The sequence below is a fragment of the Enterococcus sp. MSG3299 genome (assembly GCF_050555765.1).
GTDB classification, from domain to species: Bacteria; Bacillota; Bacilli; order Lactobacillales; family Enterococcaceae; genus Enterococcus; species Enterococcus faecalis.
The window spans coordinates 1,902,294-2,315,000 of record NZ_CP187869.1 but is presented as its reverse complement, the minus strand read 5'-3'; the positions used below and the strand labels follow the sequence as shown (position 1 = coordinate 2,315,000).

422 protein-coding genes, 3 tRNA genes, 2 pseudogenes, 4 riboswitches and 3 other annotated features (2 of these 434 running past the window's edge) are annotated in these 412,707 nt (G+C 37.4%); of the genes and pseudogenes, 350 read left to right on the top strand and 77 right to left on the bottom strand.

All coding sequences use genetic code 11. From position 1 onward, the window contains the following. From bgsA to IGL23_RS11220, 26 genes are all read left to right on the top strand, one after another. Window positions 1-47 carry the end of a cell wall glycolipid biosynthesis glucosyltransferase BgsA gene (bgsA, locus tag IGL23_RS11345; RefSeq protein ID WP_033595551.1) on the top strand. Its footprint begins 958 nt before the window's first position, so only the last 47 of its 1,005 coding nucleotides appear in the window; the start codon falls outside the window, past its left edge; it ends in the stop codon at window positions 45-47. A gap of 46 nt (window positions 48-93) precedes the next feature. Beyond that, window positions 94-1,317 carry a cell wall glycolipid biosynthesis glucosyltransferase BgsB gene (bgsB, locus tag IGL23_RS11340; protein ID WP_002389260.1) on the top strand — a complete coding sequence of 408 codons (1,224 nt, stop codon included), beginning with the start codon at window positions 94-96 and terminating at the stop codon, window positions 1,315-1,317. Between the two features lie 72 nt (window positions 1,318-1,389). Beyond that, the gene (locus tag IGL23_RS11335) at window positions 1,390-2,280 is read left to right on the top strand and encodes an NAD(P)-dependent oxidoreductase (RefSeq protein ID WP_033595549.1); all 891 of its coding nucleotides are present in this window, start codon (window positions 1,390-1,392) and stop codon (window positions 2,278-2,280) included. Between the two features lie 100 nt (window positions 2,281-2,380). Then, window positions 2,381-2,611 (top strand): YkuJ family protein, encoded by a 231-nt coding sequence (locus tag IGL23_RS11330; protein ID WP_002379802.1) that lies wholly within the window; start codon window positions 2,381-2,383, stop codon window positions 2,609-2,611. 389 nt (window positions 2,612-3,000) lie between these two features. Continuing rightward, a complete protein-coding gene (fabT, locus tag IGL23_RS11325) occupies window positions 3,001-3,441 on the top strand; it encodes a fatty acid biosynthesis transcriptional regulator FabT (RefSeq protein WP_002362455.1) in 441 nt (146 codons plus the stop codon). A gap of 15 nt (window positions 3,442-3,456) precedes the next feature. After that, window positions 3,457-4,422: a beta-ketoacyl-ACP synthase III gene (locus tag IGL23_RS11320; RefSeq protein WP_002362374.1), complete on the top strand. Its 966-nt coding sequence runs from the start codon at window positions 3,457-3,459 to the stop codon at window positions 4,420-4,422. A gap of 52 nt (window positions 4,423-4,474) precedes the next feature. After that, window positions 4,475-4,702, top strand: coding sequence for an acyl carrier protein (locus IGL23_RS11315; protein ID WP_002356278.1), 228 nt, complete (start codon window positions 4,475-4,477; stop codon window positions 4,700-4,702). Window positions 4,703-4,838: 136 nt separating this feature from the next. Further along, window positions 4,839-5,795, top strand: a complete 957-nt coding sequence (fabK, locus tag IGL23_RS11310; protein ID WP_002356279.1) for an enoyl-[acyl-carrier-protein] reductase FabK — start codon at window positions 4,839-4,841, stop codon at window positions 5,793-5,795. A 32-nt stretch (window positions 5,796-5,827) separates the two neighbouring features. Continuing rightward, window positions 5,828-6,757 carry an ACP S-malonyltransferase gene (gene fabD, locus IGL23_RS11305; RefSeq protein ID WP_002413622.1) on the top strand — a complete coding sequence of 310 codons (930 nt, stop codon included), beginning with the start codon at window positions 5,828-5,830 and terminating at the stop codon, window positions 6,755-6,757. Window positions 6,758-6,760: 3 nt separating this feature from the next. Next, window positions 6,761-7,498, top strand: coding sequence for a 3-oxoacyl-[acyl-carrier-protein] reductase (gene fabG, locus IGL23_RS11300; protein ID WP_002356283.1), 738 nt, complete (start codon window positions 6,761-6,763; stop codon window positions 7,496-7,498). 18 nt (window positions 7,499-7,516) lie between these two features. Beyond that, window positions 7,517-8,752: a beta-ketoacyl-ACP synthase II gene (gene fabF, locus IGL23_RS11295; protein ID WP_002356284.1), complete on the top strand. Its 1,236-nt coding sequence runs from the start codon at window positions 7,517-7,519 to the stop codon at window positions 8,750-8,752. Window position 8,753: 1 nt separating this feature from the next. Beyond that, entirely contained in the window at window positions 8,754-9,242 is a 489-nt protein-coding gene (gene accB / locus IGL23_RS11290; protein WP_002359384.1) for an acetyl-CoA carboxylase biotin carboxyl carrier protein, read from the top strand. Between the two features lie 3 nt (window positions 9,243-9,245). Next, window positions 9,246-9,671, top strand: coding sequence for a 3-hydroxyacyl-ACP dehydratase FabZ (gene fabZ / locus IGL23_RS11285; protein ID WP_002356286.1), 426 nt, complete (start codon window positions 9,246-9,248; stop codon window positions 9,669-9,671). Window positions 9,672-9,678: 7 nt separating this feature from the next. Further along, on the top strand, window positions 9,679-11,049 hold the full coding sequence (locus IGL23_RS11280) for an acetyl-CoA carboxylase biotin carboxylase subunit (RefSeq protein ID WP_002359385.1): 1,371 nt from the start codon (window positions 9,679-9,681) through the stop codon (window positions 11,047-11,049). A 55-nt stretch (window positions 11,050-11,104) separates the two neighbouring features. Next, the gene (accD, locus tag IGL23_RS11275) at window positions 11,105-11,971 is read left to right on the top strand and encodes an acetyl-CoA carboxylase, carboxyltransferase subunit beta (protein WP_002356293.1); all 867 of its coding nucleotides are present in this window, start codon (window positions 11,105-11,107) and stop codon (window positions 11,969-11,971) included. Between the two features lies 1 nt (window position 11,972). Beyond that, on the top strand, window positions 11,973-12,761 hold the full coding sequence (locus tag IGL23_RS11270) for an acetyl-CoA carboxylase carboxyl transferase subunit alpha (RefSeq protein WP_002362363.1): 789 nt from the start codon (window positions 11,973-11,975) through the stop codon (window positions 12,759-12,761). A 222-nt stretch (window positions 12,762-12,983) separates the two neighbouring features. Next, complete coding sequence (locus IGL23_RS11265; RefSeq protein ID WP_002356296.1) at window positions 12,984-13,511, top strand: YqeG family HAD IIIA-type phosphatase; 528 nt, start codon at window positions 12,984-12,986, stop codon at window positions 13,509-13,511. Next, window positions 13,508-14,617 carry a ribosome biogenesis GTPase YqeH gene (yqeH, locus tag IGL23_RS11260; protein WP_033595547.1) on the top strand — a complete coding sequence of 370 codons (1,110 nt, stop codon included), beginning with the start codon at window positions 13,508-13,510 and terminating at the stop codon, window positions 14,615-14,617. Before IGL23_RS11265 ends, yqeH begins: the two co-directional genes overlap by 4 nt. A 23-nt stretch (window positions 14,618-14,640) precedes the next feature. Continuing rightward, the gene (gene yhbY / locus IGL23_RS11255) at window positions 14,641-14,952 is read left to right on the top strand and encodes a ribosome assembly RNA-binding protein YhbY (RefSeq protein ID WP_002356298.1); all 312 of its coding nucleotides are present in this window, start codon (window positions 14,641-14,643) and stop codon (window positions 14,950-14,952) included. A 17-nt stretch (window positions 14,953-14,969) separates the two neighbouring features. Beyond that, window positions 14,970-15,629, top strand: a complete 660-nt coding sequence (locus IGL23_RS11250) for a nicotinate-nucleotide adenylyltransferase (RefSeq protein ID WP_002365150.1) — start codon at window positions 14,970-14,972, stop codon at window positions 15,627-15,629. Then, window positions 15,607-16,197, top strand: coding sequence for a bis(5'-nucleosyl)-tetraphosphatase (symmetrical) YqeK (yqeK, locus tag IGL23_RS11245; RefSeq protein ID WP_033595545.1), 591 nt, complete (start codon window positions 15,607-15,609; stop codon window positions 16,195-16,197). Before IGL23_RS11250 ends, yqeK begins: the two co-directional genes overlap by 23 nt. A gap of 46 nt (window positions 16,198-16,243) precedes the next feature. Then, the gene (gene rsfS / locus IGL23_RS11240; RefSeq protein WP_033072556.1) at window positions 16,244-16,582 is read left to right on the top strand and encodes a ribosome silencing factor; all 339 of its coding nucleotides are present in this window, start codon (window positions 16,244-16,246) and stop codon (window positions 16,580-16,582) included. Window position 16,583: 1 nt separating this feature from the next. Beyond that, on the top strand, window positions 16,584-17,324 hold the full coding sequence (locus IGL23_RS11235) for a class I SAM-dependent DNA methyltransferase (RefSeq protein WP_002356302.1): 741 nt from the start codon (window positions 16,584-16,586) through the stop codon (window positions 17,322-17,324). An 80-nt stretch (window positions 17,325-17,404) separates the two neighbouring features. Continuing rightward, window positions 17,405-18,592: a nucleotidyltransferase gene (locus IGL23_RS11230; protein ID WP_161634313.1), complete on the top strand. Its 1,188-nt coding sequence runs from the start codon at window positions 17,405-17,407 to the stop codon at window positions 18,590-18,592. Between the two features lie 86 nt (window positions 18,593-18,678). Beyond that, window positions 18,679-19,398 (top strand): YebC/PmpR family DNA-binding transcriptional regulator, encoded by a 720-nt coding sequence (locus tag IGL23_RS11225; RefSeq protein WP_002356305.1) that lies wholly within the window; start codon window positions 18,679-18,681, stop codon window positions 19,396-19,398. A gap of 234 nt (window positions 19,399-19,632) precedes the next feature. Continuing rightward, window positions 19,633-20,463 (top strand): DUF6287 domain-containing protein, encoded by an 831-nt coding sequence (locus IGL23_RS11220; protein WP_002379796.1) that lies wholly within the window; start codon window positions 19,633-19,635, stop codon window positions 20,461-20,463. A gap of 279 nt (window positions 20,464-20,742) precedes the next feature. Here IGL23_RS11220 and IGL23_RS11215 read toward each other — a convergent pair whose 3' ends face one another. Together IGL23_RS11215 and IGL23_RS11210 are read right to left on the bottom strand one after the other, a co-directional pair. Next, a complete protein-coding gene (locus tag IGL23_RS11215; protein ID WP_002382461.1) occupies window positions 20,743-21,687 on the bottom strand; it encodes an endo-beta-N-acetylglucosaminidase in 945 nt (314 codons plus the stop codon). A 157-nt stretch (window positions 21,688-21,844) separates the two neighbouring features. Next, window positions 21,845-22,426, bottom strand: a complete 582-nt coding sequence (locus IGL23_RS11210; protein WP_033595541.1) for a YdcF family protein — start codon at window positions 22,424-22,426, stop codon at window positions 21,845-21,847. Window positions 22,427-22,547: 121 nt separating this feature from the next. On the opposite strand from IGL23_RS11210, the gene IGL23_RS11205 reads away from it, so the two are divergent. The 6 genes from IGL23_RS11205 (at window position 22,548) to rpmG (IGL23_RS11180) (ending at window position 30,257) form a co-directional block, all read left to right on the top strand. Further along, entirely contained in the window at window positions 22,548-23,411 is an 864-nt protein-coding gene (locus IGL23_RS11205) for an aminoglycoside 6-adenylyltransferase (protein WP_033595539.1), read from the top strand. A 146-nt stretch (window positions 23,412-23,557) separates the two neighbouring features. After that, window positions 23,558-25,003, top strand: a complete 1,446-nt coding sequence (locus IGL23_RS11200) for a L,D-transpeptidase family protein (RefSeq protein WP_033595537.1) — start codon at window positions 23,558-23,560, stop codon at window positions 25,001-25,003. A 165-nt stretch (window positions 25,004-25,168) separates the two neighbouring features. Further along, on the top strand, window positions 25,169-25,348 hold the full coding sequence (locus IGL23_RS11195) for a 2-hydroxymuconate tautomerase (RefSeq protein ID WP_002356318.1): 180 nt from the start codon (window positions 25,169-25,171) through the stop codon (window positions 25,346-25,348). A 396-nt stretch (window positions 25,349-25,744) separates the two neighbouring features. Further along, window positions 25,745-27,682, top strand: a complete 1,938-nt coding sequence (thrS, locus tag IGL23_RS11190; RefSeq protein WP_002359397.1) for a threonine--tRNA ligase — start codon at window positions 25,745-25,747, stop codon at window positions 27,680-27,682. Between the two features lie 164 nt (window positions 27,683-27,846). After that, a complete protein-coding gene (locus IGL23_RS11185) occupies window positions 27,847-29,982 on the top strand; it encodes a peptidoglycan D,D-transpeptidase FtsI family protein (protein ID WP_002359399.1) in 2,136 nt (711 codons plus the stop codon). A 125-nt stretch (window positions 29,983-30,107) separates the two neighbouring features. Further along, complete coding sequence (gene rpmG / locus IGL23_RS11180) at window positions 30,108-30,257, top strand: 50S ribosomal protein L33 (protein WP_002356321.1); 150 nt, start codon at window positions 30,108-30,110, stop codon at window positions 30,255-30,257. Window positions 30,258-30,359: 102 nt separating this feature from the next. On the opposite strand, the gene IGL23_RS11175 is transcribed toward rpmG (IGL23_RS11180), so the two are convergent. After that, complete coding sequence (locus tag IGL23_RS11175; RefSeq protein ID WP_002367292.1) at window positions 30,360-31,541, bottom strand: tyrosine-type recombinase/integrase; 1,182 nt, start codon at window positions 31,539-31,541, stop codon at window positions 30,360-30,362. A gap of 176 nt (window positions 31,542-31,717) precedes the next feature. Further along, on the bottom strand, window positions 31,718-32,479 hold the full coding sequence (locus IGL23_RS11170) for a hypothetical protein (RefSeq protein WP_002367291.1): 762 nt from the start codon (window positions 32,477-32,479) through the stop codon (window positions 31,718-31,720). Window positions 32,480-32,490: 11 nt separating this feature from the next. On the opposite strand from IGL23_RS11170, the gene IGL23_RS11165 reads away from it, so the two are divergent. After that, a complete protein-coding gene (locus tag IGL23_RS11165; RefSeq protein ID WP_002367290.1) occupies window positions 32,491-32,724 on the top strand; it encodes a hypothetical protein in 234 nt (77 codons plus the stop codon). A 25-nt stretch (window positions 32,725-32,749) separates the two neighbouring features. Here IGL23_RS11165 and IGL23_RS11160 read toward each other — a convergent pair whose 3' ends face one another. Both IGL23_RS11160 and IGL23_RS11155 read right to left on the bottom strand, forming a co-directional pair. Beyond that, window positions 32,750-33,094, bottom strand: a complete 345-nt coding sequence (locus IGL23_RS11160) for an ImmA/IrrE family metallo-endopeptidase (RefSeq protein ID WP_002367289.1) — start codon at window positions 33,092-33,094, stop codon at window positions 32,750-32,752. A gap of 18 nt (window positions 33,095-33,112) precedes the next feature. After that, window positions 33,113-33,445: a helix-turn-helix domain-containing protein gene (locus IGL23_RS11155; protein WP_002367288.1), complete on the bottom strand. Its 333-nt coding sequence runs from the start codon at window positions 33,443-33,445 to the stop codon at window positions 33,113-33,115. Window positions 33,446-33,752: 307 nt separating this feature from the next. Here IGL23_RS11155 and IGL23_RS11150 point away from each other — a divergent pair, with 307 nt between their 5' ends. Beyond that, window positions 33,753-33,935: a hypothetical protein gene (locus tag IGL23_RS11150; protein ID WP_010707138.1), complete on the top strand. Its 183-nt coding sequence runs from the start codon at window positions 33,753-33,755 to the stop codon at window positions 33,933-33,935. On the opposite strand, the gene IGL23_RS11145 is transcribed toward IGL23_RS11150, so the two are convergent. After that, complete coding sequence (locus tag IGL23_RS11145; RefSeq protein WP_010717381.1) at window positions 33,932-34,141, bottom strand: hypothetical protein; 210 nt, start codon at window positions 34,139-34,141, stop codon at window positions 33,932-33,934. The two genes, IGL23_RS11150 and IGL23_RS11145, sit on opposite strands and share 4 nt — an antisense overlap. An 83-nt stretch (window positions 34,142-34,224) precedes the next feature. Here IGL23_RS11145 and IGL23_RS11140 point away from each other — a divergent pair, with 83 nt between their 5' ends. From IGL23_RS11140 to IGL23_RS11090, 11 genes are all read left to right on the top strand, one after another. After that, entirely contained in the window at window positions 34,225-34,401 is a 177-nt protein-coding gene (locus tag IGL23_RS11140) for a helix-turn-helix domain-containing protein (protein WP_002367285.1), read from the top strand. A 15-nt stretch (window positions 34,402-34,416) separates the two neighbouring features. After that, the gene (locus IGL23_RS11135) at window positions 34,417-34,686 is read left to right on the top strand and encodes a hypothetical protein (RefSeq protein ID WP_002367284.1); all 270 of its coding nucleotides are present in this window, start codon (window positions 34,417-34,419) and stop codon (window positions 34,684-34,686) included. 34 nt (window positions 34,687-34,720) lie between these two features. Further along, window positions 34,721-34,900, top strand: coding sequence for a hypothetical protein (locus IGL23_RS11130; protein ID WP_002367283.1), 180 nt, complete (start codon window positions 34,721-34,723; stop codon window positions 34,898-34,900). Window positions 34,901-34,966: 66 nt separating this feature from the next. After that, on the top strand, window positions 34,967-35,266 hold the full coding sequence (locus IGL23_RS11125; protein WP_010717380.1) for a hypothetical protein: 300 nt from the start codon (window positions 34,967-34,969) through the stop codon (window positions 35,264-35,266). Further along, window positions 35,263-35,487: a hypothetical protein gene (locus tag IGL23_RS11120; RefSeq protein WP_002367281.1), complete on the top strand. Its 225-nt coding sequence runs from the start codon at window positions 35,263-35,265 to the stop codon at window positions 35,485-35,487. The genes IGL23_RS11125 and IGL23_RS11120 overlap by 4 nt, the downstream gene beginning before the upstream one ends. Before the next feature lie 100 nt (window positions 35,488-35,587). Then, window positions 35,588-36,553, top strand: a complete 966-nt coding sequence (locus tag IGL23_RS11115) for a recombinase RecT (protein ID WP_010717378.1) — start codon at window positions 35,588-35,590, stop codon at window positions 36,551-36,553. Further along, entirely contained in the window at window positions 36,516-37,331 is an 816-nt protein-coding gene (locus IGL23_RS11110; RefSeq protein ID WP_002367279.1) for a PD-(D/E)XK nuclease-like domain-containing protein, read from the top strand. Before IGL23_RS11115 ends, IGL23_RS11110 begins: the two co-directional genes overlap by 38 nt. A 14-nt stretch (window positions 37,332-37,345) precedes the next feature. Then, window positions 37,346-38,101, top strand: a complete 756-nt coding sequence (locus IGL23_RS11105) for a DnaD domain-containing protein (RefSeq protein ID WP_010717376.1) — start codon at window positions 37,346-37,348, stop codon at window positions 38,099-38,101. Between the two features lie 11 nt (window positions 38,102-38,112). Continuing rightward, window positions 38,113-38,964 (top strand): ATP-binding protein, encoded by an 852-nt coding sequence (locus tag IGL23_RS11100; RefSeq protein ID WP_010717375.1) that lies wholly within the window; start codon window positions 38,113-38,115, stop codon window positions 38,962-38,964. Between the two features lie 138 nt (window positions 38,965-39,102). Then, window positions 39,103-39,372: a hypothetical protein gene (locus IGL23_RS11095; protein ID WP_002365122.1), complete on the top strand. Its 270-nt coding sequence runs from the start codon at window positions 39,103-39,105 to the stop codon at window positions 39,370-39,372. A 148-nt stretch (window positions 39,373-39,520) separates the two neighbouring features. Next, window positions 39,521-39,991, top strand: coding sequence for a DUF1064 domain-containing protein (locus IGL23_RS11090; protein ID WP_002365121.1), 471 nt, complete (start codon window positions 39,521-39,523; stop codon window positions 39,989-39,991). Here IGL23_RS11090 and IGL23_RS11085 read toward each other — a convergent pair. After that, window positions 39,985-40,371 (bottom strand): hypothetical protein, encoded by a 387-nt coding sequence (locus IGL23_RS11085; RefSeq protein WP_101008770.1) that lies wholly within the window; start codon window positions 40,369-40,371, stop codon window positions 39,985-39,987. The two genes, IGL23_RS11090 and IGL23_RS11085, sit on opposite strands and share 7 nt — an antisense overlap. A gap of 48 nt (window positions 40,372-40,419) precedes the next feature. On the opposite strand from IGL23_RS11085, the gene IGL23_RS11080 reads away from it, so the two are divergent. The 38 genes from IGL23_RS11080 to IGL23_RS10895 all read left to right on the top strand — a co-directional run bounded on the left by IGL23_RS11080 (window position 40,420) and on the right by IGL23_RS10895 (window position 66,841). Then, a complete protein-coding gene (locus tag IGL23_RS11080) occupies window positions 40,420-41,025 on the top strand; it encodes a hypothetical protein (RefSeq protein WP_002405946.1) in 606 nt (201 codons plus the stop codon). Between the two features lie 15 nt (window positions 41,026-41,040). Beyond that, window positions 41,041-41,247 (top strand): hypothetical protein, encoded by a 207-nt coding sequence (locus IGL23_RS11075; protein WP_101008769.1) that lies wholly within the window; start codon window positions 41,041-41,043, stop codon window positions 41,245-41,247. Between the two features lie 17 nt (window positions 41,248-41,264). Next, window positions 41,265-41,723 (top strand): hypothetical protein, encoded by a 459-nt coding sequence (locus IGL23_RS11070; protein WP_137273878.1) that lies wholly within the window; start codon window positions 41,265-41,267, stop codon window positions 41,721-41,723. A gap of 12 nt (window positions 41,724-41,735) precedes the next feature. After that, window positions 41,736-41,948 (top strand): hypothetical protein, encoded by a 213-nt coding sequence (locus IGL23_RS11065; RefSeq protein WP_170965501.1) that lies wholly within the window; start codon window positions 41,736-41,738, stop codon window positions 41,946-41,948. Further along, the gene (locus IGL23_RS11060; RefSeq protein WP_137273876.1) at window positions 41,945-42,127 is read left to right on the top strand and encodes a hypothetical protein; all 183 of its coding nucleotides are present in this window, start codon (window positions 41,945-41,947) and stop codon (window positions 42,125-42,127) included. The genes IGL23_RS11065 and IGL23_RS11060 overlap by 4 nt, the downstream gene beginning before the upstream one ends. 193 nt (window positions 42,128-42,320) lie before the next feature. Beyond that, window positions 42,321-42,530 carry a hypothetical protein gene (locus IGL23_RS11055; RefSeq protein WP_137273874.1) on the top strand — a complete coding sequence of 70 codons (210 nt, stop codon included), beginning with the start codon at window positions 42,321-42,323 and terminating at the stop codon, window positions 42,528-42,530. Window positions 42,531-43,104: 574 nt separating this feature from the next. Next, window positions 43,105-43,572: an ArpU family phage packaging/lysis transcriptional regulator gene (locus tag IGL23_RS11050; protein WP_002367269.1), complete on the top strand. Its 468-nt coding sequence runs from the start codon at window positions 43,105-43,107 to the stop codon at window positions 43,570-43,572. A 300-nt stretch (window positions 43,573-43,872) separates the two neighbouring features. Then, window positions 43,873-43,944, top strand: a tRNA-Trp gene (locus IGL23_RS11045). A gap of 150 nt (window positions 43,945-44,094) precedes the next feature. Further along, window positions 44,095-44,502 carry a hypothetical protein gene (locus IGL23_RS11040; RefSeq protein WP_114679411.1) on the top strand — a complete coding sequence of 136 codons (408 nt, stop codon included), beginning with the start codon at window positions 44,095-44,097 and terminating at the stop codon, window positions 44,500-44,502. After that, window positions 44,502-44,879 carry an HNH endonuclease gene (locus IGL23_RS11035; protein WP_010782959.1) on the top strand — a complete coding sequence of 126 codons (378 nt, stop codon included), beginning with the start codon at window positions 44,502-44,504 and terminating at the stop codon, window positions 44,877-44,879. The genes IGL23_RS11040 and IGL23_RS11035 overlap by 1 nt, the downstream gene beginning before the upstream one ends. A gap of 2 nt (window positions 44,880-44,881) precedes the next feature. Beyond that, entirely contained in the window at window positions 44,882-45,016 is a 135-nt protein-coding gene (locus tag IGL23_RS11030; RefSeq protein WP_263864580.1) for a hypothetical protein, read from the top strand. 110 nt (window positions 45,017-45,126) lie between these two features. Then, a complete protein-coding gene (locus IGL23_RS11025; RefSeq protein WP_002365107.1) occupies window positions 45,127-45,579 on the top strand; it encodes a P27 family phage terminase small subunit in 453 nt (150 codons plus the stop codon). Then, a complete protein-coding gene (locus tag IGL23_RS11020; RefSeq protein WP_099434269.1) occupies window positions 45,576-47,303 on the top strand; it encodes a terminase large subunit in 1,728 nt (575 codons plus the stop codon). The genes IGL23_RS11025 and IGL23_RS11020 overlap by 4 nt, the downstream gene beginning before the upstream one ends. Before the next feature lie 23 nt (window positions 47,304-47,326). Beyond that, window positions 47,327-48,553 (top strand): phage portal protein, encoded by a 1,227-nt coding sequence (locus IGL23_RS11015; RefSeq protein WP_002388450.1) that lies wholly within the window; start codon window positions 47,327-47,329, stop codon window positions 48,551-48,553. Further along, complete coding sequence (locus IGL23_RS11010; RefSeq protein WP_002393805.1) at window positions 48,525-49,097, top strand: HK97 family phage prohead protease; 573 nt, start codon at window positions 48,525-48,527, stop codon at window positions 49,095-49,097. Before IGL23_RS11015 ends, IGL23_RS11010 begins: the two co-directional genes overlap by 29 nt. Before the next feature lie 12 nt (window positions 49,098-49,109). After that, entirely contained in the window at window positions 49,110-50,471 is a 1,362-nt protein-coding gene (locus IGL23_RS11005) for a phage major capsid protein (RefSeq protein WP_002367264.1), read from the top strand. Next, a complete protein-coding gene (locus tag IGL23_RS11000) occupies window positions 50,464-50,754 on the top strand; it encodes a head-tail connector protein (protein ID WP_002385660.1) in 291 nt (96 codons plus the stop codon). The genes IGL23_RS11005 and IGL23_RS11000 overlap by 8 nt, the downstream gene beginning before the upstream one ends. Further along, window positions 50,732-51,058: a phage head closure protein gene (locus IGL23_RS10995; RefSeq protein WP_002367263.1), complete on the top strand. Its 327-nt coding sequence runs from the start codon at window positions 50,732-50,734 to the stop codon at window positions 51,056-51,058. Before IGL23_RS11000 ends, IGL23_RS10995 begins: the two co-directional genes overlap by 23 nt. Continuing rightward, window positions 51,048-51,386, top strand: coding sequence for a hypothetical protein (locus IGL23_RS10990; protein WP_002367262.1), 339 nt, complete (start codon window positions 51,048-51,050; stop codon window positions 51,384-51,386). The genes IGL23_RS10995 and IGL23_RS10990 overlap by 11 nt, the downstream gene beginning before the upstream one ends. Then, window positions 51,376-51,738, top strand: a complete 363-nt coding sequence (locus IGL23_RS10985) for an HK97-gp10 family putative phage morphogenesis protein (protein ID WP_010711252.1) — start codon at window positions 51,376-51,378, stop codon at window positions 51,736-51,738. The genes IGL23_RS10990 and IGL23_RS10985 overlap by 11 nt, the downstream gene beginning before the upstream one ends. Further along, window positions 51,735-52,379 carry a major tail protein gene (locus IGL23_RS10980; RefSeq protein ID WP_029739094.1) on the top strand — a complete coding sequence of 215 codons (645 nt, stop codon included), beginning with the start codon at window positions 51,735-51,737 and terminating at the stop codon, window positions 52,377-52,379. The genes IGL23_RS10985 and IGL23_RS10980 overlap by 4 nt, the downstream gene beginning before the upstream one ends. After that, window positions 52,379-52,834: a hypothetical protein gene (locus IGL23_RS10975; protein ID WP_002367258.1), complete on the top strand. Its 456-nt coding sequence runs from the start codon at window positions 52,379-52,381 to the stop codon at window positions 52,832-52,834. The genes IGL23_RS10980 and IGL23_RS10975 overlap by 1 nt, the downstream gene beginning before the upstream one ends. A 191-nt stretch (window positions 52,835-53,025) precedes the next feature. Beyond that, window positions 53,026-55,329 (top strand): phage tail tape measure protein, encoded by a 2,304-nt coding sequence (locus tag IGL23_RS10970; RefSeq protein ID WP_002367256.1) that lies wholly within the window; start codon window positions 53,026-53,028, stop codon window positions 55,327-55,329. After that, the gene (locus tag IGL23_RS10965; protein ID WP_002367255.1) at window positions 55,326-56,039 is read left to right on the top strand and encodes a phage tail protein; all 714 of its coding nucleotides are present in this window, start codon (window positions 55,326-55,328) and stop codon (window positions 56,037-56,039) included. The genes IGL23_RS10970 and IGL23_RS10965 overlap by 4 nt, the downstream gene beginning before the upstream one ends. Beyond that, window positions 56,036-58,834: a phage tail tip lysozyme gene (locus IGL23_RS10960; protein WP_430619653.1), complete on the top strand. Its 2,799-nt coding sequence runs from the start codon at window positions 56,036-56,038 to the stop codon at window positions 58,832-58,834. Before IGL23_RS10965 ends, IGL23_RS10960 begins: the two co-directional genes overlap by 4 nt. A gap of 18 nt (window positions 58,835-58,852) precedes the next feature. After that, a complete protein-coding gene (locus tag IGL23_RS10955) occupies window positions 58,853-59,761 on the top strand; it encodes a phage baseplate upper protein (protein WP_129194706.1) in 909 nt (302 codons plus the stop codon). Continuing rightward, complete coding sequence (locus IGL23_RS10950; RefSeq protein ID WP_048942174.1) at window positions 59,754-60,071, top strand: hypothetical protein; 318 nt, start codon at window positions 59,754-59,756, stop codon at window positions 60,069-60,071. Before IGL23_RS10955 ends, IGL23_RS10950 begins: the two co-directional genes overlap by 8 nt. Next, window positions 60,064-60,381, top strand: a complete 318-nt coding sequence (locus IGL23_RS10945; protein WP_002383822.1) for a hypothetical protein — start codon at window positions 60,064-60,066, stop codon at window positions 60,379-60,381. The genes IGL23_RS10950 and IGL23_RS10945 overlap by 8 nt, the downstream gene beginning before the upstream one ends. After that, window positions 60,381-60,932 (top strand): hypothetical protein, encoded by a 552-nt coding sequence (locus IGL23_RS10940; RefSeq protein WP_048942173.1) that lies wholly within the window; start codon window positions 60,381-60,383, stop codon window positions 60,930-60,932. The genes IGL23_RS10945 and IGL23_RS10940 overlap by 1 nt, the downstream gene beginning before the upstream one ends. A gap of 14 nt (window positions 60,933-60,946) precedes the next feature. Then, window positions 60,947-61,321 (top strand): hypothetical protein, encoded by a 375-nt coding sequence (locus tag IGL23_RS10935; RefSeq protein ID WP_048942172.1) that lies wholly within the window; start codon window positions 60,947-60,949, stop codon window positions 61,319-61,321. Next, window positions 61,321-61,458 (top strand): XkdX family protein, encoded by a 138-nt coding sequence (locus IGL23_RS10930; RefSeq protein ID WP_033779884.1) that lies wholly within the window; start codon window positions 61,321-61,323, stop codon window positions 61,456-61,458. Before IGL23_RS10935 ends, IGL23_RS10930 begins: the two co-directional genes overlap by 1 nt. Window positions 61,459-61,492: 34 nt before the next feature. Then, on the top strand, window positions 61,493-61,726 hold the full coding sequence (locus IGL23_RS10925) for a hemolysin XhlA family protein (protein WP_002367247.1): 234 nt from the start codon (window positions 61,493-61,495) through the stop codon (window positions 61,724-61,726). Window positions 61,727-61,728: 2 nt separating this feature from the next. Further along, entirely contained in the window at window positions 61,729-61,932 is a 204-nt protein-coding gene (locus tag IGL23_RS10920; RefSeq protein WP_048942171.1) for a phage holin, read from the top strand. 4 nt (window positions 61,933-61,936) lie between these two features. Then, window positions 61,937-63,238: a LysM peptidoglycan-binding domain-containing protein gene (locus IGL23_RS10915; protein ID WP_048958170.1), complete on the top strand. Its 1,302-nt coding sequence runs from the start codon at window positions 61,937-61,939 to the stop codon at window positions 63,236-63,238. A 160-nt stretch (window positions 63,239-63,398) separates the two neighbouring features. Next, a complete protein-coding gene (locus tag IGL23_RS10910; protein WP_002415466.1) occupies window positions 63,399-64,769 on the top strand; it encodes a DUF6056 family protein in 1,371 nt (456 codons plus the stop codon). Window positions 64,770-65,090: 321 nt separating this feature from the next. Further along, window positions 65,091-65,180, top strand: a tRNA-Ser gene (locus tag IGL23_RS10905). An 89-nt stretch (window positions 65,181-65,269) separates the two neighbouring features. Beyond that, a complete protein-coding gene (locus tag IGL23_RS10900; protein WP_002382470.1) occupies window positions 65,270-65,521 on the top strand; it encodes a hypothetical protein in 252 nt (83 codons plus the stop codon). A gap of 255 nt (window positions 65,522-65,776) precedes the next feature. Then, window positions 65,777-66,841, top strand: a complete 1,065-nt coding sequence (locus IGL23_RS10895; RefSeq protein ID WP_033595535.1) for an FUSC family protein — start codon at window positions 65,777-65,779, stop codon at window positions 66,839-66,841. 259 nt (window positions 66,842-67,100) lie between these two features. On the opposite strand, the gene IGL23_RS10890 is transcribed toward IGL23_RS10895, so the two are convergent. The 3 genes from IGL23_RS10890 to IGL23_RS10880 form a co-directional block, all read right to left on the bottom strand. After that, window positions 67,101-67,832, bottom strand: a complete 732-nt coding sequence (locus IGL23_RS10890; protein WP_411146543.1) for a DUF4950 domain-containing protein — start codon at window positions 67,830-67,832, stop codon at window positions 67,101-67,103. 353 nt (window positions 67,833-68,185) lie between these two features. Then, a complete protein-coding gene (locus IGL23_RS10885; RefSeq protein ID WP_033595533.1) occupies window positions 68,186-69,751 on the bottom strand; it encodes a membrane protein in 1,566 nt (521 codons plus the stop codon). Window positions 69,752-69,841: 90 nt separating this feature from the next. Beyond that, entirely contained in the window at window positions 69,842-70,417 is a 576-nt protein-coding gene (locus IGL23_RS10880) for a DUF805 domain-containing protein (RefSeq protein WP_002379789.1), read from the bottom strand. 164 nt (window positions 70,418-70,581) lie between these two features. Between IGL23_RS10880 and IGL23_RS10875 the strand changes: the two genes are divergently transcribed. The 8 genes from IGL23_RS10875 (at window position 70,582) to IGL23_RS10840 (ending at window position 76,648) form a co-directional block, all read left to right on the top strand. Beyond that, window positions 70,582-71,352: an alpha/beta fold hydrolase gene (locus IGL23_RS10875; protein WP_002356329.1), complete on the top strand. Its 771-nt coding sequence runs from the start codon at window positions 70,582-70,584 to the stop codon at window positions 71,350-71,352. 87 nt (window positions 71,353-71,439) lie between these two features. Then, window positions 71,440-71,982: a 5-formyltetrahydrofolate cyclo-ligase gene (locus IGL23_RS10870; protein ID WP_033595531.1), complete on the top strand. Its 543-nt coding sequence runs from the start codon at window positions 71,440-71,442 to the stop codon at window positions 71,980-71,982. 10 nt (window positions 71,983-71,992) lie between these two features. After that, window positions 71,993-72,703 carry a rhomboid family intramembrane serine protease gene (locus IGL23_RS10865; RefSeq protein WP_002362481.1) on the top strand — a complete coding sequence of 237 codons (711 nt, stop codon included), beginning with the start codon at window positions 71,993-71,995 and terminating at the stop codon, window positions 72,701-72,703. 17 nt (window positions 72,704-72,720) lie between these two features. Continuing rightward, a complete protein-coding gene (locus IGL23_RS10860) occupies window positions 72,721-72,939 on the top strand; it encodes a YqgQ family protein (RefSeq protein ID WP_002356332.1) in 219 nt (72 codons plus the stop codon). Further along, window positions 72,940-73,911: an ROK family glucokinase gene (locus tag IGL23_RS10855; RefSeq protein WP_002356333.1), complete on the top strand. Its 972-nt coding sequence runs from the start codon at window positions 72,940-72,942 to the stop codon at window positions 73,909-73,911. A gap of 15 nt (window positions 73,912-73,926) precedes the next feature. Further along, a complete protein-coding gene (locus tag IGL23_RS10850) occupies window positions 73,927-74,325 on the top strand; it encodes a rhodanese-like domain-containing protein (RefSeq protein WP_002356334.1) in 399 nt (132 codons plus the stop codon). A gap of 120 nt (window positions 74,326-74,445) precedes the next feature. Then, window positions 74,446-74,796 carry a DUF488 domain-containing protein gene (locus IGL23_RS10845; RefSeq protein ID WP_002359411.1) on the top strand — a complete coding sequence of 117 codons (351 nt, stop codon included), beginning with the start codon at window positions 74,446-74,448 and terminating at the stop codon, window positions 74,794-74,796. A 13-nt stretch (window positions 74,797-74,809) separates the two neighbouring features. Further along, window positions 74,810-76,648 carry an FAD/NAD(P)-binding protein gene (locus IGL23_RS10840; protein ID WP_033595529.1) on the top strand — a complete coding sequence of 613 codons (1,839 nt, stop codon included), beginning with the start codon at window positions 74,810-74,812 and terminating at the stop codon, window positions 76,646-76,648. A gap of 162 nt (window positions 76,649-76,810) precedes the next feature. On the opposite strand, the gene IGL23_RS10835 is transcribed toward IGL23_RS10840, so the two are convergent. After that, on the bottom strand, window positions 76,811-76,978 hold the full coding sequence (locus tag IGL23_RS10835; RefSeq protein WP_002356337.1) for a DUF3042 family protein: 168 nt from the start codon (window positions 76,976-76,978) through the stop codon (window positions 76,811-76,813). A 267-nt stretch (window positions 76,979-77,245) separates the two neighbouring features. On the opposite strand from IGL23_RS10835, the gene galE reads away from it, so the two are divergent. The 8 genes from galE (at window position 77,246) to thiD (ending at window position 84,762) form a co-directional block, all read left to right on the top strand. Beyond that, entirely contained in the window at window positions 77,246-78,238 is a 993-nt protein-coding gene (gene galE / locus IGL23_RS10830; RefSeq protein WP_430619652.1) for a UDP-glucose 4-epimerase GalE, read from the top strand. Further along, on the top strand, window positions 78,219-79,469 hold the full coding sequence (locus tag IGL23_RS10825) for a UDP-glucose--hexose-1-phosphate uridylyltransferase (protein ID WP_025190106.1): 1,251 nt from the start codon (window positions 78,219-78,221) through the stop codon (window positions 79,467-79,469). The genes galE and IGL23_RS10825 overlap by 20 nt, the downstream gene beginning before the upstream one ends. Before the next feature lie 71 nt (window positions 79,470-79,540). Next, window positions 79,541-81,301: a DNA polymerase III subunit gamma/tau gene (gene dnaX / locus IGL23_RS10820; protein ID WP_002359419.1), complete on the top strand. Its 1,761-nt coding sequence runs from the start codon at window positions 79,541-79,543 to the stop codon at window positions 81,299-81,301. A gap of 20 nt (window positions 81,302-81,321) precedes the next feature. Further along, window positions 81,322-81,636: a YbaB/EbfC family nucleoid-associated protein gene (locus IGL23_RS10815; RefSeq protein WP_002382484.1), complete on the top strand. Its 315-nt coding sequence runs from the start codon at window positions 81,322-81,324 to the stop codon at window positions 81,634-81,636. Window positions 81,637-81,783: 147 nt separating this feature from the next. Continuing rightward, window positions 81,784-81,872: riboswitch (TPP riboswitch) on the top strand. Between the two features lie 140 nt (window positions 81,873-82,012). Beyond that, window positions 82,013-82,501: an energy coupling factor transporter S component ThiW gene (gene thiW / locus IGL23_RS10810; RefSeq protein ID WP_002376474.1), complete on the top strand. Its 489-nt coding sequence runs from the start codon at window positions 82,013-82,015 to the stop codon at window positions 82,499-82,501. Continuing rightward, window positions 82,485-83,303 (top strand): hydroxyethylthiazole kinase, encoded by an 819-nt coding sequence (locus IGL23_RS10805; protein WP_002359422.1) that lies wholly within the window; start codon window positions 82,485-82,487, stop codon window positions 83,301-83,303. Before thiW ends, IGL23_RS10805 begins: the two co-directional genes overlap by 17 nt. Further along, window positions 83,300-83,935 carry a thiamine phosphate synthase gene (gene thiE, locus IGL23_RS10800; protein ID WP_002374033.1) on the top strand — a complete coding sequence of 212 codons (636 nt, stop codon included), beginning with the start codon at window positions 83,300-83,302 and terminating at the stop codon, window positions 83,933-83,935. Before IGL23_RS10805 ends, thiE begins: the two co-directional genes overlap by 4 nt. After that, window positions 83,932-84,762, top strand: a complete 831-nt coding sequence (gene thiD / locus IGL23_RS10795) for a bifunctional hydroxymethylpyrimidine kinase/phosphomethylpyrimidine kinase (RefSeq protein WP_033595393.1) — start codon at window positions 83,932-83,934, stop codon at window positions 84,760-84,762. Before thiE ends, thiD begins: the two co-directional genes overlap by 4 nt. A gap of 92 nt (window positions 84,763-84,854) precedes the next feature. Here the strand turns inward: thiD and IGL23_RS10790 are convergent, their stop codons facing one another. Then, window positions 84,855-85,211: a winged helix-turn-helix transcriptional regulator gene (locus IGL23_RS10790; RefSeq protein WP_002356348.1), complete on the bottom strand. Its 357-nt coding sequence runs from the start codon at window positions 85,209-85,211 to the stop codon at window positions 84,855-84,857. A 144-nt stretch (window positions 85,212-85,355) separates the two neighbouring features. On the opposite strand from IGL23_RS10790, the gene IGL23_RS10785 reads away from it, so the two are divergent. Beyond that, window positions 85,356-86,546: an MFS transporter gene (locus IGL23_RS10785; protein ID WP_104869716.1), complete on the top strand. Its 1,191-nt coding sequence runs from the start codon at window positions 85,356-85,358 to the stop codon at window positions 86,544-86,546. A gap of 49 nt (window positions 86,547-86,595) precedes the next feature. Here IGL23_RS10785 and IGL23_RS10780 read toward each other — a convergent pair whose 3' ends face one another. Then, window positions 86,596-87,957: an MFS transporter gene (locus IGL23_RS10780; protein WP_033594406.1), complete on the bottom strand. Its 1,362-nt coding sequence runs from the start codon at window positions 87,955-87,957 to the stop codon at window positions 86,596-86,598. Window positions 87,958-88,120: 163 nt separating this feature from the next. After that, window positions 88,121-88,906 (bottom strand): TraX family protein, encoded by a 786-nt coding sequence (locus IGL23_RS10775; protein WP_002356353.1) that lies wholly within the window; start codon window positions 88,904-88,906, stop codon window positions 88,121-88,123. A gap of 178 nt (window positions 88,907-89,084) precedes the next feature. Further along, window positions 89,085-89,175: riboswitch (TPP riboswitch) on the top strand. Window positions 89,176-89,279: 104 nt separating this feature from the next. On the opposite strand from IGL23_RS10775, the gene IGL23_RS10770 reads away from it, so the two are divergent. The 14 genes from IGL23_RS10770 to dinB all read left to right on the top strand — a co-directional run bounded on the left by IGL23_RS10770 (window position 89,280) and on the right by dinB (window position 100,379). After that, window positions 89,280-89,843 (top strand): ECF transporter S component, encoded by a 564-nt coding sequence (locus tag IGL23_RS10770; protein WP_033594407.1) that lies wholly within the window; start codon window positions 89,280-89,282, stop codon window positions 89,841-89,843. Further along, window positions 89,840-91,198: an ABC transporter ATP-binding protein gene (locus IGL23_RS10765; protein ID WP_033594408.1), complete on the top strand. Its 1,359-nt coding sequence runs from the start codon at window positions 89,840-89,842 to the stop codon at window positions 91,196-91,198. Before IGL23_RS10770 ends, IGL23_RS10765 begins: the two co-directional genes overlap by 4 nt. Next, a complete protein-coding gene (locus tag IGL23_RS10760) occupies window positions 91,189-91,842 on the top strand; it encodes a CbiQ family ECF transporter T component (RefSeq protein ID WP_002362491.1) in 654 nt (217 codons plus the stop codon). The genes IGL23_RS10765 and IGL23_RS10760 overlap by 10 nt, the downstream gene beginning before the upstream one ends. A gap of 11 nt (window positions 91,843-91,853) precedes the next feature. After that, complete coding sequence (gene tenA, locus IGL23_RS10755; RefSeq protein ID WP_033594409.1) at window positions 91,854-92,516, top strand: thiaminase II; 663 nt, start codon at window positions 91,854-91,856, stop codon at window positions 92,514-92,516. Window positions 92,517-92,691: 175 nt separating this feature from the next. Beyond that, complete coding sequence (gene recR, locus IGL23_RS10750; protein WP_002356363.1) at window positions 92,692-93,288, top strand: recombination mediator RecR; 597 nt, start codon at window positions 92,692-92,694, stop codon at window positions 93,286-93,288. Window positions 93,289-93,496: 208 nt separating this feature from the next. Further along, window positions 93,497-94,135, top strand: a complete 639-nt coding sequence (gene tmk / locus IGL23_RS10745; RefSeq protein WP_002356366.1) for a dTMP kinase — start codon at window positions 93,497-93,499, stop codon at window positions 94,133-94,135. Window positions 94,136-94,154: 19 nt separating this feature from the next. Further along, complete coding sequence (locus IGL23_RS10740; RefSeq protein ID WP_002356367.1) at window positions 94,155-94,484, top strand: cyclic-di-AMP receptor; 330 nt, start codon at window positions 94,155-94,157, stop codon at window positions 94,482-94,484. A 1-nt stretch (window position 94,485) separates the two neighbouring features. Next, window positions 94,486-95,436, top strand: a complete 951-nt coding sequence (gene holB / locus IGL23_RS10735; RefSeq protein WP_002384059.1) for a DNA polymerase III subunit delta' — start codon at window positions 94,486-94,488, stop codon at window positions 95,434-95,436. A 116-nt stretch (window positions 95,437-95,552) separates the two neighbouring features. Next, a complete protein-coding gene (locus tag IGL23_RS10730; protein WP_002356371.1) occupies window positions 95,553-96,392 on the top strand; it encodes a PSP1 domain-containing protein in 840 nt (279 codons plus the stop codon). Continuing rightward, on the top strand, window positions 96,385-96,732 hold the full coding sequence (locus IGL23_RS10725) for a DNA replication initiation control protein YabA (protein WP_002356372.1): 348 nt from the start codon (window positions 96,385-96,387) through the stop codon (window positions 96,730-96,732). Before IGL23_RS10730 ends, IGL23_RS10725 begins: the two co-directional genes overlap by 8 nt. 111 nt (window positions 96,733-96,843) lie before the next feature. Continuing rightward, window positions 96,844-97,716 carry a 16S rRNA (cytidine(1402)-2'-O)-methyltransferase gene (gene rsmI, locus IGL23_RS10720; protein WP_002356373.1) on the top strand — a complete coding sequence of 291 codons (873 nt, stop codon included), beginning with the start codon at window positions 96,844-96,846 and terminating at the stop codon, window positions 97,714-97,716. A 14-nt stretch (window positions 97,717-97,730) separates the two neighbouring features. Continuing rightward, a complete protein-coding gene (locus IGL23_RS10715) occupies window positions 97,731-98,393 on the top strand; it encodes an ABC transporter ATP-binding protein (RefSeq protein ID WP_033594410.1) in 663 nt (220 codons plus the stop codon). Continuing rightward, on the top strand, window positions 98,377-99,135 hold the full coding sequence (locus IGL23_RS10710) for an ABC transporter permease (RefSeq protein ID WP_430619651.1): 759 nt from the start codon (window positions 98,377-98,379) through the stop codon (window positions 99,133-99,135). The genes IGL23_RS10715 and IGL23_RS10710 overlap by 17 nt, the downstream gene beginning before the upstream one ends. 128 nt (window positions 99,136-99,263) lie before the next feature. Further along, complete coding sequence (gene dinB, locus IGL23_RS10705; protein ID WP_023894966.1) at window positions 99,264-100,379, top strand: DNA polymerase IV; 1,116 nt, start codon at window positions 99,264-99,266, stop codon at window positions 100,377-100,379. Window positions 100,380-100,423: 44 nt separating this feature from the next. On the opposite strand, the gene nrdG is transcribed toward dinB, so the two are convergent. After that, on the bottom strand, window positions 100,424-101,020 hold the full coding sequence (nrdG, locus tag IGL23_RS10700) for an anaerobic ribonucleoside-triphosphate reductase activating protein (protein WP_002356379.1): 597 nt from the start codon (window positions 101,018-101,020) through the stop codon (window positions 100,424-100,426). A 32-nt stretch (window positions 101,021-101,052) separates the two neighbouring features. Beyond that, a complete protein-coding gene (gene nrdD / locus IGL23_RS10695) occupies window positions 101,053-103,236 on the bottom strand; it encodes an anaerobic ribonucleoside-triphosphate reductase (RefSeq protein WP_002385686.1) in 2,184 nt (727 codons plus the stop codon). A 405-nt stretch (window positions 103,237-103,641) separates the two neighbouring features. Here nrdD and IGL23_RS10690 point away from each other — a divergent pair, with 405 nt between their 5' ends. The 14 genes from IGL23_RS10690 to IGL23_RS10625 all read left to right on the top strand — a co-directional run bounded on the left by IGL23_RS10690 (window position 103,642) and on the right by IGL23_RS10625 (window position 119,043). After that, window positions 103,642-104,409, top strand: coding sequence for an ABC transporter ATP-binding protein (locus IGL23_RS10690; protein ID WP_430619650.1), 768 nt, complete (start codon window positions 103,642-103,644; stop codon window positions 104,407-104,409). Continuing rightward, entirely contained in the window at window positions 104,399-106,495 is a 2,097-nt protein-coding gene (locus IGL23_RS10685) for an ABC transporter permease (protein WP_002384061.1), read from the top strand. The genes IGL23_RS10690 and IGL23_RS10685 overlap by 11 nt, the downstream gene beginning before the upstream one ends. A 203-nt stretch (window positions 106,496-106,698) precedes the next feature. Further along, entirely contained in the window at window positions 106,699-106,848 is a 150-nt protein-coding gene (locus tag IGL23_RS10680; RefSeq protein WP_002356384.1) for a teichoic acid D-Ala incorporation-associated protein DltX, read from the top strand. A 14-nt stretch (window positions 106,849-106,862) separates the two neighbouring features. Then, the gene (dltA, locus tag IGL23_RS10675; protein WP_002359445.1) at window positions 106,863-108,383 is read left to right on the top strand and encodes a D-alanine--poly(phosphoribitol) ligase subunit DltA; all 1,521 of its coding nucleotides are present in this window, start codon (window positions 106,863-106,865) and stop codon (window positions 108,381-108,383) included. After that, window positions 108,380-109,585, top strand: a complete 1,206-nt coding sequence (gene dltB / locus IGL23_RS10670) for a D-alanyl-lipoteichoic acid biosynthesis protein DltB (RefSeq protein ID WP_002382500.1) — start codon at window positions 108,380-108,382, stop codon at window positions 109,583-109,585. The genes dltA and dltB overlap by 4 nt, the downstream gene beginning before the upstream one ends. 32 nt (window positions 109,586-109,617) lie before the next feature. After that, window positions 109,618-109,854, top strand: a complete 237-nt coding sequence (dltC, locus tag IGL23_RS10665) for a D-alanine--poly(phosphoribitol) ligase subunit DltC (RefSeq protein WP_033594412.1) — start codon at window positions 109,618-109,620, stop codon at window positions 109,852-109,854. Further along, window positions 109,854-111,128: a D-alanyl-lipoteichoic acid biosynthesis protein DltD gene (gene dltD, locus IGL23_RS10660; protein ID WP_002356390.1), complete on the top strand. Its 1,275-nt coding sequence runs from the start codon at window positions 109,854-109,856 to the stop codon at window positions 111,126-111,128. The genes dltC and dltD overlap by 1 nt, the downstream gene beginning before the upstream one ends. Before the next feature lie 212 nt (window positions 111,129-111,340). Next, complete coding sequence (locus IGL23_RS10655; protein ID WP_002367214.1) at window positions 111,341-112,423, top strand: M42 family metallopeptidase; 1,083 nt, start codon at window positions 111,341-111,343, stop codon at window positions 112,421-112,423. Between the two features lie 20 nt (window positions 112,424-112,443). Next, on the top strand, window positions 112,444-113,235 hold the full coding sequence (locus IGL23_RS10650; RefSeq protein WP_002362504.1) for a DUF975 family protein: 792 nt from the start codon (window positions 112,444-112,446) through the stop codon (window positions 113,233-113,235). A gap of 145 nt (window positions 113,236-113,380) precedes the next feature. Then, window positions 113,381-114,121, top strand: a complete 741-nt coding sequence (locus IGL23_RS10645) for an MBL fold metallo-hydrolase (protein WP_002356393.1) — start codon at window positions 113,381-113,383, stop codon at window positions 114,119-114,121. 32 nt (window positions 114,122-114,153) lie between these two features. Then, on the top strand, window positions 114,154-115,158 hold the full coding sequence (locus IGL23_RS10640) for a lipoate--protein ligase (RefSeq protein WP_002356394.1): 1,005 nt from the start codon (window positions 114,154-114,156) through the stop codon (window positions 115,156-115,158). Window positions 115,159-115,770: 612 nt separating this feature from the next. Continuing rightward, window positions 115,771-116,460, top strand: a complete 690-nt coding sequence (locus IGL23_RS10635) for an O-methyltransferase (protein WP_080279837.1) — start codon at window positions 115,771-115,773, stop codon at window positions 116,458-116,460. Window positions 116,461-116,700: 240 nt separating this feature from the next. Then, the gene (gene ahpC, locus IGL23_RS10630) at window positions 116,701-117,264 is read left to right on the top strand and encodes an alkyl hydroperoxide reductase subunit C (protein ID WP_002367212.1); all 564 of its coding nucleotides are present in this window, start codon (window positions 116,701-116,703) and stop codon (window positions 117,262-117,264) included. A gap of 96 nt (window positions 117,265-117,360) precedes the next feature. Further along, entirely contained in the window at window positions 117,361-119,043 is a 1,683-nt protein-coding gene (locus tag IGL23_RS10625) for an FAD-dependent oxidoreductase (RefSeq protein ID WP_033594414.1), read from the top strand. Window positions 119,044-119,143: 100 nt separating this feature from the next. Here IGL23_RS10625 and IGL23_RS10620 read toward each other — a convergent pair whose 3' ends face one another. The 3 genes from IGL23_RS10620 to IGL23_RS10610 all read right to left on the bottom strand — a co-directional run bounded on the left by IGL23_RS10620 (window position 119,144) and on the right by IGL23_RS10610 (window position 121,178). Then, the gene (locus IGL23_RS10620) at window positions 119,144-119,734 is read right to left on the bottom strand and encodes a hypothetical protein (RefSeq protein ID WP_033594505.1); all 591 of its coding nucleotides are present in this window, start codon (window positions 119,732-119,734) and stop codon (window positions 119,144-119,146) included. Window positions 119,735-119,855: 121 nt separating this feature from the next. Continuing rightward, window positions 119,856-120,389 carry a 3'-5' exonuclease gene (locus tag IGL23_RS10615; RefSeq protein ID WP_002356400.1) on the bottom strand — a complete coding sequence of 178 codons (534 nt, stop codon included), beginning with the start codon at window positions 120,387-120,389 and terminating at the stop codon, window positions 119,856-119,858. 33 nt (window positions 120,390-120,422) lie between these two features. Continuing rightward, window positions 120,423-121,178, bottom strand: coding sequence for an exodeoxyribonuclease III (locus tag IGL23_RS10610; protein WP_033594415.1), 756 nt, complete (start codon window positions 121,176-121,178; stop codon window positions 120,423-120,425). Between the two features lie 206 nt (window positions 121,179-121,384). Between IGL23_RS10610 and IGL23_RS10605 the strand changes: the two genes are divergently transcribed. The 3 genes from IGL23_RS10605 to IGL23_RS10595 all read left to right on the top strand — a co-directional run bounded on the left by IGL23_RS10605 (window position 121,385) and on the right by IGL23_RS10595 (window position 124,935). Further along, complete coding sequence (locus IGL23_RS10605; RefSeq protein WP_002397062.1) at window positions 121,385-122,299, top strand: Gfo/Idh/MocA family protein; 915 nt, start codon at window positions 121,385-121,387, stop codon at window positions 122,297-122,299. Between the two features lie 86 nt (window positions 122,300-122,385). Then, window positions 122,386-123,273: a UDP-N-acetylmuramate dehydrogenase gene (murB, locus tag IGL23_RS10600; protein WP_225581378.1), complete on the top strand. Its 888-nt coding sequence runs from the start codon at window positions 122,386-122,388 to the stop codon at window positions 123,271-123,273. A 63-nt stretch (window positions 123,274-123,336) separates the two neighbouring features. Beyond that, entirely contained in the window at window positions 123,337-124,935 is a 1,599-nt protein-coding gene (locus tag IGL23_RS10595; protein WP_033594416.1) for a glycosyltransferase family 39 protein, read from the top strand. A 147-nt stretch (window positions 124,936-125,082) separates the two neighbouring features. On the opposite strand, the gene cbpA is transcribed toward IGL23_RS10595, so the two are convergent. Beyond that, a complete protein-coding gene (cbpA, locus tag IGL23_RS10590) occupies window positions 125,083-125,721 on the bottom strand; it encodes a cyclic di-AMP binding protein CbpA (protein WP_002365057.1) in 639 nt (212 codons plus the stop codon). A 285-nt stretch (window positions 125,722-126,006) separates the two neighbouring features. Between cbpA and rpmG (IGL23_RS10585) the strand changes: the two genes are divergently transcribed. The 4 genes from rpmG (IGL23_RS10585) to IGL23_RS10570 all read left to right on the top strand — a co-directional run bounded on the left by rpmG (IGL23_RS10585) (window position 126,007) and on the right by IGL23_RS10570 (window position 128,018). Then, window positions 126,007-126,159 (top strand): 50S ribosomal protein L33, encoded by a 153-nt coding sequence (rpmG, locus tag IGL23_RS10585; RefSeq protein WP_002356408.1) that lies wholly within the window; start codon window positions 126,007-126,009, stop codon window positions 126,157-126,159. A gap of 20 nt (window positions 126,160-126,179) precedes the next feature. Continuing rightward, window positions 126,180-126,350 carry a preprotein translocase subunit SecE gene (gene secE, locus IGL23_RS10580; RefSeq protein WP_002356409.1) on the top strand — a complete coding sequence of 57 codons (171 nt, stop codon included), beginning with the start codon at window positions 126,180-126,182 and terminating at the stop codon, window positions 126,348-126,350. 124 nt (window positions 126,351-126,474) lie between these two features. Next, window positions 126,475-127,020 (top strand): transcription termination/antitermination protein NusG, encoded by a 546-nt coding sequence (gene nusG / locus IGL23_RS10575; RefSeq protein WP_002384070.1) that lies wholly within the window; start codon window positions 126,475-126,477, stop codon window positions 127,018-127,020. A 110-nt stretch (window positions 127,021-127,130) separates the two neighbouring features. Then, window positions 127,131-128,018 (top strand): alpha/beta hydrolase, encoded by an 888-nt coding sequence (locus tag IGL23_RS10570; protein WP_033594417.1) that lies wholly within the window; start codon window positions 127,131-127,133, stop codon window positions 128,016-128,018. 92 nt (window positions 128,019-128,110) lie between these two features. Here the strand turns inward: IGL23_RS10570 and IGL23_RS10565 are convergent, their stop codons facing one another. Further along, window positions 128,111-128,833: a MurR/RpiR family transcriptional regulator gene (locus IGL23_RS10565; RefSeq protein WP_430619649.1), complete on the bottom strand. Its 723-nt coding sequence runs from the start codon at window positions 128,831-128,833 to the stop codon at window positions 128,111-128,113. 77 nt (window positions 128,834-128,910) lie between these two features. Between IGL23_RS10565 and IGL23_RS10560 the strand changes: the two genes are divergently transcribed. From IGL23_RS10560 to IGL23_RS10550, 3 genes are read left to right on the top strand one after another with little or no spacing between them, the layout of a single operon-like run. Further along, on the top strand, window positions 128,911-130,539 hold the full coding sequence (locus IGL23_RS10560) for a peptide ABC transporter substrate-binding protein (protein WP_002372306.1): 1,629 nt from the start codon (window positions 128,911-128,913) through the stop codon (window positions 130,537-130,539). A gap of 13 nt (window positions 130,540-130,552) precedes the next feature. After that, window positions 130,553-131,656, top strand: a complete 1,104-nt coding sequence (locus IGL23_RS10555) for a M42 family metallopeptidase (protein ID WP_033594419.1) — start codon at window positions 130,553-130,555, stop codon at window positions 131,654-131,656. Continuing rightward, window positions 131,653-132,498 carry a M55 family metallopeptidase gene (locus IGL23_RS10550; RefSeq protein WP_016618094.1) on the top strand — a complete coding sequence of 282 codons (846 nt, stop codon included), beginning with the start codon at window positions 131,653-131,655 and terminating at the stop codon, window positions 132,496-132,498. The genes IGL23_RS10555 and IGL23_RS10550 overlap by 4 nt, the downstream gene beginning before the upstream one ends. A gap of 64 nt (window positions 132,499-132,562) precedes the next feature. Here IGL23_RS10550 and sdaAA read toward each other — a convergent pair whose 3' ends face one another. Next, window positions 132,563-133,435, bottom strand: a complete 873-nt coding sequence (sdaAA, locus tag IGL23_RS10545) for an L-serine ammonia-lyase, iron-sulfur-dependent, subunit alpha (protein WP_002367199.1) — start codon at window positions 133,433-133,435, stop codon at window positions 132,563-132,565. Window positions 133,436-133,457: 22 nt separating this feature from the next. Beyond that, complete coding sequence (gene sdaAB, locus IGL23_RS10540) at window positions 133,458-134,126, bottom strand: L-serine ammonia-lyase, iron-sulfur-dependent subunit beta (RefSeq protein WP_002414070.1); 669 nt, start codon at window positions 134,124-134,126, stop codon at window positions 133,458-133,460. A 375-nt stretch (window positions 134,127-134,501) separates the two neighbouring features. On the opposite strand from sdaAB, the gene lsa(A) reads away from it, so the two are divergent. The 6 genes from lsa(A) (at window position 134,502) to rplL (ending at window position 138,597) form a co-directional block, all read left to right on the top strand. Continuing rightward, the gene (lsa(A), locus tag IGL23_RS10535; protein ID WP_104869788.1) at window positions 134,502-135,998 is read left to right on the top strand and encodes an ABC-F type ribosomal protection protein Lsa(A); all 1,497 of its coding nucleotides are present in this window, start codon (window positions 134,502-134,504) and stop codon (window positions 135,996-135,998) included. A 122-nt stretch (window positions 135,999-136,120) separates the two neighbouring features. Next, window positions 136,121-136,543, top strand: coding sequence for a 50S ribosomal protein L11 (gene rplK / locus IGL23_RS10530; protein ID WP_002356424.1), 423 nt, complete (start codon window positions 136,121-136,123; stop codon window positions 136,541-136,543). Between the two features lie 111 nt (window positions 136,544-136,654). Continuing rightward, window positions 136,655-137,344: a 50S ribosomal protein L1 gene (gene rplA / locus IGL23_RS10525; RefSeq protein ID WP_002356425.1), complete on the top strand. Its 690-nt coding sequence runs from the start codon at window positions 136,655-136,657 to the stop codon at window positions 137,342-137,344. 62 nt (window positions 137,345-137,406) lie between these two features. Then, window positions 137,407-137,536: a sequence feature (ribosomal protein L10 leader region), on the top strand. Then, window positions 137,474-137,665 carry a hypothetical protein gene (locus IGL23_RS10520; protein WP_033594421.1) on the top strand — a complete coding sequence of 64 codons (192 nt, stop codon included), beginning with the start codon at window positions 137,474-137,476 and terminating at the stop codon, window positions 137,663-137,665. Its footprint overlaps the feature before it by 63 nt. Further along, a complete protein-coding gene (gene rplJ, locus IGL23_RS10515; protein WP_002356426.1) occupies window positions 137,666-138,166 on the top strand; it encodes a 50S ribosomal protein L10 in 501 nt (166 codons plus the stop codon). Between the two features lie 62 nt (window positions 138,167-138,228). Then, window positions 138,229-138,597 (top strand): 50S ribosomal protein L7/L12, encoded by a 369-nt coding sequence (gene rplL, locus IGL23_RS10510; protein ID WP_002356427.1) that lies wholly within the window; start codon window positions 138,229-138,231, stop codon window positions 138,595-138,597. A gap of 249 nt (window positions 138,598-138,846) precedes the next feature. Here the strand turns inward: rplL and IGL23_RS10505 are convergent, their stop codons facing one another. Together IGL23_RS10505 and IGL23_RS10500 are read right to left on the bottom strand one after the other, a co-directional pair. Beyond that, the gene (locus tag IGL23_RS10505; protein ID WP_033594422.1) at window positions 138,847-139,719 is read right to left on the bottom strand and encodes an LPXTG cell wall anchor domain-containing protein; all 873 of its coding nucleotides are present in this window, start codon (window positions 139,717-139,719) and stop codon (window positions 138,847-138,849) included. Between the two features lie 319 nt (window positions 139,720-140,038). After that, a complete protein-coding gene (locus IGL23_RS10500; protein ID WP_002356429.1) occupies window positions 140,039-140,869 on the bottom strand; it encodes an AraC family transcriptional regulator in 831 nt (276 codons plus the stop codon). 148 nt (window positions 140,870-141,017) lie between these two features. On the opposite strand from IGL23_RS10500, the gene IGL23_RS10495 reads away from it, so the two are divergent. The 3 genes from IGL23_RS10495 (at window position 141,018) to IGL23_RS10485 (ending at window position 146,001) form a co-directional block, all read left to right on the top strand. Beyond that, window positions 141,018-142,517: an amino acid permease gene (locus IGL23_RS10495; RefSeq protein WP_002359464.1), complete on the top strand. Its 1,500-nt coding sequence runs from the start codon at window positions 141,018-141,020 to the stop codon at window positions 142,515-142,517. Next, entirely contained in the window at window positions 142,450-145,572 is a 3,123-nt protein-coding gene (gene ebgA, locus IGL23_RS10490) for a beta-galactosidase subunit alpha (protein WP_161634296.1), read from the top strand. Before IGL23_RS10495 ends, ebgA begins: the two co-directional genes overlap by 68 nt. 180 nt (window positions 145,573-145,752) lie before the next feature. After that, window positions 145,753-146,001 (top strand): GlsB/YeaQ/YmgE family stress response membrane protein, encoded by a 249-nt coding sequence (locus IGL23_RS10485; protein WP_002356434.1) that lies wholly within the window; start codon window positions 145,753-145,755, stop codon window positions 145,999-146,001. Between the two features lie 71 nt (window positions 146,002-146,072). On the opposite strand, the gene rlmD is transcribed toward IGL23_RS10485, so the two are convergent. Continuing rightward, the gene (rlmD, locus tag IGL23_RS10480; protein ID WP_010823119.1) at window positions 146,073-147,443 is read right to left on the bottom strand and encodes a 23S rRNA (uracil(1939)-C(5))-methyltransferase RlmD; all 1,371 of its coding nucleotides are present in this window, start codon (window positions 147,441-147,443) and stop codon (window positions 146,073-146,075) included. A 131-nt stretch (window positions 147,444-147,574) separates the two neighbouring features. Between rlmD and recX the strand changes: the two genes are divergently transcribed. The 4 genes from recX to IGL23_RS10460 all read left to right on the top strand — a co-directional run bounded on the left by recX (window position 147,575) and on the right by IGL23_RS10460 (window position 151,477). After that, window positions 147,575-148,375, top strand: a complete 801-nt coding sequence (recX, locus tag IGL23_RS10475; protein ID WP_033594425.1) for a recombination regulator RecX — start codon at window positions 147,575-147,577, stop codon at window positions 148,373-148,375. Continuing rightward, window positions 148,365-149,549, top strand: a complete 1,185-nt coding sequence (gene mutY, locus IGL23_RS10470; protein ID WP_002394901.1) for an A/G-specific adenine glycosylase — start codon at window positions 148,365-148,367, stop codon at window positions 149,547-149,549. Before recX ends, mutY begins: the two co-directional genes overlap by 11 nt. A 180-nt stretch (window positions 149,550-149,729) precedes the next feature. Next, window positions 149,730-150,854 carry an LCP family protein gene (locus IGL23_RS10465; protein WP_002368824.1) on the top strand — a complete coding sequence of 375 codons (1,125 nt, stop codon included), beginning with the start codon at window positions 149,730-149,732 and terminating at the stop codon, window positions 150,852-150,854. 137 nt (window positions 150,855-150,991) lie between these two features. Then, on the top strand, window positions 150,992-151,477 hold the full coding sequence (locus tag IGL23_RS10460) for a hypothetical protein (protein WP_002356444.1): 486 nt from the start codon (window positions 150,992-150,994) through the stop codon (window positions 151,475-151,477). Window positions 151,478-151,521: 44 nt separating this feature from the next. Here IGL23_RS10460 and IGL23_RS10455 read toward each other — a convergent pair whose 3' ends face one another. The 4 genes from IGL23_RS10455 to IGL23_RS10440 form a co-directional block, all read right to left on the bottom strand. Next, entirely contained in the window at window positions 151,522-152,046 is a 525-nt protein-coding gene (locus tag IGL23_RS10455; RefSeq protein WP_002356445.1) for a GNAT family N-acetyltransferase, read from the bottom strand. A gap of 16 nt (window positions 152,047-152,062) precedes the next feature. After that, on the bottom strand, window positions 152,063-152,902 hold the full coding sequence (locus IGL23_RS10450) for an NUDIX domain-containing protein (RefSeq protein ID WP_002384084.1): 840 nt from the start codon (window positions 152,900-152,902) through the stop codon (window positions 152,063-152,065). 144 nt (window positions 152,903-153,046) lie between these two features. Beyond that, window positions 153,047-154,234, bottom strand: coding sequence for a toxic anion resistance protein (locus tag IGL23_RS10445; RefSeq protein WP_033594427.1), 1,188 nt, complete (start codon window positions 154,232-154,234; stop codon window positions 153,047-153,049). Between the two features lie 19 nt (window positions 154,235-154,253). After that, a complete protein-coding gene (locus tag IGL23_RS10440; RefSeq protein ID WP_002384086.1) occupies window positions 154,254-154,934 on the bottom strand; it encodes a 5-bromo-4-chloroindolyl phosphate hydrolysis family protein in 681 nt (226 codons plus the stop codon). 403 nt (window positions 154,935-155,337) lie between these two features. Between IGL23_RS10440 and IGL23_RS10435 the strand changes: the two genes are divergently transcribed. The 3 genes from IGL23_RS10435 to IGL23_RS10425 are packed head-to-tail and all read left to right on the top strand — an operon-like array spanning window position 155,338 to window position 156,926. Then, window positions 155,338-155,922: an NUDIX hydrolase gene (locus IGL23_RS10435; RefSeq protein ID WP_002356449.1), complete on the top strand. Its 585-nt coding sequence runs from the start codon at window positions 155,338-155,340 to the stop codon at window positions 155,920-155,922. Beyond that, on the top strand, window positions 155,919-156,215 hold the full coding sequence (gene macP / locus IGL23_RS10430) for a cell wall synthase accessory phosphoprotein MacP (RefSeq protein ID WP_002356451.1): 297 nt from the start codon (window positions 155,919-155,921) through the stop codon (window positions 156,213-156,215). The genes IGL23_RS10435 and macP overlap by 4 nt, the downstream gene beginning before the upstream one ends. 15 nt (window positions 156,216-156,230) lie before the next feature. Then, window positions 156,231-156,926 (top strand): 5'-methylthioadenosine/adenosylhomocysteine nucleosidase, encoded by a 696-nt coding sequence (locus IGL23_RS10425; RefSeq protein ID WP_002356454.1) that lies wholly within the window; start codon window positions 156,231-156,233, stop codon window positions 156,924-156,926. Window positions 156,927-156,992: 66 nt separating this feature from the next. Here the strand turns inward: IGL23_RS10425 and IGL23_RS10420 are convergent, their stop codons facing one another. Together IGL23_RS10420 and IGL23_RS10415 are read right to left on the bottom strand one after the other, a co-directional pair. Further along, on the bottom strand, window positions 156,993-157,259 hold the full coding sequence (locus IGL23_RS10420) for a GIY-YIG nuclease family protein (protein ID WP_002359473.1): 267 nt from the start codon (window positions 157,257-157,259) through the stop codon (window positions 156,993-156,995). Continuing rightward, a complete protein-coding gene (locus IGL23_RS10415; RefSeq protein ID WP_002394906.1) occupies window positions 157,249-157,983 on the bottom strand; it encodes a tRNA1(Val) (adenine(37)-N6)-methyltransferase in 735 nt (244 codons plus the stop codon). The genes IGL23_RS10420 and IGL23_RS10415 overlap by 11 nt, the downstream gene beginning before the upstream one ends. A 188-nt stretch (window positions 157,984-158,171) precedes the next feature. On the opposite strand from IGL23_RS10415, the gene IGL23_RS10410 reads away from it, so the two are divergent. The 10 genes from IGL23_RS10410 (at window position 158,172) to elrE (ending at window position 172,872) form a co-directional block, all read left to right on the top strand. Continuing rightward, on the top strand, window positions 158,172-158,798 hold the full coding sequence (locus tag IGL23_RS10410) for a lysophospholipid acyltransferase family protein (RefSeq protein ID WP_002356461.1): 627 nt from the start codon (window positions 158,172-158,174) through the stop codon (window positions 158,796-158,798). A 51-nt stretch (window positions 158,799-158,849) separates the two neighbouring features. Further along, the gene (locus IGL23_RS10405; RefSeq protein ID WP_002384089.1) at window positions 158,850-160,118 is read left to right on the top strand and encodes an exonuclease SbcCD subunit D; all 1,269 of its coding nucleotides are present in this window, start codon (window positions 158,850-158,852) and stop codon (window positions 160,116-160,118) included. Window positions 160,119-160,122: 4 nt separating this feature from the next. Continuing rightward, window positions 160,123-163,260 (top strand): SbcC/MukB-like Walker B domain-containing protein, encoded by a 3,138-nt coding sequence (locus tag IGL23_RS10400; protein ID WP_033594428.1) that lies wholly within the window; start codon window positions 160,123-160,125, stop codon window positions 163,258-163,260. 19 nt (window positions 163,261-163,279) lie between these two features. Continuing rightward, the gene (locus tag IGL23_RS10395; RefSeq protein ID WP_002385707.1) at window positions 163,280-166,477 is read left to right on the top strand and encodes a DEAD/DEAH box helicase; all 3,198 of its coding nucleotides are present in this window, start codon (window positions 163,280-163,282) and stop codon (window positions 166,475-166,477) included. Between the two features lie 67 nt (window positions 166,478-166,544). Beyond that, window positions 166,545-167,438 carry an Rgg family transcriptional regulator ElrR gene (gene elrR / locus IGL23_RS10390; protein WP_033594506.1) on the top strand — a complete coding sequence of 298 codons (894 nt, stop codon included), beginning with the start codon at window positions 166,545-166,547 and terminating at the stop codon, window positions 167,436-167,438. A gap of 189 nt (window positions 167,439-167,627) precedes the next feature. Then, the gene (elrA, locus tag IGL23_RS10385; RefSeq protein WP_010821065.1) at window positions 167,628-169,799 is read left to right on the top strand and encodes an enterococcal leucine-rich protein ElrA; all 2,172 of its coding nucleotides are present in this window, start codon (window positions 167,628-167,630) and stop codon (window positions 169,797-169,799) included. 3 nt (window positions 169,800-169,802) lie between these two features. Further along, on the top strand, window positions 169,803-170,171 hold the full coding sequence (elrB, locus tag IGL23_RS10380; protein WP_002384096.1) for an LPXTG anchor domain-containing protein ElrB: 369 nt from the start codon (window positions 169,803-169,805) through the stop codon (window positions 170,169-170,171). A gap of 1 nt (window position 170,172) precedes the next feature. Then, a complete protein-coding gene (gene elrC / locus IGL23_RS10375) occupies window positions 170,173-170,955 on the top strand; it encodes a WxL domain-containing protein ElrC (RefSeq protein ID WP_002385709.1) in 783 nt (260 codons plus the stop codon). A gap of 40 nt (window positions 170,956-170,995) precedes the next feature. Beyond that, window positions 170,996-171,772: a WxL domain-containing protein ElrD gene (gene elrD / locus IGL23_RS10370; protein ID WP_002388408.1), complete on the top strand. Its 777-nt coding sequence runs from the start codon at window positions 170,996-170,998 to the stop codon at window positions 171,770-171,772. A 74-nt stretch (window positions 171,773-171,846) separates the two neighbouring features. After that, complete coding sequence (elrE, locus tag IGL23_RS10365; protein ID WP_002362291.1) at window positions 171,847-172,872, top strand: transmembrane protein ElrE; 1,026 nt, start codon at window positions 171,847-171,849, stop codon at window positions 172,870-172,872. 37 nt (window positions 172,873-172,909) lie between these two features. On the opposite strand, the gene IGL23_RS10360 is transcribed toward elrE, so the two are convergent. Next, on the bottom strand, window positions 172,910-173,623 hold the full coding sequence (locus IGL23_RS10360; protein ID WP_002368837.1) for an HAD family hydrolase: 714 nt from the start codon (window positions 173,621-173,623) through the stop codon (window positions 172,910-172,912). 327 nt (window positions 173,624-173,950) lie between these two features. Here IGL23_RS10360 and IGL23_RS10355 point away from each other — a divergent pair, with 327 nt between their 5' ends. After that, on the top strand, window positions 173,951-175,666 hold the full coding sequence (locus tag IGL23_RS10355) for an ABC transporter ATP-binding protein (protein WP_002394119.1): 1,716 nt from the start codon (window positions 173,951-173,953) through the stop codon (window positions 175,664-175,666). Window positions 175,667-175,708: 42 nt separating this feature from the next. Here IGL23_RS10355 and trpS read toward each other — a convergent pair whose 3' ends face one another. Beyond that, a complete protein-coding gene (trpS, locus tag IGL23_RS10350; protein ID WP_002359559.1) occupies window positions 175,709-176,719 on the bottom strand; it encodes a tryptophan--tRNA ligase in 1,011 nt (336 codons plus the stop codon). A 359-nt stretch (window positions 176,720-177,078) separates the two neighbouring features. Between trpS and spxA the strand changes: the two genes are divergently transcribed. From spxA to pepF, 4 genes are all read left to right on the top strand, one after another. Then, window positions 177,079-177,477, top strand: coding sequence for a transcriptional regulator SpxA (spxA, locus tag IGL23_RS10345; protein WP_002356477.1), 399 nt, complete (start codon window positions 177,079-177,081; stop codon window positions 177,475-177,477). 342 nt (window positions 177,478-177,819) lie between these two features. Then, the gene (locus IGL23_RS10340) at window positions 177,820-178,482 is read left to right on the top strand and encodes an adaptor protein MecA (protein WP_002356478.1); all 663 of its coding nucleotides are present in this window, start codon (window positions 177,820-177,822) and stop codon (window positions 178,480-178,482) included. A 90-nt stretch (window positions 178,483-178,572) separates the two neighbouring features. Then, window positions 178,573-179,751, top strand: coding sequence for a competence protein CoiA (locus IGL23_RS10335; protein WP_033594429.1), 1,179 nt, complete (start codon window positions 178,573-178,575; stop codon window positions 179,749-179,751). Window positions 179,752-179,798: 47 nt separating this feature from the next. Continuing rightward, on the top strand, window positions 179,799-181,610 hold the full coding sequence (gene pepF / locus IGL23_RS10330) for an oligoendopeptidase F (protein WP_002380671.1): 1,812 nt from the start codon (window positions 179,799-179,801) through the stop codon (window positions 181,608-181,610). Window positions 181,611-181,701: 91 nt separating this feature from the next. On the opposite strand, the gene IGL23_RS10325 is transcribed toward pepF, so the two are convergent. After that, on the bottom strand, window positions 181,702-182,361 hold the full coding sequence (locus IGL23_RS10325; protein ID WP_002356482.1) for a ClpXP adapter SpxH family protein: 660 nt from the start codon (window positions 182,359-182,361) through the stop codon (window positions 181,702-181,704). Window positions 182,362-182,424: 63 nt separating this feature from the next. Beyond that, window positions 182,425-183,003 carry a CYTH domain-containing protein gene (locus IGL23_RS10320; protein ID WP_002356483.1) on the bottom strand — a complete coding sequence of 193 codons (579 nt, stop codon included), beginning with the start codon at window positions 183,001-183,003 and terminating at the stop codon, window positions 182,425-182,427. A 196-nt stretch (window positions 183,004-183,199) separates the two neighbouring features. On the opposite strand from IGL23_RS10320, the gene IGL23_RS10315 reads away from it, so the two are divergent. Genes IGL23_RS10315 through mgtE form a run of 4 tightly spaced genes read left to right on the top strand, consistent with a single transcriptional unit; the run spans window position 183,200 to window position 186,977 of the window. After that, window positions 183,200-183,874 carry a GTP pyrophosphokinase gene (locus IGL23_RS10315; protein WP_002356484.1) on the top strand — a complete coding sequence of 225 codons (675 nt, stop codon included), beginning with the start codon at window positions 183,200-183,202 and terminating at the stop codon, window positions 183,872-183,874. 12 nt (window positions 183,875-183,886) lie between these two features. Next, on the top strand, window positions 183,887-184,684 hold the full coding sequence (locus tag IGL23_RS10310; protein ID WP_002356486.1) for an NAD kinase: 798 nt from the start codon (window positions 183,887-183,889) through the stop codon (window positions 184,682-184,684). A 7-nt stretch (window positions 184,685-184,691) separates the two neighbouring features. After that, window positions 184,692-185,585 (top strand): RluA family pseudouridine synthase, encoded by an 894-nt coding sequence (locus IGL23_RS10305; RefSeq protein WP_002362547.1) that lies wholly within the window; start codon window positions 184,692-184,694, stop codon window positions 185,583-185,585. Between the two features lie 30 nt (window positions 185,586-185,615). Further along, a complete protein-coding gene (gene mgtE, locus IGL23_RS10300) occupies window positions 185,616-186,977 on the top strand; it encodes a magnesium transporter (protein ID WP_002362548.1) in 1,362 nt (453 codons plus the stop codon). 117 nt (window positions 186,978-187,094) lie between these two features. Here mgtE and cutC read toward each other — a convergent pair whose 3' ends face one another. Further along, window positions 187,095-187,724 (bottom strand): copper homeostasis protein CutC, encoded by a 630-nt coding sequence (gene cutC / locus IGL23_RS10295; RefSeq protein ID WP_002359565.1) that lies wholly within the window; start codon window positions 187,722-187,724, stop codon window positions 187,095-187,097. A 129-nt stretch (window positions 187,725-187,853) separates the two neighbouring features. On the opposite strand from cutC, the gene IGL23_RS10290 reads away from it, so the two are divergent. The 4 genes from IGL23_RS10290 to recD2 all read left to right on the top strand — a co-directional run bounded on the left by IGL23_RS10290 (window position 187,854) and on the right by recD2 (window position 193,015). Then, complete coding sequence (locus IGL23_RS10290; protein WP_033594430.1) at window positions 187,854-188,699, top strand: methyltransferase domain-containing protein; 846 nt, start codon at window positions 187,854-187,856, stop codon at window positions 188,697-188,699. Between the two features lie 312 nt (window positions 188,700-189,011). Continuing rightward, the gene (gene trmL / locus IGL23_RS10285; RefSeq protein WP_002356493.1) at window positions 189,012-189,518 is read left to right on the top strand and encodes a tRNA (uridine(34)/cytosine(34)/5-carboxymethylaminomethyluridine(34)-2'-O)-methyltransferase TrmL; all 507 of its coding nucleotides are present in this window, start codon (window positions 189,012-189,014) and stop codon (window positions 189,516-189,518) included. Window positions 189,519-189,734: 216 nt separating this feature from the next. Then, on the top strand, window positions 189,735-190,379 hold the full coding sequence (locus tag IGL23_RS10280; protein ID WP_033594431.1) for a histidine phosphatase family protein: 645 nt from the start codon (window positions 189,735-189,737) through the stop codon (window positions 190,377-190,379). Between the two features lie 26 nt (window positions 190,380-190,405). Next, complete coding sequence (recD2, locus tag IGL23_RS10275; protein WP_033594432.1) at window positions 190,406-193,015, top strand: SF1B family DNA helicase RecD2; 2,610 nt, start codon at window positions 190,406-190,408, stop codon at window positions 193,013-193,015. A 66-nt stretch (window positions 193,016-193,081) separates the two neighbouring features. On the opposite strand, the gene IGL23_RS10270 is transcribed toward recD2, so the two are convergent. After that, entirely contained in the window at window positions 193,082-194,041 is a 960-nt protein-coding gene (locus IGL23_RS10270; RefSeq protein WP_002356498.1) for a diacylglycerol/lipid kinase family protein, read from the bottom strand. Window positions 194,042-194,303: 262 nt separating this feature from the next. On the opposite strand from IGL23_RS10270, the gene IGL23_RS10265 reads away from it, so the two are divergent. Both IGL23_RS10265 and IGL23_RS10260 read left to right on the top strand, forming a co-directional pair. Further along, window positions 194,304-194,810 (top strand): QueT transporter family protein, encoded by a 507-nt coding sequence (locus tag IGL23_RS10265; protein ID WP_002356499.1) that lies wholly within the window; start codon window positions 194,304-194,306, stop codon window positions 194,808-194,810. Between the two features lie 237 nt (window positions 194,811-195,047). Next, window positions 195,048-196,253, top strand: a complete 1,206-nt coding sequence (locus IGL23_RS10260; protein ID WP_033594433.1) for an aminoacyltransferase — start codon at window positions 195,048-195,050, stop codon at window positions 196,251-196,253. 55 nt (window positions 196,254-196,308) lie between these two features. Here IGL23_RS10260 and IGL23_RS10255 read toward each other — a convergent pair whose 3' ends face one another. Genes IGL23_RS10255 through IGL23_RS10240 form a run of 4 tightly spaced genes read right to left on the bottom strand, consistent with a single transcriptional unit; the run spans window position 196,309 to window position 199,280 of the window. Further along, entirely contained in the window at window positions 196,309-196,944 is a 636-nt protein-coding gene (locus IGL23_RS10255) for an ECF transporter S component (RefSeq protein WP_002356501.1), read from the bottom strand. 3 nt (window positions 196,945-196,947) lie between these two features. After that, entirely contained in the window at window positions 196,948-197,502 is a 555-nt protein-coding gene (gene coaC / locus IGL23_RS10250) for a phosphopantothenoylcysteine decarboxylase (RefSeq protein ID WP_002359573.1), read from the bottom strand. Beyond that, entirely contained in the window at window positions 197,499-198,272 is a 774-nt protein-coding gene (gene coaB / locus IGL23_RS10245) for a phosphopantothenate--cysteine ligase (protein ID WP_033594434.1), read from the bottom strand. Before coaB ends, coaC begins: the two co-directional genes overlap by 4 nt. Window positions 198,273-198,287: 15 nt before the next feature. Beyond that, window positions 198,288-199,280 carry a YhdH/YhfP family quinone oxidoreductase gene (locus tag IGL23_RS10240; protein ID WP_002370506.1) on the bottom strand — a complete coding sequence of 331 codons (993 nt, stop codon included), beginning with the start codon at window positions 199,278-199,280 and terminating at the stop codon, window positions 198,288-198,290. Between the two features lie 264 nt (window positions 199,281-199,544). Here IGL23_RS10240 and IGL23_RS10235 point away from each other — a divergent pair, with 264 nt between their 5' ends. The 10 genes from IGL23_RS10235 to IGL23_RS10190 all read left to right on the top strand — a co-directional run bounded on the left by IGL23_RS10235 (window position 199,545) and on the right by IGL23_RS10190 (window position 209,498). Beyond that, complete coding sequence (locus tag IGL23_RS10235) at window positions 199,545-200,087, top strand: helix-turn-helix domain-containing protein (protein ID WP_002356507.1); 543 nt, start codon at window positions 199,545-199,547, stop codon at window positions 200,085-200,087. 25 nt (window positions 200,088-200,112) lie between these two features. Next, a complete protein-coding gene (locus IGL23_RS10230) occupies window positions 200,113-201,198 on the top strand; it encodes an ABC transporter ATP-binding protein (protein WP_002356508.1) in 1,086 nt (361 codons plus the stop codon). Between the two features lie 18 nt (window positions 201,199-201,216). Continuing rightward, entirely contained in the window at window positions 201,217-202,023 is an 807-nt protein-coding gene (locus IGL23_RS10225) for an ABC transporter permease (protein ID WP_002356510.1), read from the top strand. Then, on the top strand, window positions 202,023-202,859 hold the full coding sequence (locus IGL23_RS10220) for an ABC transporter permease (RefSeq protein WP_033594435.1): 837 nt from the start codon (window positions 202,023-202,025) through the stop codon (window positions 202,857-202,859). Before IGL23_RS10225 ends, IGL23_RS10220 begins: the two co-directional genes overlap by 1 nt. Then, a complete protein-coding gene (locus IGL23_RS10215) occupies window positions 202,856-203,929 on the top strand; it encodes an ABC transporter substrate-binding protein (RefSeq protein WP_033594436.1) in 1,074 nt (357 codons plus the stop codon). The genes IGL23_RS10220 and IGL23_RS10215 overlap by 4 nt, the downstream gene beginning before the upstream one ends. Window positions 203,930-204,077: 148 nt before the next feature. Next, a complete protein-coding gene (locus IGL23_RS10210; RefSeq protein ID WP_033594437.1) occupies window positions 204,078-204,761 on the top strand; it encodes a TVP38/TMEM64 family protein in 684 nt (227 codons plus the stop codon). Between the two features lie 109 nt (window positions 204,762-204,870). Continuing rightward, window positions 204,871-206,163 (top strand): GntP family permease, encoded by a 1,293-nt coding sequence (locus IGL23_RS10205; RefSeq protein ID WP_002359581.1) that lies wholly within the window; start codon window positions 204,871-204,873, stop codon window positions 206,161-206,163. 21 nt (window positions 206,164-206,184) lie between these two features. After that, complete coding sequence (locus IGL23_RS10200; protein ID WP_033594438.1) at window positions 206,185-207,333, top strand: glycerate kinase; 1,149 nt, start codon at window positions 206,185-206,187, stop codon at window positions 207,331-207,333. 141 nt (window positions 207,334-207,474) lie between these two features. After that, the gene (locus IGL23_RS10195) at window positions 207,475-208,488 is read left to right on the top strand and encodes a CdaR family transcriptional regulator (RefSeq protein WP_033594439.1); all 1,014 of its coding nucleotides are present in this window, start codon (window positions 207,475-207,477) and stop codon (window positions 208,486-208,488) included. A gap of 122 nt (window positions 208,489-208,610) precedes the next feature. Continuing rightward, on the top strand, window positions 208,611-209,498 hold the full coding sequence (locus tag IGL23_RS10190) for a diacylglycerol/lipid kinase family protein (protein ID WP_033594440.1): 888 nt from the start codon (window positions 208,611-208,613) through the stop codon (window positions 209,496-209,498). Between the two features lie 44 nt (window positions 209,499-209,542). Here the strand turns inward: IGL23_RS10190 and IGL23_RS10185 are convergent, their stop codons facing one another. After that, window positions 209,543-211,315 (bottom strand): cell division protein, encoded by a 1,773-nt coding sequence (locus IGL23_RS10185; RefSeq protein ID WP_225581371.1) that lies wholly within the window; start codon window positions 211,313-211,315, stop codon window positions 209,543-209,545. A 172-nt stretch (window positions 211,316-211,487) separates the two neighbouring features. On the opposite strand from IGL23_RS10185, the gene IGL23_RS10180 reads away from it, so the two are divergent. Next, window positions 211,488-212,174 carry a YcjF family protein gene (locus tag IGL23_RS10180; protein WP_002389811.1) on the top strand — a complete coding sequence of 229 codons (687 nt, stop codon included), beginning with the start codon at window positions 211,488-211,490 and terminating at the stop codon, window positions 212,172-212,174. A 282-nt stretch (window positions 212,175-212,456) separates the two neighbouring features. Here IGL23_RS10180 and IGL23_RS10175 read toward each other — a convergent pair whose 3' ends face one another. From IGL23_RS10175 to IGL23_RS10160, 4 genes are all read right to left on the bottom strand, one after another. After that, a complete protein-coding gene (locus IGL23_RS10175) occupies window positions 212,457-214,166 on the bottom strand; it encodes an ABC transporter permease/substrate binding protein (RefSeq protein ID WP_002356521.1) in 1,710 nt (569 codons plus the stop codon). Next, window positions 214,159-215,349 (bottom strand): quaternary amine ABC transporter ATP-binding protein, encoded by a 1,191-nt coding sequence (locus IGL23_RS10170; RefSeq protein WP_002388977.1) that lies wholly within the window; start codon window positions 215,347-215,349, stop codon window positions 214,159-214,161. Before IGL23_RS10170 ends, IGL23_RS10175 begins: the two co-directional genes overlap by 8 nt. Before the next feature lie 200 nt (window positions 215,350-215,549). Then, window positions 215,550-216,182, bottom strand: coding sequence for a GntR family transcriptional regulator (locus tag IGL23_RS10165; RefSeq protein WP_002356525.1), 633 nt, complete (start codon window positions 216,180-216,182; stop codon window positions 215,550-215,552). A 14-nt stretch (window positions 216,183-216,196) separates the two neighbouring features. Continuing rightward, window positions 216,197-218,143, bottom strand: a complete 1,947-nt coding sequence (locus IGL23_RS10160) for an ABC-F family ATP-binding cassette domain-containing protein (protein WP_430619648.1) — start codon at window positions 218,141-218,143, stop codon at window positions 216,197-216,199. A 213-nt stretch (window positions 218,144-218,356) separates the two neighbouring features. Here IGL23_RS10160 and IGL23_RS10155 point away from each other — a divergent pair, with 213 nt between their 5' ends. Then, window positions 218,357-219,007, top strand: a complete 651-nt coding sequence (locus IGL23_RS10155; RefSeq protein ID WP_033594442.1) for a redox-sensing transcriptional repressor Rex — start codon at window positions 218,357-218,359, stop codon at window positions 219,005-219,007. A gap of 42 nt (window positions 219,008-219,049) precedes the next feature. Here IGL23_RS10155 and IGL23_RS10150 read toward each other — a convergent pair whose 3' ends face one another. Continuing rightward, window positions 219,050-219,703: a CPBP family intramembrane glutamic endopeptidase gene (locus IGL23_RS10150; protein ID WP_002356529.1), complete on the bottom strand. Its 654-nt coding sequence runs from the start codon at window positions 219,701-219,703 to the stop codon at window positions 219,050-219,052. An 18-nt stretch (window positions 219,704-219,721) separates the two neighbouring features. After that, window positions 219,722-219,898: a hypothetical protein gene (locus IGL23_RS10145; protein WP_002356530.1), complete on the bottom strand. Its 177-nt coding sequence runs from the start codon at window positions 219,896-219,898 to the stop codon at window positions 219,722-219,724. A 232-nt stretch (window positions 219,899-220,130) separates the two neighbouring features. Between IGL23_RS10145 and groES the strand changes: the two genes are divergently transcribed. The 28 genes and pseudogenes from groES to IGL23_RS10005 all read left to right on the top strand — a co-directional run bounded on the left by groES (window position 220,131) and on the right by IGL23_RS10005 (window position 245,837). Then, window positions 220,131-220,415, top strand: a complete 285-nt coding sequence (gene groES, locus IGL23_RS10140; RefSeq protein WP_002356531.1) for a co-chaperone GroES — start codon at window positions 220,131-220,133, stop codon at window positions 220,413-220,415. Between the two features lie 57 nt (window positions 220,416-220,472). Beyond that, the gene (gene groL, locus IGL23_RS10135) at window positions 220,473-222,098 is read left to right on the top strand and encodes a chaperonin GroEL (protein ID WP_002362559.1); all 1,626 of its coding nucleotides are present in this window, start codon (window positions 220,473-220,475) and stop codon (window positions 222,096-222,098) included. A gap of 304 nt (window positions 222,099-222,402) precedes the next feature. Beyond that, complete coding sequence (locus IGL23_RS10130) at window positions 222,403-223,122, top strand: response regulator transcription factor (protein WP_002382640.1); 720 nt, start codon at window positions 222,403-222,405, stop codon at window positions 223,120-223,122. A gap of 23 nt (window positions 223,123-223,145) precedes the next feature. Beyond that, window positions 223,146-223,856, top strand: a pseudogene (locus tag IGL23_RS10125) (hypothetical protein). Window positions 223,857-223,872: 16 nt separating this feature from the next. Then, complete coding sequence (locus IGL23_RS10120; RefSeq protein ID WP_033594443.1) at window positions 223,873-225,414, top strand: glucosaminidase domain-containing protein; 1,542 nt, start codon at window positions 223,873-223,875, stop codon at window positions 225,412-225,414. Window positions 225,415-225,632: 218 nt separating this feature from the next. Then, the gene (locus IGL23_RS10115; protein ID WP_002356537.1) at window positions 225,633-226,043 is read left to right on the top strand and encodes a GtrA family protein; all 411 of its coding nucleotides are present in this window, start codon (window positions 225,633-225,635) and stop codon (window positions 226,041-226,043) included. A gap of 77 nt (window positions 226,044-226,120) precedes the next feature. Continuing rightward, entirely contained in the window at window positions 226,121-227,605 is a 1,485-nt protein-coding gene (locus IGL23_RS10110; RefSeq protein ID WP_002356538.1) for a nicotinate phosphoribosyltransferase, read from the top strand. A gap of 2 nt (window positions 227,606-227,607) precedes the next feature. Next, a complete protein-coding gene (gene nadE / locus IGL23_RS10105; RefSeq protein WP_002356540.1) occupies window positions 227,608-228,435 on the top strand; it encodes an ammonia-dependent NAD(+) synthetase in 828 nt (275 codons plus the stop codon). 169 nt (window positions 228,436-228,604) lie between these two features. Further along, window positions 228,605-230,434 carry a heavy metal translocating P-type ATPase gene (locus IGL23_RS10100; RefSeq protein ID WP_033594444.1) on the top strand — a complete coding sequence of 610 codons (1,830 nt, stop codon included), beginning with the start codon at window positions 228,605-228,607 and terminating at the stop codon, window positions 230,432-230,434. A gap of 91 nt (window positions 230,435-230,525) precedes the next feature. Then, complete coding sequence (locus tag IGL23_RS10095) at window positions 230,526-230,810, top strand: (4Fe-4S)-binding protein (RefSeq protein ID WP_033594446.1); 285 nt, start codon at window positions 230,526-230,528, stop codon at window positions 230,808-230,810. Next, window positions 230,800-231,075: a GNAT family N-acetyltransferase gene (locus IGL23_RS10090; RefSeq protein ID WP_002356545.1), complete on the top strand. Its 276-nt coding sequence runs from the start codon at window positions 230,800-230,802 to the stop codon at window positions 231,073-231,075. Before IGL23_RS10095 ends, IGL23_RS10090 begins: the two co-directional genes overlap by 11 nt. A 167-nt stretch (window positions 231,076-231,242) precedes the next feature. Further along, entirely contained in the window at window positions 231,243-231,479 is a 237-nt protein-coding gene (gene secG, locus IGL23_RS10085) for a preprotein translocase subunit SecG (protein ID WP_002356546.1), read from the top strand. A gap of 145 nt (window positions 231,480-231,624) precedes the next feature. Then, on the top strand, window positions 231,625-232,398 hold the full coding sequence (locus IGL23_RS10080; RefSeq protein ID WP_033594447.1) for an alpha/beta hydrolase: 774 nt from the start codon (window positions 231,625-231,627) through the stop codon (window positions 232,396-232,398). Beyond that, a complete protein-coding gene (gene rnr, locus IGL23_RS10075) occupies window positions 232,398-234,767 on the top strand; it encodes a ribonuclease R (RefSeq protein WP_002356549.1) in 2,370 nt (789 codons plus the stop codon). Before IGL23_RS10080 ends, rnr begins: the two co-directional genes overlap by 1 nt. Window positions 234,768-234,779: 12 nt before the next feature. Then, complete coding sequence (gene smpB / locus IGL23_RS10070; protein WP_002356550.1) at window positions 234,780-235,244, top strand: SsrA-binding protein SmpB; 465 nt, start codon at window positions 234,780-234,782, stop codon at window positions 235,242-235,244. A gap of 292 nt (window positions 235,245-235,536) precedes the next feature. Continuing rightward, entirely contained in the window at window positions 235,537-236,256 is a 720-nt protein-coding gene (atpB, locus tag IGL23_RS10065) for a F0F1 ATP synthase subunit A (RefSeq protein WP_002356551.1), read from the top strand. 48 nt (window positions 236,257-236,304) lie between these two features. Further along, window positions 236,305-236,526: an ATP synthase F0 subunit C gene (gene atpE / locus IGL23_RS10060; protein ID WP_002356552.1), complete on the top strand. Its 222-nt coding sequence runs from the start codon at window positions 236,305-236,307 to the stop codon at window positions 236,524-236,526. Between the two features lie 137 nt (window positions 236,527-236,663). Then, complete coding sequence (atpF, locus tag IGL23_RS10055) at window positions 236,664-237,194, top strand: F0F1 ATP synthase subunit B (protein ID WP_002365031.1); 531 nt, start codon at window positions 236,664-236,666, stop codon at window positions 237,192-237,194. Further along, the gene (gene atpH, locus IGL23_RS10050; RefSeq protein WP_033594449.1) at window positions 237,181-237,723 is read left to right on the top strand and encodes an ATP synthase F1 subunit delta; all 543 of its coding nucleotides are present in this window, start codon (window positions 237,181-237,183) and stop codon (window positions 237,721-237,723) included. The genes atpF and atpH overlap by 14 nt, the downstream gene beginning before the upstream one ends. Before the next feature lie 28 nt (window positions 237,724-237,751). Next, window positions 237,752-239,308, top strand: coding sequence for a F0F1 ATP synthase subunit alpha (atpA, locus tag IGL23_RS10045; RefSeq protein WP_002356555.1), 1,557 nt, complete (start codon window positions 237,752-237,754; stop codon window positions 239,306-239,308). Between the two features lie 15 nt (window positions 239,309-239,323). After that, entirely contained in the window at window positions 239,324-240,232 is a 909-nt protein-coding gene (locus tag IGL23_RS10040) for a F0F1 ATP synthase subunit gamma (protein WP_033594450.1), read from the top strand. Window positions 240,233-240,305: 73 nt separating this feature from the next. Next, a complete protein-coding gene (gene atpD, locus IGL23_RS10035; RefSeq protein WP_002356558.1) occupies window positions 240,306-241,712 on the top strand; it encodes a F0F1 ATP synthase subunit beta in 1,407 nt (468 codons plus the stop codon). Window positions 241,713-241,728: 16 nt separating this feature from the next. After that, window positions 241,729-242,148 (top strand): F0F1 ATP synthase subunit epsilon, encoded by a 420-nt coding sequence (locus tag IGL23_RS10030; RefSeq protein WP_002356559.1) that lies wholly within the window; start codon window positions 241,729-241,731, stop codon window positions 242,146-242,148. 188 nt (window positions 242,149-242,336) lie between these two features. Next, the gene (locus tag IGL23_RS10025; protein WP_002356560.1) at window positions 242,337-242,573 is read left to right on the top strand and encodes a DUF1146 family protein; all 237 of its coding nucleotides are present in this window, start codon (window positions 242,337-242,339) and stop codon (window positions 242,571-242,573) included. A gap of 102 nt (window positions 242,574-242,675) precedes the next feature. Then, window positions 242,676-243,977: a UDP-N-acetylglucosamine 1-carboxyvinyltransferase gene (gene murA / locus IGL23_RS10020; protein ID WP_002356562.1), complete on the top strand. Its 1,302-nt coding sequence runs from the start codon at window positions 242,676-242,678 to the stop codon at window positions 243,975-243,977. A gap of 13 nt (window positions 243,978-243,990) precedes the next feature. Beyond that, entirely contained in the window at window positions 243,991-244,167 is a 177-nt protein-coding gene (locus IGL23_RS10015) for a DNA-directed RNA polymerase subunit beta (RefSeq protein ID WP_002356564.1), read from the top strand. 127 nt (window positions 244,168-244,294) lie between these two features. Next, on the top strand, window positions 244,295-244,663 hold the full coding sequence (locus IGL23_RS10010; RefSeq protein WP_002356567.1) for a PTS glucitol/sorbitol transporter subunit IIA: 369 nt from the start codon (window positions 244,295-244,297) through the stop codon (window positions 244,661-244,663). A 4-nt stretch (window positions 244,664-244,667) separates the two neighbouring features. Further along, window positions 244,668-245,837, top strand: coding sequence for an AI-2E family transporter (locus IGL23_RS10005; protein ID WP_002381494.1), 1,170 nt, complete (start codon window positions 244,668-244,670; stop codon window positions 245,835-245,837). Window positions 245,838-245,898: 61 nt separating this feature from the next. Here IGL23_RS10005 and IGL23_RS10000 read toward each other — a convergent pair whose 3' ends face one another. Beyond that, window positions 245,899-246,525 (bottom strand): FMN-dependent NADH-azoreductase, encoded by a 627-nt coding sequence (locus tag IGL23_RS10000; protein ID WP_002356569.1) that lies wholly within the window; start codon window positions 246,523-246,525, stop codon window positions 245,899-245,901. Between the two features lie 301 nt (window positions 246,526-246,826). Between IGL23_RS10000 and licT the strand changes: the two genes are divergently transcribed. The 10 genes from licT to manA all read left to right on the top strand — a co-directional run bounded on the left by licT (window position 246,827) and on the right by manA (window position 259,589). Beyond that, complete coding sequence (gene licT / locus IGL23_RS09995; RefSeq protein WP_002397991.1) at window positions 246,827-247,669, top strand: BglG family transcription antiterminator LicT; 843 nt, start codon at window positions 246,827-246,829, stop codon at window positions 247,667-247,669. 162 nt (window positions 247,670-247,831) lie between these two features. Then, on the top strand, window positions 247,832-249,712 hold the full coding sequence (locus IGL23_RS09990; RefSeq protein ID WP_010717106.1) for a beta-glucoside-specific PTS transporter subunit IIABC: 1,881 nt from the start codon (window positions 247,832-247,834) through the stop codon (window positions 249,710-249,712). A 24-nt stretch (window positions 249,713-249,736) separates the two neighbouring features. Continuing rightward, entirely contained in the window at window positions 249,737-251,182 is a 1,446-nt protein-coding gene (locus IGL23_RS09985) for a glycoside hydrolase family 1 protein (RefSeq protein WP_033594451.1), read from the top strand. Window positions 251,183-251,363: 181 nt separating this feature from the next. Continuing rightward, window positions 251,364-251,933, top strand: coding sequence for a guanylate kinase (locus IGL23_RS09980; RefSeq protein ID WP_002384153.1), 570 nt, complete (start codon window positions 251,364-251,366; stop codon window positions 251,931-251,933). Between the two features lie 147 nt (window positions 251,934-252,080). Continuing rightward, a complete protein-coding gene (locus IGL23_RS09975; protein WP_002367146.1) occupies window positions 252,081-252,758 on the top strand; it encodes a TetR/AcrR family transcriptional regulator in 678 nt (225 codons plus the stop codon). A 20-nt stretch (window positions 252,759-252,778) separates the two neighbouring features. Next, a complete protein-coding gene (locus IGL23_RS09970) occupies window positions 252,779-254,506 on the top strand; it encodes an ABC transporter ATP-binding protein (RefSeq protein ID WP_033594452.1) in 1,728 nt (575 codons plus the stop codon). Beyond that, window positions 254,503-256,371 carry an ABC transporter ATP-binding protein gene (locus IGL23_RS09965; RefSeq protein ID WP_002362258.1) on the top strand — a complete coding sequence of 623 codons (1,869 nt, stop codon included), beginning with the start codon at window positions 254,503-254,505 and terminating at the stop codon, window positions 256,369-256,371. Before IGL23_RS09970 ends, IGL23_RS09965 begins: the two co-directional genes overlap by 4 nt. Before the next feature lie 162 nt (window positions 256,372-256,533). Next, window positions 256,534-257,403, top strand: coding sequence for a VOC family protein (locus IGL23_RS09960; RefSeq protein ID WP_002359617.1), 870 nt, complete (start codon window positions 256,534-256,536; stop codon window positions 257,401-257,403). Window positions 257,404-257,532: 129 nt separating this feature from the next. Continuing rightward, complete coding sequence (locus IGL23_RS09955) at window positions 257,533-258,576, top strand: serine hydrolase domain-containing protein (RefSeq protein WP_023894736.1); 1,044 nt, start codon at window positions 257,533-257,535, stop codon at window positions 258,574-258,576. Window positions 258,577-258,617: 41 nt separating this feature from the next. Continuing rightward, window positions 258,618-259,589, top strand: a complete 972-nt coding sequence (gene manA, locus IGL23_RS09950; protein WP_430619647.1) for a mannose-6-phosphate isomerase, class I — start codon at window positions 258,618-258,620, stop codon at window positions 259,587-259,589. Between the two features lie 55 nt (window positions 259,590-259,644). Here the strand turns inward: manA and IGL23_RS09945 are convergent, their stop codons facing one another. The 5 genes from IGL23_RS09945 to IGL23_RS09925 all read right to left on the bottom strand — a co-directional run bounded on the left by IGL23_RS09945 (window position 259,645) and on the right by IGL23_RS09925 (window position 264,282). After that, window positions 259,645-260,190, bottom strand: coding sequence for an ECF transporter S component (locus tag IGL23_RS09945; protein WP_002384159.1), 546 nt, complete (start codon window positions 260,188-260,190; stop codon window positions 259,645-259,647). A 2-nt stretch (window positions 260,191-260,192) separates the two neighbouring features. Beyond that, window positions 260,193-261,167, bottom strand: coding sequence for a nucleoside hydrolase (locus IGL23_RS09940; protein ID WP_002397997.1), 975 nt, complete (start codon window positions 261,165-261,167; stop codon window positions 260,193-260,195). A gap of 77 nt (window positions 261,168-261,244) precedes the next feature. Then, window positions 261,245-261,289, bottom strand: a riboswitch (PreQ1 riboswitch). A 114-nt stretch (window positions 261,290-261,403) separates the two neighbouring features. Further along, window positions 261,404-262,096 carry a type 1 glutamine amidotransferase gene (locus IGL23_RS09935; RefSeq protein WP_002356583.1) on the bottom strand — a complete coding sequence of 231 codons (693 nt, stop codon included), beginning with the start codon at window positions 262,094-262,096 and terminating at the stop codon, window positions 261,404-261,406. Beyond that, entirely contained in the window at window positions 262,086-263,438 is a 1,353-nt protein-coding gene (locus IGL23_RS09930; RefSeq protein WP_002384160.1) for a Mur ligase family protein, read from the bottom strand. The genes IGL23_RS09935 and IGL23_RS09930 overlap by 11 nt, the downstream gene beginning before the upstream one ends. A 205-nt stretch (window positions 263,439-263,643) precedes the next feature. Continuing rightward, window positions 263,644-264,282, bottom strand: coding sequence for a helix-turn-helix transcriptional regulator (locus tag IGL23_RS09925; protein ID WP_002381503.1), 639 nt, complete (start codon window positions 264,280-264,282; stop codon window positions 263,644-263,646). 403 nt (window positions 264,283-264,685) lie between these two features. Here IGL23_RS09925 and ssnA point away from each other — a divergent pair, with 403 nt between their 5' ends. The 23 genes from ssnA to nifJ all read left to right on the top strand — a co-directional run bounded on the left by ssnA (window position 264,686) and on the right by nifJ (window position 293,142). After that, window positions 264,686-266,020 carry a putative aminohydrolase SsnA gene (gene ssnA, locus IGL23_RS09920; RefSeq protein ID WP_033594453.1) on the top strand — a complete coding sequence of 445 codons (1,335 nt, stop codon included), beginning with the start codon at window positions 264,686-264,688 and terminating at the stop codon, window positions 266,018-266,020. 30 nt (window positions 266,021-266,050) lie between these two features. After that, window positions 266,051-269,056, top strand: a complete 3,006-nt coding sequence (ygfK, locus tag IGL23_RS09915) for a putative selenate reductase subunit YgfK (protein ID WP_033594454.1) — start codon at window positions 266,051-266,053, stop codon at window positions 269,054-269,056. Window positions 269,057-269,085: 29 nt separating this feature from the next. After that, on the top strand, window positions 269,086-270,459 hold the full coding sequence (gene hydA, locus IGL23_RS09910; RefSeq protein WP_033594455.1) for a dihydropyrimidinase: 1,374 nt from the start codon (window positions 269,086-269,088) through the stop codon (window positions 270,457-270,459). A 23-nt stretch (window positions 270,460-270,482) separates the two neighbouring features. Further along, window positions 270,483-271,676, top strand: a complete 1,194-nt coding sequence (dpaL, locus tag IGL23_RS09905; protein ID WP_002356589.1) for a diaminopropionate ammonia-lyase — start codon at window positions 270,483-270,485, stop codon at window positions 271,674-271,676. Continuing rightward, window positions 271,667-272,992 (top strand): YgeY family selenium metabolism-linked hydrolase, encoded by a 1,326-nt coding sequence (locus tag IGL23_RS09900; protein ID WP_002362247.1) that lies wholly within the window; start codon window positions 271,667-271,669, stop codon window positions 272,990-272,992. Before dpaL ends, IGL23_RS09900 begins: the two co-directional genes overlap by 10 nt. A 38-nt stretch (window positions 272,993-273,030) precedes the next feature. Further along, window positions 273,031-274,224 carry a knotted carbamoyltransferase YgeW gene (ygeW, locus tag IGL23_RS09895; RefSeq protein ID WP_002359643.1) on the top strand — a complete coding sequence of 398 codons (1,194 nt, stop codon included), beginning with the start codon at window positions 273,031-273,033 and terminating at the stop codon, window positions 274,222-274,224. Between the two features lie 240 nt (window positions 274,225-274,464). Further along, window positions 274,465-275,409, top strand: coding sequence for a carbamate kinase (gene arcC, locus IGL23_RS09890; RefSeq protein WP_033594456.1), 945 nt, complete (start codon window positions 274,465-274,467; stop codon window positions 275,407-275,409). A 14-nt stretch (window positions 275,410-275,423) separates the two neighbouring features. Further along, on the top strand, window positions 275,424-275,804 hold the full coding sequence (locus tag IGL23_RS09885) for a RidA family protein (protein WP_002356593.1): 381 nt from the start codon (window positions 275,424-275,426) through the stop codon (window positions 275,802-275,804). Between the two features lie 93 nt (window positions 275,805-275,897). Next, window positions 275,898-277,217, top strand: a complete 1,320-nt coding sequence (locus tag IGL23_RS09880) for a nucleobase:cation symporter-2 family protein (protein ID WP_002356594.1) — start codon at window positions 275,898-275,900, stop codon at window positions 277,215-277,217. 93 nt (window positions 277,218-277,310) lie between these two features. Continuing rightward, window positions 277,311-277,670, top strand: coding sequence for a winged helix-turn-helix domain-containing protein (locus IGL23_RS09875; RefSeq protein ID WP_002356595.1), 360 nt, complete (start codon window positions 277,311-277,313; stop codon window positions 277,668-277,670). Beyond that, window positions 277,667-278,674 carry an XdhC family protein gene (locus IGL23_RS09870; protein ID WP_033594457.1) on the top strand — a complete coding sequence of 336 codons (1,008 nt, stop codon included), beginning with the start codon at window positions 277,667-277,669 and terminating at the stop codon, window positions 278,672-278,674. Before IGL23_RS09875 ends, IGL23_RS09870 begins: the two co-directional genes overlap by 4 nt. A 120-nt stretch (window positions 278,675-278,794) precedes the next feature. Further along, complete coding sequence (gene xdh, locus IGL23_RS09865) at window positions 278,795-281,368, top strand: selenium-dependent xanthine dehydrogenase (RefSeq protein ID WP_002405135.1); 2,574 nt, start codon at window positions 278,795-278,797, stop codon at window positions 281,366-281,368. Window positions 281,369-281,381: 13 nt separating this feature from the next. Then, complete coding sequence (gene mocA / locus IGL23_RS09860) at window positions 281,382-281,963, top strand: molybdenum cofactor cytidylyltransferase (protein ID WP_033594458.1); 582 nt, start codon at window positions 281,382-281,384, stop codon at window positions 281,961-281,963. A gap of 13 nt (window positions 281,964-281,976) precedes the next feature. Then, window positions 281,977-283,125, top strand: a complete 1,149-nt coding sequence (sclA, locus tag IGL23_RS09855) for a selenocysteine lyase SclA (protein WP_016616109.1) — start codon at window positions 281,977-281,979, stop codon at window positions 283,123-283,125. A gap of 15 nt (window positions 283,126-283,140) precedes the next feature. Beyond that, a complete protein-coding gene (gene selD, locus IGL23_RS09850; RefSeq protein WP_033594460.1) occupies window positions 283,141-284,163 on the top strand; it encodes a selenide, water dikinase SelD in 1,023 nt (340 codons plus the stop codon). A 15-nt stretch (window positions 284,164-284,178) separates the two neighbouring features. Continuing rightward, entirely contained in the window at window positions 284,179-284,766 is a 588-nt protein-coding gene (gene yedF / locus IGL23_RS09845) for a sulfurtransferase-like selenium metabolism protein YedF (protein ID WP_002382672.1), read from the top strand. A 20-nt stretch (window positions 284,767-284,786) separates the two neighbouring features. Continuing rightward, entirely contained in the window at window positions 284,787-285,044 is a 258-nt protein-coding gene (locus IGL23_RS09840) for a DUF3343 domain-containing protein (protein WP_002387137.1), read from the top strand. Continuing rightward, complete coding sequence (gene yqeC, locus IGL23_RS09835) at window positions 285,032-285,787, top strand: selenium cofactor biosynthesis protein YqeC (protein WP_002362599.1); 756 nt, start codon at window positions 285,032-285,034, stop codon at window positions 285,785-285,787. Before IGL23_RS09840 ends, yqeC begins: the two co-directional genes overlap by 13 nt. Continuing rightward, complete coding sequence (gene yqeB, locus IGL23_RS09830) at window positions 285,751-286,581, top strand: selenium-dependent molybdenum cofactor biosynthesis protein YqeB (RefSeq protein WP_033594461.1); 831 nt, start codon at window positions 285,751-285,753, stop codon at window positions 286,579-286,581. Before yqeC ends, yqeB begins: the two co-directional genes overlap by 37 nt. A 236-nt stretch (window positions 286,582-286,817) precedes the next feature. Beyond that, on the top strand, window positions 286,818-287,282 hold the full coding sequence (locus IGL23_RS09825; protein WP_002382673.1) for a flavodoxin: 465 nt from the start codon (window positions 286,818-286,820) through the stop codon (window positions 287,280-287,282). 37 nt (window positions 287,283-287,319) lie between these two features. After that, window positions 287,320-288,177, top strand: a complete 858-nt coding sequence (locus tag IGL23_RS09820; RefSeq protein WP_033594462.1) for a sulfide/dihydroorotate dehydrogenase-like FAD/NAD-binding protein — start codon at window positions 287,320-287,322, stop codon at window positions 288,175-288,177. Continuing rightward, the gene (gene gltA, locus IGL23_RS09815; RefSeq protein ID WP_033594463.1) at window positions 288,170-289,588 is read left to right on the top strand and encodes an NADPH-dependent glutamate synthase; all 1,419 of its coding nucleotides are present in this window, start codon (window positions 288,170-288,172) and stop codon (window positions 289,586-289,588) included. Before IGL23_RS09820 ends, gltA begins: the two co-directional genes overlap by 8 nt. Window positions 289,589-289,608: 20 nt before the next feature. After that, window positions 289,609-293,142, top strand: a complete 3,534-nt coding sequence (gene nifJ / locus IGL23_RS09810; RefSeq protein ID WP_430619646.1) for a pyruvate:ferredoxin (flavodoxin) oxidoreductase — start codon at window positions 289,609-289,611, stop codon at window positions 293,140-293,142. A 37-nt stretch (window positions 293,143-293,179) separates the two neighbouring features. On the opposite strand, the gene IGL23_RS09805 is transcribed toward nifJ, so the two are convergent. Next, window positions 293,180-294,595, bottom strand: coding sequence for a Ktr system potassium uptake protein D (locus IGL23_RS09805; RefSeq protein ID WP_002385738.1), 1,416 nt, complete (start codon window positions 294,593-294,595; stop codon window positions 293,180-293,182). Between the two features lie 369 nt (window positions 294,596-294,964). Here IGL23_RS09805 and IGL23_RS09800 point away from each other — a divergent pair, with 369 nt between their 5' ends. The 8 genes from IGL23_RS09800 (at window position 294,965) to IGL23_RS09765 (ending at window position 302,722) form a co-directional block, all read left to right on the top strand. Further along, window positions 294,965-296,482: a flavocytochrome c gene (locus IGL23_RS09800; protein ID WP_002356617.1), complete on the top strand. Its 1,518-nt coding sequence runs from the start codon at window positions 294,965-294,967 to the stop codon at window positions 296,480-296,482. Between the two features lie 225 nt (window positions 296,483-296,707). Then, the gene (locus IGL23_RS09795; RefSeq protein ID WP_002356618.1) at window positions 296,708-297,292 is read left to right on the top strand and encodes a thymidine kinase; all 585 of its coding nucleotides are present in this window, start codon (window positions 296,708-296,710) and stop codon (window positions 297,290-297,292) included. Window positions 297,293-297,303: 11 nt separating this feature from the next. Then, complete coding sequence (prfA, locus tag IGL23_RS09790) at window positions 297,304-298,377, top strand: peptide chain release factor 1 (RefSeq protein WP_002356619.1); 1,074 nt, start codon at window positions 297,304-297,306, stop codon at window positions 298,375-298,377. Further along, on the top strand, window positions 298,370-299,203 hold the full coding sequence (gene prmC / locus IGL23_RS09785; RefSeq protein ID WP_002368928.1) for a peptide chain release factor N(5)-glutamine methyltransferase: 834 nt from the start codon (window positions 298,370-298,372) through the stop codon (window positions 299,201-299,203). Before prfA ends, prmC begins: the two co-directional genes overlap by 8 nt. A gap of 43 nt (window positions 299,204-299,246) precedes the next feature. After that, window positions 299,247-300,269 carry an L-threonylcarbamoyladenylate synthase gene (locus IGL23_RS09780; RefSeq protein ID WP_002356622.1) on the top strand — a complete coding sequence of 341 codons (1,023 nt, stop codon included), beginning with the start codon at window positions 299,247-299,249 and terminating at the stop codon, window positions 300,267-300,269. Between the two features lie 75 nt (window positions 300,270-300,344). Next, window positions 300,345-301,583, top strand: coding sequence for a serine hydroxymethyltransferase (glyA, locus tag IGL23_RS09775; RefSeq protein WP_002356623.1), 1,239 nt, complete (start codon window positions 300,345-300,347; stop codon window positions 301,581-301,583). Window positions 301,584-301,714: 131 nt separating this feature from the next. After that, a complete protein-coding gene (gene upp, locus IGL23_RS09770; RefSeq protein ID WP_002356624.1) occupies window positions 301,715-302,344 on the top strand; it encodes a uracil phosphoribosyltransferase in 630 nt (209 codons plus the stop codon). Between the two features lie 105 nt (window positions 302,345-302,449). Then, complete coding sequence (locus IGL23_RS09765) at window positions 302,450-302,722, top strand: membrane protein (RefSeq protein ID WP_002356625.1); 273 nt, start codon at window positions 302,450-302,452, stop codon at window positions 302,720-302,722. Window positions 302,723-302,795: 73 nt separating this feature from the next. Here the strand turns inward: IGL23_RS09765 and IGL23_RS09760 are convergent, their stop codons facing one another. Continuing rightward, window positions 302,796-303,032, bottom strand: a complete 237-nt coding sequence (locus IGL23_RS09760) for a hypothetical protein (protein WP_002381528.1) — start codon at window positions 303,030-303,032, stop codon at window positions 302,796-302,798. 158 nt (window positions 303,033-303,190) lie between these two features. Here IGL23_RS09760 and IGL23_RS09755 point away from each other — a divergent pair. Further along, window positions 303,191-303,263 (top strand) — tRNA-Thr (locus IGL23_RS09755). 49 nt (window positions 303,264-303,312) lie between these two features. On the opposite strand, the gene IGL23_RS09750 is transcribed toward IGL23_RS09755, so the two are convergent. Further along, the gene (locus IGL23_RS09750; protein ID WP_002362235.1) at window positions 303,313-303,639 is read right to left on the bottom strand and encodes an AzlD domain-containing protein; all 327 of its coding nucleotides are present in this window, start codon (window positions 303,637-303,639) and stop codon (window positions 303,313-303,315) included. Further along, window positions 303,626-304,333: an AzlC family ABC transporter permease gene (locus IGL23_RS09745; protein ID WP_002356628.1), complete on the bottom strand. Its 708-nt coding sequence runs from the start codon at window positions 304,331-304,333 to the stop codon at window positions 303,626-303,628. The genes IGL23_RS09750 and IGL23_RS09745 overlap by 14 nt, the downstream gene beginning before the upstream one ends. A 213-nt stretch (window positions 304,334-304,546) precedes the next feature. Here IGL23_RS09745 and IGL23_RS09740 point away from each other — a divergent pair, with 213 nt between their 5' ends. From IGL23_RS09740 to IGL23_RS09665, 16 genes are all read left to right on the top strand, one after another. Further along, on the top strand, window positions 304,547-305,098 hold the full coding sequence (locus IGL23_RS09740) for a helix-turn-helix domain-containing protein (RefSeq protein WP_033594465.1): 552 nt from the start codon (window positions 304,547-304,549) through the stop codon (window positions 305,096-305,098). A gap of 112 nt (window positions 305,099-305,210) precedes the next feature. Further along, window positions 305,211-306,542: a hypothetical protein gene (locus IGL23_RS09735; RefSeq protein ID WP_002391305.1), complete on the top strand. Its 1,332-nt coding sequence runs from the start codon at window positions 305,211-305,213 to the stop codon at window positions 306,540-306,542. A gap of 175 nt (window positions 306,543-306,717) precedes the next feature. After that, window positions 306,718-311,022: a bacterial Ig-like domain-containing protein gene (locus tag IGL23_RS09730; RefSeq protein WP_033594466.1), complete on the top strand. Its 4,305-nt coding sequence runs from the start codon at window positions 306,718-306,720 to the stop codon at window positions 311,020-311,022. Window positions 311,023-311,220: 198 nt separating this feature from the next. Then, window positions 311,221-311,922: a bacterial Ig-like domain-containing protein gene (locus tag IGL23_RS09725; RefSeq protein ID WP_002356634.1), complete on the top strand. Its 702-nt coding sequence runs from the start codon at window positions 311,221-311,223 to the stop codon at window positions 311,920-311,922. Beyond that, window positions 311,923-313,359, top strand: coding sequence for a helix-turn-helix domain-containing protein (locus tag IGL23_RS09720; RefSeq protein WP_033594468.1), 1,437 nt, complete (start codon window positions 311,923-311,925; stop codon window positions 313,357-313,359). Between the two features lie 243 nt (window positions 313,360-313,602). After that, window positions 313,603-314,790, top strand: a complete 1,188-nt coding sequence (locus IGL23_RS09715) for an FtsW/RodA/SpoVE family cell cycle protein (protein ID WP_033594469.1) — start codon at window positions 313,603-313,605, stop codon at window positions 314,788-314,790. Between the two features lie 24 nt (window positions 314,791-314,814). Beyond that, window positions 314,815-315,174, top strand: coding sequence for an arsenate reductase family protein (locus IGL23_RS09710; RefSeq protein WP_002359675.1), 360 nt, complete (start codon window positions 314,815-314,817; stop codon window positions 315,172-315,174). Window positions 315,175-315,179: 5 nt separating this feature from the next. Next, the gene (locus tag IGL23_RS09705) at window positions 315,180-315,494 is read left to right on the top strand and encodes a glycine cleavage system protein H (protein ID WP_011109554.1); all 315 of its coding nucleotides are present in this window, start codon (window positions 315,180-315,182) and stop codon (window positions 315,492-315,494) included. Between the two features lie 53 nt (window positions 315,495-315,547). After that, window positions 315,548-315,795: a binding site (T-box leader), on the top strand. Between the two features lie 112 nt (window positions 315,796-315,907). Beyond that, window positions 315,908-316,945 (top strand): methionine ABC transporter ATP-binding protein, encoded by a 1,038-nt coding sequence (locus tag IGL23_RS09700; protein ID WP_002396218.1) that lies wholly within the window; start codon window positions 315,908-315,910, stop codon window positions 316,943-316,945. Further along, window positions 316,938-317,624 (top strand): methionine ABC transporter permease, encoded by a 687-nt coding sequence (locus tag IGL23_RS09695; protein WP_002356640.1) that lies wholly within the window; start codon window positions 316,938-316,940, stop codon window positions 317,622-317,624. The genes IGL23_RS09700 and IGL23_RS09695 overlap by 8 nt, the downstream gene beginning before the upstream one ends. Before the next feature lie 14 nt (window positions 317,625-317,638). Continuing rightward, window positions 317,639-318,457, top strand: a complete 819-nt coding sequence (locus IGL23_RS09690) for a MetQ/NlpA family ABC transporter substrate-binding protein (RefSeq protein ID WP_002359679.1) — start codon at window positions 317,639-317,641, stop codon at window positions 318,455-318,457. 347 nt (window positions 318,458-318,804) lie between these two features. Then, entirely contained in the window at window positions 318,805-319,620 is an 816-nt protein-coding gene (locus IGL23_RS09685) for an isoprenyl transferase (protein ID WP_002362225.1), read from the top strand. Then, a complete protein-coding gene (locus IGL23_RS09680) occupies window positions 319,617-320,417 on the top strand; it encodes a phosphatidate cytidylyltransferase (RefSeq protein ID WP_002359680.1) in 801 nt (266 codons plus the stop codon). The genes IGL23_RS09685 and IGL23_RS09680 overlap by 4 nt, the downstream gene beginning before the upstream one ends. A gap of 763 nt (window positions 320,418-321,180) precedes the next feature. Then, entirely contained in the window at window positions 321,181-321,831 is a 651-nt protein-coding gene (locus IGL23_RS09675) for a diphthine--ammonia ligase (RefSeq protein ID WP_033594470.1), read from the top strand. Between the two features lie 87 nt (window positions 321,832-321,918). Beyond that, window positions 321,919-322,146 (top strand): hypothetical protein, encoded by a 228-nt coding sequence (locus IGL23_RS09670; protein WP_002362220.1) that lies wholly within the window; start codon window positions 321,919-321,921, stop codon window positions 322,144-322,146. Window positions 322,147-322,293: 147 nt separating this feature from the next. Further along, entirely contained in the window at window positions 322,294-323,025 is a 732-nt protein-coding gene (locus IGL23_RS09665) for an HAD family hydrolase (protein WP_002390007.1), read from the top strand. Between the two features lie 23 nt (window positions 323,026-323,048). Here the strand turns inward: IGL23_RS09665 and IGL23_RS09660 are convergent, their stop codons facing one another. The 6 genes from IGL23_RS09660 to IGL23_RS09635 form a co-directional block, all read right to left on the bottom strand. Then, window positions 323,049-323,267: an SHOCT domain-containing protein gene (locus IGL23_RS09660; protein WP_033594508.1), complete on the bottom strand. Its 219-nt coding sequence runs from the start codon at window positions 323,265-323,267 to the stop codon at window positions 323,049-323,051. 143 nt (window positions 323,268-323,410) lie between these two features. Then, window positions 323,411-324,160: a DUF4428 domain-containing protein gene (locus IGL23_RS09655; protein WP_033594471.1), complete on the bottom strand. Its 750-nt coding sequence runs from the start codon at window positions 324,158-324,160 to the stop codon at window positions 323,411-323,413. A 101-nt stretch (window positions 324,161-324,261) separates the two neighbouring features. After that, window positions 324,262-324,813 (bottom strand): DUF5067 domain-containing protein, encoded by a 552-nt coding sequence (locus IGL23_RS09650; RefSeq protein WP_225581370.1) that lies wholly within the window; start codon window positions 324,811-324,813, stop codon window positions 324,262-324,264. A gap of 201 nt (window positions 324,814-325,014) precedes the next feature. Continuing rightward, complete coding sequence (locus IGL23_RS09645) at window positions 325,015-325,824, bottom strand: TPM domain-containing protein (protein WP_033594472.1); 810 nt, start codon at window positions 325,822-325,824, stop codon at window positions 325,015-325,017. Next, window positions 325,821-326,966 (bottom strand): hypothetical protein, encoded by a 1,146-nt coding sequence (locus IGL23_RS09640; RefSeq protein ID WP_016616130.1) that lies wholly within the window; start codon window positions 326,964-326,966, stop codon window positions 325,821-325,823. Before IGL23_RS09640 ends, IGL23_RS09645 begins: the two co-directional genes overlap by 4 nt. Before the next feature lie 103 nt (window positions 326,967-327,069). Beyond that, on the bottom strand, window positions 327,070-328,302 hold the full coding sequence (locus tag IGL23_RS09635; RefSeq protein ID WP_002356656.1) for an SPFH domain-containing protein: 1,233 nt from the start codon (window positions 328,300-328,302) through the stop codon (window positions 327,070-327,072). A 207-nt stretch (window positions 328,303-328,509) separates the two neighbouring features. On the opposite strand from IGL23_RS09635, the gene IGL23_RS09630 reads away from it, so the two are divergent. The 7 genes from IGL23_RS09630 to IGL23_RS09600 all read left to right on the top strand — a co-directional run bounded on the left by IGL23_RS09630 (window position 328,510) and on the right by IGL23_RS09600 (window position 336,093). Continuing rightward, a complete protein-coding gene (locus tag IGL23_RS09630; RefSeq protein WP_010827629.1) occupies window positions 328,510-330,552 on the top strand; it encodes a penicillin-binding transpeptidase domain-containing protein in 2,043 nt (680 codons plus the stop codon). 115 nt (window positions 330,553-330,667) lie between these two features. Then, the gene (gene tsaB / locus IGL23_RS09625) at window positions 330,668-331,387 is read left to right on the top strand and encodes a tRNA (adenosine(37)-N6)-threonylcarbamoyltransferase complex dimerization subunit type 1 TsaB (RefSeq protein WP_033594473.1); all 720 of its coding nucleotides are present in this window, start codon (window positions 330,668-330,670) and stop codon (window positions 331,385-331,387) included. Next, on the top strand, window positions 331,359-331,913 hold the full coding sequence (gene rimI / locus IGL23_RS09620; RefSeq protein WP_002384199.1) for a ribosomal protein S18-alanine N-acetyltransferase: 555 nt from the start codon (window positions 331,359-331,361) through the stop codon (window positions 331,911-331,913). Before tsaB ends, rimI (IGL23_RS09620) begins: the two co-directional genes overlap by 29 nt. Before the next feature lie 7 nt (window positions 331,914-331,920). Beyond that, window positions 331,921-332,385, top strand: coding sequence for a ribosomal protein S18-alanine N-acetyltransferase (gene rimI, locus IGL23_RS09615; RefSeq protein ID WP_002359702.1), 465 nt, complete (start codon window positions 331,921-331,923; stop codon window positions 332,383-332,385). Next, entirely contained in the window at window positions 332,382-333,428 is a 1,047-nt protein-coding gene (gene tsaD / locus IGL23_RS09610) for a tRNA (adenosine(37)-N6)-threonylcarbamoyltransferase complex transferase subunit TsaD (protein WP_002388334.1), read from the top strand. The genes rimI (IGL23_RS09615) and tsaD overlap by 4 nt, the downstream gene beginning before the upstream one ends. Window positions 333,429-333,470: 42 nt before the next feature. Then, window positions 333,471-333,674: a binding site (T-box leader), on the top strand. A 71-nt stretch (window positions 333,675-333,745) separates the two neighbouring features. Continuing rightward, window positions 333,746-335,437 carry an arginine--tRNA ligase gene (gene argS, locus IGL23_RS09605; protein ID WP_033594474.1) on the top strand — a complete coding sequence of 564 codons (1,692 nt, stop codon included), beginning with the start codon at window positions 333,746-333,748 and terminating at the stop codon, window positions 335,435-335,437. A gap of 155 nt (window positions 335,438-335,592) precedes the next feature. After that, complete coding sequence (locus tag IGL23_RS09600; protein WP_002356666.1) at window positions 335,593-336,093, top strand: HD domain-containing protein; 501 nt, start codon at window positions 335,593-335,595, stop codon at window positions 336,091-336,093. 81 nt (window positions 336,094-336,174) lie between these two features. Here IGL23_RS09600 and IGL23_RS09595 read toward each other — a convergent pair whose 3' ends face one another. Next, window positions 336,175-336,507 carry a helix-turn-helix domain-containing protein gene (locus IGL23_RS09595; RefSeq protein WP_033594475.1) on the bottom strand — a complete coding sequence of 111 codons (333 nt, stop codon included), beginning with the start codon at window positions 336,505-336,507 and terminating at the stop codon, window positions 336,175-336,177. 93 nt (window positions 336,508-336,600) lie between these two features. Here IGL23_RS09595 and IGL23_RS09590 point away from each other — a divergent pair, with 93 nt between their 5' ends. From IGL23_RS09590 to holA, 20 genes are all read left to right on the top strand, one after another. Continuing rightward, window positions 336,601-336,924, top strand: coding sequence for a hypothetical protein (locus IGL23_RS09590; protein ID WP_033594476.1), 324 nt, complete (start codon window positions 336,601-336,603; stop codon window positions 336,922-336,924). A gap of 64 nt (window positions 336,925-336,988) precedes the next feature. Then, window positions 336,989-337,058: riboswitch (Fluoride riboswitch) on the top strand. A gap of 76 nt (window positions 337,059-337,134) precedes the next feature. Then, window positions 337,135-338,400 (top strand): voltage-gated chloride channel family protein, encoded by a 1,266-nt coding sequence (locus IGL23_RS09585; protein ID WP_033594477.1) that lies wholly within the window; start codon window positions 337,135-337,137, stop codon window positions 338,398-338,400. A 49-nt stretch (window positions 338,401-338,449) separates the two neighbouring features. Beyond that, window positions 338,450-338,728, top strand: coding sequence for a UPF0223 family protein (locus IGL23_RS09580; RefSeq protein WP_002356679.1), 279 nt, complete (start codon window positions 338,450-338,452; stop codon window positions 338,726-338,728). After that, complete coding sequence (locus tag IGL23_RS09575) at window positions 338,729-339,511, top strand: inositol monophosphatase family protein (protein WP_002356680.1); 783 nt, start codon at window positions 338,729-338,731, stop codon at window positions 339,509-339,511. 220 nt (window positions 339,512-339,731) lie between these two features. After that, on the top strand, window positions 339,732-341,567 hold the full coding sequence (gene typA / locus IGL23_RS09570) for a translational GTPase TypA (protein WP_002356682.1): 1,836 nt from the start codon (window positions 339,732-339,734) through the stop codon (window positions 341,565-341,567). Between the two features lie 74 nt (window positions 341,568-341,641). Next, window positions 341,642-342,457, top strand: a complete 816-nt coding sequence (locus IGL23_RS09565) for a glycerophosphodiester phosphodiesterase family protein (protein WP_033594478.1) — start codon at window positions 341,642-341,644, stop codon at window positions 342,455-342,457. Window positions 342,458-342,774: 317 nt separating this feature from the next. Beyond that, complete coding sequence (recQ, locus tag IGL23_RS09560) at window positions 342,775-344,544, top strand: DNA helicase RecQ (protein ID WP_002356683.1); 1,770 nt, start codon at window positions 342,775-342,777, stop codon at window positions 344,542-344,544. Between the two features lie 226 nt (window positions 344,545-344,770). Then, window positions 344,771-345,076: a YlaN family protein gene (locus IGL23_RS09555; RefSeq protein WP_002356684.1), complete on the top strand. Its 306-nt coding sequence runs from the start codon at window positions 344,771-344,773 to the stop codon at window positions 345,074-345,076. A 3-nt stretch (window positions 345,077-345,079) separates the two neighbouring features. Beyond that, window positions 345,080-346,288 carry an FtsW/RodA/SpoVE family cell cycle protein gene (locus IGL23_RS09550; RefSeq protein WP_002356686.1) on the top strand — a complete coding sequence of 403 codons (1,209 nt, stop codon included), beginning with the start codon at window positions 345,080-345,082 and terminating at the stop codon, window positions 346,286-346,288. A gap of 32 nt (window positions 346,289-346,320) precedes the next feature. Beyond that, on the top strand, window positions 346,321-349,749 hold the full coding sequence (locus tag IGL23_RS09545) for a pyruvate carboxylase (protein WP_033594479.1): 3,429 nt from the start codon (window positions 346,321-346,323) through the stop codon (window positions 349,747-349,749). Between the two features lie 16 nt (window positions 349,750-349,765). Beyond that, window positions 349,766-350,890 (top strand): CAP-associated domain-containing protein, encoded by a 1,125-nt coding sequence (locus IGL23_RS09540; RefSeq protein WP_002379682.1) that lies wholly within the window; start codon window positions 349,766-349,768, stop codon window positions 350,888-350,890. Beyond that, a complete protein-coding gene (locus IGL23_RS09535; protein ID WP_002356689.1) occupies window positions 350,887-351,321 on the top strand; it encodes a YlbF family regulator in 435 nt (144 codons plus the stop codon). The genes IGL23_RS09540 and IGL23_RS09535 overlap by 4 nt, the downstream gene beginning before the upstream one ends. After that, window positions 351,311-351,661: a YlbG family protein gene (locus IGL23_RS09530; RefSeq protein ID WP_002359714.1), complete on the top strand. Its 351-nt coding sequence runs from the start codon at window positions 351,311-351,313 to the stop codon at window positions 351,659-351,661. The genes IGL23_RS09535 and IGL23_RS09530 overlap by 11 nt, the downstream gene beginning before the upstream one ends. Before the next feature lie 59 nt (window positions 351,662-351,720). Next, on the top strand, window positions 351,721-352,314 hold the full coding sequence (gene rsmD / locus IGL23_RS09525; protein ID WP_080279850.1) for a 16S rRNA (guanine(966)-N(2))-methyltransferase RsmD: 594 nt from the start codon (window positions 351,721-351,723) through the stop codon (window positions 352,312-352,314). Window position 352,315: 1 nt separating this feature from the next. Beyond that, window positions 352,316-352,807 carry a pantetheine-phosphate adenylyltransferase gene (gene coaD, locus IGL23_RS09520; RefSeq protein ID WP_002356693.1) on the top strand — a complete coding sequence of 164 codons (492 nt, stop codon included), beginning with the start codon at window positions 352,316-352,318 and terminating at the stop codon, window positions 352,805-352,807. Continuing rightward, on the top strand, window positions 352,794-353,864 hold the full coding sequence (locus IGL23_RS09515; RefSeq protein ID WP_002382735.1) for a SepM family pheromone-processing serine protease: 1,071 nt from the start codon (window positions 352,794-352,796) through the stop codon (window positions 353,862-353,864). The genes coaD and IGL23_RS09515 overlap by 14 nt, the downstream gene beginning before the upstream one ends. Window positions 353,865-353,926: 62 nt before the next feature. Then, window positions 353,927-354,604, top strand: coding sequence for a helix-hairpin-helix domain-containing protein (locus IGL23_RS09510; protein WP_033594480.1), 678 nt, complete (start codon window positions 353,927-353,929; stop codon window positions 354,602-354,604). Between the two features lie 122 nt (window positions 354,605-354,726). Next, window positions 354,727-355,230, top strand: coding sequence for a ComE operon protein 2 (locus tag IGL23_RS09505; protein ID WP_002356697.1), 504 nt, complete (start codon window positions 354,727-354,729; stop codon window positions 355,228-355,230). Window positions 355,231-355,264: 34 nt separating this feature from the next. Continuing rightward, the gene (locus tag IGL23_RS09500) at window positions 355,265-357,529 is read left to right on the top strand and encodes a DNA internalization-related competence protein ComEC/Rec2 (RefSeq protein ID WP_161634298.1); all 2,265 of its coding nucleotides are present in this window, start codon (window positions 355,265-355,267) and stop codon (window positions 357,527-357,529) included. Window positions 357,530-357,586: 57 nt separating this feature from the next. Continuing rightward, window positions 357,587-358,615 (top strand): DNA polymerase III subunit delta, encoded by a 1,029-nt coding sequence (holA, locus tag IGL23_RS09495; RefSeq protein WP_002364451.1) that lies wholly within the window; start codon window positions 357,587-357,589, stop codon window positions 358,613-358,615. 51 nt (window positions 358,616-358,666) lie between these two features. On the opposite strand, the gene IGL23_RS09490 is transcribed toward holA, so the two are convergent. Beyond that, complete coding sequence (locus tag IGL23_RS09490) at window positions 358,667-359,608, bottom strand: ketopantoate reductase family protein (protein ID WP_033594484.1); 942 nt, start codon at window positions 359,606-359,608, stop codon at window positions 358,667-358,669. A 168-nt stretch (window positions 359,609-359,776) separates the two neighbouring features. On the opposite strand from IGL23_RS09490, the gene IGL23_RS09485 reads away from it, so the two are divergent. Continuing rightward, the gene (locus IGL23_RS09485) at window positions 359,777-360,334 is read left to right on the top strand and encodes an acyl-CoA thioesterase (RefSeq protein WP_002382741.1); all 558 of its coding nucleotides are present in this window, start codon (window positions 359,777-359,779) and stop codon (window positions 360,332-360,334) included. A gap of 86 nt (window positions 360,335-360,420) precedes the next feature. Here IGL23_RS09485 and rpsT read toward each other — a convergent pair whose 3' ends face one another. Beyond that, a complete protein-coding gene (gene rpsT, locus IGL23_RS09480) occupies window positions 360,421-360,672 on the bottom strand; it encodes a 30S ribosomal protein S20 (protein ID WP_002356703.1) in 252 nt (83 codons plus the stop codon). Window positions 360,673-360,882: 210 nt separating this feature from the next. Here rpsT and IGL23_RS09475 point away from each other — a divergent pair, with 210 nt between their 5' ends. The 3 genes and pseudogenes from IGL23_RS09475 to IGL23_RS09465 all read left to right on the top strand — a co-directional run bounded on the left by IGL23_RS09475 (window position 360,883) and on the right by IGL23_RS09465 (window position 363,356). Beyond that, on the top strand, window positions 360,883-361,917 hold the full coding sequence (locus IGL23_RS09475) for an inorganic phosphate transporter (RefSeq protein WP_002356704.1): 1,035 nt from the start codon (window positions 360,883-360,885) through the stop codon (window positions 361,915-361,917). Between the two features lie 12 nt (window positions 361,918-361,929). After that, entirely contained in the window at window positions 361,930-362,553 is a 624-nt protein-coding gene (locus IGL23_RS09470) for a DUF47 domain-containing protein (RefSeq protein ID WP_002356705.1), read from the top strand. An 18-nt stretch (window positions 362,554-362,571) separates the two neighbouring features. Beyond that, a pseudogene (locus IGL23_RS09465) lies at window positions 362,572-363,356 on the top strand (ChbG/HpnK family deacetylase). Between the two features lie 38 nt (window positions 363,357-363,394). Here IGL23_RS09465 and IGL23_RS09460 read toward each other — a convergent pair. Continuing rightward, window positions 363,395-364,225: an undecaprenyl-diphosphate phosphatase gene (locus IGL23_RS09460; protein ID WP_002356708.1), complete on the bottom strand. Its 831-nt coding sequence runs from the start codon at window positions 364,223-364,225 to the stop codon at window positions 363,395-363,397. A 115-nt stretch (window positions 364,226-364,340) separates the two neighbouring features. Here IGL23_RS09460 and IGL23_RS09455 point away from each other — a divergent pair, with 115 nt between their 5' ends. The 5 genes from IGL23_RS09455 to IGL23_RS09435 all read left to right on the top strand — a co-directional run bounded on the left by IGL23_RS09455 (window position 364,341) and on the right by IGL23_RS09435 (window position 369,439). After that, window positions 364,341-364,901 carry a PTS sugar transporter subunit IIA gene (locus tag IGL23_RS09455; protein WP_002380597.1) on the top strand — a complete coding sequence of 187 codons (561 nt, stop codon included), beginning with the start codon at window positions 364,341-364,343 and terminating at the stop codon, window positions 364,899-364,901. A gap of 150 nt (window positions 364,902-365,051) precedes the next feature. Beyond that, the gene (locus IGL23_RS09450; RefSeq protein WP_002364446.1) at window positions 365,052-366,161 is read left to right on the top strand and encodes a DUF871 domain-containing protein; all 1,110 of its coding nucleotides are present in this window, start codon (window positions 365,052-365,054) and stop codon (window positions 366,159-366,161) included. Beyond that, on the top strand, window positions 366,136-367,026 hold the full coding sequence (gene murQ / locus IGL23_RS09445) for an N-acetylmuramic acid 6-phosphate etherase (protein WP_002356712.1): 891 nt from the start codon (window positions 366,136-366,138) through the stop codon (window positions 367,024-367,026). Before IGL23_RS09450 ends, murQ begins: the two co-directional genes overlap by 26 nt. Before the next feature lie 22 nt (window positions 367,027-367,048). Beyond that, window positions 367,049-368,503 carry a PTS transporter subunit EIIC gene (locus IGL23_RS09440; protein ID WP_002356713.1) on the top strand — a complete coding sequence of 485 codons (1,455 nt, stop codon included), beginning with the start codon at window positions 367,049-367,051 and terminating at the stop codon, window positions 368,501-368,503. A gap of 87 nt (window positions 368,504-368,590) precedes the next feature. Continuing rightward, the gene (locus IGL23_RS09435; protein WP_002382748.1) at window positions 368,591-369,439 is read left to right on the top strand and encodes a MurR/RpiR family transcriptional regulator; all 849 of its coding nucleotides are present in this window, start codon (window positions 368,591-368,593) and stop codon (window positions 369,437-369,439) included. Window positions 369,440-369,488: 49 nt separating this feature from the next. Here the strand turns inward: IGL23_RS09435 and IGL23_RS09430 are convergent, their stop codons facing one another. Then, a complete protein-coding gene (locus IGL23_RS09430; RefSeq protein ID WP_033594485.1) occupies window positions 369,489-370,199 on the bottom strand; it encodes a histidine phosphatase family protein in 711 nt (236 codons plus the stop codon). Window positions 370,200-370,239: 40 nt separating this feature from the next. Beyond that, the gene (locus tag IGL23_RS09425) at window positions 370,240-370,866 is read right to left on the bottom strand and encodes an MBL fold metallo-hydrolase (RefSeq protein ID WP_002356716.1); all 627 of its coding nucleotides are present in this window, start codon (window positions 370,864-370,866) and stop codon (window positions 370,240-370,242) included. 219 nt (window positions 370,867-371,085) lie between these two features. Here IGL23_RS09425 and guaD point away from each other — a divergent pair, with 219 nt between their 5' ends. The 12 genes from guaD (at window position 371,086) to thrB (ending at window position 384,451) form a co-directional block, all read left to right on the top strand. Further along, on the top strand, window positions 371,086-372,471 hold the full coding sequence (gene guaD, locus IGL23_RS09420) for a guanine deaminase (RefSeq protein WP_002388316.1): 1,386 nt from the start codon (window positions 371,086-371,088) through the stop codon (window positions 372,469-372,471). 3 nt (window positions 372,472-372,474) lie between these two features. Then, window positions 372,475-373,806 carry a nucleobase:cation symporter-2 family protein gene (locus tag IGL23_RS09415; RefSeq protein WP_033594486.1) on the top strand — a complete coding sequence of 444 codons (1,332 nt, stop codon included), beginning with the start codon at window positions 372,475-372,477 and terminating at the stop codon, window positions 373,804-373,806. A gap of 141 nt (window positions 373,807-373,947) precedes the next feature. Then, entirely contained in the window at window positions 373,948-374,925 is a 978-nt protein-coding gene (gene guaC, locus IGL23_RS09410; RefSeq protein ID WP_033594487.1) for a GMP reductase, read from the top strand. Between the two features lie 161 nt (window positions 374,926-375,086). Next, the gene (locus IGL23_RS09405) at window positions 375,087-375,419 is read left to right on the top strand and encodes a PadR family transcriptional regulator (protein ID WP_002382752.1); all 333 of its coding nucleotides are present in this window, start codon (window positions 375,087-375,089) and stop codon (window positions 375,417-375,419) included. After that, window positions 375,416-376,444 (top strand): permease prefix domain 1-containing protein, encoded by a 1,029-nt coding sequence (locus IGL23_RS09400; protein ID WP_002382753.1) that lies wholly within the window; start codon window positions 375,416-375,418, stop codon window positions 376,442-376,444. The genes IGL23_RS09405 and IGL23_RS09400 overlap by 4 nt, the downstream gene beginning before the upstream one ends. 134 nt (window positions 376,445-376,578) lie before the next feature. After that, window positions 376,579-378,030 (top strand): PLP-dependent aminotransferase family protein, encoded by a 1,452-nt coding sequence (locus IGL23_RS09395; RefSeq protein ID WP_033594488.1) that lies wholly within the window; start codon window positions 376,579-376,581, stop codon window positions 378,028-378,030. Window positions 378,031-378,150: 120 nt separating this feature from the next. Next, window positions 378,151-379,875: a phospho-sugar mutase gene (locus IGL23_RS09390; RefSeq protein WP_002356727.1), complete on the top strand. Its 1,725-nt coding sequence runs from the start codon at window positions 378,151-378,153 to the stop codon at window positions 379,873-379,875. 106 nt (window positions 379,876-379,981) lie between these two features. Then, window positions 379,982-380,764 (top strand): pyrroline-5-carboxylate reductase, encoded by a 783-nt coding sequence (gene proC / locus IGL23_RS09385; RefSeq protein WP_010821004.1) that lies wholly within the window; start codon window positions 379,982-379,984, stop codon window positions 380,762-380,764. A gap of 116 nt (window positions 380,765-380,880) precedes the next feature. After that, on the top strand, window positions 380,881-381,189 hold the full coding sequence (locus IGL23_RS09380; RefSeq protein WP_002356730.1) for an ArsR/SmtB family transcription factor: 309 nt from the start codon (window positions 380,881-380,883) through the stop codon (window positions 381,187-381,189). A 51-nt stretch (window positions 381,190-381,240) separates the two neighbouring features. Continuing rightward, window positions 381,241-382,533 carry a homoserine dehydrogenase gene (locus IGL23_RS09375; protein WP_430619645.1) on the top strand — a complete coding sequence of 431 codons (1,293 nt, stop codon included), beginning with the start codon at window positions 381,241-381,243 and terminating at the stop codon, window positions 382,531-382,533. Window positions 382,534-382,535: 2 nt separating this feature from the next. Beyond that, window positions 382,536-383,591, top strand: a complete 1,056-nt coding sequence (gene thrC / locus IGL23_RS09370; RefSeq protein WP_002356733.1) for a threonine synthase — start codon at window positions 382,536-382,538, stop codon at window positions 383,589-383,591. After that, the gene (thrB, locus tag IGL23_RS09365; RefSeq protein WP_002356734.1) at window positions 383,588-384,451 is read left to right on the top strand and encodes a homoserine kinase; all 864 of its coding nucleotides are present in this window, start codon (window positions 383,588-383,590) and stop codon (window positions 384,449-384,451) included. Before thrC ends, thrB begins: the two co-directional genes overlap by 4 nt. A gap of 43 nt (window positions 384,452-384,494) precedes the next feature. Here thrB and IGL23_RS09360 read toward each other — a convergent pair whose 3' ends face one another. Beyond that, window positions 384,495-385,352: a pyruvate, water dikinase regulatory protein gene (locus tag IGL23_RS09360; protein ID WP_002389973.1), complete on the bottom strand. Its 858-nt coding sequence runs from the start codon at window positions 385,350-385,352 to the stop codon at window positions 384,495-384,497. A 98-nt stretch (window positions 385,353-385,450) separates the two neighbouring features. Here IGL23_RS09360 and IGL23_RS09355 point away from each other — a divergent pair, with 98 nt between their 5' ends. The 12 genes from IGL23_RS09355 to IGL23_RS09300 all read left to right on the top strand — a co-directional run bounded on the left by IGL23_RS09355 (window position 385,451) and on the right by IGL23_RS09300 (window position 396,617). Further along, window positions 385,451-385,891, top strand: a complete 441-nt coding sequence (locus IGL23_RS09355) for a Fur family transcriptional regulator (protein ID WP_002387080.1) — start codon at window positions 385,451-385,453, stop codon at window positions 385,889-385,891. 165 nt (window positions 385,892-386,056) lie between these two features. Then, the gene (rpsU, locus tag IGL23_RS09350; protein WP_002356740.1) at window positions 386,057-386,233 is read left to right on the top strand and encodes a 30S ribosomal protein S21; all 177 of its coding nucleotides are present in this window, start codon (window positions 386,057-386,059) and stop codon (window positions 386,231-386,233) included. A 25-nt stretch (window positions 386,234-386,258) separates the two neighbouring features. Next, window positions 386,259-386,708, top strand: coding sequence for a GatB/YqeY domain-containing protein (locus tag IGL23_RS09345; protein ID WP_002356741.1), 450 nt, complete (start codon window positions 386,259-386,261; stop codon window positions 386,706-386,708). 242 nt (window positions 386,709-386,950) lie between these two features. Further along, complete coding sequence (locus IGL23_RS09340; protein WP_369810298.1) at window positions 386,951-387,865, top strand: PhoH family protein; 915 nt, start codon at window positions 386,951-386,953, stop codon at window positions 387,863-387,865. 28 nt (window positions 387,866-387,893) lie between these two features. After that, entirely contained in the window at window positions 387,894-390,092 is a 2,199-nt protein-coding gene (locus IGL23_RS09335) for an HD family phosphohydrolase (protein ID WP_002356744.1), read from the top strand. Further along, window positions 390,092-390,571 (top strand): rRNA maturation RNase YbeY, encoded by a 480-nt coding sequence (ybeY, locus tag IGL23_RS09330; RefSeq protein ID WP_002387079.1) that lies wholly within the window; start codon window positions 390,092-390,094, stop codon window positions 390,569-390,571. The genes IGL23_RS09335 and ybeY overlap by 1 nt, the downstream gene beginning before the upstream one ends. Then, a complete protein-coding gene (locus tag IGL23_RS09325; RefSeq protein ID WP_002382764.1) occupies window positions 390,555-390,956 on the top strand; it encodes a diacylglycerol kinase family protein in 402 nt (133 codons plus the stop codon). Before ybeY ends, IGL23_RS09325 begins: the two co-directional genes overlap by 17 nt. 13 nt (window positions 390,957-390,969) lie before the next feature. Continuing rightward, window positions 390,970-391,872, top strand: coding sequence for a GTPase Era (gene era, locus IGL23_RS09320; RefSeq protein ID WP_002359745.1), 903 nt, complete (start codon window positions 390,970-390,972; stop codon window positions 391,870-391,872). An 82-nt stretch (window positions 391,873-391,954) separates the two neighbouring features. Beyond that, window positions 391,955-392,749, top strand: a complete 795-nt coding sequence (gene recO / locus IGL23_RS09315; protein WP_002374343.1) for a DNA repair protein RecO — start codon at window positions 391,955-391,957, stop codon at window positions 392,747-392,749. Window positions 392,750-393,391: 642 nt separating this feature from the next. After that, window positions 393,392-394,300 (top strand): glycine--tRNA ligase subunit alpha, encoded by a 909-nt coding sequence (gene glyQ / locus IGL23_RS09310; RefSeq protein WP_033594489.1) that lies wholly within the window; start codon window positions 393,392-393,394, stop codon window positions 394,298-394,300. A 1-nt stretch (window position 394,301) separates the two neighbouring features. After that, a complete protein-coding gene (gene glyS / locus IGL23_RS09305; RefSeq protein ID WP_002370425.1) occupies window positions 394,302-396,386 on the top strand; it encodes a glycine--tRNA ligase subunit beta in 2,085 nt (694 codons plus the stop codon). A 39-nt stretch (window positions 396,387-396,425) separates the two neighbouring features. Beyond that, window positions 396,426-396,617: a DNA-directed RNA polymerase subunit alpha C-terminal domain-containing protein gene (locus tag IGL23_RS09300; RefSeq protein WP_002384231.1), complete on the top strand. Its 192-nt coding sequence runs from the start codon at window positions 396,426-396,428 to the stop codon at window positions 396,615-396,617. 33 nt (window positions 396,618-396,650) lie between these two features. Here the strand turns inward: IGL23_RS09300 and yidC are convergent, their stop codons facing one another. Continuing rightward, window positions 396,651-397,583 (bottom strand): membrane protein insertase YidC, encoded by a 933-nt coding sequence (gene yidC, locus IGL23_RS09295; RefSeq protein ID WP_002384232.1) that lies wholly within the window; start codon window positions 397,581-397,583, stop codon window positions 396,651-396,653. 166 nt (window positions 397,584-397,749) lie between these two features. Then, the gene (locus tag IGL23_RS09290; protein ID WP_002356756.1) at window positions 397,750-398,025 is read right to left on the bottom strand and encodes an acylphosphatase; all 276 of its coding nucleotides are present in this window, start codon (window positions 398,023-398,025) and stop codon (window positions 397,750-397,752) included. A 106-nt stretch (window positions 398,026-398,131) separates the two neighbouring features. Between IGL23_RS09290 and IGL23_RS09285 the strand changes: the two genes are divergently transcribed. The 11 genes from IGL23_RS09285 (at window position 398,132) to sufB (ending at window position 408,405) form a co-directional block, all read left to right on the top strand. Then, on the top strand, window positions 398,132-398,908 hold the full coding sequence (locus tag IGL23_RS09285; protein ID WP_002380583.1) for a TrmH family RNA methyltransferase: 777 nt from the start codon (window positions 398,132-398,134) through the stop codon (window positions 398,906-398,908). Between the two features lie 19 nt (window positions 398,909-398,927). Next, entirely contained in the window at window positions 398,928-399,365 is a 438-nt protein-coding gene (locus IGL23_RS09280; RefSeq protein WP_002368982.1) for a GNAT family N-acetyltransferase, read from the top strand. Between the two features lie 183 nt (window positions 399,366-399,548). Further along, the gene (gene rpsB / locus IGL23_RS09275) at window positions 399,549-400,334 is read left to right on the top strand and encodes a 30S ribosomal protein S2 (RefSeq protein WP_002356759.1); all 786 of its coding nucleotides are present in this window, start codon (window positions 399,549-399,551) and stop codon (window positions 400,332-400,334) included. Window positions 400,335-400,439: 105 nt separating this feature from the next. Beyond that, the gene (gene tsf, locus IGL23_RS09270; protein ID WP_002356760.1) at window positions 400,440-401,321 is read left to right on the top strand and encodes a translation elongation factor Ts; all 882 of its coding nucleotides are present in this window, start codon (window positions 400,440-400,442) and stop codon (window positions 401,319-401,321) included. A 260-nt stretch (window positions 401,322-401,581) separates the two neighbouring features. Beyond that, window positions 401,582-402,304 (top strand): UMP kinase, encoded by a 723-nt coding sequence (pyrH, locus tag IGL23_RS09265; RefSeq protein ID WP_002356761.1) that lies wholly within the window; start codon window positions 401,582-401,584, stop codon window positions 402,302-402,304. 3 nt (window positions 402,305-402,307) lie between these two features. Next, window positions 402,308-402,865: a ribosome recycling factor gene (gene frr / locus IGL23_RS09260; protein WP_002376737.1), complete on the top strand. Its 558-nt coding sequence runs from the start codon at window positions 402,308-402,310 to the stop codon at window positions 402,863-402,865. A gap of 369 nt (window positions 402,866-403,234) precedes the next feature. After that, the gene (gene sufC, locus IGL23_RS09255; RefSeq protein WP_002356763.1) at window positions 403,235-404,005 is read left to right on the top strand and encodes a Fe-S cluster assembly ATPase SufC; all 771 of its coding nucleotides are present in this window, start codon (window positions 403,235-403,237) and stop codon (window positions 404,003-404,005) included. A gap of 14 nt (window positions 404,006-404,019) precedes the next feature. Further along, window positions 404,020-405,306, top strand: coding sequence for a Fe-S cluster assembly protein SufD (gene sufD / locus IGL23_RS09250; protein ID WP_033594490.1), 1,287 nt, complete (start codon window positions 404,020-404,022; stop codon window positions 405,304-405,306). After that, entirely contained in the window at window positions 405,303-406,538 is a 1,236-nt protein-coding gene (locus tag IGL23_RS09245) for a cysteine desulfurase (RefSeq protein ID WP_033594491.1), read from the top strand. Before sufD ends, IGL23_RS09245 begins: the two co-directional genes overlap by 4 nt. Beyond that, the gene (gene sufU / locus IGL23_RS09240; RefSeq protein WP_002356768.1) at window positions 406,525-406,992 is read left to right on the top strand and encodes a Fe-S cluster assembly sulfur transfer protein SufU; all 468 of its coding nucleotides are present in this window, start codon (window positions 406,525-406,527) and stop codon (window positions 406,990-406,992) included. Before IGL23_RS09245 ends, sufU begins: the two co-directional genes overlap by 14 nt. An 18-nt stretch (window positions 406,993-407,010) precedes the next feature. Continuing rightward, window positions 407,011-408,405 (top strand): Fe-S cluster assembly protein SufB, encoded by a 1,395-nt coding sequence (sufB, locus tag IGL23_RS09235; RefSeq protein ID WP_002356769.1) that lies wholly within the window; start codon window positions 407,011-407,013, stop codon window positions 408,403-408,405. Between the two features lie 160 nt (window positions 408,406-408,565). Here the strand turns inward: sufB and IGL23_RS09230 are convergent, their stop codons facing one another. Both IGL23_RS09230 and IGL23_RS09225 read right to left on the bottom strand, forming a co-directional pair. After that, window positions 408,566-409,168 carry a YczE/YyaS/YitT family protein gene (locus IGL23_RS09230; RefSeq protein WP_002384244.1) on the bottom strand — a complete coding sequence of 201 codons (603 nt, stop codon included), beginning with the start codon at window positions 409,166-409,168 and terminating at the stop codon, window positions 408,566-408,568. 85 nt (window positions 409,169-409,253) lie between these two features. Then, on the bottom strand, window positions 409,254-410,033 hold the full coding sequence (locus IGL23_RS09225; RefSeq protein ID WP_002376895.1) for an SDR family oxidoreductase: 780 nt from the start codon (window positions 410,031-410,033) through the stop codon (window positions 409,254-409,256). Window positions 410,034-410,449: 416 nt separating this feature from the next. On the opposite strand from IGL23_RS09225, the gene rseP reads away from it, so the two are divergent. Together rseP and IGL23_RS09215 are read left to right on the top strand one after the other, a co-directional pair. Further along, window positions 410,450-411,718, top strand: a complete 1,269-nt coding sequence (gene rseP, locus IGL23_RS09220; RefSeq protein ID WP_002408800.1) for an RIP metalloprotease RseP — start codon at window positions 410,450-410,452, stop codon at window positions 411,716-411,718. Between the two features lie 71 nt (window positions 411,719-411,789). Further along, window positions 411,790-412,707 carry the 5' portion of a proline--tRNA ligase gene (locus IGL23_RS09215; protein WP_002359769.1) on the top strand. 801 nt of this gene lie beyond the right edge of the window, so only the first 918 of its 1,719 coding nucleotides appear in the window; it begins with the start codon at window positions 411,790-411,792; its stop codon lies beyond the right edge, outside the window.

Here is a 412,707-nt window from a genome sequence, read left to right as displayed (position 1 = left end):
AAATTGGTTACGAGTTAAAAGAAGTCTACGAGACAGTCTTATCTTAACAAATATTGAAGGCAGTTATTGTTAGATGAAATGGAGGTAATGAGAGTGAAAATTGGTTTTTTTACTGATACGTATTTCCCGCAAGTGAGTGGGGTAGCGACTTCTATTAAGACCTTAAAAGATGAATTAGAAAAGCACGGCCATGAAGTGTATATTTTTACGACAACCGATCCTAACGCGACTGATTTTGAAGAAGATGTCATACGAATGCCTAGTGTGCCATTCGTATCTTTTAAAGATCGCCGAGTAGTGGTTCGCGGCATGTGGTACGCCTATTTAATTGCCAAAGAATTGGAATTAGATTTAATTCATACACATACTGAATTTGGTGCGGGTATTTTAGGGAAAATGGTTGGGAAAAAAATGAAAATTCCTGTCATCCATACGTATCATACGATGTATGAAGATTACTTACATTATATTGCTAAAGGAAAAGTTGTCCGTCCATCACATGTTAAATTCTTTTCAAGAGTGTTTACAAATCATACGACAGGTGTTGTTTGTCCCAGTGAACGTGTAATTGAAAAATTACGGGATTATGGAGTGACCGCACCAATGAGAATTATTCCAACAGGGATCGAAATTGATAAGTTTTTACGTCCCGATATTACTGAAGAAATGATCGCTGGAATGCGTCAACAACTAGGTATTGAAGAGCAACAGATTATGTTGTTATCGTTAAGTCGAATTTCTTATGAAAAAAATATTCAAGCAATTATTCAAGGATTACCACAAATTATTGAAAAATTACCACAAACTCGTTTAGTAATAGTTGGAAATGGTCCCTATTTAGAGGATTTAAAAGAATTAGCAGAAGAACTAGAAGTCAGTGAATACGTTCAATTTACGGGTGAAGTGCCAAATGAAGAAGTCGCGATTTATTATAAAGCTGCTGACTATTTTGTCAGCGCCTCAACGTCGGAAACACAAGGCTTAACTTATACAGAAGCAATGGCTGCTGGCGTTCAATGTGTTGCAGAAGGGAACGCCTATTTAAATAATTTATTTGATCATGAAAGCTTAGGCAAAACTTTTAAGACAGACAGTGATTTTGCCCCAACATTGATTGACTATATACAAGCAAATATTAAAATGGACCAAACTATTTTAGATGAAAAATTATTTGAAATTTCTTCTACAAACTTTGGCAACAAAATGATTGAATTTTATCAAGATACATTGATTTACTTTGATCAACTTCAAATGGAAAAAGAAAATGCGGACTCAATTAAAAAAATTAAAGTAAAATTTACATCTTTAAGAAAATAAACTGCAAAACTTTCCTCCTTCGTTTATACTGAAGGAGGAAAGTTTTTTATTTTAAGAACGGAGGAAGCTACTATGTCTAAAATCGGCTTTATTGGAACGGGTGTCATGGGGAAATCAATTATTCGTAATATGATGAAAAACAATTTATCTGTCAATGTTTATAATCGAACAAAAAGTAAAACAGATGATTTAGTTGCTGAAGGAGCAGTTTGGTATGATACGCCAAAAGCAATTGCGGAAGCGAGTGATATCATTTTTACAATGGTTGGCTTTCCTTCAGATGTTGAAGGCGTGTATTTTAATGAAACAGGGATTTTTCAAGCAGATCTTACAGGTAAAATAGTAGTAGATTTAACCACAAGTACGCCGACCTTGGCTGAAAAGATTGCCAAAAAAGCAGCAGAAGTGGGTGCTAATGCGTTGGATGCGCCAGTTTCTGGTGGTGACTTAGGTGCTAAAAATGGTACTTTAACAATTATGGTTGGTGGCGATCAAGAAAGTTATGACACCGTCTTACCAATTTTCAAAACATTTGGTAAAACGTTTATGCTACACGGCTCAGCTGGAAAAGGGCAACATACTAAGATGGCGAATCAGTTAATGATTGCAGGCACAATGACCGGTTTGACTGAAATGCTCGTTTATGCAAATGCGACAGGATTAACTTTAGAAAAAGTTCTGGAAACAGTCGGTGGTGGTAGTGCTGCGAACTGGTCATTAAGTAATTATGGACCGCGTATTTTAAAAGAAGATTATACGCCAGGCTTTTTTGTTAAACATTTTATCAAAGATTTAAAGATTGCGTTAGATGAAGCAAAAAAACTTGACCTTCCATTGCCAGCGACGCAAAAAGCGACAGAATTATATGAAAGCCTTGCAGATAAAGGGTTTGAAAATGATGGCACACAGGCCTTAATTAAGCTTTGGTGGACAGATGGCAAGCAACCAACGAATAAAAATTAAAGAACAACAAAAAAATCAAAAAAAATGACGAAAAATCATGCAAGTTAGGCAATGTTTTGTTACAATGGTACAGAACTAGTTTGCAAAAGGAGGCCCACTGATGAAACATTCACAACTTGTGGCGATTATTAAGAGACTGGAAGCAATGATCGAAGCAGCAGATAATGAAGTACAAGTACGCCGCTTTGAACGTGAAGGCGTAGAGAAATGTATTGTAAGTTTTGATAAATCAACAGAAACATTTGAATTAACAGAATCTGATACGCACCAAAGCTATCAATTCGATAACATCGATATTGTAGCAATGGAAATTTACGACTTAATTCAATAATTAATCGTCCTACATTTTAATAAGGGAGTGGAGTAGAAGCACCAAAGCTTCTGGTTCACTCTCTTCTCGTATTATCCAGTCAAGTTGTAGCAATAGCTTAGTGGGAGTTTAAGAATTATATAACAAAAATCACTGGCACTTCTCAATCAGGGGAGTGCCAGTGATGCTTTTTAGTTGCACTTCTTTCCTTTTTCTGTGAAAATAGTTTGGGTATCAAAGTAATTGATCCTTTTTTTAAAAGCCTCGTCCCTTGAAAATGCGCCTTTTTTGAAATGTTTGAAGAATATTTCATTAAAAATATAGAAAATTCTCTTGCATTCTTTGCTTATTTACGATATAGTTTGAACATCAAATGTTTTGATAATCAAAGTATATGGATGGTGCACAGAATGGAACCTAATTTAGAAACAGTCAACGATTACTTAGTCAGTGTCTTTAATGACATCTTAACGATTGAAGAATCTGAATTGAAAAAATCACAATTTAATGATTTATCCATTACGGAGATGCACACAATCGAAGCAATTGGTATGTACAAGAAAAAAACGTCTTCAGAAGTAGCTAAGGAACTGTCAATTACCGTCGGAACACTTACTGTAGCGATTAACAACTTAGTTAAAAAAGGCTATGTTGAACGTTTGCGTAGTGAAGATGATCGACGTGTAGTAAAGCTTGGCTTAACTAAAAAAGGAAAATTACTTTTTAGAGTCCATCAGCATTTTCATCGTGAAATGGTTAAAAACATTTTGAAAGGCATGGAGCAAGAAGAAGAACAAGCGCTGTTAAGAGCACTAAAAAATCTTCATGATTTCTTGCAAGAATACAAATAAAAAGTGAGGATCCCCATGAAGAATTATGCACGAATTAGTTGTACAAGCCGTTATGTTCCAGAGAATTGTGTCACGAATCACCAACTGAGTGAAATGATGGATACCTCTGATGAATGGATACATTCGCGAACAGGCATTAGTGAACGTCGCATCGTTACGCAAGAAAATACGTCTGATTTATGTCATCAAGTCGCAAAACAGTTATTGGAAAAATCTGGAAAGCAAGCAAGTGAGATTGACTTTATTTTAGTTGCAACAGTGACACCAGATTTCAATATGCCTTCTGTTGCTTGCCAAGTGCAAGGCGCAATTGGCGCTACTGAGGCCTTTGCTTTTGACATCAGTGCAGCGTGTTCTGGTTTTGTCTATGCCTTAAGCATGGCAGAAAAACTAGTCTTAAGTGGTCGTTATCAAACAGGTCTAGTAATTGGTGGCGAAACATTTTCCAAAATGTTGGATTGGACCGATCGTTCCACAGCGGTGCTTTTCGGTGATGGGGCTGCCGGCGTCTTGATTGAAGCGGCTGAGACACCGCATTTTCTAGATGAAAAGTTACAAGCAGATGGACAACGGTGGGCGGCTTTAACGTCAGGCTACACGATCAACGAAAGTCCTTTTTATCAGGGGCATGAGCAGGCTAGTAAGACGCTACAGATGGAAGGACGTAGTATTTTTGATTTTGCGATTAAAGATGTTTCACAAAATATTTTATCCCTCGTGACGGACGAAACCGTGGATTATCTTCTACTACATCAAGCAAATGTGCGCATTATCGATAAAATTGCACGTAAGACGAAGATTTCCCGCGAGAAGTTTTTAACGAATATGGATAAATATGGCAATACCTCAGCTGCTAGCATTCCTATTTTGTTGGATGAAGCAGTTGAAAATGGGACCTTAATTTTAGGTTCCCAACAACGCGTGGTGCTAACAGGATTTGGCGGCGGCTTAACATGGGGCTCACTGCTCCTAACGCTGTAAAAAACTGTTCACATATAAATGAAGAAAATGACTATTTTGGAGGAATATACACATGGTATTTGAAAAAATTCAAGCAATTATCGTAGAAGAATTAGGAAAAGATGCTGAAGAGGTACAATTAACTACAAACATTCAAGAAGAATTAGATGCGGATAGCTTAGATTTATTCCAAATCATTAACGAAATCGAAGATGAATTTGATGTGAAAATCGAAACAGAAGATGGCATCCAAACCGTTCAAGATTTAGTAACATATGTAGAAAAACAACAAGCAAACTAATACATGAAAATAGGGGGCTGGGACATTTAATTGCTAAATGACCCAGTCCCTAAAAAAACAAGTAAATAAGCCGGAAAAATCCTTTTTTACTTGAATGAAGTGTACTTATCTTAGAACTAAAGGACGTATAAAATCAATGAATCAACAGTTATGTGAGTTGCTTGGAATCAATTATCCCATTTTTCAAGGCGGTATGGCTTGGGTAGCCGATGCTTCATTAGCAAGTGCCGTGTCAAACGCTGGTGGATTAGGGATTATTGCTGGCGGCAATGCCCCAAAAGAAGTCGTAAAAAAAGAAATTAAAAAAGTTAAAGAATTAACGGAGCAACCCTTTGGTGTCAATATCATGTTACTTTCACCTTTTGCCGATGAAATTGTCGATTTGGTTTGTGAAGAACAGGTTCCTGTCGTAACGACAGGTGCGGGCAATCCAGCCAAATACATGGCTCGTTTTAAAGAACATAACATTAAAGTAATCCCAGTAGTTCCTTCTGTTGCTTTAGCAAAAAGAATGGAAAAAATTGGTGCCGATGCTGTCATTTTTGAAGGAATGGAAGCTGGTGGACATATTGGCAAATTAACCACTATGAGTGGCTTACCGCAAATCGTTGACGCCGTGTCAATTCCTGTGATTGCAGCAGGTGGGATTGGTGATGGTCGTGGTATGGCTGCGGCCTTTATGTTAGGTGCTGAAGCAGTCCAGCTAGGTACACGCTTTTTAATTGCCAAAGAATGCAACGTTCATCCAGATTATAAACAGAAAGTTTTAAAGGCACGTGATTTAGATGCAGTAATTACCTGTCAACATTTTGGCCATCCAGTGCGTACTTTAAAAAATAAATTAACCGCTCAATATAATCAATTAGAAAAGCAAGAACTCCAAAAAGAAGTGCCTGATTTAGAAATGTTTGAAAAAATTGGTCAGGGCGCTTTGCGCAAAGCTGTCGTTGACGGGGATATGGATTACGGTTCCGTCATGGCGGGACAAATTGCTGGATTAATAAAAAAAGAAGAAACAGCCCAAGAAATCATTGATTCACTCATGTCTGAATGCAAAGCGATTGTACATAAGATGAATCAGCGTTGGGGCTAAGTGAATAATTTTAACAAAAAATGAGGTGTCGTATGAAAACAGCGATTTTATTTAGTGGACAAGGAGCCCAGTATCAAGGGATGGGTGAAGAATTATATCACCAAGAAACGATTGTTCGGGAAACCTTCGATGAAGCAAGTCATATCTTAGGTTATGAGATGGCAGAACTTTGTTTTACTGAAAATGAACGTTTAAATGAAACAGAATATACGCAACCTGCTATTTTAACAGTCAGTGTCGCATTTTACCGTCTTTTGCAACAAAAAGGACTAACGCCTGATGTCGTAGCGGGTTTAAGCTTAGGGGAATATAGCGCTTTGGTTGCCAGCGGGGCTTTGCGCTTTTCAGAAGCAGTGGCCTTGGTCCAAAAGCGCGGTCAGTACATGACAGAAGCAGCACCACAAGGAACTGGCAAAATGGTTGCTGTCATGAATGCTGAGCGTGAAGTAATTGAGAAAGCCTGCCAAGAAGCCAGTGCTTTCGGAATTGTGGCTCCAGCAAATTATAATACACCACAACAAATCGTGATTGGTGGTGAGGTTGCTGCTGTTGATCAAGCGATGACACTTCTCAAAGAAGCTGGTGTGAAGCGAATGATTCCGTTAAATGTGAGTGGCCCTTTCCATACGGCACTGTTACAACCAGCATCAAAAAAATTGGCTCAGGATTTAGCAAAATTGAACTTTCAAACGATGCAAATTCCTGTCATTAGTAATACGACTGCCGAAATTATGCCCCAAGAGGCAATTCAAGCGTTATTGGAAAAGCAAGTCATGTCTGCGGTACGTTTTGAAGACAGTATCGAAACGATGAAGGCTATGAACGTGGGAACGATGATTGAAGTTGGTCCAGGGAAAACATTAACTGGTTTTGTTAAAAAAATTGACAAAACAATTGAAATGCACCGTGTGGAAGATGTTGCAACATTAACAGAAACGTTAACAGCACTTACTGGGAGGTAAAAAATGGAATTAACAGGGAAAAACGTATTTATTACTGGAAGCACTCGCGGGATTGGCAAAGCAGTTGCGTTGGCTTTTGCGAAAGAGGGCGCCAATATTGTTTTAAACGGTCGGAGTGAGATTACGCCAGAACAACGACAAGAAATTGAAGCCTTTGGGGTAAAATGTATTGGCCTTTCTGGAGATATTTCCGATTTTGATGCAGCAGGTGAGATGATTCAAGCAACCGTTGACCAATTAGGCTCGATTGATATTCTGGTGAATAACGCTGGGATTACGAATGATAAATTATTATTACGAATGACAAAAGAGGATTTTAATGCCTGTTTAGATATTAACTTGGTAGGAACTTTTAACATGACCCAGCAAGCGGTTAAACGTATGATGAAACAACGAAGTGGTCGGATTATTAATATGGCTAGCGTTTCTGGTTTAATGGGAAATGTTGGTCAAGCAAACTACGCTGCGAGTAAAGCCGGTGTCGTTGGTTTTACTAAATCGGTGGCACGAGAAGTTGCGCCGCGCGGTATTACCTGCAATGCGATTGCACCGGGGTTTATCCAAACAGAAATGACGGATGTTTTATCGGAAAAAGTTAAAACACAAATGAATGCGCAAATTCCCTTACAAACGTTTGGGCAAGTCGAAGATGTCGCAGCTACAGCGATATTCTTAGCTAAAAGTCCCTATATTACTGGGCAAGTCGTGAATGTTGATGGCGGCTTAGTCATGCACGGATAAACGAAAGGAGTCAAAAGGATGAATCGAGTAGTTATTACCGGTTACGGTGTCACCTCGCCGATTGGCAATGAACCTGAGACTTTTTTAGAAAGTTTGAAAACAGGGAAAAATGGTATCGGACCGATTAGTAAATTTGATGTTAGTGAAACAGGTGTCACCTTAGCAGCTGAAGTGAAAGACTTTCCAATGGAAAAATATTTTGTTAAAAAAGATGGCAAACGCATGGATAAGTTTTCGTTATTTGGCATTTATGCGGCCTTAGAAGCAATGGCTATGAGTGGCTTGGATACCAGTCAACTAGATGTGGATCGGTTTGGCGTCATGGTGGGTTCCGGGATTGGTGGTTTGGAAACAATTCAAAATCAAGTAATTCGGATGCACGACAAAGGACCTGAACGTGTGGCACCGTTATTTATTCCAATGGCGATTGGAAACATGGTGGCGGGAAATATTGCTTTACGTGTTGGTGCCAAAGGAATTTGTACTTCAACAGTGACGGCTTGTGCTAGTGCAACCCATTCAATTGGGGAAGCGTTCCGCAATATCAAACATGGCTACTCCGATGTCATTATTGCTGGTGGAGCAGAAGCGCCTATTACAGAAATCGGTATTTCAGGATTTGCTTCCTTGACCGCTTTAACAAAGGCGACTGACCCAGAAAAAGCCTCAATTCCCTTTGATAAAGAACGTAGTGGATTTGTGATGGGAGAAGGAGCGGGTGTCTTTATTTTAGAATCATTAGATCATGCTCTAGAACGAGGCGCAACTATTTTAGGTGAAGTGGTTGGCTATGGTGCTAATTGCGATGCCTATCATATGACATCACCAACACCAGATGGGAGCGGCGCAGCGAAAGCCATGGTACTAGCAATGGAAGAAGCTGGGATTTCTCCAGAAAAAATTGGCTATATTAACGCCCATGGAACAAGCACACAAGCCAATGACAGTGCAGAATCTAAAGCAATTGAATTGGCTTTAGGTGATGCCGCAAAAACGGCGTATGTAAGTAGTACGAAGAGTATGACGGGACATCTCTTAGGCGCCGCTGGTGGAATTGAAGGAATTGCTACCCTAAATGCTTTACAACATCAATTTATTCCGCCAACCATTAATGTGGAAAATCAAGATGAAGCAATTACGGTGAACGTTGTTTTAAACGAAAGCAAAGAGCATAAATTTGATTATGCTTTAAGTAACTCGCTAGGCTTTGGTGGCCACAATGCAGTTATTTGCTTAAAACGCTGGGAGGATTAACATGCAGTTAGAAGAAGTAAAAGCATTATTAACACAATTTGATCAATCAACTTTAACCGAATTCGATTTACGAGAAGGCTCGTTTGAATTATATATGAATAAAAATACAGTTTCTGGACGAAGTGCCGTAGAACCAGTGGCGCAACCACAAGAAACACCAGTAGCCGCTAGTGGTGTGTCAGTGCCTGTTGAAACAGTTTCTGTAGCTGAAGAAACGCCAACCAATACACCGACAGCCAATGAAAAGACAGAAGAAATTACGTCACCCATTGTAGGAATCGTTTATTTACAACCAGCACCAGATAAAGAGAACTTTGTCAAAGTAGGAGACACTGTTAAAACGGGTGACGTTGTGTGTATCGTTGAAGCGATGAAATTAATGAATGAAATTACGGCGACAGTTGACGGTGTGATTACTGAAATATTAGTCAACAATGAAGATGTGGTTGAATTTGGTCAGCCGCTATTCCGAGTTGCTAAAGGAGAATAAAACATGAAATTAACAATTACAGAAATTCAAGAAATTTTACCACATCGCTATCCCTTTTTATTATTAGATAGTGTTGAAGAAGTCATTCCCGGGGAACGCGTTGTAGCGAAAAAGAATGTAACGGTTAATGAGCAAGTTTTTCAAGGTCATTTTCCTGGGAATCCTGTTTTGCCAGGAGTTTTAATTATTGAATCGTTGGCTCAAGCAGGCGCCGTGGCATTACTTTCAATGCCTGAATTCAAAGGGAAAACGGCATACTTTGGTGGATTAGATAAAGCAAAATTTAGACAAAAGGTAACACCAGGCGACACATTAATTTTAGAGGTTGAACTTTTAAAAGTCCGCGCTTCTGCTGGAATGGGTAAAGGTGTGGCAAAAGTTAATGGAAAAAAAGTTGCCGAGGCTGAATTAACCTTTATGATTGGATAGGTGAAAAATGTTTTCGAAAGTATTAATCGCAAACCGCGGAGAAATCGCTGTTCGTATTATTCGTGCCTGTCGCGAATTAGGCGTTCAAACAGTTGCTGTTTACTCTGAAGCGGATCAAGAAGCGTTACACACACAGTTAGCAGATGAAGCTATTTGTATTGGACCGGCGAAAGCAACTGATTCTTATTTAAATGTTCAAGCTGTTTTAAGTGCAGCGATTGTTACCAATGCTGAAGCGATTCATCCAGGGTTTGGTTTCTTATCTGAAAATAGTCAATTTGCTTCAATGTGCGAAGAATGCAACATTACTTTTATAGGTCCTAAAGCAGAAACGATTGATGCAATGGGCAATAAAATAAACGCACGTCAACTGATGCAAAAAGCCAAGGTACCTGTTATTCCTGGGAGTGATGGCGTCATTGATTCTGTCGAAGAAGCGTTGACGATTGCTGAAGAAATTGGTTACCCAGTGATGTTAAAGGCAGCTGCTGGTGGTGGCGGAAAAGGAATCCGAAAAGTTCTTTCAAAAGAAGAGTTACCGAAACACTTTACTTCAGCACAGCAAGAAGCCAAAGCCGCATTTGGTAATGATGATATGTATTTAGAAAAAATTATTTATCCAGCACGTCATATCGAAGTGCAAATTTTAGGTGATCAATATGGGCATGTGATTCACTTAGGGGAACGTGATTGCTCACTACAAAGAAATAATCAAAAAGTGTTAGAAGAATCACCATCGATTGCTATTTCTGAAGAAAAGCGTCAGATGTTAGGCGAAACGGCCGTTCGAGCGGCACAAGCTGTGCATTATGAAAATGCCGGAACCATTGAATTTTTGATGGATCCAGCTGGCGACTTTTATTTCATGGAAATGAATACCCGCATCCAAGTCGAACATCCAGTTACGGAAATGGTAACAGGGATTGATTTAGTCAAAGCACAATTAGAAATTGCTTCGGGTGAACCTTTAGGCTATACCCAAGAGGATGTTATCATGACTGGGCATGCGATTGAGTGCCGAATTAACGCTGAAAATCCTGCCTTTAATTTTGCTCCTTCACCAGGTAAAATTCAAAATCTCTTGTTGCCTAGTGGTGGAATGGGCTTGCGTGTAGACAGCGCTATGTATTCAGGGTATTCAATTCCACCTTATTATGATTCAATGATTGCGAAAGTCATCGTACATGGTGAAAATCGTTTTGATGCCTTGATGAAAATGCAAAGGGCTTTAAATGAAATTGTAACAGAAGGTATTATTACGAATGCCGAATTCCAATTAGATTTAATTACACATGACAATGTTTTGACAGGTGACTATGACACAAGCTTTTTACAAGAAACATTTCTACCAAATTGGGAGCCAGAAAGCAATCATTAAAGAAAGAACGCCGCAAGAGCTGTGCTCTTGCCGCTAAAATACGAGGAGTAAGCAAATGGCATTATTTAAAAAGAAAAATTACATTCGCATTAATCCAAATCGTGCTGATGCAAATGATGCATCAAAGAAGCCTTCTGTTCCAGATAATATGTGGGCAAAATGCCCTTCTTGTAAGCGAACACTGTATACAAAAGAAATGGGTGCAGAAAAAATCTGTCCGCATTGTGGCTATAGTTTTCGGATTGGTGCATGGGAACGATTAGCGATAACCGTTGATGAAAAAAGTTTCCACAATTGGGACAGTGAATTAGTGACAAAAGATCCACTAAATTTTCCTGGTTATCTTGAAAAAATTGAAAAAATGCAAGAAAAAACTGGGCTAGATGAAGCTGTCTTAACGGGAGAAGCAACAATTGAAGGACAAGCTGTTGCAATTGGAATCATGGACGCTAATTTTATCATGGGCAGTATGGGAACGATTGTTGGTGAAAAAATCACACGCTTGTTTGAGCGGGCGACGGAAAAGCATTTACCAGTAGTGATTTTCACTGCATCTGGTGGTGCCCGTATGCAAGAAGGAATTTTTTCATTGATGCAAATGGCGAAAATTTCGGCCGCTTTGCAACGGCATAACAAAGCAGGGCTGCTGTATCTTACGGTATTGACTGATCCAACGACTGGCGGTGTTACCGCAAGTTTTGCGATGGATGGCGATATTATTTTGGCAGAGCCTCAGAGTTTAATCGGTTTTGCTGGCCGCCGTGTAATTGAACAAACGATTCGTCAAGAGTTGCCAGATGATTTTCAAAAGGCCGAGTTTCTTTTAGAACATGGTTTTGTAGATCAGATTGTGCCAAGAAATCTTTTGCGTCAACGATTGAGCGACTTGTTACGTTTACATTCTTTGGAAGGGTGGCGCTAACATGGAAAAGAAAACAGCCAATGATGTTGTTACCTTGGCAAGAGCCCAAGATCGTTTGACAACTTTAGAATATATAGAAGCAATTTTTGAGGACTTTTTAGAATTTCATGGGGATCGTTACTTTGCCGATGATTTAGCTGTAGTCGGTGGTGTTGCTACTTTGCAAGGTAAACCAGTTACAGTGGTAGGTATCCAAAAAGGCCGAAATCTACCAGAAAATATTGAACGTAATTTTGGTTCACCTAATCCTGAAGGGTATCGCAAAGCGTTACGTTTAATGAAACAAGCGGAAAAATTTAACCGCCCAGTCATTACCTTTGTGAACACTGCTGGTGCCTATTGTGGAATTGGTGCCGAAGAGCGAGGAGAAGGGGAAGCCATTGCGCAAAACTTGTTAGAAATGTCTGATTTGAAAGTGCCAATCATCTCAGTCATCATTGGTGAGGGCGGCAGTGGCGGTGCTTTAGCTTTAGCAGTCGCAGATGAAGTTTGGATGTTGGAACACACGATTTATGCGGTTCTTTCGCCAGAAGGTTTCGCCTCTATTTTGTGGAAAGATGGCAGTCGTGCGAAAGAAGCAGCAGAATTGATGAAAATCACAGCGACAGAGCTGAAGGAATTAGCTATTGTAGATAAAGTAATTCCAGAAGTTATGAACGGTCAGCCTCTGGAACAAGCAAAAATTAATCGCATGTTACAAAAAGCGTTCATTTCAAAATTAACTGAATTAGCTAAATTAGATACGGAAACGTTACTAGAAAAAAGATACCAACGTTTTCGCAAATATTAGAAGTTACTACTCATCAACGAACTTTTCAGGGGTTGATGGGTGGCTTTTTTTATTTTTTTCTTTTATTTTACTTGTTCTTTTACAAGGAACGACCGTCCTTTATAGAAATTTTCAGTAAAATGCAGTATAATACAATAGGTAGAGACTGAAGCATAATTGTTTAGTTATGTTTCAGTCTCTTAAAATCGAAGAAACTACATAGTGTCAGTGAGAGGAGTCACGATGTTTTCAAAATATAAACCGACATGGATGATTGATGCGATTTATAAAATTACCCCCGCACAATTAAAAAAACTAGGGATTAAGGCAGTACTAACTGACTTAGATAATACGTTAATTGCTTGGAATAATCCCGATGGAACAGAAGAATTAAAAACTTGGTTATTAGAAATGAAAAATGCAGGAATTACTGTCCTCGTTGTTTCAAACAACAAAGACAGCCGGATTAAACGCGTTGTTGAAAAGTTTGACTTAGATTATGTAGCACGTGCCTTGAAACCAACCGCACGTGGCTTCAAATTAGCAGAAAAAAAATTAGGCTTGAAGCCATCTGAAATGTTAATGGTCGGCGATCAGATTATGACAGATATTCGGGGAGCTAACGCAGCGGGTATACGCAATGTTTTAGTTCAACCGATTGTCGATACAGATGGCTGGAATACTAGAATCAATCGGTTCTTTGAACGGAAAATTATGAAATACTTATCAAAAAAACATCCAGAAATGACATGGAGAGGCGGATTAGAATGACAGAGGCAGTTCATTGTATTGGCTGTGGTGCGATTATCCAAACGGAAAATCCTCATGAATTAGGCTATACACCAAAAACAGCTTTCGAAAAAGGAATGGAAACAGGGGAAGTTTATTGCCAACGTTGTTTTCGCTTAAGACATTATAATGACATTCAAGATGTCCAATTAACCGACGATGACTTTTTACGTTTATTGAATGGTTTAGGAACAGAAGATGCACTGATTGTGAACGTAGTGGATATTTTTGACTTTAATGGCTCTCTTATTCCAGGACTACATCGTTTTATCGGAGATAATCCTGTGTTGTTAGTTGGCAATAAAGTGGATATTTTGCCTAAATCATTAAAAAAACCTAAAATGGTTCAATGGATGAGAGAACGGGCCCATGAAGCAGGATTACGCCCTGTTGATGTTTTACTAACAAGTGGCAAGAAACCACAAGAAATGCAAGAGTTATTAGATACAATCGAAAAATATCGTGAAGGCCGAGACGTTTATGTCGTAGGTGTGACCAATGTTGGAAAATCAACATTAATCAATCAAATCATTCAACAAACAGTGGGTGTTCAAGATGTGATTACGACATCACAATTTCCTGGAACAACGCTAGATAAAATTGAAATTCCATTAGACGATGGCCACTTCTTAATCGATACGCCCGGAATTATTCACCGTCATCAAATGGCACATTACCTAGGTAAAAAAGACTTGAAAATTATTGCACCGCAAAAAGAAATCAAACCGAAAGTTTACCAATTAAATGCTGAACAAACCTTGTTTTTAGGTGGCTTGGCTCGCTTTGATTATGTCCAAGGTGCTAAAAGTTCCTTCATTGCCTACGTTTCCAATGACTTAAATTTACACCGAACAAAAACAGCAACCGCCGATGCTTTTTATGAAAAACATGTTGGTGGCTTATTGCAGCCCCCACGTGCCGATGAAGTCGCTGAGTTTCCTGAATTAGTGCGCTTTGAATTTTCCGTGAAAGAAAAAACGGATATTGTGTTTGCTGGTCTAGGTTGGATTACTGTCACAGAACCTGGTGTAGTCGCTGGTTGGGCGCCTAAAGGTGTCGATGTTTTACGTAGAAAAGCATTAATTTAAATTTTAGAGAGAAGGCAAACAATTTGAAACTTAGAGGAAAACAAAAACGTTATTTACGTAGTCAGGCACATCATTTACAACCTATTTTTCAAGTAGGCAAAGGTGGTTTGAATGACGCAATGATTACACAAATTGATGAAGCGTTGGAAAAACGTGAATTGATTAAAATCACGTTATTACAAAATACAGATGAAGTAGCAGAAGAGGTTGCAGAAGAACTAACAGCAGCCATTCATTGCGATGTGGTACAAATTATTGGTCGCGTGTTGGTCTTATTCAAGCCATCAAGTAAAGAAAAATATCAAAAAATTTCAGCAGCAGTCAAAGAGATTTAATATTGGAGGGATGAACAATGGGAGAAAAAAGACAAGCGCGTCAAGGAGCGGACGTTCTCTTGCAAGAGGAACCGTTACGTTTTCAAACAAGAAAGCAAGTCGGCTTGTTAGGTGGTAATTTTAATCCCGTTCATTTAGCACATCTTGTCATGGCCGATCAAGTTCAAAATCAACTAGGTTTGGACAAAGTTTACTTAATGCCTACGTACTTACCACCACATGTAGACGAAAAGAAAACAATTAGCAGTGAACATCGGTTAGCGATGTTAGAACTAGCAGTGGCTGATAATCCCTGCTTAGATATTGAGCCAATTGAATTAATTCGCAAAGGCAAAAGTTACACATATGATACGATGAAAGCTTTAAAAGAAGCCAATCCAGATACTGATTATTATTTTATAATTGGTGGAGATATGGTGGAATACTTGCCCAAATGGCATCGGATTGATGACTTACTCCATTTAGTTCAATTTGTCGGCATTCGGCGTCCTAATTATCCAACGGAATCTACCTATCCAATTATTTGGGTCGATGTTCCGCAGATGGCGATTAGTTCCACTTTGATTAGACAAAAAGTCAAAAGTGGTTGCTCAACACGCTATCTTCTTCCAGAGAATGTGATAAACTATATTCAAGAGAAGGGACTGTATCAAGATGAGCTGGATAACAAATTATGATGCTGCACAACGTGAATTATTAATGCAAAAAGTTCAAATGCAAATGAGTGAACGTCGCTTTCGCCATGTGTTAGGAGTCGAGGAAACAGCTGTGGCCTTGGCAGCGAAATATGGTGCCGATGAAGCCAAAGCAAGTATTGCTGCTTTGACGCATGATTACGCCAAAGAACGTCCAAACGATGAATTCGAGTTGATTATTCGCCGAGATGGTTTTGATTTGGCTTTATTAAACTATGGCAATGAAATTTGGCATGGCTTAGTTGGGGCGGATATTGTTCAACGGGAATTAGCCATTTATGACGAAGAAATCTTGCAGGCAATTCGTGTGCATACAACTGGGGCTGCTAAGATGAGCTTGCTAGATAAAATTATTTATGTCGCAGATTACATTGAACCAGGACGTGATTTTCCAGGTGTGAAAGAAGCCCGTGAAATTGCCCTTGTTGACTTAGATGCAGCGGTTGCTTATGAGACGAAACATACCTTGTTACATTTGATTGAACAAGAACATAAAATTTATCCAAAAACGTTAGAGACCTACAATCAATGGGTCGTTAATCAAAAATAAAAGAAGAAAGAATTACTAGGAGGGAACTATCATAGATAGCCAGAAAATTTTAGAAATTGCTGTCAAAGCAGCAGATTCAAAACGAGCAGAAGAAATTGTCGCATTAGACGTAAGAGAGATTTCATTATTAGCAGATTATTTTTTAATTTGCCAAGCCAATAGTGAACGTCAAATCAATGCGATTGTTGATGAAATTAACGAACAAGAAGCCAAAAATCAAGTAGAAGTCAAACGTGTGGAAGGTAAAGAAGGCGGAAAATGGATTTTAATCGATTTAGGCGATGTTATTGTCCATGTATTCCAATCTTCAGAACGTGCCTTTTACAACTTAGAAAAATTATGGTCAGATGCCCCAATGGTTGATCTAAGCGCTTGGGTCGACTAAAATGGCCTATGAAACGTTTGCTTTCGTCTATGACGAAGTGATGGACGAAAGCCTATACCAAAAATGGTTGGATTTTTCCAATCGTCATCTCCCACAAGGAACCCAACAAATTCTTGAAATGGCTTGTGGTACAGGCGCTTTAGCAGTTGATTTCGCGAAAAGTGGTTACGATGTGACGGCCTTAGACTTATCAGAAGAAATGTTGATGATTGCTAGTGAACGGGCCTTTGAAGAAGAAGTGCCAGTTCAATTTGTTCAGGGAAATATGCTAGATTTATCTGAAGTGGGACAATACCAAGCCATCACTTGTTTTTCTGATTCACTGTGCTATATGGCTAATCGCCAAGAAGTACAACAAGTGTTCGATGAAGTTTATCAAGCGTTAGAAGAGGAAGGAACGTTCATTTTTGATGTTCATTCTACTTACAAAATTGATTCAGTTTTTCCAGAATATAGCTATCATTATCAAACAGAAGAATTTGCTTTTCTATGGGATAGTTACGCTGGTGAAAAAGAACACAGCATCGAACATTTCTTAACATTTTTTGTGAAAGAACAGGAAACAGATGAGCACTTTGTTCGGTATGATGAATTGCATCAAGAACGAACCTATTCGTTAGATAACTATTTACGAATGTTAGAAAGTGCTGGTTTCATGAACGTCAAAGTTTATGCAGACTTTACAGATGAAGCACCAACTGAAACAAGTGAACGCTGGTTCTTTGTTTGTCAAAGAGATTAATAAGATTTGGCTTATGAGCTTGGGACAGCGCTTAAAAACGTTTGTCTCTTTGCTGATAAGTCCATTTTTTTATAACGGAGGTGGCTAGAGTGAAAGCCTGTGGCATTATCGTGGAATATAATCCCTTTCATAATGGACATCGCTATCATGCCCAACAAGCTCGCCAACAAAGCGGAGCTGAAGTAGTGATTGCTATAATGAGTGGAAATTTTTTACAAAGAGGAGAACCAGCCTTACTAGATAAGTGGTCCAGAGCAGAAGAAGCTTTGCAAAATGGTGTGGATTTAGTCATTGAATTGCCGACAGCTTGGTCGGTACAGTCTGCGGATTACTTTGCCAAAGGCGGTATAAAGTTATTGCAGGCGTTGCAATGTGAGAGCTTATGTTTTGGAACAGATAGTACAAGCGCAATTGATTATGCGGCTTTCGGTCAGTTTGTCCAAGAAAATCAATCCTTAATTGATCAAACGTTCCACGCATTGACAGACAAACAATTGAGTTATCCACAAAAAATGACTGCTGTTTTTCGTCAAGTATATCCTGAAAGCAGGTTCGATTTTTCTTCGCCTAATCATATTTTGGGGATGAGTTATGCAAAGGAAAATGCCACGTATCCAACCCCGATGACGCTCTACCCAATTGCTAGAAAACAAGCGGGCTTTCATGATGCAACGATTTCTGGGAAAGTTGCTAGCGCCACGGCGATTAGGCAAAGTGTTTTTCAACAAGAAATAACGCAAGTGCTGCCAACGATTCCTTCTATAACCGCACAACATTTACAAACACAGACAATGATTTCATGGGAAAATTATTGGCCCTTCCTAAAGTATAAAATTGTTCAATCCTCGTTAGAAGAGTTACAAGCCATTTACCAAGTGACGGAAGGACTTGAATATCGACTAAAAGATCAAATCCAAGCAGCAGGTTCTTTTCACGAATTAATGGAACGTATGAAAACGAAGCGTTATACTTGGACAAGATTGCAACGATTAGCAACCTATATATTGTTAAATATGACCAAAGAAGAAGTTGAAACTGTTTGGCAAAACAGTTATCTCCATGTGCTAGGATTTACGCCAAAGGGACAAGCTTATCTAAAAGAAACCAAAGCACAAATTCAATTGCCGGTAATTTCCAAGGTATCTAAAGAAAACCGCGCAATGCTTTCGTTAGATATTCGCGCCAATCAACTATACCAGATGGGAGATTCTTCTTTAAAAGAACAAAATTTTGGTCGGTTTCCCTTACGATTTTCGCCAGATACCTAAAAAATACTTAACAAAAATCAGTTTCCCCAGTATAATAAACAAGGGATAAGATACTAACAACAAATCAGAGAAAGCGAAGTGAGAATATGGGCCGTAAATGGGCAAATATTAAAGAGAAAAAAGCTGCCAAAGACGCAAACAATAGCCGTGTTTATGCAAAATTCGGGATTGAAATTTACGTAGCAGCGAAGTCAGGAGACCCTGATCCTCATGCAAACCAAAAATTACGGTTTGTAATCGAACGCGCCAAAACATACAATGTACCAAAACATATTATTGATCGCGCTATTGAAAAAGCAAAAGGTTCAGCAGATGAACAATATTCTGAATTACGCTATGAAGGATTTGGGCCAAATGGTTCAATGGTCATTGTTGATGCTTTAACGAACAACGTGAACCGAACAGCAGCAGATGTACGGGCCGCATTTGGTAAAAACGGCGGAAACATGGGTGTCAGCGGTGCTGTTTCCTACATGTTTGATAATACAGGTATCATTGGCTTTGCTGGTGACGATGCGGATGAAATTTTAGAATACTTAATGGAAAAAGACATTGATGTTCGCGATGTTGTTGAAGAAGACGGTCAAATTATCGTTTACACAGAACCAGAAGATTTCCACCATGCACAAGAAGCGTTAAAAGAAAAAGGCATTGAAGAATTCACGGTTACTGAGTTAGAAATGGTTCCACAAAACGAAGTAACATTAGAAGGCGACGATTTAGCGAACTTTGAAAAAATGTTAGACGTTTTAGAAGATTTAGAAGATGTTCAAAAAGTTCATCATAATGTAGATTTACCTGAATAATCCATTTGTTCGTTTGTTTTAAGATTTAGAAAGTGAGCCATCGGTCATTTTGACTGATGGCTCACTTTTTTTCATATAATACATAGAAAAAAGAAAGTTGATTGATAGGTCCATGTGACACAAAGCATTCAATGACAGGTTCAACTTTTGTCTGTTCCATAAATATTTGTCTAAACAGTTGAATTAATAGTACAATAGTCTAGTAAGATAGATCATTGAACGGGGTGAATAGGCGTGAAAAAGGGAATGTTAGCGTTTTTTGTCGGGCTAGCGGTTTTATCATTAACTGCTTGTCGGGAACCAAAAGAAAAGAAAGTAACCGCTTCAACGGAGGCATCCTCTAAAGTTGAAGAGACGAATGAAAAAACCAGTGAAACAATTGATAAGACAAACGAACAAGCGAGCAGCAGTGTCGAGTCTAACGAATCAGTGAAAAATGAAGAGCTGACAGCTGATGAAGACAACAGTCAGCTAACTGTAGCTGATTTAGATACTACAGCGATTAATGCTGGCGATTTTACTACTTTAGTTGGAACATGGAAAAATGGTAAAGGAGAGAGTTTGATCATTCATCCTGATGGTAGTACAAATACTGGAGGAATGATTACGAAGGATTCACCTACTGATGAGTCGCGACCAATTACAAGCTTAAGTATTAGGTGGGGGCCTACTGGTGCTGCGTTATTATTATATAAAATTGGTGTTGAAAATCCTAACGGCGACCAATCGGATAAGACGAAACCGCGATTGTTAATTACTCAAGATAGTGGAAATTATCCTGCGGAAGAGTATTACTATCGTTCTTCTGAAGAGGAAAATCAAGACCAAAATGAAGAGGCAAAAATCATCGATACACAAGAAAAAGCAGAGACATATATTAGAAAGACACTGACTGATGCAGAAAATAATGATACGAACCTTGGATTTTTGGGTATGAATGGAAATGACTTCTTTTTTAGAGCCCAATCGAAACAGATGGTTGCAAATGGAGGGACAGGGACTGTCGGTTTTTACAGAGTATCACCACAAGGAGCAGTCAGAATAACGGATGCACGAGGCAACTAAAGATAGTCTAGTGGCAATCTATTTAATTCCTATAAAAGTAGCAAAATAAGAATGAAATGATCACAAAATCTTCACATTTAGTTTGTAAGATATAAGCATATCAACAAACAACCTTAACAACACAAAACACTTTTTCATTTTTAACTCCTTTCCCGTCCTTACCCAAAGGGCGGGTCTTTTTTTGTGTAAAACTATTCGCTCAAGATACCAAAAAGCCAGCTTGTAGTAAGCTGGCTTTTAACTCTTTACATGTTGGCGCTTGTAGACACGAGATAATAATTAAGGTGTTGGAACAGTTGGTGAATAGTTCGTTTTTCGACCATAAAGTTCTTGTGTCGCCGCCGAGATATACGCAGATGAATCTTTTCCTGGGAGGTTATACATTAGATAAATACCATATTGCTCCGCTTTTGTACGTTTAGCATATTGCGCAGCTAGATTTTGATTGACACCAACTTCAACGGCAGAAGCACCTAAACGAGAAGCAGGCATCCCCGCAATTTGTGGCGGATTCCAGGTACTATAATAAGGGTTCCAAGCATAATCAATTAAAGAACTCATTTGAGGATTAGCTGAAGAGTTCGCAGCCGCTGGTCCAATATTATAAAAAGTAATTAATTTATCATTGCCTAAGCGATTTCTTAAGGCTTGAAGTAACCAAATGAACGAAGAATTATTTGGTTGAGGCGTCCCATTTTTTCCGTATTCAGCATACTCATCATCAAAATCAATACCATCTAAATGATACGTATTAACGACTTGTTCTAATTGAGCTGCAAAGGCATCCGCACTTTCGTAAGTTGGGAAGTTAGCAAAGCCAGCGCCTTCATGGTTGCCTAAAATAGACAATAGGACTTTAGTGCCGCGTGCTTGAACTGGACGAATTTGTGTTTCAGCTTCGTTTAAAGTTTGTTGGACCCGTTCATTTAGATATAAGTAAGGTTTTTTATTGACCGTATCATAATTAATATTGGCTGCAAAAATAATCCCCATATCAAAAGCAGGTTGATTGGTTCCGGCTAAAGTATATTTTCCCACATTGTTAAAATCGTGGTTGTTTACTTCTACATACATGACTGTTTTAGGTGTAACAGTTGATGCTGCTTGTACTTCAAATGCAGGTAGTGCAAACAATAACCCACCGACTAAAAGTATCAAACTTAAAAAAGTTGAAATAATCCCTGTTTTCTTGTTAAAAAAATGAGTGCTCAATTGATGCCCCATAACTTTCTCCTCCTATAAAATAAATATTATTTGTAAGCGCTAACAAAGATATGTTATCATTTTTATAATTTAAACACAAGAAGAAGAGAACAAAAGTGAGCAAATCCACAGAATATAAAAGCGTCCTTCGCAAAATGGTCTTGCGAAGGACGCTCTTTTACCAATCAAAGAGTAAGGCATAGCCTAAAGAAAGCAGCTCTCGACCAAAATTTTTGATATCTTTTGGAAAAGAAGAAGCCGCAGTGATGCCTGAAACATTTGAGATGCCTGCTCGCTTGGCTAAAAGTTGCGAGCGATACATGTGAAAGTCACTAGTAACAATCACTAGCCGTTTAAAAGAAAGGAGTTTTTGTGAATTGAAAATATTTTCTTTGGTGCGTGTGGCACGATTTTCTAAGAGAATCTGTTTTTCTGGAACACCTTTATTTAGCAAGTATTGTTTCATAACCGCGGCTTCCGTAGCCGGCTCATCTGCTCCTTGCCCTCCGCTAACAATAACGGGTGTCTCGGGGTGTTGTTTAATATAGGGGATAGCCACATCTAACCGAGCTTGCAAAACACGGCTGGGCAGTGCGGTTTCTTTAGACGTCCCTAAAACACGGGCCCCTAAAATTAAAATAGCATCTGGTTTATCGGTGGGTTGCGTATTTTTGCCAGTAAAAATAAGTAGACCTAAAATCAAAAGAATACAAAAGCCAAAACTGACAATGGATAAACTTGTTATTTTTAACCAATGCATGAAACATCCCTCCTTGTAATGTTAGTGTATACGAAGTACCATAGAAAAAGCGATAGAAAACAAAAGACTTATAAAAAAATCTATGTTTTAATAGAAACTTTTGAAGAGAGGGAGCGAATGCATGCGTACAGAAGAAGAAATGTTTCAACTTATTATGGATGTAGCAAAACAAGAAGAACACATTCGAGCCATGGGAATGGTGGGTTCTCGCACGAATGTGAAAGCGCCAAAAGATAGTTTTCAAGATTTCGACATTGTTTATATTGTAGAACCATGTGCTGAGTTTTTTGAAACAGCAACGTGGACAGCAAAATTTGGTCAACCATTAATTATGCAACGTCCCAAGGAAATGACCTTATTTCCCACAGAACCGAAGACGCGGGAAACATTTTTAATGTTATTTGAAGATGGCCAACGTATCGATTTAACATTGTGTCCTCTCGCAGAAAAAGACAATTGGCATGAAGGCGATTCTTTAGCAATTATCTTGTTAGACAAAGATGAAAATTTGCCGCCTTTACCTGTAGCATCTGATAAAAATTATACAGTAACAGTTCCGAATCAGCAGCAGTTTAACGATTGTTGCAATGAATTTTGGTGGGTTAGTACGTATGTAGTTAAGGGGCTTTGTCGGAATGAACTATTTTACGCTGTCACACATCTCTATGAATATTGTCAGCAGGAACTGTTGCGCTTGCTTTCTTGGCAAGCGGCTTGGCAGGAACCGGAGCCAATTTCTGTTGGGAAACAATTTAAGTATCTGAAAAATTATGTCACTCCTGACACGATGGATCAATTAGCATCATTGCTGGATTTTTCTAGTAAAGAAGCTTGTTGGAACAGCTTAATAAAGACACAAGCCTTTTTTGACGTCGTCGCTCAGGATTTTGCTAAAATGGCCCAGTTTACGTATCATTTACAAGAAGCAAAAAAAGTCACAGAGTATACAAATTCTTTAAGATTAAAGGATTTACAAGGAAAATAAGCTGAAAACAACGTAAAAATAGTGTATAATTGAAAAAATTAATCTGCGAGAGAAAGGGAAGTTTTTTTGATTGTAGATCACCGCAGTTGTTTGTTGCCTAGATTCTAAGAAATAAACCTAAAATTATTGATATAAAGGATGAACAAATGAAAAAAGAAGAAATGCAAATGCGTAATACACGTCGCCAAAAAACAGGAAAAAATAGTAAAAAGAAAGTAATTATTACTTCTTTGGTTGGACTAGCTCTGGTTGCTGGGGGCAGTTATGTTTATTTTCAAAGTCACTTTTTACCAACCACAAAAGTAAATGGAGTTTCTGTAGGCTGGTTAAATGTAAATGCTGCAGAAGAAAAATTAGCGCAAGTTAATCAAACCGAAGAAGTTGTGGTTCAAACTGGGACAAAAGAAGAAAAAATTCAACTTCCTAAAAAATACCAATTGGATCAAAAATTTTTAAAAGACCATTTACACAGTAGCAAGGTGAAGCTACCGTTAAACGAGGCATTCAAAAAAGAACTAGAAGCCAAATTAGCGACTTTAAGTTTTCCAGAGGGGAAACCAAGCAAAAATGCGAGTATCCGTCGAGGAAATGGCACTTTTGAAATTGTTCCTGAAGAACAAGGCACAGTAGTGGACACACAGCGCTTAAATCAGCAGATTATTGCGGATGTTGAAGCGGGAAAAGGCAACTATCAATACAATGCCAAAGATTTTTATAAAGCCCCTGAAATTACAAAAGAGGATCAAACGTTAAAGGCAACATTGACAACGCTCAATAACAAGTTAAATAAAACAATTACAGTTGATATTAATGGTGAAAAAGTAGCCTTTGATAAAACACAAATTCAAAACGTGCTGAATGATGATGGCACAATCAACAAAGAAAAACTAACTACTTGGGTGACACAATTAGAAACAACATATGGTTCTGCTAATCAACCAGTTTTATTTACAGATGTTCACGGCACGACACGTCGTTTTAAAAACAACGGAAGTTATGGCTGGTCGATTGATGGGGCCAAAACGCAAGAACTACTAGTAAACGCGCTGAATAGCCAAGAACCAACGAATGCAATCACTGCTCCGTTGGTTGGCGATACCAAAGAAAATAGTAAAATAGCCAATAATTACATTGAAATTGATTTAAAAGATCAAAAAATGTATTGTTTCATTGATGGCAAAAAAATAGTCACCACAGATGTCATTACTGGCAGATATAACAAAGGAACCGCAACAGTACCAGGATTCCATACAATTTTATATCGGACAACCGATGTGAATTTAGAAGGTCAAATGCTTGATGGTTCTCGATACAGTGTGCCAGTAAAATATTGGATGCCGTTATTAAGTCAAGGGGGCGTTGTCACACAAATTGGGATTCATGACTCCGACCATAAATTGGATAAGTACGGCGATAAAGAAGCCTTTAAAACCGATGCTGGTAGTAATGGCTGTATCAATACGCCAGGAACAGAAGTTTCAAAAATCTTTGATGTATCCTATGACGGAATGCCGGTAATTATTTACGGACATATCTATGATGATGCACCAGGTGAATTTGATAAACCTGTAGATTACGGCGAAGAAGTATAAAAAGAGATATTAGGCAAGACCGTACTTTGGTCCAGCTGTGTATCTGAAAAGTAAAAATTGGAGACGTCAACCGTAACGACTGACGTCTCCAATTTTTTATTGACAAGCGTCATAACCCGCTCTATGATACAAACAGAACAAGCAATTTAAATTGGGGGAACGAAGATGCCATTTGTACATGTAGAATTAATTGAAGGCCGCACAGAAGAACAGTTAACTAATATGGTCAAAGATATTACAGAAGCTGTGTCAAAAAACGCTGGTGCACCAAAAGAGAATATCCATGTGATTGTCAATGAATTGAAAAAAGACCGCTATGCACAAGGCGGCGAATGGAAAAAATAAGTTTTCAGAGAATTTCTGTTGAATCACTTGCTTTTTCTGAAAATAAGTGGTTAAATAAGTGCATAAATGATTGATGAGAAAGACAACTGAACTTGCCCGCGATCTATTAGAGAGGAAAATCTTGGCTGAAAATTTTCCAGATTGGCACAAGGGATGACCACTTTCGAAACCTTTGTTGAAACAAAGGCGGTCGCACCGTTAACACGCTAGAGGAACACAGATTATTTGTGTTCAAAATTAGGTGGAACCACGATATTTTCGTCCTAGTATTCGTTAGAATACTAGGACTTTTTGTTTTTTAACAAGGGGAACAGGTGGCTGTTTCGTTTCATTGTGAAAAACAGGAACACAATGAAACGCTTCAAATCAAAAAAATTAAAAGGAGAGAATTTTATTATGTCTATTCACATTACTTTTCCAGATGGCGCTGTTAAACCGTTTGATTCTGGGGTTACAACATTTGATGTTGCTAAAAGCATTAGCAACAGTTTAGCCAAAAAAGCTTTAGCTGGTAAATTCAATGGTGTTTTAATCGATTTAGATCGTCCTATCGTAGAAGATGGTTCGCTTGAAATCGTGACACCTGATCATGAAGATGCTTTAGGAATTTTACGTCATTCATCAGCTCATTTAATGGCTAATGCCTTACGCCGTCTTTTCCCTAACATTAAATTTGGCGTAGGTCCTGCGATTGATTCTGGGTTCTATTATGATACAGATAATGGAGAATCCCCTGTGACAGCGGAAGATTTACCTGCAATTGAAGCCGAAATGATGAAAATTGTGAAGGAAAATAACCCAATCGTTCGTAAAGAAATCTCACGTGCAGAAGCGTTAGAATTATTTGCTGATGATCCTTACAAAGTTGAATTAATTACAGATTTGCCAGAAGATGAAATCATCACTGTCTATGATCAAGGCGATTTTGTCGATTTATGTCGTGGCGTTCACGTCCCTTCGACAGGACGGATTCAAGTCTTTAAACTACTTTCAGTGGCTGGTGCTTATTGGCGCGGAAACTCTGACAATCACATGATGCAACGGATTTATGGCACTGCCTTTTTCGATAAAAAAGATTTAAAAGAATTTATCAAAATGCGCGAGGAAGCCAAAGAACGTGACCACCGTAAATTAGGAAAAGAATTAGATTTATTTATGGTTTCACAAGAAGTTGGTTCAGGGTTACCTTTCTGGTTACCAAAAGGCGCAACCATTCGTCGTACAATTGAACGTTATATTGTGGACAAAGAAATTAGCTTAGGTTACCAACATGTGTATACACCAATTATGGCAGATGTGGAATTATACAAAACATCTGGTCACTGGGATCATTACCATGAAGATATGTTCCCACCAATGGATATGGGTGATGGCGAAATGCTGGTATTACGTCCAATGAACTGTCCACACCATATGATGGTTTATAAAAATGACATTCATAGTTACCGCGAATTGCCAATTCGAATCGCTGAATTAGGGATGATGCACCGCTATGAAAAATCTGGCGCATTATCAGGGTTACAACGTGTTCGTGAAATGACTTTAAACGATGGCCATACTTTTGTTCGTCCTGACCAAATTAAAGACGAATTTAAACGTACTTTGGAGTTAATGGTGGCAGTCTATGCTGACTTTAACATTACAGATTATCGTTTCCGCTTAAGCTATCGTGATCCAAATAATACAGACAAATATTTTGATGATGATGCGATGTGGGAAAAAGCGCAAGCGATGTTAAAAGCTGCCATGGATGAATTAGAATTAGATTACTTTGAAGCAGAAGGCGAAGCTGCCTTTTACGGTCCGAAGTTAGATGTTCAAGTAAAAACAGCTTTAGGAATGGAAGAAACATTATCAACCATCCAATTAGACTTCTTATTACCAGAACGTTTTGACTTAACTTATGTTGGCGAAGATGGTGAAAATACACATCGCCCAGTTGTTATCCACCGTGGTATTGTCTCAACAATGGAACGATTTGTGGCTTACTTAACAGAAGTTTACAAAGGCGCTTTCCCTACTTGGTTAGCACCAATTCAAGCAACTATTATCCCAGTTTCTGTAGAAGCGCATTCTGAGTATGCTTATGAAATCAAAGAACGTTTACAAGCACAAGGCTTACGTGTTGAAGTCGATGATCGTAACGAAAAAATGGGCTACAAAATTCGGGCCTCTCAAACCCAAAAAGTACCTTATCAATTAGTGGTCGGGGACAAAGAAATGGAAGACGCAACGGTGAACGTCCGTCGTTATGGAAGCAAAGAAACGTCTGTCGAAGATTTATCAATTTTCATTGACAGCATGGCTGCTGAAGTTCACAATTACAGCCGTTAAAAAAAGAGAAAAAGTCAAAAGGACTTCTGAATTCAGAAGTCCTTTTGACTTTTTTCAACAACAAAATAATTAAATATTTCCTTAGAGCTGGGAATAATCCTGATTTTTTGACTATTTTTTGTTACAATGAGAATGCGAAACTTTTTAGTGAAGGGACTAGAGGTATGAAGAAAAACTCATTTATAGATAAAATAAAAAAAACAGATGCCGCAGCAAAGAGTCAACGAGGTAGAAAGCCACATATTCCTTTTCGATTGAACTTATTATTTTTTGTGATATTCACTTTATTTGTTTCATTAATTGTCCGTTTAGGGTATTTACAGATTGTAGAAGGAGAAGAGTTTAACAAAAAAATCACTGCCAATTCTTCACTACAAATCACGACACCATCCCCTCGAGGACAAATTTATGATTCACAAGGAAAAGTCTTGGTTTCTAACAAAGCCAATTTAGCAATCACTTACACACGAGGAAAAAATATTGAAGGAAAAGATATTTTACCGATTGCGAATAAAGTTAACGAACTTATTAACGTTCCAGTTGATCCAAACTTAACGGATCGTGACAAAAAAGATTATTGGTTAGCGAATCCTGAAAATTTAAAAGCAGCCCAAGCCCGTTTAACCGATCAAGATAAAGAAGATGAAAAAGGCAACAAAATTACGGACGAAGGCACATTATATGCCAAAGCAGTTGAAAAAGTCACCCCTGAAGAAATTGCGTTTGATGACCGAACCTTACAAGCAGTAACGATTTTTAAACGAATGAATGCAGCGTCACAAATGAACACGGTCTTCATCAAGAATGAAGGGGTAACAGAAGGTGAAATTGCGACAATTGGTGAACACACAGCGGAAATATCTGGTGTTTCAACAGGGACTGATTGGACGCGTGATTATTCTCAAAGTGGCGCATTACGTAGCCTGTTGGGCACCGTTTCAACTGAAAAACAAGGATTGCCAGCCGAAGAAGTCGATGAATATTTGAAAAAAGGCTATGCACGAAATGACCGTGTTGGAACTAGCTATTTAGAAAAACAATATGAAGACGTTCTACAAGGTAAAAAAGCAAAATCAGAAGTCGTTTTAGACAATAATGGAAAGATTGTTTCACAAACCCCAATTTCCAAAGGGGAAAAAGGCTCCAACTTAAAATTAACGATTGATTCAAATTTCCAAAACAAAGTTGATGAAATTTTACAACGAAACTATTCACAAATAGTCAAAACCATTGGACCATACTCAGAAAATGCGTATGTCGTTGCTATGAACCCTCAAACAGGAGCTATTTTAGCGATGTCCGGATTTCATCATGATTTAGCAACTGGAGAAGTCACACCTAATCCTTTAGCACCTATTTTGAATTCTGAAGTTCCTGGATCAGTTGTGAAAGCAGGTACTTTAACAGCGGGTTATGAAACAGGCGTCATTAAAGGCAATGATGTTTTAACAGATGAAGCTATTTTACTAGCAGGTAGTAATCCAAAAGCTTCTTGGTGGAATGCTTCTGGCGGAACAACCATGCAATTAACTGCGGAGCAAGCGTTAGAATATTCTTCGAATGCCTATATGATGAAATTAGTCTTTAAAATGATGGGTGTGAATTATTATCCCAATATGATTTTCCCTTATGAAGTAGGAGATGACACTGTCTTTAAAGAATTAAGAAAAGCTTTTGCAGAATATGGTATGGGAACGAAAACTGGAATTGATATACCAGGAGAAACAACAGGAATTCAAAACAAGGACTTTAAGGATTCGTCATCTGCGCCACAAGGCGGTAATCTTCTTGACCTATCTTTTGGGCAATATGATACCTATAGCGCGTTACAATTAGCACAGTACGTTTCCACTGTCGCAAATAATGGCATCCGCGTACAACCCCATGTGGTAGAAGGAATCTATGGCAATGATGAAAATGGAGCTTTAGGAAAAATTTTAAAAGAAATTGAACCAAAAGTTTTGAATAAGGTGAATATTTCTGAAGACCAGATAGGAATTCTTCAACAAGGTTTCTATAATGTGGTAAATGGAACTAGTCCTTTTACAACTGCACGTGGTTTAAAATCAGACAAGTTTTCGATTGCTGCTAAAACAGGGACCGCCGAAACGCAAGCAACAGATGCTAATGGAGTAAACCATACAACGGTTAATAGTAACTTGGTGGCTTATGCGCCGTACGAAAATCCTGAAATTGCAATTAGCGTTGTTTTACCACACTTAAATGATGAATCTTCCAAACCAAATCAAACGATTGCCAAAGAAGTTTTAGAAGCGTATATGGAAATGTACAAAAAATAAAATTTGTAAAGTAGTTCTACTTTACAAATTTGCCCAAAAGGGTAGTCAAATGACAAAAAAAATGGTATGATATTCAAGTCTAAGAAATCTCTTGGAAAGATCAATTATTAGTAGGAGGGGAAAACATGCGCGTAAACATCACTTTAGAGTGTACTTCTTGTAAAGAACGTAACTACTTAACAAATAAAAATAAACGTAACAATCCTGATCGTTTAGAAAAACAAAAATATTGCCCACGTGAAAGAAAAGTTACTTTACACCGTGAAACTAAATAATTTATTTTAATATAGCCTAGAATCCTTGCTTTATAAGGGTTCTAGGCTCTTTTTTTGTTGTTAGGAATTTACTGATTTAGTTATTGATGTAGATTTGCTATTTTAAAAATTTACATAGCTACTGAAAGCATCTGTTGCTTCTTTAGTAACTTCATCAGAAATATGAGTGTAAGTATCCATAGTTATTTGTAAAGAAGAATGTCCTAAACGTTCTTGGATTATTTTAGACCTAACGTTATCTGATTCGAATAATAATGTTGCGTGGGTATGCCGAAAACCATGACAACCAATAGAATGTAAGTTAGCTTTTTCTGCCAATCTTTTAGAACGTTGGTAAATGTCTTGACTTCGGAACATGGTACCATCAATTTTTGTAAAAATGAGTTGTGTTTTAAATCCACCTTTTTTCATTAAAGCTTCATGCTGTCTAAGTTTCCATTTTTTTAAGATATAAGCAGTCTTGTTATCAAAAGAAATTTTACGAATAGAATTGGGAGTTTTAGGATCGTTTATAGTCAATCCATTTGTACTGATAGCAGTAGTTTTATTTATATTAACTACCTGCTTTTTTAAATCAATATCATTCCAATTCAATGCTAAAGCTTCACCAACACGTATACCAGTAAAAGAAAGTAAGCGAAAAATAGCACAGTCTAAGTCGGCATAGTATTTTAGAACTAAACTTTCTTCTTTGGCTTGATTGGCAATGCTATCAGCTGTATTTAAGAAATGTTCCAGTTCGTCTTTTGTATAGAACTTTCTTTTTGTATTCTTTTCTAATTTCTTTAGCGAACTAGGTTTAGTTATTTTCTTAAATGGGTTTGAGTCTATTATTTCTAAACCAACAGCATAGTCACAAACACGAGAAGCATAACTTAAAAGTACTTTTCCCATTTCATTCTTTTTATACCATTCATTAACAGATTTTTGCACGATCTTGACTGTTAAACGCTCAAGTCGCATTTTCCCGAATGTGGGCAAAATGTGTTTTTTCATACGTCGTTCAGTAGCGATGAATGTGGATTCCCTAACTGTTTTTTTGTATTCGTCCAACCACATATAATAAACTTCTTCAAAAGTGGTTAAACGAGTATGCTCGTTAGCTAGATTTCCATTATCAAAATCTATTTTTTTTTGATTAAGCTTGAGCTGTGCTTCTTTTTTTGTATTACAGTTTCTGATAGTGACATTAATTTGTTTTCCAGTTAAATAATCTACGCCTAAATAGGCAGTTACTTTCCAGTATTTTTTTCCTTTTTTTGTATATTGTTTAAAAGTTGCCATTTTTTATCCTTTCCACTTGGGCAAGCGAATAGAAGGAATGACAAATTTCTAGCACCTCCTTATTAAATTTTAAAGCCCCTAGCATGAATCGAACACGCTAGAACTCACCAGAGAGGGGGATTTATAGTAGAAATTATGTTATAATTGGCCTATGAAGAGGTCATCCAATTTTGATGTTAGTCGTTTCTTGATGCGCTAAAATGAAAAGCAATAGGATTTATTTTTCTGTTCCAGTTATATTCGAAATTTGGGTTGTAATGCATTTTTAGGGAGAAGTTTTTAATTAACGAAAGAATAGCTTCATGTACTATTTGCCTCATAATCGCTAAGTGTATGTCTGTGAATTGAACTGGCTGATTATTATAATCAGGAGACCCTCCTAAAAATATGTGATTATTTGATTGTGGTGGAATCTGAAAGCCAGTAGTTCCTTTAATCAATGAACTGTAATTACTATCGATTGTAGGATCAAAGTGAGCACCGCCATCTTGATTTGCTAAAGTGATAATGATTTTACCTCTTGAAAAGTCACTATTTTTCCCAACTCTAAAAATTGTCCCATTCCACCAATCATCAAAAGAAAGTTCGATATGTCTTTTTTTTAGTGGATTAAATAAAAATGTATCGTAGTATCCAACCTTGGGTGGTTGTGCTAAAAATCTGGCACAATAAATACTACCGTAAAAGATTTCTTGTTTGATTGGATAATCAATAAAACTATACATTTTGAGTGATTTTTTACTTTCTATTTGATTTATCAAGCTATGAGAAGTTCGAGAATCGTAAAATAACATTCTCAAAGTGGCAGAAGAACGTTTTATCATATTAAACATTCCGTTATCGTATGCTTCAGAATCCAAGATTAAGGCTTCTACACTTTCGACTAATTGTTGTTTAGTTTCTTCAGGTAATCTGTTAACTCTATAATTTTTTTTCATGAGGTGATAAAATGACAACTCCTTCCGAATTAGTTCCAATAAAAGAAATTAATGATATCTGGGGCAGTCCTAATGTCGAAACTATGTGTTCCGTTTTTGATAATACACCAAATATCACAAAAGAAATATTAGTTCATTTATTGGCAGGGTATCCTATTGTTGATTTAAGCGATGGTGAGTATATACATTTTTTTCAGTTGGATGATGAAGCTATACAGTTTATAAAAGAAAAAAATATTCTTTAGTCCGTGTTCCCAGCACGGACTTTTTTTATTTCAAATAAATTTCTTGTCCCATTTTTAAGTTGTAATGAGCTATAACATTTGAGTAATTGTATTGTCCTTCATATTTTTCGATTAAGCTTCTAAACATATATTGTTCTGCTTCGGATTCCATCTTAGAACGAAAAACAGGAATTTTATACAATTCCATTATATCCACATGGTCTTTTACGTGCTTTAACTCGTGATATATTGCTTCTTCTTGTTCTGATGGTGTTAAATTTTGATTTACAAATATGATACCGTAGGTAGGGTCGAAACATGCGCGTTTGTTCAAAGTAGTAAAAACTAACTCCACATTATATTCTTCTACCAACTCTTTGATACTTTTCATATAAGCACAACCTTTGACTTATTTCCCGAATCTACCCTTTAAATATGCACGAATAACTTCTCTGTCATGATCATCAAGTGGTTCACCGTCAAAACTCATGACGTTATCCAGTACATCATTTAAATCGTCAGATGGTTTAGCACCAGCTTGGTTTGGATTTTCAGTACGACCTAATAAATAATCAACAGAAACATTAAAATAATTGGCTACAGCTTCAAGTTTATCCGAAGAAGGTGTTCGCTTATTCCATTGATAAATAGTATTTCGTCCAATATTTATTTCTTCTTCAAGCTGATAAATAGACACATCTCTATCTTTTGCTAGTTTTTTTATACGTTCCAAAAGGTTCATATGAAAGCATTCTCCTTCTAGTTACGCGTTATTTACAAAAAAAGTTAGTAAAAATGTTTGACATTTACAATATTTGTTAGTAATATAATCACGTAAGCTAATTTATTAGCTAATAAGTTCTCAAATAAAACCTATAAACAAAACTTGAAAATCGTTGGGGAACGGTAAAAGTATTGTTTTAGAAGGCTTTTAAAGTCTTATTTAGCTATGGGTTCATTTTACAATATGTGTTAGAAAGTGTCAACGAATTTTATTGAATTAGCTAATTTTTTAGCTTACAAATTAGAGATGAAAGGGAGTGAAGGGAATGGATAAAATCAAAAATAAGCCCCAAGTTACTGTGAATAACAAGGGGCAATCGCAAGTTCAAAAAATCGATGAATTAATTGACCGGCAACTATCTCATTTTAGCAAGAGAATACCTGCTGATTTAGAGATGACTCAAGCGCTAGTTCAATTATTATTAGCACGTATGCTTGCTAAATTTTAATCAGCTAAAAATTGGAAGGACAAAATATCTTCTGTTTGAATTGCAACATTTTGGCCATCACCTTTTAGGTTTAATGATTTTGCATTTCTTATATCAGAGGCAGTAATAGTTTCAGGATCAAACGTTTTACCATCTAAAATAATTTGATCAATTTCATAAAATACTTGTTTTTCTTTTACCTTGAAATTAATTATAACTCTATTCATATCATCCACCACCTTATCAGTTATTTCAGCAGACCACTTGCTGATAAGGAAATTATATCAAAAAAAGAAAGTGAGGTAATTAAATGTCACAAGATTTAGCTATCGAAGTAAGAGCAGCACTAATTCGTGCAGGGAAAAACCAATCTTGGTTAGCGAAACAATTAGGGATTTCAAGTCCGTACTTATCAGATATTCTTCATGGTCGTAGACGTTCAGAAGAGCAAGTTCGGAATATCAAAAAAATATTAGATATTAGATAGGAGGTATAGGTAAAAGTGGAAGTGATTTTAACTCCAGAAAATGAAGCTTCTCTAAGAGATTTTGTACATGGAATTATTGTAGATGAAATAGAAAAAGTACGAAGAGATACGGCAGTTGATAAGCGAGTCTTAAATCAAACAGAGATTGCAAAATATTTCAATGTATCCACAACAACAATAAGGGAATGGGAGAAGCTAGGTCTTCCACATGGATCAGTAAGTAAGCAAGGGAAGTTCTACGACAAAGAAGAGTGTCGCAGATGGCTTCTATCACAAAAAAGATAAATCTTGGGCAAGCGAAATTTAGGGAGGAAATAATATGAAAAAAATATATCACTTAAGACGTATAGCGGCATTGCTAATCGTTTTTGGCTTGGGGCTTTTAGTAGGTGGCAATGTTGGACCATTAATCCAAAACAGTTATATAGCAGCTTTTATCGTTTGGTTGCTCTATTACGATTTAGCGTTAGAAGATCGAGAAATAAAAAAACAAAAATAAAGACCCACTTCGACGGCCATCAAAGTAGGTCAATTACAAATATCAAATTCAAGGAGAGTGTACCACATGAATAAAGAAATTGAAAGAATGATTATTGAACTTGAAAAAGAATGTAAGGCACAGAATGTTGAACTTCTTCTATGTGCCGCAAATTTTGAAACAGACCAAGGAAGTACTGTGTTTTGTGGTTCAGTTATCGGGTTAGCTATACTCTTGCAAAAATTATTAGGTGATCTAAAAGAGCAATTAAGCATAAGCGAATCTTGTGATTGCCCAGAATGCGTAGCAGAAAGAGCCGAAGATGCTGCAAATGAAAAATCTATGGATGAATTACTAACTGCATTTTTAAGAGGTGAACTGCAATGATTGAAGTAAGAGGTTTAAGTGATGATGTTTACGAATTAATGTTAGCGAATGCTCAAAATAGGATTGTTCAATCAATTCGAACTGCAGCAGCAAATGGTAACACAAGTTGCGTAGTGAATAGTAAAGGTCTTACATCAACGTTTTTATCTCAATTAGAAACAGAAGGATTTGATCACGTTGAACTTGAAGAAAACAAAACGAAAATATTTTGGGAGTGGTGAAAATGCCTGAATTTGATTCATTAGGAGCTAGACAAGAGCCGCTAGAAGAAAAAGAAGCATTAGAGCCAACATGGGAATATGACGAAGAAGAGGAGAATCAATGATGGGGGAAATTATTTTACAAAAAGACGTTACTGATGCAGTTTCTAACAGAATTAAAGGTTTAGAGCAGGATGGGTTACAATTGCCAGCTAATTACAATGCATCGAATGCTCTAAAATCAGCATGGTTTGCAATTCAAAAAGTACAAGATCGAAATAAAAGACCTGCTTTAGAAGTTGTTACAAAAGAATCTGTTGCTAACACTTTATTAGATATGGTTGTTCAAGGCCTAAGTCCAGCAAAAACCCAATGTTATTTTGTTGTTTATGGAAAAGAGTTACAAATGCAACGATCATATTTTGGAACACAAGCCGTTTTGAAACGTTTATCAAATGTTAAAGATATTTGGGCGGAAGTTGTTCACAAAGGTGATGTGTTTAGGATTGGCAGTGAAAAAGGCAGAACAGTCGTTAAAGAATTTGAGCCAGACTTCGCAAATCAAGACAATGAAATTATTGGTGCTTTTGCAGTAATTGAAAAAAACGATGGCGAACGTGTTTATACCGTTATGACAAAAAAAGAAATTGACAAATCTTGGAGCAAAGCGAAAACAAAAAATGTTCAAAATGATTTTCCAGGAGAAATGGCTAAACGTACAGTAATCAATCGAGCCGCTAAAACATTTATCAATACAAGCGATGATAGTGATTTACTGACAGATGCGATTAATAGAACAACAGAATACGAATATGATGAAAACAGACGTAAGGAAGCAGAACCAGTTGCAGATACAGCAATAGCACTTGAAGAAAAATTATTTGCCAACAATAAAAAAGTTATTGAGCAAGAAAACGATATTGAACAAGCAAACCCAATTGAAAAAGAAGATTTAACGAAAACGGCTGAACAAATTTTAGAAGAACCAGTTCAGGAAACTTTAGATGTGATGGCTGGTTATGAAACCAATCAGAAAGAGAGTGAAGCTGATGTCTCAACGATTGAAGAAGACGATTATCCTTTCTGATGAAAATTATTATTCACAAGAAGCGGACCTAGCTTATATGTCTGTCTCTCAATATAAAAAATTTCTTGAATGTGAAGCTGCAGCTCTTGCCAAGTTAAAAGGCGAATGGACACCAGAAAACGATCCTAAAGCATTACTAGTTGGTAATTATGTTCATTCTTACTTTGAATCACCAGAAATTCATGAAGCATTTAAAAAAGAAAACAAAAGCAAGATGTTTTCTTCAAGAAAGCCGTTTGGGCTACTGAAAGATTTCCAAATTGCCGAGCAGATGATTGAAAGATTAAAACAAGAAGAAGCCTTTTTAAATATTTATCAAGGCGAAAAAGAAGTGATCGTCACAGGTGAAATCGGCGGTGCAATGTGGAAAGGGAAAATTGATTGTTTAAATTTAGAAGAAAAGTACTTTGTAGACATCAAAACAACCAAAGATATACACGAGAAAAAGTGGGATGAACGTTTAAACAGAAAAGCAAATTTTATTGAACGCTTCGGTTACGTGTTGCAAATGGCTGTTTATTGCGAACTGCTTCGGCAACAATATGACAAAAATTTTCTTCCTCTCATTGCAGCTGTTTCGAAACAAACACCTAGTGAAGCAAAACTCATCACTCTTAGTGAAGAAAAAATGATTTACGAATTAGAAGAATTAAAAGAAAACATCGAGCATGTTGTGCGAGTTAAAAATGGTGAGGAAGCACCAGTTAGTTGTGGAATTTGTGAATATTGTAGAGGACACAACAAAATTACAAATTTTACCAGTATGGACGATTTATAGGAGGTGCATAACGAATGAATGCTGGTTACGTCAAATTGTATCGTAAGGTAATGGATTCATTCGTATGGACTAATCCTTACATGTACAAATTGTGGAACTTGTGTTTGATGAAAGCTAGCCACGAAAACAGAAAATTTCTTTTTAATGGAAAAGAAATATGGTTGAACAGCGGAGAATTCGTCACAGGGCGCGACGCAATAACGTTTGAGATGAATAAAGGTGTCAAACGTGAACATCAAGTGAACAGCGGTTCTGTATGGAGATGGTTAAAACGATTTGAAAAAGAAGGAATGTTGAACATCAAATCAACTACGAAATACAGCGTCATATCAATAAATAACTGGGATGATTATCAAGCAAGTGAACATCAAGTGAACATCAAACGAACAACAAGTGAACAACAAGTGCACACAAACAAGAATGAAAAGAATGAAAAGAATGAAAAGAATGTTGTAGTAGTAGAAGAGCAGCAGTCAGTTTTTCAACTTTATCAATCAATTTTCGGAATGCTAAATTCGGTCACTACTCAAAATTTAGAGTACTGGTGTAATGATTTATCAACTGAATTAGTAAGTGAAGCTTTAAAAATTTCCGCAAAATCAAATGCTAGAAATTTCAAATATACAGAAAGCATTTTGAGAAATTGGGAACAAGAAGGCGTTAAAACTTTAGATGATGTAAAAGCTTTAGCCGTAAAAAGAGAACGTAATACAACCAAGCAACAGAAATCAAACACAGGTCATTCGGATTACGATGATCTTGGATTTTAGGAAGTGAAAGAATGCAGTCAGCATCAGATGGATTTTCAAAAATGATTAAAACGTTGCTTTATATCACACCTGATCCATGTCCAGAGTGCGGAGGAAATCTTTATGCGTGGCGTGCCAAAAATAAAGATGGGTCCGATAGATGTCCGCCAACGTGCATGGAATGTGGCTATAAAGCACGCAAAAAAGCAGAAGACCTCGAAACAGAGAAAATGTTTAACGATAGTTTGAAAGCTAGAGCGATTAATTACTTGAAGTACAGCTCTCTTTATACCGACAAAAATTTAATTAATTGTCGGTTTAAAACTTACAAAACAGTAGACACAGAAACTAAGCTTGCTTTTGAAATTGCCAATCAAGCCACGACTGAAATTCTTTTGAATAAACCAATTCATATGATTCTTTCAGGAAAAAGCGGTGTTGGTAAAAGTCATTTAGCTATGTCAACGGCTTGGGAAGTGTTGGAGAAATCAAACTATGATAAACGTTGTCTGTTCATTAGCTATGCGGAACTCTTAGAACAGCTAAAATTTGCGATGAATGATGAGCAAGCCAGAAAAGAAATAACAGGTAGTTTGATGGCAGAAATCAAAAGCGCAGATTTAGTAGTTCTGGACGATTTAGGAGCCGAGTTGGGAGTTAAACAAATTGATGATAGGAATAAAAGTACTAACTTCAATAACGACACCTTGAATCGCATTGTAGAAGCTCGGCAGAATAAAGCAACAGTGTTTACAACGAACTTAACAGGTAAAGAAATGAGCCAAGCTTATGGGGAGAGAATCCTTTCTCGCATCATGAGTAATTCACAAGGTTTTGTAATGAAAATTGAAGGAACATCAGACAAACGAGTAGCAGGCATCTGAAATGTTATTTTTAGCGAATATATTCAGCGTATAACAGTTTTACAATCAAGCGAATATAAATAGATGTAAAGAAAGAAAAAAGGCTTAAAACGCATTTTAAAGCCTTAAAAACAAATCGATAGAAAGGGGAATCATTCAATGCCGTATGTAGTGAAAATTTCAGCTTATCTTGGCAAAGATGGTCGACCAGTAGCCAATTTAAAAGATGCTGTGCTATTTGAGCAAAAAGAGACAGCAGCTATTGCAACAATCGTATCTGGCGGAACTGTTTCAGAAGTAAAGGAAGCCATCATAATGCCAGAAAAACCGAATAGGTATACAGCAAAATCTACCAAAGTAGATTTTAAAAAGGAACCAATTGAAAAAGCAACAAAAGATAACCAAGCTTGGATGAAAGGGGCTAAATGAGAATGAAGTGTGTTAGATGTCAAGATCAGCGTGTGATTTGGGGAAAAGACAGATTTAATTATGCAACACCTATTCCATGCCCAGAATGCAACAAAGATGGAAAAGCAGTTCGAGCGGAAACTGCGACCAAGGAAAGGGAGTTAAAACAATGCAATCACCAACAGCCCTGAATAAGCGAGGAAATAAAGTCACGATTGATGGTTACACATTTGATAGCCAGAAGGAAGCTAACTTTTATACAAAGTTTGTCAAAAATTGTGGGTTACCTTTTGAAGTTCATCCGCGTTTTAAACTAACCGAACTTACACCAACTGCGGATGGTATAGGCAAAATTTCGGCGATAGCTTATTCACCTGATTTCATCATAAAAAACTTAGATGGGAGTTGGAGACATGTCATTGATATTAAAAACTCTTTTGGCGTGTATGGTATTGACCAATCCGTTAAGCTTCGTTTTCGTCTATTTGCCCTTAGATATGGTCATCCAGTTGAAGCGATTGTTGTTCGTGCTAGAGATTTTAAAGTGATCACACAAGGCGTGACTAAGCCTTTAAACGAAAAAAGACCATTCATAACCGATAATTTCGATTACGAATGGAAAGATGCAACTAATTATTGATTAAAAAAATGAGTAACTAGAAGAGTAACAATTGCAGAAACAATCGCAGAAACTATTGAACTAATGAATCCAATAAAAGTTTTTTCTGCAGTGGGATGATTATAGAAGAATTTCTGTTTTCTCAAATATTCTTCACCACTAGGTGTTAGCATGGGATCTTCTAATCTCAAAATTTGATAAATAGTATCTATAATCTCATATTCAACTCCCACTACGAATTTGTTGTCGATAGCTTGTACAATGGCGGCTGTACTATCTTCTGGTAGTACTTCGGCATATGGTAGCCCTCTAGAATCTTGTCGGTCAGCTTTAAATTCATTATTTTTAATAGCTATAAGAAAATCTTTTATGGTTCTAACAGGATTTTTATTTGTTCGCATCAGTAGTCACCTCTAAAAAAATAATACCAAAGAAAGTAGGAAAATAAAATGACAAAACAAGTAAATTTTAGACCAGAAGTGAAAAAAGTGACATCTAAATCAAACGGAAATATCGAAGTGCTATTAGTGGTTAGCAACGCTTCATTAAAAGGAAAATATGAAAGTTTAAACGAATTTTTAGGCAAAACAGTATCAACGACTATTGAACCAGAAACTGTAGAGTATAAGGTGCCAGTAAACAAACAGACAAATAAACCAAATGTCGAATACGTTGTAAATAACGATGGAACAGTTGAAGTTCTAAAAGAAGAACAAACTTCTTTAGAAATGGGCGATGATGTGCAAGAAGTCGAAGAAGTTGCTGTGCAAGTATCGAAAGAAACCATTGACGAATTCATCAAAAAAGCAACGACTATCGAATGGCCAGAATCAGTAACAATCAACGTTCGTGGCGTGTTGCATCGAATCGATGAAGGGGAAGCGCTAGAAGAAATTGCAGCTGATCATGATGTTTCAGTTGAAAATCTAATCAACCAAGTTGAACTTGCACGCCAACATTTTGCACCGTTTGCAGATTCTTGGAGCAAAAACAAAGAGAACATCATTTTCCCTGAAAAGACAGTTGAAGATGATGAAGAAGAAATCGAAGAATAATCTCGTAGAAAGTGAGTGTTCATTTTGCTTGAGATTTATTATACGCCAACATCCGCAATAATTGCGGATGCATTGGCTAAAACATATGAAGTTGTTTCTTTAGAAACAGCTAGAAATATTGCCAAAAATTTTAAGGCTAGTTTGAAGCAGAAAACGGACCTTTATGTGATTGAAAGCATTTTGATTGATGCTGGTTATAAAAAAGAGCCAGTGAGTTTGTAAGAAAGCGAGTTAAGAAGATGATTCCAAAAATAGAAGTATGGATGCATGATATGTCCGTTGGCTATCCTGTGTGGTTTGAAGTAGATTCAATTGATTATCTAGAAAATTCGTTTGTTATAGTAGATGAATTTGGAAATTCGCATGAGTTTTCTGGTGAAGGTCGTTTATTTAGAGTGAAAACTGAGGAGGAAAAACACATGAAATTTTACGAAATTAAAGAACCTTATTTTGCATTAATCGCTGCTAAAGATGAAAAACAATGTTTAAAACTTTACAAGGATATTGTTTGCGAAGTAGAAGACGAAAAAGAATTTTTCGATGATATGAAAACAATTGATAAATACGAAGCGTTCAAAATGCTTGCTAAAAGTCATATTGAAGATGGCGGAGAATTGGGCGCAGAAGAAGCTTTCAATCAGTTAGAAAATCTTGAAGCAAACGGCGAAGTATTGTTAATTGATGGCGGCTTGATTTAGGAGGTAATCGGAATGAATATTAAACAAGGTGACAAAGTGAAGTATATTGGTACAGCAATTCCCGAATATACTAATCAATTCTTAGTAGTGAAATCAGTATTAGGAAAAGGGTTGATTCTTGAATTTCCTGAGAAAAACAAAAGAAAATTTGCACTTGAAGGCGGCGGCATTTGGAACATGAACTCATTAGTTTGCGGATTTAACGAAATGGAGGAATCATGTTGAATAAACGCCAAAAAAATAAGCTATTCAAAAAGTGGCTAATCGCAAACGGATATAGCGAAGATGGGAATGTCAGGTGTGTAAAATGCGGTAAAAAAATTGATATGAATGATAAGTGGCAATCAACTTATCAAGCATATGATTCTACTTGTTATGGCAAAGCAATAAATGTATATCCATAGGAGGGACAGCGATGAAACGCAACTGGAAAAGAGTAATAAATAAATTCAGTGGCATTGCAATAATGATTCTTGTAGCAAAAGCAACCGTGAGCCATTTCGTGTATGGCAATGACATAACAAGCAGTGACTTCGTTTATTTCCTTTCATGCTCGTTTATTTTGGGATTAGGGCTATATTTAGGAGGTTCCTGTGTATGAGTTATCCAGAAGTTTATATTTTAGGACGACAAGTCGATGGCGTTTATGTTGAGTATTCAGAGCCATATTATTCAAAAATAGAAGCTGAACTTGATAAGCATCACTATGAAATGGGTCAATCAATGGCAGATGATGCTGGTTCTTTGAAAATTTTAAAGTATGGTAGACCGATTACAACAAAAAAACAGCCACGAATGGCTGTTTAAATCAATTGTACATTAGTTCATTGCACCTGTCGTTTGCTTGAACGAGGGTACTGAATTTTTCAATGTCAATATCTAATATCGATAAACATAGTTCAATGTTTCTTAGTTCTTTTAAATTTAATACGGCGTAAAAATGTGGAATCAAAAAATTGAGAGGAGTAACTTTTTGCGGTAGATTTGCTTTAATACGGGAAGAATACAGTCGATAGTTCAAGCTATAAACTTTGACGGGATAAAAATTAGTATTCATACGAACACCTACTTTCTGTCACTATTTAAGAGTAACATGAAATGTTAGTAATGTCGGTTACAAAATGTAAATATAAAGAAACCTTAACAAAAATATTTTAGATAGAGTAATATAAAAAAGCCAACCGACCACTGGTTGACTAAGAAGAATATTTTACCAGAAAATTGGTAGCTTGTGATATGTGAGGTTACTTTCCCCCAAACATTGGTCACAATAAAAATATTTTATCATGAGTAAAGAAAGCTGCCAATAAAAAAAGCCGGATTCCTCCGACCGTGGGTAATATTCTCGACACGAATATTATACCATAGGGGGAATCAAAGGATGGTACTTTTTGACGTAAAGAAATATGAAACACCAGATGCAAAGGACGTAGATATGGAGCAAACTAAACATAACGTCAGTGTATTCCTGTCTGCCTATCTTGCTGCTAGATGTCGTGTTGGCCAGCCGAGGGAACCAAAAGTAACAGCTTCATTCTCTTTGGTTCCACCATCAACGGCCAATAACGCTTTTGAAGCCGAGCAAATGTTAATCCAGAAAGAAGAAGCCCAAGAAGAGTTTGATTACCTTCATAAGCTTTTTGTTAGAGGTTATTCTGCGATTCAGCATCCGCACAAACCAGATGTAACGGAGAGAAGAAAAAGAATCTTCTATGATCGCTATATCAACGGCAATCCAATCTATCTAGCGGCACAACGAAACTGTATCAGTGAAGAATCAGTGAAACAAGAATCTAATATGATTATTGTTCAATTTGCTTCGGCACTGGAACTGGTTGCTTTTAAGTAGCCATTTATTACACTTTTTATACCTCTTTTATACACTTTATCTACACTTCATATACCTTTGAAACGAGTTATTATGATAGTGTCAAAAAAATAAGAAATGCGACACACTTACACAAAATTTAAACGGAACGATTGCCTACTTATTTTTTTGATTTGAGATTACAAGGAAGTAAAAAAATTCTACTTTCTTCGTTTAGTCACTTGTGATCTCATTTAGATTCTCTCGCAAACCACCAATTATAAAACTAAAGAAGTGAGGTGAATTTCCTCTCTCTTTTTTCTACAGGTTTGCGAGAGTTAATGGAGCATAGCTTAATCGGTAGAGCAGCGGTCTCCAAAACCGTTAGTATAGGTTCGAGTCCTATTGTTCCAGTAAGTGGCATAAGCTGCTTAAATAATATAGATCGTCAATGAATGTTCGGACAAACAAATTGGCGCTACTATCTTTCACGAGGGCTGCATTTATATGCAGTCCTTTTTGTTTTAAGTGTAGTAGAGTTTTCATTTTGAAAGGAGATAAACAATGCGTGTATTAATTAGAAGTTCAGCATTTGGTTCAGAGTATTGGGATACCGAAGAAAAAAGAAATGTGTTTGTTCCTAAAGGCCAAGACCCAGATTTTGAAGTTACTGAAAATCCTGAATCAATGCTAAGTAAAGAAGCTGATTTATATGTTGGTGGTTTACCAATTACTGTTGGGAATGTAACGATTGATACTGATGGAATTAAAGGCGAACGATTATTAACAACTGCAAGTGCTGCTGATGATGAAGAACAAGATGAGCTTGTTCCGTCTGATGATGAATCTGTTGTATTAGAAGAAATGAATGTAAAAGAATTGCGTGAATATGCAAAACGAAAAGGTATTGAGATTCCAAGTGCTGCACGTGCAAAAGGTGACATTCTCAATGTTATTAAAGAATCTGAATAATGCGCTATTGTCAGTTTGAAGGTTGCTCTAATACAACAGAAAAAGGAGCTTATTGTTCAGAACATGCTAGGAAGTCAAGAAAAAAGAAAAAGCAAATCAATGCTTATCATCATGACAACAAATCATTTTATCGAACAAAAGCATGGCAAGATGTCGCTGACTTTGTCTATGAAAGAGAAGGTGGTTGCTGTCAAAGATGTGGCCGTTTTGTATTTGGAAGGCAAGCACATCGGCATCATGTGATTCCAATCAAGAAGAACGAAATGCTCAAGCTTGATCCAAACAATATTCGTTTGTTGTGTCCGAAGTGTCATGTGATTGAAGAAAATGAAGCAGATGAGAAAAAAGTTTTTCCATCTTATTTTAGGAGGAAGTAAATATGAAACAGCAGTTAACAAAGCATTGGTGTATCAATCCTAAATGTAAATGGGAAATAAAAACACACAAATTGTTGGAAGGTTTAAAATGTCCGAAATGTAATTATCCAACTCAATTAAAAATTTTAAAAAAATGAAGCCCCCCTATCAAATTTGATTCAAAATTTTTGTCGGGGGATAGGGTAGGGGGCAGTCACGCGTGTCGTTAGGTCAAAAATTTTAAAAATAAAAGGGGGGTGTATAAAAAATGACCACAAAAGCGCAACGAAAAGCGATTATTGATGAAAAAGTTAATCACGAAAAAACGCGAATTTTAGAAATTATGCGCAAGTCTGATTTATACACTATTACTCTTGATCCATTGATTGAATCATACTTGGATATTTTTGAAGTTTACCAATACAAATACATGCTGTGGAAAGAAAAAGGATTTCCCGAAACCCAAAAAACAACAAACAAGGCTGGAGCTACCAACAATAGCAAGCATCCACTAGCGCAACAAGTCGAAGTTTGGGCCGATAAAAAAATGAAAGCATTAGATTTATTAGGATTGACCAATAAGTCAAAAACAGGCAGACAAATTACTGGAGGTTCAACAGCTAGAGCAGATGAAGAAATGAAACGGCCAGAAGAAAAGCCTGTAGATGAATTGGCAGAACATCGGAAAAAATGGCGTAAAAAGGCAGGGAATGAAACATGATTGAACCTGGTGTAAATTATGCTGATTTATTTGCGAAAGAAGTTCGAAAACATCCTAAGAAATATCCGAAAACGGTTCGTTTAGCAATAGATCGTTGGTATCGATGGAAGAAACGAAAAGATATTTGGTTTGATGTTGATCGTGCAAATGAAATGATGGACTGGGTAGAATCTTTTATTGTTCATACAAAAGGCGATATGGTAGGTAAACCATTTCTTTTAGAGTCATGGGAAAAATTCATTTATTCTTGGATTTATGGTTGGGTAAAAGAAAATGAAAAAGGGCAAGTAGTCCGTGTTACTCGTGAGGCATACGTACAAATACCAAAGAAAAATGGGAAAACATTAATAGCCGTAGGGGCGTTGGGATATGCTATGTATGGCGAAGGTGCCTTATCTGTCGATTGCTATGCATGTGCTTCTGATTTTGCTCAAGCCCAGTATGCTGCTAAGCCTTTTGCCGCTACTATCCTAAATAATCCAGTGCTATTAGATGGGACTAAAATATTTAAAGGTCCAAAAGGCACCGTTTCAAGTATTACGTATGACTATTTACATGGAGATATGGCTTATACAAATAAGTTTATTGTTCAGACAAAAAACATTGATAACATAGAAGGTTCCAATCCATATTTTGTTTTAAACGATGAGCTGCATAAACAAGAGAAAATGGAGCAGTACGATAACTTTAAATCTGCACAAATTTCATTGCCACAACCGTTAATGTTTAATATTTCTACAGCTGGTAAAGGAAGTAGTTCGGTTGGTATTCGTGTTTATAAAGAAGCAAAAGAAGTCTTGAAGCGCGATGATAATGATTCAAACTTTGTTTTGATTTATGAACCAAATAAGGGATACGATTGGACAGATAGAAAAGTTTGGGAAATGTGCAATCCTAACTGGGGAATATCTGTTGATTTGTCTGCTTTAGAATCAGCCTTTAAAACTGCGCAACGTTCCGCTCACTCGAAAGCTGAATTTTTAACGAAGCATTTAGATGTGTTTGTGAATGGTGCAGATAATTTCTTTGAACAAGATCAAGTGGAACCGTGTTTGGTTCCCACAAATGAATTAGGAAACTTAAGTGGTGAGCCATGTTGGATTGGTTTGGACTTATCTAAAAGCCGAGATTTAACTTGCGTATCATTAAATTTTCCTACATGGGATGCCGAAGGAAAAGCGATACTCAAAGTAAAACAATTATATTTTATTCCTAGTGAAAATATTGATTTTCGAGAAAAGGAAGATAATGTGCCGTATTCTGAATTAGCAGAACAAGGATTTGTTGAATTTTGTGATGGTAAGTTAATTGACCAAGAACAAATATTTCATTTTATTGAAGATTGTATGGATTTTTATGATGTTCAACAAGTCAATTATGATCCAGCGATGAGTGACCGATTAGTTGAAAAATTAGAAAATTTAGGCTTGGAATGTGTGCAAGTTGATCAGTACGCAAGAGTATTGAACTCGCCGCTTGAAGATGCCGAGCGATTATTTTATGAGCAAAGGATTATGTTTGATAATCCTTTATTTTTGTATTGCGCTTTAAATGTGGTTGTCAAAATGGATTTTCAAGGTCGTAAAGTACCAAGTAAAAACCAGTCAAAGAAAAAGATCGATGGATTTGTTGCTTTTCTATGTGCGCATAAGGAAACAATGGATCAAATGATTGATGTAAACGAAGATGATATGGATGAATATTTAGATTCTATCTATCGATAATAGAATAGAAAGGTGGTGAGATTTTGAAGCTAAGAGATAGACTTTCAAATGCAGTCTATGGATTTTTGGAAAAGCGTGGCTGGATTGAAGATATTTATGGCAATGTAACAAGATATTCACAACGTTTTGTTAACGATTCTTCTATTATGGAATCGTCTGATGTTTATGAATTGGTACAAGATATTTCTAATCAAGTTGCACTAGCAGAGCCAGTAGTAATTGGCCCTGATGGCGAAGAAGTCAAAAACCATTTCTTGCTAAACATATTGAAAAATCCTAATGATTATTTAACTGGTTTTGAATTTGCAAAGCTTGAAACAAATACATTGTTAATCAATGGAGAAGCTTTTCCTATTACAGATAATGACCAGTTACATTTAGGATATGGTGTTCAAACGAAATTAGATGATCGTTTGATTGAAAAATTTTCAATGAATGGCCAACCAATACCAGGGAGTATGATTCGTCATATAAAAAATATTGGTGTGGATTCCTTAAAAGGTGCTGGAATTATTGATCTTGCAAAAAGCACACTAGAAGGTGTTTTAAGTGCTGAAAAGGTTTTGACAGAAAAATATAAGAAAGGCGGTTTGCTCGCTTTCTTGTTAAAGCTGGATGCGCATATCAATCCAAATAACAGCGCTCAACAAAAGATAGTAAAAGCTATTTTAAATCAGTTGGAAGAAACGCAAGATAATGATAGTCATTCAGTTAAAATGATTCCTTTGGGCAAAGGATACTCAATTGATACTTTAAAAAGCCCAATTGATGATGCAGCTATTCTTAATTATTTGGGTGTTTACAAAAAAGACCTAGGAAAATTTTTAGGAATAGATGTAAATACTTATCAAGCATTAATGAGAACAGATATTGAAAAAGCAATGATGTATCTGCACAACAAAGCAATTAAACCAATATTAAAAAATAAGAGCGAGCATTACTCGGCTCTTTTTTTTGTGCCTAATTCTGGTTATCGAGTGGAATGGAAAATTAATATTTTGGACTTTGTACCTTATTCCACCAAAACAAATATTGGGTACAACATTGTTCGAACTGGTATTACCAGTCCTGATAATGTGGCAGAAATGCTTGGTTTTCCTAGACAAAATACTAAAGCAACACAAGCCGTCTATATTTCAAATGATTTAACGGAAATCGGCAAAAAGAATGCTACCGATAACTCATTGACAACAGAGGATGACTTGAAGGGAGGTGGTAAGAATGAAGAAACAGGAAATTCGGACATTTGACATCACAAACCTTAAAACAAGAAGCGAAGAAGATAGTCAAACACAGATTGTTACTGGCTATGCGGCGGTGTTTAATAGTCCAACAGAATTATGGGAAGGCCTAAATGAAGTGATTAAGCCTGGAGCTTTCAGTCGTGCTTTGTCAAATTCTGATGTTCGTTGTTTATTCGATCATGACTGGGGCAAAGTATTAGGGCGCACAAGAAGTGGAACTTTGAAACTTGAAGAAGATGATAAGGGACTACGATTTGAAGTTGAGTTGCCCAATACAACTGTTGCCAATGACTTGATTCAATCAATGTCACGTGGGGACATTAATCAGTGTAGCTTTGGTTTTTATCCAACGGAAGAAACTTGGGATTATAGTTCAGACCCAGTTTTAAGAACTATCCATGAAGTCGAATTGTATGAAGTTTCTATTGTTTCTTTGCCTGCTTACGAAGATACAGAAGCAGCACTAGCAAGAAACAAACAAGAAATGAAGCAAGATATTAAAACTAGAAAAAAATTAATTGAAAAAATTAAAACAGCGCTTGAAGCGTAGGAGGAATTTATTATGAACAAAGAATTATTGCGTCAATTACAAGCTCGTCACGAGAAACGATTAAGTGATTTACAAGGCAAAATTGAATCTGGAGAAGTGCGTGAAGCAGATTTAGATTCAGTTAATGAAGAAATTGATGGTTTAATCGATGAATTAAAAGCCATTAAAGCTGAATTAGGGGATGATAATTCAGAATCTGGTGACGGTAAAAGCGATGATGGAACCGCCAAATCCGATAATAATGATGAAAATAAAGAAGATCGTGAGAAAGATACGAACGAAAATAACAATGATAAAAATGAAGAAAATCGTGGCGGCATGATTAGTCAAGAACAGCGTGATGGCTTGTTACGCACAATTCATGAAGGAATGGAGGCTAGAAATGCGATGTCTAATGAACAACGTGAAAAACAAATTCGTAAAGCATTTGCCGATTTCGTTGTTGGTAATATTTCAGAAAGTGAAGCACGTTCATTAGGTATTGAAACAGGCAATGGTTCAGTGACAGTACCAGAAGTGATTGCATCAGAAGTGATTTCTTATGCTCAAGAAGAAAACTTATTGCGTAAATACGGAACGGTGATTCGCACGGCTGGCGATGTGAAGTATCCAATTCTTGTGAAAAAAGCAGAGGCTAATGTAAACAAAAAAGAACGTACGACAGATATTACTGAAACAGCGATTCAATTTGATGAAATTTTACTTGATCCAGCAGAATTTGATGCATTGGCAACTGTAACGAAAAAACTATTAAAAATGTCTGGTGTGCCAGTAGAAGATATTGTTGTAGAAGAATTGAAAAAAGCATATGTTCGCAAAGAAATTAATTATATGTTTAATGGCGACGATGCAGGAAATGAAAACCCAGGAGCTTTAGCTAAAAAAGCTGTTGCATTTGAAAAACCTGTAGATTTAACAGCTGCAGGTGCTGGTCAAAAATTATATGATGCATTGATTGAATTTAAAAATACACCAGTAACAGAAGTAATGAAAAAAGGTCGTTTTATTATTAATCGTGCAGCTTTAACTGCTATTGAAAAAATGAAAACAGATGATGGATTCCCATTGTTACGACCATTCACGCAAGCAGAAGGTGGTATTGGTTATCAATTAGTTGGTTATCCAGTTGATTGGACCGATGCAGCAGATAAAAAAGGTGAACCAGATACACCAGTATTATATTTTGGTGATTTTTCTGCTTTCAAAATTCAAGAAGTTATTGGAGCGTTAGAAATTCAAAAATTGGTTGAAAAATTCTCTGGAAAAAATCAAGTTGGTTTCCAAATTTATAATTTGTTAGATGGCCAATTAGTTTACTCACCATTCGAGCCAGCTGTTTATCGTTATGAAATTACAAAACCAGTAGGTGGTTAATGTGAATAACGAAGCTGAAACATTATCTTTAGAAGAAAAATTCAAAGCACATATTCATTTTGAAGAGGGGATGGATGATTCCATGCTCTCTTTTTATTTAAATATGGCAAAAAATTATGTAAAAACTGCAACTGGAGGGCAAGAAGAATATTTAATTTTGATGGTTGCTGGTATTGCTTATGAATATCGTGTTTCAGAAGATGAATTAGATAAGGCGTTGAATGCGATCACGCCATTTATCATCCAAGGAGTGATTCAACATGCCGAAGAGGCAGACGAATAGGTTTCGTTGGAAAGCGGACTTGCTAAATGTAAAAGAAGAAACAGATTCGAACGATAAAGTAGTTACAACTTATAAACTTAACAGGCTTTTATGGTACGAAGATATTGGAGTAACTGCACAAGAAAAATATCTTTCACAGCAAGCCAAAACAGACGTTGTCAGACGGATTAAAGTGAGATTGGATAAATCTATCACAGAAAAGTTTAGCGCTGTTAGAATCGATTCTGTGACCTATAAAATCACTCGTATTTACACAAATATGGATAAACGAGAAATGGAGTTGAGTTTGGTTTATGTCGATTAGTTTTGAAAAATTAAGGGCAGCGCTAAAAACAGTAGGCGTACCTGTGACACGTGATAAAGCGGAAAAAGAAACGGACTATCCATATATTGTTTATTCAAATGTTAGTCAAGGTAAAAAAATGGCATCGTCTAAAGTGCATAGACGAATGCCCTACTATCAAATCTCTTTTTATACAACAGGTACTGAAAAGGATTTAATTGCTTTAGAAAATGCATTGGAGGAAGCTGGTATTCCTTACACTGATTTTGTAGGCATTCAAGGCGATGAAAATGATGATACTGTGACAAATTTTTACACATATGTGAGGTGTATTGAAGATGGAAAATAATAATGGTTTTGCAGATATGGCAGACTATTTAGGAAAGCTTTCGCAAGTAGATGCGACAAAATTATCAATAGAATCATTAACCACTGCAGCTAATTTTTATATGGAAAAATTACTACCCAATATACCTAAATCGCTTCTAAAAAAGAAGCACATGGTTGATCAAGTGAAAGTAAATATTAAAGATGATGAAGTACAAGTAGCTTTTGAAGATACAGCCTTTTACTGGCGATTCGCTGAAAACGGAACAGTAAATCAAAAAGCGCAACATTTTGCCAGTGGAACATTTGAACAAAATAAAGATCAAATTGAAAAAATTATGACTCAACAAATATTAGATTTATGGAAAGGATGAGTAAATTGGGAAAACAAGATGTATATTATTTTGAAGGCTTAGATGACATCTTAATTGCCATGATGACCACAAAAGATGCAGTAGGTACAGAACCAGCATTTGGCGAAGTTGTTCGTTTGCCAATAGCCACAAAATTAGGAATTAAAGGGAATGGAACAGCTTTAGAAAAATGGGCATCAAGTAAAATGTTCCGACGCGTAAGTCGTGAAACGAAACATGAAATTGCGCTAGATCATGTGGGCATTCCTATTGCGGTGATGGATGAAATAAAAGGATTAATCGCTCAAAGTGGAGTGACTTTTGGTAAAAACACTGCGCGAGAATTTCCTTATTTTGCCTTTGGGTTTATCGGAAATATTGAAAATGGTGGAAAAAAAGCTGTTTGGTATCCTAAAACGCAGCTATCAAATGTTATTGATGAAGAATACACTACTGCAGAAGATGAAACCAAAATTGATGATGTAACTGCTAACTTTGTTTCAACTGGTTTAACATACAATAATGTTATGTATTCAAGTTTTGATTCTAATCGGGATAGTGCTTCAATAGAACTATTTGAAAAATTTATCGCACAACCTGTTTATGACGAAGAACAATGGAAGAAACTAGTAGGCCCTTCACGTGGAGGTGGCAGTGACTAATGGCAAAATTAGCGGATTATGGGATTGTTATTTCAGATACACCCACAGTTACTATTCAAGGGCATCAGTTTCCCATTTTGTTAACAATGGAAACAATGGAGTATATTGCTGATGTTTATGATGATGACTATTCAAAATTTGAAGCAGATATGAATGAAATGATTAACAAAAGCGGTGGTCGTATTTCATCAAAAGATTTATCAGCTTCTGATTTAAAAATTATGCGTGCGTTGATTTATGGCATGCTAAGAACTGGTGGATTGGAAGAAACGCCAGAAACCATTTTTAAGTTTTTAGGTATGAGTGCCACAATTGTTGAGATTTATGGTGCATGCATGGAAGTATTTGCAAAGCAGAATTTTCAAGTTGAAGACTTAAAAAAATCCAAGAAGCCACAAGATTATCAAACTCCGAAAAAAAGGAAAAATCAAAAGAAAAAGCCTCAACGGAAATAGGAACGCCGTGGGCTTTTTATTTATATGTAGCTCTCACTCTTTTGGGATGGAGTGAGGACTTCTTTTTAAAAGCAACTCCCAACTTGTGGCTTAAGTCATATATTCAGTGGTTAGTAAGTAATACGGAGTTTGAACCACCTAGAAGTGTGACAATGGATAAAAGTCCTTGGTGGTAGGAAAGGAGCGCTAACGTGTCAAAGAAAGAATCCGATGTTGTCTTAAATTTTAAGATGAATGGGGAAATAAACTATTCACGAACAATTAAAGACATTAATAAAGAAATGAACTTAGCGGCTACCGAGTACAAAAACCAGGTATCCGCAATGGATAAAAATGCAACTCAAACTGAAAAACTAACAGCTACAAAGAAAAAATTAGAAAAACAATTATCTTTAGCTGAACAAAGAACAAAATTATTACGTGAAGAATACGAAAAATCAGTAAAAGAAACTGGTGAATATTCAGAGCAATCACAAAAGCTGTATAAACGTTTATTGGAATCCGAAACAGGTGAAAATAAACTGCGTTCTGCATTGGAAAGTACCAATGAAGCTTTGAAAGAACAAGGTAATTTATCAGTAAAAACAGCTGAAAAACTTGCCAAAATAGAAAAAACTGGTGACAAAATGAAGTCAGTTGGTAAAAAAATGAGTATTGGATTGACAGCGCCAATTGTAGGGATCGGTACAGCTTCTATAAAAGCTTTTAGTGAAGTTGATGAAGGAATGGATACTGTAACGGCTAAAACTGGAGCTACAGGGAAAGAATTAGAAAAGTTACAGGAATCATTCAAAAATGTAGCAGCTAATGCTCCTGATAGTTTTGAAGATGTTGGTATTGCAGTAGGTGAAGTAAATACAAGACTTGGTTTTACTGGTGAAAAATTAGAAAAAGCTTCTGATGATTTTTTAAAATTTGCCACAGTAAATAAAACTGATGTAGAAGGAGCTATTCAATTAGTCACAAGGGCTATGGGTGATGCTGGTATTGAAGCAGATAAATATAATCAGGTTTTAGATTATTTAACAGTTGCTGGTCAAAAGTCTGGTATTAGTGTAGACAAATTAGCTGAAAACTTAGCGAAATATGGTGCTCCAATGCGTGCATTGGGCATTGATACTAAAAATGCAATCGCCTTATTTGCTGGTTGGGAAAAAGCTGGTGTTAATACTGAAATTGCATTTTCTGGTATGAAAAAAGCAATCAGTAACTGGGGGAAAGAAGGAAAAAATTCAGGAGAAGAATTTAAGAAAGTTATGCAACAAATAAAAGATGCGCCTGACATTGCTTCTGCTACCACACTTGCAATTGAAGCTTTTGGCTCAAAAGCAGGTCCAGATTTAGCCGATGCCATAAAAGGTGGTCGTTTTGAAGTTGATGAGTATGTAAAAGCCTTAGAAGAAGCTGGTGGAGCTTTAGATCAAACATTTGATGATATGCAAGATCCCCCTGACCAAGCAAAAGTTGCAATGAATAACATCAAATTAATTCTAAATGATTTAGGGCAAACTATTTTAGGAGTATTGGCTCCTAGTCTGCAAAATCTAACTGAATGGTTAAAAAATTTACAACAATGGTTTACGAATTTATCTCCAAACGCAAAACAGTTAATTGTGGTAATTGGAGGAATCGCCGCTGCTATCGGTCCAGTATTAGTAGTTTTAGGAACACTTGCTAGTTCCATTAGTAGTTTGATTCCAGTTATTGCTTTTATTGCGTCACCAATTGGTTTAGTAATTGCGGCGGTTGCCGCTTGGGTAGCTGCAATTGTAGTTGCATATAATAAAATCGGTTGGTTTAGGGATTTTATCAATACCTCCTTTAAAGTAATTAAAGATATTGTGGTTGGAGTATTTAATGTTTTGAAAGATACGACAAAATCTACTTTTGATTTCATCACAGGATTTATTGGTGGTGCCATGGATGGGGCTGCAAAAATTATTGGCGATTACGTAAATGCAATTAAGCGTATTTTTGGCGGTATCGTTGATTTTGTAACGGGAGTATTTACTGGAGACTGGTCAAGAGCGTGGCAAGGTGTTGTTGATATTTTTGGTGGTATTTTTGAAGGTATCGCTGCAGTAGCTAAAGCCCCAATCAATGCCATGATTACGTTAATCAATGGATTTATTGGTGGATTAAACAATATAAAAATACCTAAATGGGTGCCAGGAATTGGCGGTAAAGGATTTCATATTGGAAAAATTCCTTATTTAGCAGAAGGTGGAACGATTCTAAATGGTCAAGCCATTGTTGGTGAAGCTGGTCCTGAACTATTAACCGCTAAAAACGGCAAGACAACAGTAACTCCATTGTCACCAGAAGAAAAAGCTCGTGGAATTGGTGGTGCTTTGAAAGGTGGCAACACTATTGAGCAACATGTTCATATTGGCCAAGTAGATGCAAATAATCCGAGTGAATTAGATCGAATGAATCGCAAGCTTTATAAAGCAAGTGCGCAAGCTTTCTATGACTTAGGAGGTGTTCCAACGTGATTTTTATGAATCCTGATGAACCCAATTTCATTTGGAAAGATTTGAATGCAGTTCGTGATATGGGGTGTATTATCGAAAATGAGCTGTCAGAGGTTTTACCAAATAAACGATATGAAACGTATTCGATTATCGGAAGAAGTGGTGAATTTAATGAAACGTTCAATGATTATGAATCCTTTGATTATGAAATTGAAGATGTAACTATTCCATATGAAAATTTAGCGGCAGCCAAAAGATGGTTAACTGGTAAAAGTAAACTTATTACTCACAATGATGAAGATAAATATTTAGATGCTATTTGTACAATGAGTAAACCAAGTTCATTCAAAAATGAATGGGGTGTTTTTTATACCTTTAACATTGAATTTAGATGTCAACCGTTTAAAAGAAAAGTAAACGAACAACCAAAAGTGATTAAAACAAAATCAATTGAAATTACTGATCACGGTGATGAAAACGCTTTTCCTTATATCGAAATTAATTCAAAAGGTGGCGATATTACGTTAAATATTGGTAGTAACTCACTAACGATTTTGCGTACACAATCAGGAATCGTCACTATTGATAACGAAAAAGGAAAAGTAATACAAGAAGGGCTACCATTGTTTACTCGTGGTAGTTGGATAAAAACGAATCCTGGTCAAAATACATTAAATATATCAGGAAATTTCACAGAAGCTAAGTTTTGGAATAGGAGCGCGTATTTATGACACAAAATTTTATTTATGCATATACGGCTATTCCTGAAAATTTAAATGATAACGGAATGGCTTTGCCAGATTGGCAAGATTTACCAGAAATTAACCGTGTGTTAAATGGTGCGTATCGATTCTATGGTAACTATGCAAGAGATGGCCAATATCGCTCGTACTTAAAAAAGGGAAACTTTTTAAAGGCACAAGTTGAAGATGGGTCATATCAATATTTTGAGATTTACAATATTAAAAAAAATCTGCAGTCAGTTTCAGTGACAGCAAGACACATTGGTTTTATGGCAAATAAGAATTTCATTATTAATTCATTTACTGCTAACGGAAATGGCACGCAAATCATGAACAATTTAAAAGCTGCATTAACGTTTAAGCAACGGTTTAGTTATTTGTCGAATGTCGGTACTACACATCAATTTACAGCAAAACAAGTAGGTCCAATCGATGCAATTATTGGTTCTAACAATGGCAACCAAAATTTAACAGGTGTTACTGGTGGAGAATTAGAGATGGATAACTTTAATTTGAAACTGGTTAAACAAATTGGATCGGACAATGGCTTTAGAATTGATTTTGGGGTTAATTTGGAAGCTATAGATGAGGACTTTGACGACGAATCAATTATAAATAGTCTCTTTCTTATCGGTGGCGTGCCAGACAATGATTATGACCAAGATAAAGAGCCAATCACGTATGGATTTTTAGAAATTGCTGGTGTAAATGATAGTAACCGAAGAATTGGAAAACGTGAAAATTCGGAATGTAAAACAGTTGATGAGCTTAAAAAATGGGGCCAGTCATTGTTTGATAAAGACCGTATTCATGAACCAAAAGTAACGCACACTATTAGCATGGTAGCATTAGAACACACCTTGGAATATGAAGACATGTACGAAGAGCTTTCTTCTTTGCATTTTGGTGATGTAGTACACGTGCGAGCAAAAGAAGTCGATATTGAAGTAACGGAGCGCATGGTGGAATATACTTGGTTTCCGACTTTAGGTAAATTTAAAAATATTGTTTTGGGGAATGATTTATCACTTTACACCTCAACAGTAAATAATCAAACTCAAGAGCTAAAACAAAAAATTGATAATCGGACAGAAACATTAGTACAAAATGTTTTAAATGCAACGGCATGGATTACTGGAAACAGTGGTGGACATGTCGTTTTTCGTCCAGAAAAAGCCCCGTCTGAAATTCTTATCATGGACAAAAACAAAGTAGCTACTGCAAAACGTGTGTGGCGCTGGAACTTAAATGGTTTGGGTTATTCCTCCAACGGCGTGAATGGTCCGTTCGAACTTGCTATGACTTCTAAGGGAGAAATCGTTGCTGATTTTATTAAAGTGGGCATTATTAACGCGAATGTTTTACAAACAAGCTTTAATAATGCAACAGGCGATGTACTAAAATTAGTAGCTGGTGCTTTGCAAATTTGGAACAATAAGAAAAAAATCATGGAATTGACTAAAAAAGGGATGGAATTTTGGAATGGCTCTAGTCATATTGGGACAATTGGTACGAAAGGAAATCCTTTTCCTGATTTAAGAGATGAAAACGGAAATCCAGTTATAAAAGATGGTAACTCACTTCTCATAACTGGTGATGATCCAAAGACCAACGTTATTGGTTTTTCTAATAAAAAAGGTACTGGAATAGCTATTGCAGGGGGACAGCAATTTCATTTGGGAAATGATTTTTATTTTATTGGAATAGATGGTCAGGATAGTACGATTCACGCTAAAAAGTTATTTTTAAATGGCAAAGAAGTTATACCTGGTCAAAATGGTGGTGGCGGTTCTGGAGCTGGTACAGGTGGTTATCCATCCGAAGTTACAAGCGATGCAGATAAATTTGCTTGGGACTTATGGAGTTACCTATTAGCTAACGGATACAGCAAAGCAGCTGCTGCAGGTATCCTTGGAAATGTACAAGGAGAAGTTGGTCCAAGTATGAACCCAGATACCGAGCAAATAGGCGGTCCAGCTTACGGATGGGTTCAATGGGATGGTTCAGCGTATCCATTGGTAGGCGCCCCAACTTGGAATGGTCGAGAATATGTACAACGCTTAATCGCAGCTGCAGGTATCAAACAAGACTATAGGACGTCATTAGCTCAAGCTCAATTAATTAATTGGTGTATGTTCAATGGGCAATGGTTAGGACAAGTAAGTCCATTAACAGTTGATGAATTTAAAGTTGTTAGCTCGCCTAAAACCGCTGCTTATGCGTTTGAATTAAACTTTGAACGTCCAGCTGCAGCGCACCCAGAAAGACAAACCTATGCACAAGCATGGTATGACAAATTCAAAGATTTGAAAGCTTCTACTGCAACAGGAAAAGCTGGCATAGAACATTTGGAGACCTTAATGGGCAAATGGCTTGGTAATGGGCAATGTTATGCCGTTCCAGCCGAATATTCTGGTTTTATGGGCGGCTGTGGTTTAGGTGCAGGAACAATTTATGGCTTTTCACATGTAATTGGTGATACATCATCTGCTGCAGATATTGGTGAAGCATATGATTGGAATGCGGTAGGTTGGCGAGTAATCCAAAATCCAACGTATCAAGATTTAGTGGTAGGAGCAATCGTCAATATTAGACGAGGTGGCCAATGGGGAACAGGTTGGACAGTAGACCCAACATATGGTCACACGGGCGTGATTTACGGCTTAAATAACGGACGTATCCAAACCATAGAACAGAACGCCGAGCAAGGGCAAATTGTCGCAAAATATGACCGATTATATTTTGCTAATTCTATTCAATCGATTGTTATTCCACCAAAATAACGAAAGGAGGATTTTTCAATGGTTAAATGGCAAGCAACGCTAAGTACAACTGAACCTTACAATTACATTGGGATTCAGAATGTACGACAAGGAAATCGAAACACAGAAGTCTTAGAAGCCATACTAGTTGAAAATGCTTTGCCACTTGATTTAACAGGTTGCGAAGTTTTTTTTGAATCGGTTATTGATAATAAATATCCGATTCAACGTTCAGCAAAAATTGTGAATGCCAAAAAAGGGATTATTCAGTATACCTTTGATGAATATTCTATGCAGTCGTTACACAGACAAGAAGCATATTTCAGTATTCATAAAGGTGATAACCTGATTGGTGCAACGCAAAACTTTTCTTACTTTGTAGTGAATGCTGCTTCTAAAACAGAAGGTGAAATGTGGTCATATTGGCAGTCAATCGAGGATTTGATAGCTGATATGACTGCTTTTATTAATGAAAACAAGGGCGATTTCACAGCGTGGATGAACGCTAGAAAAGAAGAGTTTGAAAAATGGCGTAAAAATCAACAAGATACTTTTGAAGCTTGGCGAAACGGCCAAGAATCAGATTATCTAATGTGGTTTGAATCAATTAAGGATATTTTAAAAACTGTTGATCCAGGTGGCACAATGTTAGCTGAATTAATGGATGCACGTGTAGATATTCAAGGAGTACGTCATAATTCACTTTCTGAGCGTTTATTGGCTGATATGAACTATTTGTATCATCGGTTAGAGGAACGGCTATACACTATCAAATACGGTAATGTAAACACGTTAGAAATTTTAGAGGATGATTCATTTTCTAAGAATCATGAAGTTGAAGTATTGGGAACAGTTAATCATCCAATTGAAGAAGGGGCGTTAATTATAGCGACAGTTGATGATTCAAAACAAAATGTTTTTACGATTGAAGGTGTAGACAATGGTTGATGCTAAAAGAATGATGGAAACTGATGAAAATGGGATTAAACGTCAGTTTTTTCCTATTACACATTTTTCAGCAATCGTTGGTTTATCAGAGATAATGAGCGGACAGACAAAAGTTTTATCTGTTAACGGAAAAACTGGAGCAGTGATTATTACGCGTGCAGACTTAGATTTACCTAGCGATGGGATTATGATTTCTCAAGAAGAATATGAAAAGTTCAAAATAATTTTAACTGATTATGAAACTGGAAAATTAGGTGGTTCTGGTGTTGAGTTTGAAAAAGTAAAAGGAGATGAAGAAATAAATGCCTGATTTATATGTAGTGAAAAAAGACGGCGTAGCTATTGATGTACAAACTAGTACAGCTGGCGTTGTTGGATTAAATGAATTTGTTGATGGAAAAATTAGTGGTGCTGAAGCAGGCACTGTGTCGTCTGTAAATGGTCATACAGGTGAAGTTATTTTAACTGCTTCTGATGTAAAAGCACTGCCAGACACAACTGTTATTCCAACGCTTCCTAGCAATGCAACTTCTGAAAAAGACGGTTTAATGTCTAAAACGGATAAAGCAAAATTGGATGCATTACCTGTTTTTACATTTGAAAAGGTAGGTGAAGCGTAATGGCAGATATCGTTCAGCTAAAAGAAAATGGTGTTGTAAAGTATATGAAAACACATGCAGATGCTATTGACGGCGTGGAAGGAAAATTAGTAAAGGCCTTTGGAAATGAGACTGTTTTAGGGACAAAGAATTTTCAAGATGGGATTCAAATCGGCGGTAAATCTGTATCGGTTAATGCAAAACCGACCTATGAGGTGGTGAAAGACTACTGGGATGGCACTGGAGCTTATTTGACAGAATCTCAATCAGTAACAATTTCAAATAGCAGCAATGTGGATGAAATTGTTTTGATTTTCTCGCGTTACAACGATAACGGTGGCGGTATTGTTCACTCAATACCAGTTACTCCGAATATTACGAAATTAAAATACGAACTACCAGCAGTTGCATGGGTAGGTTCTGCTTCAGCAGACCCAACAATAGCGTATAAAAAAATATCTATTTCTAAATCTGGTACATCTTTAGTGATTACAGGAGATACTGCAAACACATTAAATGAAGCAAATAAAAAAATTGTTTTTAGAGAAATCGGCGTTATGCGTCGTAAATAGGAGTGGATAATAAAATGAAAAAAATATATAAAGTAATCTACCCAGTAGGATTTCAAATTTTCGAAGTTCAAGATGATTATGTTGTAGCATTACCATTTGTAGAGGAGAAACCACTAGAAAATTTAGTGAATGAACAATCTCAATTTTATAACTTTTCAGAACAGAAATGGGAAGAAGCAGTGACACAGGATTATACAAAAAAATTGAATTTGTTAGAAAATCTTGCGAGTGCCTTAGAAGATTCAAACAGTGAGTTAAAACAAGCAAATGAAAAGCTAACTGCTAAAGCAGAATCACTTGCACAAATCAATTCTAAGACGATGCTTACTTCGCTTCAAAATACAAAAGAAATTGATGCGATAAAAGAACAAATCGGAGGTGCAAAATAATGTATTCATATGATGACATTAAACTGATGTATGATTGGGGGCTATTTACTCCAGAGCAGGTTGCAGAATTTGTGCCTAGTTGTATTACAGAAGATGAATTTACTAAAATGACAGGAGAACCGTTTAGCGAAAGCTAGACGGTTTTATTGTAAGAGGGATGGAGACGATAACTTGAAAGATGAGCCTTTAATTGAAATCGTCGATCGTTTGGCACGGATTGAAACAAAGTTGGATAATCATGAACAATTAAGAGAGAAAGCAGACATAGCACTCTCAATGGCCAAAAACAATGAAGGCGATATTGCGGAAATAAAAGAGAATCAAAAGTGGACGTGGCGGACAATTGCAGGAATTGGTGTTTCTGTTGCTGTTTATTTAATCACGAAATACTTAGGAGGAATTTAGAAATGATACTACCAGACAAGTATTACAAAATAATTAAATGGGGAGTACTTACTGTACTTCCAGCTAGTTCTGTTTTAGTTTCTGCTCTTGGCGACCTATATGGGTGGGTCGGCGCAGATAAAGCAGTGTTAACTATTAATGCTGTGTCAGCATTTTTAGGAGTAGTAACAGGTGTATCAGCATATAATTTAAAAGACAAGGAGTAAACGAATGAAAAACAAAATTTTAGTAGGAGCGATAGTCGCTCTATTTTTTATGCCTTTGAATGTATTTGCTGAAAAAGGTGACCAAGGCGTTGACTGGGCTATTTATCAGGGGGAACAAGGTCGTTTTGGCTACGCACATGATAAATTCGCTATTGCCCAGATTGGTGGCTACAATGCTAGCGGTATTTATGAACAATACACATATAAAACGCAAGTAGCAAGTGCTATTGCCCAAGGTAAACGTGCGCATACCTATATTTGGTATGACACTTGGGGAAACATGGACATTGCGAAAACAACAATGGATTACTTTTTGCCACGTATTCAAACGCCTAAAAATTCCATCGTTGCATTAGATTTTGAACATGGAGCGTTGGCTAGTGTTCCAGATGGATATGGAGGATATGTAAGTTCAGATGCCGAAAAAGCAGCAAATACAGAGACAATTTTGTACGGTATGCGCAGAATAAAACAGGCTGGCTATACTCCAATGTATTACAGCTATAAGCCATTTACACTAAATCATGTAAACTATCAACAAATCATCAAAGAGTTTCCTAACTCTTTATGGATTGCTGCGTATCCTATCGATGGTGTGTCACCATATCCATTGTATGCTTATTTCCCAAGCATGGATGGTATTGGCATTTGGCAATTCACATCCGCTTATATTGCAGGTGGTTTAGATGGTAACGTAGATTTAACAGGAATTACGGATAGTGGTTATACAGATACAAATAAACCAGAAACGGATACGCCAGCAACAGATGCAGGCGAAGAAATTGAAAAAATACCTAATTCTGATGTTAAAGTTGGCGATACCGTCAAAGTGAAATTTAGTGTTGATGCTTGGGCAACTGGCGAAGCTATTCCAGATTGGGTTAAAGGAAACAGTTATAAAGTGCAAGAAGCAACTGGAAGCAGAGTATTGCTAGAAGGCATTTTGTCATGGATTAGCAAAGGTGATATTGAACTATTACCAGATGCAACAGTTGTCCCTGATAAGCAACCAGAAACAACACATATAGTTCAACATGGCGAAACATTATCAAGCATTGCTTACCAATACGGTACCGATTATCAAACTTTAGCTTCGTTAAATGGATTGGCTAATCCAAACCTTATTTACCCTGGACAAGTTTTGAAAGTAAATGGATCAGCAACAAGTAATGTTTACACAGTCCAGTTGGGTGATAATTTATCAAGTATAGCGGCTAAACTTGGCACGACTTATCAAACATTGGCAGCTTTAAACGAATTAGCAAATCCTAACTTGATTTATCCGGGTCAAACGTTGAACTATTAAGAAATAAGTAAAAGGCCTACTTCTCTTTGTGAGAGGTAGGTCTTTTTTCATTTATACTAATATATACATATCATTGAATGCTAAAAAATTAAAATTTGTCTTAAGTAAATTTTCAAGTTATGGTATACTTTGCTGGTGAATATGGGAAGGAGCATAAAATTTGAAGAAACATTCTAGGAAAATAAAAAATAATAAAGAACTAACTTTACTGATTATAGGAATTTGGGTTGTTTTTTTTCTTTTTAATATGTATATGCCGACAGTGAGAGCTGATGACTTAGTTTACGTAAATAGATTAGATAAATTAGGATATTTGGGTGCTTCAATAGAACATTATAAAACATGGAGTTCAAGAGTTATTATTGAATTATTCTTGATGTTTTTTTCTAAACACCTTATGTTATGGAAATTATTAAATTCAACGATAATGACAGGTTCTATAGTATTGCTTTGCAAATATGTTTTCAACAAGTTATATTCTAAAAATTTGCTACTAGTTTTTTCTATATTTTGTCTAATTCCTTTAACAATAATGGGGGAAACTGGTTGGATCGCTACTACGTTAAATTACCAATGGCCAGTAGCTTTTGGTTTGCTAGCTTTTTACCCTTTTTTTCAAGTGTTAAGCGGTAAAGAAATAAGCAAAAAAATATATTGTATAAGTATTCCTTTATTAATATTCTCTGCTAACCAAGAGCAAGTTAACGTATGCTTTTTTGTTTTAACTAGTCTAGTAAGTTTGTATTTATTATTTAGAAGAAATTATAATTATAAGTTATCGGCGCTTTCCATAATAAGTTTAGTGGAATTATTTTTTTCTTTGACGGCCCCAGGGAACACATTGCGGGCTGCTCATGAAATTAATAAATGGTTTCCTGAATACAAAAAATTTAACTTTGTGAATAAATTAGACCTTGGTATATCATCATTTGGAAAACCGTTTTTTTTAGACACGAATATTTTATTTTTATTACTCTTTTTTATATTATTCTTTCTATCTTATAAGAAATGTCAGAACTATTATATACGTATATTAACCGCATTGCCGCTTTTTCTAAATTTGATTACTTTTTTCGGAAACACAATGGGACAAAGTTTTACTTATGTCAATGGAAATAAAAGATCAATGATTTGGAATAGCAACAATCTGGGGAATATCTTTACAAGATTTGGAACTAAACTATCAATTTATCACCCTGGAACTTGGGTAGCTACTTTTATAGTTTTGGGATTATTATTATGTTTAATTATAGGAATTTATATAAGTTTTGATGATAAAAAATCTGCTGTTTTTTTAGTAGTGTTAATGATGATGGGTTTTTGTTCAAGATTAATTATGGGTTTTTCTCCTACTGTTTGGGCTTCAGGTATGCGAACGTACTATATACTTTTTATTGTCGTCGCTATAATAGTGTTAAAGGGAATTAACGAGATGAAGAAAAACATGAGCTTGCAAAAGAAAGAACTATTATCATTTAGTTTAACTTTATTAGGTATCTGCACCTTAGTGTTAACGGTGCTGAATAGATAAATTAAAAGCTCTACTTCTCAATCACGGGAAGTAGAGCTTTTTTTGTTTATTCGGTATGATTTATATATCTATTCGCTTGCCTTTTTTAATTTTTTGATGTAGATTTTATCTTGTTGTTATAGTCTATTTTGCTAATTTGAATTAAAATAATATTACGCAAACCCTTGTGAGTTCTAGTCTGTCTAAATATGGTGTTGCAGAAAAATTACACCGTGAAACTAAATAATTTAGTTAGATAGAGCCTAGAATCCTTGTTGTGTAAGGGTCTAGGCTTTTTATCTATAGATTCATTACATGTTCATTTGTAGATGGAATGTAGAGGGAGGATTACCCAAGTTTGGCTGAAGGGGACGGTCTCGAAAACCGTTAGGCGAGTAACATCGTGCAAGGGTTCGAATCCCTTATCCTCCGTACTGAGAAGCAGTTGAGTTATTAGTTGCAAATAAAACGACAGAGACGTACACTTAAAGTAGAAAAATACTTAAGAAGAGGTGTCTATTATGTCAAACTATGAAGAAAAAGAAGCGCAAGCATTAGCAAAAATTGCAGACGTTTTGAACAAATTGGATGCAAGTTTAGAAGAGTTGGGCTCGCTAGATGAGGATACAAAAAAACATAGTATGAAGAAATGGATTGTTGAAAAAAAAGCCATTCATGAGATTAAAAAAATTGCACACGAAGCTGGTAAGTATGACAAGTATGATGAAAAAGAATTAGAAAAAGAAATGGATCTGTTAGAAAAGTTTATGTAAAAAAGCGCTAGCTTTTGTTCAACAGTTATTTAATTTTGAGTCTAGAATTAATCGTTTTGATTTTTTCTAGGCTTATTTTTTATGAAGTAAGCAAATCGTATCGGGAGAGGTATTGAATTAAGAAATAAAGCATGTATTGATTCAGAAAAAAAGTTGTAGTAAAATGTTCGTCACAACTACTTTTCTTCTGATTTCATAGAAGGAAAAGTTGGAATAATGAATTGAGAAGAGTCGATTTTTAGGAGATGATTTTAGGTGACTTTTTATCAATTATTGCAGTTAGATTCATTTATTTTAAAACAAAAAATTCATCAAGCGGACACTAAAAAACAGCGGAGATATTTTTGGCGCGCCTTGTTAATAAGGGATATCTTATTAGTTTCGTTTGCGATTTTATGGGTGTCGACGATTACTTTTTTCTTTGGAAAAGCTGTAGCGCCTTTTTCAATTGTATTATTTTGTTTGCTGTTGAGTATCCGTTTCGTCTCATATGGCTACAGGGAAAAACAGGCCTTGCTTAGTTTAGGAATCGTGTTAACAATTCTAGGTGTTAGTCCACTAATTTCACTGATTTCTGTATCATTTTTACAATGGGGTCTTCATTTTATCTGCTTGCTGGCATTGTTTTTCTTAACTGGTAAAAACCCTAAAATGGGTAATCCGGGCTTGTATACGTTCTCCTACTTATATTTAGTTGGCACGGTTCACTATCAATCGTTTCAGCAATTAGAACAAACTTTCTTTGTATTAGTGTTTGCTTATCTACTTTTAGCTTTTGTTTATCATATGAAACATAAAAAGTTGGATCAAGAGATTACTTTTATACAGATGGTTACAGAAAATGGTTTTTTTAATCAAAGAAATATTTGGTTTGGTTATTACGCTTTAGGCATTAGCTTATTACTTTTTATAGGAACGCACCTTCAGATTGACCGCTTTATGTGGGCAACATTTGCTAGTTCGTCATTATTTTCTGGGTATGATACGTTTAAATTGTCTGAACGAGCAAAAGAACGAATAATAGGGGTCGTTATTGGTTCTCTAGTATCGGCTATCTTGTTATTTTATATACCAACGAACCTACTTGGTATTTTAGGAGGACTTTGTTTAGGCTTATGCACATCTTATAAAAGTAAAACGATTTTTAATTGTGTTGGTGCTATCATGGCAGCTTCTATGATATTTGGGCTAGAAACAAGTCTTTACTTAAGAATTTTGTTAAATATGTTGGGGCTAGCTTACGGTTTGCTTTATCATTTTGTCTTTGTAAAAACTATGTCCTATTGCAATCGCAAGGAGTGGCTGAAATTGTCTGAATAAAAGGAGCCTAACATTCTTTCTTGAAAGAATGTTAGGCTCCTTAGACATTTTTGTTTATATTCCATATTATCAAATTATATGCATGCTGTTAATCAATGCCCAACTGCTATATCAAATGTCGCAATTTTTGCCGAGCCAGTAGGTACAAGGTCTAGTTCCACTTCGTCAAACCTATTGCCATCAACTGGTATCCCAAAGTAAATGGTAGATGGTCCAGTTCTACTTTTATAGACTATTATCTATTAGTATACCTAAATTTCTATTTAATTCGTAATGACTGACCAGGATAAAAAACAGAAGTTTCAATGCCTGGATTTAACGCTAATAATTCTTCCAAGGTTAAACCATTTCTTTCGGCTAACTGTCGCCCACCTTCACCACTTCGTACCGTATCGTATATAGGTTGGTCTGATTTAGAATTTTGTATTTGTTCACTAGAATCAGAGTTTTGTGGTGGTTGCTGTTCAGATTGTTCAAAAACTTGTTGAGTTTGATTATTTCTTTCAATTAATTGTTCCAACGTAATATTACCTAGATAAGTGTATATTTGTCCATTAACAGTTAAAGTACCATCATTATTTTTCGTTACTGTTCGGGGCATATTATTCAAAAGAAACGTCATTGTTTGATTACCATTCTCATCCACAGAAAAACTTACATTTTGAAGAGGAACATTCGATTGAGTTATGCTAGTGAGTGTTCCGTCAGCATTTATAAAAAATAAGTTATCACTTTGAGGAATACCCCAACCGCCTATAAAATCAGCTAAGCTAACTTGTGGCAGCGGTTCTTTAGTAGTAGATGAAGAGGTAGATTGGTTTGTTTCAGATGAGACGTTTTGATAATTAGAGCTGGTTTCTTCCGTTTTATCTTTTTGAGTGGAAGAATCAATACTTTTCTTTGTGTAAGGTTTCAAAACTAGTTTTGTTTGGTTATCAGAATTGTTTGTCTTAGTAGGAGTGAAAAGTAGATTTTGCTTTTCTTTTTTTATCTTGTAAGCTACTTCTTTTCCTTCATTTTCCCAACGAATTTGATTGTTTTTTAGATGGTATTTGACTTTGTATTCTATTTTATTTGCAATTTGTTTACCTAATTCTTCGCCTGCTTTTTCCAACTCATTTTTTGCAGTTGATGTGTGTTCATCTGTATTGATTTTGAAAGTAGCGGTATCTTCGCTGAATGATACAATCATTACTACTTCATCAACGTTGGAGTTTACGGCCCACTCGTTTGCCATTAGCTCTTTTGTGGTCACTTTATTTCTGCAGGAAGTAAGGGTCAGTAAGGATAAAAAAACAATCAACCCCAGCAAACTTTTTTTCATTTTTAACTCAATCCTCTTTTCTATTTTACTATTTTTTTGTATCTTCGAATCTCTCTCAACCCCAGCCAACCACTCGCTGATAACAAGTACCAAAACGGCATAAACTGGATTAAATAGCGAGAGCGGCCGCCTTCAAAGAGCAATAAATACAGAATAGCTCCAATGAAAGCTAATTTTAAAATCGCGTAGTTATTTTTTGAATCTTTTAGAGGGATACTGAACAATAGACCTAGTAATGTGAGTAAATAGAAAAAATGCATATAAATTCGTAGATAGTTACTTTTTTGATTTTGCGGATAATACAGTGACCGCAAGTGTTCTTGCCAACGATTTTTAGAAGGTGTTTCTGGGATTAAATCACCGCCATCCCAACCCCAGTCAAAATCACCATTGGCAGTATTATGACGATTTTTTTGAGCCAGAAAACGAAGATAACCGAAGAATCCTTTATTTTTTAAACGGTCTTGAATCATTTTTATGGTATAAGCTTTTTTGGCTTCTTGTGTAGGCAACTGATTTACTGCTTGTGTATCTGCATCATTGTAACCGCCAGTTCCAGTCAAACCCATCATTACAAAAAGTGTCCAAGGTTTGGCTTGTTCTTTATCGATTTCCGTAATCGTTTGTTTTTCCACAAAAAATTGAAAACTATAATATGCGCTGGCGAAACCAGTCAGTAAAAAGAGAGCAACCACGGTTAATTTTACGATAGACTGTTTGTTCCGATTTACTAAAAGAAGTTGCAGCACTTTTATACAACTAAATGCAATAAAAAAGATTATAGACGAAGGTTTCATTAAAAAACACCAAGCTAAGCCAATTCCAATAAACAGTAATAAACAATATTTTACGAAGGGAGGGGAAACTTGGTCAAAAAGGCTATATGCAAAAAAGACTAGGTTGATGAACAATAAGACGGCCGTATCTGTATAAGGCGTGAGTAACCATGGAGACAATCCGAAAGAAAGAAAAAATAAACTATAAGCAACGAAGGCCGTTAATGGATTAAAGACACGCTTAGAGGCATGATAAAAGAGAAATAAACTGCTATTAATAAACAAGCAATTAACCACTTGCCAACTAAACCAAGTATTGCTCCAGCTCCCTGTTACATCAATGAAACGCAAAAATTTATTCAGGTAATACATCATGAAAAAGAAAAATTCGTTATTGGGGTTTAAAGAAAGTACGATTTTTGAATAATCCCTATTTTCAGTGGTAATACTATGAAAGTTATCAAAAACATCCCAGCCAATCGGCACAGTAATCTGCGTCAGGAGTAAAAGTTGTAGTAAAAATAAACTGATCAAACTACCAATAATAACCACACGATCATGGGTTTTTATTAAGTGCCAGAGCGCTTGAATCTTAGTGTAAAGAAATTTTTTGTTTTTATAAATAATCAACAATAGAATAATTAATAGAGGAAGTAAAACAAGCAAGTGCTTAGGCTTTTCCCAAAGAATTTTTACCAGAGAATAGGGAGAGTTAATTGCGCCGTAAAAGACAAATAAAATAAAAAAAGTAAAAATATAATTTTCTAGATTCAGAATCCGTTTAAAAGTAGCCATATTTTCTCCTTCCATTTTTTTAGCTAGACTAGTTCTTATTTTATCATAAAGATTTTAAAATAAGAAAAAAGCCCTTCTTTTAAAAGAAAGGCTTAAAACTTTTCCTTACTTCACTTCTTTGTAACGGAAGAAGAAGCGTAAGACGCTATTTTGGCTAGTTGTTGTTAGTTTATCTGTCGGTAAGACTGTTAGTAAGAAGAAAAACAGACTAATCACAAGAGTGAAAAATAAGAAGACGGGACTGCCACCTGTTATCACAGTATCTGTTTGAACGTCATATTTAAAAGTTGACATAACAGAGAAAACTTGTGTATAGCTACAGGCAATAGAAAGTAGATATAAAACAAGCACGCCCCAACCTGTCATCCCAGCATCACGATAACGACGTACACACATTGCCCACGTTGGTAATAATAAAGCTAACCATAAAACAAGTGCAAAAAGCATTAACGGTAATAAGTTTCCAAAATCATAGGTTTCAAAATATTCAGCTGCTAAAATTGCTGACACGGCTTTGCCGACAATGGCAATATAAAAAATAAGTGCTAAAATGCTTAATACCAATGTCATCCACCAATAACCAGCACGTGTTGTCCGACCTTTAAAATCAACATATCCACGAAAATAATCTTTAAAAGCTTGTCCAAATGTTACTTTACCTTTTTCCTCAATTTTAACCATAAAAACACCCCTTTGTATTTAATAAAATGATTATAACGGAAAGTAATAAAATAGGAAAATGCGAATTCGCATATTTGTGATTTTTTTGATAAATCATATAAAGAGCAGGTTTTATCAAAAAACGGTAAAATAAGAGAAGATATTTTATAATGGAGGAATCATGAATGAAAATCAGTATTAGACATCGCTACATAGCAAAAATTCCAGCATTAGAAGTGACAACAGAAGAGCAAAAAAACGAAGCATTACCTTTAATTGTTTACTATCATGGTTGGCAATCAGCTAAAGAATTATCTTTAACACAAGCAAGAAAATTAGCACACGAGGGGTTTCGGGTCATTTTACCAGATGCCATGAACCATGGAGAAAGAAAAACAGGACCTATTTCCACGATTCCTTCGATTACATTTTGGAGTAGCATTCAATATAATTTAATTGAATTTCCAGTAATTATCCATCATTTTCATAAATTAGGGTTGATTAAAGAAAATTGGATTGGCGTGGGTGGTGTATCCATGGGCGGTATTACTACTAGCGCTCTTATGACCCAACATCCTGAGATTCAAGCTGCTGCTTGCTTAATGGGAACACCCTATCCGGCGCGCTATATTCAGCGAGTGATTCAACGGGCGAAAGAATTTGCTATTTTTGTACCTAAAGACTTGCCACTGTTGCTAAGTTGGGTGCATCAATACGATTTATCACAAACGCCAGAAAGACTGCAAGAACGACCGATGCTGTTTTGGCATGGAACGGAAGATGAAAAAATTCCCTATGAAGACATGGCTGATTTTGAACAATTAGTGTCTGGGAAAACGTATGCGAGAAATACGCAATTTATAACGGAAATCGGTGAGCGGCATTTAGTGAAAGGAGAAACAATGGATTTGGTTGTTGACTTTTTTAAAGAAGCGTCAAAAACGTTAGAAAAATAACGGGATTTTTCAAAGAGAAAAGGGGAATCAGCTTGTTTTTTAAGAACACTTTCTATAAACTTAACAGAAAAGGGGTTGAAGGTGTACATGGAGAAAAACAAGTTGAGAAAAGTGGGCTTAACTGCCCTAGAATGGCTAAAACAACATCCAGAAATTAAACAACATAAAGAATCAAGTCTCTATGAACAGTTGTTTGCTAGTCAGCAATGGCAACAAGCACAAACAATCGGAATGATTCGGTCATTACCGCTAGAATTATCAACACAGCCAATTTTCGAACGGGCCATGCAAGAGGACAAGCAAGTGGCGGTGCCGCGAACATTTAAAGGAGGCAAAATGCACTTTTATCAAGTCTTTCCAGAGACGGTTTATGACACCAGTGCATTTGGCGTGGAAGAACCTCCGTTAACAGCGGCAGAAATAACAGCTACAGCGATTGATTTATTGATTGTGCCAGGGATTGTTTTCAATCGTGCTGGCTATCGAATAGGCTTCGGCGGTGGTTTTTATGATCGTTATTTGGAACATTTTTCGGGCCATTCATGTAGTTTAGTTTTTAGTGAACAACTCCATGAGCAATGGCAACCAGAAGCGTTTGATCAGCCAATCGAACAATTATTTATACAATAGGAGGAATGGAATGAATTATCAAACAGAAATGAAATTGAAACGGCTAAAAAATCAGCCGTTCATTACGTATGCCCTTTTAGGTATTTCAATCATTGTTTTCCTTGGATTGGAATTAACTGGAGGATCAGAAAATATTTTAAACTTAGTTAATTGGGGGGCAATGGTTCGTCCACTGGTAGCTCAAAATCATGAATACTGGCGGTTTATCACGCCAATGTTTCTTCACATTGGGTTTATGCATATTATTTTGAATATGGTTACTCTTTATTATATCGGCGCACAGGTTGAGGCAATTTATGGGCATTGGCGCTATTTGGGAATTTATTTATTGAGTGGGATTGCTGGAAATATCGCCAGTTTTGCCTTTGGGACACCCAACAGTGTCTCAGCGGGTGCTAGTACAGCGCTTTTTGGTTTGTTTGGCGCATTTGTTATTTTAGGACGCCATTTTAGAGACAATCCAGCGATTATGTATATGGTGCAACGCTATTCAATGTTTATTGTGATTAATTTGTTATTTAACTTGTTTAGTAGCTCTGTAGATATGATGGGTCATGTTGGCGGTCTAATTGGTGGACTATTAGTCGCGACGGCTTTTGCTGTTCCAAATCGTGAAGAAGCATTTAATAAGCACGAGCGAATTATGGCCACGTTAATTTTTATTTTTCTTGTCGTAATTTGTCTGTTATTGGGTTTTAAAAAATACGGTTTACCTGTATAATAAGGAAGTGTTTTCGTATGGAAACGTTATATGATGTACAACAACTTTTTAAACAGTTTGGGATGTATATTTATGTCGGTGCACGGATTTATGATATTGAGTTAATGATGATTGAATTAAAAAAATTGTATGAAGGTCAATTGGTAGACCGAGATACGTATTTACAGGCCCGGCATATTTTGCAAAGAGAGCATCGAATAGAAGAATCTAGAGGGAAGCAGAAAGGAATCGACTAAATGGATAAGAAGATTATTGGGATTGATTTAGGTGGAACGACCATCAAATTTGCTATTTTAACAACCGATGGCGTTGTTCAACAAAAATGGAGTATTGAAACGAATATTTTAGAAGATGGCAAGCACATTGTGCCATCAATTATTGAAAGTATTCGTCACCGTATAGATCTTTATAATATGAAAAAAGAAGATTTTGTGGGAATTGGTATGGGAACACCAGGGAGTGTCGACATTGAAAAAGGAACTGTTGTAGGTGCCTATAATTTAAACTGGACGACTGTACAGCCTGTCAAAGAACAAATCGAATCTGCTTTAGGAATTCCGTTTGCCTTAGATAATGATGCCAATGTTGCCGCTTTAGGTGAGCGTTGGAAGGGCGCGGGGGAAAATAATCCCGACGTGATTTTTATTACTTTAGGAACAGGTGTCGGCGGAGGCATTGTTGCAGCAGGAGAATTGCTCCACGGTGTTGCTGGCTGTGCTGGAGAAGTTGGACATGTGACGGTTGATCCTAACGGCTTTGACTGTACCTGTGGGAAACGTGGCTGTTTAGAAACCGTTTCTAGTGCCACTGGTGTCGTTCGTGTTGCACGTCATTTATCAGAAGAGTTTGCAGGTGACTCTGAACTGAAACAAGCGATTGATGATGGACAAGATGTTTCAAGTAAAGACGTTTTTGAATTTGCTGAAAAAGGCGATCATTTTGCATTAATGGTTGTGGATCGTGTTTGTTTCTATTTAGGCTTAGCCACAGGAAACTTAGGTAACACGTTAAATCCAGATAGCGTGGTTATCGGTGGAGGTGTTTCTGCAGCAGGAGAATTTTTACGTAGTCGTGTCGAAAAATATTTCCAAGAATTTACCTTCCCGCAAGTTCGAAATAGTACAAAAATCAAATTAGCAGAGCTAGGTAATGAGGCCGGCGTCATTGGTGCCGCTTCACTAGCATTACAATTTTCAAAAGAGAAATAGAGAGGGCTTTTTAGAATGAGTATTTTATGGGTAATCAATGGCATTTTGCTAGTTATTGTACTAGCGATGGTATTCAATGAATTATATTTGAAAATTATGGTGAAACGTTCAGCAAAAATGCTGACGGAAGAAGAATTTAAAGAAACAATGCGTAAAGCACAAGTGATTGACGTTCGTGAAAAAGATACATTTGATGCTGGGCATATTTTAGGGGCGCGCAGCATGCCATACAGCATGTTAAAAACAACAATTGGTTCTCTTCGTAAGGATCAACCTGTTTATCTTTATGATCAAAAGAAAGCTTTAAGTATCCGAGCAGCTAATTTATTACGCAAAAATGGCTATACTGATATTTATATTTTAAAAGGCGGCTATGATGGCTGGACTGGGAAAGTGAAAAAGAGAAATAGTTAATAACAAAAAGAGTTGGTCTTCATGAGACCAACTCTTTTTGTATAGGAAAGCTTAATAGAGATGTTGCTTTTTGTCAGTCCTCACTTTTTGAGCTACAATAAAGAGAAGAGGTGAAGGCAGATGATTCAAATCAAGCGAGCATATGAAGCACCGACAGAGCAAGATGGCTACCGTGTTTTAGTTGACCGTATTTGGCCACGAGGAAAATCCAAGGAATCTGAAAAGTTAGATGAATGGCTCAAAGAAGTGGCCCCAAGTACAGAGCTACGGAAATGGTTTAATCATGAAGCAAATAAATATCCTGAGTTTAAACAAAAATACCAAGAAGAATTGAAACATGAGCCAACTGCCACAGCATTTAAGCAGTTACAGACGATTGTAAAAAACCAGCCAGTAGTCACGCTGGTCTATGGGGCGAAAGATACAGTGCATAATCAAGCAGTTGTCTTAAAAGAATTATTAGAAAAATAGAGTAGGTGATTGGATGAAAATTGCAATTGTAGGTGCTGGACCCAGAGGCTTATCAGCTGCAGAACGAGTCATTGAATGGGCTCGTAAAACGGAAATAAATGTTCAGCTCACATTGTTTGATCCATACGGTCCAGGTGGGAAAATTTGGCGAGCAGAGCAACCTAATTATTTATTAATGAACACCGTGATTAGCCAAGTCACTTTATTTACAGATGAATCTTTTAGTGGCGAAGGACCAATTGTCAAGGGCCCCACTCTCTATGAATGGACCCAAACAGAAGCTGCGCAGTACATTCAACAGCAACAACCCTATAATTATCTTGAGTTGTTGAAAGAATGTCATCGCCTTGGACCGAATGATCACTGCTCGAGGGCTTTTTATGGCATGTACCAAAAATGGTTTTATACGTATTTAGCCACGAGGTGTAACGAACAAACATCGCTGACGTTTTTTAAAGAGCCAGTAACTGCTGTGCGGGCAGGAGAGGATAACTATTATGTGTATACTCAATCCATTGAGTTTACGGCAGACAAAGTAATTTTAGCTTTGGGTCACCAAGAAAATGAATTAACGACTGTTGAACAAGAGCTTGCGGACTACGCCAAGGAGCATCGTTTGTTTTATTCTTCTCCTAAAAATGCGGCGGATGCTTTATTGGCACTTGCCAATATACCTGCAAAACAACCCGTTGTGTTAAAAGGCTTAGGTTTGGCATTTTTTGACTATTTATCTGCCTTGACGATTGGCCGCGGGGGTGTTTTTTCTCGTCAAAATGGCCGCTTACGTTATGAACCTTCTGGAAGAGAGCCCATTATTATTGCTGGTTCTGGTCGCGGTTTTCCTTCTCATTCTCGAGGGAATAATCAAAAAGGCTACGGGGAAACCTATCAGCCTGTTTTTTTAACCGAAACGTATTTAGCTGAATGTCGTAAAAAAGGACAGGTTACAGGCGCAGAGTTTTTTGGGTATTTAAAAAAAGAAGTGGAATATGTGTATTACACTTGCTTAATCGAAGAAAAATATCCGCATCTTTCTAAAGAGGCCTTTCAACAGCTGTTTATTCAAACCAAGGGAGCGCCGGAAAGCTTAGCCCACTTTGAAAAACAAGATTGGTTTGATTGGCAAGCGTTAGAACATCCTGAAACAAAGAAAACTACTCATGAAAGTTTTCGTTCGTTTTTACTAGAGTATTTAAAATGGGATATTCAAGAAGCAGAGAAAGGCAATCTTAGCGGTCCTTTGACCACTGCTTTAGACAGTTTAAAAGATTTAAGAGATCAGATTCGCTTTGTTTTGGATGAAGGGTTATTAACGAATGACGAGAGTCAAAAGTGGTTGTGGCATTGGTTTACCCCGTTGAATACCTTTTTGTCAGTGGGACCTTCTGTTGAAAGAACAGAAGAGCTACAGGCGTTAGTTGAACTGGGATTAGTCACGATTCTGGGGCCAGAAATGCGTGTCGAAATGAAAGCGGGTCAATTTATTACTTATGCTAATTTATTTCCGGAAAATCGGTATAATAGTCACTTTTTAATTGAAGCACGCATTCCCAAAGTTAATAATGAAAAAAGTTTGAATCCTTTAACGAGGCAGTTGTTAGCCGATAAGCTAGCTACGCTTCATCAACTGGCATTAGCTGATGGTCAAATAGTCAAAACAGGCGCACTCTTGATTGTGCCTGCCACGAATCAAGTCATCACAAAAGGTGGACAGGTGGCGACAGGCCTTTTTAGTTGTGGTATTCCAACAGAAGGTATTCATTGGTTAACAGCCGCTGCAGCTCGTCCTGGTGTGGATCCTTGGAATATGCGTGATATGGATCGGATTGCTGCTACTATTTTTAATAGTTAAGAAAAATAGTCAGCTCCTTTGGTAAAAAAGAAAGCATAACAAGTGGTCATCCATCGCTTTGATGGATGACCACTTGTTATGCTTAAGAGAATCAACAGAGCCAGAAGCGCTTCTGTTGATTTCTTGGCGTTAGATTTTTTATCTCAACGTCACAGCTATTTTTTAACGTGCAATACGTTTACGCATCGCTTTTTTACGGTTTTCTTCAATCATATCTTCTTTTTCTTCAATTGGATCAATGACTGTTTTTTTAATAGTTGTAGCCACACCGGCTAAAGCAGCAACTGTGATAGCAGTACCGACTAACATACCTGATACAAATTTTTTCATCGTTCATTCCTTCTTTCAAATTGTATTTGTTTCTATTATGACGGAAAAAAGCAAAAAAATCCAATAGTTACAATGATTTTTCATAAACTCTACGACTAATTTAGAGATTTGTTAAAATTTACCAAGTCTTTTCTGTATTTTTATAGGAAAAATGAATAAGGAGAAATGGCCAAATTAAATCCTGTTTACAAAATGAAATAATTCAGAAGTAAACCTTATTTAATGGTACAATAGAAAAAGAAATTAGGGAGTAAAAGGAGCGTATTTATGTCTATTTTAGTATTAGGTGGCGCAGGCTACATCGGCTCACATGCCGTTGATCAATTAATTTCAAAAGGATATGCCGTTGTTGTTGTTGATAATTTATTAACGGGGCATCGTTCAGCAGTTCATGAACAAGCGACTTTCTATGAAGGCGATATTCGTGATAAAGCTTTTTTACGTAGCGTCTTTGAAAAAGAATCAATTGAAGGGGTGTTGCACTTTGCGGCCAATTCTTTAGTAGGAGAATCCGTGGAGAAACCGTTAATGTATTTCAATAACAATGTTCACGGCACTCAAATTGCCTTGGAAGTCATGCAAGAATTTGGAGTGAAACATATTGTTTTTTCTTCCACAGCGGCCACTTATGGCGAACCAAAAGCAATGCCTATTACAGAAGAAACACCAACGAATCCTAAAAACCCGTATGGGGAAAGTAAATTAATGATGGAAAAAATCATGAAATGGTGCGACAACGCTTATGGAATGAAATATGTTGCTTTGCGTTATTTTAATGTTGCAGGAGCAAAAAAAGATGCCTCAATTGGTGAGGATCACACGCCAGAAACGCATATTGTGCCAATTATTTTACAAGTGGCATTAAGCCAACGAGCAGAGCTAAGTATTTTTGGGGATGATTATGATACACCAGATGGCACGTGCATTCGAGATTATGTTTACATTGAAGACTTGATTGCAGCACATATTTTGGCTTTAGAATACTTGAAAAATGGCGGCGAAAGTGACGTCTTTAACTTGGGAAGCAACAACGGCTATTCTGTTAAAGAAATGTTAGATACTGCTCGCGAAGTGACAGGTCAAGAAATTCCTGCGACAATCGCGCCACGCCGAGCAGGGGATCCTAGTACGTTAATTGCTTCTAGTGAAAAAGCCAAACGAGTTTTAGGCTGGCAACCAGAAGTAACTGAGGTCAAGGACATTATCGCCACCGCTTGGCAATGGCACCAAGCTCATCCACATGGATATCAAGAAAAGTAATAGGAGGAATGAATCGATGACCACGAGTCAAAGGATTGCCGATTTTACCACACTTGCTATTCAAGCAGGTGGTTGGATGGAATTGGATCGCTTATATCTTCAGAACCGTTTATTATCAATGATTGGTGAACAAGAATTAGGCGAAGTAGACATACGGCCTGTGGCAACACCCGCCGCTGATTTGGCGGAACAATTGTGTCAAGTTGCGAGTGCCAACCAACTTGTAAAAACAGAGCAACAAAAAGAACAGTTCATGGTGCAATTGATGGATTTGTTAACACCGCCACCTTCTGTGGTTAATGCTTTTTTTGCACAACATTATGCTAAAGAGCCACAAGAGGCTACCGAGTATTTTTACCAACTTTGTCAAAAAAACGGTACGGTCATTGAACAGGAAGAACCTGTTGTTTTTTCAACAGTCTATGGTGATTTTTTAGCAAATAAGGTCCACAGTGAGGCGTCAAAAGCAACGCTCTCTGCACAAAGCTATCCCCGCTGTGAATGGTGCATGGCAACAGAAGGCTACCAGGGAAGTCAGCAATTTCCTGCGACTACGAACCATCGAGTGATTCGAATGAACTTAGATGGCGAAAGCTGGGGGTTTTCCTTTGTAAAACAGGCACAATATCAGCAACAAGGTGTGATTGCGTTTGAAAAACATCAGGCAGCGAAACGTTCAGTTAAGACTTTTCAGCAATTGTTGAAAATTGTTGAGGTCTTTCCTCATTATTTTGCTGGGATTGATGCTGACTTTGAACAAAATGAGCATGTCTATTATCAAACGGGTTTGCAACAATTTCCATTAGCCGAAGCGAGCATTTCAGAATATGTTGAGTTAGCTAACTATCCTTTAATCAACGCAGGAATGGTGAATTGGCCAGTTGCGACATTTCGCCTAGAGGGACCGAATGCGTCAGAAGTTGCCCAAGCCGCAAATGATATTTTTGAGCAATGGCAAATGCTAAAACTGCCAACGGATGAGATACAAATCGTTGCCCGACGAAAAGAACTTTTATATGTCATGGACTTAATTTTTAGTCGACCTCAAGCAAAGCCTTCGTTAACGTTAGCAGAAGTCCAAGGTTTAACGACTTGGAACAACCAGAAAACGCAGGCACTTGAAACTGTCGCTTCAGCGTATCAACAGCGATTAAAAGAAGCCAGTGCGTTTGCAGAAACAAGTGAAGGAAAAGCGGCTTTTTTAGCAATGGTTGCGCCAGTGACTCATTAAAAGAAAAAAGATGCCGAATGACTAAAAATCACGTATAATAGATAAGAATGAAAAATAAGGGAGGGTAAAAAATGGCTTATCAAGCACTTTATCGGGTCTGGCGTTCACAACGTTTCGATGACGTAGTAGGACAAAAAGCAATTACTCAGACACTGAAAAATGCGATAGTGCAAAAGAAAACATCTCATGCCTATTTATTTACTGGCCCTCGTGGTACAGGTAAAACCAGTGCCGCAAAAATTTTCGCTAAAGCGATTAACTGTAAACATAGTCAAGATGGTGAACCTTGTAATGTTTGTGAAACCTGTGTAGCCATTACGGAAGGTCGTTTAAATGATGTCATTGAAATTGATGCGGCGAGTAATAATGGCGTGGAAGAAATCCGTGATATTCGTGATAAAGCAAAGTATGCACCGACACAAGCCGAGTACAAAGTTTATATTATTGATGAAGTTCATATGCTATCAACAGGCGCGTTCAATGCACTTTTAAAAACCTTGGAAGAACCGCCACAAAATGTTATTTTTATCTTAGCAACGACTGAACCACACAAGATTCCGTTAACGATTATCTCACGGACGCAACGCTTTGATTTTAAGCGAATTAGTACGCAAGATATCGTCGATCATATGGCCCATATCATGCAGGAAATGGCTCTCGATTATGAGGAACAAGCCCTTTATGTGATTGGGCGTGCTGCGGAAGGTGGGATGCGAGATGCCTTGAGTATCTTGGATCAAACGATTTCATTTAGTGATGAAAAAGTAACACTGGAAGATGCAATGCAAGTGACAGGCAGCCTAACCTATGAAATGATGGATCATTATATTCAGTGTTGTGTCGCTGGTGATGTTGAACGAGCATTAGAAGGTTTGGAAAGTATTTTAGGCGAAGGCAAAGAAGCGCGCCGTTTCTTAGAAGATTTGTTATTATATTGTCGAAATTTACTGATGTATCAGCAAGCACCGAAGTTATTAGCAGAAAAAGCAGGCACTTTGACAGAAGCATTTAAGGAACTAGCTACACAAACGCCTGCTGAAAAAATCTACCAACTAATCCAAATTTTAAGTGACACACAAAATGAGATCCGCTTTACCAACAATGCGAATATCTATCTGGAAGTAGCCACTGTCAAATTAGCTAAAACGGTGCAACCCAATAAACACAACACGCCAGAAACAACTAATCAAGATGGTAGTGCAGAGGGAAATCCAGAATTAGCAGATTTACAAAATCAAATCGGGCAACTGAAGAAAGAACTGGCTGAATTAAAGAAACACGGTGTAGCTGCCAAAGAAGCAGATGCGCCACGTCAACAAGCACGACCACAAGCGACAAAAAGTTCGTTCCGTGTACCCACAGAACGGGTATATCAAGTCTTAAACGAAGCGACTAGAACACATTTAATGAATGTGAAAAATGTCTGGGAAGACTTACTGCAAACATTATCTGTGACTCAACGAGCGATGCTCAAAGCTAGTGAACCTGTCGCAGCGAGTCCTAAGGGCATCGTGGTGGCATTTGACTATGAGATTGTTTGTGCTCGTGCAACAGACGATGAAGAGATGCAGTTAGCTTTCAATAATAATTTAAGCCGTTTGATGGACTATACACCAGAGATGGTCTGCATTACTAGAGAAAGCTGGCCAAAACTAAGACAAAGTTTTATTAACCAAAATCAGGGCAGTTTGAATCATTCTGAACCTGAAAATGAAATGGCTCGTCTAGCGGACGAACCGCCTGTAACAAATGAACATTCACAAGAAAATCCAGTAGTAGATGAAGCAATCGCTATGTTTGGTGAAGAGCTTGTCGAAGTACTAGATGATTAATATGAAGGAGTCGAGGAATTATGATGCGAGGAATGGGCAACATGCAAGGCATGATGAAACAAGTACAAAAAATGCAAAAAGAAATGGCCAAAGCGCAAGAAGCGCTAAATGAAAAAGAATTTATCGGTGAGGCAACCAATCAACTTGTGACAGCGACCTTTACTGGTGATCGCACAATGAAAGATTTGACCATTAAAGAAGACGTGGTTGATCCTGAAGACGTTGATATGTTACAAGATTTAGTCATTATGGCTGTCAACGATGCGTTAGTAAAAATTGAAAAAGAAACCGAAGCAACTTTAGGTAAATACACCAAAGGAATGCCAGGATTCTAAAAAATAAGACAAACGAAAGTATGAAAAACGTCATGCCCAAAAAATCGAACTTTTTGGGCATGACGTTTTTTCTGTTTTTGTGGGAAAACTCTTTGGCAATTTTAGTAGTCGCTTCCAAAAAACTATGCTATACTAAAGCCAATTGAAGAGAAACATTTGGGGTGCTATTAGCTGAGATTATACCCATGGAACCTGAAACAGTTAGGACTGGCGCAGGGAAATGTCTTGAAATTTTGACCGATTATTGCACCCAACTACGTTTATTTGTGGTTGGGTTTTTCTGTCTTTTTCAGTCGCGCCTCCTTTTGCTTCTCGCAGAAAGGAGTTTTTTTACGTGGAAAAAAATCGAATCCACAGAGTTACGTTACTAGCTTTAATGATTGCGATGGACGTCGTATTATCGCCGTTAATGCGAATTGAGGGAATGGCCCCTATGTCCAGTGTCATGAACATTATTGCCGGAGTTTTATTAGGTCCTCTTTACGGAACGATCATGGCACTTGTCTGCGGCTTAATCCGTATGACATTCTTAGGTATTCCGCCATTAGCGTTAACAGGTGCCGTCTTTGGCGCGTTTTTTGCTGGTTTATTTTATCAATGGGGACAAAAATTAGGCTGGTCGATGCTAGGGGAAATTTTTGGGACAGGCATCATTGGCTCGTTATTGTCCTATCCTGTAATGGTTTGGTTTACTGGCAGTAAGCAGAATTTTTATTGGTTCATTTATACACCACGATTTATTGGTGCCACACTGATTGGTTCAGTGATTGCTTGGCTTGTCTTAGTAAAACTGAAAGAAACTCGGGTATTTAAACAAACACAGGAATTATTTTTGGGAGGGTACTTTTATGAAAACAAGCGTTAAGTTTGAAACGATTTTTCCACTGACAACGGCACCATTAATTCAGTGCATTACGAATGAAATTACGTGTGAGTCTATGGCGAATGCATTACTTTATATTGATGCTAAACCCATTATGGCAGATGATCCCCGGGAATTTCCGCAGTTGTTTCAGCAAACCAGTGCTTTGGTTTTGAATTTAGGCCATTTATCACAAGAACGAGAGCAAAGCTTGTTAGCAGCTAGTGATTATGCTCGGCAAGTGAATAAACCGACCGTAGTCGATTTAGTCGGTTATGGCGCCAGTGATATTCGGAGTGAAGTCGGGGAAAAGCTGGTGCACAATCAGCCAACCGTTGTGAAAGGGAATCTTTCAGAAATGCGGACTTTTTGCCAGTTGGTGAGTCATGGCCGAGGAGTGGATGGCAGCCCTTTGGATCAAAGTGAAGAAGCAATTGAGGAACTGATTCAGGCTTTACGTCAACAAACGCAAAAGTTTCCCCAGACGGTATTTTTAGCAACAGGGATTCAAGATGTCTTGGTTAGCCAAGAGCAAGTGATTGTCTTACAAAATGGTGTTCCTGAGTTGGATTGTTTCACTGGCACGGGCGATTTAGTCGGCGCATTAGTTGCCGCTTTATTAGGTGAAGGCAACGCGCCAATGACTGCGGCAGTAGCCGCAGTGAGCTATTTTAATCTTTGCGGAGAAAAAGCCAAGACTAAGAGCCAAGGGCTGGCCGATTTTCGCCAAAATACGTTAAATCAGTTATCTCTTTTAATGAAGGAGAAGGATTGGTTTGAGGCGGTGAAAGGACGAGTGCTATGAGAGAGCAATTGAAAGTTTATTTGGTGACAGGTCGGTATGATTTTAGTGATACTGAATTTTTAAACCGAATTGAAACTGCTTGTCGCAGTGGAGTGACATTGGTCCAACTGCGCGAAAAGGAAGTGTCAACACGGCGCTTTTACGAATTAGCAGTGAAAGTTAAAGCGGTAACAGATGCGTATCAGATTCCGTTGATTATTAATGATCGTGTCGATATTTGCTTGGCAGTGGATGCGGCAGGTGTGCATATAGGGGATGATGAATTACCGGTTGCTCTTGTGCGAAAACTGGTTGGGTCCACAAAAATCGTAGGTGTTTCAGCCAAAACGGTGGCACGAGGAGTTGAAGCGGAAAACGAGGGCGCCGATTATTTAGGCGTGGGCGCAATTTTCCCCACAACGACTAAGGACAGTCCGTTAACTTCTTTGCAGACACTTTCTGAAATTGCCGCAGCAGTCACGATTCCTGTTGTAGCGATTGGTGGAATCAAAGAAGAAAATATAGAACAACTTATGGGAACGGGAGTGGCTGGTGTTTCACTGGTCAGTGAAATTATGCTGGCTGAACAGATAACCGAGAAAGTTCAAGGGTTGATGCGTGTAACGGAGCGAATGTTGGAGGTGAGAAAATGACCGAATATAATTTGACCCCACAAGTAGTCACGATTGCTGGTTCTGATTCTGGTGGGGGAGCTGGCATGCAAGCAGATTTAAAAACATTTCAAGCACGGCAGGCATTTGGCTTAAATATTGTCATTGCATTGACGGCACAAAATACGTATGGCGTGCAAGATAGCTTACCGATTCCTAGTTCATTTATTGATGCACAATTTCAATCACTGGCGGCTGATTTTAAAATTGGGGCAGCGAAAACGGGGATGTTAGCAGATAGTGAGCGTGTCGAAGCTGTTGTTCGCAATTTGCAGAAAGTTGATTTTGGTCCGTTGATTGTCGATCCTGTAATGGTGGCTAAAGGTGGACATCATTTGTTAGAAGCCGAGGCAGTTCAAACGATTAAAGAGCAACTGTTGCCATTAGCAACGGTCGTGACACCTAATTTACCAGAAGCGGAAGTTTTACTAGAGACGACCATCAAGACAGAGCAAGAAATGCAAACCGCAGCAAAAAAATTACAGCAATTGGGCACAAAAAATATTATTATGAAAGGCGGACATAGCACAAATCAACAAGCGGCTGATTATGTGTTAATGGAAGACGGTTCGAGCTTTTGGCTAAGTGCACCACGAATTGTAACGAAAAATACTCATGGAACAGGAGATACTTTTTCAGCGTGTATCGCAGCCGAATTAGCAAAAGGCACGCCGTTAGAAGCGGCGATTGTGATTGGCAAACAGTTTATACAAGAGGCCATTAGCCAAGCAATTTCTGTTGGACATGGCCACGGACCTACTAATCATTGGGCCCAATTAACGCAAGATATTCAAGTTATTAAAGCATAAGAAGAGCCTGGGGAAAAATCTAAAATGATTTTTCCCCAGGCTTTAAATAGCTTAAAGTTCCCTCTTAATATAGTTTATAAACGTTTTATTCACTAATCTTCACATTTTAAATAAATTTCTTGGCCTTGTTCTTGCAAATGAGCCACGTGGGATTCTCCCCAATTACATAAGTTATCTAAGACAGCAGAGAGGCTTTGACCATAATCGCTTAAATAATATTCGACTTTTGGTGGAACTTGGTTGTAAACTTTCCGCTCGATAATGTTGTCTTCTTCGAGTTCCCGTAATTGTTGTGTCAGCATTTTTTGACTAATGCCAGTAATGCCGCGTTTTAAATCGCTGGGGCGCATGGCACCGTGCCGTAAATTACACAGAATAATTGGTTTCCATTTGCCGCCAATAACATCCATCGTTGCTTCGACACCAATCGCATATGTACGAGTTTCCAAAAAACATTCCTCCTTAATAGGTTGATAATAAACAAAAGTTACTAAAAGGTACCTATGATACAAAAAAGTAGGTACTTATCAAAAATTCAATCTTAGTATATAGTAATTTTTGTTGAAATTCAAATGTTTTTTAGGAGGAAGAGAATGGAAAAGAAAATTTCACCAAATTTAACGCTCTTTGCATTAGCTATCAATGCTTTCGCAATCGGTTCAACAGAATTTATTAGTGTGGGTTTATTACCAATGATTGTTAAAAGTTTTCATATTAGTCTTTCCCAAGCAGGTTTGACTGTTTCTTTATACGCTTTAGGTGTGACGATTGGGGCGCCGTTATTAACAATTTTGACAGGAAAATGGAATCGTCGCTCATTAATGCTGGGGATTATGCTTCTTTTCATTAGTGGGAATTTAATTGCTGCGTTTGCGCCAACGTTTATTATTTTATTGGTAGGGCGGATACTTTCTGCATTGGCGCATGGCATTTTCATGTCTGTTTCGACTGTCATCGCCGCAGATGTTGTGCCGCCATCACGTCGTGCCAGCGCCATTGCTATTATGTTTACAGGCTTAACGGTTGCAACAGTGACTGGTGTACCTTTAGGGACGTTTATTGGGCAACAAACAGCTTGGCATATGTCCTTTCTTTTTATAGCCAGTATTGGCTTGGTGGGACTGATTGCTAGTTATTTTTTAGTTCCCAAAAATTTACCGATACCAGGGAAGGTTGACTTAAAAGGAATCACGCGGATTTTTACGAACAAACCCCTCGTTTTATCTTTTCTAATTACTGCTTTTGGTTATGGTGGAACGTTTGCTGCATATACGTACTTGTCACCGTTATTGGAAAATTTAGGCTTTTCAGCCAACGCGGTAGTGATTATTTTAGTTGTTTATGGCATAATGGTCGCAATTGGCAATACAGTAGGTGGTCACTGGGCAAATAAAAAACCTTTAGATTCGTTAGTAAAAATGTTTAGCTTATTAATTCTGTCCTTAGTCTTTTTATTCATTACTGTTTTAATGGATAACAGTCTTCTAGGCTTATTAGCAAGTTTGATGTTGGGTCTATTTGCCTTTATGAATGTACCTGGTTTACAACTATATGTTGTAGAATTAGCGGAAAAGTATGTTCCAGAAGATATCACTTTGGCCTCAGCTTTTAATATTGCAGCCTTTAATATTGGGATTACCGTTGGCTCAATGACAGGTGGGATGGTCACAGATCATTTATCAGTAACATATACACCGATTTTTGGTGGCTTTATCGTGCTAATTGCTGTCTTGTTCGTACTTTATATTCGGAAGCAAGAAGAAAAAAAAAACAACTATCTTTAGAAAACTAAAAAAAGCAGCTGGTCACTATGGAACTGACCAGCTGCTTTTTTTAAGCTTTTTTGCGGAAATAATTCCAGCAAGCAATTAAAACAATTGCTAATAAGGTTAACAAGAAAATCAGAGAAATGAGGGAGCCCATCGTTGTCCCCTGAGCAAAATTATCTGCGTGGTCTTGAGCGATATTAATAATCGTCGCTACAATGGCCGTCGCAATAGCGCCAGAAAATTGTTGAAGTGTATTAAATAACGTATTGCCGTCGCCAAAATCTTTCTCCTCTAACAAGCTCATACCAGTCGTCATCATATTACTGTATGCAAAACCTAGACCAATCATATAGGTAACATGTCCAGCGACGAATCCTAATAAAACAGGCATCTCTAGTAAAATTGTTAAAGCTAGCCAACCGATTGTCGCCAAACTTAAGCCAAATAATATAGGTTTTTTAGCGCCGTATTGATCCAACACTCGTCCAGAAAGTGGTGCCAAAATGGCCCCGACTGTAGCACCTGGCAGCATGACTAGCCCAGCTACAAACGCATTTTTTCCAAGGACGATTTGAACAAAGTTTGGTAAGACAAAGGAAATACCTAACAATAAGAATTGACAAACTAAAAAGCCACATAAAAATAAAACGAAGGCGGGATTTTTTAAAATTGTCAAACGTACTAGTGGCTGTTCAGCGGTCGTTGCTCGTTTATAAAAAATAACAAAGCCAATAACGGCTGCCAGAAGTGAAAGCCAGCCAAACAATGTGCCAATTTTACTTAAAAACATCAACAAACCACTAAATAACAGGGCAATACCAATTAAACTAACCAAATCAAGAGTGGTGGTTTTTTTAACAGGTATTTCTGGAATAGCAGATAATCCCATAAACAAAGAAAGTAGTAAAACAGGAATTAAGAATAAAAAGATGGCGTGCCAAGACAGGGAAGATGTTAAGATTCCACCATACGTTGGACCAATGGCTGGAGCAATTGAAGTGGTCAATGTGCCTACCCCCATCATCGTTCCCCGTTTTTCCAGCGGGGTAAAGTTCAAAATAATATGAAACATCAGTGGCAAAGCAATCCCAGTGCTAGCCCCTTGGAAGAGTCGGCCTAATAACAAGATACTGAAAGATGGCGAATAGACATCAATCGCTAAACCAATCAAAAAGAAAAGATTCGCAACAATAAATAAGCGTCTTAACGAATAGGTTTTTAATAAATAATTGGATAAGGGCACCATGATAGAAATAACTAATAAATAAATCGTTGTCACCCACTGCACGGTACCGGTGGAAACACCAAATTCCTTTGTTAATGTTGGAAAGGTTACATTCATTGCTGTTTCAATTAATACGCCAGCAAAAGACATAATTCCTGTCGCTAAAACGGCAGGGAATAATCGTACGTTTTTTTGTTCCATTTAATCACCTCTATAGTTTTCATTTTTTCGTAAAAAAATAGAAGCAGTTTCTATAAGAATAGAAACCGCCTCTCTCTCGACACGCAACTTGCGTGTTATCTGTACGATTTGTTTACATGTTGCATTGTAAACAGTTTTTAGGCAATCGTCAAGCAGAAAATAATTAACGTTGCATGAAGAAACTAATAATTGCAAAAATAGCAATGTGAGCTGGATAGAAAATATAAAAGAAATTCCGCATGCCACGGCCTTTTTCACCATTATAAAGAACAATTGGAATCGCTGCTAAAATCATCATCCATTGGTGGTTCACCCCGAATAGTTCTTGGAAATTATAGCTGGCTGCTGAAATTAACGCAACAACGCCAATTGCTGAAATTTGTAACCACTTTTTGCCATGGAATAAATAAAAAGCCACGGCCAAGAGAACAAATAAAAACCCACCTTCTGTCATCATTAGTGATGGCACAATCAGATTGAAAATTTGGAAACCAATTAAGATAGCAGGGTTGCTTAATATGTCTGGAGAACTAAAAACAACGAGAGGTAGAGCACTGATTAATAAAGGCACAATAAACCAAAGAAGCCCTTTACCAATTTGTTTTTGTTTAAAATAGTCCATAGACTGCATGTAGACCGTACCTAAAAATAACGTCCCAAAAATATTATTGATAATTAAGCCACCTGTTGAAAAATACGCATTTAAAATGCCGTTCAGAATCCCCATAATCCAGAAGCCTAACAATAACCGGAACATGTATTTTCGCCGATTGCTTGTGTGAATGAAGCCTTCAGAACTTTCAAATAAGAAAATAGGTGCAGCAATTCGTCCAATCCATCCGAACCAACCAGGCACGCCTAAAAAACTAAAAAATTGCAATAGATGGTCAAAGACCATTGAAATAACCCCAATGACTTTCAAATGAAAGCCAGTTAATGTTTTACCCATAGTATAAACGCCTCTCTTTCATAAAGAACAATATAACAAAGTTCATAAAAACCAACCATTTATTTGCCTAACAGTTATCTTACAAAATTGTTTGATTTCTTCAGCTTTTGATGAAAGAAAAAAGTGCCAAGACTAGTTTTTATAATTATTCTATGCTATAGTAAAAGTACATTTTAATAAAAAACATTTGGGGTGCTGTTATGGCTGAGATGATACCCATTGAACCTGATGCAGTTAGTACTGTCGCAGGGAAATGCCGATTTACTTTGATTTTTCACGCACTCATTCTGTCCTAGGATGAGTGTGTTTTCTTTTATCAGGGTTTATTTAAGTCACTCCTTTTGCTTTTTGTTAAGAGAAAGGAGTTTTTTTATTGAAAAAATGGTCATTGCAACAAGTCGTCTTACTCGCTTTTTTAGCCTTTTTGTTTGGCGGTGTTTTTATGGGGGCAGGGTTCCTCTATGCGTTATTGAATGCTGCGCTGTTACCATTAGGACTGAGTCCATTTGCCAATGAGCTTTTATTTGGAATGTGGACCATGGTGGCACCAATTGCAGCGATGCTGATTCCACGAGCGGGAAGTGCTGTTTTGGCGGAAGTTTTAGCCGCTTTGGCAGAAATGCTTTATGGTTCGTATTTCGGACCTAGTGTATTAATTTCTGGTGTGATTCAAGGCCTAGGTAGTGAAAGTGGCTTTTTTGTGACACGCTACAAACGGTACGATACACTCACGTTATTTTATAGTGCGATTGGGACGACTATTTTTAGTTATGTGTATGAATACTTTAAGTTTGGTTATGGCAATTACGGACTGAGGATGAACATTGCTTTAATTAGCGTTCGGTTCGTTTCTATTTGTTTCTTTGGTATTTTCTTAACGAAAGTTATTTTACGAATGTTTCAGTCTGCGCAAGGGTTAGCTGTGAAGGCAAAATGAATAGTATCCAATTAAAAGCTGTGTCCTTTTCACGAGAACAACCCTTGTTTGAAAAGACAAATTTAGCAATTCCTCAAGGAACGTTTTCCTTATTAATTGGCGATAGTGGTAGTGGAAAATCAACGCTCTTACGATTGATTGCCGGATTTGCTCCGCTTGATTACCAAGGAGAAATTTTGATTGAAGGAATGGAGCGCCGACAATTATCAACTCGTGAAAAGGCGCAAAAAATTGGCATGCTGTTTCAAAACCCCAGTCAACAATTTACAATGAAAACCTTGGAACGAGAACTGATTTTTGCTTTAGAAAATTTAGGAATCTCGCCTGAAGAAATGAACCGAAAAATCCAAACAGCGCTTCAACTTGTTCAGACTCAAACCTTATTCACACGAGAATTAGCGACGTTATCTGGTGGTGAAAAACAAAAAGCGGCGTTGACAGTTCTGCTAGCAATGAACCCAGATATTCTTTTATTAGATGAACCTTTTGCAAGTATTGATCCAACCTCTCGAAAACAATTTATTCAAATTTTAGCAAGACTCCATCAAGCCGGCAAAACGATTTTGGTGTGCGACCACGATTTCAGCGATTACGCTGATGTTGTGGACCAAGTCGTTACGTTGAAAAACGGCCAGTTTGAAAAGCAACCGTTGACGTTTATCAAAACAAAACCGCAGACATTTCAACTCACAAATTCTGCGGTAAAACAACCAATGCTCCAATTGAAAAAATTTCGTTTGTCTCAGGGAAAACGAGTGCTACTTGAAGAAAAAGAAGCGCTTTTTTTTAAAGGAATTACCACGTTGACGGGGCCAAATGGGGCGGGGAAATCCACCTTATTAAAAGCCATCGTTCAGAGACAAAAATATCAAGGAAAAATGTTCTTGGCGGGCCGCCGCTTGCGGGCTTCAAAAAAATTGTATCAACACATGACATTAGCGGTGCAACAAGCCAATCGTCAGTTTGTCACGTTGACTTTACGAGAAGAGCTTTTGTTTGGTCAGAACATGACAGCAGAAAAAAGAAGAAAACAAGAGGAAGCCTTAACTTTTTTAGGTTTAAAAGAAAAACTAGAGCACAGTGTTTTTCAACTAAGTGAAGGGCAAAAAAAGATGGTGCAATTAATTAGTTTGCTGAGCTTAGATTTGGACTGTTTACTTTTAGATGAACCTTTTGCTGGATTAGATGAGCGAGCATGCAATTATTTTGTTGAATGGATCAAAGAAAAAAGTGCGCAACAAGATTTTATAATTGTCACGCATCGGCTAGAACCTCTCTCTGGCGTGAGCAATTACCGAATAGAATTGCTGCAGCAACAACTGATTATCTGGCAGGAGGGAACCACATGCAAATAAAGCAAACAAATGCAGCAATTTATGCTTCTTTGATTCTTATTTTGACCTTTGAATTATCTTTTTCTCAGTCAATTTTGGCAAATTTGGCGGTTTTTATGGGTTGTGTCATTTTTTTAATAGGCCAGCGAAAATCCCGCTTACTGCTTTGGTTATTTTTCTTGCCACTTTTACCAGCAATCGGGACGTTTTGGTCTATTTATTTGCATGGTACGAGTAGTCAACAAGCCTGGCTTTTGTTTAGTCGAACGTATGCCTTTGCCGGTTTAGGACTAGCTTTTGCTGTAGGCGTTGATTTTGAAGAATTATTGTTGTTATTGGAACAAAAGGGGCTAGCACCAAACTTTGTTTATGGAATTTTAGTGGTGGTTCACGCCTTACCGGAAGTGAAAAGAGAAATTAATGATTTAAAAGAAGCGAGCCTACTCCGTGGCAAAACGTTTCATTTTTGGTCGCCGATGCTTTATGTAAAAACACTCCTCGTTGCTGTTTCTTGGCGAGATAAATATACGGAAGCAATGTCTGCCCATGGCTATGAAGAAGGGGCCACCAGAAGTCGAAAAGAGCATTTTGTGTCAGCAAAAGTCAGTCTTGGGCTTGCTATTTTGATCATCATTTTTACAAATTTGTTTATTTTTCTAACGTAAAGGAGAAACCTATGACATTTACAGAACAAGCCAAAGATCAAGCGCAAGCTTCTTGGCAAGGGAGTTTTCAGCATCCTTTTATCACAGAGTTACATGAAGGAACCTTGAGTCCAACGATTTTTCGCTACTATTTAATTCAAGATTATTACTATTTAAAACACTTTAGTCAACTTTATCGCTTGATTGCGGCGCAAACGCAACAACCTCGATTGAAAAAATTACTCTTAACAAATGCGGAAAATCTCGCGTTGGGCGAATTAGCTATTCGTGAAACTTTTTTTGAAGAACTAGCGATTACGGAAGAAGAAGTTGCAGCGACACCGATTGCACCAACCGCTTATCACTATGTTTCTCATATGTATCGCCAACTTATTGAAGGAACGCCTAAGACGGCCGCAGCAAGTATGTTGCCTTGTTCTTGGCTCTATCAAGAAATTGGTGCACAGTTAGTCAAACAACACTCATCAGAGCCACTGTACCAACGTTGGATCGAAACCTATGCTGGGGAGGAAGCGTACCAACACGTCCAAGAGGAACGCCAACTGTTAGACCAATTATATGAAGAAAGTTCACCACAAGAACAAGCAGCTATGATCACCGCTTTTGTTATCAGCAGTGAGATGGAATACGCTTTTTGGGAAATGGCCTATACACACGAAACCTGGATTGGTTAATACAAAAACAAGTCGTTTAGTGCTCGTAACTAACGACTTATTTTTGTATTAGAAAGCAGTAATTGTCAGTTGCTTTTTTGACAGGGCGTGATAAGATATTCAGTGACGCAAAATCTGTTATAACTCGTTTAGTAATAACAGAAACGCCTTGCTAAGAAAGGACTGTAGAAGCCTCATGAATTATCCAGAACCGATTGCAAAATTGATTGAAAGTTATATGAAATTACCAGGAATTGGTCAAAAAACAGCGACACGGCTTGCTTTTTATACAATTGATATGAAAGAAGAAGATGCTAATGCTTTTGCAAAAGCGCTAATTAGTGTCAAGAGAGATCTCCATTTCTGTAGTATTTGCGGAAATATTACTGAAGAAGATCCTTGTGAAATTTGCCAAGATAAAAATCGTGACCGTAGTATTATTTTAGTAGTGGAAGAACCAAAAGACGTTATGGCAATGGAAAAAATGCGTGAATATCAAGGCTTGTATCACGTACTCCACGGGGTGCTTTCACCGATGGAAGGAACAGGACCAGAAGATATTAATATTGCCTCTTTGATCAAACGATTGCACGATGATGAAGTGAAAGAGGTCATTATAGCAACCAACGCTACCACTGAAGGAGAAGCGACGGCGATGTATTTATCACGGCTCATTAAACCAGCTGGAATCACCGTTACTCGTTTGGCACACGGCTTGTCTGTCGGCAGCGATATTGAATATGCAGACGAAATAACCTTGCTAAAAGCAGTCGAAGGACGTCGAGAAATTTAAAAGAAACATCGTTGGAAAAAGAGGTTGAAATCGAAGTAGGTCGTTTCTGTGAGAAAATGTCGCAGTTCAAGCTTTTCCGTACTTCTTTTTCAGTTTCTTTTTTTCAGCGGATGCATCACTTTAAATAGGACATAAGGATTTCAATTAGACTGATAGAGCAAGATGAAGTATAATAGATACAAGTAAAAATTGATTGGAGTTTTCGCACGTGCAGGGTATTTTTATCACATTTGAAGGTCCAGATGGCGCTGGCAAAACCAGTGTTTTGAAGGAAGTTTCTGAAAGATTAGCTAAAGAGTCAAAACGAAAAATTGTCACTACAAGAGAACCAGGCGGCATACCGATTGCCGAAAAGATTCGAACAGTTATTTTAGATCCAAGAAATGACAGAATGGATGAGCGAACAGAAGCTTTACTTTACGCAGCTGCTCGTCGTCAACATTTAGTGGAAAAAATCTTGCCAGCTTTGGAAGCGGGTCATTTAGTCCTATGTGATCGTTTTGTTGACAGCTCATTAGCCTACCAAGGCGCTGGGCGTAGAATTGGGATTGCCCCCATTGCTTCAATTAATGCGTTTGCGACAGAAGGTGTCTCACCAGATTTTACAATTTATTTAGACGTTGACTCAGATACTGGCTTACGGCGGATTCAAGAAAATCGAACACAGCAAATTGATCGCTTAGATTCAGAAGGATTAGAATTTCATCAACGTGTTCGTCATGAATATTTGAAATTAGCAGAAGAAAATCCACAACGTATCAAAAAGATTGATGCACGGATGAGTTTAGAACTTGTCGTAGAAGCAACGTATCAGGCGATTATTGAACGTTATCCAGAAAACTTTTAATTATAGGAAGGTGTAGACCATGAAGATTATTTTAGCCATTGTACAAGACAAAGATAGTAACCGATTAGCCAATGAATTTATTGATGCCAATATTCGTGCTACAAAATTATCCTCAACAGGTGGGTTCTTAAAAGCGGGAAACAGCACATTTATTATTGGGATTGATGATGAACGTGTCGACGAAACATTAGCTTTAATTAAAGAAACATGTCAATCAAGAAAACAATATGTTTCAACACCTGTGACTTTAGATATCACAATGGATGGCCAAATTCCTTATCCTGTGGAAGTTGAAGTAGGCGGCGCTACTTGCTTCGTCTTACCAGTTGAAGGATTCCATCAATATTAAGATGAATGAAGCACAACAGCTACAGCAAATGCAACCTTTGCTGTACAAGCAACTCCAAAAAAGTTTTGAGCATGGTCGTCTTGCCCATGCTTATCTTTTTGAAGGAGATACAGGAACTGGAAAACAAGAATTTGGCTTATGGATGGCGAAACATGTCTTTTGTACGAATTTAGTAAATCAACAGCCTTGTAACGAATGCCATAATTGTGTGCGGATTAATGAAAATGAACATCCAGATGTTTTAAGAATTGCGCCAGATGGGCAAACCATCAAAGTGAACCAAATCCGTGAATTAAAAGCGGAGTTTTCTAAAAGTGGGGTCGAGACTGCTAAAAAAGTTTTCTTAATTCAAGAAGCAGATAAAATGAGTACCGGCGCAGCCAATAGTCTCTTAAAATTTTTAGAAGAACCAGAAGGACAAATTTTAGCTATTTTAGAAACCACTTCGCTTTCTCGAATTTTACCAACGATTCAATCACGATGCCAAACCTTACATTTTCAACCATTAGTCAAAAAAACATTAATTGATCGCTTAATCAAACAGGGGATTGGTGAAAAGACTGCAACCCTTTTAGCTGAGCTGACAAATAGTTTTGAGAAAGCAGTTGAAATCTCTCAAGATGAATGGTTTAATGAAGCTAGGGAAATCATTTTGCAATGGTTTAATTATCTAAAAAGTAATGATTTACAGGCATTTATCTACGTTCAGAAGAAAATGGTCAAAGTATTTAAGGAAAAAGAACAACAAGCGCTTAGCTTTGACTTGCTCATGGTTTATTACCGTCAATTATTGGAAGAAAGTGTTGCGACACAGCAAGCCAAAAAAGTAACGGAAGAGCAGGCGGAACGGTTGGCGCTAATTTTGAAAGCACGCCAAAAATGGACTGCCAATGTTAGTTGGCAAAATGTTTGTGAACAATTAGTTATCCAAATGATTCACCCTAAATCATAAAGGAAAAAAGTGCCAAGTGGCATTCAGTTTCATAATATAGTAGGAACTTAGTTGTTTCAGCAAGTTCCTTAACCGATTGAAGCGACGTTCACTTGAACTAGATTAGGAGGAATAAAATGGTAGAAGTAGTAGGAGTTCGCTTCCGTGAAGCCGGTCATATCTATTATTTTGCTCCTGGAAAATCTGAGTATATTTATAATGAGAAAGTACTCGTTGAATCTCAACAGTCAAAACAATTAGCTACTGTTGCTATTCCTAAAAAAACAGTCGATTCAGACGATTTACCAGAGGACCTAAAACCCATTTTAAATAAAGCAACAGCCAATGATTTAGAAAAAGAACAAAAAAATTTGGCTGATGCAGAAGCTGCCAAAAGCATTGCCAATGAAAAAATTCGAGCTCATGACTTAAAAATGAAATTAGTGCGAGTAGAATATACCTTCGATCGTAGCAAAATGATTTTTTACTTTACGGCAGATGGGCGAATTGATTTTCGTGAATTAGTCAAAGACTTAGCAGCTATTTTCCGGACGCGAATTGAGTTACGTCAAATTGGTGTCCGAGATGAAGCGAAAATATTAGGTGGCATTGGCCCTTGTGGCAGACAACTATGTTGCTCAACATTTCTAGGAGATTTTATGCCAGTTTCAATCAAAATGGCTAAAGATCAAGGGTTATCTTTAAATCCTGTCAAAATTTCGGGATTATGTGGCCGCTTAATGTGTTGTTTGAAATATGAAAACGACGAATATGAAGCCGCTAAAAAAGAATTACCAGATTATGGAAAAGAAGTAATAACACCAGATGGCAAAGGCAAAGTCGTCGGGTTGAATCTATTAAGTCGGATTGTCAAAGTTCGTCTGCATGGTCGTGAAATCGCAGCGGATTATGATTACGAAGAAATCAAAGAAGCTACTGCGAAAGTTGCTGCTGAAAAAGGTGATCAAAATGGATAAACGTTCGCTCTATGATGGATTAAATTCGTTGGAAACTGATTTAGACAGTTCCGTGACACAATTAAGAGAAATTAAAGCAGCACTCCATGAGTTGGTAGAAAAAAATACCACGTTGGAAATCGAAAACCAACGCTTACGGGAGCATCTCCAAGAACTGAATAAGTTAGCAGGAAATACAACTGAAACTGAAAAACAAGAGCTATCAAAATCACGTATGAATTTGGAAAAACTTTATGAAGAGGGCTTCCATGTCTGCAATATTTTATATGGTTCAAGACGTGAAAATGATGAAGAATGTGCCTTTTGTCTTGATGTTATTTATGGGGAACGTACGCGTTAAGTCTAGTGGACACTGCAAATAAAAAGGAAAGGTTTGGTTTGACAGTCAATCGATTGTCAAATCAAACCTTTATCTATTTATAGAACGAAAAAGGAAAATGAGGGATGCGCTATGCAAAAACAGAAAAGTTTTGATAAGCAAACAACAAAAGGAAAATTGTATCTTGTCCCAACACCGATCGGCAATTTAGAAGATATGAGTATTCGTTGTTTAAACATATTGAAAGAAGCAACGGTGATTGCTAGTGAGGACACAAGAAACACACAAAAATTGCTAAATCATTTTGAGATTACAACACCACAAATTAGTTTACACGAACATAATTACAAAGAGCGAATTCCTCAACTGATTACACGATTGCTGAGTGGTGAAACGATTGCCCAAGTTAGCGATGCAGGTATGCCTTCAATTAGTGATCCTGGTCATGAATTGGTTACAGCATGTCTTGAAGAAGAACTGGCAGTGATTGCCTTGCCAGGACCTACGGCAGGAATGACCGCCTTGATTGCCTCGGGTCTTTTACCACAGCCATTTACGTTTTATGGTTTTTTACCAAGAAAGAAAAAAGAACAGAAAGACGTGTTATCAGCATTAAAAGAAGAGCGGCCGACACAGATTTTTTATGAGTCCCCCTATCGGATTGCTAAAACGGTCGCAACGTTTGCTGAAGTCTATGGTCAAGAACGTCCCGCTGTGATTTGTCGAGAATTAACGAAACTTCATGAAGAGTATTTGCGTGGTACCTTAGGAGAACTAACAGAATATTTAGCAGAAAATACGCTAAAAGGCGAGTGTTGTTTATTAGTTAGCGGATTTACTGGTGAGAAAGAGACAATAGCAGCAATGCCAGCTATTTCCCTCAAAGAACATGTACAAGTTTTAATGGAGGAAGAGGGACGGAGTTCAAAAGAGGCAATCAAAGAAGTGGCCAAATTGAGAAATGTAAAAAAACAAGAAGTATATAAAGAATATCATTCCATTTAAAAAAGGAGAGAAACATGAGTAATTTATTGCGAGCAGAAGGCGTGTCTTATCAAGTAAATGGTCGTAGCATTCTTTCTGATATTGATTTGTCATTTGAAACAGGCAGCAATACAACAATTGTTGGTCCTTCAGGTAGCGGGAAAAGTACATTTTTAAAAATTTTATCTTCATTATTAAGTCCTACAGAAGGCGAAATTTTTTATCAAGAAGCGCCAATTACTACAATACCAATCGAAACATACCGCCAAAAGGTTTCTTATTGTTTTCAGCAGCCAACTTTATTTGGTGAAACCGTGTATGATAATTTATTATTTCCATTTACCGTCAGACAAGAAGCGTTTAATCAGGAAAAAGTCGTGGCATTGCTCCAACAAATGAAATTGCCCGCTGCTTATCTTGAAAAGAAAATAGCCGAACTCTCTGGTGGTGAGCGACAACGGGTTGCTTTGCTACGAAACATTATTTTTGTACCAGATGTTTTATTATTAGACGAAGTTACAACGGGATTAGATGAAGAAAGCAAACAGATTGTCAATCAATTGTTAAACCAATTAAACAAAGAGCAAGGAGTCACGCTGGTTCGTGTCACGCATGATACCGAAGAAATTCAGCAAGCACAGCAAGTGATTCGTATTGTAGCAGGAAAGGTGGCGCCGACAGATGGATTTAGCAGGTAATAATTTATCCTTATTTTTTTCAGCCATGCTAGTGGTGGTCGCATTAATTATTAGTACTAAAGAAAAATTAGGTTTTACCAAAGATATTATTATTAGTGTGATTCGAGCAGTCATTCAATTAGTCGCAGTCGGCTATTTATTAAAATATGTTTTTCAAGTCAATAACCTGGTTTTAACGCTCATCATGGTTTTGGTGATTGTTTCCAACGCAGCCTTTAATGCAAAAAAACGCAGCCAGCAATTACAAAAGGGCTTTTTGATTTCTTTCATTGCAATTGGTTGTAGTACAGGAATTACCATTGGTATTTTGATTTTTTCTGGTTCTATTAAATTTATTCCTTCTCAAATCATTCCTATCAGTGGGATGATTGCCAGCAATTCGATGGTGGCAATTGGTTTATGCTATCGCAATTTAGATACTCTTTTTCAAAACCAACGGCAAGCGGTAATGGAGAAACTAGCATTAGGTGCAACTATCAAACTCGCCTCTTTACCAATCATCCAACAAAGTGTGAAAACCGGGATGGCGCCGACGATTGATTCTGCCAAAACTGTCGGAATTGTTAGTTTGCCTGGGATGATGTCAGGCTTAATTTTTGCGGGCGTTGATCCTGTCCATGCGATAAAATATCAGATTATGGTGACTTTTATGTTGCTATCAGCAACAAGTATTGGTTCAGTGATTGCAACTTATCTTGCCTATAAAGGCTACTATAATCAAAAAAAACAATTGGTTGTTTAATTAAAAAGCTGGAAATCTGTGTTTATAACTTCACGGATTTTCAGCTTTTTCTGGTTGAAATAAAGAAGTTTCAATTTGAAAAAGAACGGACGTTCGTATATAATGGAGGGAGGAGGCGAATCAAAATGATGAGCGAATTACGTTTTCCCTTAAAAAAAGATACGTCGAGAAAAATTATACATATAGATATGGACGCGTTTTTTGCTTCAGTTGAAGAACGAGATCATCCAGAGCTAGTAGGACATCCGTTAGTTATTGCGCGCCATCCAAGTGATACTGGGGGCAAAGGAGTGGTGACCACAGCGAATTATATTGCTCGACAGTACGGTATTCACTCGGCTATGAGTGCTCAAAAGGCGTATGAACTATGTCCAAGTGCTATTTTTAAGCCAGGTAATTATCAGAAATATAGTGAAATTTCTCAAGAAATCCGTGAAATTTTTCGCCGCTATACAGATGTGATTGAACCAGTATCTATTGACGAAGCGTATTTAGATGTAACTGAAAATAAGGTCAACAGTAAGTCGGCTATTAAAATTGCGAAAATGATCCAATATGATATTTGGCATGAATTGCAGTTAACTTGCTCGGCAGGTGTTAGTTACAATAAGTTTTTAGCCAAGTTAGCATCAGATTTTCAGAAACCAAAGGGCCTGACGGTTGTCTTACCAGAAGAGGCCGAAGATTTTTTGAAAGCATTACCGATTGAAGATTTCCACGGAATCGGGAAAAAAACAGTGCCCAAAATGCATGAACTAGGGATTTTTACTGGAGCAGATTTATACAAGCAAGATGAGATGACGTTGATTCGGTTATTCGGTAAAATGGGTTATTCATTGTATCGTAAAGTCCGCGGTATCCATGATGCGCCAGTTCAAGTGACTAGAGATCGTAAGTCGGTAGGGAAAGAACATACTTACGGCACCCCTTTAACGACGGAAGAGCAGGTTACGGCTCAATTGAGACAATTGGCAGCAGGGGTTGAGCGTGCGTTGCAACGAGTGCAAAAGCATGGCAAAACAGTAGTCCTGAAAGTTCGTTATACTGACTATACGACGATTACGAAACGTGTGACATTACCTGAATATATTTCTAAAAAAGAAGAACTTTTCTATCAAGCGAATTTAATTTGGGAAGATATTTTAGGTTTAGAACAAGGAATCCGTTTATTAGGCATTACTTTAACGAATTTAGATCCACTAGCGTATGAAAACATTGTTTTACCTTTATGGGAAAAAAGTTAGCCCTTTAGACACATCCTCAAGAGATGGCTAAAGGGCTAACTTTTTTAAATTGATTTTTTGATTTGTTCATAAGACGTTTCGGCGTCATGACATTTTTCCCAAATAACAGCTTTGCCAGCAGCAAGTGATTTGGGTACATCAATAATCCGTTGATTACTACTGCCACGAAATTGTAAATTTAAATTACGTTTTGCCAGTTCAAAGCGCCCATCAACTAAAATGTCAATTGAATGGAGTAGTTCAAGCTTATCAGGCGTTTCTAAAAGTAGTTCTTCAAAGGTATACCCAGACCAAGACCAGATATCTTTGGCTGAGCCAAATGTTTCCCGCACACGTTTGACTACACTAAGACAAACATCTGTATTCAGAAAAGGTTCACCACCCAAAAGAGTCAAACCTTGGACATAGTCATGGGACAAATCTTCAATAATTTGATTCATTAAAGATTCTGTAAACGGCGTACCGTAATTGAAATTTTGGACAGCTTTGTTAAAACAACCTTCACAAGCAAAGAGACAGCCACTCACATATAAACTATTGCGTACACCTTCGCCATCAACAAAGTTGAACGCTTTGTAATCGGCAATCTTTTTTTGGCTGTAGTCTTCGGTTTTCCATTCTTGTGGTTTCGGATTACGCATCAGCAAAACTTCTTTCTATAGAATAATCGAGTTTAATTTTTTAAATGTTTAACACGAGAGGAAATTTCTTTGTGACGACCGTGTACCATTGGGCGAGCTTGCGGGTTACCTAAATAACCACAAGTCCGTTTAACGACATCACAAGTCTTAGGATCATGATTGCCACATTCTGGACATTCAAAGCCACGTTCAGTTGGATGGAAGTCCCCTTCAAAACCACAGGCATAACAATGATCAATTGGCGTATTGGTTCCTAAATAGCCAACTTTGTCATAAGCGTAATCCCAGACGGCTTCAAGTGCTTTGGGATTTTGCTGTAACATGGGGTATTCACAGTAGTGGATAAAACCACCAGAACAGTATTTTGGATAATCCTTTTCAAAATCAAGTTTTTCAAAAGGCGTTGGATTTTTGCGTACATCATAATGGAAACTATTTGTGTAATATTCTTTATCTGTAATATTTTCGACGATGCCAAATTTTTCAGTATCTAAACGGCAAAAACGGTCAGTCAAGCTTTCGCTCGGTGTAGAGTAGACACTAAAATGATAGCCGTATTCGTTGCCCCAGTTGTCGGCATTTTTTTTCAGTTCTTTTAAAATATCCAGTGTAAAGTTTTTGGCCTCTTGATTGTCCTCCCAAGCACCGCCGTAAAAGGCAGAAGCCACTTCATACAAGCCAATATAGCCAAGTGAAACCGTGGCACGTTTGTTTTTAAACAGTTCATCTACGGCATCCTGTGTAGCTAAACGTTTTCCAAATGCACCATACATGTATAAAATCGGTGCATTCGCTGGTTTAGCTTCTTTAACACGTTCAACCCGATAAACCAAAGCATCTTTAACGATCGCTAAACGTTCATTTAAAATTTGCCAGAACTTTTCTTGGCTTCCTTGCGCTTCTAAAGCGATTCTTGGTAAGTTCAAGGTCACAACGCCTAAATTCATTCGGCCAACATTTACTTCTTCACCTTGTTCGTCTTTCCAGCCTTGTAAAAAGGAACGACAGCCCATTGGTACCTTAAAACTACCTGTTAGTTCAACGATTTTATCATAGTTTAAAACATCAGGATACATGCGTTTCGTTGCGCATTCCAGTGCCAGTTGTTTAATATCGTAGTTTGGATCAGTAGGTTGCGCATTGACGCCTCGTTTAATTGTGAAAATCAGTTTTGGGAAAATAGCTGTTCGTTTTTCAATCCCTAAACCATTAATTCGGATTTGTAAAATCGCCCGTTGAATTTCTCGCTCAAACCAGTTGGTACCTAAACCAAATCCCAGAGAAGTAAAAGGGGTTTGTCCATTGGAAGTAAATAAGGTATTAATTTCATACTCAAGACTTTGCATGGCATCAAAAATATCTTTTTTCGTTTTCTTCCGAGCGAATGCTTTTTGGCGTTCTTCTCCTTCAATCCATTCTTGCGCATCTGCTAAATGTTTTTCATAATTACGTTCCGCAAAAGGCGCTAATAATTCATCAATCCGATCGGCAGAGCAACCACCATATTGACTGGAAGCTACATTGGCAATAATTTGAGAAATTTGTGCAGTGGCCGTTTGAATTGATTTTGGTGATTCGACATCAGCGTTCCCAATTTTAAAGCCATTGTTTAGCATGCCTTTAAAATCAATTAAACAGCAGTTTGTCATGGGCGTATATGGATGATAATCTAAATCGTGGTAATGAATGTCGCCTTTTTGATGGGCATTAGCCACGTGTGAAGGCAACATCTTTAAACCAATTGATTTTCCAACAATCCCAGCGGTTAGATCACGTTGCGTATTAAAAACGTCACTGTCTTTGTTGGCATTTTCGTTCACGACAGTCTGATCTTTATTAATTAATTTGCCGATAGATACATTAATATCAGTCGCTTTACTACGCTCAAAATCACGTTGGGTTCTGTAATGAATGTATTCTTCGGCTAAGGCATATTCGTTGTTGGATAGCAGAGTATGTTCCACAATATTTTGAATTTCATAAATTTTTACGTTATTGGTAAAACGTTCGGCAATTTCTCGATTGACATCGGCAACAATCGATTGGACTTTTTGATGTGTCAAAGGAGTGACTTGGTCATGTATTTTTTGTTCAGCTTTGATCAAAGCATCGTATATTTTTTGATCATCGAAAGTCACTAAACGACCATCCCGTTTGACGACTTTAATTGTTGAGAGATTAACATCCTCGGCTTTTTCATCAGTAATCTTCATCATTTTATCCAGCTCCTTATATCTCGTTAGTAACTATCCTAATACAAAGGTCGGCTAAATTCAATCGATATATTGCGTATTTTTAGTAAAATATCACTAGACAAACACTATATATTGTGCTTGTGCTGTTTTGAAAAAATATGAAAACAAATGAAGAAAAGGATTGAGCAAATTTTTTTGTGTGAAAAAAATTCTTTGTCCAAATTAAAAAACAGCAAAGAGTTTTTTGCCAAATTGCTAAAAGCAACACTAAAAAATAACAATTATTAAATAATAATTGTTTGCGGATTTATTCACGAAATGCCAATTATTCTTTGACTACCGAACGATATTGTAAGATAAAACGATGTTCATTCAGATTTTTTCTTGGTAAAATAAGAGTAATAACAAAACGTTGGAGCGAGAAAAATGAAAAAAATTGTAGAAGTAAACCATGTCAGCAAGACATATGGTCGTTTAAATAATAAAACAGAAGTATTAGATAATATTTCGTTTACCGTTGATGAAGGCGAATTTGTGGGGATTATGGGTCCCAGCGGTGCTGGGAAATCGACACTGTTGAATGTCTTATCCTCGATTATTTTGCCGACCGCAGGGATCGTGCGCATCGCCGGACAAGATATTTTAAAAATGCGAGATAATCAATTAAGTGATTTTCGAAGAAACGAAATGGGGTTTATTTTTCAATCGTTTAACCTAATTGATACGTTAAATGTGAAGGACAATATTCTGTTGCCTTTAGCTGTAGAAAAAGTTTCATTAGAAGAAATGGATAAACGTTTGTTACATGTGACTTCGATTTTGGGGATTCAGGAGCTTTTATCTGCTTATCCACCAGAGATATCTGTGGGACAAAAACAACGGGTAGCAGCTGCTCGTGCTTTGATTACGAACCCTAAAATTATTTTTGCAGATGAACCAACTGGCTCGCTGGATTCAAAATCAGCAACAGAATTGTTGAAATATTTAACTGAAATTAATCTACATGATGATGCCACAATTTTGATGGTGACACATGACCCGTACACGGCCAGTTTTTGTAATCGCATCTTGTTCATTAAAGACGGTGCGATTTTCTCAGAAGTTGTTCGTCAAGGATCACGTAAGGAATTTTTTAATCGTGTGATAGATATGCAAGCAACGATTGGTGGAGGCGGGCGCGCAAATGATTTTTAAACTATCATTAAAAAATTTAAAAGCTCATGTACCTAATTATCTGGTTTATTACATTAGTATGACTTTTGCAGCGGTCGTTTATTATTGTTTCCGTGCGATTGCTTACAACCAGCCTCTTGTCGCAGGTGCAGGCCGTGATATCGAAATTAAGCGATCTTTAGGACTCGGTAGTACCTTAGTCACGATTATTATTTTGGGCTTTATGTTGGCAGCAAATCGTTTTTTTATAGGAAAACGTAGCCAAGAAATTGGCTTGTATCGATTAATTGGCTTGAGAAAGAGCCAAGTTTCACTAATTTTTTTAGTAGAAAATTTAGTTTTAGGCTTTGTTTCACTAATTAATGGAATTATTTTAGGAGTGATTTTCACCAAGTTGTTTTCAATGATTTTAGCCAAAGTTATGTTTTTAGAAGTCCCCAGTTTCTTCTATATTTCTTGGCGTTCCGTTATTGAAACCGGTGTAGCTTTTGCATTTATGATTTTGATTGTCTGCTTAAGAAGTATTTGGATGATTTATCGTTATCCATTATCACAGCTTATGCACCAAGAAAAAATTGGTCAAATTAATTATAGTCGTTTAACGAAACGGCGGCAGTTTCTAGGTATTTTAGGACCTATTTGTTTACTGGCTGGTTATTTTATTGCGTTTGATTTTCGGAATTTAGCGACAGGTATTGTGTATAAACAATTAAATGATTCATTGGATATCTCGATTCCGATGATTATTACATTGACGCCTTTTATCATTTTGGGTCTCTGTGTGGTGGGAACTTATTTATTTTTCCGTTATACCATGTATTTTATCATTCGCTTATTTAATCATAGAAAAAAATGGTATTACCAAGATTTACGTATGATTACTTTAGGCAATGCCAAACGCTACTTATTTAAAAGTAGTAAAACACTCACTGGTTTGACCTTGTTAATTGCGACAGCCTTGAGTGGGATCGGCGTGATGGTTTTTGTGTATACGATTAGTATGCACACGGTCAACAGTGATGGCCCCGTGGACTTTTTAGTTTCACAGGAAAGCTATCCTAAATTGAAGAAAGTTCTCGATGAAGCGAAGGACACCAAAATAAAAAATGAAGTGACACTTTCTTATAAAATTACTGGAATTGAACGCAGTTTGCGAATTGGTCAAGCGCAAGAGGAACAAGAAACGATTGAAGCAGTTAATGTTTTATCCTTCTCAAATTACCGCAACTATCAAAAAATTAATCCTTATTTAAACGATTTACATTTAAAAAATGACCAAAGTGTTATCTATATGGATAGCTTTACCAATATTTTAAGTGGTATGTCTCGTTATGAATCGAAACTGCAATTTGTTGAAGGAGAGAAGGCACAACTGCAACAAGTGCTGCCTAACTATCTAGGCAATTTTTTATTGCAATATTCCTTACCAACGATTGTCGTTTCCGATGCCCTTTATCAGAAAGTGACAAAAAATTCCATTCAGTATCAGATTAACGCCGTAAATGTTGACACGAAAAGCCGTGAAAAACTTTATGAAGCCGTAAATAAACAGATTGCCACAGAATGGCAAGCGCCAATTTTGTATAAGTATGAAAAAAATAACCAGCAGTTGAGTGGTTTTGCCAAACAAATGCCTAACGAAGAGGTAAAGAATACGCAAGATGATGTCACAGAAACTTGGCGGCTAAATATGAATGATCGCTACGCCTCTTTACGCTATGAACGAAAAATTAACGGCTTGACTTTATATGTCTCCATGTTTGTGGCAATTTTAGCGTTGTTTATTACGGGCAGTATTTTGATGTTACGACAACTCTTTTCAGCTGTAAGTGAGCGTCAAGATTACGTGACTTTAAAACGGATGGGTGTTTCTAGTAAAGCGATAACTAAGCAAATTTATCGACAGAATAGTTTGATTTTCTTTCCGCCGATGGTCATTGGGATTTTGCATACTACCTTTGCCATTTATTTGCTAAGCCAATTTATTAAGAGTCCAGGATATTTGTTAGTATATCTTTCTTGTGGAATCTTAATAATTGTTTATCTAATTTTTTATATTTTAACGTCTGCCATTTATGCGCGGATGATTCGACACATCCATTTTTAAAAAACTGTAAAAGCCGTTGTGAAGCGGTTTTTACAGTTTCTTTATGCGAAAAAATTATGAGAGTTCCGTTTATGAAAATCATGAAAATTTAAGAAGTGACGAAATTGTTAGTTTTTTTATTAAATTGTAAGAAATTTCAATGGACTTTGCTGAAATATAGCATAAAATAATGGATAGCGATTAACCTTAGGAGGTGAATGATAATGAAAACAACTTTTCAGAAAATTCTCAATAACGAAAGTCTTAAATTCATCGGTAAAACGTTATTTTATTCTTTCATTGTCATTGCATTAATTTATCTTTATCATTACAAGAATATCAATGGAGGAACCTTCATTTATAACGAGTTTTAAGGAGGCGGCTATATATGGAAAAAGTAATTAATATGATTCAAACGATTGATGAATGGGCACGTAAAGAACCCCAACGTCCTGTTTATTTAACCGAAGAAAAAGTCTCTACGTATGGAGAGTTAAAAGAAAAGTCAGACAATCTAGCCGCTTATTTAGCTGAGCTGAAAACGGACAAGTCAGCGATTGTCGTATACGGAGAATTAGATTTTGAAATGATTGTGAGTTTTTTAGGCGCATCGAAAGCTGGTTTTAGCTATATCCCCATTGATGCACATACACCAAAAGAACGCATTGAACTAATTCTAAACGTAGCCAAACCAACCGCAGTGATTGCTGTGCATGAATGGCCTGAGTTAGCCACCGAAGTGCCAGTAATTACGGCGGAAGAATTAACAGAAATGATGATGCATGCACCTCGGCATGCGCCTGCGTTAATACCTGTCACAGGAGCAAGTAATTACTATATCATTTTCACTTCAGGGACAACTGGCGTACCAAAGGGTGTGCAAATCAGCCATGATAATTTAGTTAGCTTTACGAATTGGTTGTTGCAAGATTTTGGTTTAGAAGAAGGGGCCCGCTTTTTAGCACAGGCACCTTATTCGTTTGATTTATCGGTGATGTCTATTTATCCCGCATTGGCGTTAGGCGGCTCATTAACTCCGTTACCCAATGAAATCATTAACGATTTTAAACAATTATTTACGCGTTTGCCACAATTAACAATCGACGTCTGGGTTTCAACACCGTCCTTTATTGAATTGTGTCTAATGGAACCAAGCTTCGATGGTGAACATCTACCAGCACTGCGCACGTTTTTGTTCTGTGGAGAAGAATTACCAAAACCAACGGCTGAGAAATTAGCCGCTCGTTTCCCAACTGCGCATATTTATAATACGTATGGGCCGACAGAAGCGACTGTAGCGATTAGTGCCATTGAAATCACTCAAGAAGTTTTAAAAAGTGTCCAACGTTTACCAATCGGGTATGTGAAAGAGGATACGCAAATTTATATTATGGAAGGCATGTCAAAATTACCTGCAGGTGAAATTGGTGAAATCGTCATTGCTGGACCAAGTGTTTCCAAAGGCTATCTAAATAATCCTGCGAAAACAGCTGAAGCTTTTTTCCAATTAGATGGCGTACCAGCTTATCGCACAGGCGATGCTGGAAAGTTAGTCGATAACCTATTGCAGTATGAAGGACGCTTAGATTTTCAAATTAAATTGCATGGCTACCGCATTGAGTTAGAAGAAGTAGATCATCACTTAACGAATGTTTCCTACGTGAAACAAGCAGTTGTTGTGCCGAAATATCAAGGAAATAAAGTCCAACAATTAATTGCCTATGTCGTTCCGCAAGCACATGAATTTTCAAGTGATTTTCAATTAACTAAGGCAATTAAACAAGAATTAGCCACGTTGACAATGGACTATATGATTCCACAAAAATTTGTATATGTTGAACAATTACCTTTGACAAGTAATGGCAAAATTGATCGGAAAGGGTTGATGAATGAGGTGAATGCCACATGATGAATTTTCCTCATATGATTCCCTATAATGCACCGTATTACTTCGTTCTGCTAATTGCGGCCTTGTTGCCAATGATTTTAACCTTAGCCATTAAAGGGACACGTTGGCCTTGGTATCAAACGCTCGTGACATTGGTCTTTCTATATATCAGTTTTGGTGGCGAATTTTGGCAACAAGGAGTCGCTCTGATTGTATATGTTATTTATCAGACGTTACTAACGTGGGGCTATGCGGCTTATCGAAAAAATAAAAATGCAGGTTGGGTCTTTTATCTGGCTGTCTTTTTAGCTATATTACCGCTTGTTTGGGTGAAAGTTTCTCCCTTCATGACAGGCAAAACAACCTTACTTGGCTTTTTAGGGATTTCTTATTTAACCTTTAAAGCGGTCCAAGTGGTCATGGATTTACGGGATGGCGTAATGAAAGAATATCATCCGTTTCGTTACATTCAGTTTCTCTTGTTCTTCCCGACTATTTCTTCAGGACCCATCGATCGTTATCGGCGCTTTGAAAAAGATTTGAAAAACCCGCCGAGTGCGGAGAAATATTTAGACTTTTTAGAAAAAGGAATTTTTTATTTATTTCTAGGATTTTTATATAAGTTTATTATCAGTCATTATCTTGGTGGTGTCTTTTTACCACATGTGGAAAAAATGGCCTTGGCACAAGGTGGTTTATCCTGGTGGACAGTCGGCTATATGTATAATTACAGTTTGTATCTATTCTTTGATTTCGCAGGCTATAGTTTACTGGCCGTTGGCACAAGTTATTTAATGGGCTATGATACACCAATGAACTTTAACAAACCGTTCCTAAGTTGGAATATTAAAGAATTCTGGAATCGTTGGCACATGACCTTATCTTTTTGGTTCCGTGATTACATTTACATGCGCTTAATGTTTTTCTTAATGAAAAAGAAAGTCTTTAAAAGTCGGATTGTGACTTCTAATATTGGTTACTTTGCGTTGTTCTTAATCATGGGCATTTGGCATGGATTAACGTGGTTCTACATCGCTTATGGGCTCTACCATGCAACACTAATTTGTGTAACAGATGCTTGGCTACGTTTTAAGAAAAAACATAAAGACAAGATACCATCAAACAAATTTACACATGCATTTGCAGTCTTTTTAACTTTCCAAGCGGTTTGTGTCAGCTTCCTGATTTTCTCAGGATTTTTAGACAAACTATGGTTTAAATAAACAAAAATAAAAATATAAAGGGGCAATTTACAATGAACATTCAAGAAACAGTATTAAACATTTTAGAAGATATTACAGGAACAGACGAAGTTGTGAACAATCAAGACATTCAATTATTTGAAGAAGGATTATTGGACTCTTTAGCGACGGTTCAATTATTAGTAGAAATTGAAGGACAATTAGGAATCCAAATTCCTGTATCAGACTTTGACCGTGAAGTATGGGGAACACCAAAACAAATCATTCAACAAGTGGAAGCTTTACAATAATGTCTAGAAAAAAACGACTAATCAGAATCTTAGGTCCAGTGCTTTGTTCAGCGGTCTTGGTTGCAGTGTTCTTTTTTGCACCGTTCAGAATCAATTTAACTTCCGAAAAAACGTTGAAGGAAGCATCAACGTCAATGGCACCGAACGTTTTAAAAGGCAATGTGATTAAAAACAAAGCAGTGGCTTCTGGTAAATATGTTCCTTTTTTTGGCTCTTCTGAATTAAGTCGATTTAGTGCTTTCCACCCTAGTGTGCTCTCTGAAAAGTATCAACGGAACTACCGACCGTTTTTACTAGGAGAAGCGGGCACACAGTCATTAACCCAAGCAATGGTCATTCATTCGATGGGCGATGCGATTGCCAATAAGAAAGCGGTCTTTATTTTATCTCCGCAATGGTTTGTCAAAAAGGGTGTACCTAATGATAGTTTTGGTGCACACTATTCACAATTACAAACCTATCAATGGTTAGCTAATTTAACCGAATTAACCAGCGGTGACCAATATCTAGCACAACGTTTGACCAAATTTCCAGTTGTTCAAAAAGACAAAGTCTTAATGGAAACCTTGGCAAATCTGCAGGCAGGGCAACTTCCCCAACGCTCTCAACGAGATTATTTTATAATGAATCTCCGTTTCTTGAATCGTGAAGATGAATTGTTTAGCCAAATTGGCATGGTTAGCAGAGAACCAATTGTTGAAAAAGATATGAAACAATTACCTGCTACTTATAATTTTAATGAATTAGATCAGCTAGCTGGAAAAATTGCGGCAAAAGCCATTAATAATAATAAATTTGAAATTAGTAACGGTTTTTATCGCCAACGGATTAAACCAGTTTTACCGAAATTAGCTCATTCACAAAAGAAATGGGATTATCGTTTTTCTCCAGAATATGGTGATTTCCAAGCTGCGTTAGAACAGTTAGCAGAAAAAAATGTCGATGTTTTATTTGTAATCCCACCTGTTAACAAACGTTGGTCGGACTATACGGGCTTGTCACAAGATATGTTGCAACAAGTAGCACGCAAGCTGAAATATCAACTTCAAGAGCAAGGCTTTACTAACATTGCTGACTTCTCAACATGTAGTAATGAACGCTACTTTATGGCGGACACGATTCATTTAGGTTGGCGTGGTTGGCTCGCTGTTGATCGTCAAGTAGATGAATTTATGAAACAACCTGCGTCTAAAAAGTTAGCGTATCAAATTGATGATCGTTTTTATCAGACAGATTGGCAACAACAAAATCCATTGGTCTTACCTCAATTTTAAGAAGGCAAGATGGATCAAGTACCAATTATCTGAAGCGGACTAGAAGCGCTTCGTAACAATGAAAATAGCCTGTACCTGCCGTTGAATAACGAGCGTGCAGGCTGTTTTTTCGTTTATTTTTAGTGGAGAACGTTGCTCAATTTATTTTTTGTAAGTATTTTTTTAGTTCGTGGTATAATGGATAAAATTGGTTTTTGAGGGGAGTTATTTTTATGGATGCAAAAGAAGAAAAAATGTTAATTGATTTAACAAGTGCTAAAGGGATTGCTGGGAATGAAGACGAAGTACGTTCGTTATTTAAAAAGTATGCAGCACCGTATGCGGATAAATTTTTATATGATGGCCTTGGCAGTATTATTGCAAAAAATGTTGGTGATAAAGAAGGACCAAAAGTCTACATTTCTGGGCATATGGATGAAGTCGGTTTCATGGTTACCCAAATCACAGAAAAAGGCTTTTTAAAATTTCAAACCGTTGGCGGTTGGTGGGGGCAAGTGATGTTGGCCCAACAAGTTCAGATTAAAACCACGACTGGTAAGGTTTACCATGGTGTCATTGGGTCTAAACCACCGCATGTGTTAACAGCGGAAGTTCGTAACAAACCCTATGAGATTGCAGATATGTTTATTGATATTGGTGCAAGTAGCGATCAACAAGTTGCAGAATGGGGGATTCATCCAGGGGATATGGTGACACCATATATTGACTATCGTCGCATGAATGATACAAAATTTTTATTGGCAAAAGCGTGGGATAACCGAATTGGTACGGCCGTTTCATTAAAAGTTTTAGAAAATTTAGCGACAGAAGGGCACCCCAATATTTTATTTGCAGGCAGTGATGTGCAAGAAGAAGTCGGGCTACGCGGTGCGCAAACAAGTACGCATCTTGTGAATCCAGACATAGCGTTTGCTTTAGACACAGGAACAGCTGGTGACACACCAGGAATGACACCTAAAGAAGCCGACTCTGTTTTAGGTGAAGGACCACAAATTTTGATTTATGATGCATCGATGATTCCGCATAAAAAATTACGTGATTTTGTTATTCAAGTGGCGGAAGAAAATAACATTCCCTTCCAATATACAGTGATTACAGGGGGAGGTACGGATGCTGGTCGCATGCATTTAACACGCAATGGGATTCCATCATTAGCCATCACGGTGCCTGTTAGATATCTGCATTCACATACCTCAGTTATTCATGAAGATGATTATTTCAACACAGTCAAATTAGTCACAGAAGTGGTGAAACGTCTAGATAAAGAAACAGTCGCTAAATTGACTAGTTATTAGTTTCAGAAAGGATGGAATGAATGAAAAGTTTAGTAACAAATTCGCAACATCGTGCCAATGCTCGCAGAGCTCTTGATGGGCAATGGGGGATCATGGCTTGGTTAACTTTCTTAGGAGTGGTTTTACAGAGCTTCTTAACATCGATTGTGCAAAATTTATTTTCTGGTGAAAATCAAGTTTTTCAAAGTAGTTTTGCCGCAGTACTACTGCAAATTTTTGTTTTATTCGCGTTAAGTTATGCGCTATATTACGCAGCCTTGAAGGTGTTGCGTGGTGAAAAGGTGCGGGTCAATATTTTAATGAGTGTTTTTCAAGGAAAATATTATGGTCCGCTATTTGTGGTCAACCTACTTCAAAAAGTACTTGAACGTGTAATTGGTTTGTTATTTTTGTTACCAATTTTATTTGGAGCAGGGACAACCTTGTATTTCAAATTGATGTTTAATACAGTTACACCAGAGGAAATTCAGACCTTTTTCTTAAATGATTTTTCCTTTTTCCTAGCGTTTGGTGTTGCCACTATCTTGATCTTTTTAATTGGTTTATTTGTGAGTGGCGTTTTTCAATTTGCTGTGTGGCTACGTTTTGATAATCCAGAACTGCCAATTATGATGGCGTTGAAACAGGCGTTATATTTAATGAAAAATCGTTTTTGGCAATATTTATGTTTACAATTTTCTTTTATTGGTTGGTATATTGTGGGCTTTTTAGCTATTGGTATCGGTCTATTATGGGTGATTCCTTATAACTATGTAGCGTTAGCTAGTTTTTATCAAACTGCCTTAGAAGAAAAAGGTTTAGCCGAAGAATAAAATAGAAGCTTGAATCCTTCGTTATCTCGACAAAGGGTTCAGGTTTTTTCTTTGGTCTTTTTGTGAAAATTTAAGCGTTTTAACCTCGTTTTTCCGTTATTTTATGGTAACATGGAAGTATCGTATTGAAGGAGGTTGTCCACACATGAAATTGACTGTCTTAGGCTGTTTAGGTGCTTATCCATACAAAGGAGAAGGAACGAGTTCCTATTTGTTAGAATCTGAAGGCTTTCATTTGCTTATTGATGCAGGCAGTACGACATTAGTGCGTTTAGAAAACTATCTAGATCCATTGAAATTAGATGCTGTCATTCTGTCACATTATCATCATGACCATATCGCAGATTTAGGTGTTTTACAATATTATCGTCAGCTTTATCCAACGCTGGAACCGACGCCTATTTTGCCAATATATGGCCATACACAAGATCAAATGCATTTCAAAGAACTAACGCTTCCTAACGTTTCCGAAGGGAAAGAGTATTTTGAAGCAGAAGAGTTGGCAGTAGGACCATTTTTAATTACTTTCATGGAAACGATTCATCCTGTCACTTGTTACGCGATGCGGATTGTTGAAAAAGCGACTGGCAAAGTCTTTGTCTTTACAGGAGACTCTGGTTACTTAGCAAGTTTTGAAGACTTTGCAAAAGACGCTGATTTATTCTTAGCGGATACGTACTTATTTGAAGGTAATGAACGACATCATGCACATTTTACGTCAAGAGAAGCGGGTGAAATTGCCAAAGCAGCACAAGTCAAACAATTGATGTTGACCCATTTACCACAACATGGGTCATTGGAACAACTACGGGAAGAAGCGCAAAACTATGCTGGAACGGAAATTCCAGTGACATTAGCCCAACCAGATTTAACAGTTGAGATTTAAAAAAGTAACTATACCAAGGGAGAGAACCGATTGTGATTTTTGTACCGAATGAAAATAATGACCCACGAGTGAACTTAGCAATTGAAACATATTTGTTAACAGAAATGCCTTTAGATGAGCCCATCCTTTTATTTTACATTAACGAGCCGTCAATCATTATTGGCCGTAACCAAAATACAATTGAAGAAATTAACAAAGAATATGTAGATGAGCACGGCATTCATGTTGTTCGTCGCTTAAGTGGCGGCGGCGCCGTTTATCATGATCATGGTAATTTGAATTTTAGTTTTATTATGCCAGATGACGGCAACTCTTTCCGTGATTTTGCGAAAGTTACCCAACCAATTATTCAAGCATTGCACGACTTAGGCGTTGAAGGTGCCGAATTAAAAGGGCGCAATGACCTAGTGATTAATGATATGAAGTTTTCAGGAAATGCGATGTACGCTACCAACGGCCGCATGTTTGCACATGGAACCTTAATGTTTGATAGTGATATTGATGAAGTTGTAAATACATTGAAAGTACGGAAAGATAAAATCGAATCTAAAGGTATCAAGTCTGTTCGTTCACGGGTAACAAACATTAAACCATTTTTATCTGAAGATAAACAAGAGATGACAACGGAAGAATTCCGCCAAGAAATTCTTTTGAAAATTTTCGGCGTAGATTCGATCGACCAAGTTAAAACGTATGAATTAACTGATCAAGACTGGGCGGCTATTAACAAAATTTCAGAGCAATACTATCGCAATTGGGATTGGAATTATGGTAAATCACCTGCATTTAACTTAGAACGTCGCCATCGTTTTCCAATTGGCTCAATTGAAATGAAAATGAATGTGGCGGATGGTGCCATTCAAGAAATTAAAATCTTTGGGGACTTCTTTGGGCTTGGTGAAATTAAAGATGTTGAAGATATTTTAACCGGCGTGAAATATGATAAAGCTTCTTTAGAAGAAGCCATTGATCAAATTGACGTTAAAAAATACTTTGGAAATATCGAAAAAGAAGATTTGCTTGGGTTAATTTATTAAAAAAAAGACAGCCGTTTCAAACGGTTGTCTTTTTTCTAGCTAAAAATAATTTTTAGCTTTTAGAAAGGTAGTGCTATGTGCAAAATCGTCGAAACGATTTTTATCAGGGAACTATCAAATAGCTCGCCTGCATATGTACTTGAACCAAGTCAAGTCCGGGAATTTGGTTATGTGCTTCACTATAAATCACTATCTGTAAAGAGTATACAAGATTTCCTTTCTTTTGTGATATCAAATTTTTACAGACAAAGTAGTAAAATTTGACGTTTCTTATTTTAGCAAGGTTATAGGCTTGTTTTGGGGCTTGAATTAGCAAGAATTAATAGTGATTTAAGGGAAAATATTAACATATGTAGAAGTATTTTTATAAGAAATAACGAGAAAAAATCAATAGGTATGTTCTTGAGGGCTACTTTTTGACGTTTTCTTAATAAAACTTAATAAAAAATAGCAGAAACAAAGAAAAAAAGTGCTTACAAGAAGTAATCCGCACTTAGCTAGGAAGTTAAGAATGTGCATGTTATTTTCAAACAAATAATAAGAATCCTATTTCAATCCTTTACAGAGGAACAAGGACTTCGTATAATAAAGGGACGAAAAGGAGCGAAAGTGATGAGAAACGAAATGATGCATCGACCAGTCGTTAAACCAGAATTGGTTGAGTATATGCGTACAAAACAAAAGAAACTTCCCGGAGAATTAGGTGCAGTGGAGGCGGAAGCCAATGAAGCAGGGGTGCCGATTATTCCGCACGAAACAGTAGTTTTTCTACAATTTTTGCTAGGACAACTAAAGCCCAAAAATATTTTAGAAATCGGGGCAGCAATTGGTTTTTCTTCAAGCTTGATGGCCCAATTTGTCGGTGAAGATGGTCATGTGACCACGATTGATCGTTTTGACGTAATGATAAAAAAAGCGAAGAAAACTTACCAACGCCTGGACTTAGAAGGAAAGGTCACTCTTTTAGAAGGACAAGCAGCTGAGATTCTACCAACGTTGGAAGGACCTTATGACTTTATTTTTATGGATAGTGCCAAATCAAAATACATTGAATTTTTACCTGAATGTTTACGGTTGCTACCAGTTGGCGGCGTTTTGATGGTGGATGATGTATTTCAAGCTGGGACAATTTTAGACCCTGCTGAGGAAGTACCGAAAAAAAATCGAGCGATTCATCGTAAATTAAACCAATTTTTAGATGTAGTCATGGCGCATCCTGATTTAACTTCTACTTTAGTTCCTCTTGGTGATGGAGTTATTTTAATTACCAAAGAGAAAGAAACGATTATTTTAGATAGTTAAAGAATGTCTTCACAAAAAGAAAGCGAATCATTAAAAAGCAAGTTCTTTTAATGATTCGCTTTCTTTTTTATGTTATTTAAAAAGTTATCTCGCTATTTCTAATTGAGAATGATAATCATAAAATTCTCAATAGGACAGTATTATACGCTAATAGAACCTCGTTTGTTTATAATTATTCTATTGACGGAATAATTATAAACTGTTATCCTTAAAGAGTAAAAAAACAGAGGAGGAACGACAATGAATTTAATTAATCAAAAACTTTTTGACTTTGAATGTGATGCCTATCACGATGGTGAATTTACACGAGTATCAACAGAAGATATTTTAGGAAAATGGAGTATTTTCTTCTTTTATCCAGCTGATTTTTCTTTCGTGTGTCCTACGGAATTAGGGGATATGCAAGAGCATTATGCGCATTTACAGGAATTAAATTGTGAGGTTTACTCTGTTTCAGAAGATAGTCATTATGTGCATAAAGCATGGGCTGATGCTACAGAAACGATTGGAAAAATTAAATATCCAATGTTAGCCGATCCCAACGGTCAACTTGCTCGTTTCTTTGGCGTTTTAGATGAAGCTTCTGGAATGGCTTACCGTGCTTCATTTATTGTGAGTCCAGAAGGGGACATCAAATCTTATGAAATAAACGACATGGGTATTGGTCGTAATGCTGAAGAACTTGTTCGTAAATTAGAAGCTTCTCAATTTGTAGCAGAACATGGTGATAAAGTTTGTCCAGCCAATTGGCAACCAGGAGAAGAAACAATTGCGCCAAGCTTAGATTTAGTTGGTAAAATTTAAATTCGCTTTGTAAATAGAGGTCAAAGAGTTGGATAAAACAGAGAAAATGTTTTGTTCAGCTCTTTTTCTGAAACACAGAAGAAAGAGGAGAAGCAAGTGACAGAAGAAATCTACGATTTGATTATTATTGGTGGCGGCTCAGCTGCTTTATCTGCAGGTATCTATGCAGGTCGCGCAATGATGGATACCTTAATTATTGAAAAAGACAAAATTGGCGGACAGGTAACTACGACTTCTGAAATTGTGAACTATCCAGCGATTCGTCACACAACAGGTCCAGAACTAATGGAAGAAATGCGCATTCAAGCACAAGACTTCGGTGTAACTTTTACAAAAGACGAGATTATTGATGTTGATTTTAGTCAAACGATAAAAACTGTTCAATCAGCGAGTCAAACCTATCAAGCATATGCAGTATTGATTGCGACAGGGGCCTCTGCTCGTAAAATTGGTTTCCCTGGTGAAAGTGAATTTACAGGACGCGGCGTGGCCTATTGTTCTACTTGTGATGGGGAGTTTTTCCAAGGCCTAGATATTTTTGTGATTGGTGGCGGTTATGCAGCAGCGGAAGAGGCCGTTTATTTGACACGTTACGGTAAATCAGTAACGATGATTATCCGAGAACCCGATTTTACATGTGCAAAATTAACTGCGGAGGCGGCCAAAAATCACCCGAAAATTAAGATTGTTTATAACACAGAAGTGAAAGAAATTACGGGAGATGATTTTGTCCGGAAAGCTGTGTTTGTCAATAACCAGACGGGAGAAGAAACGGTTTATGAAGCACCAAAAGACAGTACATTTGGTCTGTTTGTTTTTGCTGGAAATAAACCAAGTACAGAAATTTTTGAAGGGAAAATTGCCTTAGACCGTGGGTATGTGCCAACAACTGAGAATATGGAAACCAATATTCCCGGAGTTTATGCAGCAGGAGATTTACGAATAAAAGAATTACGTCAAATTGTGACGGCGGTTGCAGACGGTGCAATTGCCGCCACTCATGCGCAACGTTACGTGACAGAACAAAAAACACAGGCGGGCCAACCGATTGTAACGAAGCGAATGACTGAACGATTAGCTAATCAATCTGCCCCTGAAACAAACAGTCAGCAATCAAAAGAAAAACAGCCAGCGAAAGTTACTGGTAAGCATCAGTGGTTCCCAGAAAGTATGCGCCAACAATTAAGCGGTATTTTCGCTAAACTAACCAAAAAAGTGACATTGCTTCAGTTTTTGGATGCAAGTGATGAAAAATCATTGGAACTTCAGTCATTCTTAACAGAATTTGCAAGTCTGGATCAGAAGATTACTTTAGAAACGATTTTGAAAGATACTGAGCCAGCCAAAGAATTGCTGTATGAGATTGAAAAAATGCCTAGCGTTGTGCTCTTAGATACGGCAGGAAACTATACAGGAATTAAATTTAGTGGTATTCCTAGTGGCCATGAAGTAAACTCGTTGGTTTTGGCGGTTTATAATGTCGGCAGCGAGGGGCAGCCGTTAGAAGCAAGTCTGCAAAAGAACATACTTGCATTGCCAAAAAGAAAAATAGAAATCTTTGTTTCACTAACATGTCATTTCTGTCCCGATGTCGTGGCGGCTTGCCAACGTATTGCATCAATTAATCCTCATGTGGAAGCAGAAATGGTGGACATTAGTCTGTTTCCAGAGTTGAAAAAAGAAAAGAAAATTATGAGCGTTCCAGCAATGCTGATTGATGGCGAACAAATGATTTTTGGTTCAAAAACAATGACCGAAATTATTGAAGCCTTGGCTTAAAAGAGGCGGAAAAAAGTAATTAGCCTAAAGAACCTAAGTCATTCAAAAAAGTGAGAAATACGTCGAGATGACGTATTTCTCACTTTTTTCGCATAGTTAGTCAAGTACCTTTTTTGATTAAGCGATTGAGTTTCCTAAAAAGAATTAAAAAGACACAACAGCAAATGAACAACAGGCTTCCTGTTAGCGGTAAAAAGACATCTTGCATGTAGCTATCGATATGCATTAAACCAGGTACCTCGCTGAAAAATTCATGGATAAACTGTTGAATGAGCTTATTAGCTAGAAAAGCAGCTAAAGGCAAAACAAAAATCAAATAATAGAGGGGTTGTAAGGCATAGCTAATTAAAATTTGTAATTTTGTTGTACCTAAAAGAGCTAAGATCAGTAAGTCGTTTTTTTGCTCTAAAAAAGTTAGGAAGAAAGTTCGGCAAATATAACTAATCAGGAAGAAAAAGAGTGTTCCAGCGCTGATTCCAGCCAAACCTCTGAAAATTTTCAAGGGAGGAATCACTGCATAATTATCAAGAAGAATCATTTGTGAAAGCCATCGAGAAAACAACAAAGTCAATAATAGAGCAGAAAAAGTCAGAAAACTAATAATAAAGATAAGAATCAACGTACTAAATTGGTTTTTTGAGCGCCACGCATTTTTGAGAGAGTCTGTGAATAAGTAAAGAATCGAATACATCATCGCGTCCTTTCTGAAAAATTTTTGTTTTAGGGGGAAAAGTTATGTAAAAGAAAAGACGTTATCTCCTGCCAACTAGCCACTGAAAGAGATAACGCCTTCGCTGGAAACAAGAACTGGATTATTTCACCAATACTAATTTTTTTAAAGGTTCAACCCCAAATCGTTGTTCTTGCTGTAAAAGAATTTCGGCACAAGCTCGGCTATCTTCTAAAGCATCATGATGATTATTTAAAGTGATATTGAGGTTTTCACAAACGGTATTTAATTTATGATTAGGAAATTCAGGAAACAGTTTGCGACTCGTTTTGACTGTACATAAAGAAAGGTAATTAGGTTGTTCTAAGCCATAGTAATCTAAACAGCCAGCCAAAACACTACAATCGAAACTTGCATTGTGAGCGACCACTAACCGATTTGGTTGAAAACAATGCTGAATTTGTTGCCATACTTCAGGAAATTTGGGCGCATTGACAACATCTGATTCATGAATGCCGTGAATTTGCGTATTTCGCCAGAAAAAAGGTGTTTCTGGTTTGATTAACGTGTAAAATTCATCCACAATCCGACTATTTTCTACTTTAACAATTGCAATGGAACAGGCACTATGTTTATCATAACTAGCTGTTTCAAAGTCAAAAGCGTAAAAGTTCATTAAAAAAACTCCTTTCAACGCGTTGAGTAACACTTAAAAATCAAGTACAACTTCCACTGGACAATGATCACTACCAAGAATATCTGTATGGATTTTAGCACTGACTAAACGTTCATTCAAGGATTCTGACACAACGAAATAGTCAATCCGCCATCCTGCGTTATTTTTTCGTGCGTTAAAGCGATAACTCCACCATGAGTAGATGCCTTCAGCTTCTGAATAAAAATAACGGAATGTATCAGTGAAGCCACTGTCTAATAACTCAGTAAATTTTTGCCGTTCTTCAGGCGTGAACCCCGCATTTTTTTGGTTGGTTTTCCAATTTTTTAAATCAATCTTTTGATGAGCTACGTTTAAATCACCGCAAAGAATTACGGGTTTTTCTTGATTTAATTCGTTTAAATAGGCACGAAACGCATCTTCCCATGTCATTCGATAAGCTAAACGCTTTAGTTCAGCTTGTGAGTTTGGTGTGTAGCAAGTGACCATGAAAAATTCTGGATATTCTAAAGTGATCACGCGGCCTTCTTGATCGTGAGCCTCGACACCTAAGCCATAGCGAACACTTAACGCTTCTTCTTTAGCGAAAATTGCTGTGCCAGAATAGCCTTTTTTTTCGGCGTAATTCCAATACTGATGATAGCCAGGAAGTTCTAAATCAATTTGCCCAGCTTGTAATTTTGTTTCTTGTAAACAGAAAAAATCTGCATCTAATTCATTAAAAACATCCATAAAATTCTTTTTAACAACCGCTCGTAAGCCGTTGACATTCCAAGAAATACATTTCATTGTTGAAACTCCTTTCAAATAAGAAACGCTTTTGCTCGTTTCAGTGCAAACCAGAACCAAAGAAAAGGTCGCTTGGTGCTTTCTTCTATTCTAATACTTTTTAAAGAAGTTTTAAATACTTGAAAAGAAAAAGAGAAAATGACTGATTTTTGGAAAGAAGTAGTCTATGATAAAATAGTAAAAAGAGCAGAAATGAGGACAAACGAATGAAAATTGGAGTCATTGGTTTAGGAAACATTGCACAAAAAGCGTATTTGCCAACTTATAGTGAATGCCGCCACTTGGCAGAGTTTGTATTGGCAACTAGAAACCCAGAAACACGACAAGAAATCGCTGATCAGTATGGCTTTACAGAAACTGTTGGGACCATAGAAGAATTGATTGAAGCGAAGATTGATGCTTGTTTTGTCCATGTAGCCACAAAAGTGCATGGTGCAGTCGTTCGCCAATTATTACAGGCTGGTATTCACGTCTTTGTGGACAAACCTTTAAGTGAAGAGCTTGCTGAAGTCAAAGAATTACAAGCATTGGCAGCAGCAAAAAATCTGCGCCTGATGGTTGGCTTCAATCGTCGTTTTGCCCCTTATATGGAAGTATTGAAAAATATTCCTGAAAAACAAACAATTTTTATTAAAAAGAACCGCATCAATACAACGAGAGAAACAAGTTTTATGATGTATGATTTATTTTTACATGTCGTTGATACCGCAGTTTATTTAGCGGAAGGACCGCTCCACGTGGTGCAGTCAAAATTAGTGGAAGAAAACGGTCATTTAAAACGAGCAATTTTACAATTAGAAACCGAACAGACAACGATTGTTTGTTCCATGGATTTACACTCTGGGGCCAATACAGAAACTTTTGAAGTCACCAGCCCCACAGGTACTTATCGCTTAGAAAATTTAACGCATTTGACCATCCAAACAGAAGAAGAATACCAAGTAAAAGAGATGGGGGATTGGACGCCAACATTGGAAAAAAGAGGTTTTTACCAAATGGTTACTGCTTTCATCCAGGCCATTCAAAAACCGCAAGAGCAAGAGTTAAAACAAGAAAAAGTCTATGAAAGTCATGCGTTATGTGAAGAAATGCTACGCCAACAACAACGGCATGTTCTTTAAAGAGGACTAGCAACTTTCTTTCTATCATGCTAGAATAAGACAGATATTTTGAAAAGAAAGGACTAACTTTCGTGAACACTAAAGCTATGTTAGAAACATTAAACGAAATTACTTTATTAGTAGATGAACCATTAAAAAACGTAACCTTTACCAAAACAGGCGGCCCAGCTGATGTGTTGGCCTTACCCAAAACAAAAAAAGAAGTCGAAGAGATTGTGGCGTATTGCCGAGAACAAGGACTTTCATGGTTAGTATTAGGCAATGCTAGCAACTTGATTGTTCGTGATGGCGGTATTCGCGATGTCGTGATTATGCTAACAGAAATGAAAGAAATCAAAGTAGCCGGTACCACCATGGTTGTGGATGCTGGTGCCAAGCTGATTGATACAACCTACGAAGCCTTAGCAGCTGATTTAACTGGTTTTGAATTTGCTTGTGGTATTCCAGGAAGTGTCGGCGGTGCTGTTTATATGAATGCTGGAGCATACGGCGGGGAAATTAAAGATGTTTTCCAATCTGCAGAAGTGCTGTTGGCAGATGGCACTATCCAAACCATGACGAAAGAAGACCTGAATTTCCGTTATCGTCATAGTGAAATTCAAGAATTACATTGCATTGTCTTGCAAGCAACGTTTGCTTTAGAAAAAGGAAACCATACAGAAATTAAAGCCCAAATGGATGAATTAACGGAACTTCGTGAACTGAAGCAACCGCTAGAGTATCCCTCTTGTGGCAGTGTTTTTAAACGCCCAGTTGGTCATTTTACAGGGAAATTAATCCAAGACGCTGGCTTACAAGGCTTAAAATGGGGCGGTGCTCAAATTTCCGAAAAGCATGCGGGATTTATTGTTAACATTGATCATGCAACCGCAACAGATTATGTGGAATTAATTGCACATATCCAAGAAGTGATTAAAGAAAAATTTGATGTTGAATTGCAAACGGAAGTTCGAATTATTGGTGAAGAAGTCTAAAGACTCTTTAACTTTTCGAATGAAAATTAAGTATACTTGTATTATGATCATAGGGAGATTATAATGAATTTTATTTATAAAAAATGGCTACCTTCAGCCATAAATGGGCTTTTTTTATTTTTTATTTCGATAACATTAATAGGTGCTTTCCGCTCAGATAACTTAAAAATCAGTACTCTTACAAACCATTTTTTTTTGATACTGTTAATAGCAATACCTGCGATAGTAGTACTTCTTTTTAGTAAACATGCTAAAAAGTGGATTGATAAATATCTGTTTGGTGTAAAAAAAATATTTGTGGAAAATATAGGATTAATTACAGGCATTTATTTTATTTTTGGCTTTTGTTTACAAGTGTTTATCTTAACTAATATTTCCGCTCCTATTGGTTGGGATGTATCAGCTATTTTTAATGGTGTAAGTGCTTTGCCTGAAAATAAAGAAGTTATCAGTAATTACCTATCAATAAATCCTAATAATTCTTTTTTCTTTTTTTTGATGTATGGAATTTCTAAGGTGATGAATCTGTTTAATCATACTTGGGGATCGTCTTGGTTTGTCTGGCAGTTGTGGAATATAATTTTTATGGATATAGGATTTGTTATCTTATTTAAAGCAGCTAAGTATTTGTTTAATAAAAAAGTTGCATATTTAACTTTCTACTTGGCTTCTTTTTCATTGATGTTTTCACCATGGATTTTAGTACCATATACTGATGTAATAATGATTCCTGTTATATCAGCTGTGCTACTTTTATATGCTAAACAAATCGAGATAAAAAATAGTGGCGTATGGAATTTAATATTTATAGGTATTCTTCTAGGTATTTGTTATCTTTTAAAGCCCTCCTCTATTGTATTCTTAATAGCATGGACTATTATTATGGGAATTAAATTACTCACTACCGGAAAGCTTTATAAAAAAAATGTTTTATCATTTTTTGTAGCGATGTTTTTCTTTATAATAACTGTGGGATGTTTTTCAATTTTTCAGAAGCAGCAAACAATCGTTAATTATGATGCTGAGATGCAAAAACCGTGGACGCACTTTGTAATGATGGGTTTGACTGGATCTGGAGGATATAGTGAGAAAGATACAAGAAAAGTGAATAGCCTTCCTACATTAGAAAAGAAAAAGAAATATACAACTGAAACTATAAAGAAACGGTTGGAAGATTATGGGATGGTAGGTTACACTAAATTTCTTCTAGTAAAACATTTTAATAATACTGATCGTGGCGATTTTGGTTGGGGACGAGATGGTACACCACAAAATCCTACAAAACCTTCGAAAAGTGAATTTCAAACGAAGCTTAGAGATACCTACTATCAACAAGGAAAACGTACAAATAATCTTCGGTTTGTCATGCAAATACTGTGGATTGTAGTTTTACTAGGAATGTTGTTATCTTTTTTTGTTAAGGACATTCAAGGAGGTACACTATTAATAATAAAATTAACGATTATAGGAGCATTTCTATATTTGCTTTTATTTGAAGGTGGACGATCTAGATATTTAATTCAGTATTTACCATTCTTCTATCTTTTATCGGCAAATGGTTTGGCACGAATTAATGACATTGTTTCTATAAACGGAATAAAAAAATCATTTACATCAACGGACTATAGAGGCTCTTTGCCAATAAGGACTGATGAGTTGTAAAAAATCAATTTTAGATTCATCAGTTCCCTAAATTATAGAGATATTTTAGTATAAAATAAAAAACAACGATACAGTTCCCATAAAAGGAGCTATATTGTTGTTTTTTACTTATATTACTAATAGTTTTCGTTCGGTAATTCGTAAATTTTACTCGTCTTCTAAATTTTCCAGTTCTACAACTTTAAAGTTTTTCCGCTCTAAATGTTCTACAATGGCTGTACACGTTTCGGCAGTTGTGCCGGCTGGTAAAGTAATAAGTGTGCGACGAACAAACTCTTCACTATCGACATCCAATGTAATACAGCTGGCGATGCTGCTATATTTGGCAATGATTTTTGAAATGGCTGCTAAGTCGCCTTGTTGACCAACTGAAGCAATTGTTAAAACGTAGCTCCCTTGTTTTACATTCCAAGATTGCGCTAAAATATTTAATAAGGTGCTGTGTGTTAAAATGCCGTAAAAATAATTATTTTCATCTAAAACAGCAATGTAAGGTAGTTCTTTAATAGTAAAAAATACCTTGAAAAATGAAGTGTTGACATAAATAAATTTTGTGGCATTTTTTAACAAATAGGTAACAGGTAAACTCATATCACCACCGTTTGCTTTATGGCGGTAAATATGCATTTTATAGATATTTCCTCGGAAAATTTTTCCAGATTCGTCTAAAATTGGGACACAACGGTAACCTGAGTCTTCTAAAATAGAAAGAGCTTCTTCTAGAGTACAAGATTCATTGACGGTTGTTAAATTATCTTTTTTAATAACTACAGATTTTAATAACATAAACAGGCCTCCTAAGGGTTCATTTTTAATAAATTTATCATATCATAACTTAGCAGAAAACAATAGTTGAGACCTCAGAATAAAAGCAATTTTGTTAAAATAAATAGAAAATAAAGAAAAATCAGATATTTTATAAAAGAAATCAAGCACGTATTCGCGATAATGGTAAAAAATTACGTAAGAATCGGCACGGCGCTTCTTTAAAAAGTAAATTAAACTTTGACAACTTTTTCGAATAATGGTACTGTTAAGAAGTAAATTTGTGAATAGAGGAGGTCGAAGAACATGGCAACAAAGAAAGCAGCTCTTGCTTGTTCCGTTTGTGGCTCTCGCAACTATTCTAAATCCGTTAGTGAAGGTAAACGTGGCGAACGCTTAGAAATCAATAAATTCTGTAAATATTGTAATCAATACACGTTACATAAAGAAACGAAATAGATTTAGAGGAGGGTATCAACATGAAATTTTTCCGCAGCGTTGCTGATGAGATGAAGCAAGTAACTTGGCCAACAAAAAAACAATTGCGTAAAGATACATTAGTTGTAATTGAAACATCTATTTTATTTGCAGCATTGTTCTTTATCATGGATACTGTTATCCAAACGGCATTTGGCTGGATTTTAAAATAATTAATTCTAGTATTTCCCGACGAGGGGTGCTATAATAGTATTCGAGAAAAAGCTTCGGGAAACTGAGCTTTTTTTATTTGCTCGAAAAAAATAAACTAAAACATTTAAAGGAGCCGAATCAGTAATGGAAACTTTTGAAAGAAATTGGTACGTATTGCACACCTATTCAGGCTATGAAAATAAAGTAAAAGCAAACATTGAATCACGTGCACAAAGCATGGGGATGGGCGATTATATTTTTCGTGTCGTTGTACCAGAAGAAACAGAAAAAGAAGTCAAAAATGGTAAAGAAAAAGAAATCGTTCATAAAACTTTCCCTGGTTATGTGTTAGTGGAAATGATTATGACCGATGATTCTTGGTATATTGTTCGTAACACGCCAGGCGTAACTGGTTTTGTAGGCTCACATGGTGCTGGTAGTAAACCCGCTCCTTTATTACAAGAAGAAATTAACCACATTTTACGTTCAATTGGCATGAGCACCCGTCAATCAGACTTAGAAGTAGCGCTAGGCGATACAGTGAAAATTATCGAAGGTGCCTTTTCTGGTCTTGAAGGTGTTGTGACAGAAATCGATGAAGAAAAACAAAAATTAAAAGTAAACATCGATATGTTTGGTCGTGAAACAAGTACAGAATTAGACTTTGAACAAGTCGATAACATTGATTAATAAACAAGCTGACAAACTATTGTTCAGCTGATTGATACAGATTGTAGGGTCTGGAAAAGCAGTCAACTGACTTCTTTTCCAAGCCCTTTTTTAGTTCATCGCAGAAAGGAATGAAAAAAATGAAACATGCCCAAAAATATCGTTATTTTTCTTTGCTAATGGGTCTTGTTCTATTATTAAGTGCTTGCCAAATTGGGGCAACTACGAAGGATGACAACCAAGCCGCCACAAAAGAAGCAACTGTTGAGTTAAACCGCACAACAACACCAACGCTTTTTTTTCATGGTTACGCAGGAACTAAAAATTCGTTTGGCTCGTTACTGCATCGCTTGGAGAAACAAGGTGCCACAACTCAAGAATTAGTGCTACTCGTTAAACCTGATGGGACCGTGGTTAAAGAGCGAGGAGCTTTAAGTGGCAAAGAGACGAATCCCAGTGTTCAAGTTCTATTTGAAGATAATAAAAACAATGAATGGAATCAAACAGAATGGATAAAAAACACATTACTCTATTTACAAAAAAATTATCAAGTGAACAAAGCCAATATTGTCGGGCACTCTATGGGTGGTGTTAGTGGTTTACGTTATTTAGGAACCTATGGGCAAGACGCATCGTTACCTAAAATTGAAAAATTCGTCAGCATTGGAGCACCTTTCAATGATTTTATTGATACGAGTCAACAGCAAACCATCGAAACGGAACTAGAGAACGGCCCCACAGAAAAAAGTAGCCGCTATTTGGATTATCAAGAGATGATTAATGTTGTTCCAGAAAAACTGCCCATTTTATTAATTGGTGGTCAATTAAGTGCAACAGATTTAAGTGATGGAACGGTACCGTTATCTAGTGCCTTAGCAGTCAACGCCTTGCTAAGACAGCGAGGAACTCAAGTCACTAGCCAGATTATTAAAGGAGAAAATGCACAACATAGCCAATTACATGAAAATCCTGAAGTAGATCAATTGCTAATTGAATTTCTATGGCCGAGTAAAAAATAGCAAAAAGGCACATGTTCCATAAAAAATGGAACATGTGCCTTTTTCTATACTTTGGCTAGCGAAATAGCTTTTTTCAGCTATAATAAATAAAATTATTTATTTTTAGGAGATATTGGAATGGAATCCTCATGATTTAAATAAGCACAAATCAAGGCTTCAAAGGTGATTAATGTTTGGCCAAAAAACATTTGTGGCTGAGCGACACTTGTTGAAAACGGGCTGTAAGAGTCAGTTGAAAAAACGAGATCTGCCAGTTGACCAAGAGTTGAATTTTTGGCGCCAACAAAAGAAATGATAGGATGTTTTTTCTCTTTCGCAAGCAGAGCTGTTTCTTTTAAGTATTTTTCTTCACCAGAATGTGAAAGGATGATAAAAAGAAAATTCTGATTATTTTGACTATTTATCGAATGAGTATGGGCTGTTGTGATGCTGGGGATGCCATGAAAATTGAAAACTTCACTAATGTAAGCCGCCAAATGTCGTGAAAAGTCATGACCTAAAATAACAAATAAATGACTCTTGTGTTTGGCAAGCAGTCGACAAAACTCGTTGGTTGTTTCAAATGAAGGCGCTGTTTCAAAAGGGATTGGCTGAGAAAAATGGGCTTCTTTTAATTTGTAAATAAGTTCATTATAACCTGATAAATTTAATTTTTTGGCTAAACGAATGATGAAGCTAGGCGAAGAAAAGCAGTGTTTGGCAACTTCTCGAATACTCAAATCGGCCGCATTCGTACTTTGTTGATCCAAATAATACAAAATCTGACTTTCTGTTTTCGTTAAATGATACGTTTCTTTTAAGTAATCTAAGTTCATGAGCAAACCTCCTTTATCAGATTATAAATAATTTTGTGGGAAAAAGGTATCAAAAAATAAAAAAATGAGGTGTTTTTATGAAAAGGGCAACAAAGCAAAGGCTGTCTTTGGCAGCAATCATGGTTTTACTTCTCTCGGGCTGTGGAAGTGTTGGGAAAGAAACCAAAAAGCAAGAACAACAGGTATTACGGGTCGGGATTGATTCGGAATTATCAACGGCAGACGTGTCGTTGGCAATGGATAATACCGCAGCAGATGTAATGAGTCAAGTAGGAGAGGGACTTTTCTCCTTTGACGAAAAAGGAGAAGCGAAACCAGCATTGGCAACTGAAAAAGTACAGCCCTCCAATGATGGTTTAAGCTATACTTTTACGATTCGAAAAGATGCAAAATGGAGTAACGGCGAGCCAATCACAGCCAATGATTTTGAATATTCTTGGAAGCGCACAGTAGACCCAAAAACAGCTTCCCCGCAAGCGTATTATTTTGAAGGGCTAAAAAATTATCGTGCTATTGTTGACGGTGGCAAATCTAAAGAAGAGCTAGGGGTAACAGCCATTGATGACCATACCTTGGAAGTAGAGCTGAGCTATCCTATGAGTTATTTTCAACAATTATTGGCGGTGCCAGCTTTTTATCCTTTAAATGAAGCATTTGTCGAAAAAACGGGCAAAAACTATGGTACATCAGCTGAGTCAACACTTTACAATGGCGCCTTCACATTAGAAGGTTGGGATGGCACGAATAATACTTGGTCCTATGTGAAGAATAAAAATTATTGGGATCAAGCGAATGTTTCGCTAGATAAGGTGGATGTCCAAGTAGTTAAAGAAGTCAATACTGGGAAAAATCTTTTCGAAGGGAAAGAATTAGATGTTGTAAAAATTTCTGGAGAAATTGTTGCACAAGAACAAGGCAATGCAGCTTTGAAAATTCGTGAAATTCCTGGAACGTATTATATCCAATTAAATACGCAAAAAGATCTTTTGGCAAATAAGAATGCACGTCGAGCAATAGCATTATCATTGAATTCTGAACGTTTAGCTAAAAATGTTTTAAATGATGGCTCAAAAAAAGCACTTGGTTTCGTGCCAACAGGTTTCACTAATCAAGAAACGCAAAAAGATTTTGCAGAGGAATTAGGAGATTTAAATCCTAGTGAACCAGAAAAAGCGAAAGAGTTATGGCAAACGGCTAAAAAAGAATTAGGAATTGAAAAAGCGGAGCTAACGATTTTAAGTTCGGATACAGAAAATGCTAAAAAAATCAGTGAGTATGTTCAAGGAGCTTTAGCAGATAATTTAGAAAATTTAACAGTCAATGTTTCGCCAGTTCCTTTTAATAATCGTTTAGAAAAAAGTCGCAGCGGAGATTTCGACATTGTGGTTGGTGGCTGGACGCCAGTATATGCTGATCCAATCGATTTCTTAAACTTACTGCAATCAAAAAATTCCAATAATTTTGGTAAATGGTCTAATAAGACCTTTGATCAGTTGCTTCAAGAAGCAAACGTAACTTATGCAAACAAATATGAAGAACGTTGGAAAACATTACAAAAAGCGGATCAATTGGTTGCGGAAGAAGCACCCCTAGTTCCTCTTTATCAATTAACAGAAGCACGCTTAGTGGACGATTCTGTCCAAAATTTAGTCTATGGTCCATTAGGTTCAGGCTATTACAAATCAGTCTCTATCAGTGACAAGTAAAGGTTGGGAAAAAATGAAAAAAAGTCAAGCTGTTCAATTAATTCAGGAACTTTCAAATGCTAATGGTGTTTCAGGCTTTGAAACAGAAGTCGTTAGAATCCTTCAACACGCAACTGCGGATTTTACTATTCAACGGCTAGATGCCATTAAAAATTTATATCTTGAGAAGAAAAATAATCTAAGTGAAGGTCCAGTTGTGCTTTTTGATGCTCATAGTGACGAAGTGGGTTTTATGATTCAAGCAATTAAAGAAAACGGCTTGTTGCGTTTTCTTCCGTTAGGTGGCTGGGTCCCTAATACGATTTCTGCACAAAAAGTTCGGATTCGTAACCGGGAAGGCACCTATCTGCCAGGCGTAGTTACTAGTCGGCCCCCTCATTTTATGACACCAGAGGAACGTCAGCGGCCATTAACCATTGCTGATTTGTCGATCGACATTGGCGCTACCTCAAAAGAAGAAGTAATTGAAACGTACAAAATCGATCTTGGTGCACCGGTCATTCCAGATGTGACGTGCTGTTACAACGAACAGACAGATCTTTTTTTAGGAAAAGCTTTTGATTGTCGCATTGGCTGTGCTTGCTTAGTGGACGTCATGGAGGAGTTGAAAGAAGAGACGCTTCCATTCAAGTTAGTTGCGACAGTAACTGCACAAGAAGAAGTTGGCGAAAGAGGAGCACTTATTGCCGCAAAGCAAGTCAATCCTGATTTAGCTATTGTTTTCGAAGGCTGCCCGGCTGATGATACGGCAGAAACGCCAGAGATGATTCAATCAGCAATGGGAAAAGGACCGATGTTACGCTATTTTGATGTTTCTATGATTACGAATCCAGAATTTCAAGAGTATGCACTAGAGATTGCTAAAATACACAAAATTCCTGTTCAAGTTTCTGTTCGAAGTGGTGGTGGAACCAATGGCATGGCGATTACACAAGTTCAAGGAGCCCCGACGATTGTTGTAGGAATTCCTGTCCGTTACGCTCACACACCCCATTGCTATGTGGACTTTCAAGATTACCAAGCGGCGAAAGAATTAGTCATTCAATTAATCAAAAATTTAGATGCTGACAAAATTCAAGCACTGGTTCAGCCATTGTCAAAGGAGTGGAACAAATGAAGATTTATGTGTCATGCGATATTGAAGGATTAGCAGGTATTGCGACATTTGATATGGAAAAAGAAGACACCGTTTTATTCCGAGAATTATATCACCAACATGTGGCTTGGTTGATTGAAGGGATTCAAAAGAGTGCTAAAAATGAACAAATTACAGAAATTACTATTGCCGATTCGCATAGCCGTGGATTGAATTTAGCTTATGCGCGCTTGGCAGAAATGGATGAACGAATTTCCTTAGTGAGCGGCTTTCCTCGCATGGATTATATGATGAGTGGCTTGGATAGTAGCTATGATGTGGTCTTTTTCTTAGGTTATCATGCCGGTATTGGTAAACAAAAAGGGAATATGGATCATGGGTATAGCGCTAGTGTTGCTTATGATTTAAAAATAAACGACTTAGCGATGAATGAAACGACAATTAATGCAGCTTACGCTAGCGAATTAGGTGTCCCTGTTGGTTTAATTATCGGTGAATCAGGCTTAGAGGAACAACTTTTTCAAGAAAAAATGATGTCCAAAGTTCCCTTTGTTTCCACCAAAGAATCTCTGGGACGTTATGCAATCAAAAATAGACCCATGCAACAAGTTCGGGAAGCTATCGTAGCAACTACAAGTCAGGTGTTAACTTCCTTTGCGTTGTCTGAATTACCCCGATATGCCTTGCAAACACCTGCAACTGTAAAATTGCAATGTGTGACGACAGCACAAGCAGATCGCATTGAAATGTTACCAATGATTAAACGCATTGATGGTAGAACCGTTTCATTTGTGGGTGAAACGATGAAAGATGTCATGAATGGAATTGTCGCTGTGGTTGGTTTAGGCGGAACAAGTGATTAAAGAAGAAGCTTACGGAAAAAACGAATAGACGTTTTTTTCTGTAAGCTTCTTGCTATAGTTATTTCTATTTTTGTTTCTCTAGAATTTCTTTGCTTAAACGTTGTGCAGTTGGTGTCACCGCAAGACCGCCTTCAGCGGTTTCCTTGAAAATTTGTGGCATTTGGCGACCCACTTGGTACATTGCGTGAATGACTTCATCTGGTGGAATGACACTTCGAATCCCCGCTAAAGCCATGTCAGCTGAGATGAAGGCTTGAGAAGAACCTAATGCATTTCGCTTCACGCAAGGGACTTCAACAAGTCCCGCAACAGGATCACAAATGAGGCCCATCATATTTTTTATCGTAATGGCCACAGCTTGAGCAGATTGATCAGGCGTACCGCCAGAAGCCGCAACTAAAGCGGCACTTGCCATTGCACTAGCAGAACCGACTTCAGCTTGACAACCACCTTCGGCACCACTGATTGAGGCATTATTGGCAATCACTAAGCCAAAAGCCCCAGCTGTAAATAGAAAATCCAATTGTTGCTGATGCGTTAACTTTAAGCGATCAATAACTGCCAACAAGACGCCAGAAACTACTCCGGCACTGCCTGCGGTTGGTGTAGCACAAATCAAGCCCATTTTTGCATTAACCTCATTAACAGCAATCGCATTTCGCACGGCTTGTAAAATGGTCTCACCGCTTAAAAAGTTGCCTGAATGTATGTAATCATTTAAGCGGGTTGCATCGCCACCAGTTAGCCCTGTTACTGAGGTAACACCAGCGATTCCTTCAGCGACAGATTGTTTCATAACGGCTAGATTTTTTTCCATTGTTTCAATAATTCGTTCACGAGAATACCCGCCATGAGCCATTTCTGTTGCAATCATTAATTCGCTCACAGAAGGGTATTCTTTCGCTTGAGCTACCAAATCTTCAATTGAATAAAACATCGTATTACTCCTTTACGTTCATTTAGTCAAAATAGTTAACGCTATATATATGAGGGATTTCAGCTAATTGCATGACAATGTCACCGACTTCGGCTTGATCAACTTCAATAATCATAATCGCTTTTTCCCCTTTAGATTCTCGGGTAACGGTCATTGTACTAATATTGATATCGCTAGCTGAAAGGATGTTGGTCACCTTAGCAATCATGCCAGGAACATCTTGATGGACAACGATAAATGTTGGCGTGCCCATACTTAAAGACAATTTGAAGCCATTTAATTCAGAAATTTGAATGTTTCCACCACCAATTGAAATTCCTGTCACAGATAGTTTTCGGTCGCCAGAAGAAACCACAATTTTAACGGAATTAGGGTGGTCTGCTTTTTCACTTTTAGGAATAAAACAAACTTCCATTCCTTGTTCATAGGCAATTTCCAAAGAATTGGCTAGTTGCTCATCATCTGGTTCCATGCCTAAAAGGCCGCCAACTAAGGCGATATCTGTTCCGTGACCACGATAAGTTTTAGCAAAAGACTCATATAAATAAATGTCAACGCTATCAGGTTGCTGTCCAAAAATACTGCGAACCACTTTTCCAATTCTTGCCGCTCCAGCTGTATGAGAACTGCTTGGACCAATCATAACGGGTCCGATAATATCAAAAACACTATTAAAGCGTAACTCTTCCATTTCAGCACCTTCTTCATTAGAATATGTTTTCATTGGAAGTCTAACACAAAAAATGGCGGGGAACTAGGCAATCGCTTGTGTTTTAGCGAATAATTTAAATTTTTATCAGAATGAAAGCAAGGGGCCTTCGTTGACAAATCAGTGAAGAGATGCTAAATTCTAGATAATAAAAGACGAAAAGAGGGATTCGTGCGTTGAAAATTTAAGTTAATTTTTTAGAGAAACTGTATAACTTTGCCTGATTATAACGGGTGGAGTGTGCGGATTTTCGGAAATTAGCTTAAAGAATTCAGCCACGGGTCTTTTTGTATACCTTGGATTGATGCCGCTGATTTCCGTAAAGCTGCATCAATTTTGCTTTATGGAGGTATATTTATGTCGAAAATTGAACTAAAACAACTATCTTTTGCCTATGATAATCAAGAAGTATTGCTTTTTGATCAGGCAAATATCACGATGGATACCAATTGGAAATTAGGATTGATTGGCCGCAATGGCCGTGGGAAAACAACCTTATTAAGATTGTTACAAAAGCAGTTAGATTACCAAGGAGAGATTCTTCATCAAGTCGATTTCGTCTATTTTCCACAAACAGTTGCAGAAGAACAACAGCTCACTTATTATGTCTTACAAGAGGTGACTTCTTTTGAACAGTGGAAATTAGAACGAGAATTAACGCTTTTAAACGTTGATCCTGAAGTTTTATGGCGGCCCTTTTCTTCTTTATCAGGCGGCGAAAAGACGAAAGTTTTATTAGGTCTTCTTTTTATTGAAGAAAATGCCTTTCCTTTAATTGACGAGCCAACAAATCATTTAGATCTAGCTGGCAGACAACAAGTGGCTGAATATTTGAAGAAAAAGAAACACGGGTTTATTTTAGTCAGCCACGATCGGGCATTTGTTGATGAAGTGGTTGATCATATTTTGGCGATTGAAAAAAGTCGATTGACACTGTATCAAGGGAATTTTTCTATTTATGAAGAGCAAAAAAAATTAAGAGATGCTTTTGAACTAGCAGAAAATGAAAAAATCAAAAAAGAAGTCAATCGCTTGAAAGAAACCGCTCGTAAAAAAGCGGAATGGTCGATGAACCGTGAAGGTGATAAGTACGGCAACGCTAAGGAAAAAGGAAGCGGGGCGATTTTTGATACAGGGGCCATTGGTGCCCGGGCAGCGCGCGTAATGAAGCGCTCGAAACACATTCAACAACGTGCCGAAACACAATTAGCAGAAAAAGAAAAACTATTAAAAGATCTTGAGTATATTGATCCTTTGTCAATGGATTATCAGCCAACGCATCACAAAACATTATTGACGGTGGAAGAGCTTCGTCTGGGCTACGAGAAAAATTGGCTATTTGCGCCAATTTCTTTTTCAATAAACGCGGGAGAAATTGTCGGAATAACAGGAAAAAATGGCTCAGGAAAATCGAGCTTAATTCAGTATTTATTGGATAATTTTTCTGGGGATTCAGAAGGCGAAGCCACTTTGGCTCACCAATTAACCATTTCTTATGTGCGCCAAGATTATGAAGACAATCAAGGAACTTTATCCGAATTTGCAGAGAAAAATCAGTTAGATTACACCCAATTTTTAAATAACTTACGAAAACTTGGGATGGAGCGCGCCGTTTTCACTAATCGAATTGAGCAAATGAGTATGGGGCAACGGAAAAAAGTCGAAGTAGCCAAATCATTGTCTCAATCAGCTGAACTTTATATTTGGGATGAACCCCTTAATTACTTGGATGTATTTAATCATCAACAATTAGAAGCGCTAATCTTATCTGTGAAGCCTGCAATGCTAGTGATTGAGCATGATGCACATTTCATGAAGAAAATAACAGATAAAAAAATTGTCTTGAAATCATAAAAACATCTTGAAAAAGTAAAGGTAATCCTGTATAGTAATAGGGTATGTTTTAAATGTACGTTGAGTGGGAGGGGAAATCTCAACCCCATTAACCACGCACGAGAACTTAAGGAGGTATTTTCGTGGCTAAAAAAGTAGAAAAAATCGTTAAATTACAAATTCCTGCGGGGAAAGCAACACCAGCTCCACCAGTAGGTCCAGCGTTAGGTCAAGCAGGTATCAACATCATGGGATTCACTAAAGAATTCAATGCTCGTACAGCTGACCAAGCAGGCTTGATTATTCCAGTAGTAATCTCTGTATATGAAGATCGTTCATTTACATTCATTACTAAAACACCACCTGCTGCAGTCTTATTGAAAAAAGCTGCAAAAATCGAAAAAGGTTCAGGTGAACCAAACAAAACTAAAGTTGCAACAGTTTCAAGCGATCAAGTGAAAGAAATCGCTGAACTTAAAATGGCAGACCTAAACGCCGCTGACGTTGAAGCAGCAATGCGCATGGTTGCAGGAACTGCACGAAGCATGGGTATCATCGTAGAATAATTTTTATTCCACACTTACTCAAAGAAGTAGCTTCTCAGTTCGTTTCATATTTAAAGATATGAAAGACGTGGGAGGTACAACCGTTATAACCACAATCAAGGAGGAAACAAAATGGCTAAAAAGAGCAAAAAAATGCAAGAAGCATTGAAAAAAGTTGATGCTACAAAAGCTTACTCAGTTGAAGAAGCAGTAGCTTTAGCAAAAGATACAAACATCGCGAAATTTGACGCAACAGTTGAAGTTGCTTACAAATTGAACGTTGACCCTAAAAAAGCAGACCAACAAATCCGTGGAGCAGTTGTGCTTCCAAACGGAACTGGTAAAACACAAACTGTTTTAGTATTCGCTAAAGGCGAAAAAGCTAAAGAAGCTGAAGCTGCTGGTGCAGATTTCGTAGGCGACGACGACATGGTTGCAAAAATCCAAGGTGGATGGTTCGACTTTGACGTAGTTGTTGCGACTCCTGACATGATGGCTACAGTTGGTAAATTAGGCCGTGTCTTAGGACCAAAAGGTTTAATGCCAAACCCTAAAACTGGTACTGTAACAATGGACGTTACAAAAGCTGTTGAAGAAGTTAAAGCTGGTAAAGTAACTTACCGCGTTGACAAAGCTGGTAACATCCACGTACCAATCGGTAAAGTTTCATTTGATAACGAAAAATTGGTTGAAAACTTCAACACAATTAACGACGTATTATTGAAAGCTAAACCATCAACTGCTAAAGGTCAATACATCAAAAACATTTCAGTAACAACAACATTTGGACCTGGAATCCACGTTGACCAAGCTTCTTTCTAATTTGAAAGAAAATAATTAAAAAATTCTTGACTCACTCACTTACCCTATGGTAAAGTGAGTGAGGTTAATAATTAACTGTACCGAAGACAGTAGGTGACGCAAGTCTTAATTTCCTACCGAGGACAATTGTTGAGTTATATACAATTCGGTCCCTCTATGTCTACGGTGGCATGGAGTTTTGTTGTTTTACACGACTTTTTGAAAAAAGCCGATGTAAAACAATACTTGGCGAACGAAGTGAGCGAAGTTTCATTTGATTCTTCTACTTTACATATCGTAAACCAAGTCCAACTCCACCATCAAAATCAGGAGGTGAAATAAATGAGTGAAGCAGCAATCGCTAAAAAAGAAACCCTAGTTCAAGCAGCCGCTGAGAAATTTGAATCAGCAGCATCAGTTGTAATCGTGGACTACCGTGGTTTAACAGTTGAAGAAGTCACTAACTTACGTAAACAATTACGTGATGCAGGCGTAGAAATGAAAGTCATCAAAAACTCAATCCTTTCTCGTGCAGCTAAAAAAGTTGGTTTAGACGGCTTAGACGAAGTCTTTACAGGCCCAACTGCTGTCGCATTCAGCAACGACGATGTAGTAGCACCAGCTAAAATCATCGACGAATTTGCTAAAGATGCAAAAGCATTAGAAATCAAAGGTGGCGTCATCGAAGGAAAAGTTTCTTCAGTGGAACAAATTACTGCGTTGGCAAAACTACCAAACCGCGAAGGTTTACTATCTATGCTATTATCTGTATTACAAGCGCCAGTCCGCAACGTGGCTTACGCTGTCAAAGCAGTGGCAGAGAAAAACGAAGAAGTTGCTTAATTGCAGTCTAATTCAAACAAATAAAAAACAAACAATTTTAATTTAAATGGAGGAAATTCAAAATGGCATTAAACATTGAAAACATCGTTGCTGAGTTAGAAACAGCAACTATCTTAGAACTAAGCGAATTAGTTAAAGCTATCGAAGAAAAATTTGACGTATCAGCAGCAGCTCCTGTAGCAGTAGCTGGACCAGCAGCAGGTGGAGCAGCAGAAGAACAAACTGAATTCACTGTTGAATTAACAGCAGCTGGCGATCAAAAAGTTAAAGTTATCAAAGCAGTTCGTGAAGCAACTGGCTTAGGCTTGAAAGAAGCTAAAGCTGTAGTTGATGGCGCTCCTGCACCAGTTAAAGAAGCTGTTTCTAAAGAAGAAGCAGAAGCTTTAAAAGCTGCTTTAGAAGAAGTTGGCGCTTCAGTAACAGTAAAATAATTCATTCAACTTTTGAATGTTCGAGAACCCTTGTGTTGCAAGGGTTCTTTTTTATTAAGCTTTTAAATGGTGGTAAAGTTAGTGAATTGATTGTCAAAATAATCTTTTCGTTTAATAAAGATAAGTATTCATAGCTAAAGAGAAAATCCAGAGGATCTTAACCTCTGGATTTGATAATTTCTATAAGTTCTCGTTACCAATATTATTTGATAAAAAGCAAATTATTTAAATAATGATTGAATAGTAGGTCTATTTCTTTTTATTTTTTATAATGAATATACTAACTAAAGATAGTAAGATGATTCCAATGATAGTAAATAAAACTGATTTTTTTTCGCCAGTACTGGGAAATATCCCCTTTTTGTGCTCGGTTGAACTTGATGTAGTAGCTTTCTTCGAACTGCTCGTAGTTGTTTGTAATGTAGATTCTGTATTAGTAGTATCCGAAGAAACACTTTCAGCACTTTGATTAATTGACGTATAATCGTTTGCTTTTATTTTATCTGCCATTGCTGCTAAACCATAATCACCACGGACATCAGATGGGTAATTTTGGTTAGCGTAGTCTACCTTGACTTGATTAATTAAATCGACGAGTGTTTGATCGCTTAAATTATTTACAACATCACTATTTAAATCATATACATAAATTAACGAAAGTCGAATTTGAGGTAAATAATTTTTTAAGTCATCAATCGTTAATGTTGAGTAATCTGTAGAGTAGGAGTCCTCTGGGATAGGTTTCTCACCATATAATTTAGTAATCATTCTCGCTGTTCCACTGATGTCTTGGTTTACAAAATGAAACGAAACTTTTTTTGCGTAGTCCAGTTCGTCATCAGATAAACGATTTATCAAGGTTTCTGTTAAACCATACATACCTACGTAATTAAGAAGTGTTTGACGAAGCGATGGAAGTTCCTCGTTTTCAGCTGTAAGTGCTGTTGAATCAGTTGAAGCATTAATTGTTGTTGCTGAAGTTTCTTGAGTTAAAGAAGTAAATGTTGACTTTTCCACAGAAGCTTCATTAGCCGAATCTTCTGCCCATACATTAGAAACTGATAGTGTGGTAATCGAAACAAAACAAAAGAGTCCTAAAAACATTTTTTTCATTTTAATCATTCCTTTCGTTACCTATTGTAACATTTTTGAAATATTTTTGTAACAATTAAATATTAAGAAAAGCTTAAGAATATATACTAGGTGATAAAAAATATAAATTTTAAACTATTAATCTATCAAAAATACGATTCGTAGAGACTATTACATTAGTGTCAAAATATTTCAAAGGTGTTGGCTAAAGAAGTACTGTATTCGCTTAATGGTAGTTTCGAGTAAATTAGTCATTATATAAAAGATTGACAAGTATGCTGCATAGCGAAAACTTCGTCAATCTTTTAAAAGGATAAAAATACAGATTTAAGAATAATGACAATTTATTTTAAGTCAAAAACTGTTGACGATATTGTCGAGGCGTCATCTCTTTTTTCTGGAAGAAAAATTTTGAAAAATAAGAAGGTGAAGAAAAACCTGCTTCAAAACTGATTTCCGTGATGGTTAAGGAACTTTTTCTTAACAGAGAACAGGCTTTTTGCAATTTTAAGTTTTGTACATAAATACTAGGATTTGTTTGTTCATAACGCTGAAATAGCTTAAATAAATAGCTACGATCAATGTTATACTCAGAAGCTAATTGACTAATTGAAAGATTGTTTGAAAAATTTTCGTGAATAGCCATTTTAATTTGGTTAAATAATTGTTGGCTTTGGTTTTCGTGCTGTGTAACGGAATGATGCTCTAGATAATTCAACAATTGAAAGCTTTCACTTAAACTGCCAAAATGATTATGTTTCTTCGCTTCTTGGTAAATATTTTTAAATAAACTTTCTAATTTCTTATCAACAGTTCCTTTTAAAATACAATTTTCGGTAGTCAGGCCTATTTTTTCTAAATACTGAGACGAAAGATCTCCAACAAAACCAACCCAATGATAGGTCCAAGGATTTTGCCGATTAGGATAATAAATATTGCGACAATTGGCTGGAATCATAAACAAATCGCCAGCGGTAATGTGTTGTTTTTCCATAAAGGGTGTTGAAAAATAACCTTCACCATCGCTACAATAATGCAAAACCCAATAATTAATAGGGGCAAACTCAGTTGGTTTTGTCGGACGGCATTTTTCATAGCCAGCTTCATAAAGATGAAATTCTTGGCTAATAGGTTGATCATTAATCAGGATGCTGACATTATTTGTAAAAACATTTTGCATGCTATCACCTCTTTATAAGAGTATGTAAAGGCTTTCTAAAAGTCAACATCTTTACAAGAAATAGGCAACATTTTTTATTTTTAAAAAACTGTAAGCGTTTTACAATGTGTGAGTACTAATTAATTTGATAAAGAGAGGATGTAGTAAAATGGCAACACATTCACGGGAACGATTAGGTTCTGTCGCATTGATGCTCATGACTTTTTCAGCGGTTTTTGCCTTTCCCAGCATTGTTAACAACAGTATTCAGATTGGCCTAGCAACTATTCCAGGCTATTTATTCGGCTCTATTTTTTACTTTTTACCATTTATTCTAATGATTGCAGAATTTGCTTCTGCTAATTCTGAAAATGAATCAGGTGTTCACAGTTGGTTGGAATCTGTGTTAGGACCTAAATGGGCATTTTTAGGTGCTTGGTCGTATTTCTTTGTCAACTTGTTTTTCTTCTGTTCATTACTACCGAATACATTGATTTATGGTTCATACGCTTTTTTAGGTCAAAACGTTTTTCAAGGAAACCATAGTACTAAAATAATTGCAGTGATTTCTATTCTGTTATTTTGGTTAATGACATGGGTTTGTATTAAAGGGGTTTCGTGGATTTCGAAAGTGACTAGCTTAGCGGGTGGTGCTCGTTTATTTATGGGCGTGGCTTTTGTGGTTTTAGCCTTTGTCGTCGTGTTTGGTTTTGGCAATGAACCAGCACAAGAGTTTACCACGACGTCAATTATGCCAACTTTTAATTGGACTTTTTTCATGACGATGGCGTGGATTTTACAAGCTGTTGGCGGTGGTGAAAGTATCGGCGTATACATTAAGGATGTTAAAGGCGGCAATAAAACGTTTGTCCGCACGATGATTGGTGCGACGATTGCGGTCGGCATCATGTATATTCTTGGTGCCGTTGCTGTAGGTTTGGTAGTGCCAACGGACGTCTTAAAAGGAAACTTTTCAAATGGTATTTTTGATATCTTTAAAATTTTAGGTACGTATTTCCATATTCCCGCAGCAATGATGGTGCGCTTAGTAGGAATTATCTTATTTGTCGGAAGTCTTGGTTCTTTGGCTCTGTGGACGGCAGCACCAGTTAAAGTATTTTTCTCAGAAATTCCTGATGGGGTCTTCGGTAAGTGGCTAGTGAAAACGAACGAAGAGGGAAATCCAACCAATGCTTTGTTAGTTCAAGGAATTATTGTGACGATTTTAGTTGCTATTCCAGCACTAGGAATTGGAAATATGGATAGCTTTTTAGAAACGTTAATTAATATGACAGCTTCTACGTCATTAGTGCCTGTCTTGTTCTTGTTAATCGCCTATATTGGGCTTCGTTGGAAAAAAGAAACAATGCCGAGAAGTTTCCGCTTTGGTAATCGAACCTTTGGCTTAATTGCGGGGATTTTCTTATTAGCCATTTTTATCTTTGTATTCTTTATGTCAACTGTGCCGGATCCAAAATTAATCATGGAAGAAATCAATGGCACATTACCGAAAGGAACCGCTAGTCCACTGGGCATGTTGGCGTATAACATCATTGGTTTAATTGTCTTTATGGGCTTTGCTTGGATTTGTTGGAAACGGTATGAAACAAAAGAAAAAAATGAAGTTGGTAAAGGAGAAATGGATTATGAAGACTTGGGAAAATTATAAAGTAGATAGTATCAATCGGTTGCCTGGACGAGCACATTTTTCGAGCTTTCCTTCGAAAGAAACAGCCTTACTAAATGAAAATAAATATACACAAGCATACAAAAATTTAAACGGACGCTGGCATTTTCTTTTTTTAGAAGCGCCAGAATACAGCCCAGAAAACTTTTTTGCGACGGACTTTGATACAAGCCAAATGGATCAAATCACTGTTCCTGGAAATTGGCAAGTCCAAGGATATGGAAAAATGCATTACTCTGATTTATGGTACAATTTTCCCATTAATCCGCCGTATGTACCAACGGAAAACCCAACAGGTATTTACAAACGGACATTTGCTATAGATGAAACATTTCACGATAAAAAAATCATTTTACGTTTTTGTGGCGTAGATTCAGCTTATCATGTTTGGGTGAACGGCCATGAAGTTGGCTACAGTAAAGGTGCACGAAATGAAGCAGAATTTGACATTACGCCTTACGCTAAAATTGGTGAAACAAATGATTTAACGGTGCGAGTCTATCAATGGTCAGATGGTACGTATTTAGAGGATCAAGATATGTGGTGGTTAAGTGGTATTTTTCGTGATGTTGAATTACTCGGTGTACCAGAAAATGGGCTGGAAGATTTCTTTATTATTTCCGATTTAGATGATTCGTATCAAAATGGCCACTTGGCAATTACGGGTAAATTTTGGCAAGACAAAGGACAACAAGTTCAATTGGAGTTGATGGATCAGCAGGGAAAAACGGTTCTTAAAGAGACTGTCGCAGGAAATCAAGGTACGGTTGAATTTTCAGCAAGTTTACCGTCTGTCACTGCTTGGTCAGCTGAAAAACCATACTTGTATCAACTATTTATCACTGTTTTTTCTGAAGGGGAAGTCGTCGAAGTTATTCCGCAAAAAGTTGGTTTCAGAAATATTCATGTATCTGGTGAGACTTTCTTAGTCAATGGTGTGGCCATTAAACTAAAAGGAATGAATCGTCATGATTATAATCCGAAAAATGGTCGAGTGGTTAGTCGTGAAGAAATTGAAAAAGATATTCGTTTAATGAAACAATTTAATATTAATGCCATTCGAACCAGTCATTATCCAGCATCTGCTTATTTCTATGATTTATGCGATGAATATGGAATGTATGTGATTGATGAAACTGATTTGGAGTGTCACGGCTTTGAATTAACCGGAGAATATGATTGGATTAGCAACGATCCAGAATGGGAAACGGCTTATGTTTCTCGGATGGTACGGATGATTCAACGGGATAAAAACCATCCATCAATTCTCTTTTGGTCGTTAGGAAATGAATCTGCGTTTGGTCATAACTTTATTGAAATGGCCCGTATTGCCAAAGAAATGGATCCAACACGTTTGGTCCATTATGAAGGTGATTTTGAGGCAGAGGTCACGGATGTCTATTCTACAATGTATACTTGGTTGGAACACCCAACTAGAGAATTACTGATGAATACGATTATTGAAAATTCAAAAAAACCGCATATTTTATGTGAATATTGTCATGCGATGGGGAATGGCCCTGGGAATTTAAAAGAATATCAAGAGCTATTTTATGCTCATGATAAATTACAAGGTGGCTTTATTTGGGAATGGTTTGACCATGGCATTGAATCGGTGACAGATAGCGGTGAAGTTTATTATCGTTATGGTGGCGATTTCGGCGATGATCCAAGTAACAAAGATTTTTGTATTGATGGGATGTTGATGCCTGACCGTACGCCATCTCCTAGCTTGTATGAATACAAAAAAGTCATTGAACCCATTACAACTAGCGCTATTGACGTTCTGTCAGGTGAATTCTCATTATTGAGTCGGTTTGACTTTGAAAACTTGGCTATCTTTAAGCTGGTTTATACAATTACTGAAGATCAAACAGTGATTCAATCAGGGACAGTAGCAGTGCCAGCAATTGCTGCTAGAGAAGAAGGAAGACTGCACTTACCTTATCATTTAGATTTTCCTAAAAAGGCAGGAGCCGCCTATTATTTAACTCTTTCATATCAATTGAAAGAAACGACCGCCTATGCATCTGCTGGTCATGAATTAGCTACCGCACAGTTTGAATTGCCAATTGCAACACCAGGGATTGAGATCACACCAGTTGGCTCGCTAATGGCAAAGGAAATTGGCCCTCATTTATACATTGAAGGACCAAACTTTTCAATTAATTTTGATAAAGTGAAGGGCGCCTTAACGAATGTGACACGAGATGGTAAAAAATTATTGCATAGAGGGCCGAAATTTACATTTTGGCGGGCACCGATCAGTAATGATATGGAAATTATTGATGAAATGAAGAAGAAATATTTCTTACATTTAGAGCATGAAATTGTCCGTTCTTTTGAGTGGAAAAAAGTTGATGATTTTATCCAAGTCATCTTAAAAACAATTAACGGAACGACTAACAGTGCTTGGCATTATCAATGTACCTATCAGTATTTAATTGCACCAAATGGCGAAATTTTCTTCGACTTAAAAGGTAGTCCTGCCGGTAAAATTGAAAATGCGCCAGATATGTTACCACGTTTGGGTGTGACTCTCCATTTAGACAAGTCTCTATCAGAAGTAAAATATTTCGGTAAAGGGCCGAGAGAAAACTATGTAGATTCACAAGAAGCTGGTTTACTTGGCGTTTATGATGCTACAGTGGCGGAAATGTTCACTAATTATGTTGTTCCACAAGCCAATGGTAACCACATGGCGACTAAATGGTCCGCATTCACGGATGATCGCGGCCAAGGGGTAGTAGCAACAGCGGCAGATTCATATAATTTTAGTGTTTCTTATTTTGAAGAACAAGCGCTAGATGTTGCTAAGCATACCAATGAATTACAAGAAAGTGAGTATGTTGTTTTAAATATCGATTACAAACAAAACGCCCTAGGTAGCTACTCTTGTGGCCAGTGGCAATTAGAAAAATACCGAACTACGTTTGAAGAATTCCAATTGGCATTCCGCTTAACACCTTTTAATAATAAAGAGATTCAAGCAGCGGATGTCGCACATGAACGAGTAAAACGACCAACAATTTCTTAAATAAAAGCTCAGAACAGTGCACTTCGGTCTCCTGTTCTGAGTTTTTTTAATGAAATTATCAGAAATTATTGCTTTTTTTTCATGGAAATAAGCAAACTATTTTGTTATCTAATAAAAGTAGTTCATAATAGTAACATAGCGAATTATTCGCTAGATAAAGCATTTAGGAGGAATTATTTTATGCATACTTTATGGGTTTTAATCGTTGGTGCTGTTATCGGTGCTATCGCTGGCGCGCTTACAAGCAAAGGTCAATCAATGGGTTGGATTGCGAATATCGTTGCCGGTTTAGTTGGTTCATTTATCGGAGAAAAAATCTTAGGTAGCTGGGGTCCTCACGTAGCAGGTATGGCAATTGTGCCATCAATTATTGGGGCAGTAATTTTAGTTGCTGTGGTTTCATTCTTCTTCGGACGAAAAAATAGCTAATTAAGTAAATAATTGTTTAATTAGTTAAAGGCACCAAGTCTCACGAATTTCGTGAAACTTGGTGCCTTTTTTTATTTTCTCGTTAATTTTACGACAACTTCACAACGAGCGGTTTGTGGAAACATATCAACAGATTGTAAATAGTCTACTTGATATACTTTGGCTAATTGAACTAAATCACGTGCTAACGTGGATACATTACAAGAAATATACACCATTTTCTTAGGTGGTTGTTTCAAAAGGGCCGTTAATAATTTACGATCCAAACCAGTCCGTGGGGGATCAACTACAATGGCATCAGGTTTAAAGCCTTCTTTGAACCATTTAGGTAATAAGTCTTCAGCTGTTCCAACAGCATAATGTGTGTTCGTAACACCAAGTCGTTTTGCATTGAATCTAGCATCGTCAATTGCGGCGGGAATGGTATCCATACCACGAACTTGATGCGCTTGTTTCGCTAAACTTAAGCCAATGGTCCCGACGCCACAATAAGCATCAACAACAGTTTCGTTTGGTTGTAAATCTAAGGCCTTGATTCCTTCATTATATAAAACTTCCGTTTGTTCTGGATTCAATTGGAAAAATGCTCGCGGCGATAAATCAAAGACAACGTCGTTAATGTGTTCTTCAATGCTTTCTTTGCCCCATAAGTGAAGGGTATCATCACCCATTACTAGAGAGGTTTTTTTATTTTGGACATTTTGCATAATAGAAACAACTTCTGGTAATTGTTCATTAATTGCGCGAACCATTTTTTCTTTTTGTGGAAATTTCTGCGATTGTGTAATGAACACTACTTGGACTTCGCCAGTTTGGATGCCCACTCGAACCATTAATGTTCGAAAGATACCACTATTTTTACGTTCATCATAAATTGGTAATTGAAATTTATTCAATAAATCAACTAATGTATTCATCACCTTGGTTGTCGCAGGCTGTTGGACCAAACAGTTATCAATCGGTACTAATTGATGTGAATCAGCTTGATAGAGACCAGCTTCTACTTGGCCATCGATTTGGCGTAATTGGAATTGGGCTTTATTTCGATAATTCCAAGGATTCTCCATCCCAATTGTTTTTCGTAGTTCATAGTTTTGATAATTGGCTGGTTTAAATTTGTTAAGCGCCTGCTTTAATAAATCTTTTTTAAAGTCTAATTGTGCTTTGTAGGCTAAATGTTGTAGTTGGCAGCCGCCACATGTTTCATAGACAGGACAAGGAGGGACCACGCGATCTTTAGCAGCTTTTTTGACAGATTGAAGGATTCCTTCAGCAAATTTTGGTGTAACATTTGTGATCGTGGCAGTCACTTCTTCTTTCGGTAGCGCCCCAGGAACGAAAATAATTAATTTTTTATAATAGCCGATACCTTCGCCATTAATTCCTAATCGTTTAATTTTTAAAGAAATTTGTTGGCCTTTTTTTACTAGTTGTTGGGTCATATTCTTTCATCCTTTAGTCATCTCACATTTTTCACTTCCTCCCATTTTAGCACATTTTTATTTATTTGGCTTCCAAGGATTCTATGGTATAGTAGAATATATGTTCTGATTTAGAGGGGCAGGAGAATAAGATGACAACAATCACACGAATTAGTAAAGATAAAGGTGAATTTTATCTACTTTGGCTATCTTCAGGAGAAAAACTGCGTGTCTCGGAAGATATTTTAGTACGGCAGCGTCTGCTAAAAGGCCAAGAGTTATCAGATACTTTAATAGAAGAAATAAAAAAAGCCAGTTCTTATGATGTCGGGTTACAAATGGCGATGAATTATTTAAGCTATCAATTACGTTCAAAGAAAGAGATTTTTACTTATTTAAAAGATAAAGAAATTGTACCTGAAGATCGAGTAAAAATCGTTCAACGTTTAGAAGAGCTGCGGTTGTTGGATGATGCAATTTTTAGTGAAAGTTACGTACGGACAGCTATGCGAACCAGTGATAAAGGACCACGAAATGTGGCACAACAATTAAAGCAAAAAGGCATTAGTGAAGAAGATATTCAGCATGGTTTGACCTTTTATACGTTAGATGAACAACTTAATGTTGCCACAGCAACTGCAGAAAAAGCCATGAAACGCTATCGAACTAAAAGTTTTAAAGATGCACTTCAGAAAACGCGTCTGCATCTGATGCAAAAGGGCTTTACAAATGAAATCATTGATCTAGCTTTGGAATCTTTAGCTTTTGAAAAGGACGAAGAACAAGAACAACAAGCGTTAAACAAGGAAGGCGAACGTTTATGGCGTACTAATCAGCGATTTGATTTTTCTAAAAAAGTCCAAAAAGTCAAACAAAGCTTATTCCAAAAAGGGTTTGACTATGATTTGATTCAGCAATTTATTAGCGAAAAGGAAGTAGAACATGACGAATAAAGAGCCTTGGGAGGCGTGGAGTCCCGCAAAAGTTAGTTCATTCCAGGAAGATTTTTTAGCTTGGTATGAACGAGAAAAACGCAATTTACCTTGGCGAGCGAATACAGATGCATATCGTATTTGGATTTCTGAAATTATGCTACAACAAACTCGCGTAGATACAGTCATTGATTATTTTTATCGATTTATGGAATGGTTTCCGACGATTCAAGATTTAGCGGAAGCGCCAGATGATAAGTTGTTGAAAGCTTGGGAAGGGTTAGGTTACTATTCACGAGCGCGTAATTTAAAAGTGGCAGCGCAACAGATTGTTTCAGAATTTGGTGGGAAAATGCCTGACACAATCGAAGATATTCGGAGTTTAAAAGGAATCGGCCCCTATACGGCTGGTGCGATTGGCAGTATTGCCTTTAATCTCCCCGAACCAGCAATTGACGGTAACGTCATGCGGGTAGTGAGCCGTTTATTTGAAATTGATGCAGATATTGCAAAAGCGAGTAGTCGTAAAGTATTTGAAGCGGCGATGCTTAAAATCATCGATCGTGAGCGTCCAGGGGATTTTAATCAAGCCTTAATGGATCTAGGCTCAGCCGTCTGCACCCCAACTTCCCCTAAGTGTGAAAGTTGTCCGCTTCAGCAATATTGTGCGGCCTATCAGGCAGATAAAATGACCGCTTATCCATTCAAATCAAAAAAAGTTAAGCCGAAAGATGTGTATTATGTCGGAACTATTATTGAAAATAACAAGCAAGAATTTTTATTAGAACAACGACCTGAAACCGGTTTGTTAGCCAATATGTGGCTGTTTCCGATTGAAGAAATTAGCAAAAAACAATTTCAACAATTGCAAAAACTGGCGCAACCAGCAGAAACGGAAAAACAATTAACTTTAGAGTTAGAGCCTGTAACAGAGCCTTTGGTCGCTGAAGAACCTGTCAACTTTTTTACGGACTATGAAACAGTTGTCTGGCAAAAACGTGCCTTAGGCGAAGTCGTTCATATTTTCAGTCATTTGAAATGGCATATCTTAGTCTTTTATGGCCGAAATACAGGCGAATTAGCCACACTAGAGTCGCAGCGATGGGTGGCAGCACAACAATTTTCGGACTATGTTTTTCCAAAACCACAGCAAAAAATGGTGGAATTGTTCAAAAAAGAACACAAAAATAAATAACAAAAAAGAGAGACTTTTAAACAAACAAGCCTCTCTTTTTTGTTTCCTCTAGGTTATACCCCTATATAAATTCTGCTATGTTTAGTTTTGAAGGGGACTGGTAAGATAGACTTGTCTCTTGTCTGCTTAGAGGAGTAGTAATGATGGTGGAGACTTTTCAAGAGAGAGGAAGTACAGCCAATGAGTAGGAAGCGAAAAATCAGCTTAATTAGTTTAGTCATCATTTTGTTTTTTGTCACAGTCGGCTCAGCATACTTTGCTGTAGCGGGTAGCTATTTAAAGAAAACAATTGATAAAGGCTATGTTCCCATAAAAAATGATTATACTGAAGCGCAAAATAAAGATAGTCAATCGTTTTTGGTCATGGGTCTAGACAATACAATTGAACGGAAATTAGGCACAACTAGGACTGATGCTATGATGGTGATTACCGTGAATAACAAGACGAAGAAAATAACCTATTTAAGTTTGCCACGGGATAGTTTTGTTCAAATTGATGCGAAAAATTACCAAGGGATGCAACGAATTGAAGCTGCCTATACCTACGATGGACCAACAGCTTCTGTTAACACAGTTGAGAAATTATTGAATATTCCAATCAATCATTACGTTGTGTTTAACTTTTTATCTTTTATTAAGTTAATTGATGCGGTTGGCGGCATAGATGTCAATGTCAAGCAGGCGTTTGATGGTGTTACCAAAGACGGGCCAGGATCCATTCATTTTGATGCAGGGAAACAGCATTTAGATGGTACGAAAGCTTTATCTTATGCCCGTGAAAGACATAGCGATAACGATATTATGCGTGGATTCCGACAACAAGAAATTATTCAAGCAGTTGAAGACAAGTTGAAATCTGGTCAATCAATCATGAAAATAATGGACATTATTGATTCGTTAAATGGAAACATTCAAACTGATGTGGATTCCAATGAATTGACTCATTTAGTCAAAGAAGGTTTGACTTGGACCAATTATGATAAACAACAGCTTTCTTTTGACTGGCGCACTTTTAGTAATGAAGGGCGCAGTATGGTTGAACTATATCCAGATAGTATTGAAAATGTCCGTCATCAATTACGTGTGTCTTTAAATTTAGAAAAGCCAGATGAACGAGATCAAGACGGCTATGTCTTCCATACGAACGGTGAATTTTTATATCAAAGTGATTATACCGTTCAAGATGAAGCAGCTGAGGAAAACGAAATGACTTCCATCAACGGCAATACGTATATTGGTGTTCCTGGCAATACACAGACTGGCCCGTTACCATCAGTTAAAACGGAAAATGGCTTTATAAAATAATTTATTTTCCAAGTGTAGAAAATCCGAACATAACAGATTAAGTAATCCGCTTACTTATTATTCTTCTAAGGAAAAAACGAAGAATTTTAGCAAGGAAACAGCGTATCATTTGATATAAACCCAACATTCCCTTTATAATGAAAGTAACAAGCAAATTTTTGTTACTTAGAAGGGGAAGGGAGCAAGGAGTTATGTTTAGTTATACAGATACCATTTTGTCAATTATGCAAAGAATTGAAGTATACAACGAAATTTTCAAAGCCATCTCTAAAGAAGTTCAAGAATACGGTTGTAATCAGGCTGCACATCGGAGAGGCCGTGACACTTATATGTTTTGCCGAAATAATGTGAATCGTTTTTTTACAGAAGAAATGATGTTTCGTAAAAATTTAGAGCCGTATTATGATAAAGAAGCAACGAAAATCTTGCTAGAAGGATTAGATACGTATAAAGAAGGAGTATTTTTCTGGTTAGAGGCATTAAGTGAATCTTGCCAAGTGACAGATGAATTGAAATATCAATTAGGAATCCGCCAAAAAGAATCCTCTTATTTATTAATTAATCAAGCTTGTAAAGAAGCCTGTGAGGGCATTCAAAGCGCTCATAGTGTTCATAAGATGTAAAAAGTTAGGGATAGCTGTCAATCTGGCAGTTATCCCTAACTTTTTTATTTCAATATCATCTGATAAGCATAACGTTCGCCATCGTTAACATCTAAAATCACGTCACCTTGATAAACAAAGCCAGCTTTTTTAATCAGGTGCTGCATAGCGAGATTTTGTGGATGTGTATCAATTCGAATATCAGTAGCACCTTGCAAACGAGCGGCTGTAACCAGTGAGCGCAAAAGCACCAAGGCCAGTCCTTGACCTTGAAAGGAACTTTTTAGAGCAACACGATGAATTGCCGTATACGTAGTTTGAGAATGAGGTTGCCAAGAACCATTAAAAATCGCTTCATAAGCAGGATCAATCTCCGAACATAAAACACCAACGCCTGCCAAGGTATCCTCAACCATTAAAATATAGCAAGTTTGCTGGTCGATATCTTTTGCTAAAATTTCTTGATTCGGGCCATCACCGTTTTGCCATTGGGGAATGCCACTTTTTTGTAAGGTGCGGCGTCCATCTTCAATGATAGCAAGGATGTCAGGCAAATCAGAAGGTTCTGCTTTTCTTAAGTAAACAGTCAAAAAATATTCCCTCCTCTTAGAAACCTGTTGTTGTTTTCAATTGGTAAATTTTTGAAGGGCGGCCAATGCCAACGGGACGTTCACCTAACTCTTCAAAATATTGTGTCATGGCTTTTTTAAAATTTGAATGGTCAATGCTGCGATAATCAACGCCGAGGAACTTCGCAAAAACTTTACGGGCTTCCGTAATGGTGAAATCTTTTCCTAAGACTTGAAGCACTTGCGGTTCATGTTCCATTTTATCAACAACACGATTAAACGCCTTAATTATAATTTCACTATGGTCGAAGGCTAATGTATCTTTACCAAGAGAGGCCGCTGTTTTCAAGTCTAAAGTAATTTCCACATCTTCATGAGATAACGTGATGTGTTGACCATGCCGTTCAAGATTGAACCAATGGACTTCTTTGGCATCGTCGCCAGCAATTAAAGGTTCTTCACCAATAAAGGCTAAATAGCTGACTGTCACGACCCAGCCACGAGGATCTCGATCTGGGCGACTAAAGCTGTGTAATTGTTCAATATTTTCTTGAGAAATCACCACACCAGTTTCCTCTTTTGTTTCTCTTAAAACACTATCTTCAGTAGATTCGTTACGATTAACAAAACCGCCAGGAAGCGCCCATGAGTTTCTAAAGGGGTGACCTTTACGTTGAATCAGTAAGACTTTTAATTGATCAGCTTCCTTGTTGTAACAAAGAAGAACCATATCAACGGTTAAAGAGGGTTTTTCATATTCAGGTAATTCTTGTTGATGATACCAAGTTAGAAACTCTGCTAAGCTAGCTTGGCGTTCATAATAATTTTTTTCTTCGGCTTTAGAAGCAAATTGTGGCACAATTGCTCCTCCTTTCAAAAAGAAACATGGTTTTCTTTTATTGTATCATTAAGTGGCTGAAATACAATATTCAAGCGTAAAAAGAAAAGCAAGCCTGGGACAAAAATCACTTTGGATTTTTGTCCCGGGCTTGTACTATAAGAAGTTTGTTCTAGACAGTGTTTATTGTGTTAATTCTAATAATTTATTTTTCAAATCTTCTTCCATATGGCCAAGTTCGATTTCGGCAGCTTGGCGTTTTTCTTTTCCTTCTTGTTGAATACGTAATGTTTCTTGGATAGTTTCAATTAAATCATTTTGTGTTTTTTGTAATGTTTCAATATCGACTAGGCCACGTTCGTTTTCTTTTGCTGTTTCAATTGCAGAAATTTTTAGCATTTCTGAATTTTTCTTCAGTAAGTCATTGGTGGTTTCAGAGACTTGACGTTGAGCAGTCACAGCATCTTTTTGGCGGAGTAAGGTTAAGGCGATGACTACTTGGTTTTTCCATAACGGAATCGCCGTATTCACCGATGATTGAATTTTCTCAGCCAAAGCTTGGTTAGTATTTTGGATTAAACGAATTTGTGGGGCTTGTTGAATCGTAATTTGACGAGCCAAGCGTAAATCATGGGTTCTTTTTTCTAAACGGTCTAGAAATTGGTTATAATCATTAACAATTTGGACATCCATTTGATCTCCAGATTCTTCCGCTTTTTTCATGGCTTCAGGGATAATTTGCGTCCGTAGTTCTTCTGCTTTTAATTCCCCAGCGGCAATATAGATGTTTAAGGCATCAAAATAATCTTTATTTTTTTGATACAATTGATCTAACATGGCATTATCTTTTAAAAGACCATCTTTTTCATGGGTTAATTTGACAGCGATTTTGTCAATTTGCGCACCAATTTTTTGATATTTGGCGGTAATTTCGTAAACGGATTGTTTGACTTTACCTAACATTTTTTGAATAAAGTTGCCTTCGCCAGCACGTAATTCATTGGGATTGGCTTCATTTAAACGAAACATTAAATCGGTCAGTGAATCACCAACAGGACCAATGTCTTGTGCTTGAACGTGGTTTAACATCGCTTGCGAAAATTCGCCGAGTTTGATTTGGGCATTTGAACCATAGGTAATTACTGCTTGTGAATCTTGAACGTCAATTTTTGAAGCTAACTCTTTTGCTTGGGCTTGACGTTCTTGTGGTAATTTATCAATTAAACGAGGAGCTGCTTGCTGTTCGTTTAACTCAGATAGTTCATTTTGTTGCGTTGGTGTTAGTTCATCCATTGATGAAAATGGATTACTTAATAAATCATCCAATGTATTGGTTACAGATGTTGTTTCTTTGGGTTGTTGCTCAGTCATTTTTTTTCCTCCCTAATGATTATTGCTGGTCTTCGTTTGCTTGAGGTGATTCCTCAGTCGCAGCTTTTTGCGATAAGCTGCTTTTAGCGATCGACATTTCGACATCTAAATCGTCTAAGTCATCGGAAACGATTTCCTCATAATCATTTTTAACTAATTTTGACAATTGGTCAATGATTTGTGCGCTTTCTTCTAATTTTTCATACGTTTGTTTGTTTTTTACTTCATGTTGTTCGATTTCTAAATGCTTACTTGTTAAGTCAACGATATTTGGTAAATGTGTATAGAGAAAGTGATTGGCTAAGTGTAACTTTTTAGGTTCTTTCACTAACTCTTTAAACAGAGCTTTAGAAACCTTCGTTGTATCATTACGTAAGTCAATCGCCCGTAATTTAGTTGAACGATTCATGTTTTCTTGTAATTGTATGATTTGTTTTTTGGCTGTGCTCATTGTACTTCTGAAAAAATCAATTTCTTGTGGAGATAACCCCAACTCACGATAATGGGCTTCTTTATCTTTCGTTAAGTAAGGCATTTGATCGCTCTTGTCGGCGGCATTTTTCTTTTTTCGATAGAGAACGAATACTAAAAAGCCTACCAGAATCACAAAAGCGAAGAAGCCATATTCTCTAGCGACAGCAATGATTAAGGCTCCTAAAAGAATATAGCCAATCAGTAATTTTGTATTTAATTTGTTCATTTATATAGTTCCTCCTATCTATCTAATCCTCGAAAGAGTCAGCTCTCGTTACAATAGTTATTTTAGCATACTCTGTGAGAGAAAAGACATACAGCGGAAGATGTATTTTATGATTTAGTGAAATCCTAAGAAAAAAAGTATAAAACGCAAAAAAAAGACCCGTCCTAATTGGGGGTAGGACGGGAAAGGAGTTAAAAATGAAAAAGTGTTTTGTTAGGGTTGTTTGTTGGTATGCTTAAATAATACAAGGAAGTTGTGAATTTTTTATGTCTATTTTTTTTCGAAAATGTAATTTTTTTCTAAAGCAATAAATTTTTTTCTTTGAAAAGTGTTTAACTAGAGAAGAAGGGGTGCGATTTTTATCATTTTAGGGTATGATAAACAAGAAAGGTTGGTGAAAGATATGTTAAATTATGAGGACTTCGAAGAAAAAACACTTCAACGTCGAGAAATTTTTAAAGGAAAGATTATTGATGTTTTTTTGGATGACGTGGCTTTACCGACAGGCGGCACTGCTAAACGCGAATTGGTTTTTCATTCAGGCGCAGTAGCTATGATTCCGTTAACCGCAGAAGGAAAAATCGTCCTAGTTAAACAATTTAGAAAACCCTTGGAACAAGTAATTTTAGAAATTCCGGCGGGAAAAATTGATCCTGGAGAAGAAAATCAACTGGAAACGACGGCTATGCGGGAATTAGAAGAAGAAACTGGGTATCGTGCAGGTCAGCTCACCTACATAAATTCAATGTATCTGTCACCAGGATTTGCTAATGAAAAATTGGCTCTCTATTTGGCAACGGATTTGCAGAAAGTCGAAAATCCGCGTCCTCAAGATGAAGATGAAATCTTGGAACTTTACGAGCTAACAATAGCTGAAGCCAAAGCAGAAGTGGCAAAGGGCACGATTTGTGATGCCAAAACACTTTTTGCTATACAATACTGGGAATTGTATTTACTGCAGAGACAGTTTAAGGAGGACACGCAATGAGCAAAGGTCCGTTAGTCACTCGGACAGAACTTCGCAAACGCAGAGAAGCAGAAGAAAAAGAAGCAGAACGTCGTCAGCAGGAAGAGCAGAAGCTGGCGGAAAAAGCGTATAAGCGAAAAGAAAAAGAAATTTCGACGTTTTATCGTAAAGAAAAGAAAAAACAAAAACCGATCAACAAGTCACGAGTAGGAGAATACTCGAAACGTCGAGAACGGAGTACTTGGTTAAACAAGGCAATTATTATTGTAGCGATTTTATTAGCCGTTGTGGCGTATATCGTTTTGAATTTATAGAAAAGAGGAATCACTATGAAAATTGGAATTATTGGAGCAATGGATCAAGAGGTCAAAATTCTAAAAGAAAAATTGACAGACACAATGTCGTGGGAACGAGCAGGAGCTTTATTTGTTTCTGGTTCGTTAGGAAGACATGAGGTGATTGTGGTTCGTTCAGGAATTGGTAAAGTGGCCTCAGCTGTGACCACGACTTTATTGATTCATCAATATGGCGTAAATATGGTGATTAATACCGGTTCTGCTGGTGGTATCGGTGAAGGACTAAAAGTCGGCGATTTAGTCATTGCAGACAAATTAGCTTATTTTGATGTTGATGTCACTGGTTTTGGTTATGCCTATGGACAATTGCCTGGTGGTGTGCCTTTGTATTTTGAAACAAGTGAATACTTGCGGATGGAAATTGCGAAAGCTGCTGAAAAAACTGGTTTAGCTATTCGTAAAGGATTGATTGTTACTGGAGATACTTTTGTGGATAGCGCTGAGAAAATCGCCAAAATTAAGAAAGAGTTTCCTGAAGCCTTAGCTTGCGAAATGGAAGGCGCAGCAATTGGCCAAGCGGCTTCACAGTTCAATATTCCATTCTTAGTTGTACGGGCAATGAGTGATACAGCAGATGGCGAAGCAACTCAAAGCTTTGACGAATTCATCGATGAAGCTGGGAAAAAATCAGCCGAAATGGTTATTCATTTTGTCGAGAACTTAGTTTAAAAAGAGAAAGAAACAGCCATCATTTCATCAATGAAATGATGGCTGTTTCTTTTTGCTTATTGTCATTTAATGAAAGGTTTTTAAATACTGCTCTTTTTGTTTACGCGTTAATTTTTTAAAGGCGGCTTCGGCTTTGGTGGCCTCGCTACGTGTTTCAAATTTCTCTGTATGAATCATTTTGACTGGGCGGCGTTTGGCTAATCGAGTATATTTTGCACCAGTTCCGCTATTATGTTCGGTTAATCGACGTTCTGGCTCAGTTGTATAGCCACCGTAAAAGGAACCATCTTGGCAAAGTAAAACATAAAAATAATGGGATTTCTTATTCTCCATACAGCATAGCCTTCATTTCAGCTTCGTATTCGTTCTTTTCATTGTATGTAAAAAGAGGTGGTAACACACGAAAACCGTCTTTTTTGCCTTGTTTAATGCCTTCAATTAGTAAAACATTGGCTTCTTTGCCTGGCTTCGGATAAACAAACCGAGCTTTTTTCGGCGCAATATTGGCGTTTTCCATGGCATGTAAAATATCAAGGAAACGATCAGGTCGATGAACCATTGCGAGGCGACCATTTGTTTTTAATAAATCCGCTGACACAGTGACCACTTCTTGAAGAGACGTGTGAATTTCATGACGGGCAATCGCTAAATGCGGGTTTGGATTTTTTTGGCTAGTTGGTCGTTCTTTAAAGTATGGGGGATTACATAGTACTAAATCGACAGAATCTTTTTTGATGACCTCTGTCGCTTGTTTTAAATCACGTTCATACATCGTTACTTGTTTTTCCAATTTATTTAATAGAATACTTCGTTGACCCATATCTGCCAAACGAGGTTGTAATTCGATTTGGTCAATCGTTGCAGCTGTTTTCCGACTAACGAAGAGGCCGACCGCGCCATTTCCAGCACACAAATCGACAATCTTGCCTTTTTTTGGTAGTTGCGGAAAATTAGCCAATAAGACTGCATCAATGGAAAAAGAAAAGACTTCTTTGCTTTGAATAATTTGAATATCATCCGCATATAATTGATCAATCCGTTCGCCGGATAATAACATAGATTAAGAACCTCCAACTTTTCATCTGATTGTTCATGTATTATACTACTTTTAAACCCGTATGACAAAATCTGTTCCCTAGATTAGTGGGGACATGTTATTTCTCTGATTGATAGACGTAAAAAAAGCTTGTCAAAAGGTAGAGCTTTCGGCATACTAGAAAGCGGAGAGAAGAAAGGAAGAAAATTATGTTTTTTACATTTATGCGTGGCGTGGTTCGCGTCATTTTATTTGTGATTAATGGAAATGCACATTATGAAAATAAAGAAAAATTACCAAAAGACCAAAACTATGTCTTAGTTGCGCCGCATCGAACATGGTGGGAACCGCTGTATTTAGCTGTTGCTGGCAGTCCTAAGAAGTTTAGTTTTATGGCAAAAAAAGAGTTGTTTAAAAATCCTGTTTTACGTTTCATTTTAAAACATGCGAATGCGTTTCCAGTGGATCGTGAGAAGCCCGGTCCCAGCGCGATTAAAACACCTGTCAAAATTTTAAAAAATTCTGATTTAAGTTTGATTATGTTCCCCAGTGGTACGCGTCATTCCTCAGAATTAAAAGGCGGGGTAGCCTTGATTGCTAAAATGGGGCGAGTACCTATCGTGCCATCTGTTTATCAAGGTCCGTTAACTTTAAAAGAGTTGTTTAAACGGAAAAAAGTAACGGTTCGTTTTGGGGAGCCAATCGATATTAGCGATATTAAAAAAATGGATAAAGACGGTTTAGCTGAAGTAGAACGTCGGATGCAAGAAGCATTTGATCAGTTAGATAAAGAAATTGATCCAACTTTTAAATATGAATCAACAGAAAAAGAATAAAACAAACCGCTACAGAATAGGAATGTTACTGGCAGGTAGTCTCATCAAAAGATGATGCTGCCTGTCTTTTTTCTTGCGTTAAGAAAAAAGTTTGTTAAAAATCTAATTCTTCTGTCCGATTTTCTTAAAAAATACCAGAAATTTGTTATAATAATAAGAAGGACTTTTTTAGGCGGTGAAAAAATGAAATTTTTACATACAGCAGATTGGCATATTGGCAAAAAATTACATGGTTTTGATTTGTTGGCAGAACAAAGGGAAGCCTTTAAACAAATCTTAGCAATTGCGAAAGAAGAGCAAGTGGATGCTGTTGTGATCGCTGGAGATTTGTATGATCGCTCTGTTCCAGCAGTTGAAGCAGTCGAGATTTTTAATGAAATGATGATTCAAATGAATCTCAAAGAGCATTTCCCCGTGTTAGCTATTTCGGGAAACCATGATAGCAGCACTCGTTTAGAAACAGGAGGCCCTTGGTTTAACCAAACGCAATTTCATTTGAATACGCGTTTAGAACAAGCTTTTCAACCAATTGAAATCGCCAATACCCAATTTTATTTGTTGCCTTATTTTGAACCGATTGCGGCTCGCTTATATTTTGAAGATGAAACGATTCGAACGATTCAGGCGGCGATGGAAAAAGTTGTCGCGAAAATGCAAGAATCTTTTCTCCCCAACAAAAAACAAGTGTTAGTTAGTCATTTTTTTGTCGCTGGCAGTGAAAAAACTGATTCTGAAACAAAATTAACAGTGGGTGGTTTGGATGTTGTACCGACGGCTTTGTTAGATCCTTTTGATTACGTCGCGTTGGGCCACTTACATGGAAAAAATGCGTTGCAGGCACCTAATGCTCGATACAGTGGCTCGCCTGTAAAATTTTCTTTATCAGAAATGACACAAGAAAAGGGTGTATGGCTTGTTGAAACAGAAACTGAAGTTCATTTTCAATTCCGTGCTTTGAAACCATTGCGAGACATTCAACAATTGACGGGCTCGTTTCAGCAGTTAACGGATCCCGCTTTTTATCAAGAAGTGAATCGGGAAAATTATTTACATGTCCAATTAACCGACCGAGCGATCATTCCCAACATGATGAATCAATTGCGAAAAATTTACCCCAAAATTATTGGGCTGGAACGTTTGAATGGTCGAGAAACAAGCAGCGGAAATCAGAAAAAAGTGGTACAAATAGAACAACGTTCACCAGAAGAACATCTGCATGACTTTTTTAACGATGTGACAGGAGAGGCCTTGACAGAACAACAAGCACAATGGGTCCAAGAAGAACTGAGTACACTTAATCAATTAGAAAGAGGGAAGTAACAGGATGAAACCATTATCTTTAACATTGAAAAACTTCGGACCGTATATTAATGAAACCATTGATTTTACGAAGTTTGAAGATTCTTCACTTTTTCTAATTAGTGGAAAAACAGGATCTGGGAAAACAACGATTTTTGATGGAATGAGCTATGCTTTGTTTGGTGAAAGTTCTGGGAAATTACGTTTAGGCAAAGAAATGCGTTCCACATTTGCTGACCCCTCAGAAGCCACTGAAGTTACTTTGCTTTTTAAACATAACGAGTTTCTCTATGAACTGAACCGACTTCCCGAACAAGAACTTTTTAAAAAACGTGGCACAGGAGTCCGTAAACAAAGTGCCAAAATTTCTTTAATTGTCAAAGATGCTCAAGGGAAAGAACTACGAGCCTATTCTAAAAGACGTGAAGTGGACGAACTCATTCAAGAATTATTACATTTGAATGCCAATCAATTTGCTCAAATTGTATTGTTACCACAAGGAGAGTTTCGGACTTTTTTAATTGCTAAAAGTGATGAAAAAGAAAAGGTTTTGCGTAATTTATTCGGAACAGAATTGTATCAGTTGTTCAGCGAAAATTTAAAAGAACGCTTAAAAATTGCCAATCAAGAAATTCAAGAAACCCAGCAAAAAATTGAACTGAAAACAGAACAGTTGCATTGGTCAGAAGAACCTGAACCGACAATGACACTTTTTGAAAAACTGCAATTATTAGAAAGCCAACAACAAGAGGCTCAGCAACAACTATTAGTTGAAAGAGAACAAATTGCAACCTTAAAACAAGCCAAACAAGCAAAAGAGCAAGTTCGTTATGCTATTGAAGAACGACAAAACTTGCAACAGCAAAAAGAAGAATTACTGGAAAAGAAAGCAAAACAAGCTGAACAGGAAACCGTCATTGAGCGGTTAAAGGAACAGATTCAGCAATTAAAATGGAGCCAAAAACAGCAATCTTTAGCTGAAAAAGTCTTTGAAAAACGAAGCGAAAAACAACAAAAAGAGCAAGAAACAAAGTCCAAACAACAAGCTCTTATGGAAACGCAACAAGCATTGACAGATTGGCAAGCAATCATGAGTGAGTTGGAAGAACAACAACCATTGATTGCTGAAAAACAAGAACGTCTTCAAACGATTCAACGTCAATTACCACAATACCAAGAATATGAACAGTTAGCCCAACAACAAATAGCAGAACAAGCCAATTATCAAGCCATTCAAAAAGAGTATGAATCTTGCCAACAGGAAAAAACAACATTAGCGGATAAAGTGGCGACAGCCAAACAATTTATTGAACAAGAAGGAACACTTGAAAAAGCAAATTTTGAATGTTCTAGTGTAGCAGATCATTGGCAAAATTTTGTAGAACGTTGGCAAAAAAATCAAAAAGCTTGGCAAAAAATTAGTCAAAACCAAGTGGAATTGCACGAGTTGACAAAACGGTTTGCTGTTGAACAGCAACAAAAAAGCGCCGAAGAAGCGAAGTTGCAGACAAAGAAAAGTCAATGGGCCTCTTTACAAATCCAACGATTAAGCTTGTTACTTGAAGAGGGGGAACCTTGCCCAGTTTGTGGCTCTTTAGAACATCCAAAGCAACAAACTCATCAAGAAGTTTCCTTAGAAGAGATTAATCAAGCGGAACGGGTATTAACGGAAGTTGAAAAAACGGTACAACGATTTACTGAAACGCTCTCTGCATTAGGGGCGGAAAAGCAACAGAAAGAAAGCCAATTACAAGAACAGGAAGCTGCGTATACTGAGGAACAAGAACAATTAGCAGCGCAGTTTGCTGACTTGCAGTTGCCGTTAACAGGACTAACTTTTTCACAAGTAACACCTGCAGAAATTGCGGAAGTTGAGTCGCAATTAGCTAAAGAAAAACAACAAATAGCACAAAAACTAACGGAAATTTCAGTCGAAAAGGACCGTCTGGCGGAACTAGAAGAACAAGTAGCTGAAAATTCTCAACGCTTTGAAGTGCTCCGACAACAAGTAGAAACAATGCAACAAAGTCTGGAAAGAATCACTATCCAGCAGCAAATGATTGCTAACCAATTATTGGATGCAACCGTCACATACGAAGAAATGACCAAACAACAAGCTTTGCTTCAAGAAGAACTCTCTGCATTTGAACGTCAAAAAGAAAACGTGACGACACAAGGAGAAACCTTGAAGAAAGAAGAAATGATCCTTGAAAGTACGTTGACGCATTTGGAGAAAGAACAACAAACACTTCAACAAACAGTCGCACAACTTGAGAGTCAGTTAAACGCAGTTTTAACGGAACAAGGAGTGACAGAGGACCAATTGACGGAGTGGTTGAAAGAGGTACCGACACTAGAAAGTCAGCAAGAACAAATTGCTTTATTTGAACAAGAGCAAACCCAACTGACTATCCAACTCGCTGAAATTGAGAAAAAATTATCTAGTGATACGTTCCCAGAATTATCTTTAATCATCACAGAAATTGAACAAATAACACAACAAATTGAAGAACAAGAAAAAAAATACTATCAACTGCATGAAAAAATGCTGAACAACCAACAGTTGGTTCAAGAAATTAATGCGCAAAGAACAACAATTGAAGACAAGTTTGAGGAAGTTGCTGCACTACAACAGTTGGCAGATACGGTGAATGGCAATAATCCTAAAAAAATTAGTTTTGAACGATATATGTTACAAACGTATTTAGAAAGAGTGCTGACAGTCGCTAATCAGCGTTTAGACCGCCTGACCAATAGTCGTTATCAATTTGAATTGAATCACGAAGCAGGCAGTTATCGGAATCAAACGGGGCTAGAAATCAATATTTATGATGACAATTCGGGGACGGTGCGCAGTGCTCACACGTTATCAGGCGGGGAAAGTTTTATAGCAGCGTTAGCTTTGGCACTTTCTTTAGCAGAAGTGATTCAAGAACAAGCAGGCGGAGTCTTAATTGATGCGTTGTTTATTGATGAAGGCTTTGGTTCCTTAGATGAAGAAGCATTGGAAATGGCAATGGAGGCGTTAGAAACGATTGAAAATGAAGGCCGCATGATTGGGATTATTAGTCATATTGGCGAATTAAAAGCACGAATTCCACAACAATTACAAATAAAAAGCAATGGGAATGGTCAAAGTACCGTTCACTATCAGCTAGCTTAGTAGAAGAGGAGGTGAGTCGATGAAATGGAGTATTCCAGAGCGAATCGTTGAACAAGGACGCGAATATATGCAAGAAGGCCGGGTCTTATCTATCGTTCAAAATCCAGAAAAAAGGATCTGGTTGTCTGAGGTTTTAGGGGAAGAACTTTATCTTGTTGAATTGGATGGTACCGCCAAAGAACAAGATGTTTGTGAATGTCAATATTGGATGGAACATGGCTATTGCAAGCATACAGTGGCAGTTGAACTAGCACTGAAACAACGAGGCGTGTCAAGAATTATTCAAGCGAATCAAACAGTCAGTTTTGAGAAAACAAATCGATCAACAGCTGAAATGTTTACCAAAGGCTTTGCCAAATTAAGCAAAGCTTCTGCCGAAGTTCCCTTGCAGCCTTTACGTTTAGAATTTCATTTAGATGTGATTGAAACGAATAATTACTATCCAGAATTATCAACGATTGGTCTTTCTTTAAAAATTGGTTTGGAAGGCACCAAACCTAAAACATATATTGTGAAAAATATTGGTGATTTTTTACAAGCATATGAAAAAGAAATGACTTTTATGGTGAATAAGCAACACCAATTTACTTTGCTACATGATTCTTTTTCAATGGAGATTCAAGAAATTTTAACAGAACTTGCGGCAATTTATCATACCAGCCAATTATTAGGTGCAAACGGTATTCAAGTTAAAGGGAAAATCGACAAACGTTATCTATTATTACCAATTGATCGCAGTCAATCGTTAGTTGAAAAAATGAATCGAACGGGTCAGTTTATATTGACCAATCAAACGCATAAGTATCGCTATCTAACGTTCAAAGAAACCAGTTTGCCACTTACGTTTACAGTGCAAAAAACCGAGGAACAAAGCTTCAAATTAACTATTCAGAATCCTATTACAACGTTTCTAGCCCACTATCACTGGGCGATTGCGGATCAAACGGTTTATTTACTAACAGAAGAGCAGGAAGCCATCTACACCACGTTACTTCAATTAATGAAACGCTTGGAAGAGCCGTCAATTATTTATGAAAAAGAAACAGTTTCTGATTTATTTAGTGAAGTGTTACCATTATTGGAAAAAATTGGTCGAGTGTCTGTTGAAGAATCAGTTGAAGAATTAGTCGTCCATCATCCTTTAAAAGCAGTCTTTATTTTTAAGAAAATTAAAGGTCGGATTAATGCTCGGATTGACTATCACTATGGAGAAGTCATTTTCTCGACAAACCCGAAATATGCTCAATTACCTGAAGACAATCAAGAAATCGTTCGAGATAAAGCAAAAGAAACAGCAATTAAGCAACAATTTCAACAGTTTGCCTATCAGCAAACAACCACAGGCTTTGAAAAAGTCTTACCTGCTGGGGAGTCCTTGTATTATTTCTTTAAAGCCGAGGTTCCAGCTTTCCGTCAATTAGGAGAAGTTCGGATGGGACGGAAATTACGGGAATTGTATTTAGATGCCCAGCATCATCAACCAACGATTGAAGTTGCGGAAGGGGATTCTTGGTTAGATATTCGGTTTGATGTCACTGGCATTGATGAAACCGAAATCGATGCAGTATTGACTAGTCTGCTACGTAATGATGCTTTTTATACGTTAAAAAGTGGTGAAATTCTTGCTTTTGACTCAGAGGAATTTTTCCATACAAGTGCAATTTTAACGAAGCTGCGAAAAAATATGCATCAAGAAGACAATGTCATTCATGTGCCCAAAAACCAAGGCCTCATGATCGAAAGTTTATTAGAAGACAACGAGCGGGCACATTTTTCAGATTCCTTTAAAAAAATGGTCACGGATTTAACGCATCCAGAAAACTTTGAAGCGCAAGTCCCCAAATCCTTACAAGCAACGTTACGCCATTACCAAGAAACAGGGTATAAATGGCTGAAAATGCTTAGCCATTATCAATTTGGCGGTATTTTAGCTGATGAAATGGGTTTAGGGAAGACACTGCAAACCATTACCTATTTACTTTCGGAAAAAGAAGAAGAGCGCTTGAAAGGGACAGCTTTGATTGTCGCTCCTGCAAGTTTAACCTATAACTGGTTAGCCGAAGTCAAACGTTTTGCGCCAACCTTAAATGTTCAAGTGGTTTCTGGCAATCGCCAAGAACGAGCAGCGCTTTTACAAAATAGCACCGAAGATATTCTGATTACTTCTTATGCAAGTATGCGACAAGATGTTCAGCTTTATCAGGAAATGCGTGTCGGCTATTTGATTCTAGATGAGGCCCAAATGGTTAAAAATAGTGGGACTAAAACGGCGCAAGCCTTAAAAAGTTTAAAAGTACCCCAACGTTTTGCATTAAGTGGCACACCAATTGAAAATAATTTAGATGAACTGTGGTCAATTTTTCAAATGATCTTACCGGGATTGTTCCCAGGCAAAAAAGCCTTTCGAGAAATTAAGCCGGAAGAAATTGCCAAAATGATTCAACCATTCATTTTACGACGAGACAAGAAAACGGTGCTCGCAGACTTACCAGAAAAAATTGAAAATAATATGTACAGTGTCTTAACAGAAGAACAAAAAACGGTTTATTTGGCCTATCTAAAACAAATGCAAGCAGATGTCAGTCAAATGGATCAGGCGACCTTCAAGAAAAATCGCATGAGTATTTTAGCAGGCTTGACCCGTTTACGACAAATCTGTTGCGATCCGCGTTTGTTTATTGAGGATTACACGGGAGGTTCTGGCAAAGTGGAACAAGTCAAAGACTTTTTAGTGGCTGCCAAAGAAAACAATCGTCGTGTCCTATTATTTTCTCAGTTCACAAGTATGCTTTCTATCTTAGAAAAAGAATTGAATGAATTAGGTTTAGAGACGTTCTATTTACGAGGAAGTACGAAGCCTCAAGATCGTTTAACGATGGCGAATGCCTTCAATGAAGGAGAAAAAGATGTCTTCTTAATTTCATTGAAAGCAGGGGGAACCGGACTAAATTTAACTGGTGCAGATACAGTTATTTTATACGATTTATGGTGGAATCCCGCAGTCGAAGAACAAGCGGCTGGTCGGGCGCACCGCATGGGACAAAAAAAGGTTGTTGAAGTGTGGCGGATGATTGCAGAAGGAACGGTTGAAGAAAAAATGAATTCCTTACAGCAAGAAAAACGCGAGCTGTTCCAAAAAGTGATTCAAGGAAATGAAGAGCAATTAGCGAAAATGACGGAAGAAGATATTCGCACAATTTTAAGCATTGGGGAATAGCCGTTCAACTTAGTTGCTATCTTATTTAAAGAGAAATGGAGTAATTCGTTTGAAACAAAAAGAATATATGGAATATCGGCCGCTAGGTGAAGAAATTGAACGGATTCGTAAAGGGAAAAATATTCCTCTGCGTGTCTTTGATGAAAATGGTGTTTCTAGTCGAAGTTATCAACGCTTTGTCCAAGGAAATAGTGAGTTGCGTATTTCGGATTTAGCCATTATTGTCGAAATCTTGTCTATTTCGCCGATGGAAATGACAGAAAAATTAACGCCAATGTCCAAAACAGTTTTAGCTAAGGAGCAGTTTAATCAAGCAATCTTTAGTAAAAATTTTCAAGAAAGTAGTCGAATCGTTGCAGATTATCGGGCGTATTATGATAAATCGTCTTTTGCTTTAGGAAAGCAAGAAGTAATGTATTCGATGTTGGCGTTGGAATATCTTTTTAACCCTCAAACGGTTGTGACAAAAGAGGAAATTATTGCATTAGAAAATCAGATTCTGGAACGATTAATTAATGCCGATGTGTATACTATTTTTAATTTGAAATTTTTAGCATTACAAAAAAACGTTGGCTTGCAGCCGTTTCCAACTTCGTTACTTTTTCGTGTACTACAATCTGTCAATGAGCGGGAAATTATTGATATTCGCTCACTAGAAATTATCGAGCAAGTAATTATTGATTTTTTATTTGCGGCGATTGTCAGCCAAAATGTTCCCCATATTCTTCATGTATTAAGCATGTTTAAAGAATATGAAGTGGGTGAAAATAACTGGCGAATGATCCTCTGGAAAAAAATAGAAATGATTTTAACCAATGAAGAAATATTCGCAGATTGGTCAATCTTTAAAGAACAAATCCTTTTATCTATCACATTGTTTTTACCAAAAGCCAAACAAGAATTTTTTGCTGGGCAATTGGAAAAAATAGAGGATAGTTTAAAAGAAATAAAAGAAAACTAGGCATAATTGAGAATTTGTCATAATACATTCTGGTTGTGTTTAGCGACAAAGAGCGCCAAATAGGGGTATAAAACCCTATTTGGCGCTCTTTGTCTTGTCTATACAAATTAATTTGGACAGTTTGTCGTAATTGAACCCATTTTCAGTTGATATTCACTATAATTAAGAAAATATCAGGAGGTGAAGTTTATGAAAAAAATGTGCATCTCCGCAGTTAGTGCCTTACTTTTGGGTAATAGTTTGCTACTTCCTGTAACAACTTTCGCCGAAACGACCGAAACAATCGCATCCTCCAGTGAAGAAAATGTTTCATCTGTTTCAGAAGAAAAGATTCCAGAAACTTCATCGGCAGAAGAGCAAAATTCAGCAACCAGTAGTTCGGAGATTCCCCAATCAGAAGAGTTAACGACTGTTGAAACAAGTGAAGAGCCGCCAAATGAAGCACTAGCGATAACGGAAGCACAACTGATGATGCCCCAATTATACGCAGGTGCTGTCTTAGATAAAGCGACGCCTATCAGTACACTATTTCCTGATCCAGCCTTTGCGGAAAATATCAGAAAACAGTTAAGCAAATCTCGGACCTCTAATACTGTCACCCAAGCAGAATTGGATAAACTGAATAAAGTTATTTTAGAAAATGTCGTTGTTTCTAATGTGGAAGGAGTTCAATACCTAAGAAACTTAGAAGAATTATCTTTTCAAGATTCGCTCAATGTAACAGATTTGAGTCCTTTTGCTAAAGGTGAATTTAAGCTATTACGTTTTTTATATATGAGAAACAATAAAATAGCTGATCTTAGTCCGTTAGGTCAAGCAGGATTAATTAGTTTAGAAGGCTTGTATGTTGAGAACAATCAATTAACTACATTAAATGGACTTGAAGGAATGCCTGCTTTAAAAAATTTAAGTATCCAAAATACGACAGATCATCCGTCAAAAATCACGCCGAATAATCGAGTGACTTCCTTCGACCCGCTTCGTTCTCTTCGTAATTTAGAAACCATTTGGGCTGCCAATAATCAGATTGCTACTTTAGATGGGCTTACGGAAGCAAATAACCTACTCCGTCTTTATGTGGAAAATAATCAATTAAAAACAATTGCGCCCTTGGCGAATAAACAACGTCTAGAAGAGTTGAGTATTATGAATCAAACGATTGCTAGTCTGGAAGCTTTAAGCACTGTTCCTAATCTGCGTGTACTGTATGCAAGAAACAATCAAATTTCTTCCTTGGCACCGTTAGAGAAAACACTCAATCTAACAGTTTTAGATGTGGGAGAAAATCAAATTTCAGATATCAGTCCGTTAAAAGGCTTAACGGCCATTACAGGGCTAGATGTATCTAATCAAATGATTATCTTATCTTCTGTCGATTATATTGCTGGGAAACCACTGCAATTAAAAAATAAGGTGGTATCTCGTGATGGTCAACTATTTCCACCGCTGACGATTAGCCCTTATGGAAGTTACGATGCCACAAAAGGACTGTTTGAATGGAATTTACCCAAAGCTCATGAAGGCGTTTCTTATATCTGGGAATCAACAGATAAAGCATACTTAGGGAACTTTTCTGGAACAGTCGTCCAACCTGTCAAAGAAGTTTTCTTAAGTGAAACGAAACTATCTTGGTCAAAAGAGCGTATAGAAAAGTCGATGGAAAAAACAATCGATATTGATGACTTTCAAAAAACAGCCCTGCCTTTTTATTGGCAAGATGTCGATGCTGGGAATAGATTACAATTTATTGTCAAAAAAGAGGGCCAAGAAATCCAGAAATTAGCAGATGAAACAACCACTAATTCTAAAACATTTAAGGAAAAAGCCTTGTTATTACCAGAACTAACTTATGGAAAACAGCAGTTGGTCGTGGAAGTCTATGATAAAGGCTACAAGATTGATGAATTAGCGCTAACAGTCACTGTGGTTGGCTCTGTCAGGTTCAAAACGGTACCCACAGCGATTTCCTTTGGGAATGAGCTGCAAATCGCTAGTAGCACGACCCAATATCCAATTGTTTCCATGGATCAACCATTAGTGATACGAGATACTCGTCAAACAGGGAATAATTGGTCGCTTGCACTAACCGTTACTTCTGATTTCAAATCTGAATCAGGTGCTACGTTGCCGAATATTTTAAAATTTAGAACCAACCATCGCTTACAGGACATTCCAGAAGGCCAATCGATTCTTGTTCACAACCAAGTCAATGGACATCAAGAAACAAATATTTCTGATCAATGGAAAGAAAATGACCAAGAGTTGTTATTATCTGTTCCTGGAGGGACGGCCAAAGCAGAAGAATACGAAGCAAAACTAACTTGGCACTTGATGGACGTACCTGATGGCAGTGCAAAATAGGGGGTGAGTCTTATCAAAAAAATAGTTAGCGGTGTATTGCTATTAGGATTGATTTCATCAGTTGATGTATTTGCTGAAACAAATGCCTATCCGACAAATGCAGAAGTTTCTTTTTATGGCGAGTATGAGCCACCAGCCAACAAAGAAAAACCAGATGGTAAGATACCACAGCGTTTCCCCAAGCAGTCGGAAGCAATCCCAGCAATGAGTGGAGAATCATTGAAGCATTCAACAAGTAAAACGGTTGATCAAAAAGGCTCAGGCTTCTTACCTCGAACTGGTACTAAACAGCAACAAATGTTTAATTATCTCGGAATAATAGTCATCTTTATGGCTAGTTTTATTTTAAAAAAAAGAAAGAAGGAACAATAAAATGAAAAAAATTATCTTAGCAACAATCCCCGCTATCACTTTAGGCGTGGCTATTGCACCAGAAGTGAATGCAGAAGAAAAAAACTATGAATCAAATGCTATCGTTGAATTTACACCGGATGCCTCTATCAACAAACCAGTCGATCCAGTGAATCCAGATACCGAAAAACCTGTTGAACCCTTTGATCCAACGACACCAGACACAGGCAATAAGCCAAATGAAGGAACAACTGGTCCACTAAGTATCGATTATGCTTCTAGTCTAGACTTTGGCAAAAATAAAATTTCAAATAAAGATGAAAAATATTATGCAAATCCACAATACTTTTTCTTGGCAGACGGTTCTGGTCCTGATTTGACTAATCCTAAACCAAATTATGTACAAATTTCCGACAAACGCGGAACGAATGCCGGTTGGGCCTTAACAGTTAAACAAGAAACACAATTAACAGCGACAAAAGAAACATTAAATAAAGTTTTAGACGGTTCAGAAATTAAATTAAGTCAAAACAAAGCAGTGTCTAATTCCAAAGCAGTCACACCAACTGCGCATGAAGTAACTTTAGTAGCTGGCGATTCATCAAATGTGATGTCTGCCGCTGAAGGTCAAGGTTCTGGAACTTGGCTTAGTGCGTTCGGTGGGATTGAAAAAGTGGAAGTTGACGGTGAAAGCGTAGATAAAAATACAGCGATCACATTAACTGTACCAGGAGCAACACCAAAAGATGCTGTTCAATACAAAACTGTTTTAACATGGACAATCGCTGATTTACCAAGCGTATAATTATTGAAACTATAACATATAGAAGAGAAGGAGCACTAATATGAAAAAAATGACCATCGCAAGCAGCTTAATTTTAGCAACCATCGCGGTAGGAACACTACCAGTTCAAGCAGAGGAAGTGGCTAATCGCGACACAGATGCTATTGTAAAATTTAAAGCACCAGATGAAAAAGATCCCAACAGCAAAAATCCTGTAGTGGATCCAGAAGACAAAGACGGCAAAGATCCTGTGACACCTATCGACCCAGTAAATCCTGACAAACCAGTTGATGAAGGTTCTACAGGTCCCTTAACCTTGGACTATGCTTCAAGTTTAAACTTTGGTGAAAATATCATCAGCACAAAAGATGAAACCTATTTTGCATCAGCACAAGTTTTAAAAGATAAAAATAATGTTGAAAAAACGGGCCCATTATTTGCTCAAATTACAGATAATCGTGGAACTTTAGAAGGCTGGACTTTATCTGCAAAACAAAATTCTGCATTTACTTCTGCTACAAAAGGTCAGACGCTTGAAGGAACTGAAATTGTCTTTCAAAATGCTTCAGCTGTGACAGCAGGACAAAGCGCTGCACCAACAAGTTTAGCGAGCGTAACTTTTGGTACAGTGGGTGAAAGTCATAACGTGATGGTAGCCGCAACAGATCAAGGTGCTGGGAAATGGTCATACTTATACGGCAATGCTAGTTCAATTGCTGAAGTTGACGGCCGTCAAGTAATGAAAGATGTTCAATTAAAAGTGCCAGGTAAATCAGTTAAATTAAACGATGCCTACAAAACAACAATTACTTGGACATTAGCTAATACGCCAGTATAAAAAGAACCTTTTTGGAGAAAGGAAAAGGGGAACTCAGCCTTTCTCCTTTACATAGAAATGGAGTGTAGAGCGAAATGAAAAATAGATATTTTATTCTGATGATTCTAAGTTTTTATTTCTTTGCTTTTGGGATTGAAACCTCAGCAGCAGAATTACGATTTAGTGTTGAAACAGAAATTCCAGAAAACCAAATAGATAAAACAAAAACATATTTTGATTTAATGATGAAACCAGACCAAGAACAAATTTTGAAAGTTCGAGCGGCCAATAGTACAGATGAAAATTTAGTGATTGATGTTAGTGTGAAGTCGGCCACAACAAACAGCAATGGAGTGATTGAATATGGTGAGTCGTTGACAGCATTAGATAAATCTGCACCAGCAGATTTATCAGAAATCATTCAACTGAAAGACGGCGGTGAGAGTGTAGAATTGCCTGCTAAAAGTGAAAAAGTAGTTGAACTACGAGTGAAGATGCCGAAAGAAGAATTTTCAGGTCAACTAGCGGGCGGAATCACGTTTAGTGAAAAAGTTGATGAAACGAAAGACAAGCAAAAAGAAAATACAAACGGCTTAGCAATTGAAAATCGCTATGCCTATACAGTAGCTGTTTTACTTCGAGAAAATGAAACAGTTGTACAACCAGAATTGTCTTTAGAGAAAGTTGAACCGACGCAAAGAAATGCGCGCAGTGTTATTTCTGCAACACTGCTAAACCATGAAGCAGCCTATCTTCAATCAATGAAAGTAACGGCAAATGTTAAAAATAAGAAAACAAATAACGTTATTTTAGAGAAAGAACAAGAAGATATGCAAATGGCGCCCAATTCAATTTTTAATTTCCCTATTCCTTATGAAGAAAATGAAATGGAAGCTGGGACGTATGTATTGGCAATGACTGTGGAAGGATCAGGAAAAAAATGGCAATTTACGAAAGAATTTACGATCTCAAAAGAAGAAGCAAAAACATTTAATGAGAAAGATGTAACCGTCAAAAAAACGGAATCTAAACTTATTTATCTCTTAATCGGTTTATTGCTCCTTTTACTGATAATCTGCCTGTTCATCATTTTACGTCTGAAAAAACAAAAAAATAAATAAAAAAAGCCGTTCTTCAATTTGAAGAGCGGCTTTTTTTTTAAAGATTAAATAATTTCTCCACAGTCGGACAAAGTTCGGTGAAACAAGTGACTTCTGCAAGGTGTGATGCAGGTTGGCAACTTGGTAGTTCACGAGAGCGGTGGTTAAACCAAAGAGAATGCCAGCCACCATTACGTGCGCCTACAATATCATTGTCATAACTATCACCAACATATAAAGTATGTTCAGGTTCCATACAAAATTGATTACAGGCTAAATCAAAAATTTCCTTTTCAGGTTTTTGGAAACCCGTACTTTGAGAAATAATGATATTTTGGCTTGGAACCCATTTTTCAAGATTCAATTGTTTAACTTTTTTAAATTGATGGTCTGTTGGACCATTTGTAATAATCCCCATCGGAATTTCTTTCTCTTGTAAAGTATCAAGAAGCTTAGTAACTTCTGGATGCATCGTAATATTATCCAATTCTTCTTCATAAACTTGTTGGAAAATTTTTCCTTCTTCTTGTGAAATTCCTGGATAGTTTAGATCCTTTAATGTTTCATTCATCCGGAAAAACCGCATGAAATCTAGGGACCATTCATTGGCTAAAACTTTCGGAAACGTTTCATCGCTGTGGTGTCTAAAACGAAGATACAATTCATGCATATCCTCTGTCGCAACGTTTGGGAAAATTTTAGACATCGCATTTCGAAAGGGTTGTTGCTGATCGTACAGCGTGTCATCAACATCAAAAACAATGGTTCTCATTTAACAAGTGCACCTCTTAACTTTTTTACAAAACTTTTCATATGTTATATTGTAGCTGATATTTTCACAAATAAATAGAGTATTTTTCACTGTATTTCAAGGTTTTGTACAGAAATCAAAGCCTTGCGGGAAAAGACAATTATAGTTATTTTTACCGAAAAAATGGAAACGATAAATGAAAAAATATTCTGATAATGAAAAGTTTGTGAAAATGATTTTGAGTCAAAGTTACTTAAATAACACGTGTTCTGATAGAAGTTAGAATTTTGCAAGAGACAGTCTTTTTCCGTATAATGAATGAGAATGAAGGGGGAGAGTTAGGGAGTTATGTTAAAGCGTTTTTTTGGGTATTATCGACCTTATCGTCGATTATTTATTTTGGATTTTGGGTGTGCCGTTTTTGCGGGGCTGTTAGAGTTGGCTTTTCCAGTAGCAGTCAACCAAGTAATTGATAAGATTATGCCAAAAGGAGATTTTCGCCTCATTGCATTAGCTAGTGCGGGCTTATTTGCATTTTATATAATCAATACGTTTTTACAATTTATTGTGGTTTATTTTGGTCATATGTTAGGCGTGAATATTGAAACAGATATGCGTGAAGAATTATATCAACATCTTCAAACACAACCGTTTGAGTATTATGATAATCAAAAAACAGGGAAATTAATGAGCCGTTTGACCACTGATCTTTTTGAAATTTCGGAAGTGGCGCATCATGGTCCAGAAGACGTCTTTATTACGATTATGACGTTAGCAGGTTCTTTTTTATTAATGTTAACCATTCACGTGAAATTAGCCATCGCTACGTTTATTTTATTGCCATTTATCACGATTGCGCTAGGCTATTTTAATAAAAAAATGACAAAAGCGAATACGGATATTTACGATAATTTAGGTGAATTTAATGCTGGGATTGAAGCGTCAGTAAGTGGGATACGTGTCACGCAATCTTTTGCAAATGAACCATTTGAACGAAAACAGTTTAATTATTTAAATCAAATGTATCGAAAATCGAAATTATATTTTTATAAGGTGATGGGTGTCAGTTCCGCCTATAATTACTTATTAATTCGTCTGATAAATTTATTTTCATTAATTTTTGGTGCGTATTATACAATTAAAGGAGAAATTACAGAAGGTCAGTTTGTAGGGTTTATTTTATTAGCCAATATTTTTATTCGGCCGATTGAAAAAGTCAACAATATGATTGAAAGCTATCCCAAAGGATTTGCTGGCTTTAAACGTTTTACGGAAGAAATGGACAAACAACCGTCCATCAAAGATTTGCCAGGAGCTGTTGCTGTTTCACATTTAGAAGGAACGATTGCCTATAAAGATGTTTCATTTGCTTATGAAGATGGCACAAAAGTTTTAGACCATATCAATTTAAAAATTCAACCTGGTGAAACCGTTGCTTTCGTTGGACAAAGTGGTTCAGGAAAAACGACCTTGTGCAATCTGTTGCCTCGTTTTTATGAAGTCAGTAGTGGTGAAATTACGATTGACGGTAGAAATATCCAGCAAATGACCTTGGCTTCATTACGTAAGCAGATTGGAATTGTTCAACAAGATGTGTTTTTATTCCCTGGAACATTACGAGAAAATATTGCTTATGGGAATTTAAATGCTACAGAAATAGACATTCAACAAGCGGTGAAATTAGCACATTTAGAACATGTAATTCAGCTAATGCCAGATGGCTTGGACACAATTATTGGCGAACGTGGCGTGAAATTATCGGGCGGTCAAAAGCAGCGAGTGGCAATTGCGCGAATGTTCTTGAAGAACCCGCCGATTTTAATTCTAGATGAAGCGACTTCTGCATTAGATACAGAAACAGAGCAAGTGATTCAAGAGTCATTAAACTCGTTAGCTGACGGGCGAACAACATTAATTATTGCCCACAGACTGGCAACGATTAAACATGCTGATCGAATAATCGTAGTGAGTGACCAAGGAATTTTAGAAGATGGAACACATGAAACTTTGTACGCGCAAAGAGGTCACTATCGTCGCTTGTACGATGCTCAATTTAGAACATAAAAAACCCGCGAATAAAACTTCGCGGGTTTTTATTATGTTTAGTTAGCGCCGAACTTTTCTTCCCAAACCAACAGCATTTTTCATTCGTTGAAGTGTTTTGTTGGCTACCTGGCGAGCGTTTTCTGCACCCTCATCTAAAATCATATCTAATTCTTCTGAAGCTAGAAGCTCTTGGTAGCGCACTTGAATAGGTTCTAATAAGGCAACTACTGCTTCTGCTAAATCTGCTTTGAAGTCTCCATAGCCTTTGCCTTCGTATGCTTGAACAAGTTCCTCAACAGTTTGACCTGTCGCAGCAGAATAAATATTTAGTAAGTTAGTAATGCCAGGCTTTTCTTCTTTATTATATTCAATTACACCAGTTGAATCAGTTACGGCAGAGCGGATTTTTTTGCGAATCACTGCTGGCTCATCAAGCATTGAAATAAAGCCCTTCACATTTGTATCAGACTTACTCATCTTTTTCGTTGGTTCCTGTAAGCTCATAATTCGACTACCTTGCTCAGCGATTTTTACTTCAGGCATCGTTAAAATTTCTTGATTTTTTTGGGCGTAACGTTTGTTGAAGCGTTCCACAAAATCACGTGTTAATTCTAAGTGTTGTTTTTGATCATCTCCGACTGGCACTAAGTCAGCGTTGTACAACACGATATCACCAACCATTAATGGAGGGTATGTTAAAAGACCAGCGCTTACGCCAGCACGACCATTTTTTTGCGATTTATCTTTAAATTGTGTCATTCGCTCTAACTCACCAATAGAAGTATTGCACTGAATGATCCAACCAGCTTCTGCATGGGCACTCACTTCAGACTGTATGAAAATTGTTGCTTTTTGTGGGTCTAAACCAACCGCTAGGTAAAGAGCTGCTAAGCTACGAATTTGCTGGCGTAGCTTTTGCGGTTCTTGGGGAACGGTAATGGCATGTTCATCCACAATACAAAAATAACAATTGTATTCATTTTGTAATTCGATAAATTGTTTCATTGCACCAATGTAATTTCCGATTGTCGGAGTACCACTGGGCTGAATACCAGAAAAAATTGTTTTCATTAAATAACCACCTGACTTTAGACTTAAGATAGTGAATAGTTCTATTATACATTTTATTAGAAAAAAATACATGGGAACTTCTTGAAAAATCACCAAGAGAAGTAAATTATAACAGCAACCATGAAAATAGAAAACTGTATTACTTTTTTACAGAATTATAACGAATATCCATAAAATTTCATAAAAATTAACCCTAATTTTACACGGATGTAATGAAGGAAAAATAAACAAAGTTAATAAAAAATGTTTAAAAACCCCTAGTATTTTTATTAGAAATTAGGTATACTGGTTTTAAATAGAGGAACAGTACAGTTCCCTGTTTCAGAAACGCGATGATTCGCGAAAAGGAGTGATGCACAATGTTGACACTTTATACTTCCCCAAGTTGCACGTCATGTCGTAAGGCTAGAGCCTGGTTGCAAGAGCACGAAATTCCTTTTAAAGAAAGAAATATTTTTTCTGAACCTTTAAATATTGAGGAATTAAAAGCAATTTTAATCATGACAGAAGATGGAACAGAAGAGATTATCTCTACTCGCTCTAAAGTTTTCCAAAAATTAAATATGGATTTGGACGAGCTTCCACTTCAAGATCTATTAGAGTTGGTTCAAGAAAACCCTGGATTGTTGCGTCGGCCAATTATGATTGATGAGAAAAGATTACAAGTCGGTTTTAACGAAGATGAAATTCGTCGATTCTTACCAAGAGATGTTCGACAACTGGAATTGCGCCAAGCACAATTAATGGCAGGTTTATAAAAAATATAAAATTTTGTTCTTTATTTGTTAATTGTAATAAAGAACGATTCATATGAATTTAGGGCCAGGGATTTTTATCTCTGGCTTTTTAATACATATTTAGAACTTGTATTCATTTGATTTGGCAGAACGTGGTCAAGGAAAAATAGTATCTTTTTTGGAGAGACTGCGTTAAGATGAAGAGGTAGAAGGAGCGAAAAACCAATCGTTAAAAAAGTTCAAAGTTTATAAAACGTTCGCTAGTTTTCGAGGATTTATAGACTTTCCACTTTACTTTTGTGTAGTTTTCGCTACAATGAACGTAAGAAGTTTCCTGATTGAAGCAAAGAGAGGTGTAGCGCTATGGAAATGGAACATATTAATGAAAATACGATTCGTGTGTTAATTGGCAACGAAGACCTGGCGGATAGAGGGATTACTTTTCTTGACTTACTAGGAAACCACAAAGATGTTGAAAATTTCTTTTATAGTATTTTAGAAGAAGTTGATGTCGAAGATGAATTCCAAGGTAGTGAAGCAGTCACTTTCCAAGTCTTGCCTAAAAATGATGGTTTAGAACTGTTTATTAGTAAAAATGTCGCTATGGACGACTTGTCTTCCTTAGAAGGTCTGAGCGAAGTCAATGCAGATGTTAGCGAATTGATTCGCAAACAAATTGAAGCAGACAAAGCAGCCGCCGATGAACTTGATGAGATGGAAGCCACAGATGAAACAAACAGAAATGTAATCTTTGAATTAGATAATTTTGAAGCGATGATCCAATTATCCAAAGAAGTCTTCATGCAATCTGTTTTGACTAACTTATACACGTACAACGATCGTTATTACTTACAAGTTTTGTTCTTAACCGATGAATTAGAAAAAACAAATGTTGACAATGAAATTGCACAGATTTTAGAATTTGCTCATAAAACAACTGTCACTCAGGATACTTTAGTCGAATATGGCACTTGTATTATGGAACGCAGTGCGTTGGAATTAACACGTTATTACTTTAATGATTAAGCAAAAAAGCAAAAACTTTCGGGTTTTTGCTTTTTTTTTTTGATGAAAATTAAGAAACTTTACGTAGTTTATTTATGAGAGGTGAAAATCATGTTAACAGCTTTAACGGCAGACAACCAAGAGTTATTTTCTTTAATCGATTGCTCGATTGATGAATTAACACAGATACGAAGCGAACAAGCTTTTGTGTGTCCAATGTGTCATCAATCGGTCATTTTGAAGGCAGGCCCCATTAAAATACCCCATTTTGCTCATCGTAAAAAGAATAGTTGTTGGTACGAAGCAGAAGCTGAAACAGAAGAACACCTCCGCTTGAAGCAGCTTTTTGCGGAAAAGTGTTTACGCGAAAAGCTGTCCTTTCAAGTTGAGGCATACTTACCCAACTTGAAGCAACGCCCAGATTTACTCATTGGCAAGATAGCCATTGAAATTCAATGTAGTCCATTGCCAATTAAACGTTTGGTGGAACGGACGGAGACTTATCAAGCTCATGGCTATCAAGTTGTTTGGATTTTAGGTGAACGATTAGTGCCTAAAGACAAGCTCACGCAATTAACGAAACAATTTCTTTACTTTTCGGAGTCCTTGGGGTTTTATTTATGGACGGCCAATAAGAAACAAGAACGAATAGAATTACTTTGTCATATTGAAGAGAGTCAATGTCAACAATTTTATAGAAGAAAACAATCATGGGATTTTTACGAAAAACAATTACTAGAAATCTTCCGACTACCGACTGCTAATTTAAATTTACTGCCAGATAGACGGCACACTGGCCAATTGATGCATGATTATTATCAAAAATTGACGCAACAACTTGGTTACAGAAATGATCAGTTGCTTAGAACACAGAGCTTTTTATATACGAAAGGTTGTCACCTTCTCCAGTTACCTCCTTGGTTTTACTATCCTGGATTGAAGCTATTACCTTCTTCTGAAGAAGATATTCATTTAAAAATGCTTGTTTGGGAAGCACTAAAAACCAAAGAAGGGCGTTTAGTGACCAAACAGGAACTATGGCGTATCTTGGAAGCTAGTTTTTTGGAAGAAGGGAACTTTATTTGGCAACCGCTGCCGAATATTGGCTTAAAAAAGCTTTTTAAAATCGTGGGGAATAGCTTATTGAGCTGGTTACAAGAATGTTATGTGTTAATTAAAGTAAACAATAAGTACCTAATAACTAGTATTTTCCTAAGAGAAGATCCTGAAAAGCTCATTCATTGGCTAAAAAAAGTGAAAAAACAACATTTTTTTAGTCACACGTGTTAAATTATGATAGTATAATGAGTAAAACGTTTCTTAAAGGAGAGTAAACTATGAGCGAAATTAAACAATTACCAACACGTGATGAAGTTCCAACTCCATTGACTTGGGATTTAACCAAAATTTTTAAAGATGATGCTGCTTTTGATGTTGCGTATAATCAGTTGACAGAGGAGCTAAATCAAGCAGAGTCATTTAAAGGTACCTTAGGGAATGGCGCAGAAGCTTTTCTAGCTGCGTTAGAATACGTTTTAGATGTCTATCGAAAAGTGGAAACATTATATGTCTATTCTCATTTAAAAAATGATCAAGACACTACAAATACAGCTTACCAAGCTTTATATGCCAGAGCTAGTTCTTTATATGCACAAGTTAGTGAAGCTGTTTCTTGGTTTGACCCAGAGGTTTTAACATTAAGTGATGAACAAATCTGGGGATATTTTGAAGAGCAGCCGAAATTAGCTGTTTATCGTCACTATATTCAAAATATTTTAGATGAACGTCCCCATGTTTTATCGATGGAACAAGAAGCTTTACTGGCGGGGGCTAGTGAAATTTTTGGTGCCTCAAGTAATACATTTTCAATTTTAAATAATGCAGATTTAGAATTTCCAACTGTGCAAAATGCTGAAGGCGAAACGATTCAACTTTCTCATGGCGTTTATGGTCAATTAATGGAGAGTGTCGATCCATCTGTTCGTGAAGCAGCATTTAAAGGTTTGTACAAAGTGTACAAACAATTTAGAAATACATTAGCCTCAACTTTAGGTGCACATGTTAAAACACATAATTATAAAGCAAAAATTAGAAATTATGATTCTGCTCGGGCAGCATCTTTAGCAAGTAATCATATCCCTGAAAGTGTTCACGAAACATTAGTAGCTGTAGTAAATAAACATTTACCTTTGCTACATCGTTATGTAAAATTAAGAAAAAAATTATTAAACGTAGAAGAATTACACATGTACGACTTGTATGCGCCTTTGCTAGGTGAAGCACCAATTCGTTACAGCTATGAAGAAGCAAAAGAAAAAGCAATTGAGGCTTTAAAACCACTAGGTGAAGACTATTTATCTATTGTTAAAGAAGCTTTTTCAAGTCGCTGGATTGATGTGATTGAAAATCAAGGAAAACGAAGCGGCGCATATTCTTCAGGAGCTTATGATACAGCCCCATACATTTTAATGAATTGGCATGATAGTTTGGATCAACTATTTACATTAGTCCATGAGATGGGCCATAGTGTTCATAGTTACTATACAAGAAATAATCAGCCGTATGTTTATGGCGACTATTCAATTTTCTTAGCTGAGATTGCTTCAACCACAAATGAAAATATTTTAACAGAATATTTATTACAAACAGAAACAGATCCTAAAGTACGTGCGTATGTCTTAAATCACTATTTAGACGGCTTTAAGGGAACCATTTTCCGTCAAACCCAATTTGCGGAATTTGAACATTTTATTCACACGGAAGATGCTAAAGGCACGCCATTAACAAGTGAATATTTGAGTGAGTATTATGGCGAGCTCAATGCTAAATATTATGGACCAGAAGTAGTTAGAGACGAAGAAATCAGTTACGAATGGGCGAGAATTCCACATTTTTATTACAATTACTATGTTTATCAATATGCAACTGGCTTCTCAGCCGCTTCGGCATTGTCTAAACATATTTTAGCTGGAGAAGAAGGAGCTTTAGAGAAGTACCTTAACTACTTGAAAGCAGGAAGTAGTGACTTCCCAATTGAAGTGATGAAAAAAGCGGGCGTGGATATGACACAAGCCGCGTATATCGAAGATGCAATGAAAGTTTTTGAAGAACGTTTAACGGAATTAGAAGCTTTGGTTGAAAAATTATAGACAAAGAAGTGGGATATAAGTCATTTGGACTTATATCCCACTTTTTAACTCTTAAGATAATTGGTTAACAGCTTTCGTCGCAGCATCTTTTTTATAATAAATGTAAATGTCCATTTGGAAAATGATAATTGGAGCGACGTTTAAATTCAAAGGTTGCGTCACCTTGGTCCAGCAACGGTTCGTTATGTGGATGGACACGACAAAGTTGTTTAATTTCATCCATGTTTTCAAAATTTTCGACTAAAATGCCGAAATCGTTCTCGCAAGTATAGTTGTAAACGACTGCGGTAGGATGTTGTTTAATCCCCATTTCTCGAGCAACTTTTTGGTCGGTTTGGAAAGATTCTTTGACAAAATCGGATTGTCGGTCTTTACGATACATATCAATATCCCCGCCGGCCGCTAGAAGTAGTTCTTCTGATAACTCAGGAGAGTAAGCTAGACCGTCTTCAGCTACTGCTTTTTGTAAGCCAATCAACAATTGTCGGCCTTTTTTTCGGCCTTGTAACTGTGCTGCTTTATAGTCAAGAGCGGCTGAGTATAAATCTTCAAAAATTCGATTCCGTCGTTTAATGTCATTAATCGGAATATGTTGACGACTCAAAAATTCATTGATCGTTTTCATGTTTAATAAAGGAATAAAGCGCAATTGTATTTTCTTCTTGTCGTTAACAGACAATTGTATAATTTCTTTTTCAATTTCTAAACAGACGCCGCCTAAAGGATTGACGAACAAATAAATTTCAACCATTCATACTTCCTCCAATGCCATGCTTTTTCAAATACAGGTGCCAGAACGTCAGTGCTTCGAATACTAAGGGGCAGTGGTCCGCATCATGCGTTGAATCTTGTTAGGTGCAAGCGTAATGGGAATGTTCAAATCAGCCATTAATGTTTGAAACGCTTGCTTGCCGCTTTCAGCTTCAGTAACTTCTAACTCTAATTCAAAATCGTGCTGTTGGTTATACCAACTTTCGTCTAACGCAAGTAGTCCTTGAGGAATTTGTTTTTCTGCACGTGCTGTTTTTAATGAACCAATTAAATGGATCGAGGCGATTTCAATACCTAATTCTTGTAATTTCTTCGCCACAGCCCCCTCAGTAGGGAGGTGATTCCTTTTGATAAAGTGGTTCGCCGTCTCAAGCGATAAAGGGTCATTGATTTCTAATAATCCTTCTGGCGCAGGAACTTTTAAGGTTAACTCACCACGATCTGCTAATACGCGAATTCTTAAGCCCATTCGTTGTGCTTTTAATTGAAAATCGTCCGTATCAAAATAATGATTTGTTTGCGTAAAAAAGTCCGTTTTTTGAATAGCAAAATGGTCGATTAATCGTTTGAAATCTTGCGGACTAACTAATGTTTTAAATTCAATTTCTAAGTGCTCACTCATGGGGTTCTCTCTCTTTCTTAAATCACTCCAATTTTCACATATTATATAGGTTTCCGTCAAGAAAAGTGGTCTTCTCTGTGAAAATTTTTTCTAATGAAAGGCGTTTGGAAATCAAATAGCGAATAACACCCTATTTTAGGGAGGACTGTGGTAAAATAATCAGTGAATGAAATTCAAGGAAATTGAGGGATCTACCATGGAACGAGAGTGGGAGCTGTTTTTAGCGCCATATGAACAGGCGGTCAGCGAATTAAAAGTAAAACTACGAGGTATTCGTAAACAATTTCGGGAGCAAGATAAACACATACCAATTGAATTCGTTACAGGACGTGTGAAACCAGTAGATAGTATTTTGACAAAGACGGCTATTCGGCATATTCCTTTAAATCGGATTGAAGAAGAAATGCAAGACATTGCTGGTTTGCGGATTATGTGCCAATTTGTGGAAGACATTTACCAAGTAGTCGCACTTTTAAGAAATCGTAAAGACTTAAAAATTGTGGAAGAACGGGACTACATTGAAAATAAAAAAGAAAGTGGCTATCGTTCGTACCATGTGGTGGTGGAATATCCTGTGCAATTAGTCACCGGGGAAAAGATTATTTTGGCCGAAATCCAAATTCGGACACTTTCCATGAATTTTTGGGCAACGATTGAACATTCTTTGAATTATAAATATCAAGGTGTCTTTCCTGAAGAAATGAAAGAACGCCTTCAGCGAGCGGCAGAGGCAGCCTATTTATTAGATGAAGAAATGTCATCTATTCGTGAAGAAATTCAAGAAGCACAACATTACTTCTCTCATGGCCGTGGATTGCTAGAAAACGAATACTATAAGCAAATTAAAAACGAAACACCAGAAAATCAGTAAAGGAGTCTGCTTATGAAAGTGGCGATTGTTCATAACTCGGAAGAAAAATCGAAACAAGTCACCAAACAACTGACAACACTATTAGAGCAAAACCAAATTCAAATAGACAATCGTCAACCTGAACTTGTGATTTCAGTCGGCGGAGATGGTACGCTTCTTTCCGCTTTTCATCGATTTAATCATCTGTTAAACGAAGTAAGTTTCTTAGGTGTACATACCGGACACTTGGGTTTCTATACAGATTGGCGTGATTATGAATTAAAAGAACTAGTTGAAAGTTTATGTATTCATCGTGAAAAAAGTACAAGTTATCCATTATTAGATGTGCGGATTCGGTTTAGAGATGGGAAACCAGATAAACATTTTTTAGCATTAAATGAATCGACAATTAAACGAGGAAACCGGACGATGGTGGGCGATGTGTTTATTAAAGACGAACTGTTTGAACGATTTCGTGGTGATGGGTTGTCGATTTCGACCCCAACCGGCTCTACTGCGTATAATAAAAGTATTGGTGGGGCTGTTTTGCATCCTAGCATTAATGCGTTTCAGTTAACCGAAATCGCCTCCTTAAACAATCGTGTCTTTCGAACATTGGGGTCCCCGATTGTAATCGCACATACGGAGTGGCTGGAGATTAAATTACAGGAAAGTGATGATTATTTTGTCACGGTGGACCAATTAGATATTTATCAAGAAAATATCGCTTCTGTCTGCTATCGAATTGCAGACGAACGGATTCATTTTGCCTCTTATCGGCACATGCATTTTTGGCATCGAGTGAAAGATGCCTTTATTGGTGAGGATTAATTAAACGATGGAATTTCAATGGACATATGACAAAGAAACAACACAACAAGTGAAATATTTTTTAAAGGAACAAGGCGTTTCAAAAGGGTTATTAGCTAAGGTGAAATTTCAGGGTGGTAAAATTCAAGTGAATGGGACCGTTCAAAATGCCATCTATCCTTTACAAACTGGCGATGTCGTTAAAATGACGATTCCAGATGAAGCGGAACATGAGACATTATTAACAGATGATGAACCGATTGAAATTGTGTTTGAAGATGATCATTTTTTAGTAGTTAATAAGCCCGCTGGCATTGCCTCGATACCTGCTCAGTATCATCCTTCAGGAACAATGGCGAATCGTGTTAAGGGCTATTACAAGCGTCAAAATTACGTGAATCAAGTTATTCATGTCGTGACTCGTTTAGATCGAGATACTTCTGGGCTGATGTTATTTGCGAAACACGGCTTTGCTCATGCTTTAATTGACCAAGAATTACGAGAAAAAAAGGTGACAAAAATTTATTATGCCCTTGTTGGTGGTGCGATTGAGCAGTTAAACGAGCATCAATTGATTGAAAAGCCAATTGGGCGCGACTTGTCCTCTTTATTAAAACGCCAAGTTATCGAAACAGGTCAATTTGCTAGCACAGAATATTGGCTCGCAAAAAGAGGAGCCCAAGCAGCAGCTGTGCGCATTCAGCTCCATACAGGACGAACACACCAAATTCGGGTACATTTTGAAGCAATTGGCTGTTCATTGTTAGGGGATGAGATGTATCATGGAGAGATGGATCAAGGAATTGAGCGGCAAGCGTTGCATTGCATGGAACTGATTTTTACTCATCCTTTTACCAAAGAAACGGTTCATCTGATTTCCCCACTAGCGGAGGATATGAAAAGTGTAGATGATACGTTATAATAATAAAGAGGCAGGAGGGGAAAGTGTAAGATGAATGAAGGCCAAGAAATGGAAGAGCAATTTGCCCTTCTTTTAGAAACGCTAAAAAATCAACAAATGAACGAATTTCGTGAGCTATTTTTAGCGTTACACATTTATGAACAAGGACAATTTTACCAATCGTTAGATGAAAAAGACCGACAACATTTATACAATTACCTATCTCCGAAAGAACTAGCGGATATGTTTGATGTTATCGAAGAAGATAATGAGAATATGAAAGATTATTTAGCTGAAATGCGCCCAAGTTATGCAGCCGATATGTTAGCTGAGATGTATACCGATAATGCGGTGGATTTACTAAATATGTTAGATAAAAGTCAAAAGGCGAAATATCTTAGTTTGTTAAGTAGTGAAGAAGCAGGCGAAATTAAAGAGTTACTTCATTACGAAGATGAAACTGCTGGGGCGATTATGACCACCGAATTTGTTTCGATTGTGGCGAATCAAACAGTGCGTTCTGCGATGTACGTCTTAAAGAATCAAGCGGACATGGCGGAAACAATCTATTACGTTTACGTAGTCGACCAAGAAAATCATTTAGTCGGCGTTATTTCGTTGCGGGATTTAATTGTTAATGATGATGATACCTTGATTGCTGATATTTTGAATGAACGGGTTATTTCAGTTCATGTCGGCGATGACCAAGAAGATGTCGCGCAAACAATTCGTGACTATGACTTCTTAGCTGTGCCAGTTACAGATTATGATGATCATTTGTTGGGGATTGTAACAGTTGATGATATTATTGATGTTATCGATGATGAGGCCGCTAGCGACTACTCTGGTTTAGCTGGGGTCGACGTTGAAGAAGTTAGTGAGAACCCTTTAAAAGCCGCTTCTAAACGATTACCTTGGTTAATTACGCTGCTGTTTTTAGGGATGTCTACGGCCTCGTTAATCAGTAATTATGAGTCGTTAGTTAGCGAAGCGAGTATTTTAGCCGTTTTTATTTCTTTAATTACCGGAACAGCCGGCAATGCCGGGACACAATCATTGGCGGTCGCGGTACGCCGTTTGGCTATGAAAGATGAAAAGGATAGTAATTTTGGTCGCTTAATCTTAAGTGAAGTGCTCACGGGACTAGTGACGGGGGCTGTGACAGGTTTAACCATTATGATTGTGGTTGGCGTGTGGCAACATAATCTTCCGCTTGGATTTGTAATTGGGATGGCAATGCTCTGTGCAATTACTGTGGCGAATTTAGCAGGGAGTTTAATCCCGATGTTAATGGATAAATTAGGGTTTGATCCCGCAGTTGCCAGTGGCCCGTTTATTACTACCTTAAGTGATTTAACCAGTGTATTAATTTATTTCAATATTGCCAGCATGTTTATGCGTTATTTTGTTTAAAAAATTGCACTTATTTATCATGAGACTGAGGTAAAAGGATTCGTTGGTTTGCTTGAAATCAAAAAAGTGAGATAGCCGTTAATACGACGGCTACCTCACTTTTTTAGATACAAGAAATTAAACAATTTTTGTGCCATGGACTTCTGTGACTTTTAAAGTGTCCATCACAGTTTGAACGTTTTCTGTGGAAATACCGCCACCTGGTAAAATAAGAATCCGTTGATCTGCGTAGGCAATTAATTCTTTTAAATGATCAAAGTTGTCTTCGATAGGGGTACCAGCTGGCCCGCCATGAGTTAAAATACGTGTCACACCACGCTCAGCTAACCAGTCGATCGCCTTAAATTGGTTTTCTTTCGACAAGGCATCAAAAGCCATATGGAAAGTGATTTGCAAGCCTTCAGCTGTTTCAATGAATAAGTCCAAAGCTTCTTCATCTAACCAACCGTCCTCAGTTAAACAGCCAATAACAATGCCGTCGGTTCCTAACTTCTTTGCTTCGATTAAATCGGTATGCATAATTTTTAATTCAATATCATTATAGACAAAATTGCCGCCACGAGGACGAATGATTGTCATCACTGGTACAGAATGTTCGCCAGCGTATGCTAAGACTTCTTCAATAACACCAGTACTTGGCGTCGTTCCACCTACGGCTAAGTTATCGCATAATTCGATGCGATTCGCACCTTTTTGAATGGCTTGGGGAATCTTAGTGAAATTTTCGGCACAGAATTCTTTAATCATTTCTTATCGCTCCTTGCTTTTTCTTCACAGGCATTGTACCATAATTCTGCTTACTACCATAGCCCTGAAAAAAAGAGTGCAAAATTTTATAAGAAAAAATGTTCATTTAATGAACGTAAGGAGTTTTAAATGTTAAAGAAAATTGAACGAGCACAACAATTATTGAAAAAAGAAGCAGCCGTATTTCGCTGTCCAACTTGTCATGAACCAATGCATGTAGAAGGGGTTGGTCTGATTTGTCAACAGAGACATCAATTTGATTTATCCAAGAAAGGCACGCTATACTTTCTAAATAATGGCGTTCAGACAGAATATAATAAAAAAATGTTTACTTCTCGAGGAAAAATGATTCAAAGTGGCATGTACGCGCCTGTTTTAAACAAAATTATGCACTATCTTCCTCAAAATAAAACAGTAGTCGATGTTGGTTGTGGTGAAGGGAGTTTTCTTGCTGAGTTAAGTCAAGCAGGCTTATCTGGACTGAAAATCGGGTTTGATTTATCAAAGGAAGGAATCTATTTAGCAAGTAATCAGCCAATTGATGCGTTTTGGTGTGTGGCGGATTTAACGAATTTGCCATTTGCGGATCAAGGGCTTGATACGATTTTAAATATTTTTTCTCCTTCACATTATCAAGAATTTCGGCGAGTACTAAAAGCTGACGGGACTGTGATTAAAATTATTCCTGAAGAGAATTATTTAAAGGAATTACGAGCGGCTTTTTATCCCAATGACGAAAAGAAACAAAGTTATTCCAATCAAAAAGTAGTCCAACGTTTTGCCGAGGAATTAGCAGTGGAAGTAGATGAACGAATAACTTATTGCTTTGACATTCCCGAGGAAAGACGGTTGGATTTATTAGAAATGTCGCCATTAGAGTGGCAAGTTTCTCAAGAAGTTAAAGCCAAACTACAACAGCGACCATTGGAAAAAATCACGATTGACGTCCGCTTGTTAGTAGGTCGTAAAAGATAGACTTTTTTGTGAAGAAAATCCTAAAAAAGTCTTGCAATAAAGTGACATTGGTGTTATATTACTTACAAGTTGTTTTTTCATTGGTTTTTATCAGGGTCCTGTTCTGATAAAAGTTAGTGAAGAGACCTTCACTAACGTAACGACTCGCCGTGCTAGACACCGAGACGGTACGTTTTTTTTATTGGTTAGAACAGCTGCCGCCTGACATCATCGCGTCATGCGGTTTTTTTTTGAAAATAAGTATTGTGGGCGCTATTTATTTTGAATTTATGCTAAAATGAACACGATTGATATTTGAGGAGCTGAAGATAGTTGACGAACCATATTGTTTTATTTGAACCACAAATTCCAGCAAATACTGGAAATATTGCACGGACATGTGCAGCGACGAATACACCGTTGCATTTAATTGAACCTTTAGGATTTTCAACAGATGATAAACACTTAAAACGTGCCGGATTAGATTATTGGAATGATGTAAATATTACGTATCATAAAGATTTGGCTGCCTTTTTAGCCCATGTGGCAGGCAAACACTTGCATTTAGTAACCAAATTTGCTCACCAAACATACAGCGAGGTCAATTATAATGATGGCGAGGACCATTATTTTCTTTTTGGAAAAGAAACAACGGGCTTACCAGAAACGTTTATGCGAGAAAACGAAGAAAAGTGTATCCGAATTCCTATGAATGATGAACATGTGCGCTCATTGAATCTTTCTAACACTGCCGCACTAATTGTTTATGAAGCCTTACGTCAGCAAAATTTTCCGAACTTAGAACTGACGCATCATTATGAAAATGATAAATTGGATTAAAAAAAGCTAAGACAGTAGCGCTTTTTTTAAAAATGTCAGAAGAAAGTGGTTTTATTTTTACTGTTGCCCAATTTTCAAGCCTAGAACAAAAAACAATTTAGATTTTTGTTCTAGGCTTATTTTGCTTGGATTACTAGAAACTTCCATGGATATTTTCGCAGGGAAGTGATAAACTAGAAAGACATATGAAGAGATAAAGAAGTTTGGAGAAGTTACATGAAATTATATTTTACACGACATGGAAAAACTGAATGGAATCAACAGAAACGATTTCAAGGAATGACAGGAGATTCGCCGTTATTACCAACTAGTTATGACGAAATTAAACAATTAGGCCAATATTTACAAGATATTCCGTTTGAAAAAATTTATTCTAGTCCGCTATTACGTGCCAAAAATACTGCGCGGGGAATTCAACAAGAATTGAATCATCCAGTTGAAATTGTTTATACAGATACCTTAAAAGAATTAGGTTTAGGTCGTCTAGAAGGACAATATATTGAAGAAATGCGTAATTTTTATGGAGAAGAATTAGATCATTTACGGCATCGTTTAGATTTGTATGATCCAACAATTTTTGATGGTGAACCAATCGAGCAAGCGATTCAACGGATTTCAGAAACAGTTGCTGAAGCGGCGAAGCAGCACGAAGGTCCAGTTCTATTTGTCGGACACGGAGCAGCCCTGACAGCGGCAATCCAAGCGATGGCTGGTAAACCATTATCAGAATTACGGACAATGGGCGGGCTGTTAAACAATAGCCTCTCAATCCTTGAAACTAAAGAGGCAACAAGGAACATGCCGTACGACTTAACGTTATGGAATGATACGTCTTTTTTAGCTAAAGAAAAAGCACAATAAGCACACAACAGAAAGGAGGGCTTGTAGTGGTAACACTTTTTGGTGAGGACGAAGAAAAAGCCTTTATTGTTGGGACTGTACAAGCAATCTTTTTTGAAAATCCCAGTAATTTTTATAAAGTCGTTCTTGTAAATGTGACCGATACAAATACAGATTATTTAGAAAAAGAAATTGTAGTAACTGGAAGTTTTGGCCAAGTTCAAGAAGAGGAACCCTATCGTTTCTTTGGTCATTTTGTGGACCATCCTCGTTATGGCAGACAGTTTCAGGTGGATAGTTATCAGCAAGAAAGACCGACTTCGGCTAGTGGGGTGGTTAACTATTTATCAAGTGACAAATTTCCTGGCATTGGTAAACGAACCGCTGAAAAAATTGTTGAAGTATTAGGGGAAAGTGCGATTGACCGAATTATTGATGACCCGAGTGTTTTGGAAGAAGTTACTGTTTTAAATGAAAAAAAACGTCAAGTAATCGTCGAAACAATTCGCTTGAATCACGGGATGGAGCAAGTGATTGTGGGACTAAATCGATACGGCTTTGGTAGTCAGTTAGCTTTTTCAATTTATCAAACTTATCAAGAAGAAACCCTTTCTGTGATTCAAGAAAATCCTTATCAGTTAGTTGAAGATATTGAGGGAGTCGGATTTAAACGAGCGGACAATATTGCTGAACAAATCGGCATTCAGGCGGATTCTGCTGTTCGAATTCGAGCGGCGATTTTACATGAAGTGTTTGAGCACTCCATTCGCTCAGGCAATACGTATGTTCAAGCAGATGTTTTGTTAGAAGAAGCGATTCGGACCTTGGAAGCAAGTCGCCCAGTGGAAATCTCACCTGATCAAGTGGCCAATGAAATCATTACGTTAGTCGAACATGGAAAAATCCAACAAGAAGAGACTAAACTTTTTGAGAACAGTCTCTATTTTTCTGAATGGGGCATTGGTACTTCGATTCAGCGGTTACTTTCTCGTAAAAAAGAAATTCATTATGAGGAAGAAGAAGTCCAAAAAAATATCCGAATGATTGAGAAACGTTTAAATATTCAGTATGGCGACTCGCAACAAGCAGCGATTGAAGAAGCGATTAAATCGCCGTTATTTATTTTAACTGGAGGGCCCGGAACAGGGAAAACAACTGTTATTAATGGGATTGTCTCGTTGTTTGCGGAACTAAATGGTCTTTCATTAGATCTCAAAGACTATACGCAGGAGATGTTTCCAATCTTGCTAGCGGCGCCAACTGGGCGAGCAGCGAAACGTATGAACGAAACGACAGGTTTACCTGCAAGTACCATCCACCGTTTGTTAGGCTTGACAGGTCGTGAAAAAAATCCGAGTTTAACCGCCAAAGAATTAGAAGGCGGTTTGCTAATTGTAGATGAAATGTCAATGGTGGATACTTGGTTAGCCAATACATTATTAAAAGCTATTCCGACAAACATGCAAGTGATTTTTGTTGGTGATAAGGATCAGCTACCGTCTGTCGGTCCAGGTCAAGTCTTACATGACTTATTGCAAATTAACGAAATTCCCAAATGTGAGCTAAACGAAATTTATCGTCAAGGAGACGGTTCAAGTATTATTCCTCTTGCCCATGAAATTAAAGAAGGAAAGTTGCCTACTGATTTTCAAAAAAATCAAAAGGATCGCTCGTTCTTTGCAAGTGATATTGGTCATATTGAAGAATACATTCGACAAATTGTCACAAAGGCAAAAGCAAAAGGATTTACGCCACAAGATATCCAAGTTTTAGCGCCAATGTATCGTGGTGCAGCTGGCATTGATGCCTTGAATAAGATGATGCAAGAAATCTTCAATCCAAATGAGGGGAAGAAAAAAGAAGTCAAATGGAATGACACCGTCTATCGGATTGGGGATAAAGTTTTGCAACTAGTCAATACGCCAGAATTAAATGTGTTCAATGGAGATATGGGAGAAATCGTCGGAATTACTTTAGCCAAAGACTCAGAGGACAAAGTGGACGAGTTGGTTTTACAGTTTGATAATAATGAAGTAACGTATAAAAGAAATGAATGGAATAAAATTACGCTATCGTATTGTTGTTCGATTCATAAAGCGCAAGGTAGTGAATTCCGCATGGTGTTACTGCCAATGGTTCATCAGTATAGCCGAATGCTGCAACGAAATTTGTTGTATACAGCAGTGACACGTAGTAAAGAATTATTAATTCTATTAGGGGAGGTTTCTGCTTTTGAAACATGTGTCAAAAACGAATCGGCTAGTCGCATGACGATGCTAAAAGAACGAATCGTGAACGCAGAACAAATGACCTTAACGACTAGAACTCAGTTAGAAGCCTATGAAGAAGGTTTAACGGCAGACCATCCATTTACTGAAAAGGAAACAAAAGCTGTCTCTTATGAAACTGAACAGCAATCAACGAAAGCCGATCAGATAAAAGAAACAGACGAGCAATTAGTTGAAACAACGGTACAAGAAGTTTCACTATTTGCTGATGAAGGGGAAGAGTCAACCCCAGAAACAGCAAAGAAAGCGACAAAAGTTGTCAAAGAACCATTACCAAAAGAACCACGACTAACAGTCGAAATTATTCAAACAAATGCTGTTGATCCAATGATTGGAATGAAGGATACGACGCCTTATCAATTTATGTGAGAAAAGGAAAGAGTGCCATAAGTCGTTTTGACTTATGGCACTCTTTTTCAACCTTAAGGGACTCAGTTAAAACCAAAACAAACGTTTTTGTGTGGTATAAACCATATCAATACTTCGTTTGCCTAAAATCTCGCCATCTGCGTGAATGGTTTGTGGAATCGTCGAAACAATTCGAATTTTGCTTGATTGAAAATGATGAAAATGCTTAGATTTCCCTTGTTTTTGGCGAAGCAATAGGAAAATAAGCCACAAAATTTTAAAAATATTGATTCGTTCCACGACAACTAAGTCCACGACTGCTTTGCGAGGATTGGCCGTCGGCATAATTGATACGCCCCCGCCAAAATAAGGATGATTTGTGACCGTACATAGGAAAGCACGATTAAATGTGTATTGTTTACCATTCATTTCAACTAAAATTGGAAAGCCTTTTTGTTTAAAAAAGACATGAATGATTGAAGAAATATAGGAAAGCGAGCCAAGCTTAAATTTATTTAAGGCTTTTTTTGATGACGATTCGTTGGTTTTTTCCACGATTGCCGCATCTAACCCTAAGCCAACATTATTGGTGGCTAAGCCGATTTCTTCTTGGTTGGCTTCTACATAATGAATTGTTTGAATTTCTTTTGGTCGTCTGGTGCGCAGGATTTGATGCAATGCTTTATCAATATTTCTTGATAATCCCACCCCTCGTGCAAAATCATTTCCAGAGCCGCATGGAATATAGCTTAAAGGAATAGCTGAATCATATGGAAGTAATGAATTAATGACATTATGTAGGGTGCCATCGCCGCCTAGCACGACTAGGATTGGAAAAGTTGAAACGTCTAAGTCTTCAGACCAAGGAAGTAAAGTTGTTTCTGCAAGTTCCTTCGTCAATTCTTTTTCATGTCCAGCGTAATCAGTGTAAAGAGCCGTATATTTAAGTTCTTGTTGCTTGAGTTGTTGAATCACTTTTCTAGCGACTTTTCGGCCATTGCCGCTACTTGCCTGCTCGTTGATAATAAGATAGTAGTGAATGTTCATTGAGCTCCTCCTTTGAATCGCTATTGTCCATTATACCAGAGGGAGGAACTTCTGCGAATAAAGATTGCTTAAAAAAGTAAAAAATGACTAGAAAAAGGCACGAAACAATGCATGAGAGGTGAAAACTGCAAATAAGTGCAAAGTAAAACAGGGCTTTCATTGACTATTTTGACGTTCCATATTAGAATGTGAACTGTTGCAATTGTAACCAAGGTTCATCAACCATCCCTTGTAAAAAAACTCGGAGAAAGAAGGAAAAAGTATGCAAAATTCGTTTCAAGCCAATCGAAAGCTAAGAACAGTCTTAGCCAATGGTATCATTATGGGCTTATATATTGTCCTCTCTTTATTGGTTCGGCCAGTTTCTTCTGGTATGATTCAATTTAGAATTTCAGAAAGTTTGAATCACCTAGTCGTTTTCAATCGCAAATTGATGTGGGGTGTTTTAGGCGGCGTTATCTTTTTTAACTTATTTTTTGGTTTCGGTGTAATGGATGCTCTGTTTGGTGGTGCGCAAACATTATTTGCGTTGAGTTTAACAGCTTTTTTACAAAAAAAGGTACCAAGTATTCCTGTTAGAATGTGTCTAAATAGTCTATTTTTCACTGTAAGTATGTTTTTTATTGCCTTTATGCTAGTACCAAGTGGCGGTCAAGCATTTTGGACAACTTATGGTTGGTTAGCATTAAGTGAAGCGATTATTATGACGATTTCAGCACCAATCATGTATTTTATCAACAAGTCATTAAAATTTGAAACACGTATTTAATTGAAAAGATGTGGATAGAAATGATTCATCCTTTGAATGGCAGTGAAGAAAAGTGTCGTTGCTATTAGTGAACTAAGTGATAGAATGAACTGTTTCTACCTCGTCTTTTTTACATAAAGAATAAGATCTACATTTTTTCTAAAAATTTTCATGTAAAACTTTACTAGTCTGTTGGAATACACTATGATAGTGTAAGATAAACGGACTATTGGAAAGTCACAGCAGAGGAGTTTGAACATGTACACATTTAAAATCGGTATTCCGGCAGAAGTACACGATACATTTGTTAAAAATCATCCATTATGTAATTTACTACAGTCATCTTCATGGGCAAAAGTCAAGGATAACTGGGGTTCTGAAATTGTTGGGGTTTATGAAAAGGATACATTAGTCGCATCAAGTTTAGTTTTAATCAAACCATTACCAGCCGGTTTTACGATGTTATATACACCAAGAGGTCCAGTAATGGACTATACAAATGAACGTTTGGTCAGCTACTTTATGGCTGAATTGAAAAAATTTGGCAAGAAAAAACGAGCTTTATTTATAAAAATGGATCCAGCGGTTCACTATCAAGATTTCCATTTGGGAGAAGAACATCAACCGCATGCTGAAGCGACAGCTATTATTGAGACCTTGAAAAAAGCAGGGGCCAAATATCAAGGACTGACAATGGATATGGGGGCCACCATCCAGCCCCGCTTCCAAGCGAATATTTATCGTGAAGATTTTAGTGAGGAACAATTGTCAAAAAGCACCAAGAAAATGATTAAAACAGCTGAAAAAAAAGGGGTCGTTGTGCAGCAAGGGCATGTTGACTTTGTTGATGAATTTGAAAAAGTCATTCAATCAACCATGGAACGCCAACATATTTCTTTGCGGAATAGTGATTACTTTAAGAAGCTGTTGAACATTTACCCAGAAGACTCCTTTATTATGCTGGCGCAAGTCAATTTAAAGGAACGCTTAGATAGCACGCGACAACGCTATGACAAAAATCAAAAAGACTTGAGTAATTTGAAAGAAAATCAAGTGAAAAAGCGCCATAATTTAGAAGAATTAGATGCTTCCTTGACTCGGGAACTAAAAGAATTAGAAGAAAATATCGCAGAAGCTGGTGAAATCGTCACGGTTGCTGGCGCTTTGGCTGTGACATTTGGTCCAACAAGTGAAATCCTTTATGCTGGCTTAGATGATCGTTATAAACGCTACATGCCAACATATGTGACTTGGCGAGATGCCATTCAAGAATGTTTTAACCGTGACTGCGAAAGCTGTAATATGGGCGGCTTAGAAGGTAGTTTAAATGATGGCTTAATTAAGTTTAAAGCGAACTTCAACCCAACGATTAATGAATTTATTGGGGAATTCGATTTACCGGTTAATAAATTATTATTTAAAGCCAGTGAATATGCCTATAAATTACGAAAACAAAAAAAATAAATAAAAAACACAGGGACTAAAAATCAAACTTGATTTTTAGTCCCTGTGTTTTTTTCTATAGTTTTTGCGTTGCATTCCGTTTCATTAATCGAAGCAAAACGCTAGCAATTGCTGAAGCAGCTACACCAGCAACAAGAGCTTCTGGCACACCAGAACTGAAAATCGTCGCAATAATAGCTAGGTAAACAGCAGTTCCAGCTTTACCAATAATTTCAGCATAAGCTGAATTAAAAAGAAAATAAATCATGTTCATGACTAAAATGGTATTCGTTGCTGAGCCTAAAACACCAGCCACAAATAAGGAGACAGGTTGCGCTTTTTCCTTCGTTAATTTATTTAGCCATTTGTAAGCGAAATAAGGAACGACCCCAATTAAAATCCGCGGAATGAGCACAATTAAAAGTGCCTTCCAACTACCATGATCGGTACCGATCACAGGAATAAATGGAGAAAAAACAAACGACAAAGGTGTTGGTGCTGTCGTATTTTTAATTAAGCTAATGATCCCAAACGTGCCGCCCAACATACTACCGATTTTTGGCCCTAAAACAATGGAACCAATAATTACAGGAATATGCATCGTGGTCGAATTTAAAGGACCTAATGTGATAAATCCTAGTGGGGTTAAAGCCAGTAAAAGTAAGATAGCTAAGAACATTGCTGTTAACGTAAATTTTTTCGTGTTATTCATAAATTACTCCTTGTTATCAGATGCTAAAATTTTCATCACTGTTTGAAGGATATCTTCAACAGTGGCAAGTGCGCCACGACCATAATCGCCACAAGCTAATAGAGCTTCACGTGGGATTATTTCTTGATAGCCGACTTCTTTTAAAATGCCAATATTTCGTTGGACAATGGGGTTTTGGTACATATACGTATTCATCGCGGGCGCAATAATTTTGGGTGTTTCAGGATAAAGCGCCAAAGCAACTGTTGATAATAAGTCGTCGGCAATCCCATGGGCTAATTTCCCAATTGTATTGGCCGAAGCAGGTGCTACTAAAAATAAATCCGCTTTTTTAGCTAACTCAATGTGATTAATTTTACTGGGATCAATTTCCATCATGACATCCGTATGTACTGGATTCTTAGAAAGTGATTGTAAGGTCAGCGGAGTGATGAACGCTGTGCTGCTTTTAGTCATTAAAATTTCCACATTGTAGCCAAGCTTAGCTAGTTGACTTGTAATATCTGCTGCTTTATATGCAGAAATGCTGCCAGAGACGCCTAATAAAATAGTTTTCATTGTTGTTCTCTCCATTTCTTTTCAACATTTTTAACGATCATTGAACCAATCCCTTGTTTTGAACAAGCTTCTTGGACAATGCCCGTTTCGTTAATTAATAATCCTTCGTGTTCTGTTTCATGAACGTTCATCAAGTCATTGGCTAAGACAAAGTCACACCGATTTTTAACCAAAGCGGCTTGTGCAACCTGGACAAGTTCTGCTTGTGCAACGTCGACAAGTAATTTAAAGCCCACTAAAACAGTTTGGGGTTGCTTGTCACGAATCATTTGGATGACTTTAGGATTTTTCTTTAGAAAAATTAATAATCGATCCGTATCAGATGAAATTTTTGTTGCTGTTTGAGGAATATCAGCAATCTGATTCAATGTGTTTTGAACGATAGTTGCCAAGGCTTCTTTGGTCTTTGGCAATGTTTGTTCGCTTAATTGTTGAGCAAAAGAATCAATAAATTGTTCTTCCGTTTGCGCGGTTTCCGTCGTAAAATCACTGACTGCCATTGCGTGAACAATCGCATCAAATTGCTTTTCAGCAAAGAGTTGTTCTAACGTAGTGGCTAATTCAACCGTTGTTTCTATTTCTTTAATTGATAAGTCCAATTGTTGGGTTGGACGTAATGCATGTTTGGTTGTTACGTAGGTTACGGTGTGTCCAGCAGCTAAAAAACTTTCAGCAATTGCTTTTCCTAGTCCGCCAGAAGAATGATTGGTAATCGAACGAACATTATCAATCGGTTCTGACGTTCCACCAGCAGTAACTAAAACATCCATAATCAAAACGCCTCCTTAAGAAATTCGGACAATGGTCCGTCCAATATGTTGGCCTGCTTGTAATGCTTCAAAAACAGGGGGAAGTTCTTCTAAAGTAATCTCTTGATACACAGCTTTTTCAGTGATGTCTAAATCAGTGGCAAGACGTTGCCAGACTATTTTTCGTTTGTCCATACCAACATTAACCGAATCAATGCCCAATAAATGAACGCCCCGTAAAATAAAGGGTAAAACGGTTGTCTCTAATGTAATTCCAGCAGCGCGGCCACAAATGGCTGAACGGCCATCATAACGAAGTTGTGGTAAAACAGCAGAAGTAATTTCCCCACCAGTGGTATCAATTGCAAAAGCAAAACGCTGTTTCATTAATGCTTTAACAGGAGTTGCTAAGAAATCTTCTACTAATAAGCATTCACTAACACCTAACTCTTTTAAAAGCCCAAAAGAATCTGGCTTTCTAGTTAATGCAGTGATTGAAGTGTAGCCTAATTGATGCAACATCGCAATAGACAATGTCGCAACACCGCCTGTCGCACCAGTTACAATAATGGGGGCTTCTTTGTCGTCGCGTAAGCCATCGTCTTCTAAAGCTGTGACAGATAATCCGGCCGTAAAGCCAGCAGTTCCGAAAATCATTGCTTCTTTGAGACTCATTTTTTCAGGAAGTGGAACTACCCAATCGCCAGGAACACGCACATATTCAGAATAACCACCAGTATGACTAACCCCTAATTGATAGCCTGTTACGATCACTTTATCGCCTTCTTTGAAACGAGGATCTTCCGATGTGACAACAGTGCCACTGACATCAATTCCTGGAATCATTGGATAATTGCGAATCACACCGCCGTCTTTTTTTGAAGCTAAAGAGTCTTTAAAGTTAACTGAGGAGTAGGCTGCTTTGATTACTACAGTGCCTTCTGATAAGTCGTCTAAAGTAATGGTTTCTAGTTGACCAATAACAGATGTATCTTGTTCTCTTAACGTAAATGCTTGAAATGAATTCATATAAAAACTCTCCTTCCAATTATGTAAAAAAGCAACTCGTCTTATTTTATCATATTCTGATTTTTTCGTATCATTTTTCTTCTTATAAACAGTAAGTTATACAGAAAATAAAGATTGTGTGACAATTAGACTAGAAAAATAAAGAAAAATGGTTGAAATTTTTCAAAAAGTTCGTATACTAAAAAAAGGTAAAACTAAACTGTAAGTTTAGTATTACAAAACTTTTGTTGAAAAGATTAGTTGAAAATAGAAACGAGGTGTGCCATGGAAATTGGTGAGAAGTTGAGAAATTTACGCATTCAGAAAAATTTAACGCAAGAAGAATTAGGCGAAAGAACGGATTTATCCAAAGGCTATATTTCCCAATTGGAGCGGGATTTAAGCTCACCATCAATGGAAACATTTTTCTCAATTTTAGAAGTACTAGGCGTGACGCCAGAGCAGTTTTTTAGTCAGCAACCGCTTGAACAAAAAATTGTCTACAATGAAGAAGAAAGTACCCTCTATTATGATGAAGAACATGGCTATGAACTAAAATGGTTAATTCCAGCCTCAAATGAAAAAGAAATGGAACCTGTCATTATTACTTTTGATAAAAATGGCGAATATAAAACGTTTGAACCTTCTCTATCAGAAACATTTATTTATGTGATTGATGGCTCCATTCGTTTGACATTAGGGGAAGCCACGTATATTGCTAAAAAAGGTCAAACCATGTATTACCAAGCAACAGAACCTCACCAAATTAGCAACAATGGTCGAGGAAAAAGTCGTGCGTTAATTGTGGCGACAGAATCGTATTTATAAAGGACGAAATGGAGGAGTTTATCCAGTGAGAAACCATGTGATTTCATTTGAAAATGTTGTCAAACAATTTGACGATGAACCAGTATTAAAAAATGTCAGCTTTGAAATTGAAGAAGGAAAATTTTATACCTTATTAGGACCTTCAGGATGTGGCAAAACAACGATTTTGCGTATTATTGCGGGATTCAATGACGTGACTTCTGGCGATGTTTATTTTGATGGTAAAAGAATAAATGATGTACCTGCCAATAAACGCCAAGTCAATACCGTGTTTCAGGATTATGCTTTGTTTCCTCACATGAATGTTTTTGATAATGTTGCGTTTGGTTTAAAAATCAAAAAACTATCCAAAGCAGAAATTGAAAAAAAAGTGAAAGAGGCATTACGTTTGGTTCAATTACCGGGCTACGAAACACGTGAAATTAGTGAAATGTCTGGGGGCCAGCGTCAGCGGGTCGCAATTGCACGAGCGATTGTCAATGAGCCAAAAGTATTGCTTTTAGATGAGCCGTTATCCGCTTTAGATTTGAAATTACGCACAGCGATGCAATATGAACTACGTGATTTACAACAACGTTTAGGAATTACTTTTATTTTTGTGACCCATGATCAAGAAGAAGCATTAGCGATGAGTGATGAAATTTTTGTCATGAATAAAGGTCATATCGTGCAAAGTGGCACACCAGTTGATATTTATGATGAACCGATTAATCACTTTGTTGCTGACTTTGTAGGGGAAAGTAATATTGTGGATGGTGTGATGCTGGAAGATAATTTAGTTTCATTTGTGGGCAAAAAGTTTGAATGTGTCGATGGCGGCATGCGGAAAAATGAACCTGTAGAAGTCGTTTTACGTCCAGAAGACTTAACGATTACCACGCTTGAAAAAGGCAAGCTAACTGTAACGGTGGACACGCAGTTATTCCGCGGCGTTCATTATGAAATTATTTGTTTTGATGAACAAGGAAACGAATGGATGGTGCATTCCACTCGAAAAGCCAAAGAAGGCGCTCAAGTAGGGCTCTCTTTTGAGCCAGAAGATATTCACGTGATGCGCTTCAATGAATCAGAAGAAGACTTTGATGCCCGTTTAGAAAGTTACGACGAGTAAACGAAAGGGGAAAATAAAATGAAAACAATGCGTCGAATTTATTCGATTCCCTATGTAATGTGGTTACTTTTATTCGTCATTGCGCCAGTACTAATGATTATTTATCAATCATTTTTCGATATGAATGGCCAGTTTACTTTGGCGAATTACCAAACGTATTTTACATCAGGAACGTATTTAAGTATGACCATTAATTCGGTTTGGTATGCTTTTCTGATTACCATTTTTACGTTATTGGTAAGTTATCCTACGGCTTATTTTTTGACAAAGCTCAAGCATAAACAGTTGTGGTTAATGCTCGTTATTTTACCAACGTGGGTGAATTTATTATTAAAAGCTTATGCCTTTATTGGGATTTTCAGTATTCATGGGAGTATCAATCAGTTTATGAGTTTTATGGGTTTGGGCACGCACCAAATTCTGTTTACAGATTTCAGTTTTTTATTTGTCGCAACGTATATTGAAATTCCATTTATGATTATGCCGATTTTTAATGCCTTAGAAGAGATGAATCCTTCATTGATTAGTGCTAGTCGGGACTTAGGAGCTAGCAGTGCGGAAACGTTCCGCCGTGTCATTTTTCCTCTCTCCCTAAACGGTGTGAAAAGTGGTGTTCAAGCTGTCTTTATTCCTTCGCTCTCGCTCTTTATGTTAACGCGTTTAATTGGCGGCAATCGGGTGATTACGTTGGGAACGGCGATTGAGGAACACTTCTTAGTAACGCAAAACTGGGGCATGGGTTCAACAATAGGTGTGATTTTAATTGTTGCCATGTTTATTGTGATGTTGCTGACGGGTGAGAAGAAGAAAGGGCGTGGCAAATAATGCAAAAGAAAAAGTTTAAATGGTCTTATGTGTATTTATTCGTTGTCTTTGCGCTACTGTACGCACCAATCTTTTATTTGATTTTTTATTCGTTTAACGATACGCAAACGATGAATCAGTTTACTGGTTTTACGTTAGATAATTATCGGAACGTTTTCGAAGACACACGCTTGTTAACCATTGTTCTGAATACGTTTTTGCTAGCTTTCTTATCGGCTTTAATAGCAACCATCATTGGAACATTTGGCGCGATGGGGATTTATTATACAAAACGTCGTAAAAACCGGAACACGTTGCTTAGCTTTAATAACATTTTACTCGTTTCACCAGATGTTATTATTGGAGCCAGTTTCTTAATTTTCTTCACAGCAGTAGGGTTTATCAGTTTAGGTTTTACAAGTGTATTATTGTCGCATATTGCCTTTAGTATTCCGATTGTTGTTTTAATGGTTTTACCAAAACTACAAGAGATGAACGATTCTATGGTAGATGCGGCACGGGATTTAGGGGCCAATAATATTCAAGTGATTAAAAATATTATTTTGCCTTTTTTAGCGCCAGGAATTATTGCTGGCTACTTTATGGCCTTTACTTATTCGTTGGACGATTTTGCCGTAACATTCTTTGTGACAGGCAATGGTTTTTCAACATTATCTGTTGAAATTTATTCACGAGCACGTCAGGGAATTAGTTTAGAAATCAATGCCTTAAGTGCGTTAGTATTCCTATTCTCAATGATTCTAGTTGTCGGTTATTACTTTATCAGTAAAGACAATACGCCAAAACGTTTAAAGAAAATGCGTCGGGAACAAAGTGAGGTGGCCAAGTTAAAATGAAAAAATTACAGTCACTTTTTATTGGAATTATCGCTATTATTGTCATCTTGTTTTTTGGCGTGCGCCAATTGGAGAAAGCAAGTGGCATGGCAGGAGCAGATACCTTGACCATTTACAATTGGGGGGACTATATAGATCCGGCCTTGATTAAGAAATTTGAAAAAGAAACAGGCTATAAAGTCAATTACGAAACCTTTGATTCTAATGAAGCCATGTATACAAAAATTCAGCAAGGTGGCACAGCCTATGATATTGCCATTCCTTCTGAATATATGATTCAAAAAATGATGAAAGCGAAGATGCTTTTACCACTTGATCACAGCAAATTAAAAGGCTTAGAAAACATTGATGCACGCTTTTTAGATCAATCCTTTGATCCCCAAAATAAGTTTTCCGTTCCATACTTCTGGGGCACGTTGGGGATTATTTATAATGATAAATTTATTGACGGCCGTCAGATTCAACATTGGGATGATTTATGGCGCCCGGAATTAAAAAATAATGTCATGCTGATTGATGGCGCTCGCGAAGTGTTAGGATTATCTTTGAATAGTTTAGGCTATTCGTTAAACAGTAAAAACGACCAACAATTACGTCAGGCTACCGATAAGTTAAACCGATTAACGAACAATGTCAAAGCAATTGTTGCCGATGAAATCAAAATGTACATGGCTAATGAAGAAAGTGCAGTTGCTGTAACTTTCTCTGGTGAAGCTGCCGAAATGCTAGAAAACAATGAACATCTACATTATGTGATTCCCAGTGAAGGCTCTAATCTCTGGTTTGATAACATTGTGATGCCTAAGACAGCCAAAAATAAAGAGGGTGCCTATGCATTTATGAACTTTATGTTACGACCAGAAAATGCAGCACAAAATGCAGAATATATTGGTTATTCCACACCAAATAAAGAAGCTAAAAAACTATTAACAAAAGAAGTTGCCGAAGATAAACAATTTTATCCAGATGATGAAACCATCAAACATTTAGAAGTTTACCAAGATTTAGGTCAAGAATACTTAGGAATTTATAACGATCTGTTCTTGGAGTTTAAGATGTATCGGAAATAAAAAAGTATCTTCGTAACTTTCGAATCGCCCCTAAAAGTTAGAATTTTAGTCTAACTTTTAGGGGCGGCTTTTATTCATACAAGCTTCTAATTGAGGCACGAAGAAACCTGTGCTACACTTTGTATAAAGCATAAAAGGAGCAAAGAAAATGAAGAGGAAAACAATCCGAATACTACTAATCAGTAGCGGGCTTATTTTAATCCTGCTGGTGGGCTACCGTTTGTATCTAGAATATCAAACAGATATTCAATTATTTTTGAATCCTAAAGCCAGTAAGACACAATTATTAGAGCGAATTCGTTCACATGGTTTTTCAGCAGCGCTATTGTTAGTTTTTTTGACCGCAATCATGTGTGCAGTACCAGGGATTCCAACCTCAGTAATTGGTGTGATTGCAGGATTGAGTTTTGGTCCCTTCAGCGGCACACTCATTAACGTTTTAGGGAATAGTGTGGGAAATTTAGTTGCAATCTTTTTGATGCATCATATAAAATTTTTAGATAAAAAAACGGAGACCAATCATTGGGTCCAGTCCATTCGACGGATGAAGCATCCAAAAATTGGGATTATGGTGGGCTACATGATTCCAATTATTCCTTCTTCTGTGATTAATTTTGCTGCAGATACTATGCAGCTGCCATTAAAAAATTTAATAGCCGCTATATTCATTGGTGTAATTCCTTCCTCAATACTTTACGCATGTGGAGGCGAAGCGCTATTTCATGGATATAATAAAACGGCAGTATTGTTAATTGTGAGTGTTCTTTTGTTCGTTGGCTTGGTGGTCATTATTGAGAAAGATAGAAAAAGATTTCAAAAAACTGTTCTTTAAGAACTGTTTTTTTGTGCATTTGAACAATAAATCCTGTTAAATTTACAATTTTAAAAAGAAAGGACTTTGATAGAATGAAAGCGTAAACAATTTAAGGAGCTGATTTTGAATGCCAGATATTACAATATCTTGGGTTGCTGCAATTTTAGGATTAGTTGTAGCGATAGTATTAATTTTGAAAAAATTTAATCCTGTGTATTCCTTGTTTTTTGGTGCAATTGTTGGTTGTCTTATTGGAGGCGCTTCCCTGTCAGATACAGTCGCTGTTCTATTAAACGGAACACAAAGTATTATGGGAACCGCAATCCGTGTCTTAGCAGCCGGCATGTTGGCGGGTGTGATGATGGAATCCGGTGCGGCAGAATCAATTGCCAACGCCATTGTACAAAAGCTTGGCGAGAAAAAAGCTATTTTATCTTTGGCATTATCTACAATGGTAATTACAGCTGTGGGCGTATTCATTCCTGTTGCAGTGTTGATTGTTGCCCCGATTGCTCTATCTGTTGGGAAAAGTACGGGTATCAGTAAGTTATCATTATTGATTGCCTTATCAGGTGGCGGCAAAGCGGGCAATATTATTTCGCCTAATCCAAATACTATTGCAGCGGCGAACGGCTTTGATTTACCTCTAAGTGACGTTATGATTGCTGGCTTTATTCCAGCCGTATTTGGTTTAATTACAGCTGTTGTTCTTGCAAATATCATGAGAAGCAAAGGATCAATGGTCAAAGAAACGGATCTTGTAGAGGAACAAACAAAAGAATTATTACCTTTGAAAAAGGCGTTGATCGCGCCAGTGTTAGCGATTGTCTTATTATTACTTAATCCGATTGGCGCCGTTTTAAATATTTCTTTCATCAAAAGTTTGAATATTGATGCTCTGTATATTTTGCCGTTCGCTTCAGTTGTTGGGACAATTGCGATTGGGCAAACAAAACAACTGGCCTTTTATGCATCTTCTGGCTTGAAGAGAGTAACCGATACCGTTTTAATTTTAATTGGTGCAGGTGCAATTGCTGGATTAATTTCTGTTTCTGATTTATCAACACAAATTGTCCACTTAATTTCTGTTATGGGAATTTCTGGAACCTTCTTGGCACCGATTTCTGGTATTTTAATGGGCTTAGCAGTTGGTTCAACATCCACAGCGGTTATTTTAGCGACAGGTTCTTTTGGACCAGCGATTTTAGATATGGGCACATCTTCACTTTCAGCAGCAGTCATGGTGCATACTGGGGCAACTGTGATTGATAGTGTTCCTCAAGGCAATTATTTCCATATTACGGCACAAAGTATGAATATGACGATTAAAGAAAGAATTCGAGTGATTCCTTATGAAATGTGTGTCGGTGGGGTAATGACGATTGTTGCAACCATTTTATATGGCTTTATTTTAAACTAGTTGGAAAGTAGGCGCGAAAAGATGACGAAAAAATTTGTTTTGGCTCCAGACTCATTTAAAGAAAGTATGAGTGCAAAAGAAGCCTGTCTGGCAATGGAAAAAGGGATTTTAGCTGTATTTAAAGATGCAGACATTCAACACGTCCCGATGGCAGACGGCGGGGAAGGAACGGTGGATTCCTTAGTGGATGCAACAGGAGGCACAAGAGTACCAGTGCGTGTGGCAGGACCGCTTCCTGATCAAATCGTTGAAACCTATTACGGCTTATTAGGTGACCAAGAAACGGTGGTCATTGAAATGGCGAAAGCCAACGGAATTGAATTGGTCAAAGCAGCAGAACGTAATCCCTTGATCACTTCTACTTATGGTACAGGAGAAATGATTCAACATGCGCTCAATCATGGGGCAAAAAAAATCATTATCGGCATTGGTGGTAGCGTGACAAATGATGGGGGTGCAGGTATGATTCAGGCACTTGGTGCGCGTTTGTTAGACAAGGAAGGACAAGAATTGACACGTGGCGGTGGTGCATTAGATAAACTGGCGCAGATCGATTTAACACAGTTTGATCAACGTATTTTTGCTACCGAATTTCTAGTAGCAAGTGATGTGAATAACCCACTAACAGGGCCAACAGGGGCGTCTCATGTCTTTGGTCCGCAAAAAGGTGCGACAGAAGAAATGGTGGCTCAATTAGATAAAAACTTAGCCCATTATGCAGCGATCATCAAAAAAGAGATCGGCATTGATGTTGAGATGATGCCAGGCGCAGGAGCTGCTGGTGGTTTGGGTGCAGGGTTACTAGCATTCACGAAAGCTCAGTTACGCCCAGGGATTGATATTGTCGTAGAAGTGAATCAATTAGAAGAAAAAATAAAAGCCGCTGATTATGTCTTTACTGGTGAAGGTGGGATGGATTTTCAAACAAAATTCGGCAAAGCCCCTTATGGCGTCTCACGTTTGGCCAAGAAGTATCAAAAACCGGTTTTCGCTTGTGCTGGCTATATCGGCAAAGATGTGGATGTCCTCTATGAAGAAGGGATGACGGCTATTTTTGGAATTTTGGCCAAAGCTGAACCATTGGAAGCAGCATTGAAAAATGGACCAGTTAACTTAGAAAGAACCGTTGAAAATATTGCTCGTACATTACAGCTGGTGCCTTGTGACTAAGAACTAACCATGGTATCATCAGTAATGAAAGCTGAAATAAAAATGTTCAGTCGTTGATCTGAAGAATTAAGCGTTTGGGACATAAGTCATTGCGGCTTATGTCCCAAACGCTACTCGCTTTTTAGAAAGTTGGCGATAGCAATGTTAAAATTAGACAAAATCCAAGCAAATAAAATTGTTGAAAAGTTGATGGCAGATATTCCTTATAACATCAATATTATGGATGAACGAGGGAAAATTATTGCGAGTGGAGATTCTGCTCGAATTGGGGAGCGCCATCGTGGTGCAGAAAGAGCCATCAATGAACGAAAAAATATTGAAATTTATAAAGATACTTCTTTAGAGAAAAAAGGCACCAATGAACCGATTATTTTGAATGATTACATTTTAGGTGTCGTAGGCATTTCAGGAGAACCAGACGAGGTGCGCAAATTTACCAAGCTTGTGCGCTCGATTGTTCTTTTACTGACAGAAGAATTAAATACACAACAAGAACGCGAAAAAAAGAAAAAACAAAAAAATCAGTTTATCCAGCACTTAATGAATGTTGATTCTGCTTACTCAGAAGCCTTAAAACTTGAAGCGTTGGAACTATATAACCTTCAATTAGACGACCAGAATCATTGTGTACTGACCAAGGACAAGCGCTTATTATCCAGTTTTTATCCTGGACATGAAATATTTGAATGGGAAAATTGTTATCTGGTGATTACTTCTGAACTACCTCAGATAACAAAGCCAGTAACAGAATATCTTGTGATAAGTTCGGAAAAAGCCACGATTCAACAAATGGTCCAAGAGGCACAAAACACGTATTTACTTCTATCGTTTCTCCAATTAGAAAAGGCTAAGTTTTACCAAGCAGAAGATTTTTTCATTCAAGGCATTTTTAATTTTCCTTTTCATATTGAATTGGATTTTTTTGAAACCATCCAGACGATTTATGATGAATACTATGAAACCGTTATTTTTTTCGCCAATCATAACTTAAACATCAATGAAACCTCACAAGTATTACATATCCATCGAAATACATTGAATTACCGTTTGAAACGAATTCATGAATTGACGGGGATGGATCCAAAAGTTTGGCAAGATTTTTGGAAATTGTTCTATTATTTTGCCTATTGCTTTAAAGAACGTTTTGAAAAGTAGTGAGGAGCAGGAATGCTTGTTTGTTAAGCAAGTGTCAGCATATTTTTCGCCAGAATCAAAAATATCTTTTATAATAATTGTAAGGAATCAAACGATTTAGATATCAATGAGGAGTGGTGCCAGTGAAAAAAGCAGTTTTAATTGTTAACCCCAGTTCTGGTGGTGAAAAAGCCAAAGAATTTGAAACGTTAGCAGAAGAAAAATTAAAGCAGTTATTTGATGAAGTTGTAGTGAAACAAACAGAAAAAGGCGGCGATGCAGAACAATTTGCCCGTGAAGCTGCGGAAAGTCACTTTGACAGTGTTTTCGTAATGGGGGGAGATGGAACCGTTAATGAAGGAATTAGCGGGTTGGCAGAACAAGCTTACCGCCCAAAATTTGGCTTTTTTCCTTTAGGAACGGTGAACGATTTAGCGCGAGCCTTGAATTTACCGATGGATCCTGAAGAGGCGATTCAACAATTAGATTTAGAAAAAACCAGTGCTTTAGACGTGGGGAAAATCAATGATGACTACTTTATGAATGTCGTTGCGATTGGGACGATTCCAGAGTCAATTAACGACGTGGACGTTGAACAAAAAACGAAGTTAGGAAAACTCGCTTATTTTATTTCAGGTGCCAAACATTTAGCGAATGCTCAAACGTATCCTTTTCATTTAAGATTGGATCAAAAAGAACAAACCATTGAAAGTAGTACCGTTTTAGTTGGTTTAACGAATTCAATCGGTGGGTTTGAAACATTATTACCAGAGGCCCAAGTGGATGATGGCAAACTTCATTTAGTTTATTTAAAAGATCAATCATTGTGGGATGCAGTAAAAGCCGTTCCAGATTTGTTAAAAGGAGTCGACCAGTCCACTGATAATTTAGCTTACCTAACCTTTAAAGAAGGAAAAATCTCCTTAGAAAACCAAGAAGAATTAACCACTAATGTGGATGGTGATGAAGGAGCTGCTTTGCCAATTACGCTGAAAATTTTGCCTAAACACTTGACGGTGTATTGCGGATAAAAAATAAAACGAGTGGAAGATAATTTCCGACTCGTTTTATTTTTTTAATGACGTTTTTTTATTTTATAAATTCCTGCATAGATAAGATAAAGAACTAAGCAAATGTAAGAAATATTTTGGACATATTTTGTAATAATGAAAGCAGTGGTTGGTTTATATCCTAGCACTAACGAATTTTTACCAGGCACTGCTTGGAGAATGATACTCCCAATAGTAGAAGTTTTATATTGAGAAGTACTTAGTTTTTTTTCATTCAACCAAAGTTCACTTCTAGAATAAGCAATTGCTGGAAGTAAAGTTTCAACTGATTCATTGGATTCATTTGTCCAATTCAATTGGAGCCTTCCGTCAGAAAGAACATGTTTTGCCACTTTTAGATTGCTGTTAGCAACTTCATTCCAGTATGTTGTGTAGGGGGACTCTTTCTGTTGCAATTGATTATTTATAGGTAAATAATCAGTTAACGGTTTAATAACTACTTTAAGTGGATCACCTAGCTCATTTTTTCCACCATATAATTCTTTCACTTTAGTCATATCATTTATTTTTGTCTTCAAGGAGCTGCTATCATTAGATAAAGGTTTATTTGAATGCCAAGTATTTGCGCTAGAGAGGATTGCTTGATGGATAAGCAAACAAGAAAGTATAGATACGGTCATGTAAATTATAGTGCTATAGCTATACAAATGAAATTTGTTAAAACTGATTCTTTGCAAAAATAACGTGAAACTTAGAATTAGTAATACAAATGATACACTAGCAAATCGTTGTGGAAATTGGATTCCTTGGATTATAGGTATCAGCCTAGGAATATCATCCCAAGGTAAAAGGTTCGAAGAAATTAAAAGAAAGAATAACCCTATACTGTTTAGTACTTTCTCAATAAATGGAATAGTTGTCCAATTAAAAATAGTTAGAATACAAAGAAAAAGAAATATAATTGTAAAAACAATACCTAAAGAAGACCATCCTTGGACATCTAAAGAAACTTTCATACTATACGGCAACATTTTGTCTACAGAATAAGGTTTTAATAACTGATTTGTCGTGAAGACTTCTAACATTCCTGTAATTAAACGTGAAGTTAATAAGAGTGTGAGTAAAGCTGCCAAAAACGCATCAATAAGCATTTTTAGTTTATCTTTTGTTTTAAATATTCCTATTATAAAAAAAGGAATTAACGCTAAAATGACAAGAAAGGTACTGAAAACGTGCAAATTTATAATCAGTACTACAGGTAAAGATAACAATACTGGCTGAATAGGTCTTGAACTATCGGTGACCATTTTAATTGCAGGAATAAAGACTAAAGGTAAAATTGCACTAGCCCAACCAGATGAAGCTTCGGATGTAATAAACACACTAATTGCACTTGTTGACATATATAATAAAGACATACTCACAGAATATTTATAGGTGATTTTACAATAACGACCTAAAACAAACATTGATATCCCAGCAGAGAAAAGGCAAAAAAATCCAGATAAAACTTGGAATCTAAACCAATTTTTAGCGATTGCTAACAGACCTCCTAAAATAAAAGAAAAGTCTGGTGCATAAACAGCGTTAATAATTCTTCCAGACTGTTGAAACCCATAAACAGATTGAAAATAGTTATAAGTTCCTGTCTTTTGTTGCATATAACTTTCATAAATTTTATTCATGAAGAAATTATTATCAGAGCCTAAAATAATTGAATGTCTGAATAATTGAGCAGAAATAATCAAAAAAGCTGTTAGTAAAATAATTCCAATAGATAAGATAAGATTCTTGTAGTTATTTAAAAAACAAGAAAAGGTGTTGTTTTTTTTATTCAAGATAAAAGTCCTTTCAATTTTTTTCTTAATTATAACATACTTATAGAAGCACACTACATTGATCATAAAAAAAATTGGTTTTTCTACTCAAAAAGATTGTAAAGTCTTTTAGTCATGTTAAAAATTAAAATATGATATACTTTATTACAGTGAAAGCATAAAGGGGGATTCTATGTTTAAAAGTAAAATTAAATCTGAAAAATCGAAAAAAAATATAAATGAACTAACAAAAGAAGTACCAGAAGAAGTGATAGAAGACCCAGAATTTCGTTCTTTTTTTCAAGATGTCTTGAAAAAATTTCCACAAAAAACGTCTACGGCTATAATGAATGCTTTCGCAACTTCTAAAGGTAAAGCAGAACAATTAGTGACGAACAGTCAAACACAACTCGACAAAGTATTTGATGAATTTTTGGCTGGTGTTTCACCTGACGTGAAAAAGAAAAGTCATCAAACGATTCATTTTGCTGCATTGTCAGCAGCAATTATTGGGTTTTCGCCAATTCCATTTTCGGATGCTTTTTTACTGGTACCTGTTCAATTAACTATGATGTCACGGCTGCATAAAATTTTTGGTCAGTCTTGGTCTGAAAGCTTAGGGAAAAGCTTAACCAAAGAATTAGTAGTGGTTAGTTTAGGTAAGAGTGCAGTCGGGAATATTCTAAAAGTGATTCCTGTTGTCGGAACTGTGACTGGTGGCATGGTCAATGCTTCAGTTGCGGTAGCAATTACGGAAGCGCTTGGCTGGGTTACCGTCAAAATGTTAAACGATGGTGTTGATATCTTTGATGATGTGATGTCTTTCAAAGGACAATTTTCAACATTATTTAAAGCCATCCAAAATGCTAAAAAGAAATAATCACTGTATCGATTAACTAGGGTGAGACACATTTAAACTTTTTTAAGTAATTCGTAGCAAATTTCCAAGGTTTTCGTCACAAATTATTCACAGGTTCTCGTTAATATATAAGCATACCAACAAAACACCCAACATAAACACTTTTCATTTTTACTCCTCAAGTAAAAATAACTCCTTTCCACTCAGTCTACCCAACTGAGTGGTTTTTTTTCGAAAAAAGAGGGCGTTGAACAATTTGTTCAACGCCCTCTTTTAATAGATGGGGAAGTCATTTGTTAAGAATTATTTTTTCCATTCTGCTACTTGGTCTTTATGTGAATCAACCCAATCACGTGCAGCTTCTTGTGGGTCTTTGCCTTCGTTAATTTCTAACATGACAGATTCCATATCCTTAGTGGTCCAATGGAAATTATCTAACACTTTGTAAGCTTCTGGTTGATCTTCTTTTAGGCCTTGGCGAGCCATTGTGTGAATCGCTTCTTCGCCGCCCATAGTGCCTTTTGGATCAGCTAAATATTTTAAATCATATTTTGCAAACATCCAGTGAGGAGACCAGCCAGTAATAACGATGTCTTCGTTGTTTTTAATTGCTTGTCCTAAGGCGACAGTCATGGCCCCTGATGAAGAAGTTTCAACAGACCAATCTTTCAAATTAGGATAAGCTTCTTTAGTTTTCTCTGCTGCTGCAACAACACCAGCCCCAGGTTCAATTCCAGTAATCTTTTTCCCAGCTTGATCAGATAAATCTTCGATAGAATCAACATCCATATAAGAAGGGACGACAATTCCTAGCTTTGCACCTTTAAGGTTTTCACCAAGGTCGTCTAATTTATCTTTATATTGTTTATATTGCTCTGCGTGAGTTCCTGGCAGCCACGCACCAACCATGGCATCTGTTTCACCTTTAGCTACAGATTCCCACATAATTGCGTTATCTAAAGGAGTCGTTTTAACATCATACCCCATATCTTTTAAGACTTCGGCAACCACATGTGTGGAGGCTACTTCGGTATCCCATTCCACATAAGAAAGGGAAATTTGCTTATCATTTGTTGTTGTAAAAATTGAAGCACCAACTAAGCCAGCGACAATTACAACAACCGCTGCAATAATCCCATATTTTTTCTTTTTAGAGGTGGCACCAGCTGCTTTAGGGGCTGCTTTTTTATTATTTAAATGTTGAGTAAAACGGTCAATGATAATCGCTAAAATAACTAAAGCCACACCATTTACGAAACCGTTCCCGACTTGCGCACGTTGTAAAGCAGAAAGGACGCCACGTCCTAATCCAGGCGCACCAATCATTGAAGCAATAACTACCATTGATAGAGCTAGCATGGTTGTTTGGTTAACACCAGCCATAATCGTGTTTTTGGCTAAAGGTAATTCTAATTTGAATAATTTTTGCCAGCCAGTACTACCGTAAGAATCAGCTGCTTCAACAAGTTCATTTGGTACTTGTCGAATTCCTAAATTCGTAAAGCGCACGGTTGGTGGTAAAGCGAAGATAACAGAGGCGAAGACCCCAGGAACCATACCAATTCCGAAGAATGCAACGGCTGGAATCAAGTAAACGAAACCAGGCATTGTTTGCATGAAGTCCAAAATCGGTGTAATAATACTCTTGGCTTTTTCGCTTTTCGCCATTAAAATCCCTAGTGGCACACCAATGATAATGGAAATAACACTAGAAAGTAAAACTAACGTAACGGTACTCATTAAATCGTTCCATAAGTTTTGATTATAGATAAACATTAAGCCGATAAACGTGAATAAACTTAAGCCGATTTTTTTATTAGAAATAAAGAAAGCAGCAATCGTTAATAGCACGATCAGCACAAGTGGTGGTACGGCTGTTAGTAAGGCAGTAATGTTGTCCATTACACTTTGACCAATTGTTTGTAAAAAGCTGAATAATCCAGCAAATGTTGAAGTTAACCAATCAGTAAAACTTTCAACCCAAGACGCGACAGGTAATTGATACTTATTCATGTTCGTTCACCTCTGTTTCTGCAAGTGCTTCAAGTACGCTACCACGGATGACCACGCCTAATAGTTTGCCGTTATCAGTCACGGCAAGAGGTGTTTGTGCATCATAAATCAGTGGAAAAATATCATTCACTAACATATCTTTGTCGATTGTTTGAATTTCTGGATCCACACATTCTACAAGAGAAGTCCCGTTTTTACGCGCTTCTAAAGCTTTTTCTGCGCGTACAACGCCTTTTAGTTGGCGTTTTTTATCCACGGCAAGTAACATACTCACTTCTTCTTGACGCATCCGTTTTAAAGCAACAGTTGGGCCATCAATTTCAATGTTAGTAGTTAAAGCAGGTACCATAATATTTTGGGCAGTTAAGACTTTTGAACGATCCACATCTTCCACGAAGGTTCGCACATATTCGTTGGCTGGGTTGGTTAAAATTTCTTCTCCAGTCCCAATTTGCATAATTTGACCATCTTTCATCAAAGCAATCCGGTCGCCGATTCGTAAAGCTTCATTCAAATCATGTGTGATAAAGATAATGGTTTTTTTGACATTTTCTTGTAAATCTAATAGTTCGTCTTGCATTTCACGACGAATTAACGGATCAAGAGCAGAGAACGCTTCGTCCATTAATAAAATTTCTGGATCGTTAGCCAAGGCACGAGCAAGGCCGACACGTTGTTGCATCCCACCAGATAATTGACTTGGTAATTGGTCTTTAAAAGCAATTAAGCTAGAATTTTCTAAGGCTTTTTCAGCTTTTGCTTGGCGTTCTTCTTTAGGAACACCACGAATTTCTAAACCATATTCCGTATTTTCTAAGATAGTTCGATGGGGGAAAAGACCAAAGTTTTGGAAAACCATGCTCATTTTATTTCGACGTACTTCACGTAATCCTTCTTTATCTAAAGAAGAAATATCTTGTCCATCAATATAAATATTTCCTGAAGTTGGTTCAATCAAACGATTTAATAAACGAATTAATGTTGATTTCCCACTTCCTGATAACCCCATAATAACGAAAATTTCGCCTTCTTCAACTTCGAAATTTACATCATAAACACCGACTGTGGCACCCGTTTTTTCTAAAATTTCTGTTTTGCTTTTGTTGGCACGAATCATTTCAAGTGCCGGTTTGGTTTTCTTACCAAAGATCTTGGTAAGGTGATTTACTTTTACTTTTGGCAAATCATTGTTCCTCCTCATTAAAAAAAGTGACTACATCAGACTACTATAAAGTTGTCACTTTGTCAAATTAGATGAAAATCTTTCTGAAAATGAAGAAAAACAGTATTTTAACTAGGTTTTATAGTGGTTTTTTATGAAAAATAGAAATAATAAATAAAAAAAGTGACTATTTACCGCAAGATAAGTAGTCACTTTTTTGTTTAAGGATAAAAGAAATTCTGCACTCGTTGTAAGGTTGATTCGTCATGTCCAACAAAATAAAGTGTGTCGTTCAACGAAATCTTTGCATATGGACCAGGTGAGACCAGAAGTTCTTCTTTGTGTTTGATGGCGATAATCGTTGCCGAAGTGTTTTGCCAAAAATTCATTTCGCTAATCGTCGCCTCAAGATAAGCAGCTTCTTCTGTTAAAACTAATGAATAAGGATTCATTGGATTGAAAGAATCAAAACGCTTTGTTTGTTCAACAAGAGTATCTAGAATGCTAGAAAAATGAGTAAGTTCTTCTTTTTGTTTCGCTACGCTATCTAGCAATTCTTCTTTAATTTCAGCAATCGTTTGAACGTCTTGATATTGTGTCACAAAGTCCTGCGCTTTTTCTTTTGATGCCACATAGAAGCCGCTGCCGTGTTTGGCTTTAACGATTTCTAAATCGACTAAAACGATAATGGCTTTGCGGGCTGTTTCTGGCGACACTTGGTATTGGTTAGCTAGGGTGGAACGGGCATGGATTTTATCTCCAACATGTAATTTGCCTTCTGCAATTTTTTCCGCAACATCAACGGCGATTTGTTGATATTTGGGCTTCGTTAAACTGATTTTTTTGGAAGCCATAGTGAATCCCTCCGTTAATTGTTATTTTCCATTTCTTCTAATTCTAAACTGAAATTTTCCCATTGCTCAAGTAGTTCATCTTGTTGCTGACGAGCGTCATCTAATTGTTGGTTTAGAGCCAGCAATTCAACATGATTTTCTAGAATGTCTGGTTGACTCATTTGTGCTTCTAATTGTGCAATTGTCGTATCTAACTGAGCAAGATTTTCTTCGACTTGTGTTATTTTTCTTTGCAAAGTACGGAGTAATTTTTGTTGCTCCTTGTTTTGATAAAAGGTATTTTTGGCTGTAACTGGTTCGGGTTTTTTCGCCGCTTCTTCATTAGCTAAGAGGGCAGCGATTTCTTCTTCCTCTTGTTTCTTTTCTAAATAATAATCATAGTCGCCTAAATAAAGTTTGCTGCCTTTTTCAGAAAGCTCAACAACTTTTGTTGCAATTCGATTGATAAAGTAACGGTCATGGGAAACGAAGAGGATGGTTCCTTCATAATCAATCAGCGCATTTTCTAAAACTTCTTTATTATCGATATCCAAGTGGTTGGTTGGCTCATCGAGAATCAAGAAATTGTCACGATCCATCGCTAATTTTGCTAATGCCACACGGGCTTTTTCGCCACCGCTTAATAAAGGAATCGTTTTTTCAACATCATCTCCACTGAAGAGAAAGCCGCCTAAAATACTTCGAATCTCTTTTTCAGGTGTGGTTGGGTGTTCATCCCATAATTCCGCTAAGACCGTTTTATTGCCATGTAAATTGGCTTGCTCTTGGTCATAGTAACCTACAGAAACATTGGTGCCAAAAGTTTTACTTCCTTTAATGAAAGGAATGCGGTCAATAATTGATTTCAAGAGAGTGGATTTACCAATTCCGTTCGGTCCGACTAAGGCAATGGCTTCTTTACGACGAATATCCAAGTGAATAGGTTCGGATAAAATATGTTCTTGGTCGTAACCAATGGCGGCATCTTCGACTTGTAAAACAACATTTCCCGAGACTTTTTCACTATCGAAAAGAAAATGCGCCGATTTTTCATCTCCTTGAGGTCGGTCTAAACAGTCCATTTTTTCTAATACTTTTCGGCGACTTTGTGCACGTTTCGTTGTAGATGCACGAACCAGATTTTTGGCAACGAAATCTTCTAACTTATTGATTTCTTCTTGTTGCTTTTCATACGCTTTCCATTCACTGGCTAATTGTTCTGCTTTTAACTCTAAGTATTTGGAATAGTTTCCTTTGTAGTGAGTCATTTTTTTGCGGCTCAGTTCATAAACTTCATTAACTACCTTATCTAAAAAATAACGATCGTGGGAAACAATCAATAGGGCGCCGGCATAGCTTGGCAAATAAGATTCCAGCCAAGAAAGCGTCTCGATATCTAAGTGGTTTGTAGGCTCGTCCAGAATTAAAATATCTGGTTTTTGTAAAAGCATTCTCGCTAATGCAAGCCGGGTTTTTTGACCACCAGATAAGGTTTGAATATCTTTCGTGTAAAAGGATTCATCAAAGCCAAAGCCGTGAAGGACTGAGCGAATTTCATTTTCATAGCCGTAGCCATTTTTTTCAGAAAACGTATGTTGCAATTGATCGTACTCTTTTAAAATTCCTTCATAAACGGAGGTGGTTGGCTCCATTTCACTAATTTTGGTTTCTAATTCTCGCATACGCTGTTCCATTTCTAGGATGTCAGCAAAGGCTTTTGTCATTTCTTCCCAAACGGTTTTATCTGATTCTAAGCCGGTATTTTGAGCTAAATAACCTAACGTAGCAGTTTTATTTTTGGCAATGGTTCCGCTATCGGGAGCATCAATGCCTGCAATGATTTTTAAAAAAGTCGATTTTCCAGCACCATTACGACCAACTAAGGCAATCCGACTTTTTGTTGCAATTTCTAAATGTATGTTTTCAAACAATGTTTCCGAGCCAAAATGCCGGGCAACTTGATTTGCTTGTAATAAAATCATCAGTAGTCCTCATTTCTAAATTCATTGCCCTTAGTGTAGCATAAAATCTGCTAAAATAGCACGTATCAAAAAATGCTTTGTGAAGGTTTATACCTTTTATCACAAACTTTTGAAGAAAAATGCTATTTTTGAGCCATAGAATTGCTTTTTATTGTGAAAAACTGCTATTATGTTAATGGATAAGATTTAAGTGAAAGTATTGGAGGTCCAATTGTGAAAGATCAAGTTATTCCAAAAGCAACGGCGCGACGCCTTCCTTTATATTATCGCTACTTAAGAATGTTACATGATACAGGAAAAAATAAAGTCTCATCAACTGAATTAAGTGAAGCGGTACAAGTAGACAGTGCGACTATTCGTCGTGACTTTTCATATTTTGGTGAATTAGGTAAACGTGGGTACGGCTATGATGTTGAAAACTTAATGAACTTTTTTGCAAAAACATTGAATGAAGATGAGTTAACCAATGTCGCATTAATCGGGGTTGGTAATTTAGGAAGTGCTTTATTAAAGTACAAATTCCATCAAAGCAACAGTATTCGTGTAAGTTGCGCATTTGATGTGAATGAAGATATTGTGGGACGCATTGTTGACGGTATTCCGGTTTATCCAATGGAAGATATGATGGAACAAATTCGTGTTCAACAAATCGAAGTAGCTATTTTAACTATTCCAGCTCGCAAAGCACAAGAAGTTGTGAACAAACTTGCCGAAGCAGGGGTTAAAGGAATTCTAAACTTTACAGCTGCGCGTTTAGTAGCGCCATCTGAAGTATTAATTCAAAATGTTGACTTAACCAACGAATTACAAACATTAATTTATTTCTTACATCATGACAACGAATTGATTGACGAAGAAGAATAAGCAAAAGAAAAGGGCCTAGTCGTTTAGACGAAGGCCCTTTTCTTATTGAATTGCACCATTATGCAAAAGTAGTTGAACAATAATCACAATCGTATTCATGCCGCAATGGGCAATAATTGAGGTCCAAATTTTTCCAGTTTGCTTGTACAAAAGAGCAAAGAAAAATCCCATAAAGAAATAAACAAAAAAGTGACCATCGGCATGTGCGAGTGAAAAAATCGCCGAACTAACAGTAGCCGCAATCCAGAAATTTGTAAAAGGCTGGATTAAATGGATAAATGCATAACGAAAGACGAATTCTTCCATAATCGGACCACCGATAGTAGTTGCCAAAATAAATAAAGGATTTGCCAAAATCACCGCTACAATAGCTTGTGTATTTTGAGAAGTAGCTTGTTCTCCTGTGATGGCTACTTCAATGGCGAAAGTAACGCCTTGAATCAGCATGGCAATGAAAATCCCACTAACACCTAGTAAAAAAATAAAAATAGGTGATTTCAAGGTTGCGGTTTCCTCTAAAGGAGAAGGTTCTGTGGTTTTTAAAAAGATGCCAATCATTACAAGGGCACCAATAATGTAGAGAGCAGTTGTCACATTAATCGCTGCATTGGGAGAAATACCCGAAAAAAGTAACGGCCCGAAAAAAGCGATAATGTATGTGACTAAAATAAATAAACTTGATTTTCTTAAGGTCATGGTTAATCCTTTCTATAATTATTTTTTACGATTATTGCGATATCCTAATAAAAGAAAAACGAATAAGAAAAAGAAAAGAGATTCCCAAAGTGTCGAAACAATTCCTTCTGTGACACTGAAAACAAGATTTCCTAAATTCGCTATCACAAAATAAACGAATGTTGCTATTAATGCTGTAAGTAAACGTTGTTTCATTTTATTCGCCTCCAATCGTAGTCAATTTATTTTACCATGAATTAAAGGATTGGAAAAACATTCCATGAAAAAAGAATACTCAATAAAAAATGCGTATCTTATAATTGACAAGAAAAAGAGAGAAAAGACTTGCATTTTTAGAGTGAAATGAGTATTATAAATAGTGTGAGTTAGCACTCTTGTGTATCGAGTGCTAAAATAAGCGAAAACTTTTTATTTGGAGGGATTTATTGTGTTAAAACCATTAGGCGATCGCGTCGTAATTAGAGTCGCGAAAGAAGAAGAAAAAACTGTTGGAGGAATTGTTCTTGCATCCGTTGCAAAAGAAAAACCACAAACAGGTGAAGTTATCGCAGTAGGTGAAGGTCGTGTGCTTGAAAATGGCACAAAAGTTCCGATGGAAGTAAAAATTGGTGACACAGTAATGTTTGAAAAATATTCAGGAACAGAAGTGAAATACGAAGGCGTAGAATACTTAATTGTATCAGCCAAAGACATTATTGCCACTGTTGAATAATAAACAACTTTTACAGAATAATATAATAGAAGAAAAAAATTATGAGGTGAAGAAATCATGGCAAAAGAGATTAAATTTGCAGAAGATGCACGTGCAGCAATGCTACGCGGAGTAGATGTATTAGCAGATACAGTGAAAGTGACATTAGGCCCTAAAGGTCGTAACGTTGTTTTAGAAAAATCATTTGGTTCACCATTGATTACTAACGATGGAGTAACAATTGCTAAGGAAATTGAATTAGAAGATCATTTTGAAAACATGGGCGCAAAATTAGTTTCAGAAGTTGCTTCTAAAACGAATGATATTGCTGGTGACGGAACAACAACAGCGACTGTTTTGACACAAGCCATTGTTCGTGAAGGCTTAAAAAACGTAACTGCTGGAGCTAACCCATTAGGTATTCGTCGTGGGATTGAATTAGCAACAAAAACAGCAGTAGAAGAATTACACAATATTTCATCTGTAGTTGATTCAAAAGAAGCGATTGCACAAGTCGCTGCTGTTTCATCAGGTTCTGAAAAAGTCGGCCAATTAATTGCCGATGCAATGGAAAAAGTTGGTAACGACGGCGTAATTACCATTGAAGAATCAAAAGGGATTGAAACAGAATTAGATGTGGTTGAAGGAATGCAATTCGACCGCGGTTATTTATCTCAATACATGGTTACTGACAACGATAAAATGGAAGCTGTTTTAGAAAATCCATATATCTTAATTACCGACAAAAAAATCTCAAATATTCAAGATATCTTACCTTTATTAGAACAAATTCTACAACAAAGCCGTCCACTATTGATCATTGCGGATGATGTTGATGGAGAAGCTCTACCAACATTAGTATTGAACAAAATCCGTGGTACATTTAATGTTGTCGCAGTAAAAGCGCCAGGATTTGGTGACCGACGCAAAGCGATGCTTGAAGATATTGCTATTTTAACAGGTGGTACAGTAATCACTGACGACTTAGGATTAGAGTTAAAAGACACAACTATTGAAAACTTAGGAAATGCTAGCAAAGTAGTTGTCGACAAAGATAACACAACAATTGTTGAAGGTGCTGGTTCAAAAGAAGCCATTGATGCCCGCGTTCATTTAATTAAAAACCAAATCGGCGAAACAACGTCTGATTTTGATCGTGAAAAATTACAAGAACGTTTAGCTAAATTAGCTGGCGGGGTTGCTGTCGTTAAAGTCGGTGCTGCAACTGAAACAGAATTAAAAGAATTAAAATTACGAATTGAAGATGCGTTAAACGCAACACGTGCCGCTGTAGAAGAAGGCATGGTTTCTGGTGGTGGTACTGCACTTGTCAATGTAATTGGTAAAGTCGCTGCGCTAGAAGCTGAAGGCGATGTGGCAACAGGGATCAAGATTGTCGTTCGTGCATTAGAAGAACCAATCCGTCAAATCGCTGAAAATGCTGGTTATGAAGGATCAGTGATTGTTGACAAACTAAAAAATGTTGACTTAGGTATTGGATTCAATGCAGCTAACGGTGAATGGGTAAACATGGTTGAAGCCGGTATTGTTGACCCAACAAAAGTAACTCGTTCTGCCTTACAAAATGCAGCTTCTGTGTCAGCTTTATTATTAACAACTGAAGCAGTTGTTGCAGACAAACCAGAACCAGCTGCACCAGCTCCTATGATGGATCCATCAATGGGCATGGGCGGTATGATGTAAAAATAAAAAAGTATTCTAAAAGCTTACGATTGAAAAATCGTAAGCTTTTTTTTTACATAAAGAATAAATAATCTAAATAATATCTTTGCTTGTAGTGTTTTCTCAAATATTTACTCATTTAACAAAAAAGATGATAATTTAAAGGTTTCGTTTTAGCTAGACAGCCTTGTTTTTATTCGATAAAATTTAGTAATAACAATCATTTTTTGAAAAATTAGTAGTTGGTGATTTTTATTTATTAATAGAATATAAATAAAAATTATTATATTTTGAAGGAGAATATTAGGAAGATTGAGGTAAAAAAATGGAAAAATATACAATTGGTGTCGTCCCTTTGACAATTGAAACAAAAGAATACTGTCAAAATTGGTTTGTTAGTAATCAAGTAGAATGTCAGATCATCCAAGGAACAAATATACTTCTTCATTTGCACCATATTGATGGATTAGTGATTGAAGTTACTGATCACCAGCAAGTAAATACTTGTTGTGAGTTATTAATGACAATTCGCAAGCAGTCAGACTTGCCAATTTGGTTATTTTCTCGGACAGAAGCAATTAGTAAAGTCAATCGAATTATTTATTTACAATTAGGCGCAGATGGCGTTTTTGATCATTCTTATGATCGCCAAGAATGCGTGTTAAGCATGAGTAATTTATTGCAACGTGTAAAAAGACGTTTTTATCCTAAATTAGTTAGTGCAAACGAGGAACAAACAGTTACTAAGAATCTTTCTGAGAGATTGTATTTAATTGCGCCAAATTTGAGTGTTTGCTTGGGAAATGGAGAAGAAATTCTTTTAACAAAATTGGAATTTTTCACAATAGAGTATTTATACAAACACGCAGGACAAACAATTACATATGAAGAACTCTACAAAAATGTCTGGAAAGATACTGCGAATGAACGAAAATATCGTGTCGCTAATGTGATTTTCCATTTGCGTAAAAAAATTGAACAAGATGTGAACAAACCACAATATATCAAAACAATTCGCTCAAAAGGCTATATGTTAACGGTGTAAAAGGTACGAAGGAGGAGAAACAAATGTGGCAATTTTTGACTAAAAACAATGAAGATGAGGAGTATGAGAAGATGCCGGATTTTGAAAATGAACAATCGGGGAAAGCACAACCAAAGGTAACAGAGGAAGCAATCTTTGATGACGAGGTCGTTTAAGCAAAAGAGCAAGCTGCAAAAGTTAAGCAGGTCAAGCAAGAAGTGCCGACTGAACTGTCGGAAGAATCGTTTTCTTTTGCTGAAAAACTAGAAGAAGAAAATCAACTATATCAGCAATCCATAAAAAAACTAACGGAGCAATTATTAATGCAAACCAATGAAGTGGAAGCATTACAAAAACAAGTAGTCGAAAAAGATGTTCAACTTAAAGATGTTAAAGAAACGTTAAGTGATAAAGAAGCAACTATCACTTCTTTACAGAAACAATTGTCTGAAGCAAAGATACAACAGAAACAGACTAGCGAAGAGAACTTAGACACAGCCGTTACGCTTTCTCAAAAAGAAATTGGCGAAGTCTTATTAGAAGCCAAACGTCAAGCAAAAGAAACAATTGCCCAAGCTAACCAACAAGTTGCAACAGTTCATGAAGAGATGGAACAACGTTTAGCAACTTTAACACGCATGAAGCAAGTGGCAAGAGAGTACCAAGCTTATTGTGAACAAATGCTGACAATCAAGAATGAATCAACAGGAACGTACCAACAGATAGAGCAGTTATTAGCAGAAATAAAGAGGTAAATGAAGGAGAAATGCGATGAAAAAAAGAAAGGCAAGATATTTGAAGTTGGTATGTATTGGAATTTTAGGGATTTATGCGGGCGCCAGTTACTACAATTCGGAACCATTAATCGCTCAAGAAGAGACCGAAACGAGGGACGAAAGTCGACAGCTATCGCTGGAAGAAAAAAGAGCGGACCAAGCCAATCAAGAAACCCTTACTTCTTCAACGCTGAACGAAACAATAATAAGTTCGTCTGAACAACAAGAAAGTTCGATACAAAATGACAGCGGTGACCATCAGGAAAATAATGTGGAACCTTCAGAATCTGAAAATAGTTCACCGCCACAAGAAAAGCCAATTGCTAGTACTAAACCAACCGAATCGTTGCAAAGTGAGCAACCAGCGGCTGAAAAGCGTAAAACCCTCACTGAAAAGCCGCCTCATAATCAAGAACCACAAAATTCTACATTAACTGAAAAGACCAAAGAACCGTTGGTACATTCAGAGATAGACAATAGTCAAGAAAAGGAAAAGCAAGCAGGAATTCAACAACAAGCCGAGGCAAATTTTGTTGTCCAAGAGAATGCTTCTACTTCTGAGTTTATTAGAAAAATTGGTGAAGAAGCACGAGTTATTGGTCAGCGACATGATCTATACGCTTCTGTTATGATAGCTCAAGCTATTTTAGAAAGTGGCTCGGGCAATAGTGCGTTAGCAGCGCCGCCTAATTATAATTTGTTTGGCATTAAAGGCGCTTATCAAGGTCAAAGTGTCAGCTTTCCCACACAAGAAGATGATGGTAAAGGGAAGATGACCACCATTCATGCCGATTTTCGTCAGTATCCTTCCTATAAAGAGTCATTAACAGACTATAGTAAATTAATCATCAATGGGCTGGCGGGGAATCCGACGTTTTATCACGGCGTTTTGAAAGCAAACACGACGAATTATCAGCAGGTAACAAAATTTTTAACAGGTCGTTATGCAACGGATACATATTACGATAAAAAATTAAACGCGTTGATTGAAACCTATCAATTAACTGAATACGATCAAGAAAAGAAGAAACCAGTAGTGACTAATTTGGCAGAAGAAAAGAAAACTTCGTTTGATAAGGAAGCAGTCAAAGAACAGCTAAAAAAAGAAGCAGTCATCTATGAAGTAAGCAAAGGAGATTCTCTCGCCACCATTAGCCAGACGTTTGGTGTGTCAGCAACAGCCATTTTAAAACAAAATTCAAAGACTCAAGAAATGTTTTATATTGGCCAAAAAATCACGATTCCTCAGCATACAGCGGCGACTTCTCTAGAACCGAAAGAACAAGCGTTACTTCAATCACTAATAATCAGTAAATCGGTGACTAATGCTTTAGAAACAGCAGAGCAATCAAATGGTACAGCGAATGACTCAAAAACAGAGTCTACTGAGTATTATGAAGTAAAAAGAGGAGAGACACTCGCAAAAATTGCAAAAAAAACGGGCTATTCCTTAACCGTCCTCAAGCAGGCAAATGACTTAACGTATTCTGTATTAACCGAAGGACAAACGATAGCACTTCCTAAGCTAAAGGACTAATGCTGATTTAACTTATCGGTCGATGGAGTCAATATATTATTAGAGTAAGAGTAGAGGGTAAGTTCATTCATGGATGAACTTTTCCTCTACTCTTATTATGTTTTTCATAAATACTTAATAAATAGTAAAATTAGCAAGAGAATTGTGTCTTTACACAAAATAGATAGGTTTTCTTGCCGAAGTTTGATAAAATGATTAGTTGAAAGGATGCGTGAAAATTGAAAGAATTATTTCGTAAATACCGAGAAGTACTGGCTTATTTATTTTTTGGTGGTGCAACGACTGTCGTCAACTTAGTTGTGTTTTTTGTTTGTCAAAATGTGTTAGGGTTGGATTACAAGATAAGTAACACAATTAGTTGGTTTTTATCTGTTCTATTTGCCTTTTTCACGAATAAATATTGGGTATTCGCAAGTAAGCATGAAAGCATAGCTGGTTTTTTTAAAGAAATGGGCTTATTTTATTGGTACCGAATTTTATCTTTTGTGGCTGATATGGGTTTAATGATTCTCCTAATTGATGGCATTCATTTTTCATCGTTTTGGGCGAAAATGATTACACAAGTTGTAGTAGTGATTTTAAATTATTTCTTCAGTAAATTTTTCATTTTTAAAGAAAAAGAGGTCTAAGCAGATTTTAGGCTAAAAAAAATTTTTTTGTTATAATATAAACAAGTTTTTAATACAAAGAATAGAGGTAGAAAACGATGGACTATACATATGCAGATGATAGTTTGACATTGCATACAGATATGTATCAAATCAATATGATGCAAACATACTGGGAATTAGGGAGAGCAGATTTACATGCTGTTTTTGAATGTTACTTTAGAGAGATGCCCTTTAATCATGGCTACGCAATTTTTGCAGGCTTAGAACGTTTAGTCAATTATCTCGAAAATTTAACGTTTACAGAATCTGATATTGCATATCTCCGAGAAGTTGAAGAATATCCAGAAGATTTCTTGACGTATTTAGCAAATTTTGAATTTAAATGTACTGTACGCTCTGCTTTAGAAGGGGATTTGGTTTTTAATAACGAACCGTTAATTCAAATTGAAGGTCCTTTGGCACAATGTCAATTGGTAGAAACTGCCTTGCTAAATATGGTGAATTTTCAAACATTAATTGCGACAAAAGCGGCTCGAATTAAATCCGTGATTGGCGATGATCCTTTATTGGAATTTGGAACACGCCGAGCACAAGAATTAGATGCTGCCATTTGGGGCACAAGAGCCGCCTATATTGGTGGGGCGGACGCGACAAGTAATGTTCGTGCTGGTAAAATTTTTGGTATTCCGGTTAGTGGGACTCACGCCCATTCATTGGTTCAGTCGTATGGAAATGATTATGAAGCATTCATGGCGTATGCCAAAACACATCGGGATTGTGTTTTCCTTGTTGATACGTATGATACTTTGAAAGCGGGAGTGCCAAGCGCAATTCGAGTAGCTCGAGAAATGGGGGATAAAATTAATTTCCTAGGTGTGCGGATTGATAGTGGCGATATGGCTTATATTTCTAAACGAGTTCGTGAACAACTGGACGAAGCTGGCTTTACTGAAGCAAAAATTTATGCATCGAACGATTTAGATGAAAATACGATTTTGAATCTAAAAATGCAAAAATCAAAAATTGATGTATGGGGCGTGGGTACCAAGCTGATTACGGCCTATGATCAACCGGCTTTAGGAGCGGTGTTTAAATTAGTTTCAATTGAAGGTGAAGATGGTCAAATGAAAGATACCATTAAACTATCTAGCAATGCTGAAAAAGTGACAACACCAGGAAAAAAACAAGTTTGGCGTATTACACGTAAATCTGATAAAAAGTCAGAAGGGGACTATGTGACACTTTGGAACGAAGATCCTCGCCAAGAAGAAGAAATTTATATGTTCCATCCCGTTCATACCTTTATTAATAAGTATGTCCGTGATTTTGAAGCACGGCCAGTACTCCAAGATATTTTCGTTGAAGGAAAACGTGTGTACGAATTACCAACTTTAGATGAAATTAAACAGTATGCAAAAGAAAATTTAGATTCACTTTGGGAAGAATACAAGCGGGACTTGAATCCGCAAAAATATCCAGTGGACCTTTCAACAGATTGTTGGAACCACAAAATGAATTTATTGGAAAAAGTGCGTAAAGACGTTAAACATTTAACGGAAACGGTGAATAAGGAGGCCTAGAAATGACAACACTTCAAGAAAAAATCATTCAAGAGTTAGGTGTTTTACCGACAATTGATCCAAAAGAAGAAGTTCGTAAAAGTATTGATTTTCTGAAAGCTTATTTAACTAAACATCCTTTTTTAAAAACTTTTGTCTTGGGAATTAGTGGCGGACAAGATTCAACATTAGCTGGACGCTTAGCACAATTAGCGATGACTGAAATGCGCGAAGAAACAGGAGATATGTCGTATCAATTTATTGCGATTCGCCTTCCTTACGGTGAGCAAGCAGATGAAGCTGATGCACAAGCCGCGCTAGCCTTTATCCAGCCAGATGTTTCTTTACGAGTGGATATTAAACCAGCAGTGGATGCAATGGTTGGTTCGCTAGAAAACGCTGGCGTTCAAATTAGCGATTTTAATAAAGGGAACATGAAAGCACGTCAACGTATGATTACACAATATGCAGTAGCTGGCGAAAATGCTGGCGCAGTAATTGGCACAGACCACGCAGCCGAAAATGTGACAGCTTTCTTCACCAAATATGGCGATGGCGGAGCGGATATTTTACCGTTATTTCGTTTAAATAAGCGCCAAGGAAAAGCTTTGCTGAAAGAACTTGGGGCACCAGAAGCTTTGTATCTAAAAATACCAACAGCTGATCTAGAAGATGACAAACCGTTAGTTGCAGATGAAGTTGCCTTAGGTGTCACGTATGATGCCATTGATGATTATTTGGAAGGCAAAAAAGTCTCGGAAACAGATCAACAAACAATTGAAAACTGGTATAAAAAAGGACAACACAAACGGCATTTACCCATTACAATTTTTGATGATTTTTGGAAATAAAAACACAGACCATCGGCGAATGAACGATGGTCTGTGTTTTTTTTTACATAACTACTTTTCAGAAAGTAAACGTTGCTACAGCAACTATCCTATGATAATGAAAGTCGTTTTCATTTAGGCGTTTTCACTTTCTTTTTCAAAACAGAAAAGGTACGCTCAATAATGTAAAGTGAATGATGGGAGAGAAAAAGAGATGAAGCATGTAACAAAATTGGGGATTACAATTATAACAGGAGTTTTGGCATTATTATTTGAATTTATTTTACATCAGCCGAATTGGGCGTATGGCATTATTTTAATAACAGGTTCTGTAATGGCGTTAATGATGTTCTGGGAAATGATTCAAACCTTACGTGAAGGAAAATATGGTGTCGATATTTTAGCGATTACCGCTATCGTTGCAACCTTAGCTGTGGGAGAATACTGGGCCAGTTTGATGATTTTAATTATGTTGACTGGTGGTGATTCATTAGAAGACTATGCCGCTGGAAAAGCTAACCAAGAGCTGAAGTCATTATTGGATAACTCGCCACAAAAAGCTCATCGCTTGAATGGCGAAAATTTAGAAGATGTTTCTGTTGAGGAAATCAATGTTGGCGATGAATTAGTAGTAAAACCAGGGGAACTAGTTCCGGTTGATGGCTTGGTAAAAACCGGGACATCAACAGTCGATGAATCTTCATTAACAGGAGAATCAAAACCAATTGAAAAAAATCCTGGGGATGAATTAATGTCGGGTTCCGTGAATGGTGATGGCTCCTTGAAAATGGTTGCTGAAAAAACTGTAGCAGACAGTCAATATCAAACGATTGTGAACTTAGTGAAAGAATCTGCGGCGCGTCCAGCTCATTTTGTACGTTTAGCAGACCGCTATGCGGTACCTTTTACACTAGTTGCCTACCTAATTGCAGGTGTTGCTTGGTTTGTTTCAAAAAGTCCGACACGTTTTGCGGAAGTCTTAGTTGTTGCTTCGCCGTGTCCTTTAATTCTATCTGCCCCAATTGCTTTAGTGGCAGGGATGGGTCGTTCAAGTCGTCATGGGGTCGTTATTAAATCGGGAACGATGGTCGAAAAATTAGCTTCTGCAAAAACGATTGCGTTTGATAAAACAGGCACGATTACGCAAGGACAACTTTCTGTTGATCAAGTCCAACCAATCAATGCTGAAATAACTGCTGCTGAATTAGTGGGATTGGCAGCAAGCGTGGAACAAGAATCAAGTCATATTTTAGCTAGATCAATTGTTGCTTATGCCAGAAAGCAAGATGTCCAATTAAAAAATATTACAGATCTAGCGGAAGTTTCTGGTGCTGGCGTGAAGGCATTTGTGGATGGTGCTGAGATACGGGTAGGTAAAAAGAATTTTGTGACACAAGAGTCTCAAACAACTGAAAAAATTGATAAAACGACCATTCATATTTCACGTAATGGCACATATTTAGGCCGAATTACTTTTACAGACACAGTACGACCAGAAGCAAAAGAGACTATGGAAAAATTACACCAATTACATCTTCAACGAATTTTAATGCTGACGGGGGATCAAGAATCCGTCGCAGAAACGATTGCTGCAGAAGTAGGAATTACCGAAGTACATGGGGAATGTTTACCACAAGATAAGTTAACTATTCTAAAAGAATTGCCCAAAGAAAACCATCCAGTCATCATGGTAGGGGATGGTGTAAATGATGCACCTTCGCTTGCTGCTGCAGACGTAGGTATTGCTATGGGCGCTCATGGAGCTACTGCGGCTAGTGAAACTGCTGACGTTGTTATTTTAAAAGATGACTTAAGTAAAGTCAGCCAAGCGGTCGAAATTGCCCAAGATACCATGAAAATTGCCAAACAATCTGTATTAATCGGAATTTTTATCTGCGTTTTACTAATGCTAATTGCTAGTACTGGGATCATTCCGGCGCTAATCGGGGCTATGCTACAAGAAGTTGTGGACACTGTGTCAATCTTATCTGCTTTGCGTGCTCGTCGAATTGGCAAGTAAGGTGGAACAATTAATTGCCTGAATGTCCAGCTTAGTGGTAAAATAAAGGTACGTTTTTAATATTAATAAGTTACAGGGGAGAGATTGTGCAATGAAAGGAAACCAAATAGATGGGCAACCAGTCACGGAAGAACAACTATTAAAAGAAGGTTACCGTAAATATACTGGGGAAGGAATTGATATCTTTTATAATAAAGATATTTGTGAACATATTGGTAATTGTGTTCGCGGAAATCCAGAAGTCTTTGAAGTTGGTCGGAAACCATGGATTATTCCAAATAACGGAAGTGTTGAAAATGACATGATTGTGGTAGATTCATGTCCAAGTGGTGCTCTAAAATATATTCGGAAAGCAGGGAACGAATATGCAAATTAAAGAAGAAAACAATCGTTTTGCTCTATATAACGATGAAAACCAAGAAATTGGTGAAATGACTTGGTCAGATGCTGGCGAAAGCATGATGATTATTGATCATACGTTTGTTGATCCAACTTATCGTGGACAAAAATTAGCTGAAAAACTTGTTTTAGCCGGTGTTGAAAAAGCGAGAAAAGAGCATAAAAAAATTATTCCGCTATGTCCATTTGCCAAAAAAGAATTTGATACTAAACCTGAATACGGAGACGTATTGAGAAAATAAAGAAGAAGTTAGCAACAGCCGCAAGTAGAAATCTGATTCCTACTTGCGGCTGTTGCTATTAGAGACAAATAAGGAAAGACATTAAATTTCACTGGTGTTTACAGATAAAATATGCTACATTAAAGTAGATGAATTTCGCATATTTGTATAAAAAGGAGAATTAACGCATGTATAATCTAATCTTAACGTTGGTCATCATTTTATCTGTTTTAATCGTCATTACTGTTATGATGCAACCAAGCAAACAAAACAGTGCAGCAAGTGCCTTCACTGGCGGTGCAGATAAATTATTTGGGAAGCAAAAAGCGCGCGGTTTTGAAGCTGTTATGCAACGCTCAACAGCAGTTCTTGGCGCAATTTGGATGATTTTATTATTTGTTTTGGCGTTCTTATCTTCAAAATAAGTACGTAATCTTTTAAAATGACAAGTTTAGAACAGAGAGATGAGTGCGGACACTTATTTTTCTGTTCTTTTTCTTTCTGAAAAAGTCTTTGAAACTTATCATTTCGGAAGGTTTTCTTTTGAGAATATGATAGAATGAAGCTGAGGTGAGCGAAGTGGCAAAAAAAATCAATTTACCGAAGCCGTTATTTTCAGAAAAAGGAAAACGGGCGGTCCTTTTATTACACGCTTATTCTGGCAGCAGTAATGATGTACGGATGTTAAGCAGACGTTTAGAAAAAGAAAATTATACTGTCTATTCGCCTAATTTTTCAGGACATGGCACGCTAGTTCCTGAAGATATTTTAGATCAAACAGCGGAACAATGGTGGCAAGATACACAAGAAGCAGTCGCTTTTTTGAGAGAAAGAGGCTACCAAGAAATTGCCATTTTTGGTTTATCAATGGGCGGGATTTTCAGTATGCATGCATTAACGGAACAATTAACAGGATTAATTGGTGGTGGATTTTTCTGTTCACCTATCTATCCTGTCGCAAATAAAGTCCCAGAAAATTTTGTATTATACGCAGAAAACGTGATGAAAATCGCAGAAGTTCCTGCAGAGGAACAACAAAGCCGGTTGCAATCGATTGAACAACGAGTCAAACAACAATTAGGAGCGATTGAAACGATTGCTAGTCAGACGGCTGACAAACTAAACAAAATCCACGCACCTCTTTTCTTAGCGCAAGCTGGCAAAGATGAAATGATTGAGCCAATGGGCGTCTATCAAACGGCCCAAGCGCTAACACAAGCACGTGTGACCTTACAATGGTACCCAAACAGCGGACATGTCATTACGGTGAGTGGAGAACACAAACAATTAGAGCAAGATGTGGTGCAATTTTTAGCAACACTACCTTGGAATGAGGAGAAATAATGACAAAACAAACAATTAAAGAGCAAATTTTACATTTCATGGAAAGCCAAAAAAAGAAAAGCTTTTCAATGGAAGAAATTGCACAAGGCTTGAATTTAGAAAAAAGTTCAGATTTTAAAATTTTAGTGCAAACCATTGCACAAATGGAACGAGAAAAGTCAGTTAGTTTCAACAAAAAAGGCAAAGTCCTGTTACCAATGAAAGACTTATTAATAGAAGGAACGTTTCGTGCAAATGAACGAGGCTTTGGTTTTGTAACCATCGATCCTGAAGAACCAGATGTTTACATTCCGAAAGAGGCAACGAACTTTGCAATGGATGGAGATACGGTTTTAATTGACGTGATCCAACATGCGGATCCTTTTTCAGATCGCGGCGCAGAAGGTAAAGTCAAAGAAATTAAAGAGCGAGCAGTGAGCCAAGTTGTCGGAGAATTTGTGGCATATAGTGAAGAAGAAATGGCAGAAATGGGACTGTATGGCTACATGATTCCCAAAGATAAGAAATTGAATCAGTATACTGTATCAATTGCACCTGAAGGGATTAAGCCAGTAGATGGTAGCATTGTCATTGCTGAAATTACCTATTATCCAGATCAAGAATATCCAACGAGTATGGAAGGACTAGTCAAACAAGTGATTGGTCATAAAAATGATCCAGGAATGGATATTTTATCAATCGTGGTGGCTCATGGAATTCCCACAGCATTTCCTGATGAAGTTTTGGCTGAAGCGGACCAAGTACCAGAAACTATTGCAGAAAGCGATTTAGTCGGTCGTCGGGATTTACGTGATCAGTTGATTGTGACGATTGATGGAGAAGATGCGAAAGATTTAGATGATGCAGTAACGGTACAAAAGTTAGCAAATGGCAATTTCTTTTTAGGGGTGCATATTGCAGATGTTTCTTATTATGTAACTGAAGGAAGCCAATTGGATATGGAAGCGTATGAACGCGGCACAAGTGTCTATTTGACAGACCGAGTTGTGCCAATGATTCCGCAGCGATTATCAAATGGGATTTGTTCGCTAAACCCACATGTTCCACGTTTAACCATGAGTTGTGAGATGGAAATTACACCAGAAGGAGAAGTTATTTCGCATGAAATTTTCCAAAGTGTAATCCAAACAACGGAGCGAATGACCTATACAGCAGTCAATGAAATTTTAGAAGAGCAAAAACCTGAAACGTTAGAACGCTACAAAGAGCTAGTTCCCATGTTTAAAGAGATGGGCGAGCTGCACCATATATTAGAAGAGATGCGTATGCGCCGTGGTGCGATTTCTTTTGAAGATCGTGAAGCCAAAGTCCTAGTTGATGAAAATGGTCATCCCCAAGATATTCTTTTACGCACGCGTGGCGTGGGTGAACGATTAATTGAATCCTTTATGTTGGCAGCGAATGAAACTGTGGCACGTCATTATCATGACTTAAAACTGCCATTTATTTATCGGATTCATGAACAACCAAAAGAAGAAAAAATGCAACGTTTCTTTGATTTTGCTGCAGTACTTGGCATTCTTGTTAAAGGAACAAAAGAAAACATTTCACCGAAAGATTTACAAAAAGTTTTAGAGCAAGTTGAAAATAAGCCGGAAGAAGTGGTTATCAATACGATGTTGCTAAGAAGTATGCAACAAGCGAAATACTCAGAAGACAACTACGGACACTATGGGTTGGCTGCTGAATATTATACGCATTTTACTTCACCAATACGTCGTTATCCAGATTTAATTGTGCATCGTTTGATTCGCAGCTATAGCCAAGATCAATCTGAAAAAAATCAAGAAAAATGGAACGAAGCATTACCAGAAATTGCCAATCATAGTTCAAGTATGGAACGTCGCGCAGTTGATGCAGAGCGTGAAGTGGACGCCATGAAGAAAGCCGAATTTATGGTAGATAAAGTGGGAGAAACGTATGACGGGATCATCAGCTCAGTCACAAAATTTGGTATCTTTGTGGAACTGCCTAATACAATAGAAGGCTTAATTCACGTGAACAACTTAAAACAAGATTATTTCCATTTTATTGAAAATCATATGGCGTTAGTTGGTGAACGGACGGGAATGACTTTGAAAATTGGTCAGAAAGTTCAAATCCGTGTTGAAAAAGCTGATCCAGAAACAAGAGAAGTTGATTTTGAATTGATTTCAGCTGAGGAAGTCGCACCAGTCGAAGGACCAAAAGGACGTAAAAAAGGTAAAGCCAATTCTTCAACTCGTTCAAATAATCAACGAAGAAATAAAAAAGATGAATCATTTGATGGTAAGAAAAAGAAAAATAAGAAAAAAGGCAAAGGCAAAAAACAACCTTTTTATAAAGAAGCAATGAAACAAAAAAATAAAAAAGGGAAAAAGAAGAAGTAGAGGAGGTCGCTTATGCCAAAAGGGGAAGGAAAATTAATCGCACAAAACCGCAAAGCTAGACATGATTATTCAATTATCGATACGGTTGAAGCAGGTCTTGTTTTACAAGGAACAGAAATCAAATCTATTCGTAATGGTCGTATCAATTTAAAAGATGGTTTTGCACGAATTCGAAACGGAGAAGCCTTTTTGTATAATGTTCATATTAGTCCATATGAACAAGGCAATATTTTTAATCATGACCCATTACGTACCAGAAAATTATTATTACACAAAAAACAAATTAATAAGTTAATCGGCGAAACCAAAAATACAGGTATCACATTAGTACCTTTGAAGGTCTATATTAAAGATGGCTATGCCAAAGTTTTGATTGGTTTAGCTAAAGGGAAAAAGCAGTACGACAAGCGTGAAGACTTGAAACGTAAGGAAGTTGACCGACAAATCAGCCGAACATTAAAAAATAACCGACGTTAAAAATGTAAATTTATTCTTTTTCGCATATTTGCTTGCCTTTCTTCGGATTAGGTGTAAAATCTGGTAAGTGTTGAGTAAATGATTCATTTTTTAATCGCTTCGGAAAGCAGTACCACCCTGCATTAGATTGGTTTATGGAAAAGGTTTTCCAACCAATTTTCAACACATGAAATTTTAAAAGTAAACTATTTGTAAATTATCAACAAGTGGTGGTACGATAGCTTTGCCAGGGATTATCACTCAGGAGTAGGATGAAACTTCTGAAAGATTGTTGGAAAAGAGGTGAATTGATTTGGAAGAGAAGAAATTACTCTTCAATATCGGACCAATTTGGTTTGATGGAACCATTGTTTTGATGGTGCTGTTGACGTGTATCATTGTTTTCGCCTTTGTCTATGCTTGTACGAGAAATATGAAGCTACGACCTAAAGGCAAACAAACGGTCATCGAATGGTTAGTGGATTTTATTCGTGGAATCATTACAGACAATTTACCTCGTAAAGAAGTGAGCAATTTTCATTTAATGGCGTTTACCCTTTTCATGTTTGTGCTTGTTTCAAACATCTTGGGTCTCGTTACAAAAATCGTTGTGGGCGACGATCTCAGCGTTTGGAAAAGTCCAACCGCCGATCCAATCGTAACCTTAACGTTAGCGATGATGATGATTGTCTTAACACACTTCTTTGGTATGAAACGCTTTGGTTTTAAAGGCTATCTAGTTAATAGTTATTTAAGACCCGTTGGTTTCTTACTACCGGTAAAATTAATGGAAGAATTCACGAATCTATTAACATTAGGCTTGCGTTTGTACGGAAACATTTTTGCCGGCGAAGTTCTATTGGGCTTGATTGCTGGAACCGTAGCAAGCGTTGGATTATGGGTTATCCCACTAGCAATTCCGCTAGAAATGATTTGGGTAGCATTCTCAATCTTTATTGGATGTATCCAAGCGTTTATCTTTGTGACACTTTCAATGGTTTATATGTCACACAAAATTGAAACAGAAGAATAATCAAGAAATACGAAGGACAAAAATTATCTTTTAGGAGGATTTTACACAATGGAAGGATTAAATTTTATCGCAGCAGCAATTGCAATTTTCGGTTCAGCTATCGGAGCCGCTATCGGTAACGGACAAGTTATTTCAAAAACAATCGAGTCAATGACTCGTCAACCAGAAATGTCTGGTCAATTAAGAACAACAATGTTTATCGGGGTCGCTTTAATCGAAGCTGTGCCAATTTTAGGTGTCGTTGTTTCTTTATTACTTTTATTCAGATAAGCAATAAAATGGAGGCAGGACGCTGATTATTATCGGGACCGTCACTGCTTTCTTCTATCTTTAGCCTTTTCAATAGCTGGTGATAAAGCAGTTGAAGAAGCTAAATCGATTTTTGCAGGAAAGGAAGTTGAGACTTCATGCTACTTACTACATTGGTAGTCGGTGAAACGGCTCCTAGTACCACACTAGGCACGATGATTGTTGTCAGTGGTGCATTTTTAATCTTGATGCTCTTATTAAAGAAATATGCATGGGGAGCAATCGTAGATATTTTGACACAACGTGAAGAAAAAATTGCCAACGATTTAGACTCTGCAGAACAATCTCGCGTAGCAGCAGCGAAAATGGAAAAAGAACGTCAACAACAATTACTTTCTTCCAGATCAGAAGCAGCTGAAATTATTAAAAACGCGAAAGAAAGTGGAGAACAGACTCGCCAAAAAACATTAAAAGAAACAACTGCGGAAGTTACTCGCCTACGCGAAAAAGCTCGGACAGATATTTCTCAAGAACGTGAAGAAGCATTGTCTTCAGTAAAAAATGAAGTGGCAGATCTTTCTCTTCAAATTGCAGCCAAAATTTTAAATAAAGAATTAACACCAGATGCACATGAAGCATTGATTGATTCTTATATTGAAAGTTTAGGTAAAGCAAATGAAACTAGATAAATATACAGTTGGTAAACGCTACGGCAAGGCTTTGTTTGAGTTGGCAGTTGAAAAGAACCAAGCTGAAGCAATTTATCAAGAATTATTGACGCTTCGCGAAGTCTATCACCAAGTACCTGGTATTGGCGATATTTTAAGTGATGATCGCTTAGAACCTTATGAAAAAGACAGCATCATGGAAAAACTAGTAACAGGTTTTAGTGAAATGATGCAAAACTTTTTGCGATTGGTTTACGAATATCGTCGCATGTATGATCTGCTCTTGATGATTGATGAATATGAACGACGTTATGATGAGCACCAAGGACTAATTTTGGGTTCAGTGACAACAGCCATTCCTTTATCAAAAGAACAACATCAAGCAATGGAAGAAAAAGCTGCCCAATTATTAGGGTATGAACAAGCGCATTTAGTCAATTTAATTGACCCGTCAATTGTTGGCGGAGTGGTTATTGAAGCAAACCATCAAGTAATCGATGGCAGCATCCGCAAACAATTAGAACATATGCAGCAGAAGTTATTAAAATAATCTTTAGGACTACAAAGAGGTGAATTGAATGGCTATCAAAGCAGAAGAAATCAGTGCCTTGATTAAAGAACAAATCGAAAACTATCAACAACAGCTTGCTGTTGAAGAAGTTGGAACAGTCACTTACGTCGGTGACGGAATTGCCCGCGCCCACGGTTTAGAAAATGCCATGAGTGGAGAACTTGTTGAGTTTTCAAACGGTTCATACGGAATGGCACAAAACTTAGAAACAAATGATGTAGGGATTATTATCCTTGGCGATTTTGAAACCATTCGTGAAGGAGATAAAGTACAACGCACAGGCAAAATCATGGAAGTGCCCGTTGGGGAAGCTTTGATTGGCCGTGTTGTTAATCCATTAGGTCAACCATTAGATGGTTTAGGCGAAATTAAAACAGACAAAACACGTCCTGTGGAAGCAACAGCTCCCGGTGTTATGCAACGTCAATCTGTTGCTGAACCAATGCAAACTGGTTTAAAAGCCATTGATGCCCTCGTACCAATTGGTCGTGGACAACGGGAATTGGTTATTGGAGACCGTAAAACAGGGAAAACATCGATTGCAATTGATACAATTATTAACCAAAAAGGACAAGATGTAATTTGTATTTATGTAGCGATTGGTCAAAAAGAATCTACTGTTCGTAACCAAGTAGAAACACTTCGTAAATTTGGTGCCTTAGATTATACAATCGTTGTTACTGCAGGGGCTTCACAACCAGCACCATTACTTTACATTGCACCATATGCAGGAACTGCAATGGGTGAAGAATTCATGTATAACGGCAAACATGTCTTAATTATTTTTGATGACTTATCAAAACAAGCCGTGGCTTATCGTGAACTTTCTTTACTATTACGCCGTCCACCAGGTCGTGAAGCTTATCCAGGGGATGTCTTCTATTTACACTCACGTTTGTTAGAACGTGCAGCTAAATTAAGTGATGAATTAGGTGGCGGTTCAATGACAGCCTTACCATTCGTTGAAACACAAGCAGGCGATATTTCTGCTTATATTCCAACAAACGTTATTTCAATCACTGATGGACAAATTTTCTTAGAAAGCGACTTGTTCTATGCAGGCACTCGTCCAGCCGTTGATGCTGGGTTATCTGTTTCTCGGGTCGGAGGATCAGCGCAAATCAAAGCAATGAAAAAAGTTGCCGGAACGCTTCGTTTAGACTTAGCTAGTTACCGTGAGTTAGAAGCCTTTACACAATTTGGCTCTGATTTAGATGCGGCAACACAAGCTAAATTAAACCGTGGTCGTCGTACGGTAGAAATTTTAAAACAAAAACTACATGCACCACTGCCTGTAGAAAAACAAGTTTTGATTTTATATGCGTTAACACACGGCTTTTTAGATAGCGTGAGCGTAGATAAAATTTTACACTTTGAACAAGATTTATTCGATTATTTTGATGGCAAACATGCAGACTTATTGGAAACTATTCGTACAACGAAAGACTTACCAGATACTGATGCATTAGATGCAGCGATTACAGAGTTTTCTGAAATGTTTGCAGCGGCAAACAACAGCGGAGATTCAGCCAAAGAAGCTTTAGAAAAAATCGATAACGCATAAGAGAGGTGAGCGACATTGGGTGCTTCATTAAACGAAATCAAACAACGCATTGCATCAACAAAAAAGACAAGCCAAATTACCAAAGCGATGCAAATGGTTTCTGCAGCCAAATTGACCAAGTCAGAAGGCGCCTCTAAAAGCTTTCAAGAATATTCTTCAAAAATTCGTAGTGTCGTTACGCATTTAGTAGCTGCTCAGTTAAGTGAATTACGTGAAACAGAACAAGCTTCTCTTAGTGAAGGGAACTATCATGTGATGTTAGCACAACGACCTGTCAAAAAAACAGGCTATATCGTTATCACTTCTGACAAAGGGTTAGTTGGTGGCTACAATAGCTCAATCTTAAAACAAACCATGAGTATGATTCAAGAAGACCACGATTCTAATAAAGAATATGCCTTAATCGCCATTGGTGGTACAGGGGCGGATTTCTTTAAAGCACGCGGAATCGATGTTTCCTATGAGCTAAGAGGCTTAACGGATCAACCAACGTTTGAAGAAGTCCGTAAGATTGTGACAACGGCAACGACTATGTACCAAAACGAAGTGTTTGATGAATTGTATGTTTGTTATAATCACCACGTTAACTCACTAACGAGTCAGTTTCGTGTGGAAAAAATGTTGCCAATTACTGATTTAGATCCATCAGAGGCGACCTCTTACGAACAAGAATATCTTTTAGAGCCTTCACCTGAAGCAATTTTGGATCAATTATTACCACAATATGCAGAAAGCTTAATTTATGGGGCGATCATTGATGCGAAAACAGCAGAACATGCTGCTGGGATGACCGCCATGAAAACAGCCACTGACAATGCGCAAAATATTATTAGCGATTTAACAATTTCTTATAACCGTGCTCGTCAAGGGACGATTACCCAAGAAATTACAGAAATTGTTGCTGGTGCAGCTGCACTAGAATAATCTAGTCTTACGTTTGAACGTTTATAAAAACGTTCAAAGCGTGTGACTTTATGAAGACTGGAGGAAAGAAATTATGAGTTCAGGAAAGATTGTTCAAGTAATCGGTCCCGTTGTTGACGTGGAATTTTCATTAGATCAATCCTTACCCGATATTAACAACGCTTTAGTCGTTTATAAAAATGGCGAAGCAAAACAAAAAGTAGTACTTGAAGTCGCTTTAGAACTAGGTGATGGAGTGATTCGTTCTATCGCTATGGAATCGACAGATGGTTTACAACGTGGAATGGAAGTTATCGATACAGGAAAATCAATTTCAGTTCCTGTTGGTAAAGATACATTGGGTCGTGTGTTTAACGTTTTAGGAGACACAATTGACTTAGAAGCACCATTCCCTGCAGATGCTGAACGTAGTGGGATTCATAAAAAAGCGCCAGCATTTGATGAATTAAGTACCAGTAATGAAATTTTAGAAACAGGGATTAAAGTTATTGACTTATTAGCACCTTATCTAAAAGGTGGTAAAGTCGGACTTTTCGGTGGTGCCGGTGTTGGTAAAACCGTCTTAATTCAAGAATTAATTCATAATATTGCCCAAGAACATGGAGGGATTTCCGTCTTTACTGGTGTTGGTGAACGGACACGTGAAGGGAACGACCTGTACTATGAAATGAAAGATTCAGGCGTTATTGAAAAAACAGCCATGGTTTTTGGTCAAATGAACGAACCACCAGGTGCACGGATGCGTGTGGCTTTAACTGGGTTAACGATTGCTGAATATTTCCGTGATGTGGAAGGACAAGACGTGCTATTATTTATTGATAACATTTTCCGTTTCACCCAAGCCGGTTCAGAAGTTTCTGCCCTTTTAGGTCGGATGCCGTCAGCCGTTGGTTACCAACCAACCTTAGCGACTGAAATGGGACAATTACAAGAACGGATTACTTCAACGAAAAAAGGATCAATTACCTCTATTCAAGCAATCTATGTTCCAGCCGATGACTATACCGATCCAGCGCCAGCAACAGCGTTTGCCCATTTGGATGCAACAACTAACTTGGAACGTAAATTAACCGAACAAGGGATTTATCCAGCGGTAGATCCGTTAGCTTCATCTTCTAGTGCCTTGGCTCCTGAAATTGTTGGAGAAGAACACTACGAAGTGGCTACCGAAGTGCAACATATTTTACAACGTTACCGTGAATTACAAGATATCATCGCTATTTTAGGGATGGACGAATTATCAGATGACGAAAAAGTACTTGTTGGTCGCGCACGCCGTGTTCAATTCTTCTTATCTCAAAACTTTAACGTTGCTGAACAATTTACAGGTCAACCTGGTTCTTATGTACCAGTTGCGGAAACAGTTCGTGGCTTTAAAGAAATTCTTGAAGGTAAACATGACAATCTGCCAGAAGAAGCCTTCCGTAGTGTCGGTAAAATTGAAGATGCCATCGAAAAAGCGAAACAATTAAACTACTAGAAAGGCGGCAAACACAATGGATAGTCTTACTGTGAATGTAGTAACGCCTAATGGTCTAGTTTATGACCACCATGCAAAAATCGTTGTGGCGAAAACAACAGATGGTGAAATTGGTATTTTACCAAAACATGCGCCAATCATCGTTCCGCTAGCGATTGATGAAGTCCGCATCAAACGGACCGATTCAGATACACATGTTGACTGGGTAGCTGTAAATGGTGGTATCATGGAAGTCCGTGATAATGTCGTTTCTATTATTGCCGATAGTGCCGAACGTGAACGAGATATCGATGTACCTCGTGCTGAACGAGCAAAACAACGAGCAGAGCGTTTAATTGAAGAAGCCAAAGCAAAAGATGACCGCGATCAACTACGTCGTGCGACTGTTGCTTTGCATCGTGCAATCAACCGGATCAACGTATCGAAACATGGGTAAAAAAGGCTGAAGGATTCAGTCACTTTTGTAGAGTTTAAGGCGCTTGCTATTGAGTCAGTTGCCTTAAACTCTATTTCTTCGTATTTTTTAATAAATAGTGTCAAATTTTGGCATTTCAAGTGGATTAATTATCGGTTTTTATTATTTTGTGATAAAATGTTCCTACGTTAGAAAAAAGGAGGCTCCTTATGCAATACTATGGAGTAGATGCTATTGTTCGAATCGTTAGTCATCTTATGTTCATTTACATAAGTTTTTGGGCGTTGCAATCATTGCGTATTGAGCAATTTTTCAAAACCCAATTTACACCGCAAATTAGAATGCTGATGGTATTTTTCGCCATCGCTATCGGATACACAGTTAGCTCGTTTGCTTTAGAATTGATTGCGCTTTGTCGAAATCTTTTCATTGTGTATTTTCCTTAAAAATTGAAAAATAAAAAAAGGTACAATTTTTAGTTGAATAATGGTATAATAGTAAAGATTTTGAATAGGAATACCTATTCTCATTTTTTTGGGGGGAACAAAATGGAACAAATTATTGTTCATGGTGGTAATACAAAATTAGAAGGAACTGTAAAAATTGAAGGCGCCAAAAACGCTGTTTTACCAATTTTAGCAGCTACTCTTTTAGCTGAAGAAGGCGTTACTACTTTAAAAAATGTACCAATTTTATCTGATGTATTTACAATGAATCAAGTAATTAAGCATTTGAATGTAGCCATTGATTTTGATGAAGACGCGAATGAAGTAACAATAGACGCAACACAACCTTTAGGGATCGAAGCAAACTATGAGTACGTTAGTAAAATGCGTGCTTCTATCGTTGTAATGGGACCTTTATTGGCTCGTAATGGCCATGCCAAAGTGGCAATGCCAGGTGGCTGTGCCATTGGGAAACGACCAATTGATTTACACTTAAAAGGCTTCCAAGCATTAGGTGCAAAAATCATCCAAAAAAATGGTTATATTGAAGCAATTGCGGATGAACTAATCGGTAACACTATTTACTTAGACTTCCCAAGTGTCGGCGCTACGCAAAACATTATGATGGCTGCTGTTCGTGCGAAAGGAACAACCATCATTGAAAACGTTGCTCGTGAACCTGAAATCGTTGACTTAGCAAACATTTTAAACAAAATGGGTGCCAATGTTATCGGTGCTGGAACAGAAACGATGCGTATCGAAGGCGTCGATAAATTACATGCCGTAGAGCATTCAATCGTTCAAGATCGAATTGAAGCAGGTACGTTCATGGTAGCTGCAGCAATGACTGAGGGCAATGTTTTAATTGAAGAAGCAATTTCTGAACATAATCGTCCGCTAATTTCTAAATTAACTGAAATGGGTGCAATCATTGAAGAAGAAGAAAACGGCATCCGTGTAATTGGACCAAAACATCTAAAACCAACAGATGTTAAGACAATGCCGCATCCTGGTTTCCCAACAGACATGCAAGCGCAAATGACAGCGATCCAAATGTTTGCTGAAGGAACAAGCATCGTGACAGAAACAGTCTTTGAAAATCGTTACCAACACTTAGAGGAAATGCGTCGAATGAACGCTGACTTAAAAATTGACGGCAACATTGCCGTTATTAATGGTGGCAACGAGTTACAAGGAGCAGCAGTGGAAGCCACTGATTTACGGGCAGCTGCCGCATTGATTTTAGTAGGGTTACGTGCAAATGGCATTACACGTGTCTCTAATTTGAAATATTTAGATCGTGGCTATTATGAGTTCCATAAAAAACTTCAAAAATTAGGCGCGAACGTTGAACGTGTCAATGATGAAAAAATTGAAGAAAAACAAGCAACGACAGTAATCTAAAGGAGTCAAACGTATGAGTTCATTTCGTTATATTTTAGTAACATTATTGAAAATTCTAGTGGTCATTTCGTTAGTCATTATCTTATTTGTTGTGGGAACAATGATTGGTTATGGTTTGATTGGAAATGGGAATCCAATGGATGTCTTTGATGAAAAAATTTGGACTCATATTATGAACTTCTTTAAATAAAAACTTATTTTAAGGCGGTGAACAAAAGTCAATTGACGATTGTTCACCGCCTTTTCTTTTTCCTGAATATCTATTTTATTCTATGCTATAATAATAGAAGTAAGATAATGAAGGAGTGGGATGGAAGATGCAAGCAACCGTAACAGAAATAGGCAAACATGCAATCGATGATTCAGAAAAAATGATTATTCTTTTTGGAGAAACTGCTACCGATACCTTGAAGCAACATGCAGTTATTCAATCATTCCCAGAAAAAGACCAAGTTACCTTGGCAGAAGGAGATCATCTGAAAATTGGCGATACAAACTATACAATTACAAAAGTGGGTTCTTTTGCCAATAGTAACTTGCAAAGTATCGCTCACAGCACTTTAATCTTTGCTGATGCACCAACCGATGAGGATGATGTTATCCGAAATGGTGTTTATTTAACGCCCCATCAGTTACCAAAGATAACCATTGGAACAACAATTGATTATTTAGTAAATGGAGCGTGAATCAATGGATAAAAAACAAACGACTGATAAACGCCTGTCTTGGTTTTGGCGTTGGTTTTTAAATAATCAAGTAGTAACAGCCTTACTGATTGTCTTATTGGTGCTGTTAATTATTCTAACTTTTACGAAAGTTTCTTATTTATTTAAGCCCGTCTGGCAGTTTTTCGGCGTTGTCGGCTTACCAGTAATTATGGCGGGGATTTTATATTATTTATTAAATCCGATTGTCGATTATTTAGAGAAAAAACAAATCTCACGTGTCTGGAGTATTATCGGCCTATTTATTTTAATTGTGGCACTACTCATTTGGGGTGGTATTGTAATCGTTCCTAAAATTCGTGAGCAATCTGTCAGCTTTGTGAATCATTTTCCTCAATATATTGATACAATTGATCAAAAATCGCAGGAAATATTAAGTGATCCACTTTTCGCGCAATTTAGAGAACAACTTGAAGCGGCAGGCGATAAAGTTGTCAGCTCGTTAGGTACCATCATTAAAAACGTCTCAACGTTCACAGTACAAGGAATTGGTAATTTCTTTGGGGCGGTGGCTACGATCTTTGTCGCCATCATTACGATGCCCTTTATTCTATTTTATTTACTGAAAGATGGCAAAAACTTAGCGCCATATTTAATGAAGTTTTTACCAGTGAAGATGCGTAAACCAACCTTAAAAGTTCTTGCAGAAGTCAATGATCAAGTCTCTTCTTATATTAGAGGACAATTAACTGTCGCTTTCGCAGTGGCAATTATGTTTATGATTGGTTTTTCTGTCATTGGCTTAGATTATGCAGTCACTTTAGGTATTGCAGCAGGCTTTTTAAATTTAATCCCTTATTTAGGGTCATTTTTAGCCATGATTCCAGCAGTCTTTTTAGGAATTGTCAGTGGGCCAGCTTTGTTAATTAAAGTCTTGATTGTTTTTGCCATTGAGCAAACGGTCGAAGGTCGGTTTATTTCACCACTTGTCCTAGGCAGTCAGTTATCCATTCATCCAGTCACCATTTTGGTTGTTTTATTAACGTCTGGTAAACTATTTGGGATTGTCGGGGTGATTTTAGGAATTCCTGTTTATGCCGCAGCTAAGGTGATAATTACACACATTTTTGAGTGGTACCAAATTGTTTCCGGTTTGTATGATGAAGATAAGCCAGATCAACAAGAATCTACGTAACAAAAGAGACAAGCAGTGAACGAACTGCTTGTCTCTTTTTGATGTAAATCACTCGGAAAATTTAGAATGTTTTACCGTATTCAGTTGCTTTGGTCATGGCAGTATTTAAAAGTTCTTCCGCGCGATCAGGGAAATGATCGATTCCTTCGATGAATAATCCGTCAACTTGCTCAACACCAATAAAGTTTAGAATCGCTTTAATGTATTGAGAAGCAAAATCTTTTCCTTCGTAGAAGCCGCCATTTGATTGGATGTGTAAGGCTTTTTTACCACTTGTTAGAGGTTTTGGTCCTTCTGCAGTATATTGGAATGTTTTTCCAGCAACGTTGATTGTATCTACCCAAGCTTTTAAGCGTGTCGGTACGTTTAAGTTCCACATTGGATTAGCAATTACTACTTTGTCGGCAGATAAAAATTGATCAGTTAATTCATTAAAACGAGCCACTTTTTGTTGTTGGTTTTCGCTTAATGTTTCAAATGCTGCGCCAGCGCGAAGTGCACCCCAAGCAGATAATAATTCTTCATCGATTTCCGGCATGTTTGTTTCTGGTGCATAAACATCTAAAATTTCGATTTCGTCTGATGGATTTGTTTCACGGTATGAAGCTAAAAATGTTTCTAACGCACGAACTGAGCGTGATTCTTCTTTTGTTAATGGATGTGCTTTAACAACTAATAATTTTGACATTGTGTAATCTCCTTGAAATAAATAGTTTAAAAATTCAACATCTCTATTTTACTAATAAAAAGTAAGAGAAAGCAAGTCTTTTTTTTACTTTTAGTAAACTTTTTTTTAAAATGGATCAAAAGAGTAAAAAATAAATAAAAATATTTTTTTGGAAAGGCTTGCATATTAAAAAAAAGCATGCTATTATTACTTTGTAAATAAGGATTGTTACTGCTTTGCAGGCAAAACCAGAGTCTTCCATTAACACAATCAGTGGAGGGATTCTGGGCTTTTTTTATAAAAAAGTGAGGTTGCATTCATCATGAGGATTGAAAAAGTTTTAAATAATAATGTCGTGCTTTCAAGAAATGAGCAAGGCGAAGAAATTGTTTATATGGGACGCGGCTTAGCCTTTCAAAAGAAGATTGGAGACACGATCAATCCAGATTATGTTGAAAAGGAATTCGTGTTAAAGGACTCCGCTATGGCAGGGCAATTCCAGCAGCTGTTTGAAGACGTCCCCACCAAAGAAGTAGAAGTCGTCAAACAAATCGTTGATTTAGCAGAAACAACGCTAGCGATTGAGCTTTCATCAAATATTTATTTAACTTTAACGGATCATATTCACTATGCGTTACTTCGAGCCAAAGAAGGAATTGATATTCCGAATCCTCTTGTATTCGAAACACGCAAATTTTATCCTAAAGAATTTGAAATCGCAAAGCAAGCATTAGCGATTATTGCTGAAAAGCTAGAGGTTCAATTTTCAGAAAATGAAGCGGGCTTCATTGCTTTTCATATTGTGAATGCTGAACAAGGAAATGGCAATATGGAAGTTACCATGGAAGCAACCAAGATGGTTCGTGATATTTTAACGATTATTAGTCGCTACTTTGGACAGGTGTTTGATGAAGATTCATTGAACTATCAACGAATTGTTACACATCTTCAATATTTTGCGCAACGTTATTTAAAACAAGAAGCGCATGATGAGGAGGACGAATTTCTTTTTGCATTGGTCCAAGGAAAGTATCCTAAGGCGTTTCAAGCGGTCCAACGTATTAATGAGTATTTATTAAAAAGCTATGATCGACCAATTGATCAAGCGGAAATGATTTATTTAACCATTCATATCCAAAGAGTGGTCAATGATAAAAAAGCATAACAACCAATAATCGCGGATTGTTACTGATAATGCAGGCAAAACCTAGATTGAAAAAACCGATAATGATTTTCGCAGACTGCGCAGCTGTGAAGAGAAGGATCCGGCTCTTTTTCAATGTAGGTTTTTTTGATATTAAAAATTAATGGAAATGAGGATCTAGAGATGAGTAAAAATCAAGAAATTGCAGCACGTGTGTTAAAAGCTGTCGGGGGCGAAGGCAACGTTAATAGTGTTGTTCACTGTGCTACGCGCTTACGTTTTAAATTAAAAGATGAAAATAAAGCAGATACAGCTACATTGAATGCTGACCCAGATGTTATTCAGGTAGTTCAAAGTGCAGGACAATATCAAGTGGTTATTGGCAGTCACGTTAGTGATGTGTATAAGGATTTGATGGCCAACAGTGGACTAGGTAATGATTCTGATAATAGAGAAAAAGAAAGTGGCGGAAATATCTTTAACCGTTTAATTGATATTATTTCTTCTATTTTTACACCGTTTTTAGGTGCAATGGCCGGCGCTGGGGTTCTAAAAGGCTTCTTAACATTAGCTGTAACTATGGGCTGGTTAGCTGACACTTCAGGCGTATATCTTGTTCTCTTTTCGATTGCAGATGGCTTATTTACTTTCTTACCAATTATGTTAGCGTTTACGGCTGCTAAAAAATTCAATACTAATCCCTTTTTAGCGGTTGCTTTGGCGATGGCCTTGGTTCATCCCAGCATTACTGCTTTAGCAGGCAAAACAATTAGCTTTGCTGGTCTTCCAGTGATTATTGGGCCAAGTGGCTATACTTCTTCGGTTTTACCAATTATTTTGGCTGTTTTTGCACAAAGTTATGTGGAACGTTTCTTCAAAAAAGTAATTCCGAGTTTTCTACAAATTATCTGCGTTCCGTTAGCTGTGTTCCTTATTATGGCACCTGTTACCTTCTTAGCTATTGGTCCTATCGGGACGGTCATCGGCGATTGGTTGGGACAAGGATACAACGCAATTTACGCTTTTAGTCCAATTATCGCAGGGTTATTAATGGGTTCGTTGTGGCAAGTCTTGGTAATGTTTGGTATGCATTGGGGCTTTGTACCAATTATGATGTTAAACTTAACACAAGGTGGCGATACGATGGTACCAATGTTATTACCAGCCGTTATTGCACAAGGCGGGGCTGCTTTAGCTGTCTTTTTCCTAACAAAAAATGTGAAATTAAAAGGTTTGGCTTTGTCTTCAAGTATTACGACTATTTTTGGAATTACTGAACCAACTGTATATGGCGTGACTTTACCATTGAAAAAACCATTTATTGCAGCTTGTATTGGTGGCGGTATCGGTGGTGCATTTGTGGCTATGAATCACGTGAAAAACTTTACGTTTGGCTTGGTTAGTATGTTGAGCTTACCTGGGTTTATTCCTGCAGAGACAAAAGATACTGCACCGATGATTACTGGTGCAATTGGTGCCGGAATTGCTTTTATCATTGCGTTTGTCTTAACGTTTGTCTTACGTTTTGAAGATCAACCTAATCCAGAAACAGCAACTGAAAAAACAGCAACTGATAAGGTGGTGGCACCTGTAAAAACGAATCAAGAAGACAAAATTATTTTAGCAAGTCCACTTCAAGGTGAAATTTTACCGCTAGAAAAAGTACAAGACCCTGTTTTTGCTTCAGGTGCTTTAGGAAAAGGTGTTGCAATTGAGCCGACTGAAGGCAAACTGTATGCACCCGCAGATGGTGAAATCACCACATTATTTCCGACAGGACATGCTGTTGGCTTGACGACAACAGAGGGCGTTGAATTATTAATGCATATTGGCATGGATACGGTCGAATTAGATGGTAAAGGCTTTGAATTATCAGTGAAACAAGGTGATTCTGTTAAAAAAGGAGATTTGCTAGTTACTTTTGATATTGCTGCCATTAAAGAAGCTGGTTATCCGGTAGTTACACCGATTGTGGTAACGAATACGAATGATTATTTAGATGTTTTGGATATGAACCAAATAGACGTGTTACATGGTGAAGACTTTTTAGCCATTATTAAATAAAAGACAATTGGAGGAGGAACAAGTATGACAACAACGACAAAATTTCCAAAAGGATTTTTATGGGGCGGTGCGACCGCAGCCAATCAATTAGAAGGGGCTTACTTAGCCGATGGTAAAGGGTTATCTGTGGCAGATGCGATGCCGGGAGGAAAACAACGTTTCGCTATTTTAGGAGATGAAGCGTTTGATTGGACGATTGACGAAACGAAATATCGCTACCCTAATCATACAGGAATTGATCACTATGATCGCTTTAAAGAGGACATTGCGTTGTTTGCTAAAATGGGCTTCAAATGTTATCGCTTTTCAATTGCGTGGTCGCGTATTTTTCCACAAGGAGATGAAACACAACCGAATGAAGCCGGCTTGAAATTTTATGATGCGGTTATCGATGAATGTTTAAGCTATAACATTGAACCAGTAATTACGATTTCTCATTATGAAATGCCACTGCATTTAGCGAAAGAATACGGCGGGTGGAAAAATCGTCAATTAGTTGACTTTTATGAACGTTTTGCGGAAACTGTTTTAACACGTTACCACCAAAAAGTTAACTATTGGATGACATTCAATGAAATTAATTCAGCTTTTCATTTCCCAGCGCTTAGTCAAGGATTGGTAAAAAGCAATGGAGCCAATGATTATCAAAACATTTTCCAAGCATGGCATAATCAATTTGTTGCAAGTAGTAAAGCTGTAAAAATTGGCCATGAATTAAATCCAGAATTACAAATTGGATGTATGATTATTTATGCCACAACGTATGGCATTGATTCGAATCCAGTCAATCAAGTTGCTACAATGATTGAAAACCAAGAGTTTAATTATTATTGTACAGATGTTCAAGTTCGTGGTGAATATCCAGCATACGCAGAACGCATGTATCAAAAATATGCTGTGAAAGACTTAGTTATTGAAGAAGGCGATTTAGAATTATTAAAAGAATACCCAGTGGATTACATTGGCTTTAGTTATTATATGTCGACTGCTGTCGATGTTACTGGTACTACCAACGATACAGCAAATGGGAATCTTTTAGGCGGCGTTAAAAATCCCTTCTTAGAAGCAAGTGAATGGGGCTGGCAAATTGATCCCGAAGGCTTACGAATTGCCCTAAATGAATTATATAATCGTTATCAAAAACCTTTATTTATTGTGGAAAACGGCTTAGGTGCAATTGATAAAGTAGACGAAAATTTCTATGTGGCAGACGACTATCGGATTGATTATTTACGTCGTCATATTGAAGCAATGGCAGAAGCAGTTGCAGACGGCGTCGATTTAATGGGCTATACGCCGTGGGGCTGTATTGATTTAGTCAGTGCTTCCACAGGTGAAATGAGTAAACGGTATGGGTTTATTTACGTTGATTTAGACGATGAAGGAAAAGGTACTAAAAACCGTTATGAAAAAAAATCGTTTAATTGGTACAAACAAGTTATTGAAACTAATGGACAAAACTTAGACTAGTTATTGTAATTAAACAAAACAAGATAAGCGTAGTAGGTTGTTGCTTCTGTTCCCGCCGTTTATTAATTTTTAAGCTTGGACCAAAAATCTAAAGTGATTTTTGGCCCAAGCTCTTTTTTGTCAATTTTTCAAAATAGTGCACAATACGTTATAATAGAAACAACTGAGAGGAGCGTTTCTAATGATTAAGCAATTACAACATCCATTTTTTGTTATTATGGGTCCGAGTGGTTCTGGCAAGACCGCAATTACAAGTAAGGTTTTTCCGAAAAACTATAAAGTTATCTCGCATACTACGAGGAAAAAACGATTGGATGAAGTGGATGGTGTGGATTACTATTTTGAAACAAAAGCAAGTTTTCAAACCTTGATTGAAACCAATCAGTTAGTGGAGTATGATTTTTACCATGGAAACTATTACGGTGTCGGTGTAGATGCCATCGTTGAAACAACGAAAGAGCATCCAGCCTATAATGCGTTAACTTTTCCAGGCTTTCAAGCGGTCTTTGAGCGTTTCGGCGAGTCCGTCATTCCAGTTTTTTTTGACGTTTCAAAAGAAAATATTTATCAACGTTTAAAGCAACGAGAATCTGATCCTAAAATTATTGAAGAACGTTTAAACCTTTATGATCAAGAAATTCTTATCAAAAACCAATTAGAACAATATCCTAATTATCAACGAATAGATGCCAATGGACCTATAAAAGAGGTCGCTGGCTTGTTACAAGAATGCATCAAACACTATTATTAATCAAGCAACTGGTGAGACAGAATCTAACATTAATTTTGTCTTGCTGGGTGCTTGATTTTTTTTGTAAAAAACTTGCATTCTGAATAGAGAGTGCTATAATGACATGGTGTCATATGACAATGTGTCATAAAAGGGAGGAACACAAATATGCCTACGAATACGTTTTTTCATTTGCCAGAAGAAAAGCAACAACGCTTATTAGATGCTGCGCAAATTGAATTTTCACGACATTCTTTACAAGAAGCGTCAATTGCAAATATTGTTAAATTAGCGGAAATTCCTCGCGGTAGCTTTTATCAATATTTTGAGAACAAAGAAGATTTGTATTTTTATTACTTTGCGACATTAAGAAAAAATAGTGAACGAGATTTAGAGAAACAAATTATTGCGGAAAATGGTGATTTAATCGAAGCCATGGATGTCTATTTCTCCAAGATGATTGTCGAAGTGCTAACTGGAGAGAATGCTTCTTTCTATCGGAATTTATTTGTCAACATGGACTATCGTGCTTCACGTCGGGTGACAGATAATTTAGCGACTGGGGAAGAGGAAAAAAATAGGAAACAGCACTGTCATAAGCATAGAGGAAGAAAAGGCCATGCTGCCTATGCAGAACATCTTTATCAAATAATCGATCGTTCGAAATTAACCATTGAAACGCCAAAAGAATTCACATGGTTCATGCAGACGGCGATGCATGCCGTTTTCTCAACAATTGTTGACGGGTATCGTCAACAAAGAGAAAATACCGCCTATGATTCAACTGAAGCAGTCAAACAATTAAAAATGAAATTAAATTGGTTGAAAAATGGCGCTTATAAGTAGCAAAAAGGAGGAGAAGTTAGTTGATTAAACTAGTCAAACGGATGTCGTTATGGTCGGTCTTTGCAGCGGTTGTATTTATGATCGTACAAATTATCGCAGATTTATATCTGCCCACATTAACATCTAATATCATTAATGACGGTGTCGCTAAAGGAGATATTAACTATATTTGGAGTACAGGAGTTGTCATGTTAGGCTTTTCTTTGATTAGCATTGTCGCTTCTATTGGAAATACCTTTTTTGCCACCAAAGAATCACAAAGTTTAGGTAAAAAATTACGGACTGATATTTATCGAAAAGTTGAAAATTTTTCTAATAATGAATTTGACAAATTTGGGACAGCTTCGCTAATTACACGAACAACCAATGATGTCAATCAGATTCAAATGGTTATGCAAATGTTTTTACGTTTAATGATTAACGCACCTTTAACGTTAATTGGTGCAAGTTTTATGGCATATAACAAGGACCCACAATTAACGAAAATTTTTCTATATGTTTTACCAATTATGGCTGTTTTAGTGGGCGGTATCATGTTTTTAGCGGTTCCGTTATTTAAAAGCATGCAAAAGAAAACCGACCGTTTAAATTTAGTTTTTCGTGAAGGACTGACAGGAGTTCGTGTGATTCGGGCCTTTGGCAAAGCAAACTATGAAGAACAACGTTTTGATGAAGCCAATAAGGATTATACACAAACGGCGATTAAAGTGAATACGATTGTCGCTTTGATGATTCCTTTAATGACACTCATTATGAGTGGTACCAATATTGCAATCACTTGGTTTGGCGGTCATTATATTGCGGAAATGCAACTAGAAGTAGGGAACTTAATCGCCTTTATGACTTATGCCATGCAAATTCTGATGAGTTTCATGATGCTATCCATGATTTTTGTCATGGTACCGCGGGCGCAAGCTTCTGCTGATCGGATTAATGAGGTGCTAAATACTGATTCAGAAATCAAAGATGTACCCAATCCAGAACTGCTTTCTCTAAAAGGCGACGAAGCAACATTGGCGTTTGAACATGTTAATTATCGTTACCAGCATGCTGAAAACTTAGCACTGGAAGATATAGATTTTTCAGCAAAATCTGGGGAGACGGTCGCAATTATTGGTGGGACAGGTTCTGGGAAAACAACGCTGGTTAATCTTTTACCACGTTTTTATGATGTTGAATCTGGCAAGATTTTGCTAAATGGTAAAAACATTAAAGATACGTCACAGCATAATTTACGAGAAATGATTGGTTTTGTACCGCAAAAGGCTGTTTTATTTACAGGAACGATTCGTGAAAATATGCAATACGGCGCCCCAAATGCGACCGATGAAGAAATTTGGCAAGCTTTAGAAATTGCGCAGGCGAAGGCGTTTGTTTCAGAATTGGCAGAAGGTTTGGATAGTCATGTCGAACAAGGCGGCGGTAATTTTTCTGGCGGACAACGCCAGCGGTTGGCTATTGCTCGTGCTTTAGTAAAACCAGCAGATGTCTATGTTTTTGATGATTCCTTTTCTGCATTGGACTTCAAAACAGATGCTAATTTAAGAAAAGCCTTAAAAGAGCAGATGACGGATGCAATTGTCGTTTTAGTGGCCCAACGTGTAAGTACGGTTATGGAAGCATCGACAATTTTAGTATTAGACGAAGGAAAATTAGTTGGTAAAGGAACGCATGAAGAGTTATTAGCGAATAACCAAACGTATCAAGAAATTGTACATTCTCAATTGAGAGAGGAGGACCTTGCATGAGTAGTCGACCAAAAGGCGGACCAATGGGCGGGGGACCAGGACGTAACATTGGCGCAAAAGGGCCAAAACCAAAAAATTTCTGGAAAACAGTGAAACGTTTATTTCGGTACATGTCTAAACGAATGCTGTCAATTATTGCTGTCTTAGTATTAGCAATCGCAGCCGTCGTTTTCCAAATTCAAACACCAAAAGTATTAGGACAGGCAACAACTGAAATTTTTAAAGGCGTCATGAAAGGCGCTGCTGAAATGAAACAAGGCTTAAAAATAACATCTTTTCCAATTGATTTTGACAAAATCGGTCAAATTTTATTAATTGTTATTGCCATGTACCTTATTTCTGCTGTCTTTAATTTCTTGCAGCAAGTAATTATGACACGTGTTTCACAGCGAACAGTTTATGAATTACGTCAAGAATTAGAAGCGAAAATGAACAAAGTTCCAATTTCCTATTATGATACTCATAGTAATGGGGACATCATGTCGCGGGCAATTAACGACATGGATAATATTGCGAGTACTTTACAACAAAACTTAACCCAATTAATTACCAGTATCGTGACATTTGTGGGTGTACTTTGGATGATGCTGACCATTAGCTGGCAGTTAACACTAATTGCCTTAGCAACAGTGCCATTAAGTTTAATTGTTGTGATGGTTGTGGCGCCTCGCTCGCAAAAACATTTTGCGGCTCAACAAAAAAGCTTAGGATTATTGAATAACCAAGTCGAAGAAACCTACGGTGGTCACGTAGTAGTAAAAAGTTTCAACCACGAAGAAAGTGATCAAGAAGTATTTGAAAAAGAAAATGAAAAATTATACCATGCTGGTCGAAAAGCACAATTTATTTCAGCGATCATTATGCCTTTAATGAACTTTATCAAAAATCTAGGCTACGTGTTTGTTGCAGTCCTTGGTGGCGTAAAAGTAGCGAATGGTATGATGGATTTAGGGGATGTCCAAGCATTTCTTCAATATACCAATCAATTTTCACAACCGATTACTCAAATCGCTAATTTAATGAATACAATCCAAGCTACGGTGGCTTCGGCAGAACGTGTCTTTGAAGTATTAGATGAAGAAGAAATGGTGGATGAACCTTCTGGCGTACCAGTGGAAACAGATAGTCCTTATCGTGTTTCCTTTGAACATGTTGCTTTTGGCTATTCACCAGAGAAATTATTAATGAAAGATTTCAATTTAAATGTTAAACCTGGGGAAATGGTCGCAATCGTGGGCCCAACAGGTGCTGGGAAAACAACCCTAATTAACTTATTGGAACGCTTCTATGATATTAGTAGCGGCAGCATCAAATATGATGGCGTAGATACGCGCGATTTATCTCGCGAAGAGTTGCGAGCACACTTTTCAATGGTTCTTCAAGATACTTGGTTGTTCACTGGAAGTATCTATGACAATATTCATTATGGTAATGAGCAAGCGAGCGAAGAAGAAGTGATCCGTGCGGCGAAAGCAGCCCATGTGGATGATTTTGTCAGAAAATTACCAGAAGGCTATCAAACGATTCTAAATGAAGAAGCCAGCAATATTTCTCAAGGTCAACGACAATTAATTACAATTGCACGAGCATTCTTAGCAAATCCAGACGTTTTAATTTTGGATGAAGCCACCTCAAGTGTGGACACTCGAACAGAAATACTGATTCAAGCAGCAATGAATCGTTTATTGGAAAATCGGACCAGCTTTGTAGTTGCTCATCGCTTGTCGACTATCCGTGATGCCGATACGATTATCGTTATGGCAGAAGGTTCAATTGTGGAAACAGGAACCCACGATGAATTAATGGCGAAAAACGGTTTTTATGCTGACTTATATAACAGTCAGTTTTCAGAAGAAGTAGCCTAAAAGGCGAAGCAAAAAAATATTAATTCATGATGAGGCGTCAGGAACCATAGTCGTAAAGACTGGTTCCTGAAGCCTTATTTTTTTAACAAAAAGTTAGCGAAATTGAAAAATTTCTATTTTCTTTTGAGAAAAACAGGATATTACTTGATGAAATAGCAAGAGATGTATAAAATGGGAGAGAAGAAAATGGAGGTAACAGAAAAAATGACTGAATTTCAATTAGAAAAAGCTGCGACATTAAAAACAATTGCCATTCGTGCGAAAAAAGTTGGCGAAATGGTCGACTTTTATAAAAAAGTAATGGGTTTTGTTTTAAAGTCAGAAGAAAATAACCTGTCTATCTGGGGTACACGTGAAGCAGGAACGCAATTATTAATTTTAGAAGAAACTAGAAAAGCCGAAGATTTTCATAATGAAGAAAAGCAAATGGCTTATTTTTCAATTAAAGTTCCTACGGAAAAAGAATTTTTACAAATTGCTCAACGAGTGCTTGAACAAGACTACCCAATTGATGAAAGTTTCCAAATTGGCACACGTCAAAGCATGTTCATTACTGATCTTGAAGGCAATCAATTTGAGATTTTTCACGATGAAGCAACAGCAAATTCGACTTCTGAAAAGCAACCAATTGTGCTTAAAGATCTTATCAGTGAGGACTTAGAGCCACATCAAGGGTTAGCCGCTGGGTCATATTTAGCGCATGTGCAATTAAAAACAAACAATCAAAAAGAAATAAAAGCATACTATGAGGAAGTTCTGGGTTTAAAACGCAATGAAAAAGATCAATTTGTTTTAGAAGATGGCAAAGCAACTATTGGATTCCAAAAACCTGAAACAAGTGAAGTGGATCAATTACCTGATCCACACTTAGGTTTAGATTTCTTTACCATTAAGCTCTCTGATCAAGAACATATTTTAGCAATGGAGCAACAATTAACGGCAAAAAATCAAGAGTTCTTTATTGACCAGAAAAAAGCGATTGTCACTGTGTTTGATCCAATTGGCTTGGAATGGTGGTTTGTCTTAAAATAAACGCTCAGACAGACAAAATAAGCTTGTTTTAGCAAGTCTGGAATAAAGTCGGAATAAAAGTTTAACGCTACTTTTGTTCGGAACTTATTCTAGACTTTTCCTTTAATATTAAAAATAGAAGGTGAAAATATGTACGAAAAAACAAAGTGGAAAATTCAAAAAATGATGAAAAAAGGTGTTTTTTCGGGGGCTAGTTTTTGTTTCATTGAAGGTGAAAAAGAGGAGAGCAATTGTTGGGGACTCGCACAAGTAAAACCCACCAAAGAACAATTAACCTCGGCCATGCTGTTTGATGTGGCTTCTTTAACCAAAGTAGTCGGCACCACCACCGTTATTTTGCAATTAGTGGAAGAAGGAAAAATTATTCTAGACCAATCATTACAAACTTATTATCCCTCTTTTCAAGATTCTAATATTACAATTCGGCATTTGTTGACACATACGGCAGATTTACAAGGCTATATTCCTAATCGTGATCAGCTGAATGCCCAAGAATTAAAAGACGCCTACAATCATTCATTTCACGCAGGCAAAGCAATAGGTAAAAAAGTCGTCTATACAGATGCAGGGACTATTTTATTAGGCTTTATGTTAGAAGAAATGTTCCAACAATCAATGATAGAAATTTTATCTGAGCGAGTATTGCTTCCTTTAGGGATGAACGAAAGTACGTTTCTACCAAAGAATCCTTTAAACTGTGTGCCAACAGAATTACATGAACAAAGAGGGTTGATTCGAGGTACAACCCATGATCCTAAGGCATTTGTTTTACGGGAACATGCAGGGAATGCTGGCTTGTTTAGCAATGTCTATGATTTAACAAAATTTGTTCGAATGTATTTAAATCGAGGCAGTTATCACAATCACCAATTCTTGAAAAAAGAGACAATTGATTTGTTACTAGTTAACCAAGTGCCAGCTGCAGATAAACCACGTTCTCTAGGCTGGGATTTTAAATATGATGTAGCTACGCAACGGCCATTATTATTCCATACAGGCTATACAGGCACTTTTTTGCTAATTGATGTGCGACAACAATCAGCGTTTATCTTTTTATCTAATCGAGTCCATCCAGAGGACCACCGGAATACTTATATCGAAGAAAGAGATCAGTTGTTGGCAACCTATTTAAAAGAGAAATCATCAGTTTCAGATGAAATGACTAGTTTTTAGTGATATAATGAGAGCGAATTCAATTTGGGAGGTCACAGTCAATGCAAGAACCATTATTTTTACAACCTGTTTTTCAAGAAAAAATTTGGGGCGGCAATCGTCTACACACGCTATTTGGTTTCGATTTACCGAGCGATAAAATTGGTGAAGATTGGGCAATCAGTGCACATCCACATGGCGTTAGTGCTGTTTTAAATGGCGAATTTAAAGGAAAAAAATTAGATGAATTGTGGGCAGACCATCAAGAGTTATTCGGCCATGCAGGTGGCGCTGTCTTTCCATTATTAACGAAAATTTTAGATGCTGAAGATGATTTATCCGTGCAAGTTCATCCTGATGATGCATATGGTCAAAAACATGAAGGCGAGCTAGGCAAAACTGAATGTTGGTACATTATTGATGCAGAACCTGGCGCTGAAATCATTTATGGACATCACGCGAAAACAAAAGAAGAACTTGCAGAAATGATTGAAGAAGGTCGTTGGGACGATCTTTTAAGAAAAGTACCAGTGAAAAAAGGCGATTTTTATTATGTACCAAGCGGCACTATTCATGCCATCGGCTCGGGTATTTTAATTTTAGAAACGCAACAAAGCAGTGATACTACGTATCGGGTTTATGATTATGATCGAACAGATGATCAAGGAAAGACCCGGGAATTGCATATTCAACAATCCATTGATGTGACAACCGTTCCGGCAAAGGATCCTGACCTCTCTATTCAACAAGAAAATCAAGGACAATCAAGCATTGTTACTTATGTAAAAACAGATTTCTTTAATGTCTATGAGTGGCGTGTCAGTGGGATTCTAAAAGTCAAAAAACAAGCACCTTATACATTAGCAACAGTTATTGAAGGTGTGGGTCGATTGATTACAGAAGATGCTGCAAAAGCAGATGTAGCTACTTTTGATTTGAAAAAAGGCGATAGCTTTATCTTTCCAACAGATATTCCGAGCTGGCGTTTTGAAGGTGATTTAACGATTATAGCTTCAGAACCTGGCAGTCGCTAAAAAAATGAGGAGATCATCAACAGATGATTTCCTCATTTTTTGGCATTAAAACAGTTTATTTTGTTATAAAGGAACGTTTAGGTAAGGCAGCGATAACAGCTGTGACGATGATGACTGATAGCAGACGATCCCCGTAATCTGTTATCAATTGAACCAACAGGACGCTTGCTAACTGATTGAAGCCTAAACCATATAAAAATTGGACAATTATGCTGGAGCCAGCAGAAGTAATTCCACCAAATAAACAAACTGTGATTAAGGAAGAAATCACTGTTCCTGGTATCGTTAACCACAACGTTTTAAATGGTAATTTGGTTACTTTTAACTGCTGATGAAGGAGCAAGCCTGCTAAAATTCCTGTGCAGAGTTGGACAGGTGAATAATACAGAGAAAAGATATCCGTTGTCAATCCAGTTAATAGACTTGTTAAAATACCTGTCAGTGCACCAAAGAGTGGGCCTAATAACGCACCTGTAAAAATAGTTCCCACGCTATCAAGATAGATTGGTAAGCGAAGGAGCAATGCAATGGTACTGCCAAGGTAATTTAAAGCAACACTAAAAGCGATAATTGTAATGATTCGTGGTGTTATTTTTTTCATGGTTATCCCATCCTTAAATTTTTGAAATCTCTTTCGATCTCATCTATTTGTACATTTAAAAGAATGGATAGAAACTTCACGAAAAACTGTTGACTATCAACCGTAGTCAAGACATGACAATTAGCTGGTTGCTGCTGGAAATGATATTGATCGATCATTGATTGCCCCATAGCAATGCCGTCAGGAACAATTTGTCCGTAACTGGAAAAGCCTTGGCAGAGCGTAGGATCAATAAAATAAGCAACCGCTAAGGGATCGTTGATAACACACCCTAAAATACGTTCATATTTCCAATGAAAATCAAAATAAAATTGAGTAATCTCAGCGAGGTAATTCCCCATTTTGGGGTTGAGTCGTTGGCAATAATTGAGAATTGTTGGTGTAAAAACAATTTCTCGTGTGACATCTAAGCCGACCATTTCGATTTCTGCACCTAATTCCTCAAAAACCCAAGCTGCTGCATCAGGATCACACCAATAATTAAATTCTGCAACAGGGGAGCAATTGCCGTGGCTTTTAAAGGTACCACCCATTGAGACAAAACGTTGAAGATTTCGCCCCAGAAGAGGTTCTTTTTTTAAAGCCAAAGCAATATTTGTTAAAGGACCAAGGGCAATGATTGAGCAATCGGTAGCTTGTTGAAAGGTTTGTGCTAAATAGTCAGCAGCGGAAAGTGCTTGTGCTTGGATTTTGCTAGTTCTGGGGAAATATGTTTCACCTAAACCATCCATGCCATGTGTATCTTGTGCACTAACAAATGGCCGTTTTAAAGGGCTAGCAGCCCCTTGGTAGACAGGAATATCTAAGCGATTAACTTTTTCTAAACATTTAAAAACATTTTCCACGCCAATCTCCACAGGGACATTTCCGCAAACAACTGTAATCGCTTGGACATCTAGCTCTGGTGAAGCAAGTGCATACAAGAGAGCAAGCGTGTCATCAATTCCAGGATCACAATCAATAATTACTTTTTGCATTTTTTCCAATCCTCCTTTTTCGTTAACTGCAAATGATAACTCTTGTTAAAAAAGCTATGACTTGAGTTAGTATTGAGAGATACTTAGTTTTTTATTCTGGGAAGTTTCCGAACCAGTCCGAGAAATTCTCGATTTTAAATGCACCTCTTTATCTTACTATATTTTGTAAAGATGTAAATAGTTGTCGGAGAAATGAAAAAGAATCTAGCCCTATATGTAGGAACTAGATTCTTCTTTTATTTATAAAGCGTTTCAGGAATAGCGATCGGTTCACCATATTTTTTCTCTAAAGCGGTCCGAATTAACCGAATCCCTAGATTTTTGTTGCGTGCTAAGATTGGACCGTGGAAGTAGGAGCCAAACACATTTTTATAGACAACGCCTTCGCCATTATCTTGACCGTTATTGCCTTTGCCTTGTTTGACTGTTCCTAAAGGTCGTTCACCTTCGCCTAAAAAAGTCATGCCGTTATGATTCTCAAAACCATAATACGTTTCATCAAATTCTTCATTATAAATTTCAATATCACCAATGAAACGATTGTTGTCTTGGCTCAAAGTGTAATGATCTAACGCACCGATTCCTTTAATTTTTTCGCCTTGTGCGCCGACATAGTAATGTCCTAGAAGTTGATAACCACCACAGATAGCTAACAAGACGCCGTCATTTTCAATATAAGAAGTCAAAGCTTCTTTTTTATTCTGAATGTCTTCTGAGATGATCAATTGCTCGAAGTCTTGACCGCCACCAACAAAGACTAAATCATATTTTTCGGGATCAAACGGTTCGTAGATACTGATAATTTCTGATCGGAAGGTAACGCCCATTTTTTCGGTTAAATATTTAAGCATCAATAAATTTCCGTTATCTCCGTAAGTATTTAATAAGTTGCCATATAAATGACAAACGACTAATTCTTTAGACACCATTCATTCCCCCTTGAATATACCCTTGGGCTGTTAATGATTTTCTTAATTGCAAAACAGCAGTATAGGTTGCCAAAATATAGACATGATCTGTCGGCAACCTTTTAATTTCTGAAATTACTTGCTCCAAATCAGGAATTTCTAGTAATTTTTCTTCAGGAATACCCGCAACTTTTAAACGCAAGGCCATATCTTCATGGCGATCACCGCCAGCAATTACTTTTGGAATGTCCATATCAGCAAAGGCTTCATGATTACCATCCCAAATCCAACTGACATCAATTCCATCTGCATAATTGGCATTTAATAATGAAACCAGCGAGAAAGAGTAAGGGGCTAAGCCCATCATATCAATGACCTGATTTAAACCAACGGGATTTTTTACTAAAACTAACGTACATTCTTTATCGCCAACTTTAATAGTTTCTTGACGCCCAAAAACTTTTTCATCATAAGCTAAGCCTGCTCGGATTTTATCTGGTGCCACCTGATAGTATTCTGCTACCGCTGTGGCCGCTAGCGCATTATAAACATTATACATCCCACCAACAGCAATGCCATATTCTTCGCCATCAATCACAAAATCAGCAGATGTATTATCCATCCGGACCATTTCCGTTAACTGCACATCCAATTCAGGGCGTTTGAAGCCACAATTTGGGCAATAGTAATCACCTAAATTAGCATACGTAATCATTTTATAATGAAGAATATGATTACATTTTGGACATAAAACCCCATCTGTATTGTAATGAGCCAATTGCTCTTTCGGTGGTAAATGATTAAATCCATAGTATTTGCGAGGATTTACAGTTTCTTTTGAATTAAAAATTGGCGAATCACCATTGCACAAAATAGTTGCTTCAGGAGCAGCAGCGGCGCCTTCCATAATTAAGCGATACGTCGTATAAATTTCACCATAGCGATCCATTTGGTCGCGGAAAATATTCGTAAAAACAAATAATTTTGGTTGAATATATTTAGTGACGCGGCTTAAACTTGCTTCATCAATTTCTAACACCGCAAATTTCTTTTGTCCTTTTTTCGCCTTGGCATTTAAAAAAGTAGAGACAATTCCTTGCTCCATGTTAGCACCCGTTGGATTTGTTAATACCTCATCAAATTCTTGGCGTAAAATGTTAACAGTTAAAGCAGTTGTCAATGTTTTGCCGTTCGTTCCAGTGACTACGACAATTTCATAGTCTTTTGCCAATGTATCTAAAATTTTAGGATCGATTTTTAGGGCTAATTTCCCTGGGTAGCTACTGCCGCCTTTAAAAAATGTTTGTAAAACCCATTGCGAAGTTTTTCCTGCAGCAATTGCTAAATGACTTCGAATCCCCATTTGTTGTCCCCCAATTTCTATATCTTTAATTTTTCGTTATTTTAAATTAAACTCAATCTATCATACCATAACTAAAATAAAAAATTAATTCCTTTTACTTTTTCTTACTATTATTTAAAAAGTCTTTTAGAAAAAGTAGAATAGTGAAGGAAAAAAGAGAATAGACGACTTGTCTTAACAACAAATCGTCCATCGATTTCCATTTTTATTTCGCATCAATATAACTGTATAGCGTATATTTAGAAATATTGAAGAAGTTAGAAACTTTGTCCCCAGATTTAGTGACTAAGAAGGCGCCTTTATTGTTTAAAAATTGAATACACTTGATTTTATCGTCCTTCGTCATTAATGGAACCGGCTTGCCAACTAATTTGACTGATTCATGAATTAAATCGTCTAACAACTCATTAACATCCTGAGGAATGTAATCAGGGTCTTTATCTTCTTCAGGTTCTGCAGTGGAAATCAAAGATTTTAAGTTTGACTCTGCAGCGATCAATGTAGTGATGTCGTAGTTAATAGCAAAAATACCATCGAGTTGACCATTCTCATCTTTAAAATACATTGTACTAGATTTTAAAATACGACCATCATGGGTACGGGTTAGATAGTTAATATGATCATTCAACTCACTGGGATCTTTTTTTAAGGCTTCTAAAACTACTTGAGAAGGTCCATCGCCCAGATGACGAGAAGAGACATGACCATTTTCGATGGAAACAATAGAATTGTTAATATTGTCTTCATTGATTTGGTGGATAACGACTTCGCAGTTTTCCCCAAATTGACCAGCTAAACCTTTAGCAATTTGTGTTAAAAAAGTAAGTTTTTCGTCGGATAACATAAATAAGCTCCTTTCTAATGTGCCTGGCACAAACAGTTTTTATAAGATTGTGTCAAATTTAACATAATATTTTTAAATGGAATAGGCAGGGCTAAATCCTTTAATGTCGCGTACTACCTGTTCTGAAAAATAATGATAGCATGATAAAAATAATAATACAAGATAACGGCTGTTAAAATTCTAAAAAATATTTTTTAGGTAGCATTGTTTTTTTTAAGGTAAGGTGATATACTTTAATCAAGTTAATGAGTTCGTTAGTAAAAAAATGCAAGCGCTTCAAATACTTTTCGTAGGGAATATAGATTAGAAAAGCTAGACAAGCTATATTCGTGAATGATTGAGCGATTTGTTTGTAAGCGTTTGCTACATGTGGGGAATAGGTTGGAAAATAGGAGGAGAATACATGTTATTAATTGGAAATGGGCGTTTAATCACTCGGGATGCGCAGAATCATTTTTTTGAAAATGGGTGTGTGGCGATTGATGGTCAAGTTGTGAAACAAGTCGGAACGACAGAAGAATTAAAACAAGCTTATCCAGAAGCGACATTTATTGATGCTAAAGGTGGAGTGATTATGCCAGGCTTTATTAACATGCACAATCATATTTATAGTACCTTTGCACGTGGGTTAAGTTTAACGAATTATCATCCTAAAAATTTCATGGATATTTTGGTAGATCAATGGTGGCGAATTGATCGTGCCTTGACATTAGAAGACACTTATCAAAGTGGTAAGGTTGCTTATTTAGATAGTATTCGCAACGGTGTTACAACTGTCTTTGATCATCATGCTAGTTACGGAGAAATTACAGGAAGTTTAACCCAATTATCTAATGCAGCGGACGAGTTAGGGATTCGGACCTGCCTTTGTTATGAAGTTTCTGATCGCGATGGTGAGCAGAAAATGCGGGAAGCAGTTCAAGAAAATGCCGCCTTTATTAAAGCCAGTTCCTTAAGAAAGGATGATATGCAAAAAGCGATGATGGGTATGCATGCCGCCTTTACTTTATCAGATGCTTCTTTAGAATTATGTGCAGCCAATACGCCAGATGGGATTGGTTATCATATTCATATTGCAGAGGATTTAGCCGATGTTCATGATTCTTTGAAAAAATATGGGAAGCCGATTGTGAACCGATTATTTGATTTAGGAATTTTAGGAAAACAGACAATGGCAGGCCATTGCATCCATATTGGACCTCATGAGATGGAATTACTAAGAGATACAGACACAATGGTGGTCACGAATCCAGAGTCGAATATGGGGAATGCGGTCGGTTGCCCACCTGCGATGCGCATGTTTAATGAGTACGGTATTTTGATGGGTCTTGGCACAGATGGTTATACGAATGATGTGACGGAATCTTATAAGGTAGGAAATGTTATCCACAAACATCATTTAGCTGATCCAAATGCGGCTTGGGCAGAAATTCCCACAATGCTGTTTGATAATAATCCGCAAATGGCTAATCGCTATTTTAAAACAAAGCTAGGCGTTTTAGAACCTGATGCAGCAGCAGACGTCATTATTGTTGATTATCATGGCCCGACACCAATGACAAAAGAGAATTATAACATGCACATTTTATTCGGCATGAATGGTGGGATGGTCACTGACACGGTGATTAATGGAGAAATTCGGATGCGTAATCGTGAAGTTCAAGGAATTGATGAAGAGAAAGTTTGGCATGATGCGCAAACGCAAGCACAATCTTTCTGGAAACGAGTAAATCAATAGCTTTCATTATAAATAAAAGGAGTGACGTTAATGAGTGATATTATGCATCCCATCTCAATTGAGGCTTTATTAAATTGGATTTTTAGTGAGTATCAACAAGATGGCACAATTTTTGGCATTCGTAAATTTTATCATGCGGATCCTACAAAAACGATTTCGTTATTTGGAGAAAAAATGGAAACCCCTTGTGGTCCGGCAGCAGGTCCTCATACACAATTAGCACAAAATATTATTGCGGCCTATTTAACAGGTTCTCGTTTTTTTGAAGTTAAGACAGTCCAGATACTGGATGGAGAAGATTTACCTGTGAGTAAACCATGTATCGCAGCAGCAGATGAATGTTACAACGTTGAGTGGTCCACAGAATTGCGCGTTCCCCAAGCTTATGATGAATACGTCAAAGCATGGTTTGTTCTGAAGTTACTTAGTAAAGAGTTCGAGCTAGGTGACCCGAATGGTTTCATTTTTAACATGAGTGTTGGCTATGATTTGGCAGGGATTCAATCACCAAAAATTGATCGTTATATTAACGAAATGCAGAACGCAGAAGGAACGCCGATTTGGGCGGAATGCCAAGCAGCTGCCAAAAAATATCTATCTTATTTTAAAAAAGTAGATGACTTATATATCGAAGCAATTAGTCCTAAAGTCTGTCATTCTATTACGCTGTCGACTTTACACGGTTGTCCATCAGACGAAATTGAACGAATTGCGGCCTATTTATTAAGTGAAAAAGGGCTCCATTCCTTTATTAAATGTAATCCAACCATGTTAGGTTATGAATATGCGCGTCAAACGATGGATGAGCTAGGGTTTGATTATATGGTTTTTGACGATCACCATTTTAAAGAAGATTTACAATTTGAAGAAGCAGTACCGATGTTACAACGTCTGCAATTATTAGCCAATAGTAAAAATCTAAGCTTCGGAGTTAAAATTACGAACACTTTCCCGGTAACGATTTCAGCAAATGAATTACCTGGTGATGAAATGTACATGTCAGGACGTTCGCTATTTCCTCTTAGTATTTCATTGGCACAAAAATTATCAGAAGCATTTGATGGGAAACTACAAATTTCTTATTCTGGCGGTGCAGATATTTTCAATAGTAAAGAAATATTTGATGCTGGGATTTGGCCAATCACTATGGCAACGACGCTGTTGAAACCTGGTGGCTATCAACGAATGAATCAAGTTGCTAATGTATTAAGCGCAGCAGAATATCCTCAGATAGTTCATGTCAGCTTGGACAAATTAGCTCAAGTTGTTGAGAAAGCTAAAACACAAGCGCGTTACCAAAAATCAATTAAATTACCAGAAAGTACCAAACTAAGAAAAAAAGTTCCGTTAACAGATTGTTATATTGCTCCTTGTCGAAGTGACGGTGGTTGTCCAATCAATCAGGATATTCCTGCTTACCTTCGTTATGTCAGTGAAGGTAATTATTTAAAGGCCTTGCAAGTAATTGTCGATAAGAATCCGTTGCCTTTTATTACTGGAACCATTTGTGCACATCCTTGTATGACTAAATGTACACGTCAATTTTATGAAGAATCTATTCATATTCGGGAAGTGAAGTTAGAAGCAGCTGAACATGCTTATGATGAATTATTGACGACACTAGAAAAGCCACAGCCAAAAGAAAATGCACCTAAAACAGCTGTTGTGGGTGGAGGCCCTGCAGGGATCTCTGCTGGGTATTTATTAGCACGTGAAGGCATGCCTGTTACTGTGTTTGAAAAATCCGAGACAATTGGGGGCGTTTGTAGCCAGATTGTACCAGAATTTCGAATTTCTATGGAATCTGTTCAAAAAGACGTTCAGTTAGCGGAATTTATGGGAGCTGAATTCCGTACAGGACAAGAGGCGCCATCATTGGCAGAATTGAAAAACCAAGGCTATACGAATGTTATTTATGCCATTGGTGCATGGAAACATGGGGTCCTTCGTTTAGAATCTGGGCGAGCATTGAACTCGTTAGAATTTTTAAAAGCAAACCGAGAAAATCCAACGATTAATCCTTACGGAGAACAGATTGTCGTCGTTGGTGGCGGAAATACAGCTATGGACTGTGCTCGTGCAGCCACAACATTACCTGGTGTTAAAAAAGTCTCAGTGGTTTATCGTCGGAATAAACGCAATATGCCAGCAGATGAAGAAGAACTTTATTTAGCCTTAGAAGATGGTGTTGACTTTTTAGAATTACTTTCGCCAATTAAACATGAAAATCAACAATTAACTTGTGAAAAAATGGTCCTAGGTGAACGAGATGCCTCTGGACGCCGTCGTCCGATTGGTACAGGAGAAATGATTGATATTCCTGCTGATACAGTGATTGCCGCTGTTGGTGAAAAAGTAGATACAGAATTTTACCAAGCATTAGGCATTCACACAGACAACTATGGGAAAGTCGTTTCAAATCAAGAAACATTGGAAACAAATATACCAGGCGTCTATGTCATTGGTGACGCTAATTTAGGACCAGCCACAATTGTTGAAGCAATCGCTGATGCAACCAAAGCGGCCAATAATATTTGTCTTGTCCACAATCATCACTATGAAAAAGATAATTTAAATAGTGATGTCGCATTTGTTAGAAACAAACGGGGTATCCTTGTGACAGACGAGATGTCTTGTAGTCAAGCTAGTCGTTGCTTAGAATGCTCCACAATTTGTGAATCTTGTATGGATGTCTGTCCAAACCGAGCAAATATTGTTGTGTATGTCGAAGGAAAACCACAAATTGTCCATGTTGATCGGATGTGTAACGAATGTGGCAACTGTGAAACATTTTGCCCTTATGCAAGTGCCCCTTACAAAGACAAATTTACCTTATTTAACAGTGAAGCTGATTTTTATGACAGTACTAATTCAGGTTTCTATGTTCAAAATCCTGTGGATAAAATTTGTTTACTGCGTTTATGGGGAACGGTGTCAACAATTCAATTAACGGATCAAGGATTAGATGTACCCGAAGATTTAATCGCATTAATGGTAACTATGATTGAAGAATATGCTTATTGTATGCAAGCATAAAAGGAAATTTACGACTGGGGGATAAATAAATGTCTATTCTGCTCAAAGGTGGAACCGTCGTATCTGCATATAATCGTCGTCAATTGGATATTCGAATTGACGGCGAGCAAATTGTAGAGATGGGGGCAAATTTACCAGTAGAAAATTCTCAGATTGAGGATGTTACGGGGTGTTATGTATTACCAGGTTTTATTGATGCGCACACGCATCTGGAATTAAATAATGGCAAAGGTTCGTTAAGTACGGCGGATAACTTTACTACTGGAAGCCAAGCGGCGGTGGCCAAAGGTACGACTACGGTTATTGATATGGCTACACCTAATAAAGGCGGCTCATTGAAAGACTGTTTAGCTACTTGGAATCAATTGGCTGAAGGCAAGAGTTCTTGTGATTATACTTACCATATGTCCATGATCGAATGGAACCCAACGATAGCTGCTGAAATTCAAGAAATGATTGTTGCAGGTATTACTTCCTTCAAAATGTATATGGCTTATGATAATTTGCGAACCACAGATGCGGAAATTTTTGAAGCGATGAAGGAAATAAAAAAAGTTAATGGAATGTTAGGCGTTCATTGTGAAAATGGTGATTTAGTAGATGAATTAATCCAATCATATGTTTCTCAAGGAAAGTTAGCCCCGCACTATCATCCGTTATCAAGACCGGCGGCTGTTGAAGCAGAAGCGGTAGCAAGATATTTGATGATAGCGGAAATGGCTGATTTGCCGGTTAATATTGTGCATTTAAGCACAAAACGATCGTTAGAAGCGGTGGAACGGGCTCGTCAAAGAGGACAATCAGTCTATGTAGAAACTTGCCCTCAATATCTTTTACTAGATGATCACTTGTATGATGCGCCTAATTTTGAAGCAGCAAAATATGTCTGCTCACCGCCACTACGCAAACGAGAGGATCAACAGGCTTTGTGGCAAGGGATTAAAGAGGGGGCAATCAATACAATATCGACAGATCACTGTAGTTTTAATTTTCACGGACAAAAAACAGTTGGCAAAGATGATTTTAGTAAAATTCCCAATGGGATGCCAGGTGTTGAAACGAGACCAGAATTAATTTACACGGAAGGCGTGGCGAAGGGCCGAATCACCTTGGAAAGTATGGTTGCTCTGCTTTCTGAAAATATTGCTAAACAATTCTCGATGTATCCACAAAAAGGTGTGGTGCAAGAAGGCAGTGATGCCGATTTAGTTGTTTGGGATCCTAGAACAACCGGCGTGATTGCTGCGAGAACGCAGTTACAAAATGTCGATTATACGCCGTATGAAGGATTTGAAACACAAGGACAGGCTCGAATGGTTTATTTAAGAGGTCAAAAAGTTGCTGAAGCTGGGCAAGTCATCTTGGCAAATCAAGGAAAATTTGTTTTTCGTAAAGCAACTTAAAAATAGAAGGAGGAGAAGTTTTTTTGGAAAAAATTAAATGGACAGCAAATGAAATGCCGAAGACGGAGGATAAGTACTTACCTCTGATGTCTAAAGAAAAAATTGAGAAAGCTTTGGCTTTTCACAAAAGTTTTCCACAGTATTCAGAAACACCATTAGCAGAATTGAATCATATGGCCGCGTATCTGGGGTTAAATGATTTCTTTGTTAAAGATGAATCTTATCGCTTTGGTTTAAATGCTTTTAAAGTCTTAGGTGGTTCGTTTGCCATGGCTAACTATATTGCCGAAAAATTAAAGAAAGATGTTTCGGAACTAACATATGATGAATTAACTTCTGATCAATTACGATCAGCTTTTGGACAAGCTACGTTTTTTACAGCAACTGATGGCAACCATGGACGAGGAGTCGCTTGGGCTGCGAATAAATTAGGTCAAAAATCAGTTGTACTCATGCCGAAGGGTTCAACACAGACGAGAAAAGAAAATATTGAAAAAGAAGGCGCAACCGTCACAATCGAAGAAGTTAATTACGATGAATGTGTACGAATGGCTAATAAAATGGCCGAAGAAACTGAAAACGGTGTCATGGTTCAAGACACCGCTTGGGACGGATATGAAAAAATTCCGACTTGGATTATGCAAGGATACGGAACGATGGCGTTAGAAGCCTCTCAACAATTAAGAAAATTTGGCTCTGAACGACCTAGTCATGTTTTTGTTCAAGCTGGTGTCGGCAGTTTAGCTGGGGCGGTGATTGGTTATTTTGCTAATGCTTTTCCAGAAAACCCACCGATTATGGTCGTAGTTGAGGCACAGGCGGCTGACTGTTTATATCAATCAGCAATTAAAAAAGACGGAGAAATTCGCTTTGTCGATGGTGATTTACAGACAATTATGGCTGGCCTAGCATGTGGAGAACCTAATACGATTTCTTTTGATATTCTAAAAAATCATACATCCTTCTTTGTTTCAGCACCAGATTGGGTTTCTGAAAAAGGAATGCGTATGTTGGGCGCGCCATTAAAAGGGGATCCGCAAGTTGTATCAGGCGAATCTGGGGCAGTAGCAATGGGCTTAGTAGCTACAGTGATGCAAGATCCCGACTATCAAGAATTACGTGAGGCATTGCAACTGGATGAGACGTCAAACGTTTTAATGTTTTCTACCGAAGGGGACACTGATCCAGACAATTATAAAAAAATTTTATGGAGGTAAAAGGAATGGATTTTAATGCAGTAAATGCAGCAGCAGAAGGTTACAGAGAAGATATGGTCAAATTTTTAAGAGACCTTGTCAAAATTCCAGGAGAAAGTGCAGAAGAAGGCAACAAAATTGCGCGAGCAAAAGCCGAAATGGAAAAATTAGGTTTCGATAAAATTGACATTGATCCTCAAGGAAATTTACTTGGTTATATGGGGTCTGGTGAAAAATTAATTGCTTTTGATGGGCACATGGATACTGTCGGAATTGGTGAAATGAGTAACTGGAAATTTGATCCTTACGATGGCTATGAAACAGAAACTGAGATCGGTGGTCGCGGTACGTCTGACCAAGAAGGCGGGATTGTTTCGGCTATTTATGGCGCTAAAATCATGAAAGATTTAGGTCTATTATCAGAAAAATATACTGCTTTAGTAACAGTTACTGTCCAAGAAGAAGACTGTGACGGCTTATGCTGGCAGTACATTATCAAAGAAGACGGTATCCGTCCAGAATTTGTTGTTTCAACAGAGCCAACAGATGGTGGGATTTATCGTGGTCAACGAGGCCGAATGGAAATTAAAGTTGACGTCAAAGGCGTTTCGTGTCATGGCTCAGCACCAGAACGTGGAGATAATGCCATTTACAAAATGGCGGATATCTTACAAGATGTTCGTGCCTTAAACAACAATGGAGATACAGAAAGCACAGCGATTCGTGGTTTAGTTCGTATGTTAGATCCTAAGTACAATCCAGAGTGGCAAGAAGCCCGTTTCTTAGGACGTGGTACGGTGACTGTTTCGCAAATTTTCCATTCTTCACCAAGTCGGTGTGCTGTTGCGGATGGCTGTACCGTTTCACTAGACCGTCGAATGACTGCTGGAGAAACTTGGGAAAGTTGTTTAGAAGAAATTCGCAATTTACCAGCTGTTAAAAAATATGGAGATGATGTGACGGTTTCAATGTACAACTATGATCGTCCTTCTTATACTGATTTAACTTATGAAATTGAATGTTATTTCCCAACGTGGGTAATTCCAGAAAATCATGATGTAACAAAAGCCTTGATGGAAACGCATAAAAATCTCTATGGAGAAACACGGAAAGGCTCTGTAGAAACAGTGGAAATGCGTGAAGAACGCCCATTGTTAGATAAGTGGACCTTCTCAACAAATGGCGTTTCAATTATGGGACGTAATGGCATTCCTTGTATTGGTTTCGGGCCAGGGGCGGAAGCACAAGCACATGCACCAAATGAAAAAACTTGGAAAGATGATTTGGTTCGTTGTGCAGCCGTTTATGCGGCATTACCAACGGTTTATTGTGGTTAAGTAAAGGATTATTAGACAAGAAAAAAGGAGCAGATGGAATGGAAACGTTTAAAGAATATATTGAGAAATTAGATAAATTAGAATTTGAAAAAATGTACGAAAATGACTTTTTCCTAACTTGGGAAAAAACAAGAGATGAATTAGAAGCTGTTTTCACAGTTGCCGATACATTACGCTATTTAAGAGAAAATAATATTTCAACTAAAATCTTTGATAGTGGCTTGGGGATTTCTTTATTCCGCGACAACTCTACAAGAACACGTTTTAGTTTCGCTTCAGCGTGTAATCTTTTGGGCTTAGAAGTTCAAGATTTAGACGAAGGAAAAAGTCAAATTTCTCACGGAGAAACTGTTCGTGAGACAGCAAACATGATTTCTTTTATGGCTGATATCATTGGTATTCGTGATGACATGTACATTGGTAAAGGCAATGCTTACATGCACGAAGTATCAGAATCTGTCCAAGAAGGATATAAAGATGGGGTATTAGAACAACGTCCAACGTTAGTGAATTTACAATGCGATATTGACCATCCGACACAAGCAATGGCAGATGCGTTGCATTTAATTCATGAATTTGGTGGCATTGAAAACCTGAAAGGGAAAAAAGTTGCCATGACTTGGGCGTATTCACCATCTTATGGAAAACCATTATCTGTTCCTCAAGGAATTGTTGGTCTAATGACCCGTTTAGGAATGGATGTCGTCTTAGCACATCCAGAAGGTTATGAAATTATGCCAGAAGTAGAAGAAGTTGCGAAGAAAAATGCGGCAGAATTTGGTGGAAACTTTACTAAAACGAATAGTATGGCAGAAGCATTCAAAGATGCGGATGTTGTTTATCCGAAAAGCTGGGCACCTTTTGCGGCAATGGAAAAGCGAACTGAATTATATGGCAATGGTGACCAAGCAGGAATTGATCAATTAGAACAAGAATTACTTTCTCAAAATAAAAAGCACAAAGATTGGGAATGTACAGAAGAATTGATGAAAACAACAAAAGACGGCAAAGCTTTGTATATGCATTGTCTACCAGCTGATATTACTGGCGTTAGTTGTGAAGAAGGCGAAGTGGAAGCTTCTGTTTTCGATCGTTATCGGGTCGAACTTTACAAAGAAGCTAGCTACAAACCGTATGTTATTGCGGCTATGATTTTCTTAAGTAAAGTAAAAAATCCGCAAAAAACCTTAACAGACTTAGCGGATAAAGCGACACCAAGAGAAGTAAAATAATGAATTTGGCATGAAGACAGATGCTTTTTCTTTACACAATGAATCATTAGAAGTTGCCTCTTCAACATGAACAAATAAGACCTTCCCAAGTCTATTCATGAATGTGTGATTGTCTCGAGTCAAGAACGCTTAGTCATGTGCGTTGACTTCATGCAACGACAACAGACAGTTAATACGAAAACTCGTTGTGAAAAAGAAAAAGCATCGTCCTTTTTATAAAACAGAAAATGAGGTGAAGCAATGGGCAAACGCGTCGTAGTAGCTTTAGGTGGCAATGCTTTAGGAAATAATTTGACGGAGCAGATGACTGCCGTAAAACAGACCTCCAAAGCGATTGCAGATTTGATTGAAGCAGGATATGAAGTTATTTTATCTCATGGCAATGGTCCTCAAGTGGGGATGATTCAATTAGCTATGGAAGAATTTTCCTTTAATAATCCACAATATCCAGTTGTTCCGTTATCCATGTGCGTAGCCATGAGTCAAAGTTACATTGGCTATGATTTAGAGAATGCGCTACAAGAAGAGTTGCGTCAGCGAAATATAAGTAAAGCCGTCACCACCATAGTCACTCAAGTGGTCGTGGATGAAAATGATCCGGCGTTCAAAAAACCAACGAAACCAATTGGCCGCTTCATGACAAAAGAAGAAGCAGAACAATTAGTCAAAGAAAAAAATATACAAGTGATGGAAGATGCTGGCCGTGGTTATCGCCAAGTCGTCGCTTCTCCTAAACCAAAAAATATTGTCGAACTTCTCACGATTCAAACATTGGTTGATGCTGGCCAAACAGTCATTGCTGGCGGCGGTGGTGGCATCCCAGTCATTCAAGAAGGAAACCGACTAAAAGGTGTAAATGCAGTCATCGACAAAGATTTTTGTAGTGAACGACTGGCTGAACAAGCGGATGCTGATCTGCTCGTGATTTTAACAGCAGTTGAAAAAGTTTGTATTAATTTTGGTAAAGAAAATCAAGAAGCCTTAGGGAATGTTTCAACAGAAAAAATGAAACAATATGCGCAAGAAGGTCAGTTTGCTCCAGGTTCAATGTTACCAAAAGTTGAAGCAGCGATTAAGTTTGCTGAATCTAAGCCAGGTCGAAAAACATTGATTACGTTATTAGAAAAAGCCAAAGAAGGATTATCTGGAAAAACAGGGACTTTAATTGAAAATAAAGAATCATAGAATGGAGGAAAACGATGACAAACAAAATGATTAATTCTGCACAGGCACCAGCTGCTGTAGGACCTTATTCACATTCTGTCTTAGCGGGAAATACGTTGTACATTTCTGGACAACTAGGATTAGATCCGCAATCGGGCGAAATGAAGGCTACAGTGGAAGAACAAGCAAAACAAGCTTTTATCAATTTAGGTTCGATTTTAAAAGAGGTCGAAATGACCTATGATAATGTTGTGAAAACAACGGTATTTTTACAACATATGTCTGATTTTAGCAAAATTAACGAAATCTATGGGAATTACTTTTCAGAAGTTTTGCCTGCACGTTCTTGTGTAGAAGTAGCCAAGTTGCCAAAAGATGGTTTATTTGAAATTGAAGCAGTTGCTGTCAAAGGATAATTTTTAAGATGTTTCTGAGGGAAAAAGGATTGCATTCTTTACTGATTAAGGGGAACAATCCTTTTAGAATAAAAAGAAGAAGGAAACGATCCTATGAATGAAAAAAAAGAGCAAGCATTATTTGAATATGATGCGAAACTATCAATTTCTGAAGCAATTCCGATGGGATTGCAACACGTTGTCGCAGCAGTAGTAGGGATTGTCACACCGGGAATTATGATTGCCAAGGTTTGCCAATTAAGTCCTAGTGATACGACTATTTTGATTCAAACATCATTGATTTTTTCAGCAGTTGCAACGTTAATTCAACTTTTCCCTATTTTTGGAAAAGTGGGTTCACGGTTACCAGTTATGATGGGGGCAAGTTTTGCGTATGTACCGATTTTGATGGCCATCGGAGCTGATTTTGGGATTGCAGCAATTTTTGGTTCCCAATTAGTTGGCAGTATTCTTGTTATTATTGTTGGTTTGTTCATTAAAAAAATACGTGTGTTGTTTCCGCCTTTAGTAACAGGAACGGTTATTTTAAGTATTGGACTATCCCTGTTTCCAGTTGCGATTAAGTATATGGCAGGAGGAGCTGGTAGTGCTGATTTTGGTTCAGCCCGGAATTGGTTAGTTGCATTATTAACCTTTGCGATTGTCTTTTACTTCAATTATTTTGCAAAAGGATTTTTGAAGTTATCCGCAATTTTAAACGGAATGGTTATTGGTTATTTGATTTCTTTAGCTTTAGGGATGGTTAGTTTTGAGCCAGTTCAAAATGCTAAAATCGTTCAGGTAATTACCCCGTTTCACTTTGGACTGGATTTTCAATTGGTACCAATCTTTACGCTTGTGGTGATGTTTATTGTTGATGCTGTTCAAGCCATCGGTCAATTTACAGCAACAACGGTTGGGGCAATGGATCGGGATGCAACGGATGAAGAATTATCTGGCGGAATTATGGGGAGTGGTTTCACTAACTTTATTGGCAGTTTATTTGGATCAATCCCAGTGGCAACTTTTGGACAAAATGTTGGTCTGGTTACGGTAACAAAAGTGATTAATAAGTATGTTCTGGTTTTCGCTTCAGTTATATTATTAATTGCTGGTTTTGTTCCGAAAGTAGCTGCATTATTAACTACAATTCCTTACGCGGTAATTGGTGGCGCAACGATTTCAGTTTTTGCTTCTATTTCTATGACAGGTATTCGGATGATTGCTTCGCAGGAAATGACTCCTCGAAATACTGGGGTTGTCGGAACAGCTCTAGCATTTGGAATTGGTGTCACATTGTCTACTGGAAGCTTAGCTGGTTTTCCAACTTGGGTAACAACGATTTTCGGTAATTCGGAAGTTATCTTAACCACTTTGGTAGCAGTCCTTTTAAATGTCATTTTAAAACCAAAAAAGCGCGTAGCACTTGAGTGAAGATTGCTTTTTTTGATACGAAAGTGAGTAAGCTTTCGTATCCTTTTTCCCTTACGTTATCTATAAAAAAATGAACGAATAAAGGAGGAGAAGATGTTTACGTATTCCCTAAACTTAAAATTAAAAACAGATCGGAACTTTTTTGGTCCTGGCGTTGTCGAAGTTTTACAAAAAATTCAGCAAACTGGTTCACTAAACTTAGCGGCAAAAGAGATGAAAATGTCTTATAATAAGGCATGGCGGATTGTGCGGGTAGCTGAAGAAGAGCTATCTTTTCCATTAATTATCAAAAGTGTTGGTGGTTGTAATGGTGGCGGGTCAATTGTTACGGACCAAGGAAAAGAATTGATTGATCAATATCTTTTATTTGAGAAAAAAGTGTATCAACAGGTAGAGGCATGCTTTGAAGAAATCTTTAAAGAACAGGATGTAGTATCGGAGGAACTGAAATGAGAGAAGTATTTCAGCGTTTGAAACAGGCAATATTGGAAAAGCAAGACACGATGTTATTAACGATTGGTACAAGTTCAGGATCTACACCACGAAGTCAAGGGGCTAGAATGCTGGTTTCCGCCGAAGGTAGAATAGCCGGAACTGTTGGTGGTGGGGCGGTTGAATTTCAGGCTGAACAAGTGGCAAAAAAGCTACTTATTGAGAAAGAAAATGCACAACGTCAATTTATTTTAGCACCGAATAATATTGCTGATTTAGGCATGGTCTGTGGCGGAAATGTCACGATTTTTTTCCATTATCTTTCATGGGAAACGCCATTTTTAAAAGAGTTGTGTGAGTCCATAGAAACGCATTTTCAAAATAATCAACAAGGTTGGTTAATGACTGAACTAGATCAAAACAATTTAGGAAAAGTATCCTTTTATAGTGAAACAGGCGAATTGATTGGTTCCACTTCTTGGGAGGGGGAATTAAGTTTGCTACCTAAAGGTATCCATTGTGAGCAAAAAGAGGACATATTTTTTTTAACAGAAGCGATCCTCCAAGTAGGGAAAGTGTATATTTTTGGAAGTGGTCATGTCGCACGCGCATTGGTACCTATTTTAAACTATTTATCGTTTTATTGCGTTGTAGTGGACGATCGTCCAGAATTTTTAACGGCACAAGCTTTTCCACAAGCTGAGGAACTACGGGTTATTCCTTTAGAAAATTTAGCTGCGTTTATTGAAATAACGGCGGATGATTATGGTATAGTAATTACCAGAGGACACAATTTTGATTTCATCGTTGCCAAACAGTTATTGGAAACACCAGCCAAATATATTGGTGTGATGGGGAGCAAACACAAAATTGCTTCACAAGTTCGACGGTTAAAAGAGGTCGGTTATACAATGACTGAAATTGAAAGAATTTTCATGCCAATTGGCTTAGACATTGCAGCCGAAACACCAGAAGAGTTAGCGATTAGCATCGCGGGAGAATTAATTCAACAGCGCTATCAATAATGCGGACCTTCAAATTAAATAAAAAACTTTTTTTGCTAAAAAATAATTTTTAGAACGGAGATTTGTGGTATAATCTAGGTGATTGAACACTAAACTATATCAGAAATCGAGGTGCAAGAAATGTATTCAATTATTGTAAATGGTCAAAGTGAAACCTGTGAAACAAACAAAAAATTAATGGACTTTTTGCGGGAGGATCTGGGCCTAACTGGAACAAAAGATGGCTGTAACCAAGGCTCTTGCGGTGCATGTACGGTGTTAGTAAATGGAAAGGCTTCCAAAGCATGTTTGTTTACTCTAGAAAAATTAGCTGGTAAAGAAGTCACGACAATCGAAGGTTTAAGCCAACGGCAAAAAGATGTCTATGCCTATGCGTTTGCAAAAACGGGTGCAGTTCAGTGCGGGTATTGCATCCCTGGGATGGTTATTTCGGCACAAGGATTATTGAACAAGAAACCCGAACCCACAAAAGAAGACATTCAGAAAGCTATACGAGGAAACATTTGTCGTTGTACAGGATATGTGAAAATAATAGAAGCCATTCAGTTAGCTGCTAAAATGTTTTGTGAAGAAACGAGCATTCCAGAAGAACATTCAAATGGTAAATTAGGGGAAGACTTCCAACGGGTCGATGCAGTGGAGAAAACCTTAGGAACAGGGATTTATGTAGATGACATTGACATAGAAGGAATGCTTCATGCATCTGCTTTGCGGAGTGCCTATCCTCGCGCAAAAGTTCTATCAATCGATAGTACCCAAGCATTGGCGCATCCTGACTGTGTGGCTGTGTTCACAGCTAAAGACGTTCCAGGAAATAATAAAATTGGTCATTTAGAATTTATTTCCGATTGGGATGTAATGATTCCAGAAGGAGAAATAACACGGTATGTTGGGGATGCAGTGGCACTCGTTGTTTCAAAAAGAAAAGAAACCTTACCAGAGATAAAAAATTTAGTGGAAGTTGATTACGAAGAAATGATACCGCTTACTTCTTGTGAAGCTGCTTTAGCAGAAGGTGCACCAGCTATTCATGAAAAGGGCAATATCTTGTCTCATGAACACTTGGTACGTGGCAATGCAGAGGAAGTATTAGCAAATTCTGCGTTTGTAGTGACAGAACATTATTCCGTACCAATTAACGAACATGCCTTTATGGAACCCGAGTGTGCGATTGCACAGCCTGAAGGTGAGGGCATTTTACTCTTTAGTGCGGGTCAAAGTATCTATGATGAACAACGGGAAGTGGCTCGGATGTTAGGACTGGACAAGGAAAAAATTCATGTTCAATCAAAACTTGTTGGTGGTGGTTTTGGTGGAAAAGAAGACATGAGTGTTCAGCATCATGCATCCTTAGCCGCTTGGTTATTGAAGAAACCAGTAAAAGTACTGCTAAGCCGTGAAGAAAGTTTGATGGTTCATCCCAAACGCCATGGCATGGAAATGGACTTTACGACCGGCTGTGATGAAGAAGGCAATTTAACTGCAATGAAAGCAGTGATTTATGCGGATACTGGGGCCTATGCTTCTTTAGGAGGACCGGTATTGCAACGGGCTTGTACACATGCGGCAGGTCCCTACAAGTATCAAACGATTGATGTGGAAGGGTTTGCTGTATATACTAATAATCCGCCAGCAGGTGCATTTCGTGGATTTGGTGTTTGCCAAACGGCTTTTGCAATTGAAAGTAATTTAAACTTGTTAGCAGAAAAAGTCGGACTATCACCATGGGAAATACGCTTTAAAAATGCCGTCGCCCCAGGAGATACTTTACCGAATGGACAATTGGTCTCGAAAAATGCGGCGTTAAAAGAAGCCTTGTTAGCGGTTAAAGACGTCTATGAACAAGCGGAAGTTGCTGGAATTTCTAGTTTCTTTAAAAATAGTGGCGTGGGTGTGGGGCTACCTGATACAGGGCGTTGTATTATTTCTGTTGAAGAAGGAAAAATACATGTCCGCACAAGTGCTGCTTGTATCGGTCAAGGGATGGCAACCGTTACGACGCAAATTGCCTGTGAAACATTAAATTTACCACCAGAAATGATTGTTGCGGAAGCCCCTGATACAAGAAGAACACCGAATTCAGGAACGACAACGGCTTCGAGGCAGTCACTCTTCACAGGAGAAGCAACTAGAAGAGCGGCAATGCAATTACGGTATGAACTTGATATGGGACGTGCTTTAAGTGATTTGGAAGGTGAAGAATTTTATGGGGAATATTCAGCGAAAACGGATCCGTTAATTAATGATAAAAAAAGTCCAGTTAGTCATGCTGGCTATGGTTATGCTGCTGAAGTAGCTATTCTAGATGACAAAGGAAAAGTAGCTAAATTTGTGGCTGCGTATGATATGGGGCAAGTGGTGAATCCACGAGCTGCTGAAGGTCAAATTGAAGGTGGGATTGCGATGGGCATGGGGTATGCTTTAACTGAAAAATTTGCCTTAGAAGAAGGCTATGTTAAAGCAAAATATGCAACGCTAGGATTAGTGAACGCTACTCAAGTACCACCAATCGAAACAATTTTGGTTCATGCTGACAATCTTCACGAAGGTTTAGCCTATGGAATTAAAGGCGTAGGTGAGTTAGCAACGATCCCTACCGCACCAGCTTTAGCAGGCGCATATTTTGCCTTGGATGGTCAGCTCCGACCAAGTCTGCCTTTAGAAAATACCCCTTATCAAAAGAAAAAAAGATAAAAGGAGACAACTCATGTCACTCGTTAGTGTCATTATTCTAGCATCGGGCAATTCACAACGGATGGGCCAAAATAAATTGTTCTTAAAATATCAAGGAAAAACATTTTTAGAGCACACGTTAACCTTAGTGAATCAATTAGACGTATTAGAACGGATTTTAGTTGTTTCGCCTGAGAATCAGCCAGCGTTTCCTTTACCTAAGAACATTCAGGTGATTCTCAATCATCAATGGCAAGAAGGACAAAGTAGCAGTATTCGTTTAGGAACCGAACAAGCTCGGGGAGCTGGCTATTTATACTTACCTAGTGATCAACCATTGTTAACACCTAAAATGCTACAACCCGTGTTAGATAAATGTCAGAGAAATAAAATTGTAGTGCCATTACAAAAAGATGGCTGTCCTAGTAGTCCAGTATTATTCGGTAATCAATTTCGACAAGAACTATTAACATTGACTGGTGAAACAGGCGGACGCATGATTTATGAACGCTTTCCAGAAGCAGTTCAGATGCTGAGAATAGCGACTCCTGGCCGTTTAAAAGATATCGATACGCCAGAAGAGTACAGAAAACTAATTCAAGAAACCAATAGTTAGAGAGGAAAAACGTATGAAGGACTTGGTTTATTTAAATTATGCAGCGACTTCCTATAAAAAATTTCCAGCAACCATTGAGGCTTTGACTGCCTATTTAGCAGAAAATCAGTTCATGAATTACGGAAGAAATGCCCCTTTGCTTAGAGAGGGGCTTCCTCTTTTAGAAACACGTCAATTGTTAGCAGACTTTTTTCAGGCACCCAGTGCGGCTCAGATTACGTTTACGAATAACGCAACAACTTCCTTAAATCTTGCATTAGCGGGGATTTTACAACCTGGCGACCATGTGATTACTACTATGTTAGAACATCATGCAGTAGCCAGACCTCTTCACTTGCTTGAGAAAGAACGAGGCATTTCAGTGACATATGTTGCTTGTCAAAAAACTGGCCTGTTAGATGTAGAAGATATTCAGCGAGCTTGGCGAACGAATACAAAAGCCTTGGTGATGACACACGCATCCAATGTCTTAGGCACCATTTTACCCATTGAAGAATGTTTTCAATGGGCTCAACAGAAAGGATTATTAACCGTTTTGGATGCGGCTCAAACGGCGGGATTTTTACCAATAAAAATGACCCAGATGGCCATTGATGTGTTAGCCTTTACTGGACATAAAAGCTTATATGGATTAGCAGGTATTGGTGGGTTAGCTTTTAGCGAGCGAGGGGCTGAAGCGGTCAAACCACTGATAACGGGCGGCACTGGTAGCCATTCTAATTCCTTTGATCAACCCTCTTTTTTACCAGATAAATTTGAAGCTGGTACGTTAAACAGTTTAGGTATTCTAAGCTTAAATAGTTCTATTAAAGAGTTGAATAAAATTGGTTTAGCAGCGATTCAAAAGCACGAACGAACCTTAATGCAGAATTTTTTTAATGGTTTATCAGGGTTACCTGTCACAATTTTAGGAACCAAGGACGTGGCACAAACTGTCCCTGTTGTTTCTATCACACTGTGGAATCAGGAAGAAACAGTGGTGGCACAGCAACTAGCAGAACAATATGGCATTATGACGCGCGCAGGTTTGCATTGTGCACCATTAGCCCATGAAACAGCTGGGACTTTAGCAACTGGCACCTTACGTTTTAGCTTTGGTTGGCAGACAACGCCTGAAGAAATTACTTGGACAATTCACGCTTTACAAGAACTACTAATTTGAGAAGGAGCGGACAGCATGGATTTTTTATCACAATGTACATCAGGTGGCTGCGGGGCAAAAATTGAATCCCGTGTACTGAACCAATTGTTGCAACACTTACCCGAAACACCGGCAAATGAGCGGCTACTCGTTGGGTTTGAACATGCCGACGACGCCGCGGTTTACCAACTAACGCCTGAAAAAGCTTTGATTTCAACGGTAGATTTTTTTTCACCAATGGTCAATGATCCGTTATCATTTGGAAAAATTGCGGTCGCTAATGCTTTAAGCGATGTCTATGCCATGGGCGGAACAGTCCTTTATGCGCTAAATCTTGTTTGTTTTCCACAAAAGATGTCAAAAGAATGGTTGGAACAAATGCTCTTGGGTGGCAGTTTAAAATTAAAGGAAGCAGGTGCTTTACTGGCGGGAGGCCATTCGATTTATGATCATGAACCCAAGTATGGTCTAGCGGTAACCGGAGAAGTTCATCCAGAAAATTTGTGGCATAATAATACGCCACAGGTGGGGGATGTCTTGATTTTAACTAAAGCATTAGGTGTAGGAATTATTCAAGCGGCTGTTCGGGGGCAATTGGCGAAGCAGACGGAACAAAAAATCGCACAAGATTCGATGGAACGTTTAAATAAATATGCCGCTGCGAATGCTCGATCCTACGCAGTACATGCTTGTACTGACGTGACTGGGTTTGGTCTATTAATTCATGCAAAAGAAATGGCTGATAATCAGGTAACATTACTGATTGATACAGAAACATTACCAACCATTACAGGAGCGTTGGCCTACGCCGCAGAATGTTTAGTTACTGCAGCTGGGCAAAGAAACCGCCAAACAATCGGAACGACAATCGATTATTCAAAAATTTCTATGGAAATGCAAGAACTTTTGTTTGATCCACAAACATCTGGCGGACTGTTAATTAGTGTCGCTGCTGATGAAGCGGTAGCCTGTTTAGCAGCTATTCAAAAAGAGGACCCTGTTGCCAAAATTATTGGCGAGGTTCTGCCAAAAGAACAACAAGCAGTAGTACTTTTATAGAGAGAAGGGCCAAATATGAAATTAGTAGATGCGTTGGGAAAACCTTGCCCAATACCTGTGATTGAAACAAAAAAAGCTTTGGCGGAGTTAGGTTTAGCTGGAGGCACTATCGAGGTTTTAGTCGATAACGAAGTAGCCATTGAAAATTTAAAAAAATTAGCTGCTAAAAAACAGGCCACTTTGACTGCGAAGCAGATAGAAGCCACGGTTTTCTCTGTCAAAATTACGGTACCTGAAGAAGCGACGCAACAAACAAGTCAGTCAGCAACAGATTTAGTAATTACGATTGGTTCCGATCAATTAGGTACTGGAGACGAGCAGCTAGGACGACTATTAATGAAAAGTTATCTTCAATCATTATCAGAAGCAGAAACTGTTCCTACACAGCTATTATTCTTTAATCGAGGGGCGTTTTTAACGAATCAAGCAGCGAATACCTTAGCTGATTTGCAACAATTAGCGGAGAAGGGAACCACGATTCAAACGTGTGGGGCCTGTTTAGATTTTTATCATTTAACAGACACCTTAGCCATCGGCTCTATTACTAATATGTACGAAATTGTTGAAACAATGAATCAAGCGGCTAAAGTAATTACGCTTTAACAAAAAAAGAAGGTGAAAAGATGGAGTATTTGCTAACCTTTCCGAATACACATTATGCTGTTCAGGCGGAACAAGTACTGTTGGCAAGAAAGGTGGCTGTTCGCGTCTTTACTTTGCCACCATCATTGACGGATGGCTGTGGGATCGGTTTACTCATTAATGAAGCGGAAATAACTCACAGTGTATGTTTTTTAGAAGAAGCAAAAGTACGCGTAGCCTCTATTTTTTCTGTGAAAAATGACCTTGGGGAAAGGAGGTACCAACTGTGGAGTCCTTAAAAAAGTGTTTTGATTTACAAGGAAAGGAGATTGTGTCGATTGTTGGTAGTGGTGGGAAAACAAGCTTAATGTGGGCGCTAGCAAAAACATATCGAAAGGAAGCTGTTCTGGTTAGTACAACCACAAAAATTGGGTTTCCCCAACGTCAATTGTATGATTATTTTTATACAAACCATTTTGAAAAAATAACGCCGAATATCTGCGGAATCACTTTAGCAGGAACCGCTATCAACAACCAAACAAAACTAACGATGCCTGCAATGACCTCGTTTCAAACATTGTTTCAGCACTTCACGAAAGTTTTTTTAGAAGCGGATGGGTCCAAACAACGACCTTTGAAAGGCTGGTCCTCTTATGAACCTGTGATATTAAAGGAAACAACCACCACAATTGGTGTGCTTCCGATTTCTGTAATTGGTCAAAAGATAGATGAAACGACCATTCATCGGTTGCCGCTTTTTTTGGAATTAACCGATGCGCAACAACAAGAACCAATCACAGAAACATTGTTAGCTCAACTCATTGCTCATCCAAAAGGATTGTTTAAAGAGAGCCAAGGCAAACGAATTTTGTGTTTAAATCAAACCCATACGCGAAGAGAGTTCGTTCAAGCGATGAATGTCTGTCTTCAGTTACCCAAAAGCTGTTTTGAAAAATTAGACAAAATTATTGCTTGCAATATGGAATTAGAGAAAGGACTTATTTTATGGGAGAAATCAGTCAAAACATCCAAGAAAAATTAGTGATTGTTCGCGGAGGGGGCGATCTAGCGACAGGCGTTATCCAAAAATTATGGCACGTTGGCTTTAAAATACTAGTATTAGAAACAGAATGTCCTCTGGCCATTCGGCGGACTGTTTCAGTTTGTGATGCTATTTTCCAGAAAGAACAAAGAGTGGAAGATTTGGTTGCTGTTCGAATTACTTCATTAAAGGATTGTACGAAATGTTGGCAGCAAAATAAGCTGCCTGTTTTTGTCGATCAAACAGCAAGTGCTATTCAACAATTGAAACCACTGATTGTTATCGATGCGATTTTGGCTAAGAAAAATTTAGGTACGCATCGAGGAATGGCGCCGATTACGATTGCTTTAGGACCAGGATTTTCAGCACCGCAAGATGTCGATGTTGTGATTGAGACAATGCGTGGACATAGGTTGGGACGTTTATACTTTGAAGGAACAGCTTTACCTAATACAGGTATTCCAGGTGAAATTGGCGGAAAAAGTGCGGAACGAGTTGTCCATGCCCCTGCTTCAGGACAAGTCACCCACCTTAAAAACATAGGGGATCTCGTGTTGAAAGGGGAAGCATTATTTTTTATCGATCAGGTTCCAGTTTATTCGCCTCTGACAGGGACTTTGAGAGGATTGATTTCAGAAAAGGTAACATGTTATCAAGGGTTGAAGTGTGCAGATGTAGATCCTCGACCAGTTGAGAAAGTCGATTGCTTGACGATCTCCGACAAAGCTCGTGCATTAGGGGGAGCGGTTTTAGAAGCAATTTTTATGATTGGAAGAAGGAAAAACGTTTTATAAAAAAGAACCTAAATAATATTTTTTTTACCTTAAAAATATTGTTAAAAAGGTTTGGAATGTGGTATAGTAAAGACGTAGTAAAAAATACTCTATCTCGAAAGGGGAAGAGTACATACTTAGTTAGATTAGTTTGTGAATAAAATCATTTGTAAAAGTTATTTTTTTTAAGAATTAATGTAAGGGGTTACAATTGCATTTGAATGCATTGAAATATTTAGGAAAAAGAAAGGAAATGAATGAAGATGGCACTAGTAAAAATTGTTTATGCAAGTATGACTGGAAACACAGAAGAAATTTCCGAGATTTTGGAAGAACAGTTTCAAGAAGCTGGAGTTGAAGTAGAACGTGAAGAATGTTCAGAAGTTGATGTAGACTTCTTTGATGATGCAGATGCTTGTATTATCGCAACGTATACTTATGGTGATGGGGAACTGCCTTTTGAATTTGAAGATTTCTTTGATGAATTAACTGAGAAGGATTTAGCAGGTAAGCCATTTGGTGTTGTTGGCTCCGGTGATCGTGAATATGGTGAATTTTTCTGTAAATCAGCGCATGATTTTGTAGGAGCTTTTGAAAAAGCTGGTGCTAAAAAAGTAGCTGAAACAGTTGAAATTGAAAACAATGCAGAAGAAGAAGACATCGAAATGCTAAAAACATTTGTTAAAAGTGTCGCCACAACTTTATCTGATAGCGTTGCCTAAGGGTTTAAGAAAGTAGGAGTCAGAATGAAAAGGAACGATGAAGGTAGGTATTTCAATGTTTAATATTCTTCAATCGACTCAATTATCTAGTAATACATTTGATTTTTGGCTGGAAGCGCCAAGAATAGCGACACATGCTCAGGCTGGACAGTTTGTTATTTTAAGAATTGACGAAAAGGGAGAACGGATCCCTTTAACGATTGCGGAGACAAATCCACAAGCAGGCAGTATTCGAATTATTTTCCAAGTAATCGGTAAGACAACAGCTGCACTTTCCCAACTTAAAACTTCAGACTCTTTGTTGGATATCACTGGACCTTTAGGTATGCCCACAGAAGTGAAGCAATATGGAACGGTGATGGTTGTCGGTGGCGGGGTTGGTATCGCGGCTATTTATCCAATTATCAAGGCTTTAAAAGAAGCAGGCAACCGAGTGATTACGATTTTGGGAGCACGAACAGCTGAGTTAGTTCTGTTACAAGAAGAATGCCGTCGTTATTCAGATGAGCTAATCATTACAACGGATGATGGTTCATTAGGTAAAAAGGGCTTAGTAACAGAAGCGATGGAAGAAGTTATTGCACGTGAATCTGTAGCGTGCAGTTGGGCGATTGGGCCCAGCATCATGATGAAATTTTGTACCTTGACAGCTGAAAAACATCAATTACCAATTTATGTTTCCTTGAATCCTATTATGATTGATGGAACAGGCATGTGTGGCGGTTGTCGTATCACTGTTGATGGCACCATGAAATTTGCCTGTGTTGATGGACCTGAGTTTAAAGGCAATGAAGTAAATTGGGATGAATTCATTAATCGAATGAAGCAATATCAGGAAGAAGAAGCAGTTTGCTTTACAGATCGTTTGAAAGAGCAGGTGGAGAAAAATGGCTAGAAAAAGTCGTATAAAAACACCGATTGCGGAACAAGCACCTACTATCAGAAAGAATAATTTTGAAGAGGTTTGCTTAGGCTATACATTAGCAGAAGGGCAAGAAGAAGCGATTCGCTGTTTACAATGTAAAAATGCGCCTTGTATTGCTAAATGCCCCGTGATGATTGATATTCCTGGATTTATTTTAGCTATTCGTGAAGGAAACATGGAACAAGCAGCCGATATTTTAAGTAAATATACGAATTTACCTGCTATTTGTGGACGCGTTTGTCCGCAAGAGAAACAATGTGAACAAGTTTGTAAATTAGGGAAAGCCAAAAACTTTGAACCAGTGGCAATTGGCAAATTAGAACGTTTAGTTGCCGATTGGGCATTAGAAAATCACATGTTTCCAAAAAAAACAGCGGAACCAACAAAAGGGAAAATCGCAGTGGTCGGTTCTGGTCCTTCTGGGTTAACAGTTGCGGGGGATTTGGCAAAGCTCGGCTACGAAGTAATTATTTTTGAAGCGCTTCATGAAGCTGGCGGCGTATTAACCTATGGCATACCTGAATTTCGATTACCGAAAAAAATTGTTAAACAAGAAATTGCGAGTATTGAAGCCTTAGGTGTAACAATAGAAACCAATGTGGTAGTAGGTAAAACGATTACGATGGAAGAAATAATGTCAGAGTTTGATGCCTGTTATCTATCGGTTGGTGCAGGGGCACCAAACTTTATGGGAATCCCAGGAACTAGTTTAAATGGGGTTTATTCTTCTAGTGAATTTTTAACACGAATCAATTTAATGCATAGCTATGAGTTTCCAGAATATGATACACCGATTAAACGTGCTAAAAATGTTGTTGTGATTGGCGGCGGGAATGTTGCAATGGATGCTGCTCGTTCAGCCAAACGATTAGGCGCTGAAAATGTGAATATTGTGTATCGTCGTTCGTTAGAAGAATTACCAGCAAGAATTGAAGAATACCACCATTCCCTTGAAGAAGGAATTAACTATTATTGGTTAACGAATCCAATTGCTTATTTAGATGACCAACAAGGAAATCTAGCCGGTGTTGAATGTGTCAAAATGGTTTTAGGTGAACCAGATGTGTCTGGAAGACGACGACCAGAACCGGTTCCAGACAGCACGTTTACCATTCCTGCTGATGCAGTAATCGAGGCAATTGGCCAAGGGGCAAATCGAGTCTTGTTATCAACATATCCAGAAATAGAACTAAACCAATGGGGTTACATTCAAGCTGATCCTAAAACAGGAGCAACCTCAATACCTGGCGTTTTTGCTGGGGGCGATATAGTCACAGGTGCTGCCACCGTTATTTTAGCGATGGGCGCTGGGAAAATCGCAGCTAATGCAATTGATCAGTATGTCAAAACACAAAAAACAACAGTCACAAGCAATGTTTAGGAAAGATAAAAGGTGAAAAAATGAAAAAAACAATGGATGGAAACACCGCAGCGGCTTATATTTCATATGCGTTTACAGAAGTTGCCGCTATTTATCCTATCACACCAAGTTCAACAATGGCTGAGTTGGTAGATGAATGGGCGGAAAGTGGTTTAAAAAATATTTATGGTCAAAAAGTTCAAGTTATTGAAATGCAATCAGAAGCTGGGGCAGCTGGAGTAGTTCATGGTTCGTTAAAAACAGGTGCGTTAACCACTACTTATACTGCTTCACAAGGTTTACTGTTGATGATTCCCAATATGTATAAAATCGCAGGAGAATTGCTGCCTTCTGTGTTCCACGTGGCGGCTCGGGCAGTAACGACAAGTGCGTTGAGTATTTTTGGTGATCATGGCGATGTGATGGCTACCCGCCAAACAGGTTTTTGTATGTTAGCAGAATCGAGTGTTCAAGAAGTGATGGATTTGTCGGCAGTTGCTCATTTAGCTAGCTTAGAAGGTAGTTTACCTTTTGTAAACTTTTTTGATGGTTTTAGAACGAGCCATGAACTACAAAAAATCGAAGTGATTGATTATGATGACCTGAAAGAAATGGTGAATCAGGAAGCTGTAACTCGTTTTAGAATGGGAGGCATGAATCCTAATCATCCCACTGTTTCAGGGACCGCTCAAAATCCTGACATTCATTTTCAACAAAGAGAAACAGTCAATAAAAATTACGAAGAAATGCCAAAAATTGTTCAAAAATACATGAAAAAAATTAACAATCTTCGTGGAACAACGTATGATTTAACCGATTATTACGGGGTTGAAGATGCAACAGAAGTCATTATTTCAATGGGGTCGGCTTCGCCAGTAATCAAACAAACAGTCGACTATCTCAATCAACAAGGACGCAAAGTTGGTTTTATCAATATTCATTTATATCGTCCATTTCCTACCGAAAACCTTCTTGAAAAATTACCAGCTACAGTAGAAAAGGTTGCGGTTTTAGATCGAACAAAAGAATCAGGAGCCGAAGGAGAACCGTTATTGTTAGATGTTCAAAGCGCTCTTTATCAACATGAAAATCGCCCAATTGTGATTGGTGGACGTTATGGGTTAGGTTCTAAAGACGTAGCGCCTAATCAAATTAAAGCGATCTATGATCATTTGTTATTGCCATTTAAAGAATTAAAACAACGTTTTACGGTAGGGATCGTTGATGATGTAACCTATCAATCATTGCCAGAAGAACCTACTTTAGATTTAACGCCAGATACTACCTTCCAAGCAAAATTTTGGGGCTTTGGTTCTGACGGAACTGTGGGAGCAAACAAGCAAGCGATTAAAATTATCGGAGATCATACCGACCTTTATGCACAAGCTTACTTTAGTTATGATTCTAAAAAATCAGGCGGTTTAACCGTTTCGCATCTGCGTTTTGGTAAAGAGCCAATTACTTCCACGTATTTAATTGAACAAGCAGATTTCATCGCTTGTCATAATGCGTCCTATTTGCATAAATACGACCTGTTAAAAGGTTTAAAAGACGGCGGAACTTTTTTACTGAATACTATTTGGGATCAAGAAAAGGTTCACCGTTTATTACCGGCTAAGTTGAAAAAATATATTGGGGAGCACCAAATCAAATTTTACATTATCAATGCGGTTGAGTTAGCTCGCAAAGTAGGCTTAGGTCGTCGGATCAATACAGTGATGTCTACTGCCTTTTTTGAAGTAACAAATATTTTAACGAAAGAGCAATATTTACCGTTACTTAAAGAAGAAGTGAAAAAGACTTATGGAAAAAAATCAATGGAAATTGTTGAAAAAAATTACCAAGCGATTGATGCTACCTTTGAATCGCTGCAAGAAATTGTAGTCCCAGAAGATTGGGCCACCATTGTTTTAGAACCAGAAAATCAAGAGTCGGAAGTTCCAGCTTTTGTGACAAACATTTTAGAACCAATCAATCGTCAAGAAGGGGATCAGCTGACCGTTTCAGATTTGATTGAAAACGGAATGAAGGGCGGTGCCATTCCTATGGGCACTGCGGCTTATGAAAAACGTGGCATTGCGTTAGAAGTGCCTGAGTGGCAAATGGATAAGTGTACGATGTGTAATGAATGTGCCTTTGTTTGTCCACATGCGGCTATTCGACCGTTTTTAGCGGATGAAGAAGAACTGAAAGAAGCACCTGCAGGTTTTGCCATGCGCGAAATGCGTGGCACAGATGGATTGATGTATCGTATCCAAGTTTCTTTAGAAGACTGTACAGGTTGTGGTCTTTGTGTTCAGGCATGTCCCGTGAAAGACAAGGCGATTTTAATGAAACCTTATGAAACTCAGAAAGAGCAAGCGATGAATTGGGCCTTTGCGATGACTCTTAAACAAAAAGCCAACCCAGTCAAAAAACTTTCTGTTAAAGGTTCCCAATTTAACCAGCCATTGATGGAATTTTCAGGTGCTTGTGAAGGCTGTGGCGAAACACCTTATATTAAGTTGTTGACGCAACTATTTGGTGATCGAATGATGATTGCTAACGCAACAGGCTGTTCATCAATTTGGGGTGGTTCGTCACCGGTGACGCCTTATACAACGAACGAATGTGGCCAAGGACCAGCTTGGAGTAATTCGCTGTTTGAAGATAATGCGGAATATGGTTATGGTATGTATATTGCCAATCGAACGAAACGTCAACATTTAGCTAGTCTGGTTGAAGAAAGTCTTGCTAAAAACGTCGGATCAGATTCACTTCAAGCCTTGTTAAATGATTGGGTGGAACACATGGCTGAAGGGGAAGGAACACAACAGCGAGCCACCAAACTAGCGGCAGCATTAAGTGAAGAAGCCGATGAAGATCCACTTTTAACAAAAATTTACGAACAAAAAGATTTATTAGTGAAAACGAGTCAATGGATTGTCGGCGGTGATGGTTGGGCCTATGATATCGGGTTTAGCGGCATTGATCATGTTCTTGCTAGTGGGGAAGATGTTAATATTTTTGTTATGGATAACGAAGTGTATGCCAATACAGGCGGACAAACATCTAAAGCTACACCAGCTTCAGCCATTGCCAAATTCTCAGCGGGTGGGAAACATACCTCTAAAAAAGATTTAGGGATGATGGCAATCACTTATGGGAATGTCTACGTTGCACAAGTAGCTTTAGGCGCAAACTCAATGCAAACGATTAAAGCAATTGACGAAGCAGAGCGGTACCCAGGCCCATCAATTATCATCGGTTATACTCCATGTATTAATCACGGGGTCAAAGGTGGAATGGTTCGGACGTTAGATCAAGCCAAAGAAGCCGTTGAATCTGGCTATTGGCCACTTTATCGCTATAATCCAGAGTTAGTTAAGAAAGGCAAAGATCCGATGGTCATTGACTACAAGAAAACAGATTTTGACAAAATGCGTGATTTCCTTGAAAAACAAACACGTTACTCTGCGTTGCATACAATTAAACAGAATCAAGAAGTAGTCGAACATTTACTTGATAAAACTAAAGAAGATGCAATTGAACGCTCTGAAAGTTATAACAAACTAGTCACACACATGAAAAAATAAAAAAAACAAAGCCTCTTACTTGAGAGGCTTTGTTTTTTTATCCAATAATAATTTTTTCTGAAGGGTATTCGTAGCCTAAGTCACGTGTTTCTTTTGGTACAAAAATCATTAAGGTATAAAGCATACCAATACGTCCAATAAACATTAATAAGGCAATCATTAATTTACCTACTGTTGTTAAATCGTCTGTAATGCCCAAAGAAAGACCGGTTGTCCCAAAGGCAGAAGCGACTTCCACAATGATTGAAATCAAGGGCAGATTTTCAGTTGCTGACAAAAAGACGACAGCGAAAAAGCACATAATCAAAGATAACATGAAGACGACAATCGATTTTTTGACATCATCGTCATCTATTTTACGGCTAAAGACGCTAATATCATCTTCACTTTTTAAAAAGGCTAACAAATACAAGCCAATAATCGCAACAGTCGTTGTTCGAACACCACCACCAACAGAGCTAGGACTACAACCAATAAACATTAATACAGAGAAAATAATCAACGTTGTGATTTGGAAGTCCCCTAAATCATTAATTTGGAGGCCAGCGTTTCGTGTAGTCATCGAATAAAACATCGAACTTACCCAACGGCCACTTTCATTCATTGTCAAAAATAGGTGATCTTTTTCTAATAAGTAAATCAAAATAGTCCCACCAATAAACAGAACAATAAACGCTAGCAAAGCAATTTTACTAAACAATGAGAAGCGGAAAGGCAAGCCTCGTTTCTTCTTGCGAAAGTTCTTTTTCTTAAAATGTAACCACTCATGAATTTCCAGTAAAACGGGAAATCCAATCCCGCCGATAAAAATCAAGAACATAATTGCCAGTAAAAAGAGATAATCATGAGCAAAAGGAATAATTGAATCACCTGAAATATCAAAGCCTGAATTAGTCACTGCAGAAATAGCTTGATAAAATCCATAGAATATCGCATCTCGCCAGTTTGTATAATAACCACTTATATAAAAATAAAGCGAAAAGAGCGAGCCGAAGATTACTTGGAACCAAATTAAAATCAAAAAAGTGGTGCGGATCAGTCGAACAATTCCGCTCAGTCGCGGCTGATTCATGTCAGTCATAATTAACTGACGTTGCTTTAATGTGATTCGCCGTTTTGATAAAATAAAAAAGACCGTTGAAATCATCATAATCCCTAAGCCACCAACTTGGAAAAGAACCTCCAATAAGACGATCCCACGATCATTAAAAACCGAATTAATATCGACTGTGGTGAGTCCAGTAACACTGACTGTACTGATTGCTAAGAAAAATAAATCAATAAAAGGAACATGCGAGTCAGGTTCTCTGAAAATAGGGAGGCAAAACAATAAATAAGAAATAACCGTCATTAATATGTAATAAGCGACGATGATTTGAATAGATGAAAAATTTTTGCGAATAAATCGATCGCTTTTTCGCTGTGCCAGCCACAGCAAACGTGTATGGTTCACTAGATAACCTCCCAATTCTAATTAAACTAAGTATACCAAAACTTTTCGCCTCAAACGAATAATTCTGCCAGAAAATCCTTGAAATAACAAATAAAAATAAGAAATTCGTTAGAAATAATTGGAAAACATCCACAAACAAGCGAGAACATGATATTTTATGAAAGAATAGAAAAATAGGTTGTTCCCCAAACAACTTATTAATAATTGGTCAGTTTGTCTAACGATACAACTTTAAAAAGTAGTGGTAGCTTTTTTATTTCGGTTGATATGTGAATGTGTTCACTTTATGTAACAAACTGTTATTTTTATTCAAATGAAAAATAAGAAATTGTGTTGGTAGAAATCAATAGTTTATAAGGTGGGAAAACAATGAAAAAAGTGTTAATGGGAGTTCTTTCCCTAGGGTTATTATTAGGTGCAGCAACAGGTTGTACAAGCGATCAAGAAAAAGCCGCTGGTAAAACAAAAGCGTCTTCTGAAAAAACAGAAGCAACATCTGGTGCCTCTGCTAATGGTTATACAGATCCAAGTGAACTAAAAGACAGTTATGATGTTGTTATTGTTGGTTCAGGTGGTGCGGGGATGACCGCTGCATTACAAGCCAAAGAAGCTGGCATGAATCCAGTTATTTTAGAAAAAATGCCTGTTGCAGGTGGGAATACAATTAAATCGTCTTCAGGAATGAATGCTTCACAAACAAAATTCCAAGAAAAAGAAGGCATTAAAGATAGCAACGATAAATTCTTTGAAGAAACACTAAAAGGCGGTAAAGGAACCAACGATCAAGAATTACTACGTTATTTTGTTGATCATTCAGCTGAAGCAATTGATTGGTTAGATACAAAAGGAATTACATTGAGCAATTTAACGATTACAGGTGGAATGAGCGAAAAACGTACACACCGACCTGCTGACGGATCAGCAATTGGGGGCTATCTAGTTGACGGTTTAGTACGTAACGTTCGCGAAGAAAAAATTCCATTGTTTGTTGATGCTGACGTCACAGACTTAGTTGAAGAAAACGGTCAAATTGATGGCGTAAAAGTGAAAATGAAAGATGATAAAGAAAAAACAGTTAAAGCAAAAGCAGTCGTTGTCACAACAGGTGGTTTCGGTGCCAACGAAAAATTAATTACACAATACAAACCAGAATTGAAAAACTATGTTACAACGAACCAAGAAGGAACAACAGGTGACGGTATCCAAATGATTCAAAAAGTTGGCGGTGCGTTAGTGGATATGAAAGAAATTCAAATTCACCCAACTGTTCAACAAAGCGATGCTTTCTTAATTGGTGAAGCAGTTCGTGGAGAAGGCGCAATCTTGGCTTCTCAAAAAGGAGAACGTTTTGTTAATGAGTTAGATACACGCGACAAAGTTTCTGCAGCAATCAATGCCTTACCAGAAAAATCAGCTTATTTAGTCTTTGACCAAGGCGTTCGCGACCGTGCAAAAGCCATTGATTTCTATGATCAAAAAGGTTTCGTGGAAAAAGGTGAAACGATTGAAGAATTAGCTGAAAAAATTGGCATGCCTGCCGATACATTGAAAGCAACGATTGATACTTGGAACCAAGATGTTAATGCCAAAGATGACAAACAATTTGGCCGGACAACTGGCATGGAAGCTGACCTAAGCACAGCGCCTTACTACGCAATTAAAATTGCACCAGGGATTCACCACACAATGGGTGGCGTGAAAATCAACACGAAAACAGAAGTTTTACGTGAAGATGGCACACCAATTAAAGGTCTATATGCTGCTGGTGAATTAACAGGTGGCTTACATGGTCAAAACCGTATCGGAGGCAATGCCATCGCCGATATTATCATTTATGGTCGTCAAGCAGGTACGCAATCAGCAGAATTTGCCTCTGCTCAAAAATAACTAGTTTAAAAAGTCTGAAATTGTAGTCAAATAACTACAATTTCGGGCTTTTTTATTGCATACTAGCAGGATCATTAGTTGGAGTATAAATAGCCCTGCTAAAATGACTTTGGCGTAGATTCTGTTTTTTTCAGAAAAATGCACGACCATTTTAGCTAAAAATACTGCTTTTTTGCTGAAAATATAGTAAAATACGTAAGGAACTAACGGAAAGGTGTAGTGAACATGGCTCAATTATTTTTCAAGTATGGCGCAATGAATAGTGGTAAAACCATTGAAATCTTAAAAGTAGCACACAATTACGAAGAACAAGACAAACCAGTTGTTTTGATGACCAGTGGACTAGATACACGTGATGGTGTCGGGAAAGTATCCAGTCGCATCGGATTACGCAGAGATGCTATTCCAATTTTTGAAGAAACCAATGTCTTTGACTTGATTAATGATTTGTCTTACAAACCTTTTTGCGTATTAGTCGATGAATGTCAATTTTTAAACAAGCATCATGTCATTGAATTTGCACGAATTGTTGACGAATTAGATATTCCAGTAATGGCATTTGGGCTAAAGAATGATTTTAGAAATGAATTATTTGAAGGCTCAAAGTATTTACTTTTATATGCAGACAAATTAGAAGAATTAAAAACGATTTGCTGGTTCTGTCATAAAAAAGCAACTATGAACTTGCACTATATTGATGGCAAACCCGTTTATGAAGGGGATCAAGTCCAAATTGGTGGGAATGAAGCCTACTATCCTGTTTGTCGCAAACATTATTTTCATCCAAAAACAGTGAATGAAGAACAGTAAGGAGAGACACTATGTACGATCAATTACAATCTATTGAAGATCGCTATGAGGAATTGGGCGAATTATTAAGTGACCCAGCAGTCATTAGCGATACAAAACGTTTCATGGAATTATCGAAAGAAGAAGCTAATACACGTGAGACGGTTGAGGTTTATCGCCGATATAAACAAGTTGTTGAAGGGATTAGCGATGCCGAAGAACTTTTAAGTGAAAACTTAGATGCGGAAATGGCCGAAATGGCGAAAGAAGAACTTTCTGATTTGAAAAAAGAAAAAGAAGTGTTAGAAGACCGCATTAAAATTTTATTATTACCAAAAGATCCAAATGATGATAAAAATATCATCATGGAAATCCGTGGTGCAGCCGGTGGCGATGAAGCCGCACTTTTTGCTGGCGACTTATTTAATATGTACCAAAAATATGCAGAAGCACAAGGGTGGAAAGCGGAAGTTTTAGAAGCGAACGTCACTGGAATCGGTGGATATAAAGAAGTAATTATGATGATTTCAGGAGATAACGTCTTTTCAAAATTAAAATACGAAAGTGGCGCTCACCGCGTGCAACGAGTTCCTTCAACAGAATCACAAGGACGGATTCATACATCGACAGCAACCGTTGTAGTTATGCCGGAAGCGGAAGAAGTCGAAATCGAATTAGCTGATAAAGATATCCGTGTCGATATTTATCATGCAAGTGGCGCTGGTGGACAGCACGTCAATAAAACCGCTTCGGCTGTTCGTTTAACCCATTTACCAACAGGAATCGTGGTCGCAATGCAAGATGAACGTTCACAGCTAAAAAACCGTGAAAAAGCAATGAAAGTTTTGCGTGCTCGTGTGTATGACCAAATTCAACAAGAAGCACAAAGTGAATATGATGCTAACCGTAAATCGGCGGTGGGGACCGGAGATCGTTCAGAACGAATCAGAACGTATAACTTCCCGCAAAATCGAGTAACGGATCATCGTATCGGTTTAACCATCCAAAAACTAGACCAGATTCTTGCTGGCAAATTAGATGAAATCATTGATGCATTAGTCTTATATGATCAAACATCGAAATTAGAAGAGATGCAAAATGGCTAAACGTTACTTTGAAGTCCTTAACTGGGCTTCTTCTTTTTTAGAGGCGCAAGGCAAAGAAGGCTATGCTATTCACTATGTTTTTTTAGAACGTAAAGGTTGGGATAAAACGCAGTGGCTCTTGCATATGCAAGAAGAAATGCCCAAAGAAGAAGAGGAACAATTAAAAACGGATTTAGCCCAATTATTGACAGATTACCCAGCACAATATTTACTAGGACAAGCTGAATTTTATGGACATTCCTTTATTGTTAATGAACATACTTTGATTCCTAGGCCAGAAACAGAAGAATTAGTCGAGCGTTGCTTAAAAGCCAATCCAGATACTCCTTTGACGGTCGTGGATGTCGGAACAGGGACAGGTGCCATTGCGATTAGCTTGAAACTGGCACGGCCCAACTGGCGAGTTATTGCCATTGATCTTTCAGAGGAAGCGTTGACTGTCGCTAAACAAAACGCGCAAGTATTAGGTGCTGACATCGAATTTTATCATGGGAATGGCTTACAGCCAGTTGCTTCTGAAAAAATCGATCTGCTTATTTCTAATCCGCCCTATATTAGTGAACAAGAATGGCATTTAATGGATGCAAGTGTCCGAACGTATGAACCTAAAACCGCTTTATTCGCTGAAAATAACGGTTTGGCTTTATACCAACAATTAATTCATGAAAGTCAAACGATGCTTAAAGCAGACGGTAAAATTTATTTTGAAATAGGGTTTCAACAAGGCGCAGCCCTCCAAGAATTATTGAGCGCCGCCTATCCACAAAAAACAATTAAAATTGAAAAAGATTTATCTGGCAACGATCGCCTCGCGATAGCCGAGTAACTAAGGTTCTTCGTCGCCACTTTTCTAGAAGGAGCGATTTGCAATGGAAACAAAAAAATTAACCAAACAAGAAATAGCCCAAGCAGCAGCAGCCATTCAAGCAGGTGAGCTAGTGGCTTTTCCAACAGAAACTGTTTATGGCTTAGGTGCCGATGCCTTAAATGAAGCGGCAGTAAAAAAAGTTTACCAAGTAAAAGGCCGACCCAGTGATAATCCATTGATTGTTCATGTGAACAACGTTGAGATGGTCAAAAAATACGTAGCGACCTTACCAGAAGTCGCTACAAAATTGGTGTCTGCCTTTTGGCCGGGACCATTAACTTTAATTTTTAATGTGCCTAGCGATACATTTTCTAAAACAGTAACAGGTGGTTTAGAGACAGTCGCTTTTCGTATGCCAGATAACCAAGCGACCTTAGCTTTGATTGAACAAGCCAATGTTCCGTTGGTTGGACCAAGTGCGAACACTTCTGGCAAGCCTAGTCCAACATCTGCAGAGCATGTTTATCATGATTTGCAGGGGAAAATTGCTGCCATATTAGATGATGGCCCAACGCAGATTGGGGTGGAGTCAACGGTCTTAGATTTAACGGCGGAAGATGGTGTGCCAGTTATTTTACGACCAGGAGCAATTACCAAAGAGCAGTTGGAAAGCATTATTCCTCAAGTGAAAATCGATACACATTTGATTAGTGAAACTGCAGCACCCAAAGCGCCAGGGATGAAATACAAACACTATTCTCCTGATGCGGAAGTTTGGATTATAAGCGGTCAAACAGCAGAATGGCAAGCGGCGATTCAGCAAGCAAAAGAACAACAGGAAAAAATCGGCTTATTTTTAAGTGATGAACAGGCAGCACAACTAGATACAGAAAATGCGTTTGTTTATTCTTATGGTGCAGAAACGGTTGAAAATGCCACAAAAGAACTATTTGCAGGGTTAAGAGCGTTAGATGAGCAAGGAGCTACCACGATTTTTGCACAAGGATTTGCAGAAACTGGTTTAGGTACTGCTTACATGAATCGCTTGAAAAAATCAGCCAATCAAAAATTTTTTGAAAAATAAGAGGTATTTGTAACGAAGCTGACACAGAAGTATGATACAATCAGACAAAAGAAAACAAAATGGAGTGTTGTTTGAATGGATTACAAAACGTATGACCCAGATTTATGGAATGCAATTGCAAGAGAAGAAGAGCGCCAAGAAAATAACTTGGAACTAATCGCATCTGAGAATGTCGTGTCAAAAGCGGTTATGGCTGCCCAAGGAAGTATTTTAACGAATAAATACGCAGAAGGTTACCCGGGCAAACGGTACTATGGTGGTTGTGAATTTATCGATATCGTAGAAAATTTAGCTATCGATCGTGCCAAAGAATTATTTGGTGCAAAATTCGCGAATGTACAAGCCCATTCAGGTTCTCAAGCCAATACAGCGGCATACCTTTCATTGGTTGAACCAGGTGATACCATTTTGGGGATGGATTTATCAGCTGGTGGTCACTTAACACATGGTTCGCCCGTTAACTTTAGTGGAAAAACCTATAATTTTGTCAGTTATGGAGTGGATCCTTCAACAGAAGTAATCGATTACGATGTTGTGCGAATTTTAGCAAGAGAACATCGTCCAAAACTAATCGTTGCAGGCGCAAGTGCGTATTCACGAACGATTGACTTCAAACGTTTCCGTGAAATCGCTGATGAAGTAGATGCCAAGTTAATGGTTGATATGGCGCATATTGCAGGCTTGGTAGCTTCAGGGTTGCACCCAAATCCAGTTCCGTATGCTGATATCGTAACAAGTACGACCCATAAAACATTGCGTGGTCCTCGTGGCGGTTTAATTTTGACAAATAGCGAAGAATTGGCGAAAAAAGTAAATAGTAGTATTTTCCCAGGCATTCAAGGTGGCCCATTGGAACATGTGATTGCCGGAAAAGCCGCAGCTTTTAAAGAAGCATTGGATCCAAGTTTTGCTGAATATAGTCAGCAAGTGATTGCAAATGCGCAAGCGATGACGAAAGTTTTCAATCAAGCGCCAGAAGCTCGTTTAATTAGTGGGGCAACAGATAACCACTTATTACTGATTGAAGTGACAGGTTTTGGTTTAAATGGAAAAGAAGCAGAAGCTATTTTAGATAGTGTAAATATTACTGTCAATAAAAATTCAATTCCGTTTGAACAATTAAGTCCATTTAAAACAAGTGGTATCCGTATTGGAACGCCTGCGATTACTTCACGTGGTTTTAAAGAAGAAGATGCGGTAGAAGTTGCTAAATTAATCGTTCAAGTCTTAAAAGATCCAGAAAATACAGCAGTTCATGATGAAGTCAAAGCAGCTGTAGCAGCGCTAACTAAAAAATATCCATTATATAACTAACATCAGGGATAGCTGAAGCGCGATTCTCTGTACAAATAAGAGTCGGAGCTTAGGATTTAAGGAATTCAACTTGTGTCCTAGGCTCTTTTGTTTTACAATAAGAAAGAATAAAATAATGAAGGAGAATAGATATGGGAAAATTTCAAGTAATTGATCATCCGCTAATTCAACACAAACTAACAATGATTCGCGAAAAGAACTGTGGGACAAAGGTTTTCCGCGAAGTTGTCAACGAAATTGCTATGTTAATGGCTTATGAAGTATCACGGGATATGCCTTTAGAGGATGTTGTCATCGAAACACCGATGGGTAAATCAACACAAAAAACACTTTCAGGGAAAAAAGTAGCAATCATTCCTATTTTACGTGCCGGCATTGGCATGGTTGATGGGATTTTAGAATTAATTCCAGCAGCGAAAGTTGGACACGTTGGACTTTATCGTGATGAAGAAACATTGCAACCACATGAATACTTCGTGAAATTACCTGAAGACATTGCAAGTCGTCAATTATTTGTTGTTGACCCAATGCTAGCAACAGGTGGTTCCGCAATTATGGCCATCGATTCATTAAAAGAACGTGGTGCTAGCAACATTAAATTTGTATGTCTAGTGGCCGTTCCAGAAGGTGTGAAAGCTTTACAAGAAGCGCACCCAGATGTAGATATTTATACAGCAGCTTTAGATGAGCGCTTAAACGAAGACGGCTATATCGTTCCTGGTTTAGGGGATGCTGGTGACCGTTTATTCGGAACAAAATAATAACAAAAAACCGTTAGGTAACCGATTATGGTTACTAACGGTTTTCTTTTGCTTAAAGAACTTTTCTAGGTGTATAATAAAAAATAAAAAAAAAAAGGAGGAGCTATGAAAAAGAATAAAAAAGTCTTACACGCTATCGCTGTGATTGCTAGTGTGATGTCAGTTTTGATGTATGTTTCATATATTCCACAAATTTATGGAAATTTACATGGGGAAAAAGGCAATCCGACGCAACCATTAGTGGCAATGATTAATTGTATTTTTTGGACGATTCATGGGTTATATGGAGACGATGGAGAAACACGAGATAAGTCCATTATTTTTGCTAATGTGCCCGGAATTATTTTTGGTTTTTTTGCGTTTATTACAGCATTATAGTTTCCGACGAATTGGAAAGTATTCCAATTCTGTACATAAAAAAGAGCGGGGGAAATTTCCCACGCTTGAAGAATTAAATCTTTTTCAATTGTTTGTAATTAATAACAATCACACCATTGCTGTGCACCATTAAGTGATTGTTTTTTTGCGTTTCGTCAATTTCGACGACAGCGGCATTTTTTAATTGTTTCGTAACAACGCCTGTTTGTGGCTGTCCGTGAACAAGAAAAGTAACATGGGTGTCAACGGCGAAATCCTTACCAGCATCCGATGGAACAACAGGAGTAACCATACCATTAAAATTTGACATACAAAAAACCATCCTTTCTTGATATCTCTATTATACCACATTTTCAGAAAAAAGTTTGTAAAGTCGCTATTTGGCTTATTTTAAAGAGATTTTGCATAAATAAATAACAAACAGACTTTACAAATAAAGTAGAAAGTCCTATAATAGATTTGTTTCAGGCCAGCTTAGCTCAGTTGGTAGAGCAACGCACTCGTAACGCGTAGGTCACAGGTTCGATCCCTGCAGCTGGCATCTAAAAAAACAGACAGGCACTACCAGATGGTAGTGCCTGTCTGTTTTTTTAGATAAAATTTTGGATTAGTGCAAATGAAGCAATGCCTACCAGTACGATAAGCAATAAGTTTTTAGTAAGTATTGCGGCTAAAATGGTAGGAAATGAAGCGAATAAATAAGGAAGATTGAGGCTTGGTAAATGCCCTATTCTTTGTTCAAATAAGCTACTAAACCATAAGGCGGACATAATCACAATGGGAACAAAACTTAGATATTCTAATAATTTCTGTGGCAGACTGATTTTTTTTAAAAGTAAAAATGGCAGTATTCTTGAAAGCCAGGTTGCAACGGTACAGCCTAAAATTGTTAAAAAGAGATACTCAGAAGAAGGCATGTTTTATCATCACTCCTATTCCACAACCGATTAACGTGACAACTAAGACAATTAAATTACTGGGAATAAAAATTAGACCAATAGACATCAACCCAAAAGTAATCAGGACCATGATGAGTTGTAAAGCAATTTTCATGGAACGATCACTAATTATCTGCAGATAGAGTAAACCAATGAACATAGCCACGACCGCAAACTCAAGACCTAATGCTTGAGGATTTGCAATAAAGCGCCCTAGATAGGCACCGATGATCGTCGAAAAAACCCAAGTCGCATAGGAAATCAAATTGGCAGCATTAAACCACTCAAAACTTAAACGTCCTTTGGTGTGGTTTAATTTATTCATTCCTAGTGCAAAACTTTCATCCGTCAGTAAGGTTCCCAACCAGAGATTTTTACCGAGAGATTCGGCTTTAAAGTAAGGCGCAATGGTCATTCCCATAAGAATCATACGCGCATTTACTAAGAAAGTCGCTAACACAATGGATAAAATAGGGCTGCCACCAGTCAACATACTAACTGTTACAAACTGAGCAGATCCTGCAAAAATAAAAAACGACATCGCACTAACAATAAGAGGGGAAAAACCTGCTGCTTGTCCTACGATACCAAAAGCAATGCCAATACCAATATAGCCAAAAACCGTTGGCAAGGCTTCACGTATGCCAGTGCGTGCATCTAATTGGTGGTTCATTCTCTTTTTTTCCCTCTTTCTGTATAAAATTTAAACACGTGTGTATGAAAATCTAGACCTTCGATAATGAGACACAACGAGCGAATGAGCGTTTTCATTATTAACCACTCCTTTTGAACAACTAAGATATATATTGTATAATACAATAAAGAATACTTTTGTTCAATATATTAAACTTTTGGATGATAAAAAGAAACAGAAGGAGCAACTATTTTGGAGATTAATACAATTATTGGCAATAATTTAAAAAAAATTAGACAAGAAAAAAAACTTACGTTAGATGAACTAGCTGGGATAACCGGAGTGAGTAAAGGGATGCTTTCGCAGATTGAAAAAGGAACCACCAATCCTACCATAAATACAATTTGGAAAATAAGTAATGGACTCAATGTTCCATATACGTATTTATTAGAAGATGACTATGTTAAAGAAAATCCCGTGGTAAAAAAAACTGAGACGGTAACACAACATTCTGAAGATCAATCCTATCGAGTCTTTAATTACTACTCAGACAACCAGGAAAGAAACTTTGAACTCTTTCAGTTTGAATTAGATCCAGGGAAAAAGTATCAAGCTGTTGGGCATTCAAAACGTTCGACAGAATATGTCATGGTTATTCAAGGAGCATTAGCTCTTGAAGTGGGCGGTCAGAGATACCTTCTTCCAAAAGACGCTGCTATGTATTTTGATGCTAATCAAGTACACACGTATATAAATGACGGAACAGAGAAAGTCCAAGCAGTCGTCATTAACTATTATACGTAACAGTGGAAAATAGACATTAGGAAATTGCTACATCTGTTATTTTATGGACAAAAAAAGTAAACAATGCTACCCTAAAAATAATAGAAAATGAAAGATAAAAGAAGAGGTCAAAATGAATAAAAAAATTGAAAGTCTTGGTAATACAGCATTAAGTTTACTAAGTAATACGATTATTGTTGTGCCTTATTTACTTTACATTCAATTGAGTGATGGACACAACCTTCTAACAATTTTACCATTTGTCTTATTTTATACATTGCGTATGACAGGCATTTTTCTGGTTCGAGGAATTAATTTGTCTTTGACTAGTCTAGGTCTACTAAAGATTTCTCTATTGTTAGGCTTGGCAGGCTCCTTAATTGGGATCGCCGGCGCTTTTTCTTTCCCGCTTTATAGTATTTCAGGAATGTTGTTAGGACTTAGTGGGGCGTTGTTGCCACCAAGTAATCAATCAATTCGCTTTTTCTTGAAAGAAGAAGGTCAAAAAATCAGTCATAGCAATCTTTTAACGACAGTCTTATTGACCGCTGTTTTATTTGGCGCTTTATTTTTTAAAGCGACTGAGATTGGACTGGCGTTATTGGTGTACGCGCTCTATTTTCTGGTTGCTTTAGTAGCAATCAAGAGCTATCCTGTTTCATTAAACGAGCTAGAAGAAGAATCAGCAGAAGTTTCACGAAAAGAATTAATTCTGTTTGTTATCTTTTTTGTGTTATTACTTTTATTAAGAAGTGGTCGCTTATTAACGAATGCGGTGGAATTTGATTATGCGATTGTTGGCGCCTGCTGTTTCTTTGTGGTGGCTGTCCTTTTCGTTAGTCATTATGGCAAACGGGGCGCATATAAAGTATCATTAGAAATGAATCTTGCGACCTTGATTAACGGGATTGTCGGGAACTATTTATTTTTATTTGGTTCCATTTATGTTGCAGGGGTTTATGGCAGAGCTCATATGGGCATCTATCTCTATTTACCTTATGTTTTAGGGATGATTTTTGCAATGATTGCAGCTAGTAAAACGAAACAATGGTCAAACAACATACCAATGATTGGTCTGGCGGGAAGTTTGGGAATATTACTTTTTACCTCGTGGACTATTTTAGGCCTGTTTCTCTTGAGTTTTTTCAAAAGCACATTGAACAGCTTTTTAGCTAGGCGATATTATCAAGAGACAGATTTGCCTAAAGATAGCCGCATCCTTATCAAATATACAACACAAACAAAAGGGAGTTTATTCCATCAATTTATTTTGATGGCGCTTATGTTAGTCACTGTAGTAGGCAAAGGTGGCACGACACAATTTTTATTAGAATTGACTGGCGGCAAAGGCATTTCAATGCAAACAAGTCAATTTTTAACTTTCATTAAAAATAGTAACTCGCTCTTAGTGTTATTGTTTATTGCAGTTTATTTCGTGGTCGTTTTTCGCCAAAAGAAACGATAATTTACAAATATTCATAAAAAAATACTTGGAAAAACAGTGATTGTGGCTGATTTTCCAAGTATTTTTTTATGAAAAGCTGTTTTTTTTTTTCGAAGATTCAAAAAAAATTAATCAATTGTTTCATTTTTAACAAGCTATTATTAGGTTATATGAATTTTATTGAAAGGGGATTAGTATGAAGAAAAAAACTTTTTCTTTTGTGATGTTGAGTATACTTCTCGCACAAAATTTCGGGTTTGCCGTAAATGCCTATGCTGTAACAACGACAGAAGCACAAACAGAGACCACTGATACAGCAAAAAAAGAGGCAGAGTTATCGAACTCAACACCATCTTTACCTTTAGAAACAACGAATACTTCAGAAATGAATCAACCAACTGCAACAACTGAATCGCAAACCACAGAGGCGAGCACAACAGCTTCCAGTGATGCTGCTACACCATCTGAACAACAAACAACGGAGGACAAGGACACCTCACTTAATGAAAAATCCCTACCAGATGTTCAAGCGCCAATTACAGATGAACTACTTGACAGTATGAGTCTTGCGCCGATTGGTGGAACAGAATACAGCCAAACAGAGGTTCACCGCGAATTAAATACAACACCGGTAACCGCTACGTTCCAATTTGCTGTTGGAAACACAGGTTATGCACCTGGATCAGTTTATACAGTTCAATTACCAGAACATTTAGGTTATTCAACTGTTAGCGGAGATGTGACGGGCATTGGCGCAACTTGGGCAGTCGATGCGGCAACCAAAACATTAAGTATTACGTTTAATCAGCGAGTTTCGGATACCTCCTTTAAAGTAGAACTAAAAAGTTATCTAACAACAGAGGCGGAACCATTAATTAAAATTGAAACTCCAGGAAAAAATAAAAAAACCTACTCGTTTGATTTATATGAACAAGTAGAACCAATTCAATATAACGAACGAACCAGAACGACAGGGTTAGATGGCGAAATTTTTTATAATTTAGACCGGACGTTAACTGGCAATCAAACATTAGAATTATTAACAACAGAGACGCCAGGCGCTGTCTTTGGAAAACAAGATAACTTGGAACCTCAAGTTTTCAGTTACGATGTCGACATTAATGGTCAAATTTTACCAGAAACGCAAACCCTGTTAACACCTGGCAAAGATTATACATTAATCGATAATTCACTAGGGCGGATTGCTGTAACTGTTCCAAACATGAATCAACAAAAAGCCTATTCTTTATCGATTAATCGAACAATTTATTTAGAGAGTGCTTCGGACTATAACTACTTATATTCGCAGCAGTACCCAACAACAAAAATTGGGTCAATTTCTTTGAAAAGTACGACAGGAACTAAACAAACAACCGATTTTACTGCTAAGACGAGTCAAACAAGTAAAGTAATTGCTGATCGTGAAATGCGTAGTATGTCCTATATCAGTTTTCAAAGCAAAGGGAAATATTATGTAACAATTTATGGCACATTAACAGAAACAAAAGTGGGTCAACAAATCGTATTAGAGAGTACAAACGGTCAAGAAATTAAGAATCCTAAATTTACGGCGTATGGTCCTTTATATGAAAATGTAAAATTGGAAGACTATTTTGATATTAAAACTGAAGGTGGCAAGCTCACTTTAACGGCCACAAAAGATAGCTATTTAAGAATAAATATTTCTGATTTAACAATGGATTTTGACAAGAAAGATATCAATCTATCATTAAGTACACCTGTAATTGGTCCCAATAAAGCCATTCAATTAGTATCTGATCAATATATTGAACCAATTAGTGTTGTTAATCCTTTGAATGCTGAAACTGCTTGGGGTAATTATGATCAAAATGGTGCCTATTCATCAAGAACAACTGTCTCAGTTATGGGAAGCAAAGAGACACCGATTCAAAATTTAGAAATTAAAGTAAAGCATCCTAACTATCTTTCATTACGAGCTACAAAAGAAATTTATTTTTATTACAAGTTAGGAACGGATTATACAGTAACGCCAACGTCAGATGGCTCAGTTATTAAGTTCACTACGCCAATAACCAATGAAATCCAAATTCCAATAGGTTTTAATTATGTGCCAGATAGTTTGCCAAAAGATAAAAGTATTCCAGTCGATACGATACCGATAACAATGAGTGCTGAAGGTTTAACTCCAGTTGACACGACAGTAACTACTAATAGTAAGCGTGGTTCTGAACGAACACTTCAAAGTAGTAAAAATCAATTCCTTGTCAATGCACGAAATGATTCTTTTGACTCACTAAGCGTCCGTACCAAAATTCCAGCTGGCGCCGATGTTCTTTTTGACATTTATGATGTTTCAAACGATCAGGTAGATTCAATTTATCCACAATACTGGGACCGCGGTCAATACTTTGATAAACCAATGACGCCAAACAGCCCTGGATATCCAACGATTACTTTTGACGAAAATACCAATAGTTACACGTTTGATTTTGGAAAAACCAACAAACGTTACATTATTGAGTATAAAAACGCCAATGGCTGGATCGACGTGCCAACTCTTTCTATAACAGGGATAGCTAAAGAACCACAATCGAATAATAATGAAGGGTCTGCTTCGGTTTCTGTTCAAAATGAAGCGTTAGACATTTTGAGTGCAACACAAGCGGCGAATCCAACATTAAAAAATGTAACAAAAACGACAGTAACAACAAAAAATATTGATAATAAAACACATCGTGTGAAAAATCCAACGATTGAATTAACACCAAAAGGCACAACCAATGCTCAAATCGATTTGAATTCTATTACCGTGAAAGGTGTGCCAGAAGATGCTTATTCATTAGAGAAGACTACAAACGGTGCGAAAGTCATTTTTAAAGACTATACATTGACAGAAAACATTACGATTGAATACAATACTGTCTCTGCAAACGCTGGCCAAATCTATACAGAAACAACAATCGACTCTGAAACATTGGACCAGATGTCTGCTAACAAGAAAAAAGTCACCACTGCACCAATCACATTGAAATTCTCAGAAGGCGATGCGGAAGGTATTGTTTATTTAGCAACTGCCACATTCTATACGCATAACATAGAGGATGAAAACCAAGCAATTGCGAAGGTTTCTTTTGAACTAATTGATAATGTCACGCATACAGCAACCGAATTTACAACAGATGAAAAAGGTCAATACTCCTTTGATGCCATCATGACAGGTGATTATACTTTGCGAGTAACGAATGTACCGCAGGAATATTCCGTGGATGAAGAGTATTTGACAGGCAAAGCCATTAAGCTGGTCAAAGGAGACAACCAACTAAAAATTCCATTAACGAAAACAATTGATCACAGTCGTTTACAAGTCAAAGATTCAATGATTTATGTGGGTGATTCATGGAAACCGGAAGAGAACTTTGTTTCAGCGACAGATAAAACAGGTCAAGACGTCCCATTCGAAAAAATCACTGTTTCAGGTCAAGTTGATAACACCAAAGCAGGCGTTTATCCAATCGTATACAGTTACGAAGGTAAAGAAGAAACAGCCCATGTGACCGTCAAACCCGACCAATCTAAGTTAGAGGTCAAAGATTCAACGATTTATGTGGGTGATAAATGGGAACCAGAAGATAATTTCGTTTCAGCAACAGATAAAACAGGTCAAGACGTTCCTTTTGAAAAAATTGACGTTCAGGGAACAGTGAATGTCGATAAAATAGGCGATTATGAAATTGTCTATAAAAATGGCACAAAAGAAGCGAAAGCAATCGTTCATGTTCGTGATGACAGTCGCTTACAAGTCAAAGATTCAACGATTTATGTGGGTGATTCATGGAAACCAGAAGAGAACTTTGTTTCAGCGACAGATAAAACAGGTCAAGACGTTCCCTTCGAAAAAATCACTGTTTCAGGTCAAGTTGATACTAGCAAAGCAGGCGTTTATCCAATCGTATACAGTTACGAAGGTAAAGAAGAAACAGCTAATGTGACTGTCAAACCCGACCAATCTAAGTTAGAGGTTAAAGATACAACGATTTATGTTGGTGATTCTTGGAAACCAGAAGATAATTTCGTTTCAGCGACAGATCGTGATGGTCATGCTATATCCTTTGATAAGGTTCAAGTAAAAGGGGAAGTTGATACAAAGAAAACAGGAGAGTACCAGATTTCCTATACCACTGAGCCAGTTAATGAAACCAAACCAGCTGTGCAGTCACGACTTTTCTCAATATTTTCAAACGAAACACCTCGTCAATTAACGACAGTAGCAACTGTTCATGTGATTGATCGTAATCCTACACCACTACCAGATAAAAATGAGAACAACCAGACTAGTTCCTCACCGAATCAAACCACGATAAAAAGTAGTCAGTATGTCACACATATTGTGAAACCTGACAAGCAAGGACGTTATCCAAAAACGGGAGAACAAACTAATGGTCTATATCGTGTGCTAGGACTTGTTGTGTTACTTATTGTGATTATTAGTGGTATAGTCATCAAGAAGAAACGAAAATAATTAAATGAGCGTGGGGCAAAAGTTTAAAGTAACTTTTGTTCCACGCTTAAAAGATGAATAAGTGCATGAATGAGGGTAGCTGTTTCCTTGGAAAATAGGAAGTTTTACAAGTGACTTTTATTTTAAGAACACCTATTAGCAGGTTTTTCTGTTAAGATAGTTATTTTTATGAAATAGTTTGGAGGAATAATAAACGAGATGAACCAGCGAACTATTTATTATGGTAGTATCGGCACAGCCTTATTTCTTTCTTCAGGAATGTTGATTGCTTCAGTGAATAGCTATGCAAACGAAGCGACAACACCAGGCAAATACACCGTGACTTATGAAGTGGATGGCAAAATTGAAACAGCAACCATTACGGTCAAAGAAAATCAAACGGAACTTAAATTAAAAGACACGTTTTTAGGAGTTAATCAAGCATGGTCACCCTTAGACAATGTCGTTTTTCTAAAAGATAAAGAGGGTCGCCCTTTAAATTTAGAAAATGTAATTATAGAAAATAATGTAAATACTCAAAAAGTAGGACTTTATTTTGTAACCTTCCGTTACGAGTCATACCTTTCTATTGCGAAGGTGTATGTCAACCCTACTAATTTTGCTGCAGAGGGGAATATGCTTGCAGAGCTTCCTTATAGTCAAGCAATGATTGGCCCAGAAAGACCAATTATTGCCTCGAGACAGGACAAGGAGCAACAAACAAAACAGGAGAAAAAGAAAAATAAAATTGAACAGGAACGAGTAAATAAAAAAGTGCTGTTAAATGATGAGTTGTTGAAAAAAATAGATACGATAGCCCCAGTGGAAATTACTGGAGGAGCGGCAAGTGGGTCCTCTCAATTTGGCACCACTTTAAGCTTCCTGTCAGGCTCACTTTTGTATGGAACAAGGAGAGTTTAAATGGAATTCTTGTTATTAGATGATCGGGAAAATTTAAAATTAGCGATTATTAGAAAGTTAGAGCAACAATATTCATTTTCTGAACGAAAAGATCGTTTATGTAAGCAATTAGCTATTTCTCCTTATTTGCTAGAACGGAACATAACAGAAATCAATGCAGATTTGCAACGCTTTGGTCTGATTAATGAGATGGAAATCAGTGAAAAAAATAATGAAATTTTGTTATCTCAAAGCCTTCGTATTTCTTCAAGTATTATTGAAGAATATTATTTAAAAGACTCGTTAGAATTTAATCTATTAAAAACGATTTTCTTTCATCAGTTTACCTCAATCAAAAAATATGGCGAAAAGCACGGGATGAGTCGAACGGTTGTATACAAAATTGTTGACCATATCCGGAAAGAATTAGGTCAATACGGTATTAAGTTATCCAAAAATTTACAACTTAGCGGCAATGAAATGGCGATTAGACAATATTTTACTATGCTCTATTACCGAATTTACAAAGATTCTGAAGAATTATATAATCAAACAGATCTTCGCGCAGTGAACCAATTATTGGCTCAATTGAAAGGCTCTTATGAAAATATCACTAATTTTCATTTATTTAAACATTATGTATTGGTGGCGTTAGAACGAACGCAGAGAAAAGCTAATTATTTTTTATCCCAAGAAGAAAATCCATTCGCTTTTGATGAAGAAAGTTCGATTTATCAAGAAATTCAAAGTTGGATCAACGAAGTGATGAAGGCGACTCATGCAGAGAAAAACGCAGAAATTCAAGGAATTATCGGCAATTTATCGGTCTATCAAAGTGAACTTATTTCGGAACATTTGCTGAGTTCTCACAATGAGGCAATTACGGCTACGAAAACATTATTCTTTTCTTATATGCCGTTTACAATTTTGGACGAAGAATTTTATCAAGAAATTGTTCCGATTATTTATCAACATCGTTTTATTACGCCGTTCATCGATATCACCTTACGAATTATGGATTTAGAATTTTTTCAGGAACGCTACCCAATTGTTTTTAATAGCTGTCGTCAGTTTTTATTTGCGTTGGATTGCTCGGCGTTTGAGTTTAGTAAGCTTTCTTTATTTTTTGATTTGCTATTAGTGTTATCCCGTCTTTATGACCAAAGGAATGAAAAAAGCACGATCAATCTTTATGTGAATTTTACGCAAGGAGAAAAATATACTCAGTTTATCAAAGAACAAATCAAAATATTCGAATCTTTCAGCATTCACTTTCATTCAGCGATTCGACCAGATACTGATTTAGTAGTTTCGGATTATTTACCAAAAACGTTATTTTCAGTAAAATGTTTAATTTGGTTAGCGCCCCCGCGAGCCAGTGACTGGCAAAATTTTGGCAACGAAATTGTCCGAATTAATAAAGAGCTACAACAAACGAAACAAAGAAAAAGCGAATAAAAACAGTCGCAACGTGTTTTAGTTGCGACTGTTTTTTGTTACTGAATGATTATAGTAAACTTTCTCATTATCACTGATGTAAAAAATTTTAAATAAAAGCCAAATAGGATTGAAGAAAAAGAAAAAATTGCTAGTGAAGGACCAATTCTCTAAAGTTTTTCTCAAATATAGTAGAATTCCTTTCTTTTCTTCTGTGAGAAAGATATAATAAAAAACGTATGAACAAAGGAAAAGGGATGACGAATGAATAGAAAAGAGAAAACAAATTTAGATAGTCGAATTGATTACGGCGTGATATTACCAGTTTTTCTTTTATCACTAATTGGTATGCTATCGCTTTACGTAGCGCTTTACAATGATCCAAGCAAACCTAAAATTGGTAGCTTGTTAATGAAACAAGGACTGTGGTATTTAGTCGGAGGATTAAGTATTGTCATTATTATGCATTTTAGCTCAAAATTACTCTGGCGGTTAACGCCCGTTTTTTATGCACTTGGATTAGTATTAATGGGGTTACTACTGAAATTCTATGACCCCGTGCTAGCAGAGCAAACAGGTTCTAAAAACTGGATTCGCTTTGGTGGCACCACATTCCAACCATCGGAATTGATGAAGATTGCGTTTATTTTGATGTTGGCCTATATAGTGACCATGCATAATGCTAAATATGTGGACCGAACACTCAAAAGCGACTTTTGGCTAATCGCTAAAATGCTATTAGTCGCGATTCCGGTAATTGTTTTAGTCCTTTTACAAAAAGACTTCGGGACGATGTTAGTTTTCTTAGCCATTTTTGGGGGAGTTTTCTTAATGTCTGGCATTACTTGGAAAATTATTGTGCCCGCCTTTATCATAGCTGCTCTAGTCGGGGCTGGAACCATCTACTTGGTAACAACAGAAACAGGAAGAGACTTATTGTCTAAAATTGGCATTAAAGCTTATCAATTTGATCGGATTGATTTATGGCTAAATCCTTTCCATACAGATCCAGATCGCTCATTCCAACCAGCGCTAGCATTAACAGCAATTGGTTCTGGGGGCCTTTTCGGAAAAGGCTTTAACGTGAGTGATGTGTATGTCCCTGTTCGTGAGTCAGATATGATTTTTACAGTTGTTGGTGAAAACTTTGGCTTTATTGGTGGCTGTTTCATTATTTTGTTGTATTTTATTTTGATCTACCGCATGATTCGCGTTTGTTTTGATACAAATAATGAATTCTATGCCTACATTGCCACAGGAATTATCATGATGATTTTGTTCCATGTTTTTGAAAACATTGGAGCGAATATTGGTTTACTACCATTAACTGGGATTCCATTACCGTTTATTAGTCAAGGTGGTTCTTCCATTTTAGGTAACATGATTGGGGTGGGCTTAATTATGTCCATGCGTTACCAACAAGAAACGGTTCGTACCAGAAGTGGTCGTTAAAGAAAGAAGAAAGAAGGGGTAGAAATGTACACACTTTATGAATATCCTAAATGCTCAACTTGTAAAAAAGCGAAAGCGTGGTTAGATCAACAAGGCGTTAAATACCAAGCAATTGATATTAAAGCAACACCGCCTAGTAGTGAACAACTAGCAAAATGGATGAAAGAAACCGGCTTGCCTGTTCGTCGTTTTTTTAACACAAGTGGGGTTTTATATAGAGAACAAGGTTTAAAAGATCTTGTTGACAGTTTTTCTATTGAAGAAGCAAGTCAGCGTTTAGCTGCGGATGGCATGTTGATTAAGCGTCCAATTCTCTTAAAAGACAATACATTTCTAACGAATGGTTTTAAAGAAGCAGATTACGAAGGAGTGCTTGGAAAATGAGTGAAATGAAACAAATCGATCAATTATGGATCTTACCAACAGAAGCAGGTTATAAAATTGGTTTAACCGCCGAAGCCCAAGAGGATTTAGGGAAGATTACTTTTGCGACATTTCCCAAAGTCGGACAAACATTAGCTAAAGGTGACTCTTTAATTGAATTAGAAGCAGAAAAAGCAGTCAGTGAATTCAGTAGTCCATTATCTGGTAAGGTAGTCGCGATTAATGAAGCGGCTGATCAAGAGCCAAGTGCGTTAGATGAAGAAAATGCCTGGATTGCTGTTTTAGCAGATGTTGAACCAACAGAATTTGAAAATCTTTAGTCTTACGTTGACAAGGCCAATGTTTATTGCTATAATTTTCTCAATCTAATCAAAAGAAAGCTTTGAAAAGAAGAGTACATGTTAAGGACGTTTGAAGAGAGCCCTGTTTGCTGAGAATGGGTAACAGATTTAAGATGGAAGATGGTCTTTGAGCAGAGTAAGTGAGCGAAGCAGTGAACTTACTACGGGGCGCCCGTTACAGCCAACGGTATGCGAAGAATCAAGTACCGTATGAGGTTATTATTGAGAAATAATAGCGAATTAAGGTGGTATCACGAAATGACAAACTTTCGTCCTTTTTGCTGTAATAGCAAAAGGATGGAAGTTTTTTGTTTTTATTAAGCAAATTCGTTTCATAAAAAGTGCGAAACCTTCAAAATAAGAAAGTAGAACAGAAAGAAGAGGAGAACAAAATGGCATTAATTGAATTACGTCATGTAAAAAAAGAGTTTTCCGGTAAAGCGGGTAAAGTCACGGCTTTAAAAGATATTGATTTAACGGTTGAATCAGGTGATATTTATGGCATTATTGGCTATTCAGGTGCAGGAAAAAGTACGTTGGTTCGCCTATTGAATGGACTTGAAACACCTACAGAAGGTGAAGTAGAAATTCAAGGACAAGATATTGCATTGTTGCCAAATAAAGAACTACGAAACTTCCGTAAAAAAATTGGGATGATCTTTCAACATTTTAATTTATTATGGTCACGGACGGTCCTAGAAAATATCATGCTCCCATTGGAAATTGCTGGCGTTCCAAAACAAAATCGGAAAAGCCGCGCAGAAGAGTTAATCAAGTTGGTTGGTTTAGAAGGACGGGAAACCGCCTACCCAAGTCAACTCTCTGGTGGGCAAAAGCAACGAGTGGGGATTGCCCGTGCCTTAGCTAACAATCCTGACATTTTGCTTTGTGATGAAGCAACGAGTGCTTTGGATCCGCAGACAACTGATGAGGTGCTAGAATTACTACTAAAAATCAACCAAGAATTAAATTTAACGGTTGTATTAATTACCCATGAAATGCACGTGATTCGTAAAATTTGTAATCGCGTAGCCGTGATGGAATATGGTGAAATTGTTGAAGAAGGTAAAGTAATCGATATTTTCAAAAAGCCTCAAACAGAAATTGCGAAACGCTTTATCCAACAAGAAGCGGATAAAAACATTGAAGAAACGGAACTGGTTGTTGAAGAAATGTTGGAACAATATCCGAATGGAAAAATTGTTCGCCTACTTTTCCACGGCGAACAAGCGAAATTGCCAATTATCTCGCATATTGTCCGAGAATATCAAGTAGAAGTCAGTATTATTCAAGGGAACATTCAGCAAACAAAGCAGGGTGCAGTGGGTTCTCTTTATATTCAATTATTAGGCGAAGAGCAAAATATTCTAGCAGCCATTGAAGGATTACGTAAACTTCGTGTAGAAACAGAGGTGATTGGAAATGAATAATCGTGGCTTAGCAAGTTTCTTTGATTTTTCGCAAATTGATATAAGTAAACTACAAGAAAAAACGATTGAAACACTTTATATGACAGGGATTTCAATCATAGTGGTCGCCATTTTAGGGCTGATTTTAGGACTACTACTTTTTGAAACGTCAGGCAGAAAAGGGATTTTGAGCCGATTACTGTATTGGCTAGTGGCCATTTTTGTAAATATTTTCCGTTCGATTCCGTTTATTATCTTAATCGTTCTGTTAATTCCTTTTACAAAAATTATTTTAGGGAGTATGTCTGGTGTCAAAGGCTCCTTACCAGCATTGATTATTTCCGCAGCACCTTTTTATGCTCGCATGGTCGAAATTGCTTTTCGTGAAGTCGATAAAGGCGTGATTGAAGCAGCCAAAGCAATGGGGGCCAATCGTTTCCAAATAATTTGGAAAGTTCTATTACCAGAAAGTCTGCCAGCGCTTGTTTCTGGCTTAACCGTTACAACCATTTCTTTAGTGGGCTATACTGCAATGGCAGCTGCTATTGGAGCGGGCGGTTTAGGAAGTTTGGCGTATCAAGATGGCTTCCAACGTGGTCAAAATACAGTTACCTTAGTAGCAACGATTTGTATCTTAATTATTGTCTTTGCGATTCAATGGCTTGGGGATACAGTCGCTAAAAAAATAGATAAACGATAAATGGAGGGAATAAGATGAAAAAACGTACATTATGGTCAGTAATTACTGTAGCAGTAGCTGTCTTAGTTTTAGGGGCTTGCGGCAATAAAAAGAGTGATGACTCGGTCTTGAAAGTTGGGGCTTCGCCAGTTCCACATGCAGAGATTTTAGAACATGTAAAACCTTTATTAGAAAAAGAAGGCGTAAAATTAGAAGTGACGACTTATACAGATTACGTGCTACCTAACAAGGCGTTGGAAAGTGGCGATATCGATGCCAACTATTTCCAACATGTGCCGTTCTTTAATGAAGCGGTTAAAGAAAATGATTATGACTTTGTGAATGCAGGTGCGATTCATTTAGAACCAGTTGGGCTTTACTCGAAAAAATACAAATCGTTACAAGAAATTCCTGATGGTTCAACGATTTACGTTAGCTCTTCCGTTTCAGATTGGCCACGTGTTTTAACGATTTTAGAAGATGCTGGTTTAATCACGCTGAAAGAAGGGGTAGACCGGACAACTGCTACTTTCGATGATATTGATAAAAATACTAAAAAGTTGAAATTCAATCATGAAAGTGATCCAGCAATCATGACCACTCTTTATGACAATGAAGAAGGGGCTGCGGTTTTAATTAACTCAAACTTTGCCGTGGATCAAGGATTAAATCCGAAAAAAGATGCGATTGCCTTAGAAAAAGAAAGTTCACCTTATGCCAATATTATTGCGGTTCGTAAAGAAGACGAAAACAACGAAAATGTAAAAAAATTAGTCAAAGTGTTACGTAGCAAAGAAGTCCAAGATTGGATTACGAAAAAATGGAACGGTGCCATTGTTCCAGTCAATGAATAAAGAGAAAAAGACAATAGAATAAAAACTTGAGGTCGGGACAGGCGTGTTAAGCTTCAAGAAATAAGAAGAAAGTTCTGAAAGATGCTTTTTGTCTCTCAAGGACGTTCAGCTTATTTCCGAAGAAGCTGCTCCTGTCCCGTTGTTTATTTAAAATTTTAGAGCTAGGCAGATACATCATGTTGATTTACTTGCCAAGTCTAAGTTTTTTTCTTTTAAAAAAGGACCATAAATGATAAAGTTACAAGGAATTTCTTAATTATCAGGAAAATTCAGGGACTATGCATAGGCATTTGCATTAGTTATTGTTATAATAATTAAGATAGATTTTTTGGAATGGAGGGAAAAAGATGTTACGTTTTTTTCCGCAAAAAAATAAATATGTAGAAGAAGCAAGCCAATACGCCTTTGATAAAGAAGGCCAAATTCCGCAGCACATTGCCATTATTATGGACGGAAATGGCCGGTGGGCACAGAATCGAAGACTGCCGAGAATTGCTGGACATAAAGAAGGCATGGATACGGTTAAAAAAATAACGAAGCATGCTAGTCATTTAGGCGTTAAAGTTTTAACACTTTATGCATTTTCAACGGAAAATTGGAAGAGACCAACAGATGAAGTCAATTTCTTAATGCAACTGCCTGTTGATTTTTTTGATACATTCGTGCCTGAATTAATTAAGGAAAATGTTAAAGTCAATGTAATGGGCTACCAAGAGTTTCTACCAAGCCATACGCAAGATGCTGTTAAGCGGGCCATTGAGCAAACCAAGGACAATACGGGCATGGTTTTGAACTTTGCTTTGAATTATGGGGCGCGTGCGGAGCTACTAACTGCCATGAAACAGATTGCTGCAGAGGTTTCAGAAAAAGCATATACGGCAGATGAGATTACAGAAGAAACGATCGCAGATCACTTAATGACTGGCTTTTTACCCACGGAACTTCGCGATCCAGAATTGTTGATTCGAACAAGTGGGGAAGAGAGAATTAGTAATTTCTTGCTATGGCAAATTGCTTATAGCGAGTTGTTTTTTACAAAAGCATTATGGCCTGATTTTTCAGGGGACACTTTAGAAACCGCGATTGCTTCTTTCCAAAATCGTAATCGTCGTTTTGGAGGTCTAAAAGAAACTACAGAAACAGAAGGGAGCGATCCGCAGTGAGACAACGTGTCATCACAGCTATCGTCGCATTAATCATCTTTATTCCAATTATCTGGTATGGTGGTTTTGCAATTGAGATTGCCGCTGTTGCTTTGGCAGTAGTCGGCGTGTACGAGTTATTCCGTATGAAAGGATTAACGTTATTAAGTTTTGAAGGTGTTTTATCAGCATTAGGGGCCGTTTTTTTAGTTATCCCAACAATTAAGTGGTTAAACTTTTTGCCGGAAATGCAAACAAATTTCATTTTATTTTATGTCACTGTAATGTTGTTGTTAGGTGCTTCGGTGATTTCTAAAAATACATATACGATTGAAGAAGCTGGCTTTCCAGTTATTGTCAGTTTATATGTAGGGATGGGGTTCCAGAACTTTATTAGTGCCCGTTCCGCAGGTTTTGAAGTCTTGTTATTTGCTTTATTCATTGTCTGGGCAACGGATATTGGTGCATATCTATTTGGACGACGATTTGGTCGTCATAAATTGATGCCAGATGTTTCACCCAACAAGACAATAGAAGGTGCACTTGGTGGTATTTTATCAGCCGTGGTTGTAGCAGCGTTGTTTTTAGTTTTCACAGCTAATAAAGGGCTATTTCCTTATCCAATGCCGGTGATGCTTGTATTGACGGTTCTATTTTCTATAGTAGGGCAATTCGGTGATTTGGTTGAATCTTCTATCAAACGTCATTATGGCGTGAAAGACTCTGGTAACATCTTGCCAGGACATGGTGGTATTTTAGATCGTTTTGATAGTTTATTATTTGTTTTCCCAATTATGCACTTATGTGGATTATTTTAAATTGATTAACAAAATTTAAAAAAGTATCGTCAAATAAGTAAAAATCCAGAAGAGTCTCTCTTCTGGATTTTTACTGTTTATTGAGATAATGCGTGAAACACTGACAGGGTATGTTTGAGATAAGTTTAACTTTAAACATACGGTGGTTTTACTCTTTAATTGACAATAGCCTTCTCTTTAAAGAGAAGGCTATCTAACGAATCAATATTATTATTTTAAAGTTGGATCAGACTATTTCTAGTATTCAAGTATTTTTCATTTAAGCGATGTATTCCCTACCTCTAATACATCCTTGTGTCTCTCTAGACACGCCAGTTTTGAATAAAATCATCAAAACAATTGAATGGTTCGTTTAAAAATATTTTTCGTGTTCTAATTATTATAACATAAAACTCGTCAACTGACCACTAGCTGACGAGTTCATAATTTTTCCAGATAAATAGACAGCCGTTTTCCGCCGACTGTCTAAGATTAAGATAGATTTGTAAAGAAGTGAATAAATGCTTCCTACTATCTCTTTATAACATGAGGAAAAGAAAACTGCAAAAGATAGCTGTGTTTTTTGAAAAAAAGATCAGCTGGTTTCCGCCAGCTGATCATCCGTTGAAAAGAGATATAAAGAAGTGAATAAAGCTTGCTTTACCTCTATTTTATACCATGTTTTGATTCAAATAACTATTCAGTATTAGTTATACTTAAATAATAAATATGTATACGGATGTATTGTTTTGAGGTATAGTCATAAAGAAAAGAGGGAACGTTTATGAAAAAATTTTGTTTAAGTTATAGCTCTGGTAAAGACTGTTTATTGGCGATGGATCGATTGGTACAAGCAGGAAATCAGCCAGTAGCGTTAGTGACAACATTAAGTGATGAAATTAATCGTTCTTGGTTTCACGGGATACCAATCTCCGTCTTAGAAGCAGCAGCCGAAGCGTTAGATTTACCACTTGTTATCTCACATAACAATGAAACAAATTACACAGAAAAAGTGGTTGAGGCACTGCAGGAAACCAAAAAATTAGGTGCAGAAACGGTTTGTTTTGGCGATATAGATATTGAACAAAATGGTGCTTGGGATCGCCAAGTTGCATTAAGTGCTGGGCTTGAGCCACAATTACCTCTTTGGCAGGAGAATCGCGAAGCACTTGTCAAAGAATTCTTGGCAAAAGGATACACAGCAATTATCAAAACGGTCAGCAAAGAGGCAAGTATTCCAATAAAATTTTTAGGAGAACCGTTAGATGAAACATTTATCACGTACCTTAAAGAGCATCAATTAGATATTTGCGGAGAAAACGGGGAGTACCACACGTTGGTAATTGACGGCCCGCTATTTAAAAAGAGGCTCCATTATTATACTTCAGGAATTTATGAAAGTCCTTATGCTTATTCCTTGATTATTGATGCTTAAATGAAAGTAAAAGGACACAAGCTGCCACTTTTTCTAGGGATATGCTATAATTGACTTAAGAAAAGTAGAGAAAGTGAGTGGTTAATTATGGAAGAAACTGTCTTTTTTAATTTAGGAAATGCCCTTGCTTCAAAAAGAGATCAAAAAGAATTAATTAAAGAAGCCCAAATTGCGAAAGATACTCGAAAGATTCCAGGAAAACTGATTATCGTTGAAGATGAAGAAAATGGTACCCATATTTTATTTGAATTAGCTGATCAAACAGAACCATCTGCTGAAACAAAAGAATTCAAAGTGAAAAAAGTGATTGATTAATAAAAAAGCAACGAATTTTTCTAAATTCGTTGCTTTTTTATATTTTTTTACACAAATGATACAAAAAGAATATCAAAATCAAATAAATGATTAGTATACTTGAAGAAACAAATAGGAAGCAAAGCAAACGTTTTGAGGTGTTCTTTCATGGAAAATCGAGGAATTTTATTTGATAAAGATGGTACGTGTATTCGTTTTGACACTCTTTGGCAAGCAGGTTTGCAAGCTTGTTTTGAAACACTAAGTATGTTAGCCCCTCATCATTCAGCAGAAATAAAAAAGATATTAGCTATTCAGGAGCAACGTTTTTTGCAAAAACATTTACTTGATGAAGTCCTTTATCAGGAACTTTATCAAGAATTGGCGCAATTTGAGGAATTAGTCGAACAGGGAATCAGCAGTCGATGGCTAGAGCAATTTTTTTATGATTATTTACGAAAAAATCTGAAAAAGATTGAACCAATTGGTGATTTAAAACAGTTATTTCTTGAGCTGAAACGGAAGAACTATAAAATTGGATTAGCAACTTCAGATACTTTGCCAGCGACTATGTTGATTATGGAATATCTTGGTTTAACAGAAATGTTTGATTTTATTGCGACAGGAGATCGTTACTTACCGAAACCAGATGCGGACATGCTCCAAGCCTTTTGTCAGTCATGTCAATTGAAGGCGACAGAAGTAATTATGGTAGGTGATTCGCTCGTGGATGTTTTCATGGGAACGTGTCATGGCAAAGCAGGAATTGGTGTTTTAACCGGCAACTGCCAGTCAACTGATTTTGAAAAGTTTGAAGTAGCTTATTTTCGTGATATCCATGAAATACCTTATCAAGAATTATGGGAAAATACTAAGAAGAAAAAAATCCTGAAAAGATGACGAGTCTTTTCAGGATTTTTTTATTAATCTAATTGAAGCAATTGCCGTTTCTTTTGTTGAAATTCTTCTTCTGTTAGAACTCCTTCATCAACTAACATTTTTAAATTTCTTAACTCAGCCATTACGTCTTCAATAGTGCTAGATGAGTTTTTTTGTGAATCAGATAGTTTTGGTTCAATCGGTTGGTTTTTATCACTCTTTATAGGAGTTGGTATTTCTTTTTCTTTTATTCGACGAACAATAGTGTCTAATGATGAAAGGGCTCGTTCGGCGTTGAAACGGGCTCTATCGATCGCTAATTGACGATCAAATTCAGTGGTTTGCTCACTAAGTGTCTTTAAAAAGGAAATAGTGATGGTTGGGCGTTGCAAATCATCTAGATTAATCAAAATATAGACACTACTGACGCGATCATAAGGTACGTTTTCTTCGGTGAAATGGGTATTTTTTTCTCTAAAATTTTGTAATCAGCGATAATGCTTACTGGCAAAATTTTTGATGAACCAACCAGTCGAAATTTTTTTTCAGGTTCATCGAATTCAATCGAGCCAGCAATAGTTGTTGTAGGATTGAATAGCCGGTTGTCTTCTTGGACATTTCTTAAATCCGTCAATGTCCAAGTTTGGGTATATCCTTGTCCCTGGACACCGAGTTGACCTGCACATTTCTTACAGATTTGGTAATTATCTGAAGTTAAATATTTTCCTTTATTATCCTGACAAAGAGCACATAGATTTCCATAAACTTCAGCATTTTTTTCATTTGCTTTTGCGATTTCAGACTGCTTGTTTATTAACTCTTGTATTTGTTGTAAATCAGCTAAACTTTTTTTATCAACGGACCAAGTGGATACTTTAAGTTTTTTTAAACAGCTTTTTCCTACGCGATAAAAATCACTCGTAAAGTACTTGCCAGTTTCCTCTTCGCAAAGATAACATAAATTTCCCTTTGCTTGCATTGCTTGATCTTTTTTTATAATTTCTTCTTGACGTTTTATAATACTTTCCATTGTTCGATCTTTAATTTCTTTTGGTTTTAACTCTAAATGTTCTGCACAATGTTTACAGATACCGTGATTATCAAAGGTGATGATTTTACCAGGATTTAGATCACACAGTTCGCACATACTTTTCATGGGATGACTCCTTTTTGTTAAGATAAATTAATTTTACCATTCAACTCTATGAAGAACAAACCAAAAAAGCAAGTAGAACTAAGTGCCTACTTGCTTACAGACTATTTAATTGTAATTTCTTCAACAGCGATAGGATCTCCCATGCTGAACATACTGTCTCTGAAAGTAAAAGTTACAGGTTTTGTTTCATCAGCAAATTCATAAGGGTATGCTGCTTGGACAGTTGCGCCAGGATTAACTTTTTTATTTAACATGTCAATTCTATCTTTAATCGGAGAATCATTAACAATTCCATAAGTTAAATCTTCTGTTGTATCGCCGGTATTTTGTGATACGCTAACAAAACTAGAGTATAACATTTGTACATCTTGTGCTTCCTTAGTGTTATTAGTCAAATCAAATAGTACATAAAAGATTGGTTTACCATCGAAACTTGTACCTTTTTGGAATTCGGTGATTTTTAATACACCATCAGGAACAGTCAATGTTCGATCTTTATAAGTCCCTTTATCTTCTTTAGCTTTTGTTTCAGTTGTTGCGGTAGCAGTACTTGAGGTTTTTTTAGTTTTATTAGTGTTGTTTGTTCCAGAACCACATGCACCTAAAAACAGAGTACTAATTAAAACTAATCCTAACATAGAAAATTTTTTCATTTTCACTTTCCCTCCCATAGTTTAGTTAATGATTTGTAGCGCTTACTAAATAGTTGAAAACAATCCCCAATTAAATAACTTTGGACTACAAATCACTTAGTTTAAATGAAAATAAGTATACCGTCCTGTGTAAAAAATAACACACCACAGTATACTTATTTTATCATTATTTTTATGAAATGATTAAAAAAGATAAAAAATCTAAAAACTTCGACCGCCGCCACCGAATGTGCCGCCGCCAGTTGAGTGGGTGGTGCTACCACTACCGCCCATTCCGCCACTGCCGCCATTGTTTTTAGGAATACGACGCGTAGTGATGAAAGAGTTGGTTAACTGATCTGTGCGGGAGGTTAAGTTTAAAGTTGTTTTTTCCCTAAAGGGATATTGATAACTTGAAAATTTTAATTGGTATTTAGAAATATTGATGCCTAAGAAGACCAAGCTGAGTATTAGCGCAGCAGCAAAAGCAATTACCATTTCCAGAGGGGTAATGACTTTATAACGGGTGATTTTACCTGTTTCGCTATCCACACGATAGTGCCCCCCAGGAACCCCTTTATCAACAAATGTTTGAGTTTCCTGAACAAAGGTTTGAGCAGCCGCGAAATAATTTCCTTGACTCACCCCATCCATTACTTTATCTAAGGTATCATCAATTCGTGCACCCGTCATATAATCAATCATGTTTCCAGAAGTAGAGATGTAGACTTTCCGTAAGTCCATATCAATGAGAAAAAGAATCGCATTTTGGTCCTTGCCAACTTTATTTAAAAGATAATAATCTGCATATTCTTGTTCATCGCCATAGGTATTATTATTTGTGGTCACAATAAAGACAGAGGCTTTTGTTTTTTCTTCTAAAGGTTGTATCTCTTGTTTTAGTTGGTTGATTTGATCAGGTGTCAGTAATTGTGCGTCATCATCAATTGAATTTTCAGCCGCCGAAACGGGTAGGGCAAGGCCAAAGGTAAGAAGTATTAGGAAAAAAATAGGTAAAAGTCGTTTTTTCATAGGAAATAACCTCCTAATAAAAAGAGTGCTAAGAGTCCAGCGAAAATGCCTAACGTTGCTAGTCCTAAACGGGTGTAACTAATTGGAAGCACACCGCTTACTTTACCTGTTTGTCCATTCATGGCATAATAATAAACTTTTTTTGATTGTTCCTGACTGCGATAGGTGACTAACCAAATTGGCAAAAGCATATAGTGATTATTTTCTTGGTTTAGAGAAATATCCGTGCGAACATTTGTCAACGTAGTATAACCAGAAGCAGAGTCCCGTAACAATGATTCCGAATAATCTTGTAATTCTTGTTGGACGTGTTTTTTGATTGCTTCATATTCAATATCGCGTTTTTCTGCTTGGAAACCTGCTAGGTATTGGCTTTTGAAAGGCACCGCTTGATCAATTAAAAATGGTTGAACGCCTTCCACCATTTTTTGTTGGACGTTTTTTGACAGGGCATTTTTAACTAATTCTTTAAACGATAATTTTCCTGAACGTCCCACATTGAAACGTTTTGTTTCGGTGTATTCAATATCACCTACGCGCCAAATGCGAATACTTGTGCCAGTAGCTTGCAGTTGTCCGTCGACTTCTGCATCAACGACCCAATAGGGGAAGTAAACCCCAGTTAATTTATCGATTTGATTTTTGCTGAAAAAATCTCGGGGAATGAACCATTTTTTCTTGGTCCAAGCGAGAAATTTTTCAATCGCTTCATCTTTTTCAATTGTAAAGGGTAAGACGTTTTCTGGTAAAAATTCGCCACTTAATCGACCAGCCAAGACAACTGGATTATGGCAATAATAACAGTATGTGGCAGCCGTTGTTGCATCGGTGACAATTTGAGCGCCACAGCTTGGACAATTAAAAATTTCCATTGTGCCTGCATCTGCAGCTGCTTCATTCTCAGTGGTCTCTGTTTGTTGCGTAGCGGAGGCTTCTTCTTCCGCCGTGAAAGTCAAATTTTCCTCGGCAGTCGTTGTTGAGGGATTCTCTAAATGCGCCTCATGTTGCTGTTGCTCATAACGAGTCACCTCTTCTTCCGTGTAAATATTTAAACAATATTCACAATGAAATTTTTGATCTTTGGGATTAAATAAGAGCGGGCCGCCACAGTTGGGGCATTTATGGGTAAATGTTGTTTCCATTGCAACCGTCCTTTCTAATAGAGTGAGTAAATAACAGGAATCTGATTCAAAGAAAAAGGGTAGACTTGTGCCTGACCCTTTTCTTTAATTGTTCACTACTTGCTTATAAAGGAACCCCTTGGAATGGTTTACCACAATGTGGACAGAACTTAGGAATACCATTGCTTAAGTCAACAATTTCGCTACATTCACTACATTTCATTTCTAATTTTGGTTTCTCGTTTGTTGGTTTTGGTGTACCACAGTTTGAACAAAACTTCCCAGTGTTTTCAGTCCCACATTGTGGGCAAGTCCAAGTGTCTGTAGCCCCTTGTGCGTTTTGCTGGTTTTGTTTTTCTTGCATTTGTTGTTGGTTTGTTTGAGACGCTTGCGCAAAGTAGTTGCCATTCGCATTCATGCCCATACCAACACCCATAAAGCCGCTCATAGCGCCACCTTCATTTTTACCAGCAGCCTCCATACCACGAGCCAAGGAACCTTGAACATAGCCTTCGCGAACACCTGGATCGCTGAGCATAGCACCTTCATTTCGCATGTTGATTAATTTAGTTGAATCATCTGTATAAGAAATGCTCGCAACTGCTACAGAAACAATTTCCATGCCACGATTGGTGCGCCAATCCTCGTCAAGCGCAGTTTGCATATATTTACTTAATTCAACACTTTTTGAGGGAACGTAAGAAATACGTTGCCCATCAGCAGACATTTGATTGATTGCTGCTTGCAATGCTGTAATGAACTCTGCCAAATATTGTTCATTAATATCATTAATATCTACTTGCGTTTGATTTTTAGGAATCGCATTAGTATAAAATAGTAAAGGATCTGTAATTTTAATTGAGTAATTTCCGTGTGCACGTAAGAAAAGTTCGGCATTATAAAAATTATCAAAATAGTTTAATGGCGCAGGTGTTCCAAATTTAATGCCTTTAATTTCTTGCAAGTTAATATAAAAAACTTGTTGTTTTTGTGGAGTTACGCCACCAAATTTGAAACGACTGAAGGTCTCTGCAATCGCATCTTTTAAAGAACCGTTAAACATTGAAGGCGCAGAATCATTTTTGACTGTATAATAGCCTTCTTCAGCAGTGTAATCGATGATTTTGCCCCCATCGACAAGAAGCATCATCATGTTGGGATAGACATGTACAACAGAACCATCTGTTAAAACATCGTCCGTTCCTTTACGATTAGAACCACGTTTATCATCTTTACGCACAAAAACACCTTTTGTCATGACGGTTGTGTCCCCCATATTATCAGGTTCAATAACCTCTAGCCATTGATCGGCCAAGCCACCGCCAACTGAACTTGTTGCTGCTTTAATAAGTCCCATGTTCATTCCTCCTAATAAAAAACTAATTGTTACAGCTAGTATACCACACAATGAATGCAGAGAAATCCAACGAAAGCCTGATGAAATGGAAAAAATTGATCAAACTTTATTAAGAAATTAAAAAAAGTATAGGTGAAACACAAGCATTTTAAAAAAAGTTACGTATAATAGAAGAAAAGACATATTATATAGTTAGGGGATTATTGAATGGAACGAAGCAATCGTAATAAAAAATCTTCAAAAAAACCACTTATTCTTGGTGTTTCTGCCTTGGTTCTAATCGCTGCTGCCGGTGGCGGGTATTATGCTTATAGTCAATGGCAAGCCAAACAAGAATTAGCCGAAGCGAAGAAAACAGCTACTAAATTTTTAAACGTATTGTCAAAACAGGAATTTGATAAGTTACCGTCCGTTGTTCAAGAAGCTAGCTTAAAGAAAAATGGCTATGATACTAAATCTGTTGTTGAAAAATACCAAGCAATTTATTCAGGGATTCAAGCAGAAGGAGTCAAAGCTAGTGATGTCCAAGTCAAAAAGGCGAAAGACAATCAATACACATTTACCTATAAATTATCGATGAGCACTCCTTTAGGCGAAATGAAAGATTTGTCTTATCAATCAAGTATCGCCAAGAAAGGCGATACCTACCAAATCGCTTGGAAGCCGTCTTTAATTTTTCCAGATATGTCAGGAAATGATAAAATTTCGATTCAAGTAGATAATGCCAAACGTGGAGAAATTGTCGATCGTAATGGTAGTGGGCTAGCAATTAACAAAGTGTTTGATGAAGTGGGCGTAGTGCCTGGCAAACTCGGTTCTGGCGCAGAAAAAACAGCCAATATCAAAGCTTTTAGTGATAAGTTCGGCGTTTCTGTTGATGAAATCAATCAAAAGTTAAGCCAAGGGTGGGTCCAAGCAGACTCCTTTGTACCAATCACAGTCGCTTCTGAACCAGTGACAGAATTACCAACAGGGGCTGCGACAAAAGATACAGAGTCACGTTATTATCCGCTGGGGGAAGCAGCTGCGCAATTAATCGGGTATACGGGCACCATTACTGCAGAAGATATTGAAAAAAATCCAGAGTTAAGTAGTACGGGCGTAATTGGTAAAACTGGCTTAGAACGAGCGTTTGATAAAGAATTAAGAGGGCAAGATGGTGGCTCACTAGTTATTTTAGATGACAAAGAGAATGTCAAAAAAGCTTTACAAACCAAAGAGAAAAAAGATGGTCAAACGATTAAATTAACGATTGACAGCGGGGTACAACAACAAGCTTTTGCTATATTTGACAAACGTCCTGGTAGTGCGGTCATTACCGATCCTCAAAAAGGCGATTTATTAGCAACGGTTAGTTCACCTTCGTATGATCCTAATAAAATGGCCAATGGCATTTCTCAAAAAGAATATGATGCTTACAATAACAACAAAGATTTACCATTCACAGCACGTTTTGCGACAGGCTATGCACCAGGCTCTACCTTTAAAACAATTACCGGTGCCATTGGTTTAGATGCAGGGACATTGAAGCCAGATGAAGAGCTAGAAATTAATGGCTTGAAATGGCAAAAAGATAAATCTTGGGGCGGCTATTTTGCGACACGTGTAAAAGAAGCAAGTCCAGTCAATCTGCGTACCGCTTTAGTTAATTCAGATAATATTTATTTTGCCCAACAAACATTACGGATGGGAGAAGACAAATTTAGAGCGGGTCTTAATAAATTCATTTTCGGTGAGGAACTAGATTTACCAATTGCCATGACGCCCGCTCAAATTTCAAATGAAGATAAATTTAATTCTGAAATTCTTTTAGCAGATACGGGCTACGGTCAAGGCCAATTGTTAATTTCACCAATCCAGCAAGCTACCATGTATAGTGTTTTCCAAAATAATGGAACATTAGTCTATCCAAAATTAGTTTTAGACAAAGAAACGAAGAAAAAAGACAATGTAATCAGCGCCAACGCAGCGAATACAATTGCCACAGATCTTTTAGGTAGTGTGGAAGATCCTTCAGGTTATGTTTATAATATGTACAATCCGAACTTCTCATTGGCTGCTAAAACAGGAACAGCTGAAATAAAAGATAAACAAGATACAGATGGCAAAGAAAACAGTTTCCTTCTAACGTTAGATCGTAGTAACAATAAATTCTTAACAATGATTATGGTTGAAAATTCAGGAGAAAATGGTTCTGCAACAGATATCAGTAAACCATTAATTGATTACTTAGAAGCAACCATTAAATAAAAAGAGAAAATGAACGAAACGAGGTTTCTGTAAAAAGAAACCTCGTTTTCCCTTTTTAGAAAAAGGAAAGTGTGCTACAATGAAGCGACTAAATTGTAGAAGGAAAGGGATTCGTGTGCGAATTTTAGCAATAGATACATCTAACCAAACATTGAGTATTGCTGTGTGTGAAAATCAAAAAATTCTGGGAAGTTATACAGCAACGGTTAAAAGAAATCATAGCTTAACATTAATGCCGGCAATTGACTATTTGATGAGCCAATTGAACTTGGCGCCAACGGCAATTGATCGTTTTGTCGTAGCAGAAGGACCTGGATCATACACTGGCTTACGTTTAGGCGTGACGACTGCCAAAACATTGGCCTATACTTTAAAGAAAGAGCTAGTAGGCATTTCCAGTCTACAAACGTTAGCTGCCAATTGTGTTGGACAAACCGGTTTAATTGTGCCTCTTTTTGATGCGCGTCGTAAAAACGTCTATGCTGGTGCTTATCGGTTTGTCGATGGCGTGTGGCAAAATGAGTTACCGGACCAACATATTTTACTGCGGGAGTTATTAGAACAACTAAAAAATGAACCAAATCTTTTTTTTGTTGGTGAAGATGTTGAAAAATTCACTGAAGAAATAGCTCAAATCATTCCTCATGGGGAAATTTGTGATGTCCCGCAATGGCAAATTCCTAATGCCGCAGTTTTGGCTGCGTTAGGTAGTGTGGCTGAACCTGTTGAAAATGTTCATGGGTTCTTACCTGCGTATTTGAAAAAAGTAGAAGCGGAAGAAAATTGGTTGAAGACACACACGCCTAATGGAGAAAGCTATGTGGAAAAACTTTAATTTTGTGACAAAATACTTTACAAAAAGACGGCAACGGTATATAACTAAAACCATTGCAATGAACCAGCAAGAATTTCAATTGCGTGAAATCACCTACCAAGATATTAAGGATTTACTAGCAATTGAACGTGAAGTTTACGCTGGGGAACTTCCTTGGACGATGTCTGCTTTCATGGCAGAACTTGGCTCAAAAGCGCCGCATCTCTATTTGTTAGCGGCAATTAACGGGAAAACAGTTGGCTTTATTGGCTGTCGGATTCAAGGAACGGATGCACACATTACGAATGTCGCTGTTCACACAGCATACCAAGGCTTAGGTTTAGGTCGTTCTTTAATAGAAGAAACGCGAATTTTTGCCAAGAAAAATCGTTGTGAAACCTTATCGCTAGAAGTACGAATGAGTAATGTTAAAGCCCAACGTTTGTATCGAAAAATTGGCTTTGCCTCACAGACGGTGAAAAAAGGCTATTATGACGAAAATAATGAAGACGCACTAGAAATGATAATTGATTTAAAAGAAGAGTGAAGAAAAAATGTTAGTAACAAAAAAAGAAATATCTGTAGCAAATATTGGTGAAGAATTATGGCGTTTTAGTAATTCTTCTTATACAACTGGCTCCCCTTGGACAGAAACACAATTCGCGGAAGATTTTGCTCAGGAAAATAGCGAATATCTTTTTTTAGTTGAAAATGGCCAGTGGTTAGGTTATATTGCCTATCATTTTATTTTAGATGAAGCAGAAATTAGTCACGTTGTTGTGAATGGTCAGAAACAACACCAAGGAATTGGTTGTCAGTTAATGAAAGCTTTTAAAGAATATGTTAAAAGTCGTGACATTACACAAATTTTCTTAGAGGTCAGAGAATCGAATACATTAGCTCAAAAACTTTATGAGAAAACAGGATTTCGGAAAGTAGCTGTACGAAAAAATTATTATAAAGAACCGCAAGAAAATGCCTTTGTAATGTGTGCGAAATTAAGGAAGGAAGCCCAATGACAATTTTTACAAAAGAACGTAAATTATTATTAGCTGTGGAAAGTAGCTGTGATGAAACAAGTGTGGCTGTCATTGAAGATGGCGACAAAATTCTTTCCAATATCGTTGCTTCGCAAATTAAGAGCCATCAACGTTTTGGTGGAGTCGTTCCGGAAGTTGCGAGTCGTCATCATGTTGAACAAGTGACGATCTGTATTGAAGAAGCATTAACAGAAGCGAAAGTCACACCAGAAGAGCTTAGTGGTGTTGCTGTGACCTATGGGCCTGGGTTAGTCGGTGCTTTATTAATAGGGCTTTCTGCAGCAAAAGCATTTGCTTGGGCGCACCAATTACCACTTATTCCAGTCAATCATATGGCTGGGCACATTTATGCTGCCCGTTTTGTGGCACCGCTCGAATTTCCATTGATGGCCTTACTCGTTAGTGGAGGACATACGGAATTGGTCTACATGAAAGAAGATGGCTCTTTCGAAATTGTTGGTGAAACACGTGATGATGCAGCTGGTGAAGCGTATGATAAAGTCGGACGTGTATTAGGGTTGCCTTATCCTAGTGGCAAAGAGATTGATGCTTTGGCCCATGAAGGCACAGATACCTATCAATTTCCACGGGCGATGCTAAAAGAGGATAACTATGACTTTAGCTTTAGTGGTTTGAAAAGTGCGTTTATTAACACGGTTCATAATGCAGAGCAACGTGGTGAAGCACTGTCTACAAAGGATTTAGCCGCAAGTTTTCAGGCGAGTGTGGTAGAAGTATTAGTGACTAAAACCATTCGTGCTTGTCAAGAATATCCTGTTAAGCAATTGCTAATCGCTGGGGGCGTTGCTGCGAATCAAGGATTACGAGAAGCAATGAGACATGCAATCAGTGAACAATTACCAGAAGTGACATTACTTATTCCGCCATTAAAACTTTGTGGGGATAACGCGGCGATGATTGGCGCTGCCGCTTTTATCGAAGCTGAAAAGAATCACTTTGCTTCGTATAACTTAAATGCAGAACCTGGCGTTAGTTTTATGACAATTAGTGAAGAAGGCTAGCCAGCTAGACAAAAATTTGCTATAATGAAGCCAGTTTAACAATGACATTCAATGATAAAGAGAGTACTTATTTCAACGTCAGCTTAGCGATCTTGGGAAGGTGGGAGCCAAGAGTGATCGGAATGAGGAAGCGCACTTTTAGAATTCTGCTGAAAGCAGACGGCAATCACCGTTATCGATGAAGCAGGTCTATCCAAGTAGTATAGACAATTAGAGTGGTACCGCGGGTAAATTCTCGTCTCTGACAAAACAAATTATTTTGTTTTGTCAGAGACGTTTTTGTTTTTTATACTTACAAATTAATCAGGAGGGTTCTTATGAACAACAAAGAAATCGTAGCAAAAGCGTTACATGATGTTTTAAATGAAGAATTAACGATGGATCAAATCGAACAATTATTGGAAAATCCTAAATCAGTTGATCATGGAGATGTGGCTTTTCCAGCCTTTTCATTAGCTAAAATTTATCGTAAAGCACCACAACAAATTGCAGCAGAATTAGCAGAAAAAATTGATGGCACAAATTTTGAAAAAATTGAAGTGGTGGGACCTTATTTAAACTTCTTCATGAATAAAGAAGCAGTCAGTCAAGCTGTTATTGGCGAAGTAGTCAAAGAAAAAAACAACTACGGAAACAGTACCTTTGGCAATAATGGCAATGTTCCTATTGATATGTCTTCACCAAACATTGCTAAACCAATTTCTATGGGGCACTTACGTTCTACGGTAATCGGGAATTCAATTGCCTTTATTTTAGAAAAAATTGGGTATCAGCCAATTCGGATTAACCACTTAGGTGACTGGGGTACACAGTTTGGTAAGTTAATTGTAGCTTATAAAAAATGGGGTTCTGAAGAAGCAGTCCGCCAACAACCAATTAATGAATTATTGCGCTTATATGTGCAATTTCATGAAGAAGCAGAAGAAAAACCAGAATTAGAAGACGAAGCACGTGCCTGGTTTAAAAAATTAGAAGAAGGAGACCAAGAAGCTAATGAATTATGGAAATGGTTCCGTAGCGAGTCTCTAAAAGAATTTGATAAAATCTATTCCATGTTAGAAGTTGAATTTGATTCATACAATGGCGAAGCCTTTTATAATGATAAAATGGATGAAATTGTTACTTTATTAGAAGAAAAACATTTATTAACAGAAAATCAAGGTGCAGAAATTGTTGATTTGACAGAATATAATTTAAATCCAGCACTTATTCGTAAATCAGATGGTGCGACGTTATATATCACAAGGGATTTAGCTGCTGCGCTTTACCGTAAACGGACGTATGATTTTGCCAAATCACTTTATGTAGTCGGCAACGAACAAAGCAATCACTTCAAACAATTAAAAGCAGTCTTGAAAGAACTAGGATTTGAATGGTCAGATGATATGGAACACATTCCGTTTGGTTTAATTACTCAGGGCGGTAAAAAATTATCCACACGTAAAGGGAAAATTGTTTTATTAGAAGAAGTATTGAATGAAGCTGTTACTTTAGCAGGAAATCAAATTAACGAGAAAAATCCAGACTTAGCAAATCGTGAAGAAGTGGCGAAACAAGTAGGTGTAGGTGCAGTTATTTTCCATGACCTTAAAAATGATCGTCTAAATAATTTCGATTTTGTATTAGATGAAGTTGTTCGTTTTGAAGGCGAAACTGGGCCATATGTTCAATATACACATGCTCGTGCGATGAGTATTTTACGTAAAGCAAACTTTACACCAGACACTACACAACGTTATGCACTAAATGACAAGGATAGCTGGGAAGTCGTGAAGTTGTTACAAAAATTCCCTGAAACCGTGATGCAAGCTGCTGAAAAATATGAACCATCTGTTATTGCGAAACATAGCATTCATTTAGCACAAGCGTTCAATAAATATTATGCCCATGTTCGGATTTTGGATGAAGATGATCAAAAAGAGGCACGCTTAGCGTTAGTTTATGCAGTAGCTACTGTTTTAAAAGAAGATTTACGTTTACTAGGATTACATGCACCAGAAGAAATGTAGAAGTTTTTGTGAAAATTTTACTGCGTTGAACGCTAAACTTATTAAGCAAATATTAAAGTTAAGTTACAGATTGAGAAATTCATAGTAATTAAATAGCTGGGGTGCTATACTCGAGTCAAGTTATAAAAGGATTAGAAAAGGTGGCACCCAATTATATGACAGAAAAATGGCGTGAAGACGAAGAATATCTTTCTTATGTAGAAGATTTATTAGCAACCGAAGAAGTCCAAAAATTAGCAGAATACACACAACATATGCATTCAACTCGTTTAGAACATTCAATTAGTGTTTCCTATCATAGCTATAAATTAGCAAAGCGTTGGAACGGCAATGCTCGTGCAACAGCTCGTGCTGGTTTATTACATGATTTGTTTTACTATGATTGGCGCACAACAAAGTTTGACGAAGGCTCTCATGCTTATGTTCATCCACGAATTGCAGCCAAAAATGCTGAAAAAATTACAGAGTTGTCTGATTTAGAACGAGACATTATTATTAAACATATGTGGGGCGCAACTATTGCACCACCAAAATACAAAGAAAGTTACATTGTAACCTTTGTTGACAAATATTGTGCTGTCAAAGAAGCAGCGTTGCCGATGACGACAGCCATGAAAACCAAATGGCGTCAGTATTTTGGCCAACAGTCAATCTAATAAAAAGCTTATCCTTACGGATAAGCTTTTTTTGTTTGACGTTGACTAAAAAGTCTAGCATTCATCTATTTAAAATAAATATTAAAAGTAATTTTGTTCTGTTAATTTCTTTTGAGCGTATCGAAAGACTGCTTCTTGATTTTCAGTTGTTAACTGTTTGTATATGTTCATAATATTGGTTGGGACAATAAATGGCGTTTCTTCCGTTTCAGGAATACCTAAGATTTCAAGAGGTGATACATCTAAAATTTTTGATAAGGCGACAATTTTATCCCTCCCCATATTTTCAATCATTCCAGTTTCCCATTTCCTGACGGTACTTTTTCCAACACCAACAAAATTTCCAACTTGTTCTAATGTAAGATTTTTCTCCATCCTTTTTTGCTTCAAAAAATTTTCTTTCAAAAAAACCACCTCCGTAAAAACATTCTAGCACAAAAAGTGTCGCAAAAGAAACATGTTTTACTCTATACATAGAGTGATAAATAACTATTGAATAGGCATATATTGACGGTTTTTTCACAAAATGATATACTTCCAGTGTCTAATAAGACACTAAAAGGGGTGAAAAGGGGGAGTAAAATGGAATCAAATTTAATTCATTCAAAATTGAAATTAAAAGGGAAAAATGTTGAATGGTTAGCAAGTGAAATGACCGCTGCAGGTCAACCAATCTCAGCTTCAACAATTTATAAGAAATTAAAAGGAGAGGTTGTATTTAAAGCTTCAGATATTAAATTGATTTCTAAGTTGTTAGATCTGGAAAGCGAAGAAATCATGGTTATTTTTTTTAATGAGTTAGTGTCCAAAAAGACACGTGGAGATTGTTAAAGGTAATGAGTTATTCTTCTATTGCACTTTCCAGAGTTGCGTGGTATTATTTTTAATAGTTTAATAGCAACATGGTGATGGTGTTCACCACGAACTATTTATTGGACGAATAAATTAATGACGCCTACCAAACGGGAGAAGTGTACCCTTTGGTAGGCTTTTTCTGTACGCTAGGATTGGCGATAAGAAAATTGTAAAGGAGCATGTAAAGTGAAAAAAGAAACAAAGCAACTACTATCAATCAGCGGTTATATGGCAAAATGGTTGCTCATTACCGCAATTATTGGTTTATTTATGGGGGCGTTATCCGCCTTTTTCTTAAAGAGTCTTACCTATGTAACAGATGTTCGTTTAGCAAATCCTTGGTTACTCTTTATCCTCCCCATTAGCGGTGTCGTTTTTACGTATTTCTATACGCGTTTTGGGAAAAATTCTAGCCGAGGAAATAACTTAGTGATTGAACAAGGCAATGGCGGGGAAGAAGATATTCCCTTGCGCTTAATTCCTTTAACATTGTTTGGCACGATTACTACGCACTTATTTGGTGGTTCCGTTGGTCGTGAAGGGACGGCGGTGCAAATGGGGGGCGCAATCGCAAATGCTGTAGGAAAAGTCTTTAAACTGTCCGCTTTGGAACGACAAGTAATTATTATCAGTGGAATTAGTGCAGGTTTTAGTTCTGTTTTTGGCACACCATTAGCGGGAACGGTTTTCGGATTAGAAGTTTTGGCGATTGGAAAAGTTCGTGCAGAGGCACTTTTCCCAAGTTTTTTTGCAGGCTTATTTGCTAATTTTGTAACTGAAAGTTTTGGTGTAACACATACGCATTATCCGATGGGCAAAATTCCGACTTGGTCAGTTGATCTATTTGTAAAATTATTTTTGGCATCGATTTGTTTTGGCTTGGCAGGTTGGGTTTTTAGTCGTTCCATTGTCTTTTTAAAAAAGACCTATGCAAATTGGTTTGCTAATGTCTACCTTCGTGCGTTTCTTGGGGCGTCCATTGTCGTTCTGTTTGTGCTCGTCTTAAACAACCAACGTTATTTAGGCTTGAGTTTACCTTTACTAGAAGATGCTTTTGCAGGCAATGCGCAGCCTTTTGATTTTGTTGGGAAATTATTCTTTACGGTGTTATCCTTGGGTGCCGGATTCCAAGGAGGAGAAGTGACGCCATTGTTTGAAATTGGGGCTACGTTAGGTAGTTCTTTGGCCCCTTTGTTACATCTGTCAATTCCTTTTTTAGCAGGTTTAGGATTTATTGGTGTTTTTTCTGGCGCCACGAATACGCCGATTGCTTGTTTCATTATGGGCATTGAACTATTTGGTAGTGAAGCGGCAGTCTATTTTTTCATGGTCTGCTTAATCAGTTTTATGTGTTCAGGAAATAGCGGTATTTATGCTTCGCAACAAAGTTTGTATCGTAAAGGAACAGCAGAATATCCTCTCTTTAACGCATTAAAAAATCGACGTAAATAAGATGTTTTTTTATGAAAATATGCTAAACTAGAGAAGATGAGGTGAAGACATGAAAGACTATCAATATCCATTAGATTTAGATTGGACGACAGAGGAAATGGTGATTGTCACTAATATGTGGACAGCAGTTGAGCAAGCCAACGAAACAGGCTTGCCTGTTGACAAATTTTTAACAACTTATCAACAATTTAAAACGGTCGTTAAAAGTATCGGCGAAGAAAAACGCTTAGGTCGTGAATTTGAAAATGCTTCAGGATATTCGTTATATCGTACGCTTCAACAAGCTAAAAAACAGGGAAGCGGTAAATTAAAGCTGGGGGATGATTAGATGACTGAAACGCAAAAATTTATTCAAACAATTCAAAGTTGGCTTTTTGAAGCAGCCGATGTGATTCGAATGAACTTGGAATCAGAGTTAACCGTTCAACAGAAAAATGGCCGCACCGATTTAGTGACAAATATGGATGAACAAACCCAAGAATTTTTAATGAATAAAATTCAAACAAATTTTCCCGAAGATCAAATTTTAGGGGAAGAAAAAGGCTACAATACTTTAAAAAGTTTTGCTGGTCGCGTGTGGATCATCGATCCGATTGATGGCACAATGAATTTCGTGATGGAAAGAGAAAATTTTTGTATTATGTTAGCTGTTTATGAAGACGGCATTGGTAAATTAGGTTTTATCTATGATGTGATGCGAGAAGAACTTTATTGGGGCGGCAAAGGGCTTGGCGTTTATCGGAATAATCAATTATTAAAAGCGCCTACTATGAAAGCCTTGGCAGATGGATTATGGGGCATGAATGCTTACATGCATGGAAAAAATATTCATCACGCAACGGAAATCGGACAAGCAAGCATGGGCGTGCGTATTAGCGGTTGTGCAGGTTTGGAAATTATTGCTATGTTAAAAGGCAACCATCATGGCTATTTATCTAATCTAAGTCCTTGGGATTATGCAGCAGGCTTAGTACTTTTGGAAGAATTTGGGTTTAAATACTCTGGTATTACAGGAAAACCATTAACTTTTGCGGGTCGTGAATACTTTATTGCAGCAACTCCTGAAACCTATGATGAAGTATTTACCCGATATTTAAATGAATCGGAATAATCAAAGAAGAGCGTTGCTGAAAGGTAAGGCTCTTCCTCTTTTAAAAGAGAAAAATTTGTAAAAAAATGTCCTTGTTTTCAGAAAAAGCCGAATAATTTCTAAAACTTTCATTATTTTTGCAGGCGAAAGCCTTTTTTTAATGAAAAAAGTTTGCTATAATAAGCAGTCGGCTTTTATGGACTTAAGTAACATAAGCGTATATAGATAAGGAGCAATTAAATTGAAATACAGAGATGATATTCGTAACGTGGCAATTATCGCCCACGTTGACCATGGTAAAACAACCTTAGTAGATGAACTTTTAAAACAATCTGACACTTTAGATGGACACACACAATTACAAGAACGTGCAATGGATTCCAATGCACTTGAAAGTGAACGTGGAATTACTATCTTAGCAAAAAATACAGCCGTAGATTATAACGGTACACGTATCAACATTCTAGATACACCAGGACACGCGGACTTCGGTGGTGAAGTAGAACGTATCATGAAAATGGTAGACGGTGTTGTTTTAGTTGTCGATGCGTATGAAGGAACAATGCCTCAAACACGTTTCGTATTGAAAAAAGCATTAGAACAAAAAGTAACACCAATCGTGGTTGTTAATAAAATTGACAAACCTTCTGCTCGTCCTGAACACGTAGTAGATGAAGTTTTAGAGTTATTCATCGAATTAGGCGCAGACGACGATCAATTAGATTTCCCAGTTGTTTATGCTTCTGCTTTAAACGGAACTTCAAGTGAATCAGATGATCCAGCAGATCAAGAGCCAACAATGGCCCCAATTTTTGATAAAATTATTGAACATGTGCCAGCTCCAGTTGACAATTCAGACGAACCACTTCAATTCCAAGTCTCATTACTAGACTACAACGATTACGTTGGACGTATTGGGATTGGCCGTGTGTTCCGTGGCACAATGAAAGTCGGCGACCAAGTTGCGTTGATGAAATTAGATGGCAGCGTGAAAAATTTCCGTGTAACGAAAATTTTAGGTTTCTTTGGCTTACAACGTGTGGAAATTGATGAAGCAAAAGCGGGCGATTTAATTGCCGTTTCTGGAATGGAAGACATTTTCGTTGGGGAAACAGTTGTAGATGTTCACAATCAAGAAGCATTACCAATTCTACACATTGATGAGCCAACCTTACAAATGACTTTCTTAGTTAACAATTCTCCATTTGCGGGACGTGAAGGAAAATACATCACCGCTCGTAAAATCGAAGAACGTTTAATGGCTGAATTACAAACAGACGTATCTTTACGTGTTGATCCAATTGGCCCAGATTCTTGGACTGTATCAGGCCGTGGCGAATTGCATTTATCAATTTTAATTGAAAACATGCGTCGTGAAGGCTATGAATTACAAGTTTCTCGTCCAGAAGTTATTGAACGTGAAATTGATGGGGTTAAATGTGAACCATTTGAACGTGTTCAAATTGACACACCTGAAGAATACATGGGTAGCGTGATTGAATCCCTAAGTTTACGTAAAGGCGAAATGCAAGATATGATTAATGCCGGTAACGGACAAATGCGTTTAATCTTCTTAGCACCAGCTCGTGGCTTAATTGGTTATTCAACAGAATTCTTATCAATGACTCGTGGTTATGGTATTATGAACCACACCTTCGATCAATACTTACCAATGATTCAAGGAACGATTGGCGGCCGTCATCAAGGTGCGCTAGTTTCAATCGATACTGGTAAAGCAACGACTTACTCAATCATGAGTATTGAAGAACGTGGTACAGTTTTCGTTGAACCAACGACAGAAGTTTACGAAGGAATGATTGTTGGGGAAAACAACCGCGACAATGATTTAACTGTGAACATCACAAAAGCCAAACAAATGACTAACGTTCGTTCGGCAACGAAAGACCAAACATCAGTCATTAAAAAACCGAAAAAATTAACGTTAGAAGAATCATTAGAATTCTTGAATGAAGATGAATACTGTGAAGTAACACCAGAAAGCATCCGTTTAAGAAAACAAATTCTTAACAAAAACGAACGCGAAAAAGCAAGCAAGAAAAAGAAAAAAGCTGAATAATTTTTTTGAAAAGTACAAAATGCCAATGGCTATTGTACTTTTTCTTTTAATAAGTAAGGGAGTTGTGTGGATAAGTGAATAAAATCGCAAAATATCTGATAGTAGGGGTATTTCTATTAACTGGTTGTGCTAATAGTTCTGTTGAACGTTTATTACCTAAAAACCAGACACAAATTATAGCTCATCGTGGAGATCATAATAAAGCTCCAGAAAATACTGTTGAAGCAATTAATGAAGCAGCTAACCAGAATTATAATGGTGTAGAAATTGATGTTCGTAGCAATAAAGATGGTCAATTATATTTAATGCATGACAATACATTGGATAGAACAACGAATGGACAGGGAAGATCAGAAAAATTTACCATGAAACAATTAAAAAAATTAAGTATAAAAACGGCTAGTTATCCTAAATATGAAAACACATCAATAAAAATTCCGACGTTTGAAGAAGCAATTGAAGCAGCTGCAAATAATGGATTGATGGTTAATGTTGATGGATCTAAAGGAAACTGGTTGGATGAACATTTTGTTAAAAATGTTATGGACATCTTAAAAAAATATGAAATTTATGATCGAAGTTTTTTTGTGATTAGTGATGAACCAAGTCGAAATTTTGTGATTCAAAAGTATCCAGATGCTACTGTCTCATGGTTATGTGATAAAAAAGAAGATATTCCTAAAGAGATAAAAAAAATTAAATCATATAAAAACGCATTATTATCTGTCGCTAATGATATTGCGGATGAAGCGGTCATTGAGAAACTCAATGTTTCTGGAATTCGTTATCAAGTATACGGTGTTCAAACTTCAGAGCGATATCAAGAATTGAAAAAAATGAAAGTACCTTTAATTGAAACAGATAAAGTTGTACCAGATAAAGCTGAATAATTTTTCGACAAATAAACATTTAAACCAACTATGCTCGTTTTACTACGAAAATAGTTGGTTTTTTTGAGGGCAAAAACGAATTAATGCGTATTTTAAGATAAGGTTATTTTTTTATGTGTGGATAACTACTCGTTATCCACAACAAGCAAATGCCGTTATTTTTGAAAGCTTTTGATAGCAAGCTTTCACAATTTTTCATTTTTTTTGATGTTTCACGTTAACTGGTGTTTCACGATTGTGTCTTGTTTTAACACACCTTGTTCCTGTTAGATTAGCGTGTTAAAATGACTTGTAGAACAAAGATTGGAGCGCAATAAATGAGTGCATTACAAGAATTATTAAAAGATACATTTGGCTATGATGATTTTCGGCCAGGACAAGAAACGATTATTCGTCATGTATTGCGACAAGAAAATGTCTTAGGCATTATGCCAACAGGTGGAGGCAAATCGATTTGTTATCAGTTGCCAGCCTTACTTCTGGATAATTTAACATTGGTGATTTCACCATTAATTTCTTTAATGAAAGATCAAGTAGACGCCCTGAATTTAATGGGGATTCCAGCTACATATATCAATAGTACCATTTCCTATCAAGAGATGAATCATCGTATTCAATTAGCGGTTAACAAAGAAGTCAAGCTATTGTATGTTGCGCCAGAGCGATTAGAATCTTATGATTTTCAACAGATGCTGACACATGTACCGATTGATTTATTGGCAGTAGATGAGGCACACTGTATTTCACAATGGGGGCATGATTTTCGTCCAAGCTATTTGCGTTTAGCAGAGATTATCGATCAATTTCAACAGCAACCAACTGTGATTGCACTAACAGCAACAGCAACGCCACAAGTAGCGGAGGATATTGTCAAGCAATTAAGAATTCCATCAGAAAATGAAATCAAAACAGGATTCGCTCGAGAAAATTTATCTTTTCAAGTCGTGAAGGATCAAAACAGAGACGTTTTTCTTTTGGAATATTTAAAGATGAATACTGGGCAATCAGGTATTATCTATGCAAGCACGCGGAAGGAAGTTGAACGAATTTATCATTTATTAGAAAGTAAAAAAATTGCAGCTGGGATGTATCATGGGGGCATGAGTGAACAGTTACGTAGTGAAAATCAAGAAGCATTCTTGTATGATCAAGTGCAAGTGATGGTAGCAACAAATGCCTTTGGTATGGGGATTAATAAGAGTAATGTTCGTTTTGTCATTCACGCACAAGTACCAGGGAATATTGAATCTTATTACCAAGAAGCCGGCCGAGCTGGTCGTGACGGTCTGCCTAGTGATGCTGTGTTAATGTTTGCTCCACAAGACTTGCAAATTCAACAATACTTTATTGAACAATCTGAAATGACCATTGATTATAAGCAGAAAGAGTACTTGAAATTACGGGAAATGTCACAATATGCGAATGCACAAATGTGTTTACAAAAATATATTTTACGCTATTTTGGTGAAGAAGGGACGGACTGCGGTCGCTGCTCGAATTGTCTGGATAATCGAGAATTAGTCGATATTACGGTCGATGCCCAAAAAGTCTTGTCTTGTGTAAAACGTATGGGAGAACGTTTCGGTAAGGGCTTAGTTGGTAAAGTCTTGACTGGCTCAAAAGATCAAAAAATTGATCAATGGCATTTTGATCGTTTGCCAACATACGGACTAATGAAAGGTCGCACGCAAAAAGAAGTCACACAGCTGATTGATTATTTGACAGCAGAACGTTATTTAATTCCTTCTGATGGGCAATTTCCGTTGTTATCAGTCTCGACAGAAGGTGTTCAGGTGCTTTTAGGGGAACGGAAAGTCTTCCGAAAAGAAGACCAAAAAGTTCGAAAAGTAGCAGTGGATGATGCCTTGTTTGAACGATTACGCGAATTACGTATGGACATGGCTCAAGAGGCAGGCGTACCGCCATATGTAGTCTTTTCCGATAGTACACTTAAAGAAATGTGTGAAAAATTACCGCAAACAACGATTCAATTATTGCAAATAAAAGGGGTCGGCCAAAATAAATTAGATAAATATGGCACCGCCTTTTTAGAAGTAATTAAAGAATATCAAGAGACAAAAAAATGATATAGTTTGTTATTTTATTTAAAATTAAAAGCAGAAAATAAGGAAAAAGTCTTTTAATGTATTTGTTGTTGTATTGATAAAATAAGCTTGTTATATAAAGAGATTTCTTACTTAATATATCGCTTGGTTTTAGAAAATTTCTTAAAGGAAATTTTCTGAAATCATCATGTATCTAACTGAGAATTATGTTATAATTATTTAATTAAGATAGGGAGGTTCTGTATAAATGGACGAAGGAATTTCAAAGAAATTTGCCATTCAATTATTAGAAGACGATGCAGAACGCATTAAAATGCTTATTCGTAATCAAAAAAACAGTTTGTGCATTTCTCAATGTAAAGCATTTGAAGAAGTGGTGGATACACAAATGTATGGTTTTTCAAGACAAGTGACCTATGCGACCCGTTTGGGGATTTTAACTAATGATGAAGGACATCGCTTACTAAGTGATTTAGAACGCGAATTGAATCAATTATATACAGATGTTTATGAAGAAACACAAGAAAAAAACGAGATTGGCAAGGAGGGTTAAGCTTTGCCAAACAAAGTAAAGAAACGGCATTTGCTAGACTATAGTATTTTTATTCCATATTTAATTTTAAGTATCGTGGGATTGATTATGGTATATAGTTCCACATCCGCATTACAAGTAATGAAAGGTTTTTCACCTACGTCATTCGTTATTAACCAGGTTGCCTTTTGGGTAGTAGGGTTAGTTGCAATGTTTTTTATTTATAAGATGAAAACATCCGTTTTTCAGAATCGAAGTTTTATCATGTTTGCCATTGCAGTAATTACGGTTATGGTTTTAGCCGTTCGGATTCCTGGTATCGGGAAAGAAATTAACGGCGCACGTGGTTGGATTGAGATTGGTGGATTTTCGATGCAACCAGCTGAGTATTTAAAAATCATGGTTGTCTGGTATCTGTCTTATATTTTAGCACGGCGACAAAAGACAATTAATGGAGGCATGGATCAATTTAAACAAGCTGCCGGGCGACCGTTGATGCTCGTTTTTGTATTAATTGCTCTAGTTGCAATCCAGCCTGACTTCGGGAATGCGGCCATTCTAACATTAATTACCATCGTGATGGTTTTAGCAAGTGGGATTAATTATATGTATACCTACTTGGTTGGTGGCTTGGGCATTTTAGGTAGTATCACGGCTATTCAGTTATTAATTATGTCTAAAGGAAAAATTTTCCCAGCGCGTTATCAATATATTTATAATCGTTTTGCTGTTTTTAAAAATCCATTTTTAGATGAACGGAACTTAGGCCATCAGTTAGCTAATTCTTATTATGCAATCAGTAATGGCGGCTGGTTTGGTAAAGGTCTAGGAAATAGTGTTCAGAAAAAAGGCTTTTTACCTGAAGCACATACGGATTTTATCTTTGCGATTACTTTAGAAGAGTTAGGCATTATCGGCGGTCTAGCGATTTTAGGATTGTTGATGTTTATGATTGCGCGAATTATTTTAGTCGGTGTACGCTCGAAGAAACCTTTTAATTCACTAATGTGTATTGGAATTGGTACAATGTTATTAATTCAAGTCTTTATTAATGTTGGTGGGATTACTGGGATTATTCCATTAACAGGAATTACTTTCCCGTTCTTGAGTCAAGGTGGGAATAGTTTGCTGATTATTTCGATTGCTGTGGCCTTTGTCCTGAATATCAGTGCAGATGAAACACGTCAGAAATTAGAAAATGAGTACTATTTATCTTTAGAACAGAACCAATAAATTTGAAGGAAATTGATGGTAGGAGTGACGTTATGAAAAAGGTATTAGTTGCCAATCGTGGCGAAATTGCGATTCGAATTTTTAGAGCTTGTACAGAATTAGATATCCAGACAGTAGCGATTTATGCTGCAGAAGATGAGTATTCTGTTCATCGTTTCAAAGCAGATGAAGCGTATTTAGTTGGTAAGGGGAAAAAACCAATTGAAGCCTATTTAGACATTGAAAATATTATCCAAATTGCCAAAAAATCGGGAGCAGATGCCATTCATCCTGGTTATGGCTTTTTATCTGAGAACTTACGCTTCGCCGAACGTTGTGAAGAAGAAGGAATCATTTTTGTTGGACCTAAAACACATCATTTAGATATTTTTGGCGATAAAATTAAAGCGAAAGAAGCAGCTGTAGCTGCGGGGATTGCTTCGATTCCAGGCTCAGACGGGCCAGTAGCAACGGTGGAAGAGGTCGTAGATTTTGGTGAAACGCATGGCTTTCCTATCATGATTAAAGCTGCTTTAGGTGGCGGCGGTCGCGGGATGCGTGTTGCCCACGATGCCAAGGAAGCACGAGAAGGTTACGAAAGAGCAAAAAGTGAAGCGAAAGCAGCCTTTGGTTCTGACGAGGTTTATGTTGAAAAGTATATTTCTAATCCTAAACATATCGAAGTACAAATTTTAGGCGATCATCATGGGAATGTCTTGCATTTATTTGAACGTGATTGTTCCGTTCAACGGCGCCACCAAAAAGTGGTAGAAGTCGCACCATGTGTATCAATGAATGAAGAACAACGAGCAGCCATTTGTTCGGCTGCTGTGCAGTTAATGGCGCATGTCGGCTACGTAAATGCGGGAACGGTTGAGTTTTTAGTAGAAGAGGATCAGTTTTATTTTATTGAAGTGAATCCTCGTGTTCAGGTAGAACATACTATCACAGAAATGATTACAGATATTGATATTGTGATCTCTCAATTACAAATTGCGCAAGGGCTTGATTTGCATAAAGATATGCATTTGCCAAAACAAAACGAATTGACATTAAAAGGCGCGGCTATTCAATGTCGGATTACGACTGAAGATCCCCTGAATCAGTTTATGCCAGACACAGGGAAAATTGATACGTATCGTTCACCAGGTGGTTTTGGTGTGCGTTTAGATGTAGGGAATGCTTATTCTGGCTACGCTGTGACGCCCTACTTTGATTCTTTATTGGTTAAAGTCTGTACGCATGGTTTCTCTTTTGAACAGGCAATCAGTAAAATGCAACGCTGCTTAAAAGAATTTCGGATTCGTGGCGTGAAAACAAATATTCCGTTTTTACAAAATGTTGTGAGCTATCCAGCGTTTCAATCTGGCGAAGCCAAAACAACCTTTATTGATAATACACCTGAATTATTTGAATTTCCTCGTATGCGCGATCGTGGCAATAAAACGATGAAATACATTGGAGAAGTAACGGTCAATGGGTTCCCTGGCATTGAACGAACGGAGAAAAAATATTTTGAAGCCCCGCGCGTGCCGACAGATATTGAAGTTCCAGAAAAAGTGATCACAGCTAAAAATATTCTAGACGCTCAAGGAGCAACCGCCGTCATCGATTGGGTTAAGAATCAAGAAAGTGTGTTAATGACAGATACCACGTTCCGTGATGCGCACCAAAGTTTATTAGCTACTCGTGTGAGAACACAAGATTTTAAAGCAATTGCTGGTCTAACTGATGTAGCCCTGCCTGAGCTGTTTTCTAGTGAAATGTGGGGTGGCGCTACGTTCGATGTTGCCTATCGCTTCTTAACCGAAGACCCATGGCAACGTTTAAGAAAAATTCGTCAGTTGATGCCAAATACACTTTTACAAATGCTGTTCAGAGGTTCTAATGCGGTAGGCTATCAAAATTACCCTGATAATGTTATTGAAGAATTCATTAAAGAATCTGCTCGCCAAGGAGTCGATGTTTTCCGAATTTTTGATAGCTTAAACTGGATTCCTCAAATGGAAAAAAGTATTCAAGTCGTTCGAGATACCGGAAAAATTGCGGAAGCAGCAATTTGTTATACTGGGGACATCAATGATCCAGCCCGAGCAAAATATAATGTTCAATATTACCTTGATATGGCTAAAGAATTGGAAAATTTAGGTGCACAAATCATTGCGATTAAAGATATGGCTGGCTTATTGAAACCACAAGCTGCTTATCGTTTAATTAGTGAATTAAAGGCAGCCACGGATTTACCAATTCATCTCCACACCCACGATACTAGTGGTAATGGGATCATCACTTATTCAGCAGCTACTAAAGCGGGCGTTGATATTGTTGACGTCGCAATGAGTGCGATGAGTGGCGCAACTAGCCAGCCAAGTATGAACAGTCTATATTATGCTTTAGTCAATGGTGAACGGACGCCAACTATTAACATTGATAATGCACAGAAAATCAATCATTATTGGGAAGATGTGCGCATGTATTATCAACCATTTGAAAATGGGTTAAATGCCCCGCAAACAGAAGTCTATATGCATGAAATGCCTGGTGGTCAATACTCTAATCTGCAGCAGCAAGCAAAAGCGGTAGGCTTAGGGCACCGTTGGGATGAAATCAAAAAAATGTATCACACAGTGAATTTGATGTTTGGCGATATTGTAAAAGTGACGCCATCTTCAAAAGTCGTGGGAGACATGGCACTCTTCATGGTTCAAAATCATCTGACAGAACAAGATGTTTATGCGCGTGGTGAAGAACTAAGTTTTCCTGAATCCGTTGTGACTTTTTTCCAAGGTGATTTAGGTCAACCAGTTGGTGGGTTCCCGAAAGAGCTGCAACGAATTATTCTAAAAGGTCGACCAGCCTTCACAGAGCGGCCAGGTGACTTAGCAGCACCTGTTGATTTTGCGAAAGTACAAGAAGAATTAGCCGAAAAAATTGGGTATCAACCTAAATTGGAAGAAGTTTTAAGTTATTTAATGTATCCACAAGTATTTTTAGAGTATCGTCAAAAATACGAAACCTTTGGAGATATAACCTTATTAGATACGCCAACATTCTTTAATGGTATTCGTCAAGGAGAGACATTGGAAGTTCAAATTGAACGAGGAAAAACGTTAATTATTCGTTTAGATGAAATTGGCGAACCTGATATTGACGGAAACCGTGTCTTGTTCTTCAATTTGAATGGGCAACGTCGTGAGGTTTTAGTTAAAGATGCCTCCATTAAGTCTGCTGTTCAAGTAAAACAAAAGGCGGAACCAACTAATAAAGAACAAATCGGCGCAACGATGTCTGGTTCTGTTCTACAAGTATTGGTCAAACGTGGCGATAAAGTAGAAAAAGGTCAGCCGTTGCTGATTACAGAAGCCATGAAAATGGAAACGACTATCGAAGCACGTTTTGCGGGCACGGTAGATCACATTTATGTTGAAGAAGGCGAAGCAATCAGCTCAGGTGATTTGTTATTAGAAGTAAAAGAAAAATAAGATGAGAGGGGAAAAAATGAAGCGATTTTGGGCCTTTACTGCTGTTTTTTTAACAGTACTACTCATTGGATATTTAGAGCCAGTTTTTTTCCCTGCTGAAAAACCAACCGAAACAGCTCAAAGTGGGCGCTTATCCAGCGCTCACACCGCTGTTCCTCATGAAGAATTGCCAGCTTCTGGCTACGCAGCATACATAGGGAAAGATGTGGAAACCTTTATCCGCCAGTTTGGCAATCCTAAAGAAAAAATTAAAACAGGTCGTACGTATGAATTATGGACGTTCGGTTTGACGATGAATGATTACTTAGAAGTCAACGTTCGAGAAAATAAAGTCATCGCAATTAAGGCCTTTAACAATGACAAAATGATAGAACCGTTTAAAATAGATATGAAGCTTGCTGACTTGTCTGATTTAATGACGATTTATTCGAATTTTGCATTTAATTTTCATCATGAAGCTTACGATGTCGAGCTGATGGAAGAAGATATGAACTATCGACCACTGGTTGCTTTTGATAATGGCAGTTTTGCGGTGTTATTTTTTAATCAGCGGACAGGCGGTTTAATGGCAGTTAATTATGTCAATAAAGAAACGTTGCTCACGGAAATGCCGTATCAATTAAATGAAGGTTCTCCTTTGCCAGTTGATATAACGCAGTCAATGACCTTCGATCCTGTTCAAAGTAACCAAGCAATTTATGTCATGAATCTGGTTAAACAGCAAGAAAACCAAGCTGCTTTTTCAGTTTCTACACAAAGTCAAAAAGATGCCCAAACATTGTATCAAACGATGGCTAACCATACACCAACAATTTTGTCGGCAAATCGACAAGCAGAATTGTTACAAACGAGAGAGGAACATACAGCCATTCATCCCTTTCATTTGACTAAGGACGAATTTTCTTTATTAGTTAAAACGAGCAAACTTTCGTTGAGAGAACCAGCAGGTATTTTCCAAGAACCTGTTTATGATAGTACCTTTACTATTTTGTCATGGTTTTCGGACCCGCAATATGATAGCTATTTTGCTGAGTCAGAAACGACAGAATTGGGCGTTGCCTTTTCCAACGAAGGTGTGTTAGTCTTATTAGAGAAACGACCAGAAAATAGGCAAATCACGGAGAGTAGTGAAAAGTTATGATTGTAACAGAACATTTATTTGCAATTGAAGATCAAACAGAATGTTTAATTTCAGCACTTTTAGAAAGTGATGCTGTTCAAAACTATAAAGAAACAAAAAAAGCTATGTATGCTTCGGCGGAAGTTGCTCAGTTACAAAAAGCATTTTTAGAAGCTAAGTCAGCCTTTGAACGAGTAGAAGCTTATGGAATTCATGCACCCGATTTTCGAGAGAAACAACGAGCCCTACGTAAAGCGAAGCGGGCGCTTGATTTAAATGAAATCGTTGCAAATTATCGTTTTGCTGAGACAAACGTTCAAACGTTGCTAGATACAATTGGTTTAAAGATTGCGCAACTAATTTCTGAAGATATTAAAGTAGATGCTGGAAATCCTTTCTTTGAACGAGGAAAGAAACATTCAGGTTGTGGAGGAAGCTGCCATGCAAGCTAAAGAAGAAAAAGAATTTACGCTTCAAGAGCGTCGTTGCCTAATTGTTTGGGTATACACATTAAAACCGTTAAAACAGTTACGCCGATATGGACTGATTCACTATGTTTCACGAAAAATGAAATATGTGGTGATTTACATGAATGAAGAAAATATTGAAAGTAACATGGAAAAAATTAATCAGTTACATTTTGTTCGTAGTGTCGATAAATCGTATCGACCAGATGTCGAAATGAATTTTGCTGAAAAAATTGGTACCAAAGCGGCTTATCAAGAACAAGAAGACGATGGCTATGTAGTAGAGGAATTATCTACAGAGATTCGCTTAGCGGAGAATGTCTAATGCAAAAGAGTGAGAAATGTTATGAGAAATTTCAAACATTTTTCACTCTTTTTGTTATAATGAATTATAAAAGAATGATTGATAAAGGAGTCGAAACAATGCGTGTTATTTCTGGAGAATATGGTGGCCGGCGCTTGAAAGCGTTAGATGGCGACAATACTAGGCCCACAACAGATAAAGTAAAAGAATCTATTTTTAATATGATTGGTCCATATTTCGATGGTGGAATGGCGCTGGATTTATATTCAGGAAGTGGCGGGTTAGCGATTGAAGCCGTTTCTCGTGGAATGGATAAAAGTATTTGTATTGAAAAGAATTTTGCTGCACTAAAAGTAATTAAAGAAAATATTGCGATTACAAAAGAACCAGAAAAATTTGAAGTTAGAAAAATGGATGCTAATCGTGCCTTAGAACAGTTTTATGAAGAGAAGCTACAATTTGATTTGGTCTTATTGGATCCGCCCTATGCCAAACAAGAAATTGTTTCACAATTAGAAAAGATGTTAGAACAGCAGTTATTAACAAACGAAGCCGTTATCGTTTGTGAAACAGATAAAACTGTCAAGTTACCAGAAACGATTGGTACACTAGAAAAAACAAGAGAAACCGTTTACGGAATCACTCAAGTAACGATTTATCGTCAGGAGGCGTAAGATGCGTAAAATTGCTCTATTTCCCGGAAGTTTTGATCCGATGACAAATGGTCATTTAAATTTGATTGAACGCAGTGCGAAGTTATTTGACGAAGTCATTATTGGCGTTTTTATAAATACAAGTAAGCAAACATTATTTACGCCAGAAGAGAAAAAATATTTAATTGAAGAAGCAACTAAAGAAATGCCAAATGTGCGTGTTATCATGCAAGAAACCCAGTTAACTGTGGAAAGTGCAAAATCATTAGGGGCTAATTTTTTGATTCGTGGCATTAGAAACGTCAAAGACTACGAGTACGAGAAAGACATTGCTAAAATGAATCAACATCTGGCGCCAGAAATTGAAACGGTTTTTCTATTAGCAGAAGAACCATATGCACATGTAAGTTCCAGTTTACTAAAAGAAGTTTTACGTTTTGGGGGCGATGTGTCTGACTATCTTCCTCCCAATATTTATCATGCGTTAAAACAAAAGAAGAATGACTGGAGCTAAAATTATGAATAAAAAAACAGAAAAATTTTCGTTTAAATCACTCATTCCAATGGTATTGGCATTGCTGCTAATTGGTTTGTTTATCGTCCCAATTCCTTATTATATTGAAGGACCAGGAACGACAGAAAATTTAAAAGAGTTTGTAACTGTTGATGGAAAAAAAGATACGCAGTCTGGTGCTTTTTATTTAACAACGGTGGGCATTCGTTCGGCCACTATTTTTTCTGCCATAAAAGCAAACTTTTCGGATTTTCAAGAAGTCATGTCCAAAAAAGAATTAATGGGAGATAGTAGTAATAGCGAATATAATCGAATTCAACAATACTATATGGATTCCTCAAAAAACGCCGCAATTGAGCAAGCCTTAAAATTAGCGAAGGTTCCATATGAGATGAAATTTAAAGGCGTCTATGTGTTAGCGATGGAAGACAACTCAAGTTTTAAAGGAAAAATTGAAGTTGGCGATACCGTGACAGGCGTGGATGGCAAATCTTTTAAAAGCAGTGAAGAATTAATGAATTACATTAAAGCACAAAAAGTGAATCAAAAAGTCACTGTTCAATTTATTCAAGATGGCAAAGCAAAAGAAGCGACCGGCAAATTAATTGAATTGCCAACAGATAAAAAAGCGGGGATTGGTATTGGTTTGACCGATCATACAGAAATTGATTCTTCTATCCCAGTATCTATTGAAGCGGGTGATATTGGTGGGCCATCGGCTGGTTTAATGTTTACTTTGCAGACCTATGAACAATTAAGTCATAAAGATTTACGTAAAGGTCATGAAATTGCTGGAACAGGTACGATGAACAGTCAAGGAATCGTTGGTAGAATCGGAGGCATTGACAAAAAAGTTGTAACTGCCAGTGAGAACGGCGCAGAAATTTTCTTTGCACCCGATGATGAAATAACTTCAGAAATGAAAAAAGTTGAGCCGAAAATCAAATCGAATTATCAAGAAGCACAAGAAGCTGCGAAAAAAATTGGGACAAAAATGAAAATTGTCCCAGTAAAAACGGTTCAAGATGCCTTGAACTATCTAGAAAAATTAAAATAAAAGTACGCCTGGGCCAAAAATTACTAGTGATTTTTGGTCCAGGCGCATTTTTTTGTTAAAAAATGCGTAATTATATTTTGAAGGGAGGACAAACGATGGATTGGTTGAAACAGTTACCCAAAAAGTGGCTATTGCTAGGTAGTGGTGCGTCTATAGTTATTTTGATAACTCTATTAGTGGGCATTTATTTGATGGTTAATAAGGAGCCACAAGTAGACACCACAATGTGGGAGGAGACAAGTTTGACCACTACGGCAGAGGTCGCCACAGATGCTACAAAAGAAAGGGCAGAAACAATGATCTATGTTGATATTAAAGGCGCAGTGAAAGTACCAGGAATCTATCAACTAAAAACTCAGCAGCGGATTTGGGATGCTTTAGCTTTAGCTGGAGGCGTGAGCGAGGAAGCTGATACTGCCCAGGTCAATTACGCGCAAAAAGTAAAAGATCAAATGATTATTTACGTGCCCAAAAAAGGAGAAGCAATGGCACAGTCATTAGAAACGCTGCAGGAATCAGCACCTGCTCAGCAAAATCAGGAGGAAAAAATCAACCTTAATACGGCAACAGAAGCAGAGCTACAAACGATTTCAGGAATCGGTGCGAAAAAAGCACAAGAGATTATTCGCTTTCGTGACGAACAAGGACCGTTTAAAACCGTCGAGGAACTGAAAAATGTTCCAGGTATTGGAGAGAAAACAGTAGAACGTTTAAAAGACATGTTGACAGTGACTGGCTAACTTTTAACAGAAAATTCCTGAGAATTCTTGACTATGGGATGCGGATAACATACTATTTGTAATAAGATTAAATGATTTGGCAAATCGAACACAGGAGTCATTAAAAATAAAGGAGGTTTATTATGGAACGAATTCCATGGGACCAATATTTTATGGGACAAAGCGTCTTATTATCATTAAGAAGTACTTGCACACGGTTAACTGTCGGAGCAACCATTGTTCGCGACAAACGAATTATTGCAGGAGGTTACAATGGTTCAGTCAGTGGCGGAACGCATTGTATTGATGAAGGATGCTATGTTGTTGATAATCATTGCGTTCGGACAATCCACGCAGAAATGAATGCAATTTTACAATGTGCGAAGTTTGGCGTCCCTACAGAAGGGGCAGAAATTTATGTGACACATTTCCCTTGCCTGCAATGTACAAAGATGATTTTACAAGCAGGGATTAAAAAGATTTATTATTTAAAGGATTACCGTAATGATGCGTACGCCCTAAATTTAATTGAACAAGTAGGAGCCACGGTTGAAAAAGTGACTTTAGTACCAAAATATTTTGCCGAATTACAATGGGGAGAAGAATTTGCCACACTTGAGGACAATCCTTCCTCAGCTGAGGAATAATTGGTTCTTCGTAGCTCTACTGACTAGTTGTGGGCTGTGGTGTTTTTTCGCACCTAGTCTATTAGGAGCTCTTCTTTTTTCTATCACTGTTATCCGTATTGTCTGTACAAAAAGTTTTCCTGTTATATTGGGAGGTTTTTTGTGCAGTTTTTTAATAGTAGGGGGCATATTGATTTTCCAGTGGTTAAAGCCAGTCTCTTTGTTGCCTAAAGAAGTCCGCTTGTCAGGACAGCTAACGATATTACCAGATGAAATACAAGTAGATGGTGATCAAGTAAAATTTTCTGCCAATTGGATCGTAAAAGGCAAAAGGCAGAAAGTGATGGCATTTTATCAATTAAAAAGTGTGAAAGAAAAACAGCAATGGCAACAACTAACCACAACCATTCAGGCAACCGCTGTAGGTATTTTAGACTCGCCCCAAGGTCAAACCAACAAAAATGGCTTCAATTATCAACTATTTTTAAAGAATCAAGGAATCGAAGCTATTTTATTCATTGAGGAGATAGGACAACCGCGTTCCTTTTTTTCTTGGCGGTTTAAAGAAATCATTAGCGGCTGGCGGAAGTGGGCGATGGTACATATTCAGAAAAATTTTGCTGAGACTAGTGCAATGTATATGAATGCGTTGCTCTTAGGTTTTCGTAATGAAGAATTTGCTGAAATAAGCGATAAATTTTCAGCATTAGGCATTTTGCATCTTTTTAGTTTGTCAGGGATGCATGTTTCTTTTTTCCTTCGTTTATTTCGCTTGCTGATGCTAAGAATCGCTCGCCAAACGCAAGAAAGTTATTTTTTGTGGCAATGCGGTTTTTCTCTGATATATGCTGGTTTAACAGGATTCTCAGTTAGTGTCATGCGGGCGCTTTTACAAACAAACCTCAATACGTTCAATCGACGGTTTAATTGGCAGGTTCCGGCCCTCGATTGTTGGAGTTTAACTCTCTTAGTGCACTTGATTGTTCAGCCAACCCTCTTTTTTTCAGTCGGCGGTCAATTTAGTTACTTACTTTCTTTTGTTCTGATGTTTTTAGAGCAAACATTGGTTGGTTATTCTTCGCCTTTCATTAAAAATTGTTTAGGCTCTTTCCTATTGGCTGTGGCTTCCTTACCTATTTTAGTCCAATCATTTTATGAATGGCCCTTGTTAGGAAGTTTCTTAACATTTCTCTTGTTACCAATTTTTGAACGGTTCTTGTTACCGCTTTTGACGTTGAGCTTTTTTCTAGTGATTATTATGCCAGCACGCTATTTAGCAGCCTTGCTCGAACCGCTATTTTTAAAAATGAATGGCTTATTTGAGTGGGTGCTAGTTCACTTAAATCCGAAGCTGACCATCGGCTATTTAAATACTTGGATACAAATTAGTTTGCTATTACTAATCGGACTTTCAATGATTTATTTAGCAGACAAGTCTAAAAAAATTTTTTTCTCAATCGGACTACTAATTGTTTTGATAAATAGTAAATACCTTTCGCCAATTGGCATTGTTGCAATGATCGATGTAGGCCAAGGGGATAGTTTGTTTATCCAAGCGCCTTTTCACAGAAAAAATACACTGATCGATACAGGTGGTCGGTTGTCTTTTGACAAAGAAGCTTGGCGGCAACGGAAAAATAGTCAATCAGGAGCGGAATATTCAGTGATTCCTTTTCTCAAAAGTCAAGGAGTCAAACGTTTAGATGAAGTGATCATCACACACGCACATGAAGACCATTTTGGCGATTTATTAGCCATTGCGCAGAAGGTTCCAATTTCTGTTCTTTATTTTCCTAAAGGAGCAGCTGAAGCCAATTTTTCGTTTCGCCAAGTCTTGAAACAACTCCAAAAAAGCGGGACAGACTGTCGGCCGATTTTAGCGCCCAAGCGAATTAATGGGCCCGTTTCTTTTCAAATTTTATCACCAAATAAGAGCAGTATTGGGGGCAATAATGACTCGATAGTGTTTTCCACACAATTAGGCGGACGGCATTTTTTATTTACTGGTGACTTGGAAGCCGAAGGAGAAGAACAAGTGTTGGCTCGCTATCCCCAGTTGAAAATCGACATCTTGAAAGTCGGTCATCATGGTAGTAAAACGTCGTCTACTAAAAGATTTATCAAACAGCTTAATCCGCGAGAAGCATTGATTTCAGCTGGACTGAATAATCGTTTTAAACATCCTCATCAGGAGACATTAGCGACGCTGGAGGAGCAAAAAATAAATTATTATCGGACAGATCTTCAAGGAATGATTTATTATCAATGGTTACCCTGGCAAGGGCTTTCTAAAGCCAAATTTGTTAAAGAACAAGACTAGTATTTCCAGAAGTAACATGATAGGATAAACAAGAGAAACGAGAAAAGGAGCGAGCCAATGGAGTTACAAAAAGCTTTGAAAGAAGTGCGAGAGCAAAAAATCGCTCCAGTTTATTTATTAATAGGAACAGAACTTTATTTAACTGAATTATTTAAAACAACATTGATGAAAGAATTGTTGACGGAAGAGGATGATCAATTTAACTTTTTCTCATTTGATATGGAGGAAACACCTTTAAGTGCAGCGATTGCTGAAGCGGAAACAATTCCGTTTTTTGGTGATTATCGCCTTGTCTTTGTGGAAAATCCTTACTTTTTAACTGCCGAAAGAAAAACAAACGGTGTGGAACATGATGTCAATCTTTTATTGAATTATTTGGAAAGTCCATCACCAACAACTGTTCTTGTTTTTATGGCCTCATATGAAAAATTAGATGAACGCAAAAAAGTTACCAAAGCATTGAAAAAAAATGCCACAGTGGTTGACGTCAATCCAATGGATGAAAAGGCTATTCGTCAGTACATTTCTCAAACGATTGAGAGCGAAGGGTACACTATTCGCTCCGATGCTTTTGATTTATTACTTCAATTGACAGACTTGAACTTATCAAAAATTATGGGAGAATTACAGAAGCTGTATTTATATGCCCTTGAAACGAAGACAATTACACGAGGTGCGGTTCAAGAATTAGTCCCTAAGTCTTTGGAACATAATGTTTTTGACTTAACCAACGAAGTACTTTCTGGAAACAGTGAAAAAGCTGTTCAATTGTATGAAGATTTACTTTTACAAGGAGAAGAAACCATTAAGTTAAATGCAATCTTATTGAATCAGATTCGCCTTTTTCTACAAACAAAAATTTTGGCTAAGATGGGCTATCAACAAGCGAATATCGCTGATACATTAAAGGTTCATCCTTATCGAGTCAAGTTAGCGTTACAACAAGTCCGACGATTTGAATTGTCTCGATTAGAAAGACTTTATGATGAATTAGTTGAAAATGATTACCGCATGAAAACGGGCCAAATGGATAAAGAATTACTATTCCAATTATTTATTTTAAAATTGACTGCGCAAGCAAAATAAGAAAGTGCCAGAGACAATCGTCATTCAACGATTGTCTCTGGCACTTTCTTATTATTTAGCTCCTAATAGTTCTTCTTTTCCGTGAACAAGCTGTGTCAACATGGCACAGAAAGGTGTTGCTACGTTGTATTTTTGTCCTTTGCGCCAAACAGCACCATTAATGTAATCAATTTCTGTGAGACGATGATTTTTAATTAAATCTTGATACATAGACGGATAGTGCAAGCCAATACCGTTTGGATCATAAGTTTGAGCAATATGTGTATAGACTTCTGCTTGATCTAAATGAATGGCTTCTTTTTCTGCGACTGCTGCAAATTCACTGATTAATGTTTTAACAAGGGATTCACTAACAGGTAGTGCACCAAATTCGGCAATATTACAATCAAGGATTGTACACAAACCATTTAGCGTACCATTGACACAGGCTTTCCGCCAAATAGAGTAGCGAACATTGCTACTATAGCTTGGATTTAAACCAGCTTTTTGGAAGACATCAACGACTTCTAAAGCAAATTTTTTACCAGAAGGATCAATATTTTCTAATTCAATTTCGCCATCACCTAAAAGTTTAACACGTCCCGGTCCTTCTAAACCAGCTGTCCACATGGTAATGCCAACCAAGATGTTTTCTTTTGGCACATATTTTTCTAGTACATCTTCATGACCTAAGCCATTTAATAAACATAGTACATACGTTTTTTCAGTAATCATTGGTTGAATCGCTTTAAACATTGCATCTAATTGTTGTGCTTTGGTTAAAGCAATAATTAAATCAACTTGTTCATTTTGATGGTCAATTTCTTCTGGTGAGAAGATTGGTAGTTTTGCGACAACTTCTTCTCCATTAAAATCAGCGATTAAACCATTTTTACGAATGGCTTCAATGTGCGCGGGCCATTGATCGATTAAAGTTACATCATTTCCGCCTTGATGCAACATAATTCCTAAACGGCTGCCCATAGCGCCGGCACCAGCAATTGCAATTTTCATGTGTATCCATCTCCTTAAAAGTTCTTTAACCGTTATTATTATACAGCAACTTTCTTAAAAATGAATAAATGGGACTTGCAAATTTGTTATTTTTTAAATGTTTCCTAAAAAGTAAGGATTGCATCAAATGGTAAAGTAAGCTAAAGTAAAGCGTGGAAAAGTTTATAAATGAAAGTAGAGGAATCGTTAATGACGAAAGAAAAATTTTGTCGAGAATCACGAGTGATTCAAACACATCGTGTATTTCCCTTTGATTTAAATCCCTTTGGTGCACTATTTGGTGGGAAATTAATGTCTTTAATTGATGATGCCGCATCCATTTCCGTTTCACGACATTGTCGGAGAGGGGCAGTTACAGCATCTTTAGATAACTTGAATTTTTTAAAACCTTTAAAAGAAAATCACTCAGTGTGTGTTGAAACGTTTGTTTCTGGCGTGCATCATAAATCGATGGAAGTATTTGTTAAAGTTGTAGGAGAAGATTTAACAACTGGAGAGCGTTATTTAGCGGCGACTTGTTTTACAACTTTTGTAGCCATTCCGTCTCATATGAATCCTGAAAGTGACTTCCAATTAGCGGCAGTCGTCCCAGAAACTGCAGAAGAAAAGTTGATTTGTTCCAATTATGAAACGAGACGACAACAACGTTTAGCTTTGCGAGAAGAGACTAAATTATTTAGTCAACATCTCACAACAGATTTACCGTGGATTGATTCACCTTTATAAAAAAATGTCCGAGTCTTTGTGAAAACAGACTTGGACATTTTTTGATGAAAAAAGAAGCTAACATGAATGCTAACTTCTATCTCACATTATTTAGCTAATTTGCTTAAACGAATTTTATCGCGGTTAGCTTTGTTTTTATGGATTAAACCTTTAGTTGCAGCCATATCAACAGCTTTAACAGCTTCGTTGTATAAAGCATCGACGTTATCAGCTCCAGCAGCTACAGCTTCTTCAAATTTCTTGATTGCTGTACGCATTGCGTTTGTTTGAGATGAATTTTTCGCATTCGCGTTAGCACTTGTACGTACGCGTTTGATTGCAGATTCGATATTTGGCATTTGTTTCACCTCCGATGATTTAGGTTTTACACTGGTCAGCCAATGTAATTCAACAGTAATCATTATACCTAATCCATTGTTCCATTGCAATAAAAGACGACAAGTTTTTTTCCTTAACAGACAATTTCAAGAAAAAAATAAGAAAATTTGCCAGAGCCTTAAGAAAAAAGCATACATTTTTTTTAAAACATGCTATGATAAAATAGATAAATGAAAAATGGTGGTGTCTTTGTGAGTATTGCATTATTGGTAACGATTACTTTGGTAATGGGTGTAATTTTTGTTAACGGTTGGACGGATGCGCCGAACGCAATTGCAACCGCTGTCTCGACTCGGGTGTTAAAACCGAATGTCGCAATTTGGATGGCTGTTGTGATGAACTTTTTAGGTGCATTAGTCATGACCTTTTTTAATGCCCAAGTAGCTGAAACGATTAGCAACATTGTTAGTTTTGACGCAAATGGAAACGCTTCACAGGTGGCTTTGGCTGCTTCGCTTTTTTCAATTGTGGTTTGGGCAGTTGCTGCGTGGTATTTTGGTATTCCCACGAGTGAAAGCCATGCGTTAATTGCCGGTTTGACTGGTTCGGCTATGGCATTAGGTGGTTTGGGTGCAGTCAATGGCTCGGAATGGATCAAAGTGCTTGTTGGTCTAGTTGTTTCTACCGTTATGGGCTTTGGCGGCGGTTATTTGATTGCCAAACTTGTTGTGAAAGCTTTCTCGGCTGTGCCTAGAAGAAAAGCCAACAAATTTTTTACAGTAGGGCAAGCCTTTGGTGCAGGAGCTAATGCTTTTTTACATGGTGCGCAAGATGGGCAAAAATTTATGGGCGTGTTCATGTTAGTACTTTTTTATAATAATTTAGTCGAAAAAACAGGTGGCGGTTTTGTGATTCCGTTATGGGTTATGGTTCTGTGTTCCATTACAATGGGCATTGGAACTTCTGTGGGCGGCATGAGAATCATTAAATCAGTCGGGATGGATATGGTAAAGCTTGAACGCTATCAAGGCTTCACTGCGGATTTAAGCACGGCTATTTGTTTATTTTTAGCATCGGCTTTTGGGATTCCAGTTTCAACTACTCATACAAAAACGACAGCGATTATGGGAGTAGGTGCTTCTAAGCGAATCTCAAGTGTTGACTGGCGTATCGTGAAAGAAATGCTGATAGCATGGATTTTAACTTTCCCAGGATGTGGGCTGATCGCTTATGTGATGTCAAAATTATTTATTGCAATTTTTTAAGGAGAGAAAAACATGGCACGTAAAAAACAATTTGATTATTTTGGAGAATTAAACCAGTTAGCAACAAATGCTTATGAAGCGGCAAAGGTTTTGCAAGAAATTGTAGACAATTATTCATTAGAAAACTTAGTAAAAAAATCAGAAGCGATTCATCAATTGGAAAAAGAGAATGATGAAATTGTTCGTAAAATTTTAAATGAACTCTATATTTCCTTTATTACGCCGATTGATCGAGAAGATATTGTCGATATTACGGATCACTTAGATAACATTATCGATAGCATTAATAGTTTGTCTTATTTACTTGATCATTTAGTTGTCGAAGAAATGATTGCGCCCGCGCTAGAATTAACTGCTTATATTGTTAAAGCGACAGAAGGAGTTAAATCAGCAACGAAGGAATTTGCAAAATTTAAGAATTCTAAAACGTTAGTTTCATTGATTGATGAAGTGAATACGATTGAATCTCAAGGCGATAAATTATACAGTAGCGCCATGAAAGATTTGATGACTAACGAAAAAGATTTATTAAAAGTTATCAAGTGGAAAGATGTTTACGATCAGCTTGAGCGCACGATTAATGATTGTGAATCAGCTGTTAATATTATTGTCGGAATTGTCATCAAAAATACGTAAAGAAAAGAGGGGGAGCTGTTGGTTAAAGTAATTATTGATGCTGATGATTTTGGGATGTCAGAAGCGATTAATCATGGCATTATCAAAAGTTATGTCGATGGTTTAACGACGTCGACACTTTTGATGCCCAATTTACCAACAGCAGAACACGCCGTTGCGTTAGCAAAAATTATCCAGGCTTATTTGTAGGTCAGCATACGAATTTTTTATTAGGGAAACCTTGTGCAGACCCATGTATGATTCCTTCACTGGTAGATGAACAAGGCAATTTTCATCGCTCTTCTTATTATCGTCAACAAAAGCAAGTAACCTTCGTATATGAAGAAGTACGACTTGAAACGATTGCGCAATTGACGCACTTTAAGGAACTAACTGGACATTATCCTGAACATTTTGATTGCCATTCGATTGGTGATGAAGTGGTTGATCAAGTATTTTTAGAATTAGCAGAAGAGTATGGACTTCATACAACCCTGAAATATAGTGGGGAAAAAGAATATCCACCGCAACAAGGTTATTTCCAGGTGACACATTTGTTAGAGTCTGGCGCGTTATCTTATATTCACGAAGGGGTATCAGTGGAGAATTTTTTAGAAGATGACTTTGGTTTATTACGGATGCCGGAATCGGCAATTGCTGAGATGCATTTTGATGTTGGGTATTTGGATCAATTTGTGTTAGACAATTCTTCTTATACCACTTTACGCTGCAAAGAATTAGCAACGATTTGTGATCCTCGTGTTCGTCAGTGGTTTGAAGAACAGGGGATTGAGCGAATAACGTTTGGCGATTTAAAAAAATAAAACCGTTGCTTTCGACAGTGAAAGCAACGGTTTTATTTTTATGAGAATAACCAGTAGCCAATTAAAATCGCACCTAAAATTACACGATACCAACCGAAAACTGTAAAATCGTTTTTCTTCAAGTAATTCAATAAGAATTTAATCGCAATGATGGAAACAACGAAGGCAACAATAGAGCCAGTTAATAAAATAATGATTTCTTCTGATCCAAACGTATTTCCTTTGGCCAAGAATTTAAAGATTTTTAAAAAACTTGCTCCAAACATTACTGGAATTCCTAAGAAAAATGAAAACTCTGTTGCAACAAAACGTGAGGCCCCAATTAAGATTGCCCCTAAAATGGTCGCTCCTGAACGTGAAGTTCCTGGAATTAATGCCAGTACTTGGAAAGCACCAACGATTAAAGCGGCTTTATAAGTGAAGTCTTTTAGATTAGTACACTTCGGTGCAACATTTTTATTTCGTTTTTCAATGATAATAAAAGCAATCCCATAAACAATTAACATAATCGATACTGTTAAAAAGTTATAAAAATGTGCATCTAAATAATCATCAAATTTTAGACCAATAACTGCCGCTGGTAAACAAGCGACTAAGACTTTAGACCAAAGAATCCAAGTATCTTTTTTCTCTTCGCCATTTTTCTTTGGTGAGAAAGGATTCAATTTGTGGAAGTATAAAATAACAACCGCCATAATCGCTCCCAATTGGATAACGACGTTGAACATTTCCATAAAATCTTTACTTAGATCGAGTTTAATAAACTCATCCACTAAAATTAAATGTCCGGTACTACTAATTGGAAGCCACTCGGTAATTCCTTCGATAATACCAAGAATAATTGCTTTCCATAGGTTAGCAAAAAGCATGTCACCATTCCTTTCTGAAATAAATGCAAAATACATCAAGTATAAGTATACCCGCTGACAAAGTAAATGCCAATGCAAATTCTTATTTTAAAATAAATTTTAGAATTATACAAAGGTGCCACTTGTAATTCATGAAACTTTTTTCTATACTAGTGATACTTTAAAAAATGGGGGAAGAGAAATGTTTGGATTTTTGAAGAAAAAGAATGAAGTTGTCGAAAATAATACAATGTATGCCGTTGCCAATGGAACCGTTATCCCAATTAGTGAAGTGAATGATCCTGTTTTTTCACAAAAAATGATGGGAGATGGCTATGCAGTAGTTCCAGAAAATGGTGAAATTTATGCACCTATTGAAGGAGAAGTTTTAAGCGTTTTCCAAACAAAACATGCCATTGGTTTAAAAATGACAAACGGTCTTGAAATTTTATTACACATGGGTATCGATACGGTAGAGTTAAACGGGGCACCGTTCACTATTAAAGTGAAAGAAGGCGACCAAGTGACTGCAGATACGGTGGTCGCAATTGCTGATTTAGAAGCAATTAAAGCAGCTGGTAAAGGAACTGAAATGGTTGTTATTATTACCAACATGGATAAAGTAGCACAATTTTCGTTAGAGAAAACTGGCGTGGTTACAGCTGGTACACCAGTTGGCTCTGCCACAGCCAATTAATGCATTAGACAGATATTTCTATAAAGGAATATCTGTTTTTTTTGAACATAAATAAAATTTTATTTTGGAATTAAAAAATATTTAGAAAAATAGTTGAAATTTTATTTCAAACAAGTTATAATGAAAGCGTATTAGAGAGGAGCTAAAAAGATGTATGGTATTTCAGTTTTTCTTGGTGAAGAGATTACAAACGATACAATTATTTATATCAAAAAGATGAAAGCGCTTGGATTTGATGGTATTTTCACTTCTTTACACATTCCAGAAGATGATACTTCCCTTTACCGCCAACGCTTGACTGATTTAGGGGCAATTGCTAAGGCAGAAAAAATGAAAATTATGGTAGATATTTCAGGTGAAGCGTTAAAAAGAGCGGGTTTTTCTTTCGATGAATTAGAGCCTTTAATCGAGTTGGGCGTAACTGGCCTTCGGATGGACTATGGCATTACGATAGAACAAATGGCTCATGCTTCACATAAGATTGATATAGGATTGAATGCTAGTACCATTACACTGGAAGAAGTGGCTGAGTTAAAGGCTCACCAAGCGGACTTTTCTCGCTTAGAAGCTTGGCATAATTATTATCCAAGACCTGAAACAGGCATTGGAACAACATTTTTTAATGAAAAGAACCGCTGGCTTAAAGAATTAGGCTTACAAGTTTTTACTTTTGTGCCAGGAGATGGGCAAACAAGAGGCCCAATTTTTGCTGGTTTACCAACATTAGAAAAACATCGGGGGCAAAATCCTTTCGCCGCTGCCGTTGGTTTGATGGCTGATCCTTATGTCGATGCTGTTTATATTGGTGATCCCACAATTAGTGAGCGAACCATGGCTCAATTTGGTTATTATCACCAAACCAATCAATTTCTGTTAGAAGTAGCACCTAGCGAGAGCCGCTATTTGAAGCGAATACTTGGGACTCATACCAATCGTTTAGATGCTGCAAGAGATGTTTTGCGAAGTGAATTATCAAGAACGAGTGAAATGTTCAGAAAAGATGAAATTGCAACGATTGAGTCAGAGCAGACTGAAGCCCGTCCAGTGGGAACCGTAACGATTGATAATGAAAAATATGGTCGCTATATGGGAGAAATTCAAGTCACGCTGGTGGACTTGCCGAAAGATGAAAAAGTCAATACGATTACACGAATTATTGAAAAAGATCAAACGATATTGCCGTTAATCAAGGCAGGCAATCAATTTACGCTAGTCACGGAAGGAACGATAGAGAATGAATTTAGAAAACTTAACAACTGAACGTAGAAATGAAAATACAATGGGCTTAGATGAGATGAGTGTCAAAGAAGCTTTACAAAAAATGAATCAAGAAGACCAAAAAGTTGCAATGGCAGTGGGTCAAGAATTAGCAGCCATTGAACCAGTGGTAGAAGCCATCATCAAAAGCTTCAATCAAGGCGGCCGCTTGATCTACATGGGCGCTGGTACGAGTGGTCGGTTAGGTGTCTTAGATGCAGCCGAATGCGTACCAACTTTTGGCGTCGAGCCAGAGATGGTTCAAGGCCTCATCGCTGGTGGTCAAAAAGCAATGACTGTCGCAGTAGAAGGTGCTGAAGATTCAAAAGAACTAGGTCGTCAAGATTTAGTTGATCTAAAATTATCAGCAAATGACATTGTTGTTGGGATTGCAGCCAGTGGTCGGACGCCTTATGTAATTGGCGGTTTAGAATATGCAACAACGGTGGGAGCAGCTACCGCAACTGTGGCATGTAATAAAAATGCCGAAATTAGTAAATATGCGCAAATGCCGATTGAAGTAGATGCAGGACCTGAATTTTTAACAGGTTCGACTCGCTTGAAATCTGGGACAGCTCAAAAATTAATTTTAAATATGTTATCAACTATTTCCATGATTGGTATTGGGAAAGTCTACAATAACTTAATGGTTGATGTAAAACCAACCAATGAAAAATTAGTGGAGCGTTCCAAACGGATTATTATGGAAGCAACGGGTTGTAGTTATGAAGTTGCCGAACTAAAATTTGTAGAAGCAGAAGAAAATGTGAAGTTAGCAATTGTAATGATTTTAACTGATAGTACTAAAGAAGAAGCAACACAAAAATTAATTGACGGGAATCAATTTATCAAGAATACATTAAATTAAGGAATTAGGAGGGTGTTTTAACATGGCAGAAGAAAGAATTAAACGCATTGCTGATGGGATTTATAAAGAAGTTGGTGGTCAAGAAAACGTGGACAAAGTCATTCATTGTATGACTCGTGTTCGTATGGATATCCGCGATTATGACAAAGTAGATATTGAAGGATTGAAAAAAATTGATGGCGTTATGGGCGTCGTAGAAGATGATACGTTGCAAGTAGTTGTTGGTCCAGGGACTGTTAACAAGGTTGCACAAGAAATGGTAGATCAAGCAGGTGTCAAATTGGGAGAACCATTTAATCATGACACCGCAACTGATGCTTCAGCAGGAAAATCTGGAAAAGATTTAGTAGAAGAAAAAGCCGCTCAAATGAAAGCACAACAAAAAGCGAAACAAAATAACACTTCACCATTTAAAAAAGTGTTAAAAGCCATTTCTAGTATCTTTGTTCCGATGATTCCTGCCTTTGTTGGGGCTGGTATTATTGGCGGGATTGCAGCTGTTATGTCTAACTTAGTTGTTGCTGGTGATATTTCAGCTTCATGGCAACAATATATTGATGTCTTAAATATCATTAAAAATGGGATTTTTGCTTATTTAGCTCTTTACACTGGGATTAACAGTGCCAGCGTTTTTGGTGCAACGCCAGCGTTGGGTGGTGTTATTGGGGCAGTCACAATGTTGACAGGAATGAATCCAGATGCACCAATCAGTAATATTTTCACTGGGGGAACATTATCTGCAGGACAAGGCGGAATTATCGGTGTTATTTTTGCCGTATGGTTATTATCATTGTTAGAAAAACAATTGCATAAAATTGTCCCAGAATCAATTGATATTATCGTAACGCCAACCATTTCACTTTTAGTGATTGGCTTAGCAACTATTTTCTTAATCATGCCTGTAGCCGGAGCTATTTCTAATGGCTTAGTTGGTATTATCAATGTTGTCTTAGAAAAAGGTGGCATGGTTGCTGGCTTTACTCTTGGTTTAACCTTCTTGCCAATGGTAATGTTTGGTTTACATCAAATTTTGACGCCAATCCACATTGAAATGATTAATCAAACAGGGATGACTTTGTTATTACCAATTCTGGCCATGGCTGGTGCGGGACAAGTCGGTGCAGCTTTAGCATTATGGATTCGTTGTAAATCAGATAAAAAATTAGTTGAAATGATTAAAGGTGCCTTGCCAGTTGGGATTTTAGGTATTGGTGAACCATTAATCTACGGAGTTACTTTACCATTAGGACGTCCATTCATTACTGCTTGTATCGGCGGTGGTATTGGTGGTGCGGTGATTGGGGCCTTCGGTAATGTTGGTGCGATTGCTATTGGACCAAGTGGGGTGGCTTTAATTCCATTAATTGCCAACAACCAATGGCTTGCATATGTATTAGGTTTATTGGCTGCTTACGCAGGTGGTTTTGTAGCAACGTTATTCTTTGGGATTCCTAAAGACATGCAAACAACTAAATAATAAATAGAAAAAAGGAGAACTTGGCTTCTCCCTTTTTCTTTGTTAAAATTTAATTGCGTAGGAAATGGTGTATCAGGAGGGGTGTTTATGCAACAAAATATTGTCTTATCTATCCAAGATCGTCTACAACAATTACCAAAATCAGAACGAAAAATCGCAGAATATATTTTAAAAAATACAGAAACAGTTATTTCAATGAATGCGCAAGAGCTAGCGAAACAAGCAGGATCAAGTCCAGCGGCAATTATTCGCTTTTGTCATTCTATGGATGTGAATGGCTTCACAGAGTTGAAACTTTTATTATCTGCAAATCTTGGCCAAATGAAGCAGCAAATGTATACTGAAGTTACTAAAGGGGAATCAACAGCTGATATTAAACAAAAGTTACAGGCGCGCTTTGTTCATGTGGTTGAGCGAAGCGGTCAGACATTAGAGGATGTCGCAGTGAATGAAGCCGTTGATTTGTTGGAAAAAACAGAAGTAATTTTTGTCTATGGGTTGGGCGCCTCTTCGTTGGTTGCTCAAGATATTTATCAAAAGTTTACGCGATTAGGCCGAACGGTATTTACAACATTGGATCATCATTTATTTGCTTCTATGTTAGGCTCAACAGAAAAGCCTAGTGTTTTTATTGTTATTTCTAATTCTGGAACGAATAAAGAAGCAAGTACTTTAGCTGATTTAGCGAAGCAGCAAGGGATTCCTATTATTAGTATCACACAAGATGAAAAATCAGTGATTGGTGAAAAAAGTGATATCGTCCTTCAAACCTCTAGTGGGGAAGACGTGCCATTGAGAAGTGCGGCTACTGTTTCCTTGGTGGCACAATTGTATGTAGTCGATGTTTTATTTTTTGCTTATGCAGCAAAAAACTATAAGGAAACCTTAGAAAAAATTCAAATCTCAAGAAAAAATGTAGAACGTTTAAAAGAATAAACAAAAAGAGAAGGTTATCTGTCATTTTGACAGATAGCCTTCTCTTTTTTTACAATAAACGGCGCTTTTCAGCGATCTTTTTTCCCTTTTCAATATAAGAAATATCATTAATTCCTTGAATGGTAAATGTTCCTTTTTCGTAAGTTAAGGTCGTCACGCTACCATTCTCCAGTGCCATCTGCATAGGCAAACTTGCATCAATTAAGGAAAGTAAAAAGGAAATTGTTAGTCCATGGGAAACCACCATGACTTTGCCGCCACCATTTTTTTCTCGATGATGAGCGATATCTTCGAAACCAGACCAAACACGATCACGGATAACTTCATAAGGCTCCGCCCAGTCAGCCGTATCGGCTTCAATAATAGCATTTGCTAACTCGCGATAGGTAATCTTCGTGGTCATCATGTCCTCATAACTTTTAAAAGCTAAAATGCGTGGCACCACACCCCAAAGTTCACCATCATAGCCACCATCTAAAGAACCAAAACACCACTCACGAATCCGTTTATCGGTTAGGTAAGGAATCTTTTGGTGGTTTTGATGTTCTTGTAAAATAATCTGAGCGGTTTGCATGGCACGACCACTATCACTACTATAGGCTTCCTTAAAGTCTATGTCTCTATGACCTAAGCCTAAATGATAAATGCCTTCTTCTCCTTGTTTGGTTAAGGGGGTATCTGACCAGCCTTGGGTTCGGCCAATCGTATTAAACATCGTTTTTCCGTGACGAATAATATAAAGTGTCGTTGCTTTAGTCATTGCTACTCCTCCTAAGTTTCTTTAAATAGTGAATAAATCTCTAATTAAAAAATGGGTTTGTGGCTTTTTCATGTTGAATGGTCGTGGCATCACCATGGCCTGGATAAACAGGAAATTCTTCTGGTAAAGTGAATAGATAGGTCGTAATGCTGTGTAATAATTGTTGCATATCACCAGTGTGTAAATCAGTACGACCAATACTACCTTTAAACAATGCATCCCCAACAACAACAAAATCATCAAAGACAAAGCTGACGCTACCAATTGAATGACCAGGTGTTGGGACTACGGAAAATTTCATGCCGCCAATTTCATAATCGGTTAGTTTAAATTCATGTTCGGCGGGTTGAACAATAATATTTGCTATATCGTCATGTCTGCCTAATCCTGAAAGATTCAAAATAGGATTGGAAAGCCACGCTTGTTCTAATGGACTAACATAAACAGGGATTTGATAATGATGGCGCAATTCTTCTACCGCACCAATATGATCATAGTGAGTATGTGTTAATAAAATAGCGGCTGGTTTCTTCCCTAAACGGGTAATTTCTTGAATTAGTTTTGCTCCTTCTGCACCTGGATCAATAATTAATAATGCTTCTTCATTATAAACAAGATAACAGTTTTCTTGAATAACACCTGTTCTAATTTGTTCGATCTGTATCATCTCAGGACCTCCTAAAGTTCTAACGATTCTCTTCAAGTATACCGAAGAATCTTAAGAATAGAAAGTTTTCTTGTTTATCCAAAGAAAAAATAAATCATTCTTAGAATGTTCGGTTTTTGCTTGTTTGAACACGTATTTTTTTAAAAAAAATCACATTTTTATAGTTATTAAGCGAAAGTTTATGTATAATCTTCATGTGATAGTAAGGAGGAGTATTAAATGTTTCATTTTGTAATAAAAGGAACAGGTTTTTCTAGTAAAAATTTGCAAGAGATTAAAGTTTATGAAGAGACACTTTTTTGTATAGATGAGGCCGGAGTAATTCAGGAAATAATTGAACCAGATGCTGAAGCGTATGAAACTGTGCTAGCAGAACAAAAAGAGGCACAACGTTTTCAAGAATTGCCCCAAGATTCTTATCTTTTACCTGGCTTTGTTGATTTACATGTCCATGCACCTCAGTGGGCACAATCTGGGACCGCCTTGGATATTCCATTGTATGAATGGCTGAATACGTACACGTTTCCTTTGGAGTCCAAGTTTGCAGATTTAGCATTTGCCCAACAAGTCTATGATGAATTGGTAACCCAATTGTTAGCTAATGGGACAACAACAGCCCTTTATTTTGCAACCATTCATTATGAAGCTAGCCGTCGTTTGGCAGAGATTTGTGCGGAAAAAGGGCAGCGTGGCTTAATTGGTAAAGTTGTAATGGATGATCTTAATGAGAATCCTGAGTACTATCGTGATCAAACAACGCAACAAGCATTAGAAGAAACGGAACGGTTTATTCAAGAAATTCAAACATTAGCGCAGCAAACAAAACAAGGCGTATATCCCGTTGTAACTCCGCGTTTCATTCCTAGTTGTACAGAGGAAGCACTTAAAGGATTAGGAGAATTAGCAGCGAAATATCAAGTCCATGTTCAAAGTCATTGTAGTGAGAGTGATTGGGAACATCAATTTGTTCAAGAACGTTTTGGAAAAAATGATGCCCAAGCATTGAATGATTTTGGTTTATTAACAGAAAAAGCAGTGATGGCACATGCAGGCTTTTTAGAAGAAGCAGATATGAATTTATTCCATGAAACAGGGACGGCTGTGGCACACTGCCCAATCTCTAATGCTTATTTTGGCAATGCAGTAACACCGATTGCAAAATTAGTACATCAACATCAAGTAGAAGTTGGTTTAGGTAGTGATCTTTCAGGTGGTTTTTCACCAAGTCTTTTTGATAATTTAAAGCAAGCAGTTATTTCTTCTAGAATGTTAGAAGATGGTGTCGATGCTACAAAAAAACCAGAAGTACGAGGTGTTAAAACAGCACGGATTACAGTAAATGAAGCGTTTTATTTAGCTACTGCTGGTGGTGGTCAAGCGCTAAGTTTGCCAATTGGGAAATTAGAAAAAGGGTATGCTTGGGATGTTCAAATTATTAATACAAGCTTGTCACAAGCACGAATTCCTAAAAATCCAGGGGAATCATTGCTTGATATTTTCCAAAAAATCTTATATTTAGCACGACCAGAAAATATTCGAGAAGTCTGGGTACAAGGTGAAAAAGTACATGATAAAAATTTAATGTCAGCAACTAAAGGAGTATAAAAAATGAGTGAAAAGAAACAAAATAATCTTCATTTAACAGTGGGGCCAGAAGATTCAGTATCTTTTGGGCAGGCCACTATGTTAGGGATTCAGCATGTCTTAGCAATGGACGTGTACGTCGTACCTGTGATCATTGCTTCAATTATTGGGATTAGCACAGCACAAACGTCTTCTTTAGTCCAAGCGACATTCATAGCAGCAGGACTTGCCACGATTATTCAATCTCATTTTTGTATGAGATTACCAGTTGCGCAAGGCCCTTCATTTATTCCAATCGGGGCAATTGCAGGAATTTATTTTGCCAATAACCAACAAGGAAATGGCTGGGGCGCAGTTTTAGGTGCTAGTTTAGTGGGAGCAATTGTTGTTATTATATTAGGATTTACTGGTATCTTTAATCGTTTAATCACTAAATTTGTTCCACCAATTGTGGGAGGAACAATTATTTTTGTGGTGGGGCTTTCGTTAATGCCAGTCGCTTTATCGGATAATATTTACCATGCAAAAGGGGAATTAGGACAAAATATTTTATTAGCATTTATAGCAGCGGGGACGTTGATTTTCTTTGCACTATTAGGTTCTGCTTTGAAAAAAGGGCGGATTTTCCGCGTTTCTTCTGTTATTTTGGCATTATTATTTGGGAGCATCGCGGCACAATTATTAGGGGTACTTGATTTATCAGCCGTTAGTGAAGCGGCTTGGTTTAGTTTGCCTCAGTTACCATTAGTTAACTTTTCTTTCCAATTTGATTGGTCAGCTATTGCCACGATGTTAGTTATTTATCTGGTTTTAATGGCGGAAACAACAGGCACTTGGTTTGCTGTGAGTCATGTTGTCGCTGAACCTTTGACCGAAGAAAAAATTAATCGCGGCGTAATTGGTGAAGGCTTAGGTTGCTTAGTTTCTTCATTCATTGGCGGCACGCCAGTAACTAGTTACTCTACAAATGCTGGGATTATTTCAATCACTGGAGTTGCTAGTCGCAAGGTTTTTGTGGCTGCAGGTGCGTGGTTTGTCTTATTTGGCTTATCTGGAAAACTTTCCACCTTGATTTCGGCCATTCCGGCACCAGTTATCGGCGGCGTTTTTGTGGTTGTTTGTGGCATCATTTCTGTAAGTGGAATGAAAGTCATGAGTGATGTAACAATTCATGAAAAAGAGATGTATGTAATTGCCGTTCCGATTATTATGACATTAGCGTTGACATTGTTACCAAAAGAGTTTTTGGAAACTCTACCACAATTTTTACAATATTTATTTAGTTCACCCGTGGCAACTGCCTCAATTGTTGCTATTTTATTGCAGGCCATTTTACCAAACGTTCAAGAAGGGTAAAAAGATTAATTTTCGTTAAAACGCCTTTGACAAGTGGCGGTAAATAGTGTAAATTAACAATGGTGTTTGTAAACACGAACGTTAAACGACCGAATGTTCGGTTTTTACGTTATTTTTGTAAATAACTAGGAGGCAGTAAGTATGAAAGTTTTTGATTATGAAGATGTCCAATTAATTCCCAATAAATGTATCGTGAATAGTCGTTCTGAATGTGATACTACAGTAACTTTAGGAAAACATTCGTTTAAAATGCCTGTCGTTCCAGCGAACATGCAAACAATTATTGATGAAACGATTGCGGAAACCCTTGCTGAAAATGGTTATTTTTATATCATGCATCGGTTTGATGAAGAGGCGCGAGTGCCATTTATTAAAAAAATGCAACAAAAGGGCTTGATCACGTCAATTAGTGTGGGCGTGAAAGAAGGGGAATACGCTTTTGTTGAAACGTTAGCCCGAGAAGGTTTAGTTCCTGACTACGTGACAATTGATATCGCCCATGGTCATTCAAATGCGGTGATTAATATGATTCAACACTTAAAAAAATTTTTACCAGAAACGTTCGTTATTGCGGGCAATGTTGGAACACCAGAAGCCGTTCGCGAATTAGAAAACGCTGGAGCCGATGCCACCAAAGTGGGGATTGGACCAGGAAAAGTTTGTATTACTAAAATTAAGACTGGCTTTGGGACAGGTGGCTGGCAGTTAGCGGCTTTACGTTGGTGTGCCAAAGCTGCTCGGAAACCAATTATTGCAGATGGTGGGATTCGGACCCATGGAGACATTGCAAAATCTGTGCGTTTTGGGGCAACTATGGTCATGATTGGTTCACTATTTGCTGGACATGAAGAATCACCAGGTGAAACAAAAGTGGAAGATGGCGTTGTTTACAAAGAATACTTTGGTAGCGCCTCTGAATTCCAAAAAGGCGAAAAGAAAAACGTTGAAGGGAAAAAAATCTGGTTACGCCATAAAGGGAAGTTGGCAGATACTTTAGCCGAAATGCAACAAGATTTACAATCTTCCATTTCATACGCGGGAGGTCGCGATTTAGAAGCGATTCGTAAAGTTGATTATGTGATTGTAAAAAATTCTATTTTTAATGGTGATACCATTTAAGATTCAACTATAGACTGAAAAGAAGACAGCACGTAGTGCAGAAATTAAAATGATTTCTGCACTACGTGCTTTTTTTACTTTACCTATCGTAGTAATCGTGTTAAGATAATTACAACGACAGACGTAGTACGATAGTTGAAATACTTGAGGGAGGAATTTATGTGATTGGTAGTGATGCAATTCGAGGATACAACGATACCTTTATTCTCTCAATCTTACAATCCGGCGCTTCATATGGTTATGCGATTTCTAAACGCATTCGTGAAATTTCTAAAGAACAATATTCGATTAAAGAAACGACACTTTATTCTGCTTTTACACGTTTAGAGAAAAATGGCTACATTGAATCATTTCCAGGAGAAGTAACGCATGGCAAAAAGCGGACCTATTATCAAATAACCCGTGCAGGAGAGCGTTATTTAGAGGAAAAGTTACTAGAATGGGAAGTAACAAAAGACGTCGTCGAAGCATTTGTAAAGGAGATGGGAAAATGAAAATTATAGAAGAATTTATTGATAGCTTATTTTCAGGCGTTGTTGAAACATCTGAAACAAAACAATTAAAGGCGGACTTATTAGCAAATGCTGAGGATCGTTATGAAGATTTGCTCAGCCAAGGAAAATCGGAAAATGAAGCAATTGGTACAATTATTTCTGAATTTGGTACTATTGATGAATTAATGGAAGAATTGAATTTAGAAAATAAACAAGTGGATGAAACAAACGATTTAATGAACGGTTTGCCAGAAATTTCAGTGGAGGAAGGACTTGACTATTTAGCTGTCCAACGTAAAGGTGCTATTCAAATTGGTCTTGGTGTTGTTGCAATCATGGTGGGTGTTGGCTTGCTGGTTGGTATGCGTGGTGTTCTTTCTAACGGTCTCGGTTTAGTTTGTCTTTTCATAGGTGTGGCAATTGGCGTTCCATTATTTATTGTTGCTGGTAATCGGTTTGTTGCAATGGATAAACAACTGGGGCAACGATTGATTCCGACTAAGTTAAAAAAAGAAGTTGCACAAAGAGAACAAAGTTTTCAACGATCATTTATTTTTTGTATGGCAGCGGGCGTCGTTTTTTGTATTTTGGGTTTAATCCCAGTTGTTGTCTTTAGTAGTGGCCTTCATCTGATGATGCGCCGTTCCATGCATCAAATGATGGGCGGACAATATTATAATGGAACGATGGGGATTAGTTGGCTCTTCTTTTTAGTATCGGTTGGTGTCTTCTTGTTTATATTTGGTGGAGTAATTAAAGGAAGTTTTAATAAATTGTTGAATGAAACTTATTTTTATTCAGAACATGTTGGTCATCCTGAGTATGCCCCTCAGCAAACAAAAACAGAGGAAGGACCTGTGGGAAATCCTGTCGGTGCAATTATTGCATCCGTTTATTGGCCCTTAGTTGTTGCACTCTATCTATTTATTAGTTTTGTTTTAGGGGATTGGCGGTTTAGTTGGTTAATCTTTATGTTCGCAGGAATCTTTTATAACACCATCCAAGCATTTTTACACAAACATTGAGACAAACCTGTTAATAGTAAAACAGAAAAGTGGGACATTCGTCAAAACGGCTGTCCCACTTTTCTTGTATTTTCGATTGACAAAAGCATTAAACTGGATTACTTTTAACTCATCCAATTGTTGAGGTGATGGCTATGTGGCAACTTAAAAAAGAACAAAATGTTCCCATTTATCGCAGTATTATGGAAATGATTGTTCAAAAGATTCAAACAGGCGAATTATTACCAGGCGAAAAAATCCCTTCGGAACGTAAACTGGCAGAATACTTGTCTGTCAATCGTTCAACCGTTGTTCATGCATTAGATGAACTGGTGGACTTAGGCTGGATTGTGCGAAAAAGAGGGAGTGGAACGATCGTCAACGAAGGAAAATGGGGGGTAATGATGACGCCACGAACGGATTGGCATCGTTATTTAGAACAAAATGTGTTCAAACAAGTTCATCCCTTGGTGGCAGAGATTGAGTTACGTGCTAAACAAAATTTGCCGACTGACTTAGATATGTATACAGGTGAGTTACCGTTAGACTTAATTCCCAGTTTCGATTTTCCAGCATTAAATTGGAAACAATTTTTAAAAGAGGAAGCACAAGATGAATTAGGTTATTTGCCGTTAAGAAAAGAAATCCAAGCCATTACAGCAACGGAATATCAGCTTCATTTACCAAGTGAAAGTTTATTGCTTACTTCAGGTGCGCAACAAGCACTTTTTTTAGTTTTACAAGTTTTATTGAGACAAGGAGATAGTGTTGCCGTAGAAGATCCATCTTTCTTCTATGCCTTACCAATTTTCCAAGCTGCTGGTGTGCGCTTATTTGGTGTGCCCATGACAGAGGAAGGGATTGATCTTGAAGCGCTAGAACAAACAATCCGACAACATCGCATCAAAATGGTTATGGTTAATCCTTCCTTTCAAAATCCGACTGGGACAGTGATGCCTTTAAGAAAAAGAGAACAGCTCGTGAAAGTCTGTCAAACGTATCAAGTTCCTATTTTAGAAGATGATGTTTTTGGGCAGCTAAGTTTTATCCCGAAAACAGAAATTCCTCCTTTAAAAAAATTAGATCCAGACAATGTCTTGTATATCGGTTCGTTGTCAAAAATTTTAGGTTCGACCACGAAAATTGGTTGGTTAAGTGCGCCCGCCTCCGTGACGAAACAAATTGCAGAAGCCAGAAAAATGATGGATGTTTCGTTGAGTATTTTTCCGCAGATGCTCGCTAAAATGGCGATTGAAGATCCTTCTTTTTCTGAAAAAATTACGTTATTAAATAAACAAGTGGAACAACGAGCAACAGCTGTATATCAAGTATTTAAATCGTTGTCAGAATGGGAAGTTTCGCCAGTAAAAGGCGGCTTTTATTTATGGGCACATTGGCGTCAAGGGGCACTTAAGCCAGAAGAGTGGCAGGTGTTTTTACGAGAAGGTGTTTTGGTAGCACCAAGTGTCGCTTTTAGTGAAAAACGTGGAAGTATTCGTTTGAACTGTTCCCGAATTTCACCAGAAGAAATGCCTCTTTTTTGTGAGCGAATGGTACGGATTACACGACAGCTTTCTGAAAATAGACAAACAAAAATAGAACAGTAAGTAAGATTTTTCTTATAAAAATCATTTGCTGAGAGAAAACGCTACAACTTCCCTTTTCTAAACGAATATCCAATGCTATACTTAAAAAGTAAAAACAAAAAAACAAATGAGGTGTTTTCCATGTCTTGGGAACAAGTTTACCAACAATGGTTAAATGAAGAAAATATTCCAGAAAATTTAAAAAATGAATTAAAGGACTTAAATACAGACCCTGAAAAATGTGAAGATGCATTTTACGCACCATTAGAATTTGGGACTGCCGGGATGCGCGGGATTTTAGGCGCCGGTATTAATCGGATGAATATCTTTACAGTTCGTCAAGCGACAGAAGGGCTTGCACGTTTTATGGATACGCAAGATCCTGAAACGAAACGTCGCGGTGTAGCCATTGCCTATGATTCACGTCATATGTCTCCAGAATTTGCAATGGAAGCAGCTAAAACATTAGCTAAACATGATATTCCTTCTTTTGTGTTTGAAAGCTTACGACCAACACCAGAATTATCTTTTGCAGTCCGCTACTTTAAAGCTTTTGCGGGAATCATGATTACGGCTTCTCACAATCCAGCTGCCTATAATGGCTACAAAGTCTATGGTGAAGACGGTGGTCAAATGCCGCCAGCTGATGCAGATGCATTAACTAAATATGTTCGTAGTATCGAAAATCCTTTGAAAATTGATGTCTTATCAGATGAAGAAGTTGCCCACAGCGGTTTAATTAACATTGTTGGTGAAGAAGTCGATAACGCGTATTTGAAAGAAATTAAAACAGTTACGATTAATCAAGAATTAATTAACGAAATGGGTAAAGAATTAAAATTAGTTTACACTCCCTTACATGGAACTGGGAAAATGTTAGGAGAAAAGGCATTAAAACAAGCCGGTTTTGAAAAATTTGTTTTAGTACCTGAGCAAGCCGTTGCTGATCCTGACTTTACTACAGTTAAGTCACCAAACCCTGAAGAACATTCAGCTTTCGAATACGCGATTCGTTTAGGGGAAAAAGAAGGCGCTGATTTATTGATTGCAACAGATCCAGATGCTGATCGTTTAGGTGCTGCTGTGCGGATGCCAAACGGAGACTACCAAGTATTAACAGGAAATCAATTAGGTTCAATTATGATTCATTATATTTTAGAAGCCCATCAACAAGCAGGCACGTTGCCTCAAAATGCTGCGGTTCTAAAATCAATCGTTTCTAGTGAACTTGCTACAGCGATTGCTGAGAAATATAATACGAAGATGTTTAATGTTTTAACAGGTTTCAAATTTATTGCTGAAAAAATTCAACAATACGAAGAAGACCACAGTCAAACGTTTATGTTTGGTTTTGAAGAAAGTTATGGTTACTTAGTGAAACCTTTTGTTCGTGATAAAGATGCGATTCAAGCGTTAGTTTTATTAGCAGAAGTAGCGGCTTTTTACAAAAAACAAGGAAAAACATTATACGATGGCTTACAAGATATCTTTGAAGAATTTGGTTACTTTGAAGAAAAAACTATTTCCGTAACAATGAGCGGAATTGAAGGCAGCGGTAAAATCAAAGCTTTAATGGCAAAATGTCGTGAACAAGCGCCAACTGAGTTTGCCGGGATTCAAGTTGCTCAAACGGAAGATTTTAAAGAATTAACACGCACTTTTGCAGATGGTCAAACAGAACAATTACAAACGCCTCCTTCTGATGTGTTGAAATATCATTTAGAAGATGGTAGTTGGATTGCTATCCGACCATCAGGAACAGAACCAAAAATTAAATTCTATCTAGCGACAAAAGCAACAAGTAGTTCAGAAGCTTCTGAAAAAATTGCTGCGTTTGAAGCAGTCGTTAATGAATTAACAAAATAAAATAAACGAAACAGGCTGTACGGAAAAAAGTACGACTGTTAGTGTTTGTGTCAAAAGCTAATTGACTTTTGACACAAACACTTTATTTAACTAAGGAGGGAATGCTATGAAAATTGGCTTTATCGGTGCTGGCAGTATGGGCGGTGCCATGATTAAAGGGTTACTGAAAGCTGAGGCAGTCAAGAAGGAACATTTATATGTGAAAGGCGGCTCAAGTGGAACAGCAGAAGCACTTCAAAAAGAGTGGGGCTTTCAACTTGTCACAGATTATGCACTTTTCCAAGAATGTAAGGTTATTTTTATTGCGACAGGAGCAAAGGTCGTGTTACCTGTCCTTCAGGAATTAGCCCCTCATTTTTCCAACGAAAGTTTATTGATTTCTGTTGCAACAGGTCATACCATACAAGAAGCACAAATGGCTCTTGGCAATAAAGAAGCCAAAGTTGTTCATGCCATTCCTAATACACCAGTTAGCGTGAATCAGGGTGTGATTGGCGTAGCCTTGGCACCAACAATTGAAGGCCAAACGAAGGAACTGGTAATGGAACTTCTTGCTACTTTAGGGTTAGTCAAAGAAATTCGTGAAGCGCAACTGGAAACTTTTGGTACTGTGGCTGGTTGCAGTCCAGCTTTTGTTGATATCTTTATGGAAGCATTGGGAGATGCAGCAGTCTTAGAAGGGTTACCAAGAGACTTATCTTATGAAATTGTCGCTCAAATGATAAAAGGAACGGCGACCTTAGCCTTAGACACGAAAAAACACCCAGGAGCATTGAAAGATGAAGTGACTTCTCCAGGAGGAAGTACGATTCGCGGTGTCGTAGCTCTAGAAAAAAATGGCTTCCGTTATGCCGTGATGGATGCAGTTCAGCAAGCCAACCACGAATAGATGAAGAAAGTTGGAAAATCGACAAGTTTGTCATTTTTCCAACTTTCTTTGTGCCATATTTTTCGTAGGAAAGAACAATCGCAGTTCTTATTTTAAAAAACTCTGTGTTATAATGAGTGCAAAGTGAGGCGACTATAATGAAACAAATGGAAGAAATCAAACAAGTAAGTCAATTATATAAAGTATTAAGTGATCCAACACGTTTAAGAATTTTGCTACTTTTAAAAGAAGGCGAGCATAACGTAACGGCGATTAGTGAACAATTGGGAATGGAACAGTCCGCCGTTTCTCATCAACTAAAATTATTAAGAGATAGCCGGGTTGTCAAGGCACGTCGCGAAGGAAAAACGATTTTTTATACATTGGATGATCATCATGTAATAGATATTTTAAATCAGACCTTTGAGCATATTGAACATCGATAAAAAGTAGGAAAAAATAGCGTAACTAGAATAGCGCTGTTGATGGAGGTAAAAATGAAGGATACCTTAAAGATCGGGTTACTAGGATTAGGGACTGTAGGCACTGGCGTTTTAACTCTCTTGAAAGAACATCAAGAGAAAATTTCACAAGTGACAGGAATGAATGTAGTCATTGAAAAAGCATTTGTCCGAAATCTTGAAACGAAACAAGCGCAAGCGGAAGAATACGGTCTGTCTTTAACAACTTCAATTGATGATATTTTAGAAGATAAAGAGATTCAAATCGTTGTGGAATTAATGGGAACCATTGAACCAGCCAAAACCTATATCATGAAAGCTTTAGAAAAGGGCAAACATATTGTGACTGCCAATAAAGATTTACTGGCGCAACATGGGAGTGAATTAGTAGCGTTAGCCCAAAAACATCATTGTGATTTATATTACGAAGCAAGTGTTGCTGGCGGGATTCCAATTTTAAGAACAATTGCTAATAGCTTAGCGGCAGACAATATTCAACAAGTTTTAGGGATTGTGAACGGTACGACGAATTATATGCTTACGCAAATGGTTTCTGCTGATAAAAGTTATGAAGAAGCTTTAGCAGAAGCGCAAGCGTTGGGATTTGCTGAAGCGGATCCGACAAATGATGTCGATGGAATTGACGCAGCCTATAAAATGGTTATTTTAAGTCAATTTGCTTTTGGGATGAATGTTTCATTACCACAAGTTGATATTCGTGGAATTAGCGGATTGTCTTTAGATGATGTCGCTATGGCTAAACAACTGGGGTATGAAATCAAATTGATTGGCTCTGCTGAACAAAATGAGAATAGTATCTCGGTGGAAGTGGCGCCTATGCTAGTCAATCAAAAGCACCCTATTGCATCTGTTCGGAATGAGTACAATGCAGTATTTATTAAAAGTGCAGGCGTGGGGGAATCAATGTATTACGGTCCAGGAGCTGGAGCTAAACCGACAGCAACCAGTGTGGTCAGTGATTTAATTACGATTGCTAAAAACATTCGCTTGGCAACGACTGGCCATATGTTCAATTCGTATCAACATAAAACACAATTGACGAGTTCCGAAAATGTATTTGGGCAGTACTATTTTTCATTAGATGTTCCAGATACACCAGGACAATTTTTGCAGTTGACGCAATTAATGACTAAAGCAGAAGTCAGCTTTGATCAATTAGTTCAACAGAAATCAGATGGACAGCGAGCAAGAATTGTTGCCATTACACACCAGATATCAAAAGCACAAATGCAACAAGTTGTGATAGCTATTCAAAATACGGAAGCCTTTCAGTTATTGAATGTAATGAAGGTTATAGGAGATGAGTAAACATGTATGAAGGTTTGTTAAAACAGTATCAAGCGTATTTGCCCGTAACAGAAAAAACACCAATGATTTCTTTAGCCGAAGGAAATACGCCACTGATTCCTTTACCTAATTTATCCAAAGAATTAGGTATTCAATTATATGGAAAATACGAAGGCTTAAATCCCACCGGCTCATTCAAAGATCGCGGGATGGTGATGGCTGTAGCAAAAGCGGTAGAAGAAGGTGCCAAAGCGATTGTTTGTGCTTCTACAGGAAATACTAGTGCCGCCGCTGCTGCGTATGCCACAAGAGCAGGCATTAAAGCGTATGTAGTGATTCCAGAAGGGAAAATCGCACTGGGAAAATTGGCGCAAGCTATTATGTATGGGGCAGACATTATTTCGATTCCAGGTAACTTTGATGAAGCATTAAAAGCGGTGCGAGAGATTGCGAAAACTGAGGCAGTTGCGCTAGTTAATTCAGTGAATCCTTATCGCTTAGAAGGGCAAAAGACAGCAGCTTTTGAAGTTTGTGAACAATTAGGTCAAGCGCCCGATGTCTTAGCGATTCCAGTTGGAAATGCCGGCAATATTTCCGCTTACTGGAAAGGCTTTAAAGAATGGCATGAAAAACAAGGAACAACTTTACCAAGAATGCATGGTTTTGAAGCAGAAGGTGCCGCAGCGATCGTGAAAGGCCAAGTGATTGAGCAACCTGAAACCGTGGCAACAGCGATCCGGATTGGAAATCCTGCTAGTTGGCAACTAGCAGAACAGGCACGGGATGAATCCGGTGGTTTCATTGATGCCGTGACAGATCAAGAAATTTTAACGGCTTACCGAAAAATTGCTGCTCAAGATGGGGTTTTCATTGAACCTGGTTCGGCTGCTTCATTAGCTGGAGTTATTCAACATGTTAAAAGCGGTAAAATCAAAGCAGGTGAAACCGTCGTGGCAGTCTTTACTGGTAACGGACTGAAAGATCCTGATACAGCAATGGAGACAGAAGTAGCTATTTCAAAAATGAGTGACGTGGAAGAAATGCGTCTGCACTTACGAAAAGGAGTCGCAACACTATGAAAATAAGAGTACCTGCCACTAGTGCCAACTTAGGACCTGGCTTTGATTCATGTGGCATTGCATTATCCGCTTATTTAACAATCAACGTTTTAGGTGAAAGTGAATTTTGGGAAATTCAACATACTTTGGGAGAAGAGATTCCTACTAATGAAGAGAATTTATTAATTCAAACGGCATTGAAAATTGCACCAGAATTAACACCAAAAGTTATTCGGATGGTTTCTGACATTCCCCTTGCAAGAGGACTAGGCAGTAGCTCAAGTGTGATTGTAGCAGGCATTGAATTAGCTAACCGACTAGCACATTTAAATTTGTCCCCTAAAGAAAAAGTTCGTTTGGCCACAGAGATGGAAGGACATCCGGATAATGTTGCCCCAGCTATTTTAGGAGATTTCGTGGTGGCTAGCCATGTAGAAAACCAAGTCTACCATGTCAAACATCACTTTCCAATGTGTGATGTCATTGCATTTATTCCAGAGGAACCATTATTTACCGAAAAAAGTCGCGCTGTTTTGCCCGAAAAATTGGCTTATAAAGAAGCAGTAGCGGCCAGCTCAATTGCCAATGTTATGATTGCCGCAATTTTAAACGGGGATTTACCTTTAGCAGGTAAAATGATGGAACAAGATAAATGGCACGAAACGTATCGTCGTTCATTGGTTCCTCACTTAAAAGAAATTCGTCGTTTAACTCAGCAAAAAGGTGCTTATGGCTCTTTCTTAAGCGGTGCTGGTCCTACTGTGCTAATCTTGTCGCCAGAAGAACGAACCAACGAAATTGTTCAAAGTTTGGAAAAATTGTCTACCAAAGCGAGCATCCAAATTTTCAATATTGATCAAGAAGGCGTTCAAGTCTTTTAAAAAAAACGAGAAAAAATCACTAGTGATTTTTTCTCGTTTTTTTTTAATCCTCGGCTGTTTCCGTGGAATAATAACTATGATCTTCTAAGTTCAAAGCATTAAGAATCATTGAGGCAGTTTCTTCAATTGAAAGAGAAGCGACATCAATAACGATACAACCTAATTTTTGATAAAGATCATTAGCAAAAGCCAGTTCTCGCCGAATTTTTTCAATATCTGAATAAGAAGTATTTTCAGGCAATCCATATGCGCGCATTCGTTCTTTACGAATCCCGTTTAAAACATTGGGATCGTTGGTTAAGCCAACAATTTTTTTAGGGTCCATTTCGAATAATTGTTTCGGTAAATGTGCTTCAGGAATTAGTGGCAAATTAGCAACTTTTAAGTTCTTGTTGGCTAAAAAGAGACTTAGCGGTGTTTTAGAAGTTCGGGAAACGCCAAGAAGTAACACATCCGCTTCTAAAAAGCCTCGTGGGTCCTTGCCATCGTCATATTTGACAGCAAATTCCATTGCTTCAATTCGTTTAAAATAATTTTCATTCAGATGATGTAAGGCACCTGGTTCCCGCATGGGTGCGACACCTGTTAATCGTTCGATTTCCGCAACTGGTGGTGTCAAAATGTCAAAATGGAACAATTGATGCTCATTGAAAAATTGATTAGCAATCGCCACGAGATGATCATTAATGATAGTATGCAGTACCATGGCCTCTGCTTTTTTGGCATCTTCTAACGCTTGCACCAGTTTATCTTCGTCTTTAACGAATGTTCGTCTAATCAAAGTAAAATCAACAGTGGGGTACTGGGCCATTGAAGCAGCCGCCAATTTTGAAGCGGTCTCGCCAGCAGAATCTGAGATGACAAAAATCGTCACACATTTTTTTTCTTCAGAAATAGTCATAGAGGGTAAGTCCTTTCTTGCATTTTTAATAATTTTATTATACCATAAGTCCAGAATCTATTTCGTAATGATTCTGATTTAGGTTGGTGAGGGAGGAAATGGCGATGGCACCAGTAAAAACCAATATTGAACAAGCCTTAGAAACCATGAAAGCCAGTGGATTAAAATATACTAAAAAACGAGAATTACTGATGAGCTATTTGATTAAGCGAAATCGGTATGTTTCTGCACGTGAAGTGTATGAATTTATGAATGAAACCTTTAAAGGAGTCAGTTATGATACGGTTTATCGTAACTTGCATGACTTTGAGCGCTTAGAATTGCTGGAAAAAACAGAATTAAATGGCGAGCAAAAGTTTCGCTTCCGTTGTTGCCAAGAGGTGGAACATCATCATCACTTTATTTGTACGGTTTGTGGCAAAACGGAAGAAATTCACATGTGTCCGATGAATTTTTTTGAAGAACAGTTAAAAGGTTGTTCAATTGAAGGACATCGCTTTGAAATACTTGGTCGTTGTGCCGATTGTTGCGAAAAATAGCGAATAAGACGAAAAATCAAACAAAAATTTCGTATTTTATCAGTAGAGTGGTTGACGGTTATTTATGCTTTAGCTATAATATAACAAGGACAGTATTTTAATTTGTGGGTTTTTCCCACAAATAAGAAAAACGGTTACTTTTTAAGCTCGGAGGGAGGGAATAACATGTCAAAAACAGTCGTTCGTAAAAACGAATCTCTTGATGATGCTCTTCGTCGCTTCAAACGTTCCGTTTCAAAAGCGGGTACTTTACAAGAATCACGTAAACGTGAATTCTACGAAAAACCAAGTGTAAAGCGTAAGAAAAAATCTGAAGCAGCTAGAAAACGTAAAAAATTCTAGTTTTGAATGAATTGGAGTTGGTGGTATGTCATTGCTAACCACATTGAATGACGACATTAAAACAGCGATGAAAGCTAAAGACAAAGAAACTTTAGCCGTACTTCGTATGTTAAAGACTGCCATTCAAAATGATCAGATTAAAGCGGGCCGTGAATTGAACGGAGAAGAAGAACTCACTGTATTGTCTCGTGAGATGAAACAGAGAAAAGATTCTTTATCAGAGTTTGAAAAGGCGGGACGCGACGATCTTGTTGAAAAAGTAAAAGTTGAAATAGCAATTGTTGAAAAATATATGCCTCAACAACTAACAGAGGAAGAAATTCGTCAACTAGTTCAAGAGGTAATGACGCAAACTGGCGCCACTTCACCAAAAGATTTTGGTAAAGTGATGGGCGCTATGATGCCGAAAGTCAAAGGCAAAGCCGATGGCAACCAAGTTAACGCAATTGTGAAAGAATTATTACAAGAAAACTAAGAGCGTTATCGAAACTAGGACAGGATACTGTCCTAGTTTTTTTATGCAAAGAGAAAACCGGTAGCTTTTTACGGTTTTCTCTTTTTTGACTTTCAAAGTCAAATCAGGTACGACTTCTTTTTAAACAGATAAGAATGTGGTATCATTGTAAAGGACTATATAATAAAGGAGATGGACGTTTTTTGACAGATAATCAGTCAAAATCTTTGGAATTAATACTTACTGATTCTGATGATGCACACATGCTTTTAGGAACACATGATAAACATATCAAATTTTTAGAAGAGAATACCCACGTAACGATTAATAGTCGTGGCGAAGTTATTCAGTTAATTGGCGAATCATCAGAGGTAGAGTTAGTCGCTTCCGTGTTAAGAGCGCTACAAACATTAATTCAACGAGGCATCAAAGTGCATACGCCAGATGTCGTTTCTGCTTTAAAAATGGCCAAAGCTGGAAATTTAGAGGCGTTTATTGCCATGTATGAAGAAGAAATTATGAAGGACCATCATGGTCGGGCCATCCGAATTAAGAATGTTGGTCAAAAAAAATATATCGATGCAGTTAAAACTCATGACGTCATTTTCGGGGTGGGACCTGCGGGGACAGGAAAAACCTTTTTAGCCGTGGTGATGGCAGTAGCAGCCTTAAAAAAAGGCGAAGTACAAAAAATTATTTTAACTCGTCCAGCGGTGGAAGCTGGCGAAAGCTTGGGCTTTTTACCAGGTGACTTAAAAGAAAAAGTCGATCCTTATTTACGTCCAGTTTACGATGCCTTGTATCAAATTTTTGGTATGGATCATACAAATCGTTTAATGGAACGCGGCGTTATTGAAATTGCCCCGCTTGCTTATATGCGTGGTCGTACATTGGATGATGCTTTTGTCATTCTAGATGAAGCACAAAATACCACGGTTGCCCAAATGAAAATGTTTTTAACTCGTTTAGGGTTTAGTTCAAAAATGATTGTTAATGGAGATACTAGTCAGATTGACTTGCCACGTGGTGTAACAAGTGGTTTAGTTAACGCCGAGCGTACGTTAAAAGACATTGAAAAAATTGCCTTTGTAAATTTTGAAGCCAGTGACGTTGTGCGTCATCCTGTTGTAGCACAAATTATTCAAGCCTATGAAAAAGAACAACAAAAGCATTCCTAAGCAGTTAGGGAAGGAGTGAAAGTACCTTTTGAAAAAAGTACTTACAAAGTTAGGGGATCGTTTAGGTAAAGCCTATTTACCTATTTTATTAGCCGTTTTTTCTCTTCTTTTATTTATGATTATGTTTGGCAGCGTCCATCAGAAAAGAGTAGAAATTAAAGAAGGTCAACTGGCCGAGAAAACCATTCGTGCAAATAAAAATATCGAGAATACCTACGAAACAGAACAAAGAAAAAAATTGGCAGCAGAAGCTGTCACACCCGAATATATTTATCAAGAAGATACGGCATCTGTCCAACATAATCGTATTGATAAATTATTTAAATTGATTGATTCTGCGAATGAAAAAGTAGACAAAGAGTACAGCAACAAGCAAGCGAAGGCCAAAAAGGAAGAAACGATTCCTGCGCCGACCGTGGAAGAACGAGTAGCTAGCTTAAAATCATTGTTTGAATCTTTACCGCAAGATGAAGTTACGTTTTATCAAAGTTTTCCTAATGTTTTTTATCAAACAATCTTTACATTAACCTCTGAGCAATTGGATAAGGTTCGTTCAGAAAGTTTGATGTTGGTGGATGACGCGATGCAAAATCACGTTCGAGAATCTGATTTGGATAAAATTCGCCAAGAAGCTAACGGTAAAATTCAATACTTAGATATTACGAGTACCATGCAACAAGTCATTCGTTACATTGTTAACCAAGGGATTGTGGTAAACGATATTGCCAATGAAAAACGAACAGAAGAGCTACGCCAAAAAGCGATGAATGCTGTTCAACCCGCAATGATTTATCAAGGCGAAATTATTGTTCGTGAAGGTACTCAAATTGATGCAAAAGCGGTCGAAAAACTTGAGCTACTAGGAATGACTAGTCAAAATACCTCTATTTTTCCGATGGTGGCATTAGCATTAGCTATTTTACTTCAAGTTGAAGTGTTAATTTTCTTTACAAAACAAGTGACTGAGCCTTCGCGACAACGCTCGTTTATTATCTTTTACACGGGTGCTATGCTAATCAGTGTTATTTTAATGAAATTCTTCCAGATTTTCCAAACAGAGCAGTTGATGTATATTCCCTTGTTCTATCCGGCAGCCTTTGCGCCGCTGATTCTAAATCATTTTGTAAATCGTCGTTCAGGGATAATCGCTGCTATTTTCCAAGTCGTTTTTGCGTTATTTATCTTTTATAATTCTATCGGCACAAACTCGTTGACGGTTATTCTGATTATGTACTTATTCTCAGGATTTCTAGCAACAGTTGTTAAACGGAAACGGATGAGTGAGCAAGTTTTCCCAGCTTTAATGTGGGTAGTGGTCTTTCCTGTTTTCATGGCGGTTGTCTTAATGATTTATCAAGGGATGAGTTTAACAGATGGTAAAACGTGGACAGCTTTAATTTGTGCAAGTGCAGGAACGGTACTTTCATTTTTAGCAACAATGGGCTTGCATCCATATATCGAATTATTAGTGACCGATGATAGTATGATTGTCTTGAATGAATTAAGTAATCCGAACCATCCGTTGTTAAAACAACTGTTAGAAGAAGCGCCAGGTACCTATCATCATAGCATGATGGTGGCTAGTTTGAGCGCTAACGCTGTTGCTGAGATTGGCGGGCGGTCGCTATTAACACGAGTTGCTTGTTATTACCATGACATTGGTAAAATTAAACACGCCAATTTCTTTGTGGAAAACTTACCTGCTGGTGCAGAAAATCCACATAACTTTTTATTACCAGAAGATAGTAAACAAATTATTTTTGGCCACGTAATTGATGGCGCCAAAATTTTAGAAGAGTACAATATGCCGCAAATGGTGATTGACATTTGTCGTCAACATCATGGCACAACATTGATGAAATTTTTCTATGTGAAAGCAAAAGAACGCAATCCTGAAATTAAAGAATCCGACTTCCGTTATCCTGGACCACGTCCACAAACACGAGAAGCAGGGATTGTGAGTATTGCTGATACTTGTGAGGCTGCTGTGCGGGCGATGGATCATCCCACCAACGAAAAAATTCAAGCCTTTGTGCATAATGTGATTCAAGACAGAATTTCAGATGGCCAATTAGATGAATGTGGGTTAACGATGAAAGAGATTCGCATCATTGAAAAATCATTAATTAATGGATTATGCAGTACCTTCCATTCACGGATTAAGTATCCAAAAATGAAAGCTGAAGCAGAAGAAATGAAAGATGAACAAGAAAAGAGAGATGACTAATGGATATTACTTTCATTGATGAAACCGAGAAAGTACCAACAGAAGAAATCAAAGAAATCGAAAACTTGCTGCAATTTGCAGCGGGTTTTCTAGAAATTGCCGAAGATACGGAGATGTCGGTGACTTTTACAGATAACGCAGGTATCCAAATGATTAATCGTGACTATCGGGGCAAAGATATGCCTACAGATGTCATCAGTTTTGCTTTAGAGGATGAAGGGGAAGACGAATTGCCAATTATTTTTGATGATGAAGAGTTGGCAGAGCTACCACGTAATCTAGGTGATTTAATTATTTCAACAGAGCGAGCAGCAGAACAAGCAGTTGAATATGGGCACACATTGGAACGAGAAATGGGCTTTTTGGCAGTACATGGCTTTTTACATTTGAATGGGTACGATCATATGGAACCTGAAGATGAAAAAGAAATGTTTGGTTTACAGAAAGAGATTTTAGATGCGTATGGCCTTAAAAGATGAGCAAACAGGAAAAAATAAACATTTTATTAATTCATTAGAATTTGCCTGGCAAGGAATCAAAACAGTTTTTCGAGAAGAACGTAATATGCGCAAACATGTGGCGTTTGGCGTCACGGCCATTGTGTTTGGTTTCTTGTTTTCCTTAACACTTGCTGAATGGCTGTGGTTGTTATTGGCCGTTTTTCTCGTCTGGTTGGCAGAAATTATCAACACAATTTTTGAAAATGTCGTAGATATGTTTACGGATTTTCACTTTCATCCAATCGGAAAAAAGGTTAAAGACATGGCCGCAGGAGCTGTTTTATTAACAGCCGGTTTCGCAGTGCTAGTAGGACTAATTCTATTTGTACCAAAAATTTTACAAATCATTCAAATGTGGAAATAAGAGGAGAAATACAATGACAACTGAACATAAATCTGGTTTCGTAGCCATTGTCGGCAGACCAAATGTTGGGAAATCAACATTGTTAAATCGAATTGTCGGCCAAAAAATTGCAATTATGAGTGACAAAGCACAAACAACTCGTAATAAGATTCAAGGAATTTATACAATTCCTGAAGCACAAATTGTTTTTATCGATACTCCAGGGATTCACAAACCTAAACACCGCTTAGGCGATTTCATGGTGGAAAGTGCCTACAATGCGATGCGTGAAGTAGATGCTACTCTATTTATGGTAAGTGCTGATCAAAAACGCGGGAAAGGTGACGACTTTATTATTGAACGATTGAAAAATAATAATAGTCCAGTCTACTTGATTATTAATAAAATTGACAAAGTCCATCCAGATGATTTATTGAGTATTATTGAAGACTATTCGAAACAAATGGACTTTAAAGAAATTATTCCAATTTCTGCCACTGAAGGAAATAATTTTGAGCATTTGATGGATGTTCTCGTTGAGCAAATGCCAGAAGGACCACAATATTTCCCTGATGACCAAATTACGGATCATCCAGAATATTTTATCGTTTCCGAATTAATTCGTGAAAAAGTGTTACTTTTAACAAGAGATGAGATTCCTCATTCTGTCGCTGTCGTTGTGGACTCAATGAAACGGGATGAAAACGATAAAGTCCATGTCCAAGCAACCATTATTGTGGAACGGGACAGTCAAAAAGGTATCATTATTGGCAAAGGCGGAAAAATGCTGAAACAAATTGGTACCAAGGCGCGTCAAGATATTGAATATTTATTAGATGACAAAGTGTATTTGGAGCTGTGGGTAAAAGTCCAAAAAGACTGGCGTGACAAAAAAATCTATTTACAAGATTTTGGTTATCGCAAAGAAGAATATTAAGAAAGTAGTGTTTGGGAAGCGAGTGTATAAACGAACTTTCCAAACACTACACTAATTTACATAAGAAATGGAAGTGAATTGAATGGCATTAGGGGAGACCAAAGGCATTATTTTATTTACGAAGGATTTTAAAGAGAAGGATAAACTCGTCAAAATTTTTACAGAATCCTATGGAAAATTGATGTTTTTTGTGAAAGGCGCGCATCGAAAAAATAATCCTCTTTTGCCAGCGATTCTGCCATTTACAGAAGCCGTCTACATCGGAAATTTTAGAGAAGAAGGCTTATCTTTTCTCAATAGCAGCAAAGAAGTTCAACCTTTTCGAAACATTCAACAAGACATATTTATTAACGCATATGGAACATATATTTTAAACTTAGTCGATGCAGCAATTGAAGATCAGCACTATGATCCAAACTTATTTCAATTTACCCACATGGCATTATCCGCTTTAAATGAGCAAAAAGATCCGGAAATCATTACAAATATTTTTGAAATTCAATTGTTAGAACGGTTTGGTGTACGACCAGAATGGCATCATTGTGTGGCTTGTGGCGAAACACAAGGGAAATTTGACTACTCTTCAAAGTATAGCGGTGTGCTTTGTGAAAAACATTGGCATTTAGATGAACAGCGCTACCATGCAGATCCTAGAGCAATTCATTTTATTCGCTTATTTTCGCAAGTCTCCTATGAAAAAGTCCAAAACATTCAAGTAAAAGAAGAAACTAAGAAAAGTATTCGAGAAACGATTGATATGTTATACGATGAATATGTCGGGTTGCACTTAAAAAGCAAAAAATTTATTGATCAAATGAAAACGTGGGAAAATACGTTAAAAATTCCACCACGAAAGAAGGAAGAAAAAGAAACATAAACAAGCAGTCGTTTTTCTAAAAAAAAAAATTGACAACTTCCCTCAGACACCGTATTATGATAGAGAAGTTAAATACGTACGAAGAAAAAGAGAAGTAAAAAGAACCCTCTGTTAAGCGAATCTGGGAGAGTGGGAGCCAGAAACACGGAACTTTTGAAAGGCACTTTGGAGTACGACAAACGAAGCTGCCGATGAACACATCGGAAGTAGGGTGGAACCGCGATAATTATTCGTCCCTATGTCTATTAATAGGCATGGGGACTTTTTGCATGTTCCTCACTGCGACTGACACAAAGTGTCAGAGCAGATGTGGAACAGCACAAGGTGACTGAAAGGAACGTTGTCTCCTCTGTGTTAAAACAAACTGCTTAGCCAAAAACATGGAGTAGATGATGAACAGTACAAGGTGACCAAAGGGAACGTTGTAACCGAATAAAAAAAGCAAACAGTTAACACCAAAAGAAAAAATAGTAACGTTTATTCAAAAAAGCTCAATTGGCGCAAAGGCGACAGAGTAGATGATGAACAGCATAAAAATTATCCCATTCTACAAAATTGTTTTTCTGTAGCCCTTTTTAAATTTACATTCCCGAAGCAAAGTCAATCCCTATGTCTATAAAAAATATTCCAAGGAGGAAAACAATGAAAAACAAGTTAACCGTACAAGAAATGATTTTAACCTTGCAAAAATTTTGGTCATCTAATGGCTGTATGTTAATGCAAGCCTATGATACAGAAAAGGGAGCCGGCACCATGAGTCCTTACACGTTTTTACGTGCCATTGGACCTGAACCATGGAATGCTGCCTACGTAGAACCTTCTCGTCGTCCAGCTGATGGACGCTATGGTGAAAATCCAAACCGTCTATACCAACATCATCAATTCCAAGTTGTAATGAAGCCTTCTCCTGAAAATATCCAAGAACTTTATCTAGAAAGTTTGAAATTATTAGGAATTGATCCATTAGAACATGACATTCGTTTTGTAGAAGATAACTGGGAAAATCCCTCAATGGGTTGTGCTGGTTTAGGTTGGGAAGTTTGGTTAGATGGCATGGAAATTACCCAATTTACGTATTTCCAACAAGTCGGGGGCTTACAATGTCATCCTGTCACTTCTGAAATTACTTACGGGTTAGAACGCTTGGCATCATATATCCAAGAAGTCGAAAGTGTCTATGATTTAGAATGGACACAAGGCGTTAAATATGGTGAAATTTTTGTGCAACCTGAATATGAACATTCAAAATATTCCTTTGAAATTAGTAACCAAGAAATGCTTTTAGAAAACTTTGACAAATTTGAAAAAGAAGCTAAACGCTGTATTGAAGAAAGTTTAGTTCATCCAGCCTATGATTATATTTTAAAATGTAGCCATACATTCAATTTATTAGATGCTCGCGGTGCTGTCTCTGTAACGGAACGTGCAGGATATTTAGCCCGCATTCGGAATATGGCTCGTTCCGTAGCGAAAATTTTTGTGGCTGAACGTGAAAAATTAGGGTTCCCATTATTAAATAAAGATCAAAGTATATCCAAGGAGGCAGAATAACATGGCAAAAGATTTATTATTAGAAATTGGCTTAGAAGAAATGCCCGCACATGTTGTCACACCAAGCCGTATCCAACTTGAAGAAAAAGTAATCAAATTTTTAGATGAACATCATTTAGACTATGAAACAGTGCAATCCTTTGCCACACCTCGTCGTTTAGCCGTGAAAGTAACTGCGATTCCTGAAAAACAAGCGGATGTTGAAGAAGAAGTAAAAGGTCCAGCGAAAAAAATTGCTTTAGATGCTGAAGGAAATTGGTCAAAAGCTGCACAAGGTTTTGTACGCGGCCAAGGAGTTACAACTGAGGACATTGTTTTCAAAGAATTAAATGGTGTCGAATATGTCTATGTGACGAAGTTTACCAAAGGCCAAAGTGCCAAAGAGGTATTAACAAAATTAAATGACGTGATTACAAGTCTAACTTTCCCGGTAACAATGCACTGGGCAAACTATGATTTCGAATATATTCGTCCAATTCATTGGATTGTGGCACTACTTGATGATGAAGTAATTCCTTTCAAAGTGTTAGACGTGACGACAGGGCAAACTTCTCGTGGCCACCGTTTCTTGGGAGACGATGTGACGTTCCAACATGCTAATGAATATGAAGCAAAATTAAAAGAACAATTTGTAGTGGTTCAACCGAATGAACGGAAACAAATGATTGTTGATCAAGCGAACGCACTCGCTGCAGAAAAAAATTGGCAGTTAGCTTTAGATGAAGAGTTATTGGAAGAAGTTACGAATTTAGTGGAATATCCAACTGCATTTGTAGGCAGTTTTGATGAAAAATATTTATCTGTTCCAGATGAAGTATTAGTGACTTCTATGAAAGAACACCAACGTTACTTTGAAGTTCGTAACGACCAAGGCTTATTAATGCCGCATTTTATCGCTGTTCGCAATGGGGATAATGTTCACCTTGAAAACGTGATTAAAGGAAATGAAAAAGTGTTAATTGCTCGTTTAGAAGATGCAGAATTCTTTTACAATGAAGATAAAAAATTAACGATTGAAGCATGTGTTGAAAAACTAAAAAATGTGACTTTCCATGAAAAGATTGGTTCAATTTATGAAAAAATGCAACGGGTTGCTTTAATTGCACAAATTATTGGTCGAAAAGTTGGCTTATCTGAGGAGGAATTGGAAGATTTAAAACGTGCCTCTGAAATTTATAAATTTGACTTAGTAACAAATATGGTTGGTGAATTCCCAGAATTACAAGGAATTATGGGAGAAAAATATGCCTTATTACAAGGCGAAAAACCAGCCGTAGCAACGGCGATTCGAGAACATTATCTACCAACTTCCAGTGAAGGTGAATTGCCAGAAACAGCAATCGGGGCTGTTTTAGCCTTAGCCGATAAGCTTGACAGCGTCTTTTCATTCTTCTCAGTTGGTATGATTCCAACAGGTTCTAACGATCCTTATGCACTTCGTCGTCAAACCTATGGCGTTATCCGAATTATTGAAGATAAAGGCTGGACCTTCCCATTAGTCCAATTACAAACAGAAGTTGATGAAGCAGTGAATCAAGATGTTGAGAAATATGGCGTTTTACTAAACGAAGGACAAGCAGAAGTCGTTGAATTTGTGAAAGCTCGCTTACGTCAATTATTAATGACGAAAAATGTTCGCCATGACATTATCGATGCAGTGGTGTCTGCTGAGCAAGCCGATTTATCGAAATTATTTGCTTCAGCGAATATTTTAAAAAGCCGTTTTGAAGATCAAGATTTTAAACCATCCATGGAAGCCTTAACGCGTGTTATTAATTTAGCGAAAAAAGGTCAAGAACTTTTAGGTGATACTGAAGAAGGGATTGATCCAAGTCTGTTTGAAAATAAGGCAGAAAAAGAACTGTATCAAGCAGTTAACGATTTATCTGAAGCATTTGCGACACGCACGATTGCAGAAAACTATGAAGCATTAGTAAATCTACGTCCGTTAATTGATGCGTACTTCAATGAAACGATGGTTATGGTTGAGGATGAAAAAGTCAAACAAAACCGATTAAAACAATTAATGCAAATTGCTAAAATGGCGTTATCAATTGCTAGCTTAGATTTATTAATTGTAAAATAAAAAGCGCTGCTTTTCGACCGCTAAGGAGGAACCGACAGCATGCTAGAAACAACATTTGAACAAATTTTAACACAATTATCAAAGCCAGCTGTTCGTGCGCTAACGAATGAAAAAATCGACAGTGTGGATGAACTCTATGCACGAGGCCGAAAAGCGTTACTTTCGTTGCATGGCTTTGGTCCAAAGTCTATTCGAACTATTGAAGAGATAACTGGGAAAGAATTGAAGTAAAAAAAGGATCGCCGTTTAGAGGCGATCCTTTTTTTATTTACGTTTTTGTTTTCCAGCATTGCGACCTTTATTGCCGTTTGCTTTTGGTTGGTTCGTTTTTTGCGTTGCTTTGTTTGTTTCTTTTGGTGTCACATCCTTAATAGGAGTAACCACTTGTTTTGGTGGGTTATTTTTCAATTCTTCTTGTACTTGTTTTTTAATTCTTGGACGTAAGAGGATATTTGTGATGGCAGATTGAATACATGTGAAAATACCACCAACTACCCAGTAAAGCGCTACGCCTGCAGGTGAGCTAAAGGACATGAAAACAATCATTAATGGTGAAACAATCAGCATTGATTTCATTGTTTTCTTTTGTTCTTCAGGAATACCAATCATTGAAATATAACCTTGAGCTAAATAGGCTAAACCAGCTAATGCCACTAAAATCATATTTGGTTGCCCTAAATTCATTCCTAAGAAGCTTGCTGTGGCAATACCTTTTGTATAACGAGCAGCAAAGAACAGAGATGAGAAAATAGGCATTTGAATTAATAAAGGCAAACAACCAATTCCGCCAACCATACTCACATTGTTTTCTTTATAAATCTTTTGTAGTTCTGCTTGTGCGGCCATTTGTTCTTCACGCGTACTTGCTTGTTTCATTTTTGCTTGTGCAACATCCACTTGGGGTTTGATTGCTTGCATTTTTTCCGTTTGGATAAAGCTTTTTTTCGATTGATGTAAGCCTAACGGTAAAATAATGATCCGTACAATAATGGTGATAAAAATAATCGCCCAACCATAGTTCCAATTAAAGTTATCGACAAGATAAGTAATTGCATTACTCATCGGTAAAACAAGGAAGTTATAGACAAAACCTTCACCAGTTGGTTGTCCATCTGCTCCTGTTTTCACACAGCCTGATAAAAACATTACTAAAAATAGTAAGCCAGAGCCGTAAAGCCATCGGTTTAATTTACGCATGTAATTCGGTCCTTTTCTAAAAAATTTTTACATGGTTAACTATACTTGAAACAGCGCTCTTTTTCAATCAAAATCGAAAAGAAGCTCTTACAAAAATCAATAAAAAGCAGGAACTACTTGCTGTTCAAGGCTTCTTCCCAAAGAAATCAATCGTTAGAAAGTAAGTTTATTGAATCACTTTAAATTGTTCCGTTTCTTCTAACAAAGGGTCTTCTTGAATATCAACATACGTTACACGTCCCGCTGGACTGGGGGAATCTTTGATTTTTTTGATAAATGTTTCCATTATGTCTTCAGGTGCAATTGCTGTGATTGAAACGGACCCGTCGTCTTCGTTCTTCACCGAACCAGTGACACCTAATTGATCTGCCACCATTTTTGTCATGTAGCGGAAGCCAACACCTTGGACACGTCCTTGTACATTCATTCTTAGTTTTTCCATGAGAGACACTTCCTTTGCTTTTTTCTTTATGATAGCGATTTTTCTTGGTTCTAGCAAGTATCCAAGCAAGCTAGAAGCATGCTATAATACAAAGGCGAGGTGACTTATGAAAGAAATTACATCAACGAAAAATAACCAATTAAAAGAATGGAAAAAATTACACAAAAAGAAGTACCGAGAAGAACTGAACCAATATATAATAGAAGGATTTCATTTAATTGAAGAAGCTGTGAAGGCCAATGCCGATGTCCAGTGGATTTTGTTTAACCAAAGAGGTCAACAAGAATGGGGAACTTGGTTAGCTGAACAAGAAACAGAAAAATTAATTTTTGTTAGTGATGAGGTTTTAAATAGCTTGTCGGAGCTGCCAACTTCACAAGGAATTTTGGCAATTGTCACCTTGGAAACGCAACAAGAGCAGTCGCTTTCTTTTAAAGGTGGTTGGTTACTTTTAGATAATATCCAAGACCCTGGTAATGTTGGTACGATGATTCGCACAGCTGATGCAGCGGGTTTAGCAGGCGTGATTTTAGGTAAGGGCACAGCAGATATTTACAATACAAAAGTGTTGCGCTCAATGCAGGGAAGCCACTATCATTTACCAGTTCTCCAACGAGAGTTGACTGAAGTGGTTCAGGCATTCAAGAAGCAAGGTCTACCAGTTTTCGGTACAGAACTAAATGAAGCTGCGATTGCTTATTATGAACAAGAGGCAGTGGAAAATTATGCGTTGATTTTAGGCAATGAAGGTAGCGGGGTTTCGCCAGAATTGTTAGCAGAAACCACGAAAAATCTTTATATTCCAATGAAAGGTCAAGCAGAATCATTGAATGTCGCTATCGCAGCGGGTGTGTTAATGTTTTATTTTGAAAATAATCAATAACAGAAACGAGTGTCAAAAAATGCTGACTATCAAAAAGACAACCCAGTTAACAGAAAAAGAATTAGAAACCATTATGGCTATTTGGCTGCAAACGAATCTAGAAGCTCATCCATTTGTCGCACCAACTTATTGGCAAGAAAATAAGGCATTTGTCCGCGCTGCGTTGCCAAAAGCAACACTGATCTTAGCGGAAGAAGAGGATCAGATAATTGGGTTTTTAGGCTTAATGGATAACTATATCGCAGGAATTTTTATAAAAAAAGCGTTTCAAGGGAAGGGCATCGGTCAGAAATTACTTCAAGTAGCAAAAGAAGAACAGGACCTCTTATCTTTGGCTGTTTACAGGGAAAATCAAGCAGCTTATGCCTTTTATCAAAAACAAGGCTTTGTCCAACAAAAGCGAACCATCGATGAAACGGGAAACGAAGAATGTCATCTTGTTTGGCAAGCGCAGTAGGAGCGACATTTCTAGTTTTAAGGCTTGCTATTTTTCTGAAAATATCTTATACTGTTAAAGGTGTGATTTTCACACACGAAATCCACATTCTTTTCCATCTGCGAAGTGGTGCTACTACGGTAGTTCTTCAAGGAGTTGACGAAAAGAAGAGGAAAATAAAAACCAAACTGGAGGAAACACAACATGGCAGTAATTTCTATGAAACAATTACTAGAAGCCGGCGTACACTTTGGTCACCAAACTCGTCGCTGGAACCCAAAAATGAAGAAATATATCTTCACAGAAAGAAACGGTATCTACATCATTGACTTACAAAAAACAGTGAAATTAGTAGATGCAGCTTACGATTACATGAAAAACGTTGCAGAAGAAGGCGGCGTTGCTTTATTCGTAGGAACTAAAAAACAAGCACAAGAAGCAATCAAAGATGAAGCAATCCGCGCTGGTCAATACTATGTAAACCATCGCTGGTTAGGTGGTACGTTAACTAACTGGGATACAATCCAAAAACGTATTGCTCGCTTGAAAAAAATCAATGCAATGGAAGAAGACGGCACTTTCGAAGTTTTACCTAAGAAAGAAGTTGCTGGCTTAAACAAAGAACGTGAACGTTTAGAAAAATTCTTAGGTGGTATCGCTGATATGCCAAGAATTCCAGATGTAATGTACATCGTTGACCCACGTAAAGAACGCATTGCTGTTCAAGAAGCACACAAATTAAACATTCCAATCGTTGCAATGGTTGATACAAACTGTGATCCTGATGAGATCGATGTTGTAATCCCTTCAAATGATGATGCAATCCGCGCTGTGAAATTAATCACTGCTAAAATGGCTGACGCTTTCATCGAAGGTAACCAAGGGGAAGACCAAGCAACTGAAGAGTTATTCGTTGAAGAAACACCAGAAGCAACTTCAATCGAAGAAATCGTTGATGTTGTTGAAGGAAACAACGAATCAGCTGAATAATAATGATTACGGAGCTGTCTCAAAGGCTAGGCGACAAAAAGCCTGATTCTCCTTTGAGATAGCTTTTTTAAAAAGAATTGATAATATCCGAGGAGGACACAAATAATGGCAGACGTTACAGCTAAAATGGTAAAAGAATTACGCGATATGACTGGCGTTGGAATGATGGACGCTAAAAAAGCATTAGTAAAAGTAGAAGGCGACATGGAAAAAGCCGTAGACTTTTTACGTGAAAATGGTATGGCTAAAGCAGCGAAGAAAAATGACCGCATTGCGGCTGAAGGTTTAGCAAACGTAGCAACTGTAGGTAACGTTGCAGCAATCGTTGAAGTAAACTCAGAAACTGACTTCGTTTCTAAAAACGAAATGTTCCAAGATTTAGTTAAAGATATTGCGACTAAAGTTGCTGAAAACAAACCAGCTACGATGGAAGAAGCAATGGCTATTAAAACTGAAAAAGGCACAATCGAATCTGATTTAATCGAAGCAACAACTGTTATCGGTGAAAAAATCAGCTTCCGTCGTTTTGAAGTTGTCGAAAAAGCTGACAATGCTGCATTTGGCGCTTACTTACACATGGGTGGCCGTATTGCTGTATTAACAGTTATCGATGGCACAACTGACGAAGAAGTAGCGAAAGATGTTGCTATGCACATCGCGGCAATCAACCCTCGCTATGTCAATGAATCTCAAATTCCTCAAGAAGAATTAGAACACGAAAAAGCTGTGTTAACTGAACAAGCATTAAACGAAGGTAAACCAGCAAATATCGTTGAAAAAATGGTTGTTGGTCGTCTACAAAAATTCAAAGCAGAAATCGCTTTGGTTGACCAACCATTTGTTAAAGATCCAGATATGACTGTCGAAAAATTTGTTGCTTCTAAAGGCGGCGAAGTGAAATCATTCGTACGTTTTGAAGTTGGCGAAGGTATCGAAAAACGTGAAGATAACTTTGCGGATGAAGTAATGAGCCAAATGAAAAACTAAGAGCATCAAACGCTCGGTTGAAAAGCCGTGAATCATAAGTATCTAAACAGACAGCGATCCCCAAAGGAAGCTGCATAAATTGATTACTGCTTGATTCAAGGCAGTCTTTCAGCCATTTGGGAACGCATAACTTTGATATGCGCTCCCTTTTTTTAGGCAAAACCAGTGGATCGCACTGCTTGGTCTAAAAAATCATTTTGGTGAAAAGTCATCTAAATGAGGAATTGAATGATTTTTAGAGAATCTTGGAGGGAATTATGATGGTTAAACCTAAGTATCAACGTGTCGTATTAAAGTTAAGTGGAGAAGCGCTAGCCGGAGAAGACGGTTTTGGCATTAAACCACCAGTCATTAAAGAAATCGTCCAAGAAATTAAAGAGGTCCATGAATTAGGTATCGAAATGGCCATCGTGGTTGGCGGCGGAAACATCTGGCGTGGACAAATTGGTGCTCAAATGGGCATGGAACGTGCACAAGCTGATTATATGGGCATGTTAGCTACTGTGATGAATGCCTTAGCATTGCAAGATACATTAGAAAATCTTGGTGTGCCTACACGTGTTCAAACATCAATTGAAATGCGTCAAATTGCAGAACCATACATTCGTCGTCGTGCAGAACGTCATTTAGAAAAAGGCCGCGTTGTTATTTTTGCCGGAGGAACAGGAAATCCTTACTTCTCGACAGATACAACGGCTGCGTTACGAGCTGCAGAAGTAGATGCGGATGTCATCTTAATGGCGAAGAACAATGTTGATGGTGTTTATTCTGCGGATCCACGTGTGGATGAAACAGCGACAAAATTTGAAGAACTAACACATTTAGATGTTATTTCTAAAGGGCTGCAAGTAATGGATTCAACAGCAAGCTCATTAAGTATGGATAACGATATTCCTTTAGTTGTCTTTAACCTAAATGAAGCAGGAAATATCCGTCGTGCCATCCTTGGTGAAAATATCGGAACAACTGTAAGGGGGAAATAAAGAATGTCTAAAGAAGTTTTAGCAACAGCCAAAGAAAAAATGACAAAAGCGGAAGAAAGCTTACGCCGTGAATTAGGTCAAATTCGTGCTGGTCGTGCGAACGCAAGTCTATTAGACCGTATTCAAGTAGAATATTATGGTGCACCAACACCAGTTAACCAATTAGCAAGTATCAATATCCCAGAAGCACGTGTATTAATGATTACACCGTTTGACAAAAATTCTATCGCTGACATTGAAAAAGCTATTCAAATGAGTGATATCGGCATTAGCCCAACCAATGATGGAAATGTCATCCGTTTAGTGATTCCACAATTAACGGAAGAACGTCGGAAAGAATTAGCCAAAGACGTGAAAAAAGAAGCGGAAAACTCAAAAATTGCTGTCCGTAACGTTCGTCGTGATGCAATGGATGAGTTGAAAAAAGCTCAAAAAAATGGCGACATCACTGAAGATGAATTACGTTCATTTGAAAAAGATGTTCAAAAATTAACAGATGATAGCATCAAAAATATCGATGCGATTACTGCTGAAAAAGAACAAGAACTTTTAGAAGTATAAAACCAATCACTAATAAAAATTATTGAATCCAGAGAAGCAAATGCTCTGGATTTTTTTGTATAGATGAGGAAGGCGTATCTCAAAGCTCTCTTTGCGAAAGTCATTCTAAAGTAATTATCCAAGAAAACGCTTTCTTGAATAAATTTTTTTATTCTACCAGAATTTTTTTCTTTGTGTAGGGACGATCACTTAAAAATATAGAGAAACTTTGAAATATCAGCCTTTTAAAATTTTCCTTCACAAATTGAATCCTAAAATTTGATGATAAGAGTTGTTATTTTTAGCAATTGTAATTTGCGATTCATTCTCAATTAGGCTAAAATGAGTGAGAACGGAAAAACGATTAAAACAAGTTGGAGGGAATTGTACATGTCTGTGTTAGAAATCAAAAATTTACACGTATCAATTGAAGATAAAAAGATTCTAAAAGGGGTCGATTTAACAATTAATACTGGAGAAATCCATGCAATTATGGGACCTAATGGGACTGGTAAATCTACTTTATCAGCAGCAATTATGGGAAATCCCAACTATGAAGTCACAGAAGGAGAAATTCTATTTGACGGCGTCAACGTTTTAGATTTAGAAGTAGACGAACGCGCTCGCCTAGGCTTATTCTTAGCAATGCAATACCCAAGTGAAATTCCAGGGATTACCAATGCTGAATTCATGCGTGCAGCAATCAATGCAAAACGTGACGAAGACAACAAAATGTCAGTCATGCAGTTCTTAAAAAAATTAGATAGCAAAATGGAATTATTAAATATGCCTGAAGAAATGGCTGAGCGTTACTTAAACGAAGGTTTTTCTGGCGGCGAGAAAAAACGAAATGAAATTTTACAATTATTGATGTTAGAGCCAACGTTTGCCATTTTAGATGAAATTGATTCAGGCTTAGATATCGATGCGTTAAAAGTTGTTTCTAAAGGGGTTAATGAAATGCGCGGCGAGAACTTTGGTGCGTTAATTATTACCCATTATCAACGCTTATTGAACTATATCACGCCAGATGTTGTTCATATCATGATGGAAGGCCGCGTTGTGAAAACCGGTGGGGCTGATTTGGCAAAACGTTTAGAAACAGAAGGCTATGCTGGTATCAGCCAAGAATTAGGTATTGATTACAAAGAAGAAGCGTAAGGAGGACAAGATAAATGAAAAAAGTAAATCTAATGGATTATCTTGACGAAGTCACCGCTTTTTCACTAGAACATGAAGAACCAGCTTGGATGACTGAATTGCGAACAACGGCTTTAAGAAACGCTGACGAAAGTGAGTTACCACATATTGATCGTGTGAAATTTCATCGTTGGCCTTTATTAAATGTTCACATGGAAAGTTATGTGCCTTCTGAAGGAAATGTCGCAAGTTTTGATCAAATGAAAGACAATCCTTTAATTGTTCAACAAGGATCTTTTCATGCTTTTGAGCAATTGCCAACCTCATTAGCGGAACAAGGGGTAATTTTTACAGACATTTTTACTGCTTTACAAGAGCACCCAGAATTAGTTAAAGAATACTATATGACTAAAGCCGTATTACCAGAAGAGGATAAGCTGACAGCAGCTCATGCAGCTTTCATGAATAGTGGCGTTTTCTTATACGTTCCTAAAAACGTAGTGATTGAAGAGCCCATTGAATCTTTGTTTATTCAGGATTCAGATAGCAACCAACCTTTCTTTAAACATGTTTTAATCGTTGCAGATAATCATAGTGAATTCAGTTATTTAGAACGTTTTCAATCAACTGGTCATCACGCAGAGAAAGCTTCTGGAAATATCGTTGTGGAAGTGATTGCGAAAGATGGCGCAAAAGTTAAATACTCAGCCGTGGATCAATTAGGGCAAACTGTAACGACTTATATGAATCGTCGTGGCTATATTATGCGGGATGCCTCTGTTGATTGGGCTCTAGGCGTCATGAATGATGGCGATGTTGTTGCTGATTTTGATTCTGATTTAGTTGGCGAAGGCGCTCATTCAGAAGTTAAAGTTGTTGCAATTAGTGCAGGTAAACAAACACAAGGCATCGACACACGAGTGACAAACAAAGCGCCACATTCAATTGGTCATATTTTACAACATGGAGTTATTCGTGAACGTGGTACTTTAACGTTTAACGGAATTGGCCACATTTTAAAAGGAGCAAAAGGAGCCGACGCACAGCAAGAAAGTCGTGTTTTAATGCTGTCTGATAAAGCTCGTGGTGATGCCAATCCAATTCTTTTAATTGATGAAAATGAAGTGACTGCCGGACACGCAGCCAGCGTTGGTCGAGTAGATCCAGAAGAAATGTATTATTTAATGAGCCGCGGCTTGCGTAAAGAAGAAGCGGAACGTTTGGTGATTCGTGGCTTCCTAGGTTCTGTCATTACAGCAATTCCAGTTAAAGAAGTACAAAATGAATTTGTAGAAGTAATTGAAGGGAAGTTAAACGCATGATGGATGCAGCAACCATTCGTCAATCGTTTCCTATTTTATTTCAAGAAGTTAATGATGAACCGCTAGTTTATTTAGACAATGCTGCAACAACCCAAAAACCAACGGCAGTGTTAGATATTTTACGACATTATTATGAAACCGATAATGCCAATGTTCATCGTGGGGTGCACACGTTAGCCGAACGAGCAACGAAGGACTATGAGGCCTCCCGCGAAAAGGTTCGCCAATTTATCCATGCTAAAGAAACAGCGGAAGTTTTATTTACACGAGGAACAACAACCAGTTTGAATTGGATTGCCAAAAGTTATGGTGACTTGGCAGTTACAGATGGAGATGAAATTGTTATATCTTACATGGAACATCATTCAAACATTATTCCCTGGCAACAATTAGCTCAACGTACAGGGGCCATTTTGAAGTATATAGACGTCACTGAAGACGGCTTTTTAGACATGGCAAGTGCACGTCAACAAATTACAGAAAAAACGAAAATTGTTTCGATTGCTCATGTTTCAAATGTGTTAGGGGTCATTAATCCAATCGAAGAATTAACACAATTAGCTCATCAAAATGGCGCTGTGATGGTGGTAGACGGCGCGCAAGCAGTTCCTCATATGCCTGTGGACGTTCAAGCTATCGATGCTGATTTTTATGCATTTAGTGGTCACAAAATGTGTGGACCGACTGGAATTGGTGTCCTATATGGTAAACGTCATTTATTGGAACAAATGGAACCTGTGGAATTTGGTGGCGAAATGATTGACTTTGTTCATCTTCAAGAAAGTACTTGGAAAGAGCTTCCATGGAAATTTGAAGCTGGCACACCTAATATTGCTGGGGCAATTGCCTTAGGTGCCGCTATTGATTATTTAACAGAAATTGGTTTAGAGGCCATTCATCAACATGAAGCAGCCCTTGTTCACTATGTTTTGCCGAAGTTGCAAGCTATCGAGGGCTTGACGATTTATGGTCCACAGGATCCAAAAGACCACACAGGCGTGATTGCTTTTAATATTGACGGTTTACATCCACATGATGTGGCTACGGCGTTAGATATGGAAGGGGTCGCTGTCAGAGCGGGTCACCATTGCGCGCAACCGCTATTAAACTATCTGAGCGTGCCAGCAACTGCACGGGCAAGTTTTTATTTATACAATACCAAAGAAGACGCAGATCGCTTAGTTGAAGCGATTAAAGCGACAAAGGAGTTTTTCCAGCATGGCACTTTCTAAATTAGATAACTTATATCGCCAAGTCATTTTGGACCATTCTAGCCACCCACATCACCACGGAACGCTAGATGCGTCTAGCCAAACAATTGAACTGAATAATCCTACTTGTGGAGATGTGATTGAACTGGATGTGGCCATTGAAGACGGTGTGATTAAAGATATCGCCTTTCAAGGAAGTGGCTGTTCTATCAGTACAGCAAGTGCTAGTATGATGACTGATGCGGTCTTAGGAAAAACAATCGCCGAAGCAACGGCCTTAGCAGAGGATTTTTCTCAACTTGTTCAAGGAAATGAAGTGGCCGAAGATGAAAAATTAGGCGATGCAGCAATGTTAAGCGGCGTAGCTAAATTTCCAGCTCGGATTAAATGTGCAACCCTGGCTTGGAAAGCCTTAGAGCAGGCTGTTGCTAATAACGGCCAAGGCGAAGCCGGTCATTTACATTGTGAAAAATAAAGAAAGGGTGACGACGAATTGAGTACAGTACCTGAATTAGAAGAATATAAATTTGGCTTTCACGACGATGTGGAACCAGTCTTTAGTACCGGAGACGGCCTAACAGAAGACGTCGTTCGCGAAATTTCTCGCGTGAAAGGCGAACCAGAATGGATGCTTGACTTCCGTTTAAAATCGTTAGAACAATTCAATAAAATGCCCATGCAAGAATGGGGTCCAGACCTGTCAGATATTGACTTTAGTAAAATTAAATATTACCAAAAACCGAGTGACAAACCCGCACGCGATTGGGATGATGTACCTGATAAAATCAAAGAAACCTTTGAAAAAATTGGGATTCCCGAAGCTGAGCGTGCTTATCTAGCTGGGGCTTCTGCTCAATATGAATCAGAAGTTGTTTACCACAACATGAAAGAAGAATTTGAAAAATTAGGCATCATTTTTACAGATACTGACTCTGCTTTAAAAGAATATCCTGACTTATTCAAAGAGTATTTTTCAAAACTTGTGCCGCCAACAGATAATAAACTGGCCGCTTTAAACTCAGCTGTTTGGTCAGGTGGAACCTTTATTTATGTACCAAAAGGCGTTCGAGTTGATGTACCATTACAAACATATTTCCGAATCAACGCTGAAAATACCGGCCAATTTGAACGGACCTTGATTATTGTCGATGAAGGGGCCAGCGTTCACTATGTTGAAGGTTGTACGGCACCAACGTATTCAAGTAACAGCTTGCATGCGGCCATCGTAGAAATTTTTACTAGAAAAGATGCTTATTGTCGTTATACCACTATTCAAAACTGGTCAGATAACGTCTACAACCTAGTAACCAAACGTGCTAAAGCTTACGAAGGTGCCACTGTCGAATGGATTGATGGGAACCTAGGAGCTAAAACAACCATGAAATACCCAAGCGTTTACTTAGATGGCAAAGGCGCCCGTGGCACGATGTTATCGATTGCCTTTGCTGGTGCTAACCAAATCCAAGATACTGGGGCCAAAATGATTCACAATGCGCCGAATACCTCTAGCTCAATTGTTTCAAAATCAATTGCTAAAGACGGCGGCGAAGTTAACTACCGTGGCCAAGTGACTTTTGGAAAAGACAGCGCAGGCTCGATTTCCCACATCGAATGCGACACGATTATCATGGACGAAAAATCAAAATCAGATACGATTCCGTTTAATGAAATCCATAACAGCCAAGTGTCCTTAGAACACGAAGCCAAAGTTTCAAAAATTTCTGAAGAACAATTATATTATCTAATGAGTCGCGGCTTGTCTGAAGCCGAAGCGACAGAAATGATTGTTATGGGCTTTGTTGAACCATTTACGAAAGAATTACCGATGGAATATGCGGTTGAGTTGAATCGGTTGATTAGTTATGAGATGGAAGGGTCAGTAGGATAGTTTTTACTCTACCAACAAATAATCAACCAAAACAACAACGGAAAGCCAAACAAGAAACACACTAATCATGCTTCTTCAAAGAAGCACAAATAAAAAAGCGATGACTCGAGAAGAAAATCTCTATGGAGTCATCGCTTTTTCTTATATTTTAGTTAAAAAATTATTTTACTAAAGGTTGAAGTAACTTGTTCCAGAAACTAATGAGTGGGCCAGCACCAAATGCACAAATAATTGTACCAATCCCAATTGGACCACCAGCAATAAAGCCAATTAATAGGACCAACAAATCTTGTGCTTTTCGAACAGAAGCGTAAGGTTTGTTGATTTGTTGACAGATGGTTGGCGCAATCGCATCATAGGGGGATTCGCCTTGATCTGTAGCCATGTATAAGGCGCAGCCAAATGTAAAAATCAGGACTCCGAAGAATAAAGAAAGTAGTTTGCCAATTGTTGAGCCTCCTAAACTATTGGCGTAAGGTTGAAGCCAAGTAGAAATCTGTTGAATCAAAATTCCCACTAAAAGCATATTTAAAATAGTTCCTAGACCAATGGCTTTTTTGTTTTTTAAATAGACATAGAATAAAATAAACGCATTGACAATAATTTGAAAAATGCCTAATTGCATACCAAACATTGAAGAAAGTCCGATATTCATAGCAGTGAAAGGATCAACTCCTAAACCTGCCACTCTTAAAGTGGATGCGCCAATCCCGATAATAACTAAACCAATTAAAATTAAAAGAACATTTTTGACTAGTTTCATGGTAAGCCTCCTGAATAGATTTTGTGTGTGATAGTACAAAGTCTGCAACAAAAATTCTCTATGAATTTTTGTTGCAGACTACTTTTTAACCAGCTCCGTGTTGGAACGAAGGGTATAGAGACATCCCGCCATCTACAAAGAGTGTTGTTCCAGTTACGTATGAGGATTCATCAGAAGCTAACCAAGCGGCCGCAGCAGCTACTTGATTTGGTTTACCAATAATGCCCATAGGAACCATGCTTGTTGTTTGTTTTAACTGTTCGGGATCGGAAAATTTTTCAGCATTAATAGGTGTGTTAATCGCTCCAGGTGCAATACAGTTGGCACGAATACCATATTCCGCATATTCCAAAGCGATTGTTTTCGTGAACATTTCGGTTGCGCCTTTACTTGCCGCATAGTGGGCGAACGTTGGCCAAGGAATTCTTTGGTGAACGGAGGACATATTAATGATTGACCCTTTGATTTTTTGATCTCTAAATATTCGGAGTGCTTCTCTAGAACCCAAAAAGACACCGTTTAAATTGACATCAATGACACGTTGCCATTCTTTTAATGGCATATCAATTGTCGGAAAAGAAGCCTCCACACCGGCGTTATTTACCCAAATGTCAACATGACCAAACTCTTTTAAAGCGGTTTCAGCTAACTCTTTAATATCTTCTTCATTAGAGACATCAGCCTTCACGAATTTTACGCGGTCTGCGTGCTTGGCTTGGACATCTTCAAATTCTTTAGGCAGCTCACCGACATAGTCAGCAACAACATTCATGCCCTCTAAGATATAACGCAGAGTAATAAATAATCCTAAGCCCGTAGCTGCACCAGTGACAACGGCCACTTTACCATGTAATTCTCCATACATTGATTCATTCCCCCTAAAATTACTATTAATACTTTCATGGTAGCACATGTCAATCAGCGTGTTGATAAAATACGACAAACTGTCGGAAAAGTTTATGGTCTAAAGTTAGCTACTATTGTTGAAGGTCTTTAAAAAAAATACTGGTCGTAGTAATCAATTCCTCTCATTTATACAGTTTTCTAAAAAAACACAAAATATCCAGACGAACTGGTCAAGTCCAATGGTTATTTATGAGTGAATATGCTAAAATAAAACTTGTCTTACATAAGGAAAGATTTGTTCACTAACAGTGGCGACTGTTCTCAGTAAACAGTTGCGCTGGTTTATCGGGAAGGGAACAGAGCAAGTTTTACGAGACTTTCCCATGTAATAATAAAAAGCACTGAACGTCAGTGAATGAAGGAAGAAGGACATCTATGAAAACAATTATCACATTCATTATTGTCTTCGGTATTCTTGTCCTCGTACATGAATTTGGCCACTTTTATTTTGCAAAACGAGCGGGTATTTTAGTTCGTGAGTTTGCAATCGGAATGGGACCAAAGATTTTTGCGCATCGTGGAAAAGATGGCACCACTTATACGATTCGCTTATTGCCGATTGGTGGCTATGTGCGAATGGCTGGGATGGGCGAAGACATGACAGAAATCACACCAGGTATGCCTCTATCTGTTGAGTTAAATGCCGTGGGTAATGTGGTTAAAATTAATACAAGTAAAAAAGTACAATTACCTCATAGTATTCCGATGGAAGTCGTTGATTTTGATCTTGAAAAAGAATTATTCATCAAGGGCTATGTCAATGGAAACGAGGAAGAAGAAACCGTTTATAAAGTTGACCATGATGCAACGATTATTGAAAGTGATGGAACCGAGGTGCGGATTGCGCCACTTGACGTTCAATTTCAATCAGCGAAATTATCGCAACGCATTTTGACGAACTTTGCGGGACCCATGAATAACTTTATCTTAGGGTTTATTCTGTTTACGTTAGCGGTCTTTCTACAAGGAGGCGTCACTGATTTAAACACGAACCAAATTGGACAAGTGATTCCTAATGGCCCAGCCGCAGAAGCTGGGTTGAAAGAAAATGATAAAGTCTTATCGATTAATAATCAAAAAATCAAAAAATACGAAGATTTTACAACCATTGTGCAGAAGAACCCCGAAAAGCCGTTAACGTTCATAGTTGAGCGTAACGGCAAAGAAGAGCAACTAACAGTGACACCAGAAAAACAAAAAGTGGAAAAACAAACGATTGGTAAAGTCGGCGTTTATCCTTATATGAAAACCGATTTACCGTCAAAATTGATGGGCGGTATTCAGGATACTTTAAATAGTACGACACAGATTTTTAAAGCACTGGGCTCACTATTCACAGGCTTTAGTTTAAACAAACTAGGTGGGCCAGTCATGATGTTTAAGTTATCGGAAGAAGCATCCAATGCTGGAGTAAGTACAGTTGTATTCTTAATGGCCATGTTGTCAATGAACTTAGGGATTATTAATTTGTTGCCAATCCCAGCTTTAGATGGCGGGAAAATTGTCTTAAACATTATTGAAGGTGTACGTGGAAAACCAATTAGTCCTGAAAAAGAAGGCATCATTACGTTAATTGGCTTTGGGTTTGTCATGGTGTTAATGGTGTTAGTTACTTGGAACGATATTCAACGCTTTTTCTTTTAAGGAGAAAGTTTAAGTAAAAAAGTGTGTAAAGAAATCAAAAATAGTTGATTTTAAAATAGAGGAGAGTTTTAATGAAACAGTCAAAAATGTTAATTCCAACGTTAAGAGAAGTACCAAATGATGCAGAAGTCTTAAGTCATCAAATTCTGTTGCGCGCAGGCTATATTCGTCAAGTCGCTGCAGGGATCTATTCTTATTTACCTTTAGCCAATCGTGTTTTAGAAAAATTAAAAACGATTATGCGAGAAGAATTTGAGAAAATTGATGCAGTTGAAATGTTAATGCCTGCGTTATTACCAGCAGAACTTTGGAAAGAATCAGGCCGTTATGAAACTTATGGACCTAACTTGTATCGCTTAAAAGATCGCAATGACCGTGACTATATCTTAGGCCCAACGCATGAAGAAACCTTCACAGAATTAATTCGTGATGAAATCAATTCTTACAAACGATTACCTTTGAATTTATACCAAATTCAAACAAAATATCGTGATGAAAAACGCCCACGATCTGGCTTATTAAGAGGCCGTGAATTTATCATGAAAGATGGCTATTCTTTCCATGCCGATGAAGCTAGTTTAGATCAATCATACCGTGATTACGAAAAAGCTTACTCACGCATTTTTGAACGCTGTGGACTAGAATTCCGTGCCATTATTGGGGACGGTGGTGCCATGGGTGGTAAAGATTCTAAAGAATTTATGGCAATTTCTGAAATTGGGGAAGATACTATTTGCTATTCAACAGAAAGTGATTATGCTGCCAATTTAGAAATGGCAACAAGTCTTTATACGCCGAAAAAATCACATGAAACACAATTAGATTTAGAAAAAATTGCAACACCAGAAGTGGGTACAATTGCCGAAGTGGCAAACTTCTTTGAAGTTGAGCCACAACGTATTATTAAATCAGTACTATTTATTGCCGATGAAGAGCCAGTAATGGTCTTGGTTCGTGGCGATCATGATGTCAATGATGTCAAATTGAAA

Bases quoted from the DNA above. Each gene is read 5' to 3' on its own strand.
- IGL23_RS11335 (WP_033595549.1), top strand. From the start codon at position 1,390: ATGTCTAAAATCGGCTTTATTGGAACGGGTGTCATGGGGAAATCAATT.
- IGL23_RS11330 (WP_002379802.1), top strand. From the start codon at position 2,381: ATGAAACATTCACAACTTGTGGCGATTATTAAGAGACTGGAAGCAATG.
- fabT (WP_002362455.1), top strand. From the start codon at position 3,001: ATGGAACCTAATTTAGAAACAGTCAACGATTACTTAGTCAGTGTCTTT.
- IGL23_RS11320 (WP_002362374.1), top strand. From the start codon at position 3,457: ATGAAGAATTATGCACGAATTAGTTGTACAAGCCGTTATGTTCCAGAG.
- IGL23_RS11315 (WP_002356278.1), top strand. From the start codon at position 4,475: ATGGTATTTGAAAAAATTCAAGCAATTATCGTAGAAGAATTAGGAAAA.
- fabK (WP_002356279.1), top strand. From the start codon at position 4,839: ATGAATCAACAGTTATGTGAGTTGCTTGGAATCAATTATCCCATTTTT.
- fabD (WP_002413622.1), top strand. From the start codon at position 5,828: ATGAAAACAGCGATTTTATTTAGTGGACAAGGAGCCCAGTATCAAGGG.
- fabG (WP_002356283.1), top strand. From the start codon at position 6,761: ATGGAATTAACAGGGAAAAACGTATTTATTACTGGAAGCACTCGCGGG.
- fabF (WP_002356284.1), top strand. From the start codon at position 7,517: ATGAATCGAGTAGTTATTACCGGTTACGGTGTCACCTCGCCGATTGGC.
- accB (WP_002359384.1), top strand. From the start codon at position 8,754: ATGCAGTTAGAAGAAGTAAAAGCATTATTAACACAATTTGATCAATCA.
- fabZ (WP_002356286.1), top strand. From the start codon at position 9,246: ATGAAATTAACAATTACAGAAATTCAAGAAATTTTACCACATCGCTAT.
- IGL23_RS11280 (WP_002359385.1), top strand. From the start codon at position 9,679: ATGTTTTCGAAAGTATTAATCGCAAACCGCGGAGAAATCGCTGTTCGT.
- accD (WP_002356293.1), top strand. From the start codon at position 11,105: ATGGCATTATTTAAAAAGAAAAATTACATTCGCATTAATCCAAATCGT.
- IGL23_RS11270 (WP_002362363.1), top strand. From the start codon at position 11,973: ATGGAAAAGAAAACAGCCAATGATGTTGTTACCTTGGCAAGAGCCCAA.
- IGL23_RS11265 (WP_002356296.1), top strand. From the start codon at position 12,984: ATGTTTTCAAAATATAAACCGACATGGATGATTGATGCGATTTATAAA.
- yqeH (WP_033595547.1), top strand. From the start codon at position 13,508: ATGACAGAGGCAGTTCATTGTATTGGCTGTGGTGCGATTATCCAAACG.
- IGL23_RS11250 (WP_002365150.1), top strand. From the start codon at position 14,970: ATGGGAGAAAAAAGACAAGCGCGTCAAGGAGCGGACGTTCTCTTGCAA.
- yqeK (WP_033595545.1), top strand. From the start codon at position 15,607: ATGAGCTGGATAACAAATTATGATGCTGCACAACGTGAATTATTAATG.
- IGL23_RS11235 (WP_002356302.1), top strand. From the start codon at position 16,584: ATGGCCTATGAAACGTTTGCTTTCGTCTATGACGAAGTGATGGACGAA.
- IGL23_RS11225 (WP_002356305.1), top strand. From the start codon at position 18,679: ATGGGCCGTAAATGGGCAAATATTAAAGAGAAAAAAGCTGCCAAAGAC.
- IGL23_RS11215 (WP_002382461.1), bottom strand. From the start codon at position 21,687: ATGGGGCATCAATTGAGCACTCATTTTTTTAACAAGAAAACAGGGATT.
- IGL23_RS11210 (WP_033595541.1), bottom strand. From the start codon at position 22,426: ATGCATTGGTTAAAAATAACAAGTTTATCCATTGTCAGTTTTGGCTTT.
- IGL23_RS11205 (WP_033595539.1), top strand. From the start codon at position 22,548: ATGCGTACAGAAGAAGAAATGTTTCAACTTATTATGGATGTAGCAAAA.
- IGL23_RS11200 (WP_033595537.1), top strand. From the start codon at position 23,558: ATGAAAAAAGAAGAAATGCAAATGCGTAATACACGTCGCCAAAAAACA.
- IGL23_RS11195 (WP_002356318.1), top strand. From the start codon at position 25,169: ATGCCATTTGTACATGTAGAATTAATTGAAGGCCGCACAGAAGAACAG.
- thrS (WP_002359397.1), top strand. From the start codon at position 25,745: ATGTCTATTCACATTACTTTTCCAGATGGCGCTGTTAAACCGTTTGAT.
- IGL23_RS11185 (WP_002359399.1), top strand. From the start codon at position 27,847: ATGAAGAAAAACTCATTTATAGATAAAATAAAAAAAACAGATGCCGCA.
- rpmG (WP_002356321.1), top strand. From the start codon at position 30,108: ATGCGCGTAAACATCACTTTAGAGTGTACTTCTTGTAAAGAACGTAAC.
- IGL23_RS11175 (WP_002367292.1), bottom strand. From the start codon at position 31,541: ATGGCAACTTTTAAACAATATACAAAAAAAGGAAAAAAATACTGGAAA.
- IGL23_RS11170 (WP_002367291.1), bottom strand. From the start codon at position 32,479: ATGAAAAAAAATTATAGAGTTAACAGATTACCTGAAGAAACTAAACAA.
- IGL23_RS11165 (WP_002367290.1), top strand. From the start codon at position 32,491: ATGACAACTCCTTCCGAATTAGTTCCAATAAAAGAAATTAATGATATC.
- IGL23_RS11160 (WP_002367289.1), bottom strand. From the start codon at position 33,094: ATGAAAAGTATCAAAGAGTTGGTAGAAGAATATAATGTGGAGTTAGTT.
- IGL23_RS11155 (WP_002367288.1), bottom strand. From the start codon at position 33,445: ATGAACCTTTTGGAACGTATAAAAAAACTAGCAAAAGATAGAGATGTG.
- IGL23_RS11150 (WP_010707138.1), top strand. From the start codon at position 33,753: ATGGATAAAATCAAAAATAAGCCCCAAGTTACTGTGAATAACAAGGGG.
- IGL23_RS11145 (WP_010717381.1), bottom strand. From the start codon at position 34,141: ATGAATAGAGTTATAATTAATTTCAAGGTAAAAGAAAAACAAGTATTT.
- IGL23_RS11140 (WP_002367285.1), top strand. From the start codon at position 34,225: ATGTCACAAGATTTAGCTATCGAAGTAAGAGCAGCACTAATTCGTGCA.
- IGL23_RS11130 (WP_002367283.1), top strand. From the start codon at position 34,721: ATGAAAAAAATATATCACTTAAGACGTATAGCGGCATTGCTAATCGTT.
- IGL23_RS11125 (WP_010717380.1), top strand. From the start codon at position 34,967: ATGAATAAAGAAATTGAAAGAATGATTATTGAACTTGAAAAAGAATGT.
- IGL23_RS11120 (WP_002367281.1), top strand. From the start codon at position 35,263: ATGATTGAAGTAAGAGGTTTAAGTGATGATGTTTACGAATTAATGTTA.
- IGL23_RS11115 (WP_010717378.1), top strand. From the start codon at position 35,588: ATGATGGGGGAAATTATTTTACAAAAAGACGTTACTGATGCAGTTTCT.
- IGL23_RS11110 (WP_002367279.1), top strand. From the start codon at position 36,516: ATGTCTCAACGATTGAAGAAGACGATTATCCTTTCTGATGAAAATTAT.
- IGL23_RS11105 (WP_010717376.1), top strand. From the start codon at position 37,346: ATGAATGCTGGTTACGTCAAATTGTATCGTAAGGTAATGGATTCATTC.
- IGL23_RS11100 (WP_010717375.1), top strand. From the start codon at position 38,113: ATGCAGTCAGCATCAGATGGATTTTCAAAAATGATTAAAACGTTGCTT.
- IGL23_RS11095 (WP_002365122.1), top strand. From the start codon at position 39,103: ATGCCGTATGTAGTGAAAATTTCAGCTTATCTTGGCAAAGATGGTCGA.
- IGL23_RS11090 (WP_002365121.1), top strand. From the start codon at position 39,521: ATGCAATCACCAACAGCCCTGAATAAGCGAGGAAATAAAGTCACGATT.
- IGL23_RS11085 (WP_101008770.1), bottom strand. From the start codon at position 40,371: ATGCGAACAAATAAAAATCCTGTTAGAACCATAAAAGATTTTCTTATA.
- IGL23_RS11080 (WP_002405946.1), top strand. From the start codon at position 40,420: ATGACAAAACAAGTAAATTTTAGACCAGAAGTGAAAAAAGTGACATCT.
- IGL23_RS11070 (WP_137273878.1), top strand. From the start codon at position 41,265: ATGATTCCAAAAATAGAAGTATGGATGCATGATATGTCCGTTGGCTAT.
- IGL23_RS11065 (WP_170965501.1), top strand. From the start codon at position 41,736: ATGAATATTAAACAAGGTGACAAAGTGAAGTATATTGGTACAGCAATT.
- IGL23_RS11055 (WP_137273874.1), top strand. From the start codon at position 42,321: ATGAGTTATCCAGAAGTTTATATTTTAGGACGACAAGTCGATGGCGTT.
- IGL23_RS11050 (WP_002367269.1), top strand. From the start codon at position 43,105: ATGGTACTTTTTGACGTAAAGAAATATGAAACACCAGATGCAAAGGAC.
- IGL23_RS11040 (WP_114679411.1), top strand. From the start codon at position 44,095: ATGCGTGTATTAATTAGAAGTTCAGCATTTGGTTCAGAGTATTGGGAT.
- IGL23_RS11035 (WP_010782959.1), top strand. From the start codon at position 44,502: ATGCGCTATTGTCAGTTTGAAGGTTGCTCTAATACAACAGAAAAAGGA.
- IGL23_RS11030 (WP_263864580.1), top strand. From the start codon at position 44,882: ATGAAACAGCAGTTAACAAAGCATTGGTGTATCAATCCTAAATGTAAA.
- IGL23_RS11025 (WP_002365107.1), top strand. From the start codon at position 45,127: ATGACCACAAAAGCGCAACGAAAAGCGATTATTGATGAAAAAGTTAAT.
- IGL23_RS11020 (WP_099434269.1), top strand. From the start codon at position 45,576: ATGATTGAACCTGGTGTAAATTATGCTGATTTATTTGCGAAAGAAGTT.
- IGL23_RS11010 (WP_002393805.1), top strand. From the start codon at position 48,525: ATGAAGAAACAGGAAATTCGGACATTTGACATCACAAACCTTAAAACA.
- IGL23_RS11005 (WP_002367264.1), top strand. From the start codon at position 49,110: ATGAACAAAGAATTATTGCGTCAATTACAAGCTCGTCACGAGAAACGA.
- IGL23_RS10995 (WP_002367263.1), top strand. From the start codon at position 50,732: ATGCCGAAGAGGCAGACGAATAGGTTTCGTTGGAAAGCGGACTTGCTA.
- IGL23_RS10990 (WP_002367262.1), top strand. From the start codon at position 51,048: ATGTCGATTAGTTTTGAAAAATTAAGGGCAGCGCTAAAAACAGTAGGC.
- IGL23_RS10985 (WP_010711252.1), top strand. From the start codon at position 51,376: ATGGAAAATAATAATGGTTTTGCAGATATGGCAGACTATTTAGGAAAG.
- IGL23_RS10980 (WP_029739094.1), top strand. From the start codon at position 51,735: ATGAGTAAATTGGGAAAACAAGATGTATATTATTTTGAAGGCTTAGAT.
- IGL23_RS10975 (WP_002367258.1), top strand. From the start codon at position 52,379: ATGGCAAAATTAGCGGATTATGGGATTGTTATTTCAGATACACCCACA.
- IGL23_RS10960 (WP_430619653.1), top strand. From the start codon at position 56,036: ATGACACAAAATTTTATTTATGCATATACGGCTATTCCTGAAAATTTA.
- IGL23_RS10955 (WP_129194706.1), top strand. From the start codon at position 58,853: ATGGTTAAATGGCAAGCAACGCTAAGTACAACTGAACCTTACAATTAC.
- IGL23_RS10950 (WP_048942174.1), top strand. From the start codon at position 59,754: ATGGTTGATGCTAAAAGAATGATGGAAACTGATGAAAATGGGATTAAA.
- IGL23_RS10945 (WP_002383822.1), top strand. From the start codon at position 60,064: ATGCCTGATTTATATGTAGTGAAAAAAGACGGCGTAGCTATTGATGTA.
- IGL23_RS10940 (WP_048942173.1), top strand. From the start codon at position 60,381: ATGGCAGATATCGTTCAGCTAAAAGAAAATGGTGTTGTAAAGTATATG.
- IGL23_RS10935 (WP_048942172.1), top strand. From the start codon at position 60,947: ATGAAAAAAATATATAAAGTAATCTACCCAGTAGGATTTCAAATTTTC.
- IGL23_RS10930 (WP_033779884.1), top strand. From the start codon at position 61,321: ATGTATTCATATGATGACATTAAACTGATGTATGATTGGGGGCTATTT.
- IGL23_RS10920 (WP_048942171.1), top strand. From the start codon at position 61,729: ATGATACTACCAGACAAGTATTACAAAATAATTAAATGGGGAGTACTT.
- IGL23_RS10915 (WP_048958170.1), top strand. From the start codon at position 61,937: ATGAAAAACAAAATTTTAGTAGGAGCGATAGTCGCTCTATTTTTTATG.
- IGL23_RS10900 (WP_002382470.1), top strand. From the start codon at position 65,270: ATGTCAAACTATGAAGAAAAAGAAGCGCAAGCATTAGCAAAAATTGCA.
- IGL23_RS10885 (WP_033595533.1), bottom strand. From the start codon at position 69,751: ATGGAAGGAGAAAATATGGCTACTTTTAAACGGATTCTGAATCTAGAA.
- IGL23_RS10880 (WP_002379789.1), bottom strand. From the start codon at position 70,417: ATGGTTAAAATTGAGGAAAAAGGTAAAGTAACATTTGGACAAGCTTTT.
- IGL23_RS10875 (WP_002356329.1), top strand. From the start codon at position 70,582: ATGAAAATCAGTATTAGACATCGCTACATAGCAAAAATTCCAGCATTA.
- IGL23_RS10870 (WP_033595531.1), top strand. From the start codon at position 71,440: ATGGAGAAAAACAAGTTGAGAAAAGTGGGCTTAACTGCCCTAGAATGG.
- IGL23_RS10865 (WP_002362481.1), top strand. From the start codon at position 71,993: ATGAATTATCAAACAGAAATGAAATTGAAACGGCTAAAAAATCAGCCG.
- IGL23_RS10860 (WP_002356332.1), top strand. From the start codon at position 72,721: ATGGAAACGTTATATGATGTACAACAACTTTTTAAACAGTTTGGGATG.
- IGL23_RS10855 (WP_002356333.1), top strand. From the start codon at position 72,940: ATGGATAAGAAGATTATTGGGATTGATTTAGGTGGAACGACCATCAAA.
- IGL23_RS10850 (WP_002356334.1), top strand. From the start codon at position 73,927: ATGAGTATTTTATGGGTAATCAATGGCATTTTGCTAGTTATTGTACTA.
- IGL23_RS10845 (WP_002359411.1), top strand. From the start codon at position 74,446: ATGATTCAAATCAAGCGAGCATATGAAGCACCGACAGAGCAAGATGGC.
- IGL23_RS10840 (WP_033595529.1), top strand. From the start codon at position 74,810: ATGAAAATTGCAATTGTAGGTGCTGGACCCAGAGGCTTATCAGCTGCA.
- IGL23_RS10835 (WP_002356337.1), bottom strand. From the start codon at position 76,978: ATGAAAAAATTTGTATCAGGTATGTTAGTCGGTACTGCTATCACAGTT.
- galE (WP_430619652.1), top strand. From the start codon at position 77,246: ATGTCTATTTTAGTATTAGGTGGCGCAGGCTACATCGGCTCACATGCC.
- IGL23_RS10825 (WP_025190106.1), top strand. From the start codon at position 78,219: ATGGATATCAAGAAAAGTAATAGGAGGAATGAATCGATGACCACGAGT.
- dnaX (WP_002359419.1), top strand. From the start codon at position 79,541: ATGGCTTATCAAGCACTTTATCGGGTCTGGCGTTCACAACGTTTCGAT.
- IGL23_RS10815 (WP_002382484.1), top strand. From the start codon at position 81,322: ATGATGCGAGGAATGGGCAACATGCAAGGCATGATGAAACAAGTACAA.
- thiW (WP_002376474.1), top strand. From the start codon at position 82,013: ATGATTGCGATGGACGTCGTATTATCGCCGTTAATGCGAATTGAGGGA.
- IGL23_RS10805 (WP_002359422.1), top strand. From the start codon at position 82,485: ATGAAAACAAGCGTTAAGTTTGAAACGATTTTTCCACTGACAACGGCA.
- thiE (WP_002374033.1), top strand. From the start codon at position 83,300: ATGAGAGAGCAATTGAAAGTTTATTTGGTGACAGGTCGGTATGATTTT.
- thiD (WP_033595393.1), top strand. From the start codon at position 83,932: ATGACCGAATATAATTTGACCCCACAAGTAGTCACGATTGCTGGTTCT.
- IGL23_RS10785 (WP_104869716.1), top strand. From the start codon at position 85,356: ATGGAAAAGAAAATTTCACCAAATTTAACGCTCTTTGCATTAGCTATC.
- IGL23_RS10780 (WP_033594406.1), bottom strand. From the start codon at position 87,957: ATGGAACAAAAAAACGTACGATTATTCCCTGCCGTTTTAGCGACAGGA.
- IGL23_RS10775 (WP_002356353.1), bottom strand. From the start codon at position 88,906: ATGGGTAAAACATTAACTGGCTTTCATTTGAAAGTCATTGGGGTTATT.
- IGL23_RS10765 (WP_033594408.1), top strand. From the start codon at position 89,840: ATGAATAGTATCCAATTAAAAGCTGTGTCCTTTTCACGAGAACAACCC.
- IGL23_RS10760 (WP_002362491.1), top strand. From the start codon at position 91,189: ATGCAAATAAAGCAAACAAATGCAGCAATTTATGCTTCTTTGATTCTT.
- tenA (WP_033594409.1), top strand. From the start codon at position 91,854: ATGACATTTACAGAACAAGCCAAAGATCAAGCGCAAGCTTCTTGGCAA.
- recR (WP_002356363.1), top strand. From the start codon at position 92,692: ATGAATTATCCAGAACCGATTGCAAAATTGATTGAAAGTTATATGAAA.
- IGL23_RS10740 (WP_002356367.1), top strand. From the start codon at position 94,155: ATGAAGATTATTTTAGCCATTGTACAAGACAAAGATAGTAACCGATTA.
- holB (WP_002384059.1), top strand. From the start codon at position 94,486: ATGAATGAAGCACAACAGCTACAGCAAATGCAACCTTTGCTGTACAAG.
- IGL23_RS10730 (WP_002356371.1), top strand. From the start codon at position 95,553: ATGGTAGAAGTAGTAGGAGTTCGCTTCCGTGAAGCCGGTCATATCTAT.
- IGL23_RS10725 (WP_002356372.1), top strand. From the start codon at position 96,385: ATGGATAAACGTTCGCTCTATGATGGATTAAATTCGTTGGAAACTGAT.
- rsmI (WP_002356373.1), top strand. From the start codon at position 96,844: ATGCAAAAACAGAAAAGTTTTGATAAGCAAACAACAAAAGGAAAATTG.
- IGL23_RS10715 (WP_033594410.1), top strand. From the start codon at position 97,731: ATGAGTAATTTATTGCGAGCAGAAGGCGTGTCTTATCAAGTAAATGGT.
- IGL23_RS10710 (WP_430619651.1), top strand. From the start codon at position 98,377: ATGGATTTAGCAGGTAATAATTTATCCTTATTTTTTTCAGCCATGCTA.
- dinB (WP_023894966.1), top strand. From the start codon at position 99,264: ATGAGCGAATTACGTTTTCCCTTAAAAAAAGATACGTCGAGAAAAATT.
- nrdG (WP_002356379.1), bottom strand. From the start codon at position 101,020: ATGCGTAATCCGAAACCACAAGAATGGAAAACCGAAGACTACAGCCAA.
- nrdD (WP_002385686.1), bottom strand. From the start codon at position 103,236: ATGATGAAGATTACTGATGAAAAAGCCGAGGATGTTAATCTCTCAACA.
- IGL23_RS10690 (WP_430619650.1), top strand. From the start codon at position 103,642: ATGAAAAAAATTGTAGAAGTAAACCATGTCAGCAAGACATATGGTCGT.
- IGL23_RS10685 (WP_002384061.1), top strand. From the start codon at position 104,399: ATGATTTTTAAACTATCATTAAAAAATTTAAAAGCTCATGTACCTAAT.
- IGL23_RS10680 (WP_002356384.1), top strand. From the start codon at position 106,699: ATGAAAACAACTTTTCAGAAAATTCTCAATAACGAAAGTCTTAAATTC.
- dltA (WP_002359445.1), top strand. From the start codon at position 106,863: ATGGAAAAAGTAATTAATATGATTCAAACGATTGATGAATGGGCACGT.
- dltB (WP_002382500.1), top strand. From the start codon at position 108,380: ATGATGAATTTTCCTCATATGATTCCCTATAATGCACCGTATTACTTC.
- dltC (WP_033594412.1), top strand. From the start codon at position 109,618: ATGAACATTCAAGAAACAGTATTAAACATTTTAGAAGATATTACAGGA.
- dltD (WP_002356390.1), top strand. From the start codon at position 109,854: ATGTCTAGAAAAAAACGACTAATCAGAATCTTAGGTCCAGTGCTTTGT.
- IGL23_RS10655 (WP_002367214.1), top strand. From the start codon at position 111,341: ATGGATGCAAAAGAAGAAAAAATGTTAATTGATTTAACAAGTGCTAAA.
- IGL23_RS10650 (WP_002362504.1), top strand. From the start codon at position 112,444: ATGAAAAGTTTAGTAACAAATTCGCAACATCGTGCCAATGCTCGCAGA.
- IGL23_RS10645 (WP_002356393.1), top strand. From the start codon at position 113,381: ATGAAATTGACTGTCTTAGGCTGTTTAGGTGCTTATCCATACAAAGGA.
- IGL23_RS10635 (WP_080279837.1), top strand. From the start codon at position 115,771: ATGAGAAACGAAATGATGCATCGACCAGTCGTTAAACCAGAATTGGTT.
- ahpC (WP_002367212.1), top strand. From the start codon at position 116,701: ATGAATTTAATTAATCAAAAACTTTTTGACTTTGAATGTGATGCCTAT.
- IGL23_RS10620 (WP_033594505.1), bottom strand. From the start codon at position 119,734: ATGTATTCGATTCTTTACTTATTCACAGACTCTCTCAAAAATGCGTGG.
- IGL23_RS10615 (WP_002356400.1), bottom strand. From the start codon at position 120,389: ATGAACTTTTACGCTTTTGACTTTGAAACAGCTAGTTATGATAAACAT.
- IGL23_RS10610 (WP_033594415.1), bottom strand. From the start codon at position 121,178: ATGAAATGTATTTCTTGGAATGTCAACGGCTTACGAGCGGTTGTTAAA.
- IGL23_RS10605 (WP_002397062.1), top strand. From the start codon at position 121,385: ATGAAAATTGGAGTCATTGGTTTAGGAAACATTGCACAAAAAGCGTAT.
- murB (WP_225581378.1), top strand. From the start codon at position 122,386: ATGTTAGAAACATTAAACGAAATTACTTTATTAGTAGATGAACCATTA.
- IGL23_RS10595 (WP_033594416.1), top strand. From the start codon at position 123,337: ATGAATTTTATTTATAAAAAATGGCTACCTTCAGCCATAAATGGGCTT.
- cbpA (WP_002365057.1), bottom strand. From the start codon at position 125,721: ATGTTATTAAAATCTGTAGTTATTAAAAAAGATAATTTAACAACCGTC.
- rpmG (WP_002356408.1), top strand. From the start codon at position 126,007: ATGGCAACAAAGAAAGCAGCTCTTGCTTGTTCCGTTTGTGGCTCTCGC.
- secE (WP_002356409.1), top strand. From the start codon at position 126,180: ATGAAATTTTTCCGCAGCGTTGCTGATGAGATGAAGCAAGTAACTTGG.
- nusG (WP_002384070.1), top strand. From the start codon at position 126,475: ATGGAAACTTTTGAAAGAAATTGGTACGTATTGCACACCTATTCAGGC.
- IGL23_RS10570 (WP_033594417.1), top strand. From the start codon at position 127,131: ATGAAAAAAATGAAACATGCCCAAAAATATCGTTATTTTTCTTTGCTA.
- IGL23_RS10565 (WP_430619649.1), bottom strand. From the start codon at position 128,833: ATGAACTTAGATTACTTAAAAGAAACGTATCATTTAACGAAAACAGAA.
- IGL23_RS10560 (WP_002372306.1), top strand. From the start codon at position 128,911: ATGAAAAGGGCAACAAAGCAAAGGCTGTCTTTGGCAGCAATCATGGTT.
- IGL23_RS10555 (WP_033594419.1), top strand. From the start codon at position 130,553: ATGAAAAAAAGTCAAGCTGTTCAATTAATTCAGGAACTTTCAAATGCT.
- IGL23_RS10550 (WP_016618094.1), top strand. From the start codon at position 131,653: ATGAAGATTTATGTGTCATGCGATATTGAAGGATTAGCAGGTATTGCG.
- sdaAA (WP_002367199.1), bottom strand. From the start codon at position 133,435: ATGTTTTATTCAATTGAAGATTTGGTAGCTCAAGCGAAAGAATACCCT.
- sdaAB (WP_002414070.1), bottom strand. From the start codon at position 134,126: ATGGAAGAGTTACGCTTTAATAGTGTTTTTGATATTATCGGACCCGTT.
- rplA (WP_002356425.1), top strand. From the start codon at position 136,655: ATGGCTAAAAAGAGCAAAAAAATGCAAGAAGCATTGAAAAAAGTTGAT.
- rplJ (WP_002356426.1), top strand. From the start codon at position 137,666: ATGAGTGAAGCAGCAATCGCTAAAAAAGAAACCCTAGTTCAAGCAGCC.
- rplL (WP_002356427.1), top strand. From the start codon at position 138,229: ATGGCATTAAACATTGAAAACATCGTTGCTGAGTTAGAAACAGCAACT.
- IGL23_RS10505 (WP_033594422.1), bottom strand. From the start codon at position 139,719: ATGATTAAAATGAAAAAAATGTTTTTAGGACTCTTTTGTTTTGTTTCG.
- IGL23_RS10500 (WP_002356429.1), bottom strand. From the start codon at position 140,869: ATGCAAAATGTTTTTACAAATAATGTCAGCATCCTGATTAATGATCAA.
- IGL23_RS10495 (WP_002359464.1), top strand. From the start codon at position 141,018: ATGGCAACACATTCACGGGAACGATTAGGTTCTGTCGCATTGATGCTC.
- ebgA (WP_161634296.1), top strand. From the start codon at position 142,450: ATGAAACAAAAGAAAAAAATGAAGTTGGTAAAGGAGAAATGGATTATG.
- IGL23_RS10485 (WP_002356434.1), top strand. From the start codon at position 145,753: ATGCATACTTTATGGGTTTTAATCGTTGGTGCTGTTATCGGTGCTATC.
- rlmD (WP_010823119.1), bottom strand. From the start codon at position 147,443: ATGACCCAACAACTAGTAAAAAAAGGCCAACAAATTTCTTTAAAAATT.
- recX (WP_033594425.1), top strand. From the start codon at position 147,575: ATGACAACAATCACACGAATTAGTAAAGATAAAGGTGAATTTTATCTA.
- mutY (WP_002394901.1), top strand. From the start codon at position 148,365: ATGACGAATAAAGAGCCTTGGGAGGCGTGGAGTCCCGCAAAAGTTAGT.
- IGL23_RS10465 (WP_002368824.1), top strand. From the start codon at position 149,730: ATGAGTAGGAAGCGAAAAATCAGCTTAATTAGTTTAGTCATCATTTTG.
- IGL23_RS10460 (WP_002356444.1), top strand. From the start codon at position 150,992: ATGAAAGTAACAAGCAAATTTTTGTTACTTAGAAGGGGAAGGGAGCAA.
- IGL23_RS10445 (WP_033594427.1), bottom strand. From the start codon at position 154,234: ATGACTGAGCAACAACCCAAAGAAACAACATCTGTAACCAATACATTG.
- IGL23_RS10440 (WP_002384086.1), bottom strand. From the start codon at position 154,934: ATGAACAAATTAAATACAAAATTACTGATTGGCTATATTCTTTTAGGA.
- IGL23_RS10435 (WP_002356449.1), top strand. From the start codon at position 155,338: ATGTTAAATTATGAGGACTTCGAAGAAAAAACACTTCAACGTCGAGAA.
- macP (WP_002356451.1), top strand. From the start codon at position 155,919: ATGAGCAAAGGTCCGTTAGTCACTCGGACAGAACTTCGCAAACGCAGA.
- IGL23_RS10425 (WP_002356454.1), top strand. From the start codon at position 156,231: ATGAAAATTGGAATTATTGGAGCAATGGATCAAGAGGTCAAAATTCTA.
- IGL23_RS10420 (WP_002359473.1), bottom strand. From the start codon at position 157,259: ATGGAGAATAAGAAATCCCATTATTTTTATGTTTTACTTTGCCAAGAT.
- IGL23_RS10415 (WP_002394906.1), bottom strand. From the start codon at position 157,983: ATGTTATTATCCGGCGAACGGATTGATCAATTATATGCGGATGATATT.
- IGL23_RS10410 (WP_002356461.1), top strand. From the start codon at position 158,172: ATGTTTTTTACATTTATGCGTGGCGTGGTTCGCGTCATTTTATTTGTG.
- IGL23_RS10405 (WP_002384089.1), top strand. From the start codon at position 158,850: ATGATGCTGCCTGTCTTTTTTCTTGCGTTAAGAAAAAAGTTTGTTAAA.
- IGL23_RS10400 (WP_033594428.1), top strand. From the start codon at position 160,123: ATGAAACCATTATCTTTAACATTGAAAAACTTCGGACCGTATATTAAT.
- IGL23_RS10395 (WP_002385707.1), top strand. From the start codon at position 163,280: ATGAAATGGAGTATTCCAGAGCGAATCGTTGAACAAGGACGCGAATAT.
- elrR (WP_033594506.1), top strand. From the start codon at position 166,545: ATGGAATATCGGCCGCTAGGTGAAGAAATTGAACGGATTCGTAAAGGG.
- elrA (WP_010821065.1), top strand. From the start codon at position 167,628: ATGAAAAAAATGTGCATCTCCGCAGTTAGTGCCTTACTTTTGGGTAAT.
- elrC (WP_002385709.1), top strand. From the start codon at position 170,173: ATGAAAAAAATTATCTTAGCAACAATCCCCGCTATCACTTTAGGCGTG.
- elrD (WP_002388408.1), top strand. From the start codon at position 170,996: ATGAAAAAAATGACCATCGCAAGCAGCTTAATTTTAGCAACCATCGCG.
- elrE (WP_002362291.1), top strand. From the start codon at position 171,847: ATGAAAAATAGATATTTTATTCTGATGATTCTAAGTTTTTATTTCTTT.
- IGL23_RS10360 (WP_002368837.1), bottom strand. From the start codon at position 173,623: ATGAGAACCATTGTTTTTGATGTTGATGACACGCTGTACGATCAGCAA.
- IGL23_RS10355 (WP_002394119.1), top strand. From the start codon at position 173,951: ATGTTAAAGCGTTTTTTTGGGTATTATCGACCTTATCGTCGATTATTT.
- trpS (WP_002359559.1), bottom strand. From the start codon at position 176,719: ATGAAAACAATTTTTTCTGGTATTCAGCCCAGTGGTACTCCGACAATC.
- spxA (WP_002356477.1), top strand. From the start codon at position 177,079: ATGTTGACACTTTATACTTCCCCAAGTTGCACGTCATGTCGTAAGGCT.
- IGL23_RS10340 (WP_002356478.1), top strand. From the start codon at position 177,820: ATGGAAATGGAACATATTAATGAAAATACGATTCGTGTGTTAATTGGC.
- IGL23_RS10335 (WP_033594429.1), top strand. From the start codon at position 178,573: ATGTTAACAGCTTTAACGGCAGACAACCAAGAGTTATTTTCTTTAATC.
- pepF (WP_002380671.1), top strand. From the start codon at position 179,799: ATGAGCGAAATTAAACAATTACCAACACGTGATGAAGTTCCAACTCCA.
- IGL23_RS10325 (WP_002356482.1), bottom strand. From the start codon at position 182,361: ATGGTTGAAATTTATTTGTTCGTCAATCCTTTAGGCGGCGTCTGTTTA.
- IGL23_RS10320 (WP_002356483.1), bottom strand. From the start codon at position 183,003: ATGAGTGAGCACTTAGAAATTGAATTTAAAACATTAGTTAGTCCGCAA.
- IGL23_RS10315 (WP_002356484.1), top strand. From the start codon at position 183,200: ATGGAACGAGAGTGGGAGCTGTTTTTAGCGCCATATGAACAGGCGGTC.
- IGL23_RS10310 (WP_002356486.1), top strand. From the start codon at position 183,887: ATGAAAGTGGCGATTGTTCATAACTCGGAAGAAAAATCGAAACAAGTC.
- IGL23_RS10305 (WP_002362547.1), top strand. From the start codon at position 184,692: ATGGAATTTCAATGGACATATGACAAAGAAACAACACAACAAGTGAAA.
- mgtE (WP_002362548.1), top strand. From the start codon at position 185,616: ATGAATGAAGGCCAAGAAATGGAAGAGCAATTTGCCCTTCTTTTAGAA.
- cutC (WP_002359565.1), bottom strand. From the start codon at position 187,724: ATGATTAAAGAATTCTGTGCCGAAAATTTCACTAAGATTCCCCAAGCC.
- IGL23_RS10290 (WP_033594430.1), top strand. From the start codon at position 187,854: ATGTTAAAGAAAATTGAACGAGCACAACAATTATTGAAAAAAGAAGCA.
- IGL23_RS10280 (WP_033594431.1), top strand. From the start codon at position 189,735: ATGAAATTATATTTTACACGACATGGAAAAACTGAATGGAATCAACAG.
- IGL23_RS10270 (WP_002356498.1), bottom strand. From the start codon at position 194,041: ATGAACATTCACTACTATCTTATTATCAACGAGCAGGCAAGTAGCGGC.
- IGL23_RS10265 (WP_002356499.1), top strand. From the start codon at position 194,304: ATGCAAAATTCGTTTCAAGCCAATCGAAAGCTAAGAACAGTCTTAGCC.
- IGL23_RS10260 (WP_033594433.1), top strand. From the start codon at position 195,048: ATGTACACATTTAAAATCGGTATTCCGGCAGAAGTACACGATACATTT.
- IGL23_RS10255 (WP_002356501.1), bottom strand. From the start codon at position 196,944: ATGAATAACACGAAAAAATTTACGTTAACAGCAATGTTCTTAGCTATC.
- coaC (WP_002359573.1), bottom strand. From the start codon at position 197,502: ATGAAAACTATTTTATTAGGCGTCTCTGGCAGCATTTCTGCATATAAA.
- coaB (WP_033594434.1), bottom strand. From the start codon at position 198,272: ATGGATGTTTTAGTTACTGCTGGTGGAACGTCAGAACCGATTGATAAT.
- IGL23_RS10240 (WP_002370506.1), bottom strand. From the start codon at position 199,280: ATGAATTCATTTCAAGCATTTACGTTAAGAGAACAAGATACATCTGTT.
- IGL23_RS10235 (WP_002356507.1), top strand. From the start codon at position 199,545: ATGGAAATTGGTGAGAAGTTGAGAAATTTACGCATTCAGAAAAATTTA.
- IGL23_RS10225 (WP_002356510.1), top strand. From the start codon at position 201,217: ATGAAAACAATGCGTCGAATTTATTCGATTCCCTATGTAATGTGGTTA.
- IGL23_RS10220 (WP_033594435.1), top strand. From the start codon at position 202,023: ATGCAAAAGAAAAAGTTTAAATGGTCTTATGTGTATTTATTCGTTGTC.
- IGL23_RS10215 (WP_033594436.1), top strand. From the start codon at position 202,856: ATGAAAAAATTACAGTCACTTTTTATTGGAATTATCGCTATTATTGTC.
- IGL23_RS10210 (WP_033594437.1), top strand. From the start codon at position 204,078: ATGAAGAGGAAAACAATCCGAATACTACTAATCAGTAGCGGGCTTATT.
- IGL23_RS10205 (WP_002359581.1), top strand. From the start codon at position 204,871: ATGCCAGATATTACAATATCTTGGGTTGCTGCAATTTTAGGATTAGTT.
- IGL23_RS10200 (WP_033594438.1), top strand. From the start codon at position 206,185: ATGACGAAAAAATTTGTTTTGGCTCCAGACTCATTTAAAGAAAGTATG.
- IGL23_RS10195 (WP_033594439.1), top strand. From the start codon at position 207,475: ATGTTAAAATTAGACAAAATCCAAGCAAATAAAATTGTTGAAAAGTTG.
- IGL23_RS10180 (WP_002389811.1), top strand. From the start codon at position 211,488: ATGTTTAAAAGTAAAATTAAATCTGAAAAATCGAAAAAAAATATAAAT.
- IGL23_RS10175 (WP_002356521.1), bottom strand. From the start codon at position 214,166: ATGAATAAGTATCAATTACCTGTCGCGTCTTGGGTTGAAAGTTTTACT.
- IGL23_RS10165 (WP_002356525.1), bottom strand. From the start codon at position 216,182: ATGGCTTCCAAAAAAATCAGTTTAACGAAGCCCAAATATCAACAAATC.
- IGL23_RS10160 (WP_430619648.1), bottom strand. From the start codon at position 218,143: ATGATTTTATTACAAGCAAATCAAGTTGCCCGGCATTTTGGCTCGGAA.
- IGL23_RS10150 (WP_002356529.1), bottom strand. From the start codon at position 219,703: ATGACCTTAAGAAAATCAAGTTTATTTATTTTAGTCACATACATTATC.
- IGL23_RS10145 (WP_002356530.1), bottom strand. From the start codon at position 219,898: ATGAAACAACGTTTACTTACAGCATTAATAGCAACATTCGTTTATTTT.
- groL (WP_002362559.1), top strand. From the start codon at position 220,473: ATGGCAAAAGAGATTAAATTTGCAGAAGATGCACGTGCAGCAATGCTA.
- IGL23_RS10130 (WP_002382640.1), top strand. From the start codon at position 222,403: ATGGAAAAATATACAATTGGTGTCGTCCCTTTGACAATTGAAACAAAA.
- IGL23_RS10120 (WP_033594443.1), top strand. From the start codon at position 223,873: ATGAAAAAAAGAAAGGCAAGATATTTGAAGTTGGTATGTATTGGAATT.
- IGL23_RS10110 (WP_002356538.1), top strand. From the start codon at position 226,121: ATGGACTATACATATGCAGATGATAGTTTGACATTGCATACAGATATG.
- nadE (WP_002356540.1), top strand. From the start codon at position 227,608: ATGACAACACTTCAAGAAAAAATCATTCAAGAGTTAGGTGTTTTACCG.
- IGL23_RS10095 (WP_033594446.1), top strand. From the start codon at position 230,526: ATGAAAGGAAACCAAATAGATGGGCAACCAGTCACGGAAGAACAACTA.
- IGL23_RS10090 (WP_002356545.1), top strand. From the start codon at position 230,800: ATGCAAATTAAAGAAGAAAACAATCGTTTTGCTCTATATAACGATGAA.
- secG (WP_002356546.1), top strand. From the start codon at position 231,243: ATGTATAATCTAATCTTAACGTTGGTCATCATTTTATCTGTTTTAATC.
- rnr (WP_002356549.1), top strand. From the start codon at position 232,398: ATGACAAAACAAACAATTAAAGAGCAAATTTTACATTTCATGGAAAGC.
- smpB (WP_002356550.1), top strand. From the start codon at position 234,780: ATGCCAAAAGGGGAAGGAAAATTAATCGCACAAAACCGCAAAGCTAGA.
- atpE (WP_002356552.1), top strand. From the start codon at position 236,305: ATGGAAGGATTAAATTTTATCGCAGCAGCAATTGCAATTTTCGGTTCA.
- atpF (WP_002365031.1), top strand. From the start codon at position 236,664: ATGCTACTTACTACATTGGTAGTCGGTGAAACGGCTCCTAGTACCACA.
- atpH (WP_033594449.1), top strand. From the start codon at position 237,181: ATGAAACTAGATAAATATACAGTTGGTAAACGCTACGGCAAGGCTTTG.
- atpA (WP_002356555.1), top strand. From the start codon at position 237,752: ATGGCTATCAAAGCAGAAGAAATCAGTGCCTTGATTAAAGAACAAATC.
- atpD (WP_002356558.1), top strand. From the start codon at position 240,306: ATGAGTTCAGGAAAGATTGTTCAAGTAATCGGTCCCGTTGTTGACGTG.
- IGL23_RS10030 (WP_002356559.1), top strand. From the start codon at position 241,729: ATGGATAGTCTTACTGTGAATGTAGTAACGCCTAATGGTCTAGTTTAT.
- IGL23_RS10025 (WP_002356560.1), top strand. From the start codon at position 242,337: ATGCAATACTATGGAGTAGATGCTATTGTTCGAATCGTTAGTCATCTT.
- murA (WP_002356562.1), top strand. From the start codon at position 242,676: ATGGAACAAATTATTGTTCATGGTGGTAATACAAAATTAGAAGGAACT.
- IGL23_RS10015 (WP_002356564.1), top strand. From the start codon at position 243,991: ATGAGTTCATTTCGTTATATTTTAGTAACATTATTGAAAATTCTAGTG.
- IGL23_RS10010 (WP_002356567.1), top strand. From the start codon at position 244,295: ATGCAAGCAACCGTAACAGAAATAGGCAAACATGCAATCGATGATTCA.
- IGL23_RS10005 (WP_002381494.1), top strand. From the start codon at position 244,668: ATGGATAAAAAACAAACGACTGATAAACGCCTGTCTTGGTTTTGGCGT.
- IGL23_RS10000 (WP_002356569.1), bottom strand. From the start codon at position 246,525: ATGTCAAAATTATTAGTTGTTAAAGCACATCCATTAACAAAAGAAGAA.
- licT (WP_002397991.1), top strand. From the start codon at position 246,827: ATGAGGATTGAAAAAGTTTTAAATAATAATGTCGTGCTTTCAAGAAAT.
- IGL23_RS09990 (WP_010717106.1), top strand. From the start codon at position 247,832: ATGAGTAAAAATCAAGAAATTGCAGCACGTGTGTTAAAAGCTGTCGGG.
- IGL23_RS09985 (WP_033594451.1), top strand. From the start codon at position 249,737: ATGACAACAACGACAAAATTTCCAAAAGGATTTTTATGGGGCGGTGCG.
- IGL23_RS09980 (WP_002384153.1), top strand. From the start codon at position 251,364: ATGATTAAGCAATTACAACATCCATTTTTTGTTATTATGGGTCCGAGT.
- IGL23_RS09975 (WP_002367146.1), top strand. From the start codon at position 252,081: ATGCCTACGAATACGTTTTTTCATTTGCCAGAAGAAAAGCAACAACGC.
- IGL23_RS09965 (WP_002362258.1), top strand. From the start codon at position 254,503: ATGAGTAGTCGACCAAAAGGCGGACCAATGGGCGGGGGACCAGGACGT.
- IGL23_RS09960 (WP_002359617.1), top strand. From the start codon at position 256,534: ATGTATAAAATGGGAGAGAAGAAAATGGAGGTAACAGAAAAAATGACT.
- IGL23_RS09955 (WP_023894736.1), top strand. From the start codon at position 257,533: ATGTACGAAAAAACAAAGTGGAAAATTCAAAAAATGATGAAAAAAGGT.
- manA (WP_430619647.1), top strand. From the start codon at position 258,618: ATGCAAGAACCATTATTTTTACAACCTGTTTTTCAAGAAAAAATTTGG.
- IGL23_RS09945 (WP_002384159.1), bottom strand. From the start codon at position 260,190: ATGAAAAAAATAACACCACGAATCATTACAATTATCGCTTTTAGTGTT.
- IGL23_RS09940 (WP_002397997.1), bottom strand. From the start codon at position 261,167: ATGCAAAAAGTAATTATTGATTGTGATCCTGGAATTGATGACACGCTT.
- IGL23_RS09935 (WP_002356583.1), bottom strand. From the start codon at position 262,096: ATGGTGTCTAAAGAATTAGTCGTTTGTCATTTATATGGCAACTTATTA.
- IGL23_RS09930 (WP_002384160.1), bottom strand. From the start codon at position 263,438: ATGGGGATTCGAAGTCATTTAGCAATTGCTGCAGGAAAAACTTCGCAA.
- IGL23_RS09925 (WP_002381503.1), bottom strand. From the start codon at position 264,282: ATGTTATCCGACGAAAAACTTACTTTTTTAACACAAATTGCTAAAGGT.
- ssnA (WP_033594453.1), top strand. From the start codon at position 264,686: ATGTTATTAATTGGAAATGGGCGTTTAATCACTCGGGATGCGCAGAAT.
- ygfK (WP_033594454.1), top strand. From the start codon at position 266,051: ATGAGTGATATTATGCATCCCATCTCAATTGAGGCTTTATTAAATTGG.
- hydA (WP_033594455.1), top strand. From the start codon at position 269,086: ATGTCTATTCTGCTCAAAGGTGGAACCGTCGTATCTGCATATAATCGT.
- IGL23_RS09900 (WP_002362247.1), top strand. From the start codon at position 271,667: ATGGAGGTAAAAGGAATGGATTTTAATGCAGTAAATGCAGCAGCAGAA.
- ygeW (WP_002359643.1), top strand. From the start codon at position 273,031: ATGGAAACGTTTAAAGAATATATTGAGAAATTAGATAAATTAGAATTT.
- arcC (WP_033594456.1), top strand. From the start codon at position 274,465: ATGGGCAAACGCGTCGTAGTAGCTTTAGGTGGCAATGCTTTAGGAAAT.
- IGL23_RS09885 (WP_002356593.1), top strand. From the start codon at position 275,424: ATGACAAACAAAATGATTAATTCTGCACAGGCACCAGCTGCTGTAGGA.
- IGL23_RS09880 (WP_002356594.1), top strand. From the start codon at position 275,898: ATGAATGAAAAAAAAGAGCAAGCATTATTTGAATATGATGCGAAACTA.
- IGL23_RS09875 (WP_002356595.1), top strand. From the start codon at position 277,311: ATGTTTACGTATTCCCTAAACTTAAAATTAAAAACAGATCGGAACTTT.
- IGL23_RS09870 (WP_033594457.1), top strand. From the start codon at position 277,667: ATGAGAGAAGTATTTCAGCGTTTGAAACAGGCAATATTGGAAAAGCAA.
- xdh (WP_002405135.1), top strand. From the start codon at position 278,795: ATGTATTCAATTATTGTAAATGGTCAAAGTGAAACCTGTGAAACAAAC.
- mocA (WP_033594458.1), top strand. From the start codon at position 281,382: ATGTCACTCGTTAGTGTCATTATTCTAGCATCGGGCAATTCACAACGG.
- sclA (WP_016616109.1), top strand. From the start codon at position 281,977: ATGAAGGACTTGGTTTATTTAAATTATGCAGCGACTTCCTATAAAAAA.
- selD (WP_033594460.1), top strand. From the start codon at position 283,141: ATGGATTTTTTATCACAATGTACATCAGGTGGCTGCGGGGCAAAAATT.
- yedF (WP_002382672.1), top strand. From the start codon at position 284,179: ATGAAATTAGTAGATGCGTTGGGAAAACCTTGCCCAATACCTGTGATT.
- IGL23_RS09840 (WP_002387137.1), top strand. From the start codon at position 284,787: ATGGAGTATTTGCTAACCTTTCCGAATACACATTATGCTGTTCAGGCG.
- yqeB (WP_033594461.1), top strand. From the start codon at position 285,751: ATGGGAGAAATCAGTCAAAACATCCAAGAAAAATTAGTGATTGTTCGC.
- IGL23_RS09825 (WP_002382673.1), top strand. From the start codon at position 286,818: ATGAAGATGGCACTAGTAAAAATTGTTTATGCAAGTATGACTGGAAAC.
- IGL23_RS09820 (WP_033594462.1), top strand. From the start codon at position 287,320: ATGAAGGTAGGTATTTCAATGTTTAATATTCTTCAATCGACTCAATTA.
- gltA (WP_033594463.1), top strand. From the start codon at position 288,170: ATGGCTAGAAAAAGTCGTATAAAAACACCGATTGCGGAACAAGCACCT.
- nifJ (WP_430619646.1), top strand. From the start codon at position 289,609: ATGAAAAAAACAATGGATGGAAACACCGCAGCGGCTTATATTTCATAT.
- IGL23_RS09800 (WP_002356617.1), top strand. From the start codon at position 294,965: ATGAAAAAAGTGTTAATGGGAGTTCTTTCCCTAGGGTTATTATTAGGT.
- IGL23_RS09795 (WP_002356618.1), top strand. From the start codon at position 296,708: ATGGCTCAATTATTTTTCAAGTATGGCGCAATGAATAGTGGTAAAACC.
- prfA (WP_002356619.1), top strand. From the start codon at position 297,304: ATGTACGATCAATTACAATCTATTGAAGATCGCTATGAGGAATTGGGC.
- prmC (WP_002368928.1), top strand. From the start codon at position 298,370: ATGGCTAAACGTTACTTTGAAGTCCTTAACTGGGCTTCTTCTTTTTTA.
- IGL23_RS09780 (WP_002356622.1), top strand. From the start codon at position 299,247: ATGGAAACAAAAAAATTAACCAAACAAGAAATAGCCCAAGCAGCAGCA.
- glyA (WP_002356623.1), top strand. From the start codon at position 300,345: ATGGATTACAAAACGTATGACCCAGATTTATGGAATGCAATTGCAAGA.
- upp (WP_002356624.1), top strand. From the start codon at position 301,715: ATGGGAAAATTTCAAGTAATTGATCATCCGCTAATTCAACACAAACTA.
- IGL23_RS09765 (WP_002356625.1), top strand. From the start codon at position 302,450: ATGAAAAAGAATAAAAAAGTCTTACACGCTATCGCTGTGATTGCTAGT.
- IGL23_RS09760 (WP_002381528.1), bottom strand. From the start codon at position 303,032: ATGTCAAATTTTAATGGTATGGTTACTCCTGTTGTTCCATCGGATGCT.
- IGL23_RS09750 (WP_002362235.1), bottom strand. From the start codon at position 303,639: ATGCCTTCTTCTGAGTATCTCTTTTTAACAATTTTAGGCTGTACCGTT.
- IGL23_RS09745 (WP_002356628.1), bottom strand. From the start codon at position 304,333: ATGAACCACCAATTAGATGCACGCACTGGCATACGTGAAGCCTTGCCA.
- IGL23_RS09735 (WP_002391305.1), top strand. From the start codon at position 305,211: ATGAATAAAAAAATTGAAAGTCTTGGTAATACAGCATTAAGTTTACTA.
- IGL23_RS09730 (WP_033594466.1), top strand. From the start codon at position 306,718: ATGAAGAAAAAAACTTTTTCTTTTGTGATGTTGAGTATACTTCTCGCA.
- IGL23_RS09725 (WP_002356634.1), top strand. From the start codon at position 311,221: ATGAACCAGCGAACTATTTATTATGGTAGTATCGGCACAGCCTTATTT.
- IGL23_RS09720 (WP_033594468.1), top strand. From the start codon at position 311,923: ATGGAATTCTTGTTATTAGATGATCGGGAAAATTTAAAATTAGCGATT.
- IGL23_RS09715 (WP_033594469.1), top strand. From the start codon at position 313,603: ATGAATAGAAAAGAGAAAACAAATTTAGATAGTCGAATTGATTACGGC.
- IGL23_RS09710 (WP_002359675.1), top strand. From the start codon at position 314,815: ATGTACACACTTTATGAATATCCTAAATGCTCAACTTGTAAAAAAGCG.
- IGL23_RS09705 (WP_011109554.1), top strand. From the start codon at position 315,180: ATGAAACAAATCGATCAATTATGGATCTTACCAACAGAAGCAGGTTAT.
- IGL23_RS09700 (WP_002396218.1), top strand. From the start codon at position 315,908: ATGGCATTAATTGAATTACGTCATGTAAAAAAAGAGTTTTCCGGTAAA.
- IGL23_RS09695 (WP_002356640.1), top strand. From the start codon at position 316,938: ATGAATAATCGTGGCTTAGCAAGTTTCTTTGATTTTTCGCAAATTGAT.
- IGL23_RS09690 (WP_002359679.1), top strand. From the start codon at position 317,639: ATGAAAAAACGTACATTATGGTCAGTAATTACTGTAGCAGTAGCTGTC.
- IGL23_RS09685 (WP_002362225.1), top strand. From the start codon at position 318,805: ATGTTACGTTTTTTTCCGCAAAAAAATAAATATGTAGAAGAAGCAAGC.
- IGL23_RS09675 (WP_033594470.1), top strand. From the start codon at position 321,181: ATGAAAAAATTTTGTTTAAGTTATAGCTCTGGTAAAGACTGTTTATTG.
- IGL23_RS09670 (WP_002362220.1), top strand. From the start codon at position 321,919: ATGGAAGAAACTGTCTTTTTTAATTTAGGAAATGCCCTTGCTTCAAAA.
- IGL23_RS09665 (WP_002390007.1), top strand. From the start codon at position 322,294: ATGGAAAATCGAGGAATTTTATTTGATAAAGATGGTACGTGTATTCGT.
- IGL23_RS09655 (WP_033594471.1), bottom strand. From the start codon at position 324,160: ATGAAAAGTATGTGCGAACTGTGTGATCTAAATCCTGGTAAAATCATC.
- IGL23_RS09650 (WP_225581370.1), bottom strand. From the start codon at position 324,813: ATGAAAAAATTTTCTATGTTAGGATTAGTTTTAATTAGTACTCTGTTT.
- IGL23_RS09645 (WP_033594472.1), bottom strand. From the start codon at position 325,824: ATGAAAAAACGACTTTTACCTATTTTTTTCCTAATACTTCTTACCTTT.
- IGL23_RS09640 (WP_016616130.1), bottom strand. From the start codon at position 326,966: ATGGAAACAACATTTACCCATAAATGCCCCAACTGTGGCGGCCCGCTC.
- IGL23_RS09635 (WP_002356656.1), bottom strand. From the start codon at position 328,302: ATGGGACTTATTAAAGCAGCAACAAGTTCAGTTGGCGGTGGCTTGGCC.
- IGL23_RS09630 (WP_010827629.1), top strand. From the start codon at position 328,510: ATGGAACGAAGCAATCGTAATAAAAAATCTTCAAAAAAACCACTTATT.
- rimI (WP_002384199.1), top strand. From the start codon at position 331,359: ATGGAGAAAGCTATGTGGAAAAACTTTAATTTTGTGACAAAATACTTT.
- rimI (WP_002359702.1), top strand. From the start codon at position 331,921: ATGTTAGTAACAAAAAAAGAAATATCTGTAGCAAATATTGGTGAAGAA.
- tsaD (WP_002388334.1), top strand. From the start codon at position 332,382: ATGACAATTTTTACAAAAGAACGTAAATTATTATTAGCTGTGGAAAGT.
- argS (WP_033594474.1), top strand. From the start codon at position 333,746: ATGAACAACAAAGAAATCGTAGCAAAAGCGTTACATGATGTTTTAAAT.
- IGL23_RS09600 (WP_002356666.1), top strand. From the start codon at position 335,593: ATGACAGAAAAATGGCGTGAAGACGAAGAATATCTTTCTTATGTAGAA.
- IGL23_RS09580 (WP_002356679.1), top strand. From the start codon at position 338,450: ATGAAAGACTATCAATATCCATTAGATTTAGATTGGACGACAGAGGAA.
- IGL23_RS09575 (WP_002356680.1), top strand. From the start codon at position 338,729: ATGACTGAAACGCAAAAATTTATTCAAACAATTCAAAGTTGGCTTTTT.
- recQ (WP_002356683.1), top strand. From the start codon at position 342,775: ATGAGTGCATTACAAGAATTATTAAAAGATACATTTGGCTATGATGAT.
- IGL23_RS09555 (WP_002356684.1), top strand. From the start codon at position 344,771: ATGGACGAAGGAATTTCAAAGAAATTTGCCATTCAATTATTAGAAGAC.
- IGL23_RS09545 (WP_033594479.1), top strand. From the start codon at position 346,321: ATGAAAAAGGTATTAGTTGCCAATCGTGGCGAAATTGCGATTCGAATT.
- IGL23_RS09540 (WP_002379682.1), top strand. From the start codon at position 349,766: ATGAAGCGATTTTGGGCCTTTACTGCTGTTTTTTTAACAGTACTACTC.
- IGL23_RS09535 (WP_002356689.1), top strand. From the start codon at position 350,887: ATGATTGTAACAGAACATTTATTTGCAATTGAAGATCAAACAGAATGT.
- IGL23_RS09530 (WP_002359714.1), top strand. From the start codon at position 351,311: ATGCAAGCTAAAGAAGAAAAAGAATTTACGCTTCAAGAGCGTCGTTGC.
- rsmD (WP_080279850.1), top strand. From the start codon at position 351,721: ATGAATTATAAAAGAATGATTGATAAAGGAGTCGAAACAATGCGTGTT.
- coaD (WP_002356693.1), top strand. From the start codon at position 352,316: ATGCGTAAAATTGCTCTATTTCCCGGAAGTTTTGATCCGATGACAAAT.
- IGL23_RS09515 (WP_002382735.1), top strand. From the start codon at position 352,794: ATGACTGGAGCTAAAATTATGAATAAAAAAACAGAAAAATTTTCGTTT.
- IGL23_RS09510 (WP_033594480.1), top strand. From the start codon at position 353,927: ATGCGTAATTATATTTTGAAGGGAGGACAAACGATGGATTGGTTGAAA.
- IGL23_RS09505 (WP_002356697.1), top strand. From the start codon at position 354,727: ATGGAACGAATTCCATGGGACCAATATTTTATGGGACAAAGCGTCTTA.
- holA (WP_002364451.1), top strand. From the start codon at position 357,587: ATGGAGTTACAAAAAGCTTTGAAAGAAGTGCGAGAGCAAAAAATCGCT.
- IGL23_RS09490 (WP_033594484.1), bottom strand. From the start codon at position 359,608: ATGAAAATTGCAATTGCTGGTGCCGGCGCTATGGGCAGCCGTTTAGGA.
- IGL23_RS09485 (WP_002382741.1), top strand. From the start codon at position 359,777: ATGAAAGTAGAGGAATCGTTAATGACGAAAGAAAAATTTTGTCGAGAA.
- rpsT (WP_002356703.1), bottom strand. From the start codon at position 360,672: ATGCCAAATATCGAATCTGCAATCAAACGCGTACGTACAAGTGCTAAC.
- IGL23_RS09475 (WP_002356704.1), top strand. From the start codon at position 360,883: ATGAAAAATGGTGGTGTCTTTGTGAGTATTGCATTATTGGTAACGATT.
- IGL23_RS09470 (WP_002356705.1), top strand. From the start codon at position 361,930: ATGGCACGTAAAAAACAATTTGATTATTTTGGAGAATTAAACCAGTTA.
- IGL23_RS09460 (WP_002356708.1), bottom strand. From the start codon at position 364,225: ATGCTTTTTGCTAACCTATGGAAAGCAATTATTCTTGGTATTATCGAA.
- IGL23_RS09450 (WP_002364446.1), top strand. From the start codon at position 365,052: ATGTATGGTATTTCAGTTTTTCTTGGTGAAGAGATTACAAACGATACA.
- murQ (WP_002356712.1), top strand. From the start codon at position 366,136: ATGAATTTAGAAAACTTAACAACTGAACGTAGAAATGAAAATACAATG.
- IGL23_RS09440 (WP_002356713.1), top strand. From the start codon at position 367,049: ATGGCAGAAGAAAGAATTAAACGCATTGCTGATGGGATTTATAAAGAA.
- IGL23_RS09435 (WP_002382748.1), top strand. From the start codon at position 368,591: ATGCAACAAAATATTGTCTTATCTATCCAAGATCGTCTACAACAATTA.
- IGL23_RS09430 (WP_033594485.1), bottom strand. From the start codon at position 370,199: ATGACTAAAGCAACGACACTTTATATTATTCGTCACGGAAAAACGATG.
- IGL23_RS09425 (WP_002356716.1), bottom strand. From the start codon at position 370,866: ATGATACAGATCGAACAAATTAGAACAGGTGTTATTCAAGAAAACTGT.
- guaD (WP_002388316.1), top strand. From the start codon at position 371,086: ATGTTTCATTTTGTAATAAAAGGAACAGGTTTTTCTAGTAAAAATTTG.
- IGL23_RS09415 (WP_033594486.1), top strand. From the start codon at position 372,475: ATGAGTGAAAAGAAACAAAATAATCTTCATTTAACAGTGGGGCCAGAA.
- guaC (WP_033594487.1), top strand. From the start codon at position 373,948: ATGAAAGTTTTTGATTATGAAGATGTCCAATTAATTCCCAATAAATGT.
- IGL23_RS09400 (WP_002382753.1), top strand. From the start codon at position 375,416: ATGAAAATTATAGAAGAATTTATTGATAGCTTATTTTCAGGCGTTGTT.
- IGL23_RS09395 (WP_033594488.1), top strand. From the start codon at position 376,579: ATGTGGCAACTTAAAAAAGAACAAAATGTTCCCATTTATCGCAGTATT.
- IGL23_RS09390 (WP_002356727.1), top strand. From the start codon at position 378,151: ATGTCTTGGGAACAAGTTTACCAACAATGGTTAAATGAAGAAAATATT.
- proC (WP_010821004.1), top strand. From the start codon at position 379,982: ATGAAAATTGGCTTTATCGGTGCTGGCAGTATGGGCGGTGCCATGATT.
- IGL23_RS09375 (WP_430619645.1), top strand. From the start codon at position 381,241: ATGAAGGATACCTTAAAGATCGGGTTACTAGGATTAGGGACTGTAGGC.
- thrC (WP_002356733.1), top strand. From the start codon at position 382,536: ATGTATGAAGGTTTGTTAAAACAGTATCAAGCGTATTTGCCCGTAACA.
- thrB (WP_002356734.1), top strand. From the start codon at position 383,588: ATGAAAATAAGAGTACCTGCCACTAGTGCCAACTTAGGACCTGGCTTT.
- IGL23_RS09360 (WP_002389973.1), bottom strand. From the start codon at position 385,352: ATGACTATTTCTGAAGAAAAAAAATGTGTGACGATTTTTGTCATCTCA.
- IGL23_RS09355 (WP_002387080.1), top strand. From the start codon at position 385,451: ATGGCGATGGCACCAGTAAAAACCAATATTGAACAAGCCTTAGAAACC.
- rpsU (WP_002356740.1), top strand. From the start codon at position 386,057: ATGTCAAAAACAGTCGTTCGTAAAAACGAATCTCTTGATGATGCTCTT.
- IGL23_RS09345 (WP_002356741.1), top strand. From the start codon at position 386,259: ATGTCATTGCTAACCACATTGAATGACGACATTAAAACAGCGATGAAA.
- IGL23_RS09340 (WP_369810298.1), top strand. From the start codon at position 386,951: ATGCTTTTAGGAACACATGATAAACATATCAAATTTTTAGAAGAGAAT.
- ybeY (WP_002387079.1), top strand. From the start codon at position 390,092: ATGGATATTACTTTCATTGATGAAACCGAGAAAGTACCAACAGAAGAA.
- IGL23_RS09325 (WP_002382764.1), top strand. From the start codon at position 390,555: ATGGCCTTAAAAGATGAGCAAACAGGAAAAAATAAACATTTTATTAAT.
- era (WP_002359745.1), top strand. From the start codon at position 390,970: ATGACAACTGAACATAAATCTGGTTTCGTAGCCATTGTCGGCAGACCA.
- recO (WP_002374343.1), top strand. From the start codon at position 391,955: ATGGCATTAGGGGAGACCAAAGGCATTATTTTATTTACGAAGGATTTT.
- glyQ (WP_033594489.1), top strand. From the start codon at position 393,392: ATGAAAAACAAGTTAACCGTACAAGAAATGATTTTAACCTTGCAAAAA.
- glyS (WP_002370425.1), top strand. From the start codon at position 394,302: ATGGCAAAAGATTTATTATTAGAAATTGGCTTAGAAGAAATGCCCGCA.
- IGL23_RS09300 (WP_002384231.1), top strand. From the start codon at position 396,426: ATGCTAGAAACAACATTTGAACAAATTTTAACACAATTATCAAAGCCA.
- yidC (WP_002384232.1), bottom strand. From the start codon at position 397,583: ATGCGTAAATTAAACCGATGGCTTTACGGCTCTGGCTTACTATTTTTA.
- IGL23_RS09290 (WP_002356756.1), bottom strand. From the start codon at position 398,025: ATGGAAAAACTAAGAATGAATGTACAAGGACGTGTCCAAGGTGTTGGC.
- IGL23_RS09285 (WP_002380583.1), top strand. From the start codon at position 398,132: ATGAAAGAAATTACATCAACGAAAAATAACCAATTAAAAGAATGGAAA.
- IGL23_RS09280 (WP_002368982.1), top strand. From the start codon at position 398,928: ATGCTGACTATCAAAAAGACAACCCAGTTAACAGAAAAAGAATTAGAA.
- rpsB (WP_002356759.1), top strand. From the start codon at position 399,549: ATGGCAGTAATTTCTATGAAACAATTACTAGAAGCCGGCGTACACTTT.
- tsf (WP_002356760.1), top strand. From the start codon at position 400,440: ATGGCAGACGTTACAGCTAAAATGGTAAAAGAATTACGCGATATGACT.
- pyrH (WP_002356761.1), top strand. From the start codon at position 401,582: ATGGTTAAACCTAAGTATCAACGTGTCGTATTAAAGTTAAGTGGAGAA.
- frr (WP_002376737.1), top strand. From the start codon at position 402,308: ATGTCTAAAGAAGTTTTAGCAACAGCCAAAGAAAAAATGACAAAAGCG.
- sufC (WP_002356763.1), top strand. From the start codon at position 403,235: ATGTCTGTGTTAGAAATCAAAAATTTACACGTATCAATTGAAGATAAA.
- sufD (WP_033594490.1), top strand. From the start codon at position 404,020: ATGAAAAAAGTAAATCTAATGGATTATCTTGACGAAGTCACCGCTTTT.
- IGL23_RS09245 (WP_033594491.1), top strand. From the start codon at position 405,303: ATGATGGATGCAGCAACCATTCGTCAATCGTTTCCTATTTTATTTCAA.
- sufU (WP_002356768.1), top strand. From the start codon at position 406,525: ATGGCACTTTCTAAATTAGATAACTTATATCGCCAAGTCATTTTGGAC.
- IGL23_RS09230 (WP_002384244.1), bottom strand. From the start codon at position 409,168: ATGAAACTAGTCAAAAATGTTCTTTTAATTTTAATTGGTTTAGTTATT.
- IGL23_RS09225 (WP_002376895.1), bottom strand. From the start codon at position 410,033: ATGTATGGAGAATTACATGGTAAAGTGGCCGTTGTCACTGGTGCAGCT.
- rseP (WP_002408800.1), top strand. From the start codon at position 410,450: ATGAAAACAATTATCACATTCATTATTGTCTTCGGTATTCTTGTCCTC.